We start from the raw sequence: 461,373 nt of genomic DNA, 5'->3' as shown, positions 1-461,373 counted from the left end.
TGTGACCAAATACCGATGCGATCGCCAATCTCAAGCCCCATCTCAATCATACTACTGGCCAGCTGATTGACTTGCTGTTGTAGCTCGCGGTAGGTCCAGCGGATGTTTTGATGGCGAGATACCAAAGCTTCGCGCTCTGGATACTTGGATACGATAGCATCAAAAAAATCACCGATAGTCGCTTCAATCAGCGGCACATCAGGACCTTTATCATAGCTTTGGGGAAGCGGTGCATTTGCTGAGCGTGCGCCCATATTAATACTAGGAATGCTATTTAAAATAGTATCAAAATCAGAAGTTTGCGTCATAACGAGTCCTTTCGTTTTACTTTTTATCGTATTTGTCATTTATAGATAGTATGTGCTGATAGCCGGCAGACCTGTCACTCTTCCTTGAATAGGTCTTTTATAGATTGTCACTACTATACCGTTGTAAACAAACGGCTGTCAATCATAGTAATACAATGCGTATCATTTAATTAGTCATTAATATTTCGTCTTAGTAAAAGGTAACATAGAATCATGGCAAATTTTTGACATAAAAAAAGCCAGCCTCATTATTCATAATGAGGCTGGCTTTTACAGCAAATGAGGCTATTAATGTTGAATAGTGACACTATATAAGTGTCTGTGTTTGATAACGGCTAGTTTGATAGCAGCCCCTGCCCACAGCTCTAAATCACCCTAGACCCAACTCCTCTACCATTTGCTCAACAATTTTAAATTTCTGAATTTTACCAGTGACCGTCATTGGATATTCCGTCACGAAGCGATAATAAGTCGGTACTTTATAATGGGCGATATGCTCGCTACAGAACTGGCGCACTTCCTCTTCAGTCAAGCTGTCTGGTTCTTTAGGGATAATCCATGCCGCGAGTACCTCACCATACTTCTTATCAGGAACCCCGACGATTTGCACATCGCGAATCTTCGGATGACGATAAAGATAGTTTTCGACTTCGACGGGATAGATATTTTCGCCGCCGCGAATAATCATATCCTTACTACGACCCACCACAGTGATGTAACCGTCCTCATCCATGGTCGCAAGGTCACCCGTATGCATCCAGCCGTCTTGAATGGCCGTACGTGTTTTAGAGCGGCTGCCCCAATACCCTTTCATGACCGCATAGCCATGCGTGAGTAGCTCACCCGTCTCTCCAATCGGGACGACATCACCCGTTTCAGTATCGATGATTTTGGCCTCAAGCGCAGGCAGCACCATCCCCACGGTAGAGACTCTCTTTTCAAGGGGCGTTTGCGAGCTGGTCTGACAAGAAGCTGGACTGGTCTCGGTCATACCATAAGCAATTGTCACCTCGCTCATGTGCATCTTATCCATGACACGGCGCATAACCTCAATCGGACAGCTAGAGCCACCCATGATACCCGTGCGTAGGCTCGACAAATCAAAACTGTCAAAATCTGGATGATCGAGCTCTGCAATAAACATCGTCGGTACACCAAGCAGCGCCGTACACTTCTCCTCTTCTATAGTTTGCAGCACCGTTAACGGATCAAAGCCATCATTAGGATAAACCGCACAGCCTCCATGCGTTAATATAGCGAGATTACCACCCACCATCCCAAAGCAATGATAGAGTGGTAGTGGAATACACAGCCTATCCTCTTCTGTCAGCTTTATGCCTTCACCCATAAAATAGCCGTTATTCAAGATATTTCGATGCGTGAGCGTGGCACCTTTCGGCGTGCCAGTCGTGCCACTGGTGAACTGCACACTAATCGCATCGGTGTTCTTCAGCTGGGCTTGGCGCTCTGCTACGCGTGGATCGTTAGCATCACCTTCTGCCATCCACGTAGAGAACTTCTGCATAAAATTGAAATTTTCATCAGATGCTGGCTCGTCAATCCAAATGATACGCTCAATCGTCGGAATCTCGACCAAATCAAGCTGAGTGTAATCTTTATGATAAATCTCAGGGCACAGCTCACGAATCATCTGTGCGTAGTCACTGCTCTTGAAATGGCGCATCAAGACCAATGCCGAACAGCCCAGTTTATTCAGCGCATATTGCAACTCAAAGGTACGATAAGCAGGATTAATATTGACCAAAATGATGCCGATTTTTGCCGTCGCTAATTGCATGAGCAGCCATTCAGCATTGTTGTGCGACCAAATGGCGATACGATCGCCAATCTCAAGCCCCATCTCAATCATACTACTGGCCAGCTGATTGGATTTTTCCTGTAGCTCGCGATACGTCCAGCGGATATTTTGATGGCGAGACACCAATGCCTCACGGTCAGGATATCTATCAACAATCGCATCAAAGAAGTCTCCAATGGTCGCCTCAATCAGCGGCACATCAGGACCTTTATCATGGCTTTGGGTGAGTGGCGCATTTGCAGAACGTGCGCTTATATGAACCTTGGGAACATTATTGAGAATATTGTTATTAGACTTACTTTCATGAATAGTGCTGTCAAAATCATTAATCTGAGTCATCACGAGTCCTTTCGTTGTGCTATTTGGTTTTGGTATGGCTATGCAACTGCTTACGACACATCTATTCATCTACCTACAATCGTAGAAAGTAAAAATATGCTACTACCGTAAATACGATATTCTTCCTTGAATATTGTTTACCACTAGACATGATATTTAAATCACGCCTAGCCAATATAGCGCCTTAAACAAAAGACTGTCAATCATATAGATACGGTATGTATCGATTATGATTGATATAAAAAGTAATATAGTCAAAGAAATCTAAAACAGCTACAAGGCAGCCGAACGCGGATTGTATATATAGTACCTCTAGGGAGGTTAACACCGTAGCGGTTTACTAGTTCGCTGACTATAGATATAAAAAAACCAGTGCTGCATTAGGATGGCAACACTGGCTATGATTTGTAATACTTTTACAATTATGCTTTATCCGTTAGGCTTTAAGCACTGCAGGCGCTTTAATCGTTACAGTTGCGCTGACTGCATCGTTATCATCGAGTAAATCCATAACGAGCTCATCATCACTTTCAGTTTTCACCTGCCAATTGCCAGTCGCTTTTGGCACGCCTGTCACCATAACGGAGATTGCTTTGTTTTTTAGGCGAATCATTGGTGGCTTATGATCATAGCCATTATGCTCTAGACCCAATACATCATCAGCAATAGTAGCAGCCTGCGCGCGTAATGGTGCGACGTAACGACACGGCACGCCATCGATAGACATACAGTCACCAATCGCATAAATATTGGCTGTACTGGTACGCAAGGTTGGCGCATCCACCACGATACCAGTGCGACGATTGAACTCGACACCAGCAGCAGCAGGCAGCTTATCATCAACGGTCAGGCCTGTACTGGCAATCACGTGATCGACGATGAGTGGTTCGATTGGCTCAGCAGTCGTACTGTCTATCGCTGATGGCAGTGCCTCGTAACTGACTTCTAGTTTTTCATCACTGAGACGAGTAATAGTAGATACTTGATAACCTCCTAAAAAGTTAATCCCTTGTGATTTGACCGCTTGGGCGATACGAGCCGTTGCTTTTGACGGTAGCATTTGTGATAGTGGCGCATCGTTCAAATCAATGAGCGTCACTTGATGACCTGCTTTGAGTAAGTCTTCTGCAATCTCCGTCCCAACCATGCCAGCACCGACGATAACAACGTGCTGACTGCCAGTGGCTAGCTTTTCTTGCAGCTGTCCAAAGCGCTCAATATGATTGACGTGCCAGACTAGTTCCTCTGGCAAGCTTTTTGGGAAGATAGGATGCGCACCCATGGCCAGTACTAACTTGCCATAACTAATCGTGGCGTAATCCGTGTTAGCTGGATCTGAGCGCAGCGCAGAGATCAGTTGTAACTGTTGAGTGGTCGTATCAACATCCGTCACTTGCGTGTTAGCAAGTAGCTTAACGTTTGCCGCTTCTGCGGCATCAACACCAGTGGCTCTAACCAAATCTGCCGCACTTTTCTTTTGGCTAATGGCCATGGTCAGCATTGGTTTATGATAACGATCGCCACTATCAGCTGTCACCAACGTAATCGGAATGTCTTTGTCTTTCGCACGAATGGCATCAATGACATGCCAACCTGCCAAACCTGCACCAATAATGACGATACCGTTGTTTAATACTTCTGAGTTTTCAGCGCTCATATTAGCTCCAATATAAATAAGAGATTATTTTAGTTGTTAGAATATTGACCGCTATTGTATCAGTAAACAGCCATGCACTCATCTATCCAAAACTCACTTAATTAGTTAATATCGAACTCCATGCGATGTGCTGTTGCACGCATGGTTTCACTATCTATTAACTTTTCAATACAGTATAGACTTGCATGGATGCCTGCACTTATTCCCGCTGATGTGACAATATTACAAGTATCGTCACTGGCATCTACAAAGCGAGTATGAGAGATCACATCGATATCAGGATAGGATGCTAAATTATCCAGATCCATCCAATGCGTGGTGGCTGACCTACCAGCCAGTAAACCTGCTTCTGCCAATAGTAACGCTCCAGTACACACTGAAAGTGTAAGCTCTGCCAAATTTGTTTGAGTCTTAATCCAATCAATCACTACCCTATTATGTATTTCTATTTTTTCGGCACCATAACCACCAGGGATTATTAATACATCAATGTCTGGATGGTTAGTGAAACTACAATCAGGAATAACTTGCAGACCATTCCTAGCAGATATTGGCGCTTGGTTCTCAGCTATAATGATAACGTCAAAATACTTATTGTTATCAGCACTTTCAGCTAACGAAAACACCTCAAAAGGTCCTGCGAAGTCTAATACTTCTACTTCATTAAACAGTAGTATGCCAACAGTTCGCTTTAGCGTCATAATCAATCCTAATTAAGTTGATATCATTAAGTGAAATTAAATCCGTCAGTATCATAAACACTATATTCTCAAACTTGTCTACTCAATTAGCTTAGCCATTTCATCTGCCTTTTCCGTTCGCAGTCGTCCTAGTCCTTCGATTATGCCTGCTCTATTTTCAGCGCTTTTATAGTCTCAAAGTCTTCCTCTTTAAATACTTTGGGGGTAAACATCATAGGCTCCAAGTGATTTTCGAATAGCTATACAAAAGAAACTAAATACAAAGCGCCCTATTAAAGATAGCGTTTAACTGTCTTTAATAGGGCGCTTTGTATAATCATTATCAATGGAAAGAAAAATAATTTTTAGAACATGTCTTCATATTAGAAACAATGCTATAAACAATCGTAAATCAAAGTGTATTTAATGATTGAGAATCTTCGATAAGAACTGCTGCGCACGCTCACTTTTCGCGCCTTCAAAGAATTCATCCTTACTACAGTTCTCAACGATATGACCTTCATCCATAAAGATGATACGATTGGCTACCTGACTGGCAAAACCCATTTCATGCGTCACACACATCATCGTCATACCATCACGAGTCAGCTCTACCATCACATCGAGCACTTCTTGAATCATCTCAGGATCGAGTGCTGAGGTTGGCTCATCGAACAACATCGCTATGGGATCCATCGCTAGCGCACGAGCAATTGCAACTCGCTGCTGTTGACCACCTGATAGTTCCGCAGGATATTTATTGGCTTGAACCGTTAGGCCGACGCGATCTAGATACGCCATCGCCTTTTTCTTGGCCTCGCTCTCTTTACGACCCAACACTTTAATTTGTGCGACCATTAAATTATCGATGATGGTCAAGTGAGGAAATAGCTCAAAATGCTGAAACACCATGCCGACACGGCTACGTAGCTTCGGTAAGTTGGTTTTTGGATCACCGACAGAGATACCGTTGACCATGATATTACCTTTTTGAAAAGGCTCTAGCCCATTCACGGTCTTAATCAAGGTTGATTTACCGCTACCTGATGGACCACAGACCACGACGACATCGCCTTTGTGGACATGAGCGGTACAGTCAGTCAGTACCTGAAAGTCGCCGTACCACTTGCTAACGCTATCTATCTCAACGACCATCTCACTGCTAGCATGACCACTATTTGTGACCAGTCCACCAAAGTCATTTATAAACGTTTTAGCATCATTCATCATTGGCTCCTAGCCTTATTCTTAATCTTGCCCAATTGCAGTCGTGCAAAATATATTAATAATTAACGCAGTTAAATTTTGAAAGAGTTAGAGTCTACCCAATGAGATCAGATAACCATGTTCAGATAACCATGCATTGATCGACTCTAACGCTTAACAGTCCTTTATTAAAACCTTAACCTTTTTTGTACGCGCTGTACGCCGACCGAAGCTGCCAAGCTTAAGACAAAATACACCGCTCCAGCTCCTAAGATGTAAGGCGTCAATAGTCCCATTAGCTCACCACGTACGTATGCCGCTCGGAAGAAGTCGGTCAGACCAATAGCGAACACCAAAGTCGTATCTTGGAATAAGATAATACATTGCTGCAAAATCAATGGCAGCATCTTGCGAAAGGCTTGTGGCAAAATCACCAAACGCATCGTCTGCCCATAAGTCATGCCTAACGCTTTAGCCGCATTAACCTGTCCACTACCGATAGACTGAATACCCGCACGGACAACTTCTGAGAAGTAAGCCGCTTCGAACATCATAAAGGCGACCACACAAGAGGCAAAGGCCGCATCTAGTTGTAGATACTTACCCGCCACCCAAAAATAAATCATCGGGACGGCAAAGTAGAACCACAGTAGCACCAACAGTAACGGTACGGATCTAAAATAATTAACATATAACTTAGCGGGGATCTCTAATGCTTTGATACCTGATAAGCGCATGAGCGCCAATACAGTACCTAAGCTGATACCACCGATAATAGCCAAAAACAGGACTTTTAGCGTGGTAATCATACCACCCATTAAGCCTGGATACGCGGTCGCAAGTTCGGTCATCATACTCATTTCTGACTCCCTGCGATAAGCCCTGGTACTCTTAATTTACGCTCGATCAGACCCATAATAGCGATGAGTGAGAGATTAAAGACGAGATAAATAATCGTCGCATAAGTATAAATCTCAAGGCTATTCTGTGTGTATTCGCTGATGGTTTTGGTTTGACTTATGAGCTCCATGACGCCAACTAGTGAGGCGACAGAGGCGTTTTTAAAACAGTTGGTCAGCTCAGAGCTAAGCGGCGGTAAGATAATACGGAATGCTTGTGGTAGCAGTACTTGCTTGTAAGCTTGCGGAATAGTGAAGCCTAGCGCATACGCCGCATTTACTTGTCCTTTTGGTAGCGACTCGATACCAGTACGTACTTGCTCAACAATACGAGCTGCGGTAAACAGTCCTAAACCAATACTGGCTGAGAGCATCGCGGATGTATTCGGTGATAGATCTCTAAACCACCATTCTTGTAGCGCTGGCGTCAACCAACCAGGTGCCACATAAAACCAAAAAAATAGCTGCACAAGCAGCGGAATATTACGAAAAAAGGTCACATAAGCGGTGCCAATGCGACGAGCTGTTTTGTTAGGTAAGGTACGCATAATACCAAAGACAGTACCGACGACCATCGCGATGGTCCAAGCAATACTACCAATCAGTAATAACCAGCCAAGACCAGTAATCATCCAGTGGATATACAGCTCGTTGCCTATACCCGTATGCTCAAAGAGCACACCCCAGTTCCAGCTATAATTCATGATTGTCTCTCCGAACAGCGATTGAAAAACTTACGTATCAGATGGACGATGAGTCCGATCTGAACACGTAAGCAAGCTAGATTGAAGGACAAATACTACTGTGCAACTGCTACTTTAGGCTGATCGCTATCATGTGGATTGGCGATAAGTGCTTTTAGGTTGTCTGACATCTCAAAGTTCAAGTTGACGTTCTTTGGTGGAATTGGGTTTAGGAACCACTTGTCATAGATGCTATTGATTTCGCCTGAGCTAAAGGTTTTGTTCAGCGCGTCGTTTACGACTGTTTTGAATTCAGGATCGTCTTTACGCATCATACAACCATAAATCTCAAATGATTGCGGTGTACCAACGATAACCCATTCATCAGGATTTTTAGCTTTGGCTTTTTCGCCTGCTAGCAATACATCATCCATCATAAAGGCATCAGCACGGCCACTTTCTAACATCAAGAAACCTTCGCCATGATCTTTAGCAGAGATGATATCGGTATCCATCTTTTTCTCGTCATTGTACTGACGAATATAACGCTCTGACGTCGTACCAGCGGTAGTCACCAGTCGCTTACCTTTTAGGTCTTCAAAGTCTTTGATACCAGAGTCTGCTTTGGTCAATAGACGTGTACCAATCTCAAAGAAACCATTAGAGAAAGCCACTTGCTCTTGACGCTCGACGTTATTGGTTGTTGAACCACACTCGAAGTCGACCGTGCCGTTTTGAACCAAAGGAATACGAGTTTGTGAGGTGATCAGGTTATAACGAACTTCTAGATCTGGCATGTTGAGTTTTTCTTTAATACCCTCAACCACTTTCATCTCTAGATCATGTGCATAGCCCATAGGTTGGTTAGGATCATCGGCAACATATGAAAAAGGAATAGAAGAGTCACGATAGCCGACCACGATAGTGCCAGAATCTTTAATTTTTTGTAGCGTACCGTTCATAGTCTCTGAAGTCGCTGCATCATCTGCTGGCGCGTCAGTGCTGGTTTGGCTGCTGTTATTACAGCCTGTTAGGCCCAATGCCATTAACACAGCTAAAGTCAACGGTTTGGAAAATGAGTAGGTCATGAAATACATCCTTTTATCACAAGATTAAATGAGTGCTTGGACGACATAGGTCTGGCTGACCTGACTGCCCCGCATCCGTACGGTTGTTGCTATTGTTTAACACAATGCAACTTAATGTTACTGTACAACAAATTCACGGTAGAGGGTGATTTTTTTTTGAGGGAAGTGTTATTTTGAAATCTATTTATTTTTTGGTTGAAACTCGATGGCTCACAGCTATTACAGCACCACAGAGGTTCACAGATATCTGACGAACCTATAAGGGCACTTATCGATCACTATTACCCATAAGTGATAAAACAGTATGGTAACTGTGATTGATAAATCAGCAGTAATCCCCATAAAGCTAACAACTTCTTAATACTATAAATGACTTATGACACAAGATACTCAAGTCCCAAATACGGACAGCCAAACTGCTGGCAATCATGGTGACAACGACGTACGCCAACGTTTTTTTATTGAAGATTCGCCTGTACGCGGTGATGTGGTACGCCTATCACGCAGCTATGCGAGCACGATTGCCCAAAAGCCTTATCCTGAAGCCATTAAACGCCTATTGGGCGAGATGTTAACGGCAGCGAGTTTGCTTATCAGTACGGTTAAAATAAACGGTCGCCTGTCTATTCAGTTGCAATCATCAGACAGCGATAGCTTGCTGAATTGGGCGATGGCAGAATGCGATCAAGACGGTATTATCCGTGCGCTTGCCAGCTGGAAGGGCGAGACTGATGAGCAAGTGCAAGCTTGGGATGATATGACCCATGCCAAAGAAGCGTTTGCTGAGCTGGGCGCGACTGGACAAGGCGTGTTGTTTATCAACATTCAGCCTGAGGGCGGCGAGCCATATCAAGGTATCGTCGAGCGTAGCCATGACAATTTGGCAGACTGCTTGGCACATTATCAGAAGCAATCTGCACAGATTCCGACGTTGATTAACCTCGCATCTGACGGCTTGCAAGCGGGCGGTATATTGGTACAAATGCTACCGCGTACGGCTGAAGAAACGGCTGAAGTCGAGCAAAATGAAGATGCTGGTATTGATGATGATTTATGGACGCGTTTGTCTGTATTGACGCGTACGGTCAAGCCAGAAGAGCTGACGACGCTGGATGCCAACGAGATTCTTTATCGCTTGTATCATGAAGAAAACATCGTCGCACCCGACCCTGCTCCCCTAGCATTTGGTTGCACCTGCTCGCGCGAAAAATGCGAGATGGCAATCGAACAAATCGGCGAAGCAGAAGCGTTAGATATCGTTGAAGAGCAAAATGGTACATTTGAGATGGATTGCGGATTTTGCGGTGAAGTCTATAAGTTCAATAAAGATGATGTAGCAGCGATATTCGCTGAGTAAATTTTTCATCACTATGGATTAGCCTTTATAGAAACACAAAACCCCTCAAGTGTGATGCTTGAGGGGTTTTGTGTTTGAGAGGCCGTATATTTTATAACCTCAAATGCTGTAAAAATTTGAGGTTATAACCTTCTACACTGCCACATCTAAACTTCTAGGGTAAGAATATATGCGCGTTCTACCAGCATAGTCACTTCGTCCATTATCGAGCAACCATTCAACGACTTGCTCGCGCACCCTTCTACTATGAATTAAGTTCATATGATTGACGCCATAAAATATTGCTTTGTGACCATCTGGTACAAATAGCGCATGCTCGGCATCATCCTCGCCCAGCGCTGATGCGACCGACACTAGACTATCCCCTAGCAAATCTGTCACTTTAGACTCGTAATGCGTCTCGATCAAAGCACTGGCGACAAAATAGGTTTTGATACCACTTGGCAACCGTGCAGGGTGACGAAAGTCTTGCGGCAGCACATTACGACCTTCTAGAGAATTCCAGTCAGCATCACGAATACTGCCATGACGCAGATCAATGATACCGGCACTACGCATGTCACCGAGCTTGGCAAGCGAGCCTGCAAATGGTAGCTTGGCAATGATGTCTTGCACATAATTACCGATACGCTCCAGCACGGCGCCATGATGCGGCGAGCCTAACGTGATGAGATTGCCCACTCGTTTTATCCAGTCTAGGCGCTCTTGCTCGCCATAAAACAGCGCGCTACGAGAGACCAAGCCGCCCATACTGTGTCCGACCAAATCTATCTGACTGATGTTTGGGTTATTATTGACCAACTCTTGCAGCAATTGAGAGAACTTGCGACCACTGCGCGAGATACGTCGACCTGTATTGTAATCCAAGTACAACACTGTCGTATCAGGTTGACTGAGGCTAATGGCATCGCCTAGGCTGTTTTCCTCTTGGGCTTGCCAGCTTAAGTGACTCATACATAGACCATGGCATAAAATAGCGACACGCCCTGATAGCGTTTCGCGTTGTAGATTGCCGTCTCTGTCGTATAGCACCATCGGAACAGCAAGCGCATTGTCATTATTAACGAGGTGATCACCCATGACGCCATTGATGACATTGACCAATTTCTTTAAAGAATCCGGCAATGGTCGTGAGCTTTTTTGATCGATCGCCCTTTTATAGATGCGTAGCACTGATGCGAGATTATTACCAACAATCAGCATAATATGGCGTATCGTCCCATAGATGCGTCCAGTGATACCACGTTGCCAATTGTTAACATTGCCTTCGTTAAAACGCCCTAAAGGACGCAAAATAACCTCACGGTGGATGGCTTCTACGATGTCAGTGACTTCAACCACCCCCATCGTCGCCAGTTGGGCTAAGCCCTCAAAAAAATCAGCCAGAGAGACAGGCTCACGCAGCGTCGTCACATTATTATCATCTGCCAACAATTTGACCAGCTCATCGACATCGATGGCTTCAAGTTGATCTATTTGCTCGTACAAATCACCGTGCAGCGGCGGCATGTTATCGTCTGAGACGAAATGTGCCTCAAGTTCATGACGGGTGCGGGCATTACTGTAAGCGCTATCAGGGATAACACTATCAGCATAAGATAAATTTGGACGATTCATAATATTGAAACATTCAGCAAAGGGGATAGTTTTACATACTATCCTTTAAATGAGACAAATAGAAGGGAAATGATTTGACTTTCGGGTACGTTTCTTAGCAAATAACTTAATAATTTTATAGAGATAAGCCTTAAATGATATCATGATCTCATAAAACAAAAAAATCCCAAGCCATTACTTGGGATTTTTTAGACTGATTAATTTTTTATAAATCTGCTATATAGTATTAATTGTTTATATAAATGACTCGGCCAGTATGACATCGCCATCCTCGCGCGTAATCATAACTGTAGCTGAGCGCGGTGTCTTGCCACCAGCGATAGCGCCCCACGTATTACCAGGATGTTGAATATTGATAAATAACGTTTTGAAGTCTGGGGTCATGGTAATACCCGTCACTTCGCAGCCTTCGGGACCAACGAAAAAACGTTTGATATTATCATCACTAGCAAGCATGCCGACTGGCGTTTGTTGACCAGCCGAGGTGGTGGTAAGCGCACCATCACTCACCTTGCCCGGTAGCGCCGCCAGTAACATGCAGTTCGTGGTATCGGTATAAGCACCATCATCGGTCTGAATCCACAACACGCCACGTGGGTCAAAGTACAGGCCATCTGGCGAAGACAAATCATTGCTGGCATTTAACTGCGATAAGTTTTCTGCGGACAAACCACTAGGCGCAGCAAACAGATAAATATCCCATTCAAAGGTCGTTGCCGCATGATCGCCGCCCGCTTCTGCCCAGCGGATGATATGCCCATTGTCATTGCCACGCGCTTTGCCACCTGCTTCATAGCTGCGCGGATTGGACGCTGAAACGGGCTGGTCGTCACGCTCGCCGCGATATTTATTATTGGTCAAGGTCACGTACACTTCGCCAGTCATAGGGCTAACTGACACCCATTCAGGTCGATCCATCTTGGTTGCACCAACTGCATCGGCGGCGGCTCGGGCAAAGACTAGCACTTCATCTTGACTATTAAATGGCAGGTCGCGATTAGAAGCGTCCAGTCCGTTTTGACCATGAATCAGTGCCTTCCATTCGCCTCGACCATTTTCATTAAAGGTCGCAACGTAGAGCGTGCCTTCATTCATATACTTGTCGCCAGCTTTTAGGCCGCCACCGATATCCGCATTTGACCATGTGGCTTTGGATACAAACTTATAAATATATTCACCGCGAGCATCATCACCCATATAAAAGACCACGGGCTTGCCTTGCTCAACAGGTGCGTAGGCACAGTTTTCATGAGCAAAACGCCCCAGTGCGGTACGTTTCTGAGGTACAGATTTTGGGTCAAATGGGTCGATTTCTGTGATATAACCAAAGGTATTAAAACCATTTCGGTAATCATCGGCAGCGCTTGCCCCAACAGCGGTCATGTCCCAACGTGAGAATTCGTCAGGGATTTTGGCGTCTTTGGCCTCTGGTGTGTGCCACAGGTACTCCCAACCCGGAAAATTCTCCATAGCCCCGTAGCGTTCGCGCCCGTAGTTGTGCCCAGCGCTCAATTGACTGGCATCTTGTCCACGCGCAAATACGCCTAGGAAGTTCTCTTCGGTGGTCAGATACGTGCCCCAAGGTGACAGTCCTGCACCGCAGTTATTATTGATGCCACGCGTCTGAAAGCCTGTCGGATCAAATTTGGTCTTGACCAAATCAGAACCAGCGACAGGACCGGCTAGCTGCGCGGTCGTACTGCTGGTAATACGGCGATTGTATTTTGAATCAGCCACCATCTCATAGCCCGTACCGTCAGCACGTCTGCTCATCTCGACCACCGCAACGCCATGGCAATTGACCTCTCGGCGCACATCGCTAGCAAGGCGACGATTTTGAAATATCGGGGCGGCAGTATCATCTTGGGTCACATAGTAGCCAAACGGACTCAATTCGTTACTATTCACGTATTCATGATTCATGACCAGAAGGCCATTGTCTGACGCTTTAGCATCATACGCACCGCCTTTCTTACCAAAGAACCACATGCCATCATGGTTGTCACCCATGCGCCATTCGAACGACTCGGCAGACTGCTCACGATTGTCTTTCCACTCATCGATACCAGAAATCAGTGGTGTACCCAGTGGCAATATCATCTCCGCTTTGTAGCCTTCAGCGACGCTCATCGTTTCGGCAGTGGAGTGTGCCACTGCGGTAAACTTCAAAGCTTCCGGACGCTTGAGATCACCCTGTGCAGGAATAGCAGCATTGTTGCCTGCGCTATTATTGACAGTATTACCGTCATCGTCGTCACTACAGCCGACCAACGGTAACGCGCCAAAAAAAGCGGCTGCCGTCAATCCTGTGCCACCTTTTAAAATACTGCGGCGGTTCAAGCGGCGACTAATAATGGTTTGAAAGTCGATATTATCGCTAGGGTTAGAGTCCTCAACGACTTCGTGGGCAAGCAGTTGCTTATTATTCAATACTGTCATTATCAGTCACCTTGCTGTTAGGCTGGATTGGCGTAAAAAGGCTCGTTGCGGCTGTATTTTGTCCGCCACAACAATACGAATTACGCTTAAGTCTACCGAGCATTTATGACAGTACGTTGAAAGCCAGATGACAATTTGATGACAAACCTTTTAATGATAAAATTTTATGGCAACGGATAAAACAAAAAATCCCAAGCGTTAACTTGGGATTTTTGATGCTTGATACTTGATACTTGATACTAATCTTAGCAAGCTTATTGCACTTGCGCCTGCCATTCATGCGCGTCCAATTTTAGCATGAGCTTATCGCCTGCGTGCAATATACCAACGCCACTTGGCGTACCAGTCATAATCACATCGCCTGCTTGTAAGCTAAACGCATGACTGATATTTGCCAATAATTCATAAACTGGAAACAACATCAAAGCGCTATCGCCGTCTTGCTTCAGCGTATCATTAATGGTCAACTGATAATGCACCTCAGTAAAATCACCGAACGCTTGCGGATCGAGCCAATCAGCGAGTACACAAGCACCGTCGAAACACTTGGCACGCTCCCATGGATGACCTTTTTCTTTTAGCTCAGTTTGCAAGTCACGCAAGGTCAAATCCAGTCCCAATGTCACACCGCCGATCGCTTGCTGTGCTTGCTCAATCGTCGCGGCTGATAGGTCTGCCGATAGCTGAACACATAGTTCCGCTTCGTAATGCGTATCGCCAAACAGGTCTGGATTTGGGCGGATAACGCCTTGACGAATAGAGACCACCGCAGAGGCTGGCTTCATAAATAGCATGGGCGCGGCTGGCACCTCGTTACCCAATTCGTGAGCATGAGCGGCGTAGTTACGACCAACGCAGACGACCTTTCCGATGGGCGCGCGTAAGCTCTGATTGGCATTCTCAGCGCTGTCATCATCATTGACACTTGCGGCAATGGCATTAACTAAAGACATATGTGGTGATTGGCTCATAATAGGGCGGGTCCTCAATTCAAGTGATTGTATCTAAATGGGCTAAAAATGGCTAAATTTTGTCAAACATCGTTAAATAGCTGATTAATATCACGATATTATTTGCGCTATTTTTCTCGTTTGACTGCAACTTATCTCATTTTTGTGACCATTTTTAAAATGAGGACACGCCCCAGGCTCTCATAGCAAAATTATCAGATTTTATTAGCAAATTCAGCACTATCTAGCATAACGTTAGCGTTAAATCGTTTCAATAATAAGCCATCGGATGACAAACAACTAAGGAATCGTATTGGTCATCACATCTGGTGGCACATAGCTGGCATGACGGTTCATTCTTTTTTCAAACAGTCTAAAGCTAAATAAGATCACCCATGATAATAACAAGTAGACGATACCAGCCGCAAAGAACAACTCCATTAAGGTATAAGTACGCGCACTAATCGTACGAGCAACACCCGTGATATCCATCAAGGCAATGGTGGATGCCAACGCACTACCCTTTAGCATAAAGATGACTTCGTTACTGTAGGCTGGAATCACAATACCAAAAGCACGCGGCAAGGTAACACGTGTCAGTTTTTGCCATTTTGACATGCCAATCGCATCGGCCGCTTCTAGCTCACCAATAGGAATATTTTGAATCGCACCGCGAATGATTTCTGCCAAATAGGCACTGGTGTTGAGCGTAAAGGCAATAATAGCGCACCAATAGGCTTTGCTCAGTACCGGCTCCCATAAGAACGAATCACGTACCGCTTCGAACTGACCAAGACCATAATAAATCAAAAATATCTGCACCAGCAGCGGTGTGCCACGGAAAAAGAAAATATACAGAAAAGGAATTATCTGTACCGCCCAGCTTTTAGACAGTCTTAACAAAGCTAAAACCAAACCAAAGAGCAGCCCGATAACACCTGATATTATCACTAGTTGAACGGTCAAAACCGCGCCGCCTAGTAAGTCAGGGATATGCTCAAAAATAACCTGCCAATTCCAATCCATAGTATCTCTCCTCTACCCTATGGTCGATTGACGTTGAACGGATTGACGGCTCAGCTTTTTAGCATAGCGCGCCGCTGGATTGGCACGCCATTCAAGCCACATCATAAAGCCCGTAATCAGCATGGTTAAACCCAAATAGATAATCGCCGCCGCCATATAAAAAGTAAACGGCTGCTGTGTTGACTGCGCTGCGCGCGAGGACTGATACATGATATCTTTGAGACCAACCACCGATACCAATGCCGTGTCTTTAAGCAACACCAAAAACAGATTGCCCAATCCTGGCAAAGCAATTTGCCAGACTTGCGGCAAAGTAATGCGATAAAAAGTCTGAAAAGGACGCATGCCAATCGCTTGCGCCGCTTCACGTTGCCCTATCGGAATCTCTTGAATCGACATGCGAAAAATTTCAGTCGCATAAGCACCAAAAGCAATCGACAATGCCATGACACCGCCCCAAAACGCACTAATCTCGACATAGTCGTTATAGCCGAACTTTTTGAGAATGCTCATCAGCAGTATAGAACCGCCATAATAGATAAACAGTACCAAAAGTAACTCAGGAATCCCGCGCATCGTGGCGGTATAGACAGTCGCAAGCTTACGTAGCAGCCAAATATTCGACAGCTTCGCTGTGGCACCGAGCAGACCAAAAAACATACCGATGACCAAACTGGTCATGGCAAGTTGTATGGTGACGGTAGCGCCGCTTAATAAAAGCGCACCAAATCCTTGTAAATCAAACACAATTATCCACTCAGTCTCTTTATATTAGCAATGTTAGCAAAATATGAGTTAAAAGGATCAGCATCAATAGCTGAGCGCGGCCTAAAACCGTATCTTATATCAAATTGATACGGACAACCTAGTTAATAGCACAAAAAAAATATTTACACGATTATAGACGCGGTAATTGACACAGTAAAAATGAGCGCTGATTTTATCATACTCGCTGGACGCTATGTTAATACTGACACGTAAAAGCGCGCTCTAAATAGCTACTTATCCCTGCAAGAAGAAGAAAAATAAGCGAGATTTGACCAAAGTTGACAGTCGATAACCATTTAAACAACAGGAGGTCTTAATAACACTCAAATAACGGTATAAAAAACATAAGGCACTTCGCCAGCAAATAAAAAAGGACATTGCCATGATGGCGATGTCCTCGTTATTCATACTGCAATAGCGAATAGCACCATGATAGCAAATGGTTATTGCGCTGTGCTATCTGCTGCTGGTTGCTCAGTGTTTTCTACTGTCGCTGCACTGGTGCTGGCGGCTGATACAGTAAAGTATTTTTGATTGATTTTGTCGTAAGTACCATTGGCTTTTAAATTGGCTAATGATTCATTGAACTTCGCTTGTAGCGGATCGCCTGGGCGTACGGCTATGGCAAAATTATCATTGATATCAATTTCTTCACCTTTTAGCACATAGTTACTGCCTGATGGTGAGCTGAGCCATTCTATGGCTGGCAGTTTGTCAGATATCATCGCATCGACGCGACCTGAACCTAAGTCTAAGAACGCATTACTCAAGGTATCATATAGCTTCATATTGGCTTTTGGATAGGTATCCTCTAACCACTGTGATGAGATAGTCGAGCGCTGTGCAGCAATAGAGTGCGCATTGATATCATCGCTATTGCTCGGATTAAAGCTACTGTCTTTTTTAGCCAAAAAAACCAAAGCATTGCTAAAGTAAGAATCCGTAAAACTCACTTGCTGCTCACGCTCAGGTGTCACCGACATCGCCGCGACGATGGCATCATATTTACCAGCCTTGAGGCCAGGAATAATACCATCCCAATCTTGAGCGACAATCTCGCAAGTGACTTTCATATCGTCGCAGATAGCATTTGCTATATCTACATCGAAACCACCCAGTGTGCCATCTGCATTGGTATAGTTAAAAGGGGCATACGCGCCTTCAGTACCAATACGTAATACTTCTTTTGTATCAGCAGCGGTGGCCTCGGTAGCTTCTGAATTGCTATCATCAGCACTATCTTGACTATTGCTACAACCCGCTAACATAAAGACCGATACCATGCCCAGTAGCGACATTGACCAGCGGCTGGTCGTTACCAGTTTTTTGACTGGGGCACAAGTCATACTGCTGGCTGGAACAAGATAGTTGCTCATGATCATCCTTGATTTTTATGTTAGAAAAACAACTTCGTAAAACAAGGCTTGCCTGATACAGGCAAGCCTTGTTTTAGTTGGTCGCGGCTTCTGTTTGCTCTTCTTCAGCAATCATCGCATTGGCATCGACATTACCTTCGTCAACAACGACTACTTGCTCAACACTGCCAGTAGCAGTCGTTTTTTGCGCGGCAGCCGTAGTGCTGGTGCCAAAATAACTGCCAGTGATTTGATCATAGGTGCCATTGGCTTTTAGCTCGGCCAACGCTGCGTTAAACTTGGCGACTAATGGATCGCCTTTACGGAAGGCAATACCCATGGCATCATCGTTGGTGCTGATTTCTTGGCCTTTGACTTCGTAGTCTTTACCTGCTTCAGTTTTTAACCAGTCGATACCCGTTACTTTATCCGACATCATCGCGCGCACACGACCTGAGGTCAGATCCAGATAGGCATTGTCTTGAGTGTCATAAAGCTTGATATCAGCATTGTCATGCTCATCTTGCAGATATTGCGAGGCAACCGTTGAACGCTGTGAAGCGATTGGCTGACCTTCGAGACCTTCTACGCTGATATCATCACCTTTTTTACCGATTAAGATGATGCCACTGTGAAAATAAGGGTCGCTAAACTCTACAACTTCTTTGCGTTCAGGGGTGATTGACATACCAGCAATGGTTGCATCAAACTTCTGTGCGTTCAGTCCTGGAATCAAACCATCCCAATCTTGCGAGATAACTTCGCACTCTGCTTTCATTTGTGCACATAATGCGTCAACCAACTCAATCTCATAGCCAATCAGTTTGCCATCGGCATCTGTGTAGCTAAAAGGCTTATAGCTTGATTCGGTCGCGATTTTGATATTCAAAGGGGTGTCGCTCGCTGCATCCGCTTCGGCACTGTCTGCTGGTGCTGAGCTGTTATTACACCCTGCCAGCATTAGCATGGCCGCGCTTAGCGGCGCAAGCCACAAAGCTTTCTTAGTCATTGATGAGGTCATTGAAATTGTCATACCTATTGTTCCTTAATATATTTACCAGCCGTGTATTAACCCACTACGCGTTGATCGATACTGATTGATCAACGCACTCTGTTACAAGCTCATTTATCAACGCTTACTGACCGAAGTTGATTTGCTCAAGACGTGCCAGCTCACCGTTACTACGGATTTCGCTCAGCGCTTTGTTGAAGTCGTCTCTGAGTGGGTCGTCCTTACGGACGGCAATGGCAATATTATCGTCATTGTCAATTTCGTCACCAACAACACCGAAACCTTCTGGATTGTCTGCTAACCATGATTTGGCTGAGACTTTTTCAGCCAATACTGCGTCACTACGTCCAGATTTTAGATCCAAATAGGCATTGTCATAATTATCATAAAGCTTAACGGTGTTGCCATCTTTGCCTTCATAATTATCTTGTAGATACGCACCAGGCGTCGTTGAACGTTGACCGCCCAGCGTTAGGCTTTTGATCGACGTAGGATCAAAACTGCCTTTGGTATCGGTCAGCCATACCATGGTATTGGCGAAGTAAGGCTCACTGAAATCAACTTTTTCTTGACGCTCAGCAGTGATGGACATACCAGCGACCACAGCATCATATTTTTGTGCCAATAGACCCGGAATAATACCGTCCCAATCTTGGGCAACGATTTCGCATTTGGCCTGCATTTGGTCACATAAGGCATTAGCAACGTCGATATCAAAACCTGCCAACGTGCCATCGGCATTGGTATAGTTAAAAGGAGGGTAAGCGCCTTCAGTTGCGATACGAATGGTCTTGCCAGCCGTTTCTGCCGCGGGTGCATCAGCGTTGGCACCAGCCGTTTCATCGGCAGGCTGACTACAAGCACTCAGCATTAACGCTGCAGTGACGGTCATCGATGACCATAATAGGCGAGAATTAGACATCATACATTCCTTAAATTCTAATGGGTTTTAATGTAGGGCTCTGATATTTTGTTCTCTGACTTCCCTGCCAGACAAGAAATATAGATAGCAGAAGATACAAGCAGCCGTCATTATTGACCGCCTGTAAGCCTTTTGATAATACCTGAGTAAAATATCAAAAACAAACGTTTTGCATACCGACTGTTATTATTGGGTAATAAATAGCTAACGACAATTACCAATCAGAAAGTTGAGTGGCTTAAGTTATATGTCATAAAAGATAGTCCACAATAAGCGGCTAACTGTTTTGACGATGCGATGCCATAAAGTCTTTGACACGCTCAGAGGTAGGATTGTCAAAGATTTGTTCGGGCGTACCCATCTCCTCAACGACTCCTTGATGTAAGAATACGACTTGGCTAGACACTTCGCGGGCAAAACGCATCTCATGCGTGACGATCAGCATCGTGCGCCCTTCTTCTGCCAACTCACGCATGACTGCCAGCACTTCATTCACTAGCTCAGGGTCTAAGGCAGACGTTGGCTCATCAAATAACAATACCCGTGGCTGCATAGCAAGAGCACGGGCAATGGCGACACGTTGACGCTGACCACCAGATAGATTGGCAGGGTAAGCATCTTTTTTGTCAAGTAAACCCACTTTATCAAGCAGCTGCTCGGCATCACTGATCGCTTGATCTTTTTTAATTTTTAAAACTTGCGTTGGCCCTTCGATGATGTTTTGCAAAATCGTTTTGTGCGGCCACAAGTTGAAGTTCTGAAAGACGAAGCCCACACGCGCACGCAAACTCTCCAGTTGCTTGATATCTGAGGCTTGTAGCTCACCTGATTTGCCAGGCTTTAACATCAGCTCTTCATTACCGATGATAATACGACCTTGATTAGGCTTTTCAAGCAAATTAATACAGCGCAATAAGGTGGATTTTCCAGAGCCAGAAGAGCCCAAAATAGAGATCACATCACCATCATAGGCAGTGAGCGATACCCCTTTTAGCACTGCCAATGAGCCATAGCTTTTATGGACGTCTTGTAGATCTAAGGCGATAGGACGAGTCGGGTTTTTTGCAGTATCAAGCATGGTTCAGCAGGCTTCCAATATATATGAGTGAAAACGAAAATAAAAAACAGCATCGTATAGAGTATAAAGCAATGCCTTACATACCACCTTAATAGGATAGCGCGATGGCTAAGACACCATAAGAGAGGTATTGTCTCCTATAATGCAGAGAAAACGCAAACTTTGCGCAGCATTAGCTCGTGAATCATCCAATGGACTGCTGGCACAAAAAAAGCCCAGACCGCATTTAGGTGCTGAGCTTTATTTTATCACTTTAGTGTACTAGGCGTTGTTTTATCTGATGGTAACATCACATCTTAAATAGTGTTTATTAATAGTGTTTATTGATAGCCTGTGATTAGTACGTTGAAACATGCTCTGAGCTTTCAGTACCATCCAACACTTCTGTATCATCTGCGGTTGCTACTGCCACATCATCATTTGCACCAACAGCCATGCCATCATCGGCACTTGCAATGGCAATATCATCAGAGCTACTTGCAGTCGCGCTCTCCTCTACTGCTGTTTGTGCATTTACTGCCGGTTCAGTCTCCATTGGTGACTCATCTTTTTTGCCGCAAGCACTTAACGCCAGTGCCCCTGCGACCAGCCCAACTGTCAGCCAGTTTTTATATGCATATTGTTTAGTAGCCATGTCAATTCTCCATTACCTATGGTCTTTTGATTCAACACTATCTATCGATAGCGTTACTGTCTTAGTGCTTACTATACTGACGATACATCACGGCTACCTTAGTATTTACAGCGCAGTTCTGTTAAAGACACGTAAAGATAGAGTGGTGTATTGATAACAGTTATCCAATAAGAAACGCAGAATAAGACAAACAAAACAGCACCAGATAAGCCCTCATAAGCGCTTTGTAAAGCGGGCTCTGTTCACAAAATCATCTTTACTATCGCCTCAATCTCCTCTATGTTAAATAGCATAATGCCATATGGGCATCCAAAGCTGCTTTTTTTGCTAAATTTTCGCCTCTTTAGGCGCTTTTATTTATTTAGAACATGTATTACTATAAGGAAAAATTTATGAGTCAATCAAACATCACAGACGTTACCACCTATATGCAATCTGTTGGTAAGCAAGCACGCGCGGCATCACGTGCCCTTGCAGCAGCCAATACGAGCGACAAAAATACCGCCCTTATGTCAATCTATGACGTATTGCTAGAGGCGAAAAAAGATATTTTGTCTGCCAATAAAATCGATATGGACAACGGTCGAAAGAACGACTTAGACGCCGCCCTACTTGATCGTCTAGAGCTAAACGATGCGCGCTTCGATGGTATGTTACAAGGTCTAAAAGACGTATCGGCGCTACCTGATCCTATCGGCGAAGTCACTGACATGACTTACCAACCATCGGGGATTCATTTGGGCAAAATGCGAGTACCACTCGGCGTGGTCGGTATGATTTATGAGTCGCGTCCTAACGTAACACTAGAAGCCGCCTCTTTAGCCTTAAAATCAGGCAATGCGATTATCTTGCGCGGTGGCTCTGAAGCTTTTGAATCCAATCAAGCAATCGCCAAATGTATCTTAGAAGGTCTAAAAAAAGTCGGACTGTCTGAGCACAGTGTGCAAGTATTACAAACGACCGATCGCGCTGCTGTCGGCGAGCTGATTACGATGACAGAATATGTCGATGTCATCGTCCCACGCGGCGGCAAAGGTTTGATTGAGCGTATCAGCCGTGATGCCAAAGTCCCTGTGATTAAGCATTTGGACGGTAACTGCCACACCTTTATTGACAGTGATGCTGATCCTGAGATTGCTATCAAAGTCAGCGTCAATGCCAAAACGCATCGCTATGGCACTTGTAATACCATGGAGACACTATTGGTCGATGAATCAGTCGCGGGTGAGCTATTACCAAAAATTGCTGAAGCCATCGTTCAAGCCGATGATGCCATGCAACTACGCCTTGATGACAAGTCGCAAGCCATCTTGAATGACAATGCTGCGCTCAAAGGCCATCTATCTGCCGCAACTGCTGAAGACTGGGATACCGAATATTTAGCCCCTATCTTGGCGGTAAAAGTCTTGTCAGGTATTGACGAAGCCATCGAACATATCAATACCCATGGCAGCCATCATACCGATGTCATCATTACTGATAACTATACCAAGTCGCAACGCTTCATCCGCGAAGTGGATTCTGCCAGCGTCATGATTAACGCCTCTAGCCGTTTTGCTGATGGATTCGAATACGGTCTGGGTGCTGAGATTGGTATCTCAACGGACAAAATCCATGCGCGTGGCCCTGTCGGTCTCGAAGGTCTGACTTCACAAAAATGGATCGTTTATGGTCATGGTGAGACACGCGCTTAGCTTATTGCGTCCCACCCTATCATCTACCGTTTAACTTAACGTATAATCAAAAAAAACGTCAGCTTAATTGCTGGCGTTTTTTTATGAATGACAATATGTTATATATGCTGCATACCCGTTATTTTGTATACAAATAATCTACAGGAAAACTGACCCATGCAAAGTGGCAAGATTAAGCACTGGAACCAAGATAAAGGCTATGGCTTTATCGATGTAGACGATCAAAATGAGGATGTGTTTTTTCATGTCAGTAAAGTTCGATTGTCACAGCCGATAACCGTCGGTCAAAGCGTCTATTTCAATAGTGTACGTAATGATAAAGACCAATTACGAGCCACTGAAGTCACGTCATCTTCACTGAGTATTGAACCAGACACTGACAATGACACTGCGTCAAATGTGCCCAAGCACAGGCCTAATAATGCCAAACGAAATAGCCAGCACAACAGTCGTAGCTCAAATCACAGCAGTCGCGTCTCAAATCGCAGTAATCAAAGCGGTAATCAAAATAGGAGAAGCTTAGGCTCTACCCTATTTAGCCTCATCGCTATTATCGCCGTCGCGTTTTATTTCTTTGGTGACTTAAAATCCACTTTCTTTGGTGACTTAAAATCCACTTTCTTTGCTGATGGTGTTGAGTCGACGACCATATCGGCATCTAAAAGCTCAAGCCCAGCAACCAACTCTGGCGTAACGGGTGATGCTCAGATAGATAGGACGGTAGCGCTCATTCAGCAAGGTGGGCCTTTTCCTTATCCGAATAAAGATGGCACGACGTTTTATAATCGTGAGGGCAGATTACCCGCGCAGTCGCAAGGCTATTACCGTGAATACACCGTACCTACCCCTAATATGTCACATCGCGGCGCGCGGCGTATCGTTACCGGAGACTATCCACCTACCGTTTATTACTTGACGGTCGACCATTATGATAGCTTTAGAAAATTGGAGGTGAATTAAAATGAGTGAAGCCATCCACTATGTTAATCAAAACCACATTAACCAAAACGGTACAGCACTACATGCGGTCATTCCTACTGAGGCTGTTACCATACCCGTGGGTGACGCACTGGATAAAACCACGCTATTAATGAGTCTAGCCCGCGCCTGTGACTTCCCCAGTTATTTTTCGCACAACTGGGACAGCGCGTGGGACTGCTTGACAGATAGCGAGGTGGTGCATTTAATGCTTGATTTGACGGTGATAAAAAGGATAAATACCGAAGATTTCAATGTCTTTAAGAGCATCATTGAGGATGCCTATAGAGAATTTGGCAAACCACAACTGTGGATCATTGTGCCATCTGAGGACGAACTCTAATCACTGAGCGTAGCTGATAGTCACCGATAATTAGTCGTAATCATAGAAACCTGAATTCGAGATAAAGCCATATTTATCCCGAATTCAGGTTAATTTATTTTATAGAAAGGATTAACCTATGGAGATTACCTTAAACGGTTATTACACATTGATATTAGCCACCTTGGTGCTGCTACTTGGCCGATTTTTGGTGAAGAGAGTCAAGTTTTTAGAAGATTTTAATATTCCCGAACCGGTTGCCGGTGGTTTGGTCGCTGCTATTATCGTCTATATTCTCAATATGGTTTGGGGGTATAGTTTCAATTTTCACCAAGGATTACAGACGGCGACCATGCTGATGTTCTTTGCATCTATTGGCTTAAGTGCTGATTTTGGCAGGCTAAAAGCCGGTGGTACGCCCTTATTAATTTTCACTGTCGTAGTCTCCGTCTTCATCATTTTACAAGATATCGTTGGCGTGGCAATGGCAAGTGCCTTGGGGCTTGATCCTCTGCTCGGTCTAGTCACCGGCTCTATCGCCTTGACTGGTGGGCATGGTACGGCAGGTGCTTGGGGCATTACTTTAGAAGAAGACTACGGCGTGGTCGGTGCGACAACGCTTGGTATTGCTGTTGCTACTTATGGTTTGGTCGCAGGTGGTATCGTCGGTGGCCCTGTTGCCCGTCGTTTAATTAATCGACTTGGACTAAAGCCCACACCTGCCAACCCACACCCTAGTGATATTGAAAAAGTCGCGGGCGCGCAGTCGTTATATAGTACCAAGCATGACGAGGATAACGCGCACAGTGATAAAGAAATCTTTGAGAGACCAGATAGCATGCGCTTTATCACTGCGTCTTCTACTATCGAAACATTAGCGCTCTTTGCTGCGGCATTGGCTTTTGCAGAAGTGATGACACTGGTAGCAGAGGGTACATGGTTTGAGTTGCCTACTTTCGTATGGGCATTGGCAGGCGGCGTTATCATTCGAAATGTGCTAACGATGGTCTTCAATTTTGATATGTTTGACCGTTCGATTGATGTGTTCGGTAATGCCTCTTTGAGTCTATTTTTAGCCATGGCGCTGCTGTCTTTGAAGCTATGGCAATTGACTGATCTAGCCGGCCCTGTATTGATTATCTTGTTGGTGCAGACAGTCATCATGATTATTTATGTCTATTTTATTACCTTTAAAGTCATGGGTAAAAACTATGATGCGGCTGTTTTGTCAGCGGGACATTGCGGTTTTGGTATGGGTGCAACACCCACAGCGATTGCGAATATGCAGGCAGTCACTGACCGCTATCTGCCTTCGCCTAAGGCGTTTTTGATTGTGCCAATGGTTGGTGCTTTCTTTGTTGATATTGTCAATGCGACGGTATTGCAGATATTTACGAAGTTGCCGTTTATGTAGGCTGTGATGCTGTCACAGATCAAAATTTAATAGCTATCTAGCAAACAACGAATGCTAGACATCGAAAAGCCCGCCAAGACTAATCTTGGCGGGCTTTTTTAATTATCAAGTTATAATAGAGTGTTCAATCAAACCCATTATTTATACTTTTTAATTTCACCACTTTTCACACGAGCTATGAAAGAATTAACCTCTCTTTTCACAATTGGCATCAAGAAGTATAGACCGATGATGTTAAAGATCGCCATAGCGAACAGAGCCGCATCTGAGAAGTCGATAACGAAGCTAAACTGTACGATGGTACCGATAACAACGAAGACTAAGAAGATAAGTTTGTATATCATCTCGCCGCCTTTACCTTCACCAAAGAGATACGTCCAAGCTTTTAGACCATAGTATGACCATGAGATCATCGTTGAAAAAGCAAACAATAATACCGCGACAGCTAGGAAATACTGGAAGATAGGCGCCGTTTCCATAAAGGCAGCACGGGTTAGATCCACACCAGTGAGCGCTTGTGTTTGCAAGTTTGCAACAGTGTTCACCCCAGAGATCGTAATAACGAGCGCCGTCATAGTACAGATAACAACCGTATCAATGAAAGGCTCTAACAGCGCTACTAAACCTTCAGTAGCAGGCTCTTTGGTTTTTACCGCTGAGTGAGCAATAGCGGCTGAACCAACACCCGCCTCGTTAGAAAAAGTCGCACGTTTTAAACCTTGAATTAACGCGCCAATAAAACCACCAGCCACGCCAGCACCAGTGAAGGCACCCGTGAAAATCTCGCCAAATGCGGCGCCGATATGATTAAAGTTTGCAACCAGTACGATGACACTCATTGTGATATACAATAAAGCCATAAAAGGTACAACTTTTTCGGTAACGGTTGCAATGCGTGGCATACCACCAATGATAACCATACCGACTAAAAACGCTAAGCCAATACCAAAGAATATACTGTAATCCGTTGGAATGCTAAAAGTAGAGCTCATGACTGCAAAGGCTTGGTTACCCTGAAACATGTTACCAGCACCAAAAGTGGCCAATATACACATAAGGGCAAAACCGACGGCTAACACCTTACCCAATCCACCCATACCACGTTCAGCCATACCGCGGCTTAGGTAGTACATAGGTCCACCTGATACGGCACCAGAAGGCAGGATCGTACGGTATTTGACACCTAACGTACACTCTACAAACTTGGTCGCCATACCGAACAGACCAACCATAATCATCCAAAAGGTAGCACCAGGTCCACCAATGGCGAGTGCTGCACCGACACCTGCAATATTACCGAGACCAACCGTACCTGACAAAGCAGTAGCTAGTGCTTGAAAATGGCTGACCTCGCCTTCTTCTTTGACAGCAGGGTTTGGATCAGTATATTTGCCTCTGACAATATCTAAAGACAAGCCTATATGACGAAACTGAATAAAGCCAAAATAAAAAGTAAAGACTAATGCGGCAACTAATAACCAACCTACAATTAGCGGAAAGCTTACTTCGCCAAGAGGTACTGAAAAGAAAATAAGATCGACGAACCAGCCAAATATACTGGCCATAAAGCCATCGAGACCTGCTCCAAATGCTGCTAGACCTGATTGTTGTTCTGCTGCTTGCGCAAGAGTAGTGCTAAGTAATAGCATCGTTGCGACTAAATATTGTTTTTTCATGTAAATCCCTTTAGTGAAAATAATATTTATACAGTTATTTACAGCGATACTGGTACAAAGTGTAATTATTTATTGTACTTTGTATCAGTATTATTACTAAATGTTCAATGCCGACTATATACTAATACTTTTGTATAAACAAAAACATTTACACATTTTTCTCAATTAAACATCAACTTAGCGCTTTAAAGCTGATAGCCGAACTCAGTCAAGATCACTATAATTATCGAAAAATGTCGGTAGTATTTTTTAGTATAAATAACAGACTTAAATATAATTAAAAGGGCGAAATGACAATATCAACACAGGTTTGCGTTAAATGATCTAAGACTTGTAGAGAGTAATAACAAAAAAACCGCTAAGCAAAAGCTTAGCGGTTTTTTTTATTACCATTCTAAAGTTTACTGATTTTTAGCATAGACTGGCAATTCTGCACAGATCGCCTCTACTTTACCGCGTACTTCAGTCGCAACCGCTTCATCACCACGGCTGTCTAACACATCGCAAATCCAACCTGCCAAATCACCCGCTTGCGCTTCGTTGAAGCCGCGAGTAGTAATGGCTGGTGTACCGATACGAATACCAGACGTCACGAATGGTGATTTTGGATCGTTTGGTACCGCGTTTTTGTTCACAGTGATGTGAGCGTCGCCAAGCCATTTATCGGCTTCTTTACCCGTCATTTCTTGCTTAACCAAGCTGATCAGCATGAGATGATTTTCAGTACCACCAGAGATGATTTCATAGCCACGCTCTTGGATGACTTTTGCCATTGCTTGTGCGTTTTTCACTACTTGCTGCTGATAGGTTTTGAAGTTGTCTTCTAAAGCTTCTTTAAAGCAAACTGCTTTTGCCGCGATGACATGCATCAACGGGCCACCTTGGTTGCCTGGGAATACGGCTGAGTTTAGTTTCTTAGCTAGCACTTCATCACGAGCCAAAATCATACCTGAACGTGGGCCACGTAGGGTTTTGTGCGTGGTGGTCGTCACGACATCAGCGAACGGTACTGGGCTTGGGTAAACACCACCAGCGATAAGACCAGCAACGTGTGCCATATCGACCAATAAGTAAGCGCCGACTTCATCAGCGATTTCGCGGAAACGTGCCCAATCGACCACTTGCGAATACGCTGAAAAACCAGCAATAATCATTTTTGGCTTGTGCTCACGCGCTAAACTCTCTACTTGGTCATAATCAATAAGACCAGTACCGTCTACCAATCCATATTGCACGGCATTGTAGTTCAGACCTGAGAAGTTAATATGTGCGCCATGAGTCAAGTGACCACCAGCGTCTAAGCTCATGCCTAGTACCGTGTCATTTGCTTCTAGCAATGCTAAAAATACGGCAGAGTTTGCTTGGCTACCAGAATGCGGCTGAACGTTGACATATTCAGCGCCGAACAACTCTTTTGCACGGTCAATGGCCAATTGTTCAACGACATCGACATGCTCACAACCACCATAGTAACGCTTGCCAGGATAGCCTTCTGCGTACTTGTTAGTAAGGTCCGTACCTTGCGCTTCCATCACTGCTTGTGAGCAGTAGTTTTCAGACGCAATCAATTCGATATGATTTTCTTGACGAACGCTTTCTGCAGCCATCGCTTCAGCAAGTACTGGATCAAACTCTTTGATAGAAATATCTTTAAACATAGTGATGTCCTAGGTAGTGACTTTCGTTAAAAGACGTTATTAAAAAACGTCATTGAAAATAAGCTATAGCCTACCCGCAATAAAACCATTACTGCGCCAACATCGCTTAAAGTACATTGGCACTTTTGTGCGTAGTTTACCAGTATTAGAGTTATTTTAGATTGGCTGTATTAGCGAAGATTAATAGGAGTAAGCGAGGAAATCGGTCTGTCATTGGCTTATCCAGTTCGGCAATAAATAAGATACGAGTGGGTATCGCTATCATCGCTTTAGACTAAGTGTAACATGAAATTTCATGCTGCGAGCGCAAAAAATCTCACCTTAAGATGAGTGAATTAAATGACCATATAACACAGATAAATAGCCAATAAAATAAAGGATTTACCCGCTCTAAATCAATAGAAAGCTGTCTATAACTCAAAAAATAGCCATCTGAAGATGACTGTTTTCAAATCTATTTTTTAATCTACAGCCATATGCATTTAATTAAAGCATGGCGCTAATGAACTATTGGATGCTGACCAATGGCTTAGAAACCCAACCTTCACCTTTATCACTTTGTACATGATAGTAGCCATTTTGTTCAGTGCCCATGTAAATCATAATTTCTTGCTGAGATAAGATAGCGATTGGGTTTGAAGCTTTATTGGCCTGTGAATGCAGTTTGGTACTTTGTAATTTGCCAGACAATATAGAACCAGAAACCAGCTTTCCCGTATTGCTCTGAGTGTTTTGAGCCACCGTTTCTGTAAAGCCTACTTCTTCGCCTAAGTCAGACACCGCTTGTTTGCTACCTCTGATGGTATCGGCCGTTCTACCAATTGAGCTGATGGTGTTTTGCACCTCATAAATACTATCCAAAAAACCAGCGTTTGCGTTAACAGATAAAGCAAGCAATGACGTGCTGACCGCTAGCAAGACCATGGATTTTGACGATACAGATAGCAACGGCTTTAATAAACTCATAAGAAGTTCCTGATGTTAAGAAAAGTATAAAAATGTTACCCGAATGTATTTATACCATATTCTTAAATTACCAAACAACTGTTAATTCCATAATAGTGCCAATTTGTCTTTTATGTATCATGCTTCACTTGTCATTTTCATAGCCACTCCAATTTGCTATGCATCATTGGCTAAGAATGCTGGCAAAAAGGTTTCGCTAATCATTAGCGTGCGCCCATACCAATCATAACGCGTTTGTCGTTGCCAGCCAGCATCGGTATGACTGATAAAACGCTGATTGGGTAGAGTGCGACGACGTTTAAATAAAACATAGCCGATGGGCGTGCCTTTTAGCTGTTGCAGCCGCCGCGCGTTGCCTTTTAGAGTCGATAAAGGAAAGATACTTTGCGCTTCTACCCACGGCTGCTCATCATTACCATATAACTGTACTTCACGTATCCACGCCAGTAATGGACGATTCAGCATTGAGCCTTGTAGCCCTAGTTGTCTTTTTTGTTGCAACGTTAAGGGTCGAAAGCCCTCAAAACTGCGTTCTACGCGTAATGGCTGCCCTGCTCTTTTTTCTAATACGGCAGTTAGAGAACCTTCGGCATTGAGCCAAGGCAATAGCTCAGAGGGCGGGATAAAAGTGGCAGGACAAGCATAAGAGTTACTGGACATAGTTAACGGCTAATAGTGAGAATTTAGAAATAAACGGCTGCGAGTGTCTGTTAATAAAGCGACATTAATAAAAGTCAATATTCGTAAAATCGAGCATTAATGATTGATATCAAACTCAGGCATATTATCGGCGTTAAATGGTAATGCTTCAAATGCCTGCTGACGATACTGTGCCATATGCTCACGATCTTTGGTACAAAAATCACCAATCGCAGGTACAAAGCGTGGATCATAGATACGGTGCAGCGAGTGTGTCGTCGTTGGAATAAAACCACGAACCAGCTTATGCTCCCCTTGCGTGCCGGGATCAAAATACCTCAAGCCTTGCTCGATGGCAAATTCAAGCCCTTGATAATAGCACAGCTCAAAGTGCAAGCTATCATACTCACCGAGCGCGCCCCAATAACGACCATATAAGGTAGCATTATTATCAACATCACCATCAGCCTTGTCGCTGTCGGCTTTATCGTATAAAAATAAGCTACTCGCGATAATTTCACCGTCGACATCCATGGCTTGCGCCAACATAATATGCTCAGGTAGGCTATCGGCTAACGCCATAAAAAAATCGAGCGTCAAATAAGGCTTTTGCCCGCGTATCGCATAAGTCATCACATAACAATGATAGAACGCTTGCCAGTCTTCATCCGTGATGTCATTACCACACTTACGCTGACAGCTAATGCCTTGCTCAGCGACCTTACGACGTTCAGCGCGGATGGTTTTGCGTTTTTTGGCTCTTAGTGTCGCCAAGAATCCGTCAAAATCAGCAAATGGCTGACTGTCTTGGCTGAGGTTTTGATTTTGCCATAAAAACTGACAGCCTTGACGCTCAAGTATCGGCATCTCAATAGGAGTGGACTCTACACCACTTTCTTGGGCAGCTATCGCAAGCTCTATATCGATTTCAGTGGGCATAGACGTGGTGGCAATAGATGCCAACTCAGGCGTGACAAACAGACCATGCCAGCTTGAGGCGCCCACTTGCTGAGCGAGATCATCAACACCAGCAATGGCTGTTTTGAGAATATCATCATTCAAATGCTCACCAGCTGCCAACCAAAGACGCTGACCTGTAATCGGTGTATAGGGCACGCTGGTGACCAGCCGAGGATAGTAATCGATGCCATAGCGTGCATAAGCCTCCGCCCATGAGTGATCAAACACAAACTCACCGCGATGATGACCCTTTATGAATACTGGCATGACTGCGACAGGTTGCAGGGCTGTGTCTGCCGCACTGTCTGTTACGCTATTGGCGCTATCAGCATAATCGGCAACACGATGTACCAGAATAAATATCGGTAGCCACCCTGCCTGCTCACCAATCGCTCCCGTGTCAGTCAGTATTTGCCAAAAAGCAAATGACATAAAAGGGGTATCTGGCGTTTGCCACTGTGCTTGGCTCTGCCAGCTGGTATCATTGAGTAGCGCATATTGTAAAGTCATAGTACCTACACTGTTTTTCGTAATGGTCTAGCCTACCAAATGTGAGTGCTTTTGCTGTCACAATTTGCAAAAATAACAATATTTCTTGAAATATTACGCAGCATGCCTAACTATCAAAATAGCATAAAAAAAGCCAGCCACACGAATGTAGATGACTTTACTAAACTAGGGCATGTCCTCAATCTGAACGAAAACGCCTAAATGGGTTAAAAATGGGGACACGCCCTAACTGCCCTAACCGTTCTATTTTTATAAATAATGTGGCAAACCTTTTGTCTGTTGATTGCCTTGATATTATGACTGTCGGTATCCGCTTTAATACTTCAAAAAAATGGGTTAAAAAAACGGTAATTGTACAGAAAAGATGATATCAAAGCCCATGACTGGTAGAATAAGGCTATTATTAGCTTAATATAATTTGTATACATGAGATATGAATAAAAATAGTACAATTGGTTCATTATGCGAGATTGACATCGCATAGGATCTATAGTGGGTTAATGATAACCAGCCTGCTATTTTCAGGCAGTTTTGCACAGAGAGTCTCAAAGAAACGACTCATGATACATTTGATTCAATCACGATTCACTATCGCATAGAGTCTCTATAGAAATACCCATTTGTTTAAGCGTTAATATTAACTACAGCCTAAAGGGATACACTACTATAATGTCAAAAATTATTTATACAAAAACTGATGAAGCCCCAGCGCTAGCAACCTTGTCCTTCTTACCTATTGTCAAAGCATTTACCCAGACTGCAGGAGTTGAAGTTGAAACCACTGATATCTCTGTTGCCGCGCGTGTGTTGGCTGAATTCCCAGAATATTTAAATGAAGATCAGCGCGTTCCTGATAATCTAGCTGAGCTTGGTCGACTGACGCAAGATCCTGATACCAACATTATTAAACTACCAAATATCAGTGCCTCTGTTCAGCAGCTAAAAGCCTGTATCAAAGAACTACAAAGCAAAGGCTACGGCATCCCTAACTTTCCAGAAGACCCAAAAACCGACGAAGAAAAAGAAATTCGTCAGCGCTATGGTAAGAGTCTAGGCAGTTCGGTTAACCCTGTATTGCGCGAAGGCAACTCAGATCGCCGTGCGCCGAAAGCCGTTAAGAACTTTGCGCGCAAGCATCCGCATTCTATGGGCGAGTGGAAGCAATGGTCAAGTACCCACGTATCGCACATGCACAGCGGTGACTTTTACGATGGCGAACAGTCGATGACTTTGGATAAAGCCCGTAACGTGCGTATGGAGCTGTTACTTGATGATGGCACGACGAAAGTATTGAAGCCAAAAATTGCTTTGCTTGATAGAGAAGTCATTGACCTAATGGTCATGAGCAAAAAATCGCTGCTAGAGTTTTATGAGCAAGAAATGGAAGATTGCCGCGAAGCTGGTATCTTGTTTTCATTGCACGTAAAAGCCACCATGATGAAGGTTTCGCACCCTATCGTGTTTGGGCATGCGGTTAGAATTTATTATAAAGATGCATTTGACAAGCATGGTGCTTTCTTTGACGAGCTAGGTATTAACGTCAACAACGGTATGGCTGATCTATACGACAAAATATCTGCCCTACCATCATCTAAACGTGAAGAGATCGAGCAAGACTTGCATGCCTGCCAAGAGCATCGCCCACGTCTAGCGATGGTTGATTCTTCAAAAGGTATCACTAACTTCCATTCACCAAGCGATATTATTGTCGATGCGTCAATGCCTGCCATGATTCGTAATGGTGGTAAAATGTGGGGCGCTGATGGCAAACTATATGATTGCAAAGCTGTCATGCCAGAGTCTACCTTCGCCCGTATTTATCAAGAAATGATCAATTTCTGTAAATGGCATGGTAACTTTGATCCAACTACCATGGGTACGGTTCCTAACGTAGGCCTCATGGCACAAAAAGCAGAAGAATATGGCTCACACGACAAAACCTTTGAGTCTAGTGCTACTGGTATTGCCCGTATTGTAGATATTGATACCGATGAAGTATTGCTTGAAAAAGATGTGGAAAAAGGCGATATCTGGCGCATGTGTCAAGTTAAAGACGACCCTATCCAAGATTGGGTGAAGCTTGCCGTCCGCCGTGCACGTGATTCAGATACGCCTGTCATCTTTTGGTTAGACCCGTACCGTCCACATGAGAACGAGCTAATCAAAAAAGTTAACATGTATTTGAAAGATCATGATACTGACGGCCTGCACATTGAAATCATGTCACAAGTTCGCGCCATGCGTTATACCTTGGAGCGTGTCGCTCGCGGTCTAGATACTATCTCTGCCACGGGTAACATCTTACGCGATTACCTAACAGACTTGTTCCCTATCCTAGAGCTAGGAACGAGCGCTAAGATGCTATCAGTCGTGCCACTAATGAAAGGTGGCGGTTTGTTTGAAACTGGTGCTGGTGGTTCTGCACCCAAGCACGTTGAGCAGCTGGTAGAAGAAAACCATCTACGTTGGGATTCATTGGGTGAGTTTTTAGCTTTGACTGAGTCGTTGGAGCATTTGGCCAAAAACGATGACAATGCTAAAGCGCAAATCTTAGCAGATACGCTTGATAGAGCCACTGAAACATTGCTGCTAAATGACAAGTCACCGTCACGTAAGACGGGTGAGTTAGATAACCGTGGTAGTCACTTCTATCTGGCGATGTACTGGGCTGAAGAGCTTGCTGAGCAAGACCAAGATGCAGACCTTAAAGCGCAATTTGCCCCATTTGCGCAAAAGCTTAAGAGCAATACAGACGCCATTATTAAACAGTTCAATGAAGCTCAAGGCAAAGCGGTAGATATCAAAGGCTACTACTTCGCGGATGAAGCGTTGGCTGAAAAAGTCATGCGTCCAAGCACCTTATTCAATGAAGCGTTAGCATCGTTGTAATAGATTTAACTGGCTGGTCTTAAGTAACGTTACTTTTTCATGCTTTTGCCGCTAGCGTCAGTTAAAAACAATAAAACACCCTACCGCTCTATAGAGTTGTGGGGTGTTTTTTATTATCCGCAGATAAAAAGGTAATAGTGCTTATATAGTCAGTGAAAAGTAATATCGATACATCACGCACTGCTGATATCAATTTTTCTTGCTTGCTGTGCCTACAGCAGACAGAGGCTACAAAAAATTAATATCAGCAATATCGTAGCGATTCTAAAATTCCTTGACCATAGTTATAACATCAGCATAGAAAAACTTACCATAAAAAAGCCACCTACATGATTGTAGATGGCTTTTTTAATAGCTTATTTTAAATTGCTTTTAGCTCATGATAAAGCGATGACTATCTATGCATCCATATGCTTAATGATGGCTTTACCAAATTCAGAAGTACTGAGCAAGATAGCATCAGGCATCAAACGCTCAAAGTCATAAGTGACCGTTTTATTAGCGATAGCGCCTTGGATACCATTAATAATAAGATCGGCTGCTTCGACCCAGCCCATATCACGTAGCATCATCTCAGCCGATAAAATCAACGAGCCGGGGTTTACTTTGTTCTGACCAGCATATTTAGGGGCAGTACCATGAGTCGCCTCATAGACAGCGATTGCGCCGCCTTTGTTAGCACCCGGTGCGATACCGATACCACCCACTTCAGCCGCTAGGGCATCAGAGATGTAATCACCATTTAGGTTAAGCGTGGCGACGACGGAATAATCGGCAGGACGCATCAGGATTTGCTGCAAGAACGCATCAGCGATCACGTCTTTGATGATAATGTCATTACCCGTTTTTGGATTTTTCATCGTCATCCAAGGGCCGCCATCTAACAACTCTGCATCGAAACGCTCTGCGGCTAATTCATAGCCCCAGTCTTTGAATGCGCCTTCGGTGAACTTCATGATGTTGCCTTTGTGCACTAAAGTCACACTCGGCAAATCGTTATCGATAGCATGCTGGATGGCTTTACGTACTAGACGCTGCGAGCCTTCTTTAGATACGGGTTTGATGCCAATGCCGCAATCTTCAGGGAAGCGAATGCTGGTCACACCCATCTCATCTCTTAAGAAATTGATAACTTTTTTGGCATCATCGCTGCCCGCTTTCCACTCGATACCCGTGTAAATATCTTCTGTATTTTCACGAAAGATAACCATATCCGTCAGCTCAGGATGCTGCACGGGGCTTGGCACGCCTTCAAACCAGCGAACTGGACGCTGACAAACATACAGATCAAGGTTTTGGCGTACAGCCACATTTAACGAACTAAAGCCGCCGCCTACTGGCGTGGTCAATGGCCCTTTGATACTGATCACGTAATCTTTTAAAATCTCTAGCGTTTCGCTTGGTAAGTAATCACCATCGTAAATTTTCGCTGCTTTTTCACCTAAATACGCTTCCATCCAAATGATGGATTTTTTGCCGTGGTAAGCTTTATCAACTGCGGCATCAACCACCTTAATCATAACTGGAGTGATATCCACCCCAATCCCATCGCCTTCAACGAAGGGAATAATTGGATGATTGGGGACATTCAACGATAAATCAGCGTTGACGGTTACTTTTTCGCCGTCTCTTGGTACGATAACTTTATCATAGGACATGAATAAAACTCCTTGGTTGTATGTTGGACATCGCAAGTATACTGAGCACTCTGTTATGCTTTCGCCATTCTATTATAGGTATGCGTGAATTAACGCCTGTTAGCTGAGCAAGCATAAGTGGCGCACTTACGATCTTATGTTTAATAGCCTTGTATCTAACCGTTTGACAAAACCGCTTTACACTCAAGGCTTCGAAATAAAAATTGGCAAAATAATACAATTAATAAGAAGAGAAAAACCCCTCTCACAAAAGCACCTGAAAATATAATGCTATGGACATAAAAAAGAGAAACGACAAAAAAGCTGAGATAAAATTAATAAATATCAATGCTCTGTAAGCTTGAGTACGCAATAAATGTCACGTTTTATCCTAGCCATTGTACTAAGCTAAAGGTCTGAGCAATGATTTTTCTTGTGCATAGCTCATGTACAGATATCAATGTTATAAATACCACTATAATAACATGGTTTTATATTGAATATAAATTTTCATATCTATAGCCTACTTATGACAAGTTAATACATTATTTTTTATGTGTTTCGTTTTCATTAAAATGCCGTTAATTAAGTCATCAACCGTCTTATAATTGATCTGCAATCAGGGCGTGTTGAACACCTTTTATTTTGACTACTACTTTTCATCTTTCGCAATGATTCATCAATACTTTTATTTAGGAAATGCTACTTTATGTCGACCACCAGTCTCGTTCTGTTTAATAAGCCTTACGGTGTGCAAAGTCAGTTCCGTGATGACAGCAACAACGACCACACCACCCTATCAGAGTATTTTACTGACAAGTCTTTGCGCGTGGCTGGTAGGCTGGATGCGACGTCTGAAGGCTTGCTGATTCTGACGAATGATGGCAGGGTTAACAAAGCCATTACCCATCCACCAAAGGCCAATGCTGGACGTAAGCAAGGTAAGACTTACTTAGTGCAAGTTGAAAGCATGCCTACTACTGAGCAACTTGATAAGCTTCGACAGGGCGTCATTCTCAAAGATGGCAAAACCCTACCTGCCGACATCAAACAGCTTAGTGAAGAGGATTTGCCTATGCCACTCTGGCAACGTGAGCCACCTATCCGTGAGCGTAAAAGCATACCGACATCATGGTTGATGCTGACGATTTATGAAGGAAAGAATCGCCAAGTCAGACGCATGACGGCTCACGTTGGATTGCCTTGCCTGCGTCTTATTCGTTGGTCAGTCGCAGGCTTCGAATTGGGGGAACTAGCGGTTGGTGAGTTTGTACGTATTCATTTAGATAGTGCGAAACTGAGGGAATTGGGTGTCAGTAATTAACTTGCTCTGTCATCAGGCGTATTGACTGATGATAATTTTCATAAGACCATAGACACATCGAACAACGTCTAGGGTCTGTTGAACATTCAAATGTGGTACTGGCAGTTGCTACAAAAAAATTATACCAGTCACGCTGTATCTCTTTTATATTGACCTGACTATGCCTGTTTTATGTAGATTAGTGGTTTTATATAGATTAGTAATAAAATCTAGCAAATATATTACGACCTGTTAAACATAGCGTCTCGAACTGGTAAGGTTTATCTGTTAAGATTCAGCACTTTACTGCCTTACTGTCATATTAGTGCCGTATTTCGCGTTTATTTATTGTTTAGCTTGTCTCTATAAGGATATGTCATGATTGCTTCTCGTCGTTTTGCCTTGTTCGCCACCAGCATTTCTGCTGCGTTTATTCTGAGCGCCTGTCAGCCAGCAACAGAGAGTAGTGAGGTGATGCCCGCAGAAGAAGTCGCGGCACCAGCAACTGAGATGACGGCTGATCAAGAGAATATGGATGGTCATAATATGGCAGGTGGCGATGCAATGGCAGATGAGCAGCAAATGACAGACATTCTCAAAGACTACACTAAGTCGATGACAGGAATGCATGATGAGATGATGATCGGTATGGCATATAACGATCCCGATACCGCCTTTGCGAAAGGCATGCTGGGGCATCATCGCGGCGCCATCGACATGGCAAAAATCGAGCTGAAGTATGGTACTGACGCAGCCATGCGAGAACTTGCGCAAAAAATTATGGTAGCGCAGCAAGCTGAGATAGACATTCTGAACAAATGGCTTGCCGGCCATCCTGATGCTGCCAAACCTAAACCTAATACTCAAGCCATGCAGCAAGCCTATGCCAAGAGCATGGACGGGATGCATGGTGACATGATGCTCGCTATTACCGATCCTCTACCTGATATGGCTTTTGCACGCGGTATGTTGCCACATCATATTGGCGCTGTAGACATGGCAAAGATACAGCTCAAATATGGTACAGATGAAGAGATGCGCAAGTTGGCTCAAGATATCATCGACGCCCAGCAGCCTGAGATTCAAGTGATGCAAAATTGGATTGCCGCTAACAAAATCGACAAGCTCAACAATGACACTATTAGTAATGACGCAACTGTCGAAAACGAAGTAGATGCTAAAGAACCTGCTGAGTAGTAGCCCACTACCTAGATACGGTCAATCAATATCAATAAATGTAAAACCCATAACATCAAACCCCTGCTAATCATAAATGGTTAGCAGGGGTTTTTATCGAGTTGATACAGCTATACTTTTGATATATTTATACTTGCTGACGCTCCATGACATTAAGCCATGTCTGCCAGCCCACCGGTAGTGGTAAACGGTCACCATTATCATCGAGCACTGGATCTGTCTTTGCCAAGTGTAAACTTACTTTATGCGGAAAGGTTTTCTCAGTCATGCCTTGCTGCTGTCCACTACTAAGCGCTGCTTTAGGTAATACGCTGACGCACATCAACTCATCACGACGAAACAGGTAACATTCCACATCATGCTCTGCCGTACTAAGCGACGCTAACTGCTTAGTGTCTGCTTTAATACCATCAATAGCGACAATAACATCATGCGCCGAAATACCAGCTTTGGCAGCCACACTGTCACGTGTCACGCGATTTACCTTGAGTCCAGCTGGTGTCTCATGACAGCGCATGCCCCAAGGCACATACTTGTCAGCAGTTTCCTTGGTATTAGTACGCATTTTTATACCATTTGCAGTCAATAGTGCTTCAATCGGTAATTCATCAACGCCATTGACATAGCGGCGCTCAAACTCTTGCCAATCGGCAAGCGACATAAAGTGCCCAACAACCTTACCCATATCGGCACTGCTGATACCAATCCGTCGGTTGTCATTCTGCGTTGCTTGGCTATAAAAAGCTTTTACTACATCAAATAAACGATAACGACCGTTGCTCTTTTCGAGCAAGGTTAAGTCCAAACAAAGCGCCACCAATGCGCCTTTATTGTAGTAACTGATCCCAGCATTACCTGTGTTTTCATCACTGCGATATAACTTAATCCACGCATCAAAACTCGACTCAGCGATACTTTGATAGGCGCGTCCAGGCGTTTGATAATAGCGATTGACTTGCTCAGCCAGTAGCTTGAGATAGCTTGGCTTATCGATCACGCCTGATGCTTGCAACATAAAGTCATCGATATAAGACGTAAAACCTTCAAATACCCAAAGCAGTGGTGTAAAGGCTTCACGGCGCAAATCTACATCCAACATAACATCTGGGCGTACGGTTTTTACCCACCACGCGTGAAAGTACTCGTGGCTACATAAGCCTAAAAAACGCTGATAATCGCTGCTAGGTATTTTGGGTTCGTCAATATTCGGCAAGTCGCGACGCGGCGTAATCAGACTGGTCGAATTGATGTGTTCAAGACCACCATAATCTTGTCCACTGGCAAAAGTCATAAACGTATAGTCGTTGAATGGTGCATCACCCAGCCAATCTAGATACGTCTGACAAATTTGGGTGACATCTTGCTGTAGCCTGCCCATATTGGCATTATGCTTACCCGACAGATAAAAACGGTGAGGTAAGGTCTGATGCGCGTGGTCTTGGACGATAAAATCAAATGTATCCTGCTCAGCGATTTCAAAAGGATAATCAATCAGCTCGTGATAGCTGTTTGCTTGTAGCTCGTAACTGTATTGACCATCCTCTTTCTGCTCATCCGTTTGCTGTCCATCAAGGCGCAGGTGCGTAGCGTCTAAACCACAGGCTAAAAGCACATGGCTTTCTTGTTTATCCGCCAAAAATGCGGCTGGCACTATCAAGCTGACTTGTACAGGCGTCTGCTCCTGCCCATCGACTGCTAATGCTAAAGAGGTAAAATTTCCGTATAGACGCTGCTGATCGACATAAGCGGTGCGTACGGATAAATCATAACAGTAGACTTCATAATGAACATTTACTGTCTGAGCTGCCTTGACTTGTGGCAACTGCCAAGTGTGTTTGTCTGTCTTTATCGCGCGGTGCATCTCAGCGCTTTTATTATCGTCGTCCATAACTTGATAATGTACCGCAGTAATGTTTCGGGCAAACTCGCGCATCAAATAGCTACCTGGTATCCATGCTGGCAACCAAAGATTTGGAGCATCTACGTTTGTAGTAAAGGTGAGCGACACATCAACCAAATGCTCAAAAAAACGCTCAAAATCGAATCGATAGCTAATATCAGGCACAGGTCGAGCAGACTTACTGATTGAGGCAATTTCTGTTGACTCATTATTAGCAGTGTTGGCGTCAGAAGTAGGCACGTTAGCGTTATTGGTCAATGAATTCATCGTCTTTCTCATCCTCATTTTTATCGTTATGGTAGAAGTCCTTAGCCAAAAATGCAACTGGCAGACCCTTTACAAGCAACCCGCTGTACGGTAAAGCATAGAAAATAGCGCTTATTTTCATAAATTATGACATTAATTGGCATTTTTTATGGTTTTTCCCTTGAAAGTTATGTGGGCCATCGCAATTAAAGATGCTAACTGCTAAAGTTACTTTAATAAACTGATGATAACTGACTAATGACGTGGCTATCTGGCTTGCCGATTGGCTTTTTTAGGTTTATTGCAACCGTATTTAATTTTTTACACAGATATATTTAGGATAATTTATGACTACTATCGCAAAAGACACTGCCGTCAAATTCAATTACACGCTAAAAGACGACGAAGGCAACGTGCTCGACCAATCACCAGAAGGTCAGCCACTTGCTTATCTACATGGTCACAGCAACATCATCCCAGGCCTAGAACAACAACTAGAAGGCAAATCTGCTGGCGAAAAAGTTAACGCTGTCGTTGAGCCTGCTGATGGTTATGGCGAATATCAAGAACAAGCCGTACAGCATGTACCACGCGATAACTTCCAAGGCGTTGATGACATCCAGCCTGGCATGCAGTTTCAGTCAGAAGCCGGTGGCCAAGTAATGTTGGTTACGGTTACTGAAGTGAATGATGACGAAGTAGTTGTTGATGCTAATCATCCATTAGCTGGTAAGCGTTTGACTTTTGATGTTGAAATCCAAGAAGTACGTGCAGCGACTGAAGACGAACTAAGCCACGGCCATGTACATGGCGCAGGTGGCGTTGAACACTAATCTCTATTAGAGCATTAGTAAAACGCTTAAACGACAAGTAAGTAAGATGAAGCTTGTCGTTTATTCTAAAAGGTCAGTAGATACGTCTACTGACCTTTTTTTGTGTTTTATGGCTTATGGATTTTTATGGCTTATTTATAGAAAAACACGTTCTTCCAAACGTAACAAAGCCGCGTAACGACGAGCGCTATGCGGCTTTTATTACCAACCATCCATGTTAACGCTATATGATACTTAATCCCGGAGTATCTTATAACTAGCAGGCATCCAGCCTTATTGTCCTTAATCAGCAAACCATCTATCCCTGACGCGATTTTAAGATACCAATCCCTAGTATCAATGAACCGTTTCGTTCAATCGTGCCGTACAGTTATAATCGCAGATTGATGATAAGTTAGTAAGAGGTCTAAGCGTCAATCCGTGTAAGCCTATGCTTACACGGATTTTTATTTAACTGCTTTTCTAGCTCACAGTGATACGCTTGCTAGAGACTGTCTTCAGGGCTGATCATTTTTTTTGAGTCAGCGCTGAGCATAATATAAGCCGCTTCATTGATGAAAGTTTCATCTTCAGGTAGCTCTGGGCGTTCATTGGCTTTCATTTGACTACGCTCTTCAAACTTCGCATCCATCGCGGCTTGATAGGTATTCCAATTGGCATACGGACGCTCACCTGTGGCGATGAGACGTTTATTCTCCGCCTCTAATGAACGCTTTTCGATCAGCTGCATCTTGGCGCGTCGGCTATTGATATCGAGCTTGACAGGTTTTTTCTCATCATCCATATTGCGAATATCGTTCAACGTTGATAAGTAAGTAAACTGTGGGTCTTTTTGCTGACGGATTGTAGACTGCTGATTCAGCGTCGCTAACGTATCGTTGGTAAATTTGCCTTCAGGCTTATAAGGTGCGGTTTTGATGGTATCCCAAGGCAGTGCTTTTTTCTGCGCGCGCTCACCAAAGGTCGCATCATCATAGATATTGACCAATTCGACATCGGGAACAACGCCTTTATTTTGCGTACTACCGCCGGTGATGCGATAGAACTTGCGCTGAGTTAAAGTCGCAGAACCTAGCGCTAAATTGTCCAGTTGAATCTGAGCAGAGCCTTTACCCGTAGTGGTACTACCGACTACCAAGCCACGGCCATAATCTTGGATAGCAGCAGCAAAAATTTCACTAGCAGAGGCAGATGCTAGGTTAGTAATAACGACCACCTTGCCATCATAGAGTTGTTCGCCACCATCATCATCACGGTACACCTGAATATTGCCGCGATTGTCACGAATTTGCACCAGTGGTCCACTCTTGATAAAGAAGCCGAGCATTTTGGCCACTTCGTCTAATGACCCACCAGGGTTATTACGCAGATCGACCACGAGACCATCGATATTTTCTTTATTTAATTCTTTGAGCGCTTTTTCGGTATCGATACTGACGCTACGATAATCTTCCCCGTTACGGCGCGCTCGATAGTTCAAATAAAAGCTTGGTATCTCAAGGACACCAATACGTTTTGGCGTTTTATCGATATTAGGGCGCTGTACTTCTACAACGCGCTGGGTCACGCCTGACTCTTCTTGTTGAATGATATCCCGAACCACAGTGACGGTACGAGCGCTGGCTTCTGGGGCACTAGCCTGACGTAACTTGAGCGTGACCGAAGTACCGCGCTTACCACGAATAAGACTGACAATCTCACGTGTCGACCAACCAACCACGTCGATCATGTTTTTGCCGTCTTTGGCGATCCCGACAATCAAATCATTGGGTTTAATCTGACCAGATTTGGCTGCTGGGCCACCATCCACCAGAGTCACAATACGCGTGTAGTCTGGGTTTTTACGATCAGGACGGATAGAGACGCCAATACCTTCTAACTGTAGACTCGATTGGATTTGTAATTCGTTTGCTTGAACCGGTGCATAATAGTTACTATGCGGATCATAGGTCAGCATGGCAGTGTTCAAGATTGTCTCCATGATTTCATCATCTTTGAGACGCTTGAACTGCTCTTGTTGACGTGACAAACGATTGAGTAAAATCTCACTGGGCGTACGCTCGTCATTACGTACTAAATCCTGTCCACGAGTGATGTCTGGATTGTTCAAGAATACTTGCTCTTTGGCTTTTTCGTCTTCTTGACCTAACGTGATACTCATCAACTGAAACTTCAACTGACGCGCCCAGTAATCACGCTGCTCTTTTTTGGTCTTGAAGTGACCGAGCTTTTCACGGTCAAGTACGATAGTCTCATTGCTGGTCAAATCCAGATCTGTCTTTAGCATTTTGCTTGCCATGGCAAAATATTCGTTTGAGCGTTTACGATAGCGCTCAAATACCTCTATACCTGCAGACAGATCACCACGCTTGAGACGATCACCGAATTCGGCGGCATACTTTTTCTTTAGCTCATCGACATCAGACTGCAAAAACAAGGTATGGTTTGGATCAAGGCTATCAATATACATAGATAGAATCTCGCTGCCTGTTTTGCTATCAAGCGGCTGATTGAGATAATGGCTGCGATCCAGCAAGGCGGCTACTTGACGAGTAGTGACTTTCTGTTCAGGTGTTTGGACGAAACCTTCGGTGTTAGTATCTGCCACTGCAGTGCCGTAGCTTTGGGTGAGAATAAGACCGGCGATGCCCACTGACGCTGCACTGAGTAACCACTGTGCTGGTTGTTTTTTCATCATATATACCTAGTTATTTTAAGTTGAAAGTATTATCAATTGTCATCGAAAGTATTTGCTTGGTGAGTCCCTATCCATCAAATTTATACCAAACCCAAAAAGTACGATTAGCGGTGTCAAACTCGTTTAGTCTACAATGCGTAGCACTTATACTCGTTTTCCTTGCTACTCTAATTTTTGTGAATGGTATTAGTTATTTTTTTACGGCGCAGCCTTTTCACTACTTGGCTTTTTAACGGTATTAATTATTGGAAAAATACGACTCGCGTCTTGCGAAAAATCACTCAATACTAGCATGACCATAAATGCGTCATTGTCTCAATCTGTATAAGCAATATTACACTTTACCGCGGTACATACCAAACTTTCTATCACATTTATTGCTCGTGGCTACTGATCGCTATTTAACAGTTAATAGCCATTATTTTTGACCGATTTGACCAGCAGATTATACTCAATTCATAATAGCTGTCATAATATAACACTGAACAGTCGGTTGCATTTGAATCTGATATAAATGCAACCACTGATATAACATAATAAGGATTACGCGATGTACGGCGTCTTAATGATTGATATCGATAGTACCGCACTGACTGCTGAAGATGTGAGTTTAATCAAGCAAGCTCAAGTTGGCGGGGTCATCTTGTTTGGGCGAAATGTCAAAGATGCCGCACAAGTACGCGCACTATGTGACGATATACGCTATCACAATGCTGATATCTTGATCGGTGTTGATCAAGAGGGTGGACGCGTCGCAAGGTTACGTGACGGGTTTAGCCCACTGCCTGCTATGGGGCGACTGGGTGACTTATTTAATCAAGATCCCAGCCATGCGCTTAGCTGTGCCTACGATTGCGGCTATCTAATGGCAGCAGAAGTGCTGGCCGTGGGCATTGATCTGAGCTTTGCCCCTGTACTCGACAGAGGTGGTATCAGCCAAGTCATTGGTGATCGTAGCTTCCATAAAGACCCGCAAGCCATTACCGCTTTGGCATCCCAGTTTATGCACGGCATGAAAGCGGCTGGTATGGCAACCACTGGGAAGCATTTTCCCGGTCACGGCGCCATCGCTCCTGATTCCCATGTATCAGAAGCCATCGATAGCCGTAGTTTAGATGAGATTATGAACAGCGATATGCAGCCGTTTGCCCAAACGCTGCCATGGCTTGATGCGCTGATGCCAGCGCACGTGATTTTTTCACAAGTGGATAGTAAGCCAGCGGGATTCTCTAAAATTTGGCTCAAAGACATCATCCGTGATGCGCTTAAATTTGATGGGGTTTTATTCTCTGACGATTTATCTATGGCAGGCGCGCAAGCAGCTGGGGATATTAGCGCGCGCGTCAAAGCAGCAATTGAAGCTGGTTGCGACATTGCCTTGGTATGTAATGATAGAATTGCAGCCCATGAAGCAGCTAAAGCAGCGCAAAACCTACCCTATCCCAATCAAAAACGCATCAAAACCATGTGTGGCACTATCCCCGTTTGGCAAGGTGACCTTGACGCTACTTGTCAGCAGTTTGACTACTGGCAGCAAGCAAAGAAAAACGTGACTCAGACCTTTTTTAACACGTCAACAGAGAGTACATCTGAGGCTAATAGTGAGCTAAAAGATCCTACTGTCTATAAATAACAGTCGCTCATTTTTTGGCAAATAAAAAACCGCACCTTTTCAGATGCGGTTTTTTATATTAATCATTTTCTTACTATCAATAATTTTTTAAAGATTACCCACTAAAGACTACTGAGTATTCACTTGTGGATCTACTGCTGTACCACGACTTGCATCATCACTATCTGGCAATAGGTCATCATTGTTGCTGTCTAATGGATTTAAGTCAGGATCGAGCGCATCGCTGCTCATAATCATACCATCATTTGCACTGGTGGTCTCATCATTGACCACGAACTCAATACGGCGGTTGCGAAAGCGACCTTGTTCCGTCGAGTTATCAGCGATAGGATCTGTTTCACCCATACCTTTAGTGCTTAGTTTACTTGCATCAATACCTTGAGATACTAAGTATTCTTTTACAGATTCGGCACGATCGCGAGACAGTTTCATGTTGTAAGCGTCATCTGCTTGGCTATCAGTATGACCGATAATCATCAAATTCATATTCGGTACTTCATTGATTATCTTAGAGGCACGGTCAAGGAATGATTTGTTGGCATCAGGAATAGACGCTGCATCTACTTCGAAGTTAATAACCTGCAAGCTCAAGGCACGCGCTACATCACGTGGATCAGGGTTTTCACCAAGGTTGCTCATCGCGGTGTCGGCAGCAGTTAAGCTGTTGTCAATCTCACTTTGTGCGTCTAATGCACCTTCGGCTTTTACTGTCATCGCAGGCGCTGCTGCTTGCAAATCAGCGACCAGCTTGTCTAAAGTTGCCGCATCAGGTGCATTGACCGTGATGGTATCACCTTTTATGAGCATACTGGCATTCGGTACGTTTTTGACGATAGGCAAGATAGCAGCCAGCTGGGCGGCGGCAGGCATATCTATCGCAAAATTATCATCGACATCGGCACGGCAGTTATTGGCTTCATCACCAAATGCACTGGTCAAAGCATTCATGACATTGGTCTGTAGCGTCTCGTTACCAACGTTCATACGGCAAGCATATAATTCACCGTTCTCACCTGTGGCGATACGCAATGACGCAGGCTCAACATCAGCGGCAACAGCTGTTGCATTACTTTCGGCGGCTTGCTCTTGGGTGATAGCAGGCGTAGCAACGGGCTCAGGATTTTCTTGACAGCCTCTAAGCAATGCCCAAGCCAAAGCGCCTAAAATAATCAGACCAATGATGGGCAGCAGCGCTTTCATAAAACTGCCTTCTGTTTCTTCTTCGCGCTGAAGGGGTGCGGTGCTGACCGTATCAGAAATTCGTGCGCCTGCAGGCGCAGCGGCAATCATACCTGCTGGCAAAACTGCACTCGCCCAAGCAGGAATATGATTTTGGTAGCTAGCCGAGTTATCGTTTAAAAACTGCGGCACAGGTGTCGTCCCTGCCAAGCTCTTTATTTCATGGTACGCAAGTGGTGCTGCCATCGCGATTAAACCGCGAGAAGCAGTAACATCGACATTGTGTTTGCCAGCAAGCTCACGAGCTATTTGGTCACGGTGTGTGCTATCCGTCCATACGCGCTCATGAAATCCCTGATCATCACGAGCGATATTCTCGCTAGAAAAGCGATCATGAGTATCTTTGTCTGCCAAGCGAGCGGCAAAAATAGCATAAAATTGCTCAAGCAAGTTTTTCTTAGCTGGGCTACGGTCATCTCCCAATACTGCGGGGCTTACCGTTCGCGTCAAATGGCTGATAACATCCATAATATAACTCTCCTATTAATACTTATTAGTATCAATCTATATAATTAAAATACTCAAAAATTTTGCTAAGAGATAAGAGCCGTAACCGTTAAAACCATCTTGGCAATATTCAATTTTCATTATTATAAAAGTATTAAGTAAGTGTTAACAATCAACACGTTGTTGTGCAAATGATACGTTAGGTAATGTTTCAGTTGTTACGCGTAACTAGAAAGATGACAAAGTACAAATCCCTAACATATCAATAGTGCTTGCGGTAGAAACAGGACTGCTTATTGAACAACAGAAATTAATATAGTAGATTCACTTTAAAACAAATACAGTGTGACTGGAATGAATTTTTCGTAGTCTCTGTGATAGCAGCAAGCAAGGAAAATTTGTACCAGTCGCACCTATAGTCAGAGCACTTTTAAACCGATACGGTGTTACTCGTCCTAGATTTACTAAGTGTACTATCTACGGTCGGTCGCCTTGTAGCGATTCTAAAATTCGTTGACTATAACTGGCAATGTATTGATTTTATTTTGAACTGACTATAGCAGTAAGACCACCTCATCTGATTGCTTATAACCATCACCTTTAACCATCATTTTTTATAAAAGTATTGAGATGTAATATGACTCATACTACATCTCAAAGGTCGGTCTAATCAGTTTCTTACTTGCGCAGGCTCAGCCACAATAACATTGCTGGCCATATTATCTACTTCAGACAAGGAGATAGGGCCTGATGGTCTACTGTTTGTAGGTGCACGGCTATTGGAGTTATTCGGTAAATTGCTAGGCACATTAGTAAGATTGCCGTTATTGCTACGCACTGGTGTATTGCGGGCTGGTGCGGGCATCATACTATCACCAGTATCGTCATCTGTTGCTTGATACTCTCCAGCACCATTATTGTTTGCATTGTCGGCAAAATTATTACCATCAACGTTACTGTTATAAGCATTGTTTGCAGTGCTGGCATCGGATTTAAACTGAGGATTCTGACCATTCATAGCCGTCATATCACCTGCTCCGTTACTATTATTGGGTAATGGTAATGGTGCTACACTGTCAATCATCAGCGCTGGCGCTAACGTACGTATGTCAGTGACCAAGCGTTGTAGGAGCATATTGTCTGGCGCTTCCAAGGTCACTCGCTCATTTTGTAAATGCAGTCGAGCAAATGGTGTTGATCTCAACATAGTCAAGATATTGGGCAGCACCTCTGCTGGTATACTATTCATACTACTGGCCACGCCTACCTGTATGGTTAACTCGCAAATACTTGCCTGCTCACCGAAACTTGTATTGAGTGCCTGTTGTAGTATGCTTTGCAACGCTTCATCCCCGACCGTTGCGCTACAAGTATATAGACTGCCACTGTCATCTACTCTAACGATGAGCTCAACTGGCGTTAAGACCTGTGCTGCTGGTTCAATGGTAGGCGGAACAACGACTGGGCCGGTGGCCACAGGTTCTACTGGAGTCATGTTAGGCTTAATTAACAGCGCCCATGCCGCAAAGCCTATCGTTACCACTGCCAGTATCAATAAAAATACCCGTACCAATAAATCATTGCGTTGATTACGGGTACGGACTTTCTCTCGCTTCATGCTGCCATTTTCTGCCAAATGATGGTCAGCAGGACTGGTATGCATAACATCCGTAAGATTATTTGAATTGCTATTGCGATGCTTACTTAAATTCACACTAGTATTTGGATGAACACTGCTATTCTCTATGGCAGCTGCTGTCGACGGCGTTATCGCGGTTGCATCAGGGGCACTGACTTTGTCCTTTGGCATATCTGGCACAGCTGCTATAGTAGCATCCGCTCTGACACTCGGTGCACCGGATGGTTGATGGATACTTTGAGAGGCCGTGATAAAAGGTGCTGACCATGTGGGTAAATACTGGCGCAAGGCAGATTGTTCTCTTTGCAAAAACGCAGGCAAAAACTGTCCATTCGCCAGTACTTTTAGCTCACGGTAGGCCAGTGGCGCAGCATTTATAAGTAACTGTACGGTAGCAAGCTCATCGATATGATGTGTGGCGGCAAGTTCTTGCACTAGAGTTTGCCGCATACTTGGGGCTTGCCATAGCTGCTCAAAGAGAGGAGTTTCTGGCACGCTATCAGCAACCACGACTTGATCCGACCTTAGCAGCTGCGAATAAACTTCTGGCAAAGCCAAGCGGGCTACCAAAATCGCATAAAACTGCTCGAGGAGGCAGACATGGGCGACGCTGCTATTATCACCCAACACAGCTGGCGTGACATGTTGTTCTAGTTGCTCAATAATACTCATAACTGACGGCCTCTACCGGCTTTAATGTTTAAATATATAAAAGAAGTAAATCGTTTTTTTATCCGCTTTGCTTAATGCCTATACTTTAAATGTCTGTACTTTAAATGCCTATACTTTATGAGTCGCGCCCTATGAAACGGCTGTGCTGTTGGTAGTTGTTGCTATGCGTCGCTCATATGAACGATTTTATCTTATCTTAAATATATATATAGACTTAAGTTTATTTTTAAGGCGCTGTAGACTGCTTGCTACAAATGCATTTAGCATTAACGTTACGGTCAGTATACGAAGCATTACTTACTCTCTTTTATACACTGTTATATTGTTAATAATAAATGATTATTAAAGCACAGTTCTCTACATAATGGGTTTTTGACTTACCCTGATCGTTGCTGAATCGATGATCAGCAATCATTATGGGCACTGTCATATCACTACTTATTATTGATTGTCTTACCCAGTGGTTATTTAGCCATCGCATTTAGGCGGTTCACCCTGTTGTATATACCACAATCACACACTAGGCTCGGCCTAAGGATTACCCTTTGCTTAACCATACGACCCTTATCATCATTATCACTGTTATTGTCAGCTTGTTGGCTTGGCAAAACAAGACACTATTCAATCGACTCATTTTTTATCCACCCGCGGTAAATAATGGTCAATGGGATCGTTTTGTGACCCATGGTTTTATTCATGCTGACAGTATGCACTTACTGTTTAATATGTTTACTTTGTATTTTTTCGGTCGTGCTATCGAAGGGTTATATCAATCATTTTTATTCGGTTATGGTTTCGTGGTGTTTTATGTGTTGGCTATCATTATCGCGATGATTCCAAGTTATATTAAAAATAAAAACAATGCCAGCTATCTCAGCCTTGGCGCATCAGGCGGTGTATCAGCGGTATTATTTGCCTTTATCTTGCTGGCACCTTGGGAAAAAATCTATTTATTTGCAGTCGTTCCTATCCCAGCGATATTATTTGCTGTCGCTTACGTGGCTTATAGCATCTACGCGGATAAACGCGGTGGCTCGAACATCAATCACATGGCGCATCTGTGGGGCGGCGCGTTTGGCATAATCGCCACTATTATTCTGGAGCCACAAGTGCTCCCGCATTTTTTAAACGCGTTATTATCGCCAAGCCTTTAAAGTATGATTTTTAGAAGTCTGTTTTAAGAAAGAAGCGTCACTTGTTTAAGTGGCTTAAGTAAGTGACGCTCAAATCTAAACCAGTTAAAAAAATTTAACTCCTTTTTAATTTCGTCGCGTTGCTCGGCATGTCGAGCATTTTTATACTTTAAGATTAGACAGTGACTTATGATTATAGATATTATCGGTGATATTCACGGTTATGCAGACAAGCTAGTGGGTCTGCTTACCCAGCTAGGCTATCGCCATAACGGACAATACTTCGTGCCGCCAGCAGGTCATCGGGCATTATTTATCGGTGATTTGATCGACCGTGGGTCGCAGCAGTTGACCACGTTAGAAATTGTTTTTGCCATGCTGGATGCGGATGTTGCCGATGCAGTAATGGGCAATCATGAATACAATGCTTTAGCCTTTGCAACGCTCGACCCTAATAACCCTCAGGAATACTTACGCTCACACAATGAGACACATACGCGCCAACACGAGGCTTTTCTCGCAGAAGTGCCCTTTGGCTCAGAAAGTCATCGCTATTGGCTTGAGCGGTTATATGAAATTCCCTTATGGCTTGAAACTGACTATGCTTGCTTTGTGCATGCTTGTTGGGATGTGGACAGCATGGCGGTATTAGCACCCTTATTGACTGCTGATAACTGCTTAACGCCTAAAGGACTTATCGTAACTGCCCAAGAGCATAGCGAGAATTTTGAAGCATTAGAGAGAGTATTAAAAGGTGTAGAGACACCGCTACCTGATGGCATGGTGATGGTTGATAAAGAAGGTACCGAGCGCACACGAGTGCGGGTACGTTGGTGGCTTGAAGGTCTTAACGAGCGTACGCTATATGAAGTTGCACGTGCCCCCTCCTCCGCATTGGCACAAATTCCAGCAGATGCTTTGGCAGAAAATATCAATTTTGCACTCAAAACCGATAAACCCGTATTCGTCGGTCATTATTGGCTAACTGGGACACCTGAACCATTGAGTCCACAAGTTGCTTGTACTGATTATTCGGCAGCGGTAGATAGTGGTTATCTAACAGGCTATCAGCTCGATACCGAGCAGCCTTTGCCACTCAAAGCCAGCAATTTTGTGCAATATCGCCATGACGAAGACCCAGTGATACAGTCATAATCGAAATACCATTTCACTCGCTTTAGCATTAATCGGTAAACTTGGCTTTACGAAGGCGGCAAAACTTTTGTATGATGGTCGTTTTGAGGATATCAAAGCATGAGTACCCAATCAGCTAGTGTTAACTCTGTTGAGCAAAAAAGTCCAATCGCCTCTCCTGCTGGTCAGCCAAAAGTTGGCATTATCATGGGCTCGCAGTCTGATTGGGCAACCATGAGCGCTGCTGCGCAACTGCTTGCAGATTTTGATATCGCTTTTGATTGTGAAGTGGTATCAGCACACCGTACGCCTGACCGATTATTTGACTATGCCAAAAATGCTAAAGGTAATGGCTTACAAGTTATTATCGCTGGGGCTGGTGGTGCTGCTCACTTGCCGGGTATGTGTGCCAGTCAAACGCCGCTACCAGTATTTGGTGTCCCTGTAAAATCCTCGATGCTCAGTGGTTGGGACAGCTTATTGTCTATCGTACAAATGCCAAAAGGTGTTGCGGTTGGTACTTTAGCAATTGGGGCGGCAGGCGCTTATAATGCAGCATTGCTGGCGATTCAAGTCTTGGCCTTGCATGACGACGCAATCGCTACTAAGCTGGATACTCTACGCCAAACACAAACCGAAACCATCCTTGCCAGCCCAACACCGGGCATTATCAACAGTTAAAAAATACAACTGAGCTAATGATAGTTTCTAAAAAAATACGAAGACCCATTATCTGATTATAAATGTTCTAAACTTGATATTTATGCTTAGATGAGTTCTACTAAATACAAGGTGCATACAGTGCACCTTTTCCTATTTTAATAGATTAGATTTCAGATCTAAATAGGGTCTGTTGAACATTCAAATGTGGCACTGGCAGTGGTTATTTTTTAGACAATACGCAGTGAAATTTTTGACGCCTAGTCATTCTAGGTTAGACAATTTCGCCATGTATTGGCAATAAATAGCCCTGCCCTGAAAGGCTGATGCTAAAATCACCCCAAACGTTGTTGTAAACCTAGCTAAGGTCTCGACATTATCGTCGGTTTACGCCTGATTTGATAAAACGTTTGGTGCAATTTTAGCGATCAGCAGTCCTAATATTTGAATGTTCAACAGACCCTAAACCGAATACCCTTTATTCATTTTCAATTCAAAGAGCCTGCCATGACCACAGCGAACGCTTATCCTGTTACCCAAACCATTCGTACTATCGGTATTTTAGGCGGTGGTCAGCTTGGCATGATGCTTGCCGAAGCGGCCATGCCTCTAGGCTATCAGTGTGTGTTTTTAGAAGACAACGCTGAATGCCCTGCCAGCCTTTACGGGCGCGTCTTTCATAGCGAGCAATTAGAAGCCTTTATTGCCGCAGCCGATGTATTTACATTGGAGTTTGAAAACACACCGACGGCGACGGTTGAACAACTGGCCAATTTATCAACATCTGGTAGCAAGCAAGGTATGTTTCCGCCACCGATTGCCCTTGATATCGCCCAAGATCGCTTAAAAGAAAAGCAAATGTTTAATGCCCTTGATATCGCCACCGTCCCTTTTAAAGCAGTCAACTCGGAAGCCGAGCTACAGCAAGCTTGCAGTGAGCTTGGAATGCCCATCGTCCTCAAGACCAGCCGCGGCGGTTATGATGGCAAAGGTCAATTTGTCATTAAGCAAGACAGTGATATCAAAGCGGCCTGGCAAGACCTCAAAGACGCTGTCAGTGGTAAAGGTGAGCTGACGCCAACGCCCGCGCCATTGATTGCAGAAGGTTTTATTCATTTTAGCCGTGAAGTCTCTATTATCGCGGCACGAGGACAGAACGGTCAGGTACGCTGTTATGATTTGGTTGAAAACCATCATCATCATGGTGTTTTGGCCAAGACCCAAGCACCTGCGGTTGGGACTAGCCATTTATTTAAGCAAGCGACCGATGCGATTACCACGGTCATGAATCATTTGGGTTATGTGGGCGTGATGGCGCTTGAGCTGTTCGTCACCAAAGACGCGCGTGGCAATGACGCTGTACTCGCCAATGAGATTGCACCGCGTGTACACAATTCTGGACACTGGAGTATTGAAGGCGCTGTTACCAGTCAATTTGAAAACCATATCCGTGCCGTGGTCAATTTACCACTCGGCGATACAGATAATGTTCATCCAGCGATTATGCTTAACGTCTTAGGGCAATATCCTGATATCAGCGCCGTGCTAGCTATCGATGGCGCGCATTATCATAGTTATCATAAGGCTGAACGTGAGGATCGAAAAATTGCACACATCACATTGATGCCCAATGATGTTACCGATTTAGAGCCTGCCTTAGCCAAGCTCGTCGCGGTACTTCCCAATAAAGTTGGTCTTGATAAAAAATTAGCCTCTGGTGTCATCGATAATCAGCCAGAAGTGACAGATCATTCGGCGGTTATAGCAGCTGATAAAACGTCTAAAGACAGTAACGACAAGGTTAAAAATGATAACGCTATTAAAGACAGCCAAACCAAGCCAGTTATAGAGGCTAAATCAAAAACAGAGAAGGCTAAAAAATAATGCAAATTTGGGTGGATGCTGATTCGGTGCCATTAATTGCCAAAGATTTGATTATCAAAACGGCTGAACGGACGCAGACAATGGCTATTTTTGTCGCCAATCAGCCAATTAAGCTGCGTAAGTCTCCGTTGCTCATCATGACGGTAGTGCCATCAGGTTTTGATAAAGCGGATGACTATATCGTAGAACAAATACAGCCAGGTGATCTTGCGATTACCAGTGATATTCCTTTGGCCAACGATATTTTGGACAAAGGTGGCATGGTACTGACCACACGCGGCATGGTCTATGACAAAAACAATATCAAGCAAAAGCTCAATATGCGCGATTTTATGGATACCATGCGCGGTACTGGCGTGCTAGAGCTACAAGAGATGAGCGGACAAAAACCATACGGTGACCGTGATAAAAAAGCCTTTGCCGATGGTCTAAATCGTTTAGTACGTTAATTTTTAATAATGCTATTTCCCTTCCACTCACTCTAAACCTCTCATAGCCTGTGCTCTTTGCAAACCGTATACAATCATAACCAAACACTATGCAATCGGCACGCTTCATAACGAAGTGTGCCAACCATTCTTGTTACGCTACATTCAGTTTTTACAACAACAGTAACGTACATAAGAATAGGAATGACTATGAAAATTTTAGTAATTGGCGCAAGCGGTCGAGTAGGAACAGATTTGGTCAAGCAATTATTGGCTGATAATCACCAAGTGGTAGGCACGACCCGTCAACAAGAAAAATTGTTCAATGATGACAATTATAGCCAGTTGGATTTAGACATTACGGCTCAAAAAGACGCGATTCAGAAGCAAATCGATCAAGATATCGATGCGGTTTATTTTGTGGCTGGTTCTGGTGGTAAAGATATCTTAGAAGTCGATTTACATGGTGCGATCAAAACCATGCAAGCGGTACAGGATAAAGGTATCAAACGCTACATCATGCTTAGCACCGTGTTCTCATTAGACACCAAAAAATGGGACGAATTAGGACTTGGCGACTTAAAAGGCTATTACATCTCTAAGCACTATGCCGATCAGTGGTTGGTAAATAACAGCAGCCTTGACTATACTATCGTACAAGCAGCGGCGCTAAAAGAACGCGAAGCGACTGGTAAAATCATCGTCAATGACAATAACTCTGGTGAAAACTCGATTGCAGATGTTGCCGCTACTTTAGTGGCTGTATTAAACGCGAGCAATACAACCAAGAAAGTATTTGGCATGCATAACGGTGAGACAGCAATCGATGAAGCTGTAGCCAGTGTATAAGCTTATTTGATAACGGCTTATAGGAATCTAACGAGATTAGATTTTTAAAAAGCTTAAAAGAAGGGTCACTTATTTATTGGCGAGCGTTCAAACAGCCAATCGATAAGTGACCCTTCTGCTTTGTACGGTATTCAAAATCAGTAAGGAAAGTAATTATTTAAACTGGGTACGCCTAACACTCTATCTCATTGATACATATAGTCAGAGCACTTTTAAACCGCTACGGTGTTACCCGTCCTAGATGTACGCAGTGTACTATCTGCGGTCGGTCGCCTTGTAGCGATTCTAACATTCCTTGACTATACAGTGTCGGCTATATTACGCCAAACCACTCGGAAACGGAATGACGTCCTCTAAGCTATTCACCCCTGTTATCACCATGAGCAATCTATCGATACCGACGGCGATACCGCTACAGGGTATCAAGTCATCGGATGCTGCCAATAGGTGCTCATCGATTGGCATGACTGGCAGGTTATGACGCTGACGCAATTGATTGTCTTGCTCAAAGCGTGCCCTTAACGCCTGCCCATCTGCCAGCTCGTCATAAGCATTGGCAATCTCAATACCATTGATATATAACTCAAAGCGCTTAGCCACCTTATTACCGTCTTTATCTAAAGCCGTTTTTGCTAATGCTGCCGTTGCTGGCGGATATTCTATAATCAAAGTCGGTAAATCGTGACCCAAGTTTGGCTCGACTGCATGGCTGAACAATAGGTCCAACCAACTTTGACGAATATTTTCTTCACTATTGGTTGCGCTGCTTTCTACACTATTAAAATCAAAACTGGTCAACCCTTTATCCTCTGCCACTGCTTGTAGGGTAGCTAGACTAGCCGTCAGCGGATGTATGCCGACGAAGTCCATAAAGGCATCCACATAGCGGTAATGGTTCATCACAATCGGATAGCCATAGAGCGCTTCTAGTAGTTCGCCAAGCTCAGCCGCCATATCGGCTAAGCTATAATGTGGCTGATACCATTCCAGCATAGTGAATTCAATATTGTGACGTACGCCTATCTCATTATCTCGAAAAACGGGACAAATCTGATAAATAGGCACTTGCCAGCTTGCCAGTAAACGCTTCATGGCAAATTCAGGCGACGTATGCAGGTAATAAGTATAAGGTCGATCTTGATAAGTAACTTGCGCAGCGACGGACTGCAAAAAAGTATCTGTATTGCCAGCTTGCGACAGTAGCGGTGTTTGCACTTCTAGTACTTGCCGCTTATCAAAAAACTGACGAATATCCTGCATGAATTGCGCACGCTGCTGCGCCATACCTAGCGTCATGGTTGGTGCGTAACTGGGCTTAGCATTTGGCTTAGCATCCGGCTTAACAGAAGAACTGATTGATTGATTCATGACTATTTACTGTGGCTAATGGATTATAAAAGTAAGTTTGTAAACTGAGGGTTAACTTTAAAACTGCCATTCACGGCGCAAATGATAATCACGGCGCAGTTGATCAAAATCAGCGCCATTAACTTGTCCATCAACTGCCTGACTCCGCAGAGAAGCATCATCTTGCATAATGTCATAAAACTTAATCAATCTATCTGGATGCGCCCTCAACTCAGACCATAAAAACATATTTAGTGGCAGCAGTTTTTGCATAGACTGCACAGGTACGACCGCCAGTTTTTCACATAATGCATCATAAATAATTTGCGTGCCGCGCAGCTTCCCTTCTACGGTATAGCCAGCGATGTGTGGCGTGGCGATAGCCAATTTGGCCAACAAGCCTTCAGAAATCTCTGGCTCGTGCTCAAACACATCAAGCACCACTTGCCGCTCGTTACGCTCAATATCTGCTTCTAAATCACTCACATTAATAACAGGTCCACGCGCGCTATTAATGAGCATGGTATGCGGCGACATCATTGCTAGAGCCTCTGCATTGATTAAATGACGCGTTGGATAATCACTGCCATTACTGCTTTGAACACTTTGTCCATCCGCAGCCTTTTTATCCGTACTTTTTTTGTCCGTGAGTGGCACATGTAAACTGACAACGTCGCTTTGGCTAAGCACTTGCTCAAAACTGGCGTTATTAATATCTGAAGGGTGTAATAACGGGTCATAGCCCAGTACTTGCCAGCCCAAAGCAGTCGCATACTGAGCGAGCGTACTGCCAATGTTGCCAAGCCCAATGATGCCCAAGGTTAATGGTGGCATTGATGATGTCATTAATAGCGTCGTTGATGGCTGCCAATACTGTGGACGCAGCGTTAAGATAGCCGTCAGTACATATTGGGCGACCGAATGTTTGCTACAGCCAGCAGCATTGGCAAAAGTGATATTGCGTGCAGCCAAATAATCTTGATCAACATGATCGGTACCGATCGTTGCAGAGCCAACAAACTCAACACTTTCATTATCAGCCAGTAATGCTTTATTTACTGACGTTACAGAGCGTATTAACAATATAGTTGGCTGTAATTCGGCAAGCAATTGCGCATTGATATCGCGTCCAGCCACTTTGATAATATTTACCGTCTGCTCAGTCGCCTGACCAAGCATAGTGGCAGTAAAAAACTCATCAAGGCTGGCGATATTACTATCCGCCAAAATAGTGATTTCTGTTGCTGTATCCGTCATCGCGTTAAGCCTTATTAAATATCTTTATCGATCAGTATTTTACTCTTTATGACTCAGCTGCTTTCACTTTGCTCATCAACCGCTGATTGTGTGTTTTTATCGCTCAACATGATTTCTTGTGGGGCGAATATTTCATTTTTGTGTTGCGATATCCACTCACGCCATACCGCAAGACCGATAGCCAATACCACAGGACCGATGAACAGACCAACGAAACCAAAAGCTGTTAACCCGCCCAAGACCCCGATAAAAATAATGATGAAAGGAATCTTGGTGGCACCGCTAATCACGATAGGACGGATAAGGTTGTCGACCCAGCTGATGACCAACACGCCCCACAATGCCAAACCAATACCTTCTACCGTATGACCCTGACTTAACAACCAAATCGACACCCCGCCCCACACAAATGGCGTACCAAACGGGATTAAGGCAATGATGAAAGTGATAATTGTCAGTAAAATAGGACTTGGCGCACCAGAGAAATAATAACCAATACCAGCAAGTATCGCCTGTGCCAATGCGGTCAGCCCAATGCCATATACTACAGCGCGAGTGGTCGTACCCACAGAGTCAATATAACCATCGATACGATTGCCAATGATGTTACGTAAGGCTTGACGGATTTGGCGAATCAAGCTTGTGCCATCACGATAAAAGAAGAACAGGGTCATCAGCGCCATACCAAGCTTGGCAAGACTACTGAACACCACATCAAAGGCGATTTTGCCATAATATAAATGGGACTGCACCCAAATACGAAACGCTTCTAGCGTCCCTTCAGGGTTTTTATTGATGCGCCACAGCACATCTTTGACTTGTTGACCGATAATCGGTAAATCTTTGACAGAATCAGGCACGTCCAAATAACCTACTTTAATACGATAGATTAAGTTGCTGATGATACTTAAGGCTTCCTGCTGCAAAATAAAGATACCGACCACGAGCGGCACACCGATCATAAGAGAGATGTTCACGGTCATGATAGCGGCGCTAACGTTTGAGCTGAACTTTACGCGTTGGTGAAAAAAGTTATAAATAGGAAAAGTAACGTACGCTAAAATCGCCGCCCATAGTGCCGGTACAATAAAAAACTGTACCACTTGAAAACATAATATAAACAGCACAACCAATAAAGTAATGGCCAATAAGCGCTGAATAATAAATTCTTTTGTCCAGTTTTCTATCATAGTGTATAAACCAAAAGCGGACAGCAAAACCTCATACGGCATTGCTGCAAAGTTTATAAATAGGTGAACAGCAATCTACGGACAATTTCCGTAGAGGGTATCCATTAACGAGGGTAGTTGGCTATAAATATACAGGTCAATATTGGCTACAAGTAAGCTTGCCTCACGTCAACCGTAACACAGTTGATGTCAATAATGTCTTAGAAAATAGCACAAGAAGCAGACTACCTACCGACAGGTATTATGCAACAAAGTAGGTCAAATAAATAACCCTATGTTGTAATCTTTCCTTACAATTTTTTTGGGCTAACTTCACTGGACCGTTACGTTGTTAACCAAACCATCATACATAGAATGAATGCCGAAAAACAATAACCATTGAGTACTATTTGCTGTCACTTTATGAGTCACTATCTAATAAGGTAAATCACTGGCGCGTTCTATTAGTATCAACAATTGATGTTATACTAGAATAATTGTTTTGAAATTTTAAGTGCCGCTACTTCAATTTGACCTTATTTATTTTCGTCATTATTAGAGCGCATCCTTTATCATAACCCTTCTTTATTCTTCCTCTCTAAACGCTATTAATGTCTAGCTTTTTAGAGTAGTGCAGCATAATTTGGGTCTGCTATATAAGCATTACATTGATGCTTATACAAGCGTTGTACGCATCATGCGAGTTCGATATACGAACTCACGGTTAAAAACAATGTAAAAAAAACCATGACTGACGCGCAATGCTTTGATGTAATTTCGGATTAATTTTTATTTTAAACCAATACTGATCCACCAAATTTTAAATACTATATTCATAGGAACAATAACAATGTCAAAAGACAATGATAACCCTAACCTTACTGCCTCAAATGAGGCGAGTAAGACCACTAAAACCCAAGACAGTGTTACTTTTGCTTTAGCCCAATCACACTTTTTGGTCGGTGATATTACCGCCAATGCAGCAAAAATGCGCACGCTGGCACTAGAAGCTCGCGAGCAAGGTGCTGATGTGATTGTCTTTCCAGAGCTCGCACTATTAGGCTATCCACCCCAAGACTTACTGCTGCGCCCAAGCTTGTCAGGTCGCATCAAAAGCGCTTTATCTAGCTTAAGTGATATCGATGACATAGTCATGATCGTTGGCTATCCGCACGTCGATCACCATGGCACGTTCAACTCAGCAGCCATCCTGCATAATGGGCATCAAAAAGGCTTTTATCATAAGCAAATATTGCCAAACTATGGCGTGTTCGATGAGCGTCGTTACTTTGACAAAGGTCGCAATCAAGTCCTATTTGATTATAAAGGCATTACTATTGGTCTGCTCATCTGTGAAGACTTATGGGAAAAAGGCCCTATTTCTGACCTCAAAAAGCAAGGCGCAGATCTAGTAATCAGCTTAAATGCCTCACCTTTCGAAATTGAAAAACAAGACAATCGTAAAACCATGCTGACCAAACGCAGCCGTGAAAATGGCCTCCCCATCATCTATGTCAATGCTGTTGGCGGTCAAGATGACTTGGTCTTTGACGGTGGCTCTATGGCAGTTCAAGCTGATGGCAGCGTTGCCCACGAAGCGCCACGCTTTATGAACCAATTGCTACTCGCGACTTTAGATGTCAAAACTGCCAAATTCAATGCACAGTCTAAAGCACCTTTGACCCTCAGCCGCGAATCAGAGATGTATCAAGCACTGGTGGTTGGCTTGCGTGATTATGTCAACCTTTCAGGATTCTCTGGCATTATCGTCGGTTTATCAGGTGGTATTGATTCGGCATTAACACTTTGTATCGCAGTCGATGCCTTGGGTGCGGATAAAGTTTATGCGGTCATGATGCCCTATGAATATACGTCACCAATCAGCTTAGAAGACGCACAAGCACAAGCCCGTCGTCTAAATGTTTCTTATACGGTTTGTCCAATTTTTGATGCGGTCGAAGGCATTCGTCATACACTTGCCCCGCTATTTAATAAATCACCTGCGGACACCACTGAAGAAAATATCCAAGCACGTGCGCGCGGTGTTGTATTGATGGCACTGTCCAATAAATTTGGACATTTGGTCATCACGACTGGCAACAAATCAGAGCTGGCAGTTGGTTATTCAACCTTATATGGTGATATGGCAGGTGGCTTCGATGTGCTAAAAGATGTTTATAAATCACAGGTTTATAAACTGGCCAGCTATCGCAACCGCCTAGAAGACACGCCTGTGATTCCTGAGCGTGTGATTACCCGTCCCCCATCAGCCGAGCTACGCCCTGACCAAAAAGATCAGGACAGCTTACCTGACTATGACATCTTAGACGGCATCCTGATGTCTTATATCGATGAAGACATGGGCTATCAAGATATCGTAGATAAAGGGTTCGATGCTGACTTGGTCGCCAAGGTTATCCAAATGGTCGACAATAACGAATTTAAACGCTGTCAGGCACCAATTGGCACGAAGATCAGCCATAAAGCCTTTGGTCGTGAGCGTCGTTATCCATTGGTGAATAAATGGTCGATAAAAGGCTAGGTTGCAACCATTGTCTGACTACTACCGTAAAGAAGTCAGACAATGACAACCTCCTTGTTCAAAAATCAATCTTTAATTATTAGCTGGGTGCTTGCCCAGCTTTTTTAGTTTCTGACTAGAATGTGTTGAACATTCACAAATAAGCTTTTCGCGTCCACAAATTAAACCCTTTATTTTTAACCTAACTACCCTACCTATTTCTATCCGAGTATCTCATGAGCTTGCTAACTGCTGGTGTGTTTATCTTTTTATTAATTGCGCTCAGCGCCCTTGTCTCCAGCTCCGAGCTAGCACTAGCCTCCGCCCGAAAAATCAAACTACAAGTGATGGCCAAAGAAGGCGAAGTGCGCGCGCTTGATGTTCTCAATATGCAAGAGCATCCTGGCAGTTTTATTACTGTGGTACAGATCGCGCTCAATGCGGTGGCCATTTTGGCAGGTGTTATCGGCGAATCAGCCATCAGTCCTTATTTAGAGCGTCTATTCGGTCATGAAGCGCTCGCCTCTGTTGTGTCATTTATCATCATCACCAGTGTTTTTGTGCTGTTTGCCGACTTGATGCCCAAACGTCTCGCCATGTCCAACTCTGAACCGATTGCCATCAAAGTTGTGCGGCCGATGATTTTTTTAATTTTTATATTAAAACCGATTATTTGGGTTTTTGATGGTGCAGCAAACCTGATTTTTAACTTATTGGGTATATCGACTGTCCGTCAAGATGAGATGACGTCAGAGGATATCTACGCAGTGATGGATGCTGGTGCAGAAGCTGGGGTGATTAAGCATCAAGAGCATCATTTGATCGAAAATATCTTTGAGATGCAAGAGCGCACGGTGACCTCAGTGATGAATCCACGCGAACACATCGTTTATTTTGATACCAAGGTCAGTACGGAGCAAGTGGTTGAGGTCATGATCAAACAGCCACATAGTAAATTTTTGGTCTGCCATGACGATGATCTAGAGCATATCATTGGCTATGTGGAGTCACGCAGTTTTTTAGCGTTGGTGCTTAACCAACAAGAGGTCAGCTTAACAAACAAAGCCTTATTAAAACCGGCGCTGTTTGTGCCTGATACTTTATCTTTGTTTGAAGTGTTAGAGATGTTTAAATCAACCGGTGCTGACTTTGCCGTTATCATTAACGAGTATGCGCTGGTCGTTGGAGTGATTACCTTAAAAGACGTCATGAGTATTGTCATGGGCGAGCTGGTCACTTTAGAAGATCAGCCCATTGTTCAGCGTACTGATAACTCTTGGCTCATTGACGGCATGACCCCAATCGAAGATGTGATTCGCTCACTTGGTATCGTCAATCTACCGCACAGCCAGAACTACGAAACGATCAGTGGTTTTATGGTCTATATGCTACGCAAAATCCCGAAGAAAACTGACAGCATTGAATATGCCAACTACCGCTTTGAAATTCTTGCGACTAATAACCTCAAAATTAACCAGCTACTAGTGACTAAGCTCGAAGAAGTAGCTTAATCGACTCAACATGCACTAACCTCTACTACCAAATATGGCGGTGCCGACTCGCACCATGGTCGAGCCATTGGCAATCGCCTCTGCCATATCATCACTCATGCCCATACTAAGCGTATCCCAGCCAGTTAATTCTGGATGGTCACGCTTGATGGCTTCAAATAATTGCTTGGTGCGGCTAAAAGCATCAGTGTTGGTTTTAGCAGGGATAATCATCAGTCCACGCAATTGCAGACGCTCATAACCTTTCATTGTGGTTATCAATTCCGGTAACTGCGCTGGCAAACACCCTGACTTGCTGTCTTCATTATCAATATTGAGTTGGATCAGAACGTTCAATGGCGGCAACTCGCTTGGACGTTGCTCATTCAGACGCTTCGCAATGATGTCGCGCTCAACCGTTTGTACCCAATCAAAATGCTCGGCAATATCACGCGTCTTATTACGTTGAATACTACCAATATAATGCCAAATAATAGACTCGCCTATTGCTTGAGATTTTAGGGTACTGATTTTTTCGATAGCTTCTTGCAGATAATTTTCCCCAAAGTGGCGTTGTCCTTGCTCAGCTAAAGTAGCAATCATCTCGGCAGGCTTGGTCTTAGAAACCGCAAGTAAAATAACCTCGTCTGGTGCGGTATCTTTGGCTTGTTCACCTGCCTGCGTCACTTGTCGTGTGACCTGTTGCCAGTTATCAATAAGGCTTAATTTATCAAAATTATTTTCAGTATCTTTCATATACAGCTCACAAGAATAAATGGTTCGATTATTTGTTTTGATTTTTATTAGGACTTCCATAAAAATCTTGCCATGAGCAAAATTTACACAATAAATAAATGACTGTCTAATTTTACATTTTCTTAGCCTAGTAGATGGTTAAATGCCAAGAGTCTTGTTATGATATTGTTACATGGTTTAACATATACTGCTAAAAATAATAGTAATAGTAACAACCATAGCCCAGCTCATCGCTAAATAACTGATCTAGCAGAGGATGATTGGTAAGGTTATCGTTTACAGCCTGCTGCTATGCTCTTTTCGTCTTACCCTTATTCATTGATAGGAATGCCTGATTATGGCTGAAAAAAACAATCTAAGCATCGAAGATCTGCTGCGCTTTACGGTCAAACATAAGGCATCAGATCTACATATTTCAGCCGGTATGCCAGCGATGATTCGGGTCGACGGTGAGATGACACGCATCAATATGCCAACGATGACGCATCAAGTCGTGCATCAGCTGATTTATGACATCATGAATGATAAGCAGCGTGCTGACTTTGAAGAGTTTTATGAGACGGATTTTTCTTTCGAGATTCCCAACTTAGCGCGTTTTCGGGTCAACGCTTTCAACCAAAATCGCGGTGCAGGCGCTGTCTTTCGTACCATTCCTTCCAAAGTACTGACTATGGAAGACTTGGGTATGGGCGAAGTATTCAAGCGTGTGTCAGATCTCAAACGTGGGGTCGTCCTAGTAACAGGTCCGACAGGCTCAGGAAAATCAACCACGCTCGCTGCTATGATTGATTATATCAACGAAACCCGTAAAGAGCATATTTTAACCATCGAAGACCCGATTGAATTTGTCCACGAATCTAAAAAAAGTCTGGTTAACCAACGTGAAGTACACCGTGATACCTTAGGTTTCGAGCCAGCGCTACGTTCAGCATTGCGTGAAGATCCTGATATTATCCTTGTTGGTGAGCTACGTGACCTTGAGACCATTCGTCTGGCCTTGACTGCTGCTGAGACCGGTCACTTAGTTTTTGGCACCCTACACACAAGCTCAGCGGCTAAGACCATTGACCGCGTGATCGATGTATTTCCTGCAGCGGAAAAAGATATGATTCGTGCCATGCTGTCGGAGTCGCTACAAGCGGTCATCTCACAGACTCTATTGCGTCGTCAAACTGGCGGACGAATTGCCGCGCATGAGATTATGCTGGGTACGCCAGCGATTCGTAACTTGATTCGTGAGAATAAAATTGCCCAAATGTACTCCGCTATCCAAACAGGTGCCGGTGATGGCATGATTACTCTAGATCAAACGCTTAAAAATCTTGTGACAAAGGGCACGATCAGCAAAGACGTTGCTCGTCCTTATGCCAAGCAGCCTGATGCATTTTTATAGCAGTGCTGATCTGATCAGAGCTACTAACTACTACTAATAGCCAGTGACTTTTTTATATACCTTTTTATACACTTTATTTATTTTTAATAGTCATGATTATTGATCTTTAAAAATGGACTTTAGACAATTTTTAATCGATTTACACCGAATGTAGGTAAGATATGGATATTGATAAACTGTTACAGTTAATGATCAATAAAAACGGCTCCGACCTTTTTATTACCGCTGATGTAGCGCCTTCCATGAAAATAAATGGGAAAATTCTACCCGTTGGTAAGACGCCCCTGAGCGCTGAGCAAACCATGCTATTGGTCAAAGGGGTAATGACGCCAAGCCAACAAAAAGAGTTTAAAGAGACGAATGAATGTCAATTCGCCATTACTGATGAAGCACAGCAAGCACGCTTTCGAGTCAGTGCCTTTGTACAGCGCGATATGGCGGGCATGATTTTACGGAAAATTGAGAATAAGATTCCAACCGTTGAAGAACTACGATTGCCGCCAGCATTGAAGGAGCTGGCCATGAAAAAACGCGGTATTATTCTATTAGTTGGCGCAACCGGCACCGGTAAATCAACCACTCTGGCTTCCATGATCGGTCATCGCAACCAAAACTCTCATGGTCATATTATTACCATCGAAGACCCGATTGAATTTGTTCATAAACACCGTGGTTGTATCATTACTCAGCGTGAAGTTGGTATCGATACCCACTCTTTTGAGGCGGGTCTAAAAAACACCTTGCGCCAAGCACCAGACGTTATTTTGATTGGTGAAATTCGTAACCGTGAAGTCATGAGTTATGCGATCCAATATGCAGAGACTGGTCATTTGGTATTCGCCACCTTGCACGCCAACAATGCCAACCAAGCAATTGACCGTATTATTCACTTTTTTGAAACCAGTCGCCACAATCAGTTATTTATGGATTTGTCGCTTAACTTACAGGCCATTATCGCGCAGCAATTGATTCCAACCCCAGACGGTAAAGGTCGGCGGGCAGCCATTGAGATTTTGTTAAACTCGCAGCTGATCAGTGACTATATCCGTAAAGGCGAAGTCCACGAAATCAAAGATGTCATGACGCGCTCCCGTGATAGCGGTATGCAAACCTTTGACCAAGCGCTCTTTGATCTATACGAACAAGGTGAAATCACTTATAAAGAAGCCATTCTGCACGCTGACTCTCCTAATGACTTACGTCTCAAAATTAAACTGAGCAGTAAAAATGGTACAGCTAATCTAGACGAAGGTGCTGATAGCTTATCGTTGGATGTCAGCTAATCTGTAGCAAGTAAGCAAGTCACACAATAAAAACAGCCCTCATTATTGAGGGCTGTTTTTATTGTGTGACCACTGCTGTCTGCAAAAACAAATACTTTTAAGGCTATTATTTTGCGCTGTCACGACATTCTTGATTGTTACAAATGCCGTATAACACTAGAGAATGACCCGATAGCTTAAAGCCATGCTCGGCGGCTACCTTGAGTTGTTGTTCTTCGATAATCTCGTTATGGAATTCGATAATCTTGCCGCAAACATCACAAACCAGATGATCATGATGCTCTGCCTGAGTGATCTCAAACACAGATAGATTGTTCTCAAAGTTATGGCGCTCAACAATACCTGCTTGTTCAAACTGCGTCAGTACTCGGTAGACGGTCGCCAGTCCCACATCTTCACCTTGTTCAATCAGTGCTTTGTACACCTCTTCTGCACTCATATGATGAAGCTCTGCGCACTCAAGCAACTCTAAAATTTTGATACGCGGTAACGTTACCTTTAATCCTGCTTTACGTAAATCTTGATTGGTAAAAGAAGCCATAATATCCCTTCTGACTGTTAAGTCTTAGCAAATAAAAACTAAAAAATATGAGGTAAATAATCGCCAGTGATTATTATTAATTAAATACTAAAGATCCAAATCTCAGTAGCCCAGCTTGTCTTGCATAAATTTTTAGCGTGGTTAAGGTATATAGATCTCACCGCAAGTCTATGAATTTAAAATATAAATAATCCAATGCCTTAGGTAGTGTTTGGTAAATAATGTCGTAAGTGGTAGGCAATTGCAAGTAAATGACGTATCATTTGTCCAAGATTGTCGGCAAGACCAGCACCAACACCCCTTGACCGTACCTAATCCATTTTTTATGAGTCATCTTACCATGATAAAGACATTAAATTTTCGTCCGTTAAGCCGTGCAAGTACATTACGCAAGATTGTCATGACCGGTATGCTTAGTGCCTCGGTTGTGATGTCTGGCTGCTCATTACTGAGTGTTTATAAAATTGATTTGCCTCAAGGGACAGCTATTACCCAAGTGCAAGCTCAAAAATTGCAAGTGGGCATGAATCAAAACCAAGTCCTCTATATTTTGGGTAGCCCAGCGATTAAAGACACGCTGGAGCCTAAACGTTGGGACTATATTTATGATTATAAAGCAGGCACAGAAGGCAGCCGTAAAGGCATCGCTGATGTCAAAAATGCCAGCCAGCATTTGGTTATTTACTTTGATGACAACGGCTTAGTCAGTCGCATCGAAGGCATTGAAACCCTTCCTGCTCAATAAATCTGATTATAAATTTATGCTTAATGATTGTTAGGGCGTGTCTTCGTTTCAAAATAGCAAACTTAATAACGCTTAAGCTAAATAACAGTCCGGCTAAACCGTTAACTTCGAGACTTAGTTTTGCGCTGAGACATAGGATCAGCGCTTAAGCTGCGATAGACTTCTATTCGGTCGAACGGCTGCAATGGATAACTGAGCGGCTGCTTTTGGGCATATATACCTACATGCCAACGCTTAGCCGCTGGTGTTATCACTTGTTCCACTTCCTCACACCACCTTGCTAATGCTGGAAATTGTATCAACCAGCCTGCTTGCGCGAGTGCCTCGTATAAAGTAGTCCCTTCAGCGACTGATAACGTCAAATAATGCTGACGCTGTGCCTCTTCAGCATACGCCAGATAGACCGTCATTAGCTTACCCACTGTATCACCCAACCTATCAACGCCAATAATAGCGCCACTGGTACAACCAAACGTATCGCTATCCGCCATAAGTTATAGAACGCTTCATTGCCAAAGTTTAGAGACTTGCGCAAATGACTGATTTTCATCTGCCAACCGGCGAAGATGGACAACAACAATACCGCGATACTACTGATAATAACCAGTATACCTACCAGCCATATAGTGGGTATGGCGATGACTAGTACCAGTGCTACCACAAAAGTGATCACCAAGCTGACCAACAGCCCAAACTTATGCGCTAACTGCTGTACGCTATAATGTAGCAAATAGCTGGCCACAAACAACACCCCTAGCCAATATACCAGCTGTCCAATCGGTGGTAATGCCATACCACTGATAAATAGTGCCACAATCCCAACCAACAATTGCACTATCCAGACGGGCAATACCAATTTGCTCGCACGATATTCTTGATTGGCACGAGTGCGTGCTGGTTTTTGTGCATTAATATTATTCACATCTATCGCTGTGACGACTTGCTTGGTTGATAAATGTTGACCGAACCAATATAGTCCTGTACCCGCCCCCACACTGACCAACGCTAAAGCAACCGCGCGCGCCCATTCACTCAAGCTGATACCAGTCATCGCAAAATCAATATTTGGCAAACCATTTGCGACGCCTAGCACCAAACCTACTAGCATTAAACCTAAACCAATCGGTAAAGGCGTAACACCGAGTAAGCTTAATAAGATAGCAATGACCATCAATCCCGCAGCGATCGCAAAGCTGGGAACGTCAGGTGCACTATTAAGGTCAGTAAGTGCCGATACAATACCAGTACTAGCACCTGATATAACTAGCGCAGCAATAACAATCGAAACCAGCGCTGCCAACCAACCAAAGCTGCGCCATAATGGACTGGCATCAGCCTCACGAGTGAGTTTCTGCATACCTGCGAACGGCGCATCGACACTACGATAGGCGAGCGCAATCTCGGCATATACCACGGGCAGTGATACTAGGACCATCGCCAAGAGCCAAAGCAACCAAAAGTCGATTTCACCAATGGCTGCAGGTGCAAACCAGCGAAACAATAATAGTGGTAACAGCGCTGCGATAAAATAAGAAGCATAGCGGGTCATCATAATCTAAATCCAAACGATCTAAAGTGAATAACGATAATTAATAATTATACAGACCAAGCAAAAGCATCTGTAGCTAGGCTTATAATCGTCTATATAATATAAAGGTATGTACAATATAAGGGACTGGCAGTTATAAAAAAACCCCGAAATCGGGGTTTAATAACTAAATAATGACTGACACGTAATCAGCGGCTTAATGGCAGTGTGCTATAAAGCAAACGCTGAAAATGCTTGCACTTAGTGAACAGCACTCACATAATCTGCCAAAATACGGATATCGCGATCTGATAGCTTAGAGGCTACCGTCTGCATCATACCTTTTTCGCCTTCTTTTGCCGCATCATTGGCACGTTTTTGATCATCGCTGTCGATGTCATCTTCACGTCCAGCTGCACGGAACAGTTTTAGCTGAGTGGCGATATATTGAGAGTGTTGTCCACCTAAACGTGGAAACGCTGCCCATGTGTTACCAGCCGCATCTGGACCATGACAACCTGCACAGCCAATAATGCCACGAGATTTATCACCACCTAAAAACAGCTTGGTCGCTTCTTGGTTGGTTGCCGGATTACCGAAGCCAACTCCCCAAGGCGCTTGGCTAGCATAATAGCCTGCCACATTGGCCAAATCTTGCTGTGATAAGTTCGCCACTTGCGACTGCATAATACCGTTCTTACGGTAACCGGCTTTAAAGTTGACCAACTGTTTATAGAGATACTTAACATTTTGGCCGCCTAAATTAGGCTGAGCAGGAACCACACTGACACCGTCAACACCATGACAAGCAGCACAGACTGTTTCTGCAATTTGCTTACCAGCGTTAACGTCATATTCGGGAACAACAATAGCAGCTTGTACGCTGAAACTTGCAACGCATAAGCTGGCAGCAGCGATTAACTTTTTCATTGATACAAATCCTACTAACTCGGCGTAAGTATTATTTAGAGTGATTGCATCGACAAGCACATTGATATACGTCGCGCTACTATATAGCGAAGTCAGCATATATTTTATGGGTTGGTCACAAACAGTCTGAAAGTACTTACTAACATCAGGGTTTATTTTGGATTATTATAGCAAGACTTTATAGTATTTGCCTACTTAATCGTAGTAACCACTGGTTTTTCTATTGGCGCTACTATAGGATGCTGCTTGAAAAACAAAAAGCGCATGAAGTGAGTGCTTCAAGCGCTTTATTTCGTTTATCTAAAATTTTGATCCAGCAGCTGTTATTTACTCATGTAGTCAATCAGTTTACGGTAGTCATCATTGCTACAGCTATCACAAAGTCCGCCAGCTGGCATCTGTGTCATACCACTTTTGACTGAGTTAATCAGGGCTGGCATGCCTTTTTGTTGTATTAGCTGCTGCCACTTAGCACTGTCGCCTTTTTTGATAGCATTTAACGCGCCACTATCGTGACAAGCCGCACATGAATTGTCATAGGTGGTGGCAATATCAGCAGCACTGGCGTTGGTTGTCATGGCTGTCGTTAGGACAAGCGCTGCACCACTGCCAATTAGTAGACGGCAAGTTTTGGTAAAAAGTGTGGTGATTGCAGACATAGGGCACCTCCTTAATTTTTTCGTACGCTTAATTAGATACCAACTTAATTAAATACTATAATAAACGTTTTTCATTAAACATTGTAACAATATATGTCAATTTAGTATACATGAATCGAGTTTGACTTTAGTAACGCTTTTTTATGCGAGGAAAACTTTCGCTAAGCGCTACTACACTTTAATGGTATGCTGTCATTTATATAAGACTAATCACCGTAATTTCAATAAGTAAGACGGTTAATAGTATAGAATAGTCACTGGTTTAAAACAGCGATTGTTGTCAGCAAGAGCCACTCGTATTCTATTTATTTAATGCGTCGCTTTGATGATTAGCCAACCACCAATTCTCACTACCGTATCCAATTTTTTGCAGATTAATGAGCCATTTATGAGTACCCCGTTTACAGATGTCGCCGCCGAACATGCGGTGTTTAATACCAAATCGCGCCAACGAATTCAGCAAACTGAGTTTATGACGTCAGCGCCTACTTTTCGCCTTTGTCCGCCTGATGTCGGGTTAGAGGTTGCTTTTGCAGGACGCTCAAACGCGGGTAAGTCCTCGGCCATTAATGCATTGACCAATCAGCGGCAGTTGGCGCGCTCGTCCAAGACCCCTGGTCGTACGCAGATGATTAACTTTTTTAGTATTGGCGATAAGCACAGACGTCTGGTTGATTTACCAGGCTATGGTTATGCTGCCGTGCCGCTGGAAATGAAAAAAGAATGGCAGGTCGAGTTGGAAGAATATTTGGTATCACGCTCAAGCCTAGCAGGCTTAGTGCTGATGACAGATATTCGTCATCCGCTCAAATTCTTTGATGAGCAAATGCTATTTTGGGCCAAAGAAGGTGAGCTACCCGTCCATATTTTGCTGACTAAAGCAGATAAATTGAAGTATGGTGCTTCTAAAAACGCCTTACTCAATACCCGCAAAAGACTGAAAGAGTTAGGTCTTAAATGTACCATTCAGTTATTTTCAGCCTTGAGAAAAGAAGGCCTCGATGAATTGGCTGGTGTGATGGGCAATTGGTACGATTACCAGCTTAATGACAACAAAATCATTGAATCCTCTTTTAATCTGCTTGATGATGACCCGCTCGAAGAAGAATTGCTCGAAGATAACGAACAGTCTGATAGTGATCAGCCTGCTAATGAACAATCTAATGATGAGCTGCCAACTGATAAATAAATAGCAGACCATTAGTTAGGGCGTGTCATCAATTAGCACATTGATACATTTAGTGGTCTTAAAATGGTTAAATTTTGCCAAACATCGTCAGAAATCTTGTCAATATGTTCATATTTACGGTAATTTCTTTCTTGTTTGGCTGCAATTTTCCTCATTTTAAGCCTCACAATCTAAATGATGACACGCCCTAGTAGCATTTTATAAAAATTGATAAAAAAAAGGGTTTATCGCTAATAGTGATAAACCCTTTTTTATTGTCATTTATCTGTCTGCTCTGAGTCTAGTCACACAACAGCTCAGCTAACGCTTGCGGTGTGTCAACTTGATAAGTAGGTAGCTGGGCAGCCAACTCAGCGCTGGATGCTGTCCCGTAGTTAACAGCAATACTAGTCATGCCAAGTTTATTTGCCATTTGAATATCATAAATACTATCACCGATAAATACGGCGTCAGATACTGGCTGCTGCGTATGATTCAAGATATCCGTCAGCATCTGCGGATCAGGCTTTGAACCTGACTCATCGGCACAGCGGGTAATATCAAAATAATCATGACTTGCCGAAGCATCCAGTACGCGATCCAGTCCACGCCGCTTTTTGCCGGTTGCAACAGCAAGCTTACGACCCTGCTGTTGTAAAGTCTTTAGCATGGTTTCTGTAGGGGCAAAGAACGGTGTGCGGTGGCTGTTTGGAATATAATAGTCAGCGTAGCTTTGTTGAATGGCAAGCTTTTGCGCCTCACTGGCCTGCGGATACAAAATCTCAATACCATTCATCAGGCTAAGACCAATGATGTCTTTGACGGCTTGATCGGTGGTTTGAAAGCCATGTGCCTCTCCTGCCACATGCATGGACTCAACAATCAGACCGATTGAATCCATCAACGTACCATCCCAATCAAAAATAACTAGCGTCTTGTCGGCTAAGCGATGATCAGACTGTTTATTCATGAATTTGCCTTAGTAAATGGTGCGCATTTATTTCAGATGCTAAAACGTCACGCCGACTTATTGGTAGAAATAAATAAGTGAGCATGACGTTTAGGATCAATACTTAATACCAGCTAAAATGTAACCTGAAACACGAGAGATTCAAGCTTATTCAGGCAATTTGGTTTGCTCTGGCAGCCAGTCAACCATCTCATCGGGCAATGGTGCCGTGATAGTTTTATAACCAGGAATGTCTAAGCGCCATGCATGCAAGCACAGACGATGCACGCCAGACTTGTCATGGACGTTATACTTACTGTCCCCTAGGATAGCATGACCAATATGAGCCAAATGCACACGAATTTGATGGGTACGACCCGTCAGTGGCTTAGCTTCTATCAAGCTGACTGGTTGACCGGCAATCATAAAACGTTCATGGACAATAATATCTGTCTGGCTTTCTTTGGATTGTGCGTCCTGAGCCTCTACTTTAACGCGGCGCTCACCGCTATCAAGTGTGTAGCGTAACAATGGCGCATCGATACGTTGCTCATTCAGGGCGGGTTGTCCTTTGGCAATACACAGATAATGTTTTTGAATAGTCTTATCGACCAAATACTGCTGCAATGTCTTTAGCGCTGAGCGTTTCTTAGAAATCATCAGCAGACCTGAGGTATCTTTGTCGATACGATGGATCAACTCTAGATATTTTTTACCAGTCACTTCACGCATGGCTTCGATGACGCCAAAATCAAGACCGCTGCCACCATGTACTGCAATGCCAGAAGGCTTATTAAGCACCAGCAGGCCATCATCTTCGTAGACCACACGTGCTAATAGGCTTTTAGCAAACTCGGTGCTGATGATGGGCTTTTCGCGGGTGGCGAGTACCACTGGCGCGATACGTACCACGTCTTCACGCTGTAATCTATCGTGGGCTTTACAACGCTTGTTATTGACTCGAATCTCATCTGAGCGAATCATTTTATAGATATGCGGTTTTGGCAAACCTTTTAGGCGGTTCAGCAAAAAGTTATCCAAGCGCTGGTCGTGCTGATGGCGAGTGACTTCAAGGTAATTAACCTTTCCAAAGTTACTAATCTCATCGTCGGCGCTTTGCGGACGGGTTTTGCTATTAAAAATAGCAGGAGCTTCATGGGTAGTTGCGTCGTCAGTCATTTTGGAGTTTGTCATTTTTAGTTAGGTATTTACACAAAGATTTGTTATAGTTTAACATGTTGAGCGCCAATTAAGCAGAGGTTGCGGCAATAATCCTTATTGTCTCAAACGACCGGTCGTCATCTTTACTACTTGCTAGTAACGAGGCATGCCTTGTCCCTCAAGCTAATTTTGCACGCATCATCTAATTTTTAGGACTAAATGCCAAGTAATACACGGCGTAGCGTCCAATAAGCGGTATTTATACCAAACATAATTGCTTCGATAATACTGACAAACAAGTCCATTTATCGAGCGATAGCAGTACACAACTACTCATTTAACGCACGACCACGACTTGATTTTTAATCATATTAGGCAAGCGCAGTTGAGCAAGTGACGGTAGTCCGATATTAAGAGTTTAGAGCTGCCTGAATATTGGCGGTCAAACAGATAAAATAGATGCATTATAAAAGAGATATACCCAACCGAGCTAATGAGCCGGTTACCTATTCTGTTTGCCAAGTACGCCCCGCTGAGCAACAGCGCAGTGGCACTCTTAAAATCAGATACCAAAATATATAGATGTTATAAGTTAAAATAATAGATAAAACAATTGAATTGATTTGAGCTAATATTGAGAGGTTCGCTGAATTTAACGGTTTGAAGTATAAACAGTACAGCGAATAAATTGTAACCATGTGGCAAGCGCTTCGATAGACTCTTACAAAGTATATTAAACGCCCTTCACCACTTTACATGTTAATCATCTTGGTAAAATTTATGGTGGCAAGGATGTTAATAGCCAAGCCTCTAAATCGATACAAAACGATTGGCATTCGGTGTTAATACTTTAGCGGCAATCATTGCGAGCCACTAAAATATTAACAGTAGATAACCTTACAGCCTTACACCCTGTATTAGTAGCTACTTAGAACCATCTGTCTGGTACGCTCAAACGTAGTCAATTCATTGTGAGTTAACAGGTAAGTTTTTTATGAGCGCCTCTTAATGCTCCCTTTTATTTATCCAACTTTATCTGAGCACGACGCTCCTCTCACATCTGGTATTTTTAGCTGATATCAATATTAGCGTCACTTGATACTACTGCCTTCTTGCTTTGGTTATTTTTATATTGATCGCTGTCCAATTGGCAGTCTGAATACATCGTGAATGTGGCTTGCTATAAAAGTCATTTAACGTAAAAGTTTATCATTCAGAGTTTTTCAATATAATAGCCCTTCTTGTCGTTGTCCTGTGTACTCATAGGATAATAGTATGAAACGTATTCTGATCAACGCCACTCAAAACGAAGAAATTCGTGTCGCCTTATGTAAAGGCAATCATCTTTACGATTTCGATTTAGAAAACCGTACCCGCGAACAAAAAAAATCTAACATTTATAAAGGCCACGTCACCCGTGTCGAGCCATCGCTTGAAGCCGTGTTTGTCGAATATGGCTCACAGCGCCAAGGGTTTTTGCCGATTCGTGAAATTTCTGCTGAATATCTAAGCGGCAATCCTCGTGACGAAAACATCAAAAAATTGATCAAAGAAGGCGATGAGCTAATCGTCCAAGTCGAGAAAGAGGAACGCGGCAATAAAGGCGCTGCCTTATCGACTTACGTATCATTGGCTGGACGTTATCTGGTATTAATGCCAAACAACCCTCGTGGTGGCGGTATCTCTCGTCAAATCTCTGGTAAATTACGCGAAGATATGAAGCGTATGCTGGGCAGTTTGGATTTGCCAAAAGGTATGAGCGTCATCATTCGTACTGCTGGTATCGGCAAAACCCAAGAAGACTTACAACATGATTTAAACCATCTGCTCAATATCTGGCAAGCCATCCAAGAACAAAACCAAAAATATCCATCACCGCGCTTGGTACATCAAGAAGCGGGCGTCGTCACACGTGCCGTGCGTGATTATCTGCGTGATGATATTGCTGAGATTTGGATCGATAACGAAAATGCTTATATTGAAGCGGCAGGTTTTATCGATGCGGTCATGCCAAAACAAGCAGAAAAACTGCGTAAATACACCGATTACGAGCCGATGTTTTCGCGCTTTAATATCGAAAAACAAATCGAAACAGCTTATCAGCGCGAAGTGCGTCTGCCATCAGGTGGTTCGATCGTCATTGACCAAACTGAAGCATTGGTCTCTATCGATATCAACTCTGCCAAATCTACTAAAGGCTCAGATGTCGCCGAGACTGCTTACCATACCAATTTAGAAGCAGCAGACGAGATTGCCCGTCAACTGCGCTTGCGTGATATGGGCGGCTTGATTGTCATTGACTTCATCGACATGAACGACAATAAGCACCAAAAAGAAGTTGAAAAACGTCTGGTTGATGCCACCAAATATGACCGTGCCCGCGTTCAATTTGGCGATATTTCTAAGTTTGGTTTGATGGAAATGAGCCGTCAGCGTCTGCGTCCGTCATTAGAAGAGTCGACCGGTTATATCTGCCCACGCTGTCATGGCAATGGCATGATTCGTGACTTGCGCTCGTTGTCACTATCGATTATGCGTCAGATTGAACAAATCGCACTCAAAGAGCGTCAAGGTGAAGTGCAAGCCGAAGTACCGACAGATATCGCAGCATTTTTATTGAATGAAAAACGTGATGCCTTAGTGTATCTTGAGCAAGACAGTGGTACGCGTATCACCATCTTGCCACACGCACATTTAGAATCGCCAAACTTTAAACTACACTTCAACCGTGACGGTTTTGCGCCTTCAAGCTACGAGCGTATCACTGATACTGCCCAAGAACACAGTGATCTTGGCTATAATGTTGATTGGCAAACGGCTGAAAAGGAACGTCCCGAACAGCAGCCTACCCGCCAGCCTCGTCAAACAAGAGATAGCAGCGCTACGAACCAAGCAACTAGCCCTGTAACTACTGCACCACAGAATACTGCTGAGCAGCAGAGCAGCACCGTCAATCATAGCAATGACCGCCGTAATAATACGAGCACTAATAACGCTTCATCGACGCACGCGCCACAAGATAATAAAGCGGCGAACGTCGCTGTTGCAGCACCTGCCGCTGCTATAACGACTCCGTCTCCTAGCGTCGCAACGACTGCCCAACCACAAGCTGTTGCTTGGTTGTCCAATCTATTTGCGCAAGCCCCGCAGGCACAAACAACCAATAGCATCAGTAGTCGTGATGCGGCTGAAGCCATCGAAGCGCTGGTGAATAATGGTGCGCAAAGCTTAGGCTCTTTTGGACAAGTGGATAGTAGTGCGCTGACTGGCAATGCTCAGAATCCATCGCAAACGACTCAGCAAGACAATATTCAAAAAAGCGACAACCAAGCGTCGAGTAATAATGCTAACCGTCAACAAGCACGTCGCAACACGGACAGTGATACTGACGACAACAGTGCTGAGGATAGAAGAAGACGTAAGCCACGCAAATCGAGATCTTCTAAGCCGCATCAAAGAAAAGAGCCGCGTGACGACACAAGCAGTGATAACGTAGCCAACAGTAGTGCCGATAGCAGCGCCGCCGGTAGCACTGATGACAAATCAGCTGACACCCAAGACAAACGTCAGCAGGATAATAGACGCACGAGTGATCGCAACCGTAATAATCGTCAAGATAACAGCCGTAATAGTAATAACAACGGGCATAGCGATAGTAACCGCGACGATGCTGAGCAAAAAGACAGCAACACGGCAGATGAGCAAACCCGCACTAAGCGTAAGTCAAACACTCAGCGTAGTTCACGCGGCAAGCTTGAGCGCGGCGAGACGTTAACAGCTGATAATGCTAAACAAAATACTCAGAAAACGGATACCGGTGCTAACAAAAACCAAGCGAGCACACGCCGTAATCAAGATCCTAACGAAGTGGTGCTACAGGTCAATGAAGCAACCAATGAGCTTAAGAAACCAGAAGTGGTTCACTTATCTCTGGATGATAGTAAGCCTGCACAGGTCACTCATCAATCTGCTGAAAAACCAAACTCGGCGCGTGACACTACGAAAGATGAGACTACAAAAGAACGTAGAGAAGACAGTGCAACTCAGCAGAACGCTGCTAAAGAGAGTACTAACCAGCAAAACAGTGCAGTGAAAAGTACTGACAAGCATGGCACTAATGAGCACGGTACGAATCAGCACGGTACTAGTCAAAAAAGTACTCAGGTAAAAAGCGCTGAAGAAAACATCACTACAGAAAAAAGTACTGATATAAAAGATAGTACTCAACAGGACAATGAGCCTGTTAGTGATACGAAAAGAAGCAGTACACAAGCAAATACTGCCGAAAGCACTGATGCAGAAGTGAGCACTACGGCAGATCCGGCGCAACAGGCTGCACCTACAGACGACCGTAAAGTCGATGACAAAACAGCGTCGGTAGATGAGCAAGCAGCGTCTAAAGGCAATAGTGACAGTCAAGCTGATAGTCAGAAGCCAGTAACTACTGAGGCAGCTAGCGTAGCAACAGCACCAAGCGCGCAAAAAACTGACGATGACAACGCGACTACGGCCGCGACGGATACTAGCAGCCCTAGTAACTCAGCGCTTGAGCTGACACATGACGCATTGTTTGCCAAACGCTACGTGACAGCTAAGAAGTTCGGACAAGCGAGCAATGACCCGCGTGTCGTTCGTAGTCAGCAAGCGCAATCTGCTGAGCAGCCTCAAGCAACTGAGCAAGCAGTAGCAAGCGTACCGACCATTCGTGGTTCGGTTGGTGATTTTGTTCGTAAAGCATTAACGGATGCAGAAAGTCGTTTAAAAAGTGATGGCGTCATTAGCTGCTTTATTGCTGCTATTGAAGCACATACGCAGAAAGCTCAAACGGCTGGCAATGGCACTAACGTTGAAGGCGATTCAAGCGAGAACAAAGGCGACGACAATGACTTTGCCACTCGTCGCTTTGACTTTAGCAACTACGGCTATCAGCCTTTAGCAGCGGATTACCTTGCCCGCTTTGAAGCAATGACGCAAGCGGTCAGTCAGTTTGCAGCGGCACAAGGCAAAACAGCCGTTGAGCCACGCGCTATTGGCAAACGTGCCAGCAACGATCCACGCGGTCAACATCCTGATTATCAGGAACCAGCTGTACTCACTATCCCTGATGAGCAAGCAGCGGAACCAACCGTTTCTGCTAGCGAGCCAGTCACTGAGTCTGAGCAAATCAGTAATGACGTTGATGCGCACAAGGTAGAAGCGACAGCCTTAGCCAATCAAACGCAAGCAGATGATGTTAGCGCTGATAGCGAGCAACTGCTAGAGGCAGAACAAGCGTTAGAGGAAACAAGCGTTGAAAGTCCTGACACCAAAAGCAATGATGTTGAAGAGGTTGAGGTGAAAGGTGCGGAGGTGAAAAGTGCTGAGGTTGAACTTGAGCAAACTGAGCAGCCTATAGTAGAGCAATCAACTAAAGAGGAAATTCAGGCGGCCAAGTCAAAAACGACGATAGCCAGTTATAAGAACATGATTGAGAATGTAGCAGAGCAACTACTGCCACAAACTGGCATGTTTAATTTAACCACGCCCAAAGTACCAAAAGCACGCAGTCGTAAGCCAAAGACTGACCATAAAAAGCCGACGCAAGCTGAAAAGCTAGAGTCTGATGAGTCAGACAGCGAAAGCTAGTCATATAAGCTCAAACGTAAAAGCCCCAAAGTTGTAAGCAACTTTGGGGCTTTTTTATGTTAGATACTGCTTGGAGCAAGCTATACATTAGTATGATCAGCGAGGTTAACGCTGTAGTGATTTTATAGTGGGCAAGCTATACCAATCATATTCAGTGCAACACCTTTAATGCGCAGAAGATGCGTCTTTATCCTTACCGCGTATTTTGCCAATGATCGTAATAATCGCGACCATGACCACCCCTACTACTAAGCCAACTAGGCCATTTAACAGCGTCGTTGTCACACTTTCAAACATTCCAGTCAAATGCGCCAAGTTTTCGACGCCATGATGTAAAAAGTCGATACCGTGTACCAAAATACCACCACCGACCAAGAACATAGCCAACGTCCCAGCGATAGATAAAAATTTCATCAGCTTAGGTGCCGCCGATACTAAAAATGCGCCCACCTTCTGCTTAATATTGCTCGATTGCTTCATCAGATGCAGACCAACATCATCCATTCTGACAATCCCAGCCACCAAACCATACACCCCAACGGTAATCGCTATCGCAATAATGGAGAGTACCAAGCTTTTTTCTAGCAAGCTTGCCCCTGCGGCTGAGCCTAAGGCAATGACAATAATCTCAGCAGACAGGATAAAATCCGTGCGGATAGCACCTTTGATTTTTCCTTTCTCAAAAGCGACTAGATCGACGGTTTCATCTGCATTGGCTTGCCGACGCGCATTTTGCTCCTCGTCGTGCGGTAAAATATGCGGCCAAAACTTATGGATGACTTTTTCAGCACCTTCATAAGCCAAGAATAGACCACCGCACATGAGCAAAAACGTGACCAAAGGTGGATAGATAGTACTGATTAATAACGCCGCAGGTACTAGGATGAGCTTATTGATGAATGAGCCTTTGGCGACCGCCCAAACCACGGGGAGCTCGCGACTGGCTTTGACACCTGTTACTTGCTCAGCGTTAAGGGCTAAGTCATCACCTAGCACACCAGCGGTTTTTTTTGCGGCCACTTTGGTCATGACCGAAACGTCATCGAGTATTACACTGATATCATCAAGTAGGGTTAATAAACTTGCACCTGCCATACGCGTTCCTTAGCGTGAATTCGCTTAAATTAGTAAATGTTGCAAAATGACGTTAATATTGTCATAAAAGTGATTATAAGCAATAGATTACCTAGACATGAGGCGATATTAAATAGTACAAATGTATTTTATTTTGCAAGGCCTAGCCGCTATCGATGCATTGTATTTACGAGTGGCATAAAAAACAGCCTTTAGAGATTATTAAAAAAAATATGTTAATATAACCTATATTATTACTTATCCTTTATGATCAATACATGCTATAAAACCAGTCAACGTTGCCCTTCTTATCATGCGACTTACTCGTCATGATGGATGGGTCAGAGAATACAAAAAATCCTTTTATTATGAACCCTTGATTAGGCGTGACTGCCTAAAGGAAACACCCTATGTCCTTCTCTCCTTTTTCTAAAGCCATGCCAACTGCTGATAAATTTTCACGCAACCCTTTGTCTCGGGTCATCATAGGTGCCTTATTAGTCATCGTCGCAGCCGGCTGCTCAAACAATAGCGCGGATGCCACCAATAGTAATGCCAGCGTGGTCAACAGTGCTCAAGCCAAAACGAGCAATACCGCTACCGGTAATGATGCCGCTGTGGTTACAGCGCTTCAGGCCAACTTAAACGCTTCTGGGATTGAAGAAAAAATCGTCTCAGCTGTACCGACAGATATGGATGGTATTTACTGGGTGACTGCTGAAGGACTGCCTGCTTTCTTTACTGATAAATCTGGTAAACACATTATTCAGGGTCAGATTATCGCTGTGGGTGACGCAGCTCCAGTTGATATCAGTGCGGCACTAGTCGCTAGTACCGCGCAAGAAGCGCTAAAAGCCGTCGATAAAAAAGAGATGGTCATTTATCCAGCAAAAGGTACGACCAAAGCCGTTGTTTATGCCTTTACCGATGCAGACTGTGGCTACTGTCGCAAACTACACTCAGAGATGGATGATATCAATGCGCGCGGTATCGAAGTGCGTTATTTGGCATGGCCACGCGGTCAAGAGTCAGTGCCAAAAATGGAAGCTATTTGGTGTAGCCAAGATCGCAAAGCTGCCATGAATCAGGCAAAAATGGGCGCCAATGTACAAGCGCCTAGCTGTGCCAATCCTGTACAAGCGCATATGGCTTTAGGATCAAGGCTTGGGGTACGTGGTACACCTGCTATCTTCACTGAAGCAGGAGAGCAAGTGGGTGGTTATCTACCAGCCGCAGAATTGGCCCAAGCAGTCGGTGCTATTTAATCGATCGCCATATGATATTTTTGATATTGTTGACCCCAGCGACATTGAGTAGACGTCACAAGCGCTTGTCGGTATGATACGATAAAGCGCGATGCAATATTAGCAATTCCATTTTTATTTGAGCATTTTTTATTCAACTATAATGAAGCAGTTAAACTGGCAGCACCAGATAATGCGCACAGACTGTACGTTTAGTACCGCAGGCTCATTTGACATTGCCACAGCGTTATACTCGCGTCATTATATTTAACCTCTTGAGGATACTGTGAGTAATTCCATCAAACTAGCGATACTTGGTCTGGGCACCGTCGGAACAGGCGTGATCAATCTAATCAACGACAATTTAGATGAACTAAAACGCCGTAGCGGACGCGACATTATAATCACCGAAGTGGGTACGCGTCGTCAGCGTGATGATATTGATTCAAATATCATGCAAAACAGTGACTTGATGGCAATTGCGGCAAGCGACAATGTCGATATCGTTATCGAAGTGATTGGTGGCACTACCCTAGCCAAAGACGTCATCATGCATGCTATCAAAAATGGCAAGCATGTCGTGACCGCAAACAAAGCATTATTGGCTGAGCATGGCAATGAGATCTTCGCTTTCGCTGAGGCCAACAACGTCCACGTCGCTTATGAAGCGGCGGTGGCAGGCGGTATTCCGATTATTAAGGTGATGCGTGAGGCGCTTGCTGCCAATAAAATTGATTGGCTCGCAGGTATCATCAACGGTACTGGTAACTTTATCATGACCGAAATGCGGGATAAAGGTCGTCCGTTTGCCGACGTACTAAGTGAAGCGCAAGAGCTGGGTTACGCAGAAGCAGATCCCACTTTCGATGTCGAGGGCATTGATGCGGCGCATAAATTGGCGCTACTTGCCTCGATCGCCTTTGGCATTCCGCTACAGTTTGATAAAGTCTACTGTGAAGGTATCACTGGTATTACTCTGCAAGATGTCAACTATGCCGAAGAGCTTGGCTACCGTATCAAGCATTTAGGATTTGCGGTACGCCGTGATGGCCAAGGCAATGCTGATGATGCTGGTGTTGAATTGCGCGTACACCCGACACTTATTCCACAAGACGCATTACTTGCTAACGTCAATGGCGTAAAGAATGCGGTACTGGTCAACTCGCACCCGCTTGGACAAACGTTGTATTGCGGTGATGGCGCTGGTGCTGGTGCAACCGCTTCTGCGGTGATGGCTGACGTCATGGATTTAGTCCGTGTCCTAGGCAATACTGACTGTGACGATCAAGGCAACAGCAATCAAAACAACCACGGCCACCATGTGCCGCATCTTGCGTTTATTCCTGAACAGCTGTCAGACACGCCAATATTACGTGCTGAACAGATGATTACTGGCTATTATTTACGCGTCCATGCTTATGACAGTCCGGGCGTGTTAGCAGATATTACTCGCATCCTAAGCGATGCTGGTATCAACATCGACGCGATTTTGCAAAAGCCTGCTCATAAACTGGGTCAAGTACCTGTCATTATATTGACGCTGCCAGTGGTTGAGAGTCAAATGAATCTGGCCATCGAAAAAATCGAAAAGCTAGATACGATTACCGATAAAGTCGTTCGTATTCGTTTGGATGAGCTTGCTTAGGTCAGAAGTTTGGAACCGATGATTAATGGTTAATAATGGGTGCTTTCATAACTAGGATATGTCCTCATTTTGAATGCTAGATCTTTCAATTATTGAGGCCTCTGAATGCTTAGTACCTTAGAAGTACTGATGAAGTATTGATATAGAGAACAATAACGATACTTCTAAGCATGGACTATAACCTTGAATAAAATCTAGAAGTACTCATATTATTAATTAATCACAATAATTTTATTAAAATATTTTTGTTAAAACAAATGGAAAGGAAGAATAACAATGTCAAATGATGCAATTGTAATTTTAAACGGCGCACGTACCCCAATGGGTGGCTTCCAAGGCGCTCTAAAAGACGTGAGTGCGACCGACTTAGGTGCAACAGCGATTAAAGCCGCTGTTGAGCGCTCTGGTGTTAGTCCGGATAATATTGATGAAGTAATTATGGGCTGTATCTTGACCGCTGGTTTGGGTCAAGGCCCTGCCCGTCAGGCCATGCGTAAAGCAGGTCTGTCTGATGCCACAGGTGCTGTCACCATCAATAAGCTTTGCGGCTCAGGTCTAAAAGCAGTCATGCAAGCGCATGATGGTATCAAAGCTGGTAGCTTTAATGTCGCGGTTGCTGGCGGCATGGAATCAATGACCAACGCACCTTACCTCATGCCAGGGTCACGTGGCGGCTACCGTATGGGTCACAAAGAAGTCAAAGATCACATGTTCCTAGACGGTCTAGAAGACGCCGAAACTGGTAAGCTAATGGGCATGTTCGCTCAAGAAATGGCCATTGAAAAAGGCTATACCCGTGAGCAGATGGATGCGTTTGCTATCGAATCGCTAAATCGTGCCCTAACAGCTATCAAAGATGGTCACTTCTCAGACGAGATCACGCCTGTTACCTTTGAAACCCGCAAAGGCGAGCAAACGGTCGATACTGATGAACAACCAGCACTTGCAAACGCTGATCGCATCCCGACCTTGCGTCCAGCATTTGCTAAAGACGGTACGATTACTGCCGCTAATGCTAGCTCAATCTCAGATGGTGCTGCGGCTGTCGTAGTCATGAAAGAGTCACAAGCGAAGGCCGAAGGTCTTGATTATCAAGCTCGTATCGTGGCGACTGCTTCGAACTCACGCCATCCAAGTGAATTCACCATCGCGCCGATCGGTGCAATCGAGAAAGTATTGACGGGTGCTGGCTGGTCAGTAGCAGATGTCGATTTATGGGAAATCAATGAAGCTTTTGCGATGGTCACTATGGCCGCTATGGACGAGCTAAAAATCGACCATGCTAAAGTAAACGTTGAAGGCGGCGCTTGTGCCCTTGGTCACCCAGTTGGCTGTTCAGGTGCGCGCATCCTAATAACGCTTATCAACTCTCTAAAACGTACTGGCGGTAAAAAAGGCGTTGCTACGCTATGTATCGGTGGCGGTGAAGCGGTAGCGGTTGCTATTGAATTGCCGTAAGCATCAACCGTACTGGAACGTCGTTTTTTAAATAGAACGCACGATCTGATCTTGTATGTATGTCTTACTCAAAAACCGCACTGCTAATTGCTCTGCGGTTTTTTTATGCATAAAAACCTCTCAATAGATGAATAATGTTCTTTACAGTAAGAAATCCTTAACTCAAAAATATATATTTATCCTGTCTTTTACAGCCTATTACACGCGATTACTTCAAGCGCACACTTTGCTACCTTGCTCATGTATCTCATCTAAAATCATGATGTTATGATAATTACAAGTTGATGTAGAAGCTATTTAACACCGCTAGCTACAGTGCTTGATTTTAGTAAAGCAATAAGAGCTCCATAAAAATAATGATTGTTTTAAAAAATTTAGCTTTATGACAGAACCGTTAATCATTTACTCATATAAAAGGAAGATAATAATGAGCCAACTAATTCGTTTAAAAGATATTCAAGCTACCCACCGTGATCTTATTGGTGATGACTATTATGACCCAACAGGCAAAGTAGCTTATGGCGTCAATGAAGAAAAAATCGGTAAAATTGAAGGTGCTCTAGTAGAAGATACGACTGGCCGCATTCGTTATCTAATCGTTGATGCGGGTGGTTGGTTTAGCTCAAAAGAAGTATTAGTCCCAGCAGGTTTAGCACGTATCGTTGGTGATGACGTATTCTTTGATAGCTTGACACAGGCGCAAGTAGAAGCAATGGACGTCTACGATCACGACTATCAGTACAGTTATAAAGAGCAATATGAAAAAGATCGTCAATCATTCGTTGCTGACAGCGTACCAACAGAAGAGCGTATGGAAATTGCTGAGCATAACTACGAAGCGCCAAACACGCTAGAGCTGCTAGAAGAGCGTCTGACCGTTAATAAAGACCGTATCGTCGCTGGTCTGGTAAAAGTTGGTAAGCATGTCGTTACTGAAGAACGCAACGTCGATGTCGAGTTAGAAGAAGAACACGCTAATATCGAACGTACCAATGTCGACCGCCCTACTGATCGTCATATCGGTGACGTGAACGGTAATGAAAGTATCGAAGTAGAGCTATCAGCAGAACGCGCTCGCGTCGGCAAAGAAACCTATGTTTCAGAAGAAGTGAACGTTGGTAAGACGACTGAACGTCATACTGAAACCATCGTTGATACCATTCAACGTGAAGAGTTAGACATTGATCGTGATGGTAATGTGGTTGACCGTAAAGGCAATATTGTCGACCGCGACGGTATCACCGCTGAAGATGTACGCCGCGCTCGTGGCATGTAATATGCTAAAAACAGTCGCTGGTTGTTGCAAATTAGATAAGCAAACAAGCAGCAAGTGACCGTTACTAGCAGCTGAGTATCTTACTTAGCTTAGAAAGGCCAGAGCCCGTCTCTGGTCTTTTTTTTATATTAGATACTATCTTTTTTAACTTGGTGTAATTTATAAGTTCGTATAAATTTTCCTCGTGTGCTATGTCCTTTGCATTTCAAAGACTTCGATAAACTTATCCCACCAGCGCTATTTTTTGAAATAAATCGACGATATGATGACGTTAACCGTCATTGGTAAAATTGATGTTTTATAATAAAAAATCTTCAACAATGTATTTTTGAAATCTATTTACTAATAACAAGGAAGACTAAAATGACAGCTAATAATAACCGTTTAAACCAAGCAGTGAATACTGAGGAAACGCTAGCAACTGACACAAATATGCCTATTGCTGATCATGGTGTTGAGACTAAACAAAGTGGTGAAAATGAACTTACTGCGCCCAATCATGACAAAGATCCACTTACTGCTTTGAACCAAAGAGGAAATGGCGGACGTTTGGAATTATTAGAAGAACGCCCTGTCATCAACAAAGAACGCTTAGATGTAGGCAAGGTAACTGTCACTAAGCACTCTCGAACCAAGACGATTCAAGTGCCGATTGAATTGATAGAAGAATATATTACCGTCCGTACTGAGTATCATGATGCCGAAAGTCAGGATTTACTGTCGGGTAATTACGATGATAAAGACATACTGCGCCATGTTGAGCCAGCACTTGATAGCAGAGCAGTTATTACTATCAATGATAAGCAGGTTGAAATCGGTGATGAGCCCGTAGAAATCATCTTATCGCGTCAAGTGGCGACCATCACCAAAGATACCTATGTCATTCAAGAAGTTGACGTCAACAAAAGCACGCATACGCATACTGACCGTATTGAAGTAGAGCTCAAGCATGAAGAGCTAGAGGTAACAGAGGAAGGGTTTTTGGAGCATGAGCGCACATCTACTTATAAAAAATAAATGGCCTTTGTGAATAACTCAAAAATCAGATATAAAAAAAGCAACGACAACGTTGCTTTTTTCTTGATAGCTTACTGATAGTATTCACAAAAATGAAAGTATAGTCGGTTCAATATAATTTGGATACAAGGAAAACGAATGAAAGTACTACCTACTGTAGACTAGACGAGTTTGACGAAGCTAGGGCGTGTCCTCATTTTGCTTTTTGAATTTGGTATTATTATGATGTTTTCTTACATTCATAAGTGCTCACATTAGCGGCATCTGCACCTGCTGTTCGCATCACACCGGTTTCGCGCGCTTCATGTGCCACACGCCACTGAACAAAACCTGCTTCCCCATCCATACCAGTCGCAGCTTCAAATACTTCAGGATTGCTAGCATCATTGGTTTTCATCAAGGTTGCTGTTCCTTGAGCGGTAGCAAGGACCACTTGGTTATCAGCGTCTTTATAAGTCGCTTCAACTTGTAGTTCAGGGGCACACAAATAATTTATTTGTGTCACACCACCATTCACTGAGGCAACCGTATCGTTCTCGACCTGACTGGCTGACGCATCTGTAGGAGCGACGATCACATCATTAGGTTCGGCAGGGTCAGCAGACATAGGCACAGATTGTTCCGCACTTATATCGTCTTCTAGGCTTTGTTCAGGCTCTTGCTTTTGCTGACAGGCACTAACGGTTAGCGCGCCAGCCAATAAAGCTGTCATCGCAACAGAGGTACGCAACTGTTTTAATCGTTCTAAACTCATAATACTCTCCCAAATAGATATGCTAAACACTATAGCGTGTCCATAAATTCACGCCTATGCTGAATTTGTAAGTAATCAATACAAAGTGTTTGGGCATTTCATAAGAGCATGCTCCGACCATAAAATACAGTTTAACCATAAAAAGACGCTCTAACGAATATAAGAAAGCCCCTATCTGAATTAGATAAGGGCTTTCTTATTGATTTATCAGTCTATAAGCACGAGGTTATGACAACTAATGACTAGATTTTGCCATGGCACTGTTTATACTTAAGTCCTGAACCACAAGGACAAGGTGCATTACGGCTGATGTTCATACCAGCGTAAGGGTTGGGTTCATTAGCATGACCACCATTGCCAGCCACAGCAGCACTCATGCCAGCTGCCGCAACACCGCCACCAGTGCTCCGGTTCTGTGATTGCGGTTGACCAGCTGGACTGTTTGAGCTACTATCCAAATTATCCACATCATCATGCTCGAATTGCATGCGCATATGCGCAGCATTCTCACGCTGCTGAATCTCTAATGCTTCTAACTCTTCTTTGGTTGGAATATGCACACGTGATAAATCTTGTACGGTCTCTGATTTAATCGCCCCTAGCATCATTTGGAACAACTCAAATGATTCACGCTTATATTCTTGCTCAGGGTTTTTTTGCGCATAACCACGCAGATGAATGCCTTTACGCAGCTGATCCATTTGCGTCAGATGTTCTTTCCAATGTTTATCTAGGCTCTGAAGCATAAAGTGACGCTCAAGCTGGGCAGCATCCTTTTCTCCCATCTGCTCACGGCGACCATGATAATGATCCAGTGCTGTCTGAATGATTTTGGCGCGTAGCCCTTCTTCATCCAGGCGGCGATCTTCATCTAGCCAATCATTAATCGGCATTGATATCTTAAACTCATCTTCAAGCTCATCTTCTAGACTGTCAACATTCCATTGGTCATCGATAGAGCCTGGCGGAATAAATTGGCTGATCATGGCGTTATAGACTTCATGATGCATGATTTCAATGGCTTCTAACAAATCCATATCTGCTAACAAATCATCGCGCTGACCGTAGATGACTTTACGCTGCTCATTGGCAACATCATCATATTTGAGCAAGTTTTTACGCGCATCAAAATCGCGACTTTCTACTTTGCCTTGGGCGTTTTCAATCGATTTTGAGACCATTTTATGCTCAATGGCTTCGTCTTCTTTGAGACCCATGGCACGCATCATATTTACGACACGATCGCCTGCGAAGATACGCATCAAGTCATCTTCGAGCGATAAAAAGAAACGTGACATACCAGGGTCACCTTGACGACCAGCACGACCACGTAGCTGATTATCAATACGGCGCGATTCATGACGCTCAGAACCAATGATATGCAAACCACCTGCGGCAACGACTTGGTCATGCCTAACTTGCCATTCCGCTTTGAGGCGCTTCATCTCTTCTGGGCTGACAGAGTCAATGTCTTCGATAAACGATTGCCAGTTACCACCAAGAATAATATCTGTACCACGACCAGCCATGTTGGTGGCAATCGTGACAGATGTTGGGCTACCCGCTTGCGCGATAATTTCTGCTTCACGCTCATGCTGCTTGGCGTTTAGAACGTTGTGCTTGACGCCTTCTTCATCGAGCAAATAAGACAACTCTTCACTGGCTTCAATCGTCGCCGTACCCACCAAGACTGGCGCACCTTTGGCTTGAATCTCTTTGATTTCGCGGATGATGCCTTTGTATTTGCCTAACTTGGTTAAGAAAATCTGGTCATCCATATCGATACGTGCAATTGGCTCGTGCGTTGGGATAACGATGACATCTAAGTCATAGGTTGACTTAAATTCTGCCGCTTCAGTATCAGCCGTACCCGTCATACCAGATAATTTTTCATACAGACGGAAGTAGTTCTGAAATGTCGTTGTTGCCAGCGTTTGGTTTTCTGCTTGAATTTCAGCATTTTCCTTGGCTTCTACCGCTTGATGCAGACCTTCTGACCAGCGACGACCAGGCATCGTACGACCAGTATTTTCATCAACGATGACCACTTCGCCTTCATCAACGATGTAATGAACGTTTTTGACAAACACATGATGAGCGCGGATGGCTGCTTGTACGTGAGCCAACAATGGCAAACGGCTTGGGCTATATAAACTTTCGTTTTCGCCAAGCTCGCCAACTTCAATTAAGAAGCGCTCAATTTTTTCATAGCCTTTTTCGCTAATCTCAATCTGACGGTTCTTTTCATCAATCCAAAAATCTTCTTCTTCGTTGTTCTTGTTGGCTTCTTCGTCCTTTGAACGGATTAGCACAGGAATAATAGTGTTAATCAACGCGTACATACGTGAAGAATCTTCGGCTTGACCCGAGATAATCAGCGGCGTACGAGCTTCATCAATTAAGATAGAGTCAATTTCATCAATAATACAGAAGTTTAATGAGCGCTGCTTTTTCTCGCCTAAACTAAACACCATGTTGTCGCGTAGATAATCAAAGCCGTATTCATTATTGGTACCGTAAGTGATATCGGCTTGATAAGCATCAATCTTTTCTTGTGGCGGTTGCTGCGAATAAATAACCCCAACCGTCATGCCCAAAAAGCTAAATAATGGACGGTTCAATTCAGCATCACGCGCTGCCAAATAATCGTTGACCGTGACCAGATGCACACCTTTACCGCTGATGCCATTTAGATACATGGCTAAGGTACCCATTAAGGTTTTACCCTCACCGGTTTTCATCTCAGCGATTTTGCCTTCGTGCAAGGTGATACCACCGATCAGCTGCACATCGTAGTGACGCATGCCATTGACCCGTAGTGACGCTTCACGGCAGACGGCAAACGCTTCTGGTAACAATGCATCTAAGCTCTCACCTTTTTGATGGCGGGCTTTAAACTCTTCGGTTTTTTGCTGTAATTGCTCATCAGACAGGGCTTGTATTTCAGCTTCTCGTGCGTTGATCTTGCTGACCACTTTGCGCATGCGCTTTAGTTCGCGGTCATTTTTGGTGCCAACGACACTGCCTATAATCTTTGATAACATAATTTTTTGACCTATGGAAATATTCGATAATTAGTGCGCATTAGCTAAGGTTTAGTGTGCTGCCTTGTCATTCTTGTCATCACCCGACTAAGTAACGCTTAACAAAGCACTGATTAACAAAGCACTCATGAATAAGATACTGCCTGATAACATGTCGCCTAATGAAGTATCGCCCAACTAAGTGTGCCGTCATTATATATGGTTATGGCGCTGATGGATACAAGGGCAACGAGCAGATATTTGCTGACGTAAAAGTGGCGCAGGACGTGTTAAAATAGCGCTTATACCTTTAAGGTACTTAGCTTTTGAACGCCTTGTTCAAAGCCATAGTTTGATGACTATTCATTCTTATAACCACATCATTTCACCCATCGTAAACTTATCTAAGAACCACAAGAGACCGTGCATGACTGTCAAACCAATCGCTCAAAGCCCTCATTCACCTGAACCGTTAGTCATAGGTGACGCCGTTTATCATTTAGCAGACCATACGCCGATGATGGTGCAATATCTAACCATGAAAGCCAATTATCCACAAGCGCTACTGCTGTACCGCATGGGTGATTTTTATGAGTTATTTTTCGATGATGCCAAGCGCGCGGCACAAATATTGGATATCACGCTCACTCGCCGTGGTACGGACAAAGCAGGCAACACAATTGCGATGGCAGGCGTACCATTTCATGCGGCTGACAGCTATATGGCACGGCTGATTGCGGCTGGGCAGACAGTTGTCGTCTGCGAGCAAATCGACGAATCAACCACTGGCAATGCGAGTAATAAATCCAATACGCCTACGATGGGCGATAAGCAAAAAAAAGATAAAAGCAAATCGACCGCTGGCAGTATTATGCGCCGTGAAGTGGTCAAAACTCTGACGGCAGGTACGATTACCGATGATGCATTAATTGCGCCAAACCATACCCCTACTGTGGTCGCCATTGATATTGCTATGCCTAAATCGAATAGCAATCAGCCACTACAAGCTGCCATTAGCCAAATGGATTTAGCCGCTGGCACGTTGACCACCCAAAGCCTGACAGCGGATAAAAATGATATCGAAGGCTTACAAACCCAAATACTGACGGTGCTCGCACGCTTCGCGCCCAGTGAATGTATCATTAGCGAAGTACTCAGCGATAGTATTAGCGGTACTGATGCAGAATGGCTGCTATGGCTACGTCAAAATCTTGACTGCCCTATTATCGAAGTCGCTGCCAATGACTTTCATCCTGAGCATGCCAGCTCAACCTTATGCCAGCAGTTTGGCGTGCAACGTCTCGATGGTCTAGGAATTAGTGATGCACCGTTGGCGCAATCTAGCTGTGCTGCGCTTATTCATTATGCTCGGCAAACTCAGCAGCGTCATGTACCACAAGTCAATCAACTCATCGTTGAGTATAATGATGATTATCTGATTATCGATGCCAATAGTCAGCAAAACCTTGAGCTATTTACGCCTGTCAGCAACAGCGGCACTTCATTGATATCAGTGCTAAACCACTGTCAGACTCCGATGGGTAGACGATTGCTGGTACAGCAGATGAAGCGCCCTTTACGTCAGCATTCACGTATCAATATGCGCCTAAATGCGATAACCAGTCTTTTGCAAACAGACAATCAAACTGACGAAAATAAACAGCTGAAGCAAAACTTAGAAAGTAATTCACTAGTCAGTAACTTACGCGAGACCCTAAATGCCATCGGCGATATTGAGCGAATCAGTAGCCGAATCGGTCTGATGAGCGCCAAGCCACGCGACTTACGTAAACTCGCTGATGGTATCGCTAGTAGTGCGCAGATTACTACTCTACTGATAAATTCAGGCATTAGCCAAGAGCAGTCAGGACTGTTGCCGATGCTAATGCAGCAATTGCCTGACCAGTTGCCTGCGGTACAGTCCGTCGCCGAGCTGATTGAGCGTGCCATTATCGCAGAACCGCCTGCACATATCCGTGATGGTGGTATGCTTGCGGCTGGCTATGATGAAGAGTTTGATCGCTTGACTCATCTGCATGACAATATTCAAACGACATTGGATGAGATGGTAGAGCGTGCACGTCAAGAGAGCCAATTACCCAGCCTAAAAGTCGGCTTTAATAAAGTCAGTGGCTTTTATTTTGAACTGCCCAAAATGCAGGCAAAAAATGCACCGGCGCACTTTATCCGTCGGCAAACGCTCAAAAGCAGCGAGCGTTTTATTACTGATGAGCTAAAACAGGTCGAGACCGAGTATCTGAGCGCACAAACCTTAGCATTGACTCGTGAAAAGCAGCTGTATCACGAACTGTTAACCATTTTAAGCAGCCATTTAGCTGAACTACAACAGCTGAGCGCTGCGATCGCCCAAATAGATGTGCTTAGCAATTGGGCACAGCTCGCAGTGATTTATAACTGGCAACGCCCAGTGATGAGCAATGAATCAAAAGATGATAGTGGCTTAGAAAGCGGCTTAAACAACAATCACTCGAAGAATGTCTTGAATAATAATAGTCAAACCAGTATCGACATCAAAGCAGGTCGTCATGTCGTCGTTGAAGCCGTACTAAATCCAACTAACCTTGGAAATAGCACCAATCAAAACAGTCATGCAAAGCATACTAGCCAGTTCGTTGCCAATGATTGCGCACTTGGTAGCGCTGGAAACCCTGAACGCCTGTTAATGATTACCGGTCCCAATATGGGCGGAAAATCGACCTATATGCGTCAAACGGCTCTTATAGTCCTACTGGCGCATTGCGGTAGCTTTGTCCCAGCTGAGCATGCGCATATTGGCGACATTGATCGTATCTTTACCCGTATTGGCTCGGCTGATGATTTAGCGGGCGGCAAATCCACCTTTATGGTGGAGATGATTGAAACTGCTAATATTCTCAATCAAGCAACGAATAAATCACTCGTATTAATGGATGAAGTCGGACGTGGTACGGCGACCACTGACGGTCTGGCAATTGCTCATGCCTGTGTCAATCGCTTGGTCGAGATTGGCTGCCTAACCTTATTTGCCACTCATTATTTTGAGCTGACACAATTGTCAAAGGATGGTGAAGCCAATCATGCTAACATTCGTAATGTCCATGTCGCTGCCAGTGAAGTTGATGGTCAGTTGCTACTACTACATCAAATTCGCGAAGGTGCCGCCAGCTCTAGCTTTGGATTACACGTCGCCAAGATGGCTGGCATTCCTATTCAGGTATTAAATGATGCCAAGCGTTATTTAGTAGACAACTTGAAAATAGATAACTTGAAAATAAATAGCGTAAAAATAGAAAATGAAAAAGTTGTTGTTGATAAAGTTGATGACAAAAATGAATTAGCTAAGTCAGTAAAGGATAAACGCCAGCAGGCTTATAATGGTCATCCTCTAGACCAAGAGGTGAGCCATACTACTCAAGCATCGAACACGCTCAATAATCCACAGCAAAATCAGCTATTTAGCTTACAAGATGAACTAAGCGCCATCAACCCTGACAATCTAACACCGAAGCAAGCACATGACCTTCTCTATCATCTTAAGAAATTCATTAGTCATTAAAGGGAATTGTCAAATAGCCTTAAAGGCGCTAAAATATGTCCTATCCTAATATAAGAATTTTCATCTATTTATTAGCTCAACCAATAACAGGTAGACATCACTATGACCTTTGTCGTTACAGATAACTGCATTCTTTGCAAATACACCGACTGTGTGGAAGTCTGTCCTGTGGACTGCTTTTATGAAGGCCCAAACTTCCTCGTCATCGATCCTGATGAGTGTATCGACTGCGCACTATGCGAGCCTGAATGTCCGGCCAATGCGATCTTCTCAGAAGATGAAGTACCCAAAGATCAAGAGATGTTCACTCAGCTAAACGAAGAACTGGCACAGAAATGGCCAAACATCACAGAGATGAAAGGGCAAATGCCAGAAGCTGAAAAGTGGGATGGCGTACAAGGTAAGATTCAATATTTAGAGAAATAAATAGCTCTTTAACACTGCTCAATGTATTGAGACAATAAGAAACCACTTAATGGCGATATGCGGTTAGGTGGTTTTTTATTGCATAGATAGTAAATATCTCTATCAACTGAGCAAGCTATAGGCTAGCGTTATAGCTACAAGAATTGGGTAAATATAACGCGTCTATATCGCTGCTACAGCTCCAAGAGCCTGAACTTGTGCGTAGCCACTCTATTTTTTTGCCTAATAGTTTCGGGTTCACTTGATTAGATACGATGGCAGTAATACTGGTCGTCAATGTCAGTGGATTACTCAGTTGTGCTACACCCATGTTGTTGGGTAGAACAACCCCTACTTGTGAGCCACCTACTATCAGGTTGGAAGCCGATGCGCGTGGATCACAATCATTCGTTCCTAACCCAATCACTGTCCGACCTGTCTGTATACATTCTTCTACTGTCAGTCGTAGCTGTCCAATCTCATTAATCACTCTCGTCGCTTGGGTCTTGCCAATATAAATCTGATATTGAGGAATAGCAATCGCAGCTAATATACCGATAATAGCCACCACAATCATCAACTCAATCAAAGTAAAGCCCATTTGGGTCAGGGAGTGACGATTTTGAGTCGTTTTAATAGTAGTCATGGCATTTGTATCAAGTTATCAAAGTTAACCTAATATTGCACACCATGTGCCATCACTCCTTTAAAATAGATGATTAATGGGTTAAATACTCATATATCTTCGTTTTGAGATTATGATCCACTCCTGTATCTGGCGTGCCGTTACTCAATAATGCAATCACCCTGCCGCGCTCATCTACTGCAACTAACGTTGATAACCCTAATAAGCTACCATCTCTATAATAAACAGTGGCAGATTTCGAATTTGGTTGATAAGGGAGCATTGCATAACCATAGCACTCCTCTGTTACATCACGCATATTACAGATTATATCAGCATCCAATGACGTAATATTTGGAGCGGGCTTTTTTGCCATTTTCCAAACTTGCTGCGCCAAGTCTTTTGCATTACCTGACAGCCCTGCCGATGATGCCAGCGCATCATAATCAAACGCGGTATAAATATCAGCATAACCAGTCAACCCTGTTTCTAAATAATTATAAGTTACTTCATCATCCATCGCTGCGTTCGATACAAAACGTAAGCTAGTATCCGAAAAATTGTACTGCTGCGTAATGATATCTTTATAGGTTTTATTTTTATTCAGTCGACTAACCACTTCACCCAATAAGCAGTAGCCTAAATTGGAATAGCTGGTTTTGCGGCCAGGCTCAAAGCCAAGCTCAATATCATTCAAACCATCTAGATGATTGGGGCAAATATCCTTGCCGATACCAAACATATCCTGACCAAACATACTATAACGATCGAAACCAGCTCGATGTAGCAATAACTGACGGATAGTGATATCGTTGATACGGGCATCTTTTGGTGAATCAATCTCGGTGATGATTGTGTGCAATTTAGTGTCTAGCGATAGCTTGCCATTCTTTATAAGTGATAAAACTGCATCTGACGTCCATAGCTTAGTTATGCTGGCATAACGAAAGCGTGTTTGTTCAGTAATAGGCATCGATATAACTGGATATCGTCCTACATAGCCATTTTCGCAGTGATATAAATTGCCACTTGAATCAATATACGCAATTTGATTGGCGGGAGCATTATTATGGCGGGTTTGATACTTTAACATATCGGCTAGCCATAGAGGACTACCATCACTACAGCTGATATTGGCGACAGACAGTTCGGCACGTATTGGGTAGGTCTTTAGCCATAGCTGACTACGAGCGGATGTATTCACATAATAATAGACAATCAGAGTAACGATGGCCAGTATAAATAAGAGCTTGAGAATATATACAGCATAAAATTGTTTTTTATTTATATTATTAAGCAGCATGACTAAACCATTTGAATTTATGTTAAATTTTTTACAAAAAAATAAGCTAAGATGACTCTTAGCTTATTTGCAATAAACTGTTTACAAGCTGTTTATATTAAGATGCAGTTGCTACGTTAGTACCAGTACAACCTGATGGGAGATATTTTGATTTATCAGGTGTGGCTGTGGCAAAGTCAGTATTACAAGTCCAAGTGCCGGCAGTATCACGTTGCCATGCCAATTTTTGACCTTTCAAGTTAGCGGCAGCATTTTGACCAAAAGTAGCAACGATAGAGGCTGTACCTGTAGATGTAATGTTTACTTCGGGTAAACCTGATAATGCTACACCACCAATGGCGGCGCCTTGGATGTTAGAAGCAGTCATACCAAGGTCATTCAAACCACATACGGTAGCAGAGGCAGTAGCACCTGTCTCTTTACCGGCTAATGCACAGTTTTCAACAGAAGTCTTAACAGATGAGGTCTCACCCATTACACGTGATACTTGTGACTTAGCGATATAGTTCTGATACTGAGGAATAGCAATCGCAGCCAAGATACCGATAATAGCAACAACGATCATTAGTTCGATTAAGGTAAAACCTTTTTGAGCAGTGTTCATATGAACTCCTTTTGGGTATATAAAGACAAGTGGTTATCAGCACTCTTTATCTTTAGGGATATAGTTTATTTTTTCTTACTATAAAGTATGCATATAGCATACCAATTTTAAAAAAATTACTATTTTTAGCATTAAATCACACTGTTCAACCGAATATTTAAGAGTTATAGCTATTTTCTAGCTAAATAGACTTACATATTACTGACAATATTGCTGCCAACTTACTGAAAATTGTCAGTACACCCATGTATTAGGAGTAAAAAGTAAATATACGTGACAATTTTTGTCAAAATTTGTGATAGTGGCAAAAATTGTTATTTATTCCAGTCATTACCAGTACCACACTTCCTATTTGCACCCTGAATACGACATTTTATGTTTTGATAGTTAAGACTTAGATTGCCATCGTTAGCGATTTGACTACCTGTTCTTGGAATTGCTGTGATTGTCCATTTAGTAACGAGTGGGTCTGTTATTGTTACATCATATAGCGCAGTGCCCTGTCTTGGGTATGCAGTGGCAAATTCCGTTTTGATACCTGCGCTAATATCGCTGTAGCTGCCTTGAGCCAACTTACGGCTTTCAATCTGAGAGGCAATATTTTGCATCTCGCTCATCATGTCCGTACGTTTGGTCTTGATGACATATTGCTGATAACTAGGGTAAGCAATTGCCGCTAAAATACCGATTATAGCGACAACGATCATCATTTCTACAAGCGTAAAGCCCTGCTGATGTATCGATATTGGTTTAAAATTTTTGGTGGCTATCAGCATTACCAGCTCTCCTGTCCAGTGCCGCAATCAGTAGAAGCGATAGTGACCGTCCTATCCTTACTTTTGCATTTCACGCCTGTATTACTGGTCATCAAAATTTGCGCATCTGAATTTTTAAGGGAGGTATTTGGCTGAGCAAACATACGCCACGAGCTACCCGCAGTAGAGTAGCTTGTACCTATAGGCGCTAAAGTATTGCCTGTACTACCATCGACTAACATAATCAGATAATCGTAATTGGTGCTATTGCTACCTCTAGGGACGTAGATAGTTTTATTATCAGTCGCGTCATATCCATAGCTATAAGTACCATCACTTGCTTGCTTTTTTGGTTTGAAGCCCTTATAAGTCAAAGCACTAGCACGCCAACGGTTTAGCTCTATATCCAGTTGCTGCATACTCGCTTGCGCTTGCGATTCGGCATTGCGTACTACAAACTGACGGTAAGACGGAATCACAATCGCTGCTAAGATAGCTACTATCATGATGACCACCATCAGCTCTATGAGCGTAAATCCTAGCTGTTGCTTCAACGCTTTCATATTCATGCGACTATCCTATCAGTCTACTTCGTACCATACTTTCGGCTGTAGAGTATAACGTTCGTTAAATATAAAATCGGGCGCTGTGCCATTACCTATGATGCTGTCAGCCGCTGCTAAACCACCTTGATTCAATCCCTTTGGATTGGTAAGTGCATTGAAAAGCCCTTTACCATTATCAGATCCAAAGTTGACCCGATCATTCACACGCTCGGTCAATGTACGTGTACCAATAAGTAAACGCTGATTGGATAGGTTCGAGCTACGTGGTCCGAGTGTTAGCTCTTGTATGCCTTTGCCTGCTTGCACATATCCAGCAGTGCCATTCTTAGAGGCATCATCCGTACAGATACCATAGGGTAGGCAATAGAGCTGTCGCTCTGAACCACCTGTCACTTTAGCAGAGCAAGAATCTACAGCACCATAGCTCATGTCTGGATTGTAGACAGTCGTATATATAAAGCTATCAACCACTTCAGATTTACCGATACCTTTACCATATCTCACATTACCGTAGCCATCAAAACGAGTCAAAGGATAATACCAACCTCTTTTTGTGCCAGCTTTTAGAGTATTAATGGTCACATTTTTTTGAGCTAAGGTATATCCTGTGGCAGTCAGCGTCCCAATGGCTGAAGGCAACTCAGCTAAATTACTTGAGGCGGTATTGTTAGCGGTTAAATCTACGATTGCTTGACCTCCTGCTGTTCCTGCAGTCGTAAAGTTATTGGCATAAAAAACATTATCTAGCTTGGTAACATCGCTATCTATAATGCCATACAGCCTATCAGCCTTGGTGTTATCACGTATTTTTGATAAAGGCGAGCTACGATCACCTGAGATCGCATTAACCAATGCAAATAAGCTGTTGCTACTATCATTACGATAGAAACTGACAACTGGACGCTCGTAAAAGCGATAGTTATATTTTGCATCGCTGCCTGTATAGGCGCTTTGGAGTACACGAGTGACTCTGGTATTACTAAAAGAAGTTTCAGGCGATGCAGTTCCTGATGTTACTGGTCTCACAAAGCCAGCATTAGTAAAATCAGCACGGAAGATTTGACCACCTAAGTCTGCAAAATAGATATGATCCATAAAGCCATCGTTATTACGATCCAGCGTGGTCACACCAGCGACGATACTATTGGTCATACTCGTAACAGTCCTCGACGGTGAACCCTCAGCTGAAGCTGACCATATCAAAGCACCCGTTCTGGCATTGATAATATATACCGCATTGCCCTTAGTCGATGTTTTGTTTGAGCAAGCACCTAACGTCGTATCTGTAACTCCAACTTGAAAGGCCTCATATTCGTAACACATATCATAGCCACCACCGAATACCAAAACATCAGTACCAGTATCAGTACTACTGGTTTTTATTTTAGCTTTGGTAGGTTTTCCCCATATCTGACCCATGCGACTAAAACCTGAGGTCGCTGGTGTAATGGCAAATATCATACTAGGGTTATCACTATCATTTAGGTTTAGCCCATAAAAAGCCTCGCCGCCCATACGTAGGCCACCATAAGCGAATACTCCTTTACCACCTGTTGTATTGACATTTACTCTATTGTTAGACAAATTATAATTATAGTCAGCGGTGACCAACCAAGGAGCATCTATACCAAAGTTTGGTGACCCTATATCAGCTTTAGTTGCATCTTTAACAAGAGCATCTGACTTACTAGCATCTCTTAACATCTCTCTTGGTATAATGATAAATTTTTCTTCTCCGCCATTACCCGCTCCTTGGTTATCTGCATCTACTAAATGTAAGCCACCTTCTGATGAGCCAAATAGTACGTAATCATCACGCGTGTCGGTAACTCTACCAGTAGTAGCATCAAGGTTTGCTGAATAGGAGACGGCCGCTGGGGTAGAGTGAATAGTAGCACCAAGCACCTTGATAGCTTTCGATACATTGGCTGTGCTAAGTGTCATGTCTTTTACAGCTGCACTCGAAAGAATATCGAATCCTAAGAAATTCAATAACTTTCTTAACGTTGCTTCATTATAGGTAGCAGTATCTTTAAATGTAGTATTCGTCAAAGCCACTCCATCTACTACTACCTTACCAGCAACACTCACCCCTACTTTTCTTAAAACTGGTTTTTTAGTAGATGAGTTTTCCCAGTCTTCGACATAAAGTGTTCTAACTGAGGTGACGCCAGTGGCTGGTGTATTTAATTGCGCATAAAAACCACCAGACTCTACCTTATCGTTGATACCTACACCATTGGCATTGGTATAGTTTTTATCTGACCACATATCTTGGGTCTCTGGATCCAAATCACCTGCGATACTTTTGAATAGCTTGGCGTTACCTTTACCATATAAGGTACCTTCATTTAGGGTGTATTTTTTTAGATTACCTTCCCAAATGACTGCATTTTCAGCTACTTTGGGTTGTAACGTAGGGTAATAGGCAACAGCGAGTTGACTATCGGCACGATAAGGGTCATCAGGTATAATAATCGTACCTGATGGTACCGACGGTAAGGTTTGGTTCAAATCAGCGACGAAGGTGATAATACTATTGACAATATCCTCTGTAGACTGCGCTGAATAGAAGCCACCCTCACCGAACCCACCAACCCCTAGTAAAGACGGATGTTTTTTCTCACCCCAGTTACAAGCATTTCTAGCATCAATATTTGTGATATTTTCGCAGTTGTAAAAATCGCGATTTGCTGTAATACCCGTTTTTGGGTTGGTATAAGGGAGGTTGACGATATCTGAATCATCAACATCAAATGCTGAACCAAAACCAACGACTGCTGTATAGATTTCTTGATCTGTACCTAATGGGCTAATTGTCGAGTCACGTAATGCTTTGGCAAATGCTCCAACCTCGGGCATACCATTACTATTCTGACTACCGCTAGGCAATGTGACTGACGGTAAGTTGAATGATGATGATCCTAAAGCAGATCTCATTAAGGGCAAAGCGTTGGGAGAGCTATTTGGTTCGCCATCAGTCAAGAAATATATACCACGCCCATCACAGCTAGAAGGTGATGAAAGTGGACTAATATAATTAGATCCAGATATAGAATTTGTAGTAGATTTAGCAAAACCACTAAAGCCCCAATTTTCTGAACTTTGAGTTGTGTCTTGTAATAGACAGTTATTACCTGTATATATGCTACATCTTTTGATCGTATAGCCATTTGAAGATCGAGTTACTGTTTCGCTAGTGAGACCGTTACATCTAGACACATCACTGGTCTCATTCCAAGAGTTACACACGCGATAAGAGTTTCCCCCTACGCTGACAAAGAACTCTCTTGGACGAGTAATTGAAGCAGATGTATTCTTACCTAACATATAAGCGCCAGCCTCTGCATAAGCATTGGCAGTTGGCGTTCCGTTTTCGCCAATCAATGGTGCAACAGCTGCTTTGATCTCATTTCGTTGGGATTGATTGAGAAGTCTTGCGGGTACCACTATTTTGCCGCTCGTTCCATCGGCACTAATATATGCGTTGTTCCTACCACTTTGAGTAGAAAATTGACCAATACCAATAGCCACTTTACTGGCATCTATTTGAGTATTGTCCATTAAGGTAAATAATGCATCTTTTAGACGAGTCAAACGGTCATAAGATCGAACATCATCTTTGAAGTAATAGGTATTGCCATCATTAGTTCCAGACTTAAATCCACTAGTCGACGGAGCAGCTATCTCAACATCACATTCTGTACCTCCAAAACTAAAACTACCTAAACCATCGCTTTCACCACAGATGTACCATTTGCTGCCTCTGTTGCGGTAAAAAAACTTTCTAGTCTCACAGTATCTTTTAATATAAGATGGCGTGGTTGAGGAATTTTCTGTTTTGACACCAAGAGAAGAGACTCCGGAAGGTAGGTCACAGGCCCCTGTGGTCACATTTGCCGCCATACTACCAGAGGTATCCAACATCATGGTAATAGTAGTCTTACCGCCCTCTGCCGCTTTATAAATCTCTAGATCGCCGATTCTTTTGTTTGCTACATCTGCCTGTGAGATTGGCATTACCATCATGGTAGCCATGGCAACGACTAGGTGCTTTAAAGGTAACGCAACTTTGCCACTGATTGGCGATACATTATTCAGTCGTTTCATGACTCTATCCTTATATTATATCGGTGTAATGAATAAGCAAGTTAAGGCGTTGTAGCTAGTACACACAGCGGATTTAGTGTCCCTCTGCCGAACGGATAACATTTGGTAGAAGAAGAAAGGTTTTCGACATCCGCTTGCTCATACAACGTTTTGCTAGGTGTGTTAGCCGCTAACAGACAGCCATTTAATGATTTTTTCCCAGCAGCTACGTTGGAGGCAATACTGGTTTGCTCAAAACATTTATCAGAGCCTGATTTTGGTTCACTATAAGCGGGGAGTGAAGAAGTTGGTCTGATATCGAACTGATACTTCTTACTGGTTCTATCCTCAATCTCTTTGCCAAGAACAACAGATTCAAACGGCTTTGCATTGGCACTAGGAGGCGTAACTGTAATACTCATCTGCGTCATGACGGCTTGTCTAGCACTGGTATAATCAGCTGCATCGGTGTAATCACAAACACCATTATTCAATCCATCTACATACCCGCCAGCAGGTGCTCTAACGGTCGCGCTGTTTGTTAGATAGCTTTGTGTCCGAGGGTTAAAGCAATAAATAAACTCGTTAATTTTATTGTCTTCAAATAATAAAAAATGACCCAATGCCCCTGTAGCACTCGTTACATCTCTGTATCCAGTAGAGTCTGCGCTCCCATTCACCATTACCTCTAGCTTTTGGTTGGCACTATCTGCTGACTGTAGTAATACAGTATTGATTTGGTCACTGGTCGCCACTTTAAGGTCAGTCGTACTTTGTCTAACCGCTATTGCACCTGCTAGCATAATAAGCACTAAAAATAACAAGACCACTATCAACGTCGCACCTCTCTCGGTGCTCCGATATGCCATATTGATATCTTTCTGTGTCGAACTTGATAAATCGCGGTATCGAATCACTTTGAGTCTCCTTACCAATATGCTATGGGCTAGTTAGATTTACGACACGAGCGTTACGCAATAACGTTGTGGTTTGATAGGTAGTCCGAACTTTCTTTGTGCTACTAGCATCTGTCTTTAGCTTATTATCTGCTGGTAATTGCCCTAACAAAGCAAATTCAGACTGTTCAGCACTTCCTATAACAGGTGTACTACCATGAACAATTAAACCAGCCTTAACGGCAGTTACTACTGGTTTGTCAGCCGTTATATTCAGATAAGCGCTACTCGGTAAATAAATCATTCTTCCTGCATTAGCGCCAGTTGTGTACTGTATACCCAATAGCACTTTAAACTGATCGACATTGACAATAAACTCTTGCCCTGCTTGACCAAAATTACGTGAATCACTTGATGGAGTCACAATGACTATTCCACCAGCGGTATTAACGCGCCCTGCATCACATGCCAATACTAAGTCTTTGATAGCACCAGTACTGGTATCCCCTGTTGCCTGACGTAAGAAATAACGCTCAATAACAATGTCATTAACAGCCGCACCTGCACCTTCGCAATCTGTCATTGGAGAGCCTGTGATGTTGGTATATTGAATAGTCAACTGATCGCTATTGGTATTGGTATTGGATATACCTGACCAGCCATTAGTACCAACAGTAGCATCTCCTGCGCGTCTCGTTAGATACCCTGTATTAGGATAAGGAGTAGGTGTAATCGGAATGCCAATATTAAGACCTGTTAAAACAATACCGCCATTAGGCGTAGTGCCATCAATTCTAGTGGTTGGGTTACCAAGATTGGCTAAGCGAATGCTTTTTTCTAATTGCTGTAACCCAAATACGCTCGCATCTTGTAACTCACTACCACTGGACTGAATACTACTTGTTTTTACATTTATCAAATATACTTGGATGACGGCTGCAGACACGATTAAACCGAGTACCAAAGAAATCATCAACTCTATTAAAGTGAAACCTACCTGACGATTATTCAGATTTATTTTTTGATGATTATATGACATCAGTACGCCTCCATAATAAAGCACTCTGCGCCATTCTTATAACTGCCATTTGCATTGGCACAAGCATCAGATGCAGTATCATCTAATGTAACTTTCGTATCACCCCAGCTAGCCACAAAACACTGTAACTCTTGCTTGCCTGATGTGCCTGGACAGCCGTTGGGAACCATGCCTATATTAATATCATTGGCGCTTGCATATGATTTTAATAATAATCCATCACGCGTTGCCATTTGGTTGATCGTGCAGGTCTGCGCGGCGGTGGGTGCCGTAGTTGCATTTGTTATACAGTTGTCTTTTGTTATGCTTCCTCCATCAATACTAATAGCGTTTGACGAGCCATTTATCGCTGCTTTGAAAGCAGCAATACCGCTAGGATTATTACGCATAGCCTCTGCTCCACCTCGCATGATAGCTAAAGAGCGAGTACGCATAAGGCTTTCGTCGGTTGCTTTTATCGCTGACATTTGCATGGCGCTGAACCCTAACACAGCCACAGCTAGCAATAGTAATGCCACCATTACCTCTATTAATCCTACACCTGCCTGTGTGGCTCCAATCTTCATTAACAGCTCCCAGCACTTATAGTATTAACGTTAGCAATATTAGTAAGTTTTACTTGTTTGGGCGTCTCACTGTTAGAGCCGCTATCACAGATGGTATATACTACTGTAGCACCACCAACTATTTTTTTGTTTGGTTGAAAAGCAATACTGGTTACAGTAGACGGGGTAATAGTTTGGGTAACAGTGCTCTTATCACTAATATTGTAACTAAATATATCGGTATTATTGGCGCGCAATTTAATCGTTTTAGGTGTACTGGTGTCAGTATATACAACCGTTACATTCTGACGACGGACAATACTCTCAACCTTGGCTTCCTTTAATGCATTAGCAATAGTAGCCGCAGTCGATTGAACGCGCTGATTGGCCAACTGGGTACTGATACTAGGCGCTGCTATACTGACAATAATGGCAAGCACAGCTATCGTTACCATCAGCTCAATCAGGGTAAATCCTGAGCTGGTCATTCGTAATGGGTGCGGTAGATTTTTCGCAGATGCGTTCACATCAAATCCTATTTATGGCTGTTGCAGCCCTAGTTTCTTAATGGTGCTGAGCACCTAGTTTTTATGGTGGTGAAGCCTGTGCCGCTCATCTAGTATCTTTAATAATTTGTACAATTTTCCTGCAATTTCTGTTCCATTTTTATTCATAAATAGCGTTGTAGTAACGGCTATGAAACAATGCACAGAGAAACAACAAATTTAGCTAAAGTAGATTCATAATATAGAGATAAGGTAACACATTAGCAACATAATAGTAGCCATCAATCGAATGAGAATACTTCTATGACTGACTACCATGCGCTAGAGCATAAGCAATAAGAGGAGGTTTACGAAAGGTTAAAGCGTTATTGAGGGAGGTAATGCTAGACAAGCTATGTACTGTACGCCCTAACGCTTGCAGACTGGCACCGGTGGTGGCGACATCATCGAATAATATCAAGCGTTTATTGGGTGGGTTTTCAATTAATGTAAAAGCGTTGTCTAAATTACTTAAACGTTCAGCACGCGTCAGTCCTTGCTGACTGATAGTGTCATCTATACGCTGCACCCCATGCCATAGCGGTATTTGCCAATGTTTGGATAGGTGCGCTGATAAAATACTAACGGGATCAAAGCCACGTTTGATCAGGCGTTGAGCGGTGGTCGGCATGGCGACGATCATACTGTTGTCGTGATGACAGCCGTGCGGACGTGGGAGTTGACGCAAAGCGTGTAGCAATAATGGCAGCTTGGTCATATCTTCGTGATGCTTAAACGCACGAATCGCTTGGCGTATCGGATAATCGTAATAGGTCGCTGCTTGGATAGAGAGCGCACTGCCAGCAGCAATGTCTACCTGAAAGGGTTTGGGTAACCAGCTTATGCTGTAATGACAATGCGGACAAAGCAGACCTCTATTTAAACGCTTATCAAAGACATGGCGCAGATTGGCAACAACCGAATGATTGTTAGGCAAAGAACTAGATATGGAATTAACAGTATTTGATGAGTACTGTGACTCTACTATTTGGGATTTTTTTGGCTGGTCTTGTATCAGCTGAGATTGTGACACGCTTTGGTGAACACGGCATAACTGGCAGCGTATACTCAGATACTCTGCCAGCCATAGTCCGGTTTGGTAAGGCGCTAAGCGGTACATGCTTTATGGTCAGGATGACTATTGATACTAAAAACCCTTCCAGTCATTAAGCACAATACCAAAGCCAATAGACGTGTTTTCATGATTATAGTCGATGATAGACTCGCCATAACCTTGGAATAACTGCACCATACCATTGACGTTTTCTGACAACGGATAGATATAGTCGATTTGTGCAGCGCCCTTGTTCGTGCTTGGATTATAACGCAGGGTACCACTAAGGCTCTGCTGATCAGGCAAATCATACAAGAACTTGATATCGCCATAACCCATATAGTCTTCGATATCTGGATTGTCATCATCACTGCTATTATCGCTGTTCACGCGAGCCCATAGACGCGGTATAACTGAAAGCTTACCCCACTCCGCACCGGCCATCAAATAAGCACGATTCCATGAACGTGATAACGGATCGTCTTGTCCATTAGAATGGTGAACAGCACCGACACCTAACATACGTAGACGGCCACCAAAAGGTAGGTCAGCTGCTACTGGTTGGGTCAAAAATATTTCAGGCTGATAATCAGTCGCACGGAATGGGCGCGAGTTATCTTCGTTATAAACTTGCCAATGCGACTCTTGGGTATAACCAAACCACAAATCTGCACTGGTATCGAATAAATCTTGAGCAACTTTAGTCTTTAAAGACAACTGAAACTTCAGCTCAGTCTCACGTATGTCATTTGCAGACAAAGACTCTGTTTCTTGAGACGGTGTCCCTGGATTTAAATTGGGATCAGACGTATAAAATAGTGGTAATACGTAGGTTGGTCGATAAGGTCTGACCGTCCAAGTACCACGCTCGCTGTTCTTATCAAGGTCATAAGACAAACTAAGCGGCGTATACTTTTCGATATCGCCTTGCGTGACGCCCACATTTTCTAAGACTTCTGCTTCTCTTTGCGTCAGTCCAACGGTATCTAAGCTCTCAGTAGAATCTGACTGATTGACCAGTAAACCTGTATCGGTATTATTAGCCTGCACAATGCTCGTGGTATTCTCTTCAGCAAAGACGACTTGCGGGTTACCTGAAATGGTCGATTTGAAGGTTTTTGCCAAATCTAGCGGTTGTTTGGTGCTCGTGTAGCTTGGCGTTTCGCCTTGCTCAGCTACCTTATCGAAGCAGGCCAGACGGGCAGAACTGGTCTGTACTTGTGTACATTCAAAAAACAACTTCGCCTGCTTGGCGACAAAGTCATTACTCGGCAGCTTACTACGATCAATAGGCGTATTAGGGTTTTTTAGACGCTCGTAGATCACTTGTGGAGAGTTGTCATTGTCATATTCAAGCATAGCTTCTGCAACAGGTATCTCATTATAAACCTGACCGTCATTCGCCGCTTGTGCTTGCAAAGCCGTACAGCTTAAAGCGATACCCATAGCGATGCTCAGCTGAGTCTTTGACCCAAACCCTAAAACCATAAGGCTTCGAGTCTGATGCTGGGGTGTAAGAGGAGCAAACATAAGTGTCCTTTGTCATGATTGGCATTGAAGCCAGTAGATTATCTAATGCAGGTAGCATCAATAATAGCTAAGCTAAAGTTAGTCGTCAGTGATATAGATATGTGATTGAAAATTATTGGGGCGTGTCGCTCATAACCAGTTTTGGTAGCCATCGGCCATAGCATTGCTGCTTGAACATTGTTGCGTTATTGTAATAAAATTACTGCCATTATACTAGCGTTATCAAGACTTAATCTAGCATAGACTCAATTAATAATGACTTAACAGCCATAATGACAAACCCTTCTCTTAAATAGTAAATGCGGTCATTGTTAAGAAATAAGACACTGAACATATATTAAGAAATCGGTATAAAAAAACCAGCGTACCACTCAGCCTATTCGGCTGAGGGAGATGCTGGTTCATCGATGTGGGCTTTGAATGGATTTTTTAGTTAAATTGATCGTTCTTTAGAGCATCACATTTACTGTGTCTTATTCAATTCCGTCAATGTTTGCTCAAACTCTTGACGACCGATTTCACCGACTTGCTTATTCACCAATTGACCGTCTTGATAATACAATAGCGTCGGTGGACCAAACAATTGGTAACGTGCCAAGATAGCTTTTGAAGCATCTGTGGTTTCCGTGATATCTAAGCGCACCAATTGCCAATCCTGCATCTGCATAGGACGATTGTGGAATAGGTTTTTGTCCATAATACGGCACTCAATACACCATTCGGCAGTGACATCGACAATCACTTTAGGATTAGCCGCGGTAATCACATCCAGCTCCGCAAGAGTGGTAATGCGCACATCATTAGCATTGCTACTGGCATTACTCACGCCAGTCGTCTGGCCAGTCGTTTGCGCCATCATAGGGGAAGTTAGTGAGGCCAGTGGATGCAGACTATCATCGTTACCCAACGCTGCACCGATAACCAGTGTCGTCGCCCAAATACCTGCAATCAACCCCAATGCTTGGGTCAGCATACGGCCCTTGCCTATCCAGCTCCATGCCCATGTCGCCACGACCATAAACCATAGTGCCCAGACCAATAGCATGACTGGTGAGATAAAGACGCGCTCAATCATTAACAATGCCACGGCGAATAACAATAAAGAAAAGCCCAGCTTGACCCAATTCATCCACTCGCCAGCTTTTGGCATGATTTTGCCTTGCGTTGCCCCAATTAGGATCAGCGGTGCGGACAACCCAAAGCCCAGCATAAATAATGCGGCAAACCCTAATAGCGGACTACCGATGGTCGAAACGGCCAGTAATGCCCCGAATAATGGTGCAGACACACAAGGAGATACCACTAAGGCTGATAAGAAACCAGCAACCAAGCTACCACCCGTACTGCCTAGTTTGCTATCACCGGCTTGACTTAAACCTTGCATTTTACTGGTAATGGCACGCGGTAGACGAATCGTAAAGACACCGAGCATATAGAGTGCTAGCAAAACGAATACAATGGCAAAGCTGATTAAGATAATGGGGTTTTGTAGCCAACCGATGATACCTAATGACTCACCAAAGACAGCAATCACTGCGCCCAAGATACCGTAGGCAATAGAGACCCCTATTGCATAGCTGGTCGTTAAAATCACGCCTTTTTTGACTGTTGGATTTTTCTGACGGGCAACGATGTTAGCAACGATGGGCAACATTGGCAGCACGCAAGGTGTCAATGCCAAACCCAAACCTGCTAAAAATAGCAAGCCAAATGCTAGCCAAGGATGGCTCGCCAAACCAAAAGGATCGTTGTCGATAAAGTTATTAGATAATACGTTGTCGCTGTTGGTCGCCTCACCCGATACGTTGCTATCTGCTCCAGAGAGCGTATTCGCCGCAGCACTACCACCCAAAGAATCATACTCTACAGCGCTGTCATCTATTAGATCATAATCAATAGCACCATTGTCTGTCAGTGCTTGCTCTTTATCAGGCAAAGCATTGTCAAGATCAGTTGCAGCAGTACCTTCTGATGTCGTGTTAGAGTTTATAGTTGAATCGGTTGTACTCGCAGGACTGTTGTTTGCAGTAGAGCCATTAGACGCAGCCTCTTTGTTCGCAGCACTAGCATTATCTACCGTTATTTGTGCCGATGTGGCTACGATATCGACAGTCGTATTAATCTTTTCAGGTGGGTAGCATAGTCCAGCTTTCGCACAGCCCTGCCAGCCGACGACAATAGCGGCGTTATCTATATTCTTGCCACTATTATTCGTCAATGTGGTGGTAGCGATCATGTTTGCTTGATCAAACACCAACACCTTGCCAAAAGTTGGATCATCCATTGAATAGGGTGTTTGGCTAAAGGTGAACGGCGCAGCCGTCACACCCGCAGGTAGCGTGAGCTTAATTTGCTTCTTGTAGACGTAATGCTCAGGAGTGATATCAAAATTAATTGATAAACGCGTACCAGATTTGGTAGGTGTACTATCCGTACTGACTTGAAACGCCTGATTGACTGGCAAAAACTTTGACTGCCCAGCACTTTTATCGCTACTAAAGAGGTCGCTAAGCCCAGCTGCTTGCACCGTCATCGAGGTCGTTGTCAGACCGGTAAGTAATGAACCACTAGCGATAGCAAGCGCTAAGACATATGATTTTCTTTGACGAGTGGTGGCGCTGAATGATAAGGGTTTTTGTAATGTCTTGATGGACATGGATGGCTACCTATTATTACCGATATTTGAATCAACCTGCTTGCTGTTTGTCTGCGTGTTATCTGCGTGTCGCAGCAATGTTTATCTTCGTTTTAACTTTTTCTGGCGGATAGCATAATCCTGCTGTTGCACACCCTTGCCAACCGATAATAACGGGTACATTCTTGGCGCCTTTGCCATTGCTGGTAATCAGAGTCGTGGTTGCGATCACACTCCTTTGCGTAAATACAGACACCTTACCAAAAGTTGGATCATCGATTGAGACAGGTGACTGATTAAACGTAAACGGCGTGGCGCTCACTCCCTTAGGAAAACGTAAAGTGAGCTTATCTTTATAGACATAATGACCCGGAGTAATCTCAAAAGCGATCGATAAACGCGTGCCTTTAGAGGTGGCTTTGGTACTGCTGATAACTTGAAAAGCTTGATCGACTGGCAAAAACTTCGACTGTGAGGCACTGTTATTATTACTAAACAAGTCACTCAATCCTGCTGCTTGTACCGTCATGGAAGTCGCTGTCAGTCCAGTCAGTAGCGTACTACCCAACAAAACGAAAGACAATAAACAAGGTTTTTTCGCAGTAGCTTTGATAGTTAGTACTTTGCTTATTAGCATTTTGGAGAATGGCGTATTAATTGGCATGGTTGTCTACCTTTGATTGCTGCTTTCAATGTTTAGAAGTTGGCTGGGTTAGCGCTCAAAACCCAGCGCTACGATTAGCGCTGAACCTATCGACTTATAGTAGAATTACTTTAAAAAAATACAGTGCGACTGGGATGATTTTTTCGTAGCCTCTGTGATAGCAGCAAGCAAGCGAAATTTATACCAGTCGCACATAACTATTAGGGTCTGTTGAACATTCAAATATTAGGACTGCTGATCGCTAAAATCGCATCAAACTAGGCGTAAACCGACGATAATGTCGAGACCTTAGCTAGGTTTAAAACAACGTTTGAGGTGATTTTAGTATCAGCCTTTCAGGGCAGGACTATTTTTGACCAATGCATAAAAAATATCAACCAATAATGCCTTATTGATTGATATACATCGATCATTAACCGTGAGGTCGTAGATCTTGTTGTTTAAAACCGCTACCAGTTATTTTTTATTGGCAGTGGCGCTAAATGGTTTATAACTTGGCATAAATATCAGCATCTTGACCTTCACCGCCCTGCTGACCATCTGCCCCTAACGAGAATAAATCATAAGGGCGACCTTCATTACCCGGTGCCACATATTGCATCTCACTCTCCCAACCATCGGTTGGATAACCACCTTTGATATAGCCACCATCAGGATAGTTTTTGGCATCCGCAGGCGGTGTCGTCAGAGCATCAAGACCTTGAGCAGTGGTCGGATAGCGTGAGTTGTCCACCTTATACATATCAAGGGCATTCGATACGGTCGCTAGTGCGGTTTCAGTGGTTTTGACACGCGCTTTATCGCTTTGCCCAACAACTTTTGGCACTACCAAACCAGCAAGAATCGCCAAGATCACGATGACGACCATAATCTCAATAAGGGTAAATCCTGACTGGTAATGCGCTTTTGCTGGACGGCGCTGCACCGATAATGGCGTTTGCTCACCCATGGTACCCGAAGGAGCTTGGTTTATCTCACGTTGCGGCACCGTCTTTCCTTGAAGGTTGTCAATCATAGTCATCGCTTTTATCATCGCTTTTGGGATCAGAGTAATTTAAATCGTAAAATGGCAGTCAAGTTGTATTGATTAGTCTTGAGACGATTATCACTATAAACCATGGTTTTATTTTTATCCAGCGCTGCGCTCATATTGTCATCACAGCCAGTATTCAGTAACGGCTGACATTGATGAGCATAATTTTGACCTGCTTTCACTATAGCGTGGTGCTTGAGTTTGCCATAGCAAAAATGTGGCTCAGTCAACAATATACAACAGTAAGCAAATCTTAAGAAAGCTGGCGCAAGGTTTAGAAAGATATTGGCTAGCCTGCCAAATCATTCATATTCACAATCGGTAGCATCACTGCCATCACAATGATCATGACCACCACACCCATCAACACTAACATCAAAGGCTCAAGTAATGACAGCAAAGTACTGATAAAGTTGGTGGCTTCCGCTTCTTGCATATTGGCCGCGCGGCTGAGCATGTTTTCAAGCTCGCCTGAGTTCTCGCCACTTTTGATCATCTGTACCATCATCGGCGGAAAGTATGAGGATTTTTCTAACTGACTGGATAAGCTTGAGCCTTCTGTCACCCTATCGGCAGCAGTGATAATGGTTTTTTGAATATGCAAGTTGGTCGCAACGGCAGCGCCAATGTGTAGTGCCTCAATCAGCGGTACGCCTGAACGCACCAGTATCGCAAGGGTGCTGGCAAAGCGCGCGGCATTCAGACCTTTTGATAATCGTGCCAATATCGGCAGTCTCAGCACGACACTATCTATCGTCAGCTTACCTGCTTGTGTCTGAGCAAAGCGATAGAACAAAAACGCCGTCCCTGACAATACTAGCAGCATCAGCCACCACCACTGGGTAATGATGTTCGATAGGCTAAGCACGATTTGGGTAATCAAAGGTAGTGCTTGCTCAGATTGCTCAAAAACCTTGACGATTTTGGGCACCACGAAGCTCATCAAACCCATGATTACCCCGACTGCCATTACCATGAGCACAATCGGATAAACCATCGCACCTTGGATTTTCTTTTGCAGCGCAAAACGGTTTTCGGTGTAGTCTGCTAGCTGATTCAGGATCAAATCCAAATGACCGGATTTTTCCCCAGCAGCAATGGTAGCGATATATAACGGTGGAAAACTGGCTGCTTGCTGCAATGCACGGGCGAGGCTCAAGCCCTCTAAAACATGCGAACGCACGGCAAGCATTAAAGATTTGATATGGGTTTTTGGCGATTGCTTGGCGACGGCGGCCAGCGTTTCTTCAAGCGGAATACCAGCCGCGAGCAATACTGATAATTGACGCGTCAGAAGCGCCAACTCATAAGCTGAAGGTTTTTTATAACGGCTTTTATGTTGATTTTGTCTGTCATTGACCGCACTGACCTCAACGGGCGTCCACTGCTTATCACGCAGCTGCTGGCGTACTTGTCGCGCAGAATCCCCTTCAAGTAAGCCTTTTTGGACACCGCCGTGGTCGTCGAGCGCTTTATAATGATAAGCGGGCATAGCAGCGGATATCCTAAAGTAGTCAAAAAAGGGTTAGATTAGTGCGTAAATATCAGTGCGTAAATATCAATGCTTAAATAACGGCTGGCTTAGATAAAAAACCACTTAAAACAGAGGCGTTGAGTCGTTATTATCAGGCATCAAGCCTTGTAATAATAAAACATCCAGATGCTGCTGTTGCAATTTTTTATCAAAATCATTTACTTCAGCGATCAACATTCTCTCAATGCGTTTGTCACTGGCGAAAACACTAAGCCGCGCACAGATGACTGCCAGCTGATAGATACGTTTTTTACAATAACTGTCCAAGCCCTGTAGCAACCGCACCATATGCGGGGTTTCAAGACTGGCATACTCATAATCGGCAACGACCTGCTGACCAAGCGACGTCACGCTATAGCTAACAGACAAATGGGCGCAAAAATAACAACTGAATAAATAGCCGACGACATGACCGATGTAATAGCCACGGTCATAGGTAAAACTACTGACGCCAAAGTGACTGAGTACATAACTGTTGAGGCTGGCTTGCTCTAAGATAGGCTTGCCGTGTTTAAGCTTGCCAACCGTCGCGAAACGCAATGGATTGTGACCATCCTGCATGGTTAGCTGCCAGCCAGCTGGCTGCTGCGCGGGCATATGGCGCACGATATCTGCGATAATATCATCGACCACATGCAGCTGCTGCCAAAGCCTTTCAAGCGCATCGGTATCCATTAGACCGCGTTTATCAAGCTGCTGTGCGAGTAGATACTGTTGATATTCGGCAAACTGTGCTTTTAGCGTTTGCACCAAATAAGTGGGTCGTGTGGCGGCAGACGCCATATAAAGTAGACGCGTACGTTCGTGCTGGGCACGATACAGCGCCACACGCTGCTCGGCAATATTGGTTTCGTTGACAGCAGTTCTGTTAGTCTCTGCGTTTTCGATACCTGTGCTGTCAATCCTTGCGCTTTCACTCCCTACATTTTCAGAAGTGGGCAAGATGAATAATGCCAACAACGCTGCTTTATCAGGCAAAATCGCTACCTTATTTTTTAGCTTATCTTCTGATATAGGCTGATTGTGTCCGATATCATTTTTATCGATACTGCTGCTATTTTTGGCAAACGTAGAAGCGCCTTTTTGGTCATACGATTTTGCAGTTGGTTTTGCGGTCGGTTCAGTCATAACACACCATCAGCTTCAAAAATAAACATCGCTTGAGTCACCATATATCACTGCCAGACAGTAAGATATAAAGCGCTAGAAGCAAGTGGTCGCACCTAGGCGACTCATCACTCCATAGTACCTGAACCTAAGCGCATTGTCAGCTTTACAGCAGCAAAAGACTCTTAATCAAATGACGCCATTTAGGTTTCGTTATCGAGTGAGAATATTCAGTATTCAAGCATATATAAAACAAAAAAAGCGTTAAGGTCGAATATTCAACCTTAACGCTTTACGAGGGTATTTTTGCGATGATGCTTTGTGATGGGATTAAAGACGCTGTCAGACACTAAGCCAGCAGCTGTCTTTGGTACTGCTGACGATACGCTTTTGGCGACACCCCGTAGACGCGCTTAAAGGCTTGGCTAAAGGTCGAGTCCGATGCATAACCGACCAGCTCACTGATACGGCTGATACTGTTTTGCTGCAAACGTAAATAACGGGCGGCCAAACGCAAGCGATAATCGATTAAGTAGGTCAGTGGCGGCATACCGACAGTATCTTTAAAGCGCTGGGCAAAGCTGGAGCGTGACATGCCAGCGACCTCAGCAAGCGTCAGAATCGTCCAATTTTGGCTCGGTGCATTATGCATCGCGGCTAGCGCTTTGGTTAAAAACGGATCTTTCATCGCCTTTAACCAATTGTCTGTTGCCTCAGGTATGCTTTCGATATAAACGCGCAAACACTCAATCATCATAATACTTGCCCAATGATTGATCACTGCCGTTTTGCCCATGCGCTCATGCTGAGACTCTAAGGTTAAAAGTTTAATCTCTACATCAATGACCTCAAACCGACCATCGGTGTCATTATTGATCTCAGGCAATATCGATGGCAACACCGACAATAAAGGATTAACCATCTCTTTGTCGTATTTGCACTCGATTAGTATCAACGACGACTGCTCATCGCCATCACTTATCATATCAAGCGTATTGTCTTTGCAATTAGTGAGCAGCTCATCCAACGGCTTGGCATCATTCCCATGATGACTCAGCGCATAACTGACATGTTGATAAGCATTGGGAACCATGATGATGTCGCCAGCATGTGCCTCTCGTAAGCCATTGCCCACATCGATACAAAAGCTACCTGACATCACCAAATAAAATAGAATGGTGTCTTTTCTGGTCAATGAATACGACCAATTACCAGAACCATTTAAACGATAATATTTTGTTTCAAACAAATGCACATTTTGTAGCAATACACTCAGTGCGTCCATCAATAACTTCCTCAATAATCTATGGCAGTTGATCTTAACCCTGCAAAATAAACCACCTAAGAGATATTACACAAGAGAAATCACTTATCGTGGACTGCACTTAAAGTTATACGTACGCTAAACACATATCGAACCCGAATTTGTAGAAAGACCGTCCTTTATTGCCTCTGTAGAAATATTTAATATTAGCAACATTAATAGGGCTCAGTACTCTAAATTAGCCACCCTCACTCATACCATCAAATCATTACTCTAAATTTTTAATCAATAGTTTATATTTACTTAATAATGAGCAGTTTACCCTAAAAGAAGTAGGGATATATGACTAAATAAAAGCCAAGCCCTATCAAAATTAAGCTTTGTTAAAATTAAGCTCTGTCAAAATCAACTGTGCTTATAAAATATTGGTGACAAAACACTGATAAGAAAATTAGCGACTAATAAATCCGTTGGTGATTTAAAAAACCAACACGGCATGAGCGAAAAGTAAGGGGTGACACGCGATCGTCTAACCAGAAGAAAATGGTCAGAGAGTTGAAAAGATCAAGAAACAAAAAATGCAGACGAAAAAAAATGCCAACGAGGGCAATCAGTATGTATAAATAAGATAAGTAGAAAATAGTATTAAATAAAATGGGGCGACTGATGGGACTCGAACCCACGACAACCGAGATCACAACCCGGGGCTCTACCAACTGAGCTACAACCGCCATAACTATTTGCCAAGGAAGGCAAGATTTGCAGGCTAAATGGTGCGCCTGGCAGGATTCGAACCTGCGGCCACCTCCTTAGAAGGGAGATGCTCTATCCAGCTGAGCTACAGGCGCTCTTAAAGGACTTTTACAAATTTTGATCTGCTTATAATATTAGAAACTTATAACATCAAAAACAATATCATTATACATAAAAAAAAGCCTGTAAGGCTCTTAAAATAGATGGTCGGAGTGATAGGATTCGAACCTACGACCCTCTGGTCCCAAACCAGATGCGCTACCAAACTGCGCCACACTCCGAAATTCTCTATTATCACGATAGTTAAGTTGATTAATTCGTTATCAGCAATGCCGCTAACTGCTTAATGTTCCTCGCTATCGAGGTGCACATATTAAGGGGAAAAGACGATGCTGTCAACACCTATTTTCAATTAATTCATAAATTAACCAAATTTTATTGAAATTGTTTTAAATAGCCGTTTTTCGTTGCGAGTTATGGTTAGTGAAACACAGCAATGATAGCGTCTATCATTCTTGCAGGAGCTTACCGTTCAACGTGCCACTCAAGACATCAAAAGGCATAAGCCACAGCTTTGCCACGTTTGAGGGATTGCTGTCACTATCGCTGCTTCCTTGAACTTGTTGTCTGAGTGCTACCGGTTGCCTGATGTTACCTTGCACCGGATAGACCAACCACACCTGTCCTGCTTGATACGCTTGCGCATAACTGGTCAACTGATAGGCATCACTGGCACTGATCGCGCCTGAATGGCTCAGATGCTTCCACTTTATGTCGATCACATGGCTGTAGTTACGCGTTTTTTTTGCGCTAGCCGTGCCATGGCTATTTTTATAGGGATTTTCCCCATAATTTTTATCGTGATAAACATCATCGTAATCTGGTGTCTGATAAATAAGTAAATCCGGACGGATAGATAAGCATGCCTGCCCTTCTGCATCATTCAACCACACGCTTTGTGATTGATGCAGTGCATTATAATTTAAATTTAATTGCTCAAACATTGAGGCGATACGTCGGCTTGCCCATTGCTCAAAAGCTTGATTCATATCAATCAGCAGACACAAACGTGGTCGTGATGAAGATTGATTAGAGGATAAGTTGGTATCAAGACCGCTGCCTGTCTCTATATTTGACTGCTGCAATAGCCAATAAGCCAAATCTAGCAATTGCTGGGCGGCGTTTGCTTGTAGCTGACTCAGGGGTTGCAGCGCTAGTTGACGCTTTGCTTGCTGATATACCGACTCTAGTTGCTGCCGCTCATGGTAATTAAGCGCATGTACTGATTGCCAGAGCTGTATGGATTTTGGCGGCATGGCTGTTTGTAGGAGTGGTGCCAGCCATACCAATGCACTCTTGATCACGCGATTGCTCAGCATATCTTGGCTCAACACACTGCGCTCACAGACAAACTTGTGCGGTTGTACGCTATTGCGGCGCAGTTGCTCTTTGATCAACAGCCGACCTTGTAGCGTTGCTTGGTTGTCCACCTGAGCCTGATAATGCTGGGTCGGTTGATAGTGTGCCAAACGCTGTAAAAACTGGTGTGCGAGCCAATCCGACAACGATGGTGCGCTTAGCGGCAGCGGCGTCACCTGCGCGTTAAATTGCCCTAAGTTTTTTGTATTGGGCAGTTTGCTATGGTATTGGTTACTAGGATTAATCAAGTCGGACAGCATATTTTGCACCCATTGACGGGCTTGTCTGATATCGCTAGCGCTATTTTGATGAGATTCATAAAACTGCTGCTGTGGCGTGCGACTGGTAGACGCTGAGGCAATCATCTTGGGCAAAATCTCAAGCGTCATACCGCTGGGCAATAACACTATGCCAATATAATGCCCGACCTTTAGCTGCCATTGTCTCTGCTTGCGTTTGATAGTAAATACGGCAAACTCTTGCGCCATCAACCACTGAAAATCAGACGCTTGCAAAAAATCATGAACCGTCAAACGCTGATGCTCAAATACCGTCATGATATTGGTATCAAGCGCCTTCATAGTAGTGCTATTAACATTACTGGCAATACTGTTATTGGCGCTACTGTTATTGGCGCTACTGTTATTGGCGCTACTGTTATTGGCGATACCATTCGTAGGGGCATATGCGACGCTATTGATGAACACTTGGTAACCTTATTAATATAAATGCTGGTAGACAGCTAGATTGGTAAACTCACCTGTCCTTGCGAGAAAATCTTCATTAATCTTATAGCTACCAGTATGCATCGACTGTCCTAAAAAGGCATTGTGACCGCTAAATAATTGACTTGATGTCATAGTATTCGTCTGGTCATTTATTTCGTCATCCAAATGCTGACTAATCGCCGCTTGGCTATCTTGTATAAACTGCGCCCTCATCGGCTGCTGCTCATCTCTGAACACGTACTGCAAGATAGCGACTTGCCCGCCCGCCGCTTGTGCCAATTGTGGAATAATTTGTTCAATCAATGCGGTCTGTAGCTGCGCCAAACTCTGTACACCAAACAGAAATGCATGACCCAATTGTGCCTCCATCCCCAACGTTTGGCTAATGCGATTGTTTAGACCCATTAGCAATTTGGTCAAATCTATGGATGCTGCTGACTGAGTGCTTTCTAAACTTTGATTGGCGTTGCCAAAATCTGTGATAATAGATAACAGTTCTGGCTTTGGCGGACAGTGAATAAAGCGAAAGCGACGCCGCAAAGCCATGTCTAATGGCGCTAAAGAATGGTCTTGAATATTCATCGTGGCGTAGATATCGACATTCGCTGGTACACTAAAAGCGCGCCCAGAGTAGGCCAAATTAACGCTCATAGCGTTTGCCGTGCCAGCTCGCTTATCTGCTTCAATTAAGCTGAGTAGCTCACCAAATACCCGTGAGACGTTGGCACGGTTAATCTCATCGATCAGCATGGCATAGCGCTGTTTAGGGTCGCGTGCCGCACGCTGACAAAGCTTGAGGAACGCGCCATCTTGAATAGCGTAGCTCATTTGTGCTTGGTTATTGCCCGTTTGACCAGATGCCGCCATAACGGGACGAATACCTTCAACAAATTCTTCATAACCATAGGCCTGATGAAAACTGACCATATTAAAACGCTGGTCACTAAAAGCGTGGTGTTGGCTTGCGGTATTATCATGCTGCGCCTGCTGAAACTCCGCTAATTTCTGCGATAAATCCTTTAGTAATGGCATGCTCTCAGGGAGCAAATACCATGCCCCGCTATTGTCTTTATCAAAGTAGGCTTGGCTAGCACGGTTCTTGTAAGTGACCGTTTTTGAGCTAGTGGGACTGTGCATTTGCAGCACTGACCATGCCGTGTTACTTAAGTTTTTCTTGCGCGCATTCTGTGCGGCTTTGGCGACAAAAAATTCATGACTGACGATTTCAGGTACTTTTACGAGGTCTTGTTTTTCAGAGTGAAAATCTAAAAACACCAAACATACCACATCACGCCAGCTTAGCGTTTGTAATAACTGTGCCAGCAAATCAGCTTCGTTTGCTCTCGGCAAGTAGTCGGTATATCGCTGAGCAATTTGGAGCAACTGGTAGGTTTTACCAGTACCAGCGACGCCAGTATAAATAATATTGGTCGGCTCATGAATCTCTCTCTCGGGCATAACGTCATCCAGCATCCAAAATGGGTATCAAAAAAATAATAAAATCGTGCTAAAATACCACTATTACAGCATGGTTATTTTTACAGTTAGCAGCTTAATCTAACAGATAGCTTCGTCTAAAAGTATTTCACAAGCTCTCATCACTCCTAATTACCCCTGATTACCCTTAATTATATGGCTACGTTACTGGCATTTTATAAGCGCGGTAGTTCATGCTAATAATAGTAGTGACACTTGGGTTAAGGTAATATGGTCGCAATAGCGGTGACGATAACCTCTACCTCACTTGCCACTATCATGAAAATTTATCATGCTAAAATCTCATCTAACTGACCTAAATAAGGAATTTTGTATGTCAGGATTATTAAAAAGACTCCCTAGTAAGCTGACCAATAAATTGCCAGCCAACAACACTGACAGCACAAGATCGCCAGTCGAAAAACCCAATAGCACTCTTAAGCCAGTGAACAATCAATTCACCAAACTCTTATCGGTGACTAAATATTTACCCGCTGGCGCGCGCTCTACTATTTTATCCAAAGCTTTTGGCAAAGTGGTGCCGTATGTGGGCACGACGGGCGTCTATTATGAAACAGTCGACCCCAATCAAGTCGTGGTCAGCTTGAATAATAGCAAAGCCGTGCAAAACCATATTGGCTCTATCCACGCTGTTGCCATCACTTTACTGGCTGAGACCGCAACGGGCTTTATTTTGGGTTTAAACCTACCTTCTGACCGTGTATTGCTGATTAAATCTTACTCGATTAATTTTTATCGCCCGATTAAAAAAGGTCAAGTGGCCGCAGTGGCAACCTTGTCTAATGAGCAACGCTTGGACATTTTAAACACCCCAAAAGGCGAGATGGTTATTCCTTGCGTGATCCATGACCGCGAGTCTGACAGTGATCGCGACCCTATCGTGGTTGAAATGCTATGGGCTTGGGTGCCGAAATCAGAGTTAGAAGCACGTCGCCAAGGACAAAACAATAAGTCCAAAACTGAGACTGAGCAATCTAGTGACTCTGCTGCTAATACAGCCACAGACAGCACGTCAGCTAAAAGTGATGATAAAATTAAATGATAACGTAACAACAAGCGCGCTACTTAATACTCTGCTTATAGCGCATTTTTGATCCATAAGCTTATACCATTCACAAAAAGAAGCGTAGCCAGAAAGACGAGTGAACGTACTACTTATTGTAGACTAAACGAGTTTGACGCCGCTAATCGTACTTTTTGGGTTTGGTATTATAATAAGGAAACAGCGATGTCCACACATAACTATAAATTTACTACCAACCTATCCAAGGCGCTCTTAGTGGCTGCGTGCTCGTTAGGATTTGCCGTTAGCGCCAATGCAGCGCCCGCAACTAATAGCGCAAGCATGACTAAATCTAGCCCTGTCTTTTTGGGTGATGGTGGCAACTATCCGTTTTCAGAAGCGGTACGTGTCGGCGACACTTTATACATGTCTGGACAAATCGGTTTTAAAGATGGCAAATTGGTCAAAGGCGGGATCAAAGCGGAAGCAAAACAAGCTTTAGACAACATCCATGCCACGCTACTAAAATACGGCTATCAAAAGTCTGACATCGTCAAATGTATGGCGATGCTGACGGATATGGATGATTTTGATGATTTTAATAAAGTCTATAAAGCTGAATTGGCTAAGCCCTACCCTGTACGCTCTGCGTTCGGTGTCGCAGAGTTGGCCGCTGGTGCTAGCGTTGAAGTCGAGTGCATCGCTGCAAAATAGTAACGCTATTAAAAATAAGCCAAACTGGCTTTTTCCATGACGCGGTTATTGAGTCAATTGGCCTAACTTTTGACTCAATAACCGTTCTGCTTTAGACAACCATGCTTTATACAATCATATCATCAGTGAGTGCGCTTTCTTTGGTCACTCGCAACACTTCTTCCAACGTTGTCCTGCCTGCGATGACTTTACGCAATCCATCAGCACGTATCGATGGTGTCTGCTGGCGTGCGTATTCTTCTAGCTCGTACTCAGCCGTATTGCTATGAATCATCCGCCGCAAGGTGTCGTCAACGGGAACGACCTCATATATCGCGGTACGACCTTTAAAACCCGATTGATTACATTTATCGCAGCCGACTGGTTTGGGTAAATTGATGGCCTCAGTTGCCAAACCTTCAACACCCAACGGTATGCCAATTTCTGTAAATAATTTTGCCTGTTCGCTATCAGCAGGCTGCCACGTGTGGCAATGCGTACACAGCGTACGTACCAAACGCTGGGCGACCACGCCGATGAGCGATGAAGATAATAAAAATGGCTCTACGCCCATATCTTGCAAGCGCGTCACTGCACCGATGGCCGTATTGGTGTGCAAGGTTGATAATACCAAATGCCCTGTTAACGACGCTTGTACCGCAATCTCAGCGGTCTCTAAATCGCGAATCTCACCGACCATCACCACGTCTGGATCTTGGCGCAACATCGCGCGCAGACTCTTGGCAAAGGTCATATCAACTTTATTATTGACTTGCGTTTGCCCAATACCATCGAGCTGAAATTCAATCGGATCTTCTGCGGTCAAGATATTACGGGTTTGATCGTTGAGGTCAGTCAATGCTGAATAGAGCGTGGTAGTTTTACCCGAACCTGTCGGCCCTGTCACCAAAATAATGCCATGGGGACGATGAATTAAGCGTTTAAGCTCGCTATAGTCATTATCAGAGAGTCCCAAATAGGTCATATTAAGACGACCTGCTTGTTTATCAAGCAGACGCATCACGACCCGCTCACCAAAGCTCGATGGTAAGGTCGATACCCGCACATCTACTTCTCGTCCTGCTAAACGCAAACTGATACGCCCATCTTGCGGTACGCGCTTCTCCGCGATATCGAGCTTTGCCATGACCTTAATACGCGAGACCAATAGCGGTGCCAACTGGCGTTTTGGGGTGATAATTTCTTTTAACTCGCCATCGACGCGAAAGCGCACGACCAGACGTTTTTCAAAGGTTTCGATATGAATATCTGAGGCGTTAAGGCGAATCGCTTCGGACAGCAATGCATTGATCAGCCGAATAATAGGCGCATCGTCTTGCTGATCCATCAAGTCTTCAGTTTCAGGCACGCTATCCGCTAAACTATCGAGGTCAGGATGATCTTCAAGCCCTGCAGCGATATGCTGTGATTCACCCGTGTTGCCTGCATAAGCGGCATTCATGCGTCTTTCAAAGTCATCGGTGCTGACGCTTTCGTAAGTCGGCACACCACGTATGCCCTGCTGCTGTAAAAAACGCACCGCCTCATTAATCGCTGACAATGGCGTGGCTTTGGTCAGCACTAAAGTCGGTGGCAGCTCAGGATCAATAGCAAGAATGACCAAGAGTTGATGGCGTTTGGCAAAACTGTACGGCAGTTGCATCATATAGTCGACCTGATAAATAGACATAACGTCAGAAATAAGAGCCTTTTCATGCTTCACAAAGGCATTGTGCACCTAATTAACTAAACCAAAAAAGACTGCAAGTAAGCGCGCATGAGTTTGTTATAATAGCATTTTGTTTTGAGCGAGTAGCATTTTATGTGGCTGGCTTATTTACTAACCGCTTTATACTCAATAAGACTACCATGTGATTTCTTATTTTGCTGACAATGCGTTACTATTAGTTAGTTAGTAATTAGCCAGTCAGTCAGTAATTACCATCTACGAGTTAACGGCTATTAATTAAGAACTAGTGATTAACACTCGCTTCTTAACGGTTTACATTGTTAACGCTATTTTTTCTGTCCAACCCTGCACCCTCGCTATTAGGATTCTCAGTTATGTCACAGGCTTCCACTACTACCATCCCTATGCCACTTTCCCAAGACACCTTCACTGTCGGTAGTCGTACATTTTCGTCGCGACTGTTGGTCGGTACAGGCAAATATAAAGATATGACTGAGACATGGGCTGCCATTGGTGCCTCAGAAGCAGAAATTGTCACCGTCGCCATTCGCCGCACCAACATCGGTCAGCATAGTGACGAGCCCAACTTGCTTGATGTGATCTCCCCTGATAAATACACCATTTTGCCCAACACTGCTGGCTGTTTTGACGCTGAAACCGCGATTCGTACTTGCAAGCTTGCTCGCGAATTATTGGGTGGACACAATCTGGTTAAGCTGGAAGTCTTGGGTGATGAAAAAACCCTTTATCCTAATATCATGGAAACCTTAAAAGCCGCAAGAGTGCTGATTGATGACGGCTTTGAGGTCATGGTTTATACCTCAGACGATCCAATTGTCGCGCAAGAGCTTGAAAGTATGGGCTGCGTGGCGATCATGCCGCTTGGTAGCTTGATTGGCTCGGGTCTTGGTTTGCTCAATCGCCACACCCTTAGCCTCATTATCGAAAATGCAAAAGTGCCTGTGTTGGTTGATGCGGGTGTCGGCACGGCTTCTGATGCAGCGATTGCCATGGAGCTTGGCTGCGATGGCGTATTGATGAACTCAGCGATTGCCAATGCTCAAAACCCAGTGATGATGGCTCATGCGATGAAGCATGCTGTGTGGGCAGGACGTCAGGCTTTCTTAGCTGGTCGTATGCCGATGCGCAAAATGGCCACTGCCAGCTCACCGCAAACAGGCTATTTTTTCCAGTAGCTGTCGGCTGGGTTGCTGGTTGGCATAGCGTTTTTAATACATATTTTTAATGAAAAACCAGTGATAAACTAATAAGATAGAAACCACATAACGCTGATGGGTGCCATGACATTTTATTAAATCATGGTTTTAGTAGCCATCCAAATAGCCACTTATTGATGATGGTCAGTCCACAATAGTATCGATACAATAAGACTGAGTGTAAGCGATGGCTTACGAGGTTATCGCTGTAGCGATTTTATAATGGGCAGACCATATATTTTTTATTGAAAACTTATCGCCATAAAAGGATTTATTATGCGACTACTCACCGCTGTTGACCAGTTATTCTTACTTCTTGAGTCGCGTAAACAACCCATGCACGTGGGAGGATTGTTCTTATTCGAGCTACCACAGGATGGGCAAAATGAGGATGGTGACTTTGTCAACCAGCTCGTGCAGCAGATGCAAACCGCCACGGTACCGCCAAGCTTTCCCTTTAACCAAGTGCTCGACAGACTGGTGTTTTGGAAAGAAGATGAAGAGTTCGATGTGGAGCATCATTTCCGTCATGTCGCGCTGCCAAATCCCGGGCGTGTTCGTGAACTGTTGATGTATATCTCGAAAGAGCATAGCCGTTTGCTAGATCGCGCCATGCCTTTGTGGGAATGTCATATTATCGAAGGTATTTTGCCTGAATCCGAGGGTAGACCTGAACGTTTTGCCTTATATTTCAAAATCCATCATTCATTAGTCGATGGTGTTGCAGCCATGCGTCTGGTCGAAAAATCCTTATCACAGTCCCCCACTGAGCCTGTCAGTTTACCGATATGGTCATTGATAGCGCGTCATCGTAAGTCAGTGGATAAGTTATTACCCGCTGACCGCTCTATAACCAGTATCTTAAAAGAGCAATTATCTACCATCAAGCCCGTCTTTACCGAACTGCTCGACAACTTTAAGCATGGTGATGATGAAGGTTATGTCGGTACCTTTGATGCACCCATGAGTATTCTCAACCAACGTATCTCAGCCTCACGGCGCATTGCCGCTCAGTCTTACGACATGCAGCGCTTTCGTGTCATCGCTGATGCGTTTGAGGTTAATGTCAATGATGTGGTGTTGGCTGTCTGTGCAGGAGCGCTGCGTCGCTACTTGCTCTCCATGAATGCCTTGCCGACTAAGCCATTGATCGGCTTTGTACCGATGTCTTTACGCTGCGATGAAAGTGCATCGGGCAATCAGATTTCATTTTTGATGGCAAATCTGGGCACGCACTTAGACGACCCAGCCAAGCGTCTACAATTGATTTATAAGAGTATGAATAGTGGTAAACGTCGCTTTAGACGCATGAATAAAGCGCAAATTATCAACTATAGCGCGATCGCTTATGCGTGGGAAGGCATCAACGTACTGACGGGTTTATTCCCTAGAAAGCAGGCGTTTAACCTCATTATCTCGAATGTGCCAGGCTCTAAAAAACCCCTATATTGGAATGGCGCACCGCTAAAAGCGCTATATCCAGCCTCAATTATCGTTGATGGACAAGCGCTGAATATCACGCTTTCTAGCTATCAAGATAAAATCGAATTTTGTATTACTGCTTGTAGTAAGCTGCTACCGCACGTTCAAGACATGCTAGGATTACTTGAAGAAGAGCTAACCTTATTAGAAGGTATTAGCGAGGCCAAGACTGTAGCGGCAAGTTAATAAAGTATTTTAGCAAAAAAAAATGTAAGCTATTACGCAATAAAAAAGCTGGCACCATAATGGCGCCAGCTTTTTTTATGTCGAAAACTTGAAGGCTAGGAATATTACTGACTCATCATTTGAGCACATATCACGCCATCACAAGTTTATCGATGATTTACTATACCGCGTCACCCCATATTGGGACAACCACTTGCATCAGTGGTTTTAGCAGTTTGATGTTGCACGCAAAGATAGAGCCTGAAGTCATTGAGTCGTGTGCACCAGTATGATCGACGACCACACCACGCGCCTCAGTTACGATAAGCTCACCAGCAGCGATGTCCCACGGCTTGATAGACATCTCAAAATAACCATCGAAACGACCAGCGGCCACATAGCATAAATCAAGTGCCGCTGAGCCTAAACGACGAATTTGACCGCCCGCTTCAGAGACTTTCTGTAGGCTTTCAAAATGCTCTTTCGCATAAGAGACAATTTCACCATTGCGCTTACGCTCAAGCGGATGACCCGTAGTAAATAGGCCACCGTCAAGTGTTTTGCGTTCGCTCACTTGCATACGGCGATTGTTCAAGCGCGCGCCTTTACCGCGGCTAGCAGAGAACATCTCATCACGGACTGGATCATAGACCACGCCATGTTGGGTGACACCTTTATGCTGTACAGCAATCGATACGCAGAACTGCGGTACACCATGGACGAAGTTTTTGGTGCCATCTAGCGGATCGATAATCCAGCACCAGTCAGCGTCTTCGCCGCGACCTTCTTGCATACCAAACTCTTCACCCAAAAACGAATGGTTTGGATAGCTGGCCTTTAGCGTCTCAATCGTCAGCTCTTCACTGAAACGATCAATACGTGTGACCAGTCCATCAAGTCCTTTTGACTCGATGTCCAATTCGATTTTGTGGCGGTTTTGATGCGCATATAAAATCTCTTTACCAACTTTTTCAGCAGTACGTGCTGCGATGACGACCATGGGTTCCATAAATAACCTATTTGCTTGATGAATGAATATAAAAATAAAACTAACTTTGTGCCCACAACATGCCAATTAGACTAGCCGCATCACACCACATCTATGCGATTTAAAAACGTGTCTTTTATAAATAAAAACTTATAAACGACAACCGCATTATACTAAAATTGTTCGATAAAAACGAAAAAACCATTACGCTCACAAAACCAACCATTATTTTGGTGGTCGTCACGAACTGCGCAAGTTGTAAAAAAGTCAGCACCCACGGCTAAGTAGGCGTTATATCTATTGATCAAGCTATCTGTTTTTTCACTTAAACAGATAGCTATCAAAATATTTTACGATAATAAGTTTTGTAGTTGGTCAACCACGCCTTGGACATCTAAACCACAATCAGCCCATTGCTCAGCTTGTGAACCATGCGCGATAAAGCGATCAGCGATGCCAATATTACAGACAGCCGGACGACTATTTTTGAAGGCTAGCGATTCGTTAAGCAAATACTCATTGACCGCACTACCTGCGCCGCCCATCGTCATATGCTCTTCTAAGGTCACGATATGCGTGATACCTTGCTCAATTAAGGTTTCGAGCAACTCAGTATCTAACGGCTTCACCCAGCGCATATTGACCACATGCACCTGACAGTCTGGTTCTGAATGTAGTTCTGTATCATCATTGGTGATAGCTTGTGCTGCTTGCTGAGCCGTCGCAACCATCGTGCCAAATGCCAATAGCGCCAGTTTATTAGGCGCATTGTCGTTACCTAATACCGCCTCTACCACTGCTTCGCCGATGTTATAAGTTTGTGCTGGCTGAGTAATAATAGCCCCAGTACCGACACCGCGTGGATAGCGTACGGCTGTACAACCTTGGTACTCATAACAGGTATTAAGCAAATGGTAGCATTCGTTCTCATCTTTTGGCGCGGCAATCAACATGTTGGGCACGCAGCGTAAAAAGGCAAAATCAAACACGCCAGCATGGGTTGCGCCATCTTCACCAACCAGACCCGCGCGATCGATAGCAAAGGTCACATCAAGGTTTTGCAACGCCACATCATGAATCAGCTGATCATAACCACGTTGCAAGAACGTCGAATAAATCGCCACGATAGGTTTAACGCCTTGGGTCGCCATACCAGCGGCTAACGTCACCGCATGTTGTTCAGCGATAGCAACATCAAAAAAACGCGTTGGGAAATGATGAGCAAAGTCGATCATCCCCGAGCCTTCTTCCATAGCAGGCGTAATAGCCAGCAACTTATCATCTGTCGCCGCTTTATCACATAAGAACTGGCCGAATACTTGTGAGTACTTTAAGGCAGGCCTAGTTTTTGGAATGTCAGCTTTTGGAATATCAATTTTTGGAGTATTAGTTGCTGAAACTTTGCCTTCTGTAGGTTTTGCTTCATCATCTTCGACAGGCAATTTACCGATAGCATGATAGCCAACTGGATCTAATTCAGCTGGCGCAAAACCTTTACCTTTAGTGGTATAAATATGGACTAACACCGGACCCTTTACTTGCTTGGCAAGCGACAATACTCGTAGCAGCTCAGGCACATTATGTCCGTCAAAGGGACCAAAGTAAGTAAAGCCAACCGCTTTGAATAAATTGTCTTCTAGCTGCGGCACATCGCGCATTTCTTTATGGCGTTTACGGCGGTCAAACGCTTGCATATCAGGGCGCTGGCATAACACTGGCTCGCCTGCATCAGAGATATCAACTTGATAGCCTGACTCCCACAGCATGGCTAAATGCCGTGAAAAGCCACCGATAGAACAAGATATCGACATATCGTTGTCATTTAAAATAACCAACAGATCAGCATCTTGTTGCACCGCATCATTCATGGCCTCAAACGCCATACCACCGGTCATCGCACCGTCACCAATAATACAAGCCACGGTTTGCGCGCGACCTTGATAACGTAGTGCCAGACTCATGCCTAGACCAGCTGAAATGGAAGTCGATGAATGCCCAACGCCAAACGTATCGTAAGCTGACTCAGCACGCTCAGGAAAAGCGGTCAAACCGTCTTTAGAACGAATCGTTCCGAGCTTATCGCGGCGGCCTGTCAGTACTTTATGCGCATAAGCTTGGTGACCCACATCCCAAACGATCTGATCTTGCGGCGCATCTAAGAGGTAATGCAGCGCAATCGTCAGCTCAACCACCCCTAAATTTGCACCGAAATGTCCGCCACTCTGACCCGCTGAATACAATAAAAAAAGCCGCAATTCATCAGCCAAATTAATAAGCTGCGCGGTAGTAAATTTTTTCAGATCAGAGGGCGTATTGATCGCATCGAGTAGCGGTGTATGAGGACGCACACGTGGAATCACTGCATACGTCTGTTGCAGACTGGATAGCTTAGCAGCAGACTCCATGGCTGACGCAGATACTGACTGAGACTGTGGGGAATAAGGTGACTGCTGCATAAACCGTACGATACCTACCAATCTGCTGACAAGGGATTACCCTAGAATATTACTATGGTTATCAATAACTAAGTGGCGTTAATAATAGTGACGTTAATAATAGTGGCGTTAATAATAGCAATAATCACGACACCATGATGGATGTCATTGACTATAAAATTACTGATAGCGCTCATCGCTTATATAATGACGCATAGCAATAAGTACGCCGCCATAATAGACGACGATGGTCTTAACGCTGTGACACCAAGTATTGCTATTATGCCTCATCGTCTGGCATCAATATCAGACGTTAGTGACGACATAGTAATGTAAGGGCAAAGACTTGTCACTGTATCCGTTAAAATAGTATGGCATAATAGCATTATTTTTTAATTGTCGCTTTAATCATCGTGCGTCGTCTGTGAACTTTGTGTGTTTTTATAATAAGCGCTATAAACACGTTGTCTTCACGAACCGGTTATACTGATAACCTCTTAACCATAATAATATGGCTATGCCAAAATCCGCTACCGCCTCGATGATCGGCTCATGTAGGACATTAATGTCATATCAATTTATCACCAGCGCCACACTACCTACTCGTCACGGCGAGTTTGATATTCATATCTTTGAAAATGAAGACGGTCAAGAGCATGTAATGCTGACGGTCGGTCTGTCTGTGGTTGAGCAAAATAAAGACGCTGCCGATGTCTTGACGCAAAAGCATGACACGCTAGCAGAACGACCTATCCCATTGGTGCGTATTCACTCTGAATGCTTGACTGGTGATGCATTTAGTTCATTGAAGTGTGACTGTGGCCCCCAGCTTAATACAGCGATGCAAGCGATACAAGAAACCGGTTACGGGGCAATTCTTTACCTGCGCCAAGAAGGTCGCGGCATTGGGCTGACCAATAAGATCCGTGCCTATGCGCTGCAAGATCAAGGGCATGATACCTTAGATGCCAATCTGATGTTAGGCTTGCCTGCTGACGCGCGCGTTTATGATATGTGTGGTCCGATGCTCGCCCATATCGGGGTCGACGCTGTCAGGCTCATTACAAACAATCCAAACAAAGTCGCTTATCTGACTGCCCATGGTATCGATGTCGTGGAGCGCGTACCATTGGTCGTTGGCGTTAACGACATGAATGCAGACTATCTAGCCACCAAGCGTGATCGTATGGGACATTTACTCGATAAAGAATTCAATACCGCAATACACCTGAATAAATAGATATTTTTATGAACAATCAAAACTTAGACAACAATGTAAACCCTTTAACTACAGACTCTGCAAACCTGGAATCGAAGAAAACAGTCACCCCGACCAGCGATGATATCACGCGCGTGCGTGCGTTTTTAGTCGATTTGCAAGCGCGTATTTGCCAAGCGTTAGAAGCACAGGAGTGCGACGGTGGAGGTATTGCAACTTTTGTTCCCGACGATTGGGAGCGTCCTGAAGGCGGCGGTGGTAGGTCGTGTGTATTGGCAGACGGTGAGGTGATTGAAAAGGCTGGCGTCATGTTTAGCCATATCCATGTCCATAACCTGCCCGCTTCAGCTACCGCGCGTCACCCCGATATTGCAGGTCGCAAAGCACAAGCCATGGGTGTGTCATTGGTTGTTCATCCCAAAAACCCCAACGTCCCTACCAGTCATGCCAACGTACGCTTGTTCATCGCCGAAGCCGAGGGCGAAGCGCCCATCTGGTGGTTCGGCGGTGGGTTTGATTTAACGCCATTCTATCCAGTATTAGCCGACTGTGTCCATTGGCACCAAGTCTGTTATGACTTATGTGCGCCTTTTGGAGATAATATCTACGCTGACTTTAAACAGTGGTGTGATGAGTATTTCCATCTGCGCCATCGTGATGAGCAGCGCGGTATCGGTGGTCTATTCTATGATGACGTCAGTACTGAAAGTCGCGGCTGGGACTTTGAGACTTGCTTTAACTTTATGAAAGCCGTGGGCAACGGTTATCTTGACGGTATCATGCCAATTTTTGAACAGCGTAAAAATACGCCTTATACTGAAGCACAGCGCGAGTTTCAACTCTATCGTCGTGGTCGCTACGTCGAGTACAATCTGGTCTACGATCGTGGCACGCTATTTGGGCTACAGAGTAATGGACGTATCGAGTCAATTCTAGTCAGTATGCCGCCGCTTGCCAGCTGGCATTATCGATTCGAGCCGGAACCTAGCACACCTGAGTTTGAGTTAAGCGACTTTTACTTAAAACCGCGTGAATGGTTAGCGCTATAGGTGTTGTAAATATCACGGCATTCATACTTTTTGAGAATATTAAGAAGGCCAGCTACTATCGCTGGCCTTTTTTATTGTCCGTACTGTTTAAACCACCCACTCTCTCGTTGTTATCGTAAAAAATATGTTGTGTAACTACCATACAATCATCGCAACCAACCATAAGCAGCCATACCTAAGTTAAGTTATACTTATTTAAAATATTACGAGGATATAACAACTATATAATTCCCATCGCCCAGATAACCGTTACAATAGAAGGCATTCTTTATTAGCAACTGTGCTCAAAAGAATTTTAGGCAGTATTTTGTATAACTATATTTTACGACAAAGCGAGCGTTTGTAATCGCGCTTACTATTAGCCAAGTTTAAAGGAGTAAGTCATATGGCACAGGTTTATACCAATAAATCTTTCAAATCTTTGGTTAGCATTACTTTGATGGCAGCTGCACTGGGTCTAACGGCCTGTAGCACCTCAACAGAATCTAACCCTGACGTGCAAGCACGTCAAGACACTATGAAAAACTGGGGCGATGCAATGGGCGTCATGGGTGATATGGCAAAAGCACCTGACACATTTGATTCTGAAGTATTTAAAGAGCAAGCGGCGTTCTTAGCAGAAGATGCCGCCAAGCCTTGGAGTCATTTTGAAGATCCAGAAGCGGTAGGTAATACTACTGAAGCGGTTTGGTCTAATGCGGATGAGTTCCGTGCAGAAGCCGACAACTTCCAAAAAGTCACCGCTGAGCTAAGCGCTACCGCACAAACGGCCACTAGCATGGATGACGTTAAACCAGCCTTTGGTCAAGTTGGTGCAAGCTGCAAATCATGTCATACAGATTTTAGAGCTAAAACTGAATAAATACCCGCACCCGCTGATTGATAACAAAAAAACCGCCGTATCCTTTGATATGGCGGTTTTTTTAAGGTCGTTTGAGAAATCGCTTACTTACGCAATAGATTTGGCAAGTCTATCGAACCAACAAAATTGCCTCATCAGTTCAACTACTCTGTCGCGGCTTTATTAACATCAATAGCTTGTTGCTCATTTTGTTGCTCATTGATTTTATTGACAATCGCTTTCACGGAGGGGTCACTCAAGTCGATAGTACGTATCGGGAAAGGAATATTCACGCCTGCTGCATCAAGGGCCTTCTTAATTTCTACGATCACTTGATGAATAGAAGCAACTTTATTGGCCTGCGTACCATCTTCAATAAACCAGCGCACCATCAGATCCATAGACGATCCACCAAATCCCGTTGCAATCACGCTTGGCTTAGATAAAGTGGAAACACTATCCACTTTATCCAACGCTTGCATAATCTCAGCTTTAGCCGCTTCGATATCATCTTCATAACCAATGCCGACCGCCACTTGTAAACGACGCTGTTTGTAGGCGGTATTGACCGTCAATGCTGAGGTATATAGGTCTGAGTTTGGGATAACGACTTGTCGACCATCATAAGTCTTGATGGTGGTTGCACGAATTTTAATATCCTCAACTGTACCCTCATATTCTCCAGAAACGATCTGATCGCCAATACGAAACGGCTCCGAGATGAGTAGCAAAATACCCGATAGTAAGTTTTGAAAAATATCTTTGAAAGCAAAACCAATCGCGACCGAACCAATACCGAGTGCGCCAATCAGCTTGGCAGGCGTAAATCCTGGTACGGCGATCACCATGGCAATCATGAAGCCAATAAAAATAATCAGCGCGCCGCCTACCCGTTGAAACACTTTGACCAAGTTCTGATGCCGACTACGGCTACCCAGCAATTTGTAGACGATTTTTTTGAAGACGATTGATAGAAACCAAAAAATCAGAACAACGATAATCGACGCTATAAAGTACGGAATACGCTCAACAAAGCCGATAAATATTCCATTCGCCGAATCAATAATACTTTGATAAGTAAAAACATCAGTCGTTGTCGCTGAGTTAATCGTCGCTGGATCAGCAGCAGTAGGGTTTGCCTCAGGGCTGGGCATGCAGGGATCACTCCTTAAATTATTAAACTTTTTTATTCATTAATGCTTATATTTTTTAACTGTCTAACATCTAGCGCATCAAATCTGCTTGTACGATTTCAATCCAGTAGCCGTCGACGTCTTTGATAAAGGCAATGTTTTTCATGCTACCCTCTTCTGGACGTTTCTTGAATTCGACATCATTTTTATCAAACCAAACAACGGCTTCATCTAAGCTAGGTACGCTAAAGCAAATATGCCCAAAGCCTTGTGGTTCGCCATTGCCATCGTGATAGCTGAAGTCAGCCTTTGTCTCAGTACCGTAATTATGGGTCAACTCTAAAATTCCGCGTTGACGGAACGCAAATATTTCTAAGTCGTCACCAGCGGGCAAATTGTCTCGCTCACTCTCAGTTAACTGGGCTAAAAAGTATAAATCAAAACCCATATCAGGGAACTTTTTTACCGCGAGCAAGGTCATACCAAGAACACCAGTATAAAACGCTAATGATTTTGCAGGGTCTTTCACGCGTAGCATCGTATGGTTAAAAGTGAAGCCAGTGGTTTGTGCGGCAATCGACTGCACACCATCGGCCTGAACACTGTTTGCGGGCTGCGCGACCGTTGCTTCATTATGCACGTTTTCTGAATGGGACGCTGAAGTAGACATGTTTATCCTAATAGTTGAAAAGTTATTAATATTGAAAGACCAGAAAATCATAGTTGTCATGATTGGCTTGACACTCTCATCATAATAAAAAATCGCGGGACTAGTGATAGGGTTTTGTAAGAGCTGATAGTCTATACAGTCAATCGATAGGGATATTTATATGAAATAACTCGGTGTAGCCGCACAAACCATACATCAAATAAGAGTAAGGCAGGCGCGACTTTATTAATAAGTTTATTAATAAAAGAATAACTATTAGCTGTCTAAAAATCTTACCTTTCCTGTCTCTAAATCATACTCTGCACCAACGACCAATAACTGACCACTGCTGGTCAAATCCTCTAACGCTCGCGAACCATGCTTGAGCTGACTGACCGACATGCGCACGTTGGCACGTATCGAGCGATCGACCAATTCATCAGCATCGACATCTTGCCCATTGGCAGTGGCGAGCTCATGAAGGTTGTAGACGCTTGGGCGAATACGATCGACGATTGACTGTAAGTTTGGCGAATAATTTTGCTCAGGATTAATCAGCGCCTCGACGCAAGCAGTGACAGCGCCGCAATGCGAATGTCCCAAGACCACCACCAATTTTGTGCCAAACTTTTCGGCGGCAAACTCTACCGAACCGATTTGCGAAGGCGCAACCACATTACCCGCTACTCGAATGACAAACAAATCACCCAAGCCTTGATCAAATACAATCTCGACTGGTACGCGAGCATCCGAGCAACCCAAAATGATGGCCAGCGGGTCTTGATCGCTCACGAGTTCTGGACGTCGTTGCATCATTGGATCAGTGTTCGTCAGGCTATCAACGTAGCGCGCATTACCGTCTCTTAGTAGTTCGAGCGCTTCTAGACCTGTTTGTGGACGAGTATCATTAGGCATAAAGGGTCCTTGATTATCAAATGATTAGAATAATAAATCTCTGTTTTTTGACCATGGCTTGGCTAAGTATTTTGCCATACACAGCCGGCTCATTTTATTTCTTAGCCACAAAATGATTGTATAGGAATAAAAGCAGAAAAATAATAAAAAAATCGCTTTTAATCTCGCTAGGGCGTGTCTTCATTTTAAGAACGATTATAAAAATGAGATAAATTGCCGTCAAGCGAAAAAAATAGCATGGATAATCTCAGGATATTAACCAGCTATTTGACGATGTTTGGCAAAATTTTATTTTACAACAAAGTAGCATCGCTAACTTATAACGAACTGGCACTGACTTATATCCAAGGTTTGTTATAATACGCAGCAACCAAACCCTATTGATACCCATCGTTTATCCTCATACCAAACCACCTTGAAGGCAGTGCTTTAGACGTATAGCTGTACTGAGATGTTGGATGCTTAGGAACCACCCTTATGACCGAATCACCTTCAAACACGCACCAAGCTGCGGCGTCACTTGACACGGTACTACTGCAACTGACGGGTATAAAAAAAACCTATGACCAAACCGAAGTACTCAAAGACATCAATCTCGACATCAAGCATGGTGAGTTTTTGACCTTGCTTGGCCCGTCAGGCTGCGGTAAGACGACATTGCTACGCTTGATTGCCGGTTTTGAGCAGCTAAATGCTGGTGCTATCTATCTGGATGGCGTGCAGATGTCAGGCTTGCCAGCGGATAAGCGTCCGGTCAATACGGTGTTTCAGCAGTATGCCTTGTTTCCGCATATGACCGTCGCGCAAAACGTGGCTTATGGTCTTAAAATTAAAAAAGTACCTAAAGATGAGATTAAAACGCGCGTGAGCGAGATGCTAGCAATGGTGCAATTAGAGCATCTCGCCAATCGCAAACCGCAGGATTTATCTGGTGGTCAGCAGCAGCGTGTTGCCATCGCACGGGCGGTCATTAATCGTCCTAAATTATTGTTACTTGATGAGCCGCTATCGGCGCTCGACCACAAGTTGCGTTTGCAAATGCAGTCTGAACTCAAGCGTCTACAGCGTGAGCTGGGCATCACTTTTGTCTTCGTCACCCATGACCAAGAAGAAGCACTATCGATGTCAGACCGTATTGCGGTGATGAAAGACGGCACCTTTCAGCAAATCGGCACACCTATCGAGATTTATGAAACGCCCGCGAATTTATTTACTGCCAAATTCATCGGTGAGACCAATCTATTCAAAGCAGAAGTCAAAGGCGTCTACGCTGACCAGCCAGATCGTGATGGCAAAGTCACCAACGGACGTATCGAAGTCGAAGTCTGTGAGGCGCAAGCGCAAGACGGCCCAACGACATTACGTAATTTGCGTCGTCCTGATTTTGCCAATGATGTGCAAGTAGGCGACATCGTCAATTTACTACTGCGTCCTGAAGATTTGCGAATTTATGATCCTAATGATGATGTCCATACTGGACTGTTTGGCCGAGTGATTGAAAGTAACTATAAAGGCAGCACTTTAGACTCTATTATTGAATTGGCAAACGGTCATATTATCAAGGCTTCTGAATTTTTTGATGAAGATGATCCCAGCTTCGATTATAAATTGAATGAAGCGGTCAAGGTCTCATGGGTTGATGGCTGGGAATGGGTGCTACCAGATGACAATTCACTTGCTCCCTCACTTGATCATTCAACCGCCAACTCAAGCGAACATCAAGGCATGTCTGTGCAAAAGGATGTCAGCTAATGGCACGTACTAGCCGTTTCAATTTGGGCAGCAAAAGTCCTTTTCGTACTGCAACGCTGTGGTTGATTTGGGGTTGGTTGCTTATTTTTGCCTTATTACCCAATATTCTAGTCATCGCTGTTAGCTTTTTGACCCGCGATAGCAGCGCTTTTATCAGCTTGCCGGTCAGCATCGACAGCTATGTACGCATAATTGATCCGTTGTATTTTGAGGTGTTTGTCCATTCATTATGGATGGCAAGTATCACCACGGTTATCTGCTTGCTGCTTGGTTATCCTTTTGCGTGGTTGGTCTCTAAAGCCAAAACTCGCTGGCAGCCGCTGCTCATGATGCTATTGATATTGCCGTTTTGGACGAACTCTCTAGTACGCACTTATGCCCTCAAGTTATTGTTTGCTAATAATGGTTTGATTAATAAATTCTTGCTAGCGCTAGGTGTGATTGATACTCCTATTGATATTTTATACACGCAAGGCGCGGTCATAGCGGGACTGACCTACTTATTATTTCCCTTTATGGTATTGCCGTTGTATGCGGTGTTTACCGATTTGCGCAATGACATGCTACTCGCGTCGCAAGATTTGGGTGCATCGAGAAGGCAGACCTTTTGGCATGTGGTGCTACCACTCACAACACCAGGGATTATCTCTGGGGTACTGTTGGTGTTATTACCAGCGATGGGTATGTTCTATGTGGCCGATATTTTAGGCGGCTCGCGCAACTTGTTGGTCGGTAATATTATTAAAAACCAGTTTTTGGATGCGCGTGATTGGCCGTTTGGCGCAGCTGCCAGCGTATTATTGACCCTAGCGATGGCGGTATTATTGCTCGCCTATCGTGCCAGTAGTCGCCGCATTGGCAAGACTGACTTTAATGAGGTGGCCTAATGTCTTATAGATCACCGAATAAAAAAACTCGTCCGCTTAAGATTGGCAGTATCGCCGCCAAAGGCTATCTCGGGCTGATTTATGCCTTGCTATATCTGCCCATTATCGTCCTAGTGGTGATGTCCTTTAACAAGTCAAAAATCGGCTACAACTGGGATGGCTTTAGCTTAAAGTGGTATGAATCGCTATTTAATAACCAAGCCATGCTTGATGCATTTTGGCACTCTATTGTATTGGGCTTGGTTGCCGCGACTGTCTCGACTTTGATAGGAACGCTCACTGCCCTAGCCTTACACCGTTATAACTTTCGCGGTAAAGGCTTATTAAATGGGCTGTTATTTGTCCTGATGATGTCGCCTGAGATTGTACTCGCTATCTCATTATTAGCATTGTTCCTACTAATCGGTTTGCAGTTGGGCTTTGTCTCACTGCTATTGGCGCACATTACTTTTTGCTTACCCTTTGTTGTCATTACTGTCTTTGCACGCTTAAGTAGCTTGGATGAGCGCTTGATGGAAGCGGCACGCGATTTGGGCGCCAATGAATCAACCATGGTACGTACGGTACTGATTCCCGTTATTTTGCCAGCAGTAATGGCAGGTTGGTTGCTCGCCTTTACCTTATCGCTAGATGACGTCGTGGTTTCAACCTTTGTCACGGGGCCTAGCTATGAGATTTTACCACTACGAATTTACTCGATGGTACGAGTGGGACTTAAGCCGGAAGTTAATGCTATTGGTACACTATTATTAGTCGCTTCTTTAATATTGGTCATCATCTCACAGCTACTGTTACGCAAGCGCTAGCTGTCGATGGCTCATCAATCATACGCTATGAATGAAAGTCAGTAACATATGTACTATAATGAATTTTTCTCAACTTAGCAGGCAGGTTGTCTTATGCTAGAGCTCCGCCATCTTAATACGTTAACTGCATTACGAGCGCATGGTTCACTTGCTGCGGCTGCCGATGAGCTGCATGTGACAGCTTCTGCGGTCTCGCATCAGCTAAAAGAGCTAGAGAATTATTACGATATTAGCTTGGTCAATCGCCGCACGCGTCCGCTGACTTTTACGCCAGCTGGCAAGACGGTACTGGCATTGGCAGACAGCATTATGCCGCAGGTCACTCGTACCAAGTCCAATCTGAAACGCTTGGCACACGGTCAAGCAGGTAGATTACGCCTAGCATCTGAGTGTCACAGCTGCTTTGATTGGCTAATGCCGATACTTAATCATTACCGCCGCGAATGGTCAGATGTCGAGCTGGATTTTGCGACAGGTTTTGAGCCTGAGCCGCATCATTTATTAATAGAAGGTGATATTGATCTACTCATTACGACCAGTGATTTACCGATAGAGGGCATCAGCTATCAGCCGTTGTTTGAGTATGAGAGTCGCTTGGTGCTATCGCCAACGCATGATTTAGCGGTGCAGAAGCTTATTGAGCCGACTGATTTGACTGAAGAGACCTTGATTGCCTATCCGGTAGAGGCCAAGCGTCTCGATATTATTGCTAACTTTATGACACCAGCTCAGGTCAGTTTTGATAGTATTCGTACGACAGAGCTGACTGCGATGCTGATTCAGCTGGTTGCTAGTGAACGCGGTGTGGCGGCCTTACCTGATTGGGTCGTTGCTGAATATGAGAAAAAAGGTTGGGTCGTCTCGCGACCGCTGGGTGATGGTGTGCATTGCCAGCTGTATGCAGCGACACGCACATCGAGTCAAGATACCGCTTATATGCAAGGGTTTGCGAGTTTGCTACAAGGAATAGTAAAGCCGGTTTAATATTTCGCTATTTACTAAATTATTCCAGTTAAGAAATATCGTCCGCTCTCTTACGTTATGACGAGCATTATGGTAAATGACGGTTCCCTAGTGAGGACTTGAATGTCTGGCTGTGAGCTATGTATACCAATAGGTTGAATTATTAAGATAATGACGGTGTACTTAATGGTGTACTTAGCATACATATTCTATCGTATTTGAATTGCTGGCTACCTAGTGTTTTTACCTATTAAAAAGTTCATATATTAATTCAATACCAAAAAAAATTTTGGTCTTGCGTCTGTCAATGCTTCTAAAAGGTACAAATCTTGAAAATTTCTTTCTCCCCATTCAACTAGTTGTAATTCCCCTGAAAGACTTTTAATATAGGAATTCACAAAAGAAGACAACATATATTGCGAAAAAATAGGATGTTTATCAGTAAAGTATTTCCATCCAATAATGTAAACTTCTTTCCATTTTAACCAGTTTTCAATCAGATAATCTGATACTACATCTGTAAGCGCATCTAGGCTTTTACCTGTAACTAGCTTAGGGCTGTAAGATCCGTACAATACCTTCCCTATTGTCAAAGTGAAGTCTTCTTTACTCTCACAGCCCATTAAGTCTATAACAACTATGTCAGGGTCATCCAATCTTTGCTGACCAAATTGAACCCAAGACTCGTTATCTCGAAAATAAATCATTTAATTCTCCCAAAAGCTTTACTGCCATGAATACTAGGTTCAAACTCAGCTGCTGGACTAAATATGCAAACCTTATCCAGATCAGTACATACAAAAGGTATACCCTAAGGGAACCACCTAAAAGGTGCCAAAAACCTATTAACAGACCACTTAAAACAGACTGCAATAAAAGAACTACTCAAATCAGACCATTAAGTGAGTAATATCTATCGAAGGTTACAAAACCAACTTAAACAAATAAAATCCGATAGCAGTCGCCAGTAAAGTCAGTCCCACATGTAAACCGATAAGCGCCAATCCTGCCAGCAAACGGCCATCATTAATAAAGGTAAAGACCTCCGCGCTAAAAGTGCTAAACGTCGTCAGCCCACCCAAAAACCCAGTGATTACGAACAGTCTAGCATTGTCAGACAAGCCGCTACCCATCCGCCCGAACCACACTAGAGCGAGCCCTATTAACAAGCCGCCCAACACATTAGCGCCCAACGTACCTAGTGGTATCCAATGATGCAGCGGATTAAAGCGCGCAAGCCAGCCTCGCAAACACGCGCCCAGCGCGGCGCCTAAACCAATCGCAATCCACTGCATAGATCATCCTTAGGTTTAATAAAGGTTAACGAATAGCGTATTGAGAAAGTCATCTTTAAACCGCTGGTAGCTCTGTCATCGGCCAGCGCGGCACGCAGCTCACCGCCAAATCATCTGATTGACCCGCTTGCAGGCGCTCGTAACCGGCATAAGCAATCATCGCACCATTGTCCGTACATAATGCTGGCGGTGCATAATGAACCGTCGCATTTATTTTGGCTAGCTCAGCTTCTAGCGTCTCGCGCAAATGGATATTGGCACTGACACCACCCGCAATCACCAAACGGTTCATCTCTGCTTGCTTGAGCGCTTTGATGGATTTTTTCACCAGTGTATCGACCATCGCGTGTTGGAAACTGGCAGCGATATCCGCGCGAACTTGTGGGTCGCTATCCGAGACATTACCCGAACCACCTGAGCATGGCGTGTCTTTGATTAGGTTATGCACGGCCGTTTTCATACCGCTAAAGGAAAAATCCAAACCACGATGTAACATCGGTCTTGGTAAACTGTAAGCATTTGGGTTGCCAGTCTCTGCCAGTTTGGCAATATTGGGACCACCAGGATAAGGTAAGCCCAACATTTTGGCGGCTTTATCAAAGCACTCACCTGCCGCATCATCTATCGATTCGCCCAATATCTCATACTGACCCACACCACGTGCGGCGATAAGCAAAGTATGCCCACCAGACACTAAGAGCGAGACAAAAGGAAAAGCTGGAGGGTTTGCACCCATGAACGGTGCCAACAGATGACCTTCCATATGATGGATACCAATCGCAGGAATGTCTAAGCCATACGCCAAGCTGCGTCCAAACAATGCACCCGTCATTAAAGCACCAATAAGCCCGGGGCCTTTGGTATAAGCAATAGCATCAATCTCGCTTTTCTTGACGTCGCACTGCTCGAGCAACTCATTAAGCAAAGGCACCAGCTTGCGAATATGATCACGGCTGGCAAGCTCAGGTACAACACCGCCGTAGAGTGCATGCAGCTCTATCTGTGAATACAATACCTGTCCAACCAGACCTTGATTGTCGCTGTTCATTTGCTCACTATCAAAAATCGCCAGTCCCGTCTCATCACAAGAGGTCTCTAAACCCAATACCTTCATACTTTTGCCTTTATACCTTTGTTTTCGAGCTGCTTTTTGCCGTTTTTTTATCTTACATCACTTTAGGACTTTGAATAGCGAATAAAATAAGCCAAATACTATTTCTAGTTCAACAAATAATTTTCGCACAGTCAGTCATATTCGTTAAGGTTGATATCAATAAAAAACGGGCATAAAAAAACCGCCATTGTCAGTCACAATGACGGTCAGTTTAACAAATTTCAATGGCTAATATATTCCATTAAGCCTTATTAGCTCACAGATGCTAGCATATAATCAACCGCTGCATGCACTTGCGCTTCAGTGACACCATTTACCGCTTGCGCTGGCATCTTATTAAAGCCTTTAGCGGAGTGACTATACAGCGTTTCTTTATCCTTAGTCAGACGAGCCGTCCAAGCCGCCGTATCACCATATTTTGGCGCGTTGAGCAAACCAGCAGCATGACAAACCTGACAGTTTGACTCATACAGTTTAGCACCAGCATCAGCAGCCAGCACTTCAGGCTCAGCAGCAGTTTCAGGTGCTACCGCTTCTTCAACCACCATGTCGGTAGACTCTGTTTCTGCTTCAATCACAGGCTCAGGCGTCGTGATTTCAGGTTCTGCTACGACTGTTTCTTCAACGGCAGTATTAGCAGGTTCATTGGCTGCTGTAGTCTCTTCAGTGGCCGTGTTATCGCCACTACAAGCACTCACTGCGAGTATCACGCTCATACTGATTACAGACAATCTCAGTTTCTTCATATACGATTGTATATCAATCATGGTTTTACCTTTACTTAGTAAGTCTGTAATCGGCTAATAATGCAATATATAAGCTCAAAATACTTGCCTATACTACTAATGACTGTCTAAGAGTTCGTTCAGCACTAACTTATTCAGCAGTGGCTGCCGCTGCATCTTCAGTAGCCATATCAGTGCTGTCAGTAGTCGGAGCAGCGGCTGTATCAGCACTATCGGTAGCCGTTGCTTCTGCCATATCAGTGTCAGCCATACCGGCTTCAGGAGTAGTAGCACCATCGACTGCCGTACCATCTGCAGTCATATCCGCAGCTGGCATCGGGGCGGTTTCTGGAAACTCCATTTCTTCAGCAGGTGGGCCATTTTTTATCGCAAGTGCCGCTGCTTCATCAACGCGATCTTTTGCATATACTTCATGCTCTTTGTCGCCACCACAAGCGCTCACGCTCGCACCCAAAGCAACGATAAATGCTGTGCTCAACACCGTACTTAATACTGTTTTTTTCATGCCAACATCCTCAATAAAATACACATAAAACGGTTCATATGCTTACTAGGGTCTATTTGATATTCAAACGTGGTGCTGGCAGTCACTATTTTTTAGACAATATGTAGTGAAATTGTTGAAGCCTAGTCATTCTAGGTTAAACCATTTCGCCATATATTGGCAAAAAAGAGTACTGCCCTCCACTCGAGCACAGCTCTTAACGGGCAAAGCAGTGCTTTGCTCGATCCGTTCTCAAGGCTAATGCTAAAATTACCCCAAACTAGGCGAAAACCGACGATAATGTCGAGACCTTAGCTAGGTTTTCAACAACGATTGGGATAATTTTAGCCCTCAGCAGCCCTAATATTTGAATATCAAACAGACCCTATAATATGGAAATTATCATAGCATAAACTCCAACCAAACCGTTATAGACTGTAGGGACTTTTTATTCACGGTAAATTTTGTGCCCTGACTCAATCTCAAGCAAGACAGTTGCACCTAAATACTCATCTAAGCAAATAACATATAGACAATAAACCATTAAAATCGTTGACTTTGTTGGTATTTTTTATTAAAATACCTGCCCTTGTGCTAATGCGCAAGAATTGTCCTAGTTTGAGCTGATGCCTGTAATCTTGAGATATTACGGCTAAATACTAATACACAGCCAAACTAATGCCCTTATATCTCATCCTAATCGAGGAGTCTTCATGCCTGCAGTTAAGGTTAAAGAAAACGAACCAGTAGATATCGCTATCCGTCGTTTCAAACGTGCTTGTGAAAAAGCTGGCGTATTATCAGACGTACGTAAGCGTGAGTTTTATGAAAAACCAACGCAAGTACGCAAGCGCAAAAAAGCAGCTGCCGTAAAGCGTTATAAAAAGAAATTACAACGCGAAACTATTCGTACCACTCGTATGTACTAATCAGTAATCTGATTTAGTTACGTACAAGCGCTACACTAACGCCACTGTTATCCATTGATATCAGTGGCGTTTTTTATGCTACAATTTTTGTTATTACTGCTGATACATTTTTTATCAAAGCCACTTTTTTTATTAAAGTCACTTTTTTATTAAAGCCCCGATCAGCAGGTTTTGCTCTAAAAACCTAGCAAACAACATATGACAAATAGCATTTAACAGATAAATAAGGATGATAGCAGTGAGCCAACTTAAACAGACTTTATCAGACAATATCAAAGTTTCCATGAAAGCTCGTGAGCTTGAGCGCGTTAAGGTATTACGTAACGTACAATCAGTCATCAAGCAAATTGAACTTGATCGTCAAATAGAGCTCGATGATGCAGGCGTATTAGAAGTTTTACAGAAGCAGCTTAAACAGCGCCAAGAATCGCTCGGTATCTTTACCGAAAACGACCGTGATGACTTGGCAACCAAAGAGCAGTTCGAGATCGATATCATCAATGAGTTCATGCCACAACAAATGAATCAAGACGAGATCATGGCATTGGTAAATGCCGAGATTGCCACGCAAGGTGCTACTTCTATGCGTGATATGGGTAGTGTGATGGGCGTGCTAAAGAACAAAACCGCTGGTCGTGCTGACCCTGCGCTCATCTCTAAGCTGGTAAAAGAAGCTTTGCAAGGTTAATATTTTTTATGGTCAACATCGTTGCTTGAGACTGATGTGCCGTAGCTATAAATGATGAACAGATAAACACAACCGCCTAAGGCTTAAAGTCTTTGGCGGTTTTTACGTCTTTAATTTCTGCATTGATGCTCGCCAAGAGCGGACGCGCACTATTTGCTTGCGCGGTCGTTTGCATGCTTTCAGCCAATCGTTTGGCCTGCGTTAAGGAAGTAAGCGCACTTTCATAGCGCCCATTCCATAGCTGATCATGGCTGCGATAGCGCAATGCGTTGATTGTCGCGATGTTGGCTAGCTGCGGGGAGTCAGTCGTTTTGGCAATTTTCTCATTGGCAAGTTGTAAGCTTTGCCATGCATAACGATCGCTTGGTTGCTGCTGGGTCAAAGGTTTTAACAGGGCTTGTGCTTTGGTCGGCTGATTACTGTTCGTCAACGCTTCGGCTAAATACAAGCGCAAATCACGGCGCTCAGGGTAAACACGCTGCTGACGCTCTAATACTTCGGCGGCTTGCTGCCATTTGCCTTGTTCGCTCAGCATTTGGCTATGCGTAATCGACAACAATGGCTCTAACGCTTGGCGCTGCGCCGCTGGTAACAGGACAAGTTCCGCCAATATGTCATTGGCATCAGTAAAGCGTTGTTGCTCGCTATACCAAGTCATCAACGCCAACTTGGCCCCTAAGCTGTTTTTGGCAGCCGTTGTCAGTATGGTCTCAGATGCATGCTTACCTGTACTTTGGACGCGCCAATAAAGCAAATCAAACTGCACTTGATGACGCTGTTGCTGGCTTAATGACATGGTGGGATATTGCTGGGCGCGGCTCTGGGATTCACTTAGCCGTTCATTGCTCAAGGGATGCGAACGTACAAAACTGGGCAAAAACAGATTGGCTGTCTGATTAAGTTGGCTTTTTTGATTCATCGTGGCAAAGAATCTAGGCATCGCGCGTGGGTCATACCCAGCTTGGGTCATAATTTGCATCCCTACCCGATCGGCCTCGCGTTCGTTGTTGCGACTAAAAGCCATGCTGCTATTCATTAGTGCTGTTTGGCTGCCCATCAGTACTGCTGCTGTGGCATCACCATCGACCGCTGATGCGGCAATCGCGGCCAGCATACCGCCTATTTGCATCAGCAAGGCTTTCTTACGTTCATCAACGCCGCTTTCGTAATGGCGTTGGCTAATGTGCGCCACTTCATGAGCGACGACACTAGCCAATTCATCCATACTACTCGCAGCCAGTATCGTCCCTGTATTGATGCCAATGACGCCGCCTGGCACTGCAAAAGCATTAATACTGGGATTGTCGATGATCACCAAGCCCAAGGGCGCTTGCTCACGCGCTTGTGCATTGAGCCGCCACGTCATTTCTTTAACCGTTTCTTGCACCCAAGGATCATGCTCCATTTTTGCGCGACCATTGATACGCTGTAATGACCATTCACCAAGCAGCTTATTTTGATACTGTTCCGCGAAGCTCAGTCCTTGCCCGCGTAAATTGGGTAAATCGAGCGCTTCTGCCGCTGGTGTTTGCCATGAGTTATAGGCAAATGGCGCAGCAGAATTTTCGCTACTATTGGCGCCAGTTGTCAGAGCCAATAATACAGCCGATAGCCCTAGTTTTATTGCGTGAGGCATAAGCAAACGACCTGTTTTTTGTTTGGATACAAACAATATCATTTTCTGTATATCCTTAACGATGGCACACTCATTCAATTTATTGCTGCCTTGTCTATAGTCGGTTCAGTATAATTTGGATACAAGGAAGGCGAGTGAAAGTACTACAAGTAGTAGACTAAGCAAGCTTGACACCGTATCCAATTTATAGAGGATTGACTATACCAAGCAGTGACTGTCTATTAGAATGATACAGATGCGCATCTTACCCGCTTGATAATAACGTAATTTTGACTATACGAGCTTGTTTATACAAGGTCAATTCTAGTCTGTATTTAGCTACCAATAACTCGGCTGTGCGTCACTATTGTGCAACATGACAATGTAATTATTGATGGTCAATTTTTGGTTTGATTGTTGATAGCATTTTTAGCTGTCAGCCTTGAGTAGTCATTCTAGTGAGCCAAACATTACGATGACTATATTCAACTGCAACTGCATCGCGGCAATTTGCTATAATAACGAATGGTGGCAAAATGTCCACATTAGTGCCGTTTACTTAATAGACCCAACATATTGATAAGTTAATATTAATATGTTGGGTCTATTAAATTCTCTACGGCTACCAACTCAAGTTTTAATATCTCAAGGTTTTTTATGTCTGCTGACAGTCAGTTAATTACCGCACAAGGGTCTTACTCTGTTTGTTTGTCAGCAAGTTTGCCTGATACGCAGCAGCATGTTATTAAAGAGTTATTAGACTTATTGCCTACTGGTCATACGGGTAATATGGAGTTGGATGGCACGACAGGCTCCGCTCAACTGATCCTCAATATAAAAAGTTGGGTAGACGGGCGTGGACTTGCCTGCCCGATGCCACTGTTAAAAACCAAAGTCGCACTACGCGATGTAGCAGCTGGCGAGTCGTTATATGTGGTGGCAACCGACCCTAACTCGAAAGCGGATATCACCGCTTTTTGTCAGCAAAGCCAGCAAGCTAAAACGACTTCTAGTTTGGGATTAACGATGAGCGAAATGACCGACAAAGTACTGGTTGATGGCGCTACATCACAGCGTTTCGATACAATATATCACTTCATCATTACCAAAACTGATAGCAACTAAGCGTCGCTATCCTTTACAATTACAACAATAAAGATTTTTATCTGACTGTTTGTTTATCTATTTAACCAAGGTCAAGAATATGGCTACTACCGCTAATGATGCTGCGAAAACACGTAAAAAAGATGGCGCAGCGCCTGAAAAAAACGAAGCGCGCGATGCAGCCCTAAAAGCTGCTGCCGCGCGTCCACCTTATGATGCGAGTGCATTTGAAGATACGAGCACTCGTGACTTAGTCCCAGCGATGCCAACGCATTTGTCAGCGCCTGGGGTCAATCTGGGCGCGTATATCAATACTGTGCATCAAATCCCTATTTTAACCCCGACGCAAGAGCAAGAGCTTGCCCATCGCTATTACGATGAAGGCGACGTAGAAGCCGCACGCTTGCTCGTTATGTCGCATCTGCGCTTTGTGATTCACATCGCGCGCAGTTATTCAGGCTATGGTTTACCACAAGCGGATCTCATTCAAGAAGGCAACTTGGGGCTAATGAAAGCCGTCAAGCGTTTTGATCCGAATAAAGGCGTGCGTTTGGTTTCTTTTGCAGTGCATTGGATCAAAGCGGAGATTCACGAATTTGTGATTCGTAACTGGCGCATTGTAAAAGTCGCGACCACCAAGGCGCATCGTAAGCTGTTCTTTAACTTACGCAGTCTTAAAAAGACCAATAACCAACTCACCCTTGAAGAAGCAGATGCCATCGCCAATGACTTAAATGTCACTCGTAAGCAGGTGCTTGAGATGGAATCGCGTCTCACCTCTTATGACGCCTCTTTTGAAGCGCAATCTAGCGATGATGACGATGGCCGTTATGCGCCGCAGCTGTTTTTAGAAGACGGTATCGATCCTGCTGAGATGGTGGAAGAATCAGATTGGGAAGAAAACAACTCATCGGCATTGATTGCAGCAATGGATACTCTCGACGATCGTTCACGCGATATCGTTGAGCAACGCTGGCTGTCTGAGCAAAAATCAACCTTGCACGAATTGGCAGCGGTTTACTCTATCTCGGCTGAGCGCGTACGCCAAATCGAAAAAAATGCTATGGATAAAATCCGTGAGGCGATGACTATCGATAGTGTCATTTTACCCAATGACATTCAGTAAATCGTCCACTATGCGCTATTACCACCGCGCTATTGACAGGCTTGAATGATAATACGAGTTTTCGCATGGTAAATTGGATAGGTATTGCAGCGATCAATATGGCCATTGCTGTTGGCTTAGGCGCTTTTGGGGCACATGGTCTCAAAGGTATGGTCAGTTCTCAGCAGCTTGAGTGGTGGCATACGGCAACGCTCTATTGGTTTATCCATGCCCTCGGTTTATTGCTGGTTGGCATACTTGTCCGCCTAAATTATACGACTCAGACGAGTGCATGGTTGCTACAAGTTGGCGTTATTATATTCGCTGGTAGCCTATATGCGATGACATTGGGCGCACCGCGTTGGTTTGGCGCAATCACACCTATTGGTGGTGTTTTGATGATTGTAGGTTGGCTGTGGCTTGCTGTCTCAGCGTTCCGCTTGAGCAATGCCGCCAGCTAAATATAGTCAAAATATCCTAAAAATGCGACGGTATTGCTGATATCAATTTTTTGTAGCCTCTGTCTGCGCAGGCACAGCAAGCAAGAAAAATTGATATCAGCAGTGCGTGATGGTTCGATATTACCTTTCACTGACTACAGTAACGTGATTAACAGCTGCGAAAAAGATAGATAATAATGATGTGACTGAACGATATGGCAAAAAAGGAATTTTAACAATTAAGGAGTACATTTTATGAGTACCATTAGCGTTAATGGTAAACATCTACAGACCACCCATCAGACCGTGCAATTGGTTATCAATGAGCTTGGACTGAGCGAAGGTCGCTATGCAGTCGAAGTCGATGGAGATCTGATCCCAAAGAGTGAGCTGGGTCAGCTACGTATCACTGAGGGGATGAATATTGAGGTGGTACAAGCAGTTGGTGGCGGCTAGCTATTCTATTCATTGCATAGCGACCTCCAAAATACTAATTGAGCAACATCAGTAGCTACAACAAGCAAAAACTTATTAATAACATCCTATCTTTCGTTAAATGATGACGGGATGATAAGCAATAAAAAGACCTCAACGTTAGATACGTTTGAGGTCTTTTTTATTGCTTATTACGTCTTTACTCAATCAATGGGCTATTTATATTATTTATTCATATAGTCGATTCAATTTAAAAGTAGTACAAGGCAACCGAGTGTAGATGTATATGTGATACTTCAAGCGAGGTTAACGCTGTAATACTTTTATAGTGGAATGACTATACTATTTATGGGTTTATTAGCCACTATATATTGAGCATCAATCATAATAAAACTAAACAGCTGGCGCTACATCAGCGGTGCTGAGGTCTTCATAGCGTCCGTCACGCCCTGCACCCTGAGTCTTTTTACGCTCTTGACGGGTTTTATACTTACGTACTTGTCTATCAAGCTTGTCTGCCATCTCATTAATGGCTTTATACATATCATCCTCAAGCGCTTGGACAAACATTTCTTGACCTGAGACTCGCATAATCGCTTCGGCTTTATGGCTCTTTTTACCACCATCACTTGCGCCGCTATTGTCTAGCGATAAGATCACTTTAATACTTTGTATCTGATCGAAGTGACGCTCTACTTTTTCAAGTTTTTCGCGAACCGCTTTGTCCATTGCATCGGTAACACTGATATGGTGACCACTGATAGAAACATTCATATTATTGTCCTTTTATTTATGACTTACAATCAACAGATGAGGTGGCATTCCTACCCTTTTCATCTTGCCTTACCAACGACCGCTACAAAATTCTCGGTAAAAACTGACATATCCTTGTATTGCCAATTTAGTATCGCCATTTTTTTACCAAAAAAAAATTTGCGTCGTTTTTGTCCTTGGTATGACTCTAATTTGTCATGAAAACCTGATAGTAGCAAGACAGTAAATTGTAATTAAATGTAATAAAAACTGTTGTTTATTGCAGGTTTCTATATAATCAAAAAATTTTATTTTTTATATTTATAATCAGGTATATTGAAATTTTCCTGACTTTGAGGATAAGTCATTGAATTATGACAATTAATATTTTTGTTTGCGCTGGGCAGATGAGCCAATATTCATCGCTTCACGATATTTGGCCACCGTTCGGCGAGCAATATCGATACCTTCAGAAAGCAGCTGATCTTTTATTCGATTGTCAGACAGCGGTTTTTTGGGGTCTTCATCCGCTATCAGCTTCTTAATCATCGCGCTGATAGCCGTCGAGGAGATGTCGCCATCGCTACTACTGACATGCGATGAGAAGAAATGCTTGAGTGAAAACAAGCCTTGCGGTGTCAAAATGCTTTTGCTAGTGGTCAAACGCGAGACGGTTGATTCGTGTAAATCAACCTCTTCAGCGATGACTTTTAGGATAAGTGGTTGCATGGCAGTCGCGCCGTGCTGCAAAAACTCTTGCTGATAGCGCACGATACTGGTCGCTACCTTTAACAGGTTTTGATTGCGCTCTTCGATACTACGAATAAACAGCCGCGCATCGGTGAGATTTTCACGCAAATATTGATTGTCAGGGCTGTCATCGCCACGTTTGACCAAATTGGCATATTCTTGATTGACCCGTAGTTTTGGTAATGTCTCAGGGTTCAGTCGTACCTGCCAGCCATCTATCTGTGCAGTAGCATTGGCTCTGTTGCTATTATTGGTGTTCTGAGTATTGTGGCGACGAATAGGCGTGACTAGCACATCAGGGATGTCATAACTGGCAGGCGGTTGAGCGTAATCTGGCTGATTACTTTGAAACAGCAAACCTGGCGAAGGGTTTAAGCTGCGCAGTAAGTTAAGCGCAGGGGTAATGTGCTCAGGTGCCAACCCTGTCCGTTCAGTCAGCGCTTTGATATTATTACTGACTAAATGCTCACTGGCGGACAATAGCGCTTGCGCCTCTTTAAGATAGTCAGTGTCAGCATCGAGCTTGACCAGCTGAATCGCTAGACACTCACTTAAATTGCGCGCACCGACGCCCAATGGATCGCACGATTGAATAACGCGCAGTACCGCCATGACCTCATCATGCTCAACGCGCTCCTCCCATTGATAAAAGCTTGCCATGGTCTCAAAGCTTTGTAATAGCTCATCAATATCAAGGCGCACAAAGCCCATATCATCCATCGAGTCCATCAGATATTCTGCAATCAGCATGTCCGTCTCTGAGAGACGCTTAAAGTTAAGCTGCCAACGCACATGATCCTGTATCGTGGCGCAGGTAGCGCCTTGATAGCGATCAAACTCATCATAATCTGATTTTGCTAAAGCACTAGAAGCACTGCCAGCACTAAAATGACTGGCATCAAAACGGTCAGTATCAAAGCGACTATCGTCATCACTGTCTAACGCTTGATAATCTGTCGCACCCTCATCGATACCTGACTGCTGTAGTTTATCGAAGCTATCCGCTGAACCATCACTGTAATCGCCCGTACTATCATCGTCATAGCTGGAAGTAGTAGATGACGCGGTAAATGAATCAGCGCTAGCAGCTTGGTTCCAAGTATCGAGGGTTAATGGCTCGCTAAAGTCATCCACCATCGTATCGTTATTACTCTCGTATTCGTATTCGTCTTCCTCATCCTCGATACGTTCAAGCAGCGGATTACTATCCAGCTTGGCCTGAACCTCTTGTGCGAGCTCAAGACTAGAGAGCTGCAACAATTTAATGGCTTGCTGCATTTGCGGGGTGAGCTTTTGTGATGTACTTAGCGTGGTCGCCAATCCGAACGACATACTCATAGGTAGCTTATTACACTCCAATCGTGGTGATATAGTCTATAGTTAATCCTGTATAAATCAGATACGGCATTAGGCTTGCTTAGTCTACTGTTTGTAGCACTTCCAATCGCCTGCTTTGTATCTAAATTATGTTGAACCGACTATATGTTATGCTGATTAAGGTCGTGAGTTCATATTATCAGGTCATGACGATAGCATTTTTTGCCACAATTTTGCTATGATAATTTATACCCTATGCGCACGAGCTTTTAATACCTTTCTTATAAAAACATCGAGATACAGGTTTTACTGCCTGAATGAATCAAGATTTCAGCACATATAACCTGTTAATAATGACAAGCTTATTATGATAAGAAAGATGAGATAAGCGCCTTGTCAGCTCAAGAATAACTGAGGAGCAAACTATGAATAATCCTATAAATAATACGCAATTCACCATTGCTGCGATCCAAATGAACAGTCAGCAAAACACGGATAACAACTTAGCGGATATAAAAGCCGCCATCATTGATGCCCGTGCCCAAGGTGCTCAGCTGGTGGTGTTACCAGAAAACTGCTGCAGCATGGGTGAGCAGTTTGCCACTGCTGAGCAATTTGATGCACTATCAGCGACGTTGGCGGATTACGCTCGTACCTACGGTATTTATGTGCTGGTCGGCTCTCTGCCCTGCGTTTATCGCCCAGATGGCATGGTCGTACCTGATGGTAGATTACGTCAAGTCAGCCAGCTGTTCGCCCCTGATGGCAAACGGGTAGCACGCTACGACAAAATTCATTTATTCACAGCGACGGTGGCGGATAAGCAAGGCAACTATAATGAAGCCGCCACGTTTGAGCCGGGCACACAGACTGTCATCGCACCGATTGAAGTAAATGATGCCGTGTATCAATTGGGGATGATGGTTTGCTTTGATTTGCGTTTCCCCGCCTTGGCTCAGCGTTTGCGGCAAGCGGGTGCTGACATATTGAGCGCGCCGTCAGCCTTTACTTATTTGACGGGGCAAGCACACTGGTCGCTGTTGCTACGCGCGCGGGCGCTAGACAGTCAATGTATGGTCATTGGCGCAGCACAAGGCGGTGACCATCTCTACAAAAATGGGAATACACGGCAGACGTGGGGACATACCGCCATCACCGCTTTTGATGGCACTATTATAAATAGCTATGATGATAGTGCACTGAGTAAGCAGGCTCTGGGAAAAGAAGCTGTTGTTCAAGAACAGCAAAATCATGAAATCGTCTTGGCAACTTTTGATAAGTCTGCCCAAGCGCAAGGTCGGCAAAAGATGCCTATCTTTGACTGCCATCGTTTGGCTTAAGGGTAGCGCTGGTTTGTTTTAGAAGAAAGCTTTTAGAACTTTAGCCTTTATAAAATTTATATTCTACGTTGAGTCTTTGTCATTCTGCGCATGAGTCGCGCGCGGATGGGCGCGATCATAGACTTGCGTAAGCTTAGCAAAATCCACATGGGTATAAATTTGTGTGGTGCTAATGTCGCTATGCCCAAGCATCTCTTGTACCGCACGCAAGTCGCCACTGCCCGACAGCATGTGCGAGGCAAAGCAATGGCGTAATAGATGCGGATACATATTTTGCGCGATGCCTGCCCGCGTTGCCACGACTTTTAGACGTTGCTGCACTGCTCGCGTTGACAAGCGTGTGCCCAATTTTTCACTGATAAATAATGCGGTGTCCATCTGCTCTACCCACAGGTTACGATGCGGTAGATAGCGCGTAATCGCTTCTGCTGCTTTGACACCAAATGGTACTAGGCGCGTCTTATTGCCTTTACCTGTCACTCGTACCCGCAAATCAGACAAATCCACATCTGCCATATCTAGGGCGACCAACTCGCCGACACGCAGACCACTGCTATAAAGTAGCTCAAACATCGCTTTATCACGCAACCATAAGCGCGCTTGCTCCGGCGTATCAGGGATTTCTTGATCCAGTAATTGCGTCAGTAAATCCACGTCAGCGATCGACGGTAGTGGTCGAGGACTGCGCTTAAGCTGATAGCCAGTCGTTGGATTAATACGTGCTAAATCCTCTTCGATCAACCATCCATAAAAGTGGCGGATGGCGGACAGCTCTTGCTGGACACTAGCAAGTGCTAGCTTATCTTCATCGAGTCGTTGACTGATATGCTGGGCAAGTTGACGCTTATCACAGCGCGTCCACGTCAAACGCTTGCCGCGTAAAAATAACGCCAGTTGGTTCAGTCCCGCAAAATAAGCGGTCAATGTATGAGGTGAATGATTGCGCACTGACAAAGTGTTTAGCCAACGATGTACTGGCGCTAACAGCTCTCGTAGCGCGGCATCTGACTCGATAGTGGCGGCCAGCTCAGCGGATAGCCATGATTTTGACTTAGAATCTACTGTAGGCGCTGTCGTCATTGTCTATTAGCCTTCTGGATTGGGCTTGATGCCCGCTTGCGCCATCAGACCATCTGGGCTAAATACGCCCTCATAGACAAATGCCGTTGGCCCCGTCATCATGACCGAATAGCCCGGCTGCCATTTGATAATCATGCTACCGCCATAGAGCTGTGCGCGCACATCTTCGCCTTCATCGAGCCAGCCTTCACGGATACCGACCGCCACTGCCGCACATGCGCCAGTACCACAAGCTTGGGTCTCGCCGACACCGCGCTCATAGACACGTAGGCGAATATGACGCTGGTTCATCACTTGCATGAAGCCGACATTGACACGATCGGGAAATGCCGGATGTGACTCAATGGCTTTGCCCAAGGTTTCAACATCGGCATCGAGTACGTTGTCGACTTTTATAACGGCATGCGGGTTGCCCATATTGGCAACATAGAGCTGCACAGGCGTCCCATTAACGTCTAGATGATAAGCGTTTTGGATTTTGGTGGTGGCTCTTGGGGTAAATGGAATCTCGTTTGGCTCAAATTTCGGCTTGCCCATATCGACTTCTACCCAACCATAACGATCAGTGGTCAAAGAAATAATACCGCTTGCCGTCTCAACACGCAGACGCTGCTTAAATGATAGTTTACGTGCTTGCACAAAACGCGCAAAACAACGTGCGCCATTGCCACACTGCTCGACCTCGGTGCCATCAGTATTAAAAATACGATAACCAAAATCGACATCAGGGCGCATGGGTGGTTCAACCACGAGCAATTGATCGAAGCCAATGCCCAAATGACGATCACCCAACAACTGCACCAAATCCTTGGTTAATTCTAAGCGCTGGGTCACCAAATCGATGACCATAAAATCATTGCCCAGACCATGCATTTTTGTAAATTCTATGAGCATATCCTTGAGTCCTATCCTATTTTTATGTATGTGTTATATTAGCACGCTGTCAGATACAATCATAATTATCACCGCTATCAAATACTAAGTTATATTTATCCTTTAAAACCAATATCTTGATAAAGCTTTGCCATAAAAAAACCCACTATCAGTACGATAGTGGGTTTTTTATATTCAAATGTCATGGCAGACCTAATAATGTTACTCGGCTTGCCACAGCGTTTCGTCTGCATATAACGCTTCAATGGTTTCGCGTTTGCGAATCAGCTGATGGCGATCATCGGCTACCATGACCTCACTAGCACGCGGGCGCGAATTATAATTGCTACTCATGGTAAAGCCATAAGCACCAGCGCCCGTTATCGCTAAAACATCACCTGTAGCGAGTGACAACAAACGGTCTTTTGCTAAGAAATCCCCTGTCTCACAGATAGCACCAACGATATCCCACGGCTGCGTACCATCAGTGTCTAGACCATTCTGCGGTAATGTTTCAGGAATCACAGCCATTTCAGCTTGGTATAAAGCTGGACGAATCAAATCGTTCATCGCGGCATCAACAATGGCAAAATTCTTATGCTCGGTTGGCTTTAATACGTCCACTGTGGTCAATAAGATACCGGCATTGGCCACAATACTACGACCTGGCTCAAAGAATACCGTCAGGCCAAGCGCGCTTAATTTAGGCAATAACGCCTCGGCAAACTCATCGATAGACACGGGCGTTTCATCAATATAACGCACACCCAGACCACCGCCCAAATCGATATGGCGTAGCTCGATACCTTTGTCACGCAGGCTATATATTAGCTCAATGACTTTATCTAACGCTGCGACAAACGGCTCTACTTCAGTCAGCTGTGAGCCAATATGACAATCAATCCCGACGATATCGATATGCGATAGTTCTGCCGCTTGCTGATAAACAGCTAATGCATCTTCGTGAGTGATGCCGAACTTGTTGTCTTTAAGACCTGTCGAGATGTATGGATGCGTCTTTGCATCGACATTTGGATTGACACGCAGCGATATCGGCGCAGGCTTATCAAGTGACTTTGCGACTTCATTGATTAAGGTCAGCTCGCTAATCGACTCGACATTAAAGCAGCCAATACCTTGGGTCAGTGCATATTCGATATCACCGCGAGTTTTACCCACGCCGGAGAATACCACGCGTGCGGCTTCGCCACCTGCTGCCAACACTCGCATCAGCTCACCACGCGAGACAATATCAAACCCTGCACCCGCTTGCGCTAGGATACCGAGCACAGCCAGATTGGAATTGGCCTTAACCGCATAACAAACTTGATGGTTTAGACTGGAAAAGCTATCCGTATAGGCTTGATAGACGTCTAATATCGCCTGCTTTGAGTAAACATAACAAGGCGTACCATAATGCTTGGCCAACGCTGCGACACTAACTTGCTCCATATATAAAGCGTCGTCGCGATAGTGTAGTGCTGGTAAGTGGGCAGTTAAAGCGTTAGGGTCGATATATAACCCTTGCTCAGTCTGGGTGGTGACTGACTCACCAATAGTAACATCGGTTACGCCTGCGTGTTGCTCAGAATGACTCATATGCACATCTCTAATTTCATCAGGTTATCAAGGGTAAAGGTTGTCGGTTGCGGCGAGCAAGAACGGCTCTTTGACAAACAATTTTTCTATAAAATTAATAATCGTTAGCATCGGTACTCGGTTCAGGCAATACTTGCTGCTGCTCTAGGTAGCGCGTTTTTTGATAGTCATCATCATCGACACTAGCGAAGGCAGCGTCTTGTGGATTGCTGGTACTGTCGATTTTATCGGTACTCTCTTGCACGGTCTGGCTACTGGAGTCTACTAAATACAAATCGCCTTTTTGCCCGCAGCCTGATAAGCCCAACATCATGGTACTGCCAATAATGAAAATATAGAAGACATGGCGGCTACTGCTAACCAATACGTTAGCAGACTCAGGCTTGGAGAAATGGGGTTTAATAAACATAGAATAGAGGACCTTTAACATTGCAATGGTGTGGAGGCGCTAAAAGCAAGCAGTATTGGGGCCTGTCTTCAATTCAATCGATAGTCATCTAAATGGGCTAAAAATGGCTAAATCTTGCCAAACATCGTCAAATAGCTGGTTAATATCCCGATATTATCTGCGCTATTTTTCTTGTTTGACTGCAATTTATCTCATTTTTATCACCATTTTTGAAATGAAGACACGCCCTAGTAAAAACCAAATTAAAAATCGAGCACCAAAACAGGAGAATATGACAAGGTTTTAATCATAGCATTATTCTATAAAGCTGTGCGCATAGTGGCTATTAATAATGGCTATTCATAGTAATTGTGAATCACTCAGAAATTTATTAAGCGTTGGTACTATTTTGAGGGGTTACTTTATTTTGGATGTACCACATTACCTTTAGAACTATTACGAGAGCACCATTTTAGTTAGCAAATAGCGTTTTGGCAGCTTTTTGACAAACTTTCTTACAATTTATATTGCTCATGGTTTTAGTGCTTTAGCAGCTATTAAACCCCAATGATACTCGGTGCACAGTTGTATTAATTACACGCTCAGTACTGAATTTAAACCTTATCGTGGTCGTGGTATAAGCACAAAAATATGTTACATTATAGCCCGACCTTGCAGCTGTGACGAGCGCGCTAGCAAGCGCCTCATCGACACTCGACAAGTATGGCCGTGCAAGAATGACCAAAATCAGCCCTATTTTTGTTTGACGCATGTCAGCATGAATACGGCTGGTTTTTGTTTATTTAACCCGTGTTAATCTATAATGATTCAACACTTATAAAATATAATCTAAGGATAGAGTATGAGCGCCAGCCTGACCACCACTTTTGATGATAAAAACTCTGACACATCAACCCTGACCAGTCCTACTTTAGTCCTTAATTGTGGCTCTTCTTCTATCAAATACGCATTGATTAGTGATGACAACTCTACTCGTATTACTGGTCTTGCCGAAAACTTAGGTCTGGATACTGCCCGTATCAAACACACCACTCTAAATGGCGAAAAACTCGAAATCTCTATCCCTGGTGGTCGTCATAAATTGGCGCTACAAAAAATCCTTGAGCTATTAGAGCAGTACCATTTCATCGCGGTCGGTCATCGCGTGGTACATGGTGGCCGTGAATACTCTGCAGCCGTGCGAGTCGACGAGCATGCACTCGCAGAAGTCAAACGCCTCAAGATACTGGCACCACTACACAACCCTGCCAATGCGTTGGGTATCGAAGCGGTGCAAGCCATTTATCCTGATATGCCGCAAGTTGTGGTGTTTGATACCGCCTTTCACCAAACGATGCCGCCCGTTGCGTTTCGTTATGCCCTGCCAAAGTACCTTTACGAAGAACACAAAATCCGTCGTTATGGTTTTCATGGCACCTCTCATGCCTATGTCTCAGAGCGTACTAGCCAAATCACGGAGTCTAAAGGGCCACATGGTTGGCTAACAGCACATCTCGGTAATGGCTGCTCGGTGGCTGCCGTATACGATGGCAAGAGTCTCGATACCAGTATGGGTCTGACCCCACTCGAAGGTCTGATGATGGGTACGCGTAGCGGTGATGTCGATCCTAGCTTGCACATGCATCTAAAGCGTCAACTCGGTATGAGCTTAGAAGAGACTGATAAAATGCTCAATAGTGACAGTGGTCTGCTAGGCATATCAGGCTTGTCTAACGATCTGCGTACTATCGAGCAAGCCGCTAGTGAAGGCCATAAAGACGCGCAACTTGCGATCGAGATGTTCTGCTACCGCGCTGGTAAATACCTTGCCAGCTTGAGCTGTGCGCTACCGGAGTTTACCGGTATCGTCTTTACCGGTGGTATCGGTGAAAACTCTGTCACCACGCGTGCCAGCATCTTAGCAGTGATGCGTCATTTTGGTATCAAAATAGATGCGGACAAAAATGCGGATCTATCCCGTGGTAGAGAAGGCAGCTTCCATGCAGATGACAGTAGTATTGAGCTGTGGGTCGTACCAACGGATGAAGAATACCGTATCGCGCAAGAGACGCGTCAGGCCTTGAATTTGGTATAAGCCTATTTAGATATTATACTCAGCGTTTATCATTCCTGATGGTTATAAAAAACATAGAATAAAACGCTCAGTATTTTTTATGCTGCCAATAATAAATCGAAGTCTAAAACAAAATAAATCGTAGGAAACCTTATGCAAACCATTTTACTTGTTCCCATCAGCCGCGGTATCGGTGTGACATCGGCTGCGCTTGGATTGATTCGCGCGTTTGACTATAACGGTATAAAAGCGGGCTTTATGAAGCCGTTTTTGCAAGATGACACCCTTGATAAACAACACAGCTTGGACAGCTCAAGTGCGTTGGCCATGCATGCCTTTGGTCTAAAGCCACCAAAATCTATCAGCCGTCAGCACGTCGAGCGCATGATCGGCGATGACAACCTTGATGATTTAATGGAAGAAGTCGTCGGCAATTATCATACGCTCGGCGATGATTATGATGTGGTCATCTGCGAAGGTTTGGTGCCGACCACAGAGACCTCTTATGCCTCACAAATCAACCGAGCAATCGCTCATGCTTTGGATGCCAAGATTATATTTGTCAGTACCGCTGACATCAGCAAACCGGCCTATTTAGCAGACAAACTGGATGTGCACGCCCGTGAGTTCGGCGGTGTCATCGATTCGCGTACGTTAGGCGTGATTTTGATGCGTGTGCAAGATGTGCCCAACACTTTTGACAATCAACCTGTCGCACCTGGGGAAGCGGTCGTTAGCTTGGACCAGAACTTTATGCAAGAAGTTCAACGTTTATCACCTTCGTTCAATACCGAAGCGTTTCGCCTCATCGGTGTTGTGCCCTTTAGTGACTCACTATCTGTGCCGCGTACATGGGATATCGCTACAGAGCTTGATGCCACATGGCTAAACATTGGGGAAGCCAAAACACGTCGTATCAACCGTATTAGCCTAACAGCGCGCTCAGTGTCACGCGTCAATGAAGTCTTTAAGCGAGGCACCTTAATCGTGGTGCCGGGTGATCGTGATGACTTGCTGCTGGCCGCTGGATTGGCCTGTATCAATGGAATTCCACTGGCAGGCTTGGTATTGACTGGCGGTATCACGCCCAGCCCGACGGTTACAGAGCTTTGGCATTCAGCGCTCAAAACTGGCATCCCTGTCATGAGTGTCGAAAGCGACAGCTACGAGACGGTACAGAGCCTTGTACACATGAGCTCTGAGATTCCAAGCGATGATATTGATCGCGCTGAAGAAGTGGCTCGTTATGTGGCTGCGCACTTGGATCTAAGCTGGATTAAAGAATACTTTAGCCGCAATCATGAGCCGCGCTTGTCACCTTCTGCATTTCGCCATCAGTTGGTCAAAAAATCTCAGCAAGCCAAAAAACGCATCGTACTACCAGAAGGTTCTGAGCCACGTACTGTAGAAGCTGCCTGCATCTGCCAAAGCCGTGGCATCGCTAACTGTGTACTGCTTGCCAAGCGTAGCGATGTCGAGCAAGTCGCCAAAAACCGTGATTTGACGCTGCCAGAAGGTTTGGAAATCATCGACCCTGACAGCCTCGACATGAGCAAATATATCGCCGCCATCGTTGAGCGCCGCAAGGGTAAAACATCCGAAGATGTCGCTGCCGAATACCTAAAGGACACCGTGTACTTGGGTACCATTATGCTTCAGTTAGATGAAGTTGATGGTCTGGTTTCAGGTGCGATTCATACGACTGCCAATACGGTACGCCCCGCATTTCAATTAATCAAAACCGCGCCGCAGTATTCCTTAGTATCGTCGGTCTTTTTTATGCTATTGCCTGAGCAAGTAGTGGTCTATGGTGACTGTGCGATCAACCCTGATCCCAATGCTGAAGAGCTGGCAGAGATTGCTATCCAGTCGGCACAATCTGCCGCTGCTTTTGGTATCGATCCAAAAGTCGCGATGATCAGCTACTCGACTGGCTCATCAGGCACAGGCGCGGATGTCGAAAAAGTCGCCCGTGCGACTCAAATCGTCCGCGAGCGTGCGCCAAACCTAAAAGTCGACGGCCCACTACAGTACGACGCGGCCTCTGTCATGAGTGTCGGCAAGCAAAAAGCACCGGACTCACCTGTCGCGGGACAAGCCAATGTCTTTATCTTCCCAGATCTTAATACGGGCAATACCACTTATAAAGCAGTACAACGTAGCGCCAACGTCATCAGTGTTGGGCCGATGCTACAAGGCTTGAATAAACCAGTAAACGATCTATCACGTGGTGCCTTGGTCGATGATATTATCTATACCATCGCGCTAACTGCTATCCAAGCCCATAGCGACTTAATTTAAGCGACTTAACTTAAGTGACTTGATTTAAGCGTCATACGGTTTTCTGATTAAAACTTTACTGATTAGCAGTATATAACACAGCCGACTGTCACTATGATGGTCGGCTTTTTATTGCCATTTTAATGACAGATGCTCCGTTGCCCACTACAATAGCGCTATAGTCAGGTCAATATAAAAAAGAGACAGTGTGACTGATATAAATTTTTTGTAGCCTCTATCTGCGTAGGCACAGCAAGCAAGAAAAATTTGTACCAGTCACGCATTATAATGTCGTGTATCTATTTTATTTAGTATCGTCTATTTTTAATCCATCATAACGTTTTTTTACTGACCATTTGACCCACTTATTTTATGTCAAACCTTACCCATGACCGCCTTGCAGAAAATCCTGCCCCTGCCATTCGTGCCTACTTGGGTGGCTCATTTGATCCCGTACACAAGGGTCATCTGCAAATGGCGATGTACGTCTACCAGCATTTATTGCCAATAGCGAAGCAGCAACAGCGCGCACTGCATGTGTCCTTATTGCCCAATGCCCGCTCGCCTTTTAAAAATGAAAGCACCCATCCTAAGCACCGTCTGGCAATGCTAAAGCTCGCAACACTTAGTACCCCACTACAGATTGACGAGCTGGAGTTATGGCAAGCACCGCCCGTCTATACCATCGATAGCGTCCGCATCTTACGGCAGCGCTATCCGCATGACAGCTTAATATTTATTATGGGGATGGACAGTGCACGGAGCTTAGGTAAATGGAAAGACGGACTCAGGCTGACGGACTATGTCGACCTCTGGATTTTTAACCGTGGTGGCTTTTCTGACAGTGATAGCAATCTTTTTGACACTAACAACCATTTTGCTGATAAAAAACCAACGATGCAGACGTTAGCTAATCTAAAAACCCAGCTGCACGCCCAGTTACCTATTGAAATGCAAAATAAAACAACCGACTCTCCTGCTGAACTGGTCACGCTATTTACACCTACACCTACACCCACGCAAGCTCAAGCAGACAGTAGCGTCTTGAAAAATTCTCATCAAGGTCGCATCTATATAGACCCGCGTCCCATATCGGCCATATCGAGCACACAAATACGCCAGCAGCTACAAAAACTGGGGAATCAACCAAATATAATGCCCTCAGCCGAAGCGCAAATCACATCTATCCCGTCAATAAATGATATCATTGGTAATACTGAATCCAATCCATTCGCTAAATGGCTAAATCCTGCTATTTATCAATATATTATTGCCCATCAGCTATATTCTGCTGCTCAATTCCGTTAAAATTGTCTTATCTTTGTTTTTTGCCTATTATATCTCTATACGTCACTGCCTCTATCTGGTCAGTGCGAGATGGCAAATTGACAATTAACCTATTTATTTTAATATTTACGATTCAAGAGATTAAATTTTATGACCAACACCATGACCGAAGAACGCTTAAAAGAATGCTTAACCGTTGTAGAAACTGCGCTAGACGATATGAAAGCGAAGAACATCACTGTAATGAACGTAGAAGATTTGACAGACGTGATGGAGCGCATCGTGATCGCTGACGGTACCTCTAAGCGCCATGTACGCGCAATGGCTGACAGCGTTGGTGCTGAAGCTAAGCAAGCGGGCTTTATGCCACTTGGCCGTGAAGGCGGTATCGATTCTGACTGGACGTTGATCGATTTGGGCGCTGTTGTCGTCCATATGATGACACCACAAGCTCGTGAGTTCTATGACTTAGAAGGCCTATGGTCATCACCTGAGCAGTTGGCTGAGCTAGTCGCCGTGCCACGTGAAAAGAAAACTGCGGGTCGTCGCAACAAAAACAAATAAGATTATTAAATACAATAATCGCGTCATACTAAAAGCATTAGATCAAAAAGACCAGAATATCTATTCTGGTCTTTTTTTGTGTGACCTCTGAGGTAGCAAACCCGTATAATAAAATGGACATCAAACAGTCCTCGCCTGCTAATTCTTTGTATATTAGGAAACCTTATGAGCGCAGAATCAGTCACGCCAACAGTTGAGAAACCCAAAAAAGACTTTAACCAAGACTTACCCCTACATATCGCTAACCTAACTTGCGTTCGCGCTGGCAAAGCCATGCCATTCGCGCGCGAAGAAATGAGCGCCATTGATAAAGCACCTATTAAGTCTCCTGTCGCGGTCAACTTCATGGGCCTCGCCACTGATGAGCAAGCCGATCGCAAACATCATGGTGGCCCGCTAAAAGCTGTCCATCAACTGGCACCTGCGACTTATGAAAAGATCAATGCAGAGTTCAGCCTAAAAGTACGCGTCGGTACATTGGGCGAAAACCTCACGACCGAAGCCGTCAACGATCTACCGGAAATGACTGAGTCTATCGTGTGTATTGGCGATGTTTTTCAGTATGGTAAAGACAGTTTTGATGGCGAAAATGACAGCGTGCAACTGCGTATCGTCCAGCCGCGCAGACCTTGCTACAAAATCAATGACCAAATCGGACAATTTACTAAAGTGCCAAATATCGCGGCATGGGTCAGCAAACAAGGTATCTCTGGCTGGTACTTCCAAGTCGTTCGTGATGGCATTATAGATGCTGATTTGCCAGTTTACTTGATAGATCGTCCCTATCCGTTTGCGACACTTGAGAAACTGTGGCAACTGGCCAACTCTAAAGAGAAATACGATGCTGAAGTAATTGAGCCATGGCTCGCGATTGAGTGTTTGGAGGACAGTTGGAAAAAGGTGTTGGCTAAGAAGGTTCTTTAAAGTGATTCGATATTTTAAGTGAGTAAGAAGATGGATAAAAATGAAATAGACTGGTATGCAGATATCATCCCAGGTAAAAGTATTGCTGGTTTAGAAATTTCAAAATATAGCCATCAAGATATAAAAGCGCTTTTAAAAAAATCAGATAAGAATAATTTTCACATCAGAGATAATAGTGACAGCTTCGACATCTATAGTAGTGATAGCGTCGATGCTATTGATACGGATTTGTTGATGAGACTATCTTTCAATGAACAAATGATATTGAACTCTATCATGGTTTATATCACAAGAAAGCCAAGCCAATACCAAGGTAAAATCTATGGAAAATACGGTCTTGGTGACAGGCTAATCAATATCTCTGAATTTGGTTCATTAGAAAGAACAGCTACAGGTGAAGAGTTTCTATTAATCAATAGTGACAATAAATATGGTCTCGAAGTCGCAAACGGTTTAGATGTCTCTTTAGAAGAAGACCCTAATCAAAATATAGCTATCATTAGAGTTCATGATTTTTTTAGGTAAACGTATATATTCATAGATTAATGCATATTCAATTAATATCTTAGCACTCTCAAACAGAGCATTTCATGGTAAAAAACATCTTCTTAGCATTTGGCTTAACCTTGCCCTTGATTGGTTGCGTGACCACGACCTCTCCAGTGGCAAGCACTGAGAACTACATCGTAGATAGTAAAACCTATCAAGCCACTGGCAAAAGCGAGCGCATCAAAACCATTGTCCTGCACTATACGGTTTCAGACAATGACAGATCGATTAAGACACTGACCACAGGCAAGGTCAGTGCGCACTATCTTATCTTAGAAAATAACGATGATAAAATTTATAATTTAGTACCAGAAAATGAACGCGCTTGGCATGCGGGTGATGGCGGCTTTGCAGGACGGACGATATTGAACGACACCTCTATCGGTATAGAGATCGTCAATGCAGGGATTGCGCCTGAATATCAAAATGCCCTAAAAGACGGTCAGTTGGCGTATTATCCTTATGACCATTATGTCGCCTTTAATGAGTTGCAGATTAAGAAGGTGGCGGAGTTGGTGCAAGATATCACGGCGAGATATGATATCTCACCAAAGAATATCATCGGTCATTCAGATATGGCACCCTCACGCAAAATAGACCCCGGTGCAAAGTTCCCTTGGCAGCAGCTATATAAAGAGTATGGTATTGGCGCTTGGTATGATGACGCTGATAAGCTTTCTTTTATGAATATAGAAGCATTTGCAGCGGCTACAATACCTGAGGTTAAGCAGCAGTTTCGTGACTATGGCTACCAGATCGATAAGAATGATGAATGGGACAAAGCCAGTCGCGATGTCGTCTATGCGTTTCAGCTACACTTTCGACCTCTGAATCCAACGGGCGAAATAGATTTAGAAACTTATGCTATTTTAAAGGCATTGAATAAGAAGTATGCTGATACCAACGATTTTTATTAACCCTTTCATATCATCAATAATAAACGAGCTGTACAAGGAATTTTATGAGCACATTGTTTAGCGTAAATTTGAATAAATTGGCTTTAATCCGTAACTCTCGCGGTACTGACTACCCTAACCTGTTGACCTTTGTGAAAAAGCTGATTGACCTAGGGGTTAAAGGCTTTACCGTACATCCAAGACCCGATGAGCGTCATATCAGATACCAAGATGTCTATGATATCAGTGCGTTTTTGGCGGACTATCCAGAGATTGAGTTCAATATCGAAGGCAACCCAAATGAGCAGTTTTTAAAAATTATTCGTGAGGTAAAACCGCATCAATGTACGCTCGTGCCAGACAGTGACGATCAGCTGACCTCCGATCATGGCTTTGATATCATCACACATCATGAGTTTTTATCAACGTTAAGCAAAGAGCTGGAAGCATTCGGTACGCGCTGTGCGGTGTTCATCGACCCTGATATCGAACAAATCAAGGCGGTCATTGAAAGTGATGTACAGACGATCGAGATGTATACCGAAGAATGGGCGCGCGCTTACAGTAATGGTAAGAGCGATGACCATATTGAGTTCGATGAGGTCAAGCAACGCTTTAGCGACTGTATCACCCTAGCCAATCAAAACGGTATCCGCGTCAATGCGGGTCATGATTTGAATTTGGATAACTTGGCTGATCTGCTTGCGCTGAGTGATATCGCTGAAGTGTCGATTGGTCATGCCTTTACGATTGAATCACTGGAGCAAGGCATGGATAATGTCGTGCGTCAGTATTTAGACATCTGTGCTTAACCTGTATTAATAAGCAAATAGTTTGGTTCTATCAGCAGTCCTAATATCTGCATTATCAATAAAAACGCTAATAATATTAAAAAAAGGAATCTTTATGTATCAAGACTTTCAGAAACACCTACAACAAGAAATCAGCGACATACGCGCAGCAGGACTGTATAAAAACGAGCGCGTGATCACCTCTCCGCAAGATGCGCTCATCAAGATCGCCGATGGCCGCGAGATGCTTAACTTCTGTGCCAATAACTATCTTGGATTGTCTGATCACCCTGAGATTAAAAAGGCAGCTATCGAGGCTATTGAAAACTCAGGTTATGGCATGTCATCGGTGCGATTTATTTGTGGTACGCAAGATTTGCATAAGCAATTAGAGACAGCGATTTCTAAGTTTTTTAATACCGAAGATACGATTCTTTATGCGGCCTGTTTCGATGCCAATGGTGGTGCCTTTGAGCCACTGCTGACCAGTGAAGATGCCATTATTTCCGATTCGTTAAATCATGCCTCGATCATCGATGGCGTGCGCCTGTGTAAAGCCGCGCGTTATCGCTACGCCAATGCAGATATGCAAGATTTAGAGACGCAATTACAAGCGGCACAAGCACAGCGTTTTCGTTTGATTGTGACCGATGGTGTGTTTTCGATGGATGGTAATGTGGCGCCAATGGATGAGATTTATGCGTTGGCACAAAAATATGATGCCATGGTAATGATTGACGAGTCGCATTCAGCAGGCGTGGTCGGTCACACTGGTGGCGGCGTGACTGAATTGTTTGATCTACGTGGTGACATTGAGCTGATCACTGGTACTTTGGGCAAGGCATTTGGCGGTGCTATTGGCGGCTTTACGACGGGTAAAAAAGAAATCGTTGAAATGTTGCGTCAACGCTCACGCCCGTATCTGTTTTCCAACTCTATTCCTCCTATGGTGGCTGCCGCTGGGGTAAAAGCGTTTGAAATGCTATCGCAAGACAATACTCTACAAGATAAATTGCATGAAAATACCGCCTATTTTGTGAAGAAAATGCAAGACGCGGGCTTCGATATCAAGCCCACCGAATCGGCAATTTGTGCGGTTATGCTTTATGACGCCAACGTCTCCCAGCAAATGGCAGATGAGCTGCTGAAAGAAGGCATTTATGTGATTGGCTTCTTTTACCCTGTCGTACCCAAAGACGAGGCTCGCATTCGTGTCCAGCTCTCTGCCGCCCATACTCGCGGGCAGCTAGACAAATGTATCACCGCCTTTATCAAAGTCGCCAAGCAAATGAAAGTGATTGATTAAGCGTCGTTCGGTATTTGTTCGGTATTCACTCGCTAGATTCAACCATTAAGCACAACACCGTTAAATAAGAGAAAAGTATGAAAGCACTGGTTAAAGCCCATGCCAAAAAAGGCATCTGGATGCAAGACATGCCAGAACCTACGGTTGGCATCAATGACGTTAAAATTAAAATTAAGAAAACCGCCATTTGTGGTACAGATTTGCACATTTATAAGTGGGATGAGTGGTCAGAAAGAACCATCAAGACGCCGATGATCATCGGACACGAATACGTCGGTACCATTAGCGAAATAGGCGATGGCGTGAAGCACTTTGAAGTCGGCGACCGAGTCACTGGCGAAGGACATATCGCTTGCGGGCATTGCCGTAACTGCCGCCGTGGTAAGCTACATGTGTGCGAAAACACCATCGGCGTGGGCGTTGACCGCGATGGCGCGTTTGCCGAATATTTGGTGATCCCTGCCGATAATGTCATCAAACTCGATGAGCGTATCAGCGATGAGATGGCAGCCATTATGGATCCCTTTGGCAACGCCACTCATACCGCCCTATCCTTTCCCGTCCTCGGTGAAGATGTGCTAATCACGGGTGCGGGGCTGATTGGTTCTATGGCAACGGCTATTTGCCGCTTCGCAGGGGCACGTAATATTGTGGTCAGTGATATCAGTGATTATCGCTTAGAGCTTGCCAAAAAAATGGGTGCGACGATGACCATCAACCCAGCCAAGGGTGAAACCATCGAAGGTGCCATTGCTGAGTTAAAAATGCACGGCTTTGATATTGGTCTTGAGATGTCAGGCTCGCCTCAGGCCTTTGATTCGATGATTAGTAACATGTATAACGGCTCTAAAATTGCGCTCTTGGGCATTTTGCCTAACACCACCACGGTGGATTGGAGCAAGATTATCTTTAAGGCGTTAACCCTAAAAGGTATCTATGGCCGCGAGATGTGGGAGACGTGGTATCAGATGGAGCAGATGCTAATTAGCGGTATTGATCTATCGCCCATCATTACCCATCGCATGCACATTGATGACTTTCAAGAAGGCTTTGATATCATGGAAAGTGGGCAATGCGGTAAAGTGATTTTAAGCTGGGATTGATTTTGGCGATTCAGAATTTGAGGAGTAGTGGTTAGGGTTTAAATTGTCACGACTGATAAAACGGCACTGATTTCAGTGCCGTTTTTTTTGGATATTAAAAAGTAATGAGAGAGAGATAAAGGATGAATAGTTAGGTGAAAATATTTTTATCCGCTAATCATGCGTTTACGGTAAAATCAACCTATGTTGATAAGTAATATAAAACTCAAACGTCATATGTAGAAATTAAAAAGGACTTACCATGAGCGCAGGATTAATCAAACATCTAAAGCAAAAAACCGAAGAAGACAGCAATACGAGAATATTGATGTCGCAATGGGAGTTTGATGAAAAGCTTGTTGGTAAATCACTTGAAAATGTGGGTAGTTACTATCCGCACTTTAGTAGTCATAACGAATCGCACTCGCAGCAAATACTCGTCAATATCGAGCGTCTACTTGGTAACAACATTGAAAAGCTGACCGCAACAGACACATGGTTAATCTTGGAAGCTGCTTATTGGCATGATATCGGTATGTTATTCAATGCTGATGAAGTTCAAAAAGTCTTTGAAGAAGATGACTTCAAAGAATATGTCGAAAGTTTAGCTAATGACAATACGCAAGACTTACATGAGTTTGCCAAAGTGTGGCACGAAGATGGCTGGAATAAAGCACTTGTTAATCATTCAGACCCACATACAGGCGTCGAAAAATACCGTCAAATGATTGCTGAGTGGTATCGCCGTGGTCATGCCAAAAACTCAAATTCAGTAGTCTTAGACCCCTTTGAAAAACTTGGTATTAGCTCTCCTCGCACCGAACTTCTCCCGAAACGTATCTATCGTTATCTTGGTCAAATATGCTGGGCGCATGGGCTTGGTTTTGACGATTACGTGATGAAAACATTACCTTTTCGACAAACGGGCATGGGTACAGAAAATTGCCACCCTCGTTTTGTCGCTTGCTTGCTACGTTTAGGAGACTTATTTGATATCGATGACAACCGCTTTTGCCCAGTCATGGCAAGACAAGTCGGCAATATGCCATCGTTTAGTGAAACGCATAAGCATAAGCATCAAGCCATTCGTGAGTTTCAGCTAGATAATGAGACGGTAAGCATAACAGCTATTTGTAGTACGGAAATGGCATATATTGAATGTCGTAACTGGTTTGATTGGATCCGTGAAGAAATTCAAAATCAAATGTCACAGTGGAAAAACATCGTGCCTAGTCGTGATTTTGGTCTGCTTCCAACTATCAATAAGCTTGACGTTGAAATGGATGACTCAAAAATCTTACTCAACAATAAGCCAATGAAATTTTCATTGGATGAACGCAGTGCTATTGAATTGCTACAGGGTAATAACTTATACAAAGACGATATGAGTATCTATCGAGAGCTGATTCAAAATGCCATTGACGCAACGATGATTCGTGTTTGGTTAGAACATGGAATAGAAAAGTCTCAAGAACCTTTACCGCCTAAGGCTAATCCATATGATGAAAGCACTCGCAAAATATTTGAAAAATACCCTATTGAGTTAGACTGTAGAAAAGTAGCCGATAATGAGGCTTCGACGCTTTGGGAGTTTAGTATTGAAGATAATGGTGTAGGTATCTCTCGCAAAGATCTTGAATACATGCAAAAAATTGCCGGCTCAAAGAAAAATATAGAGAAACAAAAAATTATTCGTCAAATGCCAGAGTGGATGCGGCCTTCAGGTGAGTTTGGTATTGGTCTTCATAGTGCATTTTTACTAATGAAAGACTTACCAACAGAGCAACAGAAAATTACTATCTTTACCAAAAGTCGAATGACTCACGAAAGTTTCAAAATAGAGTTAAATTCTCCTTTATCTGGAAAGTCGGGTTACTGTTTCATTGAGGAAGTTGATGATTTAAAAAAGTATGGAACCAAATTAGTAATTCAAGAAACTATAAGTAGCGAAATAGTACTAGATACTAATAATGATGAGATTGACTTAAAAAAAATAATTAGTAACTCATCTCACTCTAAACCTGTTTCATATCTTGCTCTTTATAGATTATTAAAAATATCAAATATAATAACCAATCCTATTATCTCATTCAATTTATCTGAACGACTTAGTACATTAAATTTAGAAAAATACTCATTTTTGACTAACCAAATTAAAAATAATGGATTTTATTGGGATGATAAAAATAATTTAGGTTTAAAAATAATTTTTCAGGATGCAGCAGGTTTTATGAGTAGGGAATCTATTAACGATAATAATATTATATCAAACAGTAATCTTAATTTATTTTATAGAGGTCAATGTATTGAGTATAAGAATATGAATAAATATGATTTAAACTTACTCAACAATATAAATAATCTTAATAATTTCGGCTTAATTGTAGATATATATAGTTCAAAATCCTCATATTTTCTAAATTTAAATAGAGATAAAATAAAAAACGAAAATGTAATAATTAATTATATAGAAAATTCTATAAGTAATTTTTTCGATTCAAATAATAATACTCAGATACTATTAAGCATGCTTGACTTCGATGAAGTTAAAACGTCTACCTTGCTTTTTCTTATAGGATCTAAATATATGGAGTCAGAATTATGGATGAATTTTAAGCCTCATTTGAATTATAGTTTTTCTGAAATTTTAGATTTTGATGCTTTTACATTAGACTTTTCTAATGAGGAATTTTGGGATAACAGAGTGCAAGTATGCATAAATGTTTATATAAATGTTATTGAAGGTTATCTTTTTGAAAATTTTCTCAAAAATAATATTCTGAGAGATGTTATTATTAGTAAAGGTTTTGAGCCTTACTTATTCGATTTTGAAGGTGATTTTGAGTATTATAAAAATCACTCATTAAGAATCATTAATTATTCAGATATAGTTTTTTCTAAAAAAGATATATCCAGTAAATACTTTAACAAACTAAACTGGAGCGATTTAAATAAGTCAAATCATAAACATACGACATTAGAAAATCTTATCTTTAACTCTCATAACTGGACTAATGAATCGATATTTTCTGATAAGTCTCATAGCTATCTTTCTTACTCTATTAATAATATAGATTTGAAGCCTTTAAAGGAATCCACGATTACTAGCCTTTTGTCTCAATATAGAAATAAAACTGAAAATGATTTATTTATTAATCCATATATTTTTTATGAAAACACCATATTAGAGGTGGAAAATAGAATACTATATAATATATACGAACCTTTTATAAAAATCCCTAAAAATTCTTTTGAAAATCTATGGAATGACATCAAAGGACAGATTATCGAGATATCTAAAGAATCCCACCCTGATTGGTATGAAGCCTATTTGCGTGGAAAAGATTCTAAAAAAATCGACTTGGATCCTCTTGATAACCTTTATAAACCAACGTCATAGCTCAATAATATTAATTAATAAAACTCTTTACTTGTAAAACCCCAAACACAAAAAAGGTGAGCATTACGCCCACCTTTGTTATTACCTAAAACAACTTAGCCTATCTAAACCAAGCACGAGCGTTACGGAACATACGCATCCACGCACCGTCCTCATCCCACTCTTCTGGTTTCCAGCTGTGGTTATAAGCTTTTAGATTACGCTCAGGATGCGGCATCATGATAGTGACGCGACCATCAGTGCTACACAGACCCGTGACACCGCCGACCGAACCGTTTGGATTGAGCGGATACGTCTCGGTTGGATGACCTTGGCTATCGACATAACGCATGGCGAGCTGACCGTGGTTTGCCATACCGTCGATTTCGGTATTGTCTAGCGTGGCATAGCCTTCACCATGCGCCACCGCGATTGGCAAGATGCTGTCTTGCATACCTTTGAACAGAATTGACTTGGTACGCTCGATTTTGACATTGACGGTACGCCCTTCAAAACGCGCTGATTTATTAGCGATGAAGCGTGGGAAGTTTTCTGCACCTGGGATTAGGTCTTTTAACTGAGCCATCATCTGACAACCGTTACAGACACCTAGTGAGAAGGTATCAGGACGGGCAAAGAAGCGGACAAACTGCATGCGTAGCTCGTCATGGAACAAGATAGAGTTCGCCCAGCCAGAGCCTGCGCCGAGTACGTCACCATAACTAAAGCCACCACACGCGACCAAACCGTCGAAGTCACGTAGATTGATGCGACCACTGAGTAGATCGCTCATGTGCACGTCGACCGCTTCAAAGCCCGCTTGCGTAAAGCCTGCTGCCATCTCCGTCTGACCGTTGACACCTTGCTCACGCAAGATAGCGACTCTTGGCTTATTCTCACGACTGGCTAAATATGGCTCTTCCACTTTTTGATTGAGATCAAAGTTTGGCGCAGCGATCAGGCCTTTATGGCTAGCGTCGCTAATCAAGTCATACTCTTGCTGTACGCACGCTGGGTTATCACGGCGACGCGCGATTTGATAGCTGACCTGAGTCCACGCTTGCTGCAATTCAGTACGGCTGAAGCGTAAAGTGTCGGCACCCATGAGCGTTGGCGTTTGGATAAGTAAGCTGTCTTCTTCCGAGCTTTGACCAACAAGGCTCAGCATATCACTAACGTTAAACTCTTCTGCCAATTGCATTAGCGCCGCGACGTTTTCTGGTAATACTTGGATGACCGCACCCAACTCTTCACTGAACAGCTGACCGAGTAAGTTATCATCGGTCAATGACAGCTTGATACCTTGACGGCTAGTGAACTGCATCTCAGCGATAGTCGCTAATAGACCGCCATCACCGATATCGTGATAGGCGCTGATGACGCCTTGCGCGTTGCCCGCTTGGATAAAGTTAAAGAAGTCGACCAAGTCGCTTGGCTGCGCCAAATCTGGGCAGTCGTTACCTAATTGGCTAAGCGTTTGCGCAAGGATTGAACCGCCTAGACGCAATTTGCCTTTAGATAAGTCAATACGGTAGAACGCGCTGTCACCATTGATTAGCTCAGGAGTTAGCGTTTTTGCCACGTCAACCACAGGGGCAAATGCGGTAATCACCAAGCTCATTGGTGACACGACTGATTTATCCGTCTCACCTGCTTCACTGCTGTCTGTCCAATTGGCACGCATAGATAGCGAGTCTTTACCGACTGGGATCGCGATACCCAATGCTGGGCATAGCTCTTCACCGACTGTGTATACAGCGTCAAACAATGCAGCATCTTCTGCATCATCACCACATGCTGCCATCCAGTTCGCTGACATCGTGATATCGGACAACTGAGCAATGCGCGCACCAGCGATGTTGGTAATTGCTTCACCAATTGCAAGTCGTGCTGATGCTTGTGGGCTGATTAGCGCAACTGGTGTACGCTCACCGATACTCATCGCTTCGCCACTCATCACCTGACCATCTAGCGCGATCAAGCCTGACGCCGTCACAGCACAATCCGATACAGGCACTTGATAGCGACCCACATACTGATCACGCACGACCATACCCGTGATAGAACGGTCACCAATGCTGATCAAGAATGACTTGCTAGCGACGGTTGGATGACGCAAGACGTCTTTGATTGACTCAGCTAAATTGACTTCATTTAAATCTAATGCAGGTAAGCTTGTGTCATGACGCTCAAAGCTACGCTTCATCTTCGGCGTGCCACCTAGCAATACTTGCATCGGCATATCGACAGGTTGGTCTTCTAGCAACTCGTCATTAACAACCAATTGACGGACATCTGTGGCTGTTCCCAAGATGGCATACGGGCAACGCTCACGCGCACAGATCGCATCGAATTGGGCTTCGCTTTCTGGGCGAATCGCGAGGACATAACGCTCTTGCGCTTCGTTTGACCAGATGGCCATTGGCGACATGCCAGCTTCTAGCGATGGAATTTTACGCAGATTCAGTACCGCGCCCATTTCATGGTCATTGACCAATTCTGGCATTGCATTAGAGATACCGCCCGCGCCCACATCATGCAATGACACGATAGGGTTGCCGTCTTTGCCATTGTTGCTTACATCGACATCATTACCGGCTAGTGCCCAGCAGCGGTCCATCACTTCTTGGCAACGACGCTCCATCTCAGCATTGTCACGCTGAACTGAGGCAAAGTCTAAGCCTTCATCAAGTGAACCACTATCAACCGAAGATGCCGCACCACCGCCCAGACCAATCTGCATCGCAGGGCCACCAAGGACGATCAATAAATCACCTTGTTGAATGGCATTTTTTTCAATGAGGTTGCGTTTGATATTGCCGTACCCACCTGCCAGCATGATTGGCTTGTGATAGCCGCGCATCTCGCTGCCGTCTTTTGCCGCTGAGGTATCAAGCTGAAAACTACGGAAATAACCGCATAGGTTAGGACGACCAAACTCGTTTGAGAAGTTAGCTGAACCCAATGGTGCTTCAGTCATAATCTCCAGACTGGTTGCCATACGATCTGGCGTGCCATAAGCCTGAGTGCTCAACTGGCCTGACTGCTCCCATTTCTCAGCGAGCTCTGGGATATGTAAGTGTGATACGTGGAAGCCTGTCAAACCTGCTTTTGGCTTACCACCGCGACCAGTCGCGCCTTCATCACGAATCTCACCACCAGCACCTGTCGCTGCACCAGCATACGGAGCGATAGCCGTTGGATGGTTATGCGTTTCGACTTTCATCAGAATGTCGATTGCTTCTTGATGGAAGTCATAAGGATGGGCAGAGTTTGCATCCATCGCATCAGTCGGAATTGGGTAAAAACGCATACCGTCAGACCCTGCCATCACCGCAGCGTTGTCTTTATAGGCAGACAAGATACCTTGTGGATTAGACTGGTAAGTATTTTTAATCATTTGGAACAGTGACTTTGGCTGTACTTCGCCATCAACTGTCCACTCAGCGTTAAAAATCTTATGACGGCAATGCTCTGAGTTTGCCTGTGCAAACATCATCAGCTCAACGTCAGTAGGATTACGCTTTAGCTCATTGACATAAGCATTCATCAAATAATCAATATCTTCACTTGATAATGCAAAACCAAACTGGGTATTGGCAGACTCTAATGCTGACTGACCTTGTCCGATGACATCAATATGATTCAATGACGCTGGCTGCTCATCATCAAACAATTTGTTCAAATCATTTAAATCATAGACCAAGCTCTGCGTCATACGGTCAAACAATAATTGCTCAGCGGCAGTAGATAGTTTGTTGTCAGTTGCGCCAACTTCACCATCGATTGTTAAGGTATAAACAACCACACGCTCAACACGATTGATTTCAATTTCACAGTTATTAAAAATATCAGTCGCTTTACTTGCCCATGGCGAAATCGTGCCAAAACGTGGACCAACGATGACTTGTATCTGATTAACTTGTGGGTCCGCGAGCACTGTCGCACTGTCAACAGCGAGTAGGTCTAACGCCTTTTTATGTTCATCACCTTCGAGCTTGCGTGATAGCACATACACTTGCTGGGTACTTATTTGACTGACATTGAGCTCGGTTTTTTGCTGGAACTGACTGATGAGTTGCTGCGTCTGAAAATCGGTAAGAAACGGTTGTCCGGCGATGGTCATCATAAAGGCATAATCCGTAAGATCAAGGCATCTCTGCCATGCTAAGTAAATGGTCTGCGTATTATAACAAGAAGCCCTGTAATAAGCAGGTCTAAACCAAGATAAATTGCCGATAGGTTGCGCTCTTCTGCTATCAGATATTTACAGAATAGCAAGCTTGCGCTAAGGCCTAATCGCTACCCTTTCAACTTTGTACTGGATAATCAGACAGCAAAAATACACAGCGTCACAATTTTTACCTAACCCTCATACTCCTTACAAACACTCACATCGCATTACTGGTCGCCTATATAAATGTATGGGTACAACTCGGTATTCTAGTTCCAGTTGTTAGGACGGTGATTGTTTTTGATATTTCAAATACGCTTTGTCCGAATAAAAATTACTACTAATAAGAATTCAACTACCTAAGCATTATCATATCAATATCTAAATATTTTAAAGAAAAGGAAATCAACTATGAGCAGACAAGACCATATCGATAAAGTACAAGCACTGGTAAAAGAAGTGAAATTTGCCATGATGACCACTCGCACTCATGAAGGCCATCTACATGCCTGCCCAATGACTACCAGTGAGACGAGCATCGGCGCAAAAGAGATTTGGTTCATCGGTGACAAGAGCACTGAAACCGTCAGCGATATCCAGAAAGACCCACAAGTGAACTTGGCCTATGTCAGCCAAGATGCAAAAGACTATGTCTCAATCAACGGTAAAGCAGAGTTGGTAGAAGACCAAGAGAAACTCGATGAGCTATGGTCGCCAATCTACAATGCATTCTATGAGCAAGGCAAAGAAGATCCAAACGTCCAGCTAATCAAAGTCGTACCACATGGTGCTGAATATTGGTTAAGCGGTAGCTCAGTCGTCAATATGTTTAAGATGACCACCGCTGCTGTAATGGATGGCAAAAAAGCAACTAACTTGGGTGAAAACAACTCAGTGACGCTATAAGAAATAGTTATCTAAAAGAAAATAGCAAAACACAAAAACGCCAGTGGCTAATGCGACTGGCGTTTTTTTTGTCTAACATTTATGTTTTTGATACTAAGGTTATGAACTTAACCGCTTTGCTTTAGGTATGGCCAAGCGGCTTTTAAATAAATCATCATAGACCACAACGTCAGTATCACAGCAGCGACCATCAATACATAGCCAATCATTTCGAGCGATTCCCAGTTGAGTAGTAACACCGTGATAGCCACCATCTGAAAGGTCGTTTTTAGCTTGCCGACATAGGACACGGCGACACTGGTACTTTTACCCAATTCTGCCATCCACTCACGCAGCGCTGATACCGCGATTTCACGCGAGATAATCACAATCGCTGCTATCGCCATAATGATGTTGGGATGCCACTGAACCAATATAATCAACGCAGCGGCGACCATGAGCTTGTCCGCAACGGGATCTAAAAAACGCCCAAACGCCGACATAACATTGAGCTTCCGCGCAAAGTAGCCATCCAACCAGTCGGTAATCGCCGCGATAATAAACACGCCAGTCAGTAACAAGTGACGCAATAGACTGTCGCTGAATTCACTCATGCCAACTCGGGCAATTACGTTATCTGAAATGGCTGGCATCCCGATACCCATGGCTGGTGGCCAATAGGCAATCGCCACAAACAGCGGAATCATTAGGATACGCGCGATAGTAAGGTTATTGGGCAAGTTAAAAATACTTTTGGTATTTTGTGTACTTGACGGCTCCTGCGTATGCACTTGCGTATTCTCAGTCATGGCAAACCCAGTTTAATAGAGACATAATAATGGCGGATAGCTTAGCATTTTTCCAGCACGTCGTCATGCCATCTCTTGATGTATTGTTTTACTGCTCGTACTCAAAGACAGCCATTACTTTTATCTCAATACATCAATCTTGACTATCCACTGCTGAAATAGTGATAGCGCTGTCTATTTTATAACACACTCACACGTCGTAAACACCTGCAATTTGATAAACCAAATTTCTCGTTCAGCAATAATTGCTCAACGCATAGCAAGGGATGATGATACCGAGAAACGTAATGTCATGTAACTGAAATAACCAAATGAGAACTATTTGCGCTATGATAGCGAAGGTAATAAAACAGTTGTACACTTAAAGTTGTAAGCAAATATATACACTCATTGAATTATCCATTATTACCCTAATCTTAGTTAAACAATAGCAAAGAAAACCAATAATAATAAGTCATCATCACTGCCCTGTAGTCAATCTACACGATCAGTTTTCCTCAGCCCACAGCACCTCCTCTGTGGGCTCTTTTTTTGCCTGTAAATCCTTGGTATAGCCAAAAAGGCTATGAATAACGTCGTTACGTTAGCCTTTTTACTTTTCAACTTAAAAAGGTGCTAAGAATCGTAAAATGAAGAAACAAGCAAGACGATTGAAAGCACGACAAATAGTAGGCTAAATGAGCCTGACACCGTATTTAATTGATATAGAATTGACGATATCCTGCTTATTTATGGTGTGAATTGTTTGATTGCCTGAACCGTTTCTACTGCCATTTGATAGCAACTTTCTATGTTGCCCTGTCCGCACCAGTCACCACTGACAATCCATTGATGTTGTGGATCGACCAAGATACCCAGTGCCTCGTTATTATCGACAATCGTTGCTGCATAACGCCAGCGATGGCAGTCTACTTGGCGTGGTGCTGTCTCATCATCCCAATGCAGCGCGTGCTGCGCGGCTTGCAATAACTGCTCTGTTATGGTGTCGATGTCGTCATCGACATGCGTCTCTGACCAGTCGTTACGCGCATGAATGGTGACACTGGGCAGCAAATCATTATGAGCAGGCTTTTGATGCTCGATGAATATTCTGTCTAATGGTGAATTATTTACGTAAGCCACATCCCATTTTGATGGTGTTTGACTGATCAATGTTGCAGGTAATGATTGCACCTCACCCCAGCCTAACATTAAGGTATAACATGCCTGCATCTTTGGCTTGGTGATGTTGGCTGACTCCGTAAAGCCGCTCTCTGCCATCAGCTCTAGTGCTTGACCATTTGGCGTGGTACAAATCACCCAATCAAAGCAGCCCAGACTATTGCCAGACTCATCGAAAAGCTCAGTCTTGTCATCAGTTTGGTTTTGAGGATATTGCGCAAGGGGTGCGACGCGAGTTTTGAATTTTATATTGGTATGTTGCAAATCTTCGGCTAATGCGCGCCCCCAACTGGTCATTTTTGGCGTACTGATGTAGCGAGCTTGCGTCGTACTCCATTGATCTTTGTGCTGTATATCAGGTGACTGAGTGTTGCCATTAGCGGGTGTTAACGCAACCACCTCAGCACACCATGGCTGTAACAAATCAGTATCAAGCCAAGGTGCAATAAACTGCTGAAAGCTAGGCGTTTTTGCGGTAAAAAACTGCGCCCCAAATGCCCATTGCCAATTTTTACCAGTCTGACCATCGGTACGATAACGGGTAGCTAAGCGCCCCACACTGCGCGATTTTTCAAAAACGGTTATTTGCGGTATAGAGGATTGGTCTGTGCTTTTAGTGGCTGTGCTCTGAATAAAGGCACGCTCTAGTAATGTGGCGGTCAACAATCCTGTCAAACCACCACCGATGATGGCTATTTTTGGGAGAGATTCATCAGTTGAGAGTAAAGTGTGATCAGTCATAATGACAGTAGACCTTATAAATTATTGGATAAAAAAAGACTTATATTCAAAATATCCCAAAACTAGTCAAAATACCCCAAGAACGCTACGATAACGCTGATGTATCAATATTACTTTGTACTGACTATATAACAATGGCAGGGATATTTTGAATAATATGTCTATCAATCATATTTAACCTTTGAAAGGCTTCAATATCAATATTATCTCCGTAAAAAAGCCATGCTATTCTCGATAACATGGCTTTTATTTAGCGGTGATAGACGAACGAGAAAAACTGGCTCTCAACAACTCTTTTAACAATATAGCCCTATTAACCAGCCTTCTCTGCGCGACCAGCTTTGACCACATCGACCAGCTGATTGATCACTGAGCTGTCTGCAAGCGTAGACAAATCACCCAATCCAACATACTGTCCCGCCGCAAGGTTACGCAAAATACGGCGCATGATTTTTCCTGAGCGCGTCTTTGGTAGCGCATCAACCATATAGATGGCATCTAAAGTGGCAATTGGGCCAATTTCAGTGCGCACATGACGTTTTAGCTCAGCTTTGAGTGCGTCTGTTTTTTCTTCACCAGATTTCAGGATGATAAAAGCGCAGATACCTGTACCGCGAATCTCATGCGGCATGCCGACGATAGCGGCCTCAGCAGTAGCAGGATGAGCGACCACCGCGCTCTCAATCTCCGCAGTGCCCAAACGATGTCCGGCAACGTTGAGTACATCATCGACGCGGCCTGTGATCCAATAATGGCCATCTTCATCACGCTGGGCACCATCACCGGTGAAGTAAAAGCCTGGGTAATCACTAAAGTAGGTCTTCAAAAAGCGTGCGTGGTCATTATAAATGGTACGCATTTGCCCCGGCCAGCTACTATTAATCGCCAGATTACCTTCTGCAGCGCCTTCTAGTACCGCACCATCACCATCGATAATCTCTGGTTTGATACCGTATAGTGGCGTCATCGCTGCGCCTGGCTTAAGATCAACCGTGCCTGGAATAGGTGCCATCAAAATACCGCCAGTTTCGGTTTGCCACCACGTATCGACGATTGGACATTTGCCATCACCAACGACATTGTAGTACCAGTCCCATGCTTCTGGATTGATAGGCTCTCCAACCGAACCAAGTAAGCGTAGGCTTGAACGATCTGATTCTCGTACAAAAGCATCACCCTCTTTCATCATCGCGCGAATCGCTGTCGGTGCGGTGTATAAAATCGTAATGTCGTGCTTGTCGACGATATGACCGATGCGCGCCCACGTTGGATATTCTGGCACACCCTCGAACATGACTGTCGTTGTGCCATTGGCAAGCGGTGCATAAGTTGAGTATGTGTGACCAGTAATCCAGCCCACATCTGCCGTACACCAATACACATCGTCTTCTTTGATATCAAAAACATCACGAAAGGTAGAGAGTGCATAGGTGATATAGCCGCCAGTGGTATGCAGTACGCCTTTGGGCTTACCTGTAGAGCCGGAGGTGTATAATAAAAACAGCGGATCTTCGGCATTCATGACTTCAGGCTCGCAGTGCTCTGATTCACCGTCTATCAGGTTGTGATACCAGACATCACGGTGACCGCTCATCGGTATGGCACTACCCGTGCGATGGACGACGATGACTTTTTCTACACTGTCCGTGCCATCTATATCTAACGCGTGATCGACATTGGCTTTGAGCGGTGTATGCTTGCCACCACGTAGGCCTTCATCAGCAGTAATGACGACTTTTGAGCGGCTATCGATTAGGCGATTGCCCAAGCTCTCCGCAGAGAACCCACCAAAGACCACTGAATGCACCGCGCCAATACGCGCACATGCCAGCATCGCTATCATGGCTTCTGGTATCATCGGCATATATAGCGTGACGCGATCGCCTTTTTCGACCCCAAGCTTACGCAATGCATTGCCTAGACGGCAGACTGATTCATATAGCTCTTTAAAAGAGATGATTTTATGTAGTGAGGGATGATCGCCCTCCCATATAATGGCGGGCTTGTAAGGGCTTTTTTTCATATGTCGATCAAGGCAATTGACGGAGATATTCAGTTCACCATCTTCAAACCACTTAATACGGAAATCATCTAGATCATAATTGACGTTGCTGATTTTGGTGGGTTTTTTGATCCAATCGATTAGCTCAGCACGCTTCGCCCAAAAAGCATCACTTGTCTCAGTTGATTCGATAGAGTGTTCGTAGTCTTTGAGGTACTGCTCAGGCGTGGTATTGGCAGCAGCCATGAAGTCGGCGGCGATAGGAAATGATTTCTGGGTCATAGTGTTCATCCTTTTTAATTATTATGACCTATATAAATAATCGTCTATAACGACCATCTATACGGGCAACAAGAGTCATCTTCCATAATGTGTGACACTTAATGATAGTTTGACAAATAAGCGCAACGGTTGCAAGGCATCAACAGTCAATCATAACAATTTCGCTGTACATCTGTATACTTAGGCACAGATAGTCTAGTCCTTATAAAGCGACTAATTTGTCATTCTAGTTAATTTTTATTATCGGTAGCTAGTGGCTTATTTTGTATTAAGTACGAATTTTAAACTTATAAAACAGTTAAAATATAAAACACAACGTTTATAAACGATACAAGCCATACTTATGTATGGCTTGTTGCTATCAAAATTTCACTAAATGAATAATATGTACTTATTTGAGCTGTTTAACGGTTTTCCATGCACCGCTTTGTACTTGCGATAAGTAAACATCGTTAAAGGCAACATGGCTCTCAGGAGTAATAGCAATAGTAGATCCTGTGATGCCATCTACAAAACTAACGGTTTCCATACCGGTATTAAAAGTATCGGCATTTAAATCTTTGCCTGCAGCTTTTAGTCCTTCAACAGTGATTCTGGCTGAAGTATAACCAAGGATAGCACCTGCTGATACATCTTCCCCTGTGACTTTTTTATACTTTTCAATAAAGGCTTTGGTCTCAGGCTCGTTCGCTCTCAAAGCCAAATCGTTATAGTAAGAAACCGCATATAGACCTTCACTAGCGCCACCTGGTGCCTCGGCAACTGCGGGATGAAAACCCGTTGCAGGAGCGATGAATTTCACGTCAGTCCAACCCATAGCGTTCGCTGTCCCTACCGCAGTAATAGCGCCGCGTATCGTAAGAGATAGACCGATTAACTCGCAATTGGCTTCTTTTAATTTGGCGATTGCACCAGCAAAGTCTGTTTCATCAGGACGATGTGAGCTGGCCTGAACTAGCGTGACATTAGGATTATTATCGCTGATATCCTTAGCCGCCTCATTGGTCTCTTCACCATAGTCTGAGGGGATATACATGACGCATAAATTTTTAATATTGTTTTCGGCAATCAAATATTCCATACCCATTTTCATGGAGTCGTAATAAGTACTACCCATCGTATAACGGCGATTGAAAGCCCCTTCTTCTTGCATTGGCTTTGCAAAAGTGATCGGCATAATATTAGGGACATTGGCGCGATCCATAATAGGGAAACTCGCTAAGTTATGCGGCGTACCAAGCGACATCAGCATACCAAATACTTTATCGCGGCTAACGAGCTTATTAGCAGCCTGTACCGCCTTGGGTACTTGATAAGAATGATCCTCGACGACGTAACGAATCATGCGACCGTTGACGCCGCCTGCCGCATTTACCTCATCGAAATACATATTGGCACCCGCTACCGCAGGATTACCGAATCCTGCAAACGGACCTGATAGATCATTCGCACCGCCCAATAGAATCTCGGTATCCGTAACACCTTGCACTGGCATATCACTCGTTGAAGCGGTTTCAGTATCTGTACCAGCTGCTGCGGGCGTTTCTGAATTGCTACACCCTACTAAACCTATCGTACCGACAGATAGTGCCAGTAGCGTCGTCTTGAATGTCCATTTCATTGCCTTTCTCCTTGCGACTTCAGTCGCTGTTAGTTTGATGCTTTCAAGGTTGATACTTTTGAGATTAATACTATCAAGGTTGAGATAACGTCAAAAAATCTGAACGGTGCTAAGCTGAACTTTGATAAAGAGCTAGATCAGTACATAGAGTCGATAAGAGCGTGATGCTTTTTCTCAACCAAACTTCTTTTCAATTTCATGGTCGCAGTCAATTCGTCATCTTCAGGACTGAGCAGCACATCAATAAGCCTGAAGTGCTTGATGGTTTCCACCTGAGCTAACGTCTGATTGGTAGACTGTATGACCTCATCTATCAAGGCGATGACTTCTGGCGCATGACACAGCGAGCGAAAATCTGAGAACATCACCTGATTGTCTTGCGCATACTTTTCGACATTCTCCTGATCTATCATAATCAGGCAGCTCAGATATTTGCGTCTGTCGCCGATGATGACGGCGTCTGAGATATAAGGCGAGAATTTAAGCTTGCTCTCAATCGCAGCGGGTGTGACGTTTTTGCCACCTGCGGTGATAATGATGTCCTTGATGCGGCCGGTAATGAATATATAGCCCTCTTTTATCTCGCCGACATCGCCAGTATGTAGCCAGCCATCCCGTAAATCCTCAGCGGTTTTTTCGGGCTTGTTCCAGTAACCTGCAAATACGTTCGCCCCTTTTACGAGTATCTCACCGTTGTCGGCAATACGGACTTCAGAATCGGGTAATGCCTTACCTACGCTACCAGCCATCTGTGCTTCAGGCGTATTGACTGATATCACGCCTGCGCTTTCAGTCATGCCATAGCCTTCATAGATAGGCACGCCTATCGCATGAAACCAGCGGATAATATCTAGCGATATGGGCGCGGCCCCAGTGGTGGCACGGCGAATATTACTCATGCCTATCAGGTCACGAATTTTATGTAGCACCAGCTTGTTCCAAAACTCGTAACGCAGTCGTTGACCTGTCGTGGGCGTATTGCCTGCCATCACAATATCAGCATGGTCATGACCTGCTTTTATGGCCTGATCAAATGCCCAGCCATTAAGCGCACTGGCATCACTACGCATATTGCTGATGGAGGCGTACATTTTTTCCCACAGTCTAGGCACGGCGGTAAAGGTATCAGGCGAGACTTCTTTCATATTCTCAAATACCGTCTCTGTGCTCTCAGCAAAGTTGACGATGCAGCCCCTATGGATAGGTAGATCCACTGATGTTAGGCGCTCAAGCACATGACATAATGGCAGAAAACACAGCTGCTCATCGGTGGGCAATATAGGGAGGATATCAATGCTTGTTTTTAGCTCAAAGAGGACATTAGCATGCGTTAAAATCGCGCCTTTTGGATTGCCTGTCGTGCCAGAAGTATAGATTAAGGTGCGTATATCGTTCGCTGTACCTTGATCGATATAATCGCCAAAACGCTCTCTTACGTTTTCAATAGTCCGACCGATCGTATATAGATCATCTAAGAACATAACCTGATCATCATCTAGGCTACGCAAACCTTTACGCTCAAAGACAATGACTTTTTTAATGTTAGGCGTTTGTTCACGAATCTCTAAAAACTTATGCAATTGCTCATCGTTTTCTACGATCAGAAACTTAGAGTGGCTATCACTTAATATATAGGCAAGCTGCTCGGGACTGTCGGTCGTATAGACACCGTTGGGTATCCCGCCGACAGCGCAAATACCCATATCACAATAGAGCCATTCTTTATTGTCTTCGCTCAAGATAGAGACAGTATCGCCTTTACTCAGACCAAGCTCGACGAGTGCCATGCCGATATCACAGCCATGATGATAATAGTCTAGCCAACTGTAACTCTGCCAAATACCAAAGCTCTTTTCGCGATGAGCAATCTTGTCGCCTCGGCTCAAGCAAACCTGTCGCCAGAGTTTGCTTAACGTATCGCACCCTTCTAGGATTTGGGGCGGATGATCGAAAGGCGCATTGCGTATCTGTTGGCTAGTATCATCATTATTGTGGTTAGCATAGTCGTGAGAAGATACGGGCGTGGCAGATGTAGCCCTCGTGACCGTATCATCCGTAGCATCCGCAGGAGAAAGTGAAGGTTTGTTTTCAGTATGAACATCAATGGAGGTCGTCATGATTATTATCGCCAAGTCTTTTTGCGTTTCCACCGAGTGGCTTCCGCAGTGTTGTCTTTGGTTTGTCCCAAATAGAACTCTTTAATATCATCAGAGTGCATCAGTTTGTCCGCTGAGCCTGCCATGACAATACGCCCTGTCTCTAACACATAACCGTAATCCGCTGCTGCCAAGGCAACTCTGGCGTTTTGTTCAACCAGTAGAATCGTAACGCCTTGCTCTTTATTTAATCTGCGAATGATCGCAAATATCTCCTGTACCAATAAGGGAGACAGTCCAAGAGACGGCTCATCGAGCAGCATAAGAGAGGGTCGTGACATTAGCCCGCGACCAATAGCTAACATCTGCTGCTGACCACCAGACATCGTGCCCGCTGCTTGTGTACGGCGATCTTTTAGGATGGGAAAATACTCATATATCATCTCGACATCGCGCTGTATCTCAGACTTGTCACGCCGAGTATAAGCGCCCATCGCCAAGTTTTCGGCGACATTCAAAAAGGGAAATACCTCGCGCCCTTCGGGTACGTGCGACAAGCCTTTCTTCACCAGCCGATCAGGTTCAGTGCCATCGATACGCTCACCATGGAACCACACTGCTCCTTTGCGAGGATTGATAACCCCCGAGATAGTCTTCATTAACGTCGTCTTGCCTGCACCATTCGCCCCCAAAATAGTGACGACTTTACCTTCGGGCACTTCTAGGCTCACGCCTCTCAATGCCATAACCGGACCGTAAGCGGATTCTAGATTTCGCACTTCAAGCACGTTGTTTTTTACTTCAGAGTCGACCAAATTCATTTCAGTAGCCGGCGCGGCAGAGGATAGTGATTTTTTAATAGCTGACATTACACACTCTCCTGTCCAAGATAGGCTTCAATAACCTGTGGATTGGCTTGCACCTCAGCTGCCGTGCCCTGAGCCAAAAACTTACCTTCAGCGACGGCCAATACTCGATCTGACACCCGATTCACAAGACTCATGTCATGCTCTACCATCAAGATAGTCAGGCCAAGATCCTTTTGCATGTCTTCGATCCACCACGCCATCTCAGACGTCTCCTCTACGCTCAGACCAGAGGCAGGCTCATCAAGTAAAATAAGCTTGGGGTTAGCAGCTAACGCGCGAGCAATCTCGACCACCTTTCTAATGCCGTAAGGCAAACCTGCGATCAGCTTATCTCGATAAGGGGCTAACTCTAGAAAATCTATAATTTTCTCAACTTGTAGACGATGCTCGCGCTCGCTACGGCGCACTTTTGGCAAAAACAGCAAGTCCTGTATCCACGACGTATTGCGCTGCGAATGGCGACCGATAAGCAGATTCTGTAACACGCTTGAGTGATCAAACAACTCGATGTTTTGAAACGTACGGGCAATACCCAGTTTTGCGATATCGTGAGCGGGTAGCTTGGTAATATCAGTCCCATCAAAAGTAATACGACCACTAAGCGGCTCGTACAGGCGACTTATTAAGTTAAAAATCGTGGATTTACCAGCACCATTAGGTCCTACGATAGTGAATACCTCACCCTCGTTTACCTCAAAGCTAATGTTATCAACGGCTTTGACGCCACCAAACGCAATAGATAAGGAGTCAACTTTTAATAAGCTCATCGCATACGCTCCGTTTTAAGATAAGTTTTAGAACGGCGAAATAGTCCTTTTCGATACAACGGAAACATCTGAAACCAAGTCCGTATCTTTATCCAAATACCGTATATACCACGTGGCTCATAGATGATCATGATGACAATGACTAAAGCAAATAGCGCCGTATCAATACCAGGGATACTGGTGATATTAGAGCCCGTACTTTGACCAATGACATCGCCTAAGATAGCTATCACTTGTGGCAATAGGACAACGACAATAGCACCAAAAAACGCGCCATGTATCGAGCCTAAACCGCCGATGACAATCTGCAATAGTATGGTTATGGAGATAATAACGGTGAAGCTTTCATAATTGACCGCTTGCACAAAATGCCCGTACATAGCGCCGCCAATAGCGGTAATCGCACAAGATATGCTAAAAGCGAGCGTTTTGGCTTGTGGTACATTGACGCCAAGCGCGCGGGCGGAGACTTCACTGTCTCTGATGGCTAAGAACGAACGCCCTGTGCCGCTCCTGAGCAAATTGATATACCCTAAGGTCACCAACACTACTAGCGCAAGGCACAAGTAATAAAAGGCCTTTGGCGTGATGTAGCGATCGATGGTGTAGCCAAATAGATTAATAGGAGAAGCAAAGGTACCAGAGATACCGCCAGTAATAGGCTCAGCCACGATAGCGATGTCTTCGACGATAATACTAAGCGCCAAGGTCGCGATGGCTAAATAGATACCGCTGGTTCTCAAGATAGGTCTGGCAATGATAGCGCCGATAACTCCAGTAATGAGCGCGCAGGCAATCAAAGCAGGGAAAAAATTCCAACCTCGAGCCATCAGTGCCATATGGCTAAAGGCACCGATAGCCATAAAGGCGGCGTGACCTAAGCTGACTTGTCCGGTGTGACCCGTCAAGAGCATCAGACCCAGTCCAGAGATAGACCAGATCAATATGGCACTGAGCTCACTAATATAATAGTTACTCAGCAGCCAAGGTGCCATTAAGAGGAGTAAGAGGAGTACGCCATACTTTATGAGTTGGCGCTTGTCATCGAAGATATTGATATCTTGATCGTAACTGTGTTTAAACTGGGCTTTCATGGGCAGTACTCATCCTTGAAATATTTTAGTCATCCTTGACTCAAAACTTCTATACTTTTTTCTGTTTGACCTGAGAAAAAATACCGCCTGGACGTACGATTAGTACGATCAACATAACCACATAAGGCGCAATTTGACTTAGGCCTAGCGGTAGATAGCGACCAGCAAATGGCTCTATCACCCCTACTAACAATCCACCTGCAAGCGCCCCCGGTAAGGAACCTAACCCACCGATTACCGCAGCGGCAAAAGCCTTGATACCAAATAGTAGTCCGACAGAAGGTTCGATCGCGCCTTTGGCGGCAAATAGTATGCCAGCAAGTGCAGCAACCACCCCTGATAACGCCCAAACGATACCGTTGACGCGCTTAACGGGAATACCCATATAATAGGCGGCCATTTGGTTTTGGCTACTGGCTTGCATCGCAATACCAAGCCGCGTGTGGGCAAAAAAGAAGTATAAAATGGAGGTTAATGCGATAGTAGATATGATGATAATGATGTCGACATAAGCAATGCTAAGCGAGCCTAATGCCATCATCTTGCCTGAGAATGGTGTCTGTAGTGAGACTGGACTATGTCCCCAGATAACACCAGCGACAAAGCGCATTAAGAATCCGAGCGAGATGGTAAGGATGACCATCGCAAATTGCGGTTGACCAAAGATACCACGTAGGACAAAGCGATCAAGTAAGTAGCCAAATGCGCCCATGATAATAGCCGCAAAGGTGATACCTAATAAGAAAGGAAAGTTTGCCTGATCGGCATTAATGAAAGATATGCCTAAAAAGGCACCGAGCATAAGCATGTCGCCTTGGGCAAAGTTCACTGCCTCTGAGGCTTTGTAAATGAGCACAAAACCCAGCGCTAACAGCCCATATATACAGCCATTAGCAATCCCGCTAATGAGCAGTTGTAGGATATCCATAAAGTCCCTTTTGTCTTAGCATTGTCATCCGTGACAATGTTTAAATAAGCCGTTCAATCGGCTGGCTTTTTAACTCAACTACTTTTGAAGAAATTCATTTCCTTCAAATAAAAACGACTAAAATTCTAATAGGTAACAAAAGTGGCAGCAATAGGTGCGAATAACATTCATATTTTTACATTATACCAATCATCAATTGTTGTCTATAGAAAAAGTAAAGTTATTCAATGATTTATAGCAAGCAGACTAAAGCTATCTATATTACTCACCTAAAAACACTTCCATTATTGCCATGGTATAATTGAGATACTTTATATCGTTTATCCAAACCTATTATCTTAACCTACCCTATAAGTCATTATCATGAGCCAAATGCAAAACCAAGCGGCACCCGTTAAGTCAAACAGCCAATACGATGTCATCATCATCGGTGCAGGCGCTTCAGGGTTATACTGTGCGCTCACTGCGGGTCGCCGTGGTCGCCGCGTGCTGGTATTAGACCATGCCAATAAAGCTGGCAAAAAAATCCTCATGTCGGGTGGTGGACGCTGTAACTTTACCAATTACTTTGTAGAGCCTGAGCACTTCATTGGTGCCAATCAACATTTCTGTAAGTCAGCCTTGAGTCGTTATCCGAGTTGGGAATTTATTGGTATGGTGGAGGCGCACAAAATTGCTTACCACGAACGTGAGCATGGTCAGCTGTTTTGTGATGACTCTGCACAAGATATTTTGACCATGCTGCTGGATGAATGTAGCGCGGTAGGTGTGCAAGTGAAGCTGAATGCGCAGGTTGAAAGCATTCAAGCCATCGAAAATGATAAAAATGCCCGATTTGAATTACTGACAACCAAGCAACTCAGCAAAAAAGAAAAGCAAGAGAGAAAAGAATCAGGCAATCAAACTAAGCTGCCGCAAACAGGCTACCGCTGTGAATCTTTAGTGGTGGCGACTGGCGGGCTGTCTATCCCAACGATGGGCGCTAGTGGCTTGGGTTATGAATTGGCGCAGCAGTTCGGGCATACGCTTGTCGCAACCGATGCCAGTCTCGTGCCTTTTACTTTCACCGATAAAACGGGCGAGCTTATCCGTGCTTTGGCAGGTATTAGTCTGCCAGTGATTGCCAGTAATGAGCGCATCTCCTTTAAACTGCCTGTGTTGTTTACCCATCGCGGACTCTCAGGTCCTGCTATGCTACAGCTTTCAAACTACTGGCAAATTGGCGAAACCATCAGCATTAATTTACTACCAAATATCGATATGACAATGCTACTTTTGGCGCATAAAAAATCGCATCCCAGACAGCTCATTCGTACCGTTTTGGCTGATTATACCGATAGCGCATTACCCAAGAAGCTATTGGCAGCGCTGCAAACGCACTTGTGGGATGACATCAAAGACACAGAGCTGGCCAATATTAAGGACGAGCGTCTGACTGAACTTGGTACGACGGTCAATGGCTGGCAGCTTAAGCCGTCTGGTACCGAAGGATATCGTACCGCGGAAGTGACGCGCGGCGGTGTCAAAACAAATGAAGTCTCGTCAAAAACCATGCAAAGCAACTTTCAGGACGGCCTATACTTTATCGGAGAAGTATTGGATGTCACAGGTTGGCTCGGTGGCTACAACTTCCAGTGGGCGTGGGCCAGTGGCTTTGTCTGCGGCGAAGTGGTTTAATAGAAGTGGATTTTATATAGGGTCTATTGATAAGTTTAAAAATAGACCCTAAATAGACCCCAAATAGACAGTTATCGTCTGGGGACGTGTCAATCCGTTGTATATACGATTGACTGTGATGACCATCATTATAATAGTAAATATAAACACGGGCTTGCGAGGTGAACAATGCGTGCAATTAAACATATTCATGGTGACAAAGCACCGCATTGGGTCGGTGACGGTTTTTATGTGAAAACCTTAGTCAATCATCTTGAGGATGATCCCAATTTTAATTATAGCCACACTGACCCCTTTTTATTATTGGATTATGGCAAGCCCACGACCTTTGCTCCAAACCCCAATTATGAAGCGCAGCCTCATGGTGTCGGACAGCATCCACACAAAGGCTTCGAGACCGTGACCATCGCTTACTCTGGTGAAATCAGTCACAGGGACTCAACTGGCGGTAACGGCATCATCTTCGAAGGTGATGTGCAATGGATGACTGCAGGGCGCGGTATCTTACATGAAGAGTTTCATTCGCAAGGTTTTGGACAGCGCGGTGGCGTCTTTAGTATGGTGCAAATGTGGTTAAACCTACCAAGCGCCCATAAGCTGACTGAGCCAAAATATCAGTCCATCAGACGGACTGATATACCGATTGTTGAATTGCTAGATGATAGTGAAGCGGCTCAAACAACCATTGGTAAAGTGGCTATTATCGCTGGTGAGTGGCAAGATACAACTGGAGCAGCCGATACCTTTACACCCATTAATTTATGGGATATCGAGCTGCATGCAGCAGGATCGACGACGCTACAGGTGTCAAACAGCCATAATGTTTTATTATTGGTACAAGAAGGCGAGCTACTCGTCAATGACACCCCTATCGCAGCGGGTCAACTGATTCAGTTTGTAGCACCTACCAAAAGCACTATAAACTCACAAGCTATAGATTCACAAACGGAGCAGTCTGCCTCATTTATTACCGATGCTACTGATACTATTCAGCTGACTTATCCAGCAACATCTAATACTGAAAAAACGGTAGCGCCAGTTCGACTATTGATCTTGAGCGGCGAACCCATTGGCGAACCTATCGCCAGTTATGGGCCGTTTGTCATGAATACTCAGGCCGAACTAAAACAAACTTTTCGCGATTATCAAACAGGTAATTTTGGTAAATAATGGGGTCTGTTGAATAGTATAAAATCCATAAGAAATGAACACAGTAAACGTTCAAATTATTGACAATAAAAAAGCCACCTCACTATTGATAGTAAGGTGGCTTTTTAATGGATATACTTTTTAGGGATATTTATCGGCTTAGCATTTACGCTAACTGACAGTCCATTATGCTTGGTTTAGAAATGGATAATCGGTGTAACCTTCAGTACCACCGCCGTAGAAGCTTTCTGGATGCTGCTCGTTTAGCGCAGCGCCTTCGCGGATACGTTCGGCCAGATCAGGATTGGCGATATAGTCACGACCAAAGGCGACCGCATCGATATAACCTGCTTTGATGTTTTTCTCTGCTTTTTCAGCAGTATAACCACCAGCCGCGATAATCGTCTGACTAAAAGCTTGGCGGATGTGCTTACGGAATTCATCGTTATAAGGCGTGCCACCTGCCCAATCAGGCTCTGACAGATGTAAATACATCAAACCACGGTCATTGATCTGCTCAATCATCCAGATGTTTTCATCTTCATTATAGCCAGCTTCGACATTATTAAAAGTACCAAGTGGCGAAATACGAATGCCCACATGGTCGGCATCCCAAGCGTCGACACAAGCATCGATAACGTCAAGCGTCAAGCGAGCACGGTTTTCGCGACTACCACCATACTCATCATCGCGCTGGTTGGTTTGCTCAACCCAAAACTGATGCAACAGATAACCATGAGCCCCATGAATCTCTACACCATCAAAACCTGCTTCTTGCGCATTTTTGGTTGCTTGTGCAAAATCAGCAATGACTTGTTTAATTTCATCAAGTGTGGCTGGACGTGGTGTCGTTGCTTCAACGCGGATGGCTTGATTGTTGCTATCGCGCAATGAGGTACGGATACCAACATGAACATCTGACGCAGAAATTGGTGCTTTGCCATCAGGCTGCACGCTTTCATGAGAAACCAGACCGGTATGCCATATCTGTGCGACGATTTTTCCGTCTTTGGCATGTACATTATCAACGATGGTTTTCCATGCTGTAATTTGATCTTGGGTATGAATACCCGGCGCGCCAGCATAACCTTTCGCTTGAAAAGAAACCTGAGTCGCCTCAGTGATGACAAGCCCAGCGCCACTACGCTGTGAATAGTATTCACTTGCCAATGCTGTCGGAACATCACCTGGCTCGACAGAGCGCAAGCGCGTCAATGGTGCCATGATAATGCGGTTTTTTAGGGTTTGAGTGCCCATATCGAGTGGTTCAAATAAGTTGTCGTGTGCCATGATATGCCTTATATCTAATTGGTTTGTTATTACAAATGATGATCGTTGTTGTAGATGCCCGTTACTATAAATCAATCCGCTCAGCGCTATGAAAAGTTTATGAGTTATTAAGTTCATAAAATGTATCCATGCTTGCGATTGAATCATGCAATCGATACACAAAGTATCTTGTGAGCAGTTCGACTACATTATGGGGAATAGGACTTTATATTCAATGATAATTTATCAATCCTGTTGTTTGATAAAGCTAATCTTAACTATCAACGTCTTACTCCACAGACTTCCGAGCCCACCTTATTAAAAATATCAGGGAATACTTGATTGGTGAGTTGGAAGGTTATATTTTTGCTAGATATTGAGAACAATTGAAATGGTTGAATCTTTAGTACGGTCAATCGCTTTTACGCTAAGCAGTGCCTAAATTTGCATATAGACGACATGCTTTGACGAACTTAAGTTTGATTTTTAACGCTTTAGGCCTTTATAATGTCAGGCAAATAACAGATTCGCGATAAGCGTCTAAACGTTGGGCATTTAAGCAAGGTAGCACTATGGCAGCCTATATCACAGTCGGCGCAAAAACCTCACACGGTGGGACGGTCATCTCCGGCTCATCGCACACCACTCATAACGGCATCCCTATCTCGCGCAAAGGCGATAAAGTTGTTTGTAAAAAATGCAAAAAGGTCACGACTATTCTTACGGGTGACCCGTCGTTTATTGTGGATGGTGCACCCATTGCACGTGGCGGTGATGTCACTAGCTGCGGCGCTAAGCTAATTGCTAGTCAGCAGTCATTTTCGGAGTCAGACTTTGAGGTGTTTGGGGTTGAGCAGGCGGCGGCGCTGGTGTTTGCGAAGTCGGATGTAGAAAATAGCTTAGCTCCTAAAACTGATGAAGTATTTATGATCAAAATGGGACGAGTTGAAATGTTACATAGCAACGAATTCGCCCCTCTTAAGTCATCAAGTTATGACTCTAAAGCAGTCAATGACAAGATTAAACTAACAGTAAACATAGCTAAAGGTAGCTACACTAAGTTAGTCATCTTGATGGCTAATATGGAAGTTGCAAGGAAAACTGGCAATTTCAAGACAGGGGACTCTGTCGAAATAGAATGGGATGGATTTATTAATAATAAATATGATAGTACTTGGTTTACAAAGGATAAAGTGGAGTTTACGGTTGTAGGTACGAATAGCAAGGGTGGTCAGGACACACACAGTAGTCAGCATAGATTTGAATATAAGCAATGTGATTGGCTAGATATAAAAATTAATAAAAGCACCAAAAGGATAGATGTAAACCTACGTGTCGCTATTTCAAAAATTAGTAAGGTACATGTTGAGAAAAGAAGGCTGGTACCTTTAGTACCTCCAGCTGAGATTAAAAAAAATAATAATAAACCTATAATTGAAAAAATAGATATAACGGATAACGAGATTAAAGCATTAGTAACACAAAGCGTAAGTCGGTACTGGAGTCGCAACAGTAGTAACTTAACAGTCACGCCAAGCTACCCATTAGGTATTATCATAAATAATGATAAATACGAAGTATTTACAACTTGTGAAATAAGCGAAAATAATAGTCTAAATAAAGTTAATATTAAGTTTAATACCAATACAAATAGTGCGCGTTCTAGAAACTGGGAACTATCTCGAATCGTATATTACAATGTAGGATATATCAAATTTTCTGATGGGTGGGGTTATGTCAATAAATCTCGAGCATATAGAATGTTCAAAAAGACATTTTCTCATGAATTAGGTCATGACATATTATTAGCTTACGGTAATCATAATTACTCGAAAGGACACAAAGGCTCTTCTACGATTTTCACACAACAGGTTAATGGAAAATATCAACATACAGGTAGTGAATACGATCTAATGAAATACGCTAAAAAGAGCCCATCAGATCTATATGACAAAGCTGTAGCTAGTGAAGAAGATGTGCGTAGTTTTTTATGGTTATCTACGATTAAGGTAGTTCCATTAGTGAGTAGAGGTTAAGTATGAAAATAAAATTATTAGCTGGACTATGCCTATTATCGGCTTCACTAATTTCTTGTCAGGCAGCACCTACTACTCAATATTTGACGCCTATTGTTACTGGTCAGGTACTAGATAAATACACTAATCAACCTATTCCTAAAGCTAATATTTTGTATACCGGTAATACTTACACTCAAACTGATGAAGACGGTTATTTTAGACTCCCTTCTATTACAACTAATGATGAATATACCTCTGACAGCGCCGAGTTAAGTGAGATGGATATTTCGATCAACAAAGAAAGTTATAAGGGCAAAACTTACTCAAGCTTTGGTATTCAAAGAATAAAAATAGCAAAAGTTACTGAAGTGCCTGAGTATATACATATAGGTAAAGTATATCTAGAACCACTACCTAACAATGTCAAAGTAGAAAATAGCTATAAATATGAAGAGTACATAGAAGATATGTCTTATTGCCAATCTAATGAGTCGCAAAAAGAGGTAAACTGCATTCCACTACCAGATGGGGTGGACCATGAAGTCGTCTAATAAAGTTAGATTATTCAGTATCTTTTGGCTGACTGCTTTAACAGCCTCATCTTGCACTGCGCAGGAGCCTGAGGTATTTTTTGTCACACCTTCTATAAAAGGACAGCTCATTGACAGGCAAACTGACCAGCCACTTAGCAATATCACCGTCTACTTAACAGATGACATTCAAGGCACTTCTGATGACACAGGCCGTTTTGAACTACACTCAATGCAAAAGATAGATTCGGATAATATGGGCACAGGTTATTTTAAAGCTATAGCTGAAGAAGCCAGTATCATGATAGATACCCAAGGTTATCAAAGACGTCTGTTTGCAACTGATGGTATGGCAAAATCTGCAGATAATAACTTAAAAACTCCCGTGATTATTGATATGGGTAATATTTATCTAAAACCATTGCCTGATGGCCTGCATCGCTACGGAACAGTATTTGAATATATAGCAACCATGCCTTACTGCCAACCGAATCAGTCTCAAAAAAAGGTCGATTGCATACCCGTACCACAGGGTAAAACTTATGAGCAAGTGAGTCCAAATCAGCCTGTTCAATAGCATTTCCTACCGGAGTTTCAATGTATCAAAGAAGAGTCACACCATTAACCCAGTCTATATTGCTAGCTACAATACTATCCAGTAGTTTGTTAGCTTCTGCTTGTTCAGCGGAGTCTTCAAGCACACCTATATTATCTAATCAAAGCACCCCTACTGAAATATATAAACTCGGGCTAGCCTACTACGAAGGTGACTCAGTCCCTGAAGATGATGACAAAGCTTTTGAATTATTTCAAAAATCTGCCGATCAAGACTATGCCCCTGCTAAATACTATTTAGGTATTATGTATGATAAAGGTATTGCGGTTGAGCAAGATTATCTAAAAACATTTGAGTTGTTTCAACAAGCCGCCAACCAAGGATATGCTGATGCTCAAGTCGATCTTGGCGTTATGTATCATGAAGGGACTGTTGTCGAGCAAGATGATTTAAAGGCAATTGAATGGTTTATACAAGCTGCCGACCAAGGATCCGCCAATGCTCAAACCTATCTCGGTGTTATGTATCATCAAGGTAGTGGCGTTAAGCAAGATTACCAAAAAGCAATGGAGTGGTATTTATTAGCAGCTGATCAAGAGTTGGATTTAGCCCAACTCAATATTGGTAGTCTTTATGAGAACGGTTACGGTGTAACGCAAGATTATGATAAAGCTTTTGAATGGTATACCAAAGCGGCTGACCAAGGGTTAAATGTGGCACAACTTAATATAGGTGGTCTCTATGAGAACGGTTATGGCGTCCCTCAAGACTACGATGAAGCTTTTGAATGGTACAAAAAATCGGCCGACCAAGGCAATCAAGAAGCCAGTAATCGAATCGGTAGATTGGTCATGAATGGTAAAATTGACGATACTGGCATCACTATCTATAGCACCCAAAAAACTGGTCTCACATTAGGTGACATTGAAGATATGAGCCAATGATAATGATGGCTGTATGAGCCAGTAGCTTTTAACTCATACAGCCACTAGTTTATGAAATGTATAACAATCCCATCACTCCACCAAACCATCCAAAATCATTTTCACCTCCGTCACATATTGACCCAAATCTGGCTCTAAATTAAATCCTTCTACTGGTGTGGGCAAACCTTTCTGCTTGCCCAATCTGACGATGATTGCGTTCTCTTCAGGCAACACTAATACTCTCTGACCTAAATGACCAAGCATTGCATAAAACGGAATCGGACTGTCCATATCCGTCCACACTGAATGTCCATAAACTTGCGCCTGCCCTTCTGCAAATGCACCCGCGTTTGGCGTAATCATAAAATCAACATGCGCTTTGCTAAGCAGTTGCTCACCTTGCCACTCGCCACCATTTAATAATAACTGCCCAAATTTAGCAAAATCCAGCGCACTGGCGTTTAGACAGCAATATACTTTTTCAATGCTCTCTGAGCCGTCAAGCGACCAGTAAGCGTCACCTTGCATACCAAGTGGCTGCCAAAACTTCTCTTCCAAATAGCTAGAAAGTGTGTACCCATGAGGCTCTAACGCACGCGATAGAGCAATACCTAGCATTTGCGTGTCACCCGATGAGTATTCAAACTGACCGCCACACGCCTCTACGAAATCTCGATTGACCATTTGCTTGACTAAGTCATGACCATAGTAGGATTCTGCGGTGGGGTTAATTGGAAAGTAGTAATCCTCCGTCCAATCATAGCCTGAGGTCATCGCTGATAAATCTGCGAGGGTACAGTTTTGCGCATATTGATTGTCCGCATATTCAGGCAACCACTTGGTAATCGGCTCATCAATGCTGCCGATGTAACCGTCTTCCACCGCTTTGAGATAGAGCATAGTCGTGACGGTTTTTGCCATCGAAAAGCTGTTGGTGTGCGAATCGCTGCCATAACCTTGCCAGTAGTTTTCGTACAGTAGCTTGCCGTCTTTGATAATAGCAAAGGCCACCGTTTGGTCTGTATCTAAAGCATTCTGCAACGTTGGGGTGAGTTTGACTTTCTCGAAGTTGGAATCTTTTTCCCATTCGATAGCATCTTTTGCGCGGATAGTCCGATTGTCAAAATCGATATAATCATCGATATTGGCAGTGGCTTCACCTTTAAGGTAAGTGAGCTGTAAGCCGCGAAAGATATAGGCGTTGCCAGTAACCACCAAACCTAAGCTGATAATAATTAGTAGCGCTACAATAGGCACAACGATCCATTTAAACAGTGTTTTTAACACGGCCATTATAAAATCCTTTTTTATGGCGTGATTGATAGGTACGACTATCGTTGATAGGGTTTAATTTAGCATTTATAGGGAGTTTTGGGAGGGGTTTTTTAGGTCTAAATAGAACTAGTAAGGTTAAAATTTTACGTTCTTTCATGTATTAATAAACAAAATTCGATAAAATAACATTTAAAATTGTTAGAATGTAGATCTAATTAATGTGATTTTTTCTGAAAATATTTAAAGGCGATAAGTAATGTTGAATGAAGAATCTGTGATAAATAGTGAGTTGAGAATAAAGCTACCAAATAGAGCTAAGTTTATCGTTGTAGCATGGCTTTTTGTTTGTATAATTATCTTCTTATTTTGGCTAAATTTCTTTTATGATAATAAAGTCAACTCAGTGTCACTTGGTGATATTGGTGCGTTTCTGTCAGGAGTATTCTCTGTTTTAGCCTTCTATGGATTTATAGAAGCTTACTTGGTTCAAAGTCAAGAACTCAGGTTACAACGATTTGAACTTAAAGAGTCTATAAAGGCTCAAAAAGGTTCTGAACAAGCTCTTAAAGAGCAATCAGAGGCTCTAAAATCTCAACTTAAAATTAATGAAGAGCAGTTTAATCTTTATTTATTAGAAGCCAAAGCCAAAATACCAGTTTTCACTCTTTCCAAAATACTTGTTTTTAAAGTCGAGTTCTTGCACGAAGAAAACTGTATTTCAAATGAAATTGACTTGTTAGAAGAACCTATAAGCTCACTACCTTTCGAAAAAGATACGTATATATTAAAAGAGATAATTATTTTAGTAGAAGTAAACAATATTGGAGGAGGCGGTAAACTTATAGATATAAAAAGCCTTACAGAAATTAACAACATGTATTACGCACAATTCACTGGCTTTGATTCTATGACTAGCTCAAATACTGAAACATATGACAATTATTTAGTAGAATTTAAGTTCAAAATTGACTCAATGGATTTAGATATTTTTTTAAACGCTGAAACATTCAAAGCATTTGTTATTGATTTAATTGAGAGAATAAAATTTGAAAGCAACTTTCGAAGTCATGAAAGATCTTATAAACAAAGTTATAAAATTTGCAGAACCAGTTCATTTGATCAACTTCTACAACACCAGAACTCTTCAATTCGCAATTTTGAACAAGTCGGAATGCAAAAATTATTAGCATTTGGTTATGACATAGAATTTTTTGAATAGAGTATAATTGTGGCAGTCATCTTAAGAAAAAGCAAAAAAAAAACGGCAGGAAATTTCTCTCCTACCGTCTGATAATCTTACACTGCGATTTTAAATCAAACCTTAAATCGCTGCCGCAACCTCAGCACCATCACGAATCGCGCGTTTAGCATCCAGCTCAGCGGCAAGCTTTGCACCACCGATAAGATGGTATTGCGCGTCCGGTGCATCACCGACATTTGGCATTAACTCAACGACAGACTCTTGACCGGCACAGACCACGACGCTATCGACACGGAGCAACTGAGTTTGACCTTGGTTATTGGTAATCCAAACACCTTCATTGGTGATTTTGTCATACTGCGCCCCCGATACTTGAATGACACCATGCGATTTGATATGAGCACGATGTACCCAGCCCGAGGTTTTATTCAGACCACTACCCAAGCGACCTTTGGTACGCTGCATCAGATAGACTTGGCGAATAGGCTTGATGGCTTCAGGCTTAATCAGACCACCCTCAGTTTGGTAATCGGTATCAGAAGTTACGCCCCACTCTTCACGCCACTCGCTAACTGACTGTGCTTTTGGACGATAGCTTGGGTCTTTTAACAGCTCAGGGCCTAGCTCATCAAGCGGCTGACCATGCTTGGCGGTCAAATACTCACTAACATCGAAACCAATACCGCCAGCACCGATGACGGCGACGGTATCACCAACTGATTTTTCACCAGAGAGCAATTCAGCATAGCTCATCACTTGTGGCAAATCCGCACCTTCGAGCTTACCTGCGAGGCTTCTAGGCACCACACCAGTAGCGACGATGACATGGTGGAATTTGGCTTTCTCTAGCATGGCTTTATCGACTTTGGTATTGAGTTTAATCTCAACGCCTAAGTGCTCAAGCTCATTGATATAGTAGCGAATGGTCTCAAAGAATTCTTCTTTACCCGGGATGACTTTGGCGTAGTTAAACTGCCCGCCCAAGATATCTTTTGCTTCAAATAGCGTGACCTTATGACCACGTAGCGCGGCGACGTGAGCGGCTGACATGCCAGCGACACCGCCACCAATGACTGCGACCTTTCTAGGTTTTTTGGTTTTCTTATAAACCAATTCAGTCTCGTAGCAGGCTTGAGGATTGACCAGACAAGTTGAGCGTTTATTGGCAAAAGTATGATCGAGGCAAGCTTGGTTACAGGCGATACAGGTATTGATGCGATCGGCTTGACCATTTTTGGATTTATTAACCCAATGGGCATCGGCTAAGAATGGACGCGCCATTTGAATCATATCCGCCTGACCACTAGCGACAATCTCTTCAGCGGTTTCTGGCATATTGATACGGTTAGCCGCCATCATTGGGATGTTGATGTGTTTTTTAATTTCAGCGGTAAAATCAACAAACGCCGCACGCGGTACACTAGTGACAATCGTCGGAATGCGAGCTTCATGCCAGCCGATGCCCGTATTCATGATAGTCACACCCGCCTCTTCTAACGCTTTGGCAACAGTGATGACTTCGTCCATGACGTTACCGTCTTTGACCAAGTCAATCACTGATAAGCGGAATAAAATAATAAAATCTTCACCGGCAGCTTCTCGCACCGCTTTAACCACGTCAACTGCAAACTTCATACGATTTTGAATGTCACCGCCATACTCGTCCGTCCGTTTATTGACATGGCGCGATAAAAACTGATTCAGCAAATACCCTTCTGAGCCCATAATTTCGACACCATCATAACCCGCCTGCTTAGCAAGCTTTGCGCAACGGGCATAATCTTTTACCGTTTGCTCGATATTTTTGATGCTCATCTTACGCGGTTTAAATGGCGAGATTGGCGATTTTATCGGACTTGATGACACCACAAACGGTTGATAACCGTAGCGTCCACTGTGCAAAATTTGCATGATGATTTTGCTGTCATACTTATGTGCTGCACGAGTGACACGCTGATGATTAATCACATCAGCTTTGGTGTTCATCGTGCCACCAACAGGCGACAACCAGCCTTCACGATTCGGCGCAATACCACCGGTGATCATCATCGCCACGCCGCCTTTGGCACGCTCTGCGAAATATGCTGCCAGTTTACCGTAATTATAAAAACGGTCTTCGAGACCTGTATGCATCGACCCCATCACTAAGCGATTTTTTAGCGTGGTAAAGCCCAAGTCTAACGGCTCAAATAAATGTGGATAGTGTTCATTGGTGCTAGCGGTCTCAATAGAATTGGCAGTGCGGCTGGCGGTCATATCATTTTCCTTATGAATGGTTTGTTGATCTAAACACAGTTTACAGTTTTACATGACTGGTATCGTAACACACCGCTATTATTATCAGCTACGCAGACGAGCGACTGATGAGTGAGCACTATATCGACAACCCTCTTTAATCGTGCAATTTTATGGTATTTGGTTAAGTAAAAACCACAAAATCAGCCTAACTTTGCCACGCCTTTGGCTATAATAAAGGCTGCTTATTAATAGCCACTACCAGTTCCACATTTGAATGTTCAACAGACCCTAATTATCAATAGAAAAACCCTGAGCTATAAAAACAGCCAAACTCAAAGTACGATAAAGGACTATCTCCATGACTGACTTTCACACAGGTCTCGGCAAAACCCCTGCCAATTATCAACCGCTGACTCCCATCGATTTTATCATTCGCAGTGCACAAGTTTATCCTGACAAAACTGCAATTATCTACGATGACCTAGAGCACAATGACCTCTCGCAGACTTGGCAACAGACCTATGATCGTTGCAGGCAGTTGTCGGATGGCTTGCGTAAACTGGGTATTGATAAAAATGACACCGTCGCGGTCATGATGCCCAACACCCCAGCGATGGTCGAATGTGCCTTTGGCGTCCCCATGTCAGGCGGCGTACTTTGTACCTTAAACACCCGTCTCGATATCAATGCGCTGACCTTTTGCTTGCAACACTCAGAAGCCAAAGTGTTGATTTTAGACAGTGAGTTTGCTGATTATGCTGAGATTATCAATGAGACTTTTCCCAACCTAATCGTCATTCATGCGACAGACAACGCTATCGATGTCGAGCGCTTTGGAAAAATGAGCTATGAAGCATTGATTGCCAGCTCAGACAGCTTAGATAACTGGGAAAAGCCAGCAGATGAATGGGATGCGATTGCCTTAAACTATACGTCTGGTACCACGGGCAAGCCCAAAGGCGTGGTCTATCATCATCGCGGTGCCACCCTCAATGCGGTCTCTAATATTTTAGATTGGGACATGCCCAAGCACCCAATGTATCTGTGGACACTGCCATTATTTCATTGCAATGGCTGGTGCTTTCCGTGGACGATCGCTGAGCGCGCTGGGGTCAATGTCTGCTTGCGGAACATTGATGCTGATTTGATATTGCAGCTAATTGCCAAGCATCAAGTCAGTCATTATTGTTCAGCGCCTGTGGTGCACAATATGATTGCGGGCGGCAAACCTGAGTATAAAAAAGCCATCAATCATACGGTCAAAGGCTGGGTCGCTGGTGCGCCGCCATCTGAGACCATGCTCGCAGCCATGGAAGCGATGGGCTTTCACATCTCTCACGTTTATGGTCTCACTGAAGTCTATGGACCTGTCACCGTCTGCGCAGAACAAGAAGAATGGGATACGCTTGATGTCGCTGGCCGCGCGCAGAAAAAATCACGTCAAGGGGTGACGTCACATTTGATGACAGGATTTGACGTGTTCAAACAAGGCACGACTGAACCCGTTGCCGCTGATGGTGAGGAAATGGGCGAGCTGGCACTGCGCGGTAACATGGTCATGAAAGGCTATCTAAAAAGCCGTAAAGCGACCGAAGAAGCCTTTGCTGATGGCTGGTTCCGTACGGGTGATTTGGGCGTCAAATATCCTGATGGCTATATCAAAATCATGGATCGACTCAAAGACATCATCATCTCAGGCGGTGAGAACATCTCTAGTATCGAAGTCGAAAACGTCTTATATAAAATGCCTGAAATCCAAAGCTGTGCTGTCGTCGCCGCGCCGCATGATAAGTGGGGTGAAGTCCCCGTCGCCTTTATCGAAATTCATGAAGGTAGCACCTTGCAGCGCGATACCGTCATGGAACATTGCAAGCAGCATTTAGCCGGCTTTAAAGTACCCAAGTATATTGTGTTTGCCGAAATTCCAAAGACCAGTACGGGTAAAGTACAGAAATTTGAGCTGCGCCAAGCCGCCAAATCATTGGCACATGAAACGCCTAAAGTCACGGCAAGCGCCAAGTAAGCTTTTATCATTAAGCTTGAATAATATGGAAGTATCGTCAATATTAATGAAACATCATTGATAAAAAAGGGTCAGCCTAATTGAATTAGGCTGACCCTTTTATTGAGCTAAAAAAACCAAGCCCATGTTAATTAAGTTTAGGTTCAAGCCATTGATAGACCAGCATACCGACTATCATCGCTGGGATAAAAACATACGCCTGCCATTGTCCTGTCCCAAGCAGCACGATACCCGGTCCTGGGCAAATACCGACCAAACCCCAACCGATACCAAACAGCATTGCGCCGATAAGCAGTTTTTTATTGATGACGGTTTTATTTGGCATTTCAATCAATGTGCCAATCCAGCTGGTCTGTTGGCGCTTAGCCAGCTGCACACCGACTATCGCTACTGCAAGACCACCGCCCATCACCAGTGCGAGTGAAATATCCCACGCACCAAAGACGTCCAAAAAACCCTGCACTTTAACAGGCTCGGTCATACCAGATATCAATAACCCAAAGCCAAATAATAATCCAGCCAGTAATCCAATTATATTTTTTAGCATGGTTGTGTCTCGCTATTCTCTTCTATTTATAGTATCAAGCACTGCCTTCGCAATGTGCTGTCTATGCCGCTGTTTAAATCAAGCCCAAGCCATGCCGACCAATATAGACGGTCACAATACCAAACAACATAAAGGTCAGCGTCGCTGCCATAGAGCGTGGTGACAAACGCGCATTACCGCAGATACCATGACCACTCGTGCAGCCAGAACCCAAGCGCGTGCCGAAACCAACCAGTAATCCCGCCCCAATTAATAATGGCAAAGAAGTACTCATCTCTATATCAGGTAACGGTTTTCCCAGACCATATAGTATTGGCGAGACAACCATGCCAACTATGAACAATACCTGCCACATCTCTACCTGCTTGGGTTTCAGCAGATTTGAGAAAATACCACTGACACCAGCGATACGCCCAATACCTAATAGCAGAATAACTGTCGCTACACCCAGTATCAGACCACCCACTAGGGAGATAGGCGTAAATGCTTGCCAGTCTATTTGTATATTCATAATATTTACCTAACTTGCTTGTTTTCTCAGTTGCTTAATTGCTTAGTTGCTTAATTCATTGATAAGTAACTAACTCATATGACAGCTTTCGATTTATTAAAAAACATTATATTATAAAATATAATAAAAAGGTAAAAAAATACTGAACCTATTGTTATAAAGGCTCAGTATTTTTAAGTTAAACAGACTTCATTTTGAGTAGCAAGGAAAGCGAGCATCAGTGCTACTTCAAATAGATAAAGCAAATTTGGCACAGCCAATCATGCTTCTGCGACAGCTGCTATTTCGCCAATACTTTATCAAGCGCGGTTTCAAAACGCGTTACCGCGCCATCAATATCCGTCAATTTATCTAGACCAAACAAACCCAAACGGAAGGTTTTAAAGTTTTCTGGTTCGCCAACTTTTAATGGTACACCAGCGGCGATTTGCAAGCCCGCTTCAGCAAAAGCGCTACCTTTATGCATGTCATCACGCTCAGTATAAGCCACGACCACACCTGGCGCTTTAAAGCCTTCAGCGGCAACACTTTCGACGCCTTTGTCTTCCATTACCTTACGGACACGGTTGCCAAGCTCCCACTGTGCGTCAGACAGTTTAGCAAAGCCCACTTCTTTGGCCTCGTTGATAGTATCGCGGAACTGACGCAAGCCATCGGTTGGCATGGTCGCATGATAAGCATGACCACCATTTTCGTAGGCGCGCATGATGTTCAACCATTGCTTAAGATCGAGGCTAAAGCTATCAGATTCTGTATTATCGACTTTTTTGACGGCTGCATCACTTAGCATCACCAAACCAGCACAAGGTGTACTGCTCCAGCCTTTTTGTGGCGCGCTGATAAGCACGTCAATGCCCAGCTCTTTCATATCCAACCAAACACAACCTGAGGCTATGCAATCGATGACCAATAAGCCACCTACGCTATGGACGGCTTCGCCCAATGCTTTAATATAGTCATCTGGTAAAATAATACCGGCTGAAGTTTCGACGTGCGGGGCAAAGACAATGGCTGGTTTTTGTTCTTTGATTTTTGCTACAGCGACATCGATATCGACTGGTGCAAACGGCTTTGGCGCATCAGTATTTTCTGTACGATCAGCGGTCAATACCGTCGATGACTTAGCAATATTGCCTTTTTCTAGGATTTGCGTCCAGCGGTAGCTAAACCAACCGTTTCGGATAATCAGACAATCTTCATCCTTTGCCAATTGACGGGCAACAGCTTCCATCCCATAAGTACCAGAACCCGGTACAATAGCAACGGCATCGGCGTTATAGACTGACTTTAGCTCGCTAGATAAGTCGTTCATTACTTGTTGAAAGACTTTAGACATATGGTTGAGAGCGCGGTCAGTGTAAACCACTGAATATTCTAATAGGCCATTTGGATCAATATCTTGACGTAATGCATTCATGGAACGCTCCTAGTTTATGGTTAGATAATTTGATGGCGCTTAAGTCTCAGTATAGCCATATCCAAATATGGATACAGCCTAGGTACTAATATCGGATAAGAAACTAGTAAACGACGTAAGGCTGACAATATTGTACTTTAGCCTAGAGCGTGTCCTCAATCTGAACGGAAACGACTAAATAGGCTAAAAATGAATATTGATAAAGCCTATCAACGCTAAGCCAATATATTCATAGCCACACGCTTAGCGAACACCAGTACGGTATCTTAATCCAAACCATTTATTTAATGAGAGCTTGATATTAGCACCGATACCGAGGGTTGACAACGATACGCCTAGGCAATGATATGACTTGCACTGTTGACTGTTTATTGGTAAATGCGGCTTATTGGTAAATGCTGTGCTAATCAGCATCAATGTCCACGATTGGCATCTTTTAGTCCTGAGACGACAAAGTCTAACAATTCACTGTCCCCTTCGCGTGCCGCTTTACGCATCAGCTTGGATGGCGCATGGGTCAAGGTTTGGGTTAAACGTCTCGACAGCTCGGCTATGATATCTTCAGGGCTCGCATCCTCAGCGTTAAGCTTAGCAATAGACTCATTAAGCAGCTTATCTACTTGGTCATGAGTACGCTCACGATACTGCTGAATGTCTTTGCCGACTTGGCGCACTTGAAAGCGTCGATCCATTTCGACGACCAATTGGCTAACGAGTAGCTCAGCGTCTACTGCTGCTTGACGACGCTGTTCAATATTACCCGCTATCACATGTTGCAAGTCGTCGACAGAATATAAATACACGTCATCTATGCGGCTCACGGTCGAATCGATATCACGTGGCACCGCCAAATCCATCATCAGCATTGGCTGATAACGACGACGTTTCAACGCCTGCAATGTCATGGTCTTATCAATCAATAAATCCATACTACCGCTACAGCTACTGACAATATCGGCTTCTGCCAGCACTTGCGGCAACGCTTGCAAAGTTCTGACTTCCACCTGCCGTCCAGGTTTGCGCAGCTCGGCCGCTAGAGCCTCAGCACGCTCAGGGTTGCGGTTACAAATAATCACCCGCCCTACCCCAAGCCCCGCAATATGAGTGGCAACCAAACGATTCATCTCGCCAGCGGCAACCACCAACAAGGTACGATTGGGCAAGTCATCAAAAATTTGCGTGACCAATTTAGCCGCAGCAAAGCTGAGCGATACGGCTTGAGCGCCAACCTTGGTTTCATTACGTACCCGTTTGGCAGCAGCGAATACCTGATCGACGATCCAACCTAGCTGATTGCTTAATACTTTTTGTTCTTGCGCCATATGTACGGAGCGCTTGATTTGACCCAGTATTTGCGGCTCACCCAATATCATAGAGTCCAGCCCAGCAGCAACCCTCAACCAATGAGTCAAGGCGTGAGTATCACGGTGCACATATAGATATGGGTCAATCTCGGTGAGCGACAGTTGCTTAAAATCAGCCAGCCAAGTTTTAATCTTCATGATATGGGCGCTGATGGCCGCTGATGAGATATTGGTGCTGAGCGCAGCATTGCTAGTATTGCTGCTAAAAGATGGCGAGGTAACGTCATTGACCGTGGGCGACGTTACTGCTTGCTGAGACTGAGACAAAGTCTGCGGAACGAGGGCATAAATCTCAGTACGGTTGCACGTAGAGACAATCACACTACCATCGGTAAAGGCCTCTAACTGCTCAAGGGCGATAGCCACATCCTCACCCACAAGCGCCAAGCGCTCTCGTAGAGCGACTGGTGCGGTTTTGTGATTGACCCCAATGACCACTAATCTCATTATTGATAGACCATAAATATAACGCTCACTTGCCAGCCAAGCGTGCTCGCCGTTTGCCAAAGGCAGTTTTTATAAAAAAGCAGTTTTTATAAATTAGAAAAGCAGTGTTTAGCAAACAGCGCTTAAAGGAAAACCTAAAACCGCTTATTATATCATTATTGCTGGCTTTATTTAACACTCGACCACCTATGGTGACTATTTGCTTGTATCTGGGCGCATGAGTAACAAATCAACTACCTGATAGATTTTTTGGACGAATAATTGAGTAACACGGGCGCTATTGTTTATCACCTCAATCTCCTTTTATAATGTCGATCATGGGTACTGGCTACCGATGTCTATTTTAAAATCATCAGGATAAAATTGCCTTATTAATGGGTAAACAATAGGTGTACACTGCTATTTATGATTTTTTTTGAGTCATCATTTCGATCACAACTTGTGCATAACGATCAATCTAGCCTTCGCGCTTTATTACACGTCATTATTGAACGTCTATGCCAACGTTATAAGCTAACACTATCGTTGGCCATTTGTTTGTGCCTAGCCTCACCCGCTCAGGCCAATCTGCTCGACCCATCAGACATTCATAATGCCACTAATAATCAATCCTCATTAAGCCAGCCTTCAGTCGCAATGATAAATACAGATGCGACTAATCGTAATGCATTTTCCAATGAACCAACACAGAACGAGTCAACAACAAGAACAAGTGTGGCAAATGTAAATAGCTTACCACCGACGATTGCCGCACAACCAACGCTGACCGAGCCAAGCTTGTATGCGCTTTTGGATGCAGAATTTTCCGCTGATCGCAATGACACACGCCGTGCGGTGATGATTTATAAGCAGCAATCTTTTAAAGAAGATGCGACGGCAGTGTTTGAGAGAGCGCTTAGCTTATCTTTGCGCAATGAGAGTGTTGAAGATTCATTACAATTTGCCAAAACGTGGCAAGATCAAAATCCCGATCATGTCCCCGCATGGTTTTATGTGGCACATTTGGCCTTGCGCGCGCACGACTATCTGTTGGCGGGTGAAACCTTAAATCGCATCTTGCGTTATGACCCTCGGGCAGACTTAAGCGAAATCCTTATCGGTATTTACCCCAACACCGATAATGACAAACGAGAATTACTTGCTGCCCTACAGCCCCTTGATAGTGAACAAAATGCCTCGCTGTCGGTATTGAAAGCAGGCTTGCTATACCAATTTAACGAACCTGAAATTGCCATCGTCCATATCAATCGTGCGCTAGAGCGTCAGCCTGACTATGTGCCTTTTATCACCTTAAAAGCAGATATATTGCGCAAAATAGAAAAGCCTGAAATGGTGATTAATTATGTTAGCCAATCACGTCTGCGTAATCCTGATAGCAAAAGCTTGTACCTATATGAGATTCGTTACTTACTGGATTTGAAACAAAGCGAGCAAGCGTGGCAGCTATTACTAGAGGCGCACAATCGCTTTGCTGATGATGCTGAGATTACCTTATTGGCAGCACTGGTCAGCTTGGACATCGAAGAGTATCCTAGTGCCGATCGCCTACTCAATATGCTGGCAAAAAGTCCTGCTTACCTTGACCAAGCCTATTATTACCTCGGTATCAGTGCCGAGCGCCAGCAACGCTTTGATCAAGCGAAATACTATCTCAATGGTGTCATGCAAGAAGACTTGGTGCTAGAAGCACGCAAAAAAGTCGTCGCTTTTGAATTGATTAATGATGACGTGGATGCAGCCATCGCTACCTTAGAAAAACTACGCAAAGAATTTAACGTCTTTGCGCCTGACACTTATGTACTACAAGCCGATATTTTATGGCAACAGAATGAGCCAGAGGAAGCGCTGCGGTTGTTGACGCGGGCAGCGCGTAAGTATCCTAATAGTGAGATGTTACTGTTTGCCCGTGCTCAGCTGTTAGATGATAAAGCCGACTACGTGGTCAAACGCACCTTGCTCAATCACTTGCAAGCGCTCGATCCTAACAATCTCTCTTATCAGCTTAGTTACGCCCAATTATTGCTCTCCAACGAGCGCAGCTCTGAGCAAGGGTTGGCGCTAGCGACAGCGATTATCCAAATTCGCTATGATGACCCACGTTATGATAACGAGCTACATCTGCAAGCATTGAATATCTTGGCAGGCAATGCCTTGGCCAACGAAGACTACCGCCAAGTGATCAATTACCTGCAAACTCCTTACGATGTCTTACCCACTCTACGTTCAGGGACGCTATTGCTGCGTGCTTATCAAGGTCTAGGGGATAATGACAAAGTCGACGCCTTGCTCGCCGATCTACAGCAGCGCTTTTCATTTGGGCAACACAATGTTAATGACCGCATACAACTGTATTAATGACAGTTGGCGTCATTTTTAAGCAATATTTTGTATAACGAATAAGCCATAGCCATTGCACAAGCTATCAAAACCCAAGTTATCAAAGCTACAAGGCTCTTATAAGAAGCTAACAGCGACGTATAAATGGGTAACAAATTCAGCTTAAGCTATTATCTTTGTTAATTTTGAGGAAGCATCATGTCAGTATCACAAACAATCCCTTTTCAAGCCAAAAAACTCAGTCTATTGACGGCTTTGACAGCAGCCATTTTGGTGACGACTGGTTGTCAATCATTAAAGACCACCAGCGGCACAAACCAACCTAGTAGCACCGTACAGGGACAAAGTGGCCAGCAGCCACAAAAGCTTGAGAGCTTCAATATCACCGGTAAAATTGGCGTTACGACACCTGCTAATGATACTAACGGTGCTCAAGGCGGCAGTGCCTTTTACGCGTGGGGACAACAAAACGACCGCTTTGCGATTGAGTTAATTGGTGCGCTCGGTATTGGCAAAACCAACATTGAATATAATGGTCAAACAGCAACATTAGTCAGCGAAAAAACCGGTACATTGACCGCTGATGACCCTGAGACCTTGCTCAAAAAAGCCACTGGCTGGCAAGCACCGATCTCGCAGATGCCGTATTGGGTATCTGGTCGCCCAGCGCCTTCCGACACCGCCCCTACCCTTGACAATCAAAATCGTTTGATTAGCTCAGTTAATGGTGAGTGGAATGCTAGCTTTACCTATAAAGGCAACGATAAGCTGCCTAGTAAAATCAGCGCTGCACAATCACAAGGCAATAAAGTCGTCATGACGATTGATCATCAGAATCGTTAAAGCATTGAAATATTGAGACATTTAAATGTTGAAATGTTAAAACATCCATAAATCAAATGGCGATGCAAAATAATATGAGCGCTAAAACGACCATCACTCGCTTATCCCCAGCAAAAATCAATTTGTTTTTGCACATTACTGGTAAGCGTACTGATGGCTATCATGACTTGCAAACCGTGTTTCGCTTGCTTGATTGGGGCGATTATTTGCACTTTTCAGTCACAGATGATGCCGTGATATATGCAGCTGATAGTGAATTAGATGCTAATAAGCTCTGTCATCAGCTGCTAACCTTAACTGGCGCAGACGCAATAACTGCCAGTATAGATGACAATTTGATTTTTAAAGCCGCACACGCATTGCTAGCATTTGTCATAGAATCAACCAGATTACTTAAGCAATTAGCGTCAGTGGAAATTACTTTAGACAAGCATTTGCCGATGGGCGCAGGCTTGGGCGGTGGTTCTTCCAATGCCGCGACGACGCTACTAACATTAAATGAGATTTGGCAGCTTAATTTAACGTGTGATGAGCTGATAAAAATCGGTGCTAAAGTGGGTGCCGACGTACCAATATTTATCTTTGGGCAAGATGCGATTGCGATGGGTATTGGCGAGGAGCTGACAGCGATTGACTTGCCTGAGCAGCAATACTTAGTCCTAACGCCAAACGCGCATGTGAATACCGCCAAACTGTTCGCCCACCCTGAATTAAAGCGCGATATTACGCCACTATCAATTGAGACGATTAAGAGTCAGTCTAATGACTATGACAAACAGTTAAATGCGCCTTACCAAAATGTCTTTACACCAGTGGTGACCAGCCTTGCCCCTGCTGTCGATGAAGCGCTTCAATATTTGCAACGTTTAGAAGAGCAAGCACTAGGAACATCACGAATGACTGGCTCTGGTAGCGCGGTGTTTTTGCCGTTAGATGTGAATGTTGCTACTGATAAGGCACTTTTGGCGAAATGGATTGCGGATGCGCCTTGTGCAGCGTATGTAGTGAGGAGTTTGTAGCTAGTTATTTTTTACAATTCTGAGCTTGGTTTCGATAATATAACCAGCACATACCAACATATTCCAGCCCGCGTAGGGCGCGCCCAGCGCACCGATTTTCAGACGAAAAATAGTATGCAAAGCGTAACTTATGCAAAAATTCTAATCTAAATCAATATTAAATGAATCGATGGACTGACCTCATTACGAATTGCTTTATCATTTACACATTGAATAGCATAAAAAAAGTTATTTGCAATCAACTCGTTGTTATAAGGAAAATTTTTAATCGTTAAGTTCAGCACTTCATTTTCACCTATAGTAAGCTCAGACATCCCATATTCTGGATAACGAATATCGCCAAGACAGTCAATTAATGCATTAAAATTTGCCCCATAAAAATCTGGGAAACCAAAAGCTTGCTTTAATTGTTCATGCATCTCGCCCACTGTATTAATACCTACAAAATCTATAGAAAGTTCCATATTCTGTCGCCTTTATAAAATAATAATTACCATTGCTACCAATAACCATCTCAAGAATAGGCCAATAGACCCTATCAAAACCATCCCATTACGAATAAAAGGCATAAAAAGCCGCAAATGACTTGCAAAATCTGAAAATTTAATTATAATAGGTCGCCTCAATAGGGGTATAGCCAAGTTGGTAAGGCATCAGGTTTTGATCCTGACATCCGTTGGTTCGAGTCCAGCTACCCCTACCATTTTTTAGTACGAAGCGTTCGATAGACACTGATTATAATTGGTATTATAAATACTCACTTATTTTGATTGTCATTGACAACGTTATCCCAGTTTCGGTATAGTTCGCAATGGACACCGCTAGGGAAAAAGTTGTTTTTTAGATGGTTTAATCGTTTATCAGATAACTAATAGGTGATGACATCATTCTAAGAATAACTAGTAGTTACTATTAGATATCGGATGTTCATAGCCTAGACATTACAGGGGTATAGCCAAGTTGGTAAGGCATCAGGTTTTGATCCTGACATCCGTTGGTTCGAGTCCAGCTACCCCTACCATTTTTTACTGTAATAGTAGTCTCCAATCATTTTCACCACTCTTTTCTGAATTTGAGCAGTTTGACACTGCTTAGCGGTCGCTGCTTGAGTCAATCAATAGGACTTCTGTCATGCCTTATTTGGCGATTTTTACGGGCAATGCCCACCCAGAATTAGCAAAAACCGTAGCCGATCACCTTCATATACCTCTTGGTAAAGCTGACATCACGCGTTTTTCTGATGGCGAAATTGCCGTGGAAATCAAAGAACACGTACGTGGTAAAGATGTGTTTATCATGCAGCCTACTTGTGCACCGACCAACGACAACTTGATGGAAATCATGATGATGGCTGACGCTTTGCGTCGCTCTAGTGCTGGCCGTATCACAGCTGTTATGCCCTACTTCGGTTATGCCCGCCAAGACCGTCGTCCTCGTTCAGCTCGTGTACCTATTTCAGCCAAAGTCGTCGCTGACATGTTAAACATCGTCAGTATCGATCGCGTCATGACCGTTGATTTGCATTCAGATCAGATTCAAGGTTTCTTTGATATTCCAGTTGACAACATCTACGGTACGCCTGTACTACTCAACGACCTCAAAAAACAAGATTATGACAACATCATGGTGGTTTCACCTGACGTTGGTGGTGTGGTACGTGCGCGTGCGATGGCAAAGCAATTGGGTGATACTGACATGGCGATTATTGATAAACGCCGTGCCCGTGCCAATGAATCACAAGTGATGCATATCATCGGTGATGTTCGTGACCGTGATTGCGTGATTGTTGACGATATGGTCGATACTGCAGGCACATTGTGTAAAGCGGCTGAAGCATTAAAAGCAAACGGTGCGCGTCGCGTCTTAGCTTACATTACACATCCTGTTCTATCGGGTAATGCGCTGAAAAACATCAGCGAATCTGCGCTAGACGAAGTCGTCGTTACCGATACAATTCCGTTATCGGCTGAAGCTAAAGCATGTAGCAAAATTCGTCAGGTCAGTATTGCCCCAATGCTTGCTGAAAGCTTACGTCGTATTAACAACGAAGAATCTATTAGCGCAATGTTTGATGCCTAATTTTAAACCGTTATTGCAGTGATTTTGATAGTAAGCACTGTGACCACGAAGCCTTAATAGCAAAAAATAGAGCGTCAAGTATCATTACTTGGCGCTTTTTTTTAGGTAAGCCTTTTGTCTAGGTCTTTATTATCACAACAAAACCACGTATAATGCGCGCCTGTGCCGACCATTTATCTTATCTAAAGTGGTCGATATTACCAAAAGTGCTGATCACGCTGATAAGTAATGGCTTTTATGCTCACCATAATGACTTTTATGATCATTATAGTGATAAAAATCCTTGCTATGAGCGAATGGTTTAAGAGGCTGATTGTTAGTCATTATTAATCATTGGCCATCTTAGCTATCATCACGTCTTAGTGGATCGGTCGCAAATCCACTTTTTATGACCAGACACTTTTTCATTCTTTTTATAGGATTATATCCATGAGCATTAACCATTTTGAGCTAAACGCAGTTGATCGTTCTGCTGAACAACAAGGTAAAGGTGCGAGCCGCCGCCTACGTAAGCAGAATCTAGTTCCTGCTATTATTTATGGTGGCAACGAAGAGCCTACCTCTATCTCTATCAAAATCAATGAGTTGGTAAAATCGCTTGAATTTGAAGCGTTCTTCTCACATATTTTGACCATCAATGTTGACGGCGTAGAACATCAAGCTGTTATCAAAGATTTGCAACGTCATCCAGCTAAAGGCTTCCCAATGCATGCTGACTTCCAGCGCATTGTGAAAGGTCAAAAAATCCACATGAATGTTCCTGTGCATTTTACTGGTCGTGAAGATGCGCCGGGTACCGCTGCTGCTGGTGTACTATCAACGCTAGTATCTGACATCGAAATCATCTGCCTACCATCACTACTTCCTGAGTATCTAGAAGTAGACGTATCTGGTATGGAAATCGGTGATTTGTTCCGTCTATCAGACATCAAACTTCCTGAAGGCGTTGTAATTCATGAGCTTGAGCTAGAAGACGGCCATGACCGTACTATCGTTAACATGCAGCCACCAACGGTTGAAGAAGTTGACGAAGATGCTGAAGACGTTGATGCAGCTGACGTACCAGCCACTGAGCAAGATGCTGACGGCGAAACTGAAGACAAGAAAGACGGCGAATAATAAACCACCACTATGTAGCGACTTATCGTAGGCTACGTAGAAAAGGTTTGTTTGGTTAGAAAAACAGCAGGTGATGAATATCTCCTGCTGTTTTTGTCCGTAAGGTTTGAAAATTACGACAACTTTTATATAGGCTAAATATTATAGAGTCGTCTTACTTTTCAAACCTTATCACTCATTTATTAAATTTAAGCAGGGTGTTTTTATGGCCATAAAACTTATTGTCGGTCTTGGTAATCCCGGTCAGCAGTATATGTTTACGCGCCATAATGCAGGATTTTGGTTCGTCCATCATTTAGCGCAGCAGTTTAATATCACGCTAGCCCCTGACAAAAAGTTTCACGGGGTAACAGGACGCGGGCAAATTCATGGGCACGATGTTCGTCTTTTGATGCCGCTGACTTTTATGAATAAATCTGGTCAGTCGGTGGTACCCATGATTAATTTTTATGGCATCCACAATGATGAATTGTTGATAGCTCATGATGAGCTGGATATTCCCGCTGGTAGTATCAAGCTAAAAACCGATGGTGGTCATGGTGGTCATAATGGTCTGCGTGATATCACCCCGCATATCGGTAATGATTTTCATCGCCTACGTGTGGGTATCGGCCACCCTGGTCACAAATCTAAAGTCAGTGGGCATGTCCTTTCTAAAGCGTCTCCCGATGAGCAAATTGCCATTGATAGCGCATTGACTGCTGCCTTTGAGGCCTTGCCATTACTGCTAGGTGGTGATGTCGAAAAAGCACGTTCACAAATTAACGGCTTTAAATTACCCGAATAATATAGTGGTGCGATTATAATGGCCTTTTATTTTGGCAGTTTTGTCCCCATTAACCTTTTGATTTAGTTATTTAATATCAGTTACGCTAAGGAAGCAACCTATGCTACTTAATATGCTTAAATGCAAATTACACCGTGCTCGCGTTACCCATGCCGAGCTTCATTATGAAGGCTCATGTGGTATCGATGGTGATCTGTTAGATCTTGCTGGTCTACGTGAAAATGAATCTATCGATATCTATAATGTGACCAATGGCAAGCGCTTTCGCACCTACGCTATTCGTGCTGAAGCAGGATCTGGTATTATCTCGCTAAATGGTGCTGCGGCCCATATGGCAGATTTGGGTGATATCGTCATCATTTGTGCTTATGCGCATTTTGATGAAGTTGAAGCTTCAACGTATCAGCCAAAACTGGTCTATTGTAATGAAGACAACACCGTAAAAGACACGGCAAATATCATCCCAGTACAAGTGGCTTAAGAAAATTACTTCAAATTTTGTTACATAAAGTATGGGTAAATACGTCATCATACAGTTGCTGTTGTTGTCAAAACCCCATTAAAATACTTGCACTTATATCGAAGCTGAATCCAGATTGTGATTCAGCTTTTTTTTACGCCATTTTTATACGATCTAAGCTTATTCAACATCCAATATCTATTTTTTATCCCTAACGAAGGAGTTATCTACATGTGGTTGGCAGTCATTGCAATTTTGATTGGTCTAGCAATTTTGGTTTGGAGCGCTGATGTTTTTATTGATGGAGCGACCGCTTTAGCCATTAAGTTACGCATGCCAAGTTTTTTGATTGGCGTGATCATATTGGGGGTAGGCACATCCGCACCTGAGATGGTCGTCTCCGCGTTGGCCGCACTAGAAGGCAGCCCTGAGCTGGCATTAGGTAATGCTTATGGCTCTAATATCATCAATATTGCTTTGGTATTGGGTGCAACCGTATTGATTAGCCCTATTATCATTCATAAAGGTGTCATAAAGCGCGATCTACCGATACTGGTAGTGATTACCGCATTGGCAGCATGGCAACTGCGTGACGGGCTGCTGAGCTTAACTGACGGGTTAGTATTATTAGGAATGCTAGTGCTCGTCTTAGGGATTCAAATCGTGCTGAGCTTACGCGAAGGCAAATCAAATGACGCAGATGCTATTACAGAAAGTTTGAGCGACACAGAGCACAATCATCCTAGCTTGATGCGTGGGTTAGGCAGTTTACTGATTGGCTTGTCAATGCTGGTGGCAAGCTCGCAAGCCATTGTCTGGGGTGCGGTAGAGTTGGCAACGTTTTGGGGCTTAAGCGAGCTAATTATCGGCTTAACCATCGTTGCGGTTGGTACATCGCTGCCTGAATTGGTCGCCAGCTTATCAGCAGCACGTAAAGGCGAGCACGACATGGCGTTGGGCAATATCATTGGCTCTAATATCTTTAATACCTTAGGCGTCGTTGGTCTGGCCGCCCTCATCGCCCCTATCACTGCCAATCCGATTATCTTATCGCGTGATATTTTAGCGATGGGGTTGATCACTCTATTACTCGTGGTACTGTGTGTTTTTGCCTTTATGACCAAGCGTCCATTTGGTCGTATATCTGGCGCGACCTTAGTCATGTTTTTCGTCGGCTATACTTTATGGCTGATGCAGACAGCCAACATGTAACGCTTAACGTGTGTTGACAGACTATGGCGATGATAATGCGGTTTATTTTCCTTGCTTGCGGTTTCTAATGACCCGCCATAGTCCTTCATTCTCTGTTTTTGGCATTTTTAACGTGATGGTATTGGATAGCATATCTTGTACCGCGAGACCACGCGGGTTGAAGAAGCAAAAAGCATAATTAAAGATGAAGCCCAAAAAAGCACTGGTTAATAAGATAGCCCGCGAGCCATCGATGACACTACCAATGATGCCAAATATGAGTGGCATGATAAAGGCGGCCAAAATGCGCTTAAAGGACTGACCCCACGTCAGTAAATGACCGCTATTATTGACCGTTTTTAAGCGCCACGTCTGCATGCCTAACGTCTGCCCACCGCGACGCCAAAATATCCCGTAGAACCCCACCAGCGTCAGTATAAAAGACGGCGTCATAATGAAGTTTTGATACCATGTCGGCAGCGACTGCGCTTGTGAGGACTCGCTACCCGTCTCCATAGTCATAAGTGTGCCAATCACCGTCAGCAAAGTCCCTACCAAAAATAACAATGCTAAAATCAGCATCCCATCATAAAGGATCGCTGCCATACGAGTGCTAGGTTTGGCAATCGTTGGTTCTTCAATTTCAGAGGCGCGAGGCATGGAGGTTTTTGGTGGCAATTTGGCTTTATTAGCCGCTTTTGACGACGATTTTGACATGATACAAGCCCATAGCAAGCGAAAAATAGAGCGTTCATTGTACCGTAATTCAGGCACTTATCGTATATTATGATGAGAGAAGACGTCAGATGCAAAAGACTATTTATTCAAATTTAGAGGGAGGATAACAAGTAGGACATGGCTTTATAATATAAATAGTAGTTTTATAAAAACTGTAGACATAAAAAAACCGCCAAATTGTCATAAGACAGGCGATTATTTTAATGTCTCTTTAACTGGGTTAAAGAAGTGATAATGCAAATGGTGCGCTTGGAGAGATTCGAACTCCCGACCCCTTAGTTCGTAGCCAAGTGCTCTATCCAACTGAGCTACAAGCGCGTACTTTGCACATCATTCACTACGCAGTAAATAACTTTGTAGTAAATTAGGTTGGTCATTATATAGATAATATCGCTTGTGTCAACATCTTTATTTATTAAAATCAAATTACTTTTTAAATGATAAAAAATCAACCACTACTTTTTGCGATACTACTCTAAAAACAACACTATAAATGGAGGTGAAGGAGGGATTCGAACCCTCGATACGCGCAAACGTATGGTTCCTTAGCAGGGAACTGGTTTCAGCCACTCACCCACTTCACCAAACGATGTAAGACTTTTTAAGTTCTAAAAAATAGTATTATTGCTGATAATACGTCTTATCCCGTGGGCGAGTATTATAGCAAAGCCGAAACGAATTGCAAGCGTTGTCTACAGATTTAATGCGATTTTTATCATATTTATTTGTTTACATCGCCTTATATCCTTTTGAACGACCAAAGTACCAGAATAATCAGTAAAATTGAGGTTTAGAGCAGTCAGCCTAATCTGATACCATTCACAAAAATTAGAGTAGCAAGGAAAACGATTGTAAGTGCTACGCATTGTAGACTAAACGAGTTTGACACCGCTAATCGTACTTTTTGGGTTCGGTATGCGTTGTTATCGATTGGTGGATTGACCGTCTATACACAATCTCTAACCTGCTATGGCTTTTTTAGTAGTGGGTGTCTATAGTATTTGTTACTCATTTTAGATTATGTCAAAGGAAGTATTATGCGACCAGTAGTACTGTGTTTTTCAGGATTGGATCCCTCAGGCGGTGCTGGATTACAAGCAGACATCGAAGCCATTGGTCAAGCAGGTGGTCATGCTGCCATTGCTTGTACGGCCATTACCATACAAAGCTCGCAGCAAGTTTTTAGTTTTGAAGCTTGTAGCGCTGAATTAGTCAGAAATCAAGCTATGGCAGTGCTCGATGATTTGCCAGTAAAGGTGATCAAATCGGGCATGCTCGGCACTACGGATAATATAAAAATGATGACTAGATTATTCGCTAATAAAGTTATCAAGAAACACACCTCTTTTGTACTGGACCCAGTATTGGTTGCCAATAGTGGTGGCAGCTTAGGTGACGAGCAGACGTTGGTCGCCGCTTTCAAGAAGCTGCTGCCCTATGCCACTCTAATTACCCCAAACACTCATGAACTGCGAGCCTTGAGTGGTGAGCAAGACTTGCATACAGCTGCGAAAAAACTGTGCGCACAAGGGTCTTATGCCGTATTGGTCAAAACCTCACACGATTTTGATAGCGGTGATATCGAGCAATATCTATATATACAAGGTGACATGGTGCATAAAAGCACTTTACCACGCCTAACAGGTGAATTTCATGGCTCTGGCTGCTCGCTGGCTAGCTTTATCGCTGGACGGTTAGCGATGGGAGACGTGCTTATCGATGCGGTCAAGGCAGCCGATAGCTGGATTACACAAACCTTGCGTGCGGCTGATGCTCCGCACCCTGATGATAGCCAAGCCCAATTGATACCCAATCGTTTTATAGACTTTCAGAATAATCTATAAACGATAAATAAAAAAAGACGCTCTATATTAATAGAGCGTCTTTTTTAGCGAATCTTTTCTTAGCTTTCTGTCTTTATTTTACTAGCCCAACATCGGCATAAAGCTCGCTGCCAAACCACCAATGAGCATTTCGAGCAGAATAAAAGCAAAAAAGGCGACCATAGGTGACAAGTCAAGCATGCCTAAGTTTGGTGTGATACGGCGAAAGGGCGCTAAGATTGGCTCAGCCAAGTTAATGATGATGCCAATAATAGGATGCTCAGATTTAGTGAACACAACAATCCAGCTCACAATAATAGAGCCGATGACCAAATAGCGACACATGCGTAAAAAGTCTAATATCAAGCTGATGGTACCCGTAAAAAATAGCGGGACAGGTGCGATGCCTTTATGGGTCAACGCGGCTTTACCAGAGATATCAATCAGGCGTATCAAAAACATCAGCACGATGGCGGCAATACTGATACGACCTTGCCCGACAGTTGGGAAAATACGCCCAAACACATCGACGATATGGGTCGCTTTGTAAGCCGGAGCAATCATCGGATTGCTGGCATCCATCCCTGCAAATTGCAGCATAAAACGGATGAAGACCAACATCATAGCGAAGGTGGTGACCAAATCAAAAATTTGAAACAACAGGTTGTTCATGAATTGCTACTCAATGGGCTTGTACGCTAATAACAACAAAATTAATAAAAGACGAATAATCGAGACCAGTATTAACCATTTATGATGACAGCCACTCACGAAGAAGTGGCTGGTTGTATCTGGTGGCTATTGGTATTATTTCATCTCTTCGCTAAGCGCTTGGCTACGGTCATAACAAGCTTGCATGGCTTCACCGATTTGGCGACCAATCTCATTGGCTTGCATTGATTCTACCGCAGCTTGAGTCGTACCGTTCGGTGACGTGACTTTGCGGCGTAGCTCAGCAGGCGCATCATCACTATCCATCGCCATTTTTGCCGCGCCTAGCATGGTTTGCATGGCCAATGCTGAGGCTTGTTCTTTATCTAAACCTAAAGCAACTGCCCCATCGACCATCGATTCGATGATATAAAACATATACGCTGGTGCTGACCCTGACACAGCGGTGACTGCATGCATATGCTCTTCCTCATCAACCCACATGACCAGACCAGACGCTTCCATCACCGCGGTTGCTAACTGCTTTTGTTCTGCAGAGATATCATCCGTACCATACAGACCGGTCGCACCCATCTGAATCATGGCAGGTGTATTTGGCATCGCGCGTACGATATTACTATATCCACCCAGCATGCCTGACAAAATATCCGTCGACAAACCTGCCGCGACCGAAATCACCAATTGCTTGTCTAACACATCGGCAAAAGCGCTCACGACCGGTTTCATCACTTGCGGTTTTACTGCCAGTACCACAATGTCAGCACCGATAATAGCAGCAGTTGCATCCACAGTGGGGTCAACCGTATTCAACCCTTTAGCAGCCAGTTGCTCTCGAGCCTCGCTACTAGGATCAGCAACGGTAATTAAACTCGGTTTGATACCGCAGCTCACAAGCCCGCTAATCAAAGCCTGCGCCATATTTCCGCCGCCGATGAAGCTGATTTTCTTATTATCTAATACTGACATACATGTCTCCTACTCAAAAAATTCAAAGGTAATCAAAGTAACATAATGGCATTTAAAATGACACTCAGTTTACCATACTGCTACTACGACCGTTTGATAAATTCAAAGTACCCGTTATGCTCGTTATGCTGTCGCGCTTGATGCTCTCGTTACATTAGAATGAACTCAGTAAGTATTCAGACTCTCTTATTTAGGCTGAGATTACTCTCAATATATTTTGCCAACTGATTGTCGTCGAAATGAATACCTGAATGATCACTCCCTAGCACCCAACTTTCAAATGGTGATACTAGCAATAATGGCAATTCTTCATTTTTATGCATGTACATTACACTAACCACTATTAAACTCTCACGCAACCATGATGGAATGCCCAACGTTTGATACAGTTTTTTTCCTGATTGTGGGCGCGATGCCAATGCAGTCTGTAAGCGCTGGTTGCGATTTAGTGGTGCTATCTTAACTACTGTCTGTAACGCATGCTCACCTTTTGTATTATCTAATAACTGTGCCAATGCCTGAGGTAATATCCGCAACTGCCAAGTAAAGTCGGTGCTCGTCCTTAAATGAATCGGTGCCAAATTATTCTCAGATAAGCCATTGCTAGAAATGTTGGACAGATTGGCAGGGGCTAACGTTTGGGTTTGTTCATTAAGCGGCATGTTAAGCCATGCCAACCAGTCATTGCTTAGACGATAAAGCTGCTGACGATACCGTCGAATGGTATACGCATGCTTACGAGCTTGCCAAAAAAGTTCCGTTTGGTGATCATTATCATCACGTTGGCTTAGATGTAGTACCTCATCGACTAGCTGCTTAGCGGGCGGTAATGGCTCATCTTGACCCAACCAATGGTGCAATAATTGACGCTTCCGATAGAGTGGTAGTTTCTGTAGCTCATCAATATTTAGCACACGCTGCGCAGGTGGTAGCTGTAAAGAATGAATAGCTGTGCGATACATGTCTTTTGCTGATTGAGCACTGACAGTCGCTTGGGCATCGCTTAGTAGTTGCGCGCTACGAGCAATATTTTCGATGACGTTGGGATTGTATTTGGTCAATGCTGGCATGATATCACGGCGCAATCCACTCCGCACATTATCGCCAGCGTCATTGGTCGGGTCGTCGATATAGGGCAGTTTTAAATGCTGGGCATAGGTGCTAATACTGGCACGTTGGACGGTCAGCCAAGGCCGCCATAATATCATACGATGTGTGCCCTGCGTTTGGATGCGCCACGGCTGTATGCCTGAGAGCCCATTCACCCCCGCTCCCTGAATCAGCCGCATCAGTACCGTTTCTGCTTGGTCATCAGCATGATGCGCTAATAGCAACACATCATCTTGATTGAGTTGCGCTCGCATGACACCGTAGCGTGCTTGCCGTGCCGCCTGCTCATCATGACCGTTCACTTGCGCATGTAAAATTTGACACGGTACTTTTTGAGCCGCTGCCCAATCAGCCACATGTTTCGCCCAAGCATCACTATCCGCTTGCAAACCATGATTCACATGCAGTAATTGCGGTAAAAATGGCAATTTACCTTGGTGATAGAGTTGCACACACAATGCCGCTAATGCTAAGGAATCGCGCCCGCCACTACAAGCCAGCCAAAGTCGTCGACCATGCAGCTGCTCACCGTACTCAGCCAAACTGGTCAATAACGCCTCAGCCAAATGAGTATCAATTGGCAACTCAGCTATTGGCTCAATGTGATATGGAAGGATTGCACTGCTGGTCATAATTCATCTTATTTAGTCGTTATACAGTCAAAATTTCCTAAAAACGCGACGGTATTGCTGATATCAATTTTTTGTAGCCTCTGTCTGCGCAGGCACAGCAAGCAAGAAAAATTGATATCAGCAGTGCGTGATGGTTCGATATTACTTTTCACTGAATATATATACATTATTAATGCAGAAGTTAGTTGGCACAAAAAAACGCGCCATAGAAGGACGCGTTTTTATTTTAGCACTTTTTGTTTTAACATTAAGGATAACTATTTAATATCAAAAGCTGAGCCTTAAATACTTAATAGGTGCTCAATAATAAATTGACCTCACTCTAAACAAGCCCAATCCAAAAAAGCACAATGTCAGCCTATTAAGCAGGCAACATCACTTCTGAGTTGAAAGACTTTAGCTTTTCATAACGTAGTTCGCAACGCTCATGCGCATCTAAATCCTTAAGCTCATCTAACTGCTCAGCAATGAGTGATTTCAATGCAATCATGACTGGCTGTGGTTGCACGTGAGCACCTTCACCCTCTTCGATGACGGCATCAATCAAGCCCATTTGATATAAATTAATCGCATTTAATTTTAATGCTTCACTGGCATCTTGTGCTTTTTCGGCCGTTTTCCACAAGATAGAGGCACAACCTTCAGGAGAGATAACTGAGTAAATGCTATTTTGCAGCATATTTACCTTATCACCCACACCAATCGCTAATGCACCACCTGAACCACCTTCACCGATAATGGTCACGATAATAGGTACTTTTAAGCTAGAAAAAACCGCAATACTCTCAGCAATGGCTTGCGCTTGTCCACGCTCTTCCGCGCCGATACCAGGGTACGCGCCTTGAGTATCAACAAAGGTCATCACGGGAATATTAAAACGCTCCGCCATTTTTACCAAGCGAATGACTTTGCGATAGCCTTCAGGATTGGCCATACCAAAGTTATGGGCGATACGCTCGCGAGTACTGCGACCGCGATGTTGACCAATCACCATTACTGGCATACCGTCAAAGCGCGCAAGCCCGCCCAAGATGGCTTTATCATCAGCAAACGCACGGTCGCCGTGCAGCTCATCAAATTCGGTAAACAGCTGATTAACATAGTCCATAAATAATGGACGCTTGGCGTGCCGTGCAAGCTGCACACTATCCCAGACAGTGCTCATAGACCTTTCCCTTTAATAATTATATTTAACAATAGCATCGTTATCGGTTTGTAGATAATAAAAGTACAGTTGTAAACTCAATAGAAGCTATAGTAGCACATCTTAAATGGCATGACATTACTGACAAAGCCGCTTTTGTTACGTTAATCTGTAGCTTGCTCATCACAATAGTAACGACTCAATGCTAGCGCTCAGCACTTATGCCTCGACCACGCTTAACGTCACGCCCCATTTAGCAAACTGCTCGACCTCATTATGCAAATCTGATAATAAGAACGCATAATGCTCATTGTTATCGGTCACTGTGATTTGCCAGCAGTTGGTATCAATGACTTGAAGCTGCAACGTTGGTAGTTCGTTATCGCTACGACTGTGATGCGCGAGTACTGCTAACCGTAACAATAAGCAGAGATAAACCAGCGAATCACCGCCAATAGTACAAGTCTGCTCTAACATATCCGACTTGAGCTTGCGACGATGATTGAGCATCAGCTGCGCCATACGCTTTTGATCTACTTGTGAAAACCCGGGAATATCTGAGTGTTCAAGCAAGTAAGCGCTGTGTTTGTGGTAGCTGCTATGGCTAATCGCCAATCCTATCTCATGTAAAAATGCCGCTCGCCTGAGCAAATCGCCATCGTCGCTACTGAGTGTCAGCTTCGCCTTCACTTGCTCAAACAGATTACGACTGGTTTTTACCACCTGCTTAGCTTGTTTTTTATCCCCAGAATAGCGTTTAATCAGCGCGAGCACACTACGGTCACGCACATCTTCACTAGCAAAGCGCCCGAGCATGTCATACATGACGCCTTCGCGTAACGCGCCATCAGAATAGGTCATGGTCTCAATACCCAGCACTTTCATGACTGCACGTAGCACTGCCACGCCTGCAGGGAAGACGGCCTTGCGATGCTCCTTAACCCCTTCAAGCTCAATATCATTGACATTGCCAATCTTAATCAATAATTTTTCTAGTTTTTTGACGCCTTTATAAGTAATGCGTTCTTGCTCATCCGCCCAACCTTTAGAGACAAGCACGTTACGCACTGCTTTAATTGTGCCACTAGAGCCAACCACGCTGCTCCAGCCCGTCTTTTGATAGCGCCCGTTAATCGCCAATACTTCTTTGCGTGCGCCTGATATAGCATTGTTAAACGCTTCTTTGGTAATCTGCCCGTCATCAAAATATCTTTTGGTAAAGGCAACGCAGCCCATTTGTAAGCTTTCGGTCAATAGCGGGTCGAACTCTTGACCAATAATGAATTCGGTCGAACCACCACCGATATCAACGACCAAACGCTTATCACTACTAGCATTGGTGTGTGACACGCCCAAATAAATCAAACGTGCCTCTTCTCGTCCAGCGATGATTTCAATCGGCTTGGGTAAGATTTTATTGGCACGGGTAATAAAGTCATTCGCATTCTTAGCTTGGCGCAAGGCATTGGTCGCCACCACACGGATGCGCTCGGCAGGCACCGAGTCGAGGCGAGCCACAAACCGACTTAAGCACTCAAGTCCACGCTGCTCAGCTGCCGCCTCCAAGATATTATTTTTATCCAATCCTGCCGCCAACTGCACCTTTTCAGACATGGAAACCACTTTTCGTACCTCACCATGATCGAGACGCGCAATGGCCAAATGAAAGCTGTTCGAACCAATATCAATGGCTGCCATCATTTCATCTTCGGCGATTGGTGGGTTTGCTAAATAGTCATTAGGCATAGGATATATCGTTACCGTGTTAGATAAAAAGGATAGGATATTTGCTGAAATATAAGAAAATTGCTCTATGAATAGCTTATATCACTGAACGAATCACAGCGAGTTTCGCCATTAAAGCATTTATGCCAAACACTGGCAAGTAAGACGCACACTTGGCTAAAGCCCCACACCAGCACAGACAAGTAGAGCACATTTGGCGCTTGTGTTAATCAGGGTGATTTGCTACATTAAAAACCATAAATATTATAATAAAGAACAAGCACTTACTTATCCATTCTAATTTTCTATTAAACCAATCCGTGCTCATCGCATAGTAAAACCGTTCGGCTTTGGTAACAAAAAGCGCCACGGACGGATGATCGATAAATAACCCGCAAGGAAGCGACGACAATGAATCAAACCACCAATCACACACTACATGGCAATCAAACACAGCATAGCAATAAAACAGCAAATGCTCAGACAAACAGCCAAGTGAACCATGACATAATAAAAGCTGCCACGCCTACTGAGCAGAAGTTTTACGATTTCTATTTAGAAGAACATCAAAATATGGCGTGCCGACGACTGCATTTCGCAGGTAGTAGTTTTGGCTTATTGGGCTTGGCAAAATCTGTCAAGACCCGTTCGCCAAAGCCATTGCTAAAAGGTATCGTGGCAGGCTACGCTTGTGCTTGGGTTGGTCATTTCTTTTTTGAAAAAAACAAACCTGCCTCTTTTAAATTTCCGTTAAAGAGCTTCGCCAGCGATTTTCATATGTATAGCGATGTGTTACGCGGCAATTTGAGTTTAAAAGATCGCAAGTTTGATAAATCACGATAAAACTCAATCGTTATATACAGCACACATTAAAAAACTGGGCTCCTAAAAATAGCAGCCCAGTTTTTTATTCGTTTTGAAAATTCTATTCGTGTCATTCCACATTCATTAGTGAAATGACATATTCATTTATCGCAAAGATTTACGTAATATTTTACCGACTGCCGTTTTCGGCAACTCATCGATAAACGCATAAGACTGTGGACGTTTGTAGCCCGTCAGACGCTCACTGGCAAAAGCGGCTAACTCCTCAGTCGTCAAGCTTGGATCTCTTTTGACCACAAAGGCTTTGGGCACTTCACCACTATGTGCATCTTCAATCCCAATGACCGCTACCTCAAGCACTTTTGGATGTTCAGTCAACGCCGCTTCTAATTCGTTCGGATACACATTAAATCCTGACACCAATATCATGTCTTTTTTGCGATCAACAAGCGTCAAAAACCCTTGCTCATCTAGCACACCAATGTCTCCTGATTTGAAGTAACCATCGGCACTAAAGGTATCGCTATTGTCTTGTCGCCAATAACCCTGCATCACTTGTGGCCCTTTAATACCGACTTCTCCCGGTGTTCCAATAGCACACGCTGAGCCATTGTCGTCCATGATTTTGATATCCATCATGGCGAGTGGCAGACCAACGCTACCATTAAAATTCGTAATCCCGGGTGGGTTGAACGAGATAACCGGTGCGGTCTCAGACATTCCATAGCCTTCATGAATCATCATGCCAGTCACTTGTTGCCACTGCTCAGAGACCGATTTGATAATAGCCGTACCACCACCGATGGAGAGTGCCAGTCGGCTGAAATCAAGACTGGCAAACGTTGGATGATGCAGCATCCCGATAAACAAGGTATTGACCGAAGGAATGACATGCGGACGATGCTGCTCAATAGTATTGACCAGACCATCAATATCACGAGGATTGGTGACCAATATGTCTTCCCAGCCGCCGTAAAGACCAAGCAGCCCGCAGACTGTAAATGAGAAAATATGATATAGCGGCAATGGATTGAGTATTTTAATCTGCTCGCTACGACCGGTTTCAATCGCTTTGCCAAACATCGCATAACACTGACAGACATTGGCCATGACATTATAGTGTGTGAGCATCGCGCCTTTTGGCTTACCAGTCGTGCCGCCTGTATATTGTAATAAGGCTAAATCCTCACGCTCGATAGTCACAGGCTGGTATTGCTCGGCGTGGTATGTATTCATAATATGGGCAAAGCTGACGCTGCGTGCTGAGGTATCGTTTGTAGCGACATCGTTTGCGGTGACATCGTCTATAGTTTCGCTAGCGTTATTTGCTTGGCTTGTAGCACTTGCTGTCTGATCGATATGAGTAAGCAAGGCGATATCGTTATCGGCAGGTGCGACAGTGGGATCAATGGAGCAATGTATGACTAATAACAATTGCGCTTTTACTTCCTCATCGAGCTGCTCATAAGCGGATGCCATGCCATCAAGGACAATGAGTACGCAGGACTCAGAATCAGTCAGCTGATGTGCCAACTCATAATGGGTATACATCGGATTGACATTAACCAATACCGCACCTGCGCGCAGACAACCGAGCAATGCCACCGCATACTGCAATATATTCGGCAACTGCACTGCGATACGAGCGCCTTTTTTGATGTTTTTTGCTTGTAAAAATGCAGCAAAGCGCCGACTAGCGATATCTAATTGAGCAAAGGTAAGTGTGGCGGGCCCCATACTAAAAGCCACAGAATCACTATGCTGATCTATCTTTGGTTGTAGTAAATCCAGCAGATTGTGCTTACCTTCTAACACATTTAAATTATTTCTTAGCCCATACTTCTCATACGAAACTTGCCATAACGGTGGCGTATTAGTGCTAGGCATATTATTAGTGCTGGTAGTCATGAGTTAGCGTCCTTGCTGAGTAAGTTTTTCTCAGCATAGCACACTCTAATCATGATTTTTTAAGCGGTTGAGTCACTCTATTAGGTCTGTCATTAACAGTATTTTTGGTCTATATGGATCGCCTTTTATGACCAGTATATAGAACAACAACTTGGCTCAATCAGCTTAAAAATGTAGGTGCAATCACAGACATATATTTACCAAACCTCTCATAAATTTGAGATATGTCCGAAATATAGCCATGCTATGCTAAATGCCATTTCATACCAGTAACGAGATTATATGTTTATCATGAGCCATATTAAAAACGTCGGCTGTCTTGCTTTATTGTCAACAGGACTATTTTTCAGTGTTCAAGCATCCGCAGCAAACACCTGCGACAAGGCTTATACTCAGACTGATATTAACAAGTGTATTGCAGCTGAGCTGGCCGTAGAAGACAAAAAACTGAACCAGTCTTACCGTGATTTTCAGCGCTTACTTAATAGCTCTGAGAAAAAGCAATTAAAAACGGTGCAATTGGCATGGATTGATTTTAGAGACAAAGCTTGCCAGTTTTCTGCCAGTTCGGTCCGTGGCGGTAGTGCTTATCCAATGGTACTCAATGGTTGTTTGACCACTTATACACAACAACGACGCGTACAGTTAGACGCCGACATTGAAAACATCAGAAATAAATAGATGATTGTAGAAAATAAATGGCAATAAAAAAACCAGCACCACACATAAAATGACGGTACTGGTTTTTTAATAAGCTAAAAAATAACTCTAGCTAAATTACGCTTTTGCCATTTCAGCAAATATCTCATCAGCAGCTTTGATAGACGCATCGATATCTTCATCGCTATGCTTGATAGACATAAAGCCCGCTTCATAAGCCGACGGTGCCAGATAAATACCACGATCGAGCATACCGTGGAAGAAAGTATTAAATACGGTCATATCGCACTCTGTCACATCATCAAAATTCTTCGGCGTTGCGGTGTCATTGTCTTTGACAAAGAACATACCAAACATGCCACCCAATTTATTGGTACGCAGGTTGATACCGTGCTTGTCAGCCGCCGCTTGAAAACCATCCACTAGATGGTCTACTTTCGCTGCTAACTCGTCATAGAAACCCTCTGCCGTCAAATCTTCAAACATTGCAATACCAGCACGCATCGCGAGTGGATTTCCTGATAACGTACCAGCTTGATAAACACCGCCAAGTGGTGCAATGCAAGACATGATGTCTTTCTTACCGCCGAACGCACCAACTGGCAATCCAGCACCGATGATTTTACCAAAGCAAGTCAAATCAGGATCAATACCGAAATGCGCTTGTGCACCGCCAAGTCCGACGCGAAACCCAGTCATCACTTCATCAAACACCAATACCGCACCATTCGCTGTGCATTCTGCACGCAAGGTGTCATGGAATTCTTGCGTCGGAATGATCATATTCATGTTACCAGCGATCGGCTCTAAGATAACGCAGGCAATCTCTTCGCCCCATTTCTCAAAACAGTCTTTGATCGCTTGCGGATCATTATAAGGAATGGTAATCGTGTGCTTAGCAAAATCCGCTGGCACACCTTTAGACGTTGGCTCACCGATATCAAGCATGCCCGAACCTGCTTTTACTAGCAGGCTATCTGAATGCCCATGATAACAGCCTTCAAATTTGACGATTTTGTCACGTTGGGTATAACCACGTGCCAGACGAATCGCGCTCATGGTCGCTTCTGTACCAGAGCTGGTCATACGAATCATCTCAACGCTCGGGACTATTTCGCAAATTTTATCAGCAACTGTCGTCTCGAACGGTGTGGGCGTACCAAAGCTTAGACCATCATCGGCGGCCTTTTTAACGGCATCGATGACTTTTGGATGCGCATGACCCAAAATCATTGGCCCCCAAGAGCCGACGTAATCGATATAAGCGTTGTCTTCGGTGTCATAAATCTTGCTGCCATTGGCACGGTGCATAAAGATTGGCGTACCACCGACCCCTGCAAAGGCGCGGACTGGCGAGTTGACACCACCTGGGATATGCTTGCGTGCTTGCGCAAAGAGCTGTTCGTTTTTAGTACTCATAGTTATTCTCTGTTTATTGGTTCTGTATTATTTTATTAAAAGTAAAATTTCTGATTAACTTTTATCAGATTTTAGTATTATTCTTTGAATTAAACGTAGCCGCTTAAGCTTTTTTGACAACAGATGATTTAAGCTTCATTGGCCCGTAGCCGTCAAGTTTGCAATCAATATCATGACCGTCAGTAGCATCTGGCAACAGGCGTATACTTTTCGCTTTAGTCCCTACTTTGATCACGATTGAAGAACCTTTGACCTTTAAGTCTTTGATGACGGTCACAGCATCGCCATCTTGTAACTCATTGCCAACGGCATCGCGAATGACGGCATCTTGGTCTTCAGCTTGCGCTGCATCAGTTTCAGCTACCGTCCATTCATGAGCACACATAGGACATACCAGTAACGCACCATCTTCATACGTATATTCAGCATCACATTTTGGGCAATTGGGTAAGCTCATTCTATCCTCGGCAGCCATCGTACATTAGGTTAATTGTAGAGCCAATATTGTACCGTAACTCGCCATCTTTAACCAATTTGTACGGTTGAAAATGGGACGCTATGCCCAATTTAACGCTTAACCCATCGCTTAGTGATGACGTTTCTTATGACAGGGGTTTTTGTGGTACTCTTCTTAGCCTCATTTAGATTTATATGCACATATACTGTCAGTGACAAAAGCGATCAGATAATTTTTTATCACTTCGATTTACCCTCTATATTATTAAATAAGCTCTCATCAGAAGGATAATAACAATGACTCAGTCTTCAAATCCATCAGCCGTACCGCAGTTTTCGCAATTAACCATTCAAGGTGAGGACGCTGAAAAATTCTTGCAAGGGCAATTGACTTGTGACGTCACCAAACTCGGGCTTAGCTATCAGGCAGCCGCCATCGGTAACTTAAAAGGTCGTATTGAATTTGGTATTTGGATCAAAAAACAAGCAGAAAAGCATTATGATGTGGTGATCAGTGCTAATTGTGCTGAGTCTTTACAAGCACATCTCAATAAGTACGGGGCGTTTTCAAAGTTTGAAACCAGTGCCCCAGCAGCGATTTATCCTTGTGTATTAGCCAATGAGCCCACCTTTAGCCACAAAGACGATCACAATACCATCGCCGACACGCAGGCTTGGATGGCATGTAGCATAGCCACTGGTAATTATTGGATCGTGGCTACGACTCAGGGCCAGTTCCAACCACAAGAGCTGCGTCTACATCAGCGCGGCGGCATGGATTACGATAAGGGCTGCTACTTGGGTCAAGAAGTCATCGCCCGTATCTACTTCAAATCTGCCCCCAAAGCATTTTTGCACTATGTACAAGGCACCGGTGAAGCACCAAGCGCAGGTGACAAACTCGATAAAATCCAAGTGGTCAATGCCATAAAAAATGACGATGGCTTTACCGCTCTGGTCGTGGCTCGTCCTGAACAGCTAGCAGAAAGTGGTCTGAGCATATTGGACTTGCCAGCTGCTCTACAGGTAGATGTTGCACGTCCAAAATAAGAAGTAAATCGAATCAAGCAAGCAACGCAGCGAAGGTGATGGCAGTTTAATACAGCGCTACCGTCATGATTAACATGAGCATAGAGAATCCTATGACACATATTGCGGTACTCGGAGCAGGCGTGGTGGGCGTGACCACCGCATGGTATCTACGTCAGGCAGGCTATGATGTGACTGTGATTGAGCGCGAATCAGCAGCAGGTATGCAAACGTCATTCGCCAATGGCGGTCAAATATCAGTATCGCATGCCACACCTTGGGCAACTCCTACCACCCCGATGAAAGCGCTTAAGTGGTTGTTTAAAGAGGACGCACCTCTACTATATCGCTTGCGGGCTGATAAAGCGCAGCTCAAATGGGCCATGCAATTTTTGCAAGAGTGCCGCGCCGATAGAGCCGATGCCAATCTCGTGCAAATGGTGCGCTTGGGTCTGTATTCGAGAGATACTTTGCAACAGCTGCGTGCTGATATCGGTATTGATTACGAGCAGCAAACGCGCGGTATCATGCATTTTTATACCAACCAAGCAGAGTTTGATGCGGCCATCGAACCAACCGAGCGTATGCAAGCGCTTGGCTGTGAGCGCCATGTGATTGATATTAATAACGCTGTTAGTTTGGAACCAGCGCTTTACCCAATCGCGCATAAGCTCACTGGCGCAACCTATACCAGCCGTGATGAGTCTGGTAATGCACATCTATTTACCCAGCGTTTGGCACAGCGCTGCATAGATGCTGGCGTACAGTTTTTATATGATACCGAGATTTTGGCACTCAATACTGATGCAAATTCTACCCGTCCGCATGTGCACAGTATTACCATTCGCCCAAAAGGCGAAAACGCGCAGACCTTTAGTGCTGATAGTCATGTGTTGGCGCTTGGCAGCTATAGTGTCTCCCTATTAAAACCGCTGAACATTCATGCACCTATTTTTCCCGCCAAAGGATATTCAGCCACTTATCAAATCAACCCTCGTGCACCGCATTTAGCCCCTTTTGTTAGCCTCATTGATGATGAGTTTAAACTGGTTACCTCACGACTGGGTGATAAGCTACGGGTCGCTGGAACAGCGGAGTTTAATGGCTATAATTTAGACTTGAATGCCACGCGCTGCGAAGCCATTACTCGTCGCGTACAGCAGTTGTTCCCAAAAGGGATTATTGCAAATTCCGTAGAATACTGGACGGGACTGCGGCCTATGACACCTTCAAATGTCCCACTCATTGGACGGGCACATTGCGGTCAAGTGAAACACGGTAGCCGCAACGATGGTGCCACCTTTGATAATTTATGGCTCAACACGGGTCATGGCACACTAGGCTGGACGCATGCCTGCGGCTCTGCAAAAGCAATTAGCTTATTAATCCAAGGTGAAACCCCTAACGTGGATTTTGACTTTGTCGGTATGAGCGCTTAATCGGATAAACGATGTATTAAAATATTATGCAAAAGAAAGAAGGCGCTTACCTATAAGTAAGCGCCTTCTTTTTAATTTAAATTTAGGGAAAGACTTATATTACTGTGCTGCCCATCAAAATTTATGATGCCGTAGCCAATGCGTCATCTGTTGCTGATTCAAGCGCTTCTAATTGTACTGGCACACCATTCACTGCTGCGTTGCCACTCAATTGATCAATCAAAGTATCGTCCGTTAAATCATTCACACTGACGCCTGCATGCGCTTGGGCAATCTTCTGCTTAACACCTTTGCGACCATGACCGAAGCCATGTGGAATACTAACAACACCTGGCATGAGCTCATCAGTCACTTCTGCGGCAATGATAACGCTGCCCACCCGAGACGTCACTCTGACATCTTGACCATCTTTAATGCCTTGCTGCTCAGCAGTTTCAGGATGCAACATTAAGGTACAACGTGATTTTCCTTTTACCAATCGATGGCTATTATGCAGCCAAGAGTTGTTGCTGCGCACATGACGGCGGCCAATGAGCAAAATGTGACTGTCATCATATTGCTGCATCATCTCTTTTACACGGTCTAAATCTGCTTGATAAAAATCAACATTGAGATGAATCTGCTTATCTGCATGCTTGATAGCATCTGGCAACATACTGTGCAGTGGCCCTAAATCAACACCGTGCGGATTGTCTATCAGCGTATCCAAGGTAACCTCTTTATAAGGCCCATACTTGAGACCCTGCTCGAGTAAAAACTTTGGCCCAAATGCTTTTGTCGCTGCACGTTCTTTTTGTATTGCTTCTGGGGCATCTTTATCCAAACGATCAGCCAATTCTAAATAAATCTCCCAATCATGCTTTTCATTGTCTTTTCGATCGAACAAGGCAGGCGAGTACTTGGCGACATTGTGCACTGCAAAACCATTAAACGTCACGTCATAATGGTCACGTTCTAGCGGTGATACTGGCGGTAAAATAATATTGGCATGACGGCTGGTTTCGGTCACAAAATAATCGAGCGACACCATAAAGTCCAACCCTGACAAGGCTTCATCTAATTTTTCACCATTTGGGGTGCTGAGGACAGGATTGCCTGCGACACTCATAAATCCCTTTAACTGACCTTCGCCTGCGACCAACATCTCATCCGCCATCGCAACCACTGGATACTCGCCATTGAAGTCAGGCAGATTGCTTACTCGGCTGTGGCGTTTGCCTAAATATCCTGGGCCTGAGCTATTGACAACATCGACCGCAGGATTAGGGAACATCAATCCACCCACTTCATCTAAGCGACCGGTCACGATATTAATGACCATCGACAGATACTGGCTTAACAAGCCGAACTCTTGCACCGATATACCCATGCGACCATAGCAGACTGAGCTTTCAGCCTCGCAAAACTCCTTCACTAAACGTTTAATTTCAATTGCGGTAATACCAGTGATGCTGGCTACCGACTCAGCCGTATAGTCTTTGGCAAAAGAGGCGATACGATCAATCTCTGGGGTCAAAGCCGCCGCTCTACTATCTACCTTGGCATAGCCTTGCGCATAGATTTCATTCAACATAGCCAGTAATAACAGAACATCAGTTGCGGGACGAATAAAATGATGCTCGCTGGCAATCTCTGCAGTTTCTGTGCGTCTTGGGTCAATCACAACCACTTTACCCGCGCGAGCTTTGATATCTTTTAACTTTTGACGCATGTTCGGCGCAGTCATGATACTGCCATTAGAGGCCAGCGGATTGCCACCAATAATCAACATATATTGTGTGCGATTCACATCGGGCACAGGGATACGCAGCATGTGACCAAATAGATGCATGCTGACGATATGATGCGGTAGCTGATCAATTGAAGTGGCAGAAAAGCGACTGCGTGTTTTTAGGCTGGTCAATAGTTGCTTGACCGTTAGCATGCCGCCCATGTTGTGCACATTCGGGTTTCCCAGATATACCCCAAAGGCGTTTTGACCGTATTTTTGCTGTACTGATTGGATGCCTGCCGCTACTTTGTCTAGGGCGTCCGTCCAGCTGATCTCTTTCCAACCATCCGCCGTTCTTTCGACAGGCTGACGCAGGCGGTCAGGATCTTCATGCAAATCTTGTAAGGCCGTGGCTTTTGGGCAAATATAACCTTGCGAAAAGGGATCGTTTTTATCGCCTTTAATCGATAATACTTTTTCGCCATCATGTTTTATTTCAACGCCGCACATCGCCTCGCACAATGTGCAGGTCCTAAAATGTGTTTGTTCGTCAGCTACCATTTCTTTAGCCATAGTCGTGCTCCCTGTGTTTTTTATTGACTCTAGTTTCCGTTCTACTTTCGTTTTATACAGTCGATTCAATTTAAAAAAATATAGCATTGCTGGGATAAATTTTTCGAAGTCTCTGGAGTGCAAAGTACGCAGCAAGCGAGGAGTATTTATACCAGCAGGACACTATTTTTAACGTACCCCTTTTATTTTGAACCAACTACAATTTACTTTCTTTATTGTTGCGTCCGTGCAAAAAAATTGCCAAACAATGCAGCAAAATTTGCACTCAAAATGGTGATCGCTTGTTGTCTTGAATAACGCTCTTGATGACAGCCTAAAATTAATTCATGGACTTGTGCGCTAGCAATATCGACACAGAGATTCACGTGAGTGCGTTCAATAGAACGACCAGATAACTGTAGTCCCTGAATGAATATCTCCGTCCACTCTTCTTGTATTTCTGTAATAAGATTGCCTAACTGTTTATGCTCCGAATCCTTATTCACGGCATTTATTGTCTTTGAGCCAAAGCGCGGACGGTCTTCGATGAGGTGTTGAAACAAGGCAATATTCTGAAACGCCGCATCAAAAATCATGGTCAAACAGGACTGGCAACGCTGGTTAAATTGCTCTTTATTCAAAAAATCATAATCTTTTATCATCGTTACCCAAGCCATACGCATGGGGGATAGATAGTTGTCTTTGAGCTGTTCGCTTAATTCATGTTGCAAGGCATCAAGGCTATCAAAATGATTGTAAAAGCTAGGCTGAGCAATGCCTGCACCCTTGGCAACTTTATTCATGCTCATGCCACAAGCGCCCTCTACGCTATAGAGCTGTAGGGCACTCTTTAATAGCGCGCGACGCGTTTTGGCTTTTGCCAGCTCACGCTTTGATTCGGTTGCTGGACTGGCAGCCATGCGAATGAAGTCTGTTCTAGCATTTACCTTCAATATCGACCTCGATTGATGTTTTAAAATGACTTATGGGAATAATTACTATATCGACTATAAGATTATAGTCATTTAAACTATAAGTCTATAGTCAAATTCATCGTCAAACTTATTTTTCACGAAACAATACTTTTAGGTTGCCATCATGACATCAGCAGTTTTTTCTCCTTTTTTATTACCTTGTGGCACCAGTCTCTCAAATCGCCTTGCCAAAGCTGCTATGGAAGAGAATATGGCAGATGAAGGACAAGTCCCTGGCTCTACTATTTTGCGCTTATATCAACGCTGGGCTGAGGGTGGTACTGGCTTATTAATTACCGGTAATGTGATGGTCGATGGTCGCGCGATGACCGGTCCGGGCGGTATTGTATTAGAAAAAGACAGTGATATAGCTCCTTTTGAAGCGTGGGCTAAAGTGGCCAAAAAGAATGACACCCAAGTTTGGATGCAGATTAACCATCCTGGTCGCCAAGTGTATGCGGCTATGGGAGGTGATGTGTTGTCACCTTCTGACGTTTCCCTTGATTTAGGAAAGCACTCTCATCTGTTTGGCAAACCCCGCGCCATGACCCATCAAGATATCGAGCAGCTGATTCAACGTTTTGTCGATACTGCTTTAAAAGCAGAACAAGCTGGTTTTGACGGCGTGCAAATTCATGCCGCTCACGGTTACCTTATCTCTCAGTTTTTGTCGCCATTAACCAATAAACGTGACGATGAATTTGGCGGTTCGATTGAAAATCGTATGCGCTTATTAATCACGGTTATTAAAGCTGTTCGTGCACAAGTTTCGCCGCGCTTTGCCGTCGCTGTAAAAATGAATTCAGCCGATTTTCAGCGTGGAGGTTTTGATGCTGATGACGCAAAGACCGTTATTCTAGCAATGAATGGGCTTAGCGTTGATTTGGTGGAGTTATCTGGTGGCAGTTACGAAAGCCCAGCTATGCAAGGCACAACAGCAGACGGCCGAACCTTGCAGCGAGAAGCTTACTTTTTAGACTTTGCAAAAAAGATTGCGCAAGTGGCCACCATGCCCATTATGACCACAGGCGGTGTCAGGCGTTTGGCAGTAGCAGAAAACGTCCTAGCCCAAGGCATTGATATTGTCGGGATGGGCACAGCCTTAGCGATGAACCCCGCTTTGCCTAATGACTGGAAAGAAAACGATCAGCTCAGTGCCCACGATCCAGTGGTTCAGTGGAAAGACAAAACCTTGAGTGCGATTGCGACTATGGCTGTCATTAAGCGCCAGCTACAACGTATGGGTGCAGGAAAGCCACCAAAACCCAATGCTTCACCCCTATTTTCATTGATTCGTGATCGTCTCCGAGTAAAGAAACTCACCAAGCGTTATCAAGATTATTTGGCTAAGTAGTTTGTGTTGGCTAAGTAGTCTGTGTTTGCACCTTTATAAATAGGCATTGCTGATTACTAAAATTGTTCTAGGGCGTGTCCTTATTTTATTCCGAGCTGAATACAGACGAATATAAAATCTGAGCCGTTGATGAAGCATGATGGTATTGATAGGTTGGTAGAAAACCTCTTAGGTTATTTACGTATTTCACTGACAACACCCCTTATTTATTACACAAATATGGTCTCCATAACATACTCATGCAGATTGCTATCATTAAGTAACACTCTAAACATTGCCTATACAGACAGCGTAATTTTCAAAGCCTATATTAGGGGCATCAGTTAGCTTATTTTTATAGATATCCAATAAATGGTAACTAAATAAAAATAGCGACTGAACTTAGCATTAAGTAAAACCAAACAAGATAAATATCTGGATTAATTAATAATCAAAAAAAGGAATATAATAATGAACGAACATACCCTGAAAGGTGAATGGAACCAAGTGAAAGGCTCAGCTAAGCAAAAATGGGCTGATCTTACTGATGACGATTTATTACACGTTGAAGGTAGCCGTGATAAATTGGTTGGTAAAGTCCAAGAACGTTATGGCCATAGTAAGGATGATGCTGAGCGTGAAGTAGATGATTGGCGTCGCGAAAACAAATACTAAGCTATCAGCTAAGTCACCGATGACACTATTGATGATTTGATAAGTAAAAAAACCGCATGATTCTCATGCGGTTTTTTATTAGCAGCTATTTGACGCTTTATACAGTACTCAATAACGTATTTAAAACAGGTTGAATAAAAATTTCTCAACCTATAGACACGATAAAACCGCATAGCAATTAATTGTTATGCGGTTTTATTGTTAACCATCCATGTTACCTATCACGACTGTAATCTATGCATCCTTGCATAACGTTCAGCATGTTGCGATACCGGGCATCCTACCCTATTTACTACGGTTACTAGCATTAACTGCTATCAGCAAAGGTTATGTATCCTTTCTTCATTTACCGTTATCATCCTGATGCCAGTAAACGAATCATTATCCTTAATGCGGTCAACTCAATCCTTGAGTTACATTCCCTGATGCCGTGTATGTATAATGCCTAATTCTCACCCTGATGTTAAGTCGCGTAAACGTCATTGCTTGTAAGCATATGCTTACAAGCCCAATTTACTCTAATGTCGTTAATACTCTCAAATCAGCATTTCTCCCAAAATACTTCCTTGCTCTTTGGCAATATAACAAATGCCTGCGCGGAGAAAACACTACCTACCCCACATGACATAGAGGGATAAACAAACTCATATTCAACAGGGCTGTCTTTGACATGGTGGTCAAAAATATTGGTCAGTAGCCTACATACAAGCACCGTTATACCTATAAATTATGGAAACAAAATAAGCTTAAATAGCATCTATATTTTTTTATTGCTAATACTCAGGTATGTGCCATATTGTTGTTTAAGTGATTGTTTATAAATGATGGTTTAAGCGACATATCCTTAAACATGGAATTACAACTTAATAACGCAAATGACACTTAACATCAAGTTTTGTGCCTTATTATAGATAATGTAAGAAAATATTTCAAAACATGATATTCTCCAGTTATTAGAGCAAACAAATAAAACTGCTCATATAAAAAGGTACCAAGTCCTTCTTTATTGGCGCTACTAATTTATCGGTGCTATTAAGTCAAATATATATCAACTGCATTACGCTGTTAGAGGTGAAAAGCAATCACATAACTATCAATCACGTAATTATCGATCAAAAAAATATCGTAGGAGATTTTATCATGAAGATTTTACAGCTATTCTCATTGAAAACAGCGAGGTCTGCTGGCCTTTCACTCACATTGCTAGGTACGATGGTCGGTTGTACTGTCGTAGGGCCAGGCTATGACAATAACTCTGTTTATCGCGGTGACAAGGGTTATGACAATAACGCTAGCTATAACCGTGTGAGCCAGAAGCTGCGTCAGGATTTGCGTCGTAAAGGCTATCAGGTATTAGACATCAAATCCGATAATTATCGAGGCAATCGAGCGATCACCGCTTATGCCAAAAAGAGCAATCAAACCTATGAGCTCAAGTATACTTATCCCAGCCTAAAGCTTATCAGCTCAAACAGACAAGATTGGTCTAAGAAGCGCTACGATGACAAATATGATAATGACCATGACTACGATAAGCATGATTATGATAAGCACGGTAAATACAAGAAAAAAGGAAAAGGTAAGTACAAAAAGAACCACAAATATAAAAAGAACTGGTAATCCTGAGAAAGCCAGTGAAGTGCTATATTTAAATAGTTTTCAGTCGTAAGTTTCACATGATATCTCGAAACTTACGACAAGGTAATGCTAAGTCTCATATTGCCTTAAGGTAAAATTTTGGCATCGTTAACCTATTGATGTCTAAGGTCAAATAAGCCAGCCCTTGGTTTGTTTGGCCATTTTTTATAACACTGTCAAAAAACTTGAACTTGATAAGAGGATATTATGAATATTACAACCCTACTAAAGCCAACCGTTGCCACCGCTATGGTCACAGCGTTAATGATAACGACAGGTTGCGTCACTGCCCCCGGCTACAATGCGTACGGCGACCTTTATGAGGACGCTTATAAAGACAGTAAAGTCTATAAGAAGCATAAAAAAGCTATCAAAAACGTTGATAAAGAGCTTTATCAACCAGCTATCGAGCAACGAGCCGCCAATAAAGTCAGTAATATGGGCTACCGTGTCAAAGACGTCAAATATAAAAGAGGCGATAGCAAAATAAAGGTAAAGGCCACACGTGGTAGTAAAGATTATAAAATCGAACTTGGCTATCCAGGCTATCAAGTAATTAAGATAAAATAAGCCTAAACCACTGCTAATAACCTATAGTTAGGTCAATATAAAAAAGAGTCAGCGTGACTGGTATAAATTTTTCGTAGCCTCTGTCTGCGTAGGCACAGCAAGCAAGAAAAGTTTGTGCCAGTCACGCATCATAATGTCATGTACCCATTTTATTTAGTATCAACTATACCTCTAAAGCTCAAAAGCTCAAAAGTCTAGCACTTCGATGACATCATAGGCAGTCGTCTCATAAGGGTGTGCCTGCTTTAGTGCCTCAATAACTTGCTCAATATTAGCAGTGGCAACCACCATCTCTACTCGCCACTCATCAACCTTTTCGAGCTTATCTTGCGCGCCAATATGCGGATCACTGCCTGCCAGCGGCATAAACTGCCCCACCCCTTGTACTTGCCAGCAGCATTGCTCGTAATTGCCAATCGTACCAGCGCCTGCGGCAAATAAAGCAGACTTAACTGGCTCTAATGCCGCTTCGGGAACAAAAACCGTCAATTTGTACATAGTGTCACCCTTTTTTTTATCTATTAACATGAGACAGCAGCTCTATTACTATCAGAGTGCGGCCATCGTTTTATTTTTTTGATAATGAAAGATGGTCGCTCCAGATATAGCGCAATAGCCAATCTTTGGCATCGCCAGCATAGTCAATGCCGATACGAGGACGCAGCGATACTGGTGGCTGGCAGTCATCATCTTCGAGCCATACTGCTGACTCGACACTGATAGATTTACCATTTAACGCGCGATCAATTTGTAAGCGTTTCGTCAACTTGCCAGGACCTGCCAGTTGCTTTGGATGAGTGAGTTGCTTATTCGTACTTAGGAATTGTTCTTCTATTAAACGATCACTATCGTCGGTCAAAAATCCAGCCCGTATTAATACCGACTCAGGAGACTCTTCTCCACCGCTGACCAGATTGAGCATATGATGCACACCGTAAGTCAAATAGACGTAAAACACGCCGCCTTGCGCATACATGATTTCAGTACGAGCCGTTCGGCTACCCGCATGCGAATGACAAGCAGGGTCGTCCTTACCGATATAGGCTTCGGTTTCTGAGATACGCATGCGCAAGATTTTCACTATGCCATCGGTATCCGTTAATTTTCTACACAATACTTTGCCAATCAAATCAGCGGCGACTACGCAGGTTGGTCGAGTAAACCACGCAGGCTCCAGAATATTGGGCTGAGTCATAGGCAATTCAGGCGTTAGCATTGGTGACAACCTTTTATTATTTTTATATTATTAACAGATGATAAGTTAGCATAAAAATGAGATACGGTATTTAGGACAATGTTTACGGTGTGTTTGATAGTTATATAAGAAAGTTAAGTGAGAAAACGAGTATTGGTAAGGATAATGTTCAAACTTAAGGGCAGTCATAAATAAGTATGGCTAGGCGATAAATTATTATGGGATTTTGGGAGCGGAAAGTGCCCACACAAAGCTTAGTCGTCTATTTTAAGTGGTCTATTAATTGACTAATTACCCTAATTAGTTGGTTCCTGTGGGGTATACTTTTCCATGTTATTACAGAAGTAAGTGTGCCACCAATAATGATTACTATACCGAGAATGATACATATTTTTTAAGAAGTTTAGGCATTGGACTATCCGTACTAGATGCAAAGTAGGTATTCTGAGCTTATTTTCTTGATAATAGCAGTCTTATTCTTTAAGGTTTTTTCTGTACAAATAATAGAAACGAGCAGATCAAGACATAAGACAACCGCAAGTACCGAACCTAGAGATTTAATGATAACTTTCCTATTACCATAACCTGCGACACAAAAAACAGCTCCTAATTAGGAGCTGTTTTTTATCAGATAATACGATTAAAATTACGTCAACTAACGGCGGTTTTGAACATATACCACTTTAGATGCATGCTTATGGTTTTGAGCCACAAATTTCTTATGTGCAACTTTCTTAACGACCACTTTCTGAGGGGCTTTGTGTTGCTGTCCATGGGAGACTTTATGTTTTACAAAATGCGGTGCAGGTGCGGCACTTGCTTGACCAATCATCGCAAAACAAGCAGTAGCAGCTAGAATAGAACTCATCATTATCTTTTTCATTATTATTTCCTTCCAAATGCTTATCAAGCATGAGTTATTAATTAAGATGTAATGCTTACAATCAAACAAAATGGTTTGATGAAGCCTTGCTTTGTTGACAAAGGAAATAATAAACGATTAGGAGGTTGCGTAGCTTTATGAAACTTAAAGAAAGGTTACTACTGTTACTAACTGCTTTAATCTTCTTGAGAAGTATGATGTTCCTGTATTTTTGCTAGCACTGGTAACGCTCACTAGGGGGTATAAAGATCTATCAATACCAATTTTTTTGGAAAACCATAGCCTTAAGCCATGCTATCGATTTTATAGTTATTAAATTCATATCCAACACAAGCAGTTCGATACCTATATAGCGGATCGATCACAGATAGAATATGTATGATAAGTACACCGTAAAGTACACTGAGACTATTTCAGTGATCAAAACCAATGATACCATTAGCCTACAGCCAAAGATTCAAGTCCTCACTAGGGTACCATCATTCATATAATGCCATAAAAAAACTGAGCACATGGCTCAGTTTTTTTGTTTTGCGCTAGACATTTACGACTTAGCTAAGTGGCACACCAATACGGTTGGCCACTTCTTCGTAAGCTTCGATAACATCGCCCAATGATTGACGGAAACGGTCTTTATCCAATTTCTTCTTAGTATTTTTGTCCCAAATACGGCAGCCATCTGGTGAAAACTCATCACCCAAAACGATACGGTCATGAAATACGCCAAATTCTAACTTGAAATCGACCAGTATTAAATCGCCTGCATCAAACAATGCTTTTAATACATCATTCACTTGATGCGTCAGCTCTTCCATTTTTGCTAATTGTGCTTCGGTAGCCCAACCAAGAGACACAGAAAGTGACTCATTGACCATTGGATCACCAAGCGCGTCATCTTTGTAGAATAGCTCATAAGTAGGCGGCGTCAATGCTTGGCCCTCTTCTAAGCCTAAACGACGAACCAAACTGCCCGCAGCGAAGTTACGTACGACGCACTCAACTGGAATCATATCCAAACGCTTGACCAGCACTTCGTCATCAGACAATTGTCTTTCGAAATGAGTTTCGATACCAGCGGCAGCCAGTTTTTGCATAATAAAAGCATTAAAGCGGTTATTAACCACACCCTTACGTGCCAACTGTTCGATACGCTTACCATCAAGCGCCGAGGTATCGTCACGAAAGTGTAAAATCAGAAGGTCATTGTCTTCTGTTTCATAGACTGATTTGGCTTTACCTTTATACAGCAGTTGTTGCTTTTGCATTATGGAGTTCCTGTTCGTTCAAGCTTATGTGGTAAAAACGCGCAGCGACCGCTGAATCCTATATGACGTCATTCATGAGAACATCATGTCCTGAACAATCACAGTAAAAAGTCAGCGGTGTAAGTAGGGAAATACGGTGTCTAGTTTGAAGTATCGCTCACAGCGACAGCGCGTTGAGGCTTAGGCAGTTGATACTGCTTACCTGCTTCGTTCTGTAAGGTGAGCGTGTTTACGCCTGCATTTGGGGTTGTGTATAACGGCACAAAGGCTGCTGGTTGTTGAGTCACTGGTAGCTCTAGTGGTGCAAGCTTCTTACTCTCTTGATACTCTAAGCTGCCATTATCGCGCTTACCAAGAAAGCCTTTGGTCATTTGACAGCCACTTAATACTAGTGTGCTACCCAATACCAAAACCATCATAGCAGGAAACGTTCTTGTAGGGGTTGATGATACTTTCATCATATTATCTCTCTGAGTTAGCAATTTTTGCTCATTTAGACGATTGGCTCGTCGTTTTGATAGAACCTTATAAGTTCTTGCTAAGCCAATGTCATCAGCGACTGGCTCAGCATTTACAATGCTTCACTTCTATAATAAATTTGCACGAACCAACGCTTCATCAATAGTGGCATGATGTTGTTCTGCTAGCCAAACCAATGGCAAGCGGATTCCCGTATCTATCATACCCATTTTATGTAACGCATATTTTGCTGGAATGGGACTCGATTCAATAAATAAATCACGATGCAAGTGCTTAATCACGTCATGTACTTTGTGCGCGGCATCAAAATCACCACGTAGCGCGGCCGAAAAGGTCTCACTCATGGCGTTCGGTGCGACATTAGCCGTTACTGAAATATTGCCTTTGGCACCCATTTGCATCAAATCAAGCGCCGTACCATCATCGCCAGATAGCACGACAATACGGTCGCCAACCGCTTTGATGAGTTGCTCACCGCGAGCGACTGAGCCCGTCGCATCTTTAATCGCAACGATATTATCGATATCAGCCAAACGTTCAACCGTATTTTGAGCGATATCGACCACGGTACGCCCCGGTACATTGTAGAGCATCTGCGGGATGTTTACGGCTTGGGCAATGGCTTTATAATGTTGATACAAGCCTTCTTGTGGCGGCTTATTATAGTAAGGAGCAACCAATAATGCACAGTCTGCACCAGCATCCGCCGCATCTTGCGTCAGTTTGATGGCTTCAGTCGTATTATTGGCGCCTGTACCTGCTATCACTGGCACGCGGCCTTTGACATGCTTCACAAAGTAACGAATCACATCGCTATGTTCTTGCATCGATAACGTCGCTGATTCGCCAGTGGTACCGACAGCAACGAGACAGTGTGTGCCTTGCTCAATCTGCCAGTCTATGAGATCGGCCAGACGTTTATAATCGACCGTGCCGTCAGGGTGCATGGGCGTTACCAAGGCTACCATTGAACCTTGTAGTCGGGTTTTAATCTCGTCGTATGCTGTGCTCATAACCGTGCCTTACTGTTGTATTATCCTAGCTTTATTAAAGCTGTCACATGATCGATCATTTGCAACTACCCATATCCATTTTTAAGTCAATAGACAAGCCAATGACAGGTATTGCTTGATGTTCATACTGGGTGTTTATATACCTACAATAATGACATTTGCACTATAAAATCATGTGCAGGTCTACCCGCACTAACATTATTTTTGTCAATTGCCGATGTTGTTTATTGATAGCCATAAAAACGCTTACTAGTGTAGCATATTTTGATTTGACCGCTATCAGTCAATTAATGCTCAGCCTAGGTATATCGTGTGCCATTTTAAGCCCTGTTTAACGCGATGGTAATGCGCAAGAGTGACTGATTATAGACTTTATTATTTAATAGTTAGTTTAGCGTAATTATGAAACTGGGATAAATGCTTTTGAGTCGTTTTAACGAATCGTCAACACATCGATAGTCGGACGATACAAGCGAAAAGGCAATCCTCGAGTGCCCACTCCGCTACTGACAAATATCTGCGCGCTACCATGCTGATATAAACCGCGCTGCTTACCCATCCGGCTGCTATCCAATAACGACGACTGATTGCCTATACGGCGAATATCTTGCTTTTTTTGCGCCTTTAGTATGTTTTTCTGTATCGCTTTAGCAGCCCCCGTTATCAATAGTGGTCGCGGCTGTAACGATTTTGGTAAGTCGCTAATACTATCAAATCGTGACGCAAGGATAATGACAGGTTTAGTCGCTTGCGCGATTTCGGCACTGAGCGCAACTTTACTAGGTACCTGCAAAGTTTTGGCATCGCTCGGTTGTTTCGGAACATCTTGCCAACCGCAAAGCACTGCCATGACTGGATTATCCTTTGGGTGTGTTTGTGTACGGGTATTCGGGTGACCTTTAATGGAGCCTGTTTGATTTGCTCTTAATCGACCGTTGCCAGTTTGGGCACATTTAAGCGGCAACGACGTACATTGCTGCCCGATATAATTGATATCAAGCACATCAAAGGCACTGGCCAAGGTATCTTTCAATAGTGGCTGACCTTGCTTGGTGGTATTAATCGACTGATAACGCAAATCCGAGGTACTCATCACCGTATAAACGGGTTTATTTACTCCCTTAAACAGCATCAACTGTCCCACCAAATCTGCACTCGGGTAATAGAGCCAGTCACCTGTAATCAGCACTGCATCTGCTGACAGCGCATTAATGGTAGCGACAAGCTTGCGAATATGACGCGGCTTGCCACTATATAAGCCAATACGCAAATCTGCTAATACCGCTACTGTGAGCGGGGCTGACAAGTCTAAATCAACCGCATGATGCTGTACGCGCAAACAGTTGGGCTGCACAACGACAGTATAAAAGTACAGACCCATCGCGATGGTAGCCATCAATACAACGCTTGGTGACAATTGTGCCAGTAGAGGCGTCACCTCTTGTGCTCGCCCAATTACCAATAGTAACGCCCAAACTGGCATGGTATAAGCAGCATAATATAGCGTCAATTTCGACCAAATACGCAAAAAGCGTTTTGTGGGATTGGCATTGAACGTCTGTAATCCTGACCACAAGATGATATACGCTAGCAATGCTGCCGCTGTCGTGATGCTGAGCGTATAAAAAGCGTGGTCAGTCATAATTACCTAGCTGTATATAGAGGTATGAATAGTCGTTTGTGCAGTGGTCAATTAATGTTGTTCAATCAAATCAGCGCCCAACTCAATGTCGCTTAATCAAAGTTAAATCGAGCAATAGCATATCATCAAAATCAATCGATAAAAAAATCAGCCATTATAGAGGTCGCGCTCTATGATAGACAAGTATAATTATCAACGCTTAGTGAGATACTTCATTTAAGCATAGTAGATTGACTATATGGTGGCTATTCAATGCGCAGGCCGATAATACCGGGGATGCCTTGGCGCATGACTTCAATCGTTACTACCCCTTTTTTGGGAAGTGAGGAGATAGCGCTGGAGAAATCAGTGACCTTCGCAATCGGCTTTTGGTGAAAGTTGGTAACGATATCGCCAGCGAAAATACCTGAACGCGCGGCTAAGCCGGTCGGGTCGACGGTCGTGACCAATATGCCTGTTTTGTTGTCAACTGCCAGCTCTGCTTGCTCATCTGGAGTCAAATTGCGCAGACGTAAGCCCAGTTGTATCTCATCGTCTTGCTGTGAGCCGCTTTGCGCTCGGACATCATTTGGTGCATACGTTAGCGTGCCTTTTACCGTCATTTGCTTGCCATCACGCTGAATCTGAGCACTGAACGGATCATTGGGTCGCGCCCGATTGAGCAGATTCAATAAATCTGCGGCACGCATAATCTGCACATCATTATATTGCAAAATAATATCGCCTGATTGCAGACCTGATTTTTGTGCTGGTGAGTCTGGTGAGACACGTGTAAGCAGAGCGCCCTGTGGACGAGCCAAGTTATACGCTTCGGCCAGATTGCGATCGATGTCTTGAGGATAAATACCCATATAGGCACGCGCGACTTCACCATTGGTTTTTAGCTGCTCGTAGATATCCATCGCCGCGTCAATGGGGATAGAGAACGACAAGCCCATATAACCGCCCGTCCCGCTAAAGATACGTGAGTTGATACCGATAACTTCACCGCGCTGATTGAATAAAGGTCCACCTGAGTTACCCGGATTTAATGCCACGTCGGTTTGAATAAAAGGCACACTGGTCTCACGTGAAAAACTGCGTGACTTGGCACTCACGATACCTGCAGATGCCGAATAATCAAAGCCAAATGGCGAGCCAATCGCCAATACCGGCTCACCTACTTTTAGACTGTTTGAATCGCCAATGGGCAAAGCTGGGAACTGATTACCCACGACTTTGAGCACGGCCACATCTGAGCGCTCATCGCTGCCCACCAAGGTCACATCCAGCTCGGTTCTATCATTAAGAGTCACAGTGATTTTATCTGCTCCAGCAACCACATGATGATTGGTCAACATATAACCATCAGTGGTGACAAAAAAGGCAGTGCCATAAGCGTGTTCAATCGCGGGCTTCGCTGCTTGATCTGGGATACGCAAGCGATCCCCGAAGAACTGACGTAACAGCTCGGCGGTTTGCGCTTTGGCAAGCTCATCTTCACTGACCGTTTTGGTGACATTGACCCGTGCCACCGCTGGCGTCACTTGCTGTACTAAGTCAGAGAAGTCAGCAGTGGTGACCGCTGCTTGTGCCTGAGGCATAATGGCTGAATTAATACCTATCGCCATTACCGTGCCGATAGCCAGTGCCAAACTGCTACGTTGTAACCAACGCTGCATACGAATAGTGGGTTGCGCTTGAAACATATTGATAGGCATATTGTCTCCATATGAGTGGTTATTATTGTTAGCAACAATATTATCGCTATTATCGCCATAATAGATAGCAAGCTTGTATAAATTTATAGGGATAATCTATAGCAATAATTTATAAGGAACAGTTTATAAGCAACCATCTTGAACGCTGGTCAGCTTATTACTATTACTTGCCTGCCAGTTTGTGTCGTAGCGATGGGTAAGGATAATGACGTGAATATAAGCCATTTTGATACCGCGTCGTCTTATCCCCTCGATTTTTTAGTCTTTTATAGCGCGTTCACCTAATCATGTGTCAGCGCAGAACGATGGCGCGCGGCTATCGCGTCAGACAGACCCTTGACATATATAAAATAAAATCATGATATGATAACAAGCCTAATAAATTTTTTAGCAAACAATAGTTAGCCATATCAGGCAGCTATGAACTATATACTAATCGAATTGGCTTTTAACGCCCTTATTTTCCATCTTTTGCGCTTCTAGCATTTTTTTATTTATCTAGAGACGCGTTTGTCTTTACTACTATATAGTATATATATCATCCATGATTCATGATGGCTATGGTTATTATTAATTTGCCGTTATAAAAGGTTTTGGCCGCTAACGATAACCCACTTTAATAGCTAGACAGCATCACAAGATTATAAAAGGATTAATTTATGGATACCGCCCTATTGTTATCCGGCGTGGTTGGGATCGGCATTGCCGCCCAATGGTTGGCTTGGTATTTAAAGCAACCGTCCATTTTATTTTTGTTACTCATTGGCATTATTGTTGGACCCGTACTCGGCGTTTTCGACCCTGATTTAGTCTTAGGCGAGCTGATGTTCCCGTTCATCTCTTTGGGCGTGGCGATTATTTTGTTCGAAGGCTCACTGACCCTTGAGTTTGATGAAATCAAGCAACACGGCACGGTCGTACAGATGCTGGTGTCGGTCGGGGTGCTCATCACCATTGCTATCGTCGCGCTATCGACTTATCTATTGTTCGATGTCGATCCATTGATTGCGTTGCTGTTCGGTGCGCTGGTATGTGTCACTGGGCCGACGGTGATTATGCCGTTGTTACGTAGTGTGCGCCCCAACAAGACCATCTCCAATATCCTCAAATGGGAAGGCATTATCATCGATCCCATTGGCGCTATCGCCGTGGTATTGGTGTATGAATATATTATCTCTGGTGGTGAAGCCAGCAGCATATTGCTATTTGCCAAAATTGTCGTGCTTGCAACGGCGCTTGGTATGGCTGGCGCGTGGGCATTGGCGTTCTTAATGCGCCGCCATATGGTGCCTGAGTTTTTACGCAATGTCTTTACCTTAGCCTTTGTTTTGGTTTTATTCTCTGTCTCCAACCATTTGGAGCATGAATCTGGCCTGCTAACCGTCACCGTCTTGGGCGTCGCACTGGCGAACTGGCCCAAGTTCCCACGTGAGACTATTTTAGAGTTTAATGAATCATTAACCGTTCTACTTATTTCGGTATTATTTATCATTCTGGCAGCTCGTGTGGAGCTGGCAAGCTTAATGAGTGTGGGCTTTGCAGGCTTGGTGCTACTCGCTATCGTGATGTTCATCGCGCGTCCTTTATCGGTCTGGGCATCTTCTATTGGCTCAAACCTAAAAACCAATGAAAAGCTAATGATCAGCTGGATTGGACCACGTGGTATCGTCGCCGCCGCTATCTCATCGCTGTTTGCGATTCGCTTGCAAGAGTATGATATTCAGGGCGTTGAGCTGCTCGTACCTTTAGTATTTATGGTCATCATCGGTACGGTCATGATTCAGGGCTTGGGTGCAAAAGTAGTGGGCAACTTACTTGGCGTGCGTGAGCCTGAGACCAATGGTATTCTTATCGTTGGCTCCAATCCAGTTGCGTTGCTAATCGCAACCTCCTTAAAAGACCAAGGCTTCGATGTCATCGTCGCTCATAATAACTATACCAATATCGCCCGCGCGCGTATGAGTGGTCTGCGCACCTATTTTGGCAACCCCATCTCTGATCATGCCGACCATCATCTTGACCTTATCGGTATTGGTCATCTATTCGCGATGAGTATGGATAAAGAGATGAATACCTTGTCTGAGATTCATTACCGCCATGAGTTCGGCGAGCGCAAGCTCTATCGCCTCAAGTTCAGCGACGAAAAAGTCAAAAGTGAGCGCGATGATAAGCAGTCAAACTTTCACTCGCAGTGGTTGTTTGGCAAAGACGTAACCTATACCAAACTTGCCAGTATGCTGTCCAAAAAAGCCCGTATTAAAATCACCAATATTACGGACAGCTATACGTTTGAGCAGTATAAAGCCGACAATAAGCAGTTCGTGCCGCTCTATACATTAGACAAAGAAGGCAAGCTGCAAGTCATCACTGATAAGTTCGAAGGATCAGTACCACGTGATCGTAAGCTGATTTCTCTGGTCGTTGATGATGAAGTCCAGCCAAAGCCAGTGGACGTCACGCCAAAACAAGAGCAAGCCCGTGCTGCCGCAGATGCCAGTTTTGAAGCCAACTCCAAAGCGCCTGAAAAACGCAAAGAAAAAGAGATGGTGGAAGATATCGCTGATACGCCAGAGCAAGAGCCATCCATAGCGGTTGATAAAGAGAGTGACGTAGCGAAAAAAACCGTCAAGGCTGAAATAGATAAACGTCAGGGAGCGGAAGCTAAAGACGTCTCTACTAACACAGTCAACAAAGGGGTGATGGCAGATAACTCAACGGCAACGTCAAAAACCAGTAAATCGACTAATAGTAGTACAAACGGTAATGGTAGTGCGCCCAAGATAAAAAGTGGTGCGCTCGACCCTAACCGCCTACCCGACTCAGATCATGACAATACCACCAACAATGTGAAGGTGAAGGATTCGGTAAAGAAGGATGCGGATAAACCATAAACGCTATTGTCTGAAAAGCTAATAAGCAAATTAAAAGCCCTCATAATGATTATGAGGGCTTTTTTATAGGGCACTAGTTGACGATGTTTGGCAAGATTTAGCCCATTTAGATGATATAGTCAGTGCAAAGTAATATCGAACCATCACGCACTGCTGATATCAATTTTTCTTGCTTGCTATGCCTGTGCCTGTGCCTGTGCCTGTGCCGACAGAGGCTACAAAAAATTAATATCAGCAGTATCGTAGCGTTTTTGGGGTATTTTGACTATATCGAGTGAATTGGAGACATGCCCTAGCTAAGATGAAATCTTGTCGCAACCGTTTGCCATACTCGGGCGCTGACCTCCTCAGCATTGCCTGAGGCGTCGATACGCTGGATACGCTCAGGGTGCTCGGCTGCAAGCACACTGAAGCCTTTATGCACCCATGTAAAAAACTCAGTCGCCTGCTGCTCAAAACGATCGGCAGCGCTACGTTTACCCGCCCGCTCCATGCCTTCTAATACGGGCAAATCCAACCATAGAGTCAGCTCAGGCAACTGGGTGACGAACTGAGTGATAAGGGACTCAATTTTGGCTCGTACAGTAGCGTCACCATGCGCACGCCCAAAGCCCTGATAGGCAATGGTAGAATCGGTAAATCGATCACATACCACCCATGTACCACGCTGTAGTGCTGGCAAAATCACCTGCTGCATATGGTCACAGCGCGCCGCAAACAATAACAACAGCTCTGTATCATCATTGATGTCCGTCGCCGGATCCAATAATATCTCGCGCAGACGCTCTGCAAACGGGCTACCACCTGGCTCACGGGTACGCAAATAGTCGATACCGCTATCTTGCAAGCGCGCACATAACTGCTCGATAGCAGTGGTTTTACCCACGCCTTCAGTGCCCTCAAAACTGATAAAGCGCCCTTGCCTGGGCGTTGTATCCGTAATGTCAGTCGTGGCTTGAGTTGAATTGGTTTGCAACAAGTTGGCTGGTATAGATGCTGACATGATATGACCTTATGTCATTGATGAGCACTATATGAATTTTTATAGCGCTCAGTAAATGATAGGTTTTATGAAAAGTAAAGCGATGGTTTACTGCGGTGGCGTTTGAGATTTTTTCTCACGCATGACGCTCAGGTATTCTTTTACTGCCTGATTGTGTTCAGCCAAGCTATTGGTGAATTTGTGCCCACCATTCCCTGTCGCCACAAAATACAGCGCTTCACTATCCGCTGGATGTAAGGTGGCTTCGATAGAGGCCGCAGACGGTAGCGCAATCGGCGTGGGCGGCAAACCATCGATTTGATAGGTGTTGTAGGATGTTTTTTCGTCGATGTCTTTACGGCGAATGTTGCCATCGTAGCGGCTGCCCATGCCATAGATAATCGTCGGATCGGTCTGCATGCGCATGCCTTTATCCAAGCGATTTTTAAACACCGCTGATACTAAGGGACGCTCTTCTGCCACACTGGTTTCTTTTTCGATAATAGAGGCCATTACCAGCGCTTCATAAGGACTCTTATAAGGCAAATCTGGCGCACGATTTTCCCATGCTTTGGTCAACGCTTGCTGCTGACGCTTATACAAATCCGTCAATACCTGCTTGTCACTGGTGCCCTCGCCATAATAATAGGTGTCAGGCGCAAACCACCCTTCAAGATTATGATTGACGATAGAATCATTACTATTGGTCACGCTCTTTGGCAATATACCGACCAAGTCCAGTCCTTGAGCAATACTGGCGTTACTAGCATCACCGCTGTCTGCTATTAGCACTTCTTTTTTGATATTGTCATTATCACGTAGCGATTGATATAAGTCTTTGGACGTTTTACCTTCGATAATTTGCACTTTTACCATTGCCGCTTTGGCACCCTGCGCGAGCACTTGTAGCGCCTCAGCGATAGTTGGGTTCTCTGGTAATTGATAAATGCCTGCATGTAATGGTGCATCGACTTGCGACTTAATATAAAGCTTGGCGACACTAGCAGAAAACAGTGGCGTCTGCTGTTGCCACTGCGGCAGCAATCCGTAGTAGGTCTGACCTTGCTCGATCGTGACCATCTGCTGCGGCTGCTCAATCCGTCCAAACAGTGTCTGATAGACTATGACTAAGAGAAACGCAGCAATAAGCCCCAGCACAAGCAATACCTGATAGCCACGCTGCATAAAGAACGATTGATTGTCCACTTTATATTTACGCGGCTTAGTCTTGCCGCTGATGAGCGAGATATCCGTTGCCGGCACTTCCTCGCCTGCGGCCTCATCCACGACTGGCTTGGCATCCGATGGCGTGCCAGCAATGCGCTCGTCAACAGTGCCCTCTTGCTCATTGGATGGAGTATCATTAGGACGTTCAGGAGGCGTTTCAGGTGTTGGATTGCTCATGGCAACTCGCAAGGCAGAGGTTTGCTAGAATTTAGCACTGAACCGTGCGCTTTTCAATGGTATTTGCTTAGCTTGTGAACTGATGAATGAAAAATGCTATAATTTTGCGCTCAAATTCTACAATAAAAACTATGTAAAAAGGTGATTAGCAATGGCAAAACCATTCGTAAAATGGGTAGGCGGTAAAAGCCAGTTAATACCAGAGATCACTCAACGCTTACCTGAGTATATAAAAAAGGGTATGCCATATATCTATGTTGAACCTTTTAGTGGGAGCGCAGCATTTGCACTACATCTTCTAGATAGTGAGCATCCACCTTCTGCAATTATATTAAACGACATAAATAGTGATTTAGTTAACTTATATAAAGTTGTAAAGTCTTACCCTCATGAATTATTAGCATATCTAAAAACACTTCAAGCAGAATATGACGAACTTGATGACAAAGAAGCTAAGCAACCTTATTACTACGCTAAACGTGAAGCATTTAATACACGGGAAGCTGACAATATTAAGCACGCGGGTCTATTTATATTTTTAAATCGTGCAGGCTTCAATGGCTTATATCGAGTGAATAGTAAGAATAAATTCAATGTTCCTATCGGAAGCTACAAGAAACCAAACTTTGTTTTTGAAGATACAATTTTACAGGCTTCGAAAGTATTAACGAATGTAGAAATATATAATCAAAGTTACGAGGATACCCTTAGACATTTAGAGCAATCGAACAAAAGCAATTTACCTGCCTTCTTCTATTTTGATCCCCCTTATAAACCTTTGAGTGAGTCTTCTAGCTTCACATCCTACTCTAAGGATAGCTTTGATGATGAAGATCAGGAAAGACTAAAATCCTTTTGTGATTTATTGGATAAAAAAGGCTATCAATGGTTACTTAGTAATTCTGATACAACTAACCTTGATGCTAACAATACGTATTTTGACACATTATATTCAAACTACAAAATTGACAGAGTTCAAGCTAATCGTAGTATTAACTCTAAAGGTTCAAAGCGTGGACAAATCAATGAACTTCTTATTAGGAATTACTCAAATATGGATTCAGTTACAAACTTGAATAATCTTTATCAAAATGAGCATTTCGAAAAATTTGTAAATACTTTAAATATTAAAGGTATTCTTCAATACGATTATTTCGTTAATTGGGCGAAAGTTCTTAATAATATCGAACCTATAGAAAAAGAGCTTAACCTTCTTAATACTGCAGTAGGCAAAGAAAATATTGAAAAAATTTTATTTGATATCTTTAAAAGCTATCCTAACACTATAAAAGCTATACCTTTTTTGCTAGCGATTCGTGATAAATCAGTCGATATTCTTATCGATAAAACTAACTACATACATAAGAACTTTAACTTTAGACAAACAGAATTTTCAAAAAATGATATAGATAGTCTAGTTGACTTCGTAATGCAGAGTGGGCTTGGCGAGCTGATCAAAAGCAAGCAAATTAAAAGCTTACCTGATTACTGTACAGGTGTAGAAGTTGGACTAGACTCAAATGGTCGTAAAAACCGTGGAGGCACTCAAATGGAGCAGCTTGTTGAGTCTTTCGTTGCCATATTCTGCCATGATAATAACCTTGGATATCTTGCTCAAGCTAATGCAAAGAAAATCAAGGATACTTGGAATATAGAGTTGAAGGTCGATAAATCGTCTAGAATTATCGATTTCGTTATTTATCGTGAACAGGATAAAAAGCTATTTTTTATCGAAGTTAATTTTTATAATGGCGGCGGCTCTAAGCTTAAATCCACCGCTACAGAATACATTGAAATGAGTCGTTTTTGGAAAGACCAAGATGTAGAGTTTATCTGGGTTACAGATGGTAAGGGCTGGATTGGCACTCAAAATCCTCTTAGAGACTATTTCGAGCGCCAAAATTTACTTATAAATATCGATATGATACAGAATGGCTATTTAGAAAAAGTAATATGTAATTAATATAATAAGTGTCTGTTTTTTTGCTGACTTACAATTTAACTGATTATTACTCTATGCGTAAAAATCAGTTACTCCTTTTAAATAGCCTAAAGCATAGGCTGCATGAGGGCTTCTATGTCTTACATTTCCGGCTTGGCTCTCAGGTAGACTATCTAGTTCAAGCTGAATAGACTCTTTTAACTCACTTCCGTCGTTATATCCTTTTTCATAAGCACATGCTGCACATTTATGCCTACCTTTCCCGCCTTGATCGATAGGTAAGTCTAAAAATTCTTGATTATATCTGTGATTATCTTTACAAATTCTCATAATTTTCCCTTATGAAAGTATTACTTAAATATTAAGACTAGCAATAAGTTCGTTAGGCTCAAAAAAGTATCTAGAACCGTTATTCTCTATATATAGTAGTGTATCTCTATATTTCGGTCTTTGAAACCATTCACTAAGTAGGTAATAAATTTCTACTCTTATATCTATAGGGAAAAATAATTTTTGATACTGCTCTTTTTTAAATAGAAATGTTTGTAGCTTTTCATCTGCTGAACCACTCGTATCTTGGTATTTTTTCTCAATGATGTAACAAGTGTTTCCTACTATAAAAGCATCATCTGGTAATAACTGAGAGCTTATATAGTCTCTATAATCGATTTCTCTTAGTTTTAGAAATTTACTATATAATCCATATTTAGAAAAGTGCTGCGCCACTAAACTCCCATTTCTATAAATATTGTTATTGTCAACATTAATTCCTTCGAGTGCACTAATATAGTGCAGTAGATCTGTGTCTCGCTCATAACCTAAACCATTTATATTGGTTTGTGCTCCACCGCCATGTATATTTGGTGTTCTTGCCATTATAGCCCCCATTAAAATATAAATAATTCAGACAAATTTAACCCAAAGGCATTAGCAAATATCTCTATATTTACTAATGCAGGGTTGCGCTCACCCCGCTCTATCATTCCAATGTAATTACGATGAAAGCCTGTCAGCTCAGCCAACTGCTCTTGACTAAGATTTCTTGCTTTTCGCAATTCACGAATACGTTGTCCAAACTTGATTAAAATCGGTTGTTTCATTTGCTTTATTCTCAAGAGTTAGGTATGCTTTAACCACACACAATAAGTGTTATTTTTGAATATTATTAGAATGTGCAAGATAAGGAGGTTACGATGATAAATATCGAAAAAATGACTATTAACATCGACATTCTCTCAACAACATCTAATAGAGTATTAGACACAGAAGATCCTTTAATAGTGAGAGATGAATTAGTAAGTATGCTCCGCATCATCAGCAAAGATGAAAGATTTTCCAAACAAACAGTTGTTATTCCTGATAATTGTGGGCAGTATGGTTTTGCAGAGGGAGAGTTTAATTTACCCGAGCTTCTTTACTTCTTAGCCGACATGCTGGAATAGACATGGAAAGTCATTCATTTTTTAAAAGTAGTAACTTGGATTTTAATTTATTTAAAGGTGACTGTTTAACGGTTATTCCTCAACTACATAACAATGTAGACATGGTTTTTGCTGATCCACCCTACTTCTTGTCCAATGATGGTTTGACAGTAAAAAACGGCAAAATCCAGTCCGTCAATAAAGGTCAGTGGGATAAATTAATTAGCGACGATGACGCTTATAATTTTACCTATCAATGGTTATCTACTGTCCGTGAAAAAATGGCAGATAATGCAACTATATGGGTCAGTGGCACACACCATAATATTTTCACTCTAGGTCGTATACTACCTGAATTAGGTTTCAAAATACTCAACGTCATTACGTGGGAGAAAACCAATCCACCACCCAATTTTTCTTGCCGCTTTTTTACTCATTCGACAGAGTTTATCATTTGGGCAAGAAAACACCCTAAAATACCGCATTATTTCGACTATGATTTGATGAAACGATTAAATAATGACAAGCAAATGAAAGATGTTTGGCGTTTGCCAGCTATTGCCAAATGGGAGAAATCTTGTGGTAAACATCCAACACAAAAGCCGATGGCATTACTAGCGCAAATTATTTTAGCTTCTACCCAAAAAGATGCATTAGTTCTCGATCCTTTTGCAGGTTCTTCAACAACAGGTATTGCAAGCAGCGTACTAGGAAGGCGCTTTATTGGTATCGATCAAGAAGCTGAATATCTAAAACTGAGCCAAGCTCGATATGAAGATCTTCAAAACGAAGGCAGAAAAGATTTTTTTAGACAGCATTTTTATCGCTTATTGAATAAAGAAGATAGTAACTAACTCTCTTCAAAACGCTACCACTTCACCCGACAATAACGTCAAACTACTCATTGGCATGATGCCGCGTAGCGCATTACAAAAGAACAGTTGGCTTAAATGGGGTAAATCCTCATCTGATAACGACCTAATGATGACTGGCTGTTCTGTGGTGGATAACCCATCGATAAGCACCTGCCGCATCACGCCAGCGACGCCCGATTGCGCCATCGACGGCGTGTACCACTGACCAGTGCTTAGATAATTGTTGTTTTTAGGATGTGGAGGATTGGACGATTTTGCGAATGGCGATTCTGATAATTGATAAAACACATTACTCATCGTCCCTTCAACCCAGTGCCCGCTCATATCACGCAGCAGCCCCTCACCGATATTGGGTTCGGCACTCGCTGGTAAATGATTGGCTAATAAAAAGGGATTGGATTTTAATGTTTGGGCTTTAACGCGTTGTAGCTCAGCGCTTGCCAGCACATTATCGAGGCGATTGAGACTTTTGAGTCCGGCAAGCGGTGGCGGTAGACAGGCGAGTTGTGAAGACAAGCAAGTGGCTGAAGCCACTGGTTGCAGAGGAACTAGGCACCCATTCGGTAAAGGCATCTGCTCAGCAGTGGCGATAGGCATGGCGGAAGACTTGAGCCAGATCTCGCAAGCACTACCGGATGTACTTGGCGCATAACCATAACCACGGACATCTTGCGCCGCGCGGGTGACGATAAGCTTAAGCATGCCTTGCTGCAATTGCTTGGCCTGTATCTGCAAAGTGGCCAATAGCGCTTGGCTATCGATATCGAGCTGTAGAGCATTAGCATGAGAGTCAAGGCGCTGCTGATGATAATCCGACCACAGTATCAGCCCATCGATGACGCCCATAGTAGTAAAAAAGCCATCACCGTATGCCAGTCCGCGATTGTCTAATGACATTGTTAACGCTGTTGCTGCTGCGTTATCGCTAGCCTCGCTTAGAGGTTGCAGACGTATCCAGCTGTTAGACGGTGGCATGATAGCTCTCACCATTTAGCTATTATCTGTTTGAGCAGCAGCTTTGTTAAGCACCAGCATACAACTATAAAACTCACATTTCGCCAGCTCTATTTTTTGCCCACCGATGGTTTTATCTTTGATAATTTGACCGTTCAGCATATCAGCGAGCACTTTGCCACCGTCATCACCCATCAGCTGACGCGCTAGCATATAGGATTTTTTGGCATGATTTTGACTCAGCTCTTTTTCTTTATCAGAGTCGGTTGGATTGGCATAATACCAGCCAAGTTCCAGATATTTTTCGGAATCGATAATATCTAAATAAGGCGCATCGGTATTCATAAAACGATACTTAGAAGCTGGATTACTGGCATAGTCTAGGCTGTTTTCGTCGGTACTCACCACTTTACCAAAGGTCGCTTTGATACCATCTAGCTCATCAACCGTGATCGGCTCTACTTGGTCAGCGCCCCATGCCAGCACATCATATTTTACTGGTGTGCCTTGCTGAGCAGTCGCGCCATCTAAATCAGCCGTGTCAGTCGGAGCGGTCTGCGTAGAAGTATCTGTGGCGGTCTGCTCGCTAGTGGTTGCCGCGCCAGCCTCTGGATCTTGGGCGTCTTCTTTGGTGCTATCACAGCCACTCAACGTCACGCCAACTGCCATTATCATACTGACCATCAGGGTCTGTAGGTTATTATTCAACATGGACAATGTACTCACACTTTTAGATTGATCTCAAAATAGTATTAACGAGCTGGCAGATACGCCACTGATAATGAAGAATGTTTTATTAAAAAGCTTGGTGATAACCTAGCAGTTACTAGCGCATATTGATATCGATTTTTATGCTCACTAGTTTACCCAACTGCTGAACGCTTGACTACCCTTTACGTTACGGATACCACTCCCAGACAGTACAGATTTGTTAAAGACCTCACGTTTTAAACCCCTATGTTCAATCGTGTATTTGTCGCTTAACCGCCCTATTTGTCAAACATAGCGTTATCCCTTATGATGAATGGGTTTGAACGGTTATCAATCTGACTCCTTCATGCCCTTACTGCCAGCGGACTACTTATGACCCAGCACTTTATCGTTATTGGCAATCCGATTGCCCACAGTAAATCTCCTGAAATACATACACTATTTGCGGCGCAAGCAGGCATTGATATTCGCTATCAACGCCAGTATTGTCCCGATGATGCAGCCAGCTTTGCCGCGGTCGTCGAGGCATTTTTTCATGGTGGCGGTGTGGGTGCCAATGTGACGGTTCCCTTTAAACAAGTCGCTTATGCGTGCTGTCAGGCGCGTGGTGGCTTATCAGAGCACGCCAAAGTCGCCGGTGCGGTCAATACACTCCTGCTCAATAAAGCACTATTAAACAGTGGCACGCCAATAGCAGAGGCGCTGTACGGCGATAATACCGATGGGCAAGGATTGGTCAATCATATCACCAGCTTAGGCTGGCCGCTGGATGGTGCTCGCGTTGCCATCATTGGCGCTGGTGGTGCCGCGCGCGGGGCAATATTACCTTTGATTCAATCCGGTATCGCAACACTCACAATTGCCAATCGCACAGTGAGCAAAGCCACCGACTTGGTCAACGAGCTTAGCGCTGCCAGTACGTCTATTAGTCAGCAGCAGATTACTACTTGTACGACTAGCGAGTTGAGCGGACAGTTTGACATTATTATTAATGCGACATCGATTGGTCTATCGGGCGAGACCTTGCCACTGAACGACACGCTAAACACGCAATATGCCTACGACATGATGTATGGTCGTACTCTACCGTTTTTAGAGCATTTTTCGGCACGTGGGACGCGGACCTCAGACGGTTACGGCATGCTGATCGGACAAGCTGCCTTAAGCTTTGAGCGCTGGACAGGTCATAGCATCGATGTCGTACAAGCCACTAAAGCTCTCAACGCCAAATAAATCAGACCGTCATTTATATGTTGCTTTGAGCCACAAAGGCGTGTGAAGCCGAATCAGACAACTTTGTCATACGCCTTTCATTTATTCTTTCGTTGTTTAACCAAAACGCGCGAGCAGCCAAGCTTCTATTTGTCTTAGCGGCACACGCAAACGGCTTGAGTGTATGGCCAGACCACCGCTAAGCCCCACCACGCAACCAATCGTAGTGTCAAGCATACGCACACGAATGATCTCCTCGGCGATAGGCGGCACCAGCGACATGCTGCCATATTCAGCGATAAATATCGTCAACGGCGTGATAAATACCACTGCCAAGCCGTAATGGCGATCGACCAATGACTCGATACAGAGCATCATTATCAAAATAGCGATCGCAACGCCCCATATCGATAGCCCCCACGACAGCATCCAACTCGCCACTGCCATTCCCACTAATGTACCGAGTAAGCGATGCATTTGTTTGATCCACATCGTGCGTAGCTGCATGCCTTGAATAATGATAAAACAGCTCACAGCCGCCCAGTAGGGATAAGGCATCTTTAGCAATATCGCGATGGCCAACGCCAAGCTCACAAAGCTGGCCACAATGAGACTGTCGCTAATCATGTCCGATTCATAAAGATAAACGGGCGCAGGCACAGTAGGACGCGTCGCTAATAAAAACAGACTATATAACAGCGCTAGTAACATCGACATACCACCACCTAACATCACTAGCCCTGTCGCTGATAGCACTTGCGCCAACGGCACAGGAATAAATAACGCGATCGCCCCTGCCATCATCACAAACAATCCTGCCGGTGGCGGCTGTCGATAGTAACGACCCAACATGACGATGGCAAAAGCAAGCAATGCAAATACGGGCAGTCTGAGCACAGGTATCTGCTGAGCGATCAGTCCGAATGCAAAGCTCAACACCATGGCAAATCCCCACGCCATGACCGTCACCAAACGATACGGTAGTGTGCCTGACAACGGCAAGTTGAGGATAATCATCGCCCCCAGCGAAGCCTTAATACCTGAAGACAAAGCATCAAAATAAGCACCGACGAACACGGGGAAGCTAATGGCAATGGCAGCGATAATCGGCATATGCCATGGTCTTTTGCTGCGACTAACTGTTAACAAATGCGGCAGCTCACCCAACACTAACGACTTAATATAGGCAAACCGTTCTGCCAGCCAAGTTATCCAACTTGCCTTACGCTTTGATGCGCTCATAAATCGATTTTCCTCTTGCCTCGATATTGCGCCGATTGATGGAACACTGTACTTCTTACTTTAGTTTGCATGATGTTTGAATGAAAATGACTCGTAATGCTATTATTTAAACGTGAATATTTTACCGATACATAACTTAATTTAATATATAATAGTACGAATTATGAATATTAGTTATAAGTTATATATTTGTCGTTATAGAAGTCTTATACTTGGTTAACTATCATAATAGTTAACTTTTATTAAGTAACACTTAGCGACAGTCATCACAGACGATATTTTAATAAGTTTAACTCACCATCTACAATATCATTCATTTGTATCAAAATAAGCAAACATCCGCTCGAATAAACTCTGGTTTTCAATCCTAAGTCTACGACAGCGAATTAACCAAAGAGACCGACTATGTTAACTTACAAAGCACCTTTACGTGATATCAAGTTTTTAATAAATGATGTGTTCGACTATCAAACGCATTATAAAAGCTTAGACAATGGCGAAAACGCTGACCCTGAAACCGTTGATATGATTCTTCAAGGTATGGCAGATTTTGCCGAAAACGTCTTGGCACCTTTATATCAGCCAGCTGATGCAGAAGGCTGTCATTTTGAAAATGGCGTAGTCACAACCCCTAAAGGTTTCAAAGACGCTTATGACCAGTTTGTAGAAGGCGGTTGGCAAGGTATTTCTTATCCTGAACAATACGGTGGTATGAACTTACCGACTTCATTGAACCTAATCAAAGCTGAAATGATCGGTACGGCGAACTGGCCATGGGCAATGTATCCTGGTTTATCTACAGGCTGTATCAACACCATCTTACAGTATGGTACAGATGAGCAAAAAGAGACTTATCTACATAAATTGGTCGAAGGCTCTTGGGCAGGCACCATGTGTCTGACTGAACCACAATGTGGTACTGACTTGGGTCAAGTAAAGTCAAAAGCCATTCCACAAGATGACGGTAGCTACAAGCTGGGCGGCACCAAAATCTTTATCTCAAGTGGTGAGCATGACTTAACAGATAACATCATTCACATTGTGCTAGCACGTCTACCGGACGCACCAGAAGGCACACGTGGTATTTCATTGTTTATCGTACCGAAATTTTTGCCGAATGCTGAAGGCGAAAGTGGCGAGCGCAATGGCGTTTCTTGTGGTTCTATCGAACACAAAATGGGCATCAACTCATCAGCAACTTGTGTCCTAAACTTTGATAATGCGGTCGGTTACCTCATTGGTGAGCCAAACAAAGGCTTAAAAGCCATGTTTACCTTTATGAACACCGCTCGTATCGGTACTGGCATCCAAGGTTTGGCACATACTGAGCTGTCTTTCCAAAACGCCCTACCATATGCCAAAGATCGTCGCTCAATGCGTACGTTGTCAGGTACGAAAGATCCTGAAAAAGTAGCTGATGCGATCATTCATCATGCTGACGTACGCCGTATGCTATTGACCCAAAAAGCCTTTGCTGAAGGCGGTCGCTCGATGATTTATCATTCAGCCCGCTATGCTGATAAAATGGCACAAGGCATCATCAATGGCGATGATGAAGAGTTTGAAAAATGGGATGATAAACTTGGCTTCTATACGCCTATCCTCAAAGGCTTCTTAACTGAGCTCGGTATTGAAGCGGCCAAACACGGTCAGCAAGTTTATGGCGGTCACGGTTATATCAAAGAGTGGGGCATGGAGCTAATCGCTCGTGATGCGCGTATCGCTACTATGTACGAAGGTACAACTGGTATTCAGGCACTTGATTTGCTCGGTCGTAAGGTTATCTTGCAGTCTAAAGGTAAAATCATCCGCGATTACACCTCAAGCATCATGAAATGGTGTGGCGAGTATGCACTTGATAAAGACATGCGTAAATTCGTTTGGGCATTGACCAAGCTTTGTGCTGAGTGGAATACCTTAACGGTTCGCTTGATGCTAATGGCGCGTAAAGACCGTGAAATCATCTCAGCAGCATCAGACGATTTCTTGATGTACTCAGGCTATGTCATGATGGGTTATCACTGGGCACGTATGGCGGCTGTCGCTTATGACAAGCTTGAAAATGGCGGTACAGAATCACCAGAGTTCTACAAAGCCAAAATCCAAACTGCTGAGTTCTACTTCGATAAACTGTTGCCACGTACCTCAGGTCACGCCGAAGGTATGGTTGCACCAAGCAGCAGCATGACTACCATGAAAATCGAAAACTTTGCTTTCTTAGATTAAGATTTAAGATTAAAAGCAAATTCATCAATCATTGATAAAAAAAGCGCCTATTATTTAGGCGCTTTTTTATGCTTAACTAAAAGTCAGAGAATACTAGATCTGGAAATAATAGATAGATGACAAACTCAGTTAGGAGGCGATGATGTTGTCCATGAATAACAAGAGCACTTTGTTAACCGCACGAGTGATAAAAACGCTGTTGCTGAGTGCCACATTAATAGGTGTTAGCGCGAATAGTGCGTTGGCCAAAAGTAGCGACACTCCTATTCAGTTTGCTAAAGGTGCTATTAGTAGCACAGTAACTGGTCAGATAAAGACTAATGAAGACGAGCACTGGTATCGTTTTCACGCCAGCAGTTGGCAATATGCCATCATTAATATTGCGCCACTCGTTGGTGCGCCTGAGACTGCCAATGTCGGTGTGCTGCATATGCCCAATGGCACACAAGATGGCACCAAAGGCGGTATCATTTATCAAGGCTGCTTGCCTGCCACGGGGACTTATCGATTGCGCATTGCTCGTAATCTGATGGCCACCCAAGGTCAAACGGCAGGTTATAGCGTTGAAGTGATTGTCTTACCTAAGTATGCCAGCGAGTCACTGTGCGAGTATTTGTAGATTTATTAAAATACGAGTAACGGTAAGGCGCACGGCAAACATTGATTACTAATATCAGTCACCAAGCATTTTTTTATGATAGACCACACTAATCTCTTCAACTTCCACGCATATCTGCAATGCTGAACGTCCCGATTGCGCGGCGCTCAACTGATCTTCTATCGTTGCGACCAATAGCTCTGCCAACTGATTGCGAACGGCAAGATCGCGTCCTGTCATCATTTTTAGATGCGCGTAAATAAATCCATTGGCCTGCTCATCATCTTCCACACCCACCAGAAATGTTTGGATGGGTAGGATGCGTGCTTTGATATCAGTTTGTTGTTTGAACTGACCACTGTCCCATAGCACTTTATTGAGCGACTTGAGCAATGATTCTTCATGAGCAATACTGACGTTAGGCGTCACTTGAATGGTTAAATGCGGCATGAGTCTATCCTTAAAGAAGTGTGAATAATGAGTGAAAATTTAGTGTCCATATCAAGCCTGACTTTAACCGTTAGTCATCGGTAATATCAGCAAAACAGGCCTCAAGAGTGGCAGCCAATTGTGTCGGTGGTAATTCGATTTCTAACCCGCGGCGACCCCCGCTCACATAAATGGTTGGCTGCTGTTCAGCCGACATATCAATGACGGTCGTCAAGCGCTTCTTTTGTCCAAGGGGACTAACCCCGCCCAGTACATAACCTGTACTACGTTCGACTTGCTTAGGGTCTGCCATTTGTACTTTTTTGCAGGTCATCAATTTATGAGCCGATAAGGCTTTGGCCATTTTTTTAAAGCTCAGCATTTTGTCCACTGGCAAAATAGCCACTGCCAGTGAGCCATTGTCAGTGGATACCACCAAAGTCTTAAACACTTGAGCTACTGGAATGCCCAGTTTTTCGGCAGCCTCCAATCCATAAGAAGCGGCATTACTGTCGTGAGTATATTCGTGCAGCTGATAATCAAGGCCGCGCTGTTTAGCAAGTTTGATAGCAGGAGTCATAGGTATTTAACTTATGGTTATGTAATTGAAATAAGTGAGAGTAAAGATTAGGGCGTGTCCTCAATTCAACCGATAGCGATCTAAAGTTTGATATTTAGTAGTAGTTTACGCCACTATATCATTGCGCTAAAGCCTTTATGCCTCAAATAATTAAGCATCTCACCCGGTATTTAACTCACGAAATGGTCACCAAATCGTATTAATATTAGCAGTATATACAGACACAATATATCGCTTTGATGGCTTTTATGGCATCATGAGGGCAATACAATTTACTAATTTTGATATCCATTATGATACCCAGTTTCTTAAAGAATAAGTTCCTAAAAAAACGGATTTTTAAAGCGCCAGTCGCGACCGATAGCCAGTCAGCGACAGGCAGCGATGCAGCAACCGATGACGCTGCAATTGCGACCAAGCCTTACTCGAATGCCCCCATCAATCAGCTATATCGCAAGGTATCGGGTCAACTGCTCGATATCGCTGTTAAGCCGAAGCTATTGGGTGAATTGCCGGAGTTTGATACTGACGATCAGACGCTAAGGTTTTATGTGCTGCAAGATTATTCGCGCTCCAACAGTATTTTGATCGATTTGCAGACGCAAGAGCACAATCTGCCACCAGCATTGGTTGGGGTAAATGATGTCGCCCATAATATTAAAGAAAATGCGGCCATCATATTTTTGCACCATCCCCATGCCAAAGACAGTCAGCTATCGCCGCGCCTTTCTCGTTTGGTGTCTGCTGTTTTACAGTATCCAGAGCTAAAAGTGCGTTTGGTGCCAGTATCTATATTGTGGGGACGCGCACCTGAGAAAGAAGATTCCCTCTTTAAGCTTTTAACGGCTGATAACTGGGAAGATCCCAGCATTACCAAGCAGTTATTTAATATTGGGGTGATGGGACGCGATACCTTTGTCCAGTTCCATCCACCGCAAGACTTGCGTACCCTTATTAATGACAATCTTAAAGGACACGTAGAAGGTCCAGCTGTCTTTGATTCTGTTGCCACTGATTCAGTCAATTCTACTGCTGATGGCACCAATGAGGCGGATACCGTACCAAGTTATGCGTTGGTCGCGGCTGCCGATGGCAATCGTGAGATGGTGCGCATGCTGCAACAACAGCTCAAAATCTACCTAGACAAGCAGCGCGCCAGTATGCTCGGTCCTGATTTATCAGATCGACGCAACTTGGTCGATAAGCTGGTTTATTCACCAGCGATTAAGCATGCGATAGAAGCTGAGGCCGAAGCATCGGGGATCAATGTTCGTGACGCCCGCAGCCTCGCGAAGGGCTATGCCAATGAAATGGTAAATGATTACTCCTACCCGATTATTCGTGTCTTTGATCGATTTTTGACGTGGTTATGGACACAGCTTTACGACGGTGTAGAAGTCCATCATTTTGAGCGAGTGCGCGAGCTGGCAACAGATCACGAAATCATCTACGTGCCTTGTCATCGTAGTCATGTCGACTATCTGCTACTGTCTTACGTTATCTACAAGCGTGGTCTGAGCATCCCTTACGTTGCAGCAGGTGATAATTTAGATGTGCCTGTCTTAGGCCCACTATTACGTGGAGCGGTGGCGTTTTATATTCGTCGTAGCTTCCGTGGTAATGCGCTTTATACCGCTGTGTTGCGCGAATATATGCATACGCTTATTACTCGTAATACGCCAATCGAGTACTTCATCGAGGGCGGTCGCTCACGCTCAGGTCGTCTGCTACCACCAAAGATGGGCATGCTGGCGATGACTGTACACAGCCAGTTACGCCAAACCAATAAGCCAGTGGTATTCATTCCAACTTACATCGGCTATGAGCGGATTATGGAAGGCGGTACTTATGTGGGCGAACTAAAAGGCAAGCCAAAAGAGTCTGAATCTTTAATCGGCTTACTCAAAGTTGGTCGTAAAATTGAGCGCATCTTTGGCAATGTCCATCTAAGTTTTGGCAAACCGCTTCACCTTAGCGACTTTATGACAAAGTTCGATGTGGCAGCCAATAGCTTACCGACTGATCGCACTGATACCCCACTCGATGCCAAAACCAGCGCCATGGTCGACAACATCGGTGTAAAAATCATGCAGCATATCAATAAAGCTGCGGTGGTCAATCCCGTATCATTACTGTCATTAGTGCTCCTGTCTGCTCCCAAAGCAGCACTAGATGAAGATATTTGCCGTGAGCAAATCGCGCTCTATCAAGGTCTTGCTCAGCAGCTGGCTTATTCAGAGGATACGGTCATCACTGATATGAGCCCGCAACAGATTATCGATTATGGGGTCAAGCTCAAACTGATCGAACGTATTCCGCATATTTTAGGCGACATCATTCAGGTCGCAGACAAGCAAGCAGCACTGCTTAGCTACTTCCGCAATAACATTTTACATGTCTTTATTCTGCTATCATTCCTAGCCGCTTTAGTTGCGCGCAATGGACGTATCGAACGCAGTCGTTTGGATAATATTGCCGAGCAATTATATCCATTTTTACAAAGTGAGCTGTTTTTATATTATCCAGCGCATGGCTTAGCCGAAACGCTCAACAAAAAAGTAGATAATCTGCTCAGTCATGGACTGATCGTCGAGTTGGGTGATGGCGTACTTAGCGTCCCCGAGTCCAATAGCAAATGCTATCAGCAGCTACAAGTACTTGCGACGCCAGTCGAGCAAAGCCTTGAACGTTACTTTATGACGCTTGCCCTCCTTGCTCAACAAGGTTCTGGCAACTTGACTGAAAACGAAGTCGTTGATCTGTGCCACTTGCTCGGTCAGCGCTTGTCTGTGCTGTATGCGGATGACATTCCTGACTTCTTTGACCGCGCATTATTTACCAGCTTTATTAGCGCTTTGACCCGCCTTGACTATCTACAAAAGGACGATGAAACAGGCATACTGACCTTTGATCACCGTATTCATGACATTGCGCATCATGCCAAATACGTGCTAACGCCTGATATGATGCAAATCTTGCAGCAAGTCGCCAGCTTAGACGAAGAGGAAATTACCCATGCGATTACTGAGATTAGTAATAAGAAGCAGCGTAAATTTGGGCGCAAGCGCTAATCTCTAGCTGGAATTAATTTATAACCAGTTATCTTAAGTAAATGAAGCACAAAAAAAGACCTCTAACGATTAGAGGTCTTTTTTATTGGATTGCAATATACTAAACAGCCGTATTAGTTCGTAATCTTCTTATACTTCATACGCTTAGGAGTGGCAGCATCACCCATGGTCTTTTTACGATAGGTCTCAAACTCAGAGTAGTTACCATCGAACCAAACAGGGCCTTCTTCTTCAAACGCCAAGATATGGGTGGCGATACGGTCAAGGAACCAGCGATCATGCGACACGACCATGACGGTACCTGGGAATACTTGAATCGCATCCTCTAGCGCACGCAAGGTTTCGATATCCAAATCGTTTGATGGTTCATCGAGGAGTAATACGTTCGCACCCTGCTTTAGCGTCTTCGCCAGTTGCAAGCGGTTACGCTCACCACCAGATAACTGCCCGACATGCTTCTGCTGGTCTGAACCTTTAAAGTTAAAGCGACCGATATAAGCACGACTTGGCGTGGTATATTCACCAACAGTGATGATGTCGAGGCCGTCAGACACTTCTTCCCAAACGGTTTTGCTATCGTCTAAGTTGTCGCGTACCTGACCCACATAAGCGACTTTGACACTTTCACCCAAATCAACGGTTCCAGTATCTGGCGTATCACGTTCAGTAATCATGTTAAATAGCGTGGTTTTACCCGCACCATTTGGACCAATAATACCGACGATAGCACCTGCTGGGACGTTAAAACTTAGGTTTTCATAGAGCAAACGATCGCCAAATGATTTAGAGATGTCATTAATCTCAATAACCTTGTTACCCAAACGTGGACCAGGTGGAATGTAAATCTCAGCCGTCTCGTTGCGCTGTTGGAACTCTGTTGAGTTCAACTCTTCAAAGCGTTGTACACGAGATTTAGACTTGGCTTGTTGGCCTTTTTGGTTTTTACGAATCCACTCAAGCTCTTTTTTCAGCGCTTTAGCAAAGGACTCTTCTTGCTTATTCTGCTGCTCTAGACGCGTATTCTTTTGCTCTAGCCACTCAGTATAGTTGCCTTCATACGGATAGCCATGGCCACGGTCAAGCTCCAAAATCCACTGCGCGACATTATCCAAGAAATAGCGATCATGGGTAATGGCAACGATAGTACCGCTGTAGTTCTGCAAGAACTGCTCAAGCCATGCGACAGATTCGGCGTCCAAATGGTTGGTCGGTTCGTCAAGTAACAGCATATCAGGGCGTGATAATAGCAAACGACACAGCGCCACACGGCGTTTTTCACCACCTGACAGTCTACTAACATCTGCATCCCATGGCGGCAGACGTAAGGCATCAGCGGCTTTTTCTAACTGAGTGCTTAAGTTATGGGCATCCCATGTTTGGATGATATCTTCCATTTTGCCTTGCTCTTCAGCAAGTTTATCGAAATCTGCATCAGGCTCAGCGTATTCAGCATAGATAGCATCTAAACGAGCGAGCGCATCCAACGCTTCGCGCATGCCGTCTTCGACGTTACCACGTACGTCTTTGCTGTCGTCAAGCTGTGGTTCCTGCGGCAAATAGCCGATTTTGGTGCCCGTTTGCGCGCGTGCTTCGCCACTAAATTCTGTATCCACGCCTGCCATGATGCGTAGCAAGGTTGATTTACCTGAGCCGTTGATACCGAGTACACCGATTTTGGCACCCGGAAAAAACGATAGGTTGATATTTTTTAGGATTTCACGCTTAGGTGGAACAAGTTTTGACACGTTGTTCATCGTGTAAATATATTGAGCCATTAACACTCCGATAGACTGCATAGAAGAGGCAAGCAAATCATACTTGGCAATGATGCCAAGTGTGCCGCACCTCAAAATCAGGGTTACAAATTATAAGCCATTATCGCATTGTGGCGCATACCCTGCAAGCTAGTAGATGGCTTTAGCACTCTTTGGCATTGATTTCGTATTTTTGCACCTATAAGCGCAAGTTTTTACGCCTATCAGCATAAGATTATTTGCTTAAATGCAGCCTATAATAATCAGTATAAGCCCTAATTTGAACAATAATCATATCACCCTGATACGCTTCTGTTTTATAAACCTCACAAAAAGTTGCAGCAAATTTTTCGCAAAATTAATGAATAGCCGTTAAGATATTAGATATTCTTAATAAAATATTTTGATAATTGTAGAGTTTTTTTGTCTGTTCTAATATGTATAAACGCTGATAAAAATAACGGCAAAAGCACTTAGGTGAGCAGTCAAACGCACGACTTTACAATGATTGAAAAGCATATGATAAAAGGTATTCTATGACGACCGGCTACCGCCCTGAGATTATCCAACGCGCGTTCGTTGATTTTATTGGGTCGCGCCTACATCCGTTTTGGTCATTGACCACACCCAAACTTCGCTTTGTGGCACGGCAGGTGCTCAACGAAGAATTGATTGCGTTGCAATTTGAAGTCAATCAGGCATTCAAACGACAGGCATTTTCGGTAAATGATAGCTGGCAAGGTGGTCAATATATTCATTTGACCGTACCTATCGATGGTATCAATCATCAGCGCAGTTACTCGCTGGTTGGGCTGTTTCCGCAGCCAAAAAATTTACATGATGCTATTTTCACTAAAAACCTTGTAGACAATAGTGTTGCTAATAACGCTGACCATAATACTGAGGATCGCGCTAGCAACACTCTACATGCTACCGTCACTATTGCTATCAAATCGCAAGGGCTGGTTTCGGACTATCTGACTAAACAGGCGCCACTTGGTACGGTCTTTAATAGTAGCGTTCCGAGCGGTGACTTTACCTTAGCGGATACATCAGAAAAATTAGCTAAGCAAAAAAGTGGACTGCCACACTCTGAGCAGTCGCCCCTCTTATTCGTCGCTGGTGGTAGCGGTATTACCCCAATGTTAGGGTTGATTACTCAAGCATTGACACAACGACGTCACGTTACTTTGTTATATTATTATCGTTCGACATTGGCAAGAGCGCCTTTTCAAGCGTACTGGCAACGACTAGCCACTACCTCTCCCAACTTTGCTTATTATATGGTTAATACCACTGATTCAAATAACCACAGTAGCCAGCTAGCAGGCACGCGACATTTAGACGCTGATACTTTATCACTGCTACCATTATCATTAGCAGAGTCGACGATATTCGCTTGCGGCTCATCCTCATTGTTAGCAGGGCTTTACCGCGCCCTTGACACACTAAGCCCGCCAACAGATGAGGAGAGCTTAACTAACAAGCACTCACTACGAGACAACGTGATTATCGAACATTTTGGCACGGCATTGACCGATGCTGATATGAACGTTGGCACAGGTGAGTCAAGCGAAACGGCAGATATAGCAGCGCAAACGGTATATTTACGCGGGCGACAGCAGCAGTTTAGTAGTCGCACCACGTTGCTTTTAGGGGCTGAGCAAGCAGGCATACGGCTGAGCTATGGCTGTAGACAAGGAATATGCCAGCTGTGTCGCTGCCAAAAAATAAGCGGTGTCGTCAAAAATATCCAAACGGGCAAAGTGAGCAGCAATGGTTATGAATCCATTCAGACCTGTATCAATATACCAATGACAGAAGTTATTTTAGATGTATAAAGCATGTTGCTTCTATTGAGCGGCCATTTTTAATAGAGACTCATAGATATTTTTTATAGATAGACTTACAGTGTTGGTACCGCCTTATTAACGGTTTTAAAGCGTTTAAAATACCTTGTGAACTCAAAATAAAGCCCCGCTCACTCATTAATTATTCTTATCATTATTACTGTTTGATTAAGACCTGCCCTAGGGCGTGTCATCATTTAGATTGTGAGGCTTAAAATGAGAAAAATTGCAGCCAAACAAGGAAGAAATTGCCGTAAATATGACAAGATTGCTGACGATGTTTGGCAAAATTTAGCCATTTTAAGACCACTAAATGTATCCATGTGCTAATTGATGACATGCCCTAGGTAAACTAACTAAAATACAGCAACTTGTACCAGATTTCGATAGATTAACGCTTTAGCATATTATATGCTAAAACTCACTAGAATCATTGGACCGACGCTGTCGTCTGACACCCTAAGCAGTCTCGGTTAAGGACTATCTATGCGCTTATTACCCTCTATGTTCACCGCACAGTCTGCCGTGCCTACATTTTCTGGATTAACGACTGTACCGCCAAAGCAAGGTTTATATCCAACCTTGAGCGGCTCGCAATTGTCAAAAGCGCTTACAGAAGCATTGGCTGCTGAGCTAAACACGCTATATCAGAGCGTGATGGACTCACTGGGTGCTGAGGATGCTCGCTACATTCAGCGCGTTTATACCACCGTCGTCTATAGTGAAGTGCTGGCGCGTGGTCTGCTGGCTGTCGCAGGTCGACTGTCATCACGACGACGTATAGTGGCGACTTGGTTATTGGGTACTTCCCTATTAAGTTTTAGCAAAATCTTAAACAATATGGAGCTTGGTCATAATGTCATGCACGGGCAATATGACTGGATGCAGCATCCGCATCTGAATAGTAAGCAGTTTGATTGGGACATCGTTTGTCCTGCCCCACTATGGCAGCATTCGCACAATTATCTGCACCACACCTATACCAATATCGTTGGTCGCGATCACGACGTTGGTTATCATTTGATTCGAGTGACTGACGAGCAGCCTTGGGTGCCAGAAGATCGCTACAACCTGCTTAGTACCGCAGGACTGGCACTTGGATTTGAGTGGGCAGTTGCTTTTCATGATATTCAAATCAGCACCGATGAGTATGCGGACTCATCTGATCTGCATAACATCATGCAGCAAAAATCTCGCGCTTTATTTGCCAAAATCGGTCGGCAAGTGGGCAAAGACTATATGGCCCTGCCAGCCTTAGCAGCAGTAACGTTGGGGCGCCGTAGCGGCATAAGTACATTGAGCGGCAATCTCACTGCCAATATCGCTCGCAATATCTGGACTTGGGCAGTGATATTCTGTGGTCACTTTACCGAACAGGCGCATATCTACACCCATCTCGATGCTAACGAAAGCAAAGGTGACTGGTATGTCCGTCAAATCCTTGGCTCTAGTAATATTCAAGGTAGCAAATGGTTTCACCTTTTAACGGGTAATTTGTCACATCAGATCGAGCACCATATCTTCCCTGATATGCCCGCTCGCCATTACGCGCGTATCGCGCCACAAGTACAGGCAATCTGCCAAAAGTATGGCTTGTCTTATAACACTGGTCGGTTTGGTCGCCAATTCAAACAAGTAATAGGTCGTATCAAGCATTTTAGCAAACCAAGTGCAGAAGAATGGCAGGCACATTTGCAAGCGCAATCTAATCTACCAGCGCATGCAAATAATGTTGTCGAACCAAAAGATGAACCGCTCATGCGCGGCTTAAGCAAATATCTACCGCCTGTGGTGCAAAACGCCTTATTTTATGCCAAGTAGAGGTTATAAGAATGAACGGTAACATTTCGCCTATCTGTATTTACCATAAGCATTCGTAAGTATCTATTATATCTATGAGCAATGACTCATAATAAAGACTAGCAATGAATCATATAAAGAAATAACTAATTATAAAAACAAGTCATTTCATACAAACATTAATGATGCGAAAACTTATAAAAAATGGAGTGCTATATGAACGATAATATTGACAAAAAACACTTAGATATTGTCCATGATGAACAAGCCAAACGTTTTGAGACCTCAATCAATGGTCACACTGGCTATATCAGCTATCAAGAACGCGACGGAAAACTCGTCTATGACCATACTATCGTACCGCAAGAATTGGGTGGGCGCGGTGTCGGTTCAGGTCTAGTCAAACATGCGCTAGACTATGCGCGCGAACAGGATAAAAAAGTCGTGCCACAGTGCTCGTTTGTCGCCTCTTACATCAGCAAACACCCTGAGTATCAAGATTTGGTATAGTCGAATACCATCCTTTAGCTCTATTAAAATCCAACAATTGATGCCACACTACCCTCCTATTTGTTTGCTATCTACAATCATATATTTATCGTTAAATATGTGATTGTAGATAGCAAACGTAGGTGGGTTTTTTGCCCTATTTTAATCATAAAACCCATGTAGCATTTACTAAAATGGAGAAGTCTACCAATAACCAAAAGCTAGCGAATACTCGACCAGTAAATCCAACATAATAATAAAGGAGACCGCTATGAGTAGTTTATCTGACAAACAAATTGATCTACAGCTAGAAGACTTGGCTGGCTGGCAGCGCGATGGCAACGGTATTACCAAGAGCTATAAATTTAACGACTTTATCGAAGCCATAAGCTTTATGAACCAAGTTGCATTTCATGCCGAAGCACTCGAACATCATCCTGAATGGCACAATACTTATAACGTCGTAGATGTGCGTCTAACGACCCATGATACGGGTGGTATTACCAGTCTTGATATTCGTTTGGCCAAACGCATGGAACATATTATTCAGCCCAAACATTTATAATTATTTAACCCGCCTCTTTTATATATAGAGACGTATTTAATACCTCAAGCAATACCTTTAGTAAAAAATCCCCATAAAAAAAGTCCTCAATCGAGGACTTTTTCTTATTACTGAGTAACGTTTATTTTATTCAACTTATCATTACATTTTACGACTAACAAACGCGACGATGAACAAGATCACAGCCAATGCTAGCAAAATGTATGCGAAGTTTGCAGACAGTCCAGCGACACCGCCAAACCCTAGGAAACTTGCGATAAGTGCGATTACGGCAAAAATAATAGCCCAGCGAAACATAGATTTCTCCTCAATAATTATCAAAAATTAGATGCTAAGACACATATAACAGACCTTATAAACGACCGTTACTAATATTTGCCTTACCTCATCCAATATCCATTTTAAGTTGTTGTTTTTTTTAATACTGTCTATAACTGCTTACAAACATAGATTAGCAATATTTCGCACCGATAAACGTTCATTTTGGTAATAATATCGGTAGGTTATGTAACCTTTGTAGCAAATCTTAATATGCTGATATTTTTTCTTGGCTTTTCGAGATTTATATGTAGAGATAGCAAAACACCCCTTAATCCCTAGCATTTCCCTCTTATAGTCTGCTATAAACCATCACAGTTCACACTAACGGGTTTCTACTTACGGCCAACATGTCTTAGAATAGAGTCAATGGCATATAAAAAATGATTTTTTATTTCTACCATTCAGTATGAGATTACATATAAAAAACACTTATTAAGGATAATAAATATGGCTACAAATACGGATACTTCAAAGACTATCAATGCAGCAGATGATAATAAGCCGACCGGTAGCGAACAGCGTCCTTACACCATCGTCTTATATGGTGCGACAAGTTTCGTTGGGCAAATTACCGCCCATTATTTAACAAGCTTTTTGTCTGATGCCAAAAATAAAAATGGCGATAGCGTCACGTGGGCGATAGCGGGTCGTGACGAGGACAAGCTTAACGAATTACAGTCCAAGCTTGAGAACAAAGTAGACATCATTATAGCCAACAGTAAGGACGCTGCCAGTCTTGATAAGATGACCAAACAAACACAAGTCATCATCTCAACCGTCGGCCCTTACCTAAAATATGGTGAGCCGTTGATCAAGTCTTGCGCCGAAAATGGTACAGACTATGTCGATCTCACCGGTGAAGCTATTTTTATCAAAGACATGATGGACAAATACCAAGAGACCGCCAAAGAGAGTGGTGCTCGTATCGTCAACTCCTGTGGTTTTGATTCTATCCCGTCAGATTTGGGTGTTTATTTTACCCAGCAGCAAGCAGAATCTCAGTTCGATAGCACTTGTGATGTGATTCACATGCGCGTAAAAGCGGCAAAAGGGGGTTTATCTGGTGGTACGATTGCCTCGATGGCGACCATCTTTGAAGAAGTGGGACAAGATAAATCACGTCGTAAGCAAGTGGCAAACCCTTATCTGCTTAATGATGATAAAGACATGCCTAGCGTGCGCCAAGCCAATATCAGCAAGCCAGAATATGACAGTGAGCACAAACGCTGGTTGGCTCCTTTTGTGATGGCAAGCATCAATACCCGTATCGTGCATCGCAGTAACCAACTACTCGGCTATGAATATGGACGTGATTTTAAATATGACGAAGCCATGTGGATGACAGATGGCATAAAAGGTAAGCTGTCGAGCTATGCACTGAGCGCTGGGCTGTTAGGATTTGCCACCGCGATGATGATTAAGCCAAGCCGCGAGCTACTGTCCAAGCACGTCTTACCGAAAGCTGGCTCTGGCCCGTCGAAGTCTGATCAAGATAATGGTTACTACGATATTCGTCTCTTTGGCCAAACTGCCAATAAAGACACCATCAATACCAAAGTAACGGGCGACAAAGATCCTGGCTATGGCAGTACATCACGCATGCTGGCACAAGCGGCCTTGTGTTTAGCGCAAGATATTAGCAAAGACGATGTCTGTGGTGGGTTTTGGACGCCAGCATCTGCAATGGGCAACAAACTGCTAACGCGCCTAGAAACGCATGCAGGTCTTAGCTTCGAAATAGTCGAGGGTTAGACTTTTATAGATTATAGAGTGATAAAGTCTTAAGTTTTACTAACCGTATCTTGGTAACAGGGTACGGTTTTTTAATAGGTAAAATTTCCCATGATTTTTTAGCAGATGTTAATAAATAATAATAACGTACATTTTTGGTGAACAATGTTGCCAGTTTTACCTTTTTTTATACATTATGCTACACATTCTTAGCCTGATGTCACAGCCATCTATTAGCAACTGACGTAGCATTAAAAACGTTAAAGTAAAGAAACATTAAGGCAGAAACGTTGAATTAGAAACTATGACGTTATTTATTAAGTAAGTGATTTTATTAAGTAAGGAATTACTTCACTAATGACTTTCACTAATGACTCAGTATAAAAATAAGCCCTATAAGCAAGCCACCATTTTGACTACAACACATTTATTTATAATTAAAAGGAAGTAACTATGAAATTAAATATATTAACCGCCGCTGTCATCACCTCAGGTCTGGCAATGATTGGCAGTAATGCAAATGCTGGGATGACGACCGATACTCACGGCAACGTAGGTTACGACAGTTACGACGAGTGCGTCACTGCTGTCAAAGATGGCTCAGCCAAATTTTATACCCCTTATACGTATCAAAATCCCAAACGCCAAGCTGGTGAAACCTCTGTCAAAAAGATGCGCTTATCTGATGTTATGATTCCACAGAATGTCGTTGACAGTAATAACTTGAATACTAGCGACTATGCAGCAGGCGCTTGTGATTTAGGCGTTGGACAATCGAATGGTCGCTACGGGGTATCGGGTGCATTGGTCGGAAAATACGTTCCCATCGCTGCTGATATGCCAGTCAACGTTTATATGGACAAAAACGGCAATCCTGTCCGTCTAAGTATGCAACAGTGTGACAATCATTTTAGCACCAAATTCCCGACACCGATTATGGCTGAAGTCACTGAAGCTGACGCGCCAGAAGCACAAATTGCGATTACTGAAGAGCGCAGTGTAGAGCCAGTCATTATCGAAACCACTCGTGTTATTCGACCTGCTAAGTATCGGGTAAAAGAAGTGATCGTCGCTCCCGTGGATCAGATCAAACGTGTCAACACGGCTAACGGTACTGCCATTGCTGTAGAAGACGCTGGACGTACCGTCGTCGTTGGCGAAGCAGCAGATGCCGAGGTAATCGACAGTACAGAAATTAGCCAGACTTTCCCAGTTATCCGTGTCCCTGATAATGACTTACAGCAGCGCGTTATCGACCCTACGACTGGTAGATATGTCATCGTCGAATAGTTTTTTCTACAGGACAAAGGCTTGACTCTCAGTAGGTCATGCGCTTATTTAGTAACCGACATACCTAAAGATAAGGTGGCGGCACTCCTATTCTTACCTGACAATAAGAATACAATAGTTGCACAAAGTCACCTGCGAGCGCTTGTCTGTTAGATTTTTAATCTATGTACTACTGAAATAATAATGGCTTAGTTGGTATTCTCTTGCTTAGAGTTTTATTAGATGATTTTATAAAGCTTTTCGTTCGAATTGGTCATGATAATCGCTATACGGTTGTCATGATTTTATTTTATCTACACGTTAAATGTTAGATATACTAAATATATATATTCAAAATACTAAATTAATTTATGATAAATGAAAGCATGTAAATAAGCGTCAAGTTTGAAATACTTTAAGCTGACACTATAAGAATGCAAACTGAGGAATCAACTGATGAAAAACCGTACCCTACCTTTATCGTTACTTATTGGTGCCGCACTTACTATCCCAAGCTTGGCCATGGCAGCACCTGCTGAGACTGCACAAGCAGATATGCAAAATGCTACTACCGCTACCACACTCGAGACTGAAGCTGTAAATGCTGACAATCAATCAGTACCAAATCAATCTAATTCGATTCAGATCAGCGAAACTCAGCGCATCTCAAGAGCAAGCGTGAATAGCAACGCTAATCAACAGCAAATGGCTCCTAAGCTTCAAGCACAACAACAAGATCAAGATATGCAAGTACAGCAACAAGCTATGCAGCAAGCACAGCAACAAGCTATGCAAGCACAACAACAGGCTATGCAAGCCAAACAACAAGCCATGCAGCAAGCCGAACAACAAGCCATGCAAGATCCAGAAGAAGCAATGCAACAAGAAGACATGCTAGATGAAGAGGATTTATTAGAGTCAGAACAAGACGACCAATAAGCTGAGTTATTAGCCACGCTAAAGCACTTCTAGTAATATATGTTTCAAATATATTCCCAATAAAAAAGGCAGCCTAATGGCTGCCTTTTTTATTGATTATTGCTGTTAATTATTTAGAAATGACTTAAGAAATCCATAAAGCCACTTATTTTTTAGTTTTAGTCACGCCAGCTTCTTGCAGCAATGCACCCAACGTACCCATTTTGCTCGGCATTTCTGTTTTATCAGCTCTTGGCGCTTTGCTACGATTGTTGCTCGCGTTGTCTTTATCCTGACGCTTACCACGTGGCTTAGACGGACGTTTATCAGCAGCTGGGCGACTGCTAGTTGGACGGTCACTACGCGAGCGATTACCCTTTTCATCAGAACCAGCATCTCTCGCAGTAGGTTTTGCTGCTGGGCGTGCAGGTTTCTCAGATTCAGGCTTCATGCTAAACCCGATACGACCACGTTTTTCATCAATAGAGATAACACGAACTGACACGATATCACCCGGCTTGACGCGGTTCATTGGATCGGCAACGAAATCATTGGCCATCTGTGAGATATGCACTAAGCCATCTTGATGGACACCAACGTCAATAAAGCAACCAAAAGCCGTCACATTGGTAACCACGCCTTCTAACGTCATCCCTTCGCTCAGATCTTTAATGCTATTGACATCATCACGGAAATTAGCCGTTTTGAACTCAGGACGTGGATCACGTGCTGGTTTGGCAAGCTCTTCGATGATGGCTTTTACACTGATATTGTCATCATTTGCAGCGAGCGCAGTAGTGTCGATCGTGTTTAGTACACCATCATTCCCCAATACTTCCGGCAATGCTTTACCGGTTTGCGCAAGTAAGCTATCAACCAGCGCATAGCTTTCTGGATGTACGCCAGTCGCATCAAGTGGATTGCTACCGTCGTGTATGCGTAAGAAGCCTGCTGCCTGCTCAAAGGTTTTAGCACCTAAGCGCGGAACGTTTTTGAGCGCCTCACGGCTATCAAATGCGCCGTGCTCTTTACGATAGGTGACGATTTGCTGGGCGACGTTTTTATTCAAACCAGCAATGTGTGCCAAGATAGCTGGGCTTGCCGTATTCACATCAACCCCAACCGCGTTCACGCTATCTTGGGTAACTTTATCCAAGCTATCAGCTAGCTGGTTTTGGTTGACATCATGCTGATATTGACCAACGCCAATCGCTTTTGGATCTACTTTGACCAGCTCTGATAATGGATCTTGCAAGCGACGTGCGATAGAAACCGCACCGCGTACAGAGACATCTAAATTGGCAAGCTCATCACTGGCAAGCTCACTCGCCGAATAAACAGAGGCGCCAGATTCATTGACGATGACGGCTTTGGCTTTTAGCTCAGAATTGGCAGCCAAAATCTCTTTAATCATCGCATCTGTTTCGCGACTCGCTGTACCGTTACCGATAGCGACCAAATCAACGTTGTAAGTGCTTAACAGCTCATCGATGACTTTTTTAGCTGCATCCATCTTATTATCAGGGGCAAACGGATACACGGTAGCGACAACTGGCTTGTCTTCGTTATCCAACATGACATGACCTTGGGCATCAACGATGGACATTTTTACGCCATGACGAATACCAGGATCAACGCCTAAGATAACCTTACGACCAGCAGGTGCTGACATCAATAGGTGCTGTAAATTATTGGCAAAAACATCAATCGCATCTGCTTCAGCGGTCAAACGTTTTTCAGTCAATAAACGATGTTCAATATGCGGACGCCATTTTTCTTTCCACAAGCTACTCGCCGCTTCTGCTAAAAACTCACGACGGGCAGCAGGTGCCTTGGCATCGATATCAAAATGAGCAATAATCTTTTCGATAAAAGGGATATCTTCGCCTTCAATTTTGAGACCCAAGACGTTTTCTTGGCGACCACGTAGCATCGCTAATAGGCGATGATTCGGTAGACGAGCAAGGCTTTCACTGTGCTCAAAATAGTCTTTAAATTTTTCACCGACTTCTCGCTTATCATCACTGGCAACTGCCGAGACGATACTGGCCGTTTTGGCAAAACCACTGCGCAAGTTATCCAGCAGATCTAACGCCTGCGTCCATTCATCAACGATGATGGCTTGTACGCCAGCCAACTGCTTGTCGATATCGCTAAAGTCGACCTCAATCTCATTACCGCTATCGTCAGAGATACTAGATGGCGCTTGATAGTCAGCCAATGCCTCTGTTGGGGTAATCTCTTGTGTTAAGACTGCTTGAGCAGCCACATCGAGACCGGCAGCGCGTGCTTTGGCCGCTGGTGAACGGCGACGCGGACGATAAGGCAAGTAGATGTCTTCAAGCTCAAGTTTAGACGTCGCATTATCAATACGCGTCTGTAGCTCGTCGGTCAAATTGCCTTGCGTACTAAGCAGCTCAGTAATTTTAAGGCGACGCGTTGCCATGTCGCGCTCATAATTGAGCGACTTCTCTAAAGCACGCAGCTGCGCATCGTCAAGATTCTGCGTTTTTTCTTTACGGTAACGCGCGATAAACGGAACGGTCGCGCCTTCATCATAAAGTTTGACAAACGCATTGACTTGAGCAGTCTTAATGCCAAGCGCGCGAGCAAGCTTGTCGTGAATATTCGCGTGTGTGGTTGCATCCAAAACCTGTGCATTTGTCGAGGTTTGAGATGGCGTTAAGGTATCAGTGCTACTCATAGACGTATCAATCGTTGATAAATGGTGTTTGGCATTATAGCAAAAGCTGCATGAATAAAAATCCTTTTTATCTTTTCCTTATTTATCTGTGATTTTATAGCTTAATTCGGTTGCTATCCTAAGTTCTGTAGCCTTGTTAAACAAACGCATACAGCATTTATGCCTACAGGTGATGCAATTGGCGGTGCAATCTTATACACTAAAGTACCAAGAGCACAAATATTGATACGTACTGACGAATTGAACAAAAGTTTTTTATTTATATGCAATTTCTATAATAAATGGCTCAACCATAAAATAACGACAGTGTTTTTGCTGATAATTTCTACTAATAATAATTTTTATAAGAGGATGCCTGTATGCCTGACAATAACAGCCCCGATACTTTGACTCAGCGTATCTTAGTGGTCGATGATGATGCCCGTCTGCGTTCTTTATTACAACGCTTCCTAGAAGATGATGGCTTCGTCGTTCGTACTGCCCATGATGGCAGTCAAATGGACAAGTTGATGCAACGTGAGCTTTTTTCTTTGGTGGTGTTGGACTTGATGCTACCGGGTGAAGATGGCATTAGTATTTGTAAGCGTCTGCGTGAAGACAATGGCGATATTCCAATCATCATGCTAACTGCAAAAGGCGGTGATGCTGATCGTATCGCTGGTCTTGAAGCGGGCGCGGATGATTATCTGCCTAAGCCCTTTAACCCAAAAGAGCTGCTTGCTCGTATCAAAGCGGTACTTCGTCGTCAAAATCGCGAGCTGCCGGGTGCGCCAAGTCATCAGCTTGAAGTGGTTGAGTTTGGACCTTGGACACTTGATTTATCGACTCGTACGCTCAAACGTGACGGCAATGTCGTTACCTTAACGACTGGTGAATTTTCAGTACTAAAGGCTTTGGTTCAGCATCCACGTGAGCCATTAACTCGCGATAAGCTGATGAATCTAGCCCGTGGTCGTGAATGGGGTGCGATGGAGCGTTCAATCGACGTACAAGTCTCCCGTCTGCGCCGCCTCATTGAAGACAACCCTTCCCAAGCCCGCTATATCCAAACCGTTTGGGGTGTAGGCTACGTGTTCGTTCCTGACGAAGCCGAAGTTGAAACGGCAAAAAGTGAATAGTATTTACTTTATAGTTGCTGCTTCATAACCACTTATGACGATGGTTTAGACAACAATGGCTTTGACCACATCAACCATGATTCAAAACATACCCTGCACCTTGGTGACAGGGTTTTTGGGCGCGGGTAAAACCACCATCATCAACCAGCTACTCTCTAGCAAGCCTGCCGATGAGCGCTGGGCACTATTGATTAACGAGTTTGGGCGTATTGGCATTGATGGGGCGCTGCTAGCAAGTGCGCAAGACGACAATGCTGATGCAGGTAACATTGCCATTCGTGAAGTCAGTGGTGGCTGTATTTGTTGTACCAGTCAACTACCCCTACAAATTGCGATTACTCGCCTGCTTAGTGATCATCGTCCGCAGCGTCTTATTATCGAACCCACTGGATTGGCACATCCGCGCGAGTTGATACAACAATTGAGCGCGCCACATTGGCAGACAGCGCTCAATATGCAGGCCGTGATTACGGTGCTGAGCGGCGTGCAATGGCAACAACAAAAGTATCGTTCGCACGATGGTTTTCAAGCGCATGTCCGTGATGCTGATGTCTTAGTGGTCAATCGCTATACGCAACTGGATGCAGATGAACTCAAGGCTTTACAAGAGTGGATAGCAATGCTCAATTCTGAGGTGGCTGTCATTTGGACAGAGTCTCTCTCTCGAACCGAAGATAATAGCTCAAATAATATAACTGCTTTGAGTAACCCCTCGTCAACGCTGATAGCACAGCTGACCAAACCAAGCCATACCATCTCTCAGCAACGTGCTACCGATAAAACCAAGCCTAATCATATTCGTACTTCTTTAAAGCCACTTACTAGACAGCCATTTACTAGCTTGATGTCTAACCGAGCTACAGAGAACGACCAAAGTCTTGGAGACATAGAGGCAGATACCGATCTACCCTACCGCTATCATGAGCAACAACAAGATTTGCTGCTAGGTGGCTGGCGCTTGCCTGCACATTATGTGTTTGACGTTGATGGTCTACAAGAATGGTTGTTAAGACTGCCTAACTGGCAACGTATTAAAGGCTTGGTTAACACCTCTGATGGTTGGCTAAAGATTAACTTTACGCCTGACAGTTTGACTATCACCACGGCGAGCGCCCAAATCGATAGCCGACTAGAAGTGATTTTGCAGTCAGTTATAGATAACGGTGTAGTGTCTAACAAAGCAGAAGCAGAAGCAGAAGCAGAAGCAGAAGTAGAAGTAGAAGTAGAAGTAGAGAATACACTACCGTTATTATCTTCACTAGATTGGCAGGCTTGCGACAATGAGCTGATGGCGCTGGTGATTGAAGACATGCCCTAGTTACCTATAACAAGACTCCCTTTTAAAAATACTACGCTCAAAAAAAGACCAACGCTACTAAGTAAATTAGTAGTGTTGGTCTTTTTTTAATTAACTTGTACTAACTAACGCAATTGACTGTCTTTACTGCCGCGACGATTAAACAGTTCAGCCGCTCTCGCTTCTTGCTCAAGCTCGGTTTGACAACTGACGCAGTGCTGCACACCCGGTACGGCAATACGACGCGCTTCTGGAATCGGGTTGCCACACTCATCACAAAATTCTGCACTCTTACCCGTTGGTTGCGCACGCCTCGCGCGCTCAAGTGCATCATTGACCGTCGCATCCATTTGTTCGTGCTCGGCACCATCTTTTGACCAGCCACCTGCCATAATCTTATCCTTTTTGTCTATTATTATTAATATCTTATAAGATAAAAGTCTTTAAGAACAGATAGATGGGGCTTTCTAAGCCTAATTACAACCCGCCAGCGACTGTAAAAAACATATATAACGCTATGGTTTTTACAGTCATCTTTCTCTGCTAATCTTTTGGTTGTAAATCTACCACTTGTCCACGTATTCCAATACTGGCGTCACTCATCAAACAAACATAGCCCGCCATAATGTCGTCAGGTGTCTTAAGAGACATTGGGTTTTCACCGGGATAAGCGTGAGCGCGCATATTGGTACGAGTGCCACCAGGATTGATACAGTTAAAACGCAGATTCGTCGTATTCTGCGTCTCTTGAGTAAAGATATCACTCATTCCTTCGACGGCTTGCTTGGAGAGCGCATAAGCACCCCAAAACGCGCGAGGGTGCGTACCGACCGTGCTAGAAGTAAAGACGATAGAACCATGATCCGCGTCTTTTAACAGCGGTAACAACGCTTGCGTGAGCATAAAAGTCGCCGTAAAGTTGACCTTCATTACTTGATCAAAAGTATCAATGTCATACATCTCAAGCGGCGTCAATTGTCCGAGCATACCAGCGTTGTGTAATATACCATCAAGCTGACCCACTTCTTTGTCGATAAGCCTTTCTAACTTCTGCATGTCTGCATAGGTTGCACCTTCTAAATTCATCGGTAGCATGGCTGGCTGCTTGCCACCCAAGCTCTCAATTTCATCATAGACATATTCAAGCTTGCTACTCGTGCGACCCAATAGTAGAACCGTGGCACCATAACGGGCGTAGGTTAAAGCCGCGACGCGTCCAATGCCATCGCCTGCACCCGTTACCAAGATAGTCTTACCGTCTAAGCAATCAACAGGTGGCACAAACTGACGGATATCGTCGTGCGTTAAAGGTTGCATCGCATTTCCCGTGGCTGCTTGATGGTTCTGCTCGGTCGCCGACTGCTTAATATTGTCGCTCATGGTATGACTCACTGCTTGTTATTTATTATTGAAGGTATTTAATTTCAAAACCATTTATCTTTAGAACGGCTTACTCAAGGACAACTATTGCAGGTGACCTATTTATGAGTCATTTACTTATAGTTGATGTTCCTATCACGGCTCTACTGATGATTGGTTTGTTTATAGATATTCAAATTTACCTGAAGTAAGCAATAGCTTCTTCAACTGCTCAGGGGTGTCAGTAATATAGTCTGCGCCCCACTTCTTTAGGCTTTTTTGGTCTTCAAGTGGAATATAGCCATAAGCGGCCAAAATCGTCGACATGCCAGCGGCATTGCCAGCGTCAATATCACGTATGTGATCGCCGACATAGAGAACACAGCCAGCAGCGCCGCGCGGTATACCGAGTTTCTCTAATGCCATATACATCGGCTCTGGATCAGGCTTGGAACGTGATACATCCTCAGGACAGACCAAGGCCGCACAGCGTTCATCTAACTGCATTTTTTGTAACAGTAGCTCTGCTAGATAGCGCGGCTTATTGGTGACAATACCCCAAGGTACGCCTTTTTTCTCAAGTGTGGTCAGCACTTCTTCTAACTCGCTAAATACACAGCTATCAATACAAATATCTGCGGCATAATCATCCAAAAACTGCTGACGAAAACCAAGTAAATCATCTTCGCTAACGCTGTCTTGCCCATTTTGATGCAGCATAAGCTTGACCATGGCTGACGCACCAGCAGAAACTTGTTCTCGAATAAGCGCTTCAGGCGGGGCTTGCCAATCGTTTTCGCGGCTCATTTTACCGATAATCCGTACGAAGTCAGCGGCAGTATCGATTAGCGTCCCATCAAGGTCAAATAAAACGGCTTTGACGAATTGGCTCATAAGGCATACTCTTTTAATTAGTGAGGTGTTTGGTGCGTTAATGATGGGACGATAAGCAATGACTTAAGCTATCAAGCCTTTGGCTTTTGTACGGCTATCATATAGTTGACATCGACGTTTTGTGCCAGCCAGTAACGCTTGGTTATTGGGTTGTAATGTAGTCCAATGATATCTTGGCGTGTAAACCCAGCAGTAACCGCCATTTTGTCCAGCTCAGCAGGCGTGATAAATTTGGCATAATCATGGGTACCACGATCAAGCAAGCGCAATACATATTCGGCGCCAACGATAGCAAATAGATACGATTTAGGATTACGGTTGATCGTCGATAACACACACACACCGCCAGGCGCTAACAGCTCAAAACAAGCCTGCACAATCGAGCTTGGATCAGGCACATGCTCAAGCATTTCCATGCATGTCACCACATCGAACTGACCCGCATGGGTTTTTGCTAGCTGTTCTACTGGGATATGCTGATAGCGCAACGTCTTTTCTAAATTGCTTTGCTCGGCATGAAGCGTGGCCGCTTTTAGGTTTTCAGTCCCTAAGTCTATACCGGTCACATCAGCACCGCGACGTGCCATCGACTCAGACAATATACCGCCACCACAACCAACATCGAGCACTTTTTTGCCAGTCAGACCCATCTCAGCAGTCTTACTAGCGTTTGTACTATCATCGCTATTTTGATAGCCGCGCTTAATATTTTCTTCTATCCAGTTCAGGCGGAGTGGATTGATTTCATGCAAAGTTGCAAACGCGCCAGTATTACTCCACCATTCGCTCGCCAGTTTATTAAATTTGTCGACTTCGCTAGGATCCACATTTATCGTGGCAGCCGTTGTACTATCAGTCACAGTATCATCCGTAACCGTATTATTAGTATCAGCATCATCGAAACGGCTGGTCGCTTGATCATTTACAGAAGGCGAAGATAAAGCTGCGCTCATAGCATTTTCCTTTAGAGTTATTATCGTATACAGTGCACGATTATATACTTAATATTAGCATGCGAGCGGCGGTTTTGTCGTGAGTACATCGTCACGGATTGTGAATGAGGTTAGCAAATACTTGAACGTCATCATCACCGTATGCTGTTTACTTTATAGTAACTGTTGCGTCAATGGCAGTTTCTATCTTTACCTGATTAAAGGTTTCAATTTTGAAACTCAAATAGTGATAAGTAAGATACCTTAAATAATAGCTCACAGGTTTACAACCGTTAGTTAAGAATCGGGTTCACAACCACACCTATTTTACGTTATTATAGTCGGTACTCTACTGTAGGTTGATTATACTCGACACTTTGTCATTTATACCTTCAAACCCATAGAAACTCCTAAAACTCTCAGTCTCTACCTCTCAAGGAAAAAGTATGAAACGTGTCATTACATTGACTGGTCTGGCTTTCGCCATTGGAATCGCCAGTATGGGCGCACAAGCAGCCGATTATGTCGCCGGAAAAGATTATCGCGTGCTAGACAATCCAGAAAAAATCACCGGTGATGCTATTATTGTGCGTGAATTCTTTTGGTATGGTTGCCCGCATTGTAACGCGCTTAATCCACATATGGAAAAATGGGCAAAAAACAAAGACAAAGATGTGGCATTCTTCAAAACGCCAGCAGCGCTTAACCCTGTTTGGGAAGCCAGTGCCCGTGGTTTTTATTCTGCTCAACTCCTAGGCTATGAAAGCAAAACCCATGATGCCTTATTTGATGCCATTCATAAAGATGGCAAAAAGCTGTTTGACCAAGCTTCATTAAGTAAATGGTATGCATCTCAAGGTGTTGATCAAAAGAAATTCAACAGCCTTTATAACTCATTTGCCGTTGGTACAAAAATTGGTCGCTCACAAGCAGGCGCCAAGCGTTATCAGCTATCGGGCGTACCAGCTGTTGTGGTACAAGGCAAGTACGTGGTAACGGGTGAAGACGCCAAAGTAGTTAAGGTTGTCGATTACTTAGTTGACAAAGTACGTGCTGAGAAAAAATAAACACAGGCATGTCTATGTTTATGACGTTAATTGTCTTTAATTAAACTGTATTAACGCCGCTAAAAAAGCCAATCACTCATGATTGGCTTTTTTGTATTTAGACTTCGATAGATTGGCTTTTTCGTCTATCTATTGGTATTTGTGCAGACAACCGTTGTAACGCTATTAGTTGTTGTAGGACAACTATCCTTTTAAATCCGATAAGATTGTCACTTCGCGAATATAGCTGGCCAAATCTTCTTTAGACTCCATCATCAGCTCGTCATCGTGCGTGTGCTTGGCGTATTCGATCCAAAGCAATAACTGATACAGACTGTTGCGCTCTGAAATTTTATACTGTTTGACAAACTGCTTTAGTGTGCCTTCATCATTGATATTTAGACGTTCGGACCAGCTTTCTATTTTAGAGACTTGTTCTTTTGGGAAAAAGGCATCGAATAAGGCTTTTACCAATTCATGGCGATTTTCTTCGCTGATCAATTTGCCGACTCGCTTGGTCTGTCTAATACGCGCAGTGGCACTAGTGATATCCGCAAGAGCCATCAACTCTGCCATAAAATAATCACTGGCTGGCAGGTTTTTCAGCTGTTTTTTCGACAAGCTGGCAAGTGGTATCGATAACTGTTGTAAGCGCTCATGGGATTTTTTGAGTTCTGTGCGCGAGACGCGCATATCATGTTCTGACCAGTCAATCATAAAAGCGTTCCAAAATAATGAATAATAAAAGTACTAGGGCGTGTCCTCACTCTAAAAACGGCGATAAAAATAAGACAAATTGCAGTCAAACAGGAAAAATAGCGCAGATAATATTGAGATACTAACCAACTATTTGACGCTGTTTGGCAAAATTTAGCCATTTTTAGCCCATCAATTAAATTGAGGACATATTCTAATGTTTACCAATAACTACCAACGGTTTTTTTCACGATGTTTCGCCAACACTTTTATAGTGCTTGGCATCGCATCGGCAAGACGACGTTGTAAACTATTGGTGATAAATACTGAGCGGTGCTTGCCACCAGTGCAGCCAATTGCCACTGTCACGGTATGACGGTTATTGTGTAAAAAGTCAGGCAGCCAACGGCTTAAAAACCTTTCGAGATCGTCGGTCATTTCAACCACTTCTGGATAATCTGCAAAAAATTCGCCGACCTCAGAGTCAAGACCAGTCAAGGCGCGCAGCTCAGGTTTCCAGTGTGGGTTTGGCAAAATCCTAACATCAAATATAAAATCAGCATCAATTGGGCTGCCGTACTTAAAACCAAAAGACAGCAAATTAATGACAATTTGATTGTCAATACCGACATAGGCACGCAACGTGTCTTTGAGCTGATGGATATTAAGCATACTGGTATCAATTGTGATATCAGCGTGGCTGGCAATGGGCTCTAACAGCTCGACTTCTTTTTTGATCGCGGCTGGTAGATTGAAGGCGATATGCCTAGCATTATCACTGTCAACATCTTGTGACATCAACGGATGAACACGACGCGTCGCATTAAAGCGTGCAACCAAGGTGCTTTCTTGCGCGGTCACATACACTACTTCAACAGCCTGCTTACCATAAGTCTGTTTTAGAATGTCATGGGTCGCAGCAAAATTAGACAAGTCAGCGCGCGGGGTACGAATATCGACACCAAGCGCGATGCGTTTGATACCACTATCGCTGACCAGCTTCTTGGCAGCGTCAGGCACCAATGACAACGGTAAATTATCGATAGAATAATAGCCTAAATCTTCTAGTATATTCAATACTGACGTTTTACCTGAGCCGGAACGCCCTGACACGACTAAAATACTCAGCCGCTCATCGTTCGTTACAGCCACCACTTCCTGCTCTATTTGCTTACTGTTGTTTGCATCCATGATCCGTCATCCTAGTCCATTGCATCCAGCAAATTACTACGTCACAACGGCTAATGTACCGTCACTAATTGGTTGTCTAACAATCGTGCCCGCCCTAGCCAAGCAGCGACTAAAATCATTAAATGGCTACTTTTACCATTACCATTTGCTTCACTAGTATCAATAGTGTCAGTAGTCCCTAGCTGGTCAGTTTTTATTTCTAGATAATCGATATTGAAGCCAGCATCGCTAATACGTTGATGCGTTTCTGCTAGTAATGCGTCAAACCCTTGCCTGCCCTGCTTATTACTCGTTAACTGCTGTGCTAGTTTCTGTGCTAGGCGTTGCAGCTCCATATGAAGTACGGGAGCTGTTTTGCGTTCAGCGGCGCTCAAGTATTGATTGCGTGAAGACAGCGCCAAGCCGTCGACAGCGCGAACAATAGGTGCACCCACAATCTCAATGGGATAGCTCAAATCACGTACTAATTGTTTGATAATCGCTAATTGCTGGTAATCTTTTTGTCCAAATACCGCCACATCAGGCTGCACGATATTGAATAATTTAGAGACGACGATACCAACACCATCAAAGTGACCAAGACGTGATTGACCACATAGTTGATTGGTAATGGCACCAGCAAGAACTGAAGTCGATGGTGGCAATACCGGGTACATCTCATCGACATTGGGTGCAAAAACATAATCTGCACCAACCGTTGCTAGCTTAGCGACATCTTCATCCAAGGTGCGTGGATAACTATCAAAATCCTCTCCTTCCCCAAACTGGGTAGGATTGACAAAGATACTCACCACCACAATATCGGCATACTGCTTAGCAATGCTTACCAGCTCCAGATGACCTTCATGCAAATTGCCCATCGTTGGTACTAAAGCAATACGCTGAGTGCTATCTGGTTTATCATTTCTTTGACCACGATAAGGCTGTAGAGCGGCGCGCAACTCTGAAATCTGCTGATAAATGATTGACATCGTTAAATATTCTTCTACTGATAATCGTAAAAACCAAAAGACTCGTTAAGACTGGCTAAAAAAATTAGCTAAATTGGTGCTGCTCGGCTGGAAAACTGCCGTCGCGCACTGACTGCTGATAAAGGGCAAAGGCGCCTTCGATACTGTGCGTACTATTGCGCTCATCAGTTAAAAAGTCATGAACGAAGCGCGGTACTCGGCCATGAGCCATGCCCAGCATGTCATGCATGACCAAGACTTGACCATCCGTATCTGCGCCAGCGCCAATGCCGATCACTGGTACTGTAACCGCTTCCGTAACCGCTTTTGCAAGCTCAGCAGGTACGCATTCTAATACTAAAAGTGCGGCACCTGCGGCAACTACCGCTTTGGCATCAGCAAGCAACTTATCAGCTGCTGCGTCACCGCGACCTTGGATTTTATAACCACCAAACACATTGACTGATTGCGGGGTCAAGCCAAGATGGACACAAGTGGGCGTACCTGCTTGCGCCAATGTAGTCACCAGCTCACAAAGCTCACTACCGCCTTCGATTTTAATCACATGCGCGCCAGCTTGCATCAATCGACGGCTATTAGCGACCGCTTCTGGCAAGGTCACATAACTCATAAACGGCAAGTCAGCCAGTATCAGTGCGTATTTATTACTACGGGCAATATTGGCCGTATGATAAGCCATATCATCGACTGTTACGGGCAAGGTGGAATCATGGCCTTGTACCACCATACCTAAACTATCACCGATCAAAATGGTATCAATCTGTGCCTTTTCCATCATGCGTGCAAACATTGAGTCATAGCACGTTAAGCAAGTAAACTTGGTGCCGTCTTTTTTGAATTTATTTAAAGTAGATAACGTCGTCATATGACCCTCGATTAATCTTCAATGCCTTTAGTTATAAATACCTTTAACTATTATCATGCCTATGACCCAAAATTTATCAGTCGCTTGATAATAATTTTAACCCTGTCCAATCTTTACTAGGTGGATAATCATCTATCGATATACCATCAATGATGAGCACTGAGGCTAACTCTCGCAGCGGTAATAAGACAAAATTACGCTCAAGCAGTCCAGCATGCGGTATGGTTAGCTGCGGCTCGGTAATTCGCGTGTCGCCATATAACAAAATATCGACGTCCAGACTACGCTCACCCCAATGTCGTAAGCGCGCCCGCTTAGCCTGCTCTTCTAGCTGCTGACAAAATGCGAGCAACTCAAAGGGGGTCAATATCGTCTTAAAACCAGCCACTGCATTAACGAAGTCAGGCTGATCTTGTGGCCCCATAGGCGCTGACGCATAAAATGAGGAAGCTCTAACCTCGCGTATCTGCTTATGCTCTCGCAACCCTTGCAATGCCTGCTGTAAGTGTTCTACCGGCGAACCCAACTCATTGGTTAGATTGCTACCCAAGCCCACATAGCAGGTTACCCAACTAACATTATCCACATCGTCAACAATACTAGACATTATCGGTACTGGGCTGGCGACGGCGACGTTTCGATGGTACAGGGCCTTTATTGTCGCCCATTTTATTGTCGCTCACTTGACCGGCCAACGATTTGCTATCAGCATTTTGACTGTTCTTAGTAGACCTAGCCTCTGCTGCTTTGGCCGGTTTTTTAGCTTTTGCAGATACAGTCGCTTTCTTAGTTTCTGTCTTATTCCCTGCCGTCTGAGTTGCTGCAGGCTCTACTGTTTTTTTAGCTTTACCAGTAGACTGAGCTGCTGGCTTAGGTACTTTCTTGGCATACTTCGCTTCAGTTTTATCGGTGTTATTAGCAGCTACTTGCTTCTCGGTGCTGTCAGCAAGATTAGTATTGTCTACACTTGGCTGACGGCGACGGCGTTTATGCGGTATCGGCTCATTGTTCATAGTGACGAGCGCAGGCGTTCTTGCTACCGAACGGGTAGGATAGGCATTAGCAGCAGGTGACGTAACCTCTGGCTGTTTATCCTTAAACTGCTGAGCCTTATTTGAGCGATCAGCGTTACTATCAGCCTTGCTATCAGTTTTTGCATTCTGATTATGTCGATCTTTCTCAGCCGATGCATTCTTAGTAGCTGACTTTTTCTGCACAGGCTCTGGACGATGCTTAGGCTTATCAGCAGGTGATAGCTGCTTTTGTAATGGCGGCACCACTTTTTCGTGCTCGATGACAAACAATGGCGCAGGCTTAGAGTGATGGCGTTTATTTGCAGTTTGACTGCTGGTATTAGCAAGAGACAACTGCTGTAGCTGAGCAAGCTCATTACTGTCTTGTTTTACCTGCTGCGAGTCATGACCTTTATCTTTATTACCACCGAATTGCTTGGCAGGAGTAGATTGGCTGGCAGCGCGGCGACGGCGTGAGGGGATATTTGACGAATCGTTTACCACGGCTTGTTCATGACCATTTTTCTCAGTACTGTGATTTTCAGTGCTATGCTTTTCAGTGCTGCCATTGGCTTTACTACGCTTAGTGTTGTTTTGATTAGACATCGATTCATCCACTATATTTGACTCTGGCTTTTGACGATTACGTCCGCGCCCTCGCTGCCCTTTCTTATAGGCACCGCGACGAATATTTTCATCGAAATCATCAATCGCTTGCTCTTGCTCTTGTGCAGACAAGGTTTGATACGTCTGCCACCAGTCGCCCATATCATTGGTCGATTCGGATAGCGGATGCTCAGCATCACCGCACTGTTCGCGCAATAGTAAAAAGTCAAAGCCCGCACGGAAGCGTGGATGCTCAGAGAGCTGGACGATTTGTTTACTACGCGGAGCCGCTAGTTTTGGCTGCAATATCCAAATATCACGGATAAACTGCTCTGCAAATTTAGGAATAGCGGTCTTGATGCGTTGACGATCAATGACTTTACCAGCTGCATGCATCTGCGCTTCAGCAAATGGCATATTACGTTTTTTGGCTTTTTCTAACTGATGCAGGTAATTTTCCCATAGTATGGCTGCGTAGAAAAATGCTGGATTGATGCTTTTGCCTGCCGCGATACGTTTATCCGTATTGATAGCCACTTGTTTTACTAAAGGACTGGGCTCAGATGGCGGATAAATAATTAAGCTATCAATCGCACCCGATTCAAACAATAACGGCAGCAATGGCACAAGATAGCCACCCGTAAACATTTTCTGCGTTTCATCATAGAGACGATGCGGTGATATTTGCTCCAGCAGCGCCCAATTACCATCATGAAATTGCTCAGACAACGCCTCATCAAACTCAAAACCGAGCTTGGCTTTAAAACGTAACGCCCGTAATAAGCGTACTGGATCTTCTTCAATACGAACCGGCGCATGACCTAACAAACGAATGATTTTATTATCAATGTCTTCAAGCGCACCGCAAAAATCATGAACCACACCTTTAAGTGGCTGATAATAAAGCGCATTGATAGAAAAATCACGACGAGAGAAATCTTGCTGGATATCGCCCCAAACATTATCACGCAGGATCATACCATCTTGATTGGTGGTGCCACTGCTGGTTGGCGGGCCACGGAAGGTAGCGACCTCAATCAGCTCACGGCCTGAATACACGTGCGCCAACTGAAAGCGGCGACCGATAATACGGCAGCGCTTGCCAAAGACGTCTTTAATCTCATGCGGCTTGGCATCAGTGACAGCATCAAAGTCTTTTGGACGCAGACCCAATAAGGTATCGCGCACGCCGCCACCGACGATATAGGCGTCAAACCCAGCTCGGGTCAAGGTGGCAATTACTTCAGTAATGGAATTGGGTAATTCAGATTTATTCAGTTCTAACTGCTTGGCGGCACGCTCGGCCATGCATCTACTCCTCGCCGGTATTCTTTAACCACCCCTGACGAACACAGCGTTTATCAGGCGGATGTACTCACTAGTTTAACAAATTTTGCGCGCGCTGGGTGCGTTATGACATGTACTTACGTGCTATTTTGTCAATATTAGGGTTAATTAATGCAAAACACGGCCATTAATCCTGCACACTTAAACGTCTTCGATTTTTCTCAACCGTTTTTGCACCAATACCTTTGACCTTTACTAACTCATCTACTGTCTTAAAACTACCGAACATTTCACGATATAAAATAATCGCTTGGGCTTTGCTACTCCCAATACCATTTAGCGAAACCAGCTCGCCTTCGCTGGCACGATTGATATTCACGGTATATTGCTCACGCGCTTGAGTGTTGGCATTTTCTTGCGATAAGAGATAATCATAAGCCCTTTGAGGATTATCAAAACAGGGTGCAGCATTAGCATTGTTAAGCATCAGAATAGCCAAAACATAACCTAAAATAGCAGTCTTGACTAAACCGATAAACGAGACTTTAGGATGAGCGTTCATGACGATCGTTCATATCGTTTCGCCGCTTCCCATAATGCATCCATTTCTGTTATGTCGCTGTCTTCTAAACGCTTGCCAGCTGCCGCCAGTTGCTCTTCAATATAGCCAAAACGTGACTTAAATTTATGCACGCACGTCAGCGTTGCTGCTTCTGCATCAAGGTTTAATTTGCGCGCGACATTGACTAAGGCAAACATGCAATCGCCCAGCTCCTTTTCAACCTCTATGATATTTGTTTTGACCTCAGTTTCAGATTTATCCGTCAGCTCATTCTTTAGCTCGGCAATCTCTTCATCCAGCTTATCAAATGCACCGCTAACGCCTTCCCAGTCAAACCCTAGCTTTGATGCTTGCTTTTGCAAATCTTGTGCTTGCATGAGCGCACTGCCCGCTTTGGTATTGTCTAGACGACGTTTGGGTTTACCGCGTGCCTCGCGCGCTTGCTGCTCTTCCATTTTAATCTCATCCCAACGTACCTTTACCGCTGCATCGTCTGTTAGGGTTTCGGCTTCAAACACATGCGGATGACGACGAACCAGCTTCTCTTGTAAGGTCGTAATGACATCGCTCATATCAAAGCGCCCTTGCTCAGCATACATCTGACAATGAAACACAACTTGCAGCAGCACATCGCCAAGCTCGCCTTTGATATCTTCGTCATCATTACTTTGTACCGCTTCGCCTAGCTCGTAAGCTTCTTCGATCGCATAAGGAATGAGGCTGTGATTGGTTTGCTTTTTGTCCCACGGACAGTCAACACGTAGCCGTGCCATCAAAGCCAATAAATCGTCTAATTCACCACTGGCAGTTGGCGTTCTTTGTACTGGTGCAGGCGCTGCTATTTTATTGTCTTGATTGCTCATGAGGGATACTCTTACACTTTCGTTTGTTATTAGATATAGTCAGTTCAATATAAAAAAGAGACAGCGTGACTGGTATAAATTTTTCGTAGCCTCTGTCTGCGTAGGCACAGCAAGCAAGAAAAATTTGTGCCAATCACGCATCATAATGTCGTGTACCCATTTTATTTAGTATCGACTATAGAATTACGTTAAGTTCATAACGATTTTCTCGTTAGTGTAGCATTGAACGCTTATTAGCTTATAATTGTGTTGTCCATTTCATTACTTTATCACTGCTTTAGCATAAGGAATTTTATCATTATGTCTACGTCTGCGACCACTAGCTACCAGCCAGCGACTGAATTCAACCCTATTATTATTGATTCATTTAAGGCTTACGATATTCGCGGCGAGCTGGAGGTTAATCTAAATGAAGACATCGCTTATCGTATTGGTCGTGCCTTTGCACAGATTTTATCTCAGCGTTATAGTGCGGCGGTTGAGGCTCATGACAACGATATGGCAACTCTAAAACCTGCCATCGTTATTGGTAGTGACATTCGCCATTCAAGCGAGCAATTAAAACAAGCAGCTATCAAAGGCATTATTGATGCTGGTGTCGACGTGATTGACTTGGGCATGAGCGGTACAGAAGAAGTGTATTTTGCCACCAGTCATTATCAGGCGTTGGGTGGTATCGAAGTCACTGCCAGTCATAACCCTATTAATTATAATGGCTTAAAATTGGTTAAGGAACACTCAAAACCGATTAATGCTGATGATGGTCTGGCAGAGATTCAAGCATTGGCAGAATCTGGGCAATTTACTACTAAAAACCGATCAGGAACGTTGCAGTTATTAATTGATAAAAGCGCCTATCTCGATCATGTCATGACTTTTATTGATACCGATAAGCTCAAACCTCTTAAATTAGTGATTAACTCAGGCAATGGCAGTGCGGGACCCGTGGTTGATTTATTGATTGAAAAGCTTGCACAAGCTGGCGCGCCAATTGAAATAATCAAACTACACCATACACCGGATGGCAGCTTCCCTAATGGCATCCCCAATCCTATGATTGAAGCCAATAGAGTGGCAACCCAACACGCGGTTTTGGAAAATAAAGCTGATCTTGGTATTGCCTTTGATGGCGACTTTGACCGCTGCTTTCTGTTCGATGAACATGGTGAATTTATCGATGGTAGTTATATCGTCGGCATGCTTGCACAAGCGTTTTTGAATAAGTACCCAAATGAGTCAATTGTCTACGATCCGCGTGTCATTTACAATACTGAAGCGGTGATTAAGGAACATAACGGTAAGGCTGTCATCAGTAAATCTGGACACTCATTTATTAAGCAAGTCATGCGTGACTCGGGTGCTGTATATGGCGGCGAGATGTCCGCCCATCACTATTTTCGCGACTTTTTCTATTGCGACAGCGGTATGATTCCTTGGTTATTAACGATTGAGCTATTATCTATCACCGGTAAGACGCTATCAGAATTGGTCAGCGGCTATATTCAAGCTTATCCTAGCTCGGGCGAGCTTAATTTTCGTCTCACAACAAATGATGCGCCAATGATTATTAGCGCTATTGAGGACAAGTTTAGCAGCGAAAATCCGACCAAATCAATGCTTGATGGCTTGAGCCTTAACTTTGGCAAGTGGCGCTTTAATCTGCGTGCCTCCAATACCGAACCGCTTATCAGATTAAACATTGAAAGTCGTGGTGATAAAGAACTACTGGCTATTAAAACTCAAGAAGTTCAACAGTGGCTAGCGGCGCAAGGTGCTGTACCAGCGTAAATCCATACCGTTTAATACGCCCTACTTAAAATCAAAAAAAGCTCGCTGATTATTATCAGCGAGCTTTTTTAGCAATAAACAAAATTGAATAGAACTATTTAGACCGACCAATACCTAAATAGTCGCCCACTAAACTATCTATCTGCGAGCGTGTCAGTACATTTTGCGCATCAAATACTGGCATCGCCTGTTGATTAAGCTTGGCAATATCTAATTGATCTTGTGGTGACCAACTAACGATAAAAACAGCCTGTGCGGCATTTAGCTGCTGATAAGGAGTATTAATCAATTGCAGTAATGGTTGCTGCTGATAAAGCGCGGCAAGTTCATCTTGTGCTTTATCGCTATACACCAAAGTACGAATATTATAAGACCACAGCAATGCTAGTAATGGGTGTATGGCTGAGCCTGCAGTACGTCCAGAGCCTGATTTATAACTACCGCCCCAAACCATCACCGTTTTATTATCAATAAAGCCATCAAAATATTGCCAAAATTTACGGAATATCAGCTCTTTTTGGTCTTCATTGATGTGCATGACTGACTGTAACAGCGGCATATCTAAACTATGACTCACGCTCGACTGCTGTAATTTAGCCAGCTCGGTCGGCAATGTATTGCCCCCAAAGCCCCAGCCTGCTTGCAGATAGCTGCTGCCGACACGCTCATCTAGCCCCATAATACGACTGACTTGCTTGATATCAACCTGCTGACTGTCAGCCAAGCGTGACATCTCATTCATAAAACTCACTCGTGTCGCCAGCATCGCCATGATACTGCTACGGGCAAACTCTATCGTCGCAATATCAGCGTAATGAGCGGCACGCGCATGCTGCATTAACGGCTTCAATACTTCTAGATGCTGGCTACTGTTGGCTGTTTTTTCACCGAGTAACCACAATGCAGGGTTCAGCATCGAGCTATAAGCATCACCGTCTTGCAAGAATACAAACGGCACATAATATACCCACGCGCGCTGCAAATTCTGAGCGAGTACTGAGACAATGCCTAGTTTCTCAATGCCACTCATAATCACAGGTAGCGCCTGTTGATGACTGTGGTTGAATGCGGTAATCCAGCTGTCTTCTGCCCATACTGGCTTGATACTGTCTAAAAACAACCAATAAAGTGCCACAATGCTTTGAGTATCTGCTTCGTCATGACTTAATGATTCATAGCCTTTTATTAATGTATCAGAACTATCTGGCAACGCTTTACTTAGAATGATTTGCTGCTGCTCATACATTTGCCACAGCGCTTGCAAGTGATGCTCAAAGCTATATTGCTGCAGCTGCTGCTCTAGCATCGCTACGTCTGCATATAAATGAACAGTCTGACCCAAGCTTGCCAGCACCACGGCACTGGTAATGGCCTCAATACTATGACCAACGAGCACGCAGACGGACGGTTTTTTACATTTATGACTCAGTTCATCTGACATAGAACGACCTTTCAATATTGTTATATTAATATCAGTATGCGAGTAACGTTAAGACCAACGCTTGATATGCTTTAACAGTTGATCAGTAGAGGTATCAAATTGACCGCTTACCTCTTGCTGCATGGCTTGATGTACAGATTCTGCCATCTGCTTGCCCATCTCAACGCCCCATTGATCAAACGGGTTAATATCCCAGATACTGGCCATCACATAGACCTTGTGTTCATAAAGCGCAACCAGCGCACCTAAACTATGCGGCGTTAGCTCGTCGATAAGTAGCGTGGTTGATGGCTGATTGCCACGGTAGTATTTATATTTTTCCGCAGCAGGCGCTACTTGTACCTCAGACTCTTGGAGCGCAGCATTACCAAAGGCCAGCACCCGACTTTGCGCCAAGCAATTGGCCAAGGACAGCTCATGCTGCTGCTGTAATGGCGCATTTTTCATCTGACCACTATAGCGACGCACACAAGCAATAAAGTCACAAGAAACCTGCTGTGTGCCTTGATGTAGCAGCTGATAGAAGGCATGCTGAGCATTGGAGCCAATTTCACCCCATAGAATCGGGCAAGTATCATAGTCAATATGATCGCCATGTTGGGTGACCGACTTACCGTTACTCTCCATCTCAAGCTGGGTTAAGTAGCTTGGCAAATAGCTGAGACGACCATCATACGGCAGTACTGTATGGGCATTAACCTGTAAAAAGGTACTGTTCCAAACAGCAAGCAGCCCTAATAATACTGGCAGGTTCTCTGAAAAATCAGCTTGCGCAAAGTGCTCGTCCATACTATGCGCACCAGCTAATAATGCTTTAAAACCAGACATACCAATACGAATGGCAATGGCCAGTCCAATCGCTGACCATAAAGAGAATCGACCGCCAACCCATTCCCAAAGCTGTAGCTGATGTTCTGGATGAATACCCCACGCACTCATTTTTTCACTATTGGCCGATATGCCAATAAAGTGGCGACGTAACACACTGTCTTCCGTACCTGCACGCAGCTTGGCAGTGGCAAGTAGCCATGATAAAGCGGTCTTAGCATTAGATAACGTATCAACCGTGCCAAAAGATTTGGACGAAATAATAAACAAAGTTGTCTCAGGATTAAGATGCTTGAGCAAGTTATCAAGCTGAGTACCGTCCATGTTGGAGACGAAATGTACCTCAATCTCGGTATCTGCCCACTCATCCAGCGCGGTAGTCGCCATCAGTGGGCCAAGATCAGAGCCACCGACGCCAATATTAACGACATCAGTGATGGCTTGACCCGAAAATCCACGCCATGTACCGTTGCGGACACGTTCAGATAAGCGCGCTACTTGTAAAAGACTATGATGGACGTCAGCAACGACATTTTGGTCACCAATTTTCAGCTCTGCCGTCTCGGGCAAACGTAGCGCCGTATGCAAGGCTGCTCGCTCTTCACTGGTATTCACCATCGCGCCTTGCATGAGTGCATCAATCCGTGTGGACAATTCACAACTATCTGCTAGCTGTAATAAACTTGCCAGCACCTGCTCATCGATACATTGCTTGCTATAGTCCATATATAGCGCGCCAGCTTGCATACTAAAGCGCTCAGCACGATTATCATCTTGCGCAAACAAGGCTGCCAGTGACCATAGCTGCTTAGCAAGCGTTTGTAATTGCTGCCAATATGTAGAGTTTCGAGCACTGTTGTAAGCGTTATCGCCCTTTATCTCATCCATCAGCTATTCATCTTCTGCTAATTGCTGCTGGGCAAAATAGATAAACGCCTGCATATATGAGCGCATATCGCCTGCATCATAACTATCGCCGCGCATGGTCGTCACATTGACCCCGTATTCGCTAATCAGCGCATCAATCGCATCGGTCAGCTGAATTTCACCACCGACTGAAGCTTTCGTATCTGCCAAATAATCAAAGATATGATTGCTAAAGACATAACGACCAACGACTGCCAATTTAGAAGGTGCATCGGCTAAGTTGGGCTTTTCTACAAATCCTGCGACTTTAAAGCTAGTATTAGTATCTGATTGCTCATCAATCTCAATAGCGTCGCTCAGCTTAGCAATACCATATTTATGCACATCTTCATCGGCAACATTATCGACCAATATCTGTGAGTGTGCATCGTTGGCAAAAGCATCAATCATAAAAGCTAAATTATCATTAGTCATATCGCCCGTAAACGGATCAAGCACAACGTCGGGCAATAATACGGCAAAATCATGCTCACCAATAATGGGGCGAGCCGCGAGTACCGCATGACCCAAACCTAATGCCTTGCCTTGGCGTATCATAGAGACTGTCACATCTTCTGGTAACCAGTTTAAGCTATCGGCTAGCGCGTCCTTACCCTTCGCTCTAAGCTGACTGTCTAGCTCAGCATTGATATCAAAGTAGTTTTCAATCGCACTTTTTTGTGCATGACCAACCAAGACAATATGCTTGATACCGGCAGCAATTGCCTCTTCAACCACATAGTGAATGGCCGGACGATTACCCAGTGGCAATAACTCTTTTGGCACGGATTTGGACAATGGCAACATACGAGTGCCAAAGCCTGCAACGGGGATAACGGCGTGAGTTATTTTTTTCATAATTTTTAAACTGTATTAAAAAAGAAATATTTAGATAAAAATAGCACGTTAAAATCGGTCATTTTGGTTCCATTACTTATAATTCAATAAACTCTACAATGTGCTTTATCCATTGATCATAAGTATAGTTTTGCAATACATGGTCGCTAGCATAGCGCATCATTTCTACTTGCTGTTTAGTATAACCTTTAGATAATTGTGCAAATAATTCATCGGCTTGCTCTTTGCTATCAATGACTTCACACATCCCTTCAAAACGGGTACTGACCGATAAACTAGGGTTGGTCACTGCCAGTCGCCCACAAGCCATAATCTCAATCAGACGGCGGGAGAACATACTAGGGGAGTCAGTCACGGTATTGACATTCAGACAATGCGAGTACTGCCTAAAAAGCTTACCCGTCTGATCGTAGGACACAGCAGGTTCGATGGTCATATTCGATAGGTCAGGATAGCGATAGACATCAGACTTACGATCAGAGTTACGATCGACGATGGTAAGCCCATAAGGAGAGGCTGCAGTAAACGCCATATCCTGCCATTGCTGGCGCGCATTGTGAATATGATGACTATAACTACCGACAAATAGGCTTCTATTATGAAGAGGCAGTAAACTGGTAGGATGATGAAACTTAGGCTGCACAGCAAAAGGCAGCACCCCGACTTTCACACTATTACCCAAAATAGCTTGGTAGCGCTCAACACAGTTTGAATCGACGGTTAGCACGTACTTGAATAAGCTGGCAGAGTCAATGAAACGGTTAAAATGAGCACCATCTTCTTTATTCCAGAATACAGCAGGAATATTATGTTTATCTGCCAACTCTAACAGCTTACGTAGCTCAATGTTGTTACGTTCAGGGTAATCAGGATAGTTGGCAACCTTGTAGCGCCATTTATCTCTGTGACCTCGCCATACTGACTCAACTAAGATGAAGTCAGGTTTAGAAAATTTAAATAACCATAGCCAGTTCTTATCAGTTAAATGATAGGCTTTTATGTCGTTGACATTTACAGCAATAGATGTCAATTCATCGCCAATTAGTGCAATTTTGAGACTCTTGGAAGAAAAAGCTATTTTTTTTAACATGCTATACCTTTACTAGCGTGACAAATGATCTATGTATTTGTATATTTTTACTTGACCAACTTCTTAGACCCAATCTCATTTTTGAACAGTTCAATGGAATATCTATATGCAGTAATACTTCCATTCTAGTATTTTTCTGGCCATTAATATAAGAAAAGTAACCTATTTCAGTGTTCAAAGACCTTGCCAATTTAGAATTGACAGCAACACCATTGTAATCAACAGTCAATATAGCCTGTTTTGCATCAGCATCTAAGCCAAATTCAGTATCAATTACAACCTTCATAAAACTATAGTTTTTGACAGAAAAGAACGTCGACCAATGTATATTTTCACCAAGAAAAACATCATTAACAATATTATAATTTTTAATGACATCTAATTTACTCTTTTCTAAACCATACTTTATAGATTCAAAGATTCTTTGACTATAGACCTTAGATCCCTCACTCAAAAAATGAAGTTTATCATAAAACAATTCTGGCTTATCAACGAAAAAATCTTCAAAATCTATGAGCGATACATTTTCTAACTTACAAAAACTCCTTATAATATCATTAAGTTTTTTTAAGCTGCTATCAATACCCGTATAGACTATAGTTGTAAAAAATAACTTTACTTCTAAAGCATCACATATATTAAGAATAAGCTTTAGGTTTCTAATATATGGTTCGTAGCTTATATTAGAAACTGGAATCACCTTCTTATCTGAAGCAGGAATAATAGATGAATATCTCCAATGTGCGTTAAAGTAATTTCCTTCGAAACTTAAAGCACTGAGGTCATTACTTGGCAAAGTTATAATTAATGTTGAATCCTTTTTATCTCCAAGCTTATTAATCAATACATTTATAATACTAAGCGTGTGAGCTCCAGAGTATCCTAAATTAAAAACAGAATAGTTGTATCCATTTTTAAGAAGTAAATAATCCAAAGATACATGAGGTCTCATGCTAGGTCTCATATATATTGATTCAACTGTGGAATCGCCTAAAAGATATATATCTTTACTTTCTTGTCTAGCTAAAATACTAAACTGCATTCCTTCAGAATCGGTCTCTATTGGATAGATTTCATTTCTCTGTAGACCCGTTGTTGATTGAAATATTCCTCACTAGGGGAATAAGATTTTTTTAAGTTAGGTTGAATCTCTTTAAGCCTAATAGATCTTTTAGACATGTTTAACTCCAAATAGAAGCTATTTCTAGTAGCAAACAAATACAAATTATTTATAATTTATCTATAGGTCTTTTTAAGAGTCAATAGCTACTGTAATTCTATTGATAGCACTAAAGCTGTCATGATTTACTAAATCACGAATAACATCTTTCAATAGCCTTTTTTTTATTAAAGTTTCCATTACTAAGTGAGTACCTCCTTTTACAGGCAAGAAATAAGCTGTAGGATAGGCAGATGCAACATATTTTTTTATAAAATTTACATCACCATTTTCTAATGGGTCATAAATAACAAAAACAGGTTTTGAAGTTTTTATAGTTTCTTTAATTGGTATGTGCTTATATATAATATCTTTGTAGTGTGAATGGTTTATCATAGGATGCACTGGTAGCATAGGAGAGCCTGCTATTATAGTCGCATTTATAACTCCACCAAAATAAAGACTACTGTATCCTCCCAGACTCGTTCCATACACATATACCTTTTTATCTGTAATTAATGGTTTGACATAACTCTCAAATAATTCAAGACTAAGATCTTGATATTGATTTCTATTATGCTTATGTATACTGATCAAGTTCCAGCCTTCAGATAAAATAAAGTCACCCCCAAATGGAGCAGATGTTTTATCTGTATGAGCAGAGTTAAATGTCACAAAAGTAATATTAGACCCTTGGCTATAATTCGTTATTTTAATATTTTCTGATTCGAAAATATTTATTTCTGGAATAACAGAAGTTACATTAAACTCATCGACTTTAAAAAATATTCTTTTTACTATTTTTTCTTCTTCTTTTGTTTCTTCAGAGGATGGACGAAAGAATAGTCGTAATGAATATATTTTTTTTGGTAAAAGATATATTTCTAGCTTAGATACAGGATCCCCAGAATACCACTTAGCATCTATTTTTTTTCCAGCCAATAATACATAAAATGCAAAGTCTGTAGAATCATTTTTAAAAACACTTACAGAAAGCTCTTTTCCATCATAAGATAAGCTATCAAGATTAAAACACATAGATATCCCATAAAATTTGCTTTGAAGCTAAAAGTTAGTTTCAAAAAATTTAAAATTAATTTATTTATTTTCAACTAATGTCTTACTAAAAACAAAATCAACGTAATAGCTTAAGGTTTTAGATATATCAAAATTATCGAAACAATACTCTTTTTGCTTGGATATAAGAGTAGCGTCAAAAGAACTATTTGATAAAATATGGTGTGCAGCCTTGTCAGTAGAAGTAAATATTTCATTCAACTTATAGACTTGATCAGAGCCCGGCCAATCAAAAATAACCCCCTGACTCCCAGAACTCATAGCTTCAGCGACTGCAGTATGACAGCCTTCAATATCACTGGTAGATAGTATCCATCCAATTTTTCTCAACCAAGCTGAAACATCGTTGCCATAGTCATCGAAAATAACCGCACCTTTAAGTAGTTCAGAGTTCTCAATTCTTTTGAACTGCTCTATATAGTATTCTCTTTCAACTTCCCTATTCCATATAAAAGGAACATCCCAAGGCATTTTAGATTTTATATAAAGCCTATACCTATTATCATTTTTTCTTAATTCTTCAAGAATATCCAAAGACCTATCTAATCTCTTCAACTTTGGTATAAACCCTAATAAACCAAGGTTAAAGTTATATCCATTAATTTTATCGCGATCAAAATGATGAGTATTTGCAAATTGAGGTATCACATCTATCTTTTTATTAGACCAGTTATAGTTTTCGATGCAGAAGTCTTTTATATATTCACTCACAACAATCATTTTATCAACTTTACTAAAATCTATTTTAGCGGGCTGATCAGTAGTAATTTCGAAACGATGAAGACGGACTAATAGCTTCTGATTTGGTTTTTTATGATTGCTATAATAGACGGCTGGTCCTACTGCCCATTCGCATATAATAATATCTGCCCATTCTAACAAACTTTTAGAGGTCTTTAAATCATGTCTTAATGTAGTGTCCCAATTATCAAATTTTACATTTATTTTTTCTAAGCGACATAGTTTTTCTAAAATACTTACCAAAAATTTATTGTCATGAGATGCTATCAATACATTCTTAGGTTCGACATTTTTGTTATCTAAAAAACCTACATTATCTAAACTTTTAGGAAAAAACGAACTTAGATGTTTAGTATATATATTATCAAAAGTAAACCTTTCAATATTTTTTTGTAAATTTTCTAGAGTTTTTTTATAGTTTTCGAAACTTAATACGAAGCCATCAATAACTTTGCTAATATCATCATAATTATTAGCAAATAGAGGATAATCATTACCTACTACTGATATATTAATATTACTTTTATTAATGATAGGCAAGGTACCAGAAGCAATACTTTCTAGTAACTTAGTAGAAAGTTCGTTATCAGTATCAAAAATATTATCTCTTATCGAGACTAAAAATGTAGATTGAGAAACCATATTCATAGTTTCCTCTCTACTTAACACCCTACTCCATTCGATAGAGTTTTCCTCAACCTTTTTTTCAAATCTTGTCTTAAAAGATTTATCGTTCTTCGGTGTATTAAATTTAGAACCGACTAACTTTACTGTATAACCCATATTCTGGAATTTTTTCGAAAAATCAACATACTCTTCAACTAGATAGTTCTTATCTATCTTACCAGCATAAATAGTAGACTTATTCTTTATTTTTTTTCTAATTAACAGATCATTTTGAGAAAACACCCTTGGAATCATAGGGTTCAATACAATTACACGTCTTATCAGTTCAGGAAAGCGTTGCTCTACATAACTTCTCATTTGCTCTGTCTGAACTATTAGTCTATTAATATTAGATTTAGTTTTATTTATAATAGATAATTCGTAGTCATCTTCAAAAATGCTAATTTTTGCAAAATAAGCATCTACTTTTGAGAGTATGTTGCGATACTCTTGATCATGAATTTTTTCATGAAACGCTTTTAAGTATCTTGGTGCTCTTAAAATTATATGACTAAAATTTTCATTACTATCAAGACTATTAAGTAATGAAAATAACTCGTAAGGTGAAATGGATTGCTCACTACTAATAGTAACCATATCCTGTTTCCAGGGATTAACTACTACCACGTTTTTATTTAAGCCTGAAGTAATACTATCGTCTATAGGTTTATCTCTAAGAACTAGATAAATCAGGTGACCTTTAGATTGTAATAGATTACATATTGATTGCATCCATATAGATGAACCATCTACTCCGTTCGCAGATATATCTCCGAATACTGCTATTTTATTGATCATGCCATCACCTATTTTCTATCTCTTTTATACAAGAACTTAATTTCTTCCTCTAAAATATAAATCAAGTTAACTTGTAATGAATTATTGTATTTTAAAAAACTAACTCATAGGCTCTATGAAATCAAAGAAGTCTATTTTTTTTAGCTCTAAAAAAAGTGGTAAGCTTGAAATATCAGCGCTTTCAATCAGAACTGTAGATATTTTATTATTATTATTAATAGCATTTACTAAGATTCTAAGGATGTTTATAGCTTCGTAAGTACCTAAAGCAAACCATGATGGGTTTTCTATAATCTCCTTTAGATCAAATACAATCATATCGATATTAGAACTCAAAATAACTTCTTGATAATTGTCAGGCGTTAATAATATGTGTAAATCTTGAAATGATTTCTGAGAAAAAATACCTATAACTTTAGAATACTTGACTCTAGGAATAAGATAATATTCAATAGCACCATCAGATTTTTCTAGTTTTTTTTCTACATATCTAGTAGATTTTAAGATTTTAGATTTTTTTTCTAAGATCTCTTCTAGGTTTATTTTGGCATGTAGAGGCGATCTTCCTGCCTTTTTTGTGGCATTAAAAACTTTTTTTGTGCTAGGAATTAAGTCATGAACTTGTTTGTTTTTTACTGTATTTTTTAGATCAATTATTGACTTGCCCAGTCTGAAACTATACGATTTCTTAAGAGATTCATTCTCTTTTTCCAAGTTATATATATATCTTTTCAGTAAATTTTCATCATTAATAATTTTCATAAATTCCTCACACAAAACTATGTAAGTTAATATAATTTCGACCATTAAACTCTTTATGCTTAACTAACATAAAAGTACAGTTAACTGTACTATCTAAGTCCTCTACTGAAATCAACTTACATTTTTGAAGATCAGGAGGAAGTTTAGTTATATTCGGCTCAACTAGCATCAATTCTATATCATCACGTATGGCTATCTGTTGTGCGACTTCAATAGCTGGACTCTCACGTAAATCATCAATATCAGGTTTAAATGCCAATCCTAATAATACGACTCTTGGCTTTCTAAATCCTTCGGATTTCAATCTATTGATTTCAGTATCAATCTTTTCTATAACCCATTTCGGCTTACTATCGTTAATTTCACGAGCCGCTCGAATGATTCTTGCTTCTTCAGGATTTTGATTGACAATGAACCAAGGATCAACAGCGATACAATGCCCACCAACCCCAGCACCAGGTTGTAGAATATTGACGCGTGGATGGTGATTGGCCAGCTCAATCAGTTCCCATACGTTAATATCTAATTTATCAGATATGATAGAGAGCTCGTTAGCAAAAGCAATACTCACATCACGAGAGGCGTTTTCAGTAAGTTTTGCCATTTCAGCAGTGCGAGAATTAGTCTCTAATAGCTCTCCCTCTACAAAGATACGATATACTTCTTGCGCTTTTTTTGTCGATTCTTTGGTCATACCACCGATAATGCGATCGTTTGAGATCAACTCTTCTACTACCTTGCCTGGCAGTACACGCTCGGGGCAATAAGCAACAAAGATATCGGCTTCATTTTCAGGCTCATGATACTTAGGGAAAGTAAGATCAGAGCGCTCTTCAGCGAGCCATTCGACCATTTTCTCAGTGGCACCCACTGGTGATGTTGACTCTAGAATTACCACGTCACCTTTTTCTAACAGAGGGGCTAATGCTTTACTAACAGCATGAATATAGGATAAATCAGGCTCATGATCATTGCCTTTAAAAGGTGTAGGAACTGCAATGAGATAAGCATCTGAATGTACGGGAGTGAGACTAGCCTTAAGCTTACCATTATCTACTGCTTGCTTCACGATAGCTTCTAAACCTGGCTCAACAATGTGGATTTTGCCTTGATTAATAGTATCAACAGCATGCTGATTAACGTCTACACCGATGACGTTTGCCCCATGATGAGCAAACATTGCCGCTGTTGGTAAACCAATATAGCCCAAACCGAACACACAAATATTTTCCATTTTTATCTCACTTACTCTATTCATAGTTGATTCAATTTTTTAAGCTTCTTTGTGCTCAAAAAAGTTAACGATAGTTTCCACTATACGTTGTGAAGCTTGGCCATCACCGTATGGGTTATGTGCCTCACTCATTTTTAGGTATAAAGCTTCATTTTCAATAAGATTGCTAACTTCAGCCACAATAGTAGCGTGGTGAGTACCAACTAGTTTAACAGTTCCTGCTTCAACTGCCTCTTGACGCTCAGTCGTTTCACGCATCACTAGAACTGGAATACCGAGCGATGGCGCTTCTTCCTGAATACCACCAGAGTCGGTTAAGATGATATGACTAGTGCTCATCAAATAAACGAATGGTAGGTAGTCCTGTGGTTGAATCAGTTTAACGTTATCAAGACCACGTAATAAACGTTCAACTGGTTCTTTCACATTGGGGTTCAAATGTACAGGATAAACAAACTCATAATCTGGGTATTTTTGAGCAAGCTCTTGAATTGCTTGGCAGATCGACTCAAAACCACCCCCAAAATTTTCGCGGCGATGCCCAGTAATCAATACACGACGCTTGGTAAAGTCTAATTCTGAGAACTGTTGCTGTAATTCAAATCTCAGCGTTTCATTAGTTTCTAGTTTATTTTTAACATCTAATAGTGCGTCAACGACTGTATTCCCAGTGACATAAATGAAGTCAGGATTATTATGTTCATCATATAGATGCTGAGCAGCCGTTTTGGTGGGTGCAAAATGTAGTTTAGTAATGATGCTGGTTAGTTGTCTATTAGCTTCTTCTGGCCATGGAGAGTAAATATTGTAGGTACGTAATCCAGACTCTACATGACCAATAGGAATCTGTTGATAAAAAGCAGCCTGCGCTCCACATAAGGTAGTTGAGGTATCACCGTGAACCAATACTAAATCTGGCTGACACTCTTCAAGAATAGGTTCAAGAGCAAGGAGCATTCTTGAACTGGCTTGAGTCAAACTTTGCCCAGACTTCATAATATCTAAGTCATAATCTGGTGTGATTTCAAATAACGACAATACTTGATCAAGCATTTCACGATGCTGTGCTGTCACGCAAACTAATGATTTAATATGAATGTTAGCTTCAAGAGCTTTAACCACTGGTGCCATTTTAATGGCTTCAGGACGTGTGCCAAATATACTTAGTACTTTTATCATAAAAATCTCTTGTTTATTTCAATATATTTTCGATATAGATTATTTTTCTATGTCATAACCATTTGGATTTATACTCTGCCAACGCCACGTGTCTTGGCACATATCAGTAATTGATAATTTGGCTTGCCACCCTAATAAATTTTTCGCTTTGTCGGCACTAGCATAGCAACTAGCGATATCACCCGCACGGCGCTCCGCAAACTGATAAGGAATATCCTGTTTGGATACATCAGAAAATGCAGACACCAATTCTAAAACAGAGGTGCCCTTACCGGTTCCTAGGTTAATTGGTAAAAAGCCTACTGAGTTCTGTTTTGTCGTACCACTTTCGTTTGAGCTAGTTTGTTTCTCTAAATAATTTAGCGCTGCCACATGACCTTTCGCCAAGTCAGTGACATGGATAAAGTCACGTACACCTGTCCCATCTATTGTGGGATAGTCATGCCCAAAAATACTGAGTTTTTCAAGTTTGCCTACAGCCACTTGAGAAATATAAGGCATCAAATTATTCGGAATATCATTTGGGTCTTCACCAATTTTCCCTGATGGATGTGCACCTACTGGATTAAAATATCTAAGGGGAATCAGGTTCCAACTATCATCTGATACCGCTAAATCCTCTAAAATGTGCTCAACGGTAAGCTTGCTTTGTCCATAAGGATTGGTACAAGAACGCTTCGATTTCTCATTGATAGGCAGGGTTTCAGGGTCACCATAAACAGTGGCGGATGATGAAAAAATGAGGTTTTTGACATCATATTCTGCCATGACCTCTAGCAAGGTAATAGTACCACTGACGTTATTATTGTAATATAACAATGGCTTGGCAACTGACTCTCCAACCGCTTTTAGTCCAGCGAAGTGAATCACACCGAAGAACTGATGAGATGAAAAAACTCGTTTAAGTGACTCAGCATCGCGGACATCGCCTTCGATAAACTTAATAGATTGCCCAATAAGAGTAGAGACACGATTAATCGCTTCACGACTACTATTAGATAAATTATCGTATACGACTATATCATAGCCTGCTTCGTGCAATGCAATACAGGTGTGAGAGCCAATATATCCAACGCCGCCAGTGACTAATATCTTGTTTTTCATAAAATTATTTTCTAGGCAAATAAAAACACCCCATTGTAGGGGTGCCTTCTTAAGATTTCAACATGGTTTTAGTAGTTACATTACAGAATTAATTCTGAATTACCAACCAGTAACTTCTTTTAGCTTCTCGCCAAGCTTAGATGGGTCACGTGTATACGCGATACCAGCATCTTCAAACGCTTTGAATTTCTCTTCAGCAGTACCTTGACCACCAGAGATGATAGCGCCAGCATGACCCATACGCTTGCCTTCTGGAGCAGTGACGCCAGCGATATAACCAACAACTGGTTTAGTCACATGGTCTTTGATATAAGCAGCCGCTTCTTCTTCAGCAGTACCACCGATCTCACCGATTAAGATGATAGCTTCAGTTTGTGGATCTTCTTGGAACAGTTTCAACGCATCAATTTGGTTCATACCAGGGATAGGATCACCACCGATACCGATACAAGTTGACTGACCAAAACCAAGCTTAGTGGTCTGAGCAACGGCTTCATAAGTCAATGTACCAGAGCGTGAGATGATACCCACTTTACCTGGCAAATGGATATGACCTGGCATGATGCCGATTTTGCACTGACCTGGCGTGATAACGCCTGGGCAGTTAGGACCGACTAAACGCACATCGCCCGCTTCTTCAAGATAGCGTTTTGCTTTTAGCATATCGATAGTTGGTACGCCTTCAGTGATCACAACGATCAACTTAACGCCAGCATCGATTGCTTCAACGATAGAATCTAGTACAAATGGTGCAGGTACATAGATAACAGAAGCGTCCGCTTGAGTCGCTTCCATAGCTTCTGCCATTGTATTAAATACTGGTAGGCCTAGATGCGTTTGACCGCCTTTACCTGGCGTTACGCCGCCGACTACTTTAGTACCGTATTCGATCGCTTGCTCAGAGTGGAACGTACCATTTTTACCAGTGAAACCTTGTACCAATACTTTGGTATCTTTATCGATTAATACACTCATTATTTATTCCTTGTATTCGGTTGTCTTGTAATAGCTACCTGATGATGTGTTAACCATTAAATATTAATGATAAATGTATACCAACAAGCTGCTATTACACGTTGACTACTATGCTTAAACGCTTATATTTAAAGGACTATGCCTCAAATAAATTAAGCTTTAACAGCATCGACAATTTTCTGAGCCGCATCTGCTAAGCCTTGGGCTGTCGTAAGCTTAAGACCAGACTCTTCTAGAATTTGTAAGCCTTTTTCAGCATTATTACCTTCTAGACGTACAACCACAGGTACTTGTACATCGACTTCTTTAACAGCAGCGATAATGGCTTCTGCAATCATGTCACAACGTACGATACCACCGAAGATGTTGATTAGAACACCTTCAACGCTGCTGTCTTCAAGAATGATCTTGAATGCTTCAACAACGCGATCTTTAGTTGCGCCGCCGCCAACGTCCAAGAAGTTAGCAGGCTTGCCGCCATACAATTTGATGATGTCCATCGTTGCCATTGCAAGACCAGCACCGTTAACCATACAACCGATATTACCTTCTAGAGCAACATAGTTTAGGTCAAACTCAGCAGCTTTAAGCTCACGCTCGTTTTCTTGAGTTTTGTCTTGTAGTGCTGCAATTTTAGGCAGACGATATAGTGCGTTTGAATCGATACCAATTTTGCCATCAACACAAACGATTTCGCCATTTTCACGAACGGCTAATGGGTTGATTTCCATTAGAGCAAAGTCGTTTTCAACAAATGCTTTATAAGCACCAGTCATCAATTTAACGAACTGGTTGATTTGCTTGCCTTCTAGACCCAGTTTGAACGCAACATCGCGCGCTTGGAAAGGCATTAGACCAACTAAAGGATCAACATGTACTTTAAAGATTTTTTCTGGCGTCTCGTTTGCTACTTCTTCGATATCAACACCACCTTCGGTTGATGCCATGAAGGTCACACGACGAGTCGCACGATCAACGACTGCACCAAGATATAGCTCAGTTTGTACTGGGTACATATCTTCTGCAACCAATACGAAGTTAACTGGTTGACCATCAGCGTCAGTTTGGAAAGTAACCAAATTGGTACCGATAAGCTCTTCAGTTACTTGCTTAGCTTCTTCACGAGTTTTAACCAGCTTTACACCACCCGCTTTACCGCGACCACCAGCATGTACTTGCGCTTTGATAACCGCAATGTCAGTTGGCGTTTTATCAAAAGCAGCAGCAGCTTCGTCGCCACTATAGGCGATGATGCCTTCTTGAATCGGCAAACCGTAGCTTTTTAATAGCTCTTTTGCTTGATACTCATGTAAATTCATTGATTGTATCCTTTATTTTTTACAATTAATAAAAAGTGAAATCAAGTGCGCCCATGCATATATTAATCATACGTCTGACGCACTCATGATCGTGGCTATCGCCAAAATAGCGATACCACAATCAGGTTGTAAATCGATAATAATTAAACGAGCAACTGCTTATTTCTTGCGTTTTTTGCGCTGGATAGCGTGGATAGCACGGCCATCTGCAGATAGTGCCGCTTCGTGCACCGCTTCTGACATCGTTGGATGCGCAAACGTCATCAACTGCAAGTCTTCGATACTAGAGACAAATTCCATCGCAATCATACCTTGATGGACGATATCACCAGCACCAGCAGCGATAGCATGCATACCTAGTAGGCGATCTGTCTTAGCATCAGCCACTACTTTGATAGAGCCTTCTGCTTCGCTTTGAGCTAGTGCACGACCGTTGGCAGCCAAGTTAAATGAACCTGTCTTGACTTCATAGCCAGCTGCTTCAGCTTCTTGCTCAGTTAAGCCTACCCATGCAATTTCTGGGTGAGTATAAATGACATTGATGATGGTGTCATAGTTAACTTGAGCTTTTTCGCCATGAATACGTTCCACAGCCATCATGCCCTCTTCCATCGCTTTGTGCGCAAGCATAGGACCACGGACTAAATCGCCAATGGCATAAACGCCATCAAGATTGGTTTTGCACTGATCGTTCACGTCGATAAGACCACGTTCGGTCAATTGAATGCCACTGTCATCGCCAAGTAATTTTTCAGAATAAGCACGGCGACCAACACAAACGATTAGTTTGTCAAAGCTCTCTTCAGATGACTCACCTTTGTTTTCGCTAGTGACAATCACTTGATCATCTTTAACTTCAGCATTGGTTACTTTGGTATCGACACGGATATCAAGACCTTGCTTCTTCAGCATTTTACCGGCTTCTTTCGCGATATCTTTGTCAGCAGCAGCTAGAAAACTAGGAAGCGCTTCATACACAACTACTTCTGCACCTAGGCGACGCCATACTGAACCAAGCTCAAGACCGATAACACCAGCACCGATCACGCCTAAACGTTTAGGGACTGAGGTGAAATCAAGCGCACCAGTAGAATCAACGATACGATCGCCGTCAGTTTTGGCAACTGGGATGTCGATAGGCACTGAACCTGCCGCCAGAATCACGTTCTTAGCGGTAATAGTGCTTTCTGCTTCGTCTTCTAAAGCGACAAATTTAACTTGTTTGTCAGCGCCTTTGCCATCAACTAACGTGCCCCAGCCTTGTAGCCAGTCAACGCCATTACCTTTCAATAATGCCGCAACACCGCCAGTTAATTGCTTAACGATGCCTTCTTTGCGTTCTATCATTTTTTCGATATCAATAGCGACATCGCCGGTGCTGATACCATGCTCATCAAGATCATGCTTGGTCGCTTCGTAACGATGCGAGCTATCAAGCAGTGCCTTTGATGGGATACAACCAACGTTTAGGCAAGTCCCGCCAAGTGCTGGCTCACCTTTATAAACACGTTTTTCGATACAAGCAACGCTCATACCAAGCTGTCCTGCACGGATAGCTGCTTCGTAACCACCAGGACCGCCGCCGATAACGACTAAATCATAACTGTCTTTCATAGTACGTTCCTATTTCTATTTTATTTATCATTTATGCTATTGTTTATTTTATTAAGAGATAAACGATGTTTCTCGCTGCTAGTTAATACACTATATCAACGCCACACATTTATTTATCAAAAAACGCTAATAAAATATAGCTGCTGACGTTGCTACTCGAAACGGTAGCATCATTAAAAACTATTTATACCACGCTACCAAAGTTAAAAAGCTTGTATCGGCGGTTGCCAATACAAGCTTAGAAGCTTATAGGTCTAAGAGGAGCATGGTTGGATCTTCGACCAACTCTTTGAGAGTAACTAAGAACTGTACCGCTTCTTTACCATCGATCATACGATGGTCATAAGATAGTGCAAGATACATCATTGGCAAGATTTTAACTTCACCATTAACTGCCATAGGGCGGTCATTGATGGCATGCATACCCAAGATAGCGGTTTGTGGCGGGTTCAAGATAGGCGTTGACATGAGTGAACCGAATACACCACCGTTTGAGATAGTGAAAGTACCACCAGTCATGTCATCTAGACCAAGCTTGCCTTTTTGAGCCAAGCCACCAAGTTCACGGATACGGCTTTCGACATCTGCCATGCTCATGCGATCGGTATCACGTAATACAGGAACTACTAGACCACGGTCTGACGATACGGCTACACCGATATCATAAAAACCATGATAAACAATGTCGTCGCCATCCAGTGATGCGTTCACTGCTGGGAAACGTTTTAGCGCTTCAGTTGCTGCTTTGACGAATAACGACATAAAGCCTAGACGAACGCCATGACGCTTTTCAAATTGGTCTTTATATTTGGTACGCATGTCCATTAACGGTTTCATGTTAACTTCGTTGAACGTCGTTAGCATCGCAGTTTCTTGCGTCGCTGATAATAAACGCTCAGCAACACGCTTACGAAGGCGTGTCATTGGCACACGTTTTTCGGTGCGCTCACCAGCTGATTCAGCTACTGGGCGACCGCTATCAGACTTAATAGAGCTGTCTGCTTTTAGCGTTGGGCTTGCCATATCAGTCTTGGTTACACGACCACCACGACCACTACCTTCGACATCTTTAGGATCGACACCGCTTTCTTTTGCCGCTTTACGGACTGCTGGGCTTTGATCTTTATGATCAGCTTCTTCTTTCTTATCTGTTACTTGTACTGGCTCACCGCCATCTGCCGCTTGCTTTGCTTGTACTGGAGCAGCTGGCTGATCTGGATTTACAGAAGGAGCATCACTGTCGTCTGCACCAGCGCCACTTGCGCCCGCTTCAAACTCTGCAATTAACTCATCAGACAATACAGTATCATCAACTTGCTTAACGATTTTGGTTACCACACCATCATCAGGTGCCACAACTTCTAATACAACTTTGTCAGTTTCAATTTCGGCCAATAGGTCATCACGGTTTACTTGTTGGCCTTCAGTGACATGCCATTCAACGATTGTGCCATCGGCAACCGATTCTGGAAAAACGGGGGCTTTGATCTCAGCCATCGATATACTCCTTAGATTTGGATACTGCTATTTATTATTAAGTCGTGATAGGCAGTCAGTACCGATTTAAACTATTTACACCGTACTGACTGTCATCGCCTGATTCATTTGTCTTATCTAGTCTGTTACTTTGACAACCTGCTACTTAGACAATTCGTCCACACTAATACCAAGACCGCCAGCGATTAATGCTTGTTGCTGTTGTACGTGTAATTTCGCAGAACCTGTCGCAGGGGCAGCACTAGGAGGACGTGCTACTGGCTCCATGACTTTTGCCTTGGTTGGATGCGGTACCACAATACGGAACATACTCGGTGCCAAGTAATACCAAGCGCCCTGATTAAGTGGTTCTTCTTGCGTCCAAACGATTTCTTTTAGGTTGCTGTATTTTTCAATTTCAGCAATCAAACGTTCTTCTGGCAATGGATAAAGTTGTTCGATACGGATGATGGCGACATGGTCAAGACCGAGCGCGCGGCGTTGTTCTAGCAAGTCATAATAAACCTTACCACCACATAGCACCATCCGAGTCACGTTGTCTGCGTTGTGCTCATCCATCTCTGGCAATACAGTCTCAAATTTACCATTGGCCAGCTCTTCGAGATTTGACGTAGCCAACTTATGACGCAATAGGCTTTTTGGTGACATGACGATCAATGGCTTACGAATCGGACGCACTGCTTGACGACGTAGGGCATGATAAATTTGCGCAGGCGTCGTTGGCGTAATGACCTGCATATTGTCTTCAGCACATAACTGTAAGAAGCGCTCAAGACGCGCCGATGAATGCTCAGGGCCTTGACCTTCGAAACCATGTGGTAACAACATAGTCAGACCACACACACGCTGCCATTTGGTTTCGCCACTCGAGATGAACTGATCGATGACGACTTGCGCACCGTTGACGAAGTCACCAAACTGCGCTTCCCAAACGATCAATGCGTTTGGTACGGTCGTTGCATAACCATACTCAAAGGCCAGTACGGCTTCTTCTGATAACAATGAGTTATAGGTGGCAAAACGCGCTTGTGTTTCACTCATATGAGCCAATGGCACATACATACTGCCATCATCGATATTGTAAATTTCACTGTGACGGTGAGCGAAAGTACCACGGCCCACATCTTCACCAGTAATACGAACCAATACTTTATCGTTATCGACTAAAGATGCGTATGCCAATGTCTCAGCAGCACCCCAGTTAAGAGGCTCTTCGCCAGTTTGCATAGCCAAACGCTGATCAACGACTTTTTGAACTTGGCGCTGAAGCTTATAGCCTTCTGGCATTTCAGCCATACGACGCCCGTAACCTTTTAGGATGTCGATATCGACACTGGTATCCCAGTCATCAACCAAATCATGTCCTAGGTAAGGTTTCCAGTCTACAAATAGCTGCTCGTTAGGTTCTTGAACTAATGAGTTGGCAACATAGTCACCACGGTCTAAAGACTCACGATACTCATCTTCGTATTGCTTTTCTTGTTCAGCATTCAAGATACCATCTGCGATAAGCTTCTGTGCATAAATAGTACGAGTCGTCGGCAGTTTCTTAATAACGGCATACATCAAAGGCTGAGTGGCAGAAGGTTCATCTGCTTCGTTGTGACCGTTACGACGATAGCAGAAAAGATCAATGATGATATCTTTATCAAATTGATGACGATAGTCTAATGCCAATTGTGCGGCAAATACGACCGATTCAGGATCATCACCATTCACGTGTAAAATAGGTGCATGTACCATTTTTGCCACGTCAGTACAGTATTCAGTTGAACGAACATCTTCTTGACGACTGGTCGTAAAACCAACTTGGTTATTGATCACAATATGTACCGTACCACCAGTGGTATAAGCACGAGTTTGTGACATTTGGAACGTTTCTTGAACCACGCCTTGACCAGCAAAAGCAGCATCACCATGGATGACGATTGGCAAGACTGAGTTACCGCCTTTATTGTCTAAAAGAGGTTGGTCATTACGACGAACCTGACGGGCACGTACTGACCCTTGCAATACTGGCGCAACGATTTCAAGGTGTGACGGGTTAAAAGCCAAAGCCAAATGCGCTTCGCCACCTGGCGTCATCACATTAGATGAGAAGCCATTGTGGTACTTAACGTCGCCTGAGCCTTTTTCTGGCTGAACTTTACCATCGAACTCGTCGAACAAATCAGCAGGCTTTTTACCTAAGATATTCACCAATAGGTTCAGGCGCCCACGGTGCGCCATACCGATAACCATCTCTTTGGTGCCATAACCGCCAGCACGTTGGATGATTTCATTGATAGCAGGGATAAAGCTCTCGCCACCCTCTAAACCGAAACGCTTGACGCCCGTATATTTACGTGCCAAATATTTCTCTAAGCCTTCGGCAGCGGTTAAGCGCTCAAGGATAGATAGTCGCTTGTCTGTATCGAACTCAATATAACCCAGATTGGTTTCGAGATATTTTTCCATCCAGCGCTTTTCTGTACTGGTGGTAACATGCATATATTCGATACCGATATAACGGCTATAAACACGTTCCATGATTTCAATAATTTCACGTAACGGTGCTTCGTCCTTGCCAATATTCAAATCATTGGTGGGATATATGGTGTCTAGATCGGCTTCTGAAAGATTGTGATATTCAAGCGTCAAATCTTCCACTTCAGCGCGTGGGTGCAGATCTAATGGGTCGAGTTTTGCGCGGCGATGACCACGGCGACGATAAGCAGAAATCAGCTGCTGTACGCCCATTTGCTTAGGGTCGGCACAGTCAGCTGCATTACTAGTCGTTGTGGTTGCAGGAGTGCTCTTGTTCGCAGTTTGATTGCGAGCAAGTAACAAAAACTGGTCTTTAATAGCATTATGCTGAGCATCGTTTGGCGATTTGTATTGTTCGAAATACGCTTGCCAATCCGTATCAACACTAGTAGGGTCGGTCAGGTATTGCTCATAAAGCACTTCGATATAGTTGGCATTATCAGCGGCCAGTTCAGTATGTTCTACGTCTGCGGCTTCTTTAGTTATACTATTCATAATAATCGTCTATTTGATAGATAAATGAATGGAATCGTGCTTATTATTGTGTCGTTCGTTGTACATTTGATATTTTGACTTTTGAGCTTAAACAGTAATAAGATTTGCTATTGCTGATGACTAATAATTTCTGATGACTAATATTCTGACAACTAATATAAGACATCGTTGTTCATACTGTAATAAGTAGCGTTCATCATTATCGATAAAAAATATGTCAAGTAATAATGATGGCGCTACTACAATCCTCAGCTCAAACAATAGCCATCTGATAAAATTATTTGTGAACGTCCAGTTTTCTTGTCTGACTCGTTTCACAACATTAATTTATATATACTGCTATCAGCTATAACCAATTTATTAATGATAATACCTTTTGCAAATACACTATCGTTCAGCTAGCCTATAAATTGGCTATTTTCGCTGAAATGTCTTCTTATGAAGGATATTTATTGTCATTTTTGACAAACATACATTGCTGTATAGCTTAGCATGCATGCCTTGCATGACATAGTTTGTTTGCTCAATAGTAGGTATTTACATAATGAATATCTATTATAAACCTCTTACTCCGTGCATTTCTACTGCTAATTATATAGACAGTTCGTTTACATAACAGGACTTCTTACATACCACCAACGTATTGTTAATACTGGCTTACTTTTGATCAGCGATTTAATGCGTTTTAGCCAAATGCGCCTCTCCAAATAGTAAACAGAAATACCTCTTCTATCTCCTACCCATACGCAAATCTAGCTAATAAAAAACACCGCCTAATACTGAGACGGTGTTTCATTATGATATGTACATAAACTAAGCAGCGCTTAACTCGTTTAACCTGCTTGGTCTATCAGCATGTTACGTAGATGACCGATTGCTTTGGTAGGGTTCAAACCTTTTGGACACACTGAAACGCAGTTCATGATACCGCGGCAACGGAATAGACTGAACGGATCATCCAAACGTGCCAAACGTGCTTGCGTATCACCATCACGGCTATCAGCGACGAAGCGATAAGCATGTAATAGTGCAGATGGACCTAAGAATTTATCAGGGTTCCACCAAAACGATGGGCAGCTGGTTGAGCAGCACGCACATAGAATACATTCGTACAGACCGTTTAGCTTTTCGCGTTGCTCAGGTGACTGCAAACGCTCTGTTGGCGGTGCTGGCTGATCGTTGATTAAGTACGGGTGTACTTTTTCATACTGCTCGTAGAATTGGTTCATATCGACGACCAAATCACGAACCACAGGTAAACCCGGCAATGGACGAACAGTAATTTTTTCAGGTAGCGTGTTCATGTTGATAAGACAGGCTAGACCATTTTTGCCATTGATGTTCATGCCATCAGAGCCACAAATGCCTTCACGGCAAGAGCGACGGAAGGTGATGGTTTCATCTTCCTTTTTCAGGCGTAGTAACACGTCAAGCAACATACGATCTGAGTCTAACAACTCAACTGTATAGGTTTGCATACGTGGCGCTGCGTCCAAATCAGGATCGTAGCGATAGATTTCGATGGTGCGAGTACCTCGGCTCATAATGCTAAACTCCACACGTAGGTGATGGCGGGCGTACAAAGGTTGCAACATATCAGCGCTAGATAGAGTATTTTTATCACAGCGCTGGCATGAGCATGTAGCTGGCGGTCACCTTTTTAATAAATTAATAAGGGATAAAACGTTAACGCTGTTCATATAGACCAGCGGCGCAGTCAAAAATTAATAGACGCGAACTTTTGGCTCGATATAATCAACGGTCAATGGCACTTTGCGTACTGGCTTATAAATGATGCGGTTGCCTTCAGAGTACCAAAGCGTATGCTTCATCCAGTCATGATCGTTACGACCGTTTGGTGCATAGTCATCATCTTCTGGACGGTCATAATCAGACACACTGTGCGCGCCGCGACTTTCATGACGCATCGCTGCTGATATCATTGTTGCTTTAGCCACTTCATATAGATTAGCCACTTCAAAAGCTTCGATACGGGCCGTGTTAAAGACTTGTGATTTATCAGCCAAATGAATCTGGTCGATTTTGTCGCCTAGCGCTAAGATTTTCTCAACGCCTTCGTCCATCATCGCTTGTGTACGGAATACACTGGCATGTGTCTGCATGGTCGAACGAATTTCGTCCGCAACGTCTTGAGCATTATAGCCTTCAGTCGATTGTTGCAGTTTGTCTAAACGCTTCACTGTAAAATCAAGGACACGTGGATCAAGTGGTTTATAGTTGTGATCGGCATGATGGAATTCATCAACGATATGCTTACCAGCAGCACGACCAAATACCAATAGATCAAGTAGTGAGTTTGTACCTAGACGGTTGGCACCGTGAACACTGACACAAGCACATTCGCCGATAGCGTAAAGACCTTTAACGACAGTGCCTTTCGTGTATAGACCTTCGTCATCCGTACCCGCTTCTAGATCAGGAGTGATTACTTGACCATGAATCGTGGTTGGAATACCGCCCATCATATAATGAATGGTTGGGATAACGGGAATCGGCTCTTTAGTGATATCAACGTTGGCAAAGTTTTTACCAATCTCAAATACTGATGGCAAACGCTTCATGATGGTTTCAACACCTAGATGCGTCATATCCATAACGATATGGTCCGCATTAGGGCCACAACCACGGCCTTCTTTGATTTCTTGATCCATAGAACGTGATACTAAATCACGTGGTGCCAAGTCTTTCACAGTTGGCGCATAACGCTCCATGAATGCTTCGCCATCTTTATTACGTAAGATAGCGCCTTCACCACGACAACCTTCGGTCAATAGTACGCCTGCACCATGAACGCCTGTTGGGTGGAACTGCCAGAATTCCATGTCTTGTAATGGAATTCCAGCACGGACCGCCATGCCAATACCGTCACCAGTATTGATATAAGCGTTGGTAGATGCGGCAAAGATACGGCCTGCACCACCTGTCGCTAGGACAGTAATCGGTGACTGGAATACAGCTACAGTACCAGTCTCTTGCTCAAGCGCGATGACGCCGTTGATGTTACCGGCTTCGTCTTTGATCAAGTCAAGAGCGATCCACTCGATAAAGAACTCAGTACCTTGCTCTAGGTTTTTTTGATATAGCGTGTGCAATAGTGCGTGACCTGTACGGTCAGCAGCGGCGCAAGCACGTTGTACCGCTTTTTCGCCATAGTTTGATGTATGACCACCAAACGGACGTTGATAAATCGTGCCATCTTCGTTACGGTCAAACGGCATGCCCATGTGCTCAAGCTCATAGACGACTTTTGGCGCTTCACGGCACATATATTCGATAGCGTCTTGATCACCTAACCAATCTGACCCTTTAACGGTATCATAAAAGTGAAAATGCCAGTTATCATTGCTCATGTTACCCAAACTTGCACCGATACCACCTTGAGCAGCAACCGTGTGCGAACGCGTTGGGAATACTTTGGTCAGGACTGCAACCTTCATGCCCGCTTCTGCCAAGTGTAGTGAAGCACGCATACCTGAGCCACCACCACCAACGATAACTGCATCGTAGTTGAGGGTCTTAATATTACTAATGGTATTATCTTGTCTAGTTGCCATTACGGTTTTCCTAATGCCTGTTAATGCTTAGAAGTAAATAAAAAGGCTGTCTCAAAATCATCCTATTGCTGGACAAAACACTGTATTGTCTCGCCCCTACTTGAAATTATCAAAGTGGATGACGCAAACAACCTTTAGCCACCTAATTTGCATATCTATCTTTATATTGGGTTCGCTCACTGACTAAACCATAGCGCACCTATTATATAAGTGACTGACTAAGTCAGTAATATCCAACGCTATGATTGGCTATGACTATTTTTAACGACTAACGGACGACTTTATAATGCTTGATCAGCCACTAGTGCTGCTGGGTGCATCCGTTATTGGTTATAGATAAATAGGGTTTATCAAAATATAGTCTGTTTAATATAATATGAATACAAGTAAGGCGAGTGAAGTGCTACAAATAGTAGACTGAGCGAGCCTGACGCCGTATTCATATTATAGGGATTGGCTATAGTTAAACGGCAACAACACCGAAACCAGTACCCCAAAAAATCATGATGCCCCAAAATAAAAACACTAAAATAGCAATAATCATCAATGACTGTAGGACTAAACGTAGACCTGCTGCGCTTGAGCCTAATTTGCCAGTGGTAATGTAATCAGTGAACACGGTCCACATACCAACCCAAGCATGGCCAGCTAGTGCAAGTACCGCCACTAAGCTAAACAAGCGCATAGGCAGACTGGTCATGAATGATGACCATTCAAGATAAGTAACGTCGCCGTGCGTCAAAAAGAAGCCCAGCAATACCACACTATAAACAGCTAAAACGACAGCGCTAATACGCTGGATAATCCAATCGCGTGAGCCTGAACCGGTCAGACCAGTCGCACTTTTGATTCCTGAATCATTTTTAATCATTAGAACATCACCCATACAAATGACGCGACAATTAGAATCGCTGCAATCACAAAACTAACCATAGACGCAGTGCGGCCAGATTTTAGTTCTTCATTCATGCCCATATCAGCAAATAAGTGCTTGATACCCATCACAAAGTGATAAGCAATCGCCGCAACGAATATCCATGCTAAAAAGCGCACAAGTACGTTGTCAAATACGGTCTCAAAACTCTCAGGCGACGCCAATGAGTTCTGTAGTAACCACAGCATGACAGGAATCAATAAAAATAGAATAATGCCAGAGATACGATGCAAGATTGAGGCGATCGCAATCGGTGAGCGATTAACGCTAATCACTTGGCTTAAAGGCAGATCAATAGGTCGGTTGCTTTTCACAGCGGGCATCCTTTTTGCGGTTATACTCCTGTATCTGCTAACAACCACTGCTTGATATAAATAGTATCAAGTTAGGTATTGAGCAACACACGAGACGAATAAAGTAAGGAAGAGCTAGCTGACTTCGTTTAGTTTGCGCTAAATATGAAGAAATGGTCGGATGGTAAACGGTGTAGCAGGACTCGTTAAATTGATAAGCTTTTTAATAGCGGCTCATCGACTAACCAACAAGTAAGCGCACTATTCGTTAGAGCGATTAACTATTCTATTTTTACTGATACTTTTCACATAGAAAAAGATCACTGTCTTCTCTACATCAATATGAACCATAAGCGGATTAATTAAAATAGGCTCATTACTTAAAAATAGGACAGTTAACAAGATCTATCAGACCATCACGTAAAGCTCTGGTCTAAACAGTCACCGTCTAGTCGTCACTAAATATAGATAGAGTCAGCTTTAAACGACACTATATCATGACCACTTATCAATTCGCACAAAGCGAGTGCCAGTTAAGTAACGCTAATTATAAAATGACTGGGCGACAATTACAAATTTATCCCTAAACTAATGAAATAAGAAGGCTTATTTAACAAACAAGCGAATTTGTGCAATACTAAATCCCCCCTGACGACTCAGCTCAGAGGATTAGATGACCCATTCCGTTCGCCTACTACTCATACGCAGTCTGTTTTTAGCATAGATAGCCAAAATACGCTTTGCTCTATTTTAGTAAATCGATGCAGATATTATGCGCATAATAGAGTTTGCCTTAACGCTCTAAAAGGGCAGTTTTTAAGCAAAATAACCAAGCAGACATATTTTGATACAAAATTTACAGTAGATAGACACTATGAAACCACACCAGTTGGTGCCTTTGCTGCTAAAAGTTTTTTCAAATCATAGAGAATTGCTGCTAATATAGCCTGCATATTAAATACGTTAAAAACATTTTGACCGTTTTACTAGTAATGGCGCGAGGCTGTGCGTCGGTATATTTTTATTCTAACAAGTTACAACCAATGGAGAGGAATTTATGGCTGACACTCACGCCAAACTAACCGTAGATGGTAAAGAATACGAACTTCCAATTATTAAAGGTACTTTAGGGCGCCCAGTTATCGATGTTGCGGCTTTACAAGAGTCGGGCTTTTGGTCTTATGACCCTGGTTTTAAAGTAACCGCACCTGTTGAATCAAAAATTACTTTTATCGATGGCGGCAAAGGCGAGTTATTGCATCGCGGCTACCCTATCGATCAATTAGCAAACAACGCTGAATATTTAGAAGTGGCTTATGCGCTTGTTCATGGCGAATTGCCTAATGCCGAGCAAAAAGCAGATTTCTTTGAAAAGATCCGTAAGCACTCAGGCGTCCATGACCAATTGCGTAAGTTCTTTGAAGGCTTCCGTCGTGACGCGCATCCAATGGCTATTATGGTTGGTGTCGTTGGTGCTTTATCAGCCTTCTATCATGACAACCTAGACGTCAGTAACGAAGAGCATCGTGAAATCACGGCTATTCGTCTGATTGCTAAGATGCCAACGCTTGCTGCGATGAGTTACAAATACTCTCAGGGCGAACCGTTCATGTACCCGCGTAATGACTTTAACTACGCTGAAAACTTCTTATACATGATGTTTGCAACGCCTGCTGATGTAGATTATCAGAAAAACGATGTCATCACTCGTGCAATGGACAAAATCTTTACCTTGCATGCTGACCATGAGCAAAACGCTTCTACGTCAACGGTACGTTTAGCAGGCTCTACAGGTGCTAACCCTTATGCGTGTATCGCTGCTGGTATCGCAGCCCTTTGGGGACCATCACATGGCGGCGCGAACGAAGCCGTTCTTGAGATGCTAGATGAAATCGGTACTGTTGAAAACGTGCCTGAATTCATGGAAAAAGTAAAAAGCCGTGAAGTGAAGCTAATGGGCTTTGGTCACCGTGTCTACAAAAACTTCGATCCACGTGCGCAAGTAATGAAAGAGACTTGTGATGAGGTATTAGAAGCACTTGGTATCAATGATCCTAAGCTTGAATTGGCGATGGCGCTAGAAAAAATCGCACTAGAAGACCCGTTCTTCATCGAGCGTAACCTATATCCAAACGTTGATTTTTACTCTGGTATCATCTTGAAAGCTATCGGTATCCCAACGTCAATGTTTACCGTAATCTTTGCATTGGCTCGTACTTCTGGTTGGATCAGCCATTGGTTAGAGATGCACAGTGCACCATTCAAAATCGGTCGCCCACGTCAGTTATATACTGGTGAAACGCGCCGTGATTTTGTAAAGGTCGAAGATCGCAAGTAAGCTAAATAGTATTTGAGCAATAAAAAATCCCGCCATCGTGCGGGATTTTTTATTGCTTCGTCTTTTAGATCAGTATTATCGGTTTTACTGCAAATTACTGATAACTCAATCCTTATGTTCAGAACGACGTGGGGCGTTATTGGAATTCTTTTAGTGTCTGCTCATATTTAGCGATTTGTTCATCATATCCTTCGATGGTGTCATTAAACTTAGTCATCAATGTCTCAAACTCTTGTTGCTGATCAACCTTCATTTGTTGCATATCGATGACTTGCTGAGCTTCTATTTGCTCCCAGACTTGGTGTTGAATAATCAAGCGAGCCAGCGCTGGGCTTTTTGCACTGACCCTGCCAGCGATTTCTGCATGTTCGAATAACTGCGGTGTCAAAGTGGCTATATTAATTAAAGTATCGCTATCCTCTGCACTGAGCGGTGTCGTTACTGGTTGATAGAGCGCGTCCATCGCTTGTTGGTAGCTTTCTATCATTTGCTCTTCAGTCATCATCACAGGTTTACGCGGCTCAAGACTGATACGCTTAAGTACAGTCAAATCGCGCTCACCAACTTCAGTACTGGTATTCATCTCAGTATCCGTACTAACCGCACTATCAGTGGCCACTGGCACTGATGCTTGCTCAGATTCATTACTGTCGATGGCCTCTGCCCCTGACTTAAGACTATCAGTCACTGGGGCACTGGCCTGATTAGCGGTGGCCTGATTAGCAGTGTCCTGAGTTGCTCCTTCGAGCAATAAAGCATCGCCATCGGACGCATCAGCAGCTTGCAACGATTCGTACTCTGCTTGTAGCCGACGCTGCAACCCTTGTGCTTGAGCGACGTACAACGGCTGAAACTGTTTAATACGCGCAGCAGCTGAATCACTTTGCGGCATTGGTTGACTGTCTTCAGCACTCGTCTGTTCAGTGCTTTGACTGTCCTTTGGCTCAGGTTGCGTGTCTGCTTGCTGGCAACCACTCAATAGTAATATGCCGCTTAGCATTACTACAAGTACTGTTGAGGGATAACGTAGAGAGCTGGTGCTTTTGTCTGAGAAGCTTTTATTCATGTCGCTATCATGAGCCTCATTATCCAGCGTTTCTGGCAAAAATTTAAACATCAGAGTACATATCCTTTGTTAATGCAAAATAATAAAAGTTAGAATTATCACAGCAATCCATTGCTGGTTTATGTCGTTTTTTTAGTCGTACTTTTTATCTGTCGCATTATTCACAGCATGTACGCTCAGAAATGGAATACAAGCTTCTAGATCTTGACAGTCTTTGCCAAGTTGCCGACGTACGAAATAGTCTTGTACCATGCGTGCCTGTTGTTCGATACCATATCTAAAAAAGGATTTACCCGTCTCTAGCACATAATCATAACGGCGATTGATAATCGCACCGCGTACTACCTTTAATCCTTGTTGTAGCTGCCAAACGTGGGTTAGCTCGTGTATGAGCCAACTTTGCTTACCAATGGACGCATGGCTAAAATCTGCTATCCAATCTGCCGGATGAAAGTAAATATTACCATTAGGGCTGACCGCATAATTTTTGAGTACCCAGCGCGCGGTTTTAAGGTGAACATCAGCGAGCGTGATACTGTTACCGAATACCGAATGAGCGAGCGCTATCTCACCAGCAGTCAGCTTTCGTGATTCTTTTTTTGAAAATCTTGCTTGTAAAAACTGCTTGAGAGTCTGCTGATACATGGTTAATGAGTTACCTTACGCTAGTGAATCATGCTAAACCATTAACATGCTAAACCATTAAATAGGGGTGCAAACATTGAAACCCAAACATGGAAAAACAAGCATTTAAAAACAAATATCTAAGACATAAGCTGTACACTTAGCCGATTTTTCTTAACGTCAATCTAAGTTAGCCTAGCCGCTCAACTATAATAGTTATGAAGAGCAATGATTAAGGGCTGTTTGTATAAATTAGCTTATTTTTACCACTGATGTCTAATACTGATTATCAAATAGCTTTGTTTTTCTACAAAAAATAGCGACTGCCGAATATTTACTCTGTACAAAACAGCTTCATCAAGTCACTCTGTCATTGTAGTAAAGTCATAATTATCCGACCCTATAATAGAGAGTCCTATGCCGCCTAACTTTCATGCCGATACCCCACTCGCCCAGCGTATGCGCCCCACGACTCTTGATGCTATTATTGGTCAAGAACATTTATTAGCAGAGGGTGCGCCATTAAGACGCTTGGTGGAGCAAAGACACCTGCCGTCCATTATCTTGCATGGTGAAGCTGGCATTGGCAAAACCACCATTGCCATGCTGCTCGCTGATGCAGTGGGCAGGCCTTTTCATGCGCTATCCGCCTTGAATACTGGCGTTAAGCAATTGCGTGAAGTGCTAGATACCAAAGATTCTTTAAACTTTGAATCACCAGTGGTGTTCATCGACGAGATTCATCGTTTTAACAAAGCTCAGCAGGATGCACTACTGGGCGCTGTAGAGTCTGGTGATATTACCTTGATTGGTGCGACCACGGAAAATCCCTCCTTTAGTGTCAATAACGCCCTCTTATCTCGTTGCCAAGTATATCGCCTAGAGCCGCTGACGCCTGAGCAAATCAGCGCGGTCTTACAACGGGCCATGCAAGAAGATAACATTCTGCAAAATCTGACTATCGATCTACAAGCGCAAAATACGATCAGCCAACTGGCACATGGTGATGCTAGAAAGGCGCTGAATGTATTAGAGCTTGCCATTCAAACGGCTGATGCTAAACAGTCGCCAGTTATCATTGATGACGAACTGGTTAGCCGAGTGGCGCAAACTGCTTTGGTGCGTTACGATAAAGATGGTGAGCAGCATTACGATATTATATCGGCCATGATTAAATCTGTCCGTGGCTCCGATCCTGATGCGGCTTTGTATTGGATGGCACGGATGCTGGTTGGCGGCGAACCTGCCGACTTCATCGCGCGGCGTTTGGTCATCTTAGCCAGTGAAGATATCGGCAATGCCAATCCGAATGCCCTACTCCTTGCTGATGCAGCGTTACGTAGTGTGCAGTCGATTGGTATGCCTGAGGCACGTCTAATTTTAGGTCAAGTGGTGGTTTATCTGGCGACCAGTGCCAAAAGTAATAGCACGTATAAAGCGATCAATGCTGCGATGACGTTGGCAGAAAAAGATGCCTCTCCTGTGCCACTACATCTACGTAATGGCGTGACCAAGCTGATGCGCAGTCAGGGATACGGTCAAGGTTACGCCTACCCGCACGATTATCCCAACCATTATTATCCGCAGTCTTATTTACCAGAAAATTTAATCGGCACACGCTTTTATGAGTTTGCAGATAATCAACGAGAGCAGCATAGCAAACAATTTATGGACTGGCTAAAAACACAAGCAGCAAGTAATGACTAACCATGCATGACACGGCTCGGTTCATTATCTAATGTACGCTTTAATGCACAAATGATAGCAATCATTGATAATACTTATGACGATTTTTGACATACTGAACGATATAGTGGGAAGATGACACAGCACGTTGCGATGAAAAGCGTTAAAATGACCTCATAATGAACTATACAAGCTATTAAGTGCGTCACTTTTTATTGAATGACATTACTGATAGCGCGCTTTGCTTGACCGTAACAGCGCTTTGTATCATCTGCTGCTACAATAGGTAGATAATGCTCTATATTCCAAATCACACCTATCTATAAATAATAAGACATTGAGATTTACTATGAGTTTAAATACGATTCCTGAGATTATCGAAGACATTCGTGCTGGTAAAATGGTCGTCTTGATGGATGATGAAGACCGCGAAAACGAAGGTGATATCATCATGGCAGCGACCCATGTGCGCCCTGAAGATATCAACTTTATGATTACCCATGCTCGCGGCTTAGTCTGCTTGACCATCTCACAAGCTCGTGCGCATCAGCTGTCTTTACCACTGATGTCTGAACGCAACGAAGCTAAATTCAGCACCAACTTTACTGTATCAATCGAAGCGGCTGAAGGCGTTACGACTGGTATTTCTGCTGCCGATCGCGCCCGTACGATTCAAGCAGCGGTTTCTGCTACTGCTAAAGCTGAAGATATTGTACAGCCTGGCCATATCTTTCCTATCATTGCGCAAGATGGTGGCGTATTGCATCGCGCTGGCCACACAGAAGCAGGTTGTGACTTATCACGCTTAGCAGGTCTTGAGCCAGCATCTGTGCTCGTCGAAATCATCAATGCTGATGGTACGATGGCACGCCGCGATGATCTTGAAATATTTGCTAAAGAGCATGACCTTAAAATTGGTACGATTGCTGATCTCATCAACTATCGTATCGCCAATGAACAAACAGTAGAAGAAGTAGAATCACATCCTTTTGAGACTGAACATGGTACGTTCACTTTGCATCGCTTCCGTGAATTTGGTGCTGATGAGACCCATTTAGCATTAGTCAAAGGCGATGTCAGCGAAGGCGTCAGTACGGTACGTGTTCATGGCTTCCATCCATTACGTGATTTGTTTGCAGCTAAAAATGACATGACTGGCCGTAGTGGCTGGAGCGTACAAGCGGCACTAAAAGAAATTAGCGCCTCAGATCGCGGTGTATTGGTTTGGATTGGTAGTAACCAGCCGGTTGATTTAGGGGATGCGTTAGACAAAGCTGCAGACAATGAATCGCAATCAACGCTTACTCAACAGCCGTATCGTAGCGTTGGTGTTGGCGCACAGATATTACGTCATTTAGGTGTCCGTGATATGCGCCTATTGTCATCACCAATGAAGTTTTATGCATTATCAGGCTTTGATCTGAACGTGGTTGATTTTGTGCATGCGCCGCAGCAAGACTAAAATCTGTTTGCGTTATTGAGTCGAAAAATCAAGCTTAAAAAAGGCACGCTAGCGTAATGTTAGCGTGCCTTTTTATATTTATGAGGTGTTAATTTTTAAAATTTAGGCGTGTGTCCAACGTCTGTTTCTAATGCGAGCAGTCGTTCGCGCTCCTCGATTGTCCAAGGCAACTTAGTTTTGCCATCACTCTCTAAGCGCACCACGACTGCTTCAGCCGTCGCAACGATAGCCAATTGCGCCGTACTATAGTAACGATACTCTATGGTTATACTTGTATTGCCCAAACGTTGACAACGAACGCCTAATAATAAAGTATCCGGATAGGTCACGGGACGCAAATACTGGCAACTGGATTGTGCTAATACGGTGACCATGCTGCCATCAAACATCCCTAACGTCTGCAAATACGCAATACGCGCTGACTCAGCATAACGGTAATAGACGACGTTGTTTAAGTGGTTAAACGCATCCATCTCACCCCAGTGAATCGGCTGATGATGAATAACAGGATAATGCGCCAGTGCTTCAGGACGAGGATAATACTCTGGTGCAGAGACCAAACCTGATTGCTTATCAAAACTGCTCATAACTTACCTTATTGCTTGTATTGTCTGTGTCTCAATTTTTGAGAATCGGCCTAATTTTGGGGCTTGTCCAAAATTTGCGTGGTCAACAGTGGCGTTGGTTTTGGTGCATTGGCAATCAGTCTATCTAACCAATCGAGTACTTCTGGAATATCGCTTGGCGCTTTCATGGTTTCTAAGTTCTTGGCGAGATCGTTTGTACTTTCAGCAGCGCTCGTCGCATTTTTTGCTGCTTGCGCAGGTTGTTTGCTAGCAGTCATAGAAGACTGTGGCACTAAGGTTTTTAGTTGTTTACGAGCTTGCGTCAGATAGCTGACCAGCTGATCTTGTTCGCGCATATTGCTAGCTTGGCTCGCTAAATTCAATGTCATAATAACTTCATGAATGGTTAACTGGCGTCGTGTCAAAGCAAGGTTATTATTGCTTACTGCTCTACTTTGCTGAGTGCCTTCATTACCATTACCATTATTATTGCTAGTGCCATTACTATTGCTGCTCGCGGCACGCTCATGACTATGCAAAAAATCTTGAATATTTTGAATCGCTAGATTTTGAATTTGCCACGGGCTTGGTTGTGCACTTTGTGCTTGCAGGCGTTCGATATCTTTGAGCAAGCTTTGCTTAATGACCACGGTCAACGCTGGGGCAATCTCATTGCTGCTTTGTGCCAATTGCCAATGCAGACCACGTAGTAAGTCTATTGCTGCGCTATCGTTATTGTCGGCCAATAGTCTATTGGCTGCCTGTATTTGAATACGCAATAAATCCAGCTGATTCTGAGCTTGGTTATTGGTCGCTACGCTCGGCTCTGGTAAGGTCTGCTGACTCATGGCAAATATGCGATCATCCATCTCATTTAGACGGCTGACCACCTGCTCGTTGCTTTGCAGACGCTCATTGACGCTATGTTGAAAACGTTGATGGCTAATATATAAGACTAACAATGCCGCGATAAGTAGCAAAATCACCAACCATTGTAGACGCAACAACAAGGTATTTGCTTGCCGACGCTGCTGGATAGCAGAAGGTTCCTTAGATAATGATTCAGAATTTATTGACATAAGACAGTACCGTTATGGGTAGGGTTAAACCTATTTAAAGCGAACAAAAAAAGCGTATCACGCTTTAAGTGTTGTCTGGTTATTAAGAAATCGTTTTTTCTATAGGACTTTAGCGCTAATGGCTGCCAGAATGGTTTCCGGCGCCAAATCTTCCACACGCCAATAGCTCAATTGCTGTTCTGCGACCATGTTTGCCAAACGTTCGCCCAATACGATATAAGTAAAGTCTGATAATTTAAGCGCTGCGTTGTCGATCTTGCTTTGATTTGCAATTGCTTCTAAATTCGTCGCTTCTGAAGCCCTTACTACTGTTGCTTTAACAATACTTGCCCAATGCTCAAAGGCAGTACCACTACTGATCACGACGATGGGCTTTATTCTGTCTGCTGATGCTATGGTTTTTGATGCGTTTTTTGCCTGAAAATCTTGTAGCCATTGCTCATATTGACTCTGCGCCTCGTCAGGCATGATGCGCTCATACCAAGCAATACTATCGATATGTACACCGCGCGCCTGCAAGGTATCGACCAGCAGACGACGTCCGCCAAGTCCACGCCATATCAATAGTTTATCGCCCGCTTGTAGACTTTCTATCTCAGGCATCGCCAGCATACCTTCGTTATTGGCAATGGTAGGTTGAAGCACGTGATAACTTGCCACCGGTAGCTTGGCATCATTGAGGACAGCAGTAGTCGCCTCACCAACCGCAATCAAATGACTTGGCGTCTCTAACGCCGCCAATGCGGACTCTGCCAGCTCAGTAGTGTTGTTTTTTTTGTAACGCTCAACCTCAAGCGCTTGCCATATGGCTAACCCTGAGGCCGCAGCGGTCGGACTGACAATAACCAGTGCTTGATAGTCACCAGCCAGCCATTGCCGCATCATTTTTCTGTCTTCATCGGTCGCTGCACGTGCTTGCAATGCCAACATCGGCATCTCAATGACAGACAGCCCTGCCGCTTGTAGACACTGCGTCAGTGGCGCTGCTCGCTCTATCGGGCGCGTGTTGATGACTACTTGCGGCAGCGCTGATGATTGCTCAGTTGAGTGAGGCGAATCCGTGAACTGTGATGTTGAACAAGGCATAAACCGACCATGAAACAATGCTTATGAAATTAAAGTGAGCGTAATAAGAGTCAGTATAAGTAATTACCACTCTATGATTGAGCTACTCACCATACAGAAATACTATTCTTAGATGCCATTTGCTTAGATATTATTTATTCTAATATTATCTACTCAAATATCATTCAGGATGATAAATCGCTGATAAGATAGCACCAGCACCATCGGCAAGTAGGAGCTTGGCAACATCAATACCAAGTTGATTGGCCTGTATTTCTTGCTCTTCTTGCGTACCGACTAATGTGACACGCTTGTCCGCTTTTAGTAGTTCACTACCATCGGCCTGACCCACACGACCACGCAACCACAACACATTGCCATTATCATTGTTGCCATTATTACCATTGTCATCGTTGTTGGCAGCTGTTTCATCAGCCATTTGTAGAACGGCATAAGCCGCAATCGGCACTTGGCAACCACCTTCTAAATGACGGTTTAGCGCGCGCTCAGCGATAAGGCGAATACGAGCCTTATCATCATTGAGCGGTGCAAGCAATTTTATCACCTCGTCATCACCTTCACGGCATTCAATTGCCAGAGCGCCTTGTCCGACCGCAGGCAAGCAAGCATCAATATCAAGCTCGCCGCGGATGCGATCGGTAAGCTCAATACGCTGTAAACCACTGGTCGCTAGAATAATCGCATCATACTCGCCAGCATCCAGCTTACCCAAACGGGTACCAACGTTACCGCGCAAGGTTTTGATTTGTAGATCGGGGCGATAGGCTTTGATTTGACACTGACGACGCAAGCTTGACGTGCCAACTACCGCACCTTGTGGCAACTCATCAATACTATTATAAGTATTGGAAACAAAAGCATCCGTTGGTGAAGCGCGTTTGCAATAAACACCCAGCATCAAGCCTTCCGGCAACTGCATGGGGACGTCTTTTAATGAGTGCACGGCGATATCTGCTTGGTTCTCATACAGCGCTTGCTCGAGCTCTTTGACAAACAAACCTTTACCACCGATTTTGGCCAATGGCGTGTCCAAAATTTTGTCACCTTTAGTGACAATTTTTAGCAGATTAATGGTCAAGTCAGGATACATCTCTAGCAGGCGATCACGAATATGTTCGGCTTGCCATAGCGCCAACGGACTCTGGCGTGTGGCGATATTTAAAGTGGTCAAAGCAGGTTGCTGCGGATTGCTCATAAAGGGCCTCAATAAGTTCGATACGACAGTGCAATGTTCATGCGATGTCAATGCGAAACAGTCATGCAAATTTACCTTATAAAATGGCGATAAAGACCATTTACCATGACTGCCGACGCAAAAAAATACCCCTATTTAAGCATAAATAAGGGTTTGATGATATGGGATGATTATTTCGCTATGACAATGGTGTGTTACATACTCTGAATTTTTTCACGTAACGCTGGCAGGTGACGGCGGCTCACCGCTAGCGTCTCATCAATACCTTTAAACCGTATCTGATACTGTCCCGCATCTAAGGTCTCTAAAAAGTCCAAAAAGCTGAGATTAATAATAGCGTTACGGTGTACCCGAAAGAGGCGGTCTTCAAACTCTTGTTCCAACTCTTTTAGGGTCTCGTCAATGAGGACAATACCGTCTTTATGGCGAACTTTGACGTACTTTTGATCAGCCGTAAAGTAGTAAATGTCTTTGAGCTTAATCAGCTCAACACCGCGGTGGGTACGTGCCGCGATATGTTCACGGACGGGACGTGCCATTGGATCTTCGAGCTTACGAATCTCATTTAACTGCGCTGCGTTTAGATTTTTCGCTTTAGCAAGTGCCTCTAACAGTTCATCTTTATTGGCTGGTTTTAATAAATAACCGATCGCATTGGCTTTTAACGCAGCAATCGCATAATGATCGTAAGCAGTGACAAAAATAATCGCTGGCGGATGCTCAAGCTTAGCAAGCTCTTGCGCACAGCGAACCCCATCCATCTCAGGCATGCGAATATCTAATAAAATGATGTCCGGTTGTTGAGTTTTCACTGCCACGATGGCTTCTGCGCCTGTCGTTGCTTGCGCAACCACTTGATGACCTGACTCCTGCACAATCCTAACCAAACGCTCACGTGCTAACGGCTCATCATCACAAACTACAATCCGCATGGAAACTCCTTTCTTACGGCGTACCTAGTATATTTCTTTAATCGTATCAGTAACATAATAACATTTATCCTTAAGCTGTTATCGCCATCCTTTAAAACTAATAACGAAAATAATAATAGTATAAATGCTGCAATAAATATGCCACGGTCAGTTACTAAAGAGAATATAACCAGATAAAAATCATAGACTGACGTCTTGAAGAGGGTAATCTATGACAGTAACGATTTGCTTACTAGTGACGGTACTTTGAATATCGGCACTTTGGCCAAAGTAGGCGCGTAAACGTTCGGCCTGAATATAAAAATTCATGTGCTGACGCAAATCGTAGTGAACCATTAAGGTTTTTTTGGGCAGTTGCACACTGATGGTAATCGTCACGCGATGCTGTTGCCACGTTACTTCAATATCGATATAAATGGTTTCGGTGGTCATTTCAACCACATTGAGTAGCATTTTTTCAATCACGCTTTGGAGCATCAAAGCAGTGATGACCATGTCATACATGACATCCTCGTCAGGTAGCCGCCAATTGATAATGAGCTTGTCCGCCAAACGAATAGATTCAATGGCAAGATAATGCTCGCAAAGCGCGATTTCTTCTTCAAAACTAATCTCGCGAGCACCTTCAAAACTGGCACGAAATAACGCGGAAACGTGTTGCAATAAGGAGGCTGCTCGAGAGGGATTGGACTCAATAAGGGATACTAAAGTATTAATGGTATTAAAGAAGAAATGCGGGGCAAGGCGTGCTTTAATCACATCGTTTTGTGCAGTCAATTTATACTCAAACGATTTTTTGAGCGCACTAACCTCACGATAGCGACGTAAAAAATACAGTAGAAACACCAAGGTAAAGCCGCCGCCAATGATGGTATCAAACAGGACATTGATAATAAAAGCTTGCAGATCGTATTCGAGCCAGCCCACATTGATCATAATAAGCATGACTAATGTCATTGATATTGCAGAAGCTAGCATGAGTAGCGCAAGAATATAAATGCTGACTTTAACGATGCTCATGCGTGTAAAGACAGGGCGTAAATAATCTACTAGGTATAATGATGGGATGATACTTACTGTGTTTTGTAAAAATCGGCTCATGAATTTAATCACAAATTCTGACCAAGTTGCCAAGTCATGACGATCAATCACCGTCACGAACAGCGACCAAAAAAAGATGTAAAGCAGCCACTGCCAAGGTCTCATGACGTCCATGAGCTTGGGAATAAAAAACTCTAAGCGCGCAGCTAGTAAGGCAACCTCATCATTTGCTATACTTGGGCTCTTATTCTCTTGATTTGTCTTAGACCGATATGAACGCCAATTCTTCAAACCCTAGTAATCCTGATTCAAATAAAAATTCATCTGTCGCTGATTTTAGCACAGATGCTTCTATAACAAACGCTGCGGTACAAAACAGCCCGACCAGCAGTCAAGGTCAGCAGATGTGGGGCGGGCGCTTTAGTGAAGCAACCGATAGCTTCGTCGCTGCCTTTACCGCCTCCGTAGGCTTCGATCAACGCTTCGCGCGGCACGATATTCAAGGCTCGATTGCACACGCAACCATGCTCAAAGAATGCGATATCTTAAGTGCTGATGATGTTGCCACTATTATTGACGGTCTACAACAAGTGCTGAAAGAGATCGAAGCTGGTGAATTTAACTGGTCGATTGCGCTTGAAGACGTGCATATGAACGTTGAATCACGCCTGACAGATATCGTCGGTGCGGTGGGCAAAAAGCTACACACTGGTCGTAGCCGTAATGATCAGGTCGCCACCGATATCCGTTTATGGCTGCGCGAAGAGACTGATAATATCATCGCACTATTGGTACGGTTGCAAAGTGGTTTGCTTGATTTGGCTGAGCAGCATACTGATACCATCATGCCTGGTTTCACCCATTTGCAAACCGCGCAGCCAGTCAGCTTTGGTCATCACGTGATGGCATGGTTTGAGATGTTATACCGTGATACTGAACGCCTCGTTGACGCGCGTCGCCGTATCAATCAGATGCCGCTTGGTAGTGCCGCGCTTGCTGGCACGACGTTCCCAATCGATCGTACGATTACCGCTGAACTGTTGGGCTTTGAAGGCATTTGCCAAAACTCGCTTGATGCTGTCTCAGATCGCGACTTCGCTATTGAATTCACATCAGCTGCTTCTATCTTGATGATGCACATGTCACGCATGAGCGAAGAGATTATCCTATGGATGTCAGCGCAGTTTAACTTTGTGCAGATACCAGATCGCTTCTGTACCGGCTCATCTATCATGCCGCAAAAGAAAAACCCTGATGTGCCTGAATTGGTACGCGGTAAAGCAGCCCGTGTCTTTGGTCAACTCATGACCTTGCTCAGCCTAATGAAGAGCCAACCCCTCGCCTACAATAAAGACAACCAAGAAGACAAAGAGCCGCTCTTTGATTGCGTCGATACGCTTACCGGCTGTTTATTGGCCTTTGGTGACATGTTACCAAACATCACTCCAAATAAAGAAAGCATGCGCGCCGCTACCATGAAAGGCTATGCGACAGCGACTGATTTGGCGGACTATTTAGTGCGTAACGGTGTCGCTTTCCGTGATGCTCATGAAGTCGTTGGTCATGCCGTCGCTTTGGGTATTAAAGAAGGCGTCGATTTGAGTGATTTATCCTTGGCACAGCTACAGCAGTTTAGCGATGCTATTGGTGACGATGTCTTTGACTTTTTAACACTAGAAGGCTCATTGGCAGCTCGTGATCATTTAGGTGGCACAGCGCCCAATCAAGTGAAGCAAGCCGTCGTTAATGGTCGCGCACGCTTAAAAGTATTTGCGTAAAACCTTTAATAAAACTAGCATCTATTAATAAAAATCCCGCTCTCTAGGCGGGTTTTTTATTAAGATCAGTAGATAAAGCGGCTGTTACCTTCTATACACCTGATAGGCTTGGCTAAATCTACTAAGACCGTTATCATAGGTGAATACTAATATTCGATTTAATAATACAATAAGGACTGCCTCATGACTGAGAGTTTTAATCCACAAGCCAATACGGTATTTTGCCGCAAATATCAGCAAGAATTGCCAAAAATGCCACATCCACCTTTTCCTAATAAAAAAGGTCAAGAGCTGCAAGAAACGGTCTCTGACAAAGCATGGAAAGAATGGATTGAGCACCAAACCATGCTGATTAACGAAAACCATCTAAGCATGATGGATCCTAAGGCCAAGCAGTTTTTAACAGAGCAACGTGATAAGTTTTTAGACAATGAAGATTATGAGCGCGCGCAAGGTTGGACGCCAGAAAGCTAATTATTTTTGATTTTCTGCTATAAAAAAACGCGCTATATAAATAATATAGCGCGTTTTTTATTTATAAATTATAGTCAATTGAAAATAAAACTGTTATATAAATTTAAACGCGCTACTGGGATAAATTTTGCACAGCTTCTGGGAACACAGCACGCAAGTAAAATTCATCCCAGTAGCGCTATGTTCTTTTTAGAGTACATCGACTATAACGCGTGTTAAATACCCTATCAATCCTCAGTCTTGTTTGCTGTGCCAGCATCGGTAACGGATGTTGCGCTTGCTTGGCGTGCAGCCATTCGATCGTTGGCTTCTTGCACCGCTTTTTCGACCTCAGCATAGTCTGAATGACGCACGTCCTGACCGCTGATATAGTTAATGACCAGCTCTGCCACGTTCTGCGCATGATCACCGATACGCTCAAGCGCACGCAGCACCCACATAATATTCATGACTTTTGAGACATAGCGCGAGTCCTCCATGATATAGGTCATCAAGGCGCGAATGGCCGACTGATACTCATCATTGACCACTTTATCATTACGCATGACTTCAAAGGCTTGCTCAGCGTTCGATTGGCTAAAAGCTTCCAGCGCATTATGTACCATCAGCCGAACTTGGTTACTCAAATGCTGAACTTCCGCATACCCATACTCAGTCTTACCTTGCGCGATAATTTTGATTGTCATCTGGGCAATTTTCACCGCTTCATCACCGATGCGCTCTAAATCGACCACGCCTTTGCTGATGGCCATGACCAAACGCAAATCACTGGCAGCTGGCTGACGTTTGGCAACCAATAATAAAATATGTTCGTCCAAATCGACTTCCATGCGATTGATATCAAAATCCATATCAATCACTTCTTGTGCCAGCGCTTGGTTTTTATCGGTTAATGCATGGATTGCCTTGGCGACTTGATTGGCCGCGCTATCACCCATATGCAGAAACAGTCGAATCGCTTCATCAAGATCTTGGTCAAAACTTTTAGAGATATGCTTGTCATTTTGCATAGAACGTATTCCCTGAAATCTGGGTTTCGATGACACCGTGTGCCTATTAAAGGGCACATTGTTTGAGTGCTCAAAACCGAGCTGCCGATATACCTCGGTCAATGTCAAAAACTTCGAATGATTGCTCACAATAAGTGCTCATCCTATTTGCTTGTTATCAGCGTCTTATTATCAGTGCTTGATGATCAGTACATAACCATCAGCGTAATGGCTGACATTATCACTTAATGAAAAGCGACTGACGGCTGACGCTAAGCGTCGCCCAACTTAATTATCAATGCGGTTAGCCATAACGACCCGTAATATAATCTTCCGTCGCTTTTTGCGCCGGTTTGGTAAATATCTGATCCGTCTCGCCCATCTCGATCATGTCACCTAAATACATATAAACCGTATAGTCTGACACCCTTGCCGCTTGCTGCATGTTATGCGTCACAATAGCGATGGTGTAGTCATTTTTGAGATCTTCAATCAGCGCTTCAATAGCACCGGTAGAGATAGGATCAAGCGCGGAAGTTGGCTCATCAAGTAACAATACCTCTGGCTTGGTGGCGACACTACGCGCTATACATAAGCGTTGCTGCTGTCCACCGGACAATGATAGTCCAGAGGCTTTAAGCTTGTCTTTAACCTCAGGCCATAATGCTGATTTTTTCAGCGCCCATTCCACTCGATTGTCCAGCTCAGCTTTGCTTAATTTTTCATAAAGACGCACACCAAACGCCACATTGTCGTAAATCGACATTGGGAATGGTGTTGGTTTTTGAAAGACCATGCCGACTCGTGCGCGTAGCAAATTAACATCGACGTCTTTGTCTAAAATATTTGCACCGTCAATATTGATATTACCTTCTGCCCGCATGCCCGGATACAGATCATACATACGATTAAAGGTACGCAGCAGCGTGGATTTTCCGCAACCTGATGGGCCAATAAACGCGGTCACTTTTTTATCAGGGATATCAATATTGATATTTTTTAATGCTTGGAAATCATCGTAATAAAAATTCAGATCTCGAACTTCCAATTTTGCAGGTGGCATATTTTGTGGAATATCATGCAGTGTTTGCTTGTTAAAGCTTGCGGCATCTGGCTGAGCCATTTGTGCACTGGTCGATAAAGGGTTGGTTAATAGATTGTCTTCGGTGATATGAGACTTTTTAACCGCCGTTTTTTTAGGCGCTTTATTGATGACATCATTCATAATATTATCCAACCTAACTCAATGAAAAGTGATATAAATTTAAGTAAAAATCGACGAGGCCTGATTTTTTAGTAGCTGTTATTTGCTGTGACCACGGTTGCCAATAAATCGCGCCAAAATATTCAGTATCAGTACCGACAAGGTAATCAGTAATGCCGCTGACCATGCCAAGGTATGCCAATTGTCATAAGGACTCATGGCAAACTGATAAATGGTGTTGGGCAAGTTGGCAATGGGCTTACCCATATCGGTACTAAAGTATTGATTGTTCAGCGCGGTGAATAGTAATGGCGCAGTTTCACCAGTGATTCTGGCAAAGGCTAACAACACGCCTGTGGTCAGTCCGGCTTTGGCAGCTTTGATCGTGACTTTGGTTACCAGTTGCCACTTTGGTGTGCCCAAGGCATAGGCCGCTTCACGGATGCTATTGGGCACTAAGTTGAGCATATTTTCTGTGGTGCGTACGACGACAGGAATAACGATTAATGCCAACGCCAGCGCGCCTGCCCAACCAGAAAAGTTATTGCCTTTGACCATCAGCGCATAAATAAAGAGACCAATCACAATCGAGGGTGCTGATAGCAGAATATCGTTTAAAAAACGAGTTACCTTGCCTAGCATACTGCCTTGAGAAAATTCTGACAAATAAATACCGGTCATCAGCCCAATCGGTGCCCCGATAAACAAGCCTGAAAACGCCAACATGATTGAGCCGACAATGGCGTTGCGTAGGCCACCTGCGCTCATCGGTGGCGGGGTATCAGCCGTAAATACTGGCAACTGTACCAATCCTTGAAAACCTTCAACGAACAGGGTCAGTAAAATCCATAATAGCCAAAATAAACCAAACGCCATCGCCGACAACGCAAAGCCCAATCCAAGCTTATTCAGACGACGACGCTTGTTATAAAGGCTTTTGTTATAACGTGCCTCAAAGCTTGTCTTCGTCGGTAATGCGGTAGTAGCTCTGATAGCTTGATTAGGCATAACATTCGTTTCCCGTATCTTTTTAGATAGCCTTTTTAGATAATCTTTTTAGACAACATTAATCTCTATCGTGCTGATACAACGTTGGCTTAGCGATTGCCTGCTTTATGATCCATGCGCATGAGCATGAGCTTCGCTATGGACAGCACAATGAAAGTAATCACAAATAAGATTAAGCCTAAATGTAATAAAGATGCCAGATGCAGCTCACTAGACGCTTCGGCAAACTCATTGGCCAGCGCTGAGGTAATCGTAACCCCAGAGGTAAACAGGCTTGGACTGATATTAAAGGCATTACCAATCAAGAAAGTCACCGCCATGGTCTCGCCCAATGCGCGACCCAGCCCTAAAATAACACCACCAACCACACCAGCTTTGGTATACGGCAAAATAATCTTGAACATGACTTCCCAAGTCGTCGCGCCCATGCCATAGGCTGATTCTTTTAATAAGTCTGGCACGACGGAAAAAACATCGCGCATGGTGGCAGCGATAAAGGGAATAATCATGATGGCAAGCACCAAGGACGCTGTGAACATCCCCAGTCCCATCGGCGCGCCTGCAAACAGTTTACCGATGATCGGTAAAGGCCCGACGTGTTCAATAAACCATGGCTGGATGTGATCACCAAAAAACGGCGCGAAGACGAACAAACCCCACATACCATAAATGATAGAGGGGATACCAGCCAATAGCTCAATGGCGATACCAAGTGGTTTTTTTAGAAAAGCAGGACACATTTCGGTCAAAAATATGGCAATGCCAAAGCTCACTGGCACGGCTATCAGAATGGCGATAAATGAGGTCACTAAGGTGCCATAGATGGGTGCAAGTGCACCATATTCATTGGCGACCGTGTCCCAGTTATTGCTGGTATAAAAACCCAGACCAAACTCTTGAATACTTGGCCAAGCCCCGACAATTAACGACACTAAAATACCACCTAGAGACATCAATACCAGTATGGCAAATGCTTTGGTGGAGTTAACGAATAAAGCATCGTAACGTTTTTGTTTAGCCAGTTGGGACCTTAAGTCTGTCATAAGTGTCTCAGCATTCAATAGAATAAGATTAAAAAATGAGCGTATTTATCAGGTTTTATCACAACAAACTCAACAGATATAAGTATCAGAGGCTATAAGTATCATTGGCTTTGCGATTAAATTCGCTGTGATAAAACCTTTCAAACAACTACCGGAGAATAGTTGTTTGAAAGGGTAATTCGATCGTTATTAAATAATGACTATCGAATTACTGAGCAGGTTTATAGACAGGCTGTCCATCGCTACCTTTTACGTCGTTCCATTTTGCTTTGAACAAGGCCACTGCCGTATCAGAGAATGGTACGTAATCTAGTGCCATAGCGTCGTCATCGCCTTGGCTATAAGCCCAGTCAAAAAAGTTCAACACGCCAGCAACTTGCTGAGGATTCTCTGGTTGCTTATGGACTAAGATAAAGGTGGCAGCAGCGATAGGCCATGCTTGGTCAGTCTCAGAGTTGGTGATGACTTTATAAAAGCCTTCTTGTTGTGACCAATCAATATCACCTGCCGCAGCAAAGGTCTCAGCTGATGGTTGCACGATGTTGCCAGCTGCATTTTTCAATGCCGTATGTGACATCTTGTTTTGCTTAGCGTATGCATACTCAACGTAGCCGATAGAGTTTTTCATACGGTTTACGTAGCTTGATACGCCTTCATTACCTTTACCGCCTGCACCAGTCGCAGAGGTCGGCCATTTAACGGTTTTATCAACACCAACCGTGTCTTTCCAATCTGGTGATACTTTGGCCAGATAGTCCGTGAAGTTAAAAGTCGTACCTGAACCGTCTGAGCGGAATACCGTCGTGATTGCCGCGTCTGGCAAGGTCAAATCTGGGTTCATAGCTTTGATAGCTGGGTCATTCCATTTACTGATTTTACCCAAATAAATATCTGCTAAGGTCGTACCGTCTAGCTTCAATGCGCCCGGCTCTATACCGTCGATGTTGACGATTGGCACGACGCCACCAATAACTGTCGGAAACTGAATAAGGCCAGACTCTTCAAGCTCTTCAGGCGTCATCGGTGCATCAGAAGCACCAAAATCAACGGTTTTTGACTGAATTTGTTTGATACCACCAGATGAACCAATAGATTGATAGTTGACTTGGCCACCAGTTGCCCCATTGTAGTCATAAGACCATTTGGCATAGATAGGCTGCGGGAATGATGCACCTGCACCCGTGATATTCATGGCGATATTTTCAGCAGATTTAAAACCTGTGGTAGCAGAAGAGGCTGTTTGAGAGGTTGACTCAGCCGTGGTAACAGCGCTACTGCTAGTATCAGCAGTGGGCTCTGCCGTGTCGGTTGATTTATTACATGCCGTGAGCATTAATGTACAACTAACGGCTACTGCTAATAACGAATAACGCATGTAGGACTCCTGAAGTTTAACAACGATATGAAAAAGCATTGTTTGTGATATGCGTGCTATCTTGCCAAATCTTTATGACAGTTTGATGACAGTTGTCACAATCTTTCATTCGCTTTACATAATATTCAGGCAGCACTGCTATATTTTAAATAAATACGAATTATATCAATAATTTATAGATAACAGCCTGATACAACCATACTCATAGAAACCATCAGACGCCATCTTAAGTTGTTATATGATTAGCCAAATACTATTAGCCGTTGGTGCAGAATTTTGTTAGTATGAATAAGATTCACAACACTGACAGACTCGGGGTGCGGTGTATTGAAGACTGGCTTTATTAAATTCGCTTTATTAAAGTAGCCGCCTTTATACATTCGCTGAGAGATCACCCGCCGAACCTGATGCGGTTAGTACCGACGCAGGGAAGTCTTAAGCCTATGTTATACAAGTACAAAGGGCGTGCAGAAATGCCTTTTTATTATCGCCAACCTCTACCAGTATTTTTTGTGCTGGTGGATAGCGTTAATAATCAGTTCCGTCCCTCAATCAGCGAAAGATCACTGACTACGTTTAGGTTTGATAGCGCTAGCAGGTTTTTTTACGATTGAATTTGTCCGTATCATATATGCTTACCCCCGCAGATTCTGGCGGTGTTGCCTATACTATTAGACCAACACGCTAGGACAGCATATGACTATTTCAGACATTACCTCGAACACAAAAGCTGCTCAAACTCATATCCCAGCCAATGCTTCGCTCAACGCGACTGCCAGCAAAGCGGATAAAAAAGCAGATGCCCTAAAAACCCCTGCCCATCGTCATCAAACAGACGCGCGCTTTGAAGAAGATGCCCGCGACTTACACCGTATCTTACCCGCCTCACGTAAAATTTATATCGAAGGCTCAAGACCCGATATTCAAGTACCGATGCGCGAAATAACGCTTGATCCTACCCCTGTGCAAGGCGTTTCTGAGAACGAATGGGAGCAAAACCCACCGTTTTATGTCTATGACACCTCAGGTGTTTATACTGACCCCAATGCCACCATCGACCTCACCAAAGGTCTGCCAAAACTACGTGAAGGCTGGATAAACGAGCGCGGAGATACCGAGCAGTTAACAGGTCTATCAAGTCAGTATGGACAAACGCGCGCGCGTGATATCAGCACTGCCAACTTACGATTTGCTCACATTGATAAACCGCGCCGTGCCAAAGATGTTGATGGTAAAACAGGCAATGTCACCCAAATGTACTACGCACGTCGCGGCATTATTACGCCTGAAATGGAATATATCGCCATTCGCGAAACCCAAAAGCAGCATGACTTGACGGACATACGCCAACATGACGGAGAGAGCTTTGGTGCTAATACGCCGACGGTTATCACGCCTGAATTTGTGCGTAGTGAAGTGGCTGCTGGACGTGCCATCATTCCCAACAACATCAATCACCCTGAATCTGAGCCGATGATTATCGGGCGCAATTTTTTGGTCAAAATCAACGCCAATATCGGTAACTCAGCGCTCGGCTCCTCTATCGATGAAGAAGTCTCAAAAATGACGTGGGCCACACGTTGGGGCGCGGATAACATCATGGATTTGTCCACCGGCAATCATATTCACGAAACCCGCGAGTGGCTGATTCGTAACTCACCAGTGCCGATTGGTACGGTCCCTATTTATCAAGCGCTAGAAAAAGTCGATGGCGTGGCTGAAGATTTAACGTGGGAGATATTCCGCGACACCCTAATTGAACAAGCAGAGCAAGGCGTTGATTACTTCACCATTCACGCAGGTGTACTGCTGGATTATGTGCCAATGACTGCCGGACGCCTGACGGGCATTGTCTCGCGCGGCGGCTCTATCATGGCGCAGTGGTGCATGGTGCACCAACAAGAGAGCTTTTTATACACGCACTTTGAAGATATCTGCGAGATTATGAAAGCCTATGATGTCGCCTTTAGTTTGGGTGATGGCCTACGTCCGGGTTGTTTACAAGATGCCAATGACGAAGCGCAATTTAGCGAACTCAAAACCTTGGGTGAGCTGACCAAAGTGGCATGGGAGCATGATGTGCAGGTCATGGTTGAAGGACCAGGTCACGTCGCGATGAACCGTATTAAAGAAAATATGGATTTGCAGCTTGAGCTGTGTGCGGACGCGCCATTTTATACTTTAGGGCCATTAACGACTGATATTGCACCGGGTTATGACCATATTACTAGTGCCATAGGGGCGGCGATGATTGGTTGGTTCGGCACCGCCATGCTTTGTTATGTCACGCCAAAAGAACACTTGGGTCTACCAAACAAAAAAGATGTTAAAGATGGCATCATTACTTACAAAATTGCTGCCCATGCTGCTGATTTGGCCAAAGGTCATCCAGGTGCACAAGCACGTGACAATGCGTTATCTAAAGCGCGTTTTGAATTCCGCTGGGATGATCAGTTCAATCTAGCACTCGATCCAGATACAGCGCGTGAATATCACGACGAAACGCTGCCGAAAGACGCGCATAAGACAGCGCACTTTTGCTCGATGTGTGGGCCAAAATTCTGTTCGATGAAAATCACTCAGAACGTGCGAGATTATGCGGCAGGACTGGATAAAAATGCCGCTAACCAAAAATCAATGCCTTAAGCGGGCAACTTAACGAATGCTGGTCATCTAGCGAAAGAGATGAATACGAAGTGCGTTGGACAACTTGGTGAAGCCATTGCTGAAAAAATTCGTTGAGGTAGGACTGCGATGACCAAGAAATGTCATTCTGACAGTCGTCAGTTGTATAAAGAGGTTTGATTTTAAGTACTGAAAAATAGATAAAATAAAAAGCTTGCCTCTAATTAGATTAGGGGCAAGCTTTTTTTTATTGGTCTTAATTGAATATTAGAGATATTTGGTTGCTTAACTAACGACGCTAAATACATATGCTTCTTTGTTATCGTCATTAACAAGCATCAAAACCTTGGACTTATCATCATCTTTAGTTACAAGGCCATGTACCTTGCCCTCTTCTAGATGACAAGTGATGGCTGAGTTGTCTACGTTTCCATCCACACGAAGATAAATAGATTTTGGGTCAAAAGTAATATCTCCTTCAATAATACAACCCTGTTCATCCACAATACTATATCCCATCCTTCCCTTTGAGATAGCGTTCGTGACCATGCTAGCAGTACTACGCGTGCTCGTAGTCACTAAGGCACCTTGGTAAACCCCTTTGTAATCCTCTAATTTATCTGTAGAATTTCCTTGATTGTAGTCTAAGAATACTGGGTACCGGAGCTCTTCCTCAAAGCCTTCTGGATTAGACACATCTTCATAAACCACAGTTTCAAAAAAAGTAAAATCAGCACCATTTTGTCTGCCAAGGTCAAGATCAATGGATCTTGTGCCAACACTATTACTGGTAAAACTATAGTCAGTAGCATTTGATGATAATGAGGTGAAATTTGGATTACTACTTTTTTTAAATTTACCATTTATCAAACCAAATACTAAATCATTGGCATTATAAATGAAGCCATTATTGGTATATACCATCCAAAATTCACCATCATTATTGACGATAGTGCTCATTGATAAATAGGTATTATAGATGTCTTTTAAATCACTGTTGATTACGCCACTGTAAGAGCCAGCAAAAGGTTCAGGCTCTTGACGCTGTTGAGTGTTAGTATTTTGCTCTACAGAAGGACTACCAGTATTCGGAGTAACAGAAGAATCACCACTATCTGAATCGGAACCACCGCCACAACCAGATAAAGCTAATATAGAAACTAATAACAAGCTTGAGTAACGCACATTCATCAGAAGAGCTCCATTTTATGATAAATAAGCTCATAAAATGATGAACTTAATTCGGATAATAATAAGTTCAATATAGAATTAAAGCAATAAAAAAATCCCAGCAAACATAAAGTTTACTGGGATTATAAATTTTATTTTGAATAGCTATTGCTTAAACTTTCGACGCCTCAAAGATATCTTCAATTGAGTTGTTAATGGTTTCAGAAAATTCCTCATCGCTTTGTTGCTTACTTAAACCTTCAGTAAAGGCACGTGAGAAGCTCGCAATCATACCTGGGTTTTGTTTTAGCTTAGCACAAGCATCGCTCCGGCTATAGCCACCAGATAAAGCCACCACTTTTAGCACTTTTGGATGATTAATCAGTTCTTGATAAAAACCCGCTTCCTCTGGCAAAGTCAATTTCAGCATGACTTGATGATCACCACTTAAACGATCCAGATTATGCAATAGACTGGTTTTAAGTATCAGCTCACAGTCATGTTTTTTAGTGCCATCAATATTTACTTCTGGCTCGACGATTGGCATCAGGCCTTTTGAGATGATTTGCTTGGCGACATCAAATTGCTGCTGCACGACTAGCTCGATACCATCGACATTGGGCTCATAAATCACTGAACGCATCTTGGTGCCAAATACTGGATAGTTTTTGGCCTTGTCCAATAGCGCATCTAAATCAGGTATCGGGCGCATGACTTGCACGCCGTTCATCTGTTCAGCCAGACCTTTATCAACCTTAAGAAATGGCACGATATTTTTGTTTTCCCACAGATAGTTAGCTGTCGACTTACCGTCAACTTCGCGCTCCATGGTATCTTCGAATAAAATCGCCCCAAGCACGCGCTCATTATCAAAAGACTCACAAGTGATGATACGGGCTCGCATCTCATGTACGAGATCAAACATGGCATCATCATTGTCATAATCGTCGCTGCTCACGCCATAATTTTCGAGTGCTTTTGGCGTGCTGCCCCCACTTTGGTCAAGCGCCGCGATGAAGCCTGAACCATTTTTTATACGCTGTAATTGCTTCTGGTATTCCATTGAGTATGCATCCTATTGTTATTCATTGAGGTCAAGTGTCTCAAAGCAAATCGCTTTTTATCAGCCTTGCTGTTTTTAAGCAACCTTATCATAGGATGCCCTGCGTGCCTATATCTGATAAGTTAACGATTTTATAAATCGCAACGACGTTGATGGATTTGGGCTAAATTATTAGGGTGTTTCCTAAGCTAAAAACAGTACTGCCACACAGCAAATTGCTAATACCAAGCCTACTATATTGATGCGATTGAGCCGCTCTTTAAATACCCCAACGCCGATGATAGTTGCCACTGCGATGACACCCACATTCATACCAGTAAACACAATGCTTGGTGACTCAGACAATACTTGATGTGCCCGTACATAAGCGTAAATATTGCCCATATTCAGCGCACCCAGCAGTACTCCTGCCATGAGGGCATTGCCCTGCCAGCGTACCCGCGTGATCAGCAAATAAATAAACAGTAACAGCCCTGCCAGCCCGAAACTGATAAATAAGGTTAGCGGAAAGGCAGACCCTTGCTTGGCAACTTGCTTGAATAGAATATCAATAATGCCATAGCCTGCCCAGACGCCAAATAACCAAAGCGGCGTTTGGCGCGCCTGTTTATCCATGCCGCCTTGCTGTGGACGATAAACCAAAGCACCTAGGGCCAAAAACCCTAATCCTAAACCAAATATACGCGTACCAGTCAGCATCTCACCGAATAATAAAAAAGCAGCAACGATAGGAATGATGAGTGATAAACGTTGGGCGGCATCGGTTGCCACCATGCCGACCGCTGCAATCGCGCGTCCAAGAATGATAAATACGGCAGGCAGCAATACGCCAAGCGCCATGATAATACCCCACGCGCTTCCTAACAGACTAAGTCCGCTGATGTCTGGCTTCAATAAAAACCAAGTGAGTAAGAACGCTACTGGGTAACCGGCGACGATAGTCTGACGGATATCAATATTTCGTTGACGTAATATTTTTAAAAGTACTGACACAGCGACACTACATAGTACCGCGATGGTTAAATACATCATGAACGTCTACCTTTTAAGCTGCAGTTTTGTGTATTTATTATTCGTTTACTCAAACACGTCATCAATCTAAACAGAAGCGACTAAATTAGCCAAAAATGAGAACAGGCCCTAAGCCATGTTTTCTGCTCAACAAAACCATAGAATGTAACAAAATATGTTTTATACAGCAATCTATTTATAATGCTTTTGCTAGCAGGTAGTAAACGTAGGTAGCTATTGATTGTCAATTTACAATTAGCATGCAGGCGTGATTACGAAGTTTTGTTAAAATAGCGTAACTTCCTATTCACACAAATAAATGTTCAAGACAATGCTTGCCAGCGTTTGTCTTGGCGTATTGCTATTGATGTTCTACCCTTGCCTATGAATGCTCTATTTCGCTTTTTTGAAAACCGCCTACCCGCCTTTCCTGATACGCCTATGCCATTGCCCTCACCTCGTGACGGGCTGATGAAGTTTTTATGGGCATGTACCAAAGGTTTGCGTGGCTGGCTACTCTTTTTTATGATTTTGTCGGCTGGTATCGGCATTTATGAAGCGATGCTGTTTGCTTGGATTGGTAATATCGTCGACTGGCTGGGTATCTATACACCGCAAACGCTGTGGGCTGAAAAAGGTGATATGCTCCTTTTGATGCTAGCGGTCATGCTATTGAGTCCCTTTTGGATTGCCTTATCTTCGTTTATTCATTTTCAGTCGATTCAAGGCGTGTTTCCGATGCAAATGCGCTGGCGTTTTCATCAGCACATGCTCGGACAGTCGATGCAGTTTTATCAAGATGAGTTCTCTGGTCGCGTTTCTGCTAAGGTGATGCAGACGGCTCTGGCCGTACGCGATACGGTGATGACGGTCACTGACATGTTCATGTACGTGATCGTGTATTTTATTACGACTGGTGTTATCTTATTTAACTTAGACAGCTTATTGCTCATCCCATTTATTATCTGGTTTGTCCTAGTTGGCATTGCGTTGCGCTTCTTTATTCCCAAGCTTAAACGGACGGCTATCGTACAGGCTGATGCCCGTGCGTTGATGGTTGGCCGCATCACTGACGCTTACGCCAATATCATGACTGTCAAATTGTTCAGTCATTCACGCCGTGAGCTGGGTTATGCCAAGAACGCCATGGGTCAGTTCTTAGGAACGGTTCATGCACAAATGCGCTGGGTCAGCTATTTAGAGGTCTCAACCCATCTGATTAGTGTCGTTTTAGTGAGTAGTACGGCTGGGATTGGCATCTATTTATGGCAGCAAGGCGACATCGGTGTTGGCGCTGTTGCCGCAGCCACAGCGATGGCCTTGCGACTCAATGGTTTAACGCAGTGGATTATGTGGCAAACAGCCAGCTTATTTGAAAGCATTGGTACCGCTCAGGACGGTATGCGTACACTATCTGCACCGCAGACTATCGTTGATACACCTAACGCTGCTACGCTAAAAGTGACTGATGGCCATATCGTCTTTGATCATGTTGACTTTAGTTATGAAAGTGAAAACGATGACATCGAAGGCGAGCTCATTGACGAGGTTAATACTGCCGGAACAGCCCTTACCCATTCACAAGTCAAACTACTTGATGGCTTCCATCTAGATATTAAACCGGGTGAAAAGATTGGTTTGGTGGGTCGCTCAGGTGCTGGTAAATCAACCTTAGTAAATTTATTATTGCGCTTTTTTGATGTGGATAAAGGTAAAATCTACATCGATGGACAAGCGATTGACGAAGTCACTCAAGAGTCCTTGCGTCAACAAATCGGTATGGTCACGCAAGATACCTCGCTGCTCCATCGTACTGTCCGTGAAAACATCGCCTATGGTCGCCCTGATGCCAGCGATGAAGAAATCATCCTTGCCACTGAGCAAGCACAGGCTTGGGAATTCATCAAAGATTTATATGATGATAAAGGCAACACTGGTCTGGATACACAAGTGGGCGAGCGCGGGGTTAAACTATCTGGCGGCCAGCGTCAGCGTATTGCCATCTCACGTGTCATGCTAAAAAATGCGCCGATTTTACTCTTAGATGAAGCGACCAGTGCGCTCGACTCTGAGATTGAATTTGCCATTACTGAAAGCTTGAATGATATTATGACGGGCAAAACAGTTATTGCCATTGCCCATCGTCTCTCTACGATTGCCGCACTCGATAGACTGGTGGTCATGGATAAAGGTCAGATTATCGAGCAAGGCAGCCACGATGAACTATTGGCATTAAATGGGGTGTATGCTGGCTTATGGCAGCGTCAAAGTGGCGGCTTCTTAGGCGAAAACAATTAATTATTGATGAATAATAAATCATAAGGCAGTGTTACTTTTATGGAAGCATTCACAAACAGTATCGATATCGGTGGTCAAAAGGCACGCTATTATGATTTAAGCTCATTGAATACATCGGCTAATAATAAAACCAAACGCCCTAAAGCGCACTTTTATGGTGGCAATGGTTTTACAGTAGGTAACTACAAGCCCCTGTTGACAGAGCTTTCTGCTGGTTTTGACATCAGCTCGCTCGCGATGCGCGGCTATTGGTATGACCAGCCAAAAGCCCGTGTATTAACGCGTGAGCAAGATGCCGATCTGCTTATTCAGTTTTTAGAGCAGACTCAAGATGGTCCTGTTATAGGCATTGGACACTCACAAGGCGCTACCGCTACCGCTATGGCAGCGGCTAAACGCCCTGATCTATTCTCTGAGTTGTATTTGATTGAGCCGGTAACTTTTACCAAATCGCAAGCGCTGTTGTATAAGCTGATACCTCGTTCCGTTAAGCTTAAGCGTCAACCTTTTAAAAGCGCTTTAACCAAGCAAAAGGTTTGGGCAAATATAGATGAGTTCTATAAAAACCTACGAGAAAAAAGCGCTTATCGACGCATCTCTGATGAGCACTTGTACCTGTTTGCCGAACAAAGCTTAATACAACAAGACGATGGCAGTTATGCATTTATATTCACTCCCGAACAAGAGATAGCAAATTATTTTGGCATCCCTTATATCGACGGTGCATTAAAGAAGCTGGCGAAAACCAAGGTGCCTTACCAACTTATCATTGGCAAGCCGACTATTTTTATTAACGATAAAGTTCGTAATAATTGGCAAAAATTTGTGCCCGCTAACCAGCTTACTATCATGCCTGAGAACGGACATTTATTACCTATAGAAGCACCAGAGAGATGTGCCAAATTTATCTTACAGAATCTTAATCGTTAAAATTTTAGCTTATGACTGATTTATTTGCTCCTAGTTCTGTAGATAACCTATTGCCTTATGAAGGGACGCTCAATGATTTGGGCATCGTTGTTGAGAATAGCCGTGAGCTTTACGACCTCTTACTAAGCGAACTGCCTTGGCATGCTGACATTGTCACTTTGTTTGGCAAGACCCATGTCACCACGCGTCAAATCGTTTGGATGGGTGGAAACAATAGTAGCTATCACTACTCTGGACATGCCCGCCAAAGTATCCCATGGTCAGAGACAGTGTTTCATGTGAAACAGTATGTCGAACAACAACTAGCAAATATTGGAATTGTCGCTAACTTTAATTCTTGTCTGTTGAATTATTACCCCTCAGGTAGCGATGGCATGGGCTATCATGCAGATGACGAGAAAGAGTTAGGCTATCAGCCAATTATCGCTGCCCTATCGCTCGGTGCCACGCGCAAATTTGTCTTCAAGCATAAAAAAACCCAAGATAAAGTCGAGCTTTATCTTGAGTCTGGTCAGCTTATTGTCATGCATGGCGATACACAAGCCTACTGGAAGCACACCATCACCAAGACAAAATCAGTCGCTGATGGGCGCATTAGTCTTACGTTTCGGCAAATGCTGCCCGATTAGTCTGCCTTTAGAACAATCTTACCAAAGGTATCGCCTTTTTGTAGCTCGCGATGTGCTGCCACGGCTTCAGATAACGGATACGTCTGCTGAATCTGTAATTTGAGCTTACCAGTGCCCACTTGTTCTAACACTCTTGCCATATCTTGCCCACTACGCTGCGCTTTATAACCAGCCACGTTTAAGCTTTTTTGACTACCAGCATCGACGAGCTTATCAACCCAGATCGTTGGTAGCACATTAACGCGGCCACCAGATTTGAGTACATCAAGCGCGCGTACCCCTGCATCCCCACCGACCAAGTCAAGCAGCACATCGGCTTGCAAGTCAGGAAATGCCTCCTCTTTAGTGTAGTCAATCCAGCTCGTCAGCTTGGATTTGTCTATTAACGCATCGAGCTTGGCGTACTTTTCTGGCGAGCAAATTACCGTTACCTTAATGTTATCTTGCGACACTTTATTCATGAGCAACTGGATCAACAAATGACCGACGCCGCCTGCTGGTGCATTTATGACGACATGCTCACCTTTTTTGATACCAGCAAACTCTACAAATTGTAGCGCCGTTTGTCCGATACAAGGCAGCGCACCTGCTTGCTCTAATGTGACAGACTCTGGCACTTTGGCGAGCAACTTGCCATCGACTGCCACATACTCAGCATAGCAGCCACCATTGAAGGTCAAGGCGGCGACTTTATCACCAACAGCAAACTGTTCGTTATTGCTACTGACTACCACTCCTGACATATCAAAGCCTAAAATCGCTGGCTGATCATGATCAAATTTATCTTTACGAATATTATCAGCGCCCCACCCTTTGCCTTGACGGGTTTTGTAATCAACGGGGTTAATGCCTGCGTAGGCTACTTTTACTAAGACTTGCTCATCCGCCAAAGTAGGAACAGCAACACCATCCTCATAACTCATAACGTCAGGTTCGCCAAACTCACGAATAAGTACCGCCTGTTGAGTGGTTGGTATTTGAGTATTAGACATGGTTCATCATCCTTGTGGGTTTCTATTATTTTATTTTTTAGTCAATTGTTTGCGTTTCAGTAGATGGTTTGCGCTATGGCAACATCAGTTCAGCACTGATGGGCAAATGATCGGATAGCGTTGACCACGGTTTTCCAGTGTGTACCCATGCATCCTTAATCCTTAGATTACGTACATAAATACGGTCTAAGCTGAGGACGGGCAGCTTGGCTGGAAAGGTGGGCGACAGCTTGCCGTGACAATGCTTGAAAGCTTCGGTCATGCCGAGACTAGACGCCAACTTATCACAAGACAGTTTTTTCCAATCGTTAAAATCGCCTGCCAAAATAAGCGGTTGGTCAGGCGCAATCTCATTGCGCACATAGTTGGCAATGGCTTCATATTGCTTGAGACGATCGCGCTCAAACAAATTCAAGTGCGCGCACAATACCACGACAGGTCGCTCCCAACCGATAGGCTGTACCTCACAGTGCAAGACGCCGCGTTGCTCTAGTTTATTAACGGTAATATTCACGTTGTGCTTGGGATCTAGCGGAAATCGGCTGAGCACGGCATTGCCATGATGACCGTTTTCATATTCTGAGTTTTTGCCATAGCTATTTTGCAGCTGCAGATACTCACCAAACCATTCATGCTGTGATTGGTCAGGATATTCGTTGTATTGCATATTGCGCTTGAGGTTTTGACCTTGCACCTCTTGCAAACACAGCACATCGGACTCTATGACTTCAAGCGCATGGGCAATACCTTGCATTTTCACTTGGCGATTCATAGGCGACATGCCTTTGTGAATGTTATAGCTGGTTAGAACAAAAGAGGTGGTAGTCATAGATTCAGTCGTCATAAAAGGATCGATAAGCAGATGAATACGCTACTGAGTATAACAGCAGTCGTATTTATCAGCAGCAGTTAATCAGAGATAACTCGTAGTAGTATTGCTAAGCGAAACTTGTATATGAGTCATATCCTTTGAGACTAGGCATAATAAAGTACAACCGATGCACCTTATAGCTAGCAACGATTGTAGTGGTAGAAAGTTATGATTAGGGAATGTATTCTATAATTTGAGATAAATAGCTATGTTGCTGATTTGTTTTTGTCCAAAGGCGTCATACGTGGGATATCTGGCATATCTATCAATGCAGGATCAATGACAGGCTGTGGATTGTGGACGATATCATTGATACGTGCTTTTAGTTGTAAAAAATGACTGTCTGTCACAATATCAGGAGAACGAGGCCGTGCGAGCGGCACTTCAATAACCTCTTGTACCTCACCTGGGTTAGCCTTTAGCACAACAATACGATCTGACAGTAATACTGCCTCATCCATGTCATGCGTAATAAATACGATAGTAATGTCAATATTGCGCCACAGATCTAGCAAATGCTTCTGCATTTTTTGACGTGTGTAAGGATCAAGTGCGCCAAAAGGCTCATCCATGATTAATACTTTTGGCTCATTGACCAGCGCTCGCGCAATCGCAACACGCTGCTTCATACCGCCAGACAGTTGATGCGGATAGTGGTTTTCGTACTTGGTCAGTCCAACCACATCAAGCCACTCACGAGCGCTACGCTCTGCACTCGACTTGCTGCGGCCGCCCATGATAGGACCAAACATGACATTTTCTTTAACCGTCTTCCAAGGAAATAACGTATAGCCTTGAAAAACCATGCCACGACTGGCGCTTGGACCTTTGACTTTTTCTTTATCAACGATTACCTCTCCGCTGGGATAAGTATCTAATCCTGCAACGATACGCCCCAATGTTGATTTACCGCAACCAGAAGGACCGATCACACATACAAACTCACGCTCATAGATTTTTAGGCTGACATCTTTCAATATTACTTTTTGGCTACCGCCTTGATCAAACGACTGTGTCAGTTGATCAACTTGCAGCACCACATCTCGCTGATAGAGCGCTTTGAAATAATCGTCAGTGGTGCCGCCGCTATGGGTAGTGCGAGCACTGTTTGTAGGGACGGAAGAGGTCATATCATTAGTCATCATTTAAATACTCGCTTTCCATTTGAAGAGTTTTTTACCGAGCTGGTACAACAAGATATCTGTACCTAAACCGATAAACCCAATAAGAAGAATACCTGCATAGACGTTATCAAAATGCTGGTAACGGGCTTGTTGCACAATAAACCATGTGATGCCTGAGGTCGTCCCGATCAGTTCAGCGACAATCAAATACGTCCATGCCCAGCCGAGTAGGACACGTAAGTCTCGATAGACATCGGGCAACACCGCAGGAAGCAGTACATAAAAGAAACTTTTGAGTTTGGTTGTGCCTAGCGTGTAACCTGCCTCAATAAGACCAAGATCCATAGTACGCGTGGTATTTGCAATGATTAGAATCTGTTGAAACAAAGTCCCAATCACGATGATGGCAATTTTTGGTCCATCGTAGATACCAAGCACCGCCACGGCTAAGGGTCCAAATGCTGGCGCTGGTAGATAGCGAAAGAACTCTACGAAAGGCTGAGTGATTTGTGCGATTTTTTGAGAAAACCCGCACAGCAGACCTAGTGGTATACCGAAAATAGATGAGATAAAAAAAGCGATAAATACCGTGCGTACACTTTGCCAAAGACTCTCATGTAACCAAGGAGCATCCGCTTGCGCAGGCGGGGTGGCAAATGCAGTAACCATCGCTGTGGCTACCTCATCAGGTGCTGGCAAGTAGACAGGGTTGACCAGCTTTCCTTGCGGCGGTACTGCATCAGAGGCCATCGCATCCTGTGCTTCACGGTAAAATACCTCTTTATCAATGCGGCTGCCCTCTTGTAGATAGGTACTCGCGCCAGCATCGGTAATTTCAACTTGCGGATGCCAAATAAAAGGAAGATAGCTGACCGCACACCATATTAAGATTGGAATCAAAAATGAGAGTACATTGAGCCCAAGCGTGGTTTTCTTGGTGAGATATGTATTGATATGACTCATAGACTACCCTCTAAAACGATGATAAAGACTCAAAAACCACTGCCTTTGTAATAGACAAAACTACAAACTATCCTTACTGATTAATCAAATCAGGATAGATCAATTTATCTATATCAAGCGTTTGATCATAAATTTGATTATCAATATTGAACTGGTTGACGTGATAGCTAGACCCATAAATAGAGCTCAGCTCATCAGACTTCGCAAAAATCTTTTTATTGTCTTCCAGACTCATTAATTTCGTCCCATTCAAGAAAGCACTATATTGATCAGCAGGGACATTGACCTTGTTAGACATAATGCTAATCGCATCATCTCTAGTCGCTGGATCATTGATATAGTTGACGACCTTGCCCCACACCTGAATGATCTTGGCGTACTCTGCCTTGTGCGCAGAGAGACTGGCGGGACTGACGGCTAACGTGTCATAAATAAGACCTGGCTTATCCGCTGAGGTATAAATAGCCTTTGCACTTGGTACATTTTTTAGTGCTTGATTGGCATTGGGCTGCCAGATGGAGACGGCGTCAATACTGTCATTTGTGAAGACTTGAGGTAGCTCGTTTGTGGTGGCATTCACCAGTGTTACATCAGCCTCTGTCAACCCATTGTCAGCCAGCGCGCTATTGAGCAGCAAATGATCTACCAAGCCCTTTTCGACACCGATTGATTTGCCTTTTAGATCCGCTATGCTGGTGACCGAAGGTTTAGCGATGATCTGATCATTACCTGCTGAGTAGTCATTGACCAAAATAATGATGCCTTCACTACCACTCGCAGCGTTGACTAAATTGTCGCCATTGGTGACAGAAATGGCATCCAACTGGCTGGACGCAAAAGCGGATAACGAGGCAGAGTAATCAAACCACTTAAACTCAACATTCACGCCAGCTTCATCAAACCAGCCTTTATCAATCGCAATTTGCCACGCTACCCAGCCAGGCCAATCACTGTAACCGATAGAAATCGGTTCATCATTTGAGGTAGTAACTTTTTCTGATGTTGCCTCGCCCTCAGGTGCTGAGACGGTAGCCGTATTGTCACAACCAAATAGCATAAAGCTTGAGAGAACCGCAAAAGTAAATAAGCGTCGATTCATGAGTTTTGCTCCTTGAATAAAGACAAGCCCATTATGGGAATGTCCGTTGATTATTGTTTGCAATACCACGAGAGAGAATATTACTGGCGCTACTATTTTTGGATCATAAGTCAATTGAGGCAGTCTAAGCAATGGTCTCTGACTGCTTGGCTACATAAGCTTTCCAACCACCGAACGCTGTCACATCTGTGCCGCCTTCAAACCCGTATTCTTCACAAATGAAGCTCTTGACCCAGCGTCCGTCTGCCAATTCAACATTGCCAATTCCTAATGGTGATGGCACTTCGTTGACGATTTCGCCAAATCTTGCTCTAGGAATTCTCCAAACTTCTACCGCAATAGAGCGTCCTTCGTCATGGCGTTTCAGTCCCGGTTTGGCAGGTGTCGACCCTGCCAATGCAAAGAGCTGATAAGTTGCTGCCGTTTGGGTTTGTTCGGACAACACACCGCCTCTATCCGTCAGCTGATAATTGAGCGGCATACCACTCAGATGCGCACCAACCACGGCTAACGCCACACTACTATCACTGTCATCGGTACTCAGTGGAATAAGCGGTTGCGGTTGATCAGATTGAGCTGTTTGTGTTTGAGAGGCGCCGGAGTGATAACGATGGTGAGAGGTTCCCATTGGTATATCTAGAGCGGTCTGCCACTGATGACCAAAATTGGCTAAAGCTTCGTCATGCCAGCCCATAGCGATAAAGGTCACACCGCGCGGTAATCCGTCTCTAGCAATTAGATTCGGCAACGCCAACGCCGATAAGTCCGCTAGATTCACAAAATTAGTATAAGCACCCATGTGGCTATTTTTCGTTAACGGGTCAGCATTGACCGCATCGATGGTGTAAATAGTCGGCGCAGTTGGCACCATTAATGCGTCAAATTCAGATAGCGTTTGTTGAATACGGCGACTTAATGCAGCGCGAGAATACTCAGCACTCATTGCATCAACCGCATTGTACTTCTCAGCTTGACTGATGATTTCGCGAGTGACATGCAACAGCGTGTCACGCTCGACGAGCTGATCGATGGCAAAGGTGCGTTCACTAACCCAGCTGTCGTTATAGAGTGCATCTGCTAACTCATTAAAGACCGTAAAGTCTATCGGTGTGATCTCATAACCCATCGTTTGTAACTGCGTGATGGCTATCTCAAAAGCCTGCTCTGACTCGGTATCACCATAGAACTCTAAAATATCAGGGATAGCGATTTTGCCAAGGCTAAAGGCGACTGGCGCAGTAGCAGGATGGATACGACTATAATCGTCTTCTTTATCGTAGCCTTTCATTAGCTGAGCTACATGCCACGCATCATCAACGCCAAGCGCAAAAATAGAAATAACATCATGTAATCGACACGCTGGAATGAGACCCGTACTGGAGAACCAGCCTTTTGTTGGCTTCAAACCCACTATATTGTTATGTCCAGCAGGCACACGTCCAGAGCCTGCTGTGTCCGTTCCTAATGCAAAAGGAACGATGCCATTTGCCACACTTACCGCAGAGCCTGAGCTTGAGCCGCCACTGATATAGTCGGGATTGAAACTGTTGGCCACTGCCCCATAAGGTGAGCGCGTCCCTACCAGTCCTGTCGCAAACTGGTCAAGATTGGTTTTGCCGATGACGATAGCGCCTGCTGCCTTTAGCTTGGCAATCACATGCGCGTCTTTGTCAGCCAAATACAAAGGGGCTGTACATCCTGCCGTGGTATGAAACCCTGCCACATCGATGTTGTCTTTTACCGCAAACGGTATGCCGTATAGCGGTAAGTCTTGAGAATTTTGCGCGGCGATACTGTCAATCTGGGCGGTTAGCTGCTCAGGAGTCGCAATCTCAATCCAAGCATTATTATCATTGCTAATACCCGCCACATAATCCAGTAGATCACTTAGCTGGATACTTCCTTCGGCATAAGCGCTTTGCCAATCTTTGATCGTCCAATTCTTTTGCATAGTTGCTCTCTCTATTATTCTTCGCCATTTTTATCGTTGTTTTGCTATCTCACTATCGGCTAGATGAGTCCGTACAGCATCGGCTGACTGCGTCTGCGTCTGCGTCTGCGTCTGCGTCTGCCACCACTGTCTCACGAGCAGTAATGGGTGCAAGTACAAATAAAGGCTGCTCGGGTTTCACTGTAGTACCAATCTCAATTTCAATACTCACGACCTGCATCGCAACGGGTGAGACAATTGGTATCTCAATTTTCATGGCTTCTATGATTGCTAGGGTCTGCCCCTCATCGACTACATCACCTACCGCGCAAGAAATCTTCCATACACTGCCCATCATATGAGCTTTGACGACTACCCCGCCCTCAGGTACAGAAACTTCTGATGATACTTCTACCGCGTCAATATCTTCGCCAACATACTGGTCAAGACCTTGCTGCTTCCAACGTTGTCGCTCTGCATCAAAGTTGGCTTGTTGCTGATCTTTGAACGTCTGAATACTGTCCTTGTTTTCATGCAACATCTCGTAATACTCAGCGAGGTTTAACACACTATCCTCAACCTCAATCGATAGCTCACCTGCCTTAAAGGCAGTTCGCATCGATAACAGTTCTTCTTCACTGACTTCATAAAAACGAATTTGATCAAAGAATCGTAGTAACCATGGTTTTTCAGCTTCAAAACTGGGATGCGAGCGATAGCGATTCCATATTTGTAGTGTCCTACCGACAAACTGATAGCCGCCTGGGCCTTCCATACCGTAAATACACATATAGGCGCCGCCGATACCCACTGCGTTCTCTGGCGTCCATGTTCTGGCAGGATTGTATTTGGTGGTGACCAAGCGATGTCTTGGATCGAGCGGTGTGGCAACAGGCGCACCCAAATAGACATCACCGAGTCCCATGACTAAGTAGCTGGCATCATAGACAATATCTTTGACCGCTTGGGTAGAGGCCAAGCCATTGATACGTCTGATGAATTCGATATTGTCAGGACACCAAGGTGCGTCGGGATAGACAAGTTGCTGATATTTCTCAGTTGCTAGCTTGGTCTGAGAGTCAGCCCATGCCATTGGTAGATGAACAATTCTGGACGGCACTTGCATGTGTTTAATATCGGGCAATGCACTTTCTGCTTGCTTGAGAATTGCCAGTAGTGCCGCCTGTGGCAATTTTAATGAATGGTAATGCACTAATAACGAGCGAATACCGGGCGTCATATCGATAATGGCATCGATATGCTGTGCTTGTAGGCACTCCATCAATGCCTGAACGCGAAAGCGCAATTGCAAATCAAGCACCTGCTCGCCATACTCAATCAATATATAGCTGTCTCCGGCAGGACGATACACCACTTTTGGATGATCATCGTTAATGGGTAAAGTGTCTAATATGGCTGTCTGCAAAGTCGCGTTTTCTGTATGAATGGGCAAGCTGTAATCAACCAAATAACAGTCATCAGCCCGTAGCATGTCATCGTAGCGCTGATGTAATTGTGCTGCTTGATCATAGCTGACAGGGACAAACTGCACTCGATCACCTGCCTTGAGTTGTCCCATTTTCCAGCGCTCACCTGCAACTATGACGCTCAAGCAGACAAAGCCGCCAAGGCTTGGTCCATCAGGCCCTAAGATGATAGGCATGTCCCCTGTGAAGTCAATCGCACCGACGGCATAAGCATTGTCATGGATATTTGAGGGGTGTAGTCCTGCCTCGCCGCCATCTTCACGCGCCCATTCAGGTCTAGGTCCGACCAGACGTATACCAGTACGGCTAGAGTTATGATGGACGTCCCATTCATGCTCAAAGAACTGCGCCACATCAGCGTCCGTAAAAAAGTCTGGCGCGCCGTGTGGTCCATACATGACCGCGATTTGCCATAGTCCATTAAACGTTGGTTGCTGTGCGGCAGGTAAGGCTTTAGTAGCAAGAGACGTGTCGCACTGCATAACGGGTAACATGTCTCCGATGAGCAAATTACGACCAGCATGACCACCAAACTGACCTAAACTAAAGGTCGCTTGGCTACCCAAATATTCAGGGACATCTATTCCACCTTTGATAGCGATATAGCTTCGGCAACCTGAGGTGATATTGCCACAAATAAGTTTTTGACCTTTACGTACAGGAATGGTTTGCCACATCGGCTGCTCTACACCATCCAAGGTACATGCCATGTTACCGCCAGTAATGGCAATCTGACTGTCGCAATGGAACAATAAGGTCGGTCCAGTAACCACGCACTCAAGACCTGCAGTGTTAAATGGATTACCCAACAGCTGATTACCCGTATTGAGACTCAGACCATCTATCGCACCTGATGGAGGTACGCCCACATCCCAGTAGCCTTCTCGGCCAAGTACATCTTGTACGGCGGTCTGTACGCCCGACTGCAACACTTCAATTTTTTGACTGAGCCACGTAAAAGTGTTCAAAAACCTTGTAGTCTGCTCGCCCTGATCAAACGTCTCTGAAGCCACTATCTGCTGCAAATACTCAAGATTAGTTTCAAGACCTGCCATACGTGACACAGCCAAACTTTGGCTCATTTTCTCCAGCGCTTGCGCGCGGTCAGGTGCCGTGACAATGATTTTTGCTAGCATCGGGTCATAAAAGGCTGATATCTCACTGCCCTTTTCTATCCAAGTCTCAACGCGAGCTGCTGTATCAAAATAGGCATCCGTTAGAATCCCCGTGCTTGGCTGAAAGCTTTTGACAGGGTCTTCAGCATACAGACGCACCTGAATCGAATGTCCTGACGCGTGCAGTGGCAGCTCTGGTAATACGAACTCGCCTGCAGCCAGCTCAATCATCCAGCGTACTAGGTCCACTTGATAGATCTCTTCGGTGACACCATGCTCAACTTGCAAGCGCGTATTTACCTCCAAGAAATAGAAGTCTTGCGTCGACACATCCATCACAAACTCAACGGTACCAGCAGAGCGATAGTTGACTTGTTGCATCAACTTAGTCGCCACCTCTTGTAGATTTTGTCTTTGTGCATCTGATAGTAAGGGTGCTGGTGTTTCTTCAATCACTTTTTGATTACGACGCTGGATAGAACAGTCACGCTCTCCTAATGTGATGATATTACCTGCCCCGTCACCAAATACTTGCACTTCGATATGACGAGCATGCTCTACAAATTTTTCGAGATATAGCCCAGCATCACTAAAATTGCTTTGTGCCAAATGATGCACAGACTCATAAGCATCCTTTAGTTCGACCTCATCCCATACCAGACGCATGCCGATACCGCCGCCGCCTGCAGTGCTTTTCAGCATGACAGGGTAGCCAATACGCTCGGCCTCACGTAATGCTTCGTCCACATCTTGTAGCAGTTCGCTACCGGGTAACAATGGCACTTGGCTGTCAATGGCGAGCTTACGAGCCGTATGCTTGAGTCCAAAGCTAAGCAGCTGCTCAGAGGTTGGCCCAATAAAAGCGATTGCAGCATCATTGCAGCGATCACAGAATGCAGCGTTTTCTGACAAAAACCCATACCCAGGATGAATTGCTTCTGCACCTGAATCGATCGCTGCTTGCAATACTTTGTCCATATTTAGATAGCTATCACTGGCAGGACCAGAGCCGATGTTTATGGCTTCATCAGCCTGACTGACATGTAGTGAACCTCGATCTACATCGGTATAGACAACGACTGAGCCGACACCCATTTGCTTTAAGGTACGTATAATTCGGCAAGCAATAGCACCGCGATTGGCAATCAATACTTTTTTAAACATCACAACTTCCTCAGCTTGTTCATTAATAGGCAGTATCGTCTTGTTCGGAAATCGCTTACTTACTCATAAATCACCAGTTCAATGGGCGTAGGGTTATAACCGTTGCAGGGGTTATTGAGTTGAGGACAGTTGGATATCAGGACAATCATGTCCATTTGAGCAGTGATATCGACGTATTTCCCAGGGGCTGAGATACCATCATCAAACGCCAAACTACCATCGGGGGTAATAGGCACGTTCATAAAGAAATTGATGTTTGGTCCGACATGACGTAGGTTTAGATCATATTTTTGAGCAACTGGATGCGTTGCTAGGGTATGCATAAAGTTGTTTCGGCAGCTATGCATAGGATAAGTATCATGAGCGTAACGCACAGTGTTGCTCTCACATGAGCATGCACCGCCCAACGTATCATGACGACCGCAAGTGTCATCCGTGATAGTGGCAATAACACGCCCTCTGTTAGTGAAGAGCTGACTGCCCATCTCTAAAAACAGCTTTTGATTTTGTGCCAATGTATCTGTGGCACTATAACGTTCAGCCGTGTCTGCACAGCTGATAAACAAGGTATCGACTGCCTGATTGCCTTCAGTATCTATGATGCGCAAAGTCTGGTTTTTCTTGACTTCGGCCATCCATCCCTCTCCAGCAGCACAAATTTCACGCAGTTCGATATGCTTCAGATCGGTTGACTCTAAAGTTGTTGGCGCTGGATTTTGTGTAGATTCATCGTTATTTTTAATATCATCGTTAATTGTCATGAGTCTGCTCTCTTAGTTACTGTAAATAGTTGCTATGAATGGTTGCTATGACTAGTTGTGGACGTTATAGACGTAGTTATGGTGCGAGCGAACCTATAAAATCGTTTTACCAGTCAAAAATTAGAATTTGATAACCACTTGATCAGTATTTGACCGCCACTTAATTGATAAGAACTTGATAGCCGCCTTCGACTATCAAACACTACCTGTCGTTAGGCGTTCGTATAATCGCCAAAATAGCGTGCATTATTCTCAAACCCGCGCTGGTTTTGCGCGCAAGAATCACGGCAGATATCAAAATCTGTCGTTGGCACTATGGGCGCTGCCTGCTGAATAGTTATCTCAAGATCAGCTGGATCATAGATGTCTGATGGATCAAGTGGGTGCGGGGCGTTACAGATGAATACTAAGCAATTCATCTCAAACCGTAGGGCAATAGATTGGTTGGTGTTGTCGGCAGCAATATAGGACAGCTGCCCTTGTAGATCGGGGGTGACTTTGGAGAACAGATTGACCGTTGCTGTAAGGTCGCGCTCGTTTAGCGCAAACTTCGACATTTCTGTTAGCAGTCCGTCAAGACCATTTTGATAGCGCTCATTACGAGCATCTTGGAAGGTTCTTTTACCATACTGCGCACTGATCATGGCAGCGTTGCTAGGGCCACAAATCGCATCGTTCCAGCCATGATCATCACTGATAATAGAGGCCAGCACTCGGCCCATATCGGAGTAGAGTACGTGACCTTCAGATAGGTATAAGGTGTGTTGTGCTTTTAGACTGTCTGGCATGTTGAAGCGTTCAAGCTTCTCATCAGCGTTGACCACATATAGGCTAGCATTGGCATTGGCTGCCAGTGATTTGAGTGTTAATACAGTATTTTTATTGATACGTCCGCACCAATGATGGCCACCTGGTAGATGCGTGGTGAAACGATCTGAATACGAACTATCGGAAGTAGTGATTGAAACGGATGACATAAAAAACTCCACAGTTATGAGCTTAAGTGATTAGTATCACTTAGAGTCTCCCGGGCTTTTATCCCTCCGTGTAGTTCTTTCGAACCGCCATCTCTCGGACCAGTCATATAGTGTTAGAAAGCTTTCCTCTACTATATCGGAACCCTAGACGGCATTTTTTTAGCTCTTAGATTAATGATATACGGTAGTTAACCGCTTACAATTAACATTGCAAGCGATGTGCCAGTCATCATCTATCGCTATCCATTTGTCTTTTATTTTTCACTAAAAATAAGATTAGCGTTCTAAAAACTTCGCTAGATCAATCGCATTTTTTTCAAAAGAACTACTCTTCTAAGTGCACTTATAGCCTGATACATATAGGTTGTAACAAATATAAGCAAGACTAACATCATGCTAAAAATTGAGAGTCAACAAGGCGCATGATAACCATCTAAGTTAAATCCAAATTAATTGACATAAAAACTAGATGCGCACCACAGTAGAACATTCTGCACCACAATGATAAATACTGCCTTATTCTGAAACATCTAAAAATCATGAGCGTCTCATTTATCTTTAATCATGCCAACATCAGCAGACAAAAAAATCACTGGTTCAATGCGAACCAGTGATTTTAATTTTCATAACGAATGTGGATAAGAAAAAGCATTGATTCTTATCGAACCAATGCTCTCATATTATACCTATATGCTATCAATGGCGAATTCGTCGATGAACATCATTGATAACCAGTGCTTTTGATTTAGTAGCGAGTCACTAGAGCAATCGGTTGGTCTTCACCCATGATGTCTTGCGGCATAAACACAGCCTCACCGCCATTATGAATCACATGCTCAATGATTTCGCCAATCGCATCATCAGTGACACCTTCTGCGGTAGCATCATTAGCAATACTTAGAGTCTGCGCTTTTTCATCAATTTTGGCAGATTGTATATAGCCACGGCGTACATACAGGGTCTCGCCAGCACCTTGGAACGCGCTACGATATACTTCCTGCAAATCCGTCTGCAACATGTTGGCACCGCGGGCTTTATCAATCTCGCCCAAAGCAGCATGATGTAATGACGTACGATATTCTTCTACCGCTTCTTGTACACTATCGACGATATGCTGTGCACTGCCATCTTCTAGATTGGTGGCGTTTGATACCGTGGCAATGATGTTTTCTGGACGATCACAGACTTCTTTGTAGTAACCGATATTTTTGGCATCGCCAACGATGACAAGAGGCATTTTATGCTCGCCCCACAGCTCTTGTACGCTCTTATCGACTTGGTTAAAATATTCTTTTAAATGGCTGCTTTCATTACTTGCAGAACGATCAGAGCCACCATCGCTTGTCGTATGCAGACCATTATTTTCGACAGGGAATGCGATGCTTTCCATATTGTTTTGTGCATCGTCATCTTTATCAAACTCTCTGATGACACGATCATTTGATGCTTCGATCAGGCGAGCCTTATCACGGGTCAGCACGACTGTATAGTAGTGAACGGCACTTGCCATATCACGAACTAGGTCACGAGTGGCAAAACTGTCTGAAATCACAACCCGCTCTGTGGTATCGATGGGCATACGGATCACTTGTACATCGTCAGTACTGGCAAATATGGCTAAGGTATCAAGATTATAATTGTGGTTTAACTCACTGGTCTTAGCGTGAATCTTATCTAAGATAGTTGTCGACGTACTCTTGTCGTATTCTTTGGTTAAGCGATCTTCTACGACTTTTAGCTGATTTTTTAGAGCGATTGGATCTTGCTCATTGGCTGGATGCGCTCGATGTGTCTTAACAAAGATACTGACCGCTGGATTGGCTTTAGTTTCACGTAAACTTTTAAGAGTCGCTTTCATATACTGCTCCTTGTTTTATTATCATTTACTTTCAACGTTGTAAATTTTTCTATGAGTCATTTTTTCTATAAATCGTTTATCAATAGGGCTTGATATTTTTATTCCATTCCCTTGATGCTAACAGTCAAACCTCACTTGCTGTAGGGTCAATTTGCAAGCAAATGATAGCGCTTTGTAAGTAGAACAATCTATGTTGTTATAAAAGGCAGGTTTATCTCATCTAAACATATTTAATATCGACCCTCTCGTCGCTTTACTTTCTGTATTGTCAGTGCGTAGGTTGCATTTTCATTAAATGAACCCATCTTTTATATAATATAGGTATAAGACCGCAAAATAAAAAAGTAACTGACAGCCTTTTATACTCTGTGTGTTACATCACGCAAATCACTTATACCAAACCCTATTTAACCAATAATAATTTATTCACTAATATCAGATATCGGATACCTTTATGACACCCATTTCTCCAGATTTACGTCTTGTCGATTTTGCCAATGTTTCACCAAGTGCATTACAAAGCCAAGTCATTAGCGCGATAGACGATGCCAATGCTTTTTTAGATGAAATGACAGCCCATACTGACAGCAACCACAGTCCTGCTGATGTCACTGCTGAGCAAGCTCTGAGCGATGTGATGAATTTTGATCATATCAATCTAGCATTAGATCGCAGTTGGGGTATTTTGTCGCATCTCAATAGCGTGATGAGCAATGATGAGATTCGTCATGTGCATCATGAGCTACTGCCTAAGCTGTCTGCTTACGGCACTCGTGTGGGGCAGCATCAGCCGCTATTTAGTCGTTATCAAGCTATCGTGAATGATAAAGCGTTTTTTGCAGCGCTTGAGCCTGCGCGCGCTCGTGCCATTGAGCTCGCGCTTAGAAGCTTTGAGATGTCAGGTGTGGCGTTACCTAAAGCTGAGCAAGAACAATTCGCTGCGACTCAAAGTGAACTCTCAACCTTATCAGCGACGTTCTCAGACAATATATTGGATGCTACCCAAGCCTATGCATTGCCATTAGAGTCAGCGCAATTGGCGGGCTTGACCGAAAGTGGTTTGGCACTGTTGGCAGACGCAGGCGAACAGTATAAAGCCCGTGAGCTTGCCAGCGGCGCCCTCACGCAAGCAGATATCGATGCGTTGCCGACGCCTTACTATGTGGCAAGTTTAAATATCCCCGTTTACCTTGCGGTCATGACTCATGCTGACGACCGCAGTCTACGTGAGACGTTGTACCATGCTTACGTCACGCGTGCCTCAGAATTTGATGGTCATACAAATAAAAAAGGCGAGTCACTGAATAACGCCGATATCATGGGTCAGATCCTACAATTACGTGAGCAAAAAGCCACGCTATTAGGTTTTGACAATTATGCAGAAGTCTCACTATCGACTAAAATGGCAGATAACGTGGCAGAAGTAGAAACCTTTTTGCGCAATTTGGCCACGCAAGCCACTCTAGCTGCTAAGCAGGATTTAGCGCAACTGCAAAAATATGCGCAAGATTATGGCATTGATGATTTGCAGCCTTGGGACAGTGCTTATATCGCTGAAAAAGTAAAACAAAGCGAATTTAGTTTATCGCAAGAAGAGATACGCCCATACTTCCCGTTACCAAAAGTGATTAACGGCTTATTTGCCATCGTAGAGCGCCTATACGGTATCAAAGTACAAGAGCAAAGTAGTGATAAGACAGATAGTGAGAGCACATCTGTATCGCGCTGGCACAACGAGGTAAGCTTCTATCAGTTGTTTGATGCTGACGATAACTTGCTTGGCGGCTTTTATTTTGATTTATTTGCTCGCAGCGGTAAGCGCGGCGGCGCTTGGATGAGTGGTTTTCAGTCGCGTTATACCTATGATGAGCAAGACCATCAGCAGCTACCGGTTTGCTTTATGGTCGGCAACTTCACGCCTGCCCTCGATGGCAAACCAAGCCTATTAACCCATGATGAAGTACTGACCTTGTTTCATGAGTTTGGTCATGGGCTACATCATCTTTTAACGCAAGTGACAGTCGGTGATGTCGCAGGTGTTAATGGTGTTGAGTGGGATGCAGTCGAGCTGCCCAGTCAATTTATGGAAAACTGGGCATGGGATGCTGAAGGTATTGCGCTGATTAGTAGTCATGTCGAGACTGGCGAGCCCTTGCCTAAAGACAAACTTGCAGCCTTACTGGCAGTAAAAAACTTCCAAAGTGGCATGCAAACCCTGCGTCAAATCGAGTTCTCACTGTTCGACTTATTGATTCATTCACACACGCCAGCACTTGATTATGATGGTATCTTGGCAACCTTAAATACGGTTCGTAACGACATTGCCATCATGCAAACGCCTGACTATAACCGCTTTGCCAATGGTTTTAGTCATATCTTTGCAGGTGGCTATGCGGCTGGCTATTACTCGTATAAATGGGCAGAGCTATTGTCTGCAGATGCTTTTAGTAGGTTTGAAGAAGAAGGTATTTTTAATCCAGTGACCGGTAAAGCTTTCCGTGAGAGTATCTTGTCGGTTGGTGGGAGCTTCCCCGCCAAAATTAACTTTGAGAACTTCCGTGGTCGTAGCGCCAGTATCGATGCCTTATTGCGTCACAGTGGCTTTAGCAATGTTAAAAACATCGATGCCGCCAATGCCAAAAGCAATCGCGAGGTTATTTAGATGCGTTATCAATCGTCACGTCCAAAGCGCCGATTTTTGGCGGGCGTCCGCTGTCCCAAATGTCAGGCGATGGACGCGGTGGTACAGGTAAATATTACGACGCCTGTGCCTGATGAGTATATTGAATGTACTAAATGTAGCCATGCAGAACATCGCCCCGACCCTGATGCTATCAGTGCCAAAAATCATGCGGAAGACCAACTCGCTCGTGATGCGATGGCGACAGGCACCAGTGGTACGGTAAAATTTAAAACTTAAGCAAACAAATAATACTGATACTGATACTGATACTTAAAAGTTTTTTAAGTGCTTTATTATTTAACAGTACTTTAAGCCTATCTAGCAATAGATAGGCTTTTTATTTTGAGTTTGCTATAGTATGGCTACTTATATCTTTGACATAAATTGACCGTAGTATGAAAAATAAAAAAAAGCATCCTTTGTTGAGCAAACGTGAAAAAGCAAAAGCCGCTAAATCGCGCCGTAGAATCTGGATAGCGATTATATTGGCACTGCTATTCATTGTTATCGGCTATTTAGTTTGGGCGCAATCTGTGCCTGAGACTAGAAAAACTGGCAGCAGCTCACCATCAATCGCTGAGCAAAACGAGGCTGCACAGTCTGCTGCTATGCCAGCAGAAAATGTCCTCAGTGAAGTCAATAGTGATGACGCTATAACGAGTGAAACGACTGTCCTTGATCAGAATGCTACCGCCGCTGATACAGCTGACAACTTAAATAGTCAAGTACCAAAACCTGCTACCATCTTAAGCGCTCCTTTACCAAAAACGGATAGTCTGGCCAAAGAAGAAATTGATCGCTTAGAAGATGAGCGTAAACGCTGGGCTGCCCAAGAAAAGCTGGCATCTGAACAATTAGCGATGAATAAAAAATTGACGGATATGAAGGAAGATCAAATTGCCTTGCTCGAACAACAAATCGCACAATTAGAAGCAGAAAGTACCGTACAAGCTAAGGTAGAATAAACATACTATTTTTTGAAGGGGCTGACAATGGCGAATCTACAATTGACGCATGCCCCTATTTTAAATAGCAGTGCCCAATTACTTATCTTACCAGTTAATACTGCTGGCATCCTGCTCGACCCTATCCTCGCACGAACCAAGACGCTATTCGCTGATAACTACCATCACTATCGTCGCGCGTGCCGTGACGGTAGTCTAAACGCTGGTAGCTGTTTACTCCACAAACGCACACGAGAACAGTCTGGCCTTGGCGTCAGCAGTAATGGTAATCAACCCAGTTATATTGCCAATCTTGTTATCTCAGATCACCCTTATCATCCGACGCGGTCGCGCTGGCTCACTGACGCTTTAACAGACTTGCACCATCAGCTTATTCCTCTTATTCGCCATCAAGGCATCCGCAGAATTGCCCTATTTGCCCGCCCACTTATCGATAGTCATTTACACAGTACTGTAAGCAGTTCGCCTCCTGAATCCAACGTAGCCACCTCACTGCCATTAAACTGGTATCTCGATATCTTGCCTTTACTAATTCAGCAACTACAAGACCTTCCTAAGCTGCGTATTGATGTGCACGTACCCAAAAGTATCGAGATTTAAGAACAAATAGGATGTTTGTTGGTGCATAGCACAATCTTTAACATTCAAAAAACATGACACCGATAATGGCTTGAATGCTATGCTAAATGAGTGTTTACTGTTTGAGAAAGCACGGTTATTTATTATCAGGATAAGGATACCCTATGAAAATACTTAGAACCCCCGATTCATGCTTTGAAAACCTAGCCGATTACTATTTTTCGCCGCATTATATGATGGTCGATGATGGCGAAGGCGGTGAGCTGCGTGTACATTATCTCGATGAAGGTCCCAAAGATGCCGATCCGATTTTACTACTACATGGCGAGCCTTCATGGTGTTATCTATATCGTAAAGTAATACCGATACTGACAGCGGCTGGACATCGTGTCATTGCACCAGATCTTCCTGGTTTTGGGCGCTCAGACAAACCTGCCGCCCGTACGGATTATACCTACCAGCGTCATGTCGACTGGATGCAATCGGTACTCGATCAGTTAGATTTAACAAATATCACATTATTTTGTCAAGACTGGGGTGGCCTAATTGGTCTACGTCTCGTGGCAGAAAATCCAGACAGATTTGCTCGAGTAGCAGCTGGCAATACCATGCTCCCCACAGGAGATCACGATCCAGGAGAAAGCTTCCGCAAGTGGCAGCAATTCTCACAAGATACTCCGAAGTTTCATGTCGGCAGCATTATTAATAGTGGCACTACGACCGAGCTATCACAGGCAGTAATCGATGCTTACAATGCGCCCTTCCCTGATGAATCGTATAAAGAAGGTGCAAGACAGTTCCCCATACTAGTACCGACCACACCGGACGATCCTGCTTCAACAAAAAACCGTGCCGCCTGGGGCGAGCTTAGCAAGTTTAATAAACCTTTCATTACTCTGTTTAGCGATTCTGACCCTGTCACTGGTGGTGGTGATCGAATCATGCAAAAACTTATCCCTGGAACTAAAGGTCAAAACCATAACACTATTATTAACGGTGGTCATTTCTTACAAGAAGACCAAGGCGAAAAACTGGCTGAACTACTGGGTCAGTTTATTGCTGATAACCCTATTAATAATGATTAAGAAAATTTAATATTTTCTTAATCATCACATGCAGCTCAATTGTTACCGTTTAATGCTTTAAACCATGGCATGTATCTTCCTGTAGGCATTAAACGGTATATTTATATCCTTATATTGATAAAAAAATGCGCTTAGCTTAGTATCCATTTTATAGGCAAATACTATAAAAACTTATTACATTCAAATTTAAATAAGGATAACAAGCTATGTCAAACAACAATGCAAAAAACACTAATGCTGAGAATTCAAAAAAGTCTACCAACAATAAAGCAGTGACTGGCGTAGAAGTGGTCAGAGAGGATACCGTGGTATTTGAGGACGGCGACTTTGAAGCGTACAACGCTGAGCATGACTACGAGGAAGCTAAAGACGATAGTACTGCTAAAAATGATACGTCAGATAAATCAAGCAAGAGTAAAGATTCTGATAAAAACCAGAAATCTAATAAAGACGACAAGTCTAATAGTGACGATAAAGACGCTCAGTCTGACAAAAACACCAAAGACAGCAAGTCTAACCAAAAAGACAAGACCAGTAAAAAAGATAATGCTGATCAAGAGGATAAATCTAGCATTACCATGGCAGGCATTTATCAGTGGGCGTCAAAGCTGAAAGACGACTTTAAATCTGATGCTAGTGGTATGACTCAGGATGTCTCTGAAAAAGCGACGGCTATGATGCTTGGCAAACTATTGGATGCGGTAGATCTTGAATTAGCGGCCTTTGATAAGAGCTTAGACGTCGCCAAAAATTTGGTCACGACGGCTGAAGAAAGACGCAAAAAGATCGCTGCTAAAAAAGAAAAATATCAGGGTATGATCGACAAGTTAGATCAAGAATAGTTACTCTGGTTAATTAGAAAATTATTCTAGAGTTTTATCAATCCAATGTTGAACGTCTACTATGAGCGTTTGGCGTTGGATTTTTTTTGTCCGATTAAACGTCTTAGCGGTTCAGTACAGGAGATAGGTATATATGGTGAGAACGTTAATATCTTGTTCAAAGAGCTATACTATTTATGTTTTCCCTAATCAATAAAGCAATTGATAAAGTAGCTATAGTGGAACTTAATATAACTAGGATACGAAATTGAAAAATACGCCCATAAATAAGATAACTGTGTTTCTAGTAGCAGCGATGTTGTCTGTATCAGCTATTGCATTAGACTTCAATCAAACCCAAAAATTGGCTAATCAAGGCAATGCTGAAGCTCAATTTGATCTTGGTAAAATATACGCCAACGGCACGGGTATCGAACAAGACTATAGGAAAGCGATTGAATGGTACATAAAATCAGCCAATCAGGGAAATTATGAGGCTCAAAACAGTCTTGGTGGAATGTACAAATGGGGTTGGGGCTTAACAAAGGATCATATGAAAGCATTTAAATGGTATCAAAAAGCAGCTAATCAAGGCTATGCCCCTGCACAATCTAGTCTTGCATATATGTATCAAGATGATAGAGGTGCATTTAAAAATGATGCAAAGGCTATAGAGTGGTATAAAAAAGCAGCTGATCAAGGTGATTCTGGCGCAAAAGTTAGTCTTGCTGATATATATAATTATGGTATGGGTACGCCTCAAGACCACCTGAAAGCTTTTGAACTATATCAGAAAGCGGCTGATCAAGGTGATGCTGGCGCAAAAGTTAGTCTTGGTTTTATGTATGAGGGAGGCGACGGTGTAACCCAGAATAAGAGTAAAGCAAAAAATCTCTATAAGCAGTCTTGTGATGAAGGTTATCAACCAGGTTGCAAGTACTATAGCGATTTAAACGAATAAAACTCTTTAAACCACAAAAAAACCGCCTTGAGTGTTATTAACTAACAGCCCAAAGCGGTTTTTTATATCAAGCGAAGATATTTATTCAGCAGTTGGGGTTGAACCCTGCTCAACGCCTTTCATAGTCAACTTAATGCGACCACGGTTATCAACGTCTTGTACGAGTACCTTAACGGTTTGACCTTCTTTTAAATAATCTGATACATTCTCAACGCGCTCTTCTGCGATTTGTGAGATATGCACTAGACCATCAGTGTTTGGCAAGACGTTAACGAACGCACCGAAGTCAACGATACGAGCGACCGTACCTTCGTAAGTTTTGCCCACTTCAACTTCAGCAGTCAATGCTTCGATTTTGCCGATAGCGGCTTTGGTCGCTGCTTTGTTTTCACCAAAGATACGAATCGTGCCACCATCATCGATATCGATAACTGCGCCAGTTTCTTCCGTTAGCTGACGAATCATCGCGCCGCCTTTACCGATGACGTCACGGATTTTATCCGGATTGATTTCGATAACGGCATAGTTAGGTGCATGCGCGTTGATTTCAGTACGGCTCTCAGGCAATACTTTATTCATCGCATCTAGGATATGGATACGACCGGCATGGGCTTGCTTAAGCGCTTGCTCCATAATGTCAGGGGTAATCCCTTCGATTTTGATATCCATCTGAAGCGCAGTAATACCATCTTTAGAACCAGCAACTTTAAAGTCCATATCGCCAAGATGATCTTCATCACCTAAGATGTCTGATAGTACAGCGAAACGCTCGCCTTCTTTAACCAGACCCATCGCGATACCAGCAACTGGGGCTTTAATTGGTACGCCTGCATCCATCAATGCCAAACTTGCACCACAAACAGATGCCATAGAAGATGAACCGTTTGATTCAGTAATCTCTGATACCACACGGATGACATACGGGAAGCGTTCGCTATCTGGAAGCATTGCTTGTACACCGCGACGTGCTAAGCGGCCATGACCGATTTCACGACGTTTTGGAATACCTTCACGACCCGTTTCACCCACTGAGAAATGCGGGAAGTTGTAATGCAACATGAAATGGTCACGGATGGTGCCACCTAGTGAATCAATCATGTTGACGTCACGGCTGTTGCCAAGAGTAGTTGTAACCAATGCTTGCGTCTCACCACGTGTGAACAATGCTGAACCATGCGTATATGGTAGAACACCAACTTGCACATCAAGCGCACGAACGGTTTCAGGGTCACGACCATCAATACGCGGCTTACCTGACAAGATATTGTCACGAACCGTACGATATTTAAGGTCGTTATAGATTTCTTTGAGCTCAGATACCGTATCAGCATAGGCTTCTGACTCAGCATCACCAGCAAGCGTATCAATAATTGATTGCTTAATTTCGTCAAGCTTAGTGTAGCGCGCTTGTTTATCAGTAATCGTATAAGCGTCAGCAACTTGCTCGCCAAACTGCTCTTTCATGCTGCTGGTAAGCGCTTGATCACGCTCAGGGGCGCTATACTGCTGTTTAGCAGTACCGATTTCTTCAGCCATTGATGCAATGTTATCAATAACGATTTGCTGCTGTTGATGACCATATAATACCGCACCTAGCATCTGATCTTCTGAAAGCTCTGCTGCTTCTGATTCAACCATCAATACGGCAGACTTAGTACCAGCCACAACCAAATCAAGATCACTCTCTTTGAGCTGCTCGATTGTTGGGTTCAGTACGTACTCGCCATTAATGAAGCCAACACGGGCAGCTGCGACTGGACCATTGAATGGCGCGTCAGAGATAGCCAGTGCCGCTGAAGCACCAATTAATGCAGCGATATCTGCTGATTGAGTCTTATCTGACGATACAACCGTCGCAGTAATCTGAATTTCATTCACATAACCTTCAGGGAATAGCGGACGAATCGGACGGTCAATCAAGCGCGACGTTAATGTTTCAAACTCGCTCGCACGGCCTTCACGTTTGCCATAAGCACCTGGGATTTTACCCGCTGCGTACATTTTTTCTTGATAGTTGACGGTCAATGGAAAGAAGTTTTGGCCTTCTTTCGCATCAGACTTAACAACGGCAGCCACTAGGACAGTAACACCACCCATGTGAACTAAAATAGAGTTGGCTTGACGAGCGATACGCCCTGTCTCGATAACAACCTGCTGGCTGCCATATTGGAATTCACGTTTAACAGTATTGAACATTGTCGGATTTGTCATATAATTTTCCTAATGTTGACTGACGAAAATAATATCAACGTCATAAGCGCGCTGATATTTGTCATTAAAATTCTTTGTCTCTAGCTCCTGAGGAACAAGTCTCTTATCTGCAAGTCCTATCGATGAGACTGATAGTGTCACCTGCCTATCTTATGCATTTGTCTACAGTAGACATCGTACTATTACATATTTTTAGTCGTTCAAATTCGTTTTTTCATCAATATAGTCAAAGCTTATGCCAAGCAGCAACCATACATATACGATGTTTTTTCTATCTTTGCTAAGGTACTACAACAGATAGTAGCAATGGCATAAAACTGACCAAGCATTATTTTACAGTGATTTCTAGCCATTGACCAATTAATTGCAAAACAGGGCTGTTGTTTATAGTCTTCCTTAGATATGACTCAAATCAGCATTGAGTTAACTCTTAGTTTTACAAAAAATTCTAAAGTTATAGCGTGAAAATATTTGAGATTATTCATCTATATTAACAAGCATAAAAAAACGGTGTGAAACTATTCCACACCGTTTTAGAAAAATCTATTTTATCGATAGCAACAAGCAAGTTCCAAGCGATTTAGCAAAAAATTCAAAATAGCGCCACAGGATGGCATTTGTTATTTTAGCGACCGCTCGTACTATTGTCGTTAAATTAACGACGTAGACCCAACTGGCTAATAAGGGTGGTATAGCGACCAAGATCTTTACCTTTTAGGTAGTCAAGCAATTTACGACGTGTGTTAACCATACGGATAAGACCACGGCGGCTATGATTATCAGCTTTGTGTGCTTTAAAATGGTTCTGCAAATCGTTAATGCGTGCACTTAGCAAAGCTACTTGAACTTCTGGAGAACCAGTGTCGTTTTCGCCGCGCTGGTATTGAGAAATGATTTGTTCGCGATCAGTATTAGTTAGCATAAATATCTCCGGCAATGCTAAAAGCTCCAAGATGCACTCAAATTTAAGCCATCTTAAAAGCTATAGAATAGTAAATAAAGTAACTTGTACGCCATTCAGGACAACCCTGCATTACTAGAGTTGACCTAGTGTACGACAAGCTCAATGTGTTATAAAAAACCACTTAAAAATAAGCCAGATATCAGCGGAATATTGCTTAACTCAATCATCTGCTTTGAACAGTGAGCTCAGCAACCTGCTTTATCTAAAATCTTAATTCAAATGTGACGGTTATTATACCAAAAAACTGCTGAACTAGCAGCAGTTTTTCATAATAGTTTCATGGCAAGATGAATTGCCAAGATAATAATCTAAAGCACATTCACAGCCACTACAAGCATAGCCATTACAAAATTCTAGCGTATTACTTTTTCACATCGCTCTCAGTAGCATTACCACCTAGCTCATCATCAGCAAGAGGGGCTGCCGTAGTGACTTCCGCTAAACTATCCGGAGTGTCATGTTCGCTAGGGTTGATGTCTTCTGCAAGCTTTTCAATCTCTTTTTCTTGCTCGTCCATATTATTCGGTGAATTACTCATATTAGCTCCTAAGTTATTATTTTCTGAACTATTTAGTTTTATAATTATTGATACCAAGCTAAAAAAATGTAATAGCGTCACCCAGCTATGAGTGACGCTTTAAATACTCTACTTGTCTTCTTTAGCATTTTCTAAATTGTCCGCAATACGATCTGCCGCTGCTTCTGACTCTTCAGTATGGTTATTTTCGGTTTGGCTTTTAAGAGCTGCAGTTGCTGATTCAGAACGTTGTTGCTCAAGCTTGGTATCGTTTGGATTAGAGTTTGACATAATATTTTCCTCGATCATGGTTGGTTATAGTTATTGGTAGATTAATGTTATATGTTCATCGTTAATATCTTACAAAGCCAGTTAAGACAAGGCTTTATCGATAGCATCAACGAAATTTTCGATATCATCTGGATTACGTGAAGTAATTAAGTTACCGTCAATTTGTACGGTTTTATCAACGAAATTTGCTCCCGCATTTTCCAAATCTGTTTGTAATGAGTGGTACGCCGTTAAGGTCTTACCTTTTGCGATACCCGCGTTAATAAGTACCCAAGGTGCATGGCAAATAACCGCCAACGGTTTATTTGCTTCATTAATTGCATTGATTATACTGTGAGCTTTTTTATTGCCTCGAATGGTATCTGCATTTACAGTACCACCTGGCACTACTAGCGCGTCATAATCATCAACTTTAGCCTCACTTGCAAAGATGTCAGCGGTGAAAGTGTCACCTTTATTGACATCCTGATTCATCGCTTGAACTTTTTTGTCTTCGTTAGTAGTAATAAGCAATGTGTTATAACCTTTTGCTTTCAGTTGGTTATTAACATCTTCATACTCTGCTTGTTCAAAATTATTGTGTAGTAAGAAAGCGATCGTTTTCATGATATTCCTTGTCTTTACATTTGTGATTCTATATATAAATTTTATTATTGATTTATCTATTTTTTTTGTTATGAGTACTTCTTGTTTTTATAGTACTTCTTTGTTGTTATTTAGTGTTGAGACTTCAGCAGTAAAACTTTCCTTGTTAAAGCCATTCCCTAAGCATTTTTTATTATTTTAAATTTTTCTTATTAGTGTATTTTTTATTTTTATTACATTGATTATCTCTTCTAGCCTTCCCTAGCTGACTTATCTAATGTACAAAAAAAACAGGCTTCACCATAGGTGAAACCTGCAATAAAATGTGAGGATATGTGATTAGTGTAAACTGTTAGTAAGTTTAAAGAAGATTAATTGGCTCATAGCCACATGAAACATACGAACCATGAAAAGCTTAGAAAATATAACCCTACCGCTGGATTAATTTCTTAGGTTGTAGTCGGCCATTAAGACTAACAGCTCCCAATCCAATAAACTCCCCTTGCTCATCTAGCAGGCGTATATCTACCGCTATCTCGTGGAGCAATGGTTGTTCATCATCACTACTGACGATATCGCTATCTAGTGGGGTGTCATTGCTTTCTGAAACAGAAGACTGATGGCTAATACTGGTTGAAATATAATCGCGCAAATCATCAGTAAGCTGCTCAAAAACATTCAATCGCTGCCCCATATGGACACGGGTATACTGTTCAGCAGTCAATGTAAGCTCAGCCTCGATATTAACACATGCATCAATAGCAAGGAGCTGTGCCTGTCTCTCATCTAACGATAGCGCCTCTAACGCTGATAAAGAAATCGATTCCACTATGCTAAACTTTCCGACCTGCGTACGGCGCAATGCGATTAAATGCCCTAATGTGCCCATTATCTTGGCAATATCCTCTGCCAATACGCGCACATAAGTACCTTTGGTACAAGTCACCGTCAATTGAATCTGCTCGTTATCAATAGCTTTTAAATCAATGGCCTTAATCACGATATCTCTTGGCGCTCGTTCTACTTCGATACCAGCACGGGCATACTCATAAAGCTTTTTACCGTCCTTTTTTAAAGCAGAATACATCGGTGGTATCTGCTGCTGAGCCCCTAAAAACTGTTGAGCAACCTTGTCCAATATTGATTGATCAAAAGTTGGAATAGACACCTGTCCAACGATTTGACCATCAGCATCACCAGTATCTGTCTGGCTACCAAGCAATATCGTCGCTTGGTAAGATTTGTCGGCATCAAGTTGATAATGGCTAAACTTCGTGGCCTCACCCATACAAATAGGCAATAGACCAGTGGCCATGGGATCAAGCGTACCTGTATGACCAGCTTTTTTGCTGTCATGTGCAGGAGACTTAAACAAATACTTCACTTTTGAGACCACTTGCTGTGACGTCATACCTTGCGGCTTATCAACTAAGATAACGCCGGAGACTTTTTGTTTATCCGTTGTTTGTTGACTAGTCATTGTCATTAATCATCATTTTCTTTGCTATCGACTTCATCTTCATTCTGCTCAGTTTTGATGACCGCTTGACTGATCAAGTCCATCATATAGTTGCCACGAGCCGTTACTTCATCATAATGAAAGCGCAGACGTGGTGTCGTACGCGTTTTGAGACTATGGCTCAATTCGGTACGCAAAAAACCTGCTGCTTTATTCAGCACTTTGATGCTTTCTTCGTGGTTGGTTTTGGTCATCGCGTCATTAAGCTCTGGCTCCATGATGGTGACATAAACGTCCGCATACCCTAAGTCTGGGCTGACCTTGACACTAGAGATAGTGACAAAACCAGTTAGCCGCGGGTCATTAACTGCGTCACGAATAAGAACAGCAAGCTCACGCTGAATTTGATCGGATAAGCGCTGTAAACGTTGGTTCATATTGTTACCTTAATTTGATATGGCCTATTTTTATGGATTAGCCCGTTTGCTTATTAATACATTTAAGGGCTGATATTTGTTAAAAAAGGCCTAGCAGGATGTACCTGCTAGGCCTAAGTACAGCTAGATATTAAGGAGATACTAATATGCTCAGCTGATTAAGCATCTTGCATGATTAGAGACCTTACTATCGAGCAGTGACTTTAGATAGTACGTTCGAACTCTTGAATTTCAAAGACTTCGATCTTATCACCAGCTTCGACATCATAACCACGAACGGCTAGGCCACACTCCATCCCAGTACGTACTTCATTAACGTCTTCTTTATAGCGACGTAATGATTGCAGCTGACCAGTAAAGATAACTTGGTCATCACGCAATACACGGATAGGCTTATTACGATAGATTGTACCTTCAACCACCATACAACCAGCAGCTGCACCGAACTTACTAGAACGGAATACTTCTCGAACGTCAGCAACACCCAAGATTTTCTCACGATGTTCAGGCGCAAGCATTCCACTCATGGCTGCTTTTACATCATCAATCAAGCCATAGATAACACTGTAATAGCGAATATCCATGTTGGCTGCGTCCGCTTTACGACGGGCAGTAGCATCTGCACGAACGTTGAAGCCTAACAATACCGCTTCGCTAGATTCTGCAAGCGTTACATCAGACTCAGAGATAGGGCCAACACCTGAACTGATTACGCGAACTTTTACTTCATCAGTTGACAGCTCATTCAGTGCCGATAGTAATGCTTCGAGCGAACCACGCACATCAGTTTTAAGAACAATGTTCAAGAATGACACATTGCCTTGTTCCATCTGATCGAACATGCTCTCTAAGCGCATGGCGTTCTGACGCTCAAGTTGACGTTCACGCTCGCGATTGGTTCTGAAATCAGCCACTTCACGGGCTTTTTTCTCATCTGTAACGACTAAGAATTCGCTACCAGCTGCAGGTGTTTCAGGTAATCCTAAAATCTCTACAGGGATGGAAGGACCCGCTGACTGAATACGCTGACCATGTTCATCAGTCATCGCACGGACTTTACCGTAATGCTCGCCCGCTAGAACCAAGTCGCCTTGTTTTAGTGTGCCTTTTTTGACTAGAACACTAACGACAGGACCACGACCTTTTTCAAGTCTTGACTCAATTACCACACCTTGCGCAGCACCATCTAACGGCGCTTCTAATTCCATTAGTTCTGCTTGGATGCTGATATATTCTAATAGCTCGTCAATACCTTCACCCGTTTTGGCTGAGATACGCGCCATTGGCGTATCACCACCCCACTCTTCTGAGACGACTTCTTTGGCAGTCAACTCATTGAGTACGCGATCAGGATCAGCGCCCGGCTTATCCATTTTGTTGATGGCAACGATAAGCGGCGTACCAGCAGCACGTGCATGGTCGATAGCTTCTTCCGTTTGCGGCATCATGCCATCATCAGCTGCGACAACCAGTACAACGATATCAGTCGCTTGCGCACCACGTGAACGCATAGCACTAAAGGCTGCGTGACCTGGGGTATCTAAGAAGGTAATCACACCGCGACCGGTTTTTACATGGTAAGCACCGATATGCTGAGTGATACCACCTGCTTCGCCATTCGCTACTTTCGTTTCACGAATTTTATCTAGCAATGAAGTCTTACCATGGTCGACATGACCCATAATAGTTACGACTGGTGGACGTGTTTGCACGTTACTGCTGCGTTCATTGACTGCAGATTGTAGATCGTCTTCAACCTTAGTATCACTAACTGGTACTGGGTTATGACCCATTTCTTCAACAATCAAACTGGCTGTCGCTTGATCAATCGTATCTGACTCACGAGCCATCTCACCCATTTTCATGAGTAATTTAGTGACTTCACGGGCTTTAACTGCCATACGCTGGGCAAGATCTGCGACAGTGATTTGCTCACTGATCTCGACATCATAGACAATTTTTTCAACAGGTTTTTCAAACTTATGCTGTGACGCTTGCGTTGAACGTAAACCATTTTTACGGTTTTTGATCTCACGCTCATCTTGATTTTTACGACGACGACCACGAGCACCAGTGCTACTTGCACCGCGCTTGATTTCACGACGTTCTTTTTCAAATGATTCTTCTAATGCGTCACCGACTAGACCTTCAGCCAATGGCTCATCTTTGCGAACTTCAGCAGCAGGCTGGTCCGTATATTTACCAGCCATTTTACGCATTTGCTCAAGTGTGCGCTTTTGCGCTTCTTCAGCTTGAACACGGCGTGTTTCTGTCTCAATTTCGCGTAGACGATTTTCTTCTTTTTCACGTACTTCACGAGCTTTACGCTCAGCTGCTGTTTCAACTTTAGGTTTCGTAGCAGCAACTTTTTTCTTCGGCTGTTCTTTAGGCTTGACTTCAATAGTAGTCTTACCGCCCTTTTTCACAACAACTGAAGTAGAAATATCGTCATTCTTATCGTCTGATTTTTTGCTAGAGCCTAAGCTGGCACGCATCGCAGCTAAGGTTGCTGCTTGACGCTCTTCAGATTTTTTCTTAGTAGCAGCACGCTCTTCAGCGTCCTTAGCAGCACGTTCTTGCGACTCAATCATCGCTTGCTCACGCGCAGCCAACTCTTCAGCCATTTTTTCTGGATCAGGCTTTTCGAATACTTTCTTTTTACGCACTTCCACATTGACACTCTTAGATTTACCTGAAGAGCCGGTCACACGCGCGGTGCTCGTTGTTTTAGACTTGAGACTAATACGACGCTTATCTTGCTGACCATGACTTTGCTTTAAATACGTCACCAACTTCTCTTGCTCAAGCTCGGTGACTAGGTCATCCTCTGCGCGAGCAGGCAGTCCAGCATCTACCAGTTGCTGTTTTACAGCACTTGCGGTTTTGCCTACCATATCTGCCAGTTCTTTGACGGTCTTATCTGCCATTTATTATCACCTACTGTCTATTATTTGCTATATGTTCAATTCAGTTGTTGGCTACAAATGATTGGGTTAAGGCTGGTGGTTAGGTTGCATGTATTATGCGACTTTATACCAGCACTTTATTATCGATAGCATATCACTAAAAGACAGCGATATGCAGTTACCGCTTATTCATTGAACCAAGATTCCCGAGCTTTCATGATGAGTTTTCCTGCGGTTTCAGTATCTAATCCTTCGATATCTTCTAAATCGAAGACGGCTTGTTCTGCCAAGTCATCAACAGTAATGATGTCTTTTTGAGCCATTTTATAAGCCCAACTGACGGTCATTCCTTCAAGATCTTGTAACTCTTGACTTGGCTCTTTCATGTTTTGTTGTTTGACTAGCTCATCAGCGATGACGACTTCTTTAGCACGTTCTTGAATCATGTCAATCGCTTCGTCGTCTAAACCTTCGATGTCATAGAAAGTCTCAACTGGCACATAAGCCACTTCTTCAATACTGGTAAAGCCAATATCGACAAGCGCTTGAGCTAAATCTTTATCGACTTCTAAACGCTCATAAAACAATTCAATGAACGCTTTCGATTCGTTTTGTTGACGCTGCTGATACTCTTCTTCGAGCATCATATTAAGCTTATAGCCCGTTAATTCAGAGGCTAAACGGACGTTTTGACCTTGTGAGCCAATCGCACGCGCTAACTGATCGTTGGTGCTAAAGATAATATCAGCGGTCTGCATGTCTTCATCTAGGATAATACTACTAACATCTGCTGGCTCTAAAGAGCTAATAATGAATTGAGCCGGATCATCTGACCAAACCACCACATCAATACGCTCACCATCCAACTCTTGCTGAACCGCTTGAATACGCGTACCACGCATACCGATACAAGCGCCAACCGGATCAATGCGATGATCGTTGGTTTTGACGGCTATTTTAGCACGAGTACCTGGCAGACGAGCAACGTTACGGATTTCAATGATTTGTTCTGCAATCTCAGGCACTTCTTTTTGCATCAATGCCGAGAGCATTTCAGGATGAGTGCGCGACAATAATAACTGGGCACCACGATTTTCACGGTTTACATGATATAAAATGGCGTTGATACGAGATTTTGCACGTAATTGCTCACGTGGTAGCATCTGATCACGTGATAAGTAGCCTTCGGCGTTATCACCCAAATCAATGATATAGCCATCGCGTGTTTGCTTTTTTACTTCGCCATACATCATTTCACCAACACGTGGCTCAAAAGCGTCTGCTACTAGCGCACGCTCAGCTTCACGTATTTTTTGAATGATAACTTGCTTGGCTTGCGTGGCAGCAATGCGACCAAACTCAATGGATTCAATCTGTTCTTCTTTAATATCACCAATTGACCATTCTTCTTGATCAAGGTCAGTAATAGCAAGCTGACAGGCTGGCATTTCATGGTCTTCATCGGCAACCACTGTCCAATAACGGTACGTATCATAATCGCCAGTTGCACGATCAATGGATACCCGCACCTCTACTTCTGGCTGTTCGGTATAGACTTTTTTCTTGGTTGATACCACCAAAGCGTCTTCTATAGCTTCAAAGATATCTTCAGGATTTAAGCCCTTTTCATTACTGACAGTTTCTACTACCGTTAAGATTTCACGACTCATGCTATACCTGTCCTATCATTTTATAATTGACTTAAATTTTATAATTGGCATATTGACGTTGTGTTGTCATCGTCAGTCACGCCCTATTTAGGGGTCAAAATATTGATTAATACTGAATTGCGTTACCATTGAATATTGAAATTAGACATCTTCATAAATCAAGTTGGCTTTATCAATGTTACTCAAAGCAATCTCAAACTGTTCACCATCGGTAGACGTCAATTTTAAAGACGTTGCATCGATACTGTCTAAAGTACCTGTTGCTTTGCGGCGTTTTTTATCGCCTTCACCAATGGCTTGTATCAAGCGCAAGCTCACAGTCTGACCGACGTAATCATACATTTGGTCATCTGAAAAGAACGCCCGATCAAAACCAGGTGAGGAGACTTCTAAAATGAACTCACCAGCAATAGGATCATGCACCTCTAGGATGCCGCTTACCTGATGGTTAACCGCCGCACAGTTTTCGATACTTACCTGCTTATCCTGTGCTTTTTCTTCAGGTAAAGCTTCAATGTAAATACGCAATAACGAGCGATTACCTTGTGGGGTAAACTCTACGCCCCACAGCGCCACATCACATGCAGCTACCGCAGGGGCAATAATAGTAGTTAGTTCTGCAACTTTAGTCGAAAGCTTCATAATTTATTTATATCTTCCTATTTACTTATCTGTCGTACTTAATGAACCACATTATTTATTACTTTTTTATTTGCGCGGCTCACAGCAATCGTTAGGTGTTTTATCTATTATATAATAGCACTAGCTCAGTATTATATTCGGTTGACATCTACTATATATAAGGACATTACCTAGGAACATCAAGCTCAGCTGATGAATGTGCTTATTATATATAAAGCAAAATGATCAATAAAAGAGTATGAAGTAAAAGGCAGCGTCGCTTGCGAATAGTCACGCAAGTGGCGGTAAGTAGATGAATAGTAAGTATAGTACTCTATGGGCATAGAGCTTAGCATAAGTAGGGCAGATACCGCGACAACCCTGACTCACAGATACAAAAAAACCCACAAACATAATGGTGGGCTAATCGGCACTGACAAATTTAGTGTACAAAACATCAGTATAAAAAGTGGTAGCGGGGGCTGGATTTGAACCAACGACCTTCGGGTTATGAGCCCGACGAGCTACCAGACTGCTCCACCCCGCATCAATCTAGAACGCATATTATAGGGAGGTTTCGTAGAAGTGTCAATACTTTTTTTAAATAAATTCTAAATTAAGTATTCTCTACTAAAAAATCCAACCTGACGCTATATGCTACGTCTATAAAACTTGGTGCGATTGGGGGGACTTGAACCCCCACAGCTTTCGCCACCACCCCCTCAAGATGGCGTGTCTACCATTCCACCACAATCGCATTTTGCTACTCTGTTCTCTAACGTTTAATCTACCGTAAATGATGCTTAAGGTAGGCATCAATAGATAAGGTCTTGCGAAAACAGAAAAGCATTGTAAATCTAACGTGCCAAAATAGCAAGCACTGCCTACTTAAAAGACACTTACTCAGGATTTTGCGTTAATGGGCGCGGCGTTTGCGGAGCTGAAACAGGAACATCTAAACGAAACTGATCTTCTGCCTGCTTACGTGCATGAACAGCAAGGGTCATACTGGTGATAAAAAATATGACTGTCAATACTGCAGTCGCACGTGTTAAAAAGTTGGCAGTTCCTGCGGCACCAAATACCGTACCTGACGAGCCAGCACCAAAAGAAGCCCCAGCATCTGCCCCTTTACCATGCTGTATCAAGATCAAGCCGATCATGGCAATCGCCACGATAATATGCAGGGCTAATATAAACGTAAACATGGTGGCCTCTTTTGCCGCGTAATGACGACAGATAACGGAAAATAAATCTTAGAGTTAATAGTGGTAGCAACTAACTTGTAATGCTGCCAAATCGATTATATAAATAAGGCGCATTGTACACGATTGCAAGGGCACTGTTAAACCTACTTTTGCCAACTGATAAAGACATTTTTTAGATAAGTTAGCGATTAAATCGCTGTTTCATCACCTTACCCTAACCAAGCGCGCGACTAAAAGCGTTGGCAATCATCAGAAAACTGTCTGCTTTTAATGAAGCACCACCAACCAATGCGCCATCTATCATGGGATCTGCCGCAAAACTATCGGCGTTATCAACATTGACGCTACCACCATATAGTACAGTCATTGCTTCTAACGACTCAGCAAAGCCTGTGACGGTTTGCTTAATATGTTGATGCGTGGTGCTAACCTCTGCTACTGTTGGCACTTTGCCCGTCCCAATCGCCCATACTGGCTCGTAGGCAATGATTAAGCGCTCAGACAATGAAGCAGCAAGCTCGGGCTGTTGCGCAAGTAAATCCTTTACAACCGATAATTGAGTATCAATGACCGCCAGTGTTTGCTTATCGTCATATTGTGCTTGGGTTTCACCAATACAAAATACTACGCCTAAATTTTGCGTCAACGCATGAGTCAGCTTTTGCAGCAAGCTTTCATGAGTCTCTTGATGGTATTGACGGCGCTCAGAGTGACCAAGTATCGTCCAAGTTGCGCCAGCATCAGCAACTTGCTGCGCAGAACAATCCCCCGTATACGCACCAGTGTTCGCGCTATGCGCACTAATATCTTGCGCGGCACACAGCACTGAGGTATCTTTTAAGCGGGCGCTGACAGCAGCTAAGTGAATACAACTGGGAGCCACCATTAACCTGCAGCTATTTTTGACCACTTGCTCTTCAGTATCAACTGCAGTTAATAAGTTGTCTAGTAGCGCATTGACGTCGTGGCTCGTTGCTGGATTCTGCTTCCAATTGCCAATTACCCAAGCTTGCATACTCATCTACCTTGTCTCATGTATTCCTGCCAATTTGGCTTATATGCGCGCCAGTATAACAAATATTTCACAAGTGCTATAGTATAGTGCGACCTGCAGCAGAATGGCTTTTACGGCCATCCTGTTTTCATTGTATTTTATTCAGTTATGGCGCTCTGTAGATTAATGCCTCATGGTCTAAGTTAAGGGTGAAATACTTTAAATAGAGGTATACCTTATATACGGCATACCTTACTACATAGTGCCATATTCTATATATAGCTTTTAAAAAATATAACCGTTAAAACAATATCAATTCCACACGGTGTTATTAATACTAAAAAATGGCAGCCGCTTAAAATTATTTATCTCAAACGGTTACAACAAGCGTCAGCGATAATTAGTGATAAAAGGCTACTCATAAAAACCATCAATGCCTAGCAAGCGGATTTTAGCAAAACATTCGATATCAAAGAGAGGTTATTATGTCTATTACAGCCAATAAATACGGTGGTCTAGCCCAGCAGCTGATTAACGAAGGTGTCGTGAGCGAAGCGCATATGAAAACTGCGCAGACGGAATCACAGCAGCAGCAGATCGGACTCGTGCCTTATTTGGTAGACAATAAATTGGCCAATGCTTATCAGCTAGCACAAATGCTGTCTCAAGCTTTTGGTGATCCACTCTTTGATCTTGACGCGATCAGTTTGGATGTCATTCCAAAAGACTTGGTCGATGAAAAAATCGTGCGTAAGTTTAATGCCTTGCCTCTCTTTAAACGTGGGCAGCGCTTATTTGTCGCTTTAAGTGACCCAACCCGTATAGATGCGATTGATGCGATTGCCTTCAACTCTCGCCTCTCTATTGAAACCATCGTCGTCGAAGAAGATAAGCTCAAAAAACGCATTGAAAGTCTTTATGCCGATACCATGCAAAGTTTTGATAGTTTTTCGGACAGTGACTTAAATGTAGGTTTTGACGATGGTGAAGAAGAGGGTGAAACTGAGCTCAGCGACAGTGTTGATGAAGCCCCTGTCGTAAAATTTGTCAATAAAATGCTGGTTGATGCCATTCGCATGGGTGCCTCAGATTTACATTTCGAGCCGTATGAAAAAAGCTTTCGTGTCCGCTTTCGTGTCGACGGTGTCATGCAAAAAATGGCCAACCCACCAGTGCAACTTGCCAGCAAAATCGCAGCACGGCTAAAAGTGATGTCACAGATGGACATTTCAGAGCGCCGCATACCGCAAGATGGACGCATCAAGCTTAAAATATCTAAAAATAAAGCCATCGATTTCCGGGTCAACTCATTACCGACCCTGTTTGGTGAAAAGCTTGTATTGCGTATTTTGGATCCGTCATCCGCCATGCTCGGCATCGAAGCCCTTGGTTATGAACCGGACCAACAAGAAATGTTTTTGGAAGCTTTGCATAAACCGCAAGGTATGCTGCTGATTACCGGACCGACGGGTTCCGGTAAGACTGTCTCACTCTATACCGGTATCAATATTTTAAACACAGGTGCAACGAATATCTCCACTGCCGAAGATCCAGTCGAGATTAACCTCGAAGGCATTAATCAGGTCAACGTGAACGCTAAGGTTGGTCTGACCTTTGCCAATGCTCTGAAGTCATTCTTACGTCAAGATCCTGATATCGTCATGGTGGGTGAGATTCGTGACCTTGAAACGGCAGAGATTGCGATTAAAGCCGCGCAAACGGGACACATGGTACTTTCGACTCTCCATACTAACTCAGCACCAGAGACGTTGACCCGCCTACGCAATATGGGTGTGGCTTCCTTTAACATTGCCACGTCAGTAAACTTGGTCATCGCCCAGCGCCTAGCAAGGCGCTTATGTAAAAACTGTAAAAAACCCATCAACGTCCCACGGCAAAGCTTGCTTGAGCTTGGCTTTAATGACACTGATTTAGACAACCCAGACAATGTGATCTATGAACCGGTAGGCTGTAACGAATGCCGCGAAGGCTATAAAGGCCGTGTGGGTATCTATGAGGTGATGAAAGTCAGCCCTGATATTTCCCGGATTATCATGGAAGACGGCAACGCGATAGATATCAAAGATGCCGCCCTCAAAAACGGTTTTCGAGACTTGCGCCGTTCTGGTATTTTGAAGGTATTGCAAGGCGTGACCAGTATTCAAGAGATGATGCGTGTCACCTCTGAATAATCGTAAATGCTAAAAGTGAAATAACGGTGATAGAAACTTCAGTGTCGATAGCTTTTAGATTTAATAGATTGGCTTTTATAAATGAGCAATAATATCCACTCAGATGTACTTAAAAATAAAACAGAGTTATACTGGTTTTTTACGTTAAAATAAAGTATGCCATCTTTGTGTAATAAGTCTGGCATCGTTGTACATCTTTGCAATATTTATATTAGACAAATTTTGAGGGTAGTATCATGGCAAAAGCAAAGACCGACATGCTGTTAGACTTTGTCTATGACGGGGTAAATCGACGCGGACAAAAAGTAAAAGGTGAAACGACCAGTCGTAGCTTAGAGCTGGCAAAAGCTACTCTGCGCAAACAAGGCATCACCGTCAAAGGTATTAAGAAAAAACCGAAGCCCCTTTATACCTTTAAAAAGTCTATTAAGCCTATTGATATTGCCATTTTTTCTCGGCAATTAGCAACCATGATGAAGGCTGGCGTGCCATTGACTCAATCCTTTGAAATTGTCGCCGACTCCCTCGATAATCCCAGTATGAAAGAGCTGGTCTTGCAAATAAAAGCTGATATTGAAGCTGGCAGTACTTTTGCCTCTGCCCTGCGTAAGCATCCTCGCTATTTTGACGATCTTTTTTGCTCGCTCGTTGACTCTGGAGAACAGTCGGGTGCGCTTGAGACCATGCTAGAGCGGGTTGCCACCTATAAAGAAAAAAGTGAGCTATTAAAAGCCAAAATCAAAAAGGCGATGAAATATCCTATTGCGGTCATCGTTGTTGCCATTATCGTGACTATAATTCTACTTGTAAAAGTAGTACCTGTATTTTCTGGATTATTTGAATCATTTGGCGCGGAGCTACCAGCATTCACCCAAATGGTAGTAGCTATGTCTGAATGGATGCAAGCATGGTGGTTTGTTTTAATTATTATCATTGGTGGGGCGATTATTGGTTTTTCAGAAGCCAAAAAACGCTCTAAAAAATTCCGAGATTTTTTGGACCGTGCAGTCTTAAAAGCTCCCATATTTGGCAATATTGCCTATCAAGCGATTATCGCGCGTTTCGCTCGTACTTTATCTACCACTTTCGCTGCAGGTGTACCACTTATTGATGCCTTAGATTCTACGGCTGGTGCCACCAACAATGTTGTTTTTTATAATGCCACGCAGCAAATTAAAAATGATGTTTCTACTGGGCAACAATTGCAATTCTCTATACGCTCCACCAATTTATTCCCAAGCTTAGCCATTCAAATGGTCGGTATCGGTGAAGAGTCTGGTAGTTTAGAAGAAATGCTAGATAAAGTAGCGGTCTATTACGAAAACGAAGTCGATAACGCCGTTGATGGCTTGACCAGTTTAATGGAACCTTTAATTATGGCAGTACTGGGTGTATTGATTGGTGGCTTAGTGATTGCGATGTACTTGCCGATTTTCCAAATGGGTGCAGTGGTAGGTTAAAGATGACGGGAAGGAAAGCAATTTAATGCAATTTATAGAATTACTACAAAATAATATGACGGTAGCGTTAGTCGTATTTGGTCTGTTGGGCCTTTGTGTGGGCAGTTTCTTAAATGTGGTGATTCACCGTATGCCACTGATGATGGTCTATAGCTGGCGTCAAGAATGCAGTGAATTTATGTCTCAGCAAGCAGACATGCCGCAAGAGCATACCATACCATTGACCGATATCGTCGCAGCGGACACCCCTATTACGTTGAGTCGACCAGCGTCACGCTGCCCTCACTGCGCGCACAAAATAAAGTGGTACGAAAACATACCCTTAATAAGCTGGCTAGTGTTACGTGGGCGCTGCTCGAATTGTAAAGCTCCTATCGGCCTGCGTTACCCTGTGGTTGAGCTAGTGACTGCATTGCTGTCAATATTGGTCATCTATCAGTTTGGGGTCAGTGCCGCTGGGTTATCAGCCTTAGTTTTAGTATGGACATTGGTTGCGCTAACCGGTATTGATTTTGATACCCAACTACTACCAGATCGCCTAACCTTTCCTTTAGCGGGCTTAGGATTGGCTGTCAATTCGCAAAGCTGGTTTGTCTCGCCAACTCAGTCTATTTGGGGTTTATTGTTTGGATTTTTATCACTATGGATAGTGGTCAAGGTATTTTTCCTCATCACCAAAAAACACGGTATGGGACAAGGCGACTTTAAGCTACTAGCGGTATTGGGTGCTTGGCTTGGGCCTATGATGCTGCCATTGATTATTTTACTGTCTTCCTTGCTCGGCTCAATCGTTGGGATTATCTTGATGAAGAAACAAGGTGAGAGCAAGCCGTTTGCCTTTGGCCCTTACATCGCTATCGCTGGTATTGTTGCTTTATTATATGGCTCAGATATCGTCAACTGGTATCTTGGCATGTATACTTACTAGATTGTCTTAGAAAGTGTTTTGATCGCTCCTCTTAAAACAAGCATCAAATTTTAAAATAAGCATCAAAATACTGTCTCAACTTACAACCATCACTGTCATTATATCGAGCAGATAAGTCATTATTATGTCAAAACAAGCATCTTCACCTTATTCTCATGAGCCTCAGACCTCGCAAAAGAAAAGCAAAACCTTAGTCATTGGCTTAACAGGGGGCATCGGTAGTGGCAAGTCTGCTGCCAGTGATTGGTTCGCTGAACAAGGCATTGATATTATTGATGCGGATGTCATTGCTCATCAGGTCGTTGCTAAAGGCAGCTCAACCCTACGCAAAATCCAGAAGAAGTTTGGTAATTGGGTATTAAATGACAATGGTGAAATGGATCGTGCCGCCGTGCGCACTCATGTGTTTACCCACCCTGAGGCACTCATTGAGCTAGAGGCGATTACCCATCCAGCGATACGTGAAACCGCAAAATTACAGCTGGCCGCCAGTACCTCACCTTATGTGGTGTTGTCAGCGCCACTACTTATTGAAGCGGCGGAGGCGGGTCTGGCTAACTTGTGCCAGCGTATTTTAGTCATGGATGCCGCGGTAGATACTCAGCTAGCCCGTGCCAGCCAACGAGATGAACAAAGCGTACAAAAAATTAAAGCCATTATGGTCAATCAGCTAAGTCGTGAAGAGCGCAATCAGCACGCCGATGATGTCGTGCTTAATGATGGTAATTTGGCTGATCTCTACCTAAAATTAGAGCCGCTACATCAGAGCTATCTTACGCTTGCCCAGCAGCTAAAGTACGCTGCCGATTAACCTCATACAGCGCCATGCCCGTGGCAACACTTACATTTAGACTTTGTAAGTTGCCATGTTCATTGCCTGACATCGGAATATAAACCAGCTCATCACAGCTCTCTGTCGTCAGGCGGCGCATGCCCTCTCCTTCTGACCCCATAATCATCGCCGTCTTGCCCGTCAAATCTGCCTCATGTATTGGCTTCGCCTCTGCATTGAGTGCCGTACCGAATACAAAAACACCTGCGTTTTTAATTTGCGATAGTGTACGTGCCAAATTGGTGACGCTAATAATAGGCATCATTTCTGCCGCCCCTACCGATACCTTAGCAACCGTAGGCGTAAGGCTAGCCGCATGATGTTTCGGACAAACCACCGCATCAACACCCATCGCGACAGCAGTACGCAAGCACGCACCAAAGTTATGTGCATCAGTGATTTGATCCAAGACCAATAACAAGCACTGTTCACGGCCGATAATAATATCAAGCAAGCCTTCATCAGCGAAACCTAACGGACGCGCATTTAGCACCACGCCTTGATGCTGCGGACTGCCACACAATTGCGTGAGCTTGTCTTTTTGCGTCGGTTGAATGCTGATGCCATTGTCTGCTGCCTGCGTCATAATCGCTCGGACATGACTGTCACTCTCGCGACCTTGCTGTACAAACAAGCTAAGGCCATCAAGAGGACGGTGTTCGAGTAACGCGTCAATAGCATGAATGCCATAGAAATAAATGGGTTTTGCCATAATAGGACTACCGGTTATAAAGTGGGTATCGCACACTGCGATAGAAAGGGGAAATATGACGATAATTGTAGCAACTAATGAAGGGCTTAAAAAATAATGTTACCAAAAAAAAGAAATAAACCTTATCGCAAGATTTATTTCTTTTTGAGGGCTTAGGCGTTATAAATTGTCTTTTAAAAACTTTGACTTGGGATAGTCTCAACCTTCTAAATGACAGATATACTGCACGATTTCCTCTGTGCGTAAGTTAAAACCACTATTGCCTTCAACGACGAATGATTGTCCCGCACGATAGTAGCTGAATTCTTCATCACCATTTATTTTGACTTCACACTCGCCGCTGATGATCTCAATACGTTCAGAAGTGTTAGTACTAAAGTGATAATGCTCAACCAAGTTGTCGCAAGGTAAGATCACACCTAATGTCTTATGCCGACCATCCTCAAACATAATGGTATGGCTTGAGCAACGACCATCATACGATATCGTGGCTTGGGCGTTGACTGTTACACTGGTAAATTGCGCCGCTGTCATAGTGGCTTCCTTATCAAATAATTATTGCCAAACTAAAAAATAAGTAACGAATTTAATTGCTTACTCTACCTAGGTTGTACTATTCATTTGCGATATGGTAACAACACGTCATGACGCACAATGATTAAAAATCTAGTGGTAAGAGTTTATCATTATGTGAGATTATGCTACCACATTATATCTATAAAGTTTGTTACAGCGGCAATGAAAATTTTATTTGGTTTTTAGGTTAAAGAATGCTTGATGATTCATGCTTAGATTATCGGCTTGCGCCTATAGGACTGAAGCGTTGAGAGCTATTATTGCTGATGCGCTACTATACTGACACCCTGCTATTACAGTGACTCCTAATTAGGATTATCCTCCCTATTATTGCCGTTACAAAGACCATCATTAAGATAGTAATCACAGATTTATCATAAGCTTAATGGATTTTTACGACAGTCTTTTTAGATTGACTTACAGGATTTAATGGCTTTAAAATTTGTATTTAATTGCATTTAACATCATACTATTTGCCAACCATATTTGTCTCACTAACATTATCAACTGAACGACTTCATTCCTTTATTTATCCTATTTTAGATATGGCCTCTTATGATTTCATGCGAGGTCAATTGTCTGTCATGAGAGGCGTTGATGCTTGTATCATTAACTTTACATCAGTTTGCGTTGATCGCTCAGCATGAGTTGAGTGTGGCTGAAGGCTTTAATGTCATCACTGGTGAAACGGGTGCTGGCAAGTCGCTATTACTGGATGCGCTATCTTTATGTGCAGGCGAACGTGCAGACAGTGCGATGGTCAGACATGGCGCGGCGCACGCTGATATTTATGCCCAGTTTGATGTGGAAAATAACAGCGTCGTCGCCGATTGGTTTGCCAAAAATGACCGACCATTAGAAGAGCCAGAAGTATTGATTCGTCGCCAGCTCAGCAATACCGGACGCTCAAAAGCGTGGTTGAATGGCACGCCAGTCAGTTTGGCTGAACTGAAAAACCTCGGTACGTTACTGGTTAATATTCATAGCCAACATGCTCAGCAAGCGCTCCTTAAGCCTCAGTTTGTGGTGCAATGGCTTGATGAGATGGCACAAATCACGCCACTTGCTGTACAAACGACCAGCAGCTATCAAGCTTATCAGCAGCTTAAACGCCGTGCGGATGACATTGCGAGCCGTGAGGCTCAGCGCCAAGACCGTATGCAATTATTGCAGAGTCAATTAGCTGACATTGCGCCGTTATTGGCGGTTGATTATGCAGAAGTCGAAGCGGAGCACGAAGAACTGTCTAATATCGAAGCCTTGATGATCGAGGCCAGTCATGGCTTGCATCTGCTTGACAATGACACGGATGAGCCAGATGTCATGACCTTGCTCGGGCAGGCGATTAAGCTTTGTGATAACCAAATGAGCGTCAGTCAAACCTTTGAGCAAGCCTCCGAGCAGCTGCATTTAGCACAGCAGCAAATCACTGAGGTAACGGGCTTACTGTCAGATTATGCTGAACAACAACTGCCCGACCCTGAGCGTTTGCAAACGCTAGACAGTCTTATCAGCTTAGGTCATCGCTTATCTCGTAAACATAGCTTGCCAGCGAGCGACTTAATCGAGGAAGCCAAAGGTTGGGAGACGCAATTAGAGCAGCTAGAAAACGAGCCAAGCAGCGATGCCATGGCAGCGCAAATTGAACAGGCTTGGAAAGATTACCTTGCGCTAGCAACGCAGTTAAATAAAGAGCGCTCAAAAGCTGCGCCCACTGTCAGTAAACAACTGGTTAAACAGTTACAACCGCTAGCTTTGCCTAATGCGCGCTGCGAGTTTGTCTTTACCAAAAAGACCGAACCTAGCCAATATAATGCGCAAGGTTGCTATGATATTGACCTATTATTTAGCGCCAATGTCGGCATGCCGATGCAACCACTACATAAAATCGCTTCAGGCGGCGAGCTGTCACGAATGGCACTGGTGATGCAGGTATTACAAGCAACCAATGCTGACAATAATGCTGCCAAGCCCATGCTGGTATTTGATGAAGTCGATGTCGGTATCAGTGGCGGCACGGCGCAAGTGGTCGGTGAGCTGCTGCGCGCGCTTGGGCAGACGCAGCAGTTACTGGCCATTACCCACCAAGCACAAGTTGCGGCGCAAGCGCATCAGCATATCTTGGTACAAAAACACCATGACGAGCAAACCGAAAGCGAGCTATTAATACTGACCGATAGCGCGCAAATCGATGAGCTGGCACGCATGTCTGGTGGTGTGATCATCACTGACGTTACCCGCGACCACGCCCGCAGTTTATTAACGGACGTTAAGTAAAGAACCTTGTCGTCATTAGGGCGTGTCCTCATTTTAAAAATGAGGACACGCCCTAGCGTCTCATAACCGCTAAATACTTGCTTTGGTTGATTTTCACCTCAGTATCGCCATATAGTGGTGTGTCATCTCTGTTATTTTACCTTTAATACTAGGTTGCGTTTGTTTCTATGTCTAAAGCCAATTTGACCCATCATTTCTTAATCGCGGCACCAGAACTGTCAGACCCAAGGTTTGAGCAGGCGCTGATTTATATTTGCCGTCATGATAAACACGGTGCACTTGGTCTGATGGTCAATCGTCCATTAGAGCAGGCACGCGTGGGCAAACTGCTAGAAGATCTAGACATTGAAGTCACAGATGCACAAGTGATGGAAGATGTGGCATTAGAAGGCGGCCCGATGTATCCAGAGGTTGGATTTGTGCTGCATACGGGTCAACCAGAATGGGCCTCGTCTTTTGCTATATCAGAGAATGTCTGTATTACTACCAGCCAAGATATCCTCAAGCGTATCGCCGCCGGTCAAGGCGTTGGTCATTATCAGCTGTGCTTGGGTCATGCCAGCTGGGGTAAAAAACAGCTCGATCAAGAGCTTGCTAGTGGCGACTGGCTCGTCTGTCCTGCTGATCTGAATTTATTGTTTGATACGCCATTTGAAGAACGTTGGCAAATCGCCGCTGATAAGATTGGCGTTAACTTTGACTACCTTAGTAGTGATATTGGTCATGCTTAATGATTGGTTATGATTGTTAAATTATCCGTTTTAAATAAAGCCGCATTCAAATTAAAGCCGTTAAGCCAAATGAATCACGCCCAACAGAAGAATCACGCCCAACAGAAACAGGAAGCGCGCATAATGATGGTAGAGTCTGATACTAGCACTGAAATCGAAACTGCTGACACTTCTGTGGTGGAACCAGTTATTAAGCCTCATCTTATTTTGGCGCTCGATTACGGGGTTAAAAAAATGGGGATGGCACTAGGCAACACCATTACTGAGACTGCGCGTGCCTTTGATATTTTAGCCATGAATAATGGTCAACCGGACTGGGATAATCTGCTAGGTATTATCAAAGTCTGGGGTGTAACAAAAGTGGTGGTGGGGTTGCCGCTTAATATGGATGGTAGCAGCTCAATGCTGTCGAAGCGTGCGCATAAATTTGCCCGTCGCCTAGCGCATCGAGTCATGGAACAGCATCTACCAGTGGTCGTGAGCCTCTGTGATGAGCGCCTGACCTCAGTGGCGGCGCGTGAGATCGCGTGGGATAATGGTTGGATTAAGCATGAACGCGACCCAATCGATGACATCTCTGCCTGTATTCTGATGTCGACTTACTTTGCTGACCCGAGTAGCAGTATCGCCATCGACGCCATCAAAGCCGATTAAATCAGCGACAAGCCTGCTGTTGAAACAGCGCCAATTTCTGACATATCGTCACTCTACACGGATAAATGCCTGATTATTATGACCACTGTCTCAGACCACTCTCTGCAAAAAAAATCGCAACATGGTTTTGCCCCGCTTGCCATCGCCCGTATCAAAGGCGCACAGCGAGCGAATCAAATAGCGATTTATCTTATTCATGCCGCCATTCTCGCCTTTGTGGTCTTTGGCACCATTGCCAGTATCAAAGCCTTTCATGACAATCAGCTGCTTTATCAACTTTTCTATAACCTGCCCTATGCCTTGGTTGCGCTTACGATTCCTATTACTATTTATGATGCGCTGGTAATTTATCGTTATCGCTTAAACCAAGCTTCGATGATTGCCATGAGTATTGGCGTCTCGACCATCATATTGATTGGTGGGTTATTATTCGCTGATACCGCTTGGTTAGGGTTGTCCTGCTGGCTAGGTGTGGCGTTTTTATTTAAAGTAAGCTTTAAGCGCTTTTTTAATTTTTTAGAAGTAGAAAAAGACACTGAAATCGCTGAAGAAGCGTAAAACATGCTTATAAATGCCGCAAAAAACTTTCACCTTATATTATCGATTTGAATGACTATTATGAGCACTTCTACCACGCAAACGACGATCAATCATCATTTAGATACTCAAGGGCTGATCTGTCCTGAGCCAGTCATGATGCTGCATCGAACCATCCGCAAAGCCGATGCTGGCGAGGTAATTGAAATACTCGCTACCGACCCAGCCACCACTCGTGACATTCCTAACTTCTGCCGTCATTTGGGGCATGAGCTTGTCCAGCAAGAAACGCTGGCTGAAAATGTAAATCTAAACGTCGATCCTGATGAAATAACGGTCGCTGGCGATGAGGACGCGCCAATCAGCGCCACGCTTTATCGTTATTTGGTTAAGAAAAAGAACATTTAAACGCATTCAATTAGCTCTATATAGGGTCTGTTTGATGATTCAAATGTAGAACTAGCAGTGTCTTAATAGCATCAAGATATCTTTGCTTTGTACCAAACATACCATTCACAAATTAAAGGTAGATAACGTGTTACCAACCGAAAAACAATATGTGCAGTGGCTCGAAAACACAGACGGAAACGACACTTTCCATAATACCCGCTGGTTATCGGAAAGCAATCATCTACCGCCTGCGCGTATTGTATTGGTCGACGACAAAACGACCGCAGATGAAGCTTACCGCTTGGCTTGCGAAGGCACGTCGCTGCTGTGGCGTGGTGACTTTCATAATGCCAAGCAATTACTACAGGCACTCGCTCGGCGCATCGAGCGTACCAATGAGCGCTCCGAGCAGCGTAAAATAAAGAAAGCGGCTAACAAAGCAGCCAAGTCTACAGCAGAATCTGATTCAGCCAGCTCTAAAGAAATACCCAACCTCTTTCATCAACAGCGCCAAATCCAAGCTCAGCGCTCGCGCATATTAAGCCGTTTGCTACTAGAGCTTGATGCCAATTATGTCAGCCAGCTACGCCGCGCGCCTGATGTCAGTGCGGCCTGCACAGCAGCTTTTGGCCAGTTGGATAAAACGATAGACGAATCATGCGTGCTGTCATTTCGTGATTTGCAGGGGGCGCTTGGTGCAGCGCAGTGGCGCGAAAAAGGCGTACCGATTGAAAGCCTAGGTCTATCGATATTCCCGCATTATGGTGTCTTTGCGCCAACACGGCATGAGTATGTACCGCTATTGCTTGATGCACCACTGCCAAAAATTCATGAGGTTGCTTATGATATCGGTACTGGCACTGGTTTACTCGCCGTTATCTTAGCGCAGCGCGGTGTCAAACAGGTGATTGCCACGGATTTGAATCCACGTGCTTTGGCTTGTGCCAGCGAAAACTTTACACGCCTACAATTGGCTAACGTACAGTTGCAGCAAGCAGATTTGTATCCGACTAATGCGCCTCTCGCCAATCTGATTGTCTGTAATCCACCTTGGTTACCTGCTAAGCCAAGCTCGCCTTTAGAGTACGCCGTTTATGATGCCAATAGCGCGATGCTGCGTGGATTTTTGCAGGGCGCGAAGTCTCACTTAGCTAAGCAAGGTGAGCTTTGGTTGATTCTGTCAGATTTGGCGGAACATCTGCAATTACGTACTCGCGATGAGTTATTGGGTTGGTTTGTAGATAGCGGTTTGAAAGTAAAATATCGTCTCGATACCACACCTAAGCATGGTCGCAGCCAAGATGATACTGATCCTCTATATGCGGCGCGTAGTGCGGAAGTGACCTCGTTATGGTGCTTAGAACCTACCTAATATTTAATAATTGAGCATTATTTTATGAGCCATCACTTATGAGTCGCGACCGCGCCGTACAACAGCGCCAACCAAAAGCGCTGGCAGTAGACGACGAACCAACTTATATCACTGAGTTTCGTCAAGCGATGCTGGCGCGTGGTTTAGCAACACGTACGCGTAATGCTTATGTGCGCGATTTGCGCTCTTGCGAGTTGACCAATCCTATCGCCCTGACCCGCTGGCAGCCTGATGACGTGCTGCACTGCTTATCAACCCTTACCCAAGATGGCAAAACCCCACGTACTCAAGCACGTATGCTGTCAAGCTTGCGCCAGTTCTATCTATGGATGATTGCCAGTAATCTGCGTGAAGACAACCCTTGCGAGCGTATCAAAAGTCCTAAACTTGGGCGTCCACTACCAAAGGACTTAAGTGAAGGGGATGTTGATAATCTACTCGCTGCACCCGATACCAGCACCGCGCTAGGACTGCGTGATAAAGCCATGCTAGAAGTGCTCTATGCCTGCGGTCTGCGTGTCAGCGAGCTGATTAATCTGTCACTAGAACAAGTCAATTTAAACTCTGGCTGGTTACAAATCACTGGTAAAGGCAATAAAACCCGACTGGTACCATTAGGTGAATATGCTACGGACGCGTTGGAAGATTATCTGGCGCATGCTCGTGGTGATTTGATTGCGCATTTGAAATCTGGCAATTGCCAAGCTGTATTTTTGACTGCGCAAGGTGGCTACATGACGCGGCAGAACTTTTGGTATTTGCTCAAAAAATACGCCAAGGTTGCTAGTATCGATAAAGAGTTATCACCGCATACGCTACGCCATGCCTTTGCTACCCATCTACTCAATCATGGCGCGGACTTACGTAGCGTGCAGCTATTGCTTGGGCATAGTGATTTGTCTACCACGCAGATTTATACCCATGTGGCAACGGCGAGATTGCAGAAGTTGCATGCGGAGCATCATCCGCGCGGTTAAAGTCGAAATCAAAGATTTATTGATGATTGTAAAAGGAATATAACGTGTTGCAAGCTCAGCCATCTACTCTGCCTACCCTAACAAAAAGGCAAAATTCTGCACTCAAAAACCTGACCATCATGGGTTATCTAGAAGGTACTTCTTTTTTATTATTGCTTGGTATCGCCATGCCACTAAAATACATGCTGGGTATTCCTGAAGCAGTGAAATATGTCGGTATGGCGCATGGGGCATTGTTTATTGCCTATATTTTGATGCTATTGATTGCAACGAGCAAAATAAAAATGCCGCTGTGGGCAATGCCTGCAGGCGTAGTTGGATCTTTCTTGCCATTTGGGCCGTTTGTGTTTGATCATTTACTTAAGAAGCGTTTGAGAAAATAGTTTCACAAGTATTTTGGTCACGTAAACCTATATAGTCTGCCCACTATAAAATCGCTACAGCGATAACCTCGCTAACCATACTAATGTATAGCTTGCACTCGGTTTCCTTGTATCGACATTACTGTGGATTGACTATACCAATGTTGTGATGGCAAAATTACAGAATTTGCATGCTGAGCATCATTTGAAAGGGCAAACTGATCAACTACTTTGAAAAATATAATCAAGATCTAACCAATTATTTTTCAAAGGTAGTCTATCTACCTCACACCGTTTCTGCGTCGTAATAGTCAACGATATTTAGCAACGTCTGTTCATAGTTGTAAATATCGTCAATAGAGTTAATTTGCTCCTTGACTGACTCTTTGTTTTCTTTAAAAATCGTGATGTACTTTACACTTCTATCTAAATGTAGTCTGCATATAGGTTTTCTATTATTATTATCTAGTAAAATTCCGAAATAGGACTTTGTATCTCTGTGATAGACTCTATCTTTCGCAACTTTGCGTCTCAAAATCGCAAGCACAATCCCATATCCTTCAAGCTCTTCTTCTGTAGTAATAATTCCATTATCGTTTTCCTCTTCTAAGCCTTCATCGTCAGATAACTCACCTGCTTGGCTCTTTTGCTTCTCTTCTTCTTTATTCAATGCCGCATTTAAACGGTCATTAACACTATCATTGATCATCTGAGTAAAAGCTTTTTGGATAATATCTGTAAACTCTTGTACTACTCCAGACGTCAAACGTCCTGAGTAGACAGGGCTTGCAAAATGTCTAACAAACTCTGTTGAAGGATTTTCCATTTCCTGCTTTATCAATGCTTTAACTTCACTGGTATACTTTAAAGTACTTGCGTTGTTGACGATTTTATCAACATCAAAATTTGATTTATGAAACTTCTCTATTTCTTTTATGTGACCCTCTTTTAACTTTAAGATATTGAATTCGAAGAATGGTTTTTCATCCATTTTATTTGGCTCTACTAAATCAGTGTAGAATTTATAAACGATACCATTAGTTAGTAGGGCAAAACGTGTTTTAGTAACATGGAAATATCTGAATAACTGCGATGAATTATTAACATCTAAAGGCGAGTTCCAGTGCTTGCACTCGATAACTAATATCGGAGCTTCGTTTTGATATATAGCGTAATCTACCTTCTCACCTTTTTTTATGCCAACATCTGCAGTAAATTCTGGTACGACTTCTAAAGGATTAAAAGCGTCATACCCAAGGATATTTATGAAAGGTAATATAAAAGCATGCTTTGTACTTTCTTCATTGCCTATTTTATCTTTGAGGTTTTCGACTTTATCTGCTAGTCCTTTCAACTGATTAAATAATTCCATTATTTCTTCCCTAAATAATATTTAATATATTTCTCAAATCTAACGGAGTTAATAGATATTAGCAATGAATTTTTGTTCGTAAAATTCTGTGTGCTTATAAACTCTAAAATTAGTATCGACGAAATTGACAGCTTAAGTCAAAATTTGTACCAAAAGTCATTCCGTAATTCCTATTACATGACATACTTACAAGTCCTAAAACTTTATTACGAAGTCATAAGGTACGCTACCTAAATTTCCCACCATATAATTCTACTAATCCATAGCTGCAAACCCGCTCTTTTCTCGTTACAATACGCGTATGATGTGCACGCTGCATAACTGAGCAGTGCACCGCCTTTTACTTATCCATTATCTGAGAATCTCATGAGCCATAGACCCCCTGCTGACCTGTTGAAAAGTGCCCAACATTGGCGTGAAGATATTAATTTTCGCCAAGATGTACTGGGCAAGCCGTTTGATTTTGCGACCACATGGGGTATTTTTTCACCGCAAAAGCTCGATGATGGTAGCTTGATGCTGCTTGATTATATTGACTTTGAAGCGGATGATGACTCAATCGATTTGGGCTGTGGCTATGGCGTGCTTGGTATGACGGCAGCGCGTGAATGTCCGAATGGTCTGCATACATTGATTGATAAAGACTTTATGGCGGTAGAATATGCGCGCCTAAATTGTGAGAAAAACGGTCTTAATAATGTCGATGTACATTTATCAAACGGCTTCAATCACGTGGCAAAAGACAAAGACTTTAGCCTTGTGATGTCGAACTTGCCTGCCAAAGTGGGTAAAGAGCAGCATTATCTATATTTCCTCGATGCCTATGCGCGCATGCGTAAAGGTGGCCGTTTTTATGTGGTAACAATCAATGGCTTGCGCCAATTCGTGAAACGCTCATTTACCGAAGTGTTTGGCAATAGCGACAAGGTCAAGCAAGGCAAAACCTATACGATTACAATGGCGACCAAAGACTAATACCAAACGCCAAAAATACGATTAGCTGTGTCAAAATCGCTTAGCCTACAATGCGTAGTACTTGTACTCTTTCTCCTTGCTACTCTAATTTTTGTGAATGATATAAATTTTTGAACGTGACACAAATAAGAAGCCCGCTAAAACATATAGTTTTAGCGGGCTTCTTTATGGCAAATGATATCTCGCTACATCTGCCGTTTAAGCAAATACCCACCCAATATCGCACTGGCAATGATCGGTAGTAGCACCATCAATAATGGCGAAAATCCAGTCGCCAATGAGACAAAGCCAACCAAGTCTTGCACGTAACTAAATAGCAAGCCAAACAATAATGCCACCACGATACGCAAGCCCAAGCTATGTGTACGCAATGAGCCAAAGACGAAGGAGCAAGCAACGATCACCAACGACAATATCGATAATGGTGATAGCAATTTTTGCCAAAATGCCAGCTCATGACTCAAAGAGCGTTGACCTTGTTGGCGCATAAACTGACGATGCTCGTATAGCTGGGTCAATGACAGATCTTCGGCTTTGCGGGTGAGTAAATACACAGACTCAGGCGCAAAGGGCAAGCTTAAGGTATCTGACGGCGAGATCGCTTGGCTACTCTCAAAGCCTTGATTAATCATCAGCTTGGTCATGTTATTCAGCTGCCACTCGTAACGATACTGCTCGCTCGGCTGGCTACTGACTGTATCCAGCGGTTCGCGACCAATATACTGCCCACCCTCAGCGTGAACAGCCGTTTGTAGATTGCCATTATTGTCTAAATGCCAACGTTTGACCTCGCCGATATTACCTTGTACATCGGCATAATCGATATACAAAATATCGCTACCATCCGGCTTGGTACGACCAGCTTTTGTATTCTCAAAACGTGGTTGCACTGTCCAATAACCACGCACCGATGTGACCAACGAAGTGCTGTCTTCATCGTTGATCTCTTTTGCCAATTGATTAGAGTGCGGCAAAATAAACTGATTGATGAGCAAGGCAAGCAGTACAAAAATCAAAGCAGGCTGTAATACCCAGCCAACGATGCGATAAACGCTAACGCCAGCGGCACGCATGACGACCAACTCACTTTTATTGGCGAGTAAACCCAAGCCGACCACTGCACCGAGCAATGCACCCGTCGGGATAAACTGCTCTAAAAAATAAGGCGAGCGATAAAAGATATATTTAATCGCCTCACCCATCGTATAGCTATCATCTAACGAATCCAGCTCAGACAAATAAGAAAATACCAGTTGTAATGCCCACAGACCTATAACCGCTCCGACGATTGCTAGCAAAGCATTCAGTTTGACGTAACGGCTAAGGACTTTTAGATTGGCAGGTTTTTTGGCAAACTTAGCATTCGCGTTTTGCGAGTTAGAATTGGGAGATTTAGAGAATAAAGCACTCATGAGGACTGCCCTCCTTGTGAGCCACTACTTTGATGATCGGTGACTGTTAGAGACCCATTCTCTGGTTTGCGAAAGCGCAATCGGTGCTGCACACGGCTACCCCAATTCATATAAAGTGCCAATACCATAAATCCTAAAATCAGCCAAGCATATGCCCAAACGCTCACACTACCTTTGCTCACAGCGTTTTTGAGTGAAATGATACCCAGCGCACAGCTGACAAACAATAAAATCGAAGGAAATAGGCGTAACCAACGACCTTGGCGCGGACGTACTTGCGCCAGTGGTACAGCGAGCATCGGTGCAATAATCATCAACCACGGCAAAGCAAAACGGTAGCCAAGCTCACCCTGTGCCGCACGCAGCGCATTTTCACCACCGAACTGGGCACTGCCAGTTGCCGCTTGCCATAACGGTCCGATTGCTTGGGTTTCGATATTGTCTTCGGTGATCACATCTTGTGAGGATTCCGTCAAGGTAATGCGATAGCGATCAAAGCCGACTTGGTTATACTTCAAGCTGCCCGCGCCGACCTCGTAACGACGCCCTTGGAATAAATCCAACTGGGTCACGCCCTTGTCACCTGTCTGTACTTGCTCGGCTCTTTTGGCCAAAGTAATGGTGTCTTTACTTATGTTTTTATCGCCCTTGCTTATCAGCGCTTGCGGTACATCTGGAATCGCTAATTGTTCTGCGGTTTCAGGATCAATCGTATTATCGACATCCATGGCAGCCGCTTTAGCGTTGCTACCTTTAGCTTTTGGCTCAGACTGAATGAGTATTACGTCTTGTAGCTGTTTTTTGTCGTCGCTAAGGCTGCCAACATAGAGATGGTAATTGCCACTACTGATAAACTCATTGGGGCGAATCAAATCAAAGGCACTGGTAAAGGCTTGCTGCTGCCAAATAGCCTCAGATGAGCGTACACCCCACGGTTTTCCGACGACTGATAATGCAGCCTCGCCAACGAATAAGGCCAGTATCAAGGGAGTCATCAGCCGAGCCAGCTTGCCGCGTGAGACACCACTGGCGTTGATAACCGCCATTTCTTGATCGACATATAAGCGCCCAAATACCAGCATTAGAGCAATAAAAAAAGCCAAGGGCAAAATCAGCTCTAAAAAATACGGCAAGTTATAACCAATGATGGTAAATAATAAGCTGATATCTAGATTGCCTTCTGCGGCAATGCCAAAGTAACGTATCAGACGGCCACCAAGCATCATAACCACCAAAAACCCCAATACCAAAGCGGTGGTTGAGGCAACTTGTTGGGTCATGTAGCGGCGTAATATCACAATAGGTACTCTTTAACAGTGGATATGTGGACGGTGTATCGCGTGCTGACTGACAGAGCCAAGCGCAATAGTATGGTGTTACCAGTTTAATGCTACTCAAATGCCTAAACAGACAAACACTTAAATAGATATCAACGTAACGGTGCCACTTATAAGTCAAATGATATAAAGATAAGCGATAAACGTAACCGCTAATGCTAGCATATTTTGATAAAAAATGACTGTGAAATGTGTGCTAAAAAATCACCCAAGCCTTGCTGATGACGCATGATTCAGCATGAATAAACACTGGTAGACGTTACCAGTAGTCAATAAATCACATAAATGGTAAGGCATGACTGGCTGCGGTATTGCGTCAATTTAATTAGCCAGTGTTTTTGCTTTTAGAAAGGTTTGTTTGTCATTCGTATCAAGTCACAAATATGAGTAGCATTAATTGCTAGACTGATTGATTGTCAATACTCATCTCTACCACAATTATTGGAGCATAAATAAAATGTCTAATCCCTCTACCCTACTTGAGCTGGCTGGTGGCGAATTTGATACCCTTGATTGGTCAAACTGCGCTATCGTCTTTATTGATTATCAAAACGAATATGTCGATGGCGCCATGCCATTAGGTCAAGCAGGCAGCAAAGCCACTGCAAACGCGCGCCTATTGCTTGATAAAGCCCGTAAGCAAGACGTTCCTATCTTTCATATCGCTCATCATGGCGAAGACAATGGCAATGTTTTTGACCCATTGTCTGCTAACGTCGCTATTGTGGACGAGCTAAAACCAATGGATGGCGAAAAAATAATCACCAAAAAGCATCCTAATGCCTTTCATGACACTCAGCTTCAAGCACTTATCTCAGCGACCGGAAAAAAACAGATTATTTTTGCAGGCTTTATGAGTCATATGTGTGTCAGCTCTAGCGTCAGAGCAGCGTTTGATTTAGGCTTTGATAATTTTGTTTGCCATGATGCCTGTGCCACTCGCGCACTTCCTAGTGCTAAAAGAGAAGGCATCAGCGCTGAAGTGATGCACGATACTGCCATGGCGGCCTTGCAAGATAGATTTGCGGCTTTGGTTGCGACTGACGACTTGGTTAATAATTAATGTAATTATTACTGTGCGTAATCGTCATACATTCGATAGTATGGCGGCCGCCTACTTTTAGCTTGTTTTCAGCTCGTTTTCAGCCACTAGCAGACCCGTCGTAGAACGTCCCATACGCCTTAGCAAGATAGCGCAGCAAATTTAAACGAAAACATTACCTAACCCTTGCCGACTGCGCAGCGATTCGCTGATATGCTACACTACAATAATAAGCAATTTAAAAAATAGTGAGACGACATAAGAGTAGTAAAATGCTGATATTGTCTTCATCACTGATTTGCACTTCTAAATTTATAACTCTAATAAGGATAACTATATGAATATTAAATTATCTCAGCACCTGCCAAAAACTCATACTCAAAAAATTCTAAAAAAAGAAGCCAAAAATAAAGACGAGGCCTGCCTAGTCGTCCTAATCGATGACAAAAAAAACATCCTTGCTGAATCGGTGTTGGCAGACTATAGCACCCGTATCGAACAATTGATCGAAGTCTCGCACTTCAACGGTAAAGCTGGCGAAACGGTAGTTGATTATGCGCTAGCGGGTGATAAAAAAACCACTAAGCAAAACCCTATCCAGCTATTATTGGTCGGTGTTGGCAACGTTGATAAGCTCAACAATACAGTCTTGCAAAAAATCACTCAAACCATTTATAGCAGCACACAGAAACGGGTATCCTCTATTACCGTTGCGTTAGGCGACACGCTTGAAGAAAACCAATTTGGTCAGTTTGCCCTCAATCTGTTGGCCGCTACCTATCGTTTTGACAAATACAAATCTGAGCAAAGCACGCCTGCGCTAACTGATATTTATCTACTAGCTGACGAATCACTACAGCCAGCATTAGAATTCGCAGAGTCAGTATTCGCTGGTCAAAGCTTGACTCGCGATGTAGCCAATGAACCAGGTAACATCTGCTTCCCAGCTTACATGGCAGAACAAGCACAAGAGCTAGCAGCAACCTACCCTGACCTATTAACAGTCACGGTACTGGGTGAAGACGAGATGTCAGCGCTGGGCATGAATTGCTTCTTAGCAGTCGCGCAAGGCTCTACCAAAGAAGGTAAGCTGGTACTCATGGAGTATCGCGGTAAGTCAAACTTTAGCGCCGACGCTGGTAAATCCACGACTAGCAGTGCCAAAGTTAGTGGCGGCCTAAAAGCCTTGACTGATAAACTACCCACCAAGGCTGCTAACAAAAAAGCCTCTAGAAAGAACGATGACACTGTGCAGGCAGCAAGTGATGACGCGCCTATCGTATTAGTCGGTAAAGGCGTCACGTTTGACTCAGGTGGTATCTCAATCAAGCCCGGCGCGGCGATGGATGAGATGAAATTTGATATGGGTGGTTCAGCGTCTGTACTCGGTACGATAAAAGCTTTATGTGAAGCGCGTCTACCGATCAACGTCGTTGGCGCTCTCGCTTGTGCAGAAAACATGCCATCAGGTGATGCCACGCGCCCAGGCGATATCGTAAAAGCCATGAATGGTAAGTCCGTTGAAATATTAAATACCGATGCGGAAGGTCGCTTAGTATTGGCAGATACTTTATGCTACGTACAGCGTTATCAACCAAAAACTATCATCGATGTCGCCACATTGACCGGTGCTTGCGTGGTTGCACTGGGTCATGTCCGCTCGGCTGTCTTTAGTAATGACGAAGATGTCTTATTTGATTTAGAAAATGCCAGCAACCTATCTGGCGATCTCATCTGGCATATGCCGTTGGATGACGAATATCAAGCACAGATCGACTCGCCTATTGCTGATATGCAAAACATCGGTGGTAAAGGTGCAGGTGCCGTCACTGCTGCCTGTTTCTTGTCGCGCTTCGTCGAAGAAGGTCAAGCATGGGCGCATTTAGACATCGCTGGCACGGCATGGAACTCAGGCAAAGATAAAGCCGCGACTGGTCGCCCTGTGCCGCTATTTATGCAATACTTAAAAAACAGCGCGAATATGGTCTAATCCGTTGATGAACAACCAACTTATGAACAACCAACTTATGAAAACTACTTTATGAAAATCAGTTTATGAAAGTTAGCTTTTATGTATTAAGCGACAGTAAAGCCCAAGATTTCTTGGGCTTTATTTGTCAGTTGACCCAAACGGCACTCAATAAAAGCAGCCAATCGCTGCTCATTCTTGTGGGTGATGACGCAGAATTATCATCGACGCTTGATGAGGCGCTATGGGCACAAGAAGCGACAAGTTTTATACCGCATCAACGCCTTTTAGCTAACAAGGCTGAAGGCGATGATTCTGAGGTTGATATTAACAAACGATTGGCGCCTGTATTGCTTGGCGGCTATATGCCAGCAGATTTCAACGGTATCGTTATTAATACAACAGCACAGCCCGTCAATGCTTTTATGCAAGCAACCAGCAATGCCCAACCTACTCGTATTCTTGAGCTGATTAAACCTGACGCGACCAGTGTTCAAGAAGGTCGGAACAAGTATAAGGCTTATCAACAACTAGGCTATGAGCTGACGCATTTTAAAGTTTAGGTTGCAGCCTGCGCCCTAACTCCTCCTCATTTCTCACGAAAAGCACGATTTCTTATCAGAGAATCCACGTCAATTTTTCTCATATTAAGTCTCTACCTTCATCTGTCCCGCCTATGTCGGTTGGTGGTAAAGGTAGGCTCTTATCCTAAAAAATGCTACCATCCTTCGATTATTTTTCTGTTTTCACTATAAACGTCTTATTTACAGTCGAATTATTTCAAAATGGCGACCAAGCAACCGAGCGTACAATGCGTATTTTAAGCAAGGTTAATGCGGTCATCATTTATAAATAATTTGGAGTATTGACTAAATCGAGGATGTATAGATGCGTTCACTAATTGCGATGTACCAGCGTATAGGGCTGGTGCCGCTCATTATTATTGGTTTGATATTAGGCGTACTGATTGGTTGGCTAGCACCAGATACTGGTATAGCATTAGGCTTGTTAGGGACGCTATTTGTGGGTGCACTAAAAGCGGTGGCACCGATACTGGTATTTACTTTGGTCATCGCAGCGATTAGTCAGCATCGTAGCGGCAATGAAGTCTTCGTTAAGCCCGTGCTCATTATGTATATGTTCGGCACTTTTTTGGCCGCCCTGACTGCGGTGGGCGCAAGCTTCTTATTCCCGACCGAGCTGACGTTGGTGAACGCTACTATCGAGCAAGTACCACCGGCGAACTTAAAAGAGGTGTTGACCAATCTGCTGATGAATTTGGTGGCCAATCCTATCAGCGCCATTGCTGAAGCCAACTATATTGGTATATTGGCATGGGCAATCATCATTGGCTTTGCGCTACGTCAAGCCAGCGATACGGCTCGTACTGTCGTCGGTGATTTCGCGGATGCCATCTCACAAGTGGTGAAATGGGTCATTGCCTTAGCGCCTTTTGGTATCTTAGGCTTGGTTGCCAATACCGTCGCGGAGACAGGCTTTGGCGCGTTGGCTGGTTATGCGCGTATCTTGATGGTGCTCGTCGGTTGTATGCTATTTATCGCCTTGGTCGCCAACCCTATTATCGTCCTTGTTAAGACTGGCAAAAACCCTTACCCGCTGGTCTTCACTTGCCTGCGTGAGTCAGGAATTACAGCTTTCTTTACGCGTAGTTCCGCTGCCAACATTCCCGTCAACATGAACCTTGCGCGTAAACTGGGTCTGCACGAAGATACTTATTCGGTGACGATTCCACTGGGTGCGACCATTAATATGGCAGGCGCGGCGATTACGATCAACGTCTTAACACTTGCAGCGGCGCATACCTTGGGTATCGAAGTGACGTTTGCTTCAGCGCTTCTGCTAAGTTTGGTGGCAACGATTAGTGCTTGCGGTGCATCTGGTGTCGCTGGTGGTTCGTTACTACTGATTCCATTGGCGGCGAGCTTGTTTAGTATTCCAAACGAAATCGCCATGCAAGTGGTGGCAATTGGCTTTATCATCGGTGTGATACAAGACTCGGCAGAAACAGCACTGAATTCGTCAACTGACGTACTATTTACGGCAGCTGCTGATCCAACGTATTCTCGTTAAGTTTTAGCCCGTTATTCATTCTGGCAATAAAAAAGGGTCTAATAAGGCCCTTTTTTATTGTCTACTATTTACTGCTAATGCGGATGCTTTGAGTGTTCAATATCCACTTCAATCACTGGTGCTTGCATATCTAGCTGATGTTTTAATTGGCGGAGTTGCTCCACCTCACCTAATAGCTCTAGTATCAAACCAATCGCTGGCACGCTGGCTTCAAAATCACGACTCAAACGCGATGCGCGGCGTACAATCGTTAGCTGATAGCCAGTAAATTGCTCACGTTCTGGCACATCATATTCGATGATGTTTTCTTCAATCAATTCGATAACCCATTGGCGCTCTTGGCCACAGGCCGATACTAGCTCATCTAAGCTCATGATAATATCGGTAAATTCAGGCGAGTGTTTCATAGCGATTATCCTCGTTTGCTCTTTATTTTATTGTTATCGTATGGTCTTTATCTCTGCTTCGATTTAAGTATTTCTTGGCGGTCATTAACGACTGATATTGGTATCAGAAAAAGCTTGTTTCAGCTGCTCATAAGCTTGGGTAGCGGTTTCGGTACTGATATCAGGGTTGACCATGTTTAAAGTTAAATACAAATCGCCCGCTTGCTTGGCAGGGATACCCTTACCTTTTAAGCGCAAATTGCTACCGGATTTGCTGTTTTTAGGAATCGTCACACCAAGCGTACCTGCTGGTGTCGTGAGGTTGATTTTTTCACCCAAGGCGGCTTCCCATGGGGCGATGTTGACGGTTTGATAAACATCAACACCTTCGATACGAATATTGTCTGCGTGACGGATTTTCACTTTTAAAAATAAATCACCGTTTTTACCATTACCGCCACCAGCCGCACCTTGACCTGTCAAACGAATTTGTTTGCCATCAGTGATGCCTTTAGGAATTTTAATTTTGAGGGTTTTATTTTCGTAATCGACACTGCCATTAGGCTGACGAACCGGAACGTTTAATTTAATACTGTAGTCGTCACCGCTATACACCGAAGACAAATCAACGGTAATCTCTGCATGTTGATCTTGACCCTTGCTATCTTGCGTCCCAAAACCGCCACCAAATTGGTCAAAGCCACCATTTTGAGAGCGACCACCTGCCTGCCCATTCGTTGAGCCACGTGCACCGCGACCAAATGCAGAAAAGATATCATCGAAGCGAAAGCTACCATCGCCAAACGCTTCACCCTCACCAAACTGATCTTTGATGTCTTCCCAGCGGAAACCACCCTGCCCACTGCCCGCTGATTGACCACCAAAACCACTAGCGCCACCTTGACCAGCAAACGGATTGTTTAGCATCGCATCGTATTCAGCGCGCTTGTCTTTATCACGGATGGTTTCATAAGCGTTGTTAATCACAGCTATCTTATTGTCAGCGTCTGGATCGTCACTGACATCAGGATGGAATTGACGGACGAGCTTACGGTATTTTTTCTTGATATCGGCGTCTGAGGCGTCTTTTTTGACCCCTAAAATGTCATAGTAATTTTTCTCTGCCATATTGTTTTTCCTTATCGTATTTATTTCTAATAAATTCAGTTAATACATAATATGGGGATAATGAATAAATATTTAATTTTTCGCCTGCGTCATTATATTGGGGTCTGCTGAAATTCTCGCCAAAAAAAATCATGGCAGCAGCGACTAAAACCATCGCAACTTGTTCAACATACCACTTTTGAGATGAAGATACGCCCTAGAATAATATCCCAGTTGATACGCTTTACAAAAATGTAAGAATCTGGCAAGTTTTATTTACATTAACTTATGTTCAGTTTTTACTAAAAATATAACAGCGTTAAGTTCTTTTAATAAATTGATTAAAGATTCAGCCACAGCCACTATTTTATAAGGCCTAACCACTATAAAAATGTTGCTCAAATCACTGCTAATATCATCTACAACACAATGGTTTTTCTTTGGATTTCGTGCTGTATTTTGCACTTTAACGGTCCATTTTCTTAATTTTCGATATGTGAATATGTGACCTCTAGCGTTCTTTTACAGAACGGTAAGGATATGACAAGCTATGTATTGTAAAATGAATATAATGTTTATACTCATAGGGAGTATGAATAATATAGGCAAGCTTATCTGTCTATTTTATAAATCGTTTAAAGGTATTAAATGTCTTATTTCATCAAGTCTTTAGTTATCACTTTATCACTACTGCTGACTACCACCGTTTTTGCCGGTAACACCAGCTATTATGGTAATAAGTTTCATGGTAAGCGCACAGCCAGTGGCAGTATCTTCAACATGAACTCCTTGACTGCGGCGCACAGAACGTTGCCATTCGGTACGAAGGTACAAGTGACCAATAGAAAGACAAAGCAGAGCGTGATAGTAAAAATTACGGATAGAGGACCTTTCATCCGAGGACGCATTCTTGATTTATCTAAAGCAGCTGCTGGTAAGATAGACTGTCAACTTTGTACGACCAGTATGAAGATACTCTCTTATGGTGATGGTAGATACCGTAAGGAATAATGTAATGAAAAAGGGAGAGCTAACGCTCTCCCTTTTTTATGTCTGATTTTATCAATTAGCGACCATACAATAAGCCGTTAATTGTGCTAACCATATTGCTTAACGAGCATTTGCTTCCATTTCCTCTAGCGTGGTCATCGCTAGCAATAGCTTTTCTTCATGGTCGCTGTGCTGCTGCTGTAGCGCGGTTTGCTCATTGAGCAACACCAATAAATCAGACTTTCGACTGTCTTCATAGAGATCCGTGTTGGCCAGTTTTTTTTCTAGAGCAATTAACTGCGCATCAATTTTAGCCAGTGCTTTCTCTATATTTTCAATTTCACGGCGAATTGGTGCGGTCAGCTTACGTTGTTCGGCGGCCAGTTTCCGCTGCTCTTCTTTACTAAGCGTAGGCTCAGCGGCTTTGTTTTTTGAGGGTGCATTAGACGCTTTATTGCTGATTTGACTATTATCTGTTTCACGTGAAACAAACTTCTTACTCTCTTTTTTGCTTTTTTTCTTGCCAGTGTTTTTATCTGGTGAATTCTCTTGTTTACGCTTTTCTGCCAGCCACTTGCCATAGTCGCTGATGTCACCATCAAACTCTTCGATAATACCATCATGTACCAAAAACAGATCATCACAGACATTCGCAATCAATTCGCGATCATGCGAAACCAGTACCACTGCCCCTTCAAAGCCTTGTAAGGCAATGGTCAACGCTTGGCGCATTTGTAAGTCTAAATGGTTGGTTGGCTCATCAAGGACGAGGACGTTCGGACGTTGCCAAACAATTAATGCTAGCGTCAAACGCGCACGCTCACCACCAGAGAATAATTCACTTGGGGTATCAATGCGCTCTCCACGGAAGTCAAAACTACCCAAAAACGAACGTAGCATCGCATCAGACGTTTTGCCTGCTAGACGACGCAACATCTCTATTGGGGTTGCCTTGGCATCAAGAATATCCATTTGATGCTGGTTAAAATAGCCAAGTTTAAGGGTATCAGAGACACGATACGTTCCTGTTAATACGCCAAGCTCGCCCACCAATGCCTTAATAAGTGTTGATTTACCTGCGCCATTCATGCCTAGTAAGCCGAGACGCGTATCTGGCGTCACCTGCACATTGGCATTATGCAGCAGTGGTACGTCGCTATAGCCAATATCTGCTTTGGTCAACTCAATCAGCGGTGAGCTCATATTGGCTGGCTCGTAGAAGCGGAACGAGAACGGGTTGTCCGCCATCATTGGTGACAGCTCAGCCATACGTTCAAGTTGCTTGATACGGCTTTGGGCTTGCTTGGCTTTACTGGCTTTGGCACGGAAACGACGAATAAAGTCATCCAAATGCGCCTTGGTTGCTTCTTGTTTTTCAAATGCTTGCTGCTGCTGCGCCATACGCTCATGACGAGTACGAATAAACTGCTGATAGTTACCCGTATACAGGGTGATTTTTTGTTGTTCTACATGAAGGATATGACCAACCGTCGCATCCAAAAATGCTTGGTCATGCGAGATGACGATCACTAGACCGGTAAACGCATTGATCCACGTTTCTAGCCACAGAATCGCATCCAAATCCAAATGGTTGGTTGGCTCATCGAGTAACATAAGATCAGCACGGCTCATCAAGGTTTTGGCAAGGTTCAAACGCATGCGCCAGCCACCCGAAAACCCTTCTACTGGTAGCTCATGCTGGCTCGTATTAAAGCCAAGACCTGCCATGATTTGCGCGGCTTTGGTCGGTGTGCGATACCCATCAATTTCGTCGAACTGCTGATGCAACACCCCAATCTGCTCATCACTAACGCTGCTCAAATCATTCAAAGAGGCATTAATCTCATACCACTGCTCATCACCGCTCAATACATAATCAATCGCAGACTGTGCGCTGGCACCAACTTCCTGTGCCATATGCGCCACATGCCAGCTATCAGGGATGCTCACTTCGCCCCTATCAAGTGTGACCTCGGTATCGCCAGTGCCCATTCGAGTCAGCAGTAAAGCAAACAAGGTCGATTTACCAGTGCCGTTGTTGCCCGTTAAGCCAACTTTGTGGCCCGGATGGAGCTGGAAGCTTGCACCTGCAAACAATTCACGACCATCACGGCGAACACCAACGTCTTTAAATTCGATCATATAATTTCTTCATCTCAACAGTAATATAAAATATAAGGCAATAAGAAAAACACACATCTGGCATGCTGACTGGCGGCTATTATTTCAAACGCTTGCCTTATAGGCAAACGATTAAATAACTATTTCAAAACCAATCAGTTATTATACTAAAAAAGCCTGTCATAAAACCCGCGTTGACGACTGTCACTCTTGACAAACGAATCGTCACCCCCATTATGATATACTGCCAAAAGATTAATGCCAGCAGACTATTAATATAGTAGTAGCCCAAATACCAACCTTATAATATTGCAACGACTTTGCCATAACGACAGCACCCAATCGAATCAAACGCCGCGCGTATCTTTATTTGCAACGATGTCAGTTGCAAACCCAAACAGGACGACGACCGCATTTGATCCTAGCAACTGAGGTAGATATGAACGAATCAGCCAACCAATTTAGCCCAAGCTCAAGCCAACCAGTAGATCCAACGATATTAAGCCTAACCGATAGTGCCGCACAAAAAGTACGTCGCCTACGTGAAGAAGAAGGTGATAGCGATCTTATGCTACGCGTCTATGTGACTGGCGGTGGCTGCTCAGGTTTTTCTTACGGTTTCAACTTTGCCAATGAGTTGAATGAAGATGATGCCAACTTTGACAATGACGATGTGACCTTGGTTGTCGATTCGCTGAGTTATCAGTATCTGCAAGGCTCTACCGTTGACTATACCGAAGGATTAGAAGGCGCACGCTTTGTCGTGACCAATCCAAATGCAACCACGACTTGCGGCTGTGGTTCGTCATTCTCTATTTAATCTGAATAGACTGTAGCACTATGTTAAATAGCCTAGAATATGACAGTCGAAGCATCTATCTCTCGGGTAGATGCTTTTTTTATAAAGACCTAGTAGCAATAACAAAGCTGTATTCTTGACCAGTTTGCCTAAAAAAAAGTGCCGAAATCCAGACAAATCACTTCGCCTAAAGCTTATTGTATTTGTAATTGTCCGTGGTTTTCAGGGTCGCTTTGAGCTAAACTGACGTCATTATCAACCTAAATACCCACCTCTTTGATGGTCATACACCAGTCGTGTTTTGAGCCGCCATAACAAATAACAATAGATGACTATTATGAGTAATTTTGTGCCTAGCTTTGTTAGCTTTGAAATCCCCAATTGGTTTGATACTCAGCATTTAACGGGTATGCTCCGCGGTATCGAAAAAGAGGGCTTACGCGTTAAGCCTGATGGTTTTTTGGCACAGACCCCGCATCCAGCCAAATTGGGCTCAAAACTTACCCATCCTTTTATCACTACTGATTATTCAGAGAGCTTGCTTGAGCTCATCACCGACCCAAAAGCCACCCCAAAAGAGACGCTAAACATGCTGCGTCAGCTGCACGTATTGGTGTATCAAGGTATGCCTGAGGGTGAGCTGATGTGGCCACTGTCTATGCCATGTATGCTGTCGTCCAAAGATGAAGATATCCCATTGGCGAATTATGGCAGCTCTAACACTGGTAAGCTGAAAACCCTATATCGCAGTGGTCTAGGCATCCGTTATGGTCGCCGCATGCAGACCATCGCTGGCCTACATTACAACTTATCTTTCGGTGATGGTCTGTTTGAAGCGTGGCAAGCGAAAGCACCCGCCGCCCCAACCCAAACGTTGACAGATTTCAAGAACGAGAAATATTTAGGGCTTATTCGCAACTTCAAGCGTTTGACCAGTCTGGTACTGTATTTGCTAGGTGCCAGTCCAAGTGTGTGCCCTTGCTTTATATCAGGTCGCGAGCACGATTTGGAGCTGCTGAACGATTCAACCTATTATAAGCCTGCCGCCACTAGCCTACGTATGGGCAAGCTTGGCTATACCAATAGTGTGCAAGAGCACCTCGATATCCGCTATAACTATCTACCAGAATATGTCGCTGGACTGCGCCGTGCGATTCAAACGCCACATGAGAGCTTTGAGAAGCTTGGTTTAAATGATGCTGATGGCAATCCTATCCAGATTAATAATCATATTCTGCAAATAGAAAATGAATACTATAGCCCGATACGTCCTAAACAAATTGCGATGAGTGGCGAGACCCCTACCGAGGCACTTGAGCGTCGCGGGATTGCTTACGTCGAGTTCCGCGCCATCGATCTTGATCCGTATAGCGATATCGGTATCCGTCTATCTAGCGCTTGTTTCTTAGAAGTGATGGCGCTGTATTGCTTACTGAATGATTCGCCTGAATTGATGCCTGAAGAGGAAGAAGCTTTGGCCATCAATCTTGAGCGCGTGGTCAATGAAGGTCGCCGTGACAATTTGCACATCATTAACAATGGTGCGGAGCAGTCACTAGAAAGCTGGATGCTGATGCACTTAGGTCGTATGCAACCACTAGCAGCCCTACTTGATGCGCATTATGGTGGCAATGATTACCGTGCGGCGGTGGCGTTGATGCAAGGCAAAGCGGGACATTCTGAGTCGACCATATCGGCGCAAGTAAACTCTGATAGCAAACGTCTAGGCAGTTTATGGCAGCTGGGCTTTACCCTAGCGCAGCAACATCGTGACTCTCTATTGCAGCAAACCCTTAGCCCCAATACCCAAGCCAAATATGAAGTATTGGCTGAAAAATCAATACTTCAGCAAGCAGAGATTGAAGTGGCTGAAACAGAAGACTTTATGGACTTCTTACAACAGTACCGCTAATTAACCTTTGTTATTGTCCATCGTTTTTATTATTGATAGTGTTTTATTGATTATATTATAAGAGTATTCGACCAATGCAACAGCTAACCACTTATCGTAACTTGCAAGTATTTTTAGTATTAATGGCAGTGATAGGAATGAGTTTTGCGCTGTTCTATTTACAGCGCCATCTGGGTCTATCACCTTGCCCACTTTGTATTTTTCAACGTGTTGGCCTCATAGTAATGGGCGGTTTTGCCTTAATATCAGCACTGTTTAATCCAAAATCTAAAGTGGTAAGACTCATATTATGGCTTGGTAGCTTAGCAGGTATTGGCTGGGCGACTGCGGTTGCTGCGCGTCATGTCTGGTTACAACATCTACCTGCCGATCAAGTCCCTTCGTGTGGTCCAGGTCTGAACTATTGGATGGACACCCTTCCTATTCTGCAAGTGTTTAAAGAAGTTTTTGCAGGTTCTGGCGAATGCGCCTCTGTCGACTGGACACTTATGGGCTTAAGTATTCCTGAGCAATCACTGATTCTTTTTAGTATTCTATTAATCGTACACGTACTGATATTGTGGCGTATCATCCGCCCTACCGCAGCTGTTCGTCGTGCTTAATGATAACTGAAGCGGTTGACGGTTCAATAAAACGGTAACCCTTTATCTTTTCATAAAATGGCAACTCTCTAGATATAGAGGTTTGCCATTTTTTTATTCTTTCTTTATCGTCATTACTAATTCTAAACGCCCTTGTTCACTGCATTCACTGCCCCTTCATCCCACTTATCCTCTTTATCATACCGCTTGATAACAAAAAGTCCACATAGGCATCTGTGATGCTTTGATATTGTATGAAAGCTTATGTGCACAGTTGGCATAAGGATATGCTTTGGCTATCCTGTCATTAACTGCAAGCCATTGCCTAATAAGTACCATGTCTAATAAGTTAAATATCTAGGGCGTGTCTTCATTTCAAAAATGGTGATAAAAATGAGATAAATTGCCGTCAAACAAGAAAAATAGCGCAGATAATATCGGGATATTAACCAGCTATTTGACGATGTTTGGCAAGATTTAGCCATTTTTAGCCCATTTAGATGACTATCGAGTGAATTGAAGACACGCCCTAATAAGCTTGACCCTATTACTGATCGATACCAACCGATAAACGCATACTATCAGCGCCTAATGCTGATTTAGTCTCGGTAAGCTTGTCCGCTTTTGTCTCTGATAATAGCGCCAAATCGATCTTAACTGACAGTACTCGTAACGTTTCTAGAATCTATATTAAAAACTGTTTTTGGTATGCCATGATATATCTTACGTCTATTTTCTCTACTACTTCTAAAACCATAAAACGCTCTGGTCGACTGCTGTTAGCGGTGCCCATCTGTTTGCTACTTCTCGGTTGCGACAGTTCTTCGTCTACGACTAATAAAGGGGTGAGCACTAAAGTTGCCCCCGTCGATAATGCGGAGCGCTCTGACCTGCAAGGGGTCGCAGATGACTCGCAAGACAATAGGCAAGCGAATGCTGATGCGCTGGCTAATGCAGATACTGGACAATCCCTTATTAGCGCCGCACAGCCCACTGATGACACGCATGCACGTAGCGTACCGATGATTTCAGAGTCAAATAATGATAGTGCGCTACAAGCTACATTGATGGGCGATTATGGTGGTATGGTTCCTTGCTCGTCTTGCGATAATATCGACATTACTTTGAACTTGTTTGCTGATGGCTCAGTACTAAAAAAGAGCCTCTATAACAATGCTGAGCCGCCGCGCCAGCCACTGCTTGAGTCGGGTATCTATAGACAAGACAATGATACGATTACGATTGTTTATGAAAGCAAGAATATCGAAACTTACCATATCCAAGACAACCATTTGGTGATGATAAACGAGTATAAAAAACCTGACAACGACTACACGTTGTCACGCAAATAAAAAAGCAGCGGCACAAAATATTTAGGGTATGTTGAACAGCCATAAACAGGCGCTTTCAATACCATCGTCGAAGGATCAAACATACCCTAATATCGCGGCATCCAATGATGCTAAATAAGCCAAACTATCCGTTGAATGACGCCTATCTATCGGGCGTTTTTTATTGGTTATCCAACAGTGTTTACTTTACAATAAGCCCTTGTCTGCCCTCCTGATTGGTTGGCGATTACTTTTAGTTCTTGCTACAGTAATATAACCAGTCATAGCGACATTTAGGTTAAGTATGTCCTAAAAAGCCACGGTTGATATCGGTAACTTTTGGGATAATACTGTATTTTCATTCTCTTCATTTAAGCTCGCACGGAACGTCTATGCATATTCATATTCTTGGTATTTGTGGTACTTTTATGGGCTCGTTGGCCTTGTTGGCGCGCGAGCTTGGACATACGGTCACAGGCTCAGATGCCAATGTCTATCCGCCGATGTCCACCCAACTTGAAAACGCGGGCGTGACCATTGAGCAAGGCTATCTGGTGGCGCATTTGCAACCAGCGCCAGATTTGGTCGTCGTTGGTAATGCTATGAAGCGCGGCATGGATGTCATCGAATATATGTTGGACACCGGACTACGCTATACTTCAGGGCCACAGTTTTTATCTGAGGAAGTGTTGCAATCGCGCCACGTGATAGCCGTAGCAGGCACTCATGGCAAGACCACCACAACTACCATGCTCGCTTGGATATTGCACTATGCAGGCATCGACACTGGGTTTTTAATCGGCGGTGTGCCACTTGTCGATACCACTGATGAGCGTTTACAGCAGGTCTTCGCGCACAGCAGTTATTTGGGCGCTGAAAAAATTGATAATGACGATTCGGCAAATACTGGCTATTTTGTCATTGAAGCAGATGAGTATGACTCTGCATTTTTTGATAAGCGTTCAAAGTTCGTTCATTACCGCCCGCGTACGGCTATTTTAAATAACCTTGAATTTGACCATGCGGATATTTTTGCGGATCTCAATGCTATTCAGACCCAATTTCATCATATGGTGCGCATGATTCCGAGCACTGGTAAAATCATTATGCCGACAGCGACTGCTAGCTTAGAGGATACGTTGGCAAAAGGCGTTTGGACACCCGTTTGGCGAACCACCGTGCTCGATTCAGCAGCAAACGCTATCAATGTAAAAGATGATAATTTAGACAATAACAGCGAGTGGCAGGCTGAGCTTATCAGCGAAGATGGTGGTCAGTTTAGCGTAAGTTTTGTTGCTGACGCTGCTGATAAAGACGCCACGGGAGTCGTCGACTGGTCGATGAGCGGTATTCATAACGTGAATAATGCGCTGGTGGCTGTTGCGGCAGCTTATAATGTTGGTGTGTGTGTCAAAACGGCTTGCGCTGCATTGTCTGCCTTTGCTGGTATTAAACGTCGAATGGAGCTGATCGGTGAGGTAAATGACATTTTAGTCTTTGATGACTTTGCCCATCACCCCACTGCCATTACCACTACGTTAGATGGTGCCAAAAAGAAACTGGCGAACAGACGTATTTGGGCCATCATTGAGCCACGTAGTAACACCATGAAAATGGGCATTCATCAAGACAGTTTGGCTGAGTCTGCTGCCCTCGCCGACTATACACTGTGGTATGAGCCGACAGGACTAGAATGGGGTCTAAAAGACGTCATTGATAAGGCCACGGCTACAGGCACTAATGCGACAAGCTCTACTATGGGCAATCAACAAGTGCTCTCTAGTGTCGATGCCATTATCGAACATATCGACACGCATGCAACAGCTGGTGATGCCATTGTGATTATGTCTAATGGTGGTTTTGAAGGTATTCATCAACGCTTATTAACTGCGCTACATAACAAAGCTATATAAAAAAGCTATGTAAAATGTATCAATGTGCTAATTGATGACACGCCCTAGTTAGTACAGATTTGGTTTTGAATAAGAGCGTTGCTTATTATGAATAAGCAACGCTTTTTTATTATCAGACTTTTTGATTACTTTGGGATGTCTCAGCATTTGCAATAGCCATAACTCATAAGTCATAAGTCATAAGTCATAAGTCATAAACTATGAGCTACGTTTGCGACTTCGCTACCTTCTTAACCTTTCATTTACTTATCCTACGTGTATCTTAGCAAATCGATAGTTTTCCTCACACAGCTCATACACTGGTAACATTTCGCGCTTACCTTTAGTTCTAGACAGTCCCTACAATGTAGTTATCGAAATTAATAAACGAATTAATAAATAACATATAATTGATAATAAATTTAGGAGAATGATATGAGCTTTATTTGGATGATTATTGTAGGTTTGGTCGCAGGTTTATTGGCACGAGCTATCAAGCCAGGTAGTGACCCCATGGGCTGGATAATGACCATTGTATTGGGTATTGTTGGTGCTTTAGTAGGTGGCTTCTTGGCCGGACTAATCGGCATAAATGCTGACGGTGGTTTTACTGGTCTAATATTCTCAGTAATCGGTGCCATAATCTTACTATTCATCTATGAGATGATTATGAGCAAGCGTCGTATCTAATCACGTTTAATGTGATATACGATTGACAAAAAAAGGTCTGGCGATAAGCGAGACCTTTTTTATTGTCTGGCTGTATTGCGCTTATCCATAGCGACATAAACACAGCGATATCAACAGGTGGCATTGATAAGCATTACTTTTGTCCCCATTTATCTTATAATAGCTCCACTATTTTATATTTATTATTGAGGTGAGCCGTATGGCATTACTCCCTATCTTAAGCTATCCAGACCCGCGCTTACGCACCCTTGCAAAGCCTGTCAAGGAAGTCACTGCTGAAATAAGAACCTTAATCGCTGATATGATTGAGACCATGTATGATGCCCAAGGTATTGGTTTGGCTGCCAGTCAAGTAGATCGTCATATTCAGCTCATCGTTATCGATTTGTCAGAAGACAAAAATGATCCTAAGGTCTTTGTTAACCCGAAAGTCACGCCATTGGTGGAAGAAAAGCAACCGTACGAAGAGGGTTGCTTGTCCGTACCTGAAGTCTATGACAGTGTTGAGCGCCCAAATAAAGTGCGTATTGAAGCCTTAGATGAGAATGGTGAAAAAATCGATGAAGAAGTAGAAGGCTTACTTGCCGTCTGTATTCAGCATGAAATGGATCATTTGAACGGGGTCATATTCGTCGATTATTTATCACGTCTCAAACAAACTCGAGCGCGTGACAAAGTTCGTAAAGTGCTCAAAATACGTGAAAAACAAGGCGAGCAAGCCGCTGAAAAACAGCCGCAAACCACCAATGCTTAATACAACCCGTCTTTAGATCATTTGGGGATTTTTGCTCGACCATTCTAAAGCAACGCTATTTTATATTATCCACCACATATTGTTTTTATTAAAGGTTTCCTACCATGACCATGATCAAAATTGACCAATATTTTGACCCTGCCGGCTGGCAGAAATTCACCAAAGCTGCCGAAGGTCGCGAAACCCCATTCTTAGTGGTGGACCTTAGCCGTATTAAAACCAAATATCATGAAATGGTTGGTTTTTTTCCGAATGCCAAGTTGCATTATGCGATGAAAGCCAGCCCTGCAGTTGAGGTCATTAATTTACTGGCCGAGCTTGGTTCAAACTTTGATTGTGCATCCATTTATGAGCTTGACCGTGTCCTCGACTGCGGCGTTGAGCCATCGCGTATTTCTTACGGCAACACCATCAAAAAAGCGGAACATGTCAAATATGCATTTGAGAAAGGCATTGATTTGTATGCGACTGACTCAGAAGCCGATTTAAAAAATATTGCTAAGCATGCCCCTGGTTCAAAAATCTTTGTGCGTATCTTAGTACAAGGCTCTGAGACCGCTGAATGGCCATTATCACGCAAGTTTGGTTGTCATCCGAATATGGCGATTGAGCTGTTGATTCAAGCCCGTGATTTGGGTCTGGTGCCTTATGGCATCTCGTTCCATGTGGGTAGCCAACAAAAAGACGTTGCCGCTTGGGATGATGCCTTAGCCAAGGTCAAATATATGTTTGACTGGATGAAAAACGAAGAAGATATTAAGCTACAAATGATTAACCTAGGTGGCGGCTTTCCAGCCAACTATATCAGCGAAGTCAATCCTGTAAAAGTCTATGCTGAAGAAATCACTCGTTATTTGACGGATGACTATAATGACGAAGACATGCCAGAGATTATCCTAGAACCAGGTCGTTCATTGGTTGGTGGTTCAGGGGTGCTGGTCAGCGATGTGGTGCTCATTTCGCGTAAGTCGAACACCGACTTGACGCGTTGGGTATACACCGATGTGGGCTTATTCCAAGGCTTAATTGAAACCTTGGGTGAAGCGATCAAGTATCCTGTTTATACGCCTAAGATGGAAACGTCAACCAGCGAAGGTACGGTCGTGTTAGCCGGTCCAACTTGTGATTCAACGGATATCATGTATGAAGAAGCAGGCTATCAGTTGCCAGAAGAGCTGGAAATTGGTGATAAAATCTTTTGGCTAACCACTGGCGCTTATACTAACTCGTATTCGTCTGTTGAGTTCAATGGTTTTCCACCGTTAGAAGTGATTTATATTGACTAGCATTTCGTCAGTATTATTTAAAAAAAGCGCGGTACTGTGATTCGCAGTGCCGCGCTTTTTTATGCCAAAAACAATATTAATCCATGCAATGCTACTGCACCATTATCCAGATTGGCATGCTGTTAGTATTATTCATAGCGCGATTACTTGCATAAGTTGAGCGTTGGGTTTGGCTATTCTGTGAAATCTGACCGATAGTCACCCACTGTCCACGTGGCACGATAATAGTACTATCTAAGCGCTGACCTTGAATGGCTTGATGGCTATTTTGATTATAAGACGCATTAGAACGCACGAGCCTCTCTTCAACTTGTGATAACTGCACTTCGACTTGACCATTGGCAAGCAGCCTTGGCGTAACGGCAATACCTTGCGTCGTTGGCAATAATACTTGCTGCTGAATAATAATCTGTCCCGACGGGCGATTATAAGTTGGGTACGTATTAGTCTGAGTCAGCGCATAGAGCGTGCCTGTGCTGATACTCGCGGCACTGCCTGACAGCGTTTGTACTTGATATAAATTATTGCCTTGCTGTTGACTGTTGCGCTGGTTAATCACGCCTGCGCCTTGAATACCGCGATTGGTGATAATAACTCGCCCTTGCTGGATGCTACCTTGGGTACTGCTATTATTGCCCACACGCACAACGACCGTTAACGCTTGTGGTTGGCGGTCAATTTTGCTCAATAGCTGCTGTATTGCTTGATAGTTGGCGGCAGTCGTGCGGAGTACCAGCTTATCCTGATAGGTTGCAACCGTGCCGCCATCGCGACTGGTATTTAGCTGCTGACGGACTGATGGCAATAATGCATCGCCACCATAGGTATGAATGACGTAGGTTTGGTAAGTGGCCGCTTGTACGGTGGCTGGTAAGATAGCTATGATTACGCTAAAGGTCAGGGTAAATGCTGTTTGACGTACGTAGCTAACACTTTTGAGAGAAGTCAAAGCGCTACTGAGCTTAGCTTTTATAGTCAATTTAGCCTTATTCATACGCCTATCCTCACCACTATTCAGCATCCATCAAACCAGCAATCAAGAAGCTATAATCACTCAAACATTAGTCATTAGTCATTAGTCATTCAAATTTTAGTCATTTAGACCCAAAACATCTTGCATATTGTATTGCCCAACTTTTTGCTTAATAACCCAAGTTGCGGCACGTACAGCGCCAGCAGCGAAGGTCATCCGTGCGCGCGCGCGATGGGTAATCTCGACGACTTCACCGTCAGCAATAAACATCACGGTATGATCACCAATGATTTCACCACCGCGAATGGCATGAATACCAATAGTGCCTGCTTCGCGCTCGCCCGTTTGCCCTTCACGACCATAAACGGCAACGTCTTTTAAGTTTTGTCCACGTGCTTCTGCGACCGCTTCTGCCATCATGTAAGCCGTACCCGATGGTGCATCGATTTTATGCTTATGATGCGCTTCAATGACTTCTACATCTGCATCATTGCCAAATGCTTTTGCCGCCATGCCGAGCAATTTTAATGATAGATTAACGCCTGTTGAATAATTACCAGCATAGACGATGGCAATTTTTTCACTTGCCGTTGCCAATACTTGCTCTTGTTGCTCATTGAAGCCAGTGGTGCCGATGACCATCGCCACACCGTTAGCCGCGCAAATCTGCATATTTTGTTCAGTGGCATCAGGCAAGCTAAAATCAATCAGCACATCGATGTCATTTATCACTGTCTGCAAATCATCGACAATTTGCACCTCTAAACGTCCGATAGCAGCGACTTCGCCCGCATCCGCACCCACAAGGCTAGATCCTTGACGTTCAATCGCGGCGTTAAGCATGGTTTGTGAGTTATCTTGTACGGCTTCAATGAGCATACGCCCCATACGACCACCAGCACCGATGACACCGACTTTGATGGCTTCTTTGTTTGCGCTAGTGATTACTTGCTCAGTTATCTGTTGGCTCATATTTTTATCCTAAAGATTTTATTATTAATAGATTAATTTCTGAATGCTATTTGTCGTAAGTTTAGCAAATATCACCGCCTGAATGGTTTTTTATACTTCCAATAAAAACCCCCAGTGTTTCATGTGAAACACTGGGGGTTTGGATTTAGTCATTCAACCGAACGAGTGATTAAAACAACTCAGTTAATCGAATAAGTCACCAATCTTTTTAAAGAATGATTTTTTATGCGGTGACTGCTGATGCTTGCTATCACCGTCGAGCGTATCTTGGAATTGACGTAACAAGTCTTTTTGCTCACGATTCAGATTAACTGGCGTCTCGATGACCACACGGCAGATCAAATCACCTTTCATGGTCGTACGTACTGGCGTCACACCTCTGCCACGGACACGTAATAATTTACCACTTTGCGTCCCTTCTGCGACCTTGATTTTGACTTTGCCATCTAGGGTTGGAATCTCAACTTCTTTACCCAATGCCGCATCGGTAATGCTCACTGGCACGTCCATATAGAGATCGGCACCTTGACGGGTAAAGACATTGTGCGGTTTGACGCGTACTTCAACGTATAGATCGCCATTTTGCACGCCTGCACCGCCAGCTTCACCTTCGCCCGATAAACGGACGCGATCACCATCATCAACGCCTGCTGGGATAGATACTTCTAACGTGCGTGATTTGTCTTTGACGCCATTTCCATGGCAGTCAGAGCAAGGGTTTCTAATCTGTTTTCCAGAGCCGCCACACTGTGGGCAAGCTTGCTGAACGGCAAAGAATCCTTGCTGCATACGAACTTGACCTTGACCATGACACATCTGGCAAGTCACGACATCAGAGGCATTTTTTGCGCCCTTACCATCGCAAGTATCGCAAGGTGCAGGTGCGGTAAAGCTGATTTCTTTTTTACATCCGCGCACTGCTTCTTCTAGGGTCAGCTCTATGACATAACGCAAGTCCGAGCCGCGACGTGAACGTCCACCGCCGCCGCCACGTGATTGACCAAAGATATCGCCAAAGTTGCCAAAGATATCACCAAAGATGTCTTGGAAGTTGCCGCCACCAGCACCGCCGCCACCGCCCATGCCATTTTCAAAGGCTGAGTGCCCCATGCGATCGTAAGCGGAGCGCTTACTTTCATCGCTAAGCACTTCATAAGCCATCGACGCTTCTTTAAACTTGTCTTCGGCATCAGGATCATCAGAGTTGCGGTCTGGATGATATTTCATCGCCAGCTTGCGGTAAGCTCGTTTCACTTCCTTACTATCAGCGGTTTTATTGACACCTAATACTTCATAAAAATCGCGCTTACTCATGGGCTCTCCTATCGTCTTTACAGTGCCGCCTGCTGGTCGATTCACCAAACCAAATCAATTATCATCTTGTTTCTGTACTCGATTGTTCTTTTAGGTTTCACATGAAACATAGCAGAACACGAGCGAATGGAAGCAATAATGGTATGAATCTTATAAGCGAATACGGCGGGATGCTGCTTAGCCAAATCAATTATTAAAAGTTTGCGCTATTTATGGAGATAGCTGAGTAATTTATCAAGCTTTGACGTCATGAAATTACCGACTCGCTAGGTTTGGTCAGATTAAAAAAGATTCTAGGCCGTGTCCTCATTTTAAAAATGGGTATAAAAATGAGATAAATTGCAGTCAAACGAGGAAAATAGCGCAAATAATATTGGGATATTAATCAGCTGTTTGACGATGTTTGGTAAAATTTAGACATTTTTAGCCCATTTAGATACAATCGCTTGAATTGAGGACACGCCCTAGTAGTAAATGGACAAAGCTTTTTATACCCGCCCAAGGTTAAGTCGTGCTAATATTTAGCGCCATATTGATGCCGATTAAGTTTGCAATAAGGTAAGAATTTTTATGAAAAAACTGCTGGTTTTATTGATCACAATTGCTGTGACCATCTATGCGGGCTCACCTTATTATAGTGCTTATCAGCTCAAAAACGCTTACGATGCCAAAGACGGTGCCACCATCGCTGCCGCCATTGATTATGAGCAGCTGCGTCCGAGTATCGAAGCTCAGCTGACCGATCAATTTGCCAATACCATGACTCAATATCCATTGGTTGCTGAGCTGGGCGGTGCGCCGTTAACTGACGCAGCCAATGGCTTTATCACGCAGGCAGTCGCTGGTGCCATCACCCCGCAAAACATCGAAAAAGTCATCAATACTCAAGGTCAAGCCAATAGCGCGACCAAAGAGCTGGCCGCTGCATGGGCTATCGCGAGCAATCAAGTCGACCTTAAAAACCTGATTCAAAACTTAATCATCCAGCGCGGCGATGTCAATGCAGTGGTTCAAAGCCAAATGCAGCAAATCATGAAAAAACAAGCAGCGGAACTCGAGCAGCAGGCGGCACAAGGATCAGACAGCGACAAGCCAACATTGAGCTATTGCGGTATTAATTGCTTCACTATTAGTGGTCAAGTAAAAGGCTACCCGCTCACGATAGAGATGCAGCGCGACGGTCTGATTCATTGGAAAATCGTTGATATCGTGTTGCCTTAATACGCCTGCTTTACTATTGCACTATCCTAGAAGTGAGATTGTCATGCCAACTCAAATAATGCCTCAGGGCATTCGCGCTCAATCTGACGCTCGTCCTCCAACCACGTTGTTAGATGGTGGAATGGGACGTGAGCTTGAACGGCGCGGTGCGCCTTTTCGGCAGCCTGAATGGTCGGCGCTGGCACTGAGCTTGGCACCAAAGAGCGTTCGTGATATTCATTTAGATTATATAAAAGCTGGTGCTACTGTCATCACAGTCAATAGCTACGCGGTGACCCCTTATCATTTGGGCGATAAATTCTTTAGTGAAGGCGAACAGCTGATAGGAACAGCCGCTAAGCTCGCTTTTGAAGCTGTACAAGAAAGCAAAAAGCTTATTAGCATAACCTCTATTGCCAATGCTGCCTCTATAATAGCCCCCGTAAAAATCGCTGGCTGTTTGCCGCCATTGTTTGGCTCTTATCGACCCGATCTATTCGACCCAAAGCAAGCACCGGTGATAGCCCGTCCATTATTAGCCGCGCAGATAGCTTATGTGGATATTTGGTTAGTGGAAACCCAAAGCAGCATTATGGAAGCGACAACATGGCAGCAGTTGATTACCGAATTTACAGAAAATGAAAACAAAGCGACGCCAAAACCTATTTGGATTGCCTTTACGCTAGACGACAGTCAGCTAGACATCACTGATAACAGCAGCGAAGAAAAATCAGGAAAACCCACACCCACGCTACGTTCTGGCGAAACAGTAGCAGAGGCCGTTCGCGCCATGATGGCTTTGGATGTGACGGCAATACTGTTCAACTGTAGTCAACCTGAGGTCATGGATTCAGCACTGCAGGTCGCCAAAGCCATTGTCAACGAAGCAGGAGGCACGCAACAACTTGGTGTCTACGCCAATGCCTTTGCTTCCAAGCAAGTCCATAAGCAAGCCAACGCTCAATTGCGCCAAATACGCACAGACACCACACCTGAGCAATACCTAAAATGGGCCACACTTTGGCAAGCATCTGGCGCGGATATTATCGGTGGCTGCTGCGGGATTGGTGTCGAGCACATTGCCTTACTTGCGCAGCATATAAAAGATACACCGTAAAAAAGTGACGCTGGTATTTATACTACAAACTATCTTATAGTTTTCAAAAATCGCAACATTACCTATTCAGGATAATCTATAGCACTGCTGTGGTTGCGCCCGCAGCACGTTCAATTAATTGTGCCACTGGCGCATCGGGGCTCAAGGTGCCAAAGGTCAGCCCGTGTTCGCCTGCAATGCGCGAGCGGCAAAATTCTGTCGCGATGTCTGTATGATCTCCTAGCAGAAAAATCGACGCCTGTAGCATCAATGCCAAGCGCTCAATCACATAGCGACTTCGGAACTCAAGCGTCTCAAGATCCTCGAAACGTTCTGCCAAGCATTTAAGTTCGGCATCATAATGCGCATTCTTGCCAGCAGCATTTTGCAGTTCGGCGAATAGAGTTTCGCGCGTTTCCGGCTCTTTGCGTAAGGCGCGCAGTACGTCAAGGCACTGCACATTGCCACTGCCCTCCCAGATAGAATTCAATGGCGCTTGCCGATAAAGGCGTGGCAAAATGTTCTCTTCTACATAGCCGATACCGCCTAGACACTCCTGCGCTTCATTGATTAATACGGGTGCGCGCTTACATATCCAGTACTTGCCAATGGCGGTCGCAATGCGTGCCAACGCAGTCTCATGCGGATCTTTGCCGCTCATTTCAACCGCGCGAGCAACGCGCATGGTCAGAGCAACGGCGGCTTCAGACTCCAACGCCAAATCCGCCAATACATTGCGCATCAAAGGCTGATCGACCAGCAGTTTGCCAAAAGCCTCGCGCTGGCTGGTATGATGAATCGCTTGCACAACAGCTTGGCGCATCTGCGCTGAAGAGCCAATCATACAATCCAAGCGGGTTAACGCCACCATCTCTAAAATTGTGACGATGCCGCGCCCTTCTATACCAATCAATTCACCGAACGCGCCATGAAACTCGACCTCGGATGAAGCATTAGACCAATCGCCCAGCTTATCCTTTAAGCGCTGTATCCGAACCGCGTTGCGCATGCCATCGGGCAAAAAACGCGGTACTAAGAAACAGCTAAGCCCGCCTTCGGTCTGTGCCAGCACCAAATGCGCGTCACACATCGGCGCTGAAAAAAACCACTTGTGACCGATGATCTCATAGCTTCCATCCTTTTGACGAAGTGCTTTGGTGGTATTGCGCCGTAAGTCTGAGCCACCTTGCTTTTCAGTCATGCCCATACCGATAGTACAGCCCGTCTTTTGTTCCATCGGTAGGCTACGTGGATCATATTCTGCTGATAACAGCTTGGGCAACCATTTTTCTGCCAGAGCTGGTGCATGGCGTAGCGCAGGAATCGCCGCATAAGTCATCGACATCGGGCAACCAAAGCCCGCATCCGCTTGCGAGCCAAGATACATCACCGCCGCCCGTGCCACATGGGCCCCTTCACGATTTTCATGGCGCCAAGCAAAGCTACTCATGCCGTATTCCATCCCAGCTGCCATCAGCTCATGATAGGCAGGATGAAACTCGACCTCATCTATCCGATGACCATAGCGGTCAAAACTGCAAAGTTTAGGAGGATTTTCATTGGCAGCAAAACCACTATCAATTAAATCGCCACCAGTACGAGCGCCAAATGCACTCAGATGATCCTGCGCCCATGATCCGCCCTCGCGAGCAACCGCTTCCATCAAGGCTATGTCTGTCTGCCATGCATTATAATTTTCTAGCGCAACCGGCTGATTGCACACCTCATGTGTATTGAATTGGTTCATCATCGACAACATCCTTATTTGATAGATCGCTTTGGCTTGTACCTTCCATAGTACAATGTTAATATTACATATGAAATCAAATATTGTCAAAAATAGTAATACTTCTTGGCCAACGCCGCGTCTTCTCCTTTTGCGACTACTGACTGTAGCGGACGAGGAAACTTTGACGGCTGCTGAGGCCGTTCGCGCAGGTGCGCTATTTGATATGACCGAAAATAGCGTGCGCGTGACCATGGCACGGCTGACGCAAGCGGGACTGGTCGAGGCAGTCGATGCTGCTATTTATCGCTTGGGTGCTGAAGGGCAAAAACTGGGTGCTGATGTAGCGGCATGGTCGACGGCTGATCAGCGGGTGACAGAGTGGGACAACTCATGGATTGCTGTTACCACGGGCGGCCTACCACGTAGCGACCGTAAAGTGCTCCGCGCCCGTGCTCGCGCGCTTTCTTTGTTAGGTTTCCGCGAGCTGGATACCGGTCTCTATCTGCGCCCCAACAATCTATCGGGCGGCGTCGAAATCGTACGCGCGCGACTGTTAGATATTGGCTTAGGAGAGGAGGCTGCCGTCTTTAAAGCCAGCGCCTTTGATGGTATTCGACAGGACAAGGCGTTGTCACTCTGGTCCGATATGCAGCTGGAAGCAAGCTATAAAAAAATCTCGCAACGGTTGCATGACTGGTCGGCTGCTAAAGATACACTACCGCGTGATACTGCCTTACGTGAAGTCTATATGCTCGGTGATATCGGTATCCGCAGTGTGATTTTTGATCCCTTGCTGCCTGCACCGCTGGTCAATGAGCGCGCACGGCAACAGTTTTTTGATACCGTCAGGCATTTCAATAGTGAAGGTCGTCGCCTTTGGTATGCATTTTTTAAAGAAGGTAACTTATAAAAAAGGTGATTTTAAAAGTAACTTATGAAAAATAACTTATGAAAATTGACAGACGATAAGTTATTTAATCCCCAAAGATTATTTAATACCTAGAAACTCTAGAAATTCAGGACTCTCAAAGCTCGCTTGGTAGAGTACGCCGTCCTCACGGTAAATAGCAGGCGTGGCTATGACTGCCAGTCCCGCCGCTTTTTCGCGATTGGGCGTCACATAATCAACATTACAGCTGGCAGCGGCTGGCGTCATTTTTCCACTCAGCATGGCTTTATTAAGGGCTTTGCGGCGGCTGTCCTCATCAGCTTGACACCAGATACCACGCATTTGCGCAGGTGACTGCTCATATATCGGATAGGCAATGGTTTTTACTGTGACGCCTTTGGTATTGAGCATAGGAAATTGTTGATGTAGCTTACGGCAATAAGGGCAATTGACATCGGTAGCCACATAAATAATGGCTTTTTCTGCGCTGATGGCGGGATAAGTAATCAATTGCGACTCATCTAAAGCGGCAAACACCGATTGGTTTTTGCGTTTTTCAAACGTTTCATCAAGCCCGATAAACTGACCGTTTTCGATGACGGATATCTCACTGTCAGTGATGTATTGCGCATCGTCCGATAGCAAGAAAGGCACTCCTTCTAACGTTGCTCCCCAAATAACGCCCGGCACTGCCGTATAAAAGAAAGGCGTTTTAGCGCTCATATTCTTCAGCGCACTCATATTGGCAAGTAACGATGATTTGACAGCAGCACTAACTGGCTTGCCTATTTGGTCACGATTACTGCGTACTGACGTTTTAGTTACTACGCGCTTGCTGGGGTTTTTCTGTAGCTCGCCTTGGATGACATAGCGGCCATCCTCAGTGATATGCAATGGCAGCTGTCCTGCTAGGTTGACTTGATACATATTGGGCAACTTAGAAGGCTCAATTGAGGTTATCTGCGTCTTAATCCCTGCTTGTGTTAGCAACTGGCGCAAGCGCTTGTCCACCGTCTGGCTTACCGTGCCAGCTGCTGGCGTGGTTTGCGCGCTTGAGCTGATTTTGTTATTGGTAGCATCAGGGGCGCTCGGCTCGGCACAAGCTGTCGTCGCCAATAGTATCGCGCTCATCAAACCGGCAGACTTTAATAAAAATTGTTTCACGGAGACAGTCCCATTTGTTATAAAAGAAGTGTTTTAACAGACGTGTTCGGCAAGTTTCTCTAACAAGCATCCACTTCATTATGTAAAAACATAGATTAAAAAGATAACGGGACTTTAGCATATGCGCTAACTTTGACAGCGATTAAAAGGCCAAATTTGCAAAATTGCTACTGAGCTTTAAGAGACAGGCAATACAAATATAGATAGGTCAATATAGATAGGTCAATATAAAAAGGATACAGCGAGGCTGGGATAATTTTTTGCAGCCTCTGTCCGCGTAGGCACAGCAAGCAAGAAAAATTTGTATCAGCTTCGTGCGTTATATCGTGTATCTACTTTATTCAGTATCGACTATAGCTGAAAGAAATAACAGACAGCAAAAAGCAGCGCACTTTAGCAGTGGCTGCTCATGTTAAATCTTATTTTCACAAATTATTTTAGGGTTCAATAAGGCGAAAATTTAGAATTTGGCAACTTCTTCCTCGGTTAAGAAGCGGCTATCCCCTTTATCGAGGCCGTCTAAACTGATATGGCCGATACTGGCACGATGCAGCTCCGTCACTCTATTGCCAAAGTAGCCCATCATCCGTTTGACTTGATGATATTTGCCTTGCTCTAAGGTCAGACGGGCATGCGTCTCATCCATGAACTCAAGGACGGCAGGTTTGGTCTCTTCGTGATCGCCTTCTAGTAGAATTCCTTCGGCGACTTCTTTGACCGCATTTTCTTGCGCTGCGCTATCCATCGCATCAGCTAAAGTCAGCTCATAGACTTTGGCGTGCTCGTGCTTGGGGCTAGTGACACGGTGCAACCAGCCGCCATCATCACTGATGAGCAAAGCACCTGTGGTATCGACATCCAAACGCCCCGCGATACGTAAGCTACCCAATTCTGGTACCGAAATCAGCTCGGTGACGATGGGGTATTCTTTCGCTTTTAAGGTACATTCAAAGCCTTCAGGCTTGTGCAATAGGATATAGCGATTGCCCGCCGCGACCGACAGCGGCTCGCCTGCCCACATGACATCATCATTGACGATATCGACATGGACGCCAGGATCTTTGATTACTTGATCATTGACCGTGATTTCACCCGCGTGCATAATCTTTTTGGATTCTTTGCGCGACAGCTCGGTGGCCTTACTAATAAATTTATCTAAACGCATACGATTGACTACCATCAGTGTTATGTTACCACTTCCAACCCTGCCGCTAACGGGATGAACTTAACGAAACCGCTAATTCTATCCGCCACACCAAGGCTACTAGATTAGCACTTAGGCGCGACTCGCTCGTTATCTTTAAGCGTGAGAAATGGTACTATAATGAAAAATTAAATGAACACTGCACCCAATATGGCGACAGTGAAAGTTAGACAAGTTTACCATATCCTACCTAGACCTGATGAAATATGAGCTATCAAACGCTAAAACGTGCCGTCACTGCGCGCCTAGAAATCAAGAAATCTGATTTTATCGCTTATGCGTATCCGGTGCACTCACGCGAGCAAGCAATGTTTCACGTGGAACAGCTACGCGTAAAATATGCGGATGCCCGTCACTACTGCTGGGCCTACATCATTGGCGACCCTGATAACACCACCAGTGCAGGCTTCGACGACGACGGCGAGCCGAGTGGCACCGCAGGTCGACCGATATTAAATGTCCTACAACACAAATCAATTGGCAACGTCATCATCATCGTGGTGCGCTATTTTGGCGGTATTAAACTGGGCGCTGGCGGTCTGACCCGCGCCTATGCAGGCTCAGCGCAAGCGGCGGTCGACCAGATGACCTTAAGCCCTTATGTAGCCATGGCGCAAGTACAGATACTCGCAGAGTTTGCGACCGAAGCGCAATGCCGCTATGTGGTCGAGAGTCTAAACGGCAGCATCGATGATGTCACTTATAGTAAGCAAGTCACCTTGACTGTGACGCTCGCTGAGGCAGATATTGAGACTTTAAAAGAACGCCTTGCGATGGATGGACGGGTATTGGATGACCCTTAAACTATTGATGATTTTGAGTAACCAGACGTTCACTGAAAACCGTTGGTTTTCACCATTGCTAGCGTTATGATGAGCCATTGCTTTTCAATGATAATTAAATAAGACCACCCTATGTCAACTTCAAAATCCACCAAACCTTTCTCACCTGCCCCTTTTAACCCCCCATTTTGGCTAACCAATCCGCATCTGCAAAGTATCTTGCCTAAGTTTTTTGCACCAAAAACGCCTACTTATCGTCGGATGGTGATGCAAGACTCACTAGGTGAGACTGATATCGCTTATGACTTTTATGATGCGCATTCTGTAAAAGCAACCGAAAATGGCGAGCGTGAACAGACACCTTTAATTGTGCTGTTCCATGGCATGGAAGGCAGTAGCGATAGCCACTATGCGCGCGCTTTAGCGTATCAAATGCATGCGCAAGGCTGGCATTTTGTGGTGGCACACTTTCGCAGTTGTGGCGGTATTCCAGCCAATGGTCGAGTGTTTTATAATGCAGGCGATACCAATGAAGTGCATCACGCGCTACAAAATCTCAGTGAACAATACGCCAATATTTATGCGGCTGGGGTATCACTCGGTGGCAATGCCTTGGCAAAATACATGGGCGAGTATGGAGATAAAGCCATCTGCAAAGGCTCGGCTGTCATCTCTGCGCCCGTCGATATGTCATCGGCTGCGCTGAGTATGCACAGCTTTTTGAGCCATCGCATCTACACCCCTTACTTACTCAACCCCATTATCAAAAAAGCGTTGGCAAACGACATTACCAAAGAAGAAATCGACGCTATCAAAGCGGTCAATCGCATCAGCGACTTTGATGATATTTTCACCGCGCCGCGTCATGGCTACCGCTCCAACAATCACTATTATCAATCTTCCTCTGCCCTCCCTTATTTGATCACTGTAACCAAGCCTTTACTATTAATCAGCGCCAAAGACGACCCTTTTATCGGCTTTACCGCCACGCCTAACGATGTCTCTGACAGCGTCACCATCCTCGACACTAAGCACGGTGGTCATATCGGCTATCTGCGTTATCGTTCAGACAAAAAACAGTCACAGAGTGAACAGGCAAAGGGTAAAAAAGCCAAAGTCTCAAAATTTGATATTAATTGGATACCCGAAACCGTCAGTGCTTATTTCAACTCTATTGGCGTACCTTCTAATAATAAATGATAATCTGACACGCTAAATCCTACCTTTTAACTTCTGAGACTGCTCTATGTATCCTTTTCTTCGCTATGCCAGTACCATCGCCTATGCCGCGCTGCAAGTAAAGAGGGGCAATACCTTAACGTTTAAAGATACCAGCGAGATTAAGTTGCGCTGCCGGTTGTCAGATATTGATAACTTTTTAGAGATGAATAATGGGCGCGTGCTAACCCTCTATGATATGGGGCGTACGGACTTTGCAGTACGCACCGGACTGGGCAAACAGCTATTAAAAAATCGCTGGGGCTTGGTGGTTGCAGGCAGTACCATTCAGTATCGCAAGCGTATTCGCGCCTTTGATAAAGTCACGATGAAAACGCACATTGAAGGCTTCGATGAACGCTGGATGTATATCGAGCAGTCGATGTGGGTCAAAGGTAAGCCCTGCTCGTCTGCCCTATTACGTACGGGCGTGACCGAAGGCGGTAAAGTCATCGAAACGGCACGTGTGCTTGCAGCGTTAGATCAGTCTGACTGGGAACTACCGCCAACTGGCTATGTCGCTGAATGGATAGAGAGTGATAGTGATCGTCCATGGCCACCAGTAGGTTAAGTAACTTAAGCAATACTATTCGATAACAATACACTATATAAAAAAGTATAATAAATGGTAGTCTATTAGTCAGTCAGTTATTTACTATGACAAAACGCTAATAGGAGAACCATATGATTAACACAACAGATTATGTCGGTACATTATTTGATAATAGTGAATCAAATCCAAGCAAAATCACCCTAGCCTTTACGATGGCAGGCGTGGCGCTTAAAAAAGGTCATTCTGCCTCAGTGATATTGATGGTAGATGCGGTACATTTGGCATTGCCGAACGCTTTAGATGACGTCAATATTGGCGCGCCATTTGAACCTGCTGGCGAGTTGTTAGAAGCCTTTATCGAAAAAGGCGGTCAAGTATTGGTCTGTAGCGCATGTATGAAACATGGTGGCGTAGAAGAATCGGCCATTGATAAACGCTTCACGGTCATCAGTGGTGATGATGTGGTTGAGCTGTTGATGAATGCAAAAGGGTCATTGCAGTTGAATTAAGCTTTTTAATAGTTCTAACACTGAGCTAGTTCTCTTGACTGTCTTTTCGATGGTTTTGAGAACTGGCTCTTTTTTATTTCATCAATAACCCTAGAAACTTAGATAAATGTATGAACTTTAGTATGCTAGTATCTCATTAATATATTATTAATATGAGTAAGTATAGAGATGAGTAATAGAAACGACGAATATAAAAAATTTTTGGAAATATGGAAAAAATTGGCAGACAAAACTAACGATGTGAAAGCTTTAGAAAATGAGAATGAACCTATAAACGTTAATATTACTCAAGAATTAGGAAGACTATTAAAGGTCATTACTTATTTGGATGAATCTATAAAAAGTATAGACTGCGAGCTTGTCCCATTAAATTTGTGGACAGAATGTGCAAACCATTGCTCTAGTTATCAGCCCCATATAGAAGCAGCTTTTACTACTCAAACTGAAGCCAGTATTTTAGCAGCTAACAATCAAATAGATGTTTTATTATCAAAATTAACACCATATTTTCAAGATAATACATCAAAAGCTAAAGCTTCAAAATCTGCTTTTAAGACCTACGTTAATTTCATAAGTAGCAGCTTAGAAAAATATAATGAGAGATATTTAAATTTAACTCAGGATCTTGAAGAAAGAATGGGGAAGTCTTCGGAAGCTTACGATGAGATTCTCACCCATCGAGATCATATTTCTAAAATACATGCTGAGTTCTTAATAGGTACAGATGAAAAATCTTCATTGGAAGTAAAGTTGAGAGGTTTGGAACAAACCATTGATGAACAGCATTCTAAGATAGACGACTTTTATAGCTCTCTTTTGGTAGATGAAGGCTCTATACAGTCTAAAATCGAAGAGGCTCAAGAGCTAATAACTGCTGCAAACATAGAAGTCCAAAAAATTCGAGATGATTTATCCGTAAAACTTGATGAATTAGACGACTTTCATAACAAAGTGTTTGGGGAACCCAATGCAGAGGGTGAGATAGAAAATGGCCTCAAATTTGAAATTAATGAAAGAAAAAATAACTTAGACTCTTTAATCACCACTCAGACAGATCAATACAAAGTTGTAAAATCTAATATTGAAAGTCTGTTGCCTGGTGCTACAAGTGCTGGATTAGCAAGTGCGTATCATGAGTTAAGTGTATCTTTTAACAAACCGATAGAAAAATATTCCAGATATTTTACTATATCTCTTTTTATTCTCTTACTTGTGTCAGGTTCCTTGACCATACATAGTTTACTTTTGACTGACTTTTCGTCAAATGTTGATGGTCGTAATTTTCTCAATGATATAGGCGTATTTTTACTTCAGCGCTTACCTATTGTTCTACCTATCATCTGGTTTGCGGTATTTGCTTCTAAAAGAAGAAGTGAGGCAGAGAGACTGAAACAAGAATATGCACATAAGGAAGCTTTAGCTAAATCCTATCAAAGCTTTAAGCTTCAGATAGAAGAACTTGATAGTGAAAACAAAGAACCTTTACTAGAAAAACTTTTAGCTGCTGCTATTGAAACTATATCTATGAACGCTTCAAATACGTTAGACAAAAAGCATGGTGACAATGCTCCTCTAATTGGTGTCTTTGATAAAACTGTTAATAAAATACCCTTTATCAACCCTAAATAGTAATTCTTTCATAAACTACAGCTACTTAACTACAAACTCGTAGTCAAATATTTTAACTACAATTTCGTAGTCAAAACCCACCCCTTATATTCAGCAACTAAATACACATTATCTAACACGCACGCCATCCAGCTTTGCTAAAGTAAGTCATGAAAATTTTCTAATAATACTATTCCTAAAAATCAGAGTAGCAAGGAAAACAAGTGCAAGTACTATATTTAGTAGACTAAGCGAGTTTGACACCGCTAATCGTATTTTTGGGTTTGGTACAAAATAAAAAGGAAGCCAGTCATGACCTTACTAAACACCCTTGATTTAACCTACCCTATCGTTCAAGCGCCCATGGCAGGCGCAACCACCCCTGAGCTGGCGGCGATGATGAGTAACTTTGGTGGACTGGGGTCGTTAGGGAGTGGGACGACGGCACCAGATGTTTTGCATGATCATATTAATACTCTCAAATCGCTCACCGATCGCTCTTTTATGATCAATCTAATGGTGTTATCTGAGCACGACTCTAATACCTTGGATAGCGAAATTCCTACTTGGTTGAGCCAGTACTATCAAGTAAATGACATAGACATGGCGCTACCTGAGCGCCCAGCGCCAAACTTTGCAGAGCAGCTACAAGTGCTCTATGACAATCCAGTCCCTGTTGCCAGTTTTACCTTTGGCATTATCAGCACCGAACAAGTTCAACGTTTACAGAGTCTAGGCACGCGCGTCATCGGTACGGCAAATCATCCATTAGAAGCGAAAGCATGGGCAGGTATTGGTGCAGATGCGGTATGTGTACAAGGGGTCGAAGCGGGTGGACATCGTGGTGGCTGGCTCGCGCAAAGTGAAAATGATCCATTGGGATTATTAACGCTGATTAGTCAAACGCGTGCATGTACCGGTATTCCGTTAATCGCAGCAGGTGGCATCATGACTGGGCAAGCCATCAAAGCGATTCAAGCAGCTGGTGCTGAGCTGGCGCAAATCGGTACGGCTTTTTTGACCACCGATAAATGCGGTATCAATGATATTTATAAGCAAGCGCTGCTCGATGCCAGTCAAGATAAACGCAGTGCTGAGACACGCTTGACGAGGCTGTTTTCAGGTAAGCAGGCACGTGGTTTATTAAACGATTATCTGCGTGACTTTGCGCAATTTGAAAGCGCGCATGAGCTGCCGCCTTACCCGCAATTAAATGCGATGACCAAAGTTTTACGTGCGCATGCGACCAATAATCTTGACTCAGAGCATCAGTCTTTATGGGCAGGACAAGGGGTCGCTTTGGTCAGACAAGAAAGAACGATTGAGTTGTTAGAGCGCTTGGTGAAAACGCTATAGTTTGATTGACGTAAGTTAGGTTCTAATCCAGCACTTTAATTTTGCCATTTTTTAATAGGGTCTGTTGAACATTCAAATGTGGCATTGGCGGTGGCTATTTTTTAGATAATACGCAGTGAAATTTTTGACGCCTAGTCATTCTAGGTTAGACAATTTCGCCATGTATTGGCAAAAAATAGTCCCGCCCCGAAGGGCTGATGCTAAAATCACCCCAAACGTTGTTATAAACCTAGCTAAGGTCTCGACATTATCTTCGGTTTACACCTAGTTTGATGCGATTTTAGCGATCAGCAGTCCTAATATTTGAATGTTCAACAGACCCTAATTTTCAGGGTTAAAAACCCAGCTTACAATAGCTAAATTTCAGGCCTCACTGTATCCAGTAGATTCATTTTAAAACAGATACAGTGCGACTAGGATGAATTTTTCGTAGCCTCTGTGATATAGTCAAATCACTCAAATTATTACCCTAAACAAAAAAAGAAACACCAGACATTGATTCTAGTGTTCCTTTTTTTGAGCACAATTTTTCTAAATTACTACTTCTTTAGTCCTGCACGAAACGCTTTATAATCTTTTGCCGTATCTTCCACCGCTTCTACCATCGGCACGTGACCCACTTCCGACATCATGATGACCTGTGCTTGTGGCATCAGCTCGCTCATTATTTTGGCAGTCTCAGGTTTTATGACCTTGTCCTCTTCTCCCCAAACGATTAGCGTCGGGATGTTGTATTGAGCGACCACTTTGGCGCGCTCTTCTACATTGTCTTCGATGATCTGCTTGAGTATCTTAGTATTTAGCGCCCGATTGGCGATGCTTTCTTGTGCAAAGACCGCTTGCACACTTTTGGGAACATAAGGCGGCTTATACATGACCGTCTTATACATCGCAAAATACTCTTCAGTGTTGTCAATCAATAACGGGCTATTATCAAGGTCTGACGCTTTGAACTCTCGTTGCGTCTCGGCTGACCAAAATCCGCCACTGTCCAATAACCATAGGCTTTTGACACTATTAGGATACATCGCTGCATAGGCGACACTGATAGCACCGCCCATCGAGTTGCCCCCGACATGAATAGCGGATGCCAACCCTTTGGCTTGTAGCAGTTCGTGCAGGCGCTTTGCTTGAGCATCTGCGCGATAGTCTCCCTCTGGTGGCTTGCTAGAGTTACCAAAACCTAGTAGATCAGGGACAATCAGATGATAATCTCCTAATTTATCGGCGATACGGGTAAAGTTGTCTTTATTACCACCAAAACCATGAATCAATAGTAAAGGCTCGCCAGCTAAGTTGCCGCCCTCTAGATAAGTCATCTGCTCGCCAGATGCCAACGTCATAGCTTTGGTCTCAAGATCTGATTTATTGCGCTCATACTGTACGAGCTTTTGGGTCGTGGCGACGGTAAAACTATTGGGCGTCGTACATCCCACGACAGAAAGAGTCAGTAGAGCAGCTAAACTCGTGCGCAGTAATGTCATTGAAACATCCTCGTTTATGGTTGGCAAAACATCTTGAATACTTAATCTTAGCATAAGCCCATTTATGGCAAATTGGTTTATGATTACGCGCAAGTCAATGTTTTTACGACAACGAGGATATTAAGGTATCTACTTTATTCAATCGACAATGTTCTATGCAATTGATAGTGTTTTAAATAAGCGAATAGATGAAATGCGTTAGTCTTCATCCAGCAAAAATGCTACCGCTGCTGCCGCATGAATGGCAGTAGTATCAAACACTGGTATTGGGCTATCGTCTTGTTTAATCAGCAAGCCAATCTCAGTACAGCCTAATATCACGCCTTCTGCCCCTTGTGCGGCTAAATCTTTAATGACTTGGCTATAATACTGACGCGAGCTGTCTTTAAATTGACCGACGCATAGCTCTTTTTTGATAATTCGATGTACCTCCGCGCGCTCATCACTTTCAGGGATAAACACTTGCAAACCTGCATCGATTAAACGCTGTTTATAAAAATCTTGGGTCATCGTAAACTGCGTACCTAATAATGCGATTTTAGTTAGATTCTGCTTTTTGATAGCGTCAGTCGTCGCATCAGCGATATGAATCACGGGTACACTGGTCACGGCTTGCACGTCATCAATCAATTTGTGCATCGTATTAGAAGCAATCATTATCCCGTCTACGCCAGCGGCTTGTAAACGCTGAGCACTACTGGCCATTATTACACCCAGTTCAGCCCATTCATCTTGCTCTTGGAGCTCATTAATGGGGCCAAAGTCTACGCTATGTATGAGCAAATCTGCTGAATGTAATCCGCCCAGCTTATCCTTTATCCCTTCATTAATCAGACGATAATAGCTCTCGGTACTCTCCCAACTCATACCGCCGATGATCCCTAATGTTTTTTGTTGAGAGTGTCGTTGCTTTTGAGCGGTCATGATATTCTCCTAGCTGTTTTTTATTTTACTTATCGTAGCAAAATCGACTGCCTAAATTGATATTTCTTTAAGAACATAGTCATTATTATTAAGATATAACAAAGCTTATGATTGATAATAATCGTTTTCTCAATAGCTTTACACGCTATATCATAGCCTCTAATAGAATGTCGCTAATAAAATTTAGAATAATGCTTTACTCAACCTTTTACCGAACTATAAAGTCATGCTGGTATTATTATTTGAGCGTGGTTTTTCATGTAGGACAATCGAATACTATGGCCAACTTTCCCACTATTAGAATACGCACGCGCCGCAAATACTACCGACTTATTTTTACGGGTTTGATGGCGATGATGATGTCGCTCATTATCTCGACGGCATTGATATTGGTCAAAGTAGGCTTTATAGATGGTTTCTTTATGGAGCTATTGCACTCGTGGGGACTGGCCTTCGTTTTCGCGTGGCCCAGCGCTTATATCTGTGCCTACCTAGTGCAGGAGCATGTGTTGAGTAAAATTGAGTTTTATTAAGTTAAACGAGCAAGATGAATTTTAAACTTAAGTCCACCCCTACCATATAAAAACAGCTAAGATAAGCCACACCGTTTTTATATAGAGGGCACTATGACTCAATCAAGGCGTACAATCGAGCAGTTGCTCAACCAAGGTACACTTCCTATAGAAAAGGCAGATACCGCAGCACTACTTTTAGACATTTATCCCAGTAAGCGCACATGGCTGCAATTTTTTGATAAAGCGCTTTTGATTGTCGGTGGGATAGCGTTGGTACTTTCGCTGGTTTTCTTTATCGCCTACAACTGGCTATACATGGGCAAAATGGGTAAATTCGCCTTAGTCGAAGGCGCTTTGGCCATTACTATCGCGCTTTATGTAGCGCTGTCTTTTCGTCAGCGCTTTGCCTTTATTCGCCAACTATTATTGCTCATCGCTAGTATTATTACGGGTAGTTTATTGGCGCTGTTTGGGCAGGTCTATCAGACCGGTGCGGATACGTGGCAGCTGTTTTTTGGCTGGGCAGTATTAATCTTGCCGTGGGTCATCATCGCCCGTTTCCCTGCGCTGTGGCTGCTGTGGCTTGGGCTGATTAATACTGTCACTTTGTTTTATATCGATACGTCATTGTTTTTTGGCATAGATTACTATTACCAAGACTTTTGGCAATTCACCGTAATCACAGTTATTAATTTTATCGCTTTTTATTTATGGCTGATCTGCTTTGAAGACAAACGTGATTCAGGGCTTTCTAATTTAAAGACATCTAATTTAAGCCTTTCTGACTTGAGCCTTTCTAGCGTTACTGCTGATATTACTACCAATAGCAAATTCAATTCTTCAACCACTCTCCATACTGCCGCCAAATCCAGCCTACATTGGAGTACCTATGTCGTCGGTCTACTCAGTACGTATACCATCACTTATCTAACGATAAGCACTTTTTTTGATAATAAAAATATTCTGCTGTTCTTAGTCGCGGTTTCCTTGTGGCTAGGTTGGTGTGTGTTTATGCATTGGCGGTTCCGCAAGCGTACGACTGATTTGCTGATGTTGACTTACTTGTCAGGCTCAGTGATTGCGATTGTTGTCTTTATTTTAGGCAAAGCACTGCTGAGCAATTTTGACGCTGGCGGTTTCTTATTATTAGGGCTGGTACTGATCGGTATGAGCTCCTATGCCGTCGTCTGGCTACGCAAAGTTGCGCGTCTTAAAAACGAGAAAAATTTGCCCCATACCACCGTTAAAGGGGAGCAATTATGACTAATGATATGAACGATGAGCAACGTCGTCGCCTTTTGCTATTACAACAGCACGGATTTATTAACGAGCAAAATGGGAACGATAGCTTGTTAAACCAGACTGAATCTGGAGAGCATACTCCTTGGTTTATCAACATCCTTTTTGGTCTTAGTGGGATATTTGCCAGTTTATTATTCATTGGATTTTTGACGTTAATATTATTTGAGACTGAGATTTTTGACAGTATCATTGGAGTATTGGTTACTGGCGGCATATTGAGCGCTATTGGCTGGTCTTTATTTTATAATGCCCATTTACGTCATAGCCCATTCTGGAACAGCTTAGCCTTTGCGATTACTATCGCTGGTCAAGGTTATATCGCCTTTGCCTTATTGACTAATGAGATTGAACAGCCCGTAAATGTAATCATATTGCTATTTATACAGCTATTTATGACCATCGTCATGCCCAATTTTATTTACCGCCTATTAAGCGCTATGGTAGCGCTGGGCTGTGTAATCTATCTACTCAACTTCTATCACCTGCCGGAGTTAAACTTAGGGCTACTGGCGCTTATGACTACCGTTGCCAACTTACAGCGCTATTCAATATTACAGCGCATTTCTGTTAAATGGCGGTTGGCTGCCTTTGATATTAGCAAAGCGCTCTCCTATGCCAGCGCTTTGGTGTTGCTCAGCGTTTCGGTCTATTTTATCACGGCTGAATATGGAGGCAGTTTTGATAGCCTTGATAGTTATGGCGATACCTTTAGCTACAACTACTATCTCGCACAAGGTTTGCTAACGCTCGCCAGCCTTTATGCTGCTTTGCTTATCCTTAAACGCTATTCAGTCAAACGGCTGTCAGCGGCAGGAGTCATCATCGCTTTTGCCATCGTTATATTAGGTGCTATGTCAATCTATGTCTCAGGATTACTCGCGACCAGCCTTATCATCGTCATCGCGATTGCCAATAGCCAGCGGGTGCTATTAGGGCTTGGCATAGTGGCGTTGGTGAGCTATGTCTTTTGGTATTATTATCAGCTTGATACGTCCTTGCTATTGAAGTCCGCTTCGATGCTCACCATTGGTATCGGCTTATTACTGATGCGCTGGCTGCTGATTAAACGTTATTTTGGGATTAGCAAAGGGATTAGCAAAGGGATTAGCAAAGGGGGTGGTGAAGCATTGGTGGCTAACGAGAAGGAGCGCTTGTCATGAATAAAAAAAATGATTCATTGCTAGGGCAAAAGTCTGTAGCCAAGCCGCTACCATGGTGGCAAAAGCGTACATTCACCATCAGCGTTGCGCTACTGGGTTTGATTATAATATTAGCCATAATGACCATTAATGTCGCAAAGTTTGAGACCCATTTGGCTACTGGTGATACCGTGCTATTAGAGCTTGCGCCCATTGATCCGCGCGGCTTTATGCAAGGCGATTATATGACCTTAAGCTATGCGTTAGAGCGTGATGTGTTTGACCAATTAAACGAGAGACTTCCAGAAAACGAATACTATATTGATGCTAGTGAAGGCTATGTCATCGTCACTTTAGATGAAAATAACGTCGGTACATTCAGCCGTTTAGTCGATACTAAGCCTAACCATCTAGCATCGAATGAAATGGCGCTTCATTATCGCGTGCGCAATAACAAATTGAAGCTGGCGACCAACGCTTTCTTCTTTCAAGAAGGTCACGCTGAGGCGTTTGAGATGGCAGAGTATGGATTGTTTCGCGTGAATGATAAGGGCGAGCCGCTACTCACAGATATGGTTGATGGAGTGTTTAAAGTGATTGAGCCTGAAGTTAAGAGTGTTGAAAATGAGGCAATACAAAATAATCCTAAAAGTTAGGGTGTGTTGAACATTCAAATAAGAGTAAGCAACAACATCACTTAACCAAAGTAATATTGAGGTACTTAAGCATCCCTTGTTACTGTAGATCTTGGCTTATGACTAGGGCGCATCCTCATTTTTAATATGAGGACATGCCCTAGCAGCCATGACCAATCCCTATACATAATCAAAAAATATAGTTGATTCAACATAATTTGGATACAAGAAAGGCGAGTGAAAGTACTACAAGTAGTAGACTAAGCGAGCCTGACGCTGTATCTGATTTATATAGGATTGACTACACTCAAAAATAAATAAAGGAATACCTTATGCGTAGTGCAACTTATAACGAATTTGGCAAACCAACAGAAGTCCTCAGTTTAGGCGACAGTCCTACTCCAGAACCCAAAGCCAATGAGGTACGCGTCAAAACCACCCTCGCCTCCATTCACAACCATGACCTGCTCACTATTCGCGGTCAATATGGCTTCAAACCAGAATTGCCAGCGATTGGTGGCTCTGAAGCAGTTGGTGTCATCGATGCGGTTGGCAGTGAAGTCAAAGACTTGAAAGTCGGACAGCGCGTGGCAGCAGCGAGCGTACAAGCGACGTGGGCGGAATACTTCGTAGCGTCAGCCGATATGATATTTCCTGTACCCGACAGTCTGAACGATGAGATGGCTGCGCAACTTATCGCGATGCCGCTCAGCGCTCTAATGATGATTGAATTCCTAGAATTACAACCGGGTCAATGGGTCATCCATAACGCTGCTAATGGCGCAGTCGGCAAGTCGCTTGCGATGCTGGCAGCGGCGCGCGGTATCAAAACCATTAACGTGGTGCGCAGTAGTGACGCAATAAAAGAATTGGAAGCGTTGGGGATCAAAAACAATATCAACACCTCAGATGAAGACTGGCAGGATCAAGTCCGTCATATCGTCGGTGATGAGGCTATCAGTGCAGCGGTTGATTCCGTCGGCGGTGAGAACAGTGGCGAGCTATTATCCTTGCTGGGTCATTATGGTACTTTGGCCTCTTTTGGTCTGATGTCAGGTAAGCCCATGGCCATCAATCCTACTGATATGATTTTTAAACAAGCCATAATGAAAGGCTTTTGGGGCAGTAAGCTCAGCCAAGAGATGAGCGTGAAGCATAAGCAGCGCCTAGTGAATGAGCTCATTGAACGGGCGGTAGATGGCAAATTAAAGCTACCTGTCGAAGCCACTTTTGATTTGGCTGATATCACCAAAGCGGTCGATGGCGAATTGCAGTCAGGCAAAAAAGGTAAGGTACTGCTAAAACCTTAAACTGTCGTTAACTTGCCATTTAGCCAGCCTTACTTTTATTGATAATGGCAGCGTTCTTTACAGTGAGAGCGCTGTCATTTTTTATGAGCAGTTTTTTATAGCTTACCGCTTATAACTTACCTAGTAGTATATTGATAAACAGCGGGCAACGTTCATTTACCAAAGTCAGGTTGCGGGTATCAAGCCCTACTTGTTAAGGTTGATGAGTGATTAATCACCATCATTTAAAGATTAATAATTAACGATAGCTATCTAACAATAAAAAAGGATATAAGTATGCGCAGCGTAACCTACAACGAATTTGGCAAACCGTCAGACGTACTAACGATCACTGACAGCCCAATGCCAGAGCCAAAAGAAAACGAAGTCCGTATCAAGACTATTTTATCCTCCATCCATAACCACGACCTCATCACTATCCAAGGCCAATATGGCACCAAGCCAAAACTGCCCGCTCTTGCTGGTAGCGAAGCCGTGGGTACTATTGATGCTATCGGCACTAGCGTCAAAGGTATGCAAGCGGGTCAACGTGTGGTGGTCACCGGTGTCGAAGGCACATGGGCCGAGTACTTCACCGCGCCTGCCAGCAGCGTCATCCCTATACCGGACGCCATCGATGATGAAATGGCCGCGCAGCTTATTGCCATGCCGATGAGCGCCTTGATGCTCATTGAGTTTTTAGAACTAGAAAAAGGTCAATGGGTCATTCAAAACGCCGCCAATGGCGCAGTTGGTGAATCGCTTGCGATGTTGGCAGCTGAGCGCGGTATCAATACCATCAACGTCGTGCGTAGTAAAGAGTCAGCAAACGAGCTGACCGAGATTGGTATCACCGAAAACAACGTGGTGAGCGATGATGACGACTGGAAAGATCAAGTCCGTCAACTTATCGGCGATGCAAAAATTAGCGGTGCGGTCGACTCTGTCGGCGGTCAGTCTGGTGGTGACTTACTAAGCTTGCTCGGTCATGGCGGCATCATAGCAGCAGTGGGTGCGATGTCTGGTCAGCCACTCGCGCTCAATCCGACTCATCTCATCTTTAAGCAAGCGACACTCAAAGGATTTTGGGGCGGTGCATTGATGCA

The 461,373-nt window shown here is 43.7% G+C and carries 377 protein-coding genes, 9 tRNA genes, 1 pseudogene and 2 riboswitches (2 of these 389 running past the window's edge); of the genes and pseudogenes, 163 read left to right on the top strand and 224 right to left on the bottom strand.

Features of this window, described 5'->3' with window-relative positions:
• From IOD06_RS10295 to IOD06_RS10260, 8 genes are all read right to left on the bottom strand, one after another.
• A protein-coding gene (locus tag IOD06_RS10295; protein ID WP_194620801.1) for an AMP-binding protein crosses the window boundary here: on the bottom strand, nucleotides 1-308 show its 5' portion. The gene continues 1,447 nt to the left of window position 1, outside the view; only the first 308 of its 1,755 coding nucleotides appear in the window; its start codon is at nucleotides 306-308; its stop codon lies beyond the left edge, outside the window.
• Nucleotides 309-678: 370 nt separating this feature from the next.
• The gene (locus tag IOD06_RS10290) at nucleotides 679-2,466 is read right to left on the bottom strand and encodes an AMP-binding protein (protein ID WP_194620800.1); all 1,788 of its coding nucleotides are present in this window, start codon (nucleotides 2,464-2,466) and stop codon (nucleotides 679-681) included.
• Nucleotides 2,467-2,902: 436 nt separating this feature from the next.
• Nucleotides 2,903-4,123 carry an FAD-dependent oxidoreductase gene (locus IOD06_RS10285; protein WP_194620799.1) on the bottom strand — a complete coding sequence of 407 codons (1,221 nt, stop codon included), beginning with the start codon at nucleotides 4,121-4,123 and terminating at the stop codon, nucleotides 2,903-2,905.
• A 101-nt stretch (nucleotides 4,124-4,224) separates the two neighbouring features.
• On the bottom strand, nucleotides 4,225-4,824 hold the full coding sequence (locus IOD06_RS10280) for a DJ-1/PfpI family protein (protein WP_194620798.1): 600 nt from the start codon (nucleotides 4,822-4,824) through the stop codon (nucleotides 4,225-4,227).
• A gap of 402 nt (nucleotides 4,825-5,226) precedes the next feature.
• The gene (locus IOD06_RS10275) at nucleotides 5,227-5,958 is read right to left on the bottom strand and encodes an amino acid ABC transporter ATP-binding protein (RefSeq protein ID WP_037033768.1); all 732 of its coding nucleotides are present in this window, start codon (nucleotides 5,956-5,958) and stop codon (nucleotides 5,227-5,229) included.
• A gap of 239 nt (nucleotides 5,959-6,197) precedes the next feature.
• Complete coding sequence (locus IOD06_RS10270) at nucleotides 6,198-6,869, bottom strand: ABC transporter permease subunit (RefSeq protein ID WP_194620797.1); 672 nt, start codon at nucleotides 6,867-6,869, stop codon at nucleotides 6,198-6,200.
• Nucleotides 6,866-7,612, bottom strand: a complete 747-nt coding sequence (locus IOD06_RS10265; RefSeq protein WP_110921780.1) for an amino acid ABC transporter permease — start codon at nucleotides 7,610-7,612, stop codon at nucleotides 6,866-6,868. The genes IOD06_RS10270 and IOD06_RS10265 overlap by 4 nt, the downstream gene beginning before the upstream one ends.
• A 95-nt stretch (nucleotides 7,613-7,707) precedes the next feature.
• Nucleotides 7,708-8,679, bottom strand: coding sequence for a glutamate/aspartate ABC transporter substrate-binding protein (locus IOD06_RS10260; RefSeq protein WP_194620796.1), 972 nt, complete (start codon nucleotides 8,677-8,679; stop codon nucleotides 7,708-7,710).
• A gap of 376 nt (nucleotides 8,680-9,055) precedes the next feature.
• Here IOD06_RS10260 and IOD06_RS10255 point away from each other — a divergent pair, with 376 nt between their 5' ends.
• The gene (locus IOD06_RS10255) at nucleotides 9,056-10,036 is read left to right on the top strand and encodes an Hsp33 family molecular chaperone HslO (RefSeq protein ID WP_194620795.1); all 981 of its coding nucleotides are present in this window, start codon (nucleotides 9,056-9,058) and stop codon (nucleotides 10,034-10,036) included.
• A 132-nt stretch (nucleotides 10,037-10,168) separates the two neighbouring features.
• On the opposite strand, the gene IOD06_RS10250 is transcribed toward IOD06_RS10255, so the two are convergent.
• The 10 genes from IOD06_RS10250 to IOD06_RS10205 form a co-directional block, all read right to left on the bottom strand.
• Entirely contained in the window at nucleotides 10,169-11,653 is a 1,485-nt protein-coding gene (locus tag IOD06_RS10250) for a hypothetical protein (protein WP_194620794.1), read from the bottom strand.
• Between the two features lie 234 nt (nucleotides 11,654-11,887).
• Nucleotides 11,888-14,092: a PhoX family phosphatase gene (locus IOD06_RS10245; protein ID WP_194620793.1), complete on the bottom strand. Its 2,205-nt coding sequence runs from the start codon at nucleotides 14,090-14,092 to the stop codon at nucleotides 11,888-11,890.
• Between the two features lie 254 nt (nucleotides 14,093-14,346).
• The gene (locus IOD06_RS10240; RefSeq protein ID WP_227669988.1) at nucleotides 14,347-15,063 is read right to left on the bottom strand and encodes a fumarylacetoacetate hydrolase family protein; all 717 of its coding nucleotides are present in this window, start codon (nucleotides 15,061-15,063) and stop codon (nucleotides 14,347-14,349) included.
• A gap of 279 nt (nucleotides 15,064-15,342) precedes the next feature.
• On the bottom strand, nucleotides 15,343-16,068 hold the full coding sequence (locus IOD06_RS10235; protein WP_194620792.1) for an ABC transporter permease: 726 nt from the start codon (nucleotides 16,066-16,068) through the stop codon (nucleotides 15,343-15,345).
• 12 nt (nucleotides 16,069-16,080) lie between these two features.
• Nucleotides 16,081-16,815, bottom strand: a complete 735-nt coding sequence (locus IOD06_RS10230; protein WP_010201853.1) for an ABC transporter permease — start codon at nucleotides 16,813-16,815, stop codon at nucleotides 16,081-16,083.
• Nucleotides 16,816-17,279: 464 nt separating this feature from the next.
• The gene (locus IOD06_RS10225; RefSeq protein WP_194620791.1) at nucleotides 17,280-18,212 is read right to left on the bottom strand and encodes an ABC transporter substrate-binding protein; all 933 of its coding nucleotides are present in this window, start codon (nucleotides 18,210-18,212) and stop codon (nucleotides 17,280-17,282) included.
• Nucleotides 18,213-18,285: 73 nt separating this feature from the next.
• A complete protein-coding gene (locus IOD06_RS10220; protein ID WP_194620790.1) occupies nucleotides 18,286-19,224 on the bottom strand; it encodes a transporter substrate-binding domain-containing protein in 939 nt (312 codons plus the stop codon).
• 103 nt (nucleotides 19,225-19,327) lie between these two features.
• On the bottom strand, nucleotides 19,328-20,128 hold the full coding sequence (locus IOD06_RS10215; RefSeq protein WP_189582843.1) for a transporter substrate-binding domain-containing protein: 801 nt from the start codon (nucleotides 20,126-20,128) through the stop codon (nucleotides 19,328-19,330).
• 274 nt (nucleotides 20,129-20,402) lie between these two features.
• On the bottom strand, nucleotides 20,403-21,203 hold the full coding sequence (locus IOD06_RS10210) for an ABC transporter ATP-binding protein (RefSeq protein ID WP_010201862.1): 801 nt from the start codon (nucleotides 21,201-21,203) through the stop codon (nucleotides 20,403-20,405).
• Between the two features lie 337 nt (nucleotides 21,204-21,540).
• Entirely contained in the window at nucleotides 21,541-21,837 is a 297-nt protein-coding gene (locus IOD06_RS10205) for a hypothetical protein (RefSeq protein WP_194620789.1), read from the bottom strand.
• Between the two features lie 392 nt (nucleotides 21,838-22,229).
• Between IOD06_RS10205 and IOD06_RS10200 the strand changes: the two genes are divergently transcribed.
• From IOD06_RS10200 to gltS, 4 genes are all read left to right on the top strand, one after another.
• Nucleotides 22,230-23,531, top strand: coding sequence for a glutamate-5-semialdehyde dehydrogenase (locus IOD06_RS10200; protein ID WP_010201865.1), 1,302 nt, complete (start codon nucleotides 22,230-22,232; stop codon nucleotides 23,529-23,531).
• Between the two features lie 156 nt (nucleotides 23,532-23,687).
• A complete protein-coding gene (locus IOD06_RS13750; RefSeq protein ID WP_194620788.1) occupies nucleotides 23,688-24,491 on the top strand; it encodes a ribonuclease domain-containing protein in 804 nt (267 codons plus the stop codon).
• 1 nt (nucleotide 24,492) lies between these two features.
• Nucleotides 24,493-24,852 carry a barstar family protein gene (locus tag IOD06_RS10190; protein ID WP_194620787.1) on the top strand — a complete coding sequence of 120 codons (360 nt, stop codon included), beginning with the start codon at nucleotides 24,493-24,495 and terminating at the stop codon, nucleotides 24,850-24,852.
• A gap of 118 nt (nucleotides 24,853-24,970) precedes the next feature.
• Nucleotides 24,971-26,245, top strand: a complete 1,275-nt coding sequence (gene gltS / locus IOD06_RS10185) for a sodium/glutamate symporter (RefSeq protein WP_194620786.1) — start codon at nucleotides 24,971-24,973, stop codon at nucleotides 26,243-26,245.
• Nucleotides 26,246-26,382: 137 nt separating this feature from the next.
• Here the strand turns inward: gltS and IOD06_RS10180 are convergent, their stop codons facing one another.
• The 5 genes from IOD06_RS10180 to IOD06_RS10160 form a co-directional block, all read right to left on the bottom strand.
• Nucleotides 26,383-27,921, bottom strand: a complete 1,539-nt coding sequence (locus IOD06_RS10180) for a sodium:alanine symporter family protein (protein WP_194620785.1) — start codon at nucleotides 27,919-27,921, stop codon at nucleotides 26,383-26,385.
• A gap of 401 nt (nucleotides 27,922-28,322) precedes the next feature.
• Complete coding sequence (gene glyA, locus IOD06_RS10175; protein ID WP_010201884.1) at nucleotides 28,323-29,579, bottom strand: serine hydroxymethyltransferase; 1,257 nt, start codon at nucleotides 29,577-29,579, stop codon at nucleotides 28,323-28,325.
• A 507-nt stretch (nucleotides 29,580-30,086) separates the two neighbouring features.
• Entirely contained in the window at nucleotides 30,087-30,545 is a 459-nt protein-coding gene (locus IOD06_RS10170) for an SH3 domain-containing protein (protein WP_189582879.1), read from the bottom strand.
• 156 nt (nucleotides 30,546-30,701) lie between these two features.
• A complete protein-coding gene (locus IOD06_RS10165) occupies nucleotides 30,702-31,205 on the bottom strand; it encodes a chorismate lyase (RefSeq protein WP_189582882.1) in 504 nt (167 codons plus the stop codon).
• Between the two features lie 96 nt (nucleotides 31,206-31,301).
• Nucleotides 31,302-32,654 carry a GNAT family N-acetyltransferase gene (locus tag IOD06_RS10160; RefSeq protein WP_189582885.1) on the bottom strand — a complete coding sequence of 451 codons (1,353 nt, stop codon included), beginning with the start codon at nucleotides 32,652-32,654 and terminating at the stop codon, nucleotides 31,302-31,304.
• 669 nt (nucleotides 32,655-33,323) lie between these two features.
• Between IOD06_RS10160 and IOD06_RS10155 the strand changes: the two genes are divergently transcribed.
• Entirely contained in the window at nucleotides 33,324-35,543 is a 2,220-nt protein-coding gene (locus tag IOD06_RS10155; RefSeq protein ID WP_194620784.1) for an NADP-dependent isocitrate dehydrogenase, read from the top strand.
• Between the two features lie 398 nt (nucleotides 35,544-35,941).
• Here the strand turns inward: IOD06_RS10155 and icd are convergent, their stop codons facing one another.
• Nucleotides 35,942-37,201 carry an NADP-dependent isocitrate dehydrogenase gene (icd, locus tag IOD06_RS10150; RefSeq protein ID WP_194620783.1) on the bottom strand — a complete coding sequence of 420 codons (1,260 nt, stop codon included), beginning with the start codon at nucleotides 37,199-37,201 and terminating at the stop codon, nucleotides 35,942-35,944.
• A gap of 688 nt (nucleotides 37,202-37,889) precedes the next feature.
• On the opposite strand from icd, the gene IOD06_RS10145 reads away from it, so the two are divergent.
• The gene (locus IOD06_RS10145; RefSeq protein WP_194620782.1) at nucleotides 37,890-38,504 is read left to right on the top strand and encodes a pseudouridine synthase; all 615 of its coding nucleotides are present in this window, start codon (nucleotides 37,890-37,892) and stop codon (nucleotides 38,502-38,504) included.
• A 357-nt stretch (nucleotides 38,505-38,861) separates the two neighbouring features.
• The gene (locus tag IOD06_RS10140; protein ID WP_194620781.1) at nucleotides 38,862-39,680 is read left to right on the top strand and encodes a DUF305 domain-containing protein; all 819 of its coding nucleotides are present in this window, start codon (nucleotides 38,862-38,864) and stop codon (nucleotides 39,678-39,680) included.
• A 127-nt stretch (nucleotides 39,681-39,807) separates the two neighbouring features.
• Here IOD06_RS10140 and IOD06_RS10135 read toward each other — a convergent pair whose 3' ends face one another.
• Nucleotides 39,808-41,847: a M61 family metallopeptidase gene (locus IOD06_RS10135; RefSeq protein WP_227669987.1), complete on the bottom strand. Its 2,040-nt coding sequence runs from the start codon at nucleotides 41,845-41,847 to the stop codon at nucleotides 39,808-39,810.
• 326 nt (nucleotides 41,848-42,173) lie between these two features.
• On the opposite strand from IOD06_RS10135, the gene IOD06_RS10130 reads away from it, so the two are divergent.
• Nucleotides 42,174-42,659: a peptidylprolyl isomerase gene (locus IOD06_RS10130; RefSeq protein WP_010201899.1), complete on the top strand. Its 486-nt coding sequence runs from the start codon at nucleotides 42,174-42,176 to the stop codon at nucleotides 42,657-42,659.
• 484 nt (nucleotides 42,660-43,143) lie between these two features.
• Here IOD06_RS10130 and IOD06_RS10125 read toward each other — a convergent pair whose 3' ends face one another.
• Nucleotides 43,144-45,354 (bottom strand): carboxy terminal-processing peptidase, encoded by a 2,211-nt coding sequence (locus IOD06_RS10125; protein WP_189582900.1) that lies wholly within the window; start codon nucleotides 45,352-45,354, stop codon nucleotides 43,144-43,146.
• 553 nt (nucleotides 45,355-45,907) lie between these two features.
• Between IOD06_RS10125 and nagZ the strand changes: the two genes are divergently transcribed.
• Nucleotides 45,908-46,990, top strand: a complete 1,083-nt coding sequence (gene nagZ, locus IOD06_RS10120) for a beta-N-acetylhexosaminidase (protein WP_194620780.1) — start codon at nucleotides 45,908-45,910, stop codon at nucleotides 46,988-46,990.
• 108 nt (nucleotides 46,991-47,098) lie between these two features.
• On the opposite strand, the gene IOD06_RS10115 is transcribed toward nagZ, so the two are convergent.
• Both IOD06_RS10115 and IOD06_RS10110 read right to left on the bottom strand, forming a co-directional pair.
• Entirely contained in the window at nucleotides 47,099-48,697 is a 1,599-nt protein-coding gene (locus IOD06_RS10115) for an OmpA family protein (protein WP_194620779.1), read from the bottom strand.
• A 649-nt stretch (nucleotides 48,698-49,346) separates the two neighbouring features.
• The gene (locus IOD06_RS10110) at nucleotides 49,347-50,987 is read right to left on the bottom strand and encodes a hypothetical protein (protein WP_194620778.1); all 1,641 of its coding nucleotides are present in this window, start codon (nucleotides 50,985-50,987) and stop codon (nucleotides 49,347-49,349) included.
• A gap of 545 nt (nucleotides 50,988-51,532) precedes the next feature.
• Between IOD06_RS10110 and IOD06_RS10105 the strand changes: the two genes are divergently transcribed.
• From IOD06_RS10105 to IOD06_RS10080, 6 genes are all read left to right on the top strand, one after another.
• On the top strand, nucleotides 51,533-52,141 hold the full coding sequence (locus IOD06_RS10105) for a rhomboid family intramembrane serine protease (RefSeq protein WP_010201910.1): 609 nt from the start codon (nucleotides 51,533-51,535) through the stop codon (nucleotides 52,139-52,141).
• 168 nt (nucleotides 52,142-52,309) lie between these two features.
• Nucleotides 52,310-53,275 carry a metallophosphoesterase gene (locus tag IOD06_RS10100; RefSeq protein ID WP_194620777.1) on the top strand — a complete coding sequence of 322 codons (966 nt, stop codon included), beginning with the start codon at nucleotides 52,310-52,312 and terminating at the stop codon, nucleotides 53,273-53,275.
• A gap of 99 nt (nucleotides 53,276-53,374) precedes the next feature.
• Nucleotides 53,375-53,935 (top strand): 5-(carboxyamino)imidazole ribonucleotide mutase, encoded by a 561-nt coding sequence (gene purE / locus IOD06_RS10095; protein ID WP_194620776.1) that lies wholly within the window; start codon nucleotides 53,375-53,377, stop codon nucleotides 53,933-53,935.
• Between the two features lie 486 nt (nucleotides 53,936-54,421).
• Nucleotides 54,422-55,798, top strand: a complete 1,377-nt coding sequence (locus IOD06_RS10090; protein WP_194620775.1) for a 5-(carboxyamino)imidazole ribonucleotide synthase — start codon at nucleotides 54,422-54,424, stop codon at nucleotides 55,796-55,798.
• Nucleotides 55,798-56,247, top strand: a complete 450-nt coding sequence (locus IOD06_RS10085) for a YaiI/YqxD family protein (RefSeq protein ID WP_010195720.1) — start codon at nucleotides 55,798-55,800, stop codon at nucleotides 56,245-56,247. Before IOD06_RS10090 ends, IOD06_RS10085 begins: the two co-directional genes overlap by 1 nt.
• A 189-nt stretch (nucleotides 56,248-56,436) precedes the next feature.
• Entirely contained in the window at nucleotides 56,437-57,075 is a 639-nt protein-coding gene (locus IOD06_RS10080) for an NAD(P)H-binding protein (protein ID WP_194620774.1), read from the top strand.
• A 318-nt stretch (nucleotides 57,076-57,393) separates the two neighbouring features.
• On the opposite strand, the gene epmA is transcribed toward IOD06_RS10080, so the two are convergent.
• From epmA to IOD06_RS10065, 3 genes are read right to left on the bottom strand one after another with little or no spacing between them, the layout of a single operon-like run.
• On the bottom strand, nucleotides 57,394-58,443 hold the full coding sequence (epmA, locus tag IOD06_RS10075) for an EF-P lysine aminoacylase EpmA (protein WP_194620773.1): 1,050 nt from the start codon (nucleotides 58,441-58,443) through the stop codon (nucleotides 57,394-57,396).
• Nucleotides 58,444-58,500: 57 nt separating this feature from the next.
• Nucleotides 58,501-59,679, bottom strand: a complete 1,179-nt coding sequence (locus IOD06_RS10070) for a 4-phosphoerythronate dehydrogenase (RefSeq protein ID WP_194620772.1) — start codon at nucleotides 59,677-59,679, stop codon at nucleotides 58,501-58,503.
• A gap of 53 nt (nucleotides 59,680-59,732) precedes the next feature.
• Nucleotides 59,733-60,869 (bottom strand): AI-2E family transporter, encoded by a 1,137-nt coding sequence (locus IOD06_RS10065; protein ID WP_194620771.1) that lies wholly within the window; start codon nucleotides 60,867-60,869, stop codon nucleotides 59,733-59,735.
• Nucleotides 60,870-61,698: 829 nt separating this feature from the next.
• Here IOD06_RS10065 and IOD06_RS10060 point away from each other — a divergent pair.
• The gene (locus tag IOD06_RS10060) at nucleotides 61,699-63,390 is read left to right on the top strand and encodes an NAD+ synthase (protein ID WP_010195736.1); all 1,692 of its coding nucleotides are present in this window, start codon (nucleotides 61,699-61,701) and stop codon (nucleotides 63,388-63,390) included.
• Nucleotides 63,391-63,605: 215 nt separating this feature from the next.
• Complete coding sequence (locus IOD06_RS10055) at nucleotides 63,606-64,880, top strand: hemolysin family protein (RefSeq protein WP_194620770.1); 1,275 nt, start codon at nucleotides 63,606-63,608, stop codon at nucleotides 64,878-64,880.
• Nucleotides 64,881-64,895: 15 nt separating this feature from the next.
• Here the strand turns inward: IOD06_RS10055 and IOD06_RS10050 are convergent, their stop codons facing one another.
• Nucleotides 64,896-65,615: a YggS family pyridoxal phosphate-dependent enzyme gene (locus tag IOD06_RS10050; protein ID WP_194620769.1), complete on the bottom strand. Its 720-nt coding sequence runs from the start codon at nucleotides 65,613-65,615 to the stop codon at nucleotides 64,896-64,898.
• A gap of 337 nt (nucleotides 65,616-65,952) precedes the next feature.
• Here IOD06_RS10050 and IOD06_RS10045 point away from each other — a divergent pair, with 337 nt between their 5' ends.
• Nucleotides 65,953-67,008 carry a type IV pilus twitching motility protein PilT gene (locus IOD06_RS10045; RefSeq protein ID WP_010195743.1) on the top strand — a complete coding sequence of 352 codons (1,056 nt, stop codon included), beginning with the start codon at nucleotides 65,953-65,955 and terminating at the stop codon, nucleotides 67,006-67,008.
• A 161-nt stretch (nucleotides 67,009-67,169) separates the two neighbouring features.
• A complete protein-coding gene (locus IOD06_RS10040; protein ID WP_189582949.1) occupies nucleotides 67,170-68,291 on the top strand; it encodes a PilT/PilU family type 4a pilus ATPase in 1,122 nt (373 codons plus the stop codon).
• Nucleotides 68,292-68,397: 106 nt separating this feature from the next.
• Here IOD06_RS10040 and fur read toward each other — a convergent pair whose 3' ends face one another.
• A complete protein-coding gene (fur, locus tag IOD06_RS10035) occupies nucleotides 68,398-68,832 on the bottom strand; it encodes a ferric iron uptake transcriptional regulator (protein ID WP_189582952.1) in 435 nt (144 codons plus the stop codon).
• A 325-nt stretch (nucleotides 68,833-69,157) separates the two neighbouring features.
• Here fur and IOD06_RS10030 point away from each other — a divergent pair, with 325 nt between their 5' ends.
• Nucleotides 69,158-69,577 (top strand): outer membrane protein assembly factor BamE, encoded by a 420-nt coding sequence (locus IOD06_RS10030; RefSeq protein WP_051000695.1) that lies wholly within the window; start codon nucleotides 69,158-69,160, stop codon nucleotides 69,575-69,577.
• Nucleotides 69,578-69,678: 101 nt separating this feature from the next.
• Here the strand turns inward: IOD06_RS10030 and IOD06_RS10025 are convergent, their stop codons facing one another.
• The 4 genes from IOD06_RS10025 to IOD06_RS10010 form a co-directional block, all read right to left on the bottom strand.
• Nucleotides 69,679-69,999, bottom strand: coding sequence for an RnfH family protein (locus tag IOD06_RS10025; protein ID WP_320157436.1), 321 nt, complete (start codon nucleotides 69,997-69,999; stop codon nucleotides 69,679-69,681).
• Nucleotides 69,987-71,129, bottom strand: coding sequence for a hypothetical protein (locus IOD06_RS10020; protein WP_194620768.1), 1,143 nt, complete (start codon nucleotides 71,127-71,129; stop codon nucleotides 69,987-69,989). The genes IOD06_RS10025 and IOD06_RS10020 overlap by 13 nt, the downstream gene beginning before the upstream one ends.
• 237 nt (nucleotides 71,130-71,366) lie before the next feature.
• The gene (locus tag IOD06_RS10015; RefSeq protein ID WP_010195758.1) at nucleotides 71,367-72,035 is read right to left on the bottom strand and encodes a cytochrome c; all 669 of its coding nucleotides are present in this window, start codon (nucleotides 72,033-72,035) and stop codon (nucleotides 71,367-71,369) included.
• A 323-nt stretch (nucleotides 72,036-72,358) separates the two neighbouring features.
• Nucleotides 72,359-72,694 carry a cytochrome c5 family protein gene (locus IOD06_RS10010; protein ID WP_194620767.1) on the bottom strand — a complete coding sequence of 112 codons (336 nt, stop codon included), beginning with the start codon at nucleotides 72,692-72,694 and terminating at the stop codon, nucleotides 72,359-72,361.
• Nucleotides 72,695-73,082: 388 nt separating this feature from the next.
• Between IOD06_RS10010 and yihA the strand changes: the two genes are divergently transcribed.
• A complete protein-coding gene (yihA, locus tag IOD06_RS10005; RefSeq protein WP_227669984.1) occupies nucleotides 73,083-73,883 on the top strand; it encodes a ribosome biogenesis GTP-binding protein YihA/YsxC in 801 nt (266 codons plus the stop codon).
• Nucleotides 73,884-74,163: 280 nt separating this feature from the next.
• On the opposite strand, the gene IOD06_RS10000 is transcribed toward yihA, so the two are convergent.
• The gene (locus IOD06_RS10000; RefSeq protein ID WP_194620765.1) at nucleotides 74,164-74,832 is read right to left on the bottom strand and encodes an HAD-IA family hydrolase; all 669 of its coding nucleotides are present in this window, start codon (nucleotides 74,830-74,832) and stop codon (nucleotides 74,164-74,166) included.
• Between the two features lie 147 nt (nucleotides 74,833-74,979).
• Nucleotides 74,980-75,990: an RluA family pseudouridine synthase gene (locus IOD06_RS09995; protein WP_194620764.1), complete on the bottom strand. Its 1,011-nt coding sequence runs from the start codon at nucleotides 75,988-75,990 to the stop codon at nucleotides 74,980-74,982.
• 1,257 nt (nucleotides 75,991-77,247) lie between these two features.
• Between IOD06_RS09995 and IOD06_RS09990 the strand changes: the two genes are divergently transcribed.
• Complete coding sequence (locus tag IOD06_RS09990; protein WP_194620763.1) at nucleotides 77,248-81,597, top strand: Rne/Rng family ribonuclease; 4,350 nt, start codon at nucleotides 77,248-77,250, stop codon at nucleotides 81,595-81,597.
• 165 nt (nucleotides 81,598-81,762) lie between these two features.
• Here IOD06_RS09990 and IOD06_RS09985 read toward each other — a convergent pair whose 3' ends face one another.
• Entirely contained in the window at nucleotides 81,763-82,692 is a 930-nt protein-coding gene (locus IOD06_RS09985) for a DUF808 domain-containing protein (protein WP_194620762.1), read from the bottom strand.
• A gap of 389 nt (nucleotides 82,693-83,081) precedes the next feature.
• Here IOD06_RS09985 and IOD06_RS09980 point away from each other — a divergent pair, with 389 nt between their 5' ends.
• From IOD06_RS09980 to IOD06_RS09960, 5 genes are all read left to right on the top strand, one after another.
• The gene (locus IOD06_RS09980; protein ID WP_194620761.1) at nucleotides 83,082-83,936 is read left to right on the top strand and encodes a DsbC family protein; all 855 of its coding nucleotides are present in this window, start codon (nucleotides 83,082-83,084) and stop codon (nucleotides 83,934-83,936) included.
• A 265-nt stretch (nucleotides 83,937-84,201) separates the two neighbouring features.
• Nucleotides 84,202-85,560 (top strand): homoserine dehydrogenase, encoded by a 1,359-nt coding sequence (locus IOD06_RS09975; RefSeq protein ID WP_189582975.1) that lies wholly within the window; start codon nucleotides 84,202-84,204, stop codon nucleotides 85,558-85,560.
• A gap of 276 nt (nucleotides 85,561-85,836) precedes the next feature.
• Entirely contained in the window at nucleotides 85,837-87,018 is a 1,182-nt protein-coding gene (locus tag IOD06_RS09970) for a thiolase family protein (RefSeq protein ID WP_194620760.1), read from the top strand.
• A 427-nt stretch (nucleotides 87,019-87,445) separates the two neighbouring features.
• Nucleotides 87,446-88,294, top strand: coding sequence for a DUF2382 domain-containing protein (locus IOD06_RS09965; RefSeq protein ID WP_194620759.1), 849 nt, complete (start codon nucleotides 87,446-87,448; stop codon nucleotides 88,292-88,294).
• Between the two features lie 363 nt (nucleotides 88,295-88,657).
• Nucleotides 88,658-89,311, top strand: a complete 654-nt coding sequence (locus tag IOD06_RS09960; protein WP_194620758.1) for a YsnF/AvaK domain-containing protein — start codon at nucleotides 88,658-88,660, stop codon at nucleotides 89,309-89,311.
• A gap of 220 nt (nucleotides 89,312-89,531) precedes the next feature.
• Here the strand turns inward: IOD06_RS09960 and IOD06_RS09955 are convergent, their stop codons facing one another.
• Nucleotides 89,532-90,065 carry a hypothetical protein gene (locus tag IOD06_RS09955; RefSeq protein ID WP_194620757.1) on the bottom strand — a complete coding sequence of 178 codons (534 nt, stop codon included), beginning with the start codon at nucleotides 90,063-90,065 and terminating at the stop codon, nucleotides 89,532-89,534.
• A 242-nt stretch (nucleotides 90,066-90,307) separates the two neighbouring features.
• Nucleotides 90,308-93,109 carry a preprotein translocase subunit SecA gene (gene secA, locus IOD06_RS09950; protein ID WP_194620756.1) on the bottom strand — a complete coding sequence of 934 codons (2,802 nt, stop codon included), beginning with the start codon at nucleotides 93,107-93,109 and terminating at the stop codon, nucleotides 90,308-90,310.
• 406 nt (nucleotides 93,110-93,515) lie between these two features.
• Here secA and mutS point away from each other — a divergent pair, with 406 nt between their 5' ends.
• Nucleotides 93,516-96,644: a DNA mismatch repair protein MutS gene (mutS, locus tag IOD06_RS09945; protein WP_194620755.1), complete on the top strand. Its 3,129-nt coding sequence runs from the start codon at nucleotides 93,516-93,518 to the stop codon at nucleotides 96,642-96,644.
• A gap of 102 nt (nucleotides 96,645-96,746) precedes the next feature.
• Nucleotides 96,747-97,070 (top strand): ferredoxin FdxA, encoded by a 324-nt coding sequence (fdxA, locus tag IOD06_RS09940; protein ID WP_194620754.1) that lies wholly within the window; start codon nucleotides 96,747-96,749, stop codon nucleotides 97,068-97,070.
• 115 nt (nucleotides 97,071-97,185) lie between these two features.
• Here the strand turns inward: fdxA and IOD06_RS13620 are convergent, their stop codons facing one another.
• From IOD06_RS13620 to IOD06_RS09825, 23 genes are all read right to left on the bottom strand, one after another.
• Nucleotides 97,186-97,695 carry a pilin gene (locus IOD06_RS13620; RefSeq protein WP_194620753.1) on the bottom strand — a complete coding sequence of 170 codons (510 nt, stop codon included), beginning with the start codon at nucleotides 97,693-97,695 and terminating at the stop codon, nucleotides 97,186-97,188.
• A gap of 73 nt (nucleotides 97,696-97,768) precedes the next feature.
• Nucleotides 97,769-98,977 carry a serine hydrolase gene (locus IOD06_RS09930; protein WP_194620752.1) on the bottom strand — a complete coding sequence of 403 codons (1,209 nt, stop codon included), beginning with the start codon at nucleotides 98,975-98,977 and terminating at the stop codon, nucleotides 97,769-97,771.
• A gap of 97 nt (nucleotides 98,978-99,074) precedes the next feature.
• On the bottom strand, nucleotides 99,075-99,581 hold the full coding sequence (locus tag IOD06_RS09925) for a pilin (protein WP_194620751.1): 507 nt from the start codon (nucleotides 99,579-99,581) through the stop codon (nucleotides 99,075-99,077).
• A gap of 314 nt (nucleotides 99,582-99,895) precedes the next feature.
• Nucleotides 99,896-100,357, bottom strand: a complete 462-nt coding sequence (locus IOD06_RS09920; protein WP_194620750.1) for a type IV pilin protein — start codon at nucleotides 100,355-100,357, stop codon at nucleotides 99,896-99,898.
• Nucleotides 100,357-100,905 (bottom strand): type IV pilin protein, encoded by a 549-nt coding sequence (locus IOD06_RS09915; protein WP_194620749.1) that lies wholly within the window; start codon nucleotides 100,903-100,905, stop codon nucleotides 100,357-100,359. The genes IOD06_RS09920 and IOD06_RS09915 overlap by 1 nt, the downstream gene beginning before the upstream one ends.
• Nucleotides 100,906-100,917: 12 nt before the next feature.
• On the bottom strand, nucleotides 100,918-105,012 hold the full coding sequence (locus IOD06_RS09910) for a pilus assembly protein PilY (RefSeq protein ID WP_227669983.1): 4,095 nt from the start codon (nucleotides 105,010-105,012) through the stop codon (nucleotides 100,918-100,920).
• Nucleotides 105,013-105,053: 41 nt separating this feature from the next.
• Complete coding sequence (locus IOD06_RS09905) at nucleotides 105,054-105,860, bottom strand: PilX N-terminal domain-containing pilus assembly protein (RefSeq protein WP_227669982.1); 807 nt, start codon at nucleotides 105,858-105,860, stop codon at nucleotides 105,054-105,056.
• Between the two features lie 70 nt (nucleotides 105,861-105,930).
• Nucleotides 105,931-106,926, bottom strand: a complete 996-nt coding sequence (locus IOD06_RS09900; RefSeq protein ID WP_194620747.1) for a PilW family protein — start codon at nucleotides 106,924-106,926, stop codon at nucleotides 105,931-105,933.
• Entirely contained in the window at nucleotides 106,926-107,492 is a 567-nt protein-coding gene (gene pilV, locus IOD06_RS09895; protein WP_194620746.1) for a type IV pilus modification protein PilV, read from the bottom strand. Before pilV ends, IOD06_RS09900 begins: the two co-directional genes overlap by 1 nt.
• A complete protein-coding gene (locus tag IOD06_RS09890; protein WP_320157435.1) occupies nucleotides 107,492-107,998 on the bottom strand; it encodes a prepilin-type N-terminal cleavage/methylation domain-containing protein in 507 nt (168 codons plus the stop codon). Before IOD06_RS09890 ends, pilV begins: the two co-directional genes overlap by 1 nt.
• 280 nt (nucleotides 107,999-108,278) lie before the next feature.
• Complete coding sequence (locus tag IOD06_RS13610; RefSeq protein ID WP_227669981.1) at nucleotides 108,279-109,136, bottom strand: ComF family protein; 858 nt, start codon at nucleotides 109,134-109,136, stop codon at nucleotides 108,279-108,281.
• Between the two features lie 27 nt (nucleotides 109,137-109,163).
• On the bottom strand, nucleotides 109,164-110,600 hold the full coding sequence (locus IOD06_RS09880) for a phospholipase A (protein ID WP_194620745.1): 1,437 nt from the start codon (nucleotides 110,598-110,600) through the stop codon (nucleotides 109,164-109,166).
• Nucleotides 110,601-111,063: 463 nt separating this feature from the next.
• Nucleotides 111,064-113,256, bottom strand: a complete 2,193-nt coding sequence (locus tag IOD06_RS09875) for a protein-disulfide reductase DsbD domain-containing protein (RefSeq protein WP_194620744.1) — start codon at nucleotides 113,254-113,256, stop codon at nucleotides 111,064-111,066.
• Nucleotides 113,257-113,314: 58 nt separating this feature from the next.
• The gene (locus IOD06_RS09870) at nucleotides 113,315-113,899 is read right to left on the bottom strand and encodes a protein-disulfide reductase DsbD N-terminal domain-containing protein (RefSeq protein WP_194620743.1); all 585 of its coding nucleotides are present in this window, start codon (nucleotides 113,897-113,899) and stop codon (nucleotides 113,315-113,317) included.
• A gap of 487 nt (nucleotides 113,900-114,386) precedes the next feature.
• Nucleotides 114,387-114,848, bottom strand: coding sequence for a type II secretion system major pseudopilin GspG (gene gspG / locus IOD06_RS09865; protein WP_189584089.1), 462 nt, complete (start codon nucleotides 114,846-114,848; stop codon nucleotides 114,387-114,389).
• A 373-nt stretch (nucleotides 114,849-115,221) separates the two neighbouring features.
• Complete coding sequence (gspF, locus tag IOD06_RS09860) at nucleotides 115,222-116,424, bottom strand: type II secretion system inner membrane protein GspF (RefSeq protein WP_010195833.1); 1,203 nt, start codon at nucleotides 116,422-116,424, stop codon at nucleotides 115,222-115,224.
• A gap of 105 nt (nucleotides 116,425-116,529) precedes the next feature.
• Nucleotides 116,530-117,594, bottom strand: coding sequence for a hypothetical protein (locus IOD06_RS09855; protein ID WP_194620742.1), 1,065 nt, complete (start codon nucleotides 117,592-117,594; stop codon nucleotides 116,530-116,532).
• A gap of 328 nt (nucleotides 117,595-117,922) precedes the next feature.
• Complete coding sequence (locus tag IOD06_RS09850; protein WP_194620741.1) at nucleotides 117,923-118,858, bottom strand: AraC family transcriptional regulator; 936 nt, start codon at nucleotides 118,856-118,858, stop codon at nucleotides 117,923-117,925.
• Between the two features lie 634 nt (nucleotides 118,859-119,492).
• Nucleotides 119,493-119,568 (bottom strand) — tRNA-His (locus IOD06_RS09845).
• A gap of 40 nt (nucleotides 119,569-119,608) precedes the next feature.
• Nucleotides 119,609-119,685 (bottom strand) — tRNA-Arg (locus tag IOD06_RS09840).
• Between the two features lie 109 nt (nucleotides 119,686-119,794).
• Nucleotides 119,795-119,871 (bottom strand) — tRNA-Pro (locus tag IOD06_RS09835).
• A 228-nt stretch (nucleotides 119,872-120,099) separates the two neighbouring features.
• On the bottom strand, nucleotides 120,100-121,716 hold the full coding sequence (locus tag IOD06_RS09830; protein WP_320157434.1) for a hypothetical protein: 1,617 nt from the start codon (nucleotides 121,714-121,716) through the stop codon (nucleotides 120,100-120,102).
• Nucleotides 121,717-121,728: 12 nt separating this feature from the next.
• The gene (locus IOD06_RS09825) at nucleotides 121,729-123,195 is read right to left on the bottom strand and encodes an McrB family protein (RefSeq protein WP_194620740.1); all 1,467 of its coding nucleotides are present in this window, start codon (nucleotides 123,193-123,195) and stop codon (nucleotides 121,729-121,731) included.
• Nucleotides 123,196-123,547: 352 nt separating this feature from the next.
• Between IOD06_RS09825 and IOD06_RS09820 the strand changes: the two genes are divergently transcribed.
• Nucleotides 123,548-124,276 carry a DUF4442 domain-containing protein gene (locus IOD06_RS09820; protein WP_194620739.1) on the top strand — a complete coding sequence of 243 codons (729 nt, stop codon included), beginning with the start codon at nucleotides 123,548-123,550 and terminating at the stop codon, nucleotides 124,274-124,276.
• 186 nt (nucleotides 124,277-124,462) lie between these two features.
• Nucleotides 124,463-124,951, top strand: coding sequence for a RidA family protein (locus tag IOD06_RS09815; RefSeq protein WP_194620738.1), 489 nt, complete (start codon nucleotides 124,463-124,465; stop codon nucleotides 124,949-124,951).
• A 106-nt stretch (nucleotides 124,952-125,057) separates the two neighbouring features.
• Here IOD06_RS09815 and gspE read toward each other — a convergent pair whose 3' ends face one another.
• Nucleotides 125,058-126,596 (bottom strand): type II secretion system ATPase GspE, encoded by a 1,539-nt coding sequence (gene gspE / locus IOD06_RS09810; RefSeq protein ID WP_320157433.1) that lies wholly within the window; start codon nucleotides 126,594-126,596, stop codon nucleotides 125,058-125,060.
• Between the two features lie 398 nt (nucleotides 126,597-126,994).
• On the opposite strand from gspE, the gene IOD06_RS09805 reads away from it, so the two are divergent.
• Nucleotides 126,995-127,816, top strand: coding sequence for a thiazole synthase (locus IOD06_RS09805; protein ID WP_194620737.1), 822 nt, complete (start codon nucleotides 126,995-126,997; stop codon nucleotides 127,814-127,816).
• Nucleotides 127,817-128,113: 297 nt separating this feature from the next.
• On the top strand, nucleotides 128,114-129,505 hold the full coding sequence (locus IOD06_RS09800) for a wax ester/triacylglycerol synthase family O-acyltransferase (RefSeq protein WP_194620736.1): 1,392 nt from the start codon (nucleotides 128,114-128,116) through the stop codon (nucleotides 129,503-129,505).
• Between the two features lie 160 nt (nucleotides 129,506-129,665).
• On the opposite strand, the gene IOD06_RS09795 is transcribed toward IOD06_RS09800, so the two are convergent.
• Complete coding sequence (locus IOD06_RS09795) at nucleotides 129,666-130,493, bottom strand: inositol monophosphatase family protein (protein WP_010195855.1); 828 nt, start codon at nucleotides 130,491-130,493, stop codon at nucleotides 129,666-129,668.
• A gap of 329 nt (nucleotides 130,494-130,822) precedes the next feature.
• Entirely contained in the window at nucleotides 130,823-132,928 is a 2,106-nt protein-coding gene (gene dxs, locus IOD06_RS09790; protein WP_265087674.1) for a 1-deoxy-D-xylulose-5-phosphate synthase, read from the bottom strand.
• A gap of 544 nt (nucleotides 132,929-133,472) precedes the next feature.
• Here dxs and ribA point away from each other — a divergent pair.
• The 3 genes from ribA (at nucleotide 133,473) to IOD06_RS09775 (ending at nucleotide 136,037) form a co-directional block, all read left to right on the top strand.
• Nucleotides 133,473-134,147, top strand: a complete 675-nt coding sequence (gene ribA / locus IOD06_RS09785; RefSeq protein ID WP_194620735.1) for a GTP cyclohydrolase II — start codon at nucleotides 133,473-133,475, stop codon at nucleotides 134,145-134,147.
• Between the two features lie 8 nt (nucleotides 134,148-134,155).
• Complete coding sequence (hemF, locus tag IOD06_RS09780; protein WP_194620734.1) at nucleotides 134,156-135,175, top strand: oxygen-dependent coproporphyrinogen oxidase; 1,020 nt, start codon at nucleotides 134,156-134,158, stop codon at nucleotides 135,173-135,175.
• Nucleotides 135,176-135,560: 385 nt separating this feature from the next.
• Nucleotides 135,561-136,037, top strand: coding sequence for a cytochrome c (locus IOD06_RS09775; RefSeq protein WP_194620733.1), 477 nt, complete (start codon nucleotides 135,561-135,563; stop codon nucleotides 136,035-136,037).
• A gap of 143 nt (nucleotides 136,038-136,180) precedes the next feature.
• On the opposite strand, the gene IOD06_RS09770 is transcribed toward IOD06_RS09775, so the two are convergent.
• The 3 genes from IOD06_RS09770 to IOD06_RS09760 form a co-directional block, all read right to left on the bottom strand.
• Nucleotides 136,181-137,170: a mechanosensitive ion channel family protein gene (locus tag IOD06_RS09770; protein ID WP_194620732.1), complete on the bottom strand. Its 990-nt coding sequence runs from the start codon at nucleotides 137,168-137,170 to the stop codon at nucleotides 136,181-136,183.
• Nucleotides 137,171-137,240: 70 nt separating this feature from the next.
• Nucleotides 137,241-137,819: a lactoylglutathione lyase gene (gloA, locus tag IOD06_RS09765; protein WP_194620731.1), complete on the bottom strand. Its 579-nt coding sequence runs from the start codon at nucleotides 137,817-137,819 to the stop codon at nucleotides 137,241-137,243.
• A 255-nt stretch (nucleotides 137,820-138,074) separates the two neighbouring features.
• Nucleotides 138,075-138,713, bottom strand: a complete 639-nt coding sequence (locus IOD06_RS09760; RefSeq protein WP_189583081.1) for a carbonic anhydrase — start codon at nucleotides 138,711-138,713, stop codon at nucleotides 138,075-138,077.
• Between the two features lie 477 nt (nucleotides 138,714-139,190).
• Here IOD06_RS09760 and potA point away from each other — a divergent pair, with 477 nt between their 5' ends.
• The 4 genes from potA (at nucleotide 139,191) to IOD06_RS09740 (ending at nucleotide 143,142) form a co-directional block, all read left to right on the top strand.
• Nucleotides 139,191-140,465: a spermidine/putrescine ABC transporter ATP-binding protein PotA gene (gene potA / locus IOD06_RS09755; RefSeq protein WP_194620730.1), complete on the top strand. Its 1,275-nt coding sequence runs from the start codon at nucleotides 139,191-139,193 to the stop codon at nucleotides 140,463-140,465.
• Nucleotides 140,465-141,352: a spermidine/putrescine ABC transporter permease PotB gene (gene potB / locus IOD06_RS09750; protein ID WP_194620729.1), complete on the top strand. Its 888-nt coding sequence runs from the start codon at nucleotides 140,465-140,467 to the stop codon at nucleotides 141,350-141,352. The genes potA and potB overlap by 1 nt, the downstream gene beginning before the upstream one ends.
• Nucleotides 141,352-142,158 carry a spermidine/putrescine ABC transporter permease PotC gene (gene potC, locus IOD06_RS09745; RefSeq protein ID WP_189583087.1) on the top strand — a complete coding sequence of 269 codons (807 nt, stop codon included), beginning with the start codon at nucleotides 141,352-141,354 and terminating at the stop codon, nucleotides 142,156-142,158. Before potB ends, potC begins: the two co-directional genes overlap by 1 nt.
• 93 nt (nucleotides 142,159-142,251) lie before the next feature.
• The gene (locus IOD06_RS09740) at nucleotides 142,252-143,142 is read left to right on the top strand and encodes a LysR family transcriptional regulator (RefSeq protein ID WP_194620728.1); all 891 of its coding nucleotides are present in this window, start codon (nucleotides 142,252-142,254) and stop codon (nucleotides 143,140-143,142) included.
• A gap of 245 nt (nucleotides 143,143-143,387) precedes the next feature.
• On the opposite strand, the gene IOD06_RS09735 is transcribed toward IOD06_RS09740, so the two are convergent.
• From IOD06_RS09735 to IOD06_RS09715, 5 genes are all read right to left on the bottom strand, one after another.
• Nucleotides 143,388-143,828: a hypothetical protein gene (locus IOD06_RS09735; protein ID WP_194620727.1), complete on the bottom strand. Its 441-nt coding sequence runs from the start codon at nucleotides 143,826-143,828 to the stop codon at nucleotides 143,388-143,390.
• Nucleotides 143,829-144,044: 216 nt separating this feature from the next.
• Nucleotides 144,045-144,416 carry a CrcB family protein gene (locus tag IOD06_RS09730; protein ID WP_194620726.1) on the bottom strand — a complete coding sequence of 124 codons (372 nt, stop codon included), beginning with the start codon at nucleotides 144,414-144,416 and terminating at the stop codon, nucleotides 144,045-144,047.
• 55 nt (nucleotides 144,417-144,471) lie between these two features.
• The gene (gene tsaD, locus IOD06_RS09725) at nucleotides 144,472-145,530 is read right to left on the bottom strand and encodes a tRNA (adenosine(37)-N6)-threonylcarbamoyltransferase complex transferase subunit TsaD (RefSeq protein ID WP_194620725.1); all 1,059 of its coding nucleotides are present in this window, start codon (nucleotides 145,528-145,530) and stop codon (nucleotides 144,472-144,474) included.
• Between the two features lie 251 nt (nucleotides 145,531-145,781).
• Entirely contained in the window at nucleotides 145,782-146,297 is a 516-nt protein-coding gene (locus IOD06_RS09720; protein WP_194620724.1) for a cytochrome c5 family protein, read from the bottom strand.
• A gap of 109 nt (nucleotides 146,298-146,406) precedes the next feature.
• Complete coding sequence (locus IOD06_RS09715) at nucleotides 146,407-146,781, bottom strand: hypothetical protein (RefSeq protein WP_010195897.1); 375 nt, start codon at nucleotides 146,779-146,781, stop codon at nucleotides 146,407-146,409.
• Between the two features lie 692 nt (nucleotides 146,782-147,473).
• Between IOD06_RS09715 and rpsU the strand changes: the two genes are divergently transcribed.
• Both rpsU and IOD06_RS09705 read left to right on the top strand, forming a co-directional pair.
• Complete coding sequence (gene rpsU, locus IOD06_RS09710; protein WP_010195908.1) at nucleotides 147,474-147,689, top strand: 30S ribosomal protein S21; 216 nt, start codon at nucleotides 147,474-147,476, stop codon at nucleotides 147,687-147,689.
• 238 nt (nucleotides 147,690-147,927) lie between these two features.
• A complete protein-coding gene (locus tag IOD06_RS09705) occupies nucleotides 147,928-148,377 on the top strand; it encodes a GatB/YqeY domain-containing protein (RefSeq protein WP_194620723.1) in 450 nt (149 codons plus the stop codon).
• Nucleotides 148,378-148,453: 76 nt separating this feature from the next.
• Here IOD06_RS09705 and IOD06_RS09700 read toward each other — a convergent pair whose 3' ends face one another.
• The gene (locus tag IOD06_RS09700; RefSeq protein ID WP_227669980.1) at nucleotides 148,454-150,013 is read right to left on the bottom strand and encodes a M48 family metalloprotease; all 1,560 of its coding nucleotides are present in this window, start codon (nucleotides 150,011-150,013) and stop codon (nucleotides 148,454-148,456) included.
• 636 nt (nucleotides 150,014-150,649) lie between these two features.
• Here IOD06_RS09700 and IOD06_RS09695 point away from each other — a divergent pair.
• The 4 genes from IOD06_RS09695 (at nucleotide 150,650) to thiS (ending at nucleotide 153,097) form a co-directional block, all read left to right on the top strand.
• The gene (locus tag IOD06_RS09695) at nucleotides 150,650-151,117 is read left to right on the top strand and encodes a sulfurtransferase TusA family protein (RefSeq protein ID WP_194620721.1); all 468 of its coding nucleotides are present in this window, start codon (nucleotides 150,650-150,652) and stop codon (nucleotides 151,115-151,117) included.
• Between the two features lie 241 nt (nucleotides 151,118-151,358).
• Complete coding sequence (rpoH, locus tag IOD06_RS09690; RefSeq protein WP_201574459.1) at nucleotides 151,359-152,222, top strand: RNA polymerase sigma factor RpoH; 864 nt, start codon at nucleotides 151,359-151,361, stop codon at nucleotides 152,220-152,222.
• 65 nt (nucleotides 152,223-152,287) lie between these two features.
• Nucleotides 152,288-152,662 carry a DUF423 domain-containing protein gene (locus IOD06_RS09685; protein WP_194620720.1) on the top strand — a complete coding sequence of 125 codons (375 nt, stop codon included), beginning with the start codon at nucleotides 152,288-152,290 and terminating at the stop codon, nucleotides 152,660-152,662.
• A 234-nt stretch (nucleotides 152,663-152,896) separates the two neighbouring features.
• Nucleotides 152,897-153,097 carry a sulfur carrier protein ThiS gene (gene thiS / locus IOD06_RS09680; RefSeq protein ID WP_010195929.1) on the top strand — a complete coding sequence of 67 codons (201 nt, stop codon included), beginning with the start codon at nucleotides 152,897-152,899 and terminating at the stop codon, nucleotides 153,095-153,097.
• Nucleotides 153,098-153,469: 372 nt separating this feature from the next.
• Here the strand turns inward: thiS and raiA are convergent, their stop codons facing one another.
• Together raiA and IOD06_RS09670 are read right to left on the bottom strand one after the other, a co-directional pair.
• Nucleotides 153,470-153,850: a ribosome-associated translation inhibitor RaiA gene (raiA, locus tag IOD06_RS09675; protein WP_010195932.1), complete on the bottom strand. Its 381-nt coding sequence runs from the start codon at nucleotides 153,848-153,850 to the stop codon at nucleotides 153,470-153,472.
• A gap of 360 nt (nucleotides 153,851-154,210) precedes the next feature.
• Nucleotides 154,211-155,917, bottom strand: a complete 1,707-nt coding sequence (locus IOD06_RS09670; RefSeq protein ID WP_194620719.1) for an RNA polymerase sigma-54 factor — start codon at nucleotides 155,915-155,917, stop codon at nucleotides 154,211-154,213.
• A 404-nt stretch (nucleotides 155,918-156,321) separates the two neighbouring features.
• Here IOD06_RS09670 and IOD06_RS09665 point away from each other — a divergent pair, with 404 nt between their 5' ends.
• Nucleotides 156,322-157,236, top strand: a complete 915-nt coding sequence (locus IOD06_RS09665; RefSeq protein WP_194620718.1) for a nitrilase-related carbon-nitrogen hydrolase — start codon at nucleotides 156,322-156,324, stop codon at nucleotides 157,234-157,236.
• Nucleotides 157,237-157,299: 63 nt separating this feature from the next.
• Here the strand turns inward: IOD06_RS09665 and IOD06_RS09660 are convergent, their stop codons facing one another.
• From IOD06_RS09660 to IOD06_RS09645, 4 genes are all read right to left on the bottom strand, one after another.
• On the bottom strand, nucleotides 157,300-158,316 hold the full coding sequence (locus IOD06_RS09660; RefSeq protein WP_194620717.1) for a tyrosine recombinase XerC: 1,017 nt from the start codon (nucleotides 158,314-158,316) through the stop codon (nucleotides 157,300-157,302).
• A 6-nt stretch (nucleotides 158,317-158,322) separates the two neighbouring features.
• Nucleotides 158,323-159,210 (bottom strand): diaminopimelate epimerase, encoded by an 888-nt coding sequence (gene dapF, locus IOD06_RS09655; protein ID WP_194620716.1) that lies wholly within the window; start codon nucleotides 159,208-159,210, stop codon nucleotides 158,323-158,325.
• 201 nt (nucleotides 159,211-159,411) lie between these two features.
• On the bottom strand, nucleotides 159,412-160,746 hold the full coding sequence (gene lysA / locus IOD06_RS09650; protein WP_194620866.1) for a diaminopimelate decarboxylase: 1,335 nt from the start codon (nucleotides 160,744-160,746) through the stop codon (nucleotides 159,412-159,414).
• Nucleotides 160,747-160,882: 136 nt separating this feature from the next.
• Nucleotides 160,883-161,197, bottom strand: coding sequence for a lipoprotein (locus IOD06_RS09645; protein ID WP_194620715.1), 315 nt, complete (start codon nucleotides 161,195-161,197; stop codon nucleotides 160,883-160,885).
• An 841-nt stretch (nucleotides 161,198-162,038) separates the two neighbouring features.
• Between IOD06_RS09645 and IOD06_RS09640 the strand changes: the two genes are divergently transcribed.
• The 11 genes from IOD06_RS09640 to IOD06_RS09590 all read left to right on the top strand — a co-directional run bounded on the left by IOD06_RS09640 (nucleotide 162,039) and on the right by IOD06_RS09590 (nucleotide 176,329).
• Entirely contained in the window at nucleotides 162,039-163,271 is a 1,233-nt protein-coding gene (locus IOD06_RS09640; protein WP_194620714.1) for an acetate/propionate family kinase, read from the top strand.
• Between the two features lie 132 nt (nucleotides 163,272-163,403).
• Nucleotides 163,404-165,551, top strand: coding sequence for a phosphate acetyltransferase (pta, locus tag IOD06_RS09635; protein ID WP_194620713.1), 2,148 nt, complete (start codon nucleotides 163,404-163,406; stop codon nucleotides 165,549-165,551).
• Between the two features lie 351 nt (nucleotides 165,552-165,902).
• Nucleotides 165,903-166,838, top strand: a complete 936-nt coding sequence (locus IOD06_RS09630) for a nicotinate-nicotinamide nucleotide adenylyltransferase (RefSeq protein ID WP_194620712.1) — start codon at nucleotides 165,903-165,905, stop codon at nucleotides 166,836-166,838.
• A 129-nt stretch (nucleotides 166,839-166,967) separates the two neighbouring features.
• The gene (gene rsfS, locus IOD06_RS09625; RefSeq protein WP_010195955.1) at nucleotides 166,968-167,381 is read left to right on the top strand and encodes a ribosome silencing factor; all 414 of its coding nucleotides are present in this window, start codon (nucleotides 166,968-166,970) and stop codon (nucleotides 167,379-167,381) included.
• A 165-nt stretch (nucleotides 167,382-167,546) separates the two neighbouring features.
• Nucleotides 167,547-168,305, top strand: a complete 759-nt coding sequence (locus tag IOD06_RS09620) for an MOSC domain-containing protein (RefSeq protein WP_194620711.1) — start codon at nucleotides 167,547-167,549, stop codon at nucleotides 168,303-168,305.
• Between the two features lie 30 nt (nucleotides 168,306-168,335).
• Nucleotides 168,336-168,830: a hypothetical protein gene (locus IOD06_RS09615; RefSeq protein ID WP_194620710.1), complete on the top strand. Its 495-nt coding sequence runs from the start codon at nucleotides 168,336-168,338 to the stop codon at nucleotides 168,828-168,830.
• Nucleotides 168,831-168,895: 65 nt separating this feature from the next.
• A complete protein-coding gene (locus IOD06_RS09610; RefSeq protein WP_227669978.1) occupies nucleotides 168,896-169,771 on the top strand; it encodes an N-acetylmuramoyl-L-alanine amidase in 876 nt (291 codons plus the stop codon).
• Between the two features lie 44 nt (nucleotides 169,772-169,815).
• Nucleotides 169,816-170,562 carry a pyridoxine 5'-phosphate synthase gene (locus tag IOD06_RS09605; RefSeq protein WP_194620709.1) on the top strand — a complete coding sequence of 249 codons (747 nt, stop codon included), beginning with the start codon at nucleotides 169,816-169,818 and terminating at the stop codon, nucleotides 170,560-170,562.
• A gap of 94 nt (nucleotides 170,563-170,656) precedes the next feature.
• The gene (gene kbl / locus IOD06_RS09600) at nucleotides 170,657-171,847 is read left to right on the top strand and encodes a glycine C-acetyltransferase (RefSeq protein WP_194620708.1); all 1,191 of its coding nucleotides are present in this window, start codon (nucleotides 170,657-170,659) and stop codon (nucleotides 171,845-171,847) included.
• Between the two features lie 77 nt (nucleotides 171,848-171,924).
• Nucleotides 171,925-172,950, top strand: a complete 1,026-nt coding sequence (gene tdh, locus IOD06_RS09595) for an L-threonine 3-dehydrogenase (protein WP_194620707.1) — start codon at nucleotides 171,925-171,927, stop codon at nucleotides 172,948-172,950.
• 241 nt (nucleotides 172,951-173,191) lie between these two features.
• Entirely contained in the window at nucleotides 173,192-176,329 is a 3,138-nt protein-coding gene (locus tag IOD06_RS09590) for an ATP-binding protein (RefSeq protein WP_194620706.1), read from the top strand.
• A gap of 100 nt (nucleotides 176,330-176,429) precedes the next feature.
• Here the strand turns inward: IOD06_RS09590 and purL are convergent, their stop codons facing one another.
• Entirely contained in the window at nucleotides 176,430-180,437 is a 4,008-nt protein-coding gene (gene purL, locus IOD06_RS09585) for a phosphoribosylformylglycinamidine synthase (protein WP_194620705.1), read from the bottom strand.
• Nucleotides 180,438-180,893: 456 nt separating this feature from the next.
• Here purL and IOD06_RS09580 point away from each other — a divergent pair, with 456 nt between their 5' ends.
• Nucleotides 180,894-181,388: a pyridoxamine 5'-phosphate oxidase family protein gene (locus IOD06_RS09580; protein ID WP_189583168.1), complete on the top strand. Its 495-nt coding sequence runs from the start codon at nucleotides 180,894-180,896 to the stop codon at nucleotides 181,386-181,388.
• 107 nt (nucleotides 181,389-181,495) lie between these two features.
• Here the strand turns inward: IOD06_RS09580 and pgsA are convergent, their stop codons facing one another.
• The 9 genes from pgsA to IOD06_RS09535 form a co-directional block, all read right to left on the bottom strand.
• Nucleotides 181,496-182,176, bottom strand: coding sequence for a CDP-diacylglycerol--glycerol-3-phosphate 3-phosphatidyltransferase (gene pgsA / locus IOD06_RS09575; RefSeq protein ID WP_189583172.1), 681 nt, complete (start codon nucleotides 182,174-182,176; stop codon nucleotides 181,496-181,498).
• Between the two features lie 729 nt (nucleotides 182,177-182,905).
• Nucleotides 182,906-184,078, bottom strand: a complete 1,173-nt coding sequence (locus IOD06_RS09570; RefSeq protein ID WP_194620704.1) for an NAD(P)/FAD-dependent oxidoreductase — start codon at nucleotides 184,076-184,078, stop codon at nucleotides 182,906-182,908.
• A gap of 313 nt (nucleotides 184,079-184,391) precedes the next feature.
• Nucleotides 184,392-186,362: an acetate--CoA ligase gene (gene acs, locus IOD06_RS09565; protein ID WP_194620703.1), complete on the bottom strand. Its 1,971-nt coding sequence runs from the start codon at nucleotides 186,360-186,362 to the stop codon at nucleotides 184,392-184,394.
• A 391-nt stretch (nucleotides 186,363-186,753) separates the two neighbouring features.
• The gene (locus IOD06_RS09560; RefSeq protein WP_194620702.1) at nucleotides 186,754-187,983 is read right to left on the bottom strand and encodes an ABC transporter substrate-binding protein; all 1,230 of its coding nucleotides are present in this window, start codon (nucleotides 187,981-187,983) and stop codon (nucleotides 186,754-186,756) included.
• Nucleotides 187,984-188,120: 137 nt separating this feature from the next.
• Nucleotides 188,121-190,100 (bottom strand): long-chain fatty acid--CoA ligase, encoded by a 1,980-nt coding sequence (locus IOD06_RS09555; RefSeq protein ID WP_194620701.1) that lies wholly within the window; start codon nucleotides 190,098-190,100, stop codon nucleotides 188,121-188,123.
• Nucleotides 190,101-190,105: 5 nt separating this feature from the next.
• A complete protein-coding gene (locus IOD06_RS09550; RefSeq protein ID WP_037032897.1) occupies nucleotides 190,106-190,900 on the bottom strand; it encodes an ABC transporter ATP-binding protein in 795 nt (264 codons plus the stop codon).
• A 47-nt stretch (nucleotides 190,901-190,947) separates the two neighbouring features.
• Nucleotides 190,948-191,715, bottom strand: coding sequence for an ABC transporter ATP-binding protein (locus IOD06_RS09545; RefSeq protein ID WP_010196014.1), 768 nt, complete (start codon nucleotides 191,713-191,715; stop codon nucleotides 190,948-190,950).
• Nucleotides 191,712-192,809 carry a branched-chain amino acid ABC transporter permease gene (locus IOD06_RS09540; RefSeq protein ID WP_194620700.1) on the bottom strand — a complete coding sequence of 366 codons (1,098 nt, stop codon included), beginning with the start codon at nucleotides 192,807-192,809 and terminating at the stop codon, nucleotides 191,712-191,714. Before IOD06_RS09540 ends, IOD06_RS09545 begins: the two co-directional genes overlap by 4 nt.
• A 49-nt stretch (nucleotides 192,810-192,858) precedes the next feature.
• Complete coding sequence (locus tag IOD06_RS09535) at nucleotides 192,859-193,737, bottom strand: branched-chain amino acid ABC transporter permease (RefSeq protein WP_189583195.1); 879 nt, start codon at nucleotides 193,735-193,737, stop codon at nucleotides 192,859-192,861.
• Nucleotides 193,738-194,100: 363 nt separating this feature from the next.
• Here IOD06_RS09535 and IOD06_RS09530 point away from each other — a divergent pair, with 363 nt between their 5' ends.
• Nucleotides 194,101-195,414 carry an NAD(P)/FAD-dependent oxidoreductase gene (locus tag IOD06_RS09530; protein ID WP_194620699.1) on the top strand — a complete coding sequence of 438 codons (1,314 nt, stop codon included), beginning with the start codon at nucleotides 194,101-194,103 and terminating at the stop codon, nucleotides 195,412-195,414.
• 168 nt (nucleotides 195,415-195,582) lie between these two features.
• Nucleotides 195,583-196,584 (top strand): pirin family protein, encoded by a 1,002-nt coding sequence (locus IOD06_RS09525; protein ID WP_194620698.1) that lies wholly within the window; start codon nucleotides 195,583-195,585, stop codon nucleotides 196,582-196,584.
• Between the two features lie 165 nt (nucleotides 196,585-196,749).
• Here the strand turns inward: IOD06_RS09525 and IOD06_RS09520 are convergent, their stop codons facing one another.
• Complete coding sequence (locus IOD06_RS09520) at nucleotides 196,750-197,853, bottom strand: alkene reductase (protein WP_194620697.1); 1,104 nt, start codon at nucleotides 197,851-197,853, stop codon at nucleotides 196,750-196,752.
• Between the two features lie 551 nt (nucleotides 197,854-198,404).
• Here IOD06_RS09520 and IOD06_RS09515 point away from each other — a divergent pair.
• The 4 genes from IOD06_RS09515 to IOD06_RS09500 are packed head-to-tail and all read left to right on the top strand — an operon-like array spanning nucleotide 198,405 to nucleotide 201,880.
• Nucleotides 198,405-199,868: a PAAR domain-containing protein gene (locus tag IOD06_RS09515; RefSeq protein WP_194620696.1), complete on the top strand. Its 1,464-nt coding sequence runs from the start codon at nucleotides 198,405-198,407 to the stop codon at nucleotides 199,866-199,868.
• Nucleotides 199,869-199,870: 2 nt separating this feature from the next.
• The gene (locus IOD06_RS09510; RefSeq protein WP_194620695.1) at nucleotides 199,871-200,401 is read left to right on the top strand and encodes a carboxypeptidase-like regulatory domain-containing protein; all 531 of its coding nucleotides are present in this window, start codon (nucleotides 199,871-199,873) and stop codon (nucleotides 200,399-200,401) included.
• Complete coding sequence (locus IOD06_RS09505; protein WP_194620694.1) at nucleotides 200,388-200,957, top strand: hypothetical protein; 570 nt, start codon at nucleotides 200,388-200,390, stop codon at nucleotides 200,955-200,957. Before IOD06_RS09510 ends, IOD06_RS09505 begins: the two co-directional genes overlap by 14 nt.
• A 20-nt stretch (nucleotides 200,958-200,977) precedes the next feature.
• Nucleotides 200,978-201,880 carry a tetratricopeptide repeat protein gene (locus IOD06_RS09500; protein WP_194620693.1) on the top strand — a complete coding sequence of 301 codons (903 nt, stop codon included), beginning with the start codon at nucleotides 200,978-200,980 and terminating at the stop codon, nucleotides 201,878-201,880.
• A 72-nt stretch (nucleotides 201,881-201,952) separates the two neighbouring features.
• Here the strand turns inward: IOD06_RS09500 and IOD06_RS09495 are convergent, their stop codons facing one another.
• On the bottom strand, nucleotides 201,953-203,155 hold the full coding sequence (locus IOD06_RS09495; protein ID WP_194620692.1) for a serine hydrolase: 1,203 nt from the start codon (nucleotides 203,153-203,155) through the stop codon (nucleotides 201,953-201,955).
• 238 nt (nucleotides 203,156-203,393) lie between these two features.
• On the opposite strand from IOD06_RS09495, the gene IOD06_RS09490 reads away from it, so the two are divergent.
• Nucleotides 203,394-204,356, top strand: coding sequence for a hypothetical protein (locus tag IOD06_RS09490; RefSeq protein ID WP_194620691.1), 963 nt, complete (start codon nucleotides 203,394-203,396; stop codon nucleotides 204,354-204,356).
• A gap of 102 nt (nucleotides 204,357-204,458) precedes the next feature.
• Here IOD06_RS09490 and IOD06_RS09485 read toward each other — a convergent pair whose 3' ends face one another.
• Nucleotides 204,459-206,594 carry an NADPH-dependent 2,4-dienoyl-CoA reductase gene (locus IOD06_RS09485; RefSeq protein ID WP_194620690.1) on the bottom strand — a complete coding sequence of 712 codons (2,136 nt, stop codon included), beginning with the start codon at nucleotides 206,592-206,594 and terminating at the stop codon, nucleotides 204,459-204,461.
• Nucleotides 206,595-206,934: 340 nt separating this feature from the next.
• Here IOD06_RS09485 and IOD06_RS09480 point away from each other — a divergent pair, with 340 nt between their 5' ends.
• Nucleotides 206,935-208,599, top strand: a complete 1,665-nt coding sequence (locus tag IOD06_RS09480; RefSeq protein ID WP_194620689.1) for an AMP-binding protein — start codon at nucleotides 206,935-206,937, stop codon at nucleotides 208,597-208,599.
• Between the two features lie 127 nt (nucleotides 208,600-208,726).
• On the opposite strand, the gene IOD06_RS09475 is transcribed toward IOD06_RS09480, so the two are convergent.
• The 4 genes from IOD06_RS09475 to hemA all read right to left on the bottom strand — a co-directional run bounded on the left by IOD06_RS09475 (nucleotide 208,727) and on the right by hemA (nucleotide 212,885).
• Entirely contained in the window at nucleotides 208,727-209,146 is a 420-nt protein-coding gene (locus IOD06_RS09475; RefSeq protein WP_194620688.1) for a DUF6691 family protein, read from the bottom strand.
• A gap of 73 nt (nucleotides 209,147-209,219) precedes the next feature.
• On the bottom strand, nucleotides 209,220-209,657 hold the full coding sequence (locus IOD06_RS09470) for a YeeE/YedE family protein (RefSeq protein ID WP_194620687.1): 438 nt from the start codon (nucleotides 209,655-209,657) through the stop codon (nucleotides 209,220-209,222).
• Between the two features lie 280 nt (nucleotides 209,658-209,937).
• Nucleotides 209,938-211,074: an aminotransferase class V-fold PLP-dependent enzyme gene (locus IOD06_RS09465; protein WP_194620686.1), complete on the bottom strand. Its 1,137-nt coding sequence runs from the start codon at nucleotides 211,072-211,074 to the stop codon at nucleotides 209,938-209,940.
• A 413-nt stretch (nucleotides 211,075-211,487) separates the two neighbouring features.
• The gene (gene hemA, locus IOD06_RS09460; protein ID WP_194620685.1) at nucleotides 211,488-212,885 is read right to left on the bottom strand and encodes a glutamyl-tRNA reductase; all 1,398 of its coding nucleotides are present in this window, start codon (nucleotides 212,883-212,885) and stop codon (nucleotides 211,488-211,490) included.
• Between the two features lie 714 nt (nucleotides 212,886-213,599).
• Between hemA and IOD06_RS09455 the strand changes: the two genes are divergently transcribed.
• The 3 genes from IOD06_RS09455 (at nucleotide 213,600) to ispE (ending at nucleotide 217,084) form a co-directional block, all read left to right on the top strand.
• Nucleotides 213,600-215,240: a tetratricopeptide repeat protein gene (locus IOD06_RS09455; protein WP_320157432.1), complete on the top strand. Its 1,641-nt coding sequence runs from the start codon at nucleotides 213,600-213,602 to the stop codon at nucleotides 215,238-215,240.
• 180 nt (nucleotides 215,241-215,420) lie between these two features.
• Complete coding sequence (gene lolB, locus IOD06_RS09450) at nucleotides 215,421-216,065, top strand: lipoprotein insertase outer membrane protein LolB (protein WP_194620683.1); 645 nt, start codon at nucleotides 215,421-215,423, stop codon at nucleotides 216,063-216,065.
• 74 nt (nucleotides 216,066-216,139) lie between these two features.
• On the top strand, nucleotides 216,140-217,084 hold the full coding sequence (gene ispE, locus IOD06_RS09445; protein ID WP_227669977.1) for a 4-(cytidine 5'-diphospho)-2-C-methyl-D-erythritol kinase: 945 nt from the start codon (nucleotides 216,140-216,142) through the stop codon (nucleotides 217,082-217,084).
• 146 nt (nucleotides 217,085-217,230) lie between these two features.
• Here the strand turns inward: ispE and IOD06_RS09440 are convergent, their stop codons facing one another.
• Complete coding sequence (locus IOD06_RS09440) at nucleotides 217,231-217,548, bottom strand: barstar family protein (protein WP_194620681.1); 318 nt, start codon at nucleotides 217,546-217,548, stop codon at nucleotides 217,231-217,233.
• 163 nt (nucleotides 217,549-217,711) lie between these two features.
• Between IOD06_RS09440 and IOD06_RS09435 the strand changes: the two genes are divergently transcribed.
• The 7 genes from IOD06_RS09435 to IOD06_RS09405 all read left to right on the top strand — a co-directional run bounded on the left by IOD06_RS09435 (nucleotide 217,712) and on the right by IOD06_RS09405 (nucleotide 222,741).
• Nucleotides 217,712-217,787 (top strand) — tRNA-Gln (locus tag IOD06_RS09435).
• Between the two features lie 242 nt (nucleotides 217,788-218,029).
• Nucleotides 218,030-218,105: transfer RNA gene (locus tag IOD06_RS09430), tRNA-Gln, on the top strand.
• Between the two features lie 110 nt (nucleotides 218,106-218,215).
• Nucleotides 218,216-219,163, top strand: coding sequence for a ribose-phosphate pyrophosphokinase (locus IOD06_RS09425; protein WP_010196062.1), 948 nt, complete (start codon nucleotides 218,216-218,218; stop codon nucleotides 219,161-219,163).
• A 429-nt stretch (nucleotides 219,164-219,592) separates the two neighbouring features.
• Complete coding sequence (locus IOD06_RS09420) at nucleotides 219,593-220,282, top strand: 50S ribosomal protein L25/general stress protein Ctc (RefSeq protein WP_194620680.1); 690 nt, start codon at nucleotides 219,593-219,595, stop codon at nucleotides 220,280-220,282.
• A 205-nt stretch (nucleotides 220,283-220,487) separates the two neighbouring features.
• Nucleotides 220,488-221,069, top strand: a complete 582-nt coding sequence (pth, locus tag IOD06_RS09415; RefSeq protein ID WP_010196065.1) for an aminoacyl-tRNA hydrolase — start codon at nucleotides 220,488-220,490, stop codon at nucleotides 221,067-221,069.
• 100 nt (nucleotides 221,070-221,169) lie between these two features.
• Nucleotides 221,170-221,550, top strand: a complete 381-nt coding sequence (gene panD / locus IOD06_RS09410; RefSeq protein WP_010196068.1) for an aspartate 1-decarboxylase — start codon at nucleotides 221,170-221,172, stop codon at nucleotides 221,548-221,550.
• Nucleotides 221,551-221,760: 210 nt separating this feature from the next.
• On the top strand, nucleotides 221,761-222,741 hold the full coding sequence (locus IOD06_RS09405) for a calcium/sodium antiporter (RefSeq protein ID WP_194620679.1): 981 nt from the start codon (nucleotides 221,761-221,763) through the stop codon (nucleotides 222,739-222,741).
• 42 nt (nucleotides 222,742-222,783) lie between these two features.
• On the opposite strand, the gene IOD06_RS09400 is transcribed toward IOD06_RS09405, so the two are convergent.
• The 3 genes from IOD06_RS09400 to IOD06_RS09390 all read right to left on the bottom strand — a co-directional run bounded on the left by IOD06_RS09400 (nucleotide 222,784) and on the right by IOD06_RS09390 (nucleotide 224,042).
• The gene (locus tag IOD06_RS09400) at nucleotides 222,784-223,437 is read right to left on the bottom strand and encodes an RDD family protein (RefSeq protein ID WP_194620678.1); all 654 of its coding nucleotides are present in this window, start codon (nucleotides 223,435-223,437) and stop codon (nucleotides 222,784-222,786) included.
• A gap of 262 nt (nucleotides 223,438-223,699) precedes the next feature.
• Nucleotides 223,700-223,776 (bottom strand) — tRNA-Arg (locus IOD06_RS09395).
• Nucleotides 223,777-223,952: 176 nt separating this feature from the next.
• Nucleotides 223,953-224,042: transfer RNA gene (locus IOD06_RS09390), tRNA-Ser, on the bottom strand.
• Nucleotides 224,043-224,495: 453 nt separating this feature from the next.
• On the opposite strand from IOD06_RS09390, the gene IOD06_RS09385 reads away from it, so the two are divergent.
• Nucleotides 224,496-225,302: a hydroxymethylpyrimidine/phosphomethylpyrimidine kinase gene (locus IOD06_RS09385; RefSeq protein WP_194620677.1), complete on the top strand. Its 807-nt coding sequence runs from the start codon at nucleotides 224,496-224,498 to the stop codon at nucleotides 225,300-225,302.
• Between the two features lie 81 nt (nucleotides 225,303-225,383).
• Here IOD06_RS09385 and IOD06_RS09380 read toward each other — a convergent pair whose 3' ends face one another.
• From IOD06_RS09380 to ppx, 5 genes are all read right to left on the bottom strand, one after another.
• Nucleotides 225,384-225,953: a YggT family protein gene (locus tag IOD06_RS09380; RefSeq protein ID WP_010196074.1), complete on the bottom strand. Its 570-nt coding sequence runs from the start codon at nucleotides 225,951-225,953 to the stop codon at nucleotides 225,384-225,386.
• 135 nt (nucleotides 225,954-226,088) lie between these two features.
• Entirely contained in the window at nucleotides 226,089-226,919 is an 831-nt protein-coding gene (gene proC, locus IOD06_RS09375; RefSeq protein ID WP_194620676.1) for a pyrroline-5-carboxylate reductase, read from the bottom strand.
• Nucleotides 226,920-227,095: 176 nt separating this feature from the next.
• Nucleotides 227,096-228,661: a tRNA lysidine(34) synthetase TilS gene (gene tilS / locus IOD06_RS09370; RefSeq protein ID WP_194620675.1), complete on the bottom strand. Its 1,566-nt coding sequence runs from the start codon at nucleotides 228,659-228,661 to the stop codon at nucleotides 227,096-227,098.
• Nucleotides 228,662-229,022: 361 nt separating this feature from the next.
• Entirely contained in the window at nucleotides 229,023-229,826 is an 804-nt protein-coding gene (locus tag IOD06_RS09365; protein WP_194620674.1) for an acetyl-CoA carboxylase carboxyltransferase subunit alpha, read from the bottom strand.
• A 198-nt stretch (nucleotides 229,827-230,024) separates the two neighbouring features.
• Nucleotides 230,025-231,551 (bottom strand): exopolyphosphatase, encoded by a 1,527-nt coding sequence (gene ppx, locus IOD06_RS09360; protein ID WP_194620673.1) that lies wholly within the window; start codon nucleotides 231,549-231,551, stop codon nucleotides 230,025-230,027.
• Nucleotides 231,552-231,941: 390 nt separating this feature from the next.
• On the opposite strand from ppx, the gene IOD06_RS09355 reads away from it, so the two are divergent.
• Nucleotides 231,942-232,373 (top strand): DUF962 domain-containing protein, encoded by a 432-nt coding sequence (locus IOD06_RS09355; RefSeq protein ID WP_194620672.1) that lies wholly within the window; start codon nucleotides 231,942-231,944, stop codon nucleotides 232,371-232,373.
• A 126-nt stretch (nucleotides 232,374-232,499) separates the two neighbouring features.
• Here IOD06_RS09355 and IOD06_RS09350 read toward each other — a convergent pair whose 3' ends face one another.
• Nucleotides 232,500-234,263 (bottom strand): AMP-binding protein, encoded by a 1,764-nt coding sequence (locus tag IOD06_RS09350; RefSeq protein ID WP_194620671.1) that lies wholly within the window; start codon nucleotides 234,261-234,263, stop codon nucleotides 232,500-232,502.
• A gap of 282 nt (nucleotides 234,264-234,545) precedes the next feature.
• On the opposite strand from IOD06_RS09350, the gene IOD06_RS09345 reads away from it, so the two are divergent.
• On the top strand, nucleotides 234,546-234,944 hold the full coding sequence (locus IOD06_RS09345) for a lysozyme inhibitor LprI family protein (protein ID WP_194620670.1): 399 nt from the start codon (nucleotides 234,546-234,548) through the stop codon (nucleotides 234,942-234,944).
• 96 nt (nucleotides 234,945-235,040) lie between these two features.
• Here IOD06_RS09345 and hemL read toward each other — a convergent pair whose 3' ends face one another.
• Complete coding sequence (gene hemL / locus IOD06_RS09340) at nucleotides 235,041-236,342, bottom strand: glutamate-1-semialdehyde 2,1-aminomutase (protein ID WP_194620669.1); 1,302 nt, start codon at nucleotides 236,340-236,342, stop codon at nucleotides 235,041-235,043.
• A 103-nt stretch (nucleotides 236,343-236,445) separates the two neighbouring features.
• On the bottom strand, nucleotides 236,446-236,799 hold the full coding sequence (locus IOD06_RS09335; RefSeq protein WP_194620668.1) for a zinc ribbon domain-containing protein YjdM: 354 nt from the start codon (nucleotides 236,797-236,799) through the stop codon (nucleotides 236,446-236,448).
• A 296-nt stretch (nucleotides 236,800-237,095) separates the two neighbouring features.
• On the opposite strand from IOD06_RS09335, the gene IOD06_RS09330 reads away from it, so the two are divergent.
• Both IOD06_RS09330 and IOD06_RS09325 read left to right on the top strand, forming a co-directional pair.
• On the top strand, nucleotides 237,096-237,848 hold the full coding sequence (locus IOD06_RS09330; protein WP_189583293.1) for a folate-binding protein YgfZ: 753 nt from the start codon (nucleotides 237,096-237,098) through the stop codon (nucleotides 237,846-237,848).
• A 92-nt stretch (nucleotides 237,849-237,940) separates the two neighbouring features.
• On the top strand, nucleotides 237,941-239,266 hold the full coding sequence (locus IOD06_RS09325; RefSeq protein WP_194620667.1) for a D-amino acid dehydrogenase: 1,326 nt from the start codon (nucleotides 237,941-237,943) through the stop codon (nucleotides 239,264-239,266).
• Between the two features lie 121 nt (nucleotides 239,267-239,387).
• On the opposite strand, the gene IOD06_RS09320 is transcribed toward IOD06_RS09325, so the two are convergent.
• Both IOD06_RS09320 and IOD06_RS09315 read right to left on the bottom strand, forming a co-directional pair.
• Entirely contained in the window at nucleotides 239,388-241,550 is a 2,163-nt protein-coding gene (locus IOD06_RS09320; protein WP_194620666.1) for a molybdopterin oxidoreductase family protein, read from the bottom strand.
• A 212-nt stretch (nucleotides 241,551-241,762) separates the two neighbouring features.
• Nucleotides 241,763-242,449, bottom strand: a complete 687-nt coding sequence (locus tag IOD06_RS09315) for a TetR/AcrR family transcriptional regulator (protein ID WP_194620665.1) — start codon at nucleotides 242,447-242,449, stop codon at nucleotides 241,763-241,765.
• 178 nt (nucleotides 242,450-242,627) lie between these two features.
• On the opposite strand from IOD06_RS09315, the gene IOD06_RS09310 reads away from it, so the two are divergent.
• The 4 genes from IOD06_RS09310 (at nucleotide 242,628) to IOD06_RS09295 (ending at nucleotide 246,719) form a co-directional block, all read left to right on the top strand.
• Complete coding sequence (locus IOD06_RS09310; protein ID WP_194620664.1) at nucleotides 242,628-243,857, top strand: NADH:flavin oxidoreductase/NADH oxidase family protein; 1,230 nt, start codon at nucleotides 242,628-242,630, stop codon at nucleotides 243,855-243,857.
• Between the two features lie 450 nt (nucleotides 243,858-244,307).
• Entirely contained in the window at nucleotides 244,308-244,511 is a 204-nt protein-coding gene (locus IOD06_RS09305) for a CsbD family protein (RefSeq protein WP_010196100.1), read from the top strand.
• 1,140 nt (nucleotides 244,512-245,651) lie between these two features.
• Nucleotides 245,652-246,131 (top strand): hypothetical protein, encoded by a 480-nt coding sequence (locus tag IOD06_RS09300; RefSeq protein WP_194620663.1) that lies wholly within the window; start codon nucleotides 245,652-245,654, stop codon nucleotides 246,129-246,131.
• A 225-nt stretch (nucleotides 246,132-246,356) separates the two neighbouring features.
• Nucleotides 246,357-246,719: a hypothetical protein gene (locus IOD06_RS09295; protein ID WP_194620662.1), complete on the top strand. Its 363-nt coding sequence runs from the start codon at nucleotides 246,357-246,359 to the stop codon at nucleotides 246,717-246,719.
• 186 nt (nucleotides 246,720-246,905) lie between these two features.
• On the opposite strand, the gene IOD06_RS09290 is transcribed toward IOD06_RS09295, so the two are convergent.
• The 8 genes from IOD06_RS09290 to IOD06_RS09255 form a co-directional block, all read right to left on the bottom strand.
• The gene (locus IOD06_RS09290; RefSeq protein ID WP_194620661.1) at nucleotides 246,906-247,217 is read right to left on the bottom strand and encodes an NGG1p interacting factor NIF3; all 312 of its coding nucleotides are present in this window, start codon (nucleotides 247,215-247,217) and stop codon (nucleotides 246,906-246,908) included.
• 70 nt (nucleotides 247,218-247,287) lie between these two features.
• Nucleotides 247,288-247,935, bottom strand: coding sequence for a DNA-3-methyladenine glycosylase (locus IOD06_RS09285; protein WP_227669976.1), 648 nt, complete (start codon nucleotides 247,933-247,935; stop codon nucleotides 247,288-247,290).
• Between the two features lie 634 nt (nucleotides 247,936-248,569).
• Nucleotides 248,570-248,782 (bottom strand): hypothetical protein, encoded by a 213-nt coding sequence (locus tag IOD06_RS09280; protein WP_189583320.1) that lies wholly within the window; start codon nucleotides 248,780-248,782, stop codon nucleotides 248,570-248,572.
• Nucleotides 248,783-249,348: 566 nt separating this feature from the next.
• The gene (gene purC, locus IOD06_RS09275) at nucleotides 249,349-250,062 is read right to left on the bottom strand and encodes a phosphoribosylaminoimidazolesuccinocarboxamide synthase (RefSeq protein ID WP_010196111.1); all 714 of its coding nucleotides are present in this window, start codon (nucleotides 250,060-250,062) and stop codon (nucleotides 249,349-249,351) included.
• A 140-nt stretch (nucleotides 250,063-250,202) separates the two neighbouring features.
• The gene (locus IOD06_RS09270; protein WP_227669975.1) at nucleotides 250,203-250,523 is read right to left on the bottom strand and encodes a hypothetical protein; all 321 of its coding nucleotides are present in this window, start codon (nucleotides 250,521-250,523) and stop codon (nucleotides 250,203-250,205) included.
• Nucleotides 250,524-250,649: 126 nt separating this feature from the next.
• Nucleotides 250,650-251,555 (bottom strand): 4-hydroxy-tetrahydrodipicolinate synthase, encoded by a 906-nt coding sequence (dapA, locus tag IOD06_RS09265; RefSeq protein ID WP_189583329.1) that lies wholly within the window; start codon nucleotides 251,553-251,555, stop codon nucleotides 250,650-250,652.
• A 433-nt stretch (nucleotides 251,556-251,988) separates the two neighbouring features.
• Nucleotides 251,989-253,197: a hypothetical protein gene (locus IOD06_RS09260; RefSeq protein WP_194620660.1), complete on the bottom strand. Its 1,209-nt coding sequence runs from the start codon at nucleotides 253,195-253,197 to the stop codon at nucleotides 251,989-251,991.
• A 245-nt stretch (nucleotides 253,198-253,442) separates the two neighbouring features.
• The gene (locus IOD06_RS09255) at nucleotides 253,443-254,897 is read right to left on the bottom strand and encodes a Do family serine endopeptidase (RefSeq protein ID WP_194620659.1); all 1,455 of its coding nucleotides are present in this window, start codon (nucleotides 254,895-254,897) and stop codon (nucleotides 253,443-253,445) included.
• Between the two features lie 659 nt (nucleotides 254,898-255,556).
• Here IOD06_RS09255 and IOD06_RS09250 point away from each other — a divergent pair.
• Nucleotides 255,557-257,788, top strand: coding sequence for a sodium:proton antiporter (locus tag IOD06_RS09250; RefSeq protein WP_194620658.1), 2,232 nt, complete (start codon nucleotides 255,557-255,559; stop codon nucleotides 257,786-257,788).
• Nucleotides 257,789-258,080: 292 nt separating this feature from the next.
• Here IOD06_RS09250 and tmk read toward each other — a convergent pair whose 3' ends face one another.
• Complete coding sequence (gene tmk / locus IOD06_RS09245; RefSeq protein WP_227669974.1) at nucleotides 258,081-258,791, bottom strand: dTMP kinase; 711 nt, start codon at nucleotides 258,789-258,791, stop codon at nucleotides 258,081-258,083.
• A gap of 87 nt (nucleotides 258,792-258,878) precedes the next feature.
• Nucleotides 258,879-260,174 (bottom strand): endolytic transglycosylase MltG, encoded by a 1,296-nt coding sequence (mltG, locus tag IOD06_RS09240; RefSeq protein ID WP_194620657.1) that lies wholly within the window; start codon nucleotides 260,172-260,174, stop codon nucleotides 258,879-258,881.
• Between the two features lie 151 nt (nucleotides 260,175-260,325).
• Between mltG and IOD06_RS13745 the strand changes: the two genes are divergently transcribed.
• Nucleotides 260,326-262,137 (top strand): DpnII family type II restriction endonuclease, encoded by a 1,812-nt coding sequence (locus IOD06_RS13745; protein ID WP_265087673.1) that lies wholly within the window; start codon nucleotides 260,326-260,328, stop codon nucleotides 262,135-262,137.
• A gap of 51 nt (nucleotides 262,138-262,188) precedes the next feature.
• On the opposite strand, the gene IOD06_RS09225 is transcribed toward IOD06_RS13745, so the two are convergent.
• Genes IOD06_RS09225 through IOD06_RS09215 form a run of 3 tightly spaced genes read right to left on the bottom strand, consistent with a single transcriptional unit; the run spans nucleotide 262,189 to nucleotide 263,216 of the window.
• Nucleotides 262,189-262,446 (bottom strand): hypothetical protein, encoded by a 258-nt coding sequence (locus IOD06_RS09225; protein ID WP_194620656.1) that lies wholly within the window; start codon nucleotides 262,444-262,446, stop codon nucleotides 262,189-262,191.
• Between the two features lie 24 nt (nucleotides 262,447-262,470).
• Nucleotides 262,471-262,992 (bottom strand): hypothetical protein, encoded by a 522-nt coding sequence (locus IOD06_RS09220; protein WP_194620655.1) that lies wholly within the window; start codon nucleotides 262,990-262,992, stop codon nucleotides 262,471-262,473.
• An 11-nt stretch (nucleotides 262,993-263,003) separates the two neighbouring features.
• The gene (locus IOD06_RS09215) at nucleotides 263,004-263,216 is read right to left on the bottom strand and encodes a helix-turn-helix domain-containing protein (protein WP_194620654.1); all 213 of its coding nucleotides are present in this window, start codon (nucleotides 263,214-263,216) and stop codon (nucleotides 263,004-263,006) included.
• Between the two features lie 93 nt (nucleotides 263,217-263,309).
• Between IOD06_RS09215 and IOD06_RS09210 the strand changes: the two genes are divergently transcribed.
• Entirely contained in the window at nucleotides 263,310-263,558 is a 249-nt protein-coding gene (locus IOD06_RS09210) for a hypothetical protein (RefSeq protein ID WP_194620653.1), read from the top strand.
• A gap of 2 nt (nucleotides 263,559-263,560) precedes the next feature.
• Nucleotides 263,561-264,391 carry a site-specific DNA-methyltransferase gene (locus IOD06_RS09205; RefSeq protein WP_194620652.1) on the top strand — a complete coding sequence of 277 codons (831 nt, stop codon included), beginning with the start codon at nucleotides 263,561-263,563 and terminating at the stop codon, nucleotides 264,389-264,391.
• A 6-nt stretch (nucleotides 264,392-264,397) separates the two neighbouring features.
• Here the strand turns inward: IOD06_RS09205 and IOD06_RS09200 are convergent, their stop codons facing one another.
• Nucleotides 264,398-265,387: an aminotransferase class IV gene (locus IOD06_RS09200; RefSeq protein ID WP_194620651.1), complete on the bottom strand. Its 990-nt coding sequence runs from the start codon at nucleotides 265,385-265,387 to the stop codon at nucleotides 264,398-264,400.
• 15 nt (nucleotides 265,388-265,402) lie between these two features.
• Entirely contained in the window at nucleotides 265,403-266,077 is a 675-nt protein-coding gene (locus IOD06_RS09195) for a hypothetical protein (protein ID WP_010200905.1), read from the bottom strand.
• 372 nt (nucleotides 266,078-266,449) lie between these two features.
• Between IOD06_RS09195 and aroE the strand changes: the two genes are divergently transcribed.
• A complete protein-coding gene (gene aroE / locus IOD06_RS09190) occupies nucleotides 266,450-267,310 on the top strand; it encodes a shikimate dehydrogenase (protein ID WP_194620650.1) in 861 nt (286 codons plus the stop codon).
• 96 nt (nucleotides 267,311-267,406) lie between these two features.
• Here aroE and IOD06_RS09185 read toward each other — a convergent pair whose 3' ends face one another.
• The gene (locus IOD06_RS09185; protein WP_194620649.1) at nucleotides 267,407-268,531 is read right to left on the bottom strand and encodes an FUSC family protein; all 1,125 of its coding nucleotides are present in this window, start codon (nucleotides 268,529-268,531) and stop codon (nucleotides 267,407-267,409) included.
• Between the two features lie 405 nt (nucleotides 268,532-268,936).
• On the opposite strand from IOD06_RS09185, the gene IOD06_RS09180 reads away from it, so the two are divergent.
• The gene (locus IOD06_RS09180; RefSeq protein WP_194620648.1) at nucleotides 268,937-270,757 is read left to right on the top strand and encodes an acyl-CoA dehydrogenase C-terminal domain-containing protein; all 1,821 of its coding nucleotides are present in this window, start codon (nucleotides 268,937-268,939) and stop codon (nucleotides 270,755-270,757) included.
• 151 nt (nucleotides 270,758-270,908) lie between these two features.
• Nucleotides 270,909-271,376, top strand: coding sequence for a hypothetical protein (locus IOD06_RS09175; protein ID WP_227669973.1), 468 nt, complete (start codon nucleotides 270,909-270,911; stop codon nucleotides 271,374-271,376).
• 54 nt (nucleotides 271,377-271,430) lie between these two features.
• Here IOD06_RS09175 and IOD06_RS09170 read toward each other — a convergent pair whose 3' ends face one another.
• Together IOD06_RS09170 and ybaK are read right to left on the bottom strand one after the other, a co-directional pair.
• Nucleotides 271,431-271,805, bottom strand: coding sequence for a 5-carboxymethyl-2-hydroxymuconate Delta-isomerase (locus IOD06_RS09170; RefSeq protein ID WP_194620646.1), 375 nt, complete (start codon nucleotides 271,803-271,805; stop codon nucleotides 271,431-271,433).
• 70 nt (nucleotides 271,806-271,875) lie between these two features.
• Nucleotides 271,876-272,364, bottom strand: a complete 489-nt coding sequence (gene ybaK / locus IOD06_RS09165) for a Cys-tRNA(Pro) deacylase (protein WP_194620645.1) — start codon at nucleotides 272,362-272,364, stop codon at nucleotides 271,876-271,878.
• Between the two features lie 293 nt (nucleotides 272,365-272,657).
• Between ybaK and plsB the strand changes: the two genes are divergently transcribed.
• Nucleotides 272,658-275,435 (top strand): glycerol-3-phosphate 1-O-acyltransferase PlsB, encoded by a 2,778-nt coding sequence (plsB, locus tag IOD06_RS09160; protein WP_194620644.1) that lies wholly within the window; start codon nucleotides 272,658-272,660, stop codon nucleotides 275,433-275,435.
• A gap of 113 nt (nucleotides 275,436-275,548) precedes the next feature.
• Here plsB and ettA read toward each other — a convergent pair whose 3' ends face one another.
• Nucleotides 275,549-277,210, bottom strand: a complete 1,662-nt coding sequence (gene ettA, locus IOD06_RS09155) for an energy-dependent translational throttle protein EttA (RefSeq protein ID WP_189583397.1) — start codon at nucleotides 277,208-277,210, stop codon at nucleotides 275,549-275,551.
• A 515-nt stretch (nucleotides 277,211-277,725) separates the two neighbouring features.
• Here ettA and IOD06_RS09150 point away from each other — a divergent pair.
• The 4 genes from IOD06_RS09150 (at nucleotide 277,726) to IOD06_RS09135 (ending at nucleotide 281,893) form a co-directional block, all read left to right on the top strand.
• On the top strand, nucleotides 277,726-279,030 hold the full coding sequence (locus IOD06_RS09150) for a flavin reductase family protein (protein ID WP_194620643.1): 1,305 nt from the start codon (nucleotides 277,726-277,728) through the stop codon (nucleotides 279,028-279,030).
• A gap of 495 nt (nucleotides 279,031-279,525) precedes the next feature.
• Complete coding sequence (locus IOD06_RS09145; RefSeq protein WP_194620642.1) at nucleotides 279,526-280,860, top strand: acyl-CoA desaturase; 1,335 nt, start codon at nucleotides 279,526-279,528, stop codon at nucleotides 280,858-280,860.
• A 195-nt stretch (nucleotides 280,861-281,055) separates the two neighbouring features.
• Nucleotides 281,056-281,349 carry a GNAT family N-acetyltransferase gene (locus IOD06_RS09140; protein ID WP_189583406.1) on the top strand — a complete coding sequence of 98 codons (294 nt, stop codon included), beginning with the start codon at nucleotides 281,056-281,058 and terminating at the stop codon, nucleotides 281,347-281,349.
• A gap of 250 nt (nucleotides 281,350-281,599) precedes the next feature.
• Complete coding sequence (locus IOD06_RS09135; protein ID WP_194620641.1) at nucleotides 281,600-281,893, top strand: 4a-hydroxytetrahydrobiopterin dehydratase; 294 nt, start codon at nucleotides 281,600-281,602, stop codon at nucleotides 281,891-281,893.
• Between the two features lie 141 nt (nucleotides 281,894-282,034).
• Here IOD06_RS09135 and IOD06_RS09130 read toward each other — a convergent pair whose 3' ends face one another.
• On the bottom strand, nucleotides 282,035-282,190 hold the full coding sequence (locus tag IOD06_RS09130; RefSeq protein WP_010200882.1) for a DUF1328 domain-containing protein: 156 nt from the start codon (nucleotides 282,188-282,190) through the stop codon (nucleotides 282,035-282,037).
• Between the two features lie 471 nt (nucleotides 282,191-282,661).
• Between IOD06_RS09130 and IOD06_RS09125 the strand changes: the two genes are divergently transcribed.
• The 3 genes from IOD06_RS09125 (at nucleotide 282,662) to IOD06_RS09115 (ending at nucleotide 286,153) form a co-directional block, all read left to right on the top strand.
• Nucleotides 282,662-283,966: a trans-acting enoyl reductase family protein gene (locus IOD06_RS09125; protein ID WP_194620640.1), complete on the top strand. Its 1,305-nt coding sequence runs from the start codon at nucleotides 282,662-282,664 to the stop codon at nucleotides 283,964-283,966.
• Between the two features lie 432 nt (nucleotides 283,967-284,398).
• Entirely contained in the window at nucleotides 284,399-285,235 is an 837-nt protein-coding gene (locus IOD06_RS09120; protein ID WP_194620639.1) for a hypothetical protein, read from the top strand.
• A 435-nt stretch (nucleotides 285,236-285,670) separates the two neighbouring features.
• Nucleotides 285,671-286,153 carry a hypothetical protein gene (locus IOD06_RS09115; RefSeq protein ID WP_194620638.1) on the top strand — a complete coding sequence of 161 codons (483 nt, stop codon included), beginning with the start codon at nucleotides 285,671-285,673 and terminating at the stop codon, nucleotides 286,151-286,153.
• Nucleotides 286,154-286,298: 145 nt separating this feature from the next.
• Here IOD06_RS09115 and IOD06_RS09110 read toward each other — a convergent pair whose 3' ends face one another.
• On the bottom strand, nucleotides 286,299-288,836 hold the full coding sequence (locus tag IOD06_RS09110; protein ID WP_194620637.1) for a Tex family protein: 2,538 nt from the start codon (nucleotides 288,834-288,836) through the stop codon (nucleotides 286,299-286,301).
• Between the two features lie 359 nt (nucleotides 288,837-289,195).
• Here IOD06_RS09110 and ompR point away from each other — a divergent pair, with 359 nt between their 5' ends.
• Both ompR and IOD06_RS09100 read left to right on the top strand, forming a co-directional pair.
• Nucleotides 289,196-289,954, top strand: a complete 759-nt coding sequence (gene ompR, locus IOD06_RS09105; RefSeq protein WP_025651114.1) for a two-component system response regulator OmpR — start codon at nucleotides 289,196-289,198, stop codon at nucleotides 289,952-289,954.
• Between the two features lie 55 nt (nucleotides 289,955-290,009).
• Entirely contained in the window at nucleotides 290,010-291,272 is a 1,263-nt protein-coding gene (locus IOD06_RS09100; protein WP_194620636.1) for a GTP-binding protein, read from the top strand.
• 104 nt (nucleotides 291,273-291,376) lie between these two features.
• Here IOD06_RS09100 and IOD06_RS09095 read toward each other — a convergent pair whose 3' ends face one another.
• From IOD06_RS09095 to ubiG, 4 genes are all read right to left on the bottom strand, one after another.
• Complete coding sequence (locus tag IOD06_RS09095; protein ID WP_194620635.1) at nucleotides 291,377-291,643, bottom strand: DksA/TraR family C4-type zinc finger protein; 267 nt, start codon at nucleotides 291,641-291,643, stop codon at nucleotides 291,377-291,379.
• 151 nt (nucleotides 291,644-291,794) lie between these two features.
• Nucleotides 291,795-292,568 (bottom strand): YciK family oxidoreductase, encoded by a 774-nt coding sequence (locus IOD06_RS09090; protein ID WP_194620861.1) that lies wholly within the window; start codon nucleotides 292,566-292,568, stop codon nucleotides 291,795-291,797.
• A gap of 225 nt (nucleotides 292,569-292,793) precedes the next feature.
• On the bottom strand, nucleotides 292,794-293,504 hold the full coding sequence (locus IOD06_RS09085) for an HAD family hydrolase (protein ID WP_189583430.1): 711 nt from the start codon (nucleotides 293,502-293,504) through the stop codon (nucleotides 292,794-292,796).
• 71 nt (nucleotides 293,505-293,575) lie between these two features.
• Complete coding sequence (gene ubiG / locus IOD06_RS09080; protein WP_227669972.1) at nucleotides 293,576-294,457, bottom strand: bifunctional 2-polyprenyl-6-hydroxyphenol methylase/3-demethylubiquinol 3-O-methyltransferase UbiG; 882 nt, start codon at nucleotides 294,455-294,457, stop codon at nucleotides 293,576-293,578.
• A gap of 425 nt (nucleotides 294,458-294,882) precedes the next feature.
• Between ubiG and IOD06_RS09075 the strand changes: the two genes are divergently transcribed.
• Entirely contained in the window at nucleotides 294,883-295,503 is a 621-nt protein-coding gene (locus tag IOD06_RS09075; protein WP_189583436.1) for a thiol:disulfide interchange protein DsbA/DsbL, read from the top strand.
• Nucleotides 295,504-295,686: 183 nt separating this feature from the next.
• Here the strand turns inward: IOD06_RS09075 and yjgA are convergent, their stop codons facing one another.
• The 8 genes from yjgA to mazG form a co-directional block, all read right to left on the bottom strand.
• On the bottom strand, nucleotides 295,687-296,199 hold the full coding sequence (yjgA, locus tag IOD06_RS09070; protein WP_010200860.1) for a ribosome biogenesis factor YjgA: 513 nt from the start codon (nucleotides 296,197-296,199) through the stop codon (nucleotides 295,687-295,689).
• A gap of 210 nt (nucleotides 296,200-296,409) precedes the next feature.
• Complete coding sequence (gene rapZ / locus IOD06_RS09065) at nucleotides 296,410-297,369, bottom strand: RNase adapter RapZ (protein WP_194620634.1); 960 nt, start codon at nucleotides 297,367-297,369, stop codon at nucleotides 296,410-296,412.
• A gap of 50 nt (nucleotides 297,370-297,419) precedes the next feature.
• Nucleotides 297,420-298,340, bottom strand: a complete 921-nt coding sequence (gene panC / locus IOD06_RS09060) for a pantoate--beta-alanine ligase (protein ID WP_194620633.1) — start codon at nucleotides 298,338-298,340, stop codon at nucleotides 297,420-297,422.
• Nucleotides 298,341-298,404: 64 nt separating this feature from the next.
• Nucleotides 298,405-299,205 carry a 3-methyl-2-oxobutanoate hydroxymethyltransferase gene (panB, locus tag IOD06_RS09055; RefSeq protein ID WP_194620632.1) on the bottom strand — a complete coding sequence of 267 codons (801 nt, stop codon included), beginning with the start codon at nucleotides 299,203-299,205 and terminating at the stop codon, nucleotides 298,405-298,407.
• Nucleotides 299,206-299,281: 76 nt separating this feature from the next.
• Nucleotides 299,282-299,812, bottom strand: a complete 531-nt coding sequence (gene folK / locus IOD06_RS09050) for a 2-amino-4-hydroxy-6-hydroxymethyldihydropteridine diphosphokinase (protein WP_194620631.1) — start codon at nucleotides 299,810-299,812, stop codon at nucleotides 299,282-299,284.
• Nucleotides 299,805-302,132, bottom strand: a complete 2,328-nt coding sequence (pcnB, locus tag IOD06_RS09045) for a polynucleotide adenylyltransferase PcnB (RefSeq protein WP_194620630.1) — start codon at nucleotides 302,130-302,132, stop codon at nucleotides 299,805-299,807. Before pcnB ends, folK begins: the two co-directional genes overlap by 8 nt.
• Before the next feature lie 166 nt (nucleotides 302,133-302,298).
• Nucleotides 302,299-302,673 carry a helix-hairpin-helix domain-containing protein gene (locus IOD06_RS09040; protein WP_194620629.1) on the bottom strand — a complete coding sequence of 125 codons (375 nt, stop codon included), beginning with the start codon at nucleotides 302,671-302,673 and terminating at the stop codon, nucleotides 302,299-302,301.
• A complete protein-coding gene (mazG, locus tag IOD06_RS09035) occupies nucleotides 302,670-303,536 on the bottom strand; it encodes a nucleoside triphosphate pyrophosphohydrolase (RefSeq protein WP_194620628.1) in 867 nt (288 codons plus the stop codon). Before mazG ends, IOD06_RS09040 begins: the two co-directional genes overlap by 4 nt.
• A gap of 300 nt (nucleotides 303,537-303,836) precedes the next feature.
• Between mazG and IOD06_RS09030 the strand changes: the two genes are divergently transcribed.
• Complete coding sequence (locus IOD06_RS09030) at nucleotides 303,837-305,324, top strand: phosphomannomutase CpsG (RefSeq protein ID WP_227669971.1); 1,488 nt, start codon at nucleotides 303,837-303,839, stop codon at nucleotides 305,322-305,324.
• Nucleotides 305,325-305,418: 94 nt separating this feature from the next.
• Here the strand turns inward: IOD06_RS09030 and IOD06_RS09025 are convergent, their stop codons facing one another.
• From IOD06_RS09025 to sdhC, 20 genes are all read right to left on the bottom strand, one after another.
• Nucleotides 305,419-306,765 carry a UDP-glucose/GDP-mannose dehydrogenase family protein gene (locus tag IOD06_RS09025; protein ID WP_194620627.1) on the bottom strand — a complete coding sequence of 449 codons (1,347 nt, stop codon included), beginning with the start codon at nucleotides 306,763-306,765 and terminating at the stop codon, nucleotides 305,419-305,421.
• Between the two features lie 48 nt (nucleotides 306,766-306,813).
• Entirely contained in the window at nucleotides 306,814-308,481 is a 1,668-nt protein-coding gene (gene pgi / locus IOD06_RS09020; RefSeq protein ID WP_194620626.1) for a glucose-6-phosphate isomerase, read from the bottom strand.
• 3 nt (nucleotides 308,482-308,484) lie between these two features.
• Nucleotides 308,485-309,357, bottom strand: coding sequence for a UTP--glucose-1-phosphate uridylyltransferase (locus IOD06_RS09015; RefSeq protein WP_194620625.1), 873 nt, complete (start codon nucleotides 309,355-309,357; stop codon nucleotides 308,485-308,487).
• A gap of 76 nt (nucleotides 309,358-309,433) precedes the next feature.
• Complete coding sequence (locus IOD06_RS09010; RefSeq protein WP_194620624.1) at nucleotides 309,434-310,447, bottom strand: glycosyltransferase; 1,014 nt, start codon at nucleotides 310,445-310,447, stop codon at nucleotides 309,434-309,436.
• Nucleotide 310,448: 1 nt separating this feature from the next.
• Nucleotides 310,449-311,489, bottom strand: coding sequence for an SGNH/GDSL hydrolase family protein (locus tag IOD06_RS09005; RefSeq protein WP_194620623.1), 1,041 nt, complete (start codon nucleotides 311,487-311,489; stop codon nucleotides 310,449-310,451).
• Nucleotides 311,490-311,699: 210 nt separating this feature from the next.
• Complete coding sequence (locus IOD06_RS09000) at nucleotides 311,700-312,644, bottom strand: hypothetical protein (RefSeq protein ID WP_194620622.1); 945 nt, start codon at nucleotides 312,642-312,644, stop codon at nucleotides 311,700-311,702.
• 60 nt (nucleotides 312,645-312,704) lie between these two features.
• Entirely contained in the window at nucleotides 312,705-314,888 is a 2,184-nt protein-coding gene (locus IOD06_RS08995; protein ID WP_194620621.1) for a glycosyltransferase, read from the bottom strand.
• Between the two features lie 99 nt (nucleotides 314,889-314,987).
• The gene (locus IOD06_RS08990; RefSeq protein WP_194620620.1) at nucleotides 314,988-315,650 is read right to left on the bottom strand and encodes a hypothetical protein; all 663 of its coding nucleotides are present in this window, start codon (nucleotides 315,648-315,650) and stop codon (nucleotides 314,988-314,990) included.
• A gap of 7 nt (nucleotides 315,651-315,657) precedes the next feature.
• Nucleotides 315,658-316,884: a UDP-N-acetyl-D-mannosamine dehydrogenase gene (gene wecC / locus IOD06_RS08985; protein WP_194620619.1), complete on the bottom strand. Its 1,227-nt coding sequence runs from the start codon at nucleotides 316,882-316,884 to the stop codon at nucleotides 315,658-315,660.
• A 39-nt stretch (nucleotides 316,885-316,923) separates the two neighbouring features.
• Nucleotides 316,924-318,063 carry a non-hydrolyzing UDP-N-acetylglucosamine 2-epimerase gene (gene wecB, locus IOD06_RS08980; RefSeq protein ID WP_194620618.1) on the bottom strand — a complete coding sequence of 380 codons (1,140 nt, stop codon included), beginning with the start codon at nucleotides 318,061-318,063 and terminating at the stop codon, nucleotides 316,924-316,926.
• A gap of 39 nt (nucleotides 318,064-318,102) precedes the next feature.
• Nucleotides 318,103-319,167, bottom strand: coding sequence for a UDP-glucose 4-epimerase GalE (galE, locus tag IOD06_RS08975; protein WP_194620617.1), 1,065 nt, complete (start codon nucleotides 319,165-319,167; stop codon nucleotides 318,103-318,105).
• Between the two features lie 99 nt (nucleotides 319,168-319,266).
• Nucleotides 319,267-320,142, bottom strand: coding sequence for a succinate--CoA ligase subunit alpha (gene sucD / locus IOD06_RS08970; RefSeq protein WP_010200812.1), 876 nt, complete (start codon nucleotides 320,140-320,142; stop codon nucleotides 319,267-319,269).
• A 152-nt stretch (nucleotides 320,143-320,294) separates the two neighbouring features.
• Entirely contained in the window at nucleotides 320,295-321,461 is a 1,167-nt protein-coding gene (gene sucC / locus IOD06_RS08965) for an ADP-forming succinate--CoA ligase subunit beta (protein WP_110922030.1), read from the bottom strand.
• 159 nt (nucleotides 321,462-321,620) lie between these two features.
• Nucleotides 321,621-323,075: a dihydrolipoyl dehydrogenase gene (lpdA, locus tag IOD06_RS08960; protein WP_194620616.1), complete on the bottom strand. Its 1,455-nt coding sequence runs from the start codon at nucleotides 323,073-323,075 to the stop codon at nucleotides 321,621-321,623.
• A gap of 246 nt (nucleotides 323,076-323,321) precedes the next feature.
• Nucleotides 323,322-324,572 carry a 2-oxoglutarate dehydrogenase complex dihydrolipoyllysine-residue succinyltransferase gene (odhB, locus tag IOD06_RS08955; protein ID WP_194620615.1) on the bottom strand — a complete coding sequence of 417 codons (1,251 nt, stop codon included), beginning with the start codon at nucleotides 324,570-324,572 and terminating at the stop codon, nucleotides 323,322-323,324.
• Between the two features lie 141 nt (nucleotides 324,573-324,713).
• Entirely contained in the window at nucleotides 324,714-327,593 is a 2,880-nt protein-coding gene (locus IOD06_RS08950; RefSeq protein ID WP_194620614.1) for a 2-oxoglutarate dehydrogenase E1 component, read from the bottom strand.
• Between the two features lie 833 nt (nucleotides 327,594-328,426).
• Nucleotides 328,427-329,137, bottom strand: a complete 711-nt coding sequence (locus IOD06_RS08945) for a succinate dehydrogenase iron-sulfur subunit (RefSeq protein ID WP_010200796.1) — start codon at nucleotides 329,135-329,137, stop codon at nucleotides 328,427-328,429.
• A gap of 180 nt (nucleotides 329,138-329,317) precedes the next feature.
• Nucleotides 329,318-331,168, bottom strand: a complete 1,851-nt coding sequence (gene sdhA / locus IOD06_RS08940) for a succinate dehydrogenase flavoprotein subunit (RefSeq protein WP_194620613.1) — start codon at nucleotides 331,166-331,168, stop codon at nucleotides 329,318-329,320.
• A 463-nt stretch (nucleotides 331,169-331,631) separates the two neighbouring features.
• Nucleotides 331,632-332,018: a succinate dehydrogenase, hydrophobic membrane anchor protein gene (gene sdhD / locus IOD06_RS08935; RefSeq protein ID WP_227500963.1), complete on the bottom strand. Its 387-nt coding sequence runs from the start codon at nucleotides 332,016-332,018 to the stop codon at nucleotides 331,632-331,634.
• 20 nt (nucleotides 332,019-332,038) lie between these two features.
• Nucleotides 332,039-332,425 carry a succinate dehydrogenase, cytochrome b556 subunit gene (gene sdhC / locus IOD06_RS08930; protein WP_010200793.1) on the bottom strand — a complete coding sequence of 129 codons (387 nt, stop codon included), beginning with the start codon at nucleotides 332,423-332,425 and terminating at the stop codon, nucleotides 332,039-332,041.
• A gap of 1,027 nt (nucleotides 332,426-333,452) precedes the next feature.
• On the opposite strand from sdhC, the gene gltA reads away from it, so the two are divergent.
• Nucleotides 333,453-334,733 (top strand): citrate synthase, encoded by a 1,281-nt coding sequence (gene gltA, locus IOD06_RS08925; RefSeq protein WP_010200792.1) that lies wholly within the window; start codon nucleotides 333,453-333,455, stop codon nucleotides 334,731-334,733.
• Between the two features lie 136 nt (nucleotides 334,734-334,869).
• Here gltA and IOD06_RS08920 read toward each other — a convergent pair whose 3' ends face one another.
• Together IOD06_RS08920 and IOD06_RS08915 are read right to left on the bottom strand one after the other, a co-directional pair.
• Nucleotides 334,870-335,850, bottom strand: coding sequence for a hypothetical protein (locus IOD06_RS08920; protein WP_194620612.1), 981 nt, complete (start codon nucleotides 335,848-335,850; stop codon nucleotides 334,870-334,872).
• 81 nt (nucleotides 335,851-335,931) lie between these two features.
• Complete coding sequence (locus tag IOD06_RS08915) at nucleotides 335,932-336,444, bottom strand: type IV secretion protein Rhs (protein ID WP_194620611.1); 513 nt, start codon at nucleotides 336,442-336,444, stop codon at nucleotides 335,932-335,934.
• Nucleotides 336,445-336,840: 396 nt separating this feature from the next.
• On the opposite strand from IOD06_RS08915, the gene IOD06_RS08910 reads away from it, so the two are divergent.
• The gene (locus IOD06_RS08910; protein WP_194620610.1) at nucleotides 336,841-338,130 is read left to right on the top strand and encodes a replication-associated recombination protein A; all 1,290 of its coding nucleotides are present in this window, start codon (nucleotides 336,841-336,843) and stop codon (nucleotides 338,128-338,130) included.
• Nucleotides 338,131-338,458: 328 nt separating this feature from the next.
• Nucleotides 338,459-339,571 carry a bifunctional 3,4-dihydroxy-2-butanone-4-phosphate synthase/GTP cyclohydrolase II gene (gene ribBA / locus IOD06_RS08905; protein WP_189583552.1) on the top strand — a complete coding sequence of 371 codons (1,113 nt, stop codon included), beginning with the start codon at nucleotides 338,459-338,461 and terminating at the stop codon, nucleotides 339,569-339,571.
• A gap of 95 nt (nucleotides 339,572-339,666) precedes the next feature.
• On the opposite strand, the gene IOD06_RS08900 is transcribed toward ribBA, so the two are convergent.
• The 6 genes from IOD06_RS08900 to IOD06_RS08875 form a co-directional block, all read right to left on the bottom strand.
• Nucleotides 339,667-340,158 carry a thioesterase family protein gene (locus IOD06_RS08900; RefSeq protein WP_194620609.1) on the bottom strand — a complete coding sequence of 164 codons (492 nt, stop codon included), beginning with the start codon at nucleotides 340,156-340,158 and terminating at the stop codon, nucleotides 339,667-339,669.
• Between the two features lie 50 nt (nucleotides 340,159-340,208).
• A complete protein-coding gene (locus IOD06_RS08895; protein ID WP_194620608.1) occupies nucleotides 340,209-341,216 on the bottom strand; it encodes a hypothetical protein in 1,008 nt (335 codons plus the stop codon).
• Between the two features lie 99 nt (nucleotides 341,217-341,315).
• Complete coding sequence (locus IOD06_RS08890; protein WP_194620607.1) at nucleotides 341,316-342,302, bottom strand: uroporphyrinogen-III synthase; 987 nt, start codon at nucleotides 342,300-342,302, stop codon at nucleotides 341,316-341,318.
• A gap of 160 nt (nucleotides 342,303-342,462) precedes the next feature.
• Entirely contained in the window at nucleotides 342,463-343,497 is a 1,035-nt protein-coding gene (gene hemC / locus IOD06_RS08885; RefSeq protein ID WP_189583563.1) for a hydroxymethylbilane synthase, read from the bottom strand.
• Nucleotides 343,498-343,691: 194 nt separating this feature from the next.
• Nucleotides 343,692-344,429, bottom strand: a complete 738-nt coding sequence (locus tag IOD06_RS08880; RefSeq protein ID WP_189583566.1) for a LytTR family DNA-binding domain-containing protein — start codon at nucleotides 344,427-344,429, stop codon at nucleotides 343,692-343,694.
• A 180-nt stretch (nucleotides 344,430-344,609) separates the two neighbouring features.
• On the bottom strand, nucleotides 344,610-345,761 hold the full coding sequence (locus IOD06_RS08875) for a histidine kinase (RefSeq protein ID WP_189583569.1): 1,152 nt from the start codon (nucleotides 345,759-345,761) through the stop codon (nucleotides 344,610-344,612).
• Nucleotides 345,762-345,874: 113 nt separating this feature from the next.
• On the opposite strand from IOD06_RS08875, the gene argH reads away from it, so the two are divergent.
• Nucleotides 345,875-347,248 (top strand): argininosuccinate lyase, encoded by a 1,374-nt coding sequence (gene argH, locus IOD06_RS08870; RefSeq protein WP_194620858.1) that lies wholly within the window; start codon nucleotides 345,875-345,877, stop codon nucleotides 347,246-347,248.
• A gap of 183 nt (nucleotides 347,249-347,431) precedes the next feature.
• Nucleotides 347,432-347,722, top strand: a complete 291-nt coding sequence (locus IOD06_RS08865; RefSeq protein ID WP_010200774.1) for an oxidative damage protection protein — start codon at nucleotides 347,432-347,434, stop codon at nucleotides 347,720-347,722.
• Between the two features lie 227 nt (nucleotides 347,723-347,949).
• Here the strand turns inward: IOD06_RS08865 and phoU are convergent, their stop codons facing one another.
• The 5 genes from phoU to pstS all read right to left on the bottom strand — a co-directional run bounded on the left by phoU (nucleotide 347,950) and on the right by pstS (nucleotide 353,341).
• Complete coding sequence (gene phoU, locus IOD06_RS08860) at nucleotides 347,950-348,732, bottom strand: phosphate signaling complex protein PhoU (protein ID WP_194620606.1); 783 nt, start codon at nucleotides 348,730-348,732, stop codon at nucleotides 347,950-347,952.
• Nucleotides 348,733-349,015: 283 nt separating this feature from the next.
• Nucleotides 349,016-349,774: a phosphate ABC transporter ATP-binding protein PstB gene (gene pstB / locus IOD06_RS08855; RefSeq protein WP_227500962.1), complete on the bottom strand. Its 759-nt coding sequence runs from the start codon at nucleotides 349,772-349,774 to the stop codon at nucleotides 349,016-349,018.
• Between the two features lie 240 nt (nucleotides 349,775-350,014).
• Nucleotides 350,015-350,923, bottom strand: coding sequence for a phosphate ABC transporter permease PstA (pstA, locus tag IOD06_RS08850; RefSeq protein ID WP_189583578.1), 909 nt, complete (start codon nucleotides 350,921-350,923; stop codon nucleotides 350,015-350,017).
• 89 nt (nucleotides 350,924-351,012) lie between these two features.
• Entirely contained in the window at nucleotides 351,013-351,966 is a 954-nt protein-coding gene (gene pstC, locus IOD06_RS08845; protein WP_194620604.1) for a phosphate ABC transporter permease subunit PstC, read from the bottom strand.
• A gap of 208 nt (nucleotides 351,967-352,174) precedes the next feature.
• Nucleotides 352,175-353,341, bottom strand: coding sequence for a phosphate ABC transporter substrate-binding protein PstS (gene pstS, locus IOD06_RS08840; RefSeq protein ID WP_189583584.1), 1,167 nt, complete (start codon nucleotides 353,339-353,341; stop codon nucleotides 352,175-352,177).
• 303 nt (nucleotides 353,342-353,644) lie between these two features.
• Nucleotides 353,645-353,789: riboswitch (TPP riboswitch) on the top strand.
• 248 nt (nucleotides 353,790-354,037) lie between these two features.
• Between pstS and thiC the strand changes: the two genes are divergently transcribed.
• The gene (gene thiC, locus IOD06_RS08835; protein ID WP_227669970.1) at nucleotides 354,038-355,987 is read left to right on the top strand and encodes a phosphomethylpyrimidine synthase ThiC; all 1,950 of its coding nucleotides are present in this window, start codon (nucleotides 354,038-354,040) and stop codon (nucleotides 355,985-355,987) included.
• 264 nt (nucleotides 355,988-356,251) lie between these two features.
• On the opposite strand, the gene IOD06_RS08830 is transcribed toward thiC, so the two are convergent.
• From IOD06_RS08830 to IOD06_RS08820, 3 genes are all read right to left on the bottom strand, one after another.
• Nucleotides 356,252-357,157 (bottom strand): hypothetical protein, encoded by a 906-nt coding sequence (locus IOD06_RS08830; RefSeq protein WP_194620603.1) that lies wholly within the window; start codon nucleotides 357,155-357,157, stop codon nucleotides 356,252-356,254.
• A 151-nt stretch (nucleotides 357,158-357,308) separates the two neighbouring features.
• A complete protein-coding gene (locus tag IOD06_RS08825; RefSeq protein WP_194620602.1) occupies nucleotides 357,309-358,199 on the bottom strand; it encodes a fructose bisphosphate aldolase in 891 nt (296 codons plus the stop codon).
• Between the two features lie 183 nt (nucleotides 358,200-358,382).
• Nucleotides 358,383-359,231, bottom strand: a complete 849-nt coding sequence (locus IOD06_RS08820) for an EamA/RhaT family transporter (protein WP_194620601.1) — start codon at nucleotides 359,229-359,231, stop codon at nucleotides 358,383-358,385.
• Nucleotides 359,232-359,594: 363 nt separating this feature from the next.
• Between IOD06_RS08820 and IOD06_RS08815 the strand changes: the two genes are divergently transcribed.
• Genes IOD06_RS08815 through IOD06_RS08805 form a run of 3 tightly spaced genes read left to right on the top strand, consistent with a single transcriptional unit; the run spans nucleotide 359,595 to nucleotide 363,067 of the window.
• The gene (locus tag IOD06_RS08815; protein WP_194620856.1) at nucleotides 359,595-361,508 is read left to right on the top strand and encodes an ABC transporter ATP-binding protein; all 1,914 of its coding nucleotides are present in this window, start codon (nucleotides 359,595-359,597) and stop codon (nucleotides 361,506-361,508) included.
• Between the two features lie 39 nt (nucleotides 361,509-361,547).
• Nucleotides 361,548-362,438 (top strand): alpha/beta fold hydrolase, encoded by an 891-nt coding sequence (locus tag IOD06_RS08810; RefSeq protein ID WP_194620600.1) that lies wholly within the window; start codon nucleotides 361,548-361,550, stop codon nucleotides 362,436-362,438.
• Nucleotides 362,439-362,449: 11 nt separating this feature from the next.
• Complete coding sequence (locus IOD06_RS08805; protein ID WP_194620599.1) at nucleotides 362,450-363,067, top strand: alpha-ketoglutarate-dependent dioxygenase AlkB; 618 nt, start codon at nucleotides 362,450-362,452, stop codon at nucleotides 363,065-363,067.
• Here the strand turns inward: IOD06_RS08805 and IOD06_RS08800 are convergent.
• The 10 genes and pseudogenes from IOD06_RS08800 to IOD06_RS08755 form a co-directional block, all read right to left on the bottom strand.
• Complete coding sequence (locus IOD06_RS08800; RefSeq protein WP_194620598.1) at nucleotides 363,064-364,059, bottom strand: NADP-dependent oxidoreductase; 996 nt, start codon at nucleotides 364,057-364,059, stop codon at nucleotides 363,064-363,066. The genes IOD06_RS08805 and IOD06_RS08800 overlap by 4 nt on opposite strands.
• Nucleotides 364,060-364,132: 73 nt before the next feature.
• Nucleotides 364,133-364,903: an endonuclease/exonuclease/phosphatase family protein gene (locus IOD06_RS08795; protein ID WP_194620597.1), complete on the bottom strand. Its 771-nt coding sequence runs from the start codon at nucleotides 364,901-364,903 to the stop codon at nucleotides 364,133-364,135.
• Nucleotides 364,904-365,136: 233 nt separating this feature from the next.
• Nucleotides 365,137-366,060: an ABC transporter ATP-binding protein gene (locus tag IOD06_RS08790; RefSeq protein WP_194620855.1), complete on the bottom strand. Its 924-nt coding sequence runs from the start codon at nucleotides 366,058-366,060 to the stop codon at nucleotides 365,137-365,139.
• A 15-nt stretch (nucleotides 366,061-366,075) separates the two neighbouring features.
• Nucleotides 366,076-367,017 (bottom strand): ABC transporter permease, encoded by a 942-nt coding sequence (locus tag IOD06_RS08785; RefSeq protein WP_194620596.1) that lies wholly within the window; start codon nucleotides 367,015-367,017, stop codon nucleotides 366,076-366,078.
• A gap of 73 nt (nucleotides 367,018-367,090) precedes the next feature.
• Complete coding sequence (locus IOD06_RS08780) at nucleotides 367,091-368,074, bottom strand: ABC transporter substrate-binding protein (protein WP_227670007.1); 984 nt, start codon at nucleotides 368,072-368,074, stop codon at nucleotides 367,091-367,093.
• Between the two features lie 166 nt (nucleotides 368,075-368,240).
• On the bottom strand, nucleotides 368,241-370,067 hold the full coding sequence (gene atzF / locus IOD06_RS08775; RefSeq protein ID WP_194620594.1) for an allophanate hydrolase: 1,827 nt from the start codon (nucleotides 370,065-370,067) through the stop codon (nucleotides 368,241-368,243).
• A gap of 142 nt (nucleotides 370,068-370,209) precedes the next feature.
• Nucleotides 370,210-373,812: pseudogene (uca, locus tag IOD06_RS08770) on the bottom strand (urea carboxylase); the annotation flags it as partial.
• A gap of 59 nt (nucleotides 373,813-373,871) precedes the next feature.
• Entirely contained in the window at nucleotides 373,872-374,573 is a 702-nt protein-coding gene (locus IOD06_RS08765; RefSeq protein ID WP_194620592.1) for an urea amidolyase associated protein UAAP2, read from the bottom strand.
• A gap of 212 nt (nucleotides 374,574-374,785) precedes the next feature.
• Nucleotides 374,786-375,550, bottom strand: a complete 765-nt coding sequence (locus IOD06_RS08760) for an urea amidolyase associated protein UAAP1 (RefSeq protein ID WP_194620591.1) — start codon at nucleotides 375,548-375,550, stop codon at nucleotides 374,786-374,788.
• A 45-nt stretch (nucleotides 375,551-375,595) separates the two neighbouring features.
• A riboswitch (guanidine-I (ykkC/yxkD leader) is annotated at nucleotides 375,596-375,709 on the bottom strand.
• A gap of 586 nt (nucleotides 375,710-376,295) precedes the next feature.
• Nucleotides 376,296-377,408, bottom strand: a complete 1,113-nt coding sequence (locus IOD06_RS08755) for a hypothetical protein (RefSeq protein ID WP_010200740.1) — start codon at nucleotides 377,406-377,408, stop codon at nucleotides 376,296-376,298.
• Between the two features lie 454 nt (nucleotides 377,409-377,862).
• Between IOD06_RS08755 and IOD06_RS08750 the strand changes: the two genes are divergently transcribed.
• The 7 genes from IOD06_RS08750 to IOD06_RS08720 all read left to right on the top strand — a co-directional run bounded on the left by IOD06_RS08750 (nucleotide 377,863) and on the right by IOD06_RS08720 (nucleotide 384,502).
• Complete coding sequence (locus tag IOD06_RS08750) at nucleotides 377,863-380,070, top strand: M3 family metallopeptidase (protein WP_194620590.1); 2,208 nt, start codon at nucleotides 377,863-377,865, stop codon at nucleotides 380,068-380,070.
• Entirely contained in the window at nucleotides 380,071-380,328 is a 258-nt protein-coding gene (locus IOD06_RS08745; RefSeq protein ID WP_010200725.1) for a YheV family putative metal-binding protein, read from the top strand. It abuts the gene before it with no gap.
• Nucleotides 380,329-380,486: 158 nt separating this feature from the next.
• Nucleotides 380,487-381,056 (top strand): hypothetical protein, encoded by a 570-nt coding sequence (locus IOD06_RS08740; protein WP_010200722.1) that lies wholly within the window; start codon nucleotides 380,487-380,489, stop codon nucleotides 381,054-381,056.
• A 27-nt stretch (nucleotides 381,057-381,083) separates the two neighbouring features.
• A complete protein-coding gene (locus tag IOD06_RS08735) occupies nucleotides 381,084-381,656 on the top strand; it encodes a hypothetical protein (RefSeq protein WP_010200721.1) in 573 nt (190 codons plus the stop codon).
• 143 nt (nucleotides 381,657-381,799) lie between these two features.
• Nucleotides 381,800-382,720 (top strand): haloalkane dehalogenase, encoded by a 921-nt coding sequence (locus IOD06_RS08730; protein ID WP_194620589.1) that lies wholly within the window; start codon nucleotides 381,800-381,802, stop codon nucleotides 382,718-382,720.
• Between the two features lie 206 nt (nucleotides 382,721-382,926).
• Nucleotides 382,927-383,562 (top strand): hypothetical protein, encoded by a 636-nt coding sequence (locus IOD06_RS08725; protein ID WP_194620588.1) that lies wholly within the window; start codon nucleotides 382,927-382,929, stop codon nucleotides 383,560-383,562.
• A 247-nt stretch (nucleotides 383,563-383,809) separates the two neighbouring features.
• Entirely contained in the window at nucleotides 383,810-384,502 is a 693-nt protein-coding gene (locus IOD06_RS08720; RefSeq protein ID WP_194620587.1) for a tetratricopeptide repeat protein, read from the top strand.
• Between the two features lie 81 nt (nucleotides 384,503-384,583).
• Here IOD06_RS08720 and pnp read toward each other — a convergent pair whose 3' ends face one another.
• The 14 genes from pnp to tpiA all read right to left on the bottom strand — a co-directional run bounded on the left by pnp (nucleotide 384,584) and on the right by tpiA (nucleotide 398,386).
• The gene (pnp, locus tag IOD06_RS08715; RefSeq protein ID WP_194620854.1) at nucleotides 384,584-386,698 is read right to left on the bottom strand and encodes a polyribonucleotide nucleotidyltransferase; all 2,115 of its coding nucleotides are present in this window, start codon (nucleotides 386,696-386,698) and stop codon (nucleotides 384,584-384,586) included.
• Between the two features lie 670 nt (nucleotides 386,699-387,368).
• Nucleotides 387,369-387,635, bottom strand: a complete 267-nt coding sequence (gene rpsO, locus IOD06_RS08710; RefSeq protein WP_010197757.1) for a 30S ribosomal protein S15 — start codon at nucleotides 387,633-387,635, stop codon at nucleotides 387,369-387,371.
• Between the two features lie 403 nt (nucleotides 387,636-388,038).
• Nucleotides 388,039-388,215, bottom strand: a complete 177-nt coding sequence (locus IOD06_RS08705) for a hypothetical protein (RefSeq protein ID WP_189583622.1) — start codon at nucleotides 388,213-388,215, stop codon at nucleotides 388,039-388,041.
• Nucleotides 388,216-388,323: 108 nt separating this feature from the next.
• Entirely contained in the window at nucleotides 388,324-388,485 is a 162-nt protein-coding gene (locus tag IOD06_RS08700) for a hypothetical protein (protein WP_194620586.1), read from the bottom strand.
• A gap of 81 nt (nucleotides 388,486-388,566) precedes the next feature.
• Entirely contained in the window at nucleotides 388,567-389,091 is a 525-nt protein-coding gene (locus tag IOD06_RS08695; RefSeq protein ID WP_194620585.1) for a type 1 glutamine amidotransferase domain-containing protein, read from the bottom strand.
• Between the two features lie 409 nt (nucleotides 389,092-389,500).
• Nucleotides 389,501-390,556, bottom strand: coding sequence for a tRNA pseudouridine(55) synthase TruB (gene truB / locus IOD06_RS08690; RefSeq protein ID WP_194620584.1), 1,056 nt, complete (start codon nucleotides 390,554-390,556; stop codon nucleotides 389,501-389,503).
• Nucleotides 390,556-390,966, bottom strand: coding sequence for a ribosome-binding factor A (locus IOD06_RS08685; protein ID WP_010197749.1), 411 nt, complete (start codon nucleotides 390,964-390,966; stop codon nucleotides 390,556-390,558). The genes truB and IOD06_RS08685 overlap by 1 nt, the downstream gene beginning before the upstream one ends.
• A gap of 203 nt (nucleotides 390,967-391,169) precedes the next feature.
• Complete coding sequence (gene infB / locus IOD06_RS08680) at nucleotides 391,170-393,893, bottom strand: translation initiation factor IF-2 (RefSeq protein ID WP_010197746.1); 2,724 nt, start codon at nucleotides 393,891-393,893, stop codon at nucleotides 391,170-391,172.
• A gap of 164 nt (nucleotides 393,894-394,057) precedes the next feature.
• Nucleotides 394,058-395,542 carry a transcription termination factor NusA gene (gene nusA / locus IOD06_RS08675; RefSeq protein WP_010197744.1) on the bottom strand — a complete coding sequence of 495 codons (1,485 nt, stop codon included), beginning with the start codon at nucleotides 395,540-395,542 and terminating at the stop codon, nucleotides 394,058-394,060.
• Between the two features lie 141 nt (nucleotides 395,543-395,683).
• Nucleotides 395,684-396,184, bottom strand: coding sequence for a ribosome maturation factor RimP (gene rimP / locus IOD06_RS08670; protein ID WP_010197742.1), 501 nt, complete (start codon nucleotides 396,182-396,184; stop codon nucleotides 395,684-395,686).
• A gap of 449 nt (nucleotides 396,185-396,633) precedes the next feature.
• Nucleotides 396,634-396,710, bottom strand: a tRNA-Met gene (locus IOD06_RS08665).
• 126 nt (nucleotides 396,711-396,836) lie between these two features.
• A tRNA-Leu gene (locus tag IOD06_RS08660) sits at nucleotides 396,837-396,920 on the bottom strand.
• A 142-nt stretch (nucleotides 396,921-397,062) separates the two neighbouring features.
• Nucleotides 397,063-397,371: a preprotein translocase subunit SecG gene (gene secG / locus IOD06_RS08655; RefSeq protein WP_010197739.1), complete on the bottom strand. Its 309-nt coding sequence runs from the start codon at nucleotides 397,369-397,371 to the stop codon at nucleotides 397,063-397,065.
• 214 nt (nucleotides 397,372-397,585) lie between these two features.
• A complete protein-coding gene (tpiA, locus tag IOD06_RS08650) occupies nucleotides 397,586-398,386 on the bottom strand; it encodes a triose-phosphate isomerase (RefSeq protein ID WP_194620583.1) in 801 nt (266 codons plus the stop codon).
• Nucleotides 398,387-398,850: 464 nt separating this feature from the next.
• On the opposite strand from tpiA, the gene pilB reads away from it, so the two are divergent.
• The 4 genes from pilB (at nucleotide 398,851) to coaE (ending at nucleotide 403,756) form a co-directional block, all read left to right on the top strand.
• The gene (gene pilB / locus IOD06_RS08645; protein WP_194620582.1) at nucleotides 398,851-400,557 is read left to right on the top strand and encodes a type IV-A pilus assembly ATPase PilB; all 1,707 of its coding nucleotides are present in this window, start codon (nucleotides 398,851-398,853) and stop codon (nucleotides 400,555-400,557) included.
• Between the two features lie 236 nt (nucleotides 400,558-400,793).
• Nucleotides 400,794-402,017 (top strand): type II secretion system F family protein, encoded by a 1,224-nt coding sequence (locus tag IOD06_RS08640; RefSeq protein WP_194620581.1) that lies wholly within the window; start codon nucleotides 400,794-400,796, stop codon nucleotides 402,015-402,017.
• A gap of 25 nt (nucleotides 402,018-402,042) precedes the next feature.
• Nucleotides 402,043-402,945, top strand: coding sequence for an A24 family peptidase (locus IOD06_RS08635; RefSeq protein WP_194620580.1), 903 nt, complete (start codon nucleotides 402,043-402,045; stop codon nucleotides 402,943-402,945).
• 124 nt (nucleotides 402,946-403,069) lie between these two features.
• On the top strand, nucleotides 403,070-403,756 hold the full coding sequence (gene coaE / locus IOD06_RS08630) for a dephospho-CoA kinase (RefSeq protein ID WP_194620579.1): 687 nt from the start codon (nucleotides 403,070-403,072) through the stop codon (nucleotides 403,754-403,756).
• On the opposite strand, the gene rlmB is transcribed toward coaE, so the two are convergent.
• Both rlmB and IOD06_RS08620 read right to left on the bottom strand, forming a co-directional pair.
• Nucleotides 403,719-404,489: a 23S rRNA (guanosine(2251)-2'-O)-methyltransferase RlmB gene (rlmB, locus tag IOD06_RS08625; protein ID WP_194620578.1), complete on the bottom strand. Its 771-nt coding sequence runs from the start codon at nucleotides 404,487-404,489 to the stop codon at nucleotides 403,719-403,721. The genes coaE and rlmB overlap by 38 nt on opposite strands.
• 198 nt (nucleotides 404,490-404,687) lie before the next feature.
• Complete coding sequence (locus tag IOD06_RS08620) at nucleotides 404,688-405,023, bottom strand: pyrimidine/purine nucleoside phosphorylase (protein ID WP_010197725.1); 336 nt, start codon at nucleotides 405,021-405,023, stop codon at nucleotides 404,688-404,690.
• Nucleotides 405,024-405,662: 639 nt separating this feature from the next.
• On the opposite strand from IOD06_RS08620, the gene recN reads away from it, so the two are divergent.
• The 8 genes from recN (at nucleotide 405,663) to IOD06_RS08580 (ending at nucleotide 412,386) form a co-directional block, all read left to right on the top strand.
• Entirely contained in the window at nucleotides 405,663-407,342 is a 1,680-nt protein-coding gene (recN, locus tag IOD06_RS08615) for a DNA repair protein RecN (protein WP_194620577.1), read from the top strand.
• A 167-nt stretch (nucleotides 407,343-407,509) separates the two neighbouring features.
• On the top strand, nucleotides 407,510-408,073 hold the full coding sequence (locus IOD06_RS08610) for a YqgE/AlgH family protein (protein ID WP_010197721.1): 564 nt from the start codon (nucleotides 407,510-407,512) through the stop codon (nucleotides 408,071-408,073).
• Between the two features lie 126 nt (nucleotides 408,074-408,199).
• Nucleotides 408,200-408,727, top strand: a complete 528-nt coding sequence (gene ruvX, locus IOD06_RS08605) for a Holliday junction resolvase RuvX (protein ID WP_189584130.1) — start codon at nucleotides 408,200-408,202, stop codon at nucleotides 408,725-408,727.
• A gap of 78 nt (nucleotides 408,728-408,805) precedes the next feature.
• Nucleotides 408,806-409,285 (top strand): hypothetical protein, encoded by a 480-nt coding sequence (locus IOD06_RS08600; RefSeq protein WP_194620576.1) that lies wholly within the window; start codon nucleotides 408,806-408,808, stop codon nucleotides 409,283-409,285.
• Nucleotides 409,286-409,345: 60 nt separating this feature from the next.
• Nucleotides 409,346-409,672 (top strand): sulfurtransferase TusA, encoded by a 327-nt coding sequence (tusA, locus tag IOD06_RS08595; RefSeq protein WP_194620575.1) that lies wholly within the window; start codon nucleotides 409,346-409,348, stop codon nucleotides 409,670-409,672.
• Between the two features lie 127 nt (nucleotides 409,673-409,799).
• Nucleotides 409,800-411,026, top strand: a complete 1,227-nt coding sequence (locus tag IOD06_RS08590) for a methyltransferase (protein WP_194620574.1) — start codon at nucleotides 409,800-409,802, stop codon at nucleotides 411,024-411,026.
• A gap of 38 nt (nucleotides 411,027-411,064) precedes the next feature.
• On the top strand, nucleotides 411,065-412,003 hold the full coding sequence (gene xerD, locus IOD06_RS08585) for a site-specific tyrosine recombinase XerD (protein WP_194620573.1): 939 nt from the start codon (nucleotides 411,065-411,067) through the stop codon (nucleotides 412,001-412,003).
• 44 nt (nucleotides 412,004-412,047) lie between these two features.
• Nucleotides 412,048-412,386, top strand: a complete 339-nt coding sequence (locus IOD06_RS08580) for a DUF3817 domain-containing protein (RefSeq protein ID WP_194620572.1) — start codon at nucleotides 412,048-412,050, stop codon at nucleotides 412,384-412,386.
• Nucleotides 412,387-412,651: 265 nt separating this feature from the next.
• Here IOD06_RS08580 and IOD06_RS08575 read toward each other — a convergent pair whose 3' ends face one another.
• Nucleotides 412,652-413,737, bottom strand: coding sequence for a type I restriction endonuclease (locus tag IOD06_RS08575; protein WP_194620571.1), 1,086 nt, complete (start codon nucleotides 413,735-413,737; stop codon nucleotides 412,652-412,654).
• 366 nt (nucleotides 413,738-414,103) lie between these two features.
• Here IOD06_RS08575 and IOD06_RS08570 point away from each other — a divergent pair, with 366 nt between their 5' ends.
• The gene (locus IOD06_RS08570; protein ID WP_194620570.1) at nucleotides 414,104-414,712 is read left to right on the top strand and encodes a class I SAM-dependent methyltransferase; all 609 of its coding nucleotides are present in this window, start codon (nucleotides 414,104-414,106) and stop codon (nucleotides 414,710-414,712) included.
• Between the two features lie 185 nt (nucleotides 414,713-414,897).
• Here IOD06_RS08570 and lptG read toward each other — a convergent pair whose 3' ends face one another.
• Both lptG and lptF read right to left on the bottom strand, forming a co-directional pair.
• Nucleotides 414,898-416,124, bottom strand: coding sequence for an LPS export ABC transporter permease LptG (gene lptG / locus IOD06_RS08565; RefSeq protein ID WP_194620569.1), 1,227 nt, complete (start codon nucleotides 416,122-416,124; stop codon nucleotides 414,898-414,900).
• Nucleotides 416,121-417,422, bottom strand: a complete 1,302-nt coding sequence (gene lptF, locus IOD06_RS08560) for an LPS export ABC transporter permease LptF (protein ID WP_320157431.1) — start codon at nucleotides 417,420-417,422, stop codon at nucleotides 416,121-416,123. The genes lptG and lptF overlap by 4 nt, the downstream gene beginning before the upstream one ends.
• Before the next feature lie 496 nt (nucleotides 417,423-417,918).
• Here lptF and IOD06_RS08555 point away from each other — a divergent pair, with 496 nt between their 5' ends.
• The 4 genes from IOD06_RS08555 to sstT all read left to right on the top strand — a co-directional run bounded on the left by IOD06_RS08555 (nucleotide 417,919) and on the right by sstT (nucleotide 422,563).
• Complete coding sequence (locus tag IOD06_RS08555) at nucleotides 417,919-418,524, top strand: cysteine hydrolase family protein (protein WP_194620568.1); 606 nt, start codon at nucleotides 417,919-417,921, stop codon at nucleotides 418,522-418,524.
• Nucleotides 418,525-418,840: 316 nt separating this feature from the next.
• Complete coding sequence (locus tag IOD06_RS08550) at nucleotides 418,841-420,493, top strand: leucyl aminopeptidase (protein ID WP_194620567.1); 1,653 nt, start codon at nucleotides 418,841-418,843, stop codon at nucleotides 420,491-420,493.
• A 65-nt stretch (nucleotides 420,494-420,558) separates the two neighbouring features.
• On the top strand, nucleotides 420,559-421,035 hold the full coding sequence (locus IOD06_RS08545) for a DNA polymerase III subunit chi (protein WP_194620566.1): 477 nt from the start codon (nucleotides 420,559-420,561) through the stop codon (nucleotides 421,033-421,035).
• Nucleotides 421,036-421,360: 325 nt separating this feature from the next.
• On the top strand, nucleotides 421,361-422,563 hold the full coding sequence (gene sstT / locus IOD06_RS08540; RefSeq protein WP_189583694.1) for a serine/threonine transporter SstT: 1,203 nt from the start codon (nucleotides 421,361-421,363) through the stop codon (nucleotides 422,561-422,563).
• A gap of 74 nt (nucleotides 422,564-422,637) precedes the next feature.
• On the opposite strand, the gene IOD06_RS08535 is transcribed toward sstT, so the two are convergent.
• From IOD06_RS08535 to IOD06_RS08525, 3 genes are all read right to left on the bottom strand, one after another.
• Nucleotides 422,638-422,970, bottom strand: a complete 333-nt coding sequence (locus tag IOD06_RS08535) for a chaperone modulator CbpM (RefSeq protein WP_189583697.1) — start codon at nucleotides 422,968-422,970, stop codon at nucleotides 422,638-422,640.
• Between the two features lie 84 nt (nucleotides 422,971-423,054).
• Nucleotides 423,055-424,077, bottom strand: coding sequence for a DnaJ C-terminal domain-containing protein (locus IOD06_RS08530; RefSeq protein WP_194620565.1), 1,023 nt, complete (start codon nucleotides 424,075-424,077; stop codon nucleotides 423,055-423,057).
• A gap of 255 nt (nucleotides 424,078-424,332) precedes the next feature.
• On the bottom strand, nucleotides 424,333-424,521 hold the full coding sequence (locus IOD06_RS08525) for a hypothetical protein (protein ID WP_194620564.1): 189 nt from the start codon (nucleotides 424,519-424,521) through the stop codon (nucleotides 424,333-424,335).
• Between the two features lie 183 nt (nucleotides 424,522-424,704).
• Between IOD06_RS08525 and IOD06_RS08520 the strand changes: the two genes are divergently transcribed.
• Complete coding sequence (locus tag IOD06_RS08520; protein ID WP_189583719.1) at nucleotides 424,705-425,067, top strand: septal ring lytic transglycosylase RlpA family protein; 363 nt, start codon at nucleotides 424,705-424,707, stop codon at nucleotides 425,065-425,067.
• 99 nt (nucleotides 425,068-425,166) lie between these two features.
• Here IOD06_RS08520 and IOD06_RS08515 read toward each other — a convergent pair whose 3' ends face one another.
• On the bottom strand, nucleotides 425,167-427,188 hold the full coding sequence (locus tag IOD06_RS08515) for an ABC-F family ATP-binding cassette domain-containing protein (protein WP_194620563.1): 2,022 nt from the start codon (nucleotides 427,186-427,188) through the stop codon (nucleotides 425,167-425,169).
• 418 nt (nucleotides 427,189-427,606) lie between these two features.
• Here IOD06_RS08515 and erpA point away from each other — a divergent pair, with 418 nt between their 5' ends.
• The 8 genes from erpA (at nucleotide 427,607) to IOD06_RS08475 (ending at nucleotide 436,412) form a co-directional block, all read left to right on the top strand.
• Nucleotides 427,607-427,987: an iron-sulfur cluster insertion protein ErpA gene (gene erpA / locus IOD06_RS08510; RefSeq protein WP_227669969.1), complete on the top strand. Its 381-nt coding sequence runs from the start codon at nucleotides 427,607-427,609 to the stop codon at nucleotides 427,985-427,987.
• A 316-nt stretch (nucleotides 427,988-428,303) separates the two neighbouring features.
• Nucleotides 428,304-429,878: a glutamate--cysteine ligase gene (gshA, locus tag IOD06_RS08505; RefSeq protein ID WP_194620562.1), complete on the top strand. Its 1,575-nt coding sequence runs from the start codon at nucleotides 428,304-428,306 to the stop codon at nucleotides 429,876-429,878.
• Between the two features lie 74 nt (nucleotides 429,879-429,952).
• Nucleotides 429,953-430,480: a disulfide bond formation protein B gene (locus IOD06_RS08500; RefSeq protein WP_010197670.1), complete on the top strand. Its 528-nt coding sequence runs from the start codon at nucleotides 429,953-429,955 to the stop codon at nucleotides 430,478-430,480.
• 692 nt (nucleotides 430,481-431,172) lie between these two features.
• Nucleotides 431,173-431,811 (top strand): copper resistance protein NlpE N-terminal domain-containing protein, encoded by a 639-nt coding sequence (locus tag IOD06_RS08495; RefSeq protein ID WP_194620561.1) that lies wholly within the window; start codon nucleotides 431,173-431,175, stop codon nucleotides 431,809-431,811.
• A gap of 371 nt (nucleotides 431,812-432,182) precedes the next feature.
• Nucleotides 432,183-433,703, top strand: coding sequence for a UDP-N-acetylmuramate:L-alanyl-gamma-D-glutamyl-meso-diaminopimelate ligase (mpl, locus tag IOD06_RS08490; RefSeq protein ID WP_194620560.1), 1,521 nt, complete (start codon nucleotides 432,183-432,185; stop codon nucleotides 433,701-433,703).
• A gap of 414 nt (nucleotides 433,704-434,117) precedes the next feature.
• Entirely contained in the window at nucleotides 434,118-434,372 is a 255-nt protein-coding gene (locus IOD06_RS08485) for a GlsB/YeaQ/YmgE family stress response membrane protein (protein ID WP_010197661.1), read from the top strand.
• Nucleotides 434,373-434,571: 199 nt separating this feature from the next.
• A complete protein-coding gene (def, locus tag IOD06_RS08480; RefSeq protein WP_194620559.1) occupies nucleotides 434,572-435,126 on the top strand; it encodes a peptide deformylase in 555 nt (184 codons plus the stop codon).
• 110 nt (nucleotides 435,127-435,236) lie between these two features.
• The gene (locus tag IOD06_RS08475) at nucleotides 435,237-436,412 is read left to right on the top strand and encodes a type III PLP-dependent enzyme (RefSeq protein WP_010197659.1); all 1,176 of its coding nucleotides are present in this window, start codon (nucleotides 435,237-435,239) and stop codon (nucleotides 436,410-436,412) included.
• 91 nt (nucleotides 436,413-436,503) lie between these two features.
• On the opposite strand, the gene IOD06_RS08470 is transcribed toward IOD06_RS08475, so the two are convergent.
• From IOD06_RS08470 to dnaJ, 3 genes are all read right to left on the bottom strand, one after another.
• Complete coding sequence (locus tag IOD06_RS08470; protein ID WP_194620558.1) at nucleotides 436,504-437,406, bottom strand: hypothetical protein; 903 nt, start codon at nucleotides 437,404-437,406, stop codon at nucleotides 436,504-436,506.
• 96 nt (nucleotides 437,407-437,502) lie between these two features.
• Entirely contained in the window at nucleotides 437,503-438,357 is an 855-nt protein-coding gene (dapB, locus tag IOD06_RS08465; RefSeq protein ID WP_194620557.1) for a 4-hydroxy-tetrahydrodipicolinate reductase, read from the bottom strand.
• A gap of 183 nt (nucleotides 438,358-438,540) precedes the next feature.
• Complete coding sequence (gene dnaJ, locus IOD06_RS08460; RefSeq protein WP_194620556.1) at nucleotides 438,541-439,671, bottom strand: molecular chaperone DnaJ; 1,131 nt, start codon at nucleotides 439,669-439,671, stop codon at nucleotides 438,541-438,543.
• A 570-nt stretch (nucleotides 439,672-440,241) separates the two neighbouring features.
• Here dnaJ and IOD06_RS08455 point away from each other — a divergent pair.
• Both IOD06_RS08455 and IOD06_RS08450 read left to right on the top strand, forming a co-directional pair.
• Nucleotides 440,242-440,892: a DUF2939 domain-containing protein gene (locus IOD06_RS08455; RefSeq protein ID WP_194620555.1), complete on the top strand. Its 651-nt coding sequence runs from the start codon at nucleotides 440,242-440,244 to the stop codon at nucleotides 440,890-440,892.
• Between the two features lie 43 nt (nucleotides 440,893-440,935).
• Nucleotides 440,936-441,988, top strand: a complete 1,053-nt coding sequence (locus IOD06_RS08450) for a homocysteine S-methyltransferase family protein (protein WP_265087672.1) — start codon at nucleotides 440,936-440,938, stop codon at nucleotides 441,986-441,988.
• Nucleotides 441,989-442,064: 76 nt separating this feature from the next.
• Here IOD06_RS08450 and IOD06_RS08445 read toward each other — a convergent pair whose 3' ends face one another.
• Nucleotides 442,065-443,717 (bottom strand): isovaleryl-CoA dehydrogenase, encoded by a 1,653-nt coding sequence (locus IOD06_RS08445; protein ID WP_194620554.1) that lies wholly within the window; start codon nucleotides 443,715-443,717, stop codon nucleotides 442,065-442,067.
• Between the two features lie 67 nt (nucleotides 443,718-443,784).
• On the opposite strand from IOD06_RS08445, the gene IOD06_RS08440 reads away from it, so the two are divergent.
• Nucleotides 443,785-444,606, top strand: a complete 822-nt coding sequence (locus IOD06_RS08440; protein ID WP_194620553.1) for a PaaX family transcriptional regulator — start codon at nucleotides 443,785-443,787, stop codon at nucleotides 444,604-444,606.
• Between the two features lie 78 nt (nucleotides 444,607-444,684).
• Here the strand turns inward: IOD06_RS08440 and IOD06_RS08435 are convergent, their stop codons facing one another.
• Entirely contained in the window at nucleotides 444,685-445,749 is a 1,065-nt protein-coding gene (locus IOD06_RS08435) for a disulfide isomerase DsbC N-terminal domain-containing protein (RefSeq protein ID WP_194620552.1), read from the bottom strand.
• Between the two features lie 460 nt (nucleotides 445,750-446,209).
• Nucleotides 446,210-446,914, bottom strand: coding sequence for a pseudouridine synthase (locus tag IOD06_RS08430; RefSeq protein ID WP_189583776.1), 705 nt, complete (start codon nucleotides 446,912-446,914; stop codon nucleotides 446,210-446,212).
• Nucleotides 446,915-447,159: 245 nt separating this feature from the next.
• Between IOD06_RS08430 and IOD06_RS08425 the strand changes: the two genes are divergently transcribed.
• From IOD06_RS08425 to IOD06_RS08400, 6 genes are all read left to right on the top strand, one after another.
• Nucleotides 447,160-447,756: a YigZ family protein gene (locus tag IOD06_RS08425; protein WP_194620551.1), complete on the top strand. Its 597-nt coding sequence runs from the start codon at nucleotides 447,160-447,162 to the stop codon at nucleotides 447,754-447,756.
• A gap of 111 nt (nucleotides 447,757-447,867) precedes the next feature.
• Nucleotides 447,868-448,935, top strand: a complete 1,068-nt coding sequence (locus IOD06_RS08420; protein WP_194620550.1) for a YheT family hydrolase — start codon at nucleotides 447,868-447,870, stop codon at nucleotides 448,933-448,935.
• Between the two features lie 46 nt (nucleotides 448,936-448,981).
• Entirely contained in the window at nucleotides 448,982-449,524 is a 543-nt protein-coding gene (locus IOD06_RS08415) for an acyl-CoA thioesterase (RefSeq protein ID WP_194620549.1), read from the top strand.
• Nucleotides 449,525-449,637: 113 nt separating this feature from the next.
• Complete coding sequence (locus tag IOD06_RS08410; protein WP_194620548.1) at nucleotides 449,638-450,015, top strand: DsrE family protein; 378 nt, start codon at nucleotides 449,638-449,640, stop codon at nucleotides 450,013-450,015.
• 168 nt (nucleotides 450,016-450,183) lie between these two features.
• Nucleotides 450,184-451,644 (top strand): hypothetical protein, encoded by a 1,461-nt coding sequence (locus IOD06_RS08405; RefSeq protein ID WP_194620547.1) that lies wholly within the window; start codon nucleotides 450,184-450,186, stop codon nucleotides 451,642-451,644.
• 291 nt (nucleotides 451,645-451,935) lie between these two features.
• Nucleotides 451,936-452,979 carry a nitronate monooxygenase family protein gene (locus IOD06_RS08400; RefSeq protein ID WP_194620546.1) on the top strand — a complete coding sequence of 348 codons (1,044 nt, stop codon included), beginning with the start codon at nucleotides 451,936-451,938 and terminating at the stop codon, nucleotides 452,977-452,979.
• A gap of 539 nt (nucleotides 452,980-453,518) precedes the next feature.
• On the opposite strand, the gene IOD06_RS08395 is transcribed toward IOD06_RS08400, so the two are convergent.
• Together IOD06_RS08395 and IOD06_RS08390 are read right to left on the bottom strand one after the other, a co-directional pair.
• Complete coding sequence (locus tag IOD06_RS08395; protein ID WP_194620545.1) at nucleotides 453,519-454,463, bottom strand: alpha/beta fold hydrolase; 945 nt, start codon at nucleotides 454,461-454,463, stop codon at nucleotides 453,519-453,521.
• A gap of 198 nt (nucleotides 454,464-454,661) precedes the next feature.
• Nucleotides 454,662-455,387, bottom strand: coding sequence for an aspartate/glutamate racemase family protein (locus IOD06_RS08390; RefSeq protein WP_194620544.1), 726 nt, complete (start codon nucleotides 455,385-455,387; stop codon nucleotides 454,662-454,664).
• A gap of 278 nt (nucleotides 455,388-455,665) precedes the next feature.
• On the opposite strand from IOD06_RS08390, the gene IOD06_RS08385 reads away from it, so the two are divergent.
• The 6 genes from IOD06_RS08385 to IOD06_RS08360 all read left to right on the top strand — a co-directional run.
• The gene (locus IOD06_RS08385) at nucleotides 455,666-455,920 is read left to right on the top strand and encodes a DUF2798 domain-containing protein (protein ID WP_010197607.1); all 255 of its coding nucleotides are present in this window, start codon (nucleotides 455,666-455,668) and stop codon (nucleotides 455,918-455,920) included.
• Between the two features lie 93 nt (nucleotides 455,921-456,013).
• A complete protein-coding gene (locus tag IOD06_RS08380; RefSeq protein ID WP_194620543.1) occupies nucleotides 456,014-457,165 on the top strand; it encodes a DUF2157 domain-containing protein in 1,152 nt (383 codons plus the stop codon).
• A complete protein-coding gene (locus tag IOD06_RS08375) occupies nucleotides 457,162-458,364 on the top strand; it encodes a DUF4401 domain-containing protein (protein WP_194620542.1) in 1,203 nt (400 codons plus the stop codon). Before IOD06_RS08380 ends, IOD06_RS08375 begins: the two co-directional genes overlap by 4 nt.
• Nucleotides 458,361-458,999: a GDYXXLXY domain-containing protein gene (locus tag IOD06_RS08370; RefSeq protein WP_194620541.1), complete on the top strand. Its 639-nt coding sequence runs from the start codon at nucleotides 458,361-458,363 to the stop codon at nucleotides 458,997-458,999. Before IOD06_RS08375 ends, IOD06_RS08370 begins: the two co-directional genes overlap by 4 nt.
• A 311-nt stretch (nucleotides 459,000-459,310) precedes the next feature.
• The gene (locus IOD06_RS08365; RefSeq protein WP_194620540.1) at nucleotides 459,311-460,288 is read left to right on the top strand and encodes a zinc-binding dehydrogenase; all 978 of its coding nucleotides are present in this window, start codon (nucleotides 459,311-459,313) and stop codon (nucleotides 460,286-460,288) included.
• Between the two features lie 276 nt (nucleotides 460,289-460,564).
• Nucleotides 460,565-461,373, top strand: partial view of a zinc-binding dehydrogenase gene (locus IOD06_RS08360; protein ID WP_194620539.1) — the 5' portion only. Its footprint extends 172 nt past the window's final position; 809 of the gene's 981 nt are visible here — the first part of the coding sequence; its start codon is at nucleotides 460,565-460,567; the stop codon falls past the right edge of the window.

The sequence above is a fragment of the Psychrobacter sp. N25K4-3-2 genome, from assembly GCF_015351755.1.
GTDB classification, from domain to species: domain Bacteria; phylum Pseudomonadota; class Gammaproteobacteria; order Pseudomonadales; family Moraxellaceae; genus Psychrobacter; species Psychrobacter glaciei.
The sequence above is the reverse complement of the archived record's forward strand: the minus strand, read 5'-3'. Positions and strand labels throughout refer to the sequence as shown.

Excerpts from the sequence above, each read along its gene's own strand:
- IOD06_RS10290 (WP_194620800.1), bottom strand. The coding sequence starts at position 2,466 with ATGACTCAGATTAATGATTTTGACAGCACTATTCATGAAAGTAAGTCT.
- IOD06_RS10285 (WP_194620799.1), bottom strand. The coding sequence starts at position 4,123 with ATGAGCGCTGAAAACTCAGAAGTATTAAACAACGGTATCGTCATTATT.
- IOD06_RS10280 (WP_194620798.1), bottom strand. The coding sequence starts at position 4,824 with ATGACGCTAAAGCGAACTGTTGGCATACTACTGTTTAATGAAGTAGAA.
- IOD06_RS10275 (WP_037033768.1), bottom strand. The coding sequence starts at position 5,958 with ATGGTCGTTGAGATAGATAGCGTTAGCAAGTGGTACGGCGACTTTCAG.
- IOD06_RS10270 (WP_194620797.1), bottom strand. The coding sequence starts at position 6,869 with ATGAGTATGATGACCGAACTTGCGACCGCGTATCCAGGCTTAATGGGT.
- IOD06_RS10265 (WP_110921780.1), bottom strand. The coding sequence starts at position 7,612 with ATGAATTATAGCTGGAACTGGGGTGTGCTCTTTGAGCATACGGGTATA.
- IOD06_RS10260 (WP_194620796.1), bottom strand. The coding sequence starts at position 8,679 with ATGACCTACTCATTTTCCAAACCGTTGACTTTAGCTGTGTTAATGGCA.
- IOD06_RS10255 (WP_194620795.1), top strand. The coding sequence starts at position 9,056 with ATGACACAAGATACTCAAGTCCCAAATACGGACAGCCAAACTGCTGGC.
- IOD06_RS10250 (WP_194620794.1), bottom strand. The coding sequence starts at position 11,653 with ATGAATCGTCCAAATTTATCTTATGCTGATAGTGTTATCCCTGATAGC.
- IOD06_RS10245 (WP_194620793.1), bottom strand. The coding sequence starts at position 14,092 with ATGACAGTATTGAATAATAAGCAACTGCTTGCCCACGAAGTCGTTGAG.
- IOD06_RS10240 (WP_227669988.1), bottom strand. The coding sequence starts at position 15,063 with ATGAGCCAATCACCACATATGTCTTTAGTTAATGCCATTGCCGCAAGT.
- IOD06_RS10235 (WP_194620792.1), bottom strand. The coding sequence starts at position 16,068 with ATGGATTGGAATTGGCAGGTTATTTTTGAGCATATCCCTGACTTACTA.
- IOD06_RS10225 (WP_194620791.1), bottom strand. The coding sequence starts at position 18,212 with ATGAGCAACTATCTTGTTCCAGCCAGCAGTATGACTTGTGCCCCAGTC.
- IOD06_RS10220 (WP_194620790.1), bottom strand. The coding sequence starts at position 19,224 with ATGACAATTTCAATGACCTCATCAATGACTAAGAAAGCTTTGTGGCTT.
- IOD06_RS10215 (WP_189582843.1), bottom strand. The coding sequence starts at position 20,128 with ATGATGTCTAATTCTCGCCTATTATGGTCATCGATGACCGTCACTGCA.
- IOD06_RS10210 (WP_010201862.1), bottom strand. The coding sequence starts at position 21,203 with ATGCTTGATACTGCAAAAAACCCGACTCGTCCTATCGCCTTAGATCTA.
- IOD06_RS10205 (WP_194620789.1), bottom strand. The coding sequence starts at position 21,837 with ATGGCTACTAAACAATATGCATATAAAAACTGGCTGACAGTTGGGCTG.
- IOD06_RS10200 (WP_010201865.1), top strand. The coding sequence starts at position 22,230 with ATGAGTCAATCAAACATCACAGACGTTACCACCTATATGCAATCTGTT.
- IOD06_RS13750 (WP_194620788.1), top strand. The coding sequence starts at position 23,688 with ATGCAAAGTGGCAAGATTAAGCACTGGAACCAAGATAAAGGCTATGGC.
- IOD06_RS10190 (WP_194620787.1), top strand. The coding sequence starts at position 24,493 with ATGAGTGAAGCCATCCACTATGTTAATCAAAACCACATTAACCAAAAC.
- gltS (WP_194620786.1), top strand. The coding sequence starts at position 24,971 with ATGGAGATTACCTTAAACGGTTATTACACATTGATATTAGCCACCTTG.
- IOD06_RS10180 (WP_194620785.1), bottom strand. The coding sequence starts at position 27,921 with ATGAAAAAACAATATTTAGTCGCAACGATGCTATTACTTAGCACTACT.
- glyA (WP_010201884.1), bottom strand. The coding sequence starts at position 29,579 with ATGTTTAAAGATATTTCTATCAAAGAGTTTGATCCAGTACTTGCTGAA.
- IOD06_RS10170 (WP_189582879.1), bottom strand. The coding sequence starts at position 30,545 with ATGAGTTTATTAAAGCCGTTGCTATCTGTATCGTCAAAATCCATGGTC.
- IOD06_RS10165 (WP_189582882.1), bottom strand. The coding sequence starts at position 31,205 with ATGTCCAGTAACTCTTATGCTTGTCCTGCCACTTTTATCCCGCCCTCT.
- IOD06_RS10160 (WP_189582885.1), bottom strand. The coding sequence starts at position 32,654 with ATGACTTTACAATATGCGCTACTCAATGATACCAGCTGGCAGAGCCAA.
- IOD06_RS10155 (WP_194620784.1), top strand. The coding sequence starts at position 33,324 with ATGTCAAAAATTATTTATACAAAAACTGATGAAGCCCCAGCGCTAGCA.
- icd (WP_194620783.1), bottom strand. The coding sequence starts at position 37,201 with ATGTCCTATGATAAAGTTATCGTACCAAGAGACGGCGAAAAAGTAACC.
- IOD06_RS10145 (WP_194620782.1), top strand. The coding sequence starts at position 37,890 with ATGTCGACCACCAGTCTCGTTCTGTTTAATAAGCCTTACGGTGTGCAA.
- IOD06_RS10140 (WP_194620781.1), top strand. The coding sequence starts at position 38,862 with ATGATTGCTTCTCGTCGTTTTGCCTTGTTCGCCACCAGCATTTCTGCT.
- IOD06_RS10135 (WP_227669987.1), bottom strand. The coding sequence starts at position 41,847 with ATGAATTCATTGACCAATAACGCTAACGTGCCTACTTCTGACGCCAAC.
- IOD06_RS10130 (WP_010201899.1), top strand. The coding sequence starts at position 42,174 with ATGACTACTATCGCAAAAGACACTGCCGTCAAATTCAATTACACGCTA.
- IOD06_RS10125 (WP_189582900.1), bottom strand. The coding sequence starts at position 45,354 with ATGAAAAAACAACCAGCACAGTGGTTACTCAGTGCAGCGTCAGTGGGC.
- nagZ (WP_194620780.1), top strand. The coding sequence starts at position 45,908 with ATGTACGGCGTCTTAATGATTGATATCGATAGTACCGCACTGACTGCT.
- IOD06_RS10115 (WP_194620779.1), bottom strand. The coding sequence starts at position 48,697 with ATGGATGTTATCAGCCATTTGACGCGAACGGTAAGCCCCGCAGTATTG.
- IOD06_RS10110 (WP_194620778.1), bottom strand. The coding sequence starts at position 50,987 with ATGAGTATTATTGAGCAACTAGAACAACATGTCACGCCAGCTGTGTTG.
- IOD06_RS10100 (WP_194620777.1), top strand. The coding sequence starts at position 52,310 with ATGATTATAGATATTATCGGTGATATTCACGGTTATGCAGACAAGCTA.
- purE (WP_194620776.1), top strand. The coding sequence starts at position 53,375 with ATGAGTACCCAATCAGCTAGTGTTAACTCTGTTGAGCAAAAAAGTCCA.
- IOD06_RS10090 (WP_194620775.1), top strand. The coding sequence starts at position 54,422 with ATGACCACAGCGAACGCTTATCCTGTTACCCAAACCATTCGTACTATC.
- IOD06_RS10085 (WP_010195720.1), top strand. The coding sequence starts at position 55,798 with ATGCAAATTTGGGTGGATGCTGATTCGGTGCCATTAATTGCCAAAGAT.
- IOD06_RS10080 (WP_194620774.1), top strand. The coding sequence starts at position 56,437 with ATGAAAATTTTAGTAATTGGCGCAAGCGGTCGAGTAGGAACAGATTTG.
- epmA (WP_194620773.1), bottom strand. The coding sequence starts at position 58,443 with ATGAATCAATCAATCAGTTCTTCTGTTAAGCCGGATGCTAAGCCAAAT.
- IOD06_RS10070 (WP_194620772.1), bottom strand. The coding sequence starts at position 59,679 with ATGACGGATACAGCAACAGAAATCACTATTTTGGCGGATAGTAATATC.
- IOD06_RS10065 (WP_194620771.1), bottom strand. The coding sequence starts at position 60,869 with ATGATAGAAAACTGGACAAAAGAATTTATTATTCAGCGCTTATTGGCC.
- IOD06_RS10060 (WP_010195736.1), top strand. The coding sequence starts at position 61,699 with ATGTCAAAAGACAATGATAACCCTAACCTTACTGCCTCAAATGAGGCG.
- IOD06_RS10055 (WP_194620770.1), top strand. The coding sequence starts at position 63,606 with ATGAGCTTGCTAACTGCTGGTGTGTTTATCTTTTTATTAATTGCGCTC.
- IOD06_RS10050 (WP_194620769.1), bottom strand. The coding sequence starts at position 65,615 with ATGAAAGATACTGAAAATAATTTTGATAAATTAAGCCTTATTGATAAC.
- IOD06_RS10045 (WP_010195743.1), top strand. The coding sequence starts at position 65,953 with ATGGCTGAAAAAAACAATCTAAGCATCGAAGATCTGCTGCGCTTTACG.
- IOD06_RS10040 (WP_189582949.1), top strand. The coding sequence starts at position 67,170 with ATGGATATTGATAAACTGTTACAGTTAATGATCAATAAAAACGGCTCC.
- fur (WP_189582952.1), bottom strand. The coding sequence starts at position 68,832 with ATGGCTTCTTTTACCAATCAAGATTTACGTAAAGCAGGATTAAAGGTA.
- IOD06_RS10030 (WP_051000695.1), top strand. The coding sequence starts at position 69,158 with ATGAGTCATCTTACCATGATAAAGACATTAAATTTTCGTCCGTTAAGC.
- IOD06_RS10020 (WP_194620768.1), bottom strand. The coding sequence starts at position 71,129 with ATGATGACCCGCTATGCTTCTTATTTTATCGCAGCGCTGTTACCACTA.
- IOD06_RS10015 (WP_010195758.1), bottom strand. The coding sequence starts at position 72,035 with ATGAAAAAGTTAATCGCTGCTGCCAGCTTATGCGTTGCAAGTTTCAGC.
- IOD06_RS10010 (WP_194620767.1), bottom strand. The coding sequence starts at position 72,694 with ATGTCTGCAATCACCACACTTTTTACCAAAACTTGCCGTCTACTAATT.
- yihA (WP_227669984.1), top strand. The coding sequence starts at position 73,083 with ATGAGTACCCCGTTTACAGATGTCGCCGCCGAACATGCGGTGTTTAAT.
- IOD06_RS10000 (WP_194620765.1), bottom strand. The coding sequence starts at position 74,832 with ATGAATAAACAGTCTGATCATCGCTTAGCCGACAAGACGCTAGTTATT.
- IOD06_RS09995 (WP_194620764.1), bottom strand. The coding sequence starts at position 75,990 with ATGACTGACGACGCAACTACCCATGAAGCTCCTGCTATTTTTAATAGC.
- IOD06_RS09990 (WP_194620763.1), top strand. The coding sequence starts at position 77,248 with ATGAAACGTATTCTGATCAACGCCACTCAAAACGAAGAAATTCGTGTC.
- IOD06_RS09985 (WP_194620762.1), bottom strand. The coding sequence starts at position 82,692 with ATGGCAGGTGCAAGTTTATTAACCCTACTTGATGATATCAGTGTAATA.
- IOD06_RS09980 (WP_194620761.1), top strand. The coding sequence starts at position 83,082 with ATGTCCTTCTCTCCTTTTTCTAAAGCCATGCCAACTGCTGATAAATTT.
- IOD06_RS09970 (WP_194620760.1), top strand. The coding sequence starts at position 85,837 with ATGTCAAATGATGCAATTGTAATTTTAAACGGCGCACGTACCCCAATG.
- IOD06_RS09965 (WP_194620759.1), top strand. The coding sequence starts at position 87,446 with ATGAGCCAACTAATTCGTTTAAAAGATATTCAAGCTACCCACCGTGAT.
- IOD06_RS09960 (WP_194620758.1), top strand. The coding sequence starts at position 88,658 with ATGACAGCTAATAATAACCGTTTAAACCAAGCAGTGAATACTGAGGAA.
- IOD06_RS09955 (WP_194620757.1), bottom strand. The coding sequence starts at position 90,065 with ATGAGTTTAGAACGATTAAAACAGTTGCGTACCTCTGTTGCGATGACA.
- secA (WP_194620756.1), bottom strand. The coding sequence starts at position 93,109 with ATGTTATCAAAGATTATAGGCAGTGTCGTTGGCACCAAAAATGACCGC.
- mutS (WP_194620755.1), top strand. The coding sequence starts at position 93,516 with ATGACTGTCAAACCAATCGCTCAAAGCCCTCATTCACCTGAACCGTTA.
- fdxA (WP_194620754.1), top strand. The coding sequence starts at position 96,747 with ATGACCTTTGTCGTTACAGATAACTGCATTCTTTGCAAATACACCGAC.
- IOD06_RS13620 (WP_194620753.1), bottom strand. The coding sequence starts at position 97,695 with ATGACTACTATTAAAACGACTCAAAATCGTCACTCCCTGACCCAAATG.
- IOD06_RS09930 (WP_194620752.1), bottom strand. The coding sequence starts at position 98,977 with ATGCTGCTTAATAATATAAATAAAAAACAATTTTATGCTGTATATATT.
- IOD06_RS09925 (WP_194620751.1), bottom strand. The coding sequence starts at position 99,581 with ATGAACACTGCTCAAAAAGGTTTTACCTTAATCGAACTAATGATCGTT.
- IOD06_RS09920 (WP_194620750.1), bottom strand. The coding sequence starts at position 100,357 with ATGCTGATAGCCACCAAAAATTTTAAACCAATATCGATACATCAGCAG.
- IOD06_RS09915 (WP_194620749.1), bottom strand. The coding sequence starts at position 100,905 with ATGAATATGAAAGCGTTGAAGCAACAGCTAGGATTTACGCTCATAGAG.
- IOD06_RS09910 (WP_227669983.1), bottom strand. The coding sequence starts at position 105,012 with ATGAAACGACTGAATAATGTATCGCCAATCAGTGGCAAAGTTGCGTTA.
- IOD06_RS09905 (WP_227669982.1), bottom strand. The coding sequence starts at position 105,860 with ATGGCATATCGGAGCACCGAGAGAGGTGCGACGTTGATAGTGGTCTTG.
- IOD06_RS09900 (WP_194620747.1), bottom strand. The coding sequence starts at position 106,926 with ATGTCATATAATCATCAAAAAATAAATCTGAATAATCGTCAGGTAGGT.
- pilV (WP_194620746.1), bottom strand. The coding sequence starts at position 107,492 with ATGAAGATTGGAGCCACACAGGCAGGTGTAGGATTAATAGAGGTAATG.
- IOD06_RS13610 (WP_227669981.1), bottom strand. The coding sequence starts at position 109,136 with ATGTACCGCTTAGCGCCTTACCAAACCGGACTATGGCTGGCAGAGTAT.
- IOD06_RS09880 (WP_194620745.1), bottom strand. The coding sequence starts at position 110,600 with ATGTTTGCTCCTCTTACACCCCAGCATCAGACTCGAAGCCTTATGGTT.
- IOD06_RS09875 (WP_194620744.1), bottom strand. The coding sequence starts at position 113,256 with ATGTCCATCAAGACATTACAAAAACCCTTATCATTCAGCGCCACCACT.
- IOD06_RS09870 (WP_194620743.1), bottom strand. The coding sequence starts at position 113,899 with ATGCCAATTAATACGCCATTCTCCAAAATGCTAATAAGCAAAGTACTA.
- gspG (WP_189584089.1), bottom strand. The coding sequence starts at position 114,848 with ATGGGTGAGCAAACGCCATTATCGGTGCAGCGCCGTCCAGCAAAAGCG.
- gspF (WP_010195833.1), bottom strand. The coding sequence starts at position 116,424 with ATGCCCGCTTATCATTATAAAGCGCTCGACGACCACGGCGGTGTCCAA.
- IOD06_RS09855 (WP_194620742.1), bottom strand. The coding sequence starts at position 117,594 with ATGACTGAACCGACCGCAAAACCAACTGCAAAATCGTATGACCAAAAA.
- IOD06_RS09850 (WP_194620741.1), bottom strand. The coding sequence starts at position 118,858 with ATGGACGCACTGAGTGTATTGCTACAAAATGTGCATTTGTTTGAAACA.
- IOD06_RS09825 (WP_194620740.1), bottom strand. The coding sequence starts at position 123,195 with ATGCCCGAGAGAGAGATTCATGAGCCGACCAATATTATTTATACTGGC.
- IOD06_RS09820 (WP_194620739.1), top strand. The coding sequence starts at position 123,548 with ATGTCAGGATTATTAAAAAGACTCCCTAGTAAGCTGACCAATAAATTG.
- IOD06_RS09815 (WP_194620738.1), top strand. The coding sequence starts at position 124,463 with ATGTCCACACATAACTATAAATTTACTACCAACCTATCCAAGGCGCTC.
- gspE (WP_320157433.1), bottom strand. The coding sequence starts at position 126,596 with ATGATGCAACTGCCGTACAGTTTTGCCAAACGCCATCAACTCTTGGTC.
- IOD06_RS09805 (WP_194620737.1), top strand. The coding sequence starts at position 126,995 with ATGTCACAGGCTTCCACTACTACCATCCCTATGCCACTTTCCCAAGAC.
- IOD06_RS09800 (WP_194620736.1), top strand. The coding sequence starts at position 128,114 with ATGCGACTACTCACCGCTGTTGACCAGTTATTCTTACTTCTTGAGTCG.
- IOD06_RS09795 (WP_010195855.1), bottom strand. The coding sequence starts at position 130,493 with ATGGAACCCATGGTCGTCATCGCAGCACGTACTGCTGAAAAAGTTGGT.
- dxs (WP_265087674.1), bottom strand. The coding sequence starts at position 132,928 with ATGCAGCAGTCACCTTATTCCCCACAGTCTCAGTCAGTATCTGCGTCA.
- ribA (WP_194620735.1), top strand. The coding sequence starts at position 133,473 with ATGTCATATCAATTTATCACCAGCGCCACACTACCTACTCGTCACGGC.
- hemF (WP_194620734.1), top strand. The coding sequence starts at position 134,156 with ATGAACAATCAAAACTTAGACAACAATGTAAACCCTTTAACTACAGAC.
- IOD06_RS09775 (WP_194620733.1), top strand. The coding sequence starts at position 135,561 with ATGGCACAGGTTTATACCAATAAATCTTTCAAATCTTTGGTTAGCATT.
- IOD06_RS09770 (WP_194620732.1), bottom strand. The coding sequence starts at position 137,170 with ATGCCCAGCCCTGAGGCAAACCCTACTGCTGCTGATCCAGCGACGATT.
- gloA (WP_194620731.1), bottom strand. The coding sequence starts at position 137,819 with ATGTCTACTTCAGCGTCCCATTCAGAAAACGTGCATAATGAAGCAACG.
- IOD06_RS09760 (WP_189583081.1), bottom strand. The coding sequence starts at position 138,713 with ATGCCTAATGATACTCGTCCACAAACAGGTCTAGAAGCGCTCGAACTA.
- potA (WP_194620730.1), top strand. The coding sequence starts at position 139,191 with ATGACCGAATCACCTTCAAACACGCACCAAGCTGCGGCGTCACTTGAC.
- potB (WP_194620729.1), top strand. The coding sequence starts at position 140,465 with ATGGCACGTACTAGCCGTTTCAATTTGGGCAGCAAAAGTCCTTTTCGT.
- potC (WP_189583087.1), top strand. The coding sequence starts at position 141,352 with ATGTCTTATAGATCACCGAATAAAAAAACTCGTCCGCTTAAGATTGGC.
- IOD06_RS09740 (WP_194620728.1), top strand. The coding sequence starts at position 142,252 with ATGCTAGAGCTCCGCCATCTTAATACGTTAACTGCATTACGAGCGCAT.
- IOD06_RS09735 (WP_194620727.1), bottom strand. The coding sequence starts at position 143,828 with ATGATTTATTTTCGAGATAACGAGTCTTGGGTTCAATTTGGTCAGCAA.
- IOD06_RS09730 (WP_194620726.1), bottom strand. The coding sequence starts at position 144,416 with ATGCAGTGGATTGCGATTGGTTTAGGCGCCGCGCTGGGCGCGTGTTTG.
- tsaD (WP_194620725.1), bottom strand. The coding sequence starts at position 145,530 with ATGAAGGTATTGGGTTTAGAGACCTCTTGTGATGAGACGGGACTGGCG.
- IOD06_RS09720 (WP_194620724.1), bottom strand. The coding sequence starts at position 146,297 with ATGATTGATATACAATCGTATATGAAGAAACTGAGATTGTCTGTAATC.
- IOD06_RS09715 (WP_010195897.1), bottom strand. The coding sequence starts at position 146,781 with ATGAAAAAAACAGTATTAAGTACGGTGTTGAGCACAGCATTTATCGTT.
- rpsU (WP_010195908.1), top strand. The coding sequence starts at position 147,474 with ATGCCTGCAGTTAAGGTTAAAGAAAACGAACCAGTAGATATCGCTATC.
- IOD06_RS09700 (WP_227669980.1), bottom strand. The coding sequence starts at position 150,013 with ATGCCTCACGCAATAAAACTAGGGCTATCGGCTGTATTATTGGCTCTG.
- IOD06_RS09695 (WP_194620721.1), top strand. The coding sequence starts at position 150,650 with ATGTCTGCTGACAGTCAGTTAATTACCGCACAAGGGTCTTACTCTGTT.
- rpoH (WP_201574459.1), top strand. The coding sequence starts at position 151,359 with ATGCCAACGCATTTGTCAGCGCCTGGGGTCAATCTGGGCGCGTATATC.
- IOD06_RS09685 (WP_194620720.1), top strand. The coding sequence starts at position 152,288 with ATGGTAAATTGGATAGGTATTGCAGCGATCAATATGGCCATTGCTGTT.
- thiS (WP_010195929.1), top strand. The coding sequence starts at position 152,897 with ATGAGTACCATTAGCGTTAATGGTAAACATCTACAGACCACCCATCAG.
- raiA (WP_010195932.1), bottom strand. The coding sequence starts at position 153,850 with ATGAATGTTTCTATCAGTGGTCACCATATCAGTGTTACCGATGCAATG.
- IOD06_RS09670 (WP_194620719.1), bottom strand. The coding sequence starts at position 155,917 with ATGAGTATGTCGTTCGGATTGGCGACCACGCTAAGTACATCACAAAAG.
- IOD06_RS09665 (WP_194620718.1), top strand. The coding sequence starts at position 156,322 with ATGAATAATCCTATAAATAATACGCAATTCACCATTGCTGCGATCCAA.
- IOD06_RS09660 (WP_194620717.1), bottom strand. The coding sequence starts at position 158,316 with ATGACGACAGCGCCTACAGTAGATTCTAAGTCAAAATCATGGCTATCC.
- dapF (WP_194620716.1), bottom strand. The coding sequence starts at position 159,210 with ATGCTCATAGAATTTACAAAAATGCATGGTCTGGGCAATGATTTTATG.
- IOD06_RS09645 (WP_194620715.1), bottom strand. The coding sequence starts at position 161,197 with ATGTTTATTAAACCCCATTTCTCCAAGCCTGAGTCTGCTAACGTATTG.
- IOD06_RS09640 (WP_194620714.1), top strand. The coding sequence starts at position 162,039 with ATGAGCGCCAGCCTGACCACCACTTTTGATGATAAAAACTCTGACACA.
- pta (WP_194620713.1), top strand. The coding sequence starts at position 163,404 with ATGCAAACCATTTTACTTGTTCCCATCAGCCGCGGTATCGGTGTGACA.
- IOD06_RS09630 (WP_194620712.1), top strand. The coding sequence starts at position 165,903 with ATGTCAAACCTTACCCATGACCGCCTTGCAGAAAATCCTGCCCCTGCC.
- rsfS (WP_010195955.1), top strand. The coding sequence starts at position 166,968 with ATGACCAACACCATGACCGAAGAACGCTTAAAAGAATGCTTAACCGTT.
- IOD06_RS09620 (WP_194620711.1), top strand. The coding sequence starts at position 167,547 with ATGAGCGCAGAATCAGTCACGCCAACAGTTGAGAAACCCAAAAAAGAC.
- IOD06_RS09615 (WP_194620710.1), top strand. The coding sequence starts at position 168,336 with ATGGATAAAAATGAAATAGACTGGTATGCAGATATCATCCCAGGTAAA.
- IOD06_RS09610 (WP_227669978.1), top strand. The coding sequence starts at position 168,896 with ATGGTAAAAAACATCTTCTTAGCATTTGGCTTAACCTTGCCCTTGATT.
- IOD06_RS09605 (WP_194620709.1), top strand. The coding sequence starts at position 169,816 with ATGAGCACATTGTTTAGCGTAAATTTGAATAAATTGGCTTTAATCCGT.
- kbl (WP_194620708.1), top strand. The coding sequence starts at position 170,657 with ATGTATCAAGACTTTCAGAAACACCTACAACAAGAAATCAGCGACATA.
- tdh (WP_194620707.1), top strand. The coding sequence starts at position 171,925 with ATGAAAGCACTGGTTAAAGCCCATGCCAAAAAAGGCATCTGGATGCAA.
- IOD06_RS09590 (WP_194620706.1), top strand. The coding sequence starts at position 173,192 with ATGAGCGCAGGATTAATCAAACATCTAAAGCAAAAAACCGAAGAAGAC.
- purL (WP_194620705.1), bottom strand. The coding sequence starts at position 180,437 with ATGATGACCATCGCCGGACAACCGTTTCTTACCGATTTTCAGACGCAG.
- IOD06_RS09580 (WP_189583168.1), top strand. The coding sequence starts at position 180,894 with ATGAGCAGACAAGACCATATCGATAAAGTACAAGCACTGGTAAAAGAA.
- pgsA (WP_189583172.1), bottom strand. The coding sequence starts at position 182,176 with ATGACTGAGAATACGCAAGTGCATACGCAGGAGCCGTCAAGTACACAA.
- IOD06_RS09570 (WP_194620704.1), bottom strand. The coding sequence starts at position 184,078 with ATGACTGATCACACTTTACTCTCAACTGATGAATCTCTCCCAAAAATA.
- acs (WP_194620703.1), bottom strand. The coding sequence starts at position 186,362 with ATGACCCAGAAATCATTTCCTATCGCCGCCGACTTCATGGCTGCTGCC.
- IOD06_RS09560 (WP_194620702.1), bottom strand. The coding sequence starts at position 187,983 with ATGAAATGGACATTCAAGACGACGCTACTGGCACTATCTGTCGGTACG.
- IOD06_RS09555 (WP_194620701.1), bottom strand. The coding sequence starts at position 190,100 with ATGACGACCTCCATTGATGTTCATACTGAAAACAAACCTTCACTTTCT.
- IOD06_RS09550 (WP_037032897.1), bottom strand. The coding sequence starts at position 190,900 with ATGAATTTGGTCGACTCTGAAGTAAAAAACAACGTGCTTGAAGTGCGA.
- IOD06_RS09545 (WP_010196014.1), bottom strand. The coding sequence starts at position 191,715 with ATGAGCTTATTAAAAGTTGACTCCTTATCTATTGCGTTTGGTGGCGTC.
- IOD06_RS09540 (WP_194620700.1), bottom strand. The coding sequence starts at position 192,809 with ATGAAAGCCCAGTTTAAACACAGTTACGATCAAGATATCAATATCTTC.
- IOD06_RS09535 (WP_189583195.1), bottom strand. The coding sequence starts at position 193,737 with ATGGATATCCTACAACTGCTCATTAGCGGGATTGCTAATGGCTGTATA.
- IOD06_RS09530 (WP_194620699.1), top strand. The coding sequence starts at position 194,101 with ATGAGCCAAATGCAAAACCAAGCGGCACCCGTTAAGTCAAACAGCCAA.
- IOD06_RS09525 (WP_194620698.1), top strand. The coding sequence starts at position 195,583 with ATGCGTGCAATTAAACATATTCATGGTGACAAAGCACCGCATTGGGTC.
- IOD06_RS09520 (WP_194620697.1), bottom strand. The coding sequence starts at position 197,853 with ATGGCACACGACAACTTATTTGAACCACTCGATATGGGCACTCAAACC.
- IOD06_RS09515 (WP_194620696.1), top strand. The coding sequence starts at position 198,405 with ATGGCAGCCTATATCACAGTCGGCGCAAAAACCTCACACGGTGGGACG.
- IOD06_RS09510 (WP_194620695.1), top strand. The coding sequence starts at position 199,871 with ATGAAAATAAAATTATTAGCTGGACTATGCCTATTATCGGCTTCACTA.
- IOD06_RS09505 (WP_194620694.1), top strand. The coding sequence starts at position 200,388 with ATGAAGTCGTCTAATAAAGTTAGATTATTCAGTATCTTTTGGCTGACT.
- IOD06_RS09500 (WP_194620693.1), top strand. The coding sequence starts at position 200,978 with ATGTATCAAAGAAGAGTCACACCATTAACCCAGTCTATATTGCTAGCT.
- IOD06_RS09495 (WP_194620692.1), bottom strand. The coding sequence starts at position 203,155 with ATGGCCGTGTTAAAAACACTGTTTAAATGGATCGTTGTGCCTATTGTA.
- IOD06_RS09490 (WP_194620691.1), top strand. The coding sequence starts at position 203,394 with ATGTTGAATGAAGAATCTGTGATAAATAGTGAGTTGAGAATAAAGCTA.
- IOD06_RS09485 (WP_194620690.1), bottom strand. The coding sequence starts at position 206,594 with ATGACCGCCAGCCGCACTGCCAATTCTATTGAGACCGCTAGCACCAAT.
- IOD06_RS09480 (WP_194620689.1), top strand. The coding sequence starts at position 206,935 with ATGACTGACTTTCACACAGGTCTCGGCAAAACCCCTGCCAATTATCAA.
- IOD06_RS09475 (WP_194620688.1), bottom strand. The coding sequence starts at position 209,146 with ATGCTAAAAAATATAATTGGATTACTGGCTGGATTATTATTTGGCTTT.
- IOD06_RS09470 (WP_194620687.1), bottom strand. The coding sequence starts at position 209,657 with ATGAATATACAAATAGACTGGCAAGCATTTACGCCTATCTCCCTAGTG.
- IOD06_RS09465 (WP_194620686.1), bottom strand. The coding sequence starts at position 211,074 with ATGAATGCATTACGTCAAGATATTGATCCAAATGGCCTATTAGAATAT.
- hemA (WP_194620685.1), bottom strand. The coding sequence starts at position 212,885 with ATGAGATTAGTGGTCATTGGGGTCAATCACAAAACCGCACCAGTCGCT.
- lolB (WP_194620683.1), top strand. The coding sequence starts at position 215,421 with ATGTCAGTATCACAAACAATCCCTTTTCAAGCCAAAAAACTCAGTCTA.
- ispE (WP_227669977.1), top strand. The coding sequence starts at position 216,140 with ATGAGCGCTAAAACGACCATCACTCGCTTATCCCCAGCAAAAATCAAT.
- IOD06_RS09440 (WP_194620681.1), bottom strand. The coding sequence starts at position 217,548 with ATGGAACTTTCTATAGATTTTGTAGGTATTAATACAGTGGGCGAGATG.
- IOD06_RS09425 (WP_010196062.1), top strand. The coding sequence starts at position 218,216 with ATGCCTTATTTGGCGATTTTTACGGGCAATGCCCACCCAGAATTAGCA.
- IOD06_RS09420 (WP_194620680.1), top strand. The coding sequence starts at position 219,593 with ATGAGCATTAACCATTTTGAGCTAAACGCAGTTGATCGTTCTGCTGAA.
- pth (WP_010196065.1), top strand. The coding sequence starts at position 220,488 with ATGGCCATAAAACTTATTGTCGGTCTTGGTAATCCCGGTCAGCAGTAT.
- panD (WP_010196068.1), top strand. The coding sequence starts at position 221,170 with ATGCTACTTAATATGCTTAAATGCAAATTACACCGTGCTCGCGTTACC.
- IOD06_RS09405 (WP_194620679.1), top strand. The coding sequence starts at position 221,761 with ATGTGGTTGGCAGTCATTGCAATTTTGATTGGTCTAGCAATTTTGGTT.
- IOD06_RS09400 (WP_194620678.1), bottom strand. The coding sequence starts at position 223,437 with ATGTCAAAATCGTCGTCAAAAGCGGCTAATAAAGCCAAATTGCCACCA.
- IOD06_RS09385 (WP_194620677.1), top strand. The coding sequence starts at position 224,496 with ATGCGACCAGTAGTACTGTGTTTTTCAGGATTGGATCCCTCAGGCGGT.
- IOD06_RS09380 (WP_010196074.1), bottom strand. The coding sequence starts at position 225,953 with ATGAACAACCTGTTGTTTCAAATTTTTGATTTGGTCACCACCTTCGCT.
- proC (WP_194620676.1), bottom strand. The coding sequence starts at position 226,919 with ATGTCAGTATTAGATAATAAGAAAATCAGCTTCATCGGCGGCGGAAAT.
- tilS (WP_194620675.1), bottom strand. The coding sequence starts at position 228,661 with ATGACCAGCAGTGCAATCCTTCCATATCACATTGAGCCAATAGCTGAG.
- IOD06_RS09365 (WP_194620674.1), bottom strand. The coding sequence starts at position 229,826 with ATGAGCACTGTCTGGGATAGTGTGCAGCTTGCACGGCACGCCAAGCGT.
- ppx (WP_194620673.1), bottom strand. The coding sequence starts at position 231,551 with ATGCCTAATGACTATTTAGCAAACCCACCAATCGCCGAAGATGAAATG.
- IOD06_RS09355 (WP_194620672.1), top strand. The coding sequence starts at position 231,942 with ATGAATCAAACCACCAATCACACACTACATGGCAATCAAACACAGCAT.
- IOD06_RS09350 (WP_194620671.1), bottom strand. The coding sequence starts at position 234,263 with ATGACTACCAGCACTAATAATATGCCTAGCACTAATACGCCACCGTTA.
- IOD06_RS09345 (WP_194620670.1), top strand. The coding sequence starts at position 234,546 with ATGTTTATCATGAGCCATATTAAAAACGTCGGCTGTCTTGCTTTATTG.
- hemL (WP_194620669.1), bottom strand. The coding sequence starts at position 236,342 with ATGAGTACTAAAAACGAACAGCTCTTTGCGCAAGCACGCAAGCATATC.
- IOD06_RS09335 (WP_194620668.1), bottom strand. The coding sequence starts at position 236,799 with ATGAGCTTACCCAATTGCCCAAAATGTGATGCTGAATATACGTATGAA.
- IOD06_RS09330 (WP_189583293.1), top strand. The coding sequence starts at position 237,096 with ATGACTCAGTCTTCAAATCCATCAGCCGTACCGCAGTTTTCGCAATTA.
- IOD06_RS09325 (WP_194620667.1), top strand. The coding sequence starts at position 237,941 with ATGACACATATTGCGGTACTCGGAGCAGGCGTGGTGGGCGTGACCACC.
- IOD06_RS09320 (WP_194620666.1), bottom strand. The coding sequence starts at position 241,550 with ATGGCTAAAGAAATGGTAGCTGACGAACAAACACATTTTAGGACCTGC.
- IOD06_RS09315 (WP_194620665.1), bottom strand. The coding sequence starts at position 242,449 with ATGGCTGCCAGTCCAGCAACCGAATCAAAGCGTGAGCTGGCAAAAGCC.
- IOD06_RS09310 (WP_194620664.1), top strand. The coding sequence starts at position 242,628 with ATGACATCAGCAGTTTTTTCTCCTTTTTTATTACCTTGTGGCACCAGT.
- IOD06_RS09305 (WP_010196100.1), top strand. The coding sequence starts at position 244,308 with ATGAACGAACATACCCTGAAAGGTGAATGGAACCAAGTGAAAGGCTCA.
- IOD06_RS09300 (WP_194620663.1), top strand. The coding sequence starts at position 245,652 with ATGAAGATTTTACAGCTATTCTCATTGAAAACAGCGAGGTCTGCTGGC.
- IOD06_RS09295 (WP_194620662.1), top strand. The coding sequence starts at position 246,357 with ATGAATATTACAACCCTACTAAAGCCAACCGTTGCCACCGCTATGGTC.
- IOD06_RS09290 (WP_194620661.1), bottom strand. The coding sequence starts at position 247,217 with ATGTACAAATTGACGGTTTTTGTTCCCGAAGCGGCATTAGAGCCAGTT.
- IOD06_RS09285 (WP_227669976.1), bottom strand. The coding sequence starts at position 247,935 with ATGCTAACGCCTGAATTGCCTATGACTCAGCCCAATATTCTGGAGCCT.
- IOD06_RS09280 (WP_189583320.1), bottom strand. The coding sequence starts at position 248,782 with ATGAGTTCTATTCTAGCTGCTACTGCTTGTTTTGCGATGATTGGTCAA.
- purC (WP_010196111.1), bottom strand. The coding sequence starts at position 250,062 with ATGCAAAAGCAACAACTGCTGTATAAAGGTAAAGCCAAATCAGTCTAT.
- IOD06_RS09270 (WP_227669975.1), bottom strand. The coding sequence starts at position 250,523 with ATGATGAAAGTATCATCAACCCCTACAAGAACGTTTCCTGCTATGATG.
- dapA (WP_189583329.1), bottom strand. The coding sequence starts at position 251,555 with ATGAGCACAGCATACGACGAGATTAAAACCCGACTACAAGGTTCAATG.
- IOD06_RS09260 (WP_194620660.1), bottom strand. The coding sequence starts at position 253,197 with ATGACTGACCACGCTTTTTATACGCTCAGCATCACGACAGCGGCAGCA.
- IOD06_RS09255 (WP_194620659.1), bottom strand. The coding sequence starts at position 254,897 with ATGCCTATCAATATGTTTCAAGCGCAACCCACTATTCGTATGCAGCGT.
- IOD06_RS09250 (WP_194620658.1), top strand. The coding sequence starts at position 255,557 with ATGGATACCGCCCTATTGTTATCCGGCGTGGTTGGGATCGGCATTGCC.
- tmk (WP_227669974.1), bottom strand. The coding sequence starts at position 258,791 with ATGTCAGCATCTATACCAGCCAACTTGTTGCAAACCAATTCAACTCAA.
- mltG (WP_194620657.1), bottom strand. The coding sequence starts at position 260,174 with ATGAGCAATCCAACACCTGAAACGCCTCCTGAACGTCCTAATGATACT.
- IOD06_RS13745 (WP_265087673.1), top strand. The coding sequence starts at position 260,326 with ATGGCAAAACCATTCGTAAAATGGGTAGGCGGTAAAAGCCAGTTAATA.
- IOD06_RS09225 (WP_194620656.1), bottom strand. The coding sequence starts at position 262,446 with ATGAGAATTTGTAAAGATAATCACAGATATAATCAAGAATTTTTAGAC.
- IOD06_RS09220 (WP_194620655.1), bottom strand. The coding sequence starts at position 262,992 with ATGGCAAGAACACCAAATATACATGGCGGTGGAGCACAAACCAATATA.
- IOD06_RS09215 (WP_194620654.1), bottom strand. The coding sequence starts at position 263,216 with ATGAAACAACCGATTTTAATCAAGTTTGGACAACGTATTCGTGAATTG.
- IOD06_RS09210 (WP_194620653.1), top strand. The coding sequence starts at position 263,310 with ATGATAAATATCGAAAAAATGACTATTAACATCGACATTCTCTCAACA.
- IOD06_RS09205 (WP_194620652.1), top strand. The coding sequence starts at position 263,561 with ATGGAAAGTCATTCATTTTTTAAAAGTAGTAACTTGGATTTTAATTTA.
- IOD06_RS09200 (WP_194620651.1), bottom strand. The coding sequence starts at position 265,387 with ATGCCACCGTCTAACAGCTGGATACGTCTGCAACCTCTAAGCGAGGCT.
- IOD06_RS09195 (WP_010200905.1), bottom strand. The coding sequence starts at position 266,077 with ATGTTGAATAATAACCTACAGACCCTGATGGTCAGTATGATAATGGCA.
- aroE (WP_194620650.1), top strand. The coding sequence starts at position 266,450 with ATGACCCAGCACTTTATCGTTATTGGCAATCCGATTGCCCACAGTAAA.
- IOD06_RS09185 (WP_194620649.1), bottom strand. The coding sequence starts at position 268,531 with ATGAGCGCATCAAAGCGTAAGGCAAGTTGGATAACTTGGCTGGCAGAA.
- IOD06_RS09180 (WP_194620648.1), top strand. The coding sequence starts at position 268,937 with ATGTTAACTTACAAAGCACCTTTACGTGATATCAAGTTTTTAATAAAT.
- IOD06_RS09175 (WP_227669973.1), top strand. The coding sequence starts at position 270,909 with ATGAATAACAAGAGCACTTTGTTAACCGCACGAGTGATAAAAACGCTG.
- IOD06_RS09170 (WP_194620646.1), bottom strand. The coding sequence starts at position 271,805 with ATGCCGCATTTAACCATTCAAGTGACGCCTAACGTCAGTATTGCTCAT.
- ybaK (WP_194620645.1), bottom strand. The coding sequence starts at position 272,364 with ATGACTCCTGCTATCAAACTTGCTAAACAGCGCGGCCTTGATTATCAG.
- plsB (WP_194620644.1), top strand. The coding sequence starts at position 272,658 with ATGATACCCAGTTTCTTAAAGAATAAGTTCCTAAAAAAACGGATTTTT.
- ettA (WP_189583397.1), bottom strand. The coding sequence starts at position 277,210 with ATGGCTCAATATATTTACACGATGAACAACGTGTCAAAACTTGTTCCA.
- IOD06_RS09150 (WP_194620643.1), top strand. The coding sequence starts at position 277,726 with ATGACGACCGGCTACCGCCCTGAGATTATCCAACGCGCGTTCGTTGAT.
- IOD06_RS09145 (WP_194620642.1), top strand. The coding sequence starts at position 279,526 with ATGCGCTTATTACCCTCTATGTTCACCGCACAGTCTGCCGTGCCTACA.
- IOD06_RS09140 (WP_189583406.1), top strand. The coding sequence starts at position 281,056 with ATGAACGATAATATTGACAAAAAACACTTAGATATTGTCCATGATGAA.
- IOD06_RS09135 (WP_194620641.1), top strand. The coding sequence starts at position 281,600 with ATGAGTAGTTTATCTGACAAACAAATTGATCTACAGCTAGAAGACTTG.
- IOD06_RS09130 (WP_010200882.1), bottom strand. The coding sequence starts at position 282,190 with ATGTTTCGCTGGGCTATTATTTTTGCCGTAATCGCACTTATCGCAAGT.
- IOD06_RS09125 (WP_194620640.1), top strand. The coding sequence starts at position 282,662 with ATGGCTACAAATACGGATACTTCAAAGACTATCAATGCAGCAGATGAT.
- IOD06_RS09120 (WP_194620639.1), top strand. The coding sequence starts at position 284,399 with ATGAAATTAAATATATTAACCGCCGCTGTCATCACCTCAGGTCTGGCA.
- IOD06_RS09115 (WP_194620638.1), top strand. The coding sequence starts at position 285,671 with ATGAAAAACCGTACCCTACCTTTATCGTTACTTATTGGTGCCGCACTT.
- IOD06_RS09110 (WP_194620637.1), bottom strand. The coding sequence starts at position 288,836 with ATGAGTAGCACTGATACCTTAACGCCATCTCAAACCTCGACAAATGCA.
- ompR (WP_025651114.1), top strand. The coding sequence starts at position 289,196 with ATGCCTGACAATAACAGCCCCGATACTTTGACTCAGCGTATCTTAGTG.
- IOD06_RS09100 (WP_194620636.1), top strand. The coding sequence starts at position 290,010 with ATGGCTTTGACCACATCAACCATGATTCAAAACATACCCTGCACCTTG.
- IOD06_RS09095 (WP_194620635.1), bottom strand. The coding sequence starts at position 291,643 with ATGGCAGGTGGCTGGTCAAAAGATGGTGCCGAGCACGAACAAATGGAT.
- IOD06_RS09090 (WP_194620861.1), bottom strand. The coding sequence starts at position 292,568 with ATGCAACCTTTAACGCACGACGATATCCGTCAGTTTGTGCCACCTGTT.
- IOD06_RS09085 (WP_189583430.1), bottom strand. The coding sequence starts at position 293,504 with ATGAGCCAATTCGTCAAAGCCGTTTTATTTGACCTTGATGGGACGCTA.
- ubiG (WP_227669972.1), bottom strand. The coding sequence starts at position 294,457 with ATGAGCGCAGCTTTATCTTCGCCTTCTGTAAATGATCAAGCGACCAGC.
- IOD06_RS09075 (WP_189583436.1), top strand. The coding sequence starts at position 294,883 with ATGAAACGTGTCATTACATTGACTGGTCTGGCTTTCGCCATTGGAATC.
- yjgA (WP_010200860.1), bottom strand. The coding sequence starts at position 296,199 with ATGATTGACTGGTCAGAACATGATATGCGCGTCTCGCGCACAGAACTC.
- rapZ (WP_194620634.1), bottom strand. The coding sequence starts at position 297,369 with ATGGATGCAAACAACAGTAAGCAAATAGAGCAGGAAGTGGTGGCTGTA.
- panC (WP_194620633.1), bottom strand. The coding sequence starts at position 298,340 with ATGTCAATCATTTATCAGCAGATTTCAGAGTTGCGCGCCGCTCTACAG.
- panB (WP_194620632.1), bottom strand. The coding sequence starts at position 299,205 with ATGACGACGTTATCTACTTTAAATAAATTCAAAAAAGACGGCACCAAG.
- folK (WP_194620631.1), bottom strand. The coding sequence starts at position 299,812 with ATGTCTAGTATTGTTGACGATGTGGATAATGTTAGTTGGGTAACCTGC.
- pcnB (WP_194620630.1), bottom strand. The coding sequence starts at position 302,132 with ATGGCCGAGCGTGCCGCCAAGCAGTTAGAACTGAATAAATCTGAATTA.
- IOD06_RS09040 (WP_194620629.1), bottom strand. The coding sequence starts at position 302,673 with ATGAACGCTCATCCTAAAGTCTCGTTTATCGGTTTAGTCAAGACTGCT.
- mazG (WP_194620628.1), bottom strand. The coding sequence starts at position 303,536 with ATGAGCAATCAAGACAATAAAATAGCAGCGCCTGCACCAGTACAAAGA.
- IOD06_RS09030 (WP_227669971.1), top strand. The coding sequence starts at position 303,837 with ATGTCTACGTCTGCGACCACTAGCTACCAGCCAGCGACTGAATTCAAC.
- IOD06_RS09025 (WP_194620627.1), bottom strand. The coding sequence starts at position 306,765 with ATGTCAGATGAACTGAGTCATAAATGTAAAAAACCGTCCGTCTGCGTG.
- pgi (WP_194620626.1), bottom strand. The coding sequence starts at position 308,481 with ATGGATGAGATAAAGGGCGATAACGCTTACAACAGTGCTCGAAACTCT.
- IOD06_RS09015 (WP_194620625.1), bottom strand. The coding sequence starts at position 309,357 with ATGAAAAAAATAACTCACGCCGTTATCCCCGTTGCAGGCTTTGGCACT.
- IOD06_RS09010 (WP_194620624.1), bottom strand. The coding sequence starts at position 310,447 with ATGTTAAAAAAAATAGCTTTTTCTTCCAAGAGTCTCAAAATTGCACTA.
- IOD06_RS09005 (WP_194620623.1), bottom strand. The coding sequence starts at position 311,489 with ATGCAGTTTAGTATTTTAGCTAGACAAGAAAGTAAAGATATATATCTT.
- IOD06_RS09000 (WP_194620622.1), bottom strand. The coding sequence starts at position 312,644 with ATGTGTTTTAATCTTGATAGCTTATCTTATGATGGAAAAGAGCTTTCT.
- IOD06_RS08995 (WP_194620621.1), bottom strand. The coding sequence starts at position 314,888 with ATGATCAATAAAATAGCAGTATTCGGAGATATATCTGCGAACGGAGTA.
- IOD06_RS08990 (WP_194620620.1), bottom strand. The coding sequence starts at position 315,650 with ATGAAAATTATTAATGATGAAAATTTACTGAAAAGATATATATATAAC.
- wecC (WP_194620619.1), bottom strand. The coding sequence starts at position 316,884 with ATGGAAAATATTTGTGTGTTCGGTTTGGGCTATATTGGTTTACCAACA.
- wecB (WP_194620618.1), bottom strand. The coding sequence starts at position 318,063 with ATGATAAAAGTACTAAGTATATTTGGCACACGTCCTGAAGCCATTAAA.
- galE (WP_194620617.1), bottom strand. The coding sequence starts at position 319,167 with ATGAAAAACAAGATATTAGTCACTGGCGGCGTTGGATATATTGGCTCT.
- sucD (WP_010200812.1), bottom strand. The coding sequence starts at position 320,142 with ATGAGTGTATTAATCGATAAAGATACCAAAGTATTGGTACAAGGTTTC.
- sucC (WP_110922030.1), bottom strand. The coding sequence starts at position 321,461 with ATGAATTTACATGAGTATCAAGCAAAAGAGCTATTAAAAAGCTACGGT.
- lpdA (WP_194620616.1), bottom strand. The coding sequence starts at position 323,075 with ATGAAAGACAGTTATGATTTAGTCGTTATCGGCGGCGGTCCTGGTGGT.
- odhB (WP_194620615.1), bottom strand. The coding sequence starts at position 324,572 with ATGGCTGAGATCAAAGCCCCCGTTTTTCCAGAATCGGTTGCCGATGGC.
- IOD06_RS08950 (WP_194620614.1), bottom strand. The coding sequence starts at position 327,593 with ATGAATAGTATAACTAAAGAAGCCGCAGACGTAGAACATACTGAACTG.
- IOD06_RS08945 (WP_010200796.1), bottom strand. The coding sequence starts at position 329,137 with ATGAGCCGAGGTACTCGCACCATCGAAATCTATCGCTACGATCCTGAT.
- sdhA (WP_194620613.1), bottom strand. The coding sequence starts at position 331,168 with ATGGCAACTAGACAAGATAATACCATTAGTAATATTAAGACCCTCAAC.
- sdhC (WP_010200793.1), bottom strand. The coding sequence starts at position 332,425 with ATGCCCGCTGTGAAAAGCAACCGACCTATTGATCTGCCTTTAAGCCAA.
- gltA (WP_010200792.1), top strand. The coding sequence starts at position 333,453 with ATGGCTGACACTCACGCCAAACTAACCGTAGATGGTAAAGAATACGAA.
- IOD06_RS08920 (WP_194620612.1), bottom strand. The coding sequence starts at position 335,850 with ATGTTTAAATTTTTGCCAGAAACGCTGGATAATGAGGCTCATGATAGC.
- IOD06_RS08915 (WP_194620611.1), bottom strand. The coding sequence starts at position 336,444 with ATGTATCAGCAGACTCTCAAGCAGTTTTTACAAGCAAGATTTTCAAAA.
- IOD06_RS08910 (WP_194620610.1), top strand. The coding sequence starts at position 336,841 with ATGCCGCCTAACTTTCATGCCGATACCCCACTCGCCCAGCGTATGCGC.
- ribBA (WP_189583552.1), top strand. The coding sequence starts at position 338,459 with ATGAGTTTAAATACGATTCCTGAGATTATCGAAGACATTCGTGCTGGT.
- IOD06_RS08900 (WP_194620609.1), bottom strand. The coding sequence starts at position 340,158 with ATGAGCAGTTTTGATAAGCAATCAGGTTTGGTCTCTGCACCAGAGTAT.
- IOD06_RS08895 (WP_194620608.1), bottom strand. The coding sequence starts at position 341,216 with ATGTCAATAAATTCTGAATCATTATCTAAGGAACCTTCTGCTATCCAG.
- IOD06_RS08890 (WP_194620607.1), bottom strand. The coding sequence starts at position 342,302 with ATGCCTTGTTCAACATCACAGTTCACGGATTCGCCTCACTCAACTGAG.
- hemC (WP_189583563.1), bottom strand. The coding sequence starts at position 343,497 with ATGAGCAATCCGCAGCAACCTGCTTTGACCACTTTAAATATCGCCACA.
- IOD06_RS08880 (WP_189583566.1), bottom strand. The coding sequence starts at position 344,429 with ATGCGGATTGTAGTTTGTGATGATGAGCCGTTAGCACGTGAGCGTTTG.
- argH (WP_194620858.1), top strand. The coding sequence starts at position 345,875 with ATGTGGGGCGGGCGCTTTAGTGAAGCAACCGATAGCTTCGTCGCTGCC.
- IOD06_RS08865 (WP_010200774.1), top strand. The coding sequence starts at position 347,432 with ATGACTGAGAGTTTTAATCCACAAGCCAATACGGTATTTTGCCGCAAA.
- phoU (WP_194620606.1), bottom strand. The coding sequence starts at position 348,732 with ATGCAAAATGACAAGCATATCTCTAAAAGTTTTGACCAAGATCTTGAT.
- pstB (WP_227500962.1), bottom strand. The coding sequence starts at position 349,774 with ATGCCACCTGCAAAATTGGAAGTTCGAGATCTGAATTTTTATTACGAT.
- pstA (WP_189583578.1), bottom strand. The coding sequence starts at position 350,923 with ATGCCTAATCAAGCTATCAGAGCTACTACCGCATTACCGACGAAGACA.
- pstC (WP_194620604.1), bottom strand. The coding sequence starts at position 351,966 with ATGACAGACTTAAGGTCCCAACTGGCTAAACAAAAACGTTACGATGCT.
- pstS (WP_189583584.1), bottom strand. The coding sequence starts at position 353,341 with ATGCGTTATTCGTTATTAGCAGTAGCCGTTAGTTGTACATTAATGCTC.
- thiC (WP_227669970.1), top strand. The coding sequence starts at position 354,038 with ATGACTATTTCAGACATTACCTCGAACACAAAAGCTGCTCAAACTCAT.
- IOD06_RS08830 (WP_194620603.1), bottom strand. The coding sequence starts at position 357,157 with ATGAATGTGCGTTACTCAAGCTTGTTATTAGTTTCTATATTAGCTTTA.
- IOD06_RS08825 (WP_194620602.1), bottom strand. The coding sequence starts at position 358,199 with ATGGAATACCAGAAGCAATTACAGCGTATAAAAAATGGTTCAGGCTTC.
- IOD06_RS08820 (WP_194620601.1), bottom strand. The coding sequence starts at position 359,231 with ATGATGTATTTAACCATCGCGGTACTATGTAGTGTCGCTGTGTCAGTA.
- IOD06_RS08815 (WP_194620856.1), top strand. The coding sequence starts at position 359,595 with ATGAATGCTCTATTTCGCTTTTTTGAAAACCGCCTACCCGCCTTTCCT.
- IOD06_RS08810 (WP_194620600.1), top strand. The coding sequence starts at position 361,548 with ATGGAAGCATTCACAAACAGTATCGATATCGGTGGTCAAAAGGCACGC.
- IOD06_RS08805 (WP_194620599.1), top strand. The coding sequence starts at position 362,450 with ATGACTGATTTATTTGCTCCTAGTTCTGTAGATAACCTATTGCCTTAT.
- IOD06_RS08800 (WP_194620598.1), bottom strand. The coding sequence starts at position 364,059 with ATGTCTAATACTCAAATACCAACCACTCAACAGGCGGTACTTATTCGT.
- IOD06_RS08795 (WP_194620597.1), bottom strand. The coding sequence starts at position 364,903 with ATGACGACTGAATCTATGACTACCACCTCTTTTGTTCTAACCAGCTAT.
- IOD06_RS08790 (WP_194620855.1), bottom strand. The coding sequence starts at position 366,060 with ATGACCTCTTCCGTCCCTACAAACAGTGCTCGCACTACCCATAGCGGC.
- IOD06_RS08785 (WP_194620596.1), bottom strand. The coding sequence starts at position 367,017 with ATGAGTCATATCAATACATATCTCACCAAGAAAACCACGCTTGGGCTC.
- IOD06_RS08780 (WP_227670007.1), bottom strand. The coding sequence starts at position 368,074 with ATGCTATTTGGTTGTGACAATACGGCTACCGTCTCAGCACCTGAGGGC.
- atzF (WP_194620594.1), bottom strand. The coding sequence starts at position 370,067 with ATGCAAAAGAATTGGACGATCAAAGATTGGCAAAGCGCTTATGCCGAA.
- IOD06_RS08765 (WP_194620592.1), bottom strand. The coding sequence starts at position 374,573 with ATGACAATTAACGATGATATTAAAAATAACGATGAATCTACACAAAAT.
- IOD06_RS08760 (WP_194620591.1), bottom strand. The coding sequence starts at position 375,550 with ATGTCATCCGTTTCAATCACTACTTCCGATAGTTCGTATTCAGATCGT.
- IOD06_RS08755 (WP_010200740.1), bottom strand. The coding sequence starts at position 377,408 with ATGAAAGCGACTCTTAAAAGTTTACGTGAAACTAAAGCCAATCCAGCG.
- IOD06_RS08750 (WP_194620590.1), top strand. The coding sequence starts at position 377,863 with ATGACACCCATTTCTCCAGATTTACGTCTTGTCGATTTTGCCAATGTT.
- IOD06_RS08745 (WP_010200725.1), top strand. The coding sequence starts at position 380,071 with ATGCGTTATCAATCGTCACGTCCAAAGCGCCGATTTTTGGCGGGCGTC.
- IOD06_RS08740 (WP_010200722.1), top strand. The coding sequence starts at position 380,487 with ATGAAAAATAAAAAAAAGCATCCTTTGTTGAGCAAACGTGAAAAAGCA.
- IOD06_RS08735 (WP_010200721.1), top strand. The coding sequence starts at position 381,084 with ATGGCGAATCTACAATTGACGCATGCCCCTATTTTAAATAGCAGTGCC.
- IOD06_RS08730 (WP_194620589.1), top strand. The coding sequence starts at position 381,800 with ATGAAAATACTTAGAACCCCCGATTCATGCTTTGAAAACCTAGCCGAT.
- IOD06_RS08725 (WP_194620588.1), top strand. The coding sequence starts at position 382,927 with ATGTCAAACAACAATGCAAAAAACACTAATGCTGAGAATTCAAAAAAG.
- pnp (WP_194620854.1), bottom strand. The coding sequence starts at position 386,698 with ATGTTCAATACTGTTAAACGTGAATTCCAATATGGCAGCCAGCAGGTT.
- rpsO (WP_010197757.1), bottom strand. The coding sequence starts at position 387,635 with ATGCTAACTAATACTGATCGCGAACAAATCATTTCTCAATACCAGCGC.
- IOD06_RS08705 (WP_189583622.1), bottom strand. The coding sequence starts at position 388,215 with ATGAGTAATTCACCGAATAATATGGACGAGCAAGAAAAAGAGATTGAA.
- IOD06_RS08700 (WP_194620586.1), bottom strand. The coding sequence starts at position 388,485 with ATGTCAAACTCTAATCCAAACGATACCAAGCTTGAGCAACAACGTTCT.
- IOD06_RS08695 (WP_194620585.1), bottom strand. The coding sequence starts at position 389,091 with ATGAAAACGATCGCTTTCTTACTACACAATAATTTTGAACAAGCAGAG.
- truB (WP_194620584.1), bottom strand. The coding sequence starts at position 390,556 with ATGACAATGACTAGTCAACAAACAACGGATAAACAAAAAGTCTCCGGC.
- IOD06_RS08685 (WP_010197749.1), bottom strand. The coding sequence starts at position 390,966 with ATGAACCAACGTTTACAGCGCTTATCCGATCAAATTCAGCGTGAGCTT.
- infB (WP_010197746.1), bottom strand. The coding sequence starts at position 393,893 with ATGGCAGATAAGACCGTCAAAGAACTGGCAGATATGGTAGGCAAAACC.
- nusA (WP_010197744.1), bottom strand. The coding sequence starts at position 395,542 with ATGAGTCGTGAAATCTTAACGGTAGTAGAAACTGTCAGTAATGAAAAG.
- rimP (WP_010197742.1), bottom strand. The coding sequence starts at position 396,184 with ATGAAGCTTTCGACTAAAGTTGCAGAACTAACTACTATTATTGCCCCT.
- secG (WP_010197739.1), bottom strand. The coding sequence starts at position 397,371 with ATGTTTACGTTTATATTAGCCCTGCATATTATCGTGGCGATTGCCATG.
- tpiA (WP_194620583.1), bottom strand. The coding sequence starts at position 398,386 with ATGCAAGCTTGGGTAATTGGCAATTGGAAGCAGAATCCAGCAACGAGC.
- pilB (WP_194620582.1), top strand. The coding sequence starts at position 398,851 with ATGTCTATTACAGCCAATAAATACGGTGGTCTAGCCCAGCAGCTGATT.
- IOD06_RS08640 (WP_194620581.1), top strand. The coding sequence starts at position 400,794 with ATGGCAAAAGCAAAGACCGACATGCTGTTAGACTTTGTCTATGACGGG.
- IOD06_RS08635 (WP_194620580.1), top strand. The coding sequence starts at position 402,043 with ATGCAATTTATAGAATTACTACAAAATAATATGACGGTAGCGTTAGTC.
- coaE (WP_194620579.1), top strand. The coding sequence starts at position 403,070 with ATGTCAAAACAAGCATCTTCACCTTATTCTCATGAGCCTCAGACCTCG.
- rlmB (WP_194620578.1), bottom strand. The coding sequence starts at position 404,489 with ATGGCAAAACCCATTTATTTCTATGGCATTCATGCTATTGACGCGTTA.
- IOD06_RS08620 (WP_010197725.1), bottom strand. The coding sequence starts at position 405,023 with ATGACAGCGGCGCAATTTACCAGTGTAACAGTCAACGCCCAAGCCACG.
- recN (WP_194620577.1), top strand. The coding sequence starts at position 405,663 with ATGCTTGTATCATTAACTTTACATCAGTTTGCGTTGATCGCTCAGCAT.
- IOD06_RS08610 (WP_010197721.1), top strand. The coding sequence starts at position 407,510 with ATGTCTAAAGCCAATTTGACCCATCATTTCTTAATCGCGGCACCAGAA.
- ruvX (WP_189584130.1), top strand. The coding sequence starts at position 408,200 with ATGGTAGAGTCTGATACTAGCACTGAAATCGAAACTGCTGACACTTCT.
- IOD06_RS08600 (WP_194620576.1), top strand. The coding sequence starts at position 408,806 with ATGACCACTGTCTCAGACCACTCTCTGCAAAAAAAATCGCAACATGGT.
- tusA (WP_194620575.1), top strand. The coding sequence starts at position 409,346 with ATGAGCACTTCTACCACGCAAACGACGATCAATCATCATTTAGATACT.
- xerD (WP_194620573.1), top strand. The coding sequence starts at position 411,065 with ATGAGTCGCGACCGCGCCGTACAACAGCGCCAACCAAAAGCGCTGGCA.
- IOD06_RS08575 (WP_194620571.1), bottom strand. The coding sequence starts at position 413,737 with ATGGAATTATTTAATCAGTTGAAAGGACTAGCAGATAAAGTCGAAAAC.
- IOD06_RS08570 (WP_194620570.1), top strand. The coding sequence starts at position 414,104 with ATGAGCCATAGACCCCCTGCTGACCTGTTGAAAAGTGCCCAACATTGG.
- lptG (WP_194620569.1), bottom strand. The coding sequence starts at position 416,124 with ATGAGTGCTTTATTCTCTAAATCTCCCAATTCTAACTCGCAAAACGCG.
- IOD06_RS08555 (WP_194620568.1), top strand. The coding sequence starts at position 417,919 with ATGTCTAATCCCTCTACCCTACTTGAGCTGGCTGGTGGCGAATTTGAT.
- IOD06_RS08550 (WP_194620567.1), top strand. The coding sequence starts at position 418,841 with ATGAATATTAAATTATCTCAGCACCTGCCAAAAACTCATACTCAAAAA.
- IOD06_RS08545 (WP_194620566.1), top strand. The coding sequence starts at position 420,559 with ATGAAAGTTAGCTTTTATGTATTAAGCGACAGTAAAGCCCAAGATTTC.
- sstT (WP_189583694.1), top strand. The coding sequence starts at position 421,361 with ATGCGTTCACTAATTGCGATGTACCAGCGTATAGGGCTGGTGCCGCTC.
- IOD06_RS08535 (WP_189583697.1), bottom strand. The coding sequence starts at position 422,970 with ATGAAACACTCGCCTGAATTTACCGATATTATCATGAGCTTAGATGAG.
- IOD06_RS08530 (WP_194620565.1), bottom strand. The coding sequence starts at position 424,077 with ATGGCAGAGAAAAATTACTATGACATTTTAGGGGTCAAAAAAGACGCC.
- IOD06_RS08520 (WP_189583719.1), top strand. The coding sequence starts at position 424,705 with ATGTCTTATTTCATCAAGTCTTTAGTTATCACTTTATCACTACTGCTG.
- IOD06_RS08515 (WP_194620563.1), bottom strand. The coding sequence starts at position 427,188 with ATGATCGAATTTAAAGACGTTGGTGTTCGCCGTGATGGTCGTGAATTG.
- erpA (WP_227669969.1), top strand. The coding sequence starts at position 427,607 with ATGAACGAATCAGCCAACCAATTTAGCCCAAGCTCAAGCCAACCAGTA.
- gshA (WP_194620562.1), top strand. The coding sequence starts at position 428,304 with ATGAGTAATTTTGTGCCTAGCTTTGTTAGCTTTGAAATCCCCAATTGG.
- IOD06_RS08500 (WP_010197670.1), top strand. The coding sequence starts at position 429,953 with ATGCAACAGCTAACCACTTATCGTAACTTGCAAGTATTTTTAGTATTA.
- IOD06_RS08495 (WP_194620561.1), top strand. The coding sequence starts at position 431,173 with ATGATATATCTTACGTCTATTTTCTCTACTACTTCTAAAACCATAAAA.
- mpl (WP_194620560.1), top strand. The coding sequence starts at position 432,183 with ATGCATATTCATATTCTTGGTATTTGTGGTACTTTTATGGGCTCGTTG.
- IOD06_RS08485 (WP_010197661.1), top strand. The coding sequence starts at position 434,118 with ATGAGCTTTATTTGGATGATTATTGTAGGTTTGGTCGCAGGTTTATTG.
- def (WP_194620559.1), top strand. The coding sequence starts at position 434,572 with ATGGCATTACTCCCTATCTTAAGCTATCCAGACCCGCGCTTACGCACC.
- IOD06_RS08475 (WP_010197659.1), top strand. The coding sequence starts at position 435,237 with ATGATCAAAATTGACCAATATTTTGACCCTGCCGGCTGGCAGAAATTC.
- IOD06_RS08470 (WP_194620558.1), bottom strand. The coding sequence starts at position 437,406 with ATGAATAAGGCTAAATTGACTATAAAAGCTAAGCTCAGTAGCGCTTTG.
- dapB (WP_194620557.1), bottom strand. The coding sequence starts at position 438,357 with ATGAGCCAACAGATAACTGAGCAAGTAATCACTAGCGCAAACAAAGAA.
- dnaJ (WP_194620556.1), bottom strand. The coding sequence starts at position 439,671 with ATGAGTAAGCGCGATTTTTATGAAGTATTAGGTGTCAATAAAACCGCT.
- IOD06_RS08455 (WP_194620555.1), top strand. The coding sequence starts at position 440,242 with ATGAAAAAACTGCTGGTTTTATTGATCACAATTGCTGTGACCATCTAT.
- IOD06_RS08450 (WP_265087672.1), top strand. The coding sequence starts at position 440,936 with ATGCCAACTCAAATAATGCCTCAGGGCATTCGCGCTCAATCTGACGCT.
- IOD06_RS08445 (WP_194620554.1), bottom strand. The coding sequence starts at position 443,717 with ATGATGAACCAATTCAATACACATGAGGTGTGCAATCAGCCGGTTGCG.
- IOD06_RS08440 (WP_194620553.1), top strand. The coding sequence starts at position 443,785 with ATGAAATCAAATATTGTCAAAAATAGTAATACTTCTTGGCCAACGCCG.
- IOD06_RS08430 (WP_189583776.1), bottom strand. The coding sequence starts at position 446,914 with ATGCGTTTAGATAAATTTATTAGTAAGGCCACCGAGCTGTCGCGCAAA.
- IOD06_RS08425 (WP_194620551.1), top strand. The coding sequence starts at position 447,160 with ATGAGCTATCAAACGCTAAAACGTGCCGTCACTGCGCGCCTAGAAATC.
- IOD06_RS08420 (WP_194620550.1), top strand. The coding sequence starts at position 447,868 with ATGTCAACTTCAAAATCCACCAAACCTTTCTCACCTGCCCCTTTTAAC.
- IOD06_RS08415 (WP_194620549.1), top strand. The coding sequence starts at position 448,982 with ATGTATCCTTTTCTTCGCTATGCCAGTACCATCGCCTATGCCGCGCTG.
- IOD06_RS08410 (WP_194620548.1), top strand. The coding sequence starts at position 449,638 with ATGATTAACACAACAGATTATGTCGGTACATTATTTGATAATAGTGAA.
- IOD06_RS08405 (WP_194620547.1), top strand. The coding sequence starts at position 450,184 with ATGAGTAATAGAAACGACGAATATAAAAAATTTTTGGAAATATGGAAA.
- IOD06_RS08400 (WP_194620546.1), top strand. The coding sequence starts at position 451,936 with ATGACCTTACTAAACACCCTTGATTTAACCTACCCTATCGTTCAAGCG.
- IOD06_RS08395 (WP_194620545.1), bottom strand. The coding sequence starts at position 454,463 with ATGACATTACTGCGCACGAGTTTAGCTGCTCTACTGACTCTTTCTGTC.
- IOD06_RS08390 (WP_194620544.1), bottom strand. The coding sequence starts at position 455,387 with ATGACCGCTCAAAAGCAACGACACTCTCAACAAAAAACATTAGGGATC.
- IOD06_RS08385 (WP_010197607.1), top strand. The coding sequence starts at position 455,666 with ATGGCCAACTTTCCCACTATTAGAATACGCACGCGCCGCAAATACTAC.
- IOD06_RS08380 (WP_194620543.1), top strand. The coding sequence starts at position 456,014 with ATGACTCAATCAAGGCGTACAATCGAGCAGTTGCTCAACCAAGGTACA.
- IOD06_RS08375 (WP_194620542.1), top strand. The coding sequence starts at position 457,162 with ATGACTAATGATATGAACGATGAGCAACGTCGTCGCCTTTTGCTATTA.
- IOD06_RS08370 (WP_194620541.1), top strand. The coding sequence starts at position 458,361 with ATGAATAAAAAAAATGATTCATTGCTAGGGCAAAAGTCTGTAGCCAAG.
- IOD06_RS08365 (WP_194620540.1), top strand. The coding sequence starts at position 459,311 with ATGCGTAGTGCAACTTATAACGAATTTGGCAAACCAACAGAAGTCCTC.